383 protein-coding genes, 18 tRNA genes, 1 other RNA gene and 5 pseudogenes are annotated in these 452,935 nt (G+C 40.5%); 161 read left to right on the top strand and 246 right to left on the bottom strand.

Translation table 11 applies throughout. The features are described 5' to 3' along the window. Positions 1-295 precede the first annotated feature (295 nt). The 4 genes from OCI93_RS04570 (at position 296) to OCI93_RS04555 (ending at position 3,594) form a co-directional block, all read left to right on the top strand. The gene (locus tag OCI93_RS04570) at positions 296-1,714 is read left to right on the top strand and encodes an alanine/glycine:cation symporter family protein (protein WP_261625859.1); all 1,419 of its coding nucleotides are present in this window, start codon (positions 296-298) and stop codon (positions 1,712-1,714) included. Positions 1,715-1,834: 120 nt separating this feature from the next. Then, positions 1,835-1,911, top strand: a tRNA-Pro gene (locus tag OCI93_RS04565). A 219-nt stretch (positions 1,912-2,130) separates the two neighbouring features. Continuing rightward, on the top strand, positions 2,131-2,748 hold the full coding sequence (locus OCI93_RS04560; protein ID WP_261625858.1) for an endonuclease: 618 nt from the start codon (positions 2,131-2,133) through the stop codon (positions 2,746-2,748). Between the two features lie 33 nt (positions 2,749-2,781). Next, a complete protein-coding gene (locus OCI93_RS04555) occupies positions 2,782-3,594 on the top strand; it encodes a hypothetical protein (protein ID WP_261625857.1) in 813 nt (270 codons plus the stop codon). Positions 3,595-3,674: 80 nt separating this feature from the next. On the opposite strand, the gene OCI93_RS04550 is transcribed toward OCI93_RS04555, so the two are convergent. After that, positions 3,675-4,061, bottom strand: a complete 387-nt coding sequence (locus tag OCI93_RS04550) for a hypothetical protein (protein ID WP_261625856.1) — start codon at positions 4,059-4,061, stop codon at positions 3,675-3,677. Between OCI93_RS04550 and OCI93_RS04545 the strand changes: the two genes are divergently transcribed. Continuing rightward, positions 4,055-4,306: a helix-turn-helix domain-containing protein gene (locus OCI93_RS04545; RefSeq protein ID WP_261625866.1), complete on the top strand. Its 252-nt coding sequence runs from the start codon at positions 4,055-4,057 to the stop codon at positions 4,304-4,306. The genes OCI93_RS04550 and OCI93_RS04545 overlap by 7 nt on opposite strands. A 97-nt stretch (positions 4,307-4,403) precedes the next feature. Here OCI93_RS04545 and OCI93_RS04540 read toward each other — a convergent pair whose 3' ends face one another. Further along, entirely contained in the window at positions 4,404-6,071 is a 1,668-nt protein-coding gene (locus OCI93_RS04540; RefSeq protein WP_261625855.1) for a TIGR04141 family sporadically distributed protein, read from the bottom strand. A gap of 631 nt (positions 6,072-6,702) precedes the next feature. Here OCI93_RS04540 and OCI93_RS04535 point away from each other — a divergent pair. Both OCI93_RS04535 and OCI93_RS04530 read left to right on the top strand, forming a co-directional pair. Then, complete coding sequence (locus OCI93_RS04535; RefSeq protein ID WP_261625854.1) at positions 6,703-6,924, top strand: hypothetical protein; 222 nt, start codon at positions 6,703-6,705, stop codon at positions 6,922-6,924. Then, positions 6,917-7,798 carry a site-specific integrase gene (locus OCI93_RS04530; protein ID WP_261625853.1) on the top strand — a complete coding sequence of 294 codons (882 nt, stop codon included), beginning with the start codon at positions 6,917-6,919 and terminating at the stop codon, positions 7,796-7,798. The genes OCI93_RS04535 and OCI93_RS04530 overlap by 8 nt, the downstream gene beginning before the upstream one ends. A 217-nt stretch (positions 7,799-8,015) precedes the next feature. Here OCI93_RS04530 and OCI93_RS04525 read toward each other — a convergent pair whose 3' ends face one another. The 3 genes from OCI93_RS04525 to OCI93_RS04515 all read right to left on the bottom strand — a co-directional run bounded on the left by OCI93_RS04525 (position 8,016) and on the right by OCI93_RS04515 (position 11,392). Beyond that, positions 8,016-8,918, bottom strand: a complete 903-nt coding sequence (locus OCI93_RS04525) for a DUF4435 domain-containing protein (RefSeq protein WP_261625852.1) — start codon at positions 8,916-8,918, stop codon at positions 8,016-8,018. 13 nt (positions 8,919-8,931) lie between these two features. Next, a complete protein-coding gene (locus OCI93_RS04520; RefSeq protein WP_064386525.1) occupies positions 8,932-10,023 on the bottom strand; it encodes an AAA family ATPase in 1,092 nt (363 codons plus the stop codon). Between the two features lie 109 nt (positions 10,024-10,132). Next, entirely contained in the window at positions 10,133-11,392 is a 1,260-nt protein-coding gene (locus tag OCI93_RS04515) for a tyrosine-type recombinase/integrase (RefSeq protein ID WP_261625851.1), read from the bottom strand. 479 nt (positions 11,393-11,871) lie between these two features. On the opposite strand from OCI93_RS04515, the gene OCI93_RS04510 reads away from it, so the two are divergent. The 5 genes from OCI93_RS04510 to OCI93_RS04490 all read left to right on the top strand — a co-directional run bounded on the left by OCI93_RS04510 (position 11,872) and on the right by OCI93_RS04490 (position 17,559). Beyond that, positions 11,872-12,285 carry a LexA family protein gene (locus OCI93_RS04510; protein ID WP_261592869.1) on the top strand — a complete coding sequence of 138 codons (414 nt, stop codon included), beginning with the start codon at positions 11,872-11,874 and terminating at the stop codon, positions 12,283-12,285. After that, positions 12,273-13,529 carry a Y-family DNA polymerase gene (locus OCI93_RS04505; protein ID WP_261592868.1) on the top strand — a complete coding sequence of 419 codons (1,257 nt, stop codon included), beginning with the start codon at positions 12,273-12,275 and terminating at the stop codon, positions 13,527-13,529. Before OCI93_RS04510 ends, OCI93_RS04505 begins: the two co-directional genes overlap by 13 nt. A gap of 236 nt (positions 13,530-13,765) precedes the next feature. Next, positions 13,766-13,957, top strand: a complete 192-nt coding sequence (locus tag OCI93_RS04500) for a hypothetical protein (protein WP_261592867.1) — start codon at positions 13,766-13,768, stop codon at positions 13,955-13,957. Positions 13,958-14,153: 196 nt separating this feature from the next. Continuing rightward, a complete protein-coding gene (locus OCI93_RS04495; protein WP_261592866.1) occupies positions 14,154-16,004 on the top strand; it encodes a hypothetical protein in 1,851 nt (616 codons plus the stop codon). Beyond that, on the top strand, positions 15,997-17,559 hold the full coding sequence (locus tag OCI93_RS04490) for a hypothetical protein (RefSeq protein ID WP_261625850.1): 1,563 nt from the start codon (positions 15,997-15,999) through the stop codon (positions 17,557-17,559). The genes OCI93_RS04495 and OCI93_RS04490 overlap by 8 nt, the downstream gene beginning before the upstream one ends. A gap of 124 nt (positions 17,560-17,683) precedes the next feature. Here OCI93_RS04490 and OCI93_RS04485 read toward each other — a convergent pair whose 3' ends face one another. Next, positions 17,684-18,100 carry a glycoside hydrolase family protein gene (locus tag OCI93_RS04485; protein WP_261625849.1) on the bottom strand — a complete coding sequence of 139 codons (417 nt, stop codon included), beginning with the start codon at positions 18,098-18,100 and terminating at the stop codon, positions 17,684-17,686. Positions 18,101-18,480: 380 nt separating this feature from the next. Here OCI93_RS04485 and OCI93_RS04480 point away from each other — a divergent pair, with 380 nt between their 5' ends. Both OCI93_RS04480 and OCI93_RS04475 read left to right on the top strand, forming a co-directional pair. Then, a complete protein-coding gene (locus tag OCI93_RS04480; protein WP_261592863.1) occupies positions 18,481-18,633 on the top strand; it encodes a hypothetical protein in 153 nt (50 codons plus the stop codon). A 223-nt stretch (positions 18,634-18,856) separates the two neighbouring features. After that, entirely contained in the window at positions 18,857-19,846 is a 990-nt protein-coding gene (locus OCI93_RS04475; protein WP_261592862.1) for a LacI family DNA-binding transcriptional regulator, read from the top strand. A 174-nt stretch (positions 19,847-20,020) separates the two neighbouring features. Here OCI93_RS04475 and OCI93_RS04470 read toward each other — a convergent pair whose 3' ends face one another. Together OCI93_RS04470 and hrpB are read right to left on the bottom strand one after the other, a co-directional pair. Continuing rightward, entirely contained in the window at positions 20,021-20,914 is an 894-nt protein-coding gene (locus OCI93_RS04470) for a hypothetical protein (protein WP_261592861.1), read from the bottom strand. 511 nt (positions 20,915-21,425) lie between these two features. Then, positions 21,426-23,852: an ATP-dependent helicase HrpB gene (gene hrpB / locus OCI93_RS04465; RefSeq protein WP_261592860.1), complete on the bottom strand. Its 2,427-nt coding sequence runs from the start codon at positions 23,850-23,852 to the stop codon at positions 21,426-21,428. A gap of 296 nt (positions 23,853-24,148) precedes the next feature. On the opposite strand from hrpB, the gene OCI93_RS04460 reads away from it, so the two are divergent. After that, positions 24,149-25,492 (top strand): ABC transporter permease, encoded by a 1,344-nt coding sequence (locus OCI93_RS04460; protein ID WP_261625848.1) that lies wholly within the window; start codon positions 24,149-24,151, stop codon positions 25,490-25,492. A 9-nt stretch (positions 25,493-25,501) separates the two neighbouring features. Further along, the gene (locus OCI93_RS04455) at positions 25,502-26,719 is read left to right on the top strand and encodes an ABC transporter permease (RefSeq protein WP_261625847.1); all 1,218 of its coding nucleotides are present in this window, start codon (positions 25,502-25,504) and stop codon (positions 26,717-26,719) included. 56 nt (positions 26,720-26,775) lie between these two features. Here the strand turns inward: OCI93_RS04455 and metH are convergent, their stop codons facing one another. The 4 genes from metH to OCI93_RS04435 form a co-directional block, all read right to left on the bottom strand. Next, a complete protein-coding gene (gene metH / locus OCI93_RS04450) occupies positions 26,776-29,409 on the bottom strand; it encodes a methionine synthase (RefSeq protein WP_261625846.1) in 2,634 nt (877 codons plus the stop codon). A 9-nt stretch (positions 29,410-29,418) separates the two neighbouring features. Further along, positions 29,419-30,474, bottom strand: a complete 1,056-nt coding sequence (locus OCI93_RS04445) for a homocysteine S-methyltransferase family protein (RefSeq protein ID WP_261592855.1) — start codon at positions 30,472-30,474, stop codon at positions 29,419-29,421. Next, positions 30,464-31,411, bottom strand: coding sequence for a homoserine O-succinyltransferase (locus OCI93_RS04440; RefSeq protein ID WP_261592854.1), 948 nt, complete (start codon positions 31,409-31,411; stop codon positions 30,464-30,466). The genes OCI93_RS04445 and OCI93_RS04440 overlap by 11 nt, the downstream gene beginning before the upstream one ends. Positions 31,412-31,805: 394 nt before the next feature. Continuing rightward, positions 31,806-32,198 (bottom strand): tellurite resistance TerB family protein, encoded by a 393-nt coding sequence (locus OCI93_RS04435; protein ID WP_261592853.1) that lies wholly within the window; start codon positions 32,196-32,198, stop codon positions 31,806-31,808. A 161-nt stretch (positions 32,199-32,359) separates the two neighbouring features. On the opposite strand from OCI93_RS04435, the gene OCI93_RS04430 reads away from it, so the two are divergent. Then, positions 32,360-33,223, top strand: a complete 864-nt coding sequence (locus tag OCI93_RS04430) for a hypothetical protein (RefSeq protein WP_261625845.1) — start codon at positions 32,360-32,362, stop codon at positions 33,221-33,223. A 252-nt stretch (positions 33,224-33,475) separates the two neighbouring features. Then, positions 33,476-34,822: an amidohydrolase family protein gene (locus tag OCI93_RS04425; protein WP_261592851.1), complete on the top strand. Its 1,347-nt coding sequence runs from the start codon at positions 33,476-33,478 to the stop codon at positions 34,820-34,822. A gap of 86 nt (positions 34,823-34,908) precedes the next feature. Here OCI93_RS04425 and rluB read toward each other — a convergent pair whose 3' ends face one another. The 5 genes from rluB to rnm are packed head-to-tail and all read right to left on the bottom strand — an operon-like array spanning position 34,909 to position 38,690. Further along, on the bottom strand, positions 34,909-35,772 hold the full coding sequence (rluB, locus tag OCI93_RS04420) for a 23S rRNA pseudouridine(2605) synthase RluB (protein ID WP_261592850.1): 864 nt from the start codon (positions 35,770-35,772) through the stop codon (positions 34,909-34,911). Further along, positions 35,772-36,359, bottom strand: coding sequence for an SMC-Scp complex subunit ScpB (gene scpB / locus OCI93_RS04415; RefSeq protein WP_261592849.1), 588 nt, complete (start codon positions 36,357-36,359; stop codon positions 35,772-35,774). Before scpB ends, rluB begins: the two co-directional genes overlap by 1 nt. 50 nt (positions 36,360-36,409) lie before the next feature. Then, complete coding sequence (locus OCI93_RS04410) at positions 36,410-37,213, bottom strand: segregation and condensation protein A (protein ID WP_261592848.1); 804 nt, start codon at positions 37,211-37,213, stop codon at positions 36,410-36,412. A 6-nt stretch (positions 37,214-37,219) separates the two neighbouring features. Continuing rightward, positions 37,220-37,840 carry an L-threonylcarbamoyladenylate synthase gene (locus tag OCI93_RS04405; protein WP_261592847.1) on the bottom strand — a complete coding sequence of 207 codons (621 nt, stop codon included), beginning with the start codon at positions 37,838-37,840 and terminating at the stop codon, positions 37,220-37,222. Between the two features lies 1 nt (position 37,841). Beyond that, the gene (gene rnm / locus OCI93_RS04400; RefSeq protein ID WP_261625844.1) at positions 37,842-38,690 is read right to left on the bottom strand and encodes an RNase RNM; all 849 of its coding nucleotides are present in this window, start codon (positions 38,688-38,690) and stop codon (positions 37,842-37,844) included. Positions 38,691-39,128: 438 nt separating this feature from the next. Between rnm and OCI93_RS04395 the strand changes: the two genes are divergently transcribed. The 6 genes from OCI93_RS04395 to trpA are packed head-to-tail and all read left to right on the top strand — an operon-like array spanning position 39,129 to position 45,663. Further along, positions 39,129-40,709 (top strand): anthranilate synthase component 1, encoded by a 1,581-nt coding sequence (locus OCI93_RS04395; RefSeq protein WP_261592845.1) that lies wholly within the window; start codon positions 39,129-39,131, stop codon positions 40,707-40,709. Beyond that, the gene (locus OCI93_RS04390) at positions 40,699-41,289 is read left to right on the top strand and encodes an aminodeoxychorismate/anthranilate synthase component II (protein WP_261625843.1); all 591 of its coding nucleotides are present in this window, start codon (positions 40,699-40,701) and stop codon (positions 41,287-41,289) included. Before OCI93_RS04395 ends, OCI93_RS04390 begins: the two co-directional genes overlap by 11 nt. 8 nt (positions 41,290-41,297) lie before the next feature. Next, on the top strand, positions 41,298-42,305 hold the full coding sequence (gene trpD, locus OCI93_RS04385) for an anthranilate phosphoribosyltransferase (RefSeq protein ID WP_261625842.1): 1,008 nt from the start codon (positions 41,298-41,300) through the stop codon (positions 42,303-42,305). Then, positions 42,298-43,665 (top strand): bifunctional indole-3-glycerol-phosphate synthase TrpC/phosphoribosylanthranilate isomerase TrpF, encoded by a 1,368-nt coding sequence (gene trpCF, locus OCI93_RS04380; RefSeq protein ID WP_261625841.1) that lies wholly within the window; start codon positions 42,298-42,300, stop codon positions 43,663-43,665. Before trpD ends, trpCF begins: the two co-directional genes overlap by 8 nt. A 7-nt stretch (positions 43,666-43,672) precedes the next feature. Then, positions 43,673-44,857: a tryptophan synthase subunit beta gene (gene trpB / locus OCI93_RS04375; RefSeq protein WP_261592841.1), complete on the top strand. Its 1,185-nt coding sequence runs from the start codon at positions 43,673-43,675 to the stop codon at positions 44,855-44,857. Continuing rightward, positions 44,857-45,663: a tryptophan synthase subunit alpha gene (gene trpA / locus OCI93_RS04370; protein ID WP_261592840.1), complete on the top strand. Its 807-nt coding sequence runs from the start codon at positions 44,857-44,859 to the stop codon at positions 45,661-45,663. The genes trpB and trpA overlap by 1 nt, the downstream gene beginning before the upstream one ends. 8 nt (positions 45,664-45,671) lie before the next feature. On the opposite strand, the gene OCI93_RS04365 is transcribed toward trpA, so the two are convergent. Continuing rightward, complete coding sequence (locus tag OCI93_RS04365; RefSeq protein WP_261625840.1) at positions 45,672-45,944, bottom strand: HU family DNA-binding protein; 273 nt, start codon at positions 45,942-45,944, stop codon at positions 45,672-45,674. Positions 45,945-46,281: 337 nt separating this feature from the next. Here OCI93_RS04365 and OCI93_RS04360 point away from each other — a divergent pair, with 337 nt between their 5' ends. Next, entirely contained in the window at positions 46,282-46,863 is a 582-nt protein-coding gene (locus OCI93_RS04360) for an inner membrane-spanning protein YciB (RefSeq protein WP_261592838.1), read from the top strand. A gap of 120 nt (positions 46,864-46,983) precedes the next feature. Then, positions 46,984-47,625 (top strand): CPBP family intramembrane glutamic endopeptidase, encoded by a 642-nt coding sequence (locus OCI93_RS04355; RefSeq protein ID WP_261592837.1) that lies wholly within the window; start codon positions 46,984-46,986, stop codon positions 47,623-47,625. Positions 47,626-47,671: 46 nt separating this feature from the next. On the opposite strand, the gene OCI93_RS04350 is transcribed toward OCI93_RS04355, so the two are convergent. Beyond that, positions 47,672-49,096 (bottom strand): sodium-dependent transporter, encoded by a 1,425-nt coding sequence (locus OCI93_RS04350; protein ID WP_261625839.1) that lies wholly within the window; start codon positions 49,094-49,096, stop codon positions 47,672-47,674. A 174-nt stretch (positions 49,097-49,270) separates the two neighbouring features. Between OCI93_RS04350 and OCI93_RS04345 the strand changes: the two genes are divergently transcribed. The 5 genes from OCI93_RS04345 to OCI93_RS04325 all read left to right on the top strand — a co-directional run bounded on the left by OCI93_RS04345 (position 49,271) and on the right by OCI93_RS04325 (position 52,299). After that, positions 49,271-49,570: a YciI family protein gene (locus OCI93_RS04345; RefSeq protein ID WP_261592884.1), complete on the top strand. Its 300-nt coding sequence runs from the start codon at positions 49,271-49,273 to the stop codon at positions 49,568-49,570. Positions 49,571-49,645: 75 nt separating this feature from the next. Then, positions 49,646-49,891: a PepSY domain-containing protein gene (locus tag OCI93_RS04340; RefSeq protein ID WP_261592835.1), complete on the top strand. Its 246-nt coding sequence runs from the start codon at positions 49,646-49,648 to the stop codon at positions 49,889-49,891. 2 nt (positions 49,892-49,893) lie between these two features. Next, positions 49,894-50,568 carry a response regulator transcription factor gene (locus tag OCI93_RS04335; RefSeq protein WP_261592834.1) on the top strand — a complete coding sequence of 225 codons (675 nt, stop codon included), beginning with the start codon at positions 49,894-49,896 and terminating at the stop codon, positions 50,566-50,568. Beyond that, complete coding sequence (locus OCI93_RS04330) at positions 50,562-51,902, top strand: ATP-binding protein (RefSeq protein ID WP_261625838.1); 1,341 nt, start codon at positions 50,562-50,564, stop codon at positions 51,900-51,902. The genes OCI93_RS04335 and OCI93_RS04330 overlap by 7 nt, the downstream gene beginning before the upstream one ends. Beyond that, complete coding sequence (locus OCI93_RS04325) at positions 51,889-52,299, top strand: hypothetical protein (RefSeq protein ID WP_261592832.1); 411 nt, start codon at positions 51,889-51,891, stop codon at positions 52,297-52,299. Before OCI93_RS04330 ends, OCI93_RS04325 begins: the two co-directional genes overlap by 14 nt. Before the next feature lie 4 nt (positions 52,300-52,303). On the opposite strand, the gene OCI93_RS04320 is transcribed toward OCI93_RS04325, so the two are convergent. Continuing rightward, on the bottom strand, positions 52,304-53,326 hold the full coding sequence (locus OCI93_RS04320) for an AI-2E family transporter (RefSeq protein WP_261625837.1): 1,023 nt from the start codon (positions 53,324-53,326) through the stop codon (positions 52,304-52,306). A 132-nt stretch (positions 53,327-53,458) separates the two neighbouring features. Here OCI93_RS04320 and OCI93_RS04315 point away from each other — a divergent pair, with 132 nt between their 5' ends. Further along, positions 53,459-54,364, top strand: coding sequence for a TIGR01777 family oxidoreductase (locus tag OCI93_RS04315; protein ID WP_261592830.1), 906 nt, complete (start codon positions 53,459-53,461; stop codon positions 54,362-54,364). Positions 54,365-54,818: 454 nt separating this feature from the next. Here OCI93_RS04315 and OCI93_RS04310 read toward each other — a convergent pair whose 3' ends face one another. The 3 genes from OCI93_RS04310 to OCI93_RS04300 form a co-directional block, all read right to left on the bottom strand. Further along, positions 54,819-55,895, bottom strand: coding sequence for a hypothetical protein (locus tag OCI93_RS04310; protein ID WP_261592829.1), 1,077 nt, complete (start codon positions 55,893-55,895; stop codon positions 54,819-54,821). A gap of 305 nt (positions 55,896-56,200) precedes the next feature. Further along, positions 56,201-57,256, bottom strand: coding sequence for a hypothetical protein (locus tag OCI93_RS04305; protein WP_261625836.1), 1,056 nt, complete (start codon positions 57,254-57,256; stop codon positions 56,201-56,203). Between the two features lie 241 nt (positions 57,257-57,497). Next, entirely contained in the window at positions 57,498-57,926 is a 429-nt protein-coding gene (locus tag OCI93_RS04300; protein WP_261592827.1) for a MarR family winged helix-turn-helix transcriptional regulator, read from the bottom strand. Positions 57,927-58,035: 109 nt separating this feature from the next. Between OCI93_RS04300 and OCI93_RS04295 the strand changes: the two genes are divergently transcribed. Continuing rightward, on the top strand, positions 58,036-58,464 hold the full coding sequence (locus tag OCI93_RS04295; protein WP_261625835.1) for an organic hydroperoxide resistance protein: 429 nt from the start codon (positions 58,036-58,038) through the stop codon (positions 58,462-58,464). Between the two features lie 259 nt (positions 58,465-58,723). Next, a complete protein-coding gene (locus tag OCI93_RS04290; RefSeq protein ID WP_261625834.1) occupies positions 58,724-61,087 on the top strand; it encodes a TonB-dependent receptor in 2,364 nt (787 codons plus the stop codon). A 77-nt stretch (positions 61,088-61,164) separates the two neighbouring features. Here OCI93_RS04290 and OCI93_RS04285 read toward each other — a convergent pair whose 3' ends face one another. From OCI93_RS04285 to OCI93_RS04260, 6 genes are all read right to left on the bottom strand, one after another. Beyond that, positions 61,165-63,846 (bottom strand): DUF349 domain-containing protein, encoded by a 2,682-nt coding sequence (locus tag OCI93_RS04285; protein WP_261625833.1) that lies wholly within the window; start codon positions 63,844-63,846, stop codon positions 61,165-61,167. After that, complete coding sequence (locus tag OCI93_RS04280; protein WP_261592823.1) at positions 63,836-64,117, bottom strand: YeaC family protein; 282 nt, start codon at positions 64,115-64,117, stop codon at positions 63,836-63,838. Before OCI93_RS04280 ends, OCI93_RS04285 begins: the two co-directional genes overlap by 11 nt. Positions 64,118-64,119: 2 nt before the next feature. Then, positions 64,120-64,446 (bottom strand): hypothetical protein, encoded by a 327-nt coding sequence (locus OCI93_RS04275; RefSeq protein ID WP_261592822.1) that lies wholly within the window; start codon positions 64,444-64,446, stop codon positions 64,120-64,122. Positions 64,447-64,523: 77 nt separating this feature from the next. Beyond that, the gene (locus OCI93_RS04270) at positions 64,524-66,254 is read right to left on the bottom strand and encodes an alanine/glycine:cation symporter family protein (RefSeq protein ID WP_261592821.1); all 1,731 of its coding nucleotides are present in this window, start codon (positions 66,252-66,254) and stop codon (positions 64,524-64,526) included. Positions 66,255-66,319: 65 nt separating this feature from the next. Continuing rightward, positions 66,320-67,447 (bottom strand): M14 family metallopeptidase, encoded by a 1,128-nt coding sequence (locus tag OCI93_RS04265; RefSeq protein WP_261592820.1) that lies wholly within the window; start codon positions 67,445-67,447, stop codon positions 66,320-66,322. Between the two features lie 159 nt (positions 67,448-67,606). Beyond that, positions 67,607-69,052: a glyceraldehyde-3-phosphate dehydrogenase gene (locus tag OCI93_RS04260; protein WP_261625832.1), complete on the bottom strand. Its 1,446-nt coding sequence runs from the start codon at positions 69,050-69,052 to the stop codon at positions 67,607-67,609. A 144-nt stretch (positions 69,053-69,196) separates the two neighbouring features. Between OCI93_RS04260 and OCI93_RS04255 the strand changes: the two genes are divergently transcribed. Then, positions 69,197-69,997, top strand: coding sequence for a DUF2989 domain-containing protein (locus OCI93_RS04255; RefSeq protein WP_261592818.1), 801 nt, complete (start codon positions 69,197-69,199; stop codon positions 69,995-69,997). 61 nt (positions 69,998-70,058) lie between these two features. Here the strand turns inward: OCI93_RS04255 and OCI93_RS04250 are convergent, their stop codons facing one another. The 4 genes from OCI93_RS04250 to OCI93_RS04235 all read right to left on the bottom strand — a co-directional run bounded on the left by OCI93_RS04250 (position 70,059) and on the right by OCI93_RS04235 (position 76,398). Next, complete coding sequence (locus OCI93_RS04250; protein ID WP_261592817.1) at positions 70,059-70,643, bottom strand: MlaC/ttg2D family ABC transporter substrate-binding protein; 585 nt, start codon at positions 70,641-70,643, stop codon at positions 70,059-70,061. Positions 70,644-70,938: 295 nt separating this feature from the next. Next, positions 70,939-71,946, bottom strand: coding sequence for a zinc-binding dehydrogenase (locus OCI93_RS04245; RefSeq protein WP_261592816.1), 1,008 nt, complete (start codon positions 71,944-71,946; stop codon positions 70,939-70,941). A 96-nt stretch (positions 71,947-72,042) separates the two neighbouring features. Continuing rightward, on the bottom strand, positions 72,043-75,210 hold the full coding sequence (locus OCI93_RS04240) for an efflux RND transporter permease subunit (protein WP_261592815.1): 3,168 nt from the start codon (positions 75,208-75,210) through the stop codon (positions 72,043-72,045). 3 nt (positions 75,211-75,213) lie between these two features. Further along, entirely contained in the window at positions 75,214-76,398 is a 1,185-nt protein-coding gene (locus OCI93_RS04235) for an efflux RND transporter periplasmic adaptor subunit (RefSeq protein WP_261592814.1), read from the bottom strand. Between the two features lie 121 nt (positions 76,399-76,519). Here OCI93_RS04235 and OCI93_RS04230 point away from each other — a divergent pair, with 121 nt between their 5' ends. Continuing rightward, positions 76,520-77,491, top strand: a complete 972-nt coding sequence (locus tag OCI93_RS04230; RefSeq protein ID WP_261625831.1) for a LysR family transcriptional regulator — start codon at positions 76,520-76,522, stop codon at positions 77,489-77,491. A 258-nt stretch (positions 77,492-77,749) separates the two neighbouring features. Here OCI93_RS04230 and OCI93_RS04225 read toward each other — a convergent pair whose 3' ends face one another. The 5 genes from OCI93_RS04225 to glk all read right to left on the bottom strand — a co-directional run bounded on the left by OCI93_RS04225 (position 77,750) and on the right by glk (position 83,099). After that, positions 77,750-79,357: a putative bifunctional diguanylate cyclase/phosphodiesterase gene (locus OCI93_RS04225; protein WP_261592812.1), complete on the bottom strand. Its 1,608-nt coding sequence runs from the start codon at positions 79,355-79,357 to the stop codon at positions 77,750-77,752. Positions 79,358-79,633: 276 nt separating this feature from the next. Next, positions 79,634-80,242 (bottom strand): MarC family protein, encoded by a 609-nt coding sequence (locus OCI93_RS04220; RefSeq protein ID WP_261592811.1) that lies wholly within the window; start codon positions 80,240-80,242, stop codon positions 79,634-79,636. Positions 80,243-80,648: 406 nt separating this feature from the next. Then, positions 80,649-80,888 (bottom strand): YdcH family protein, encoded by a 240-nt coding sequence (locus OCI93_RS04215; RefSeq protein WP_261592810.1) that lies wholly within the window; start codon positions 80,886-80,888, stop codon positions 80,649-80,651. 168 nt (positions 80,889-81,056) lie between these two features. Continuing rightward, a complete protein-coding gene (locus OCI93_RS04210) occupies positions 81,057-82,079 on the bottom strand; it encodes a LacI family DNA-binding transcriptional regulator (RefSeq protein WP_261592809.1) in 1,023 nt (340 codons plus the stop codon). A 21-nt stretch (positions 82,080-82,100) separates the two neighbouring features. Further along, positions 82,101-83,099: a glucokinase gene (gene glk / locus OCI93_RS04205; RefSeq protein ID WP_261592808.1), complete on the bottom strand. Its 999-nt coding sequence runs from the start codon at positions 83,097-83,099 to the stop codon at positions 82,101-82,103. Positions 83,100-83,397: 298 nt separating this feature from the next. On the opposite strand from glk, the gene OCI93_RS04200 reads away from it, so the two are divergent. Next, positions 83,398-84,417: a LacI family DNA-binding transcriptional regulator gene (locus tag OCI93_RS04200; RefSeq protein WP_261592807.1), complete on the top strand. Its 1,020-nt coding sequence runs from the start codon at positions 83,398-83,400 to the stop codon at positions 84,415-84,417. A gap of 379 nt (positions 84,418-84,796) precedes the next feature. Here OCI93_RS04200 and OCI93_RS04195 read toward each other — a convergent pair whose 3' ends face one another. Then, positions 84,797-85,066, bottom strand: a complete 270-nt coding sequence (locus tag OCI93_RS04195) for a hypothetical protein (RefSeq protein ID WP_261625830.1) — start codon at positions 85,064-85,066, stop codon at positions 84,797-84,799. A 274-nt stretch (positions 85,067-85,340) separates the two neighbouring features. Next, positions 85,341-86,162 carry a trypsin-like serine protease gene (locus OCI93_RS04190; protein WP_261592805.1) on the bottom strand — a complete coding sequence of 274 codons (822 nt, stop codon included), beginning with the start codon at positions 86,160-86,162 and terminating at the stop codon, positions 85,341-85,343. Positions 86,163-86,494: 332 nt separating this feature from the next. On the opposite strand from OCI93_RS04190, the gene OCI93_RS04185 reads away from it, so the two are divergent. Continuing rightward, entirely contained in the window at positions 86,495-86,944 is a 450-nt protein-coding gene (locus OCI93_RS04185; protein WP_261625829.1) for a YtoQ family protein, read from the top strand. Between the two features lie 50 nt (positions 86,945-86,994). On the opposite strand, the gene OCI93_RS04180 is transcribed toward OCI93_RS04185, so the two are convergent. The 5 genes from OCI93_RS04180 to OCI93_RS04160 form a co-directional block, all read right to left on the bottom strand. Further along, the gene (locus OCI93_RS04180; protein ID WP_261592803.1) at positions 86,995-89,439 is read right to left on the bottom strand and encodes a glycoside hydrolase family 15 protein; all 2,445 of its coding nucleotides are present in this window, start codon (positions 89,437-89,439) and stop codon (positions 86,995-86,997) included. Positions 89,440-89,448: 9 nt separating this feature from the next. Continuing rightward, positions 89,449-90,942 carry an MFS transporter gene (locus tag OCI93_RS04175; protein ID WP_261592802.1) on the bottom strand — a complete coding sequence of 498 codons (1,494 nt, stop codon included), beginning with the start codon at positions 90,940-90,942 and terminating at the stop codon, positions 89,449-89,451. Between the two features lie 2 nt (positions 90,943-90,944). Further along, the gene (locus OCI93_RS04170; RefSeq protein ID WP_261625865.1) at positions 90,945-92,834 is read right to left on the bottom strand and encodes an alpha-amylase family glycosyl hydrolase; all 1,890 of its coding nucleotides are present in this window, start codon (positions 92,832-92,834) and stop codon (positions 90,945-90,947) included. Between the two features lie 160 nt (positions 92,835-92,994). Further along, complete coding sequence (locus OCI93_RS04165) at positions 92,995-94,485, bottom strand: tryptophan halogenase family protein (RefSeq protein WP_261592801.1); 1,491 nt, start codon at positions 94,483-94,485, stop codon at positions 92,995-92,997. A 75-nt stretch (positions 94,486-94,560) separates the two neighbouring features. Further along, entirely contained in the window at positions 94,561-97,338 is a 2,778-nt protein-coding gene (locus OCI93_RS04160) for a TonB-dependent receptor (RefSeq protein ID WP_261625828.1), read from the bottom strand. A 649-nt stretch (positions 97,339-97,987) separates the two neighbouring features. Here OCI93_RS04160 and OCI93_RS04155 point away from each other — a divergent pair. After that, entirely contained in the window at positions 97,988-99,607 is a 1,620-nt protein-coding gene (locus tag OCI93_RS04155; RefSeq protein ID WP_261592799.1) for an alpha-glucosidase, read from the top strand. A gap of 269 nt (positions 99,608-99,876) precedes the next feature. Here OCI93_RS04155 and OCI93_RS04150 read toward each other — a convergent pair whose 3' ends face one another. From OCI93_RS04150 to OCI93_RS04115, 8 genes are all read right to left on the bottom strand, one after another. Further along, positions 99,877-100,005: a hypothetical protein gene (locus OCI93_RS04150; protein WP_261625827.1), complete on the bottom strand. Its 129-nt coding sequence runs from the start codon at positions 100,003-100,005 to the stop codon at positions 99,877-99,879. Between the two features lie 140 nt (positions 100,006-100,145). Next, positions 100,146-101,768 carry an EAL domain-containing protein gene (locus OCI93_RS04145; protein ID WP_261592797.1) on the bottom strand — a complete coding sequence of 541 codons (1,623 nt, stop codon included), beginning with the start codon at positions 101,766-101,768 and terminating at the stop codon, positions 100,146-100,148. A 130-nt stretch (positions 101,769-101,898) separates the two neighbouring features. After that, on the bottom strand, positions 101,899-102,198 hold the full coding sequence (gene ihfA / locus OCI93_RS04140) for an integration host factor subunit alpha (RefSeq protein ID WP_010362644.1): 300 nt from the start codon (positions 102,196-102,198) through the stop codon (positions 101,899-101,901). Between the two features lie 2 nt (positions 102,199-102,200). After that, positions 102,201-104,588 (bottom strand): phenylalanine--tRNA ligase subunit beta, encoded by a 2,388-nt coding sequence (gene pheT / locus OCI93_RS04135; protein WP_261625826.1) that lies wholly within the window; start codon positions 104,586-104,588, stop codon positions 102,201-102,203. A gap of 13 nt (positions 104,589-104,601) precedes the next feature. After that, positions 104,602-105,582, bottom strand: a complete 981-nt coding sequence (pheS, locus tag OCI93_RS04130; RefSeq protein ID WP_261592795.1) for a phenylalanine--tRNA ligase subunit alpha — start codon at positions 105,580-105,582, stop codon at positions 104,602-104,604. 178 nt (positions 105,583-105,760) lie between these two features. Beyond that, positions 105,761-106,468, bottom strand: a complete 708-nt coding sequence (hda, locus tag OCI93_RS04125; RefSeq protein WP_261592794.1) for a DnaA inactivator Hda — start codon at positions 106,466-106,468, stop codon at positions 105,761-105,763. Positions 106,469-106,470: 2 nt separating this feature from the next. After that, positions 106,471-107,526 carry a DUF2066 domain-containing protein gene (locus OCI93_RS04120; RefSeq protein WP_261625825.1) on the bottom strand — a complete coding sequence of 352 codons (1,056 nt, stop codon included), beginning with the start codon at positions 107,524-107,526 and terminating at the stop codon, positions 106,471-106,473. 78 nt (positions 107,527-107,604) lie between these two features. Beyond that, the gene (locus OCI93_RS04115; protein ID WP_261625824.1) at positions 107,605-108,795 is read right to left on the bottom strand and encodes a GGDEF domain-containing protein; all 1,191 of its coding nucleotides are present in this window, start codon (positions 108,793-108,795) and stop codon (positions 107,605-107,607) included. A 258-nt stretch (positions 108,796-109,053) separates the two neighbouring features. On the opposite strand from OCI93_RS04115, the gene OCI93_RS04110 reads away from it, so the two are divergent. From OCI93_RS04110 to gloA, 4 genes are all read left to right on the top strand, one after another. After that, a complete protein-coding gene (locus OCI93_RS04110) occupies positions 109,054-110,556 on the top strand; it encodes an ethylbenzene dehydrogenase-related protein (protein ID WP_261625823.1) in 1,503 nt (500 codons plus the stop codon). Next, positions 110,553-111,227 (top strand): Lcl C-terminal domain-containing protein, encoded by a 675-nt coding sequence (locus OCI93_RS04105; protein WP_261625822.1) that lies wholly within the window; start codon positions 110,553-110,555, stop codon positions 111,225-111,227. The genes OCI93_RS04110 and OCI93_RS04105 overlap by 4 nt, the downstream gene beginning before the upstream one ends. A 15-nt stretch (positions 111,228-111,242) precedes the next feature. Next, positions 111,243-113,201 (top strand): pre-peptidase C-terminal domain-containing protein, encoded by a 1,959-nt coding sequence (locus OCI93_RS04100; protein ID WP_261625821.1) that lies wholly within the window; start codon positions 111,243-111,245, stop codon positions 113,199-113,201. An 82-nt stretch (positions 113,202-113,283) separates the two neighbouring features. Beyond that, complete coding sequence (gloA, locus tag OCI93_RS04095; protein WP_261625820.1) at positions 113,284-113,724, top strand: lactoylglutathione lyase; 441 nt, start codon at positions 113,284-113,286, stop codon at positions 113,722-113,724. A gap of 19 nt (positions 113,725-113,743) precedes the next feature. Here gloA and OCI93_RS04090 read toward each other — a convergent pair whose 3' ends face one another. From OCI93_RS04090 to cysB, 4 genes are all read right to left on the bottom strand, one after another. After that, on the bottom strand, positions 113,744-114,535 hold the full coding sequence (locus OCI93_RS04090) for a type 2 periplasmic-binding domain-containing protein (protein WP_261592787.1): 792 nt from the start codon (positions 114,533-114,535) through the stop codon (positions 113,744-113,746). Between the two features lie 141 nt (positions 114,536-114,676). Then, positions 114,677-117,463 (bottom strand): collagenase, encoded by a 2,787-nt coding sequence (locus tag OCI93_RS04085; protein ID WP_261625819.1) that lies wholly within the window; start codon positions 117,461-117,463, stop codon positions 114,677-114,679. Between the two features lie 230 nt (positions 117,464-117,693). After that, on the bottom strand, positions 117,694-119,160 hold the full coding sequence (locus tag OCI93_RS04080; RefSeq protein WP_261592785.1) for an amidohydrolase family protein: 1,467 nt from the start codon (positions 119,158-119,160) through the stop codon (positions 117,694-117,696). 126 nt (positions 119,161-119,286) lie between these two features. Beyond that, positions 119,287-120,264, bottom strand: coding sequence for an HTH-type transcriptional regulator CysB (gene cysB / locus OCI93_RS04075; protein ID WP_261592784.1), 978 nt, complete (start codon positions 120,262-120,264; stop codon positions 119,287-119,289). Between the two features lie 286 nt (positions 120,265-120,550). Between cysB and OCI93_RS04070 the strand changes: the two genes are divergently transcribed. Further along, a complete protein-coding gene (locus tag OCI93_RS04070; protein ID WP_261592783.1) occupies positions 120,551-121,312 on the top strand; it encodes a hypothetical protein in 762 nt (253 codons plus the stop codon). A gap of 26 nt (positions 121,313-121,338) precedes the next feature. On the opposite strand, the gene OCI93_RS04065 is transcribed toward OCI93_RS04070, so the two are convergent. After that, entirely contained in the window at positions 121,339-122,628 is a 1,290-nt protein-coding gene (locus tag OCI93_RS04065) for an NCS2 family permease (protein ID WP_261592782.1), read from the bottom strand. A gap of 120 nt (positions 122,629-122,748) precedes the next feature. Here OCI93_RS04065 and OCI93_RS04060 point away from each other — a divergent pair, with 120 nt between their 5' ends. The 3 genes from OCI93_RS04060 to OCI93_RS04050 all read left to right on the top strand — a co-directional run bounded on the left by OCI93_RS04060 (position 122,749) and on the right by OCI93_RS04050 (position 124,275). Beyond that, the gene (locus OCI93_RS04060; RefSeq protein WP_261592781.1) at positions 122,749-123,198 is read left to right on the top strand and encodes a tetratricopeptide repeat protein; all 450 of its coding nucleotides are present in this window, start codon (positions 122,749-122,751) and stop codon (positions 123,196-123,198) included. A gap of 168 nt (positions 123,199-123,366) precedes the next feature. Beyond that, the gene (locus OCI93_RS04055) at positions 123,367-123,804 is read left to right on the top strand and encodes a SulA-like leucine-rich domain-containing protein (RefSeq protein ID WP_261592780.1); all 438 of its coding nucleotides are present in this window, start codon (positions 123,367-123,369) and stop codon (positions 123,802-123,804) included. 12 nt (positions 123,805-123,816) lie between these two features. Next, a complete protein-coding gene (locus tag OCI93_RS04050) occupies positions 123,817-124,275 on the top strand; it encodes a YchJ family protein (RefSeq protein WP_261592779.1) in 459 nt (152 codons plus the stop codon). A gap of 352 nt (positions 124,276-124,627) precedes the next feature. On the opposite strand, the gene OCI93_RS04045 is transcribed toward OCI93_RS04050, so the two are convergent. Further along, positions 124,628-125,149 carry a VC2046/SO_2500 family protein gene (locus OCI93_RS04045; RefSeq protein WP_261592778.1) on the bottom strand — a complete coding sequence of 174 codons (522 nt, stop codon included), beginning with the start codon at positions 125,147-125,149 and terminating at the stop codon, positions 124,628-124,630. A 112-nt stretch (positions 125,150-125,261) separates the two neighbouring features. Between OCI93_RS04045 and OCI93_RS04040 the strand changes: the two genes are divergently transcribed. Together OCI93_RS04040 and OCI93_RS04035 are read left to right on the top strand one after the other, a co-directional pair. Then, positions 125,262-125,346: transfer RNA gene (locus OCI93_RS04040), tRNA-Tyr, on the top strand. Between the two features lie 20 nt (positions 125,347-125,366). After that, a tRNA-Tyr gene (locus OCI93_RS04035) sits at positions 125,367-125,451 on the top strand. Between the two features lie 3 nt (positions 125,452-125,454). Here the strand turns inward: OCI93_RS04035 and OCI93_RS04030 are convergent. After that, the gene (locus OCI93_RS04030) at positions 125,455-126,132 is read right to left on the bottom strand and encodes a M48 family metallopeptidase (protein WP_261592777.1); all 678 of its coding nucleotides are present in this window, start codon (positions 126,130-126,132) and stop codon (positions 125,455-125,457) included. 92 nt (positions 126,133-126,224) lie between these two features. Between OCI93_RS04030 and OCI93_RS04025 the strand changes: the two genes are divergently transcribed. Next, a complete protein-coding gene (locus OCI93_RS04025; protein ID WP_261592776.1) occupies positions 126,225-127,205 on the top strand; it encodes an ion channel in 981 nt (326 codons plus the stop codon). Between the two features lie 12 nt (positions 127,206-127,217). Here OCI93_RS04025 and OCI93_RS04020 read toward each other — a convergent pair whose 3' ends face one another. Next, positions 127,218-127,844, bottom strand: a complete 627-nt coding sequence (locus OCI93_RS04020) for an HD domain-containing protein (protein WP_261592775.1) — start codon at positions 127,842-127,844, stop codon at positions 127,218-127,220. A gap of 148 nt (positions 127,845-127,992) precedes the next feature. On the opposite strand from OCI93_RS04020, the gene OCI93_RS04015 reads away from it, so the two are divergent. The 4 genes from OCI93_RS04015 (at position 127,993) to OCI93_RS04000 (ending at position 130,288) form a co-directional block, all read left to right on the top strand. Then, the gene (locus tag OCI93_RS04015; protein WP_261592774.1) at positions 127,993-129,183 is read left to right on the top strand and encodes a class I SAM-dependent methyltransferase; all 1,191 of its coding nucleotides are present in this window, start codon (positions 127,993-127,995) and stop codon (positions 129,181-129,183) included. A 201-nt stretch (positions 129,184-129,384) separates the two neighbouring features. Next, the gene (locus tag OCI93_RS04010; protein WP_261592773.1) at positions 129,385-129,630 is read left to right on the top strand and encodes a hypothetical protein; all 246 of its coding nucleotides are present in this window, start codon (positions 129,385-129,387) and stop codon (positions 129,628-129,630) included. After that, a complete protein-coding gene (locus tag OCI93_RS04005) occupies positions 129,627-129,968 on the top strand; it encodes a serine hydrolase domain-containing protein (protein ID WP_261592772.1) in 342 nt (113 codons plus the stop codon). Before OCI93_RS04010 ends, OCI93_RS04005 begins: the two co-directional genes overlap by 4 nt. Positions 129,969-130,018: 50 nt before the next feature. Further along, complete coding sequence (locus OCI93_RS04000) at positions 130,019-130,288, top strand: serine hydrolase domain-containing protein (protein WP_315942784.1); 270 nt, start codon at positions 130,019-130,021, stop codon at positions 130,286-130,288. A 350-nt stretch (positions 130,289-130,638) separates the two neighbouring features. On the opposite strand, the gene OCI93_RS03995 is transcribed toward OCI93_RS04000, so the two are convergent. From OCI93_RS03995 to aspS, 20 genes are all read right to left on the bottom strand, one after another. Further along, positions 130,639-130,728, bottom strand: a tRNA-Ser gene (locus OCI93_RS03995). A 95-nt stretch (positions 130,729-130,823) separates the two neighbouring features. Beyond that, positions 130,824-131,864 (bottom strand): quinolinate synthase NadA, encoded by a 1,041-nt coding sequence (nadA, locus tag OCI93_RS03990; protein WP_261592770.1) that lies wholly within the window; start codon positions 131,862-131,864, stop codon positions 130,824-130,826. A 136-nt stretch (positions 131,865-132,000) separates the two neighbouring features. Then, positions 132,001-132,076 (bottom strand) — tRNA-Lys (locus tag OCI93_RS03985). A 153-nt stretch (positions 132,077-132,229) separates the two neighbouring features. Further along, positions 132,230-132,305: transfer RNA gene (locus tag OCI93_RS03980), tRNA-Lys, on the bottom strand. Positions 132,306-132,333: 28 nt separating this feature from the next. Next, positions 132,334-132,409: transfer RNA gene (locus OCI93_RS03975), tRNA-Lys, on the bottom strand. A gap of 20 nt (positions 132,410-132,429) precedes the next feature. After that, positions 132,430-132,505 (bottom strand) — tRNA-Lys (locus OCI93_RS03970). 25 nt (positions 132,506-132,530) lie between these two features. Further along, positions 132,531-132,606, bottom strand: a tRNA-Lys gene (locus OCI93_RS03965). 152 nt (positions 132,607-132,758) lie between these two features. Continuing rightward, positions 132,759-133,517: a tol-pal system protein YbgF gene (gene ybgF, locus OCI93_RS03960; protein WP_261592769.1), complete on the bottom strand. Its 759-nt coding sequence runs from the start codon at positions 133,515-133,517 to the stop codon at positions 132,759-132,761. Positions 133,518-133,533: 16 nt separating this feature from the next. Then, positions 133,534-134,070 (bottom strand): peptidoglycan-associated lipoprotein Pal, encoded by a 537-nt coding sequence (pal, locus tag OCI93_RS03955; protein WP_261592768.1) that lies wholly within the window; start codon positions 134,068-134,070, stop codon positions 133,534-133,536. Positions 134,071-134,111: 41 nt separating this feature from the next. Beyond that, entirely contained in the window at positions 134,112-135,467 is a 1,356-nt protein-coding gene (gene tolB / locus OCI93_RS03950) for a Tol-Pal system beta propeller repeat protein TolB (RefSeq protein ID WP_261592767.1), read from the bottom strand. A gap of 9 nt (positions 135,468-135,476) precedes the next feature. Next, a complete protein-coding gene (gene tolA, locus OCI93_RS03945) occupies positions 135,477-136,415 on the bottom strand; it encodes a cell envelope integrity protein TolA (protein ID WP_261592766.1) in 939 nt (312 codons plus the stop codon). Positions 136,416-136,417: 2 nt separating this feature from the next. After that, positions 136,418-136,843: a protein TolR gene (gene tolR / locus OCI93_RS03940; RefSeq protein ID WP_261592765.1), complete on the bottom strand. Its 426-nt coding sequence runs from the start codon at positions 136,841-136,843 to the stop codon at positions 136,418-136,420. A gap of 1 nt (position 136,844) precedes the next feature. Beyond that, positions 136,845-137,534, bottom strand: a complete 690-nt coding sequence (gene tolQ / locus OCI93_RS03935; protein WP_261592764.1) for a protein TolQ — start codon at positions 137,532-137,534, stop codon at positions 136,845-136,847. Between the two features lie 1,070 nt (positions 137,535-138,604). Beyond that, the gene (gene ruvB, locus OCI93_RS03930; protein ID WP_261592763.1) at positions 138,605-139,609 is read right to left on the bottom strand and encodes a Holliday junction branch migration DNA helicase RuvB; all 1,005 of its coding nucleotides are present in this window, start codon (positions 139,607-139,609) and stop codon (positions 138,605-138,607) included. Positions 139,610-139,615: 6 nt separating this feature from the next. Further along, the gene (ruvA, locus tag OCI93_RS03925; protein ID WP_261592762.1) at positions 139,616-140,233 is read right to left on the bottom strand and encodes a Holliday junction branch migration protein RuvA; all 618 of its coding nucleotides are present in this window, start codon (positions 140,231-140,233) and stop codon (positions 139,616-139,618) included. Between the two features lie 8 nt (positions 140,234-140,241). Next, positions 140,242-140,763: a crossover junction endodeoxyribonuclease RuvC gene (ruvC, locus tag OCI93_RS03920; protein WP_261592761.1), complete on the bottom strand. Its 522-nt coding sequence runs from the start codon at positions 140,761-140,763 to the stop codon at positions 140,242-140,244. Positions 140,764-140,843: 80 nt separating this feature from the next. After that, positions 140,844-141,176 (bottom strand): TfoX/Sxy family protein, encoded by a 333-nt coding sequence (locus OCI93_RS03915; protein ID WP_261625818.1) that lies wholly within the window; start codon positions 141,174-141,176, stop codon positions 140,844-140,846. 33 nt (positions 141,177-141,209) lie between these two features. After that, the gene (locus tag OCI93_RS03910) at positions 141,210-141,986 is read right to left on the bottom strand and encodes a substrate-binding periplasmic protein (protein ID WP_261592759.1); all 777 of its coding nucleotides are present in this window, start codon (positions 141,984-141,986) and stop codon (positions 141,210-141,212) included. Between the two features lie 122 nt (positions 141,987-142,108). Beyond that, positions 142,109-142,576, bottom strand: a complete 468-nt coding sequence (locus tag OCI93_RS03905) for a GNAT family N-acetyltransferase (protein WP_261625817.1) — start codon at positions 142,574-142,576, stop codon at positions 142,109-142,111. Between the two features lie 102 nt (positions 142,577-142,678). After that, positions 142,679-144,454 (bottom strand): aspartate--tRNA ligase, encoded by a 1,776-nt coding sequence (gene aspS, locus OCI93_RS03900; protein ID WP_261625816.1) that lies wholly within the window; start codon positions 144,452-144,454, stop codon positions 142,679-142,681. 172 nt (positions 144,455-144,626) lie between these two features. Here aspS and OCI93_RS03895 point away from each other — a divergent pair, with 172 nt between their 5' ends. Continuing rightward, positions 144,627-145,475 carry a DUF72 domain-containing protein gene (locus tag OCI93_RS03895; RefSeq protein WP_261625815.1) on the top strand — a complete coding sequence of 283 codons (849 nt, stop codon included), beginning with the start codon at positions 144,627-144,629 and terminating at the stop codon, positions 145,473-145,475. A 13-nt stretch (positions 145,476-145,488) separates the two neighbouring features. Here OCI93_RS03895 and OCI93_RS03890 read toward each other — a convergent pair whose 3' ends face one another. After that, on the bottom strand, positions 145,489-145,899 hold the full coding sequence (locus OCI93_RS03890; protein ID WP_261592755.1) for a GFA family protein: 411 nt from the start codon (positions 145,897-145,899) through the stop codon (positions 145,489-145,491). Positions 145,900-145,978: 79 nt separating this feature from the next. On the opposite strand from OCI93_RS03890, the gene OCI93_RS03885 reads away from it, so the two are divergent. Continuing rightward, positions 145,979-146,482: a M48 metallopeptidase family protein gene (locus OCI93_RS03885; RefSeq protein WP_261592754.1), complete on the top strand. Its 504-nt coding sequence runs from the start codon at positions 145,979-145,981 to the stop codon at positions 146,480-146,482. Here OCI93_RS03885 and OCI93_RS03880 read toward each other — a convergent pair. Both OCI93_RS03880 and OCI93_RS03875 read right to left on the bottom strand, forming a co-directional pair. Next, positions 146,462-147,715: a lipopolysaccharide biosynthesis protein gene (locus tag OCI93_RS03880; RefSeq protein ID WP_261625864.1), complete on the bottom strand. Its 1,254-nt coding sequence runs from the start codon at positions 147,713-147,715 to the stop codon at positions 146,462-146,464. The two genes, OCI93_RS03885 and OCI93_RS03880, sit on opposite strands and share 21 nt — an antisense overlap. Before the next feature lie 33 nt (positions 147,716-147,748). Then, on the bottom strand, positions 147,749-148,435 hold the full coding sequence (locus tag OCI93_RS03875) for a DUF3334 family protein (RefSeq protein ID WP_261592753.1): 687 nt from the start codon (positions 148,433-148,435) through the stop codon (positions 147,749-147,751). A gap of 116 nt (positions 148,436-148,551) precedes the next feature. Between OCI93_RS03875 and cmoA the strand changes: the two genes are divergently transcribed. The 5 genes from cmoA to OCI93_RS03850 all read left to right on the top strand — a co-directional run bounded on the left by cmoA (position 148,552) and on the right by OCI93_RS03850 (position 152,971). Continuing rightward, the gene (cmoA, locus tag OCI93_RS03870; RefSeq protein WP_261625814.1) at positions 148,552-149,277 is read left to right on the top strand and encodes a carboxy-S-adenosyl-L-methionine synthase CmoA; all 726 of its coding nucleotides are present in this window, start codon (positions 148,552-148,554) and stop codon (positions 149,275-149,277) included. A gap of 10 nt (positions 149,278-149,287) precedes the next feature. After that, positions 149,288-150,256, top strand: coding sequence for a tRNA 5-methoxyuridine(34)/uridine 5-oxyacetic acid(34) synthase CmoB (gene cmoB / locus OCI93_RS03865; protein ID WP_261592751.1), 969 nt, complete (start codon positions 149,288-149,290; stop codon positions 150,254-150,256). A 306-nt stretch (positions 150,257-150,562) separates the two neighbouring features. Further along, the gene (purM, locus tag OCI93_RS03860) at positions 150,563-151,615 is read left to right on the top strand and encodes a phosphoribosylformylglycinamidine cyclo-ligase (RefSeq protein ID WP_261592750.1); all 1,053 of its coding nucleotides are present in this window, start codon (positions 150,563-150,565) and stop codon (positions 151,613-151,615) included. Next, positions 151,615-152,262: a phosphoribosylglycinamide formyltransferase gene (purN, locus tag OCI93_RS03855; RefSeq protein WP_261625813.1), complete on the top strand. Its 648-nt coding sequence runs from the start codon at positions 151,615-151,617 to the stop codon at positions 152,260-152,262. The genes purM and purN overlap by 1 nt, the downstream gene beginning before the upstream one ends. Beyond that, entirely contained in the window at positions 152,207-152,971 is a 765-nt protein-coding gene (locus OCI93_RS03850) for a DUF3108 domain-containing protein (RefSeq protein ID WP_261625812.1), read from the top strand. Before purN ends, OCI93_RS03850 begins: the two co-directional genes overlap by 56 nt. A 50-nt stretch (positions 152,972-153,021) precedes the next feature. Here OCI93_RS03850 and OCI93_RS03845 read toward each other — a convergent pair whose 3' ends face one another. Then, positions 153,022-153,786: a class II glutamine amidotransferase gene (locus OCI93_RS03845; RefSeq protein WP_261592747.1), complete on the bottom strand. Its 765-nt coding sequence runs from the start codon at positions 153,784-153,786 to the stop codon at positions 153,022-153,024. A 398-nt stretch (positions 153,787-154,184) separates the two neighbouring features. On the opposite strand from OCI93_RS03845, the gene OCI93_RS03840 reads away from it, so the two are divergent. Then, complete coding sequence (locus OCI93_RS03840) at positions 154,185-154,421, top strand: hypothetical protein (protein WP_261592746.1); 237 nt, start codon at positions 154,185-154,187, stop codon at positions 154,419-154,421. 62 nt (positions 154,422-154,483) lie between these two features. Here OCI93_RS03840 and topA read toward each other — a convergent pair whose 3' ends face one another. Continuing rightward, complete coding sequence (topA, locus tag OCI93_RS03835; protein WP_261592745.1) at positions 154,484-157,123, bottom strand: type I DNA topoisomerase; 2,640 nt, start codon at positions 157,121-157,123, stop codon at positions 154,484-154,486. Positions 157,124-157,369: 246 nt separating this feature from the next. Continuing rightward, positions 157,370-160,741, bottom strand: coding sequence for an Ig-like domain-containing protein (locus tag OCI93_RS03830; protein WP_261625811.1), 3,372 nt, complete (start codon positions 160,739-160,741; stop codon positions 157,370-157,372). Between the two features lie 165 nt (positions 160,742-160,906). On the opposite strand from OCI93_RS03830, the gene OCI93_RS03825 reads away from it, so the two are divergent. Next, the gene (locus OCI93_RS03825) at positions 160,907-162,232 is read left to right on the top strand and encodes a dicarboxylate/amino acid:cation symporter (RefSeq protein WP_261592743.1); all 1,326 of its coding nucleotides are present in this window, start codon (positions 160,907-160,909) and stop codon (positions 162,230-162,232) included. Positions 162,233-162,297: 65 nt separating this feature from the next. Here OCI93_RS03825 and OCI93_RS03820 read toward each other — a convergent pair whose 3' ends face one another. From OCI93_RS03820 to OCI93_RS03785, 8 genes are all read right to left on the bottom strand, one after another. Continuing rightward, complete coding sequence (locus OCI93_RS03820) at positions 162,298-163,467, bottom strand: cystathionine beta-lyase (RefSeq protein WP_261592742.1); 1,170 nt, start codon at positions 163,465-163,467, stop codon at positions 162,298-162,300. Between the two features lie 10 nt (positions 163,468-163,477). Next, positions 163,478-164,392, bottom strand: a complete 915-nt coding sequence (gene nudC, locus OCI93_RS03815; protein WP_261592741.1) for an NAD(+) diphosphatase — start codon at positions 164,390-164,392, stop codon at positions 163,478-163,480. Between the two features lie 159 nt (positions 164,393-164,551). After that, a complete protein-coding gene (nagB, locus tag OCI93_RS03810; protein ID WP_261592740.1) occupies positions 164,552-165,355 on the bottom strand; it encodes a glucosamine-6-phosphate deaminase in 804 nt (267 codons plus the stop codon). A gap of 257 nt (positions 165,356-165,612) precedes the next feature. Next, on the bottom strand, positions 165,613-166,746 hold the full coding sequence (gene nagX / locus OCI93_RS03805; protein ID WP_261625810.1) for a transmembrane glucosamine N-acetyltransferase NagX: 1,134 nt from the start codon (positions 166,744-166,746) through the stop codon (positions 165,613-165,615). 58 nt (positions 166,747-166,804) lie between these two features. Further along, positions 166,805-167,929: an N-acetylglucosamine-6-phosphate deacetylase gene (nagA, locus tag OCI93_RS03800; protein WP_261592738.1), complete on the bottom strand. Its 1,125-nt coding sequence runs from the start codon at positions 167,927-167,929 to the stop codon at positions 166,805-166,807. Continuing rightward, positions 167,929-168,840 carry an N-acetylglucosamine kinase gene (gene nagK / locus OCI93_RS03795; protein WP_261592737.1) on the bottom strand — a complete coding sequence of 304 codons (912 nt, stop codon included), beginning with the start codon at positions 168,838-168,840 and terminating at the stop codon, positions 167,929-167,931. The genes nagA and nagK overlap by 1 nt, the downstream gene beginning before the upstream one ends. A gap of 270 nt (positions 168,841-169,110) precedes the next feature. After that, complete coding sequence (locus tag OCI93_RS03790) at positions 169,111-169,953, bottom strand: isopenicillin N synthase family dioxygenase (protein WP_261592736.1); 843 nt, start codon at positions 169,951-169,953, stop codon at positions 169,111-169,113. A 283-nt stretch (positions 169,954-170,236) separates the two neighbouring features. After that, positions 170,237-171,031, bottom strand: a complete 795-nt coding sequence (locus tag OCI93_RS03785; RefSeq protein WP_261625809.1) for a M48 family metallopeptidase — start codon at positions 171,029-171,031, stop codon at positions 170,237-170,239. 170 nt (positions 171,032-171,201) lie between these two features. Between OCI93_RS03785 and OCI93_RS03780 the strand changes: the two genes are divergently transcribed. Next, entirely contained in the window at positions 171,202-172,392 is a 1,191-nt protein-coding gene (locus tag OCI93_RS03780) for a Bcr/CflA family multidrug efflux MFS transporter (RefSeq protein WP_261592734.1), read from the top strand. A 31-nt stretch (positions 172,393-172,423) separates the two neighbouring features. Here the strand turns inward: OCI93_RS03780 and grpE are convergent, their stop codons facing one another. After that, complete coding sequence (gene grpE / locus OCI93_RS03775) at positions 172,424-173,020, bottom strand: nucleotide exchange factor GrpE (RefSeq protein ID WP_261625808.1); 597 nt, start codon at positions 173,018-173,020, stop codon at positions 172,424-172,426. A gap of 57 nt (positions 173,021-173,077) precedes the next feature. Further along, positions 173,078-174,022: an HrcA family transcriptional regulator gene (locus tag OCI93_RS03770; RefSeq protein ID WP_261592732.1), complete on the bottom strand. Its 945-nt coding sequence runs from the start codon at positions 174,020-174,022 to the stop codon at positions 173,078-173,080. A gap of 85 nt (positions 174,023-174,107) precedes the next feature. Here OCI93_RS03770 and nadK point away from each other — a divergent pair, with 85 nt between their 5' ends. The 3 genes from nadK (at position 174,108) to recN (ending at position 177,424) form a co-directional block, all read left to right on the top strand. Next, on the top strand, positions 174,108-174,992 hold the full coding sequence (gene nadK / locus OCI93_RS03765; RefSeq protein ID WP_261592731.1) for an NAD(+) kinase: 885 nt from the start codon (positions 174,108-174,110) through the stop codon (positions 174,990-174,992). Between the two features lie 65 nt (positions 174,993-175,057). Beyond that, on the top strand, positions 175,058-175,660 hold the full coding sequence (locus OCI93_RS03760; protein ID WP_410007615.1) for a hypothetical protein: 603 nt from the start codon (positions 175,058-175,060) through the stop codon (positions 175,658-175,660). A 90-nt stretch (positions 175,661-175,750) separates the two neighbouring features. Then, on the top strand, positions 175,751-177,424 hold the full coding sequence (recN, locus tag OCI93_RS03755; RefSeq protein WP_261592729.1) for a DNA repair protein RecN: 1,674 nt from the start codon (positions 175,751-175,753) through the stop codon (positions 177,422-177,424). 55 nt (positions 177,425-177,479) lie between these two features. Here the strand turns inward: recN and OCI93_RS03750 are convergent, their stop codons facing one another. The 4 genes from OCI93_RS03750 to OCI93_RS03735 form a co-directional block, all read right to left on the bottom strand. Then, complete coding sequence (locus tag OCI93_RS03750) at positions 177,480-177,896, bottom strand: nucleotide triphosphate diphosphatase NUDT15 (protein ID WP_261592728.1); 417 nt, start codon at positions 177,894-177,896, stop codon at positions 177,480-177,482. A gap of 416 nt (positions 177,897-178,312) precedes the next feature. Beyond that, entirely contained in the window at positions 178,313-179,728 is a 1,416-nt protein-coding gene (locus tag OCI93_RS03745) for an FAD-dependent oxidoreductase (RefSeq protein ID WP_261592727.1), read from the bottom strand. Positions 179,729-179,736: 8 nt separating this feature from the next. Then, positions 179,737-184,191, bottom strand: a complete 4,455-nt coding sequence (gltB, locus tag OCI93_RS03740; protein WP_261592726.1) for a glutamate synthase large subunit — start codon at positions 184,189-184,191, stop codon at positions 179,737-179,739. A gap of 530 nt (positions 184,192-184,721) precedes the next feature. Next, complete coding sequence (locus OCI93_RS03735; protein ID WP_261592725.1) at positions 184,722-185,069, bottom strand: Grx4 family monothiol glutaredoxin; 348 nt, start codon at positions 185,067-185,069, stop codon at positions 184,722-184,724. A 241-nt stretch (positions 185,070-185,310) separates the two neighbouring features. On the opposite strand from OCI93_RS03735, the gene OCI93_RS03730 reads away from it, so the two are divergent. From OCI93_RS03730 to OCI93_RS03715, 4 genes are all read left to right on the top strand, one after another. Next, positions 185,311-185,892 carry a Fe-Mn family superoxide dismutase gene (locus OCI93_RS03730; RefSeq protein ID WP_261592724.1) on the top strand — a complete coding sequence of 194 codons (582 nt, stop codon included), beginning with the start codon at positions 185,311-185,313 and terminating at the stop codon, positions 185,890-185,892. 202 nt (positions 185,893-186,094) lie between these two features. Further along, positions 186,095-188,017, top strand: a complete 1,923-nt coding sequence (locus OCI93_RS03725) for a PrkA family serine protein kinase (RefSeq protein WP_261625807.1) — start codon at positions 186,095-186,097, stop codon at positions 188,015-188,017. A 27-nt stretch (positions 188,018-188,044) separates the two neighbouring features. Further along, a complete protein-coding gene (locus OCI93_RS03720; protein WP_261625806.1) occupies positions 188,045-189,328 on the top strand; it encodes a YeaH/YhbH family protein in 1,284 nt (427 codons plus the stop codon). A gap of 18 nt (positions 189,329-189,346) precedes the next feature. After that, on the top strand, positions 189,347-190,852 hold the full coding sequence (locus OCI93_RS03715) for a SpoVR family protein (protein WP_261592721.1): 1,506 nt from the start codon (positions 189,347-189,349) through the stop codon (positions 190,850-190,852). A gap of 75 nt (positions 190,853-190,927) precedes the next feature. Here the strand turns inward: OCI93_RS03715 and OCI93_RS03710 are convergent, their stop codons facing one another. Continuing rightward, a complete protein-coding gene (locus tag OCI93_RS03710) occupies positions 190,928-191,899 on the bottom strand; it encodes a sensor domain-containing diguanylate cyclase (protein WP_261592720.1) in 972 nt (323 codons plus the stop codon). A gap of 4 nt (positions 191,900-191,903) precedes the next feature. Beyond that, positions 191,904-192,908, bottom strand: a complete 1,005-nt coding sequence (locus OCI93_RS03705; protein WP_261625805.1) for a response regulator — start codon at positions 192,906-192,908, stop codon at positions 191,904-191,906. Between the two features lie 221 nt (positions 192,909-193,129). Here OCI93_RS03705 and tpx point away from each other — a divergent pair, with 221 nt between their 5' ends. Beyond that, positions 193,130-193,711 (top strand): thiol peroxidase, encoded by a 582-nt coding sequence (gene tpx / locus OCI93_RS03700; protein ID WP_261625804.1) that lies wholly within the window; start codon positions 193,130-193,132, stop codon positions 193,709-193,711. A 372-nt stretch (positions 193,712-194,083) separates the two neighbouring features. Here the strand turns inward: tpx and adk are convergent, their stop codons facing one another. From adk to OCI93_RS03680, 4 genes are all read right to left on the bottom strand, one after another. Further along, on the bottom strand, positions 194,084-194,728 hold the full coding sequence (gene adk, locus OCI93_RS03695; RefSeq protein ID WP_261625803.1) for an adenylate kinase: 645 nt from the start codon (positions 194,726-194,728) through the stop codon (positions 194,084-194,086). Between the two features lie 155 nt (positions 194,729-194,883). After that, on the bottom strand, positions 194,884-196,797 hold the full coding sequence (gene htpG, locus OCI93_RS03690; RefSeq protein ID WP_261592716.1) for a molecular chaperone HtpG: 1,914 nt from the start codon (positions 196,795-196,797) through the stop codon (positions 194,884-194,886). Positions 196,798-196,947: 150 nt separating this feature from the next. Further along, positions 196,948-197,550, bottom strand: coding sequence for a recombination mediator RecR (recR, locus tag OCI93_RS03685; protein ID WP_261592715.1), 603 nt, complete (start codon positions 197,548-197,550; stop codon positions 196,948-196,950). Between the two features lie 219 nt (positions 197,551-197,769). After that, positions 197,770-199,536 carry an endonuclease/exonuclease/phosphatase family protein gene (locus OCI93_RS03680; RefSeq protein WP_261625802.1) on the bottom strand — a complete coding sequence of 589 codons (1,767 nt, stop codon included), beginning with the start codon at positions 199,534-199,536 and terminating at the stop codon, positions 197,770-197,772. Between the two features lie 655 nt (positions 199,537-200,191). Between OCI93_RS03680 and OCI93_RS03675 the strand changes: the two genes are divergently transcribed. Beyond that, a complete protein-coding gene (locus OCI93_RS03675; protein ID WP_261625801.1) occupies positions 200,192-200,680 on the top strand; it encodes a DUF1579 domain-containing protein in 489 nt (162 codons plus the stop codon). 183 nt (positions 200,681-200,863) lie between these two features. Here the strand turns inward: OCI93_RS03675 and OCI93_RS03670 are convergent, their stop codons facing one another. The 7 genes from OCI93_RS03670 to OCI93_RS03640 form a co-directional block, all read right to left on the bottom strand. Next, the gene (locus OCI93_RS03670; RefSeq protein ID WP_261592712.1) at positions 200,864-201,190 is read right to left on the bottom strand and encodes a YbaB/EbfC family nucleoid-associated protein; all 327 of its coding nucleotides are present in this window, start codon (positions 201,188-201,190) and stop codon (positions 200,864-200,866) included. Between the two features lie 57 nt (positions 201,191-201,247). After that, complete coding sequence (dnaX, locus tag OCI93_RS03665; RefSeq protein ID WP_261625800.1) at positions 201,248-203,551, bottom strand: DNA polymerase III subunit gamma/tau; 2,304 nt, start codon at positions 203,549-203,551, stop codon at positions 201,248-201,250. Between the two features lies 1 nt (position 203,552). Next, positions 203,553-204,098, bottom strand: a complete 546-nt coding sequence (gene apt, locus OCI93_RS03660) for an adenine phosphoribosyltransferase (protein WP_261592710.1) — start codon at positions 204,096-204,098, stop codon at positions 203,553-203,555. 162 nt (positions 204,099-204,260) lie between these two features. Then, positions 204,261-204,383 carry a hypothetical protein gene (locus OCI93_RS03655; protein WP_261625799.1) on the bottom strand — a complete coding sequence of 41 codons (123 nt, stop codon included), beginning with the start codon at positions 204,381-204,383 and terminating at the stop codon, positions 204,261-204,263. 71 nt (positions 204,384-204,454) lie between these two features. Beyond that, complete coding sequence (locus OCI93_RS03650) at positions 204,455-205,198, bottom strand: HvfC family RiPP maturation protein (protein WP_261625798.1); 744 nt, start codon at positions 205,196-205,198, stop codon at positions 204,455-204,457. Then, positions 205,198-206,040, bottom strand: coding sequence for an HvfB family MNIO-type RiPP peptide maturase (locus tag OCI93_RS03645; RefSeq protein ID WP_261592707.1), 843 nt, complete (start codon positions 206,038-206,040; stop codon positions 205,198-205,200). The genes OCI93_RS03650 and OCI93_RS03645 overlap by 1 nt, the downstream gene beginning before the upstream one ends. 61 nt (positions 206,041-206,101) lie before the next feature. Beyond that, the gene (locus OCI93_RS03640) at positions 206,102-206,578 is read right to left on the bottom strand and encodes an HvfA family oxazolone/thioamide-modified RiPP metallophore (RefSeq protein ID WP_261625797.1); all 477 of its coding nucleotides are present in this window, start codon (positions 206,576-206,578) and stop codon (positions 206,102-206,104) included. A 154-nt stretch (positions 206,579-206,732) separates the two neighbouring features. On the opposite strand from OCI93_RS03640, the gene OCI93_RS03635 reads away from it, so the two are divergent. Then, positions 206,733-207,719 carry a tRNA-dihydrouridine synthase gene (locus OCI93_RS03635; RefSeq protein ID WP_261592706.1) on the top strand — a complete coding sequence of 329 codons (987 nt, stop codon included), beginning with the start codon at positions 206,733-206,735 and terminating at the stop codon, positions 207,717-207,719. 35 nt (positions 207,720-207,754) lie between these two features. Then, positions 207,755-208,108 (top strand): conjugal transfer protein TraR, encoded by a 354-nt coding sequence (locus tag OCI93_RS03630; RefSeq protein WP_261592705.1) that lies wholly within the window; start codon positions 207,755-207,757, stop codon positions 208,106-208,108. A gap of 1 nt (position 208,109) precedes the next feature. Here OCI93_RS03630 and OCI93_RS03625 read toward each other — a convergent pair whose 3' ends face one another. The 10 genes from OCI93_RS03625 to OCI93_RS03580 form a co-directional block, all read right to left on the bottom strand. Next, complete coding sequence (locus OCI93_RS03625; RefSeq protein ID WP_261592704.1) at positions 208,110-209,114, bottom strand: hypothetical protein; 1,005 nt, start codon at positions 209,112-209,114, stop codon at positions 208,110-208,112. Positions 209,115-209,165: 51 nt separating this feature from the next. Next, positions 209,166-210,425 carry a tetratricopeptide repeat protein gene (locus OCI93_RS03620; protein ID WP_261592703.1) on the bottom strand — a complete coding sequence of 420 codons (1,260 nt, stop codon included), beginning with the start codon at positions 210,423-210,425 and terminating at the stop codon, positions 209,166-209,168. Positions 210,426-210,436: 11 nt separating this feature from the next. Beyond that, entirely contained in the window at positions 210,437-211,051 is a 615-nt protein-coding gene (locus OCI93_RS03615; RefSeq protein WP_261592702.1) for an energy transducer TonB, read from the bottom strand. Beyond that, positions 211,051-211,455: an ExbD/TolR family protein gene (locus OCI93_RS03610; protein ID WP_261592701.1), complete on the bottom strand. Its 405-nt coding sequence runs from the start codon at positions 211,453-211,455 to the stop codon at positions 211,051-211,053. Before OCI93_RS03610 ends, OCI93_RS03615 begins: the two co-directional genes overlap by 1 nt. A 14-nt stretch (positions 211,456-211,469) precedes the next feature. After that, a complete protein-coding gene (locus OCI93_RS03605) occupies positions 211,470-211,994 on the bottom strand; it encodes a MotA/TolQ/ExbB proton channel family protein (RefSeq protein ID WP_261592700.1) in 525 nt (174 codons plus the stop codon). Beyond that, positions 211,994-213,358, bottom strand: coding sequence for a MotA/TolQ/ExbB proton channel family protein (locus tag OCI93_RS03600; RefSeq protein WP_261592699.1), 1,365 nt, complete (start codon positions 213,356-213,358; stop codon positions 211,994-211,996). The genes OCI93_RS03605 and OCI93_RS03600 overlap by 1 nt, the downstream gene beginning before the upstream one ends. Before the next feature lie 6 nt (positions 213,359-213,364). After that, positions 213,365-214,135, bottom strand: a complete 771-nt coding sequence (locus OCI93_RS03595) for a DUF3450 domain-containing protein (protein WP_261592698.1) — start codon at positions 214,133-214,135, stop codon at positions 213,365-213,367. A 413-nt stretch (positions 214,136-214,548) separates the two neighbouring features. Continuing rightward, entirely contained in the window at positions 214,549-215,187 is a 639-nt protein-coding gene (locus tag OCI93_RS03590; protein ID WP_261592697.1) for a CatA-like O-acetyltransferase, read from the bottom strand. 68 nt (positions 215,188-215,255) lie between these two features. Further along, on the bottom strand, positions 215,256-216,296 hold the full coding sequence (locus OCI93_RS03585; RefSeq protein WP_261625796.1) for a Leu/Phe/Val dehydrogenase: 1,041 nt from the start codon (positions 216,294-216,296) through the stop codon (positions 215,256-215,258). A gap of 323 nt (positions 216,297-216,619) precedes the next feature. Beyond that, complete coding sequence (locus OCI93_RS03580; protein ID WP_261592695.1) at positions 216,620-218,146, bottom strand: fumarate hydratase; 1,527 nt, start codon at positions 218,144-218,146, stop codon at positions 216,620-216,622. Between the two features lie 155 nt (positions 218,147-218,301). Here OCI93_RS03580 and pabB point away from each other — a divergent pair, with 155 nt between their 5' ends. From pabB to OCI93_RS03565, 3 genes are all read left to right on the top strand, one after another. After that, positions 218,302-219,651: an aminodeoxychorismate synthase component I gene (gene pabB / locus OCI93_RS03575; protein WP_261592694.1), complete on the top strand. Its 1,350-nt coding sequence runs from the start codon at positions 218,302-218,304 to the stop codon at positions 219,649-219,651. A gap of 9 nt (positions 219,652-219,660) precedes the next feature. Next, positions 219,661-220,230, top strand: coding sequence for an NUDIX hydrolase (locus tag OCI93_RS03570; RefSeq protein ID WP_261592693.1), 570 nt, complete (start codon positions 219,661-219,663; stop codon positions 220,228-220,230). Positions 220,231-220,319: 89 nt separating this feature from the next. After that, a complete protein-coding gene (locus OCI93_RS03565) occupies positions 220,320-221,696 on the top strand; it encodes an L-serine ammonia-lyase (protein ID WP_261625795.1) in 1,377 nt (458 codons plus the stop codon). A gap of 203 nt (positions 221,697-221,899) precedes the next feature. On the opposite strand, the gene OCI93_RS03560 is transcribed toward OCI93_RS03565, so the two are convergent. The 5 genes from OCI93_RS03560 to dapB form a co-directional block, all read right to left on the bottom strand. Beyond that, positions 221,900-222,490: a rhomboid family intramembrane serine protease gene (locus tag OCI93_RS03560; protein WP_261625794.1), complete on the bottom strand. Its 591-nt coding sequence runs from the start codon at positions 222,488-222,490 to the stop codon at positions 221,900-221,902. Positions 222,491-222,875: 385 nt separating this feature from the next. Beyond that, complete coding sequence (gene greA, locus OCI93_RS03555) at positions 222,876-223,352, bottom strand: transcription elongation factor GreA (RefSeq protein ID WP_261592881.1); 477 nt, start codon at positions 223,350-223,352, stop codon at positions 222,876-222,878. Between the two features lie 45 nt (positions 223,353-223,397). After that, positions 223,398-226,616 (bottom strand): carbamoyl-phosphate synthase large subunit, encoded by a 3,219-nt coding sequence (gene carB / locus OCI93_RS03550; protein WP_261592690.1) that lies wholly within the window; start codon positions 226,614-226,616, stop codon positions 223,398-223,400. A gap of 15 nt (positions 226,617-226,631) precedes the next feature. After that, positions 226,632-227,768, bottom strand: a complete 1,137-nt coding sequence (gene carA / locus OCI93_RS03545) for a glutamine-hydrolyzing carbamoyl-phosphate synthase small subunit (RefSeq protein WP_261625793.1) — start codon at positions 227,766-227,768, stop codon at positions 226,632-226,634. A 209-nt stretch (positions 227,769-227,977) separates the two neighbouring features. After that, positions 227,978-228,778: a 4-hydroxy-tetrahydrodipicolinate reductase gene (gene dapB / locus OCI93_RS03540; RefSeq protein WP_261625792.1), complete on the bottom strand. Its 801-nt coding sequence runs from the start codon at positions 228,776-228,778 to the stop codon at positions 227,978-227,980. Between the two features lie 180 nt (positions 228,779-228,958). Here dapB and OCI93_RS03535 point away from each other — a divergent pair, with 180 nt between their 5' ends. Beyond that, positions 228,959-231,040, top strand: coding sequence for a TonB-dependent receptor (locus tag OCI93_RS03535; protein ID WP_261592687.1), 2,082 nt, complete (start codon positions 228,959-228,961; stop codon positions 231,038-231,040). A gap of 68 nt (positions 231,041-231,108) precedes the next feature. Beyond that, entirely contained in the window at positions 231,109-231,558 is a 450-nt protein-coding gene (locus OCI93_RS03530; protein ID WP_261625791.1) for a hypothetical protein, read from the top strand. Between the two features lie 75 nt (positions 231,559-231,633). Here OCI93_RS03530 and dapE read toward each other — a convergent pair whose 3' ends face one another. The 7 genes from dapE to OCI93_RS03495 all read right to left on the bottom strand — a co-directional run bounded on the left by dapE (position 231,634) and on the right by OCI93_RS03495 (position 245,379). Beyond that, entirely contained in the window at positions 231,634-232,818 is a 1,185-nt protein-coding gene (dapE, locus tag OCI93_RS03525) for a succinyl-diaminopimelate desuccinylase (protein ID WP_261625790.1), read from the bottom strand. Positions 232,819-232,889: 71 nt separating this feature from the next. Further along, positions 232,890-233,681 carry a class I SAM-dependent methyltransferase gene (locus OCI93_RS03520; protein ID WP_261625789.1) on the bottom strand — a complete coding sequence of 264 codons (792 nt, stop codon included), beginning with the start codon at positions 233,679-233,681 and terminating at the stop codon, positions 232,890-232,892. A gap of 20 nt (positions 233,682-233,701) precedes the next feature. Beyond that, entirely contained in the window at positions 233,702-235,366 is a 1,665-nt protein-coding gene (locus tag OCI93_RS03515) for a (2,3-dihydroxybenzoyl)adenylate synthase (protein WP_261625788.1), read from the bottom strand. Beyond that, positions 235,363-237,387, bottom strand: coding sequence for a condensation domain-containing protein (locus OCI93_RS03510; protein WP_261625787.1), 2,025 nt, complete (start codon positions 237,385-237,387; stop codon positions 235,363-235,365). The genes OCI93_RS03515 and OCI93_RS03510 overlap by 4 nt, the downstream gene beginning before the upstream one ends. Positions 237,388-237,428: 41 nt before the next feature. Then, the gene (locus OCI93_RS03505) at positions 237,429-239,096 is read right to left on the bottom strand and encodes an amino acid adenylation domain-containing protein (protein WP_261625786.1); all 1,668 of its coding nucleotides are present in this window, start codon (positions 239,094-239,096) and stop codon (positions 237,429-237,431) included. Between the two features lie 3 nt (positions 239,097-239,099). Then, entirely contained in the window at positions 239,100-239,312 is a 213-nt protein-coding gene (locus tag OCI93_RS03500; RefSeq protein ID WP_261592680.1) for an MbtH family protein, read from the bottom strand. After that, positions 239,305-245,379, bottom strand: a complete 6,075-nt coding sequence (locus tag OCI93_RS03495) for a non-ribosomal peptide synthetase (RefSeq protein WP_261625785.1) — start codon at positions 245,377-245,379, stop codon at positions 239,305-239,307. Before OCI93_RS03495 ends, OCI93_RS03500 begins: the two co-directional genes overlap by 8 nt. 113 nt (positions 245,380-245,492) lie before the next feature. On the opposite strand from OCI93_RS03495, the gene OCI93_RS03490 reads away from it, so the two are divergent. Then, on the top strand, positions 245,493-246,824 hold the full coding sequence (locus OCI93_RS03490) for a salicylate synthase (RefSeq protein WP_261592678.1): 1,332 nt from the start codon (positions 245,493-245,495) through the stop codon (positions 246,822-246,824). Positions 246,825-246,921: 97 nt separating this feature from the next. Further along, on the top strand, positions 246,922-248,205 hold the full coding sequence (locus OCI93_RS03485; protein WP_261625784.1) for a lysine N(6)-hydroxylase/L-ornithine N(5)-oxygenase family protein: 1,284 nt from the start codon (positions 246,922-246,924) through the stop codon (positions 248,203-248,205). A 244-nt stretch (positions 248,206-248,449) separates the two neighbouring features. Here OCI93_RS03485 and OCI93_RS03480 read toward each other — a convergent pair whose 3' ends face one another. The 4 genes and pseudogenes from OCI93_RS03480 to OCI93_RS03465 form a co-directional block, all read right to left on the bottom strand. Beyond that, positions 248,450-248,929, bottom strand: a complete 480-nt coding sequence (locus tag OCI93_RS03480) for a YehS family protein (protein ID WP_261592676.1) — start codon at positions 248,927-248,929, stop codon at positions 248,450-248,452. 850 nt (positions 248,930-249,779) lie between these two features. Next, positions 249,780-250,316 (bottom strand): DUF924 family protein, encoded by a 537-nt coding sequence (locus OCI93_RS03475; RefSeq protein WP_261625783.1) that lies wholly within the window; start codon positions 250,314-250,316, stop codon positions 249,780-249,782. A 491-nt stretch (positions 250,317-250,807) separates the two neighbouring features. Continuing rightward, positions 250,808-252,007, bottom strand: a complete 1,200-nt coding sequence (locus OCI93_RS03470) for a serine hydrolase domain-containing protein (protein ID WP_261625782.1) — start codon at positions 252,005-252,007, stop codon at positions 250,808-250,810. Positions 252,008-252,593: 586 nt separating this feature from the next. Further along, a pseudogene (locus OCI93_RS03465) lies at positions 252,594-253,265 on the bottom strand (GH12 family glycosyl hydrolase domain-containing protein); the annotation flags it as partial. 240 nt (positions 253,266-253,505) lie between these two features. Between OCI93_RS03465 and OCI93_RS03460 the strand changes: the two are divergent. Then, positions 253,506-253,682, top strand: coding sequence for a hypothetical protein (locus OCI93_RS03460; protein WP_261625781.1), 177 nt, complete (start codon positions 253,506-253,508; stop codon positions 253,680-253,682). 193 nt (positions 253,683-253,875) lie between these two features. On the opposite strand, the gene OCI93_RS03455 is transcribed toward OCI93_RS03460, so the two are convergent. The 3 genes from OCI93_RS03455 to OCI93_RS03445 all read right to left on the bottom strand — a co-directional run bounded on the left by OCI93_RS03455 (position 253,876) and on the right by OCI93_RS03445 (position 260,901). Next, positions 253,876-255,279, bottom strand: a complete 1,404-nt coding sequence (locus OCI93_RS03455; protein ID WP_261625780.1) for a serine hydrolase domain-containing protein — start codon at positions 255,277-255,279, stop codon at positions 253,876-253,878. A gap of 948 nt (positions 255,280-256,227) precedes the next feature. Next, positions 256,228-257,202, bottom strand: coding sequence for a transposase (locus OCI93_RS03450; protein WP_261593416.1), 975 nt, complete (start codon positions 257,200-257,202; stop codon positions 256,228-256,230). A 453-nt stretch (positions 257,203-257,655) separates the two neighbouring features. Then, a complete protein-coding gene (locus OCI93_RS03445) occupies positions 257,656-260,901 on the bottom strand; it encodes a hypothetical protein (RefSeq protein ID WP_261625779.1) in 3,246 nt (1,081 codons plus the stop codon). Positions 260,902-260,993: 92 nt separating this feature from the next. Between OCI93_RS03445 and OCI93_RS03440 the strand changes: the two genes are divergently transcribed. From OCI93_RS03440 to OCI93_RS03425, 4 genes are all read left to right on the top strand, one after another. After that, the gene (locus tag OCI93_RS03440; protein ID WP_261593412.1) at positions 260,994-261,143 is read left to right on the top strand and encodes a hypothetical protein; all 150 of its coding nucleotides are present in this window, start codon (positions 260,994-260,996) and stop codon (positions 261,141-261,143) included. A gap of 166 nt (positions 261,144-261,309) precedes the next feature. Next, on the top strand, positions 261,310-262,623 hold the full coding sequence (locus OCI93_RS03435; RefSeq protein ID WP_261593411.1) for a Na+/H+ antiporter NhaC family protein: 1,314 nt from the start codon (positions 261,310-261,312) through the stop codon (positions 262,621-262,623). Between the two features lie 91 nt (positions 262,624-262,714). Next, complete coding sequence (locus OCI93_RS03430; protein ID WP_261593410.1) at positions 262,715-263,500, top strand: nucleoside-binding protein; 786 nt, start codon at positions 262,715-262,717, stop codon at positions 263,498-263,500. 344 nt (positions 263,501-263,844) lie between these two features. Then, complete coding sequence (locus OCI93_RS03425; protein ID WP_261625778.1) at positions 263,845-264,897, top strand: hypothetical protein; 1,053 nt, start codon at positions 263,845-263,847, stop codon at positions 264,895-264,897. A 275-nt stretch (positions 264,898-265,172) separates the two neighbouring features. On the opposite strand, the gene OCI93_RS03420 is transcribed toward OCI93_RS03425, so the two are convergent. The 13 genes from OCI93_RS03420 to OCI93_RS03360 form a co-directional block, all read right to left on the bottom strand. Then, a tRNA-Leu gene (locus tag OCI93_RS03420) sits at positions 265,173-265,259 on the bottom strand. A 34-nt stretch (positions 265,260-265,293) separates the two neighbouring features. Next, positions 265,294-265,367: transfer RNA gene (locus OCI93_RS03415), tRNA-Cys, on the bottom strand. Positions 265,368-265,382: 15 nt separating this feature from the next. Next, positions 265,383-265,458 (bottom strand) — tRNA-Gly (locus OCI93_RS03410). 111 nt (positions 265,459-265,569) lie between these two features. Beyond that, a tRNA-Gly gene (locus tag OCI93_RS03405) sits at positions 265,570-265,645 on the bottom strand. Positions 265,646-265,728: 83 nt separating this feature from the next. Next, positions 265,729-265,815: transfer RNA gene (locus OCI93_RS03400), tRNA-Leu, on the bottom strand. A gap of 24 nt (positions 265,816-265,839) precedes the next feature. Then, positions 265,840-265,915, bottom strand: a tRNA-Gly gene (locus tag OCI93_RS03395). 29 nt (positions 265,916-265,944) lie between these two features. Next, positions 265,945-266,031: transfer RNA gene (locus OCI93_RS03390), tRNA-Leu, on the bottom strand. 34 nt (positions 266,032-266,065) lie between these two features. Further along, a tRNA-Cys gene (locus OCI93_RS03385) sits at positions 266,066-266,139 on the bottom strand. A gap of 15 nt (positions 266,140-266,154) precedes the next feature. Continuing rightward, a tRNA-Gly gene (locus tag OCI93_RS03380) sits at positions 266,155-266,230 on the bottom strand. A 142-nt stretch (positions 266,231-266,372) separates the two neighbouring features. Beyond that, the gene (gene pgsA / locus OCI93_RS03375) at positions 266,373-266,918 is read right to left on the bottom strand and encodes a CDP-diacylglycerol--glycerol-3-phosphate 3-phosphatidyltransferase (RefSeq protein ID WP_261593407.1); all 546 of its coding nucleotides are present in this window, start codon (positions 266,916-266,918) and stop codon (positions 266,373-266,375) included. 42 nt (positions 266,919-266,960) lie between these two features. Further along, positions 266,961-268,784 (bottom strand): excinuclease ABC subunit UvrC, encoded by a 1,824-nt coding sequence (gene uvrC, locus OCI93_RS03370; RefSeq protein ID WP_261625777.1) that lies wholly within the window; start codon positions 268,782-268,784, stop codon positions 266,961-266,963. A 12-nt stretch (positions 268,785-268,796) separates the two neighbouring features. Next, positions 268,797-269,447, bottom strand: coding sequence for a UvrY/SirA/GacA family response regulator transcription factor (gene uvrY, locus OCI93_RS03365; protein ID WP_261593405.1), 651 nt, complete (start codon positions 269,445-269,447; stop codon positions 268,797-268,799). Positions 269,448-269,622: 175 nt separating this feature from the next. Next, positions 269,623-270,768, bottom strand: a complete 1,146-nt coding sequence (locus OCI93_RS03360; protein ID WP_261593404.1) for a dicarboxylate/amino acid:cation symporter — start codon at positions 270,766-270,768, stop codon at positions 269,623-269,625. Between the two features lie 474 nt (positions 270,769-271,242). Between OCI93_RS03360 and OCI93_RS03355 the strand changes: the two genes are divergently transcribed. The 3 genes from OCI93_RS03355 (at position 271,243) to OCI93_RS03345 (ending at position 275,674) form a co-directional block, all read left to right on the top strand. Then, positions 271,243-273,543: a carbohydrate binding family 9 domain-containing protein gene (locus tag OCI93_RS03355; protein WP_261625863.1), complete on the top strand. Its 2,301-nt coding sequence runs from the start codon at positions 271,243-271,245 to the stop codon at positions 273,541-273,543. Positions 273,544-273,682: 139 nt separating this feature from the next. Continuing rightward, positions 273,683-274,651, top strand: a complete 969-nt coding sequence (cysK, locus tag OCI93_RS03350) for a cysteine synthase A (RefSeq protein WP_261593403.1) — start codon at positions 273,683-273,685, stop codon at positions 274,649-274,651. Between the two features lie 123 nt (positions 274,652-274,774). After that, positions 274,775-275,674 carry a substrate-binding periplasmic protein gene (locus tag OCI93_RS03345; RefSeq protein ID WP_261593401.1) on the top strand — a complete coding sequence of 300 codons (900 nt, stop codon included), beginning with the start codon at positions 274,775-274,777 and terminating at the stop codon, positions 275,672-275,674. Between the two features lie 205 nt (positions 275,675-275,879). Here OCI93_RS03345 and putP read toward each other — a convergent pair whose 3' ends face one another. Beyond that, complete coding sequence (gene putP / locus OCI93_RS03340) at positions 275,880-277,358, bottom strand: sodium/proline symporter PutP (protein ID WP_261593400.1); 1,479 nt, start codon at positions 277,356-277,358, stop codon at positions 275,880-275,882. Positions 277,359-277,753: 395 nt separating this feature from the next. On the opposite strand from putP, the gene OCI93_RS03335 reads away from it, so the two are divergent. Both OCI93_RS03335 and OCI93_RS03330 read left to right on the top strand, forming a co-directional pair. Next, complete coding sequence (locus OCI93_RS03335; protein WP_261625776.1) at positions 277,754-279,772, top strand: TonB-dependent copper receptor; 2,019 nt, start codon at positions 277,754-277,756, stop codon at positions 279,770-279,772. A 142-nt stretch (positions 279,773-279,914) separates the two neighbouring features. Then, positions 279,915-280,133: a DUF3820 family protein gene (locus OCI93_RS03330; protein ID WP_261593397.1), complete on the top strand. Its 219-nt coding sequence runs from the start codon at positions 279,915-279,917 to the stop codon at positions 280,131-280,133. Here OCI93_RS03330 and OCI93_RS03325 read toward each other — a convergent pair. From OCI93_RS03325 to ilvY, 5 genes are all read right to left on the bottom strand, one after another. Beyond that, complete coding sequence (locus tag OCI93_RS03325) at positions 280,130-281,122, bottom strand: sterol desaturase family protein (protein WP_261625775.1); 993 nt, start codon at positions 281,120-281,122, stop codon at positions 280,130-280,132. The two genes, OCI93_RS03330 and OCI93_RS03325, sit on opposite strands and share 4 nt — an antisense overlap. A gap of 66 nt (positions 281,123-281,188) precedes the next feature. Beyond that, a complete protein-coding gene (locus tag OCI93_RS03320) occupies positions 281,189-283,414 on the bottom strand; it encodes a TonB-dependent receptor family protein (RefSeq protein WP_261625774.1) in 2,226 nt (741 codons plus the stop codon). Continuing rightward, the gene (locus OCI93_RS03315) at positions 283,407-284,675 is read right to left on the bottom strand and encodes an imelysin family protein (protein ID WP_261593392.1); all 1,269 of its coding nucleotides are present in this window, start codon (positions 284,673-284,675) and stop codon (positions 283,407-283,409) included. The genes OCI93_RS03320 and OCI93_RS03315 overlap by 8 nt, the downstream gene beginning before the upstream one ends. Before the next feature lie 86 nt (positions 284,676-284,761). After that, the gene (locus OCI93_RS03310; RefSeq protein WP_261593391.1) at positions 284,762-286,516 is read right to left on the bottom strand and encodes a DUF4856 domain-containing protein; all 1,755 of its coding nucleotides are present in this window, start codon (positions 286,514-286,516) and stop codon (positions 284,762-284,764) included. A 288-nt stretch (positions 286,517-286,804) separates the two neighbouring features. Then, positions 286,805-287,719: an HTH-type transcriptional activator IlvY gene (ilvY, locus tag OCI93_RS03305; RefSeq protein ID WP_261593385.1), complete on the bottom strand. Its 915-nt coding sequence runs from the start codon at positions 287,717-287,719 to the stop codon at positions 286,805-286,807. Between the two features lie 121 nt (positions 287,720-287,840). Between ilvY and ilvC the strand changes: the two genes are divergently transcribed. From ilvC to OCI93_RS03285, 4 genes are all read left to right on the top strand, one after another. Continuing rightward, positions 287,841-289,313, top strand: a complete 1,473-nt coding sequence (ilvC, locus tag OCI93_RS03300; RefSeq protein WP_261625773.1) for a ketol-acid reductoisomerase — start codon at positions 287,841-287,843, stop codon at positions 289,311-289,313. A gap of 278 nt (positions 289,314-289,591) precedes the next feature. Then, positions 289,592-291,505 carry a methyl-accepting chemotaxis protein gene (locus OCI93_RS03295; protein WP_261593383.1) on the top strand — a complete coding sequence of 638 codons (1,914 nt, stop codon included), beginning with the start codon at positions 289,592-289,594 and terminating at the stop codon, positions 291,503-291,505. A gap of 193 nt (positions 291,506-291,698) precedes the next feature. Continuing rightward, positions 291,699-292,880: a tetratricopeptide repeat protein gene (locus OCI93_RS03290; protein ID WP_261625772.1), complete on the top strand. Its 1,182-nt coding sequence runs from the start codon at positions 291,699-291,701 to the stop codon at positions 292,878-292,880. Then, entirely contained in the window at positions 292,816-293,757 is a 942-nt protein-coding gene (locus tag OCI93_RS03285) for a M28 family peptidase (protein ID WP_261625771.1), read from the top strand. Before OCI93_RS03290 ends, OCI93_RS03285 begins: the two co-directional genes overlap by 65 nt. Here the strand turns inward: OCI93_RS03285 and OCI93_RS03280 are convergent. Beyond that, a complete protein-coding gene (locus OCI93_RS03280; protein WP_261593380.1) occupies positions 293,685-294,005 on the bottom strand; it encodes a GIY-YIG nuclease family protein in 321 nt (106 codons plus the stop codon). The two genes, OCI93_RS03285 and OCI93_RS03280, sit on opposite strands and share 73 nt — an antisense overlap. Positions 294,006-294,126: 121 nt before the next feature. On the opposite strand from OCI93_RS03280, the gene OCI93_RS03275 reads away from it, so the two are divergent. Then, entirely contained in the window at positions 294,127-294,486 is a 360-nt protein-coding gene (locus OCI93_RS03275; protein ID WP_261593378.1) for an outer membrane protein assembly factor BamE, read from the top strand. Positions 294,487-294,542: 56 nt separating this feature from the next. Here the strand turns inward: OCI93_RS03275 and OCI93_RS03270 are convergent, their stop codons facing one another. After that, positions 294,543-294,863 carry an RnfH family protein gene (locus OCI93_RS03270; RefSeq protein WP_261593377.1) on the bottom strand — a complete coding sequence of 107 codons (321 nt, stop codon included), beginning with the start codon at positions 294,861-294,863 and terminating at the stop codon, positions 294,543-294,545. Beyond that, on the bottom strand, positions 294,863-295,297 hold the full coding sequence (locus OCI93_RS03265) for a type II toxin-antitoxin system RatA family toxin (protein ID WP_261593376.1): 435 nt from the start codon (positions 295,295-295,297) through the stop codon (positions 294,863-294,865). Before OCI93_RS03265 ends, OCI93_RS03270 begins: the two co-directional genes overlap by 1 nt. Before the next feature lie 140 nt (positions 295,298-295,437). Between OCI93_RS03265 and smpB the strand changes: the two genes are divergently transcribed. Next, positions 295,438-295,920, top strand: a complete 483-nt coding sequence (smpB, locus tag OCI93_RS03260) for an SsrA-binding protein SmpB (RefSeq protein ID WP_261593375.1) — start codon at positions 295,438-295,440, stop codon at positions 295,918-295,920. 380 nt (positions 295,921-296,300) lie between these two features. Here smpB and fabB read toward each other — a convergent pair whose 3' ends face one another. Beyond that, positions 296,301-297,515, bottom strand: coding sequence for a beta-ketoacyl-ACP synthase I (gene fabB, locus OCI93_RS03255; RefSeq protein ID WP_261593374.1), 1,215 nt, complete (start codon positions 297,513-297,515; stop codon positions 296,301-296,303). A 178-nt stretch (positions 297,516-297,693) separates the two neighbouring features. Between fabB and mnmC the strand changes: the two genes are divergently transcribed. Further along, on the top strand, positions 297,694-299,679 hold the full coding sequence (mnmC, locus tag OCI93_RS03250; RefSeq protein WP_261593373.1) for a bifunctional tRNA (5-methylaminomethyl-2-thiouridine)(34)-methyltransferase MnmC2/FAD-dependent 5-carboxymethylaminomethyl-2-thiouridine(34) oxidoreductase MnmC1: 1,986 nt from the start codon (positions 297,694-297,696) through the stop codon (positions 299,677-299,679). A gap of 66 nt (positions 299,680-299,745) precedes the next feature. On the opposite strand, the gene OCI93_RS03245 is transcribed toward mnmC, so the two are convergent. Continuing rightward, positions 299,746-300,615 (bottom strand): OmpA family protein, encoded by an 870-nt coding sequence (locus OCI93_RS03245; protein ID WP_261593427.1) that lies wholly within the window; start codon positions 300,613-300,615, stop codon positions 299,746-299,748. 167 nt (positions 300,616-300,782) lie between these two features. Between OCI93_RS03245 and rnt the strand changes: the two genes are divergently transcribed. Continuing rightward, a complete protein-coding gene (gene rnt / locus OCI93_RS03240; protein ID WP_261625770.1) occupies positions 300,783-301,460 on the top strand; it encodes a ribonuclease T in 678 nt (225 codons plus the stop codon). A gap of 56 nt (positions 301,461-301,516) precedes the next feature. Here the strand turns inward: rnt and OCI93_RS03235 are convergent, their stop codons facing one another. The 5 genes from OCI93_RS03235 to OCI93_RS03215 form a co-directional block, all read right to left on the bottom strand. After that, complete coding sequence (locus OCI93_RS03235; protein ID WP_261625769.1) at positions 301,517-303,664, bottom strand: tetratricopeptide repeat protein; 2,148 nt, start codon at positions 303,662-303,664, stop codon at positions 301,517-301,519. 170 nt (positions 303,665-303,834) lie between these two features. Next, positions 303,835-304,839, bottom strand: coding sequence for a type I glyceraldehyde-3-phosphate dehydrogenase (gene gap / locus OCI93_RS03230; protein WP_261593370.1), 1,005 nt, complete (start codon positions 304,837-304,839; stop codon positions 303,835-303,837). 17 nt (positions 304,840-304,856) lie between these two features. Then, positions 304,857-305,477: a bifunctional 4-hydroxy-2-oxoglutarate aldolase/2-dehydro-3-deoxy-phosphogluconate aldolase gene (eda, locus tag OCI93_RS03225; RefSeq protein ID WP_261593369.1), complete on the bottom strand. Its 621-nt coding sequence runs from the start codon at positions 305,475-305,477 to the stop codon at positions 304,857-304,859. A gap of 26 nt (positions 305,478-305,503) precedes the next feature. Further along, entirely contained in the window at positions 305,504-307,357 is a 1,854-nt protein-coding gene (gene edd / locus OCI93_RS03220) for a phosphogluconate dehydratase (RefSeq protein WP_261593368.1), read from the bottom strand. A gap of 370 nt (positions 307,358-307,727) precedes the next feature. Then, positions 307,728-309,359, bottom strand: a complete 1,632-nt coding sequence (locus tag OCI93_RS03215; RefSeq protein ID WP_261593367.1) for a DUF342 domain-containing protein — start codon at positions 309,357-309,359, stop codon at positions 307,728-307,730. Between the two features lie 247 nt (positions 309,360-309,606). On the opposite strand from OCI93_RS03215, the gene ssrA reads away from it, so the two are divergent. After that, positions 309,607-309,963, top strand: a transfer-messenger RNA (tmRNA) gene (ssrA, locus tag OCI93_RS03210). Positions 309,964-310,085: 122 nt separating this feature from the next. On the opposite strand, the gene OCI93_RS03205 is transcribed toward ssrA, so the two are convergent. Then, positions 310,086-310,397 carry a hypothetical protein gene (locus tag OCI93_RS03205; protein ID WP_261625768.1) on the bottom strand — a complete coding sequence of 104 codons (312 nt, stop codon included), beginning with the start codon at positions 310,395-310,397 and terminating at the stop codon, positions 310,086-310,088. 311 nt (positions 310,398-310,708) lie between these two features. Further along, the gene (locus OCI93_RS03200) at positions 310,709-311,317 is read right to left on the bottom strand and encodes a glutathione S-transferase family protein (RefSeq protein WP_261625767.1); all 609 of its coding nucleotides are present in this window, start codon (positions 311,315-311,317) and stop codon (positions 310,709-310,711) included. A 111-nt stretch (positions 311,318-311,428) separates the two neighbouring features. On the opposite strand from OCI93_RS03200, the gene OCI93_RS03195 reads away from it, so the two are divergent. Continuing rightward, positions 311,429-312,337, top strand: a complete 909-nt coding sequence (locus tag OCI93_RS03195; RefSeq protein ID WP_261593363.1) for a LysR family transcriptional regulator — start codon at positions 311,429-311,431, stop codon at positions 312,335-312,337. Between the two features lie 499 nt (positions 312,338-312,836). Here OCI93_RS03195 and OCI93_RS03190 read toward each other — a convergent pair whose 3' ends face one another. From OCI93_RS03190 to OCI93_RS03170, 5 genes and pseudogenes are all read right to left on the bottom strand, one after another. Continuing rightward, on the bottom strand, positions 312,837-315,347 hold the full coding sequence (locus OCI93_RS03190; protein ID WP_261625766.1) for a M1 family metallopeptidase: 2,511 nt from the start codon (positions 315,345-315,347) through the stop codon (positions 312,837-312,839). Between the two features lie 261 nt (positions 315,348-315,608). Continuing rightward, positions 315,609-315,809, bottom strand: a complete 201-nt coding sequence (locus OCI93_RS03185; RefSeq protein ID WP_261625765.1) for a hypothetical protein — start codon at positions 315,807-315,809, stop codon at positions 315,609-315,611. Positions 315,810-315,877: 68 nt separating this feature from the next. After that, positions 315,878-316,126, bottom strand: a complete 249-nt coding sequence (locus OCI93_RS03180; protein ID WP_261593359.1) for a hypothetical protein — start codon at positions 316,124-316,126, stop codon at positions 315,878-315,880. A gap of 142 nt (positions 316,127-316,268) precedes the next feature. Further along, positions 316,269-316,613: pseudogene (locus OCI93_RS03175) on the bottom strand (SWIM zinc finger family protein); the annotation flags it as partial. 246 nt (positions 316,614-316,859) lie between these two features. Then, positions 316,860-317,774 (bottom strand): S1C family serine protease, encoded by a 915-nt coding sequence (locus OCI93_RS03170; RefSeq protein WP_261593358.1) that lies wholly within the window; start codon positions 317,772-317,774, stop codon positions 316,860-316,862. Between the two features lie 785 nt (positions 317,775-318,559). Between OCI93_RS03170 and OCI93_RS03165 the strand changes: the two genes are divergently transcribed. Next, on the top strand, positions 318,560-320,245 hold the full coding sequence (locus tag OCI93_RS03165) for an SUMF1/EgtB/PvdO family nonheme iron enzyme (protein ID WP_261625764.1): 1,686 nt from the start codon (positions 318,560-318,562) through the stop codon (positions 320,243-320,245). 20 nt (positions 320,246-320,265) lie between these two features. Here the strand turns inward: OCI93_RS03165 and OCI93_RS03160 are convergent, their stop codons facing one another. Together OCI93_RS03160 and OCI93_RS03155 are read right to left on the bottom strand one after the other, a co-directional pair. Next, complete coding sequence (locus OCI93_RS03160) at positions 320,266-322,149, bottom strand: winged helix-turn-helix domain-containing protein (protein ID WP_261625763.1); 1,884 nt, start codon at positions 322,147-322,149, stop codon at positions 320,266-320,268. A gap of 427 nt (positions 322,150-322,576) precedes the next feature. Beyond that, the gene (locus tag OCI93_RS03155; protein WP_261593355.1) at positions 322,577-322,867 is read right to left on the bottom strand and encodes a helix-turn-helix domain-containing protein; all 291 of its coding nucleotides are present in this window, start codon (positions 322,865-322,867) and stop codon (positions 322,577-322,579) included. 224 nt (positions 322,868-323,091) lie between these two features. On the opposite strand from OCI93_RS03155, the gene OCI93_RS03150 reads away from it, so the two are divergent. After that, a complete protein-coding gene (locus tag OCI93_RS03150; protein ID WP_261593354.1) occupies positions 323,092-323,538 on the top strand; it encodes a helix-turn-helix domain-containing protein in 447 nt (148 codons plus the stop codon). 219 nt (positions 323,539-323,757) lie between these two features. On the opposite strand, the gene OCI93_RS03145 is transcribed toward OCI93_RS03150, so the two are convergent. Further along, the gene (locus OCI93_RS03145; RefSeq protein ID WP_410007614.1) at positions 323,758-324,531 is read right to left on the bottom strand and encodes a peptidylprolyl isomerase; all 774 of its coding nucleotides are present in this window, start codon (positions 324,529-324,531) and stop codon (positions 323,758-323,760) included. 343 nt (positions 324,532-324,874) lie between these two features. On the opposite strand from OCI93_RS03145, the pseudogene OCI93_RS03140 reads away from it, so the two are divergent. Further along, positions 324,875-325,027 (top strand): annotated as a pseudogene (locus OCI93_RS03140) (HAAAP family serine/threonine permease); the annotation flags it as partial. Between the two features lie 280 nt (positions 325,028-325,307). Here the strand turns inward: OCI93_RS03140 and OCI93_RS03135 are convergent. From OCI93_RS03135 to OCI93_RS03125, 3 genes are all read right to left on the bottom strand, one after another. After that, complete coding sequence (locus OCI93_RS03135) at positions 325,308-327,644, bottom strand: methyl-accepting chemotaxis protein (RefSeq protein WP_261625762.1); 2,337 nt, start codon at positions 327,642-327,644, stop codon at positions 325,308-325,310. 114 nt (positions 327,645-327,758) lie between these two features. Continuing rightward, positions 327,759-328,193 (bottom strand): GNAT family N-acetyltransferase, encoded by a 435-nt coding sequence (locus tag OCI93_RS03130; protein WP_410007612.1) that lies wholly within the window; start codon positions 328,191-328,193, stop codon positions 327,759-327,761. A gap of 82 nt (positions 328,194-328,275) precedes the next feature. Beyond that, positions 328,276-329,829, bottom strand: a complete 1,554-nt coding sequence (locus OCI93_RS03125; protein ID WP_261625761.1) for an AbgT family transporter — start codon at positions 329,827-329,829, stop codon at positions 328,276-328,278. Positions 329,830-329,990: 161 nt separating this feature from the next. On the opposite strand from OCI93_RS03125, the gene OCI93_RS03120 reads away from it, so the two are divergent. Both OCI93_RS03120 and OCI93_RS03115 read left to right on the top strand, forming a co-directional pair. Continuing rightward, positions 329,991-330,842 carry an HDOD domain-containing protein gene (locus OCI93_RS03120; RefSeq protein WP_261593349.1) on the top strand — a complete coding sequence of 284 codons (852 nt, stop codon included), beginning with the start codon at positions 329,991-329,993 and terminating at the stop codon, positions 330,840-330,842. A 97-nt stretch (positions 330,843-330,939) separates the two neighbouring features. Continuing rightward, entirely contained in the window at positions 330,940-332,175 is a 1,236-nt protein-coding gene (locus tag OCI93_RS03115) for an NRAMP family divalent metal transporter (protein ID WP_410007613.1), read from the top strand. 219 nt (positions 332,176-332,394) lie between these two features. Here OCI93_RS03115 and OCI93_RS03110 read toward each other — a convergent pair whose 3' ends face one another. From OCI93_RS03110 to fadI, 5 genes are all read right to left on the bottom strand, one after another. After that, complete coding sequence (locus OCI93_RS03110; RefSeq protein WP_261625760.1) at positions 332,395-332,673, bottom strand: YfcL family protein; 279 nt, start codon at positions 332,671-332,673, stop codon at positions 332,395-332,397. A gap of 9 nt (positions 332,674-332,682) precedes the next feature. Beyond that, complete coding sequence (locus OCI93_RS03105) at positions 332,683-333,810, bottom strand: ATP-NAD kinase family protein (RefSeq protein WP_261625759.1); 1,128 nt, start codon at positions 333,808-333,810, stop codon at positions 332,683-332,685. Beyond that, the gene (locus tag OCI93_RS03100) at positions 333,811-334,353 is read right to left on the bottom strand and encodes an elongation factor P hydroxylase (protein WP_261593341.1); all 543 of its coding nucleotides are present in this window, start codon (positions 334,351-334,353) and stop codon (positions 333,811-333,813) included. Positions 334,354-334,516: 163 nt separating this feature from the next. Beyond that, positions 334,517-336,685: a fatty acid oxidation complex subunit alpha FadJ gene (gene fadJ, locus OCI93_RS03095; protein WP_261593340.1), complete on the bottom strand. Its 2,169-nt coding sequence runs from the start codon at positions 336,683-336,685 to the stop codon at positions 334,517-334,519. Next, entirely contained in the window at positions 336,685-337,995 is a 1,311-nt protein-coding gene (gene fadI, locus OCI93_RS03090; RefSeq protein ID WP_261593339.1) for an acetyl-CoA C-acyltransferase FadI, read from the bottom strand. The genes fadJ and fadI overlap by 1 nt, the downstream gene beginning before the upstream one ends. Positions 337,996-338,276: 281 nt before the next feature. On the opposite strand from fadI, the gene OCI93_RS03085 reads away from it, so the two are divergent. The 11 genes from OCI93_RS03085 to OCI93_RS03035 all read left to right on the top strand — a co-directional run bounded on the left by OCI93_RS03085 (position 338,277) and on the right by OCI93_RS03035 (position 350,068). Continuing rightward, positions 338,277-339,233, top strand: a complete 957-nt coding sequence (locus OCI93_RS03085; protein ID WP_261625758.1) for an AAA family ATPase — start codon at positions 338,277-338,279, stop codon at positions 339,231-339,233. Between the two features lie 2 nt (positions 339,234-339,235). Continuing rightward, positions 339,236-340,195, top strand: coding sequence for a DUF58 domain-containing protein (locus tag OCI93_RS03080; protein ID WP_261593421.1), 960 nt, complete (start codon positions 339,236-339,238; stop codon positions 340,193-340,195). Positions 340,196-340,206: 11 nt separating this feature from the next. Then, positions 340,207-340,641, top strand: a complete 435-nt coding sequence (locus tag OCI93_RS03075) for a DUF4381 domain-containing protein (protein WP_261625757.1) — start codon at positions 340,207-340,209, stop codon at positions 340,639-340,641. Continuing rightward, complete coding sequence (locus tag OCI93_RS03070) at positions 340,634-341,623, top strand: vWA domain-containing protein (protein WP_261593336.1); 990 nt, start codon at positions 340,634-340,636, stop codon at positions 341,621-341,623. Before OCI93_RS03075 ends, OCI93_RS03070 begins: the two co-directional genes overlap by 8 nt. A gap of 1 nt (position 341,624) precedes the next feature. Beyond that, entirely contained in the window at positions 341,625-343,466 is a 1,842-nt protein-coding gene (locus tag OCI93_RS03065; protein ID WP_261625756.1) for a VWA domain-containing protein, read from the top strand. Beyond that, positions 343,460-345,097, top strand: a complete 1,638-nt coding sequence (locus tag OCI93_RS03060) for a BatD family protein (RefSeq protein WP_261625755.1) — start codon at positions 343,460-343,462, stop codon at positions 345,095-345,097. Before OCI93_RS03065 ends, OCI93_RS03060 begins: the two co-directional genes overlap by 7 nt. 63 nt (positions 345,098-345,160) lie before the next feature. After that, positions 345,161-345,676 (top strand): sigma-70 family RNA polymerase sigma factor, encoded by a 516-nt coding sequence (locus OCI93_RS03055; protein WP_261625754.1) that lies wholly within the window; start codon positions 345,161-345,163, stop codon positions 345,674-345,676. Further along, the gene (locus OCI93_RS03050; protein WP_261593332.1) at positions 345,676-346,392 is read left to right on the top strand and encodes a DUF3379 domain-containing protein; all 717 of its coding nucleotides are present in this window, start codon (positions 345,676-345,678) and stop codon (positions 346,390-346,392) included. Before OCI93_RS03055 ends, OCI93_RS03050 begins: the two co-directional genes overlap by 1 nt. A gap of 129 nt (positions 346,393-346,521) precedes the next feature. Then, positions 346,522-347,373, top strand: coding sequence for a Tim44 domain-containing protein (locus OCI93_RS03045; protein ID WP_261593331.1), 852 nt, complete (start codon positions 346,522-346,524; stop codon positions 347,371-347,373). Between the two features lie 248 nt (positions 347,374-347,621). Then, positions 347,622-349,601, top strand: a complete 1,980-nt coding sequence (locus OCI93_RS03040; RefSeq protein ID WP_261625753.1) for a TonB-dependent receptor plug domain-containing protein — start codon at positions 347,622-347,624, stop codon at positions 349,599-349,601. A gap of 200 nt (positions 349,602-349,801) precedes the next feature. Beyond that, complete coding sequence (locus OCI93_RS03035) at positions 349,802-350,068, top strand: hypothetical protein (protein WP_261625752.1); 267 nt, start codon at positions 349,802-349,804, stop codon at positions 350,066-350,068. 384 nt (positions 350,069-350,452) lie between these two features. Here the strand turns inward: OCI93_RS03035 and OCI93_RS03030 are convergent, their stop codons facing one another. Beyond that, the gene (locus OCI93_RS03030; protein WP_261593326.1) at positions 350,453-350,692 is read right to left on the bottom strand and encodes an RNA recognition motif domain-containing protein; all 240 of its coding nucleotides are present in this window, start codon (positions 350,690-350,692) and stop codon (positions 350,453-350,455) included. 512 nt (positions 350,693-351,204) lie between these two features. Here OCI93_RS03030 and OCI93_RS03025 point away from each other — a divergent pair. Further along, positions 351,205-351,609, top strand: coding sequence for a DUF4267 domain-containing protein (locus OCI93_RS03025; protein WP_261593325.1), 405 nt, complete (start codon positions 351,205-351,207; stop codon positions 351,607-351,609). A gap of 115 nt (positions 351,610-351,724) precedes the next feature. Here the strand turns inward: OCI93_RS03025 and OCI93_RS03020 are convergent, their stop codons facing one another. Both OCI93_RS03020 and OCI93_RS03015 read right to left on the bottom strand, forming a co-directional pair. Further along, positions 351,725-353,845: a TonB-dependent receptor gene (locus OCI93_RS03020; RefSeq protein ID WP_261625751.1), complete on the bottom strand. Its 2,121-nt coding sequence runs from the start codon at positions 353,843-353,845 to the stop codon at positions 351,725-351,727. A 25-nt stretch (positions 353,846-353,870) separates the two neighbouring features. After that, a complete protein-coding gene (locus OCI93_RS03015) occupies positions 353,871-355,295 on the bottom strand; it encodes a PepSY domain-containing protein (protein ID WP_261593321.1) in 1,425 nt (474 codons plus the stop codon). A 404-nt stretch (positions 355,296-355,699) separates the two neighbouring features. On the opposite strand from OCI93_RS03015, the gene OCI93_RS03010 reads away from it, so the two are divergent. The 6 genes from OCI93_RS03010 (at position 355,700) to OCI93_RS02985 (ending at position 360,201) form a co-directional block, all read left to right on the top strand. Beyond that, complete coding sequence (locus OCI93_RS03010; protein ID WP_261593319.1) at positions 355,700-355,927, top strand: sulfurtransferase TusA family protein; 228 nt, start codon at positions 355,700-355,702, stop codon at positions 355,925-355,927. Between the two features lie 15 nt (positions 355,928-355,942). Next, on the top strand, positions 355,943-356,743 hold the full coding sequence (locus tag OCI93_RS03005) for a hypothetical protein (protein WP_261625750.1): 801 nt from the start codon (positions 355,943-355,945) through the stop codon (positions 356,741-356,743). Continuing rightward, on the top strand, positions 356,733-358,205 hold the full coding sequence (locus OCI93_RS03000; RefSeq protein WP_261625749.1) for an aminotransferase class V-fold PLP-dependent enzyme: 1,473 nt from the start codon (positions 356,733-356,735) through the stop codon (positions 358,203-358,205). The genes OCI93_RS03005 and OCI93_RS03000 overlap by 11 nt, the downstream gene beginning before the upstream one ends. Then, positions 358,202-359,095 (top strand): EamA family transporter, encoded by an 894-nt coding sequence (locus OCI93_RS02995; protein WP_261625748.1) that lies wholly within the window; start codon positions 358,202-358,204, stop codon positions 359,093-359,095. Before OCI93_RS03000 ends, OCI93_RS02995 begins: the two co-directional genes overlap by 4 nt. Then, complete coding sequence (locus OCI93_RS02990; protein WP_261593314.1) at positions 359,092-359,793, top strand: aspartate/glutamate racemase family protein; 702 nt, start codon at positions 359,092-359,094, stop codon at positions 359,791-359,793. The genes OCI93_RS02995 and OCI93_RS02990 overlap by 4 nt, the downstream gene beginning before the upstream one ends. Positions 359,794-360,036: 243 nt before the next feature. Beyond that, positions 360,037-360,201, top strand: a complete 165-nt coding sequence (locus OCI93_RS02985; RefSeq protein WP_261593313.1) for a hypothetical protein — start codon at positions 360,037-360,039, stop codon at positions 360,199-360,201. Positions 360,202-360,221: 20 nt separating this feature from the next. On the opposite strand, the gene OCI93_RS02980 is transcribed toward OCI93_RS02985, so the two are convergent. Further along, positions 360,222-361,709, bottom strand: a complete 1,488-nt coding sequence (locus OCI93_RS02980) for a winged helix-turn-helix domain-containing protein (RefSeq protein WP_261625747.1) — start codon at positions 361,707-361,709, stop codon at positions 360,222-360,224. 281 nt (positions 361,710-361,990) lie between these two features. Here OCI93_RS02980 and OCI93_RS02975 point away from each other — a divergent pair, with 281 nt between their 5' ends. Continuing rightward, on the top strand, positions 361,991-363,502 hold the full coding sequence (locus OCI93_RS02975; RefSeq protein WP_261593311.1) for an amidohydrolase family protein: 1,512 nt from the start codon (positions 361,991-361,993) through the stop codon (positions 363,500-363,502). 178 nt (positions 363,503-363,680) lie between these two features. On the opposite strand, the gene OCI93_RS02970 is transcribed toward OCI93_RS02975, so the two are convergent. The 12 genes from OCI93_RS02970 to rpoE all read right to left on the bottom strand — a co-directional run bounded on the left by OCI93_RS02970 (position 363,681) and on the right by rpoE (position 373,591). Continuing rightward, positions 363,681-364,217 carry a GNAT family N-acetyltransferase gene (locus OCI93_RS02970; protein ID WP_261625746.1) on the bottom strand — a complete coding sequence of 179 codons (537 nt, stop codon included), beginning with the start codon at positions 364,215-364,217 and terminating at the stop codon, positions 363,681-363,683. Positions 364,218-364,257: 40 nt separating this feature from the next. Next, on the bottom strand, positions 364,258-365,103 hold the full coding sequence (locus OCI93_RS02965; RefSeq protein ID WP_261625745.1) for a kinase: 846 nt from the start codon (positions 365,101-365,103) through the stop codon (positions 364,258-364,260). A gap of 84 nt (positions 365,104-365,187) precedes the next feature. After that, positions 365,188-365,922 carry a pyridoxine 5'-phosphate synthase gene (gene pdxJ, locus OCI93_RS02960; RefSeq protein WP_261625744.1) on the bottom strand — a complete coding sequence of 245 codons (735 nt, stop codon included), beginning with the start codon at positions 365,920-365,922 and terminating at the stop codon, positions 365,188-365,190. A 4-nt stretch (positions 365,923-365,926) separates the two neighbouring features. Then, positions 365,927-366,616 carry a DNA repair protein RecO gene (gene recO, locus OCI93_RS02955; protein ID WP_261593304.1) on the bottom strand — a complete coding sequence of 230 codons (690 nt, stop codon included), beginning with the start codon at positions 366,614-366,616 and terminating at the stop codon, positions 365,927-365,929. Continuing rightward, complete coding sequence (gene era / locus OCI93_RS02950; RefSeq protein ID WP_261593303.1) at positions 366,617-367,516, bottom strand: GTPase Era; 900 nt, start codon at positions 367,514-367,516, stop codon at positions 366,617-366,619. Next, complete coding sequence (rnc, locus tag OCI93_RS02945) at positions 367,506-368,183, bottom strand: ribonuclease III (RefSeq protein WP_261593302.1); 678 nt, start codon at positions 368,181-368,183, stop codon at positions 367,506-367,508. Before rnc ends, era begins: the two co-directional genes overlap by 11 nt. A 2-nt stretch (positions 368,184-368,185) precedes the next feature. After that, positions 368,186-369,124, bottom strand: coding sequence for a signal peptidase I (gene lepB, locus OCI93_RS02940; RefSeq protein ID WP_261625743.1), 939 nt, complete (start codon positions 369,122-369,124; stop codon positions 368,186-368,188). A 13-nt stretch (positions 369,125-369,137) separates the two neighbouring features. Continuing rightward, complete coding sequence (lepA, locus tag OCI93_RS02935) at positions 369,138-370,925, bottom strand: translation elongation factor 4 (protein WP_261593300.1); 1,788 nt, start codon at positions 370,923-370,925, stop codon at positions 369,138-369,140. A 67-nt stretch (positions 370,926-370,992) separates the two neighbouring features. Beyond that, on the bottom strand, positions 370,993-371,442 hold the full coding sequence (locus OCI93_RS02930; RefSeq protein WP_261593298.1) for a SoxR reducing system RseC family protein: 450 nt from the start codon (positions 371,440-371,442) through the stop codon (positions 370,993-370,995). Then, positions 371,439-372,389, bottom strand: coding sequence for a MucB/RseB C-terminal domain-containing protein (locus OCI93_RS02925; RefSeq protein ID WP_261593297.1), 951 nt, complete (start codon positions 372,387-372,389; stop codon positions 371,439-371,441). The genes OCI93_RS02930 and OCI93_RS02925 overlap by 4 nt, the downstream gene beginning before the upstream one ends. 4 nt (positions 372,390-372,393) lie before the next feature. Next, positions 372,394-373,008: a sigma-E factor negative regulatory protein gene (locus OCI93_RS02920; RefSeq protein WP_261593296.1), complete on the bottom strand. Its 615-nt coding sequence runs from the start codon at positions 373,006-373,008 to the stop codon at positions 372,394-372,396. A 1-nt stretch (position 373,009) separates the two neighbouring features. Continuing rightward, positions 373,010-373,591 carry an RNA polymerase sigma factor RpoE gene (gene rpoE / locus OCI93_RS02915; protein WP_261593295.1) on the bottom strand — a complete coding sequence of 194 codons (582 nt, stop codon included), beginning with the start codon at positions 373,589-373,591 and terminating at the stop codon, positions 373,010-373,012. Positions 373,592-373,856: 265 nt separating this feature from the next. On the opposite strand from rpoE, the gene nadB reads away from it, so the two are divergent. Next, on the top strand, positions 373,857-375,452 hold the full coding sequence (gene nadB, locus OCI93_RS02910; RefSeq protein ID WP_261593294.1) for an L-aspartate oxidase: 1,596 nt from the start codon (positions 373,857-373,859) through the stop codon (positions 375,450-375,452). Here the strand turns inward: nadB and OCI93_RS02905 are convergent. Beyond that, complete coding sequence (locus tag OCI93_RS02905) at positions 375,433-375,768, bottom strand: hypothetical protein (protein ID WP_261625742.1); 336 nt, start codon at positions 375,766-375,768, stop codon at positions 375,433-375,435. The two genes, nadB and OCI93_RS02905, sit on opposite strands and share 20 nt — an antisense overlap. Before the next feature lie 76 nt (positions 375,769-375,844). Further along, complete coding sequence (locus OCI93_RS02900) at positions 375,845-376,096, bottom strand: FAD assembly factor SdhE (protein ID WP_261593291.1); 252 nt, start codon at positions 376,094-376,096, stop codon at positions 375,845-375,847. A gap of 191 nt (positions 376,097-376,287) precedes the next feature. On the opposite strand from OCI93_RS02900, the gene ygfZ reads away from it, so the two are divergent. Together ygfZ and OCI93_RS02890 are read left to right on the top strand one after the other, a co-directional pair. Then, the gene (gene ygfZ / locus OCI93_RS02895; RefSeq protein WP_261593290.1) at positions 376,288-377,202 is read left to right on the top strand and encodes a CAF17-like 4Fe-4S cluster assembly/insertion protein YgfZ; all 915 of its coding nucleotides are present in this window, start codon (positions 376,288-376,290) and stop codon (positions 377,200-377,202) included. Between the two features lie 12 nt (positions 377,203-377,214). Next, positions 377,215-377,700: an FKBP-type peptidyl-prolyl cis-trans isomerase gene (locus OCI93_RS02890; RefSeq protein WP_261625741.1), complete on the top strand. Its 486-nt coding sequence runs from the start codon at positions 377,215-377,217 to the stop codon at positions 377,698-377,700. A 21-nt stretch (positions 377,701-377,721) separates the two neighbouring features. On the opposite strand, the gene OCI93_RS02885 is transcribed toward OCI93_RS02890, so the two are convergent. The 3 genes from OCI93_RS02885 to OCI93_RS02875 form a co-directional block, all read right to left on the bottom strand. Then, entirely contained in the window at positions 377,722-378,162 is a 441-nt protein-coding gene (locus tag OCI93_RS02885) for a hypothetical protein (protein WP_261625740.1), read from the bottom strand. 11 nt (positions 378,163-378,173) lie between these two features. Further along, complete coding sequence (locus tag OCI93_RS02880) at positions 378,174-378,962, bottom strand: DUF481 domain-containing protein (RefSeq protein WP_261625861.1); 789 nt, start codon at positions 378,960-378,962, stop codon at positions 378,174-378,176. Between the two features lie 63 nt (positions 378,963-379,025). Continuing rightward, the gene (locus tag OCI93_RS02875; protein WP_261593285.1) at positions 379,026-379,349 is read right to left on the bottom strand and encodes a YciU family protein; all 324 of its coding nucleotides are present in this window, start codon (positions 379,347-379,349) and stop codon (positions 379,026-379,028) included. 165 nt (positions 379,350-379,514) lie between these two features. Between OCI93_RS02875 and OCI93_RS02870 the strand changes: the two genes are divergently transcribed. From OCI93_RS02870 to OCI93_RS02855, 4 genes are all read left to right on the top strand, one after another. Then, the gene (locus OCI93_RS02870) at positions 379,515-380,306 is read left to right on the top strand and encodes a crotonase/enoyl-CoA hydratase family protein (protein ID WP_261593284.1); all 792 of its coding nucleotides are present in this window, start codon (positions 379,515-379,517) and stop codon (positions 380,304-380,306) included. An 88-nt stretch (positions 380,307-380,394) separates the two neighbouring features. After that, entirely contained in the window at positions 380,395-380,751 is a 357-nt protein-coding gene (locus tag OCI93_RS02865) for a CidA/LrgA family protein (RefSeq protein WP_261625739.1), read from the top strand. Continuing rightward, complete coding sequence (locus tag OCI93_RS02860; RefSeq protein ID WP_261625738.1) at positions 380,744-381,430, top strand: LrgB family protein; 687 nt, start codon at positions 380,744-380,746, stop codon at positions 381,428-381,430. The genes OCI93_RS02865 and OCI93_RS02860 overlap by 8 nt, the downstream gene beginning before the upstream one ends. 14 nt (positions 381,431-381,444) lie before the next feature. Continuing rightward, positions 381,445-382,272 (top strand): mechanosensitive ion channel family protein, encoded by an 828-nt coding sequence (locus OCI93_RS02855; protein WP_261593281.1) that lies wholly within the window; start codon positions 381,445-381,447, stop codon positions 382,270-382,272. A 390-nt stretch (positions 382,273-382,662) separates the two neighbouring features. On the opposite strand, the gene OCI93_RS02850 is transcribed toward OCI93_RS02855, so the two are convergent. Next, on the bottom strand, positions 382,663-383,529 hold the full coding sequence (locus OCI93_RS02850) for a mechanosensitive ion channel family protein (RefSeq protein ID WP_261593280.1): 867 nt from the start codon (positions 383,527-383,529) through the stop codon (positions 382,663-382,665). An 82-nt stretch (positions 383,530-383,611) separates the two neighbouring features. Then, positions 383,612-384,991: a cysteine--tRNA ligase gene (gene cysS / locus OCI93_RS02845; RefSeq protein WP_261593279.1), complete on the bottom strand. Its 1,380-nt coding sequence runs from the start codon at positions 384,989-384,991 to the stop codon at positions 383,612-383,614. A gap of 202 nt (positions 384,992-385,193) precedes the next feature. Between cysS and ppiB the strand changes: the two genes are divergently transcribed. Further along, the gene (ppiB, locus tag OCI93_RS02840; protein WP_261593278.1) at positions 385,194-385,688 is read left to right on the top strand and encodes a peptidylprolyl isomerase B; all 495 of its coding nucleotides are present in this window, start codon (positions 385,194-385,196) and stop codon (positions 385,686-385,688) included. Positions 385,689-385,758: 70 nt separating this feature from the next. Continuing rightward, positions 385,759-386,493: a UDP-2,3-diacylglucosamine diphosphatase gene (locus OCI93_RS02835; protein WP_261593277.1), complete on the top strand. Its 735-nt coding sequence runs from the start codon at positions 385,759-385,761 to the stop codon at positions 386,491-386,493. Positions 386,494-386,541: 48 nt separating this feature from the next. Here the strand turns inward: OCI93_RS02835 and miaE (OCI93_RS21090) are convergent. From miaE (OCI93_RS21090) to miaE (OCI93_RS02815), 4 genes and pseudogenes are all read right to left on the bottom strand, one after another. Continuing rightward, a pseudogene (miaE, locus tag OCI93_RS21090) lies at positions 386,542-386,757 on the bottom strand (tRNA isopentenyl-2-thiomethyl-A-37 hydroxylase MiaE); the annotation flags it as partial. A gap of 191 nt (positions 386,758-386,948) precedes the next feature. Further along, positions 386,949-387,932, bottom strand: coding sequence for a hypothetical protein (locus OCI93_RS02825; RefSeq protein ID WP_261593276.1), 984 nt, complete (start codon positions 387,930-387,932; stop codon positions 386,949-386,951). A 10-nt stretch (positions 387,933-387,942) separates the two neighbouring features. Beyond that, positions 387,943-389,052: a DNA cytosine methyltransferase gene (locus OCI93_RS02820; RefSeq protein ID WP_261625737.1), complete on the bottom strand. Its 1,110-nt coding sequence runs from the start codon at positions 389,050-389,052 to the stop codon at positions 387,943-387,945. A gap of 12 nt (positions 389,053-389,064) precedes the next feature. Then, positions 389,065-389,817 carry a tRNA isopentenyl-2-thiomethyl-A-37 hydroxylase MiaE gene (gene miaE / locus OCI93_RS02815; RefSeq protein ID WP_261593274.1) on the bottom strand — a complete coding sequence of 251 codons (753 nt, stop codon included), beginning with the start codon at positions 389,815-389,817 and terminating at the stop codon, positions 389,065-389,067. 194 nt (positions 389,818-390,011) lie between these two features. Between miaE (OCI93_RS02815) and OCI93_RS02810 the strand changes: the two genes are divergently transcribed. Continuing rightward, on the top strand, positions 390,012-390,803 hold the full coding sequence (locus tag OCI93_RS02810) for a PhzF family phenazine biosynthesis protein (RefSeq protein ID WP_261625736.1): 792 nt from the start codon (positions 390,012-390,014) through the stop codon (positions 390,801-390,803). Between the two features lie 43 nt (positions 390,804-390,846). On the opposite strand, the gene OCI93_RS02805 is transcribed toward OCI93_RS02810, so the two are convergent. Continuing rightward, on the bottom strand, positions 390,847-393,801 hold the full coding sequence (locus OCI93_RS02805; protein WP_261625735.1) for an LVIVD repeat-containing protein: 2,955 nt from the start codon (positions 393,799-393,801) through the stop codon (positions 390,847-390,849). A 405-nt stretch (positions 393,802-394,206) separates the two neighbouring features. Here OCI93_RS02805 and OCI93_RS02800 point away from each other — a divergent pair. Continuing rightward, positions 394,207-394,413 (top strand): annotated as a pseudogene (locus OCI93_RS02800) (PhzF family phenazine biosynthesis protein); the annotation flags it as partial. Between the two features lie 96 nt (positions 394,414-394,509). On the opposite strand, the gene OCI93_RS02795 reads toward OCI93_RS02800, so the two are convergent. Next, positions 394,510-394,974, bottom strand: a complete 465-nt coding sequence (locus OCI93_RS02795; RefSeq protein WP_261625734.1) for a DUF2846 domain-containing protein — start codon at positions 394,972-394,974, stop codon at positions 394,510-394,512. 351 nt (positions 394,975-395,325) lie between these two features. Between OCI93_RS02795 and OCI93_RS02790 the strand changes: the two genes are divergently transcribed. Further along, positions 395,326-395,925: a Yip1 family protein gene (locus tag OCI93_RS02790; protein ID WP_261593270.1), complete on the top strand. Its 600-nt coding sequence runs from the start codon at positions 395,326-395,328 to the stop codon at positions 395,923-395,925. A 73-nt stretch (positions 395,926-395,998) separates the two neighbouring features. Here OCI93_RS02790 and purF read toward each other — a convergent pair whose 3' ends face one another. The 7 genes from purF to OCI93_RS02755 form a co-directional block, all read right to left on the bottom strand. After that, positions 395,999-397,522 carry an amidophosphoribosyltransferase gene (purF, locus tag OCI93_RS02785; protein WP_261593269.1) on the bottom strand — a complete coding sequence of 508 codons (1,524 nt, stop codon included), beginning with the start codon at positions 397,520-397,522 and terminating at the stop codon, positions 395,999-396,001. Positions 397,523-397,539: 17 nt separating this feature from the next. Next, the gene (locus tag OCI93_RS02780; RefSeq protein WP_261593268.1) at positions 397,540-398,034 is read right to left on the bottom strand and encodes a CvpA family protein; all 495 of its coding nucleotides are present in this window, start codon (positions 398,032-398,034) and stop codon (positions 397,540-397,542) included. Between the two features lie 61 nt (positions 398,035-398,095). Continuing rightward, positions 398,096-398,734, bottom strand: coding sequence for an SPOR domain-containing protein (locus OCI93_RS02775; RefSeq protein WP_261625733.1), 639 nt, complete (start codon positions 398,732-398,734; stop codon positions 398,096-398,098). 18 nt (positions 398,735-398,752) lie between these two features. Beyond that, positions 398,753-400,003 (bottom strand): bifunctional tetrahydrofolate synthase/dihydrofolate synthase, encoded by a 1,251-nt coding sequence (gene folC, locus OCI93_RS02770; protein WP_261625732.1) that lies wholly within the window; start codon positions 400,001-400,003, stop codon positions 398,753-398,755. A gap of 25 nt (positions 400,004-400,028) precedes the next feature. Further along, positions 400,029-400,904 (bottom strand): acetyl-CoA carboxylase, carboxyltransferase subunit beta, encoded by an 876-nt coding sequence (gene accD, locus OCI93_RS02765; RefSeq protein WP_261593264.1) that lies wholly within the window; start codon positions 400,902-400,904, stop codon positions 400,029-400,031. A 152-nt stretch (positions 400,905-401,056) separates the two neighbouring features. Further along, positions 401,057-401,842 (bottom strand): tRNA pseudouridine(38-40) synthase TruA, encoded by a 786-nt coding sequence (gene truA / locus OCI93_RS02760; protein WP_261593263.1) that lies wholly within the window; start codon positions 401,840-401,842, stop codon positions 401,057-401,059. Positions 401,843-401,959: 117 nt separating this feature from the next. Beyond that, positions 401,960-404,944 carry an EAL domain-containing protein gene (locus OCI93_RS02755; protein ID WP_261625731.1) on the bottom strand — a complete coding sequence of 995 codons (2,985 nt, stop codon included), beginning with the start codon at positions 404,942-404,944 and terminating at the stop codon, positions 401,960-401,962. Between the two features lie 609 nt (positions 404,945-405,553). Here OCI93_RS02755 and OCI93_RS02750 point away from each other — a divergent pair. Then, positions 405,554-406,708 (top strand): chorismate mutase, encoded by a 1,155-nt coding sequence (locus OCI93_RS02750; protein WP_261625730.1) that lies wholly within the window; start codon positions 405,554-405,556, stop codon positions 406,706-406,708. 95 nt (positions 406,709-406,803) lie between these two features. Here OCI93_RS02750 and OCI93_RS02745 read toward each other — a convergent pair whose 3' ends face one another. Then, complete coding sequence (locus OCI93_RS02745; protein ID WP_261625729.1) at positions 406,804-409,656, bottom strand: discoidin domain-containing protein; 2,853 nt, start codon at positions 409,654-409,656, stop codon at positions 406,804-406,806. 90 nt (positions 409,657-409,746) lie between these two features. After that, positions 409,747-412,731: a TonB-dependent receptor gene (locus OCI93_RS02740; RefSeq protein WP_261593259.1), complete on the bottom strand. Its 2,985-nt coding sequence runs from the start codon at positions 412,729-412,731 to the stop codon at positions 409,747-409,749. 392 nt (positions 412,732-413,123) lie between these two features. Between OCI93_RS02740 and OCI93_RS02735 the strand changes: the two genes are divergently transcribed. Both OCI93_RS02735 and OCI93_RS02730 read left to right on the top strand, forming a co-directional pair. After that, positions 413,124-413,858, top strand: a complete 735-nt coding sequence (locus tag OCI93_RS02735; protein ID WP_261625728.1) for a copper homeostasis protein CutC — start codon at positions 413,124-413,126, stop codon at positions 413,856-413,858. 19 nt (positions 413,859-413,877) lie between these two features. After that, complete coding sequence (locus OCI93_RS02730; RefSeq protein WP_261593257.1) at positions 413,878-414,750, top strand: glucosamine kinase nucleotide-binding domain-containing protein; 873 nt, start codon at positions 413,878-413,880, stop codon at positions 414,748-414,750. Here OCI93_RS02730 and OCI93_RS02725 read toward each other — a convergent pair. Continuing rightward, positions 414,724-415,464 carry an AraC family transcriptional regulator gene (locus OCI93_RS02725; protein ID WP_261625727.1) on the bottom strand — a complete coding sequence of 247 codons (741 nt, stop codon included), beginning with the start codon at positions 415,462-415,464 and terminating at the stop codon, positions 414,724-414,726. The two genes, OCI93_RS02730 and OCI93_RS02725, sit on opposite strands and share 27 nt — an antisense overlap. A gap of 156 nt (positions 415,465-415,620) precedes the next feature. Between OCI93_RS02725 and OCI93_RS02720 the strand changes: the two genes are divergently transcribed. The 7 genes from OCI93_RS02720 (at position 415,621) to OCI93_RS02690 (ending at position 423,191) form a co-directional block, all read left to right on the top strand. Further along, positions 415,621-416,781, top strand: coding sequence for a Gfo/Idh/MocA family protein (locus OCI93_RS02720; RefSeq protein ID WP_261593254.1), 1,161 nt, complete (start codon positions 415,621-415,623; stop codon positions 416,779-416,781). A gap of 7 nt (positions 416,782-416,788) precedes the next feature. Continuing rightward, complete coding sequence (locus OCI93_RS02715; RefSeq protein ID WP_261625726.1) at positions 416,789-417,844, top strand: sugar phosphate isomerase/epimerase family protein; 1,056 nt, start codon at positions 416,789-416,791, stop codon at positions 417,842-417,844. 14 nt (positions 417,845-417,858) lie between these two features. Next, positions 417,859-419,076: an MFS transporter gene (locus OCI93_RS02710; RefSeq protein ID WP_261625725.1), complete on the top strand. Its 1,218-nt coding sequence runs from the start codon at positions 417,859-417,861 to the stop codon at positions 419,074-419,076. Positions 419,077-419,169: 93 nt separating this feature from the next. Continuing rightward, on the top strand, positions 419,170-419,865 hold the full coding sequence (locus tag OCI93_RS02705; RefSeq protein ID WP_261593251.1) for a 3-keto-disaccharide hydrolase: 696 nt from the start codon (positions 419,170-419,172) through the stop codon (positions 419,863-419,865). A gap of 2 nt (positions 419,866-419,867) precedes the next feature. Next, complete coding sequence (locus OCI93_RS02700; RefSeq protein ID WP_261625724.1) at positions 419,868-421,547, top strand: GMC family oxidoreductase; 1,680 nt, start codon at positions 419,868-419,870, stop codon at positions 421,545-421,547. Continuing rightward, a complete protein-coding gene (locus OCI93_RS02695) occupies positions 421,548-422,297 on the top strand; it encodes a gluconate 2-dehydrogenase subunit 3 family protein (protein ID WP_261625723.1) in 750 nt (249 codons plus the stop codon). It begins immediately after the preceding gene. A gap of 21 nt (positions 422,298-422,318) precedes the next feature. Continuing rightward, entirely contained in the window at positions 422,319-423,191 is an 873-nt protein-coding gene (locus OCI93_RS02690) for a sugar phosphate isomerase/epimerase family protein (protein ID WP_261593248.1), read from the top strand. Between the two features lie 194 nt (positions 423,192-423,385). On the opposite strand, the gene OCI93_RS02685 is transcribed toward OCI93_RS02690, so the two are convergent. Further along, positions 423,386-423,919, bottom strand: a complete 534-nt coding sequence (locus OCI93_RS02685) for a hypothetical protein (protein ID WP_261625722.1) — start codon at positions 423,917-423,919, stop codon at positions 423,386-423,388. Positions 423,920-424,412: 493 nt separating this feature from the next. On the opposite strand from OCI93_RS02685, the gene OCI93_RS02680 reads away from it, so the two are divergent. The 3 genes from OCI93_RS02680 to OCI93_RS02670 are packed head-to-tail and all read left to right on the top strand — an operon-like array spanning position 424,413 to position 426,889. Further along, positions 424,413-424,871: a hypothetical protein gene (locus tag OCI93_RS02680; RefSeq protein WP_261625721.1), complete on the top strand. Its 459-nt coding sequence runs from the start codon at positions 424,413-424,415 to the stop codon at positions 424,869-424,871. After that, a complete protein-coding gene (locus OCI93_RS02675; RefSeq protein ID WP_261625720.1) occupies positions 424,868-425,389 on the top strand; it encodes a hypothetical protein in 522 nt (173 codons plus the stop codon). The genes OCI93_RS02680 and OCI93_RS02675 overlap by 4 nt, the downstream gene beginning before the upstream one ends. A 12-nt stretch (positions 425,390-425,401) precedes the next feature. After that, positions 425,402-426,889 carry an alpha/beta hydrolase family protein gene (locus tag OCI93_RS02670; RefSeq protein ID WP_261625719.1) on the top strand — a complete coding sequence of 496 codons (1,488 nt, stop codon included), beginning with the start codon at positions 425,402-425,404 and terminating at the stop codon, positions 426,887-426,889. 154 nt (positions 426,890-427,043) lie between these two features. Here OCI93_RS02670 and OCI93_RS02665 read toward each other — a convergent pair whose 3' ends face one another. From OCI93_RS02665 to OCI93_RS02625, 9 genes are all read right to left on the bottom strand, one after another. Then, entirely contained in the window at positions 427,044-428,093 is a 1,050-nt protein-coding gene (locus tag OCI93_RS02665) for a phytanoyl-CoA dioxygenase family protein (RefSeq protein WP_261625718.1), read from the bottom strand. A 758-nt stretch (positions 428,094-428,851) separates the two neighbouring features. After that, the gene (locus tag OCI93_RS02660; RefSeq protein ID WP_261593243.1) at positions 428,852-429,283 is read right to left on the bottom strand and encodes a hydrogenase; all 432 of its coding nucleotides are present in this window, start codon (positions 429,281-429,283) and stop codon (positions 428,852-428,854) included. A 172-nt stretch (positions 429,284-429,455) separates the two neighbouring features. Beyond that, entirely contained in the window at positions 429,456-430,049 is a 594-nt protein-coding gene (locus OCI93_RS02655) for a Crp/Fnr family transcriptional regulator (protein ID WP_261593242.1), read from the bottom strand. 466 nt (positions 430,050-430,515) lie between these two features. Beyond that, positions 430,516-431,655 (bottom strand): bifunctional chorismate mutase/prephenate dehydrogenase, encoded by a 1,140-nt coding sequence (gene tyrA / locus OCI93_RS02650; RefSeq protein ID WP_261625717.1) that lies wholly within the window; start codon positions 431,653-431,655, stop codon positions 430,516-430,518. A 176-nt stretch (positions 431,656-431,831) separates the two neighbouring features. Then, positions 431,832-432,191, bottom strand: a complete 360-nt coding sequence (gene rplS, locus OCI93_RS02645; protein WP_261595299.1) for a 50S ribosomal protein L19 — start codon at positions 432,189-432,191, stop codon at positions 431,832-431,834. 33 nt (positions 432,192-432,224) lie between these two features. Continuing rightward, on the bottom strand, positions 432,225-432,992 hold the full coding sequence (gene trmD, locus OCI93_RS02640) for a tRNA (guanosine(37)-N1)-methyltransferase TrmD (protein WP_261595298.1): 768 nt from the start codon (positions 432,990-432,992) through the stop codon (positions 432,225-432,227). Further along, positions 432,992-433,525, bottom strand: coding sequence for a ribosome maturation factor RimM (rimM, locus tag OCI93_RS02635; protein ID WP_261625716.1), 534 nt, complete (start codon positions 433,523-433,525; stop codon positions 432,992-432,994). Before rimM ends, trmD begins: the two co-directional genes overlap by 1 nt. Positions 433,526-433,542: 17 nt before the next feature. Then, positions 433,543-433,791 (bottom strand): 30S ribosomal protein S16, encoded by a 249-nt coding sequence (rpsP, locus tag OCI93_RS02630; protein WP_261595296.1) that lies wholly within the window; start codon positions 433,789-433,791, stop codon positions 433,543-433,545. 220 nt (positions 433,792-434,011) lie between these two features. Continuing rightward, positions 434,012-436,102: a TonB-dependent receptor domain-containing protein gene (locus OCI93_RS02625; RefSeq protein WP_261625715.1), complete on the bottom strand. Its 2,091-nt coding sequence runs from the start codon at positions 436,100-436,102 to the stop codon at positions 434,012-434,014. A gap of 203 nt (positions 436,103-436,305) precedes the next feature. Here OCI93_RS02625 and OCI93_RS02620 point away from each other — a divergent pair, with 203 nt between their 5' ends. Genes OCI93_RS02620 through OCI93_RS02605 form a run of 4 tightly spaced genes read left to right on the top strand, consistent with a single transcriptional unit; the run spans position 436,306 to position 439,690 of the window. Beyond that, positions 436,306-437,121: a heme/hemin ABC transporter substrate-binding protein gene (locus tag OCI93_RS02620; RefSeq protein ID WP_261595294.1), complete on the top strand. Its 816-nt coding sequence runs from the start codon at positions 436,306-436,308 to the stop codon at positions 437,119-437,121. After that, positions 437,118-438,167 (top strand): FecCD family ABC transporter permease, encoded by a 1,050-nt coding sequence (locus OCI93_RS02615; protein WP_261625714.1) that lies wholly within the window; start codon positions 437,118-437,120, stop codon positions 438,165-438,167. The genes OCI93_RS02620 and OCI93_RS02615 overlap by 4 nt, the downstream gene beginning before the upstream one ends. Next, positions 438,160-438,957 carry a heme ABC transporter ATP-binding protein gene (locus OCI93_RS02610; RefSeq protein WP_261595292.1) on the top strand — a complete coding sequence of 266 codons (798 nt, stop codon included), beginning with the start codon at positions 438,160-438,162 and terminating at the stop codon, positions 438,955-438,957. The genes OCI93_RS02615 and OCI93_RS02610 overlap by 8 nt, the downstream gene beginning before the upstream one ends. Beyond that, positions 438,950-439,690: a HugZ family pyridoxamine 5'-phosphate oxidase gene (locus tag OCI93_RS02605; protein ID WP_261625713.1), complete on the top strand. Its 741-nt coding sequence runs from the start codon at positions 438,950-438,952 to the stop codon at positions 439,688-439,690. The genes OCI93_RS02610 and OCI93_RS02605 overlap by 8 nt, the downstream gene beginning before the upstream one ends. Before the next feature lie 78 nt (positions 439,691-439,768). On the opposite strand, the gene OCI93_RS02600 is transcribed toward OCI93_RS02605, so the two are convergent. The 3 genes from OCI93_RS02600 to OCI93_RS02590 form a co-directional block, all read right to left on the bottom strand. Then, a complete protein-coding gene (locus tag OCI93_RS02600) occupies positions 439,769-440,143 on the bottom strand; it encodes a hypothetical protein (protein WP_261625712.1) in 375 nt (124 codons plus the stop codon). Between the two features lie 288 nt (positions 440,144-440,431). Further along, complete coding sequence (locus OCI93_RS02595; RefSeq protein WP_261595289.1) at positions 440,432-440,722, bottom strand: YkgJ family cysteine cluster protein; 291 nt, start codon at positions 440,720-440,722, stop codon at positions 440,432-440,434. A 410-nt stretch (positions 440,723-441,132) separates the two neighbouring features. Then, a complete protein-coding gene (locus OCI93_RS02590) occupies positions 441,133-441,309 on the bottom strand; it encodes a hypothetical protein (RefSeq protein WP_261595288.1) in 177 nt (58 codons plus the stop codon). Positions 441,310-441,763: 454 nt separating this feature from the next. Here OCI93_RS02590 and OCI93_RS02585 point away from each other — a divergent pair, with 454 nt between their 5' ends. Together OCI93_RS02585 and OCI93_RS02580 are read left to right on the top strand one after the other, a co-directional pair. Then, entirely contained in the window at positions 441,764-442,003 is a 240-nt protein-coding gene (locus tag OCI93_RS02585) for a type II toxin-antitoxin system ParD family antitoxin (protein WP_261595287.1), read from the top strand. Further along, positions 442,003-442,296, top strand: a complete 294-nt coding sequence (locus OCI93_RS02580; protein WP_261595286.1) for a type II toxin-antitoxin system RelE/ParE family toxin — start codon at positions 442,003-442,005, stop codon at positions 442,294-442,296. The genes OCI93_RS02585 and OCI93_RS02580 overlap by 1 nt, the downstream gene beginning before the upstream one ends. A 246-nt stretch (positions 442,297-442,542) precedes the next feature. On the opposite strand, the gene ffh is transcribed toward OCI93_RS02580, so the two are convergent. Then, positions 442,543-443,922, bottom strand: coding sequence for a signal recognition particle protein (gene ffh / locus OCI93_RS02575; RefSeq protein ID WP_261625711.1), 1,380 nt, complete (start codon positions 443,920-443,922; stop codon positions 442,543-442,545). Positions 443,923-444,087: 165 nt separating this feature from the next. Between ffh and OCI93_RS02570 the strand changes: the two genes are divergently transcribed. The 4 genes from OCI93_RS02570 (at position 444,088) to OCI93_RS02555 (ending at position 451,160) form a co-directional block, all read left to right on the top strand. Next, positions 444,088-444,894: a cytochrome C assembly family protein gene (locus tag OCI93_RS02570; protein ID WP_261595284.1), complete on the top strand. Its 807-nt coding sequence runs from the start codon at positions 444,088-444,090 to the stop codon at positions 444,892-444,894. Positions 444,895-444,955: 61 nt separating this feature from the next. Next, on the top strand, positions 444,956-446,224 hold the full coding sequence (locus tag OCI93_RS02565) for an HlyC/CorC family transporter (protein ID WP_261595283.1): 1,269 nt from the start codon (positions 444,956-444,958) through the stop codon (positions 446,222-446,224). A 390-nt stretch (positions 446,225-446,614) separates the two neighbouring features. Continuing rightward, on the top strand, positions 446,615-449,008 hold the full coding sequence (locus OCI93_RS02560; protein ID WP_261625710.1) for a S8 family serine peptidase: 2,394 nt from the start codon (positions 446,615-446,617) through the stop codon (positions 449,006-449,008). A gap of 271 nt (positions 449,009-449,279) precedes the next feature. Beyond that, positions 449,280-451,160, top strand: a complete 1,881-nt coding sequence (locus OCI93_RS02555; protein WP_261595281.1) for a choice-of-anchor I family protein — start codon at positions 449,280-449,282, stop codon at positions 451,158-451,160. 275 nt (positions 451,161-451,435) lie between these two features. On the opposite strand, the gene OCI93_RS02550 is transcribed toward OCI93_RS02555, so the two are convergent. The 3 genes from OCI93_RS02550 to OCI93_RS02540 all read right to left on the bottom strand — a co-directional run bounded on the left by OCI93_RS02550 (position 451,436) and on the right by OCI93_RS02540 (position 452,918). After that, positions 451,436-451,960, bottom strand: coding sequence for a hypothetical protein (locus tag OCI93_RS02550; protein ID WP_261625709.1), 525 nt, complete (start codon positions 451,958-451,960; stop codon positions 451,436-451,438). 219 nt (positions 451,961-452,179) lie between these two features. After that, complete coding sequence (locus tag OCI93_RS02545) at positions 452,180-452,737, bottom strand: hypothetical protein (RefSeq protein ID WP_261625708.1); 558 nt, start codon at positions 452,735-452,737, stop codon at positions 452,180-452,182. A 22-nt stretch (positions 452,738-452,759) separates the two neighbouring features. After that, entirely contained in the window at positions 452,760-452,918 is a 159-nt protein-coding gene (locus OCI93_RS02540) for a hypothetical protein (RefSeq protein WP_261625707.1), read from the bottom strand. Positions 452,919-452,935 lie beyond the last annotated feature (17 nt).

Raw genomic sequence — 452,935 nt, 5'->3', positions numbered from 1 at the left:
TTACTCGACGCTGACTCGTTTTGCTTTGCTTATTGTGCGTAGCGCTCCGTGTCAGTGGGGTCGCATTATAGGGCGATGAATAAAAAGCGCAAGCGCTTTTTTTAAGAAAATTATGATTATTATCCCCCTTTTTACCTATACACATTTAAACACTAGGTTCACACAAGTTGCTCACAAAAACCTGTGCATAACTGTGCGAATTTGCCCTTGCCAACCCTTTAAAAGACTCTTCTATATATATGTGCTAAATTACGCGCCCTGACATATTCGTTCATTTAAAGTAGGCTTTGTAGTTATGGCTGATGTTTTAAACTTTATTAGTGGGTTGCTTTGGGGTCATGTCCTTATCTATCTATTAATAGCAGCAGGTTTATTCTTTACCCTTCGTTTAGGGTTCATTCAATTTCGTCAATTTCCTTATATGGTAAAAGTTATGGCTAATAGTCGTAGCGGTGCCAATGAGGGGATCTCTTCATTCCAAGCATTTTGTACTTCCCTTGCCGCACGTGTTGGCACCGGTAATATGGCTGGAGTTGCAGTGGCATTATACCTAGGCGGTGCAGGCGCTATTTTTTGGATGTGGCTTATTGCTCTAATTGGTATGGCAACCAGCTTTGCAGAAAGTACCCTAGCTCAGCTTTATAAGGTCAAAGACGAAGATGGTAACTATCGCGGTGGCCCTGCTTATTATATGGAGTATGGCTTAGGGAAACGCTGGATGGGTGTGCTGTTCTCTGTTTGCTTAATTTTAGCATTTGGTTTGGTATTTAACGCCGTACAAGCTAACTCTATTGCTGCTGCATTTGAAGTGGCCTTTAATGTTCCTAAGTATGTAATGGGTATTATTTTAGTTATTGGCTCTGCCTTTATTATATTTGGTGGCTTAAAAACCATATCTCGCTTTGCTGAACTTGTTGTGCCATTTATGGCATTAGCTTATCTATTAGTAGCACTGTATGTGTGTGCGATTAACTACGATTTACTTCCTGATGTGTTTATGCAAATCATATATAGTGCAATGGGGATTGAACAAGCAGGTGCAGGGGCTATTGGATATGCGGTGATGCAAGCAATGATCCAAGGTATAAAACGTGGTTTATTCTCAAATGAGGCTGGTATGGGTAGTGCAGCTAATGCCGCAGCTACGGCAACCCCCAATCCAAACCACCCCGCTTCACAAGGCTATGTACAAATGTTAGGTGTATTTGTAGATACCATTGTGATCTGTTCGGCAACCGCAGCTCTAATCTTACTATCAAACCAACTTGTACCTGGGTCTGGTGTTACAGGCATTGCGCTAACACAAGCCGCATTGGTTCAACATGTAGGTGAATGGGGCGCGACCTTTATAGCCATCGCTATTTTATTCTTTGCCTTTACCTCGATTGTGGCCAACTACTCTTATGCTGAAACCAATCTAATGTTTTTAGAGCACAATCATAAACACGGCATATTTATATTCCGTATATGCGTATTAGGTATGGTAATGTTTGGTGCCGTTGGTGAGTTAGGCGTAATTTGGACCATGGCGGATGTTTCAATGGGTATGATGGCCATCGTTAACGTTATCGCCCTATTTATGTTATCTGGTTTTGTGATCTGGCTATATAAAGACTACAACCGTCAATTAAAAGCAGGTATCACCCCTGTATTTAATGCCAATGAACACTCTAAAATGAAAGAAACTTTACCAAAAGATATTTGGTTTAAGTAACCTTTCAACATATGGCTGCCTGTTTTGCAGGCAGTTACACGCAAGTACGCTCATTTAATGTTCAAACAAACCAACTACTTATTGCCTTTCGAAAAAATATCCGTATAGTTACACCCAAGTCGGTATGTAGCGCAGCTTGGTAGCGCACTGTCATGGGGTGTCAGGGGTCGCAGGTTCAAATCCTGCCATACCGACCAGCTTTACCCTACCTAATCAATAACTTAGAACAGTCACACTCATCTACACAAAGTGTGTGGTAGTAATATTGTAGTAATATCGTAGTAAAATAATTTTTTATCTTCACCTCTTTCCTCATATTGTCACAAGTAACTCCAGCTAATATATTCCATAATTTAAGGCAGCTTTTATAGCTATATTACTCTTTTCATCTGACGCTTTTGCAAGCGGGAGCGGTGGTGGCGTTTGGCCCAGCCCAAGCTTTGGGCAAGCAAAGAAAATACTTAAAACCATTTACAAAGACTCCCCCACTACGTTTTACTGCGGCTGCGGCATTGAATGGCAAAGCAAGAAACGAACTCACCAAAAAAGGGAAAGTAAATAAACGCGCTCAGCGTATTGAATGGGAACATGTTGTGCCCGCTTGGGAGTTCGGTCATCAAATGCAATGCTGGCAAGACGGCGGACGTAAAACCTGTAAAAAAATACCAAAATTTAAGTCTATGGAAGGTGATTTACATAACCTGGTTCCTGCAATCGGTAAAGTTAACGGTGACCGCTCTAATTTTAAATTCAGCATGATTGAAGGTGAAGGTCGCGTTTACGGCCGGTGTGATGCAGAAGTAAATTTTAAAGCGCGTATATTTGAACCGGCGCCTGAAATTCGCGGTAACATAGCTAGGACCTACTTTTATTTTGAAAAGCAATATGGGCTTAAGATTAGTAAGCAACAACATAAACTTTATTCAGCGTGGGATAAGTTAGACCCTGTTGATGAAGCAGAGTGCTTGATTCAGTCAAAAAAGGCTGAGAAACAAGGCTGGGGTAACTCTTTCGTTCAAAAAGAATGTAAGTAAGTACTCTACTAGCATTATTAAAAGGAATGGAACATGGAATTAGATGCAAAAATTACTGCTGCCCTAATAGGCATATTTGGGCTCCTTTTGGCTTCTGTGCTTAGTGCTGCAGGATACTTCTATCGCTCAGTATTAGACAGTAAACGCAGTGCTAGAGTCGTACTGTATATGCTCTTTGAAATTCGTTATGTTGTGAAGCAAGAGCTTTCGTGCCCGATAACTGAGGCAGATGAGTCATTTGATAGATTTCATAAACATATGCAACCATTTAAAATTGATGAAGAAATCAGATTAATAGAACCTTTAATGAAATCAAAATTAGAGTCAGCTAACACAGGCATCAAAAAAGCATCAGTGGATGGCGTTTTAGAAAGAATGATAGAGCCATATGAAGAATCATTGAAGGAACTAGCACAAAAATCCCCTGTCCTAGCATTTAAACTAAAGGGAATTCAGAAACATTTAGCTAGCGCTCAAACTCGCATAGATCTAATTAAAAATCTACCTGAATTTCATAAAGAGCTTTTAGATGGCTTCCCAGGCAAGCTTACTGGACCGCTACCTGAGAGAATTTCAAACCTTATTAATAAAGCCGCAAGTGATTCCACGCTAGAGATAAAGCAAAATATAATGGAAGAAATAGAACAAAATATTATGCTGGTCGCTAAGCACTGCAGTATTATCGACAAGCATCGTAGTAAAAAACTTTTATCAATTAAAGAGGAAGATTTAAACTTAGAGTATTATCAAAATGTTGATGAGTATTTTAATGAATTCACATCTGAACTTATGGCTATTGCAAAAGAAGAGCTGGATGCAATCGATCGGAAAGCGCCTGTTTCTTGAGGCGGTCAAGCGCTCAATAAATATGTATAGTGCCACACTCTAAGTTCCCCCTTGTACTATTGTTGCCAAGTCATTTTAGCTCAGCCTAAAAGCTCCTGCCTGGTTCGTCCCAGAGCTTCTAGTGCATCATCTAACGCTAGAGTTTGCCTACTTTGTTTAATAGGCTTGGTTCCTAGGTCTTTAGCTATGAGCACATCAACCAATTCATCTGATCGAAAGATACCGATTCCGATTTGACAATTTTGGGGCCAAATTCCTCTTGCTTCATACATTTGTACTTTCGCCTCTAAGCTTCCTTTGCAAGCTCTATACCCTCTAAGTATATGACTATCTATGACTTTCCAAGAATGACCATTGCTATTCATAACAAATTGCAGTGTCGGTTTTTCATGTAACTTTGGATTTGTTAATTTATATAGTTTATTAAGATCTTCCCTATCCAGTAACCTTCTCTCTCTACCTGTCATATTCATGCTTTTCAAAAGAAGCTCGAAAGAGGAAAGGTTTATCTCAAAAACAGTTAGGTATTTTGGCGAGAATGGACGAATTCTCAGCCTCTGCAAGAATGAACCAGTATGAAAAAGGGGTTCATGCGCCTGATTTTAAAACAGTCAAAGCACTCGCTAAAGTTTTAGACGTACCAACTGCCTTTTTGTTTTGTGAAGAGGATGAACTTGCGGTACAAATAACCCAGTACCGTGATAATTTATAGCCTACTAAAATTGATGCTGTCATCTGATGAAAAAACTTGCTTTAACAATGCTGTCCGTAGTATCTCAAAGCTCATTCAGATAAGGAAGTAGCAACCCCTATCCTGTTAACTCCTTCGTGCATTCCGCTGTTCTCGGCTGACATTTGCATTTAACACCACTATCTTTTACCTGAGCTGTTTTCAACTGGTTTACAGGTATTTTAGCCAACTCAACTGTAAAGCCTTTATTCTGGATATTCCGAGCATGATGCCTGAGGTTTACTTTTGAAAAAAATGGCAAATGTAACTTTCCTTTTCGCGCTTGGATTATCGCGAGGACTATTGTCTGCTGACGGGGTCTAGTACTATCAAAATTAAAGTTAATAGTCGTATTTTGCAAGTGCTCTTGTACTTGAGGAACTATCTCTGGACTATTGAGTAGCATCTCCACACCATTCGAGGCTTGCGCTAACAAGTGACTAATTACGTTACTCCCCCCATAATGTTTTACGTGGATCAATCTGTTATCTTTGGTCATCAAATCACAGAATTCATAATTTTGTCGGACTTCTTTATTTCTAACCCAATGTTGATCAAGTAATGCAATTTCTTCATCATCAGCTATTCGCCTTAAATAACAACACTCCCTCAAATCATGGTAAGGTTTGCATTCTAGCCCTTCCCATTGTGGAAGCTTATCAAAATAAGATTCAACCTCTTGAGCAAAGCTAGTTTTTACATGATACCAACGGCCGTCATTTAACACATACTTGACTTCATTCAAGCTAAATTCACCATTTAACGCATCATAGGCACGGTACTTATCAAGTATCTGATACGCGCCATTGACTAAGAAAATATACTTTGACTTCAATGCGTTGATGGTTATTCCCTTTTTCTTTTGAAAATTAGCTTCAAGTAGGAACTGTCTTAAATTCATCTCTGGGTGGGAGCCGGATGAATGTCCCTTTTTCTTTTCGGCAGGGTATACAAAACCTGCAAAGTTTGCATAATCAATAATTTCTGGTGGAGCTAGCCAAACATCCCAAGGATCACTTTCTTTTGAATCTAGTATTTCATTCAACCTTTGTAGCAACTTTGCTTCTAGCTTTTCTATAACGGTTGGGTCTGATTCAATACCTATAAATTCAGCCCAAGGGTATCGTTCTTTGTAACTCTCGCTTAAATAAGCATCCATTATTCTTTCAGATATACATGCGAATTTTTCAAATTCGATTTCAGTATATAAAGAGACAGAGTCATTTCCAGAAACCATTTCTAAACAATCATTGCCATTGTCTACGATTGCCGTTAAAGACTTGAGTATTTCGTGATCAAACTCAAAATGGAAGTCTTGAATACTGGACTTTTTTAGTACTTGGGAACGAGTGTTTCTGGCCACACGCTCTAAAGTGGCTTTATCAATCGACTTTAGTTGCTCTGGATCACCAAGGTTCATTGAAACCCTTAACCCAAACCCTCTCTCAATAGAAGATTTGTTCACTAGGCATCTACCATAGCCAAACGTATAAATCACATAGCGGTCTTCTACTTTAAAAAAGTATACGCCCTTAACGGTTCTCTGTTGGAATTCTTTTTCATCTACTTTAAAGCTTGAAAACAACGCAGACCATTCAGCTGGGCTCTTATGATCCGCCAAACATAAAACATTGTTCGATTGTTCTGATGGGTCAAGATAATACTTTCTATGGGCCTTGGTGTTATCTAAAAGCTCATCTATTGATAAGTTTTCCTTTCCTAAGAAAGCTACAACATTTCTTTTCATCGAGCATACCCTTTTTCGGTCTGTAAATTAGGATGCTGTTTGCTCGACTGCTTACCCTACTTATAATTGCAAATTTAAAATCAATAGCAAAACAAACTAGGTTATAAAAGCTTATAAATCATCCTTACTTCAATTAAGCGTATTTCATAATTATGAATACAGCAAATATACGAACCAAGCCCTTTTAATCGAGGCATCATGAGCAATTTCCTCCTCTTTTAAAAGGGGCTACGCCCCCCGCTATGTCGAAGCGATAAATCGCTCGCTTCATAGCGGGGGGCTTGGCTTTTCTGATCTAATACGCAGATTTTTATTTGCAGATTGAAAGCGACCTTATTTAACGCTAACCTAAGCTTGAATTAGCCCTTTGGGCATTGAAGAAAAACGGCGCTGCTCAGCTGCCGACAACACATAGTGAGAACCCTCACGGTTTTAATATTTATGTCATGCCGCGCCACATTTATGGCGCTTTTCAAATTCGGCGCTTAGTTGCTGCCGCTTCCACGTATCTGAGGTTATTTTTAGGCGAGATCAGTCCGAGCCTTGCGCTGTTGCGCTTAACTGGGGCGAATAGGCTTTAGTGCCGCTGAGCAACTGTGTTGCCAGTTAATCTTACAACCAAGGAACACGCATGACTTTTAACCCAAATAATGAAGTCGCTTTATTAAAAGCGCAAACTAAATTACGTGCCCGTAAACGACATAAATCATCCAAGCTTGATAAGTATCGCACTCAACTTTGTAAACTATATGACGCGGGTGCAACTAAAGCTGAGTTACAACGCTGGCTTGCCATGAGATGTATCGTTGTACAGTGGACGACCGTTAAGCGGTGGCTCGATAAAAATGCCTAAATTTGCCAAAGCCAGCACACAAGCTAAAAACGTTATCAAAGGACTCACTAAAACAAAGCGTATAAAGTCTTTAGGTACTGCCAGAAACTATATGCAGTCACTTAAGACGGTTGCCAGCTGGTCCAAAGACATCGGCATTAATGGCATTCAGGCTATGAGTATAGAGCAAGCACGCATGTATCTCGATTACAGAGCTGAAATCGTCGGCCAAAAAGCCTTAGATATGGAACGCCAAGCAATACAAGCTATGATGCACTTAAATGGCAAATTACAACCAAAACAGACCCTTTACCGCGTGAAGTCATTATTAGAAGAAATAAAACGCTCACGTGCATACACACCTGAACAAGCTCACGCCATCTCTCAACGACAAACTTTTAAACACGAACTAGCAACACAACTTGCTTACGCCGCAGGCTTGAGAGCCCATGAACTATTAACACTTTCTAAAGCCAGTGAAAGACCACCAAATAACCGCCCAGCCCTAGATTCGAAATGGCAGGGCCGAAGTGGTGAGCTATACACTGTAGCAGGTAAAGGCGGCTTGATACGACATGTGTTAATACCAAACTACCTTGTTGAGCAATTAGAAGCTAAAAAGCTCAAGCAACCTATCACAGTCACCGATAGAGAAATTAATTATTTGCAGCATTATGATATTGGTGGTGGCAAAAAATGGTCTGATTCTTTTTCTAAAGCCTCTAACCGCACCCTACTCTTTTCAACTGGCGCACACGGCCTTAGGCATAGCTATGCTCAAGAAAGAATGATTGAACTTAATGCATTAGGCTTTAAATATAAAACCGCCTTAGAGACCGTTTCACAGGAGATGGGGCATTTTAGACCTGAAATAACTGAAGTTTATTTAAGATGAAGCTACTTTAAGTTACATAGCTTTTTACATTAACTAAAATATATTTAAGAGCTCTGTATCAAAACCAAGTCCAAAGTACTGGCTGTACAGCTAAATCAGATATACAACATTGGCAATTGAGAGTCATGCATGTGAAGTTAAGATAAAATCCACCCCGATTTGTGACTAATGCCAAGCTATATATTAAATTAAAGTTCTATTATTAAGTTAATACATTTTATGTGTAGTATTTTTGCCTGAAATCTAAGAGATCTTGTTTTATTCTTTCAATAAATGGATGCTGTTCAAGATTTCTTGCTCTAAATGTTGCCAAAATATCTGACGTAGATTTATATATTTGAGCGTTGATATCTTTAGCAGATTGATCGGTTTTGGCTAAAATATTGTTTTTTTCCCTTTCTAACAGTTTGTATGTAACTTTCTTAGTTTCTCTCAAAACTACTTCTTCGAGTAAATGGCCATTCACAAAAAGGCATAAGTTGTTAATATTCAACCCTTTATCATGTAGTTCCTCATAAAGCGGTTGTTGCTCTACTTCCTCAAAACCTTTCAAGTCGTATACATCTAAGTTTTTTAGAGAATTATAGAGTAGCTCCTTAGATTCTTTACAATTCTCTTTGATGTATTTGATAAACACCGAATAATACGCTTGCGACCACCGTAAAAATAAACTATCGATATCTAAATTGTTCTTGTCGTTATTACAAGTGTTTGTACAATCCAAGCATATCTCATACAAACCTTCGGGAAAAAAGTAAAAGCTTTCGATTGAATAAACATAAGTTTGAAATACAAATTCATTCAAATAAAACTGGGCTTTTTCGTCTTTTAGAAAGTCATAGTCACTGTCAATTGCTACCAAGATATTGTAACAAGGCTTTATGATATTATCAGAGATGCACTTCTGAATTTCGCTTTTTCCATTACTTCCTCGAGCAGCTCTAGCTGGCTTAATTTCAAGTTTATCGAAACCAGCTTCTTTGAATAAAAAACGCCAAAATCTAACATCAAGCTGAGACTCGACATATAATTCTAAAATTTCTTCACCAAATAAAAAAGACTTAGCTTTTACTCTATCGCCATCATTCGGCATGGAGGGAATTCCCTGCTCTACTATCATGTGCTTTACTTCTTTAACTGTGATTTATTTTTAAACAGTTCGGCAGCCAGCGACCACCTATAAGGTCTGGAGAGTGAGTTGCGATTATAAACTGAGATTTGGGTGCAATTGACATTAGATCTGATACCAAAGACTTTTGCCACTTTACATGCAAACTAATTTCAGGCTCATCTAATAGAAAGATTGAATCTTTATAAATCAGCGCAACCAGAAAAAGGTAGATTATTGTTTTTTCGCCTCTAGACAAAAGATACCAGGGTATTACTTCTTTAGTATCAATATTTTGTGCTGTAATCATATTCTCTTCATCTTTGGTAATTCTTTTGTTTGTTTGAAGGAAATACTTATTCAACAACTCGAAGACTGAATCAATTCCAGCAGTGCTATCTTTCATAAATCGGACGATTTTGTGTGCATCATCACTGTTCTTTATGAACTCACTTGCTTTTTTAGTTATTTGGGATTCGTAATTTTGTAAAGAGCTTCTAATGTAAATTAGCCTATCATCAATACTATTTTTATAATTGTGATAGTTAAAAGAACTGACATATGGCTCTAAATTTTCTTGTTTTTTGTGAAGAGAAGATCGATCCTCTTGATAAAGGAAACAATCGGGTACGAGTTTATCAATTACTTCAAAATCACCTGATATTTCTTTACCTTTAAGAAAAACACTATGGACTGAAGCGACTCTAGAGCGCTTAGAGTCATCCGAGTAAGTAATATTCTTTCTTGCTGCAATTTCTTTGTCATTACAGCAAATTTTCTCAAATTCCTTTACATTTTTTAGGTTATGATAATTTGCATTAGGTAGAAGGTTAATTAAGCCCTGCTCAACTTTTTGATTCTGAGATACATTTGGGAAAATCGCAGAGTAGTACTCTATATCGTTCTCGAAGGTAGATTTTGTACTCCAAAATCTATTTTTTGATGTATTTCTAGTCACTTCATTATGTGATGTAAGGCTATCAAAGATAATATTTAATATAGTGCTTTTTCCTGAGCCATTAATACCAGTTAACAATGTAACATCTGGTTTAAACTCTAAGGAAACTTTACTTGAGTTCCATAAGTTCAGGATTTCTAACTCTTTTAATTTATTCATGAAAAATATCGTTAATCTCAAAAAAAAACACCGCAATGGCGTAAAGTTTACGTGTAAAAAGGTGTTAATACAACGATAGCTGGAACATTCCCGAAATGAACCATTAATTTCATATAACTTTTATTTTATTACTCCAATTTCCTAAAGCTTCTCGGCGCTTTTCCATATACTCCTGCATGTTATAAACCCCCTGCACTCCTTGTAGTTGATGGTTCAAAATTTTCTCAATCACTATGGGATCAGCTGCAATATCAGCATCACCTAAACGAGTAGCGACTGTCCTTCGTAAATCATGCGGTACAAACTTTGGAACTCCCAATTGCTCTTGTTTACGGCTGATAGAGCGCGATAATGAATGTCTATCTACAGGCTGCTCACCTGGGCCTGATTTATTAGTTGCTGTACTCGGGAATACAAATTTAGAGTTAAGATAGCCAAATGCTGCGCGTAACTCATCAAGCAAAATAATCATATTTTGAGTAATCGGCACTTTATGAGTTCGTTCGCCATTTTTATTTTGCTTAACGCGCTCGGCTGGGATTGTCCATATCATTTTATCAAAATCAAACTCTTGCCACTGTGCGCCTGTGACCTCTATTGGTCGACAACCAGTTAAAGTAATACACTTCAATGCGTATATAACTTGTTGGCTTATACCTAGCTTTGGTAGTCGGTCAAATACTTGAATCACTTCTTCAAATTCGAGCGCTCTGGTTCGCGACTTTTCTAGGCCCCCCACGCTTTTCTTTTTCACTGTGCTGATGGGATTACCTTGGATTAAATCTCGCTCAACACCAAAATTAAACATTTGCTTTAGAATGGATAGTGTTTTATTCGCCTGCGTTTTAGCACCTCTATCAGTTATTGGATCAAGCACCTTTTCAAAAATTTCACGGCGGGTTATTTCTTTAAGTTTGTAATTACCAATAAAGGGCAAAATGTCTTTTTCAAACATTCTAATAACAGGGTCTACATCTTTACGATTAGCTTTAATATCTCTTTCAATAAACTCATTCGCAAGCACAGCAATTGTCGGTGAAGCGCTTTCTTGCTTTTCAATCTGCGCTGCTTTCTTATTTTGTAAAAAAACATCAATACCACGCGACACATCACCAATATATTGCTTAGCAAGCTGCCTGGCCTCACTCACTGTTATTACCGATGAGCTGCCTAAGGCTAATCTTCTTTCTCTTGAACCTCGACCTCCAAGGCGGTAATACAGATAATATACTTGTGAGCGTTTACTCTCCTTATTTGGTCTTCCAACATTGAGATAAAAACCGGAGATCTCAGTGTCATTGATTTTGGTAATTTCCAAGGGAATATTTTTGAGTATTGATTCAGTTAATTTTACTTTAATTGACGCCATTTTTCGCACACCTAGAGTTAACTCAAAATTTTTGTCGCACATTTATCGCACGAGCTGATTTTAGTTCACTAAACTTCACGTTCATTCACTAGGTATAATTTAAAAGCACAATCCTTTCAATAGCAATGAGTTACAATAACTTTGAATACTTCACGATAGGACACGTTAAGCCACTTTTGTACACTAAAGGACACAGGTAATTTTTATGGGGTGTCAGGGGTCGCAGGTTCAAATCCTGCCATACCGACCAGCTTTTCCTCACCTTATTCAATAAGTAATATCATTTTTCTACTTCTTTATTTTGTATCCCGTACCAGGAAAGTATCACTATATAGTGGCTTCGCAGCTTTCAACGTCTGAGTCTTAAACCGTGTTTCTCCTCCCAACGTTTCTCACACTTGTATAATTGTCTATTGAAATTTCTTGTCTGATCTTCTTAATGCCATATATACTGTATAAATAAACAGTATAGGTGCAGTATGAAAATAATCCCCATTAAAGCACAGGCAGGTATCACAGGGTTTGAGTCTCCTGCAGCCGAGTATCGAGAACTGGGACTGTCATTAGATCAGTTGTTAGTTCAACACCCGAATGCTACGTTCATTGGTTTAGCTTCTGGCGATTCAATGCAAGGTGTGGGTATATTTGAGGGCGACTTACTCATCGTAGATAGGGCTGTTACTCCGCAGCAAAATGATGTGATAGTTGCAAACTATAACAATGAATTTGTTTGCAAGCTCTTGGACATTCAACACCGAACCTTAAGATCTGCTTCTCCCATATATTCACCTGTAAATATCAGTGACTGCGATAATTTTCAACTTGAAGGCGTTGTCATAGGCTCAGTACGGATGCATCGAAACAATTTGGGGCTCATAAAATGTATGCGTTAGTAGATGCCACATCATTTTATGCCTCAGCAGAAAAAGTGTTTGACCCAAGTATTCGGAAAAAGCCCGTTGTCGTGCTTTCTAACAACGATGGATGTATTGTAGCTGTATCTGCAGAAGCAAAAGCACTTGGCATCCCTAAGTTTCAACCTTATTTTAAACTCAAAGGTGAATTAGAGAAATACGGTGTTGTTATTCGCTCCTCTAACTATGAGCTATATGCTGATCTCTCAGACAAGATGATGAGTGTAATCAATCAGTATAGTGATCAGCACTACATATACTCGATAGACGAGTCATTTCTAAAATTTGATGGCTATGCGGGCGTTGTCGATAGCTGGTATGACTATGGGCATTTGATAAGAAGAACCGTATGGCGCAGAACAAAGCTGCCTGTTGGCGTTGGATTTGGCCCTACATCTACGCTTGCAAAAGCTGCAAACCACGCAGCCAAAAAATTTCCTGATGCAACTGGTGTTGCTATAATAGATAGCGAGCAAAGTCGCAAACAGATCTTATCTCGGATGGCCGTTGGTGATGTCTGGGGTATAGGGCGTAGACTAGCGAAAAGCCTTAATCTATTAGGCGTTGAAACCGCTTTAGATTTAGCTAAACAAAACCCTAAACGGATGCGCCAGCAATTTAGCGTTGTGCTAGAGCGGACTATTTCAGAGTTAAATGGCGTTAAGTGTTTATCATGGGATGAAATAAAACAGCGAAAAAAAGAGATTTATAGCACTCGAAGTTTTGGCGAACGAGTTACCGATCCCTCTTCTTTGAAAGCTTCACTTGTAACACACTGCTCTATTGTCACTAAAAAACTAAGACAACAAAACTCACTCGCCAAACGTATTGTTATCTTTGCTCATAGCTCCCCCTTTGAAGAGCACTATTTTAAAAAGTCATTCATTCAGGAGTTGCCTGTTTCATCAAATGATTTAACTGTATTTGCAAATATTGTAGCAAATGTATTTAGCCAGATATATTCACCTCATGTTCGATACTATAAAGCGGGTGTAGGCGCAATAGAGCTTGAAGATGATGTATATCAGCAAGCTGATATGTTTAATCAATCCCTAGACAACCCTAAACTGATGAAGTGCATAGATGAAATTAACAATAGATACGGCTCCACTGCCATGCAAGTGGGCTCAGAACTACACACAAAGTCATGGAGAATGCGCAGAGAGTTTTTATCACCGCGTTACACTACTCGGTGGTCAGATATACCGATTATAAAATGCTAAAGCCTTGTTGACCAAAAAGCCATCTATTGCTATTTTTGTTCTGCGGCGAAAGCCAACCAATTTTATTGTGGCCGCAACATAACGCTTGTTATGGGCTTCTACTCAATAATAACGAGACAGCAGTCATCGTGCATTTCAAAAAAGATAGGCGCTAGTTTATAGCTTGCTGCCTTCAAGCACATCATGTGCATAGTAGTAAAAATCATTCAAATTTTTAAAATAAGAGGGAGACACCTATGTCTTTTAAACCGTACACAATGGCTATTGGGTTTGCTTTTATGATCGCTGCTATATTTCTTTTAACTGAAATTCTGGGCAGCACTTATGAAGTAAGCTCTTTTCAAGATTTAAAAATACTCTTAATTGAGTTTGCAGTAATGTCAGCTTGCTTCTTCTTTGGAGGGTTGTTAGTAGACTATTGCCGCTAAGCTTATGGGAAGCCTGACTTCCCTTTTTAACCTCACTTCCTAACCCTTCGTCGCATTACTGTAACCCCGTGTAATACGCAAATTGCCTAATACCTACTATGGTAGTAGGCAGGTAAAAGGCTTATTAATTTTCAGCTTTAGTTATTTTGTAGAGTTGAAAATACAACGTAGCACACCCTCAATAAGGAGATTTGCAATGACCGATACTAAATTACACGACAATAATGATGATATTTCGACCAACCTTACCTTTAATACACCCGCTTTTATACAAGATCTAAGTAATAGCCCAGCTAAACAGGCACAACTTGACACTATTTGGAACACTTATTTATATGCATTTGTAGAGCAAGCAACACCCAGTGGTGAAGCTTATTTTTATAACCCAGCTACAACCATAGTCCCTACTGGCACAGCTTCTGCACCAGTAACTTGGAATGCCTTCCCTGGGCGTTTGCAACAATATTTTTCGGCTTCAACTCCTGTAAGTCCACCAAACCCATACAACTTGTCGTTAACTCAGTTACGAGAGTTAGCAGATACAGGGAGTTATACAACTAACGGGCAACCTCAAGCATTGCAAGATATCCCCGCCGTTTTTTGCCCTGAAGCAGATTGGAGCGGTACGTTAAACCCATTTTTGCCATATGGTCCTAGAGGCTGGCAAGATGAGTATTGTGAATGGGCCGTTCAAAAAAATGATGATGGTAATATCACCCGTGTAGATTTTGCCTGTGAAAACCCTGAATACTGGCATGCGCTTTGGTCAGTAAGCCCAGACACTGTTGCTAAGCTTTATCAAGACACACTAAACTTTGACGCCCCTACAAGCAGTCAAATCACAGTGTCAGTTGATGACTTAACGCTAAAAGATCAACACGGCCATGCAGTGATTAACCCTGTAAATGGCAACCCTGTTTATAACCCGTTGAACAAATGGAATAACAGCCCTATTTCAAATCGTCAAAGTGCCAATATGAATGGTGGGGTAATGCACTTAACGAGCACGCCAAACACACTTCAAACGGAAATAGGTTTGGCTGGCTTCTCAACACCGCAATATGAAAGTGGAAATGAAAGTCAACAAAAACTGCTTTGTTGCGGTCAGTTCGGTCAAGCATATCGCCATAGCGATCCGCATATCGGCCAAACAGTTAACCAAATAGTAGGTGGGCAATTCATTGAGAACCAATATTTTAAGGTTAACCTAGCCAATCCATTTGGCTTATATATTCAACAGCCACAAAGCTTAGATTCATGGACATTCTCAAGCAGAGTAAAGAAAGGGATAAATGTCCCTGCTGATGCAAAAGCTTCTGATATTTGGCAAATAATCAGGGGGAGTACGCAAGTCAACGACCCTGTTACAAACTCTGCATTTCCAGGGAATTTAATCTTGCATGCTATTTGCCAAATTCCATCAGCATGGTTAGCAATGGACCCAACATTGACGCTTGCGGATATTGAGATTAATGGTGCACCAATTCAATGGGGATCACAAATCACTGAACAAATAGACATCGGTTTATTTGCAAGGCCTTTAAGTGCTAGCAAAGCGCCTCCTCAGGTTCCTTGTGCCGGCCCATCTGCAGCCGGTGCACCATTGCAAGCAATGCAGCAACATGTGTGGGATGCTTATTATGCTGTAAATGAAACCAACCCAGCGGGCTCAGAGCTATCATTAGCGAGCAACAGCGTTATCGTACCTGCGGTCGCAACTGCAGGTAGTACCGCCGATATAGCACTCACAGTCAATAAACTTCCCGCTGGTGTTCAACCAATAGTCAAGGTGCTAACTGGCTCAACAGATGGTAGTAATGACCCTAAAGTCACTGTCAGCGTAACAGATAAAAATACGGTAACCTACGCCGTTCCAGGCAACTCTGGACCAGGTACATATACTTCGCTTTCACTGACTGTGACTACTGATAAATCAGCGGTGGCAGGTTTAAGAGCAATAGAAGTGAGTTATACTGGTGCGCAACCACAAACCATGGCGTCCTTGCTATTTGTACAGCCAAAAACCAAGGAGTCTGGTAATGCGTAACCGACACGTCAGGCCCGCAAGGGCCTTTATTCTCATGTTATGGGCCCTACTCGCCACTCTAGGTCTAAATGTGCAAATAGCCATGGCTGACCCCGTTGCTAATCCATGCACAGCCTTTGGTACAAATCCAGTTTCACTAAATCCACAACTACCAAGTAATTTTAATTCTCGCAATCAAACTAACGCTGACTGTACAGCGTGGCAGCAGTTTATTTACGCAAATTGGCCTGCAGACCCTAAAAACCCTGGTTATCCAAACTCAAGCTCGCCATCCAGTTCATTTGGTAATCCCACCACGAGTGACTTAACCGTTTGGGAAAGTTACCTGCAATCAACAGAAGTTTTTAACGATACACAAGCTAATACCTTAGCAAAAAAGACCGATGAAAAACGTCCGCTAATTCTACATCAAGTATCAAAAACGGGGGCTATTGATTTAAGCTCAATAGGTCAAGCAACGGGCGAGTGGTTAACTGATCAACGCGGTAACCTCGTGTATTATGATATTCGTTTAAACCCCGATGAAGTAGATTATATTTACAACGCTAATCCAACAGGTAAAAACTTAACGTGGGCGGCGGGCCAGAGCGCATGTGCGCAAGGAACTGGCGGGTTTCGCCTACCTTCGGGTTATAACAATGATAAGACCTGTGATGGTAAGCCTAAGATATTTGGCGGTAATGTTGGCGCGATGGAGATCAAAGCAGCTTGGATCAAATTACCCGAAGATGGTTCTCTGAATTATCGCTATTTAACCGCTCAGGCTGTACTACTTAAGCCAGGTGCTGACACAAATGCCACAAAGCAAAGCAACCCTGTCACCGTCGGTCTTATTGGGCTACATATTATTAGGCACTTACCTGGTGCACCTCAAATGCTTTGGACAACGTTTGAACAGGTTGATAACACGCCAGATGCGGGTAAACATACGGTTAATTTGCCTAGTAATCCAAATCGCAAGCCACGCCCATCTTATACTTTGTTTAACCCTGATTGTAATCCGGAACAAGATATATATTATCAGTGTAAGCCTAATTGGACGCCTAATATGGCCCCCCAAATTCCGTGTGACAGCGGCCCTGCTCACAGCCCAGATAACTGTATACCTTACTCAGCCCCCGTACAGGTCAACCGAGTTACTCCTGTAGATTCAACAGCTAATAGTGTGAATGCTTACGCTTGGAGCCTATTACCAGCTAACTCTGTGTTTAACTACTACCGCCTTATAGATGTACAGTGGCCTAATAACCCAAGCACTATTCAAGCGGGTGCAACACCACCATTAACTACCGGAGACATCACCCCAAGCAATGGAACACGCATTGTTGCCAATACCACTTTGGAAACATTTGTACAAAACAAAGACAGTTGTATGGATTGCCACAAATATGCAGCGACGGCTTCGCAAACTCAAACGGCTGTTATTGCGGCCTTCAACACACTTAAATTAGCAGGAAGTAAGGCGCCAAGAGCCATGTTGTCAACAGGCAACGCAAATAGTGCGCCCTATGCGTCGTATTATTCATTTGTATTCTCATCAAGTACAACTAAGTAACTTATAAGCCCTATTTTATTCAAGTAGGGCTTTGTTTCTTATTTTACGTATTAAAAACGTTTATTTCGGTATATCTAAAGTTACTTACTAATTATAACGCCAATGATTTGAGCCACTTTATTTATTATCTACGCATCATATCAGCTAATCGATGTGCTCTATGTCCAACCTGACAAGCCCAACGGCTGTCAAGCATTTCAACTGCTGCTTTATCGTAATCTTTAATATCTAGTGCTGCAAACATACGCTTAAACTTGAATAACCCTGCCATGCCTAAGTTAAAACCCATATCAACCAATACCTGCTGCCTAACATCGTCTAGTTCTGAAAACCCTTTAAAACGTCGACTAAGCTCAGCATAAGTGCTTTTTATATCATTACTAAGTAGGTAATCAATTTCATCATCAGATAAGCCCCTATCTTCTAGGTTGCGACCCACTCCTATTGTTAACTTACCGCCAGGACATGTGTAGGCAGTATGTTTTTTACCTTCATGCATGGTGAGTTGTTTTTTCATTTCATTCATTAAAACTTGGTTCACAGTTCATACCTCATAATTGAACAATCAAGGCTGACAGCCATTGTGTCTCTTTTTTGCAATCAACGTCTTAGTTTCTCTTAGCTATTATTTTCTATTTTTGGTACATGATAGGTTAATAAGTTTGACTCACTATATTTATTGATATTCTTATACAAATCAATTGTAAAGATATTTTCATTGAGTGTTAAACACTATCATTATGATGTAAGTTGGAATAGGTTTGCTGGTGCTAAACGAAGGCCCTGAAATAAGCTCAAAGGGATCATGTATACTCTTCTAGTTTTTTAATCAACAAAACCAAGTCGAGATTTACTTGTTATTTCACAGTCATTTGTTATCGTGAATATTCATTAATTTAATAAAGATAAAAAGGAAATAAAATGAAACCAATTCTAAACAAGAAAAAAATTAAAAACCTTTCTAAAGATCAAGCTAAACTACCAAATGAAATAACTCAACAAATTGCCGGTGGTCGTCCCCCTATTTTTTACTCAGTGTTCGTCAAGTGTGTACCATGGACAGCTGAATGTTAGTACCTTTTAGCTCATTGCTTTGTATTGTAAAGGACTCAAATTTGAGTGACTGATGAAATGTTCCCCCAACGGCATTGAAATTTGCCCTGATTGAATTAACAAAAATTCAATCATAAAGGTCTTTTAACTCTGCTTATTAGCTTGTTACAATGCTAAACAAGCACCGCTGCTATGTCATTTTGGGCCCAAGGTCTGTTCACTCACATTTATAGAAAATATTACCTTGAATAAAAGTAACACACAGTCAGTCACTGTACATGACGTGGCACGTATTGCAGGCGTCTCTAAATCCACTGTATCACTGGTATTGCGTCATAGTGAAAAAGTCAGCAAAAATACCAAAGAAAAAGTGCTAAGCGCCATAAAGCAAACAGGATATGTATATAATCGTGAAGCTGCTGCAATGCGAAGCAAGTCCTCTGATTTGGTGGCTATTGTTATTAACGACCTAACCCACCCATTTTTTGCTAAATTAGCTGTTTCTATCGAAGCACATATTCGCAAGCTTGGTTTTATGACCACTTTAGTTAGCACTAATGAAAACGCATTAATACAAACGCAGGTAGTTGCTAAACTCCAAGAGTATCGTGTAAAAGCATTTGTTATCTGCCCTACCGTCAACACACAAGCAAGCTGGCTAAATCAATTAAGAACTCCTAGCACTCAAGTTATAACGGTTATACGCCAAGTTAACAACTGCGATGTATCTTGCGTATTACCCAACAATGAGCTAGGTACATTTCAAGCCACAAAAGCCTTAATTGCACGCGGGCATAAACACATTGCATTTATTGGAGGAGATGCCACCGTATCTGATTACCAACAACGATTAAACGGTTTCAATAGTGCAATAAATACGCAAAGCGATCTGCATTCTTGGGTGTTTAACAGCGTAGCAAGCAGGTATGGAGGGCGTATGGCTATGTCTGAATGCTTAGCTCAGGTACCTCAAGTAGAGTCTATCGTTTGTTTTAATGACATGGTTGCGTATGGGTCTGTCGAACACTTACTTGAGCAGGGCCTTAAACCAGGCGAGAATATTGGTGTAATAGGTTTTGATGACCTAGATGAATCCAAAAATATGGGCGTCCCTTTAAGTACTGTACAAATTAATACTGATGAGATTGCAAAGACGGTCTGTAACATAATTCAGGGGATCACCTGTGAAGGTTTACATCAAATTCCCGTTGCACTTATAGAGCGCGATTCATAGCGCACCCTCAAAGCACCAATCTCTAGGTAATTCACTCATTCTATTACACTCTCCTTTTTACATTGGCTGAAGGTTATAAACCGCCCGCTACCCGATTATATGCATTTTACTTACTCACCGTAATTAAAGATGGGCTGCCACCTTTAATATAATACTTAGTCAATTGAGTATGGTTTATTGTTTAGTTCTGAGGTTCTCAATAATCTGGGCATCCACCCAATATTTTTTGCCTATGTAATTACGGCTTCCATCTTCTTTGACTTCCCAGTCTCCTCTACTAAAAAAGAGGTATTTTCCATCATATGTCACCTGTGGAGCACTTTCCTGTAAATCTGTGTTTATTTGCGGACCCATATTTATTGCTGATGACCAAGAGCCGTCTTCTTGTTTAAAGCTAATGTAGAGATCCGATTGTCCGTAGCCATCCTCTCGCACTACATCCCATATTAAATAAGATTCATCTAACGCAATAAATGGATGAGCAATCCACTTACCTTTATTTATCTCATTGCTCAATGTCACTGGGGATTCATATTGGCCATCAACCAATCGAGAATAACTAAGTTTACCGTGTCCCGTATTAAAATCTTTTTCGAACAGAGGAAAATAATAAGTACCTTTAGATGAAACCGATAAACCATGCGCGGTTTGTTTTAAGAAACCCCCTAGGCTTTTAGGGTCTGACCAACCTTTGTCGGTTCGTTCTCTATATTCCTTACCAACGTACATTATATTGCCATCAGCAGAGAATTGTGGCCACTTTATATCAGTCTCAAACTCCTGCCCCCAGCGATTGTGTTCATAACGAATAACAAAAAAAGTGCGTTTTTTATGTTTCCCTCCTCTTCGAGTGAAATAAAACTCCTGCATATCTGGTGAAAACCAACCAGCATCAAATTTTCCTTCTGGAGATACTATTTTAGGGTCAAAAAGTTTAGGAATTAAGGCCGGCGGCTTTTCGCCAAAATAACGACTTTCTACGATTGGAGATTCATCTTTACTATAACTATTGCCACTAATCGTTATAGTAGAAAAGAGTAATATACTTAACATAAAAATTCGATTCATAATCTACTTCCCTTTAAATCAAAGAATTATTCAACTTCAATATAGAAGTTGCTTTAATGGAATTGTGTAAGCATCGAATTTAAGTAAAGCAGCTTTAAAATACCAGACGTGCTTATGACTTTTAGATGATTTTTTACTGACTGCTACAATTAAATATTAACAAAACTTAGAAAACAAAGGGTTACACCTCATTAGTAACACACCACTAAACTAGAGTTTTCCAATTTAGCTTGGTAAGCGGCTGACGGCAGATCCCCAAAGTTTTCATGAGTATGTTCTTCGTTGTGAGCTAATCACCAGAGCCACTCCATTACTTTTACTTGAGAAGTACTTTCAAACAAGTAAATACCTGAAAATTATTGTCTGTATAAATCGTTGTATTCACAAGCTGGTTTTATGACAACCCGAGTTAGCATCAGTGAAAACGTGTTAACACAAACGCAAGTTGTAACTAACCGCAATTCATAACACTCCCTCAAAACCCTTGATTTTTGTTAATTCACTAGCTTTATTACATTTTACTTTTTACTTTATTGGTCGCTTGTGCATTGGCGGGGTCACCTGGCCAAAAATGTTTGGGGTAGCGCCCTTTCATTTCTTTTTGAACCTCTTTGTAGCTTGTTTGCCAAAAGTGGGCTAAGTCTTGTGTTAACTGTAAAGGCCGCCGCGCGGGCGACAATAACTCCATTAATAATGGTAATTGGCCATTGCACAGTTTTGGCGTTTCAGTCAAACCATACACTTCTTGCATTCTCACCGAAAGTTTTGCTGGGCCCTCTAATTGATATTCAACTTTTATGCTGGAACCACTGGGCACGTCAATACGCTTTGGTAAAATATGCTCCAAACGCTGTTGTAAGTGCCAATCTAACAAGGTTTGCAATGAATTGGCCAAATCAAACTTTTTTAATTCAGTAAATTGTTTAACATTATCTAAAAAAGGTCCCAACCACTGTGCTAAATTAGCCAGCAGAGACGCTTCATCAATTTGTTTAAACTCTTGTGGATAAAACTGCTGAGCAAGTGTCATTCTAATCAATAACTGTTTAGTTTGCGGGTATTGCTCAAAAAACTCTAAGCCATGCTTTTGTAATAAATTTAACCAAGCTTGCGTGCGAATTTGCACATTTAGCGCTTTGCCACTCGGTTGTGTATGAACTATTAACGCACCGATCAAAGTACGCTCCTCGTGTAAAAAACGCCCTTTTTTTTCATCAAATTCACACACACTTTGTAGGCTAAATAAGTGTGGCAGCATATCTTGAACTAACCCCATATTAAGCTCTGTAGCGCTAAAAATACGCTGCCCTTTTATGCCACCCAAAGTTGCAACCGCAATATAGTCGCTATCTAACCAAAGGCTTTCATGGCTATTTACACCAGCTCCGTTAGCAAGCAAAAAACCTTGCCCGCGACGTTTAGCTAATCTATCAGGAAAGGCAAGTGCAACAACTATGCTTAAATATTCACATGCCAGCTCGGTTGGTTTATTTAGTTTAAATCGTTTTAGCCATATAGCTAAATGCTCAGAAAACTGTTTTTGCGGCTTTTCAAACTGAATTTGTAAAGCAAGTCTCAGCTCAGAAGGGCCCTTTACCCGGCTCTCTAACAAAGCAATAAAATAACACCCTAGCGCACTAATACCGGGTAGCTGGTCTTCTAACTCTTGAGTTTTTATTAACATATGCGCAAGTCGAGGATCTGTACCAAATTGATGAATTTTTTGGCCCAATGCTGTTAGCCTGTTGTCTTCATCTAGAATTTCTAGCATTTGCAGCAAGCCATATGCTTGTTTAATCGCTATAGGAGTTGGCTTATCAAGCAAAGGCAACTGGGTAATATCCGTGCCCCAAATTTTAGCTTCAAGCACTAAAGGCGCTATATCAGAACACAAAATTTCCGCTGTATCATATTTATCTCGGCGTTCAAACTGCGCATGCGATCCGAGTCGAAAAACAACACCTGGCTCAATTCTGCCAGCTCGGCCAGCCCTTTGTACTGCTGAGGAACGTGATATGGAAAGCGTGATCAGTTCAGTAACGCCTGTTTTTAAATTAAATCGTGCTGCTCTGCGTTTGCCACAATCGACAACTACTCTAATACCTTCAATCGTTAATGAAGTTTCTGCCACATTAGTGGTTAATACAACCTTACGCCTGCCTTTTTGCGCGGGCGCTATCGCTGTTTGTTGTGTTGCTTTATCTTGTTCACCAAACAAAGTAACAACATCTACATCATTCGCTACTTTTTCACTTAACTGCCCTAGCAAGTAATTAATCTCTCGTTGGCCTGGTAAAAACACTAGTGCGCTACCATCTTGCTGCTCTAGTGCATTTAACACCAATGATGGCATAGCTTCTAGCCATTTACCTTCGTCATGTAATGGCTGGTAAATTTCACTTACGGGATAACTACGCCCCTGTGAAGATACAAGGGGACAATGTAAAAATGACTGATAACGCTCACTGTCTAATGTAGCCGACATAACCAAAATATTTAAATCATCACGAAAGGCTGACTGAGTTTCTAACGCAAATGCCAATGCCGTATCTGCCGCTAAAGAGCGCTCATGAAACTCATCAAAAATAACTAAATCAACACCACTGAGTTCTGGGTCTGCTTGGAGCATTCGTGTTAACACCCCCTCAGTGACAATTTCTAGACGTGTCGCACTTGAAACCACCACTTCATTGCGTATGCGTAAACCAATCGTTTGCCCTAAAGGCTCTTGCTGTTGAATTGATAAAAAATTCGCAATATTGCGTGCAGCTAAACGCCGAGGTTCTAACATGATAATTCGTTGAAAATGATTATCTCGTACTAATTGTAATGGCAACCATGTTGACTTACCTGCACCAGGCGGTGCTTGCAACAAAACGGTATTGTAATTTTTAAACTTAGAGACCAATTGTGGGTAAACAGACTGGATGGGCAACACAACACAACTCTTCACGATTTTTTTTACAATTTTAGCACGCTAGTAGCAAACGCTTAAGCGCCATTTTACCTTTATTCTTAAGCACTTTCAGCATGCTTTTTGTATCAAAAAATAGTAACTAACATACTCACTAATCAAAATACGCACAATAGTATATATAAAGTTATTAATATGTAAAAAATAAAGACAAGCATAGGTAACTTACTGTATCCTAGCAATTAATGGAAAATGCAAATAGCCTTTAGTAATGCTTTGCTTTTATTCAAACTCAATGTTTGTCTCTACAAGGAGAACTAATGATCCCCTATTATTTTAAGCTTGCTTGGTTGAGTATCCGTGCCACCCCCTTGCTTAGCCTATTAATGGTGCTAATCATTGCTATTGGTATTGCAACATCTATGGTCGCATATACCATTACCTATATGATGTCCAAACACCCCCTCGAAGCCAAAGCCGATACCGTATTTAAAGTTTACTTAAATGCATGGAATGCAAGTCGTCCCTACAAAGAAAAAAATGGCAAAGAGCAGGCTGCAGACCTGCTCACCTACATGGATTACACTAATTTATCTACAGCCCATAAAAATAGCAAAATAGTAAAAACACACACTCCTGTTGCACAACATAAAGCGTTAATAAGAACTCCACAACAAGCAAAAGCTGAAGCCCAAATGCGTTATATGTACACTGTTAATAAATCGTTCTTCACAATGTTTGACTCTCCTTTTTTATATGGTGCACCTTGGACAACACAATCTGATGAAAAAGGCGGACTTGATGTTGTAATAAGTAAGCCCTTTAATGACTTAGTTTTCAAAGGACAAAACTCCGTAGGTAAACCGCTGATGATAGGCGAGCATACATTTACAGTGTCAGGCGTGTTAGATACTTGGCACCCGGTCCCTAAATATTTTGACTATGCAAGCTATGCTTATAATAAACCTCATGATCTATACGTACCGTTTAAAACTCAAATAAACTCACAGCTTTATTTAGGTCCTTACTTTCCAATCTATTGCCCAAGCCTGCCTGAAAATATCACCTTTCATACTATTTTAGAATCAGACTGTTTATGGCTATTTTTATGGGTTGAGCTAAATGATAGTAATCAAAGAGATGCTTATAGTGCACTACTTAAAGATTATGATGAACAGCAAAAGCAATTGGGCCGTTTTCCTAGACCAATAAATAGTTATGTACGTAATATTTCTGAGCACTTTGTGTATGCTGGGGTGGTACCAGAGCACTCAAAAATGGCAGTTTGGCTAGCATTTGCATTTTTAGCTGTATGCTTATTAAATTGCATGAGTCTACTGGTAAATAAATTTTATAATAAACGAAACGAAATTGGTTTACGACGAGCAATAGGTGCAAGTAAACAACAAATAGCCCTGCAATTTGGCTGTGAAACCGTGTTAATTGGTTTGGTAGGGGGCATTTTTGGGCTATTACTTGCTCAGGTCGGCTTACTCACAGCCAGAAATATATTTCACTTCCTCAATATAAGTTTTATGCAGATGGATGCCCTACTCGTTATTTCCACCCTTATTTTAGCTGTCTGTTCAACCTGCTTATTTGGATTATGGCCAATTTATAAAGCGATAAAAATACAGCCTTCTAGCCAATTAAAAAGTTTGTAGGAGCCAGTAGTGAAAGACTTATTACCCATATTAAAATCTCTAAAGCAAAGAAAAGGCTCAGCGATATTACTGATATTGCAAATTTCAGTGACGCTAACCATTATTATTAACACCGCATTCATGCTACAACAAAAGCAAGAACGTATTTTAGCTGATAGCGGTATATCTGAAAAAGACACATTCAGTTTTAACATGAACCTGCAAGGTGAACCTGATGAGCTTGTCTCACTACTAAAACAAGACCTATTAGCCATAAGAGCTTTGCCAAGTGTTCATAACGCATCATCAACATCAAGTATTCCCTATTCACAACGCGGTGGAACAGAAAACATCAGTTTGCCTCCTAACCCTGACGAAGTAGTGATCCGAGCTGCAAGTTACTGGGGTAGCTATAATATGAAAGACACTTGGAAAATTGAGATGCTTGCTGGTGAGTGGTTCAAAGAGAGTGACGTATTTTATTATACTGACGCCAGCGAAAGCCGAGCTGGTCAGAATCAGCTGGTGATTTCCCAAGCGCTGGCAAAAAAACTATTTCCGGATGATTGGCGACAAGTAGTTGGTGAAATGATTTATGCATCAGGCACTATTTATACAGTACGTGGGGTTGCATATCAGTTTCCTAGTAGTGGCTGGAGCTGGTGGGAAAACCACTGGTATGGCATTATTACTAATGCAAATTTGCTCTCTACAGAGCCTAAAATTATTGTAAGAGCGCAGCCAGGGATGCGTGAACAAGCAATGAAAGATGTAACTGAATTACTAATGAAAACACCTGAACGCTGGATTGACCAAATGATTTCATTCGAGCAACTAAGGCAGACTGCGCATCAAAATGACGCTGCAGTGGTAGTTATATTAGTCGTTATGATAGTGATCATTAGCATTGCCACGTCACTAGGGATTTTTGCTCAAGTTCGCTTTTCAATTATTACTCGGCGCAAACAAATTGGTACGCGTCGTGCTCTGGGGGCGAGTAAAACTCAAATTTTAAGGTTCTTTATGTTAGAGAGCTTTATTATCTGCAGCGTGGGCGTATTAATTGGCATTACCTTTAGTATCATTATTAATGTTTATCTGATAAACACACTTTCAATTAGTCCAGTACCAGTAAGCTATTTGTTTATTGGTGCGCTATGCATGTGGTTTATCAGCCAATTAGCGACTATGCAACCCGTTATTCAAGCAAGTAGAATATCGCCTGCAATTGTTACTCGTAGTGCGTAACCTTATCAACAATAAAAAGCGCTTCTTTGAAGCGCTTTTTATTAAAATGAAAAAAGTTAACTAGGCTCATAGCCAAGATTCGGTGATAACCAACGCTCGGCCTCAACTAGCGTCATGTCAGTGCGTCTTGCATAGTCTTCTACCTGATCCTTTTGAATACTGGCTACCGCATAATATTTTGCCTCTGGATGCGAAAAATACCATCCAGATACTGCCGCACCCGGCCACATCGCATAAGAGCTAGTAAGCTGCATACCTATACGTTGCTCAGTGTTTAGCAACTGCCAAATTTTCTTTTTCTCGGTATGCTCTGGACATGCGGGGTAGCCTGGAGCTGGGCGAATACCTTGATAGTTTTCACGAATAAGCGCCTCATTGCTCAGGAGCTCATCTGGTGCATAACCCCAGTATTGCTTTCGTACTTGTTCATGCAAATATTCTGCAAACGCTTCGGCAAGTCTATCAGCAATAGCCTTAACCATAATTTTATTGTAGTCGTCTTGCTGAGCATCAAACGCATCTGCTAAATCATCTTCCTCTAAACCACCAGTTACGGCAAAAGCACCAAAATAATCGGCAACACCTTTAGGGGCCACATAATCTGCTAAACAATAATTTGGAAAATCCGTTTTTTCAGTTTGCTGGCGCAAGTGACACGACAATGACAAAATTTCAGAGCGTGTTTCATCGGTATAAATCTCAATATCGTCACCAACACGATTAGCCGGGAATAACCCAATCACACCTAACGGCTGCAATACACCCGTTTTTTCAAATTCATCTAGCATCGCATTGGCATCTGCAAACAAACTTTGCGCCTGTTCACCAACCACTTCATCATTAAGAATACGCGGGTACTTACCTGCCAACGACCAAGTCATAAAAAACGGGGTCCAGTCGATATAGTTTCGAAGTGTGCTAATACTCACATTGGTAAATTCAGTTACGCCCAATTTCTTAGGCACCGGAGGGGTATAACTATCCCAATCAAGTTTTATCGCATTGTCGCGTGCACGTTGTAAAGTAACTGGCTTTGAACGTGGTTTTTTACGTGCTTGTTGCTCACGTACTTTTTCATATTCCACAGTTGTTTTAGCTAAAAAATCACTCTTTTGCGTTTTGCTAAGCAAATTAGACACAACACCGACTGCGCGGCTAGCATTATTTACATACACCACACCTTTATCATACTGTGGCTCTATTTTAACCGCTGTATGTGCTTTAGACGTTGTTGCACCACCTATCAATAGCGGAAGCTCAAACCCTCTGCGCTTCATTTCTTTGCCCACATGCACCATTTCATCTAAAGAAGGCGTGATCAAACCAGATAAACCGATTATATCTGCCTTTTCGTCAATGGCGGTTTGTAGAATTTTTTCTGCAGGCACCATCACACCAAGATCAATCACTTCATAATTATTACATTGCAGTACCACACCAACAATATTCTTACCAATATCGTGAACGTCCCCTTTTACTGTCGCCATCACTATTTTACCGTTGGTATCACCTTCTTGTTTTTCTTCTTCGATATAAGGGTCAAGGTAAGCCACCGCACGCTTCATAACTCGCGCCGATTTAACCACTTGAGGCAAAAACATTTTACCGGCACCAAATAAGTCTCCAACCACGTTCATGCCATCCATCAGCGGCCCTTCAATAACCTCAATAGGCTTATTCATACCAGCTCGACATTCTTCCGTATCATCATCAATATATTCGGTAATGCCTTTAACTAATGCATGCTCTAACCGTTTTGCCACAGGCCAAGCGCGCCATTCTAAGTCTTCAACCTTCGCTGCCTGTGCCATACCTGAATACTTCGGGGCAAGTTCAACCAAACGCTCACCCGCTTCACTATCCTTATTTAGAATAACGTCTTCAACTGCTTGTCTAAGCTCTTGTGGTATATCGTCATACACAGCCAACTGACCTGCATTCACAATTCCCATATCCATGCCCGCTTGAATAGCATGATATAAAAAGACTGAATGGATGGCCTCTCGAACAGGGTTGTTACCCCGAAATGAGAATGATACGTTAGAGACCCCACCCGATACCTTGCAATGCGGTAGTTCTGACTTTATACGGCGTGTTCCTTCGATGAATTCAACAGCATAGTTGTCATGCTCTTCAATACCGGTAGCTACAGCAAAAATATTAGGGTCAAAAATAATGTCTTCAGGCGCAAAGCCTAACTGATCGACCAAAATACGATATGAACGTTGGCAAATTTCAAACTTTCTTTTTGCAGTTTCTGCTTGCCCTACCTCATCAAATGCCATAACCACTGCAGCGGCACCAAAGCGCTTGATGATCTTAGCCTGATGAATAAAGGGTTCTTCACCCTCTTTAAGAGAGATAGAGTTAACAATGGCTTTACCTTGAATACATTTCAGGCCAGCCTCAATCACTTCCCATTTGGATGAGTCAACCATGATAGGTACTCGAGAAATATCAGGCTCAGAGGCAATCAAATTCAAAAACTTCACCATCGCGGCTTTTGAATCTAACATGGCTTCATCCATGTTGATGTCAATTATCTGGGCACCATTTTCTACCTGATCGCGTGCGACATCTAAGGCTTTTTCGTATTCTTCTTCTAAAATTAGGCGCTTAAAACGCGCAGAGCCGGTCACATTAGTCCGCTCACCAACGTTGGTAAATATGGCTATAGATTGTTGCGTCATAATTACTTCCTAATTCAAGTTACAAGCTTCAAGCCCAGCTAAGCGCATACGCACTTCAAGCTCAGGTAATTGTCGAGGAGCAATTTGTGCCAAGCCATCTGCAAATGCTTTAATGTGAGCGGGCGTTGTGCCACAGCACCCCCCAACAATGTTAATCAACCCTTCTTTGCCCCAATCAATGATTTCTTTTGCCATTTCAGGTGCTTCTAAATCATACTCACCAAATTCATTTGGCAAACCCGCATTTGGGTGAACGGAAGTAAAAGTTTCACACACCCGTGATAACTCAACCACGTACTGGCGCAACAAGTCAGGTCCAAGCGCACAGTTCAAGCCAATTGAGAGCGGTTTAATGTGCCGAATAGAATTATAGAAAGCTTCGGTTGTTTGACCTGACAATGTTCGCCCTGAAGCATCTGTAATCGTGCCTGATATCATCACCGGTAATGTTCTACCAGCTTGCTCAAACGCTTCTTCCACTGCAAATGAAGCTGCTTTTGCATTTAGCGTATCAAATATCGTTTCGATTAAAATAAGATCAACGCCCCCTTCCATCAATGCCAAAGTAGATTCTACATAAGCTTTAACAAGTTGGTCGAATGTTACATTACGATAACCTGGGTCATTCACATCTGGAGAAATAGAGCACGTTTTAGAAGTCGGTCCTAACACACCCGCTACGAAACGAGGCTTGGCTGGGTTTTGCGCCGTAAACTCGTCACAAAGCGCTCTTGCTAGTGTAGCAGAAGCAAGGTTAATTTCCTTACTGACACTGGCCATATCATAATCTTCCATTGAAATTGTAGTTGCATTAAATGTATTGGTTTCAATGATATCAGCACCGGCTTGTAAGAAATCTCGGTGAATTTTTTCAATCACCTCTGGTTTAGTCAAACTAAGTAAATCATTATTACCTTTGATAAGTACATGCCAATCTTTAAACCGTTCACCTCGGTAGTCTTGCTCTTCAAGTTTATGTTCTTGGATCATGGTACCCATTGCACCATCAAGAATTAAAATACGTTGTTTTAACGCCTCAGTTAAGGCTGTGCGTTTATTCGGCATAATTGTTAGTCCTTACATCGTGGCTAACGAGGTTAATATCATAGGGCGTTGTCTGGTAAACATAATAGTTTAACCAATTGGAGAATAACAAAAAGGCGTGGCTTTGCCACGTTTTAGCTGGTTTTTGCGTGGTATCATCATTTGGAAAGTAATGCTTAGGTTTAGGTGCATCCGCATTTTTAGCAACATCACGCTGGTACTCTTTTAGTAGTGTATCAGCATCATATTCTGGGTGCCCAGTTAAATATACTTGGCTACCTGAAACATTTTTAACTAAGTAAGCCCCCACCGTTTGCGATCCAGCCAGTGTTACTAGATTTTTATTGTCCGCAATTTGCGTAGGGTCAATATGCCCATAGCGCGAATGGGGAACCAAAAATTCGTCATCAAAACCCCGAGTCAAGGCGCCATGCTCGAAATGACACTGATGTTTAAAAACGCCACATAACTTATTTTTCATCAGCGTTCGTTTAAGTCCATGATGATGATAAAGCCCCGCATGTGCAGCCCAACATGAAAATAAAGTTGAGGTGACATGGTGCTCTGCCCAGTCAAAAAACTCTTTTAGCTCCTGCCAGTAAATTACTTCATCGTACTCAAGGTGCGCAAGTGGAGCACCGGTAACTATAAGCGCATCGTAATTTTGCTCTTTTACATCTGAAAAGTAACGATAAAACATATCTAAATGTTGTCCGGAGTTATCTGAACTTCTATGCGTATCTAAGCGCAACAAATCAACATTCACTTGTAGCGGAGAGTTTGCCAATAAACGAATAAACTGCACCTCAGTTTCTACTTTGTTTGGCATTAAATTTAAAATAGCCAAACGCATTGGGCGGATCTCTTGGGTTTTTGCGCGGCTTTTTGGCATCACGAACACATTTTCTTGACGCAAGTGCACAATTGCTGGCAATTCGTCTTTTACTGTAATTGGCATACTTCACTCCCCATCCTTAATTTAGCTGACATTATGAATGGAATCCTAAAAATATCAACCTCTAGATGTTTAGACGTCCGAATGAGCAGGCAAATTAACCAACTCTATTTCCAGCAAATCTTGTTTATTGTAATACCAAGTCGCTTGCAAAATGCATAGTCATATAACTTATAAATTGAAATTCTAGGGGTTGATAGAGTGTCGCTCAATATTTGAAGCTGAGTTGATATGAGCTATAACTGGAGGTGGTTAGATTCAAAAGAACACGTGATATGGTTTTGAGCACGCAAAGGCCATCGCAATAGCTCGACTAAAATTCGACAGAGTAGTTATCTAACCCATTGTAATAAAAATACTTAACAAGTCGTAATGAAAAGGAACAACAAGTTATAACCTACACTTGCTCTTCCAAAAACTCCATTGCTGACTTTTCACTTGCATCTAATTTTCCATCTGCGTCGATAACTTCTTGTACAATTTTTAATGCTAACTCTCGCATTGGCCGATCAATAATATACTTCACCCGATGTTGAATGAACGCTTCGACATCTGCTGTTTTAACCGCATGAACACATTTACCAGTCATATCGGTAATATAATTATCCATACTGACTGCTGAGTTCCATTTAAGCGTCGCCGCCCACTCTCTGACCACATTTAATTCCGAGTCAGATACTGAGCCATCAATAGCAACAAATAATAGTGCTAAGTCGAGAAGAGACTCTTTTTGTAGCTGCTCAACACAAATGCCACTATCAAAGTGGTTAAGTAATTGTTCAAATTTCATAATTCCTTACTCCTTGAATTTAGTTAACGATGTACATGCGACTAAATCACCATAGCGCTGTACTACCATATTAGACAAATTGCTAAATGTCACATTAAAAACTCTCATCATCAGCGACTCCACTACACTTAAAAGTACTAAGGCTTTAATTTGGAAGGTTTATGCATCTAATATTAATTCTACTATTCACCCTATACAGCACCGCTGTAAATGCTACTGAGGTATCAATAACAATAGAGAAAGACATATACCATTACGCGCAGATTATACTTGGGGATCAATCAGTACATGATATTAAAGACTTTAATCACCCATTATGTCAAAGAGATGTTGTTGAGTTTGTCCTGATCCAAAAAGCACTCAAGTTAGGTGGTATTGACTTAAAATTTAACTTTCACCTTGGTAATTATGATGCAAGAAATATTAAGCTACTCATTAATGGCTTGTTGTTAGTTGGTTTTGATACCATTTGGTTACAAACTGCCAAAAAATATAGTAGTAAACTGTATATTTCAGACCCTATTATTCGCAAAGGTGAATACGTTGCAGGCGTGTATACCAAAAAAAATAACCTAAAGGCCATGAAAGATAAAATTGATAACGGTCTTTCAAAAGTAACCTTTGTGTCAAGCAGCGCTTGGCATGCGGACTGGCACACACTTAAAGCATTAAAGCCAAAGTCGCTAGTAGATGAGTCCGATTGGATTGTAATGGCAAAAATGGTCAGCCGAGGCTGGGTTGACGCCATGTTAGTGCCGTTCAACAACCAAATACCCTTTCAGTACAGTGGTAACGGTTACTCTATTGAAGCTATTAATGGAATAAAAGTGCCACTACAAGACAGCCGCCACTTTGCAGTATCACGCTCACACCCGTTAGCAGAGCAAACATTTTTAGCACTACAGTCTGGAATCAAAAAGTTAAGAGCCCAAGGGTTTATTGAACAAGCATACCGTCAATGTGGTTTTTTTAATGACACTGTAAATGATTGGCGCGCAATTTTACCGCAAAATACACCAGAATAATCACCTAAGACTTGTGATCTTACTTTAGGTAACCACATGAATATATTGAAATATTCCACACACTGATTTCAAAATAACCATTGTGTAAATCGGCGTAAATCTATATGATACTGTTTGAAAATTAAACGTACAGCTAATGCATTACACGTCGAATTTCAAACTAATTACAACTCAGCCTGATTATAGTGGTGTGAGTCCAAAACAATTACAGCCACACCTGTTTTTAAATAAATGGATTTTGGAGTTTTCTGCATGTTTTCGCTAATAAATATAAAATCTGTCGCAGTTATCATTTATACAACCCTACTACTTGGCTGCGTGTCTTCTGAGCAAAAAGCCACACAAAATAAATACGCTCAACAAGATATCGCCTATGTGAACGGCCAGTTTTTTAATCAAAGCCATGGCTTTGAAAGCAAAGCCATAATCATAAGAGAAGGCATTGTCATCGCTAATGTGAATGCTTTGTCAGATAACTTTCCAGGCAAAGTCATTGACTTACAAGGTAAATGGGGGATCCCAGGGCTGATAGATATGCATACCCATTCATTTGGTAATTTTATACCAAATGCTAAAAATGATGCCCCTGGAACTCAAGGTGTTTCACAAAGAGTATTAAAAGCTGGCGTCACAGGCTTGGTTGACTTATTTGGAGATGAAACCGCACTTGTTGCTGTCAGAAATCGACAACGAAATGGCGAGTTTGTTGGTGCAGATATCTATGCCAGTCTAACTTGCTTTACGGCGCCTAAAGGACATTGCTCAGAATATGGCATTACAACAAGAACCGTCAGTACTGTTAAGCAAGCGCAGAAGCAAATGGCGGAACTTGCAAAGCAAAAACCCGATGTAATTAAGATTGTTTATCAACCGAGCGATGACCAACCTTCTATTTCTAAAGCAGTGTTTGCGCAATTAGTTCAAGAGTCTAAAAAGCTGGGCATTAAAAGCATTGCACATATAAAAACTTGGCAAGATATTAGAGATGCAGCCAAAGTCGGTGTTTCAGCAGTAACTCACGTGCCAAGGGGCGAAATACCGAAAGACATTGCTGATTTGATGGCAAACGCTGACGTTGCAATTATACCTACGTTATCCGTTCATAACGATTTCGTGAACTACTTATTTGACCCTTCAGTACTAAACTCTCCATTACTGACAGAACTTGTGCCAGACACTTTAATTTCTGCCTACCGCGCCAATGATTTAATTGCTAAATACCAAGACCGTAAGACGAGTTTTCAACAAAGAAATGAAGTTACGCTTAATGCTGTTAAGGCAATGAGTGATGCTGGCGTTAAGGTTTTGGTAGGCACCGATGCTGGAAATTGGAATACCGTTCAAGGATATTCTGTGCACAGAGAAATGAAACTACTGACCGATGCAGGTATTTCACCGCTGCAAGCAATTGCATCAGCAACCACACATTCGGCAGACTTTTTAGGTATCAAAAGTGGCTTTAACGAAGGGGAGCATGCCAATTTTGTAATCTTAAATGCATCCCCTGTTGACGACATTTTAAATACTCAACAAATAGCGCTAGTAGTAAAAAGTGGCAATATAGTAGTGCAAAATGACCCGAGTCTTAGCAAACTATAAAGCTCAATAAACAAACTGTAAGACTAGCCACTGTAGAACTAAAAAAACCCGCATTAAGCGGGTTTTTCTATGAATAGTCAGTCTGACTATGTACGTTTTTTTGGCTTTTGCACACGTTGGTTGTGCTTTTTAACGGCTTTGCGAATTTGATTAATTTTGGCTCGTTTGTCTTTGCGTTTCTCTGGCATGACCGATAATTTGGTTTCTGTTTCATTACGCAATTGCACCGACTTACGTAAGTAATTCACTTCTTCCAGCTTAAGCTCTTCCCAGCCGCCTTGTGGTAAGCGTTTATCGAGCTCTAACTTACCATAACGGATACGAATTAAGCGTGACACTTCCACATCTTGTGATTGCCATAAACGTCTAACTTCTCGATTACGGCCTTCTGTCAGGCTAACGTTAAACCACTTATTAATACCCTCACCGCCCATTGGCTTTATTTTAAGGAATTTTGCCAGACCATCTTCTAATTCAACACCCTTGGTTAAGTTGTTAAGTGTATCGTTAGTAACCTCTCCAAATACGCGTGCTGAATATTCACGTTCAACTTCATATTTAGGGTGCATTAAACGGTTGGCTAACTCACCATCGTTGGTAAACAACAAAAGTCCTGATGTATTAATATCGAGGCGTCCGATGGCTATCCAGCGATCACCATCAATACGAGGTAACCTATCAAATACGGTACGACGGCCTTCTGGGTCTTTACGTGTACACAGCTCACCTTCAGGTTTGTGGTACATGATCACACGACAAATTCTGTCTTCTTTTTGCTCAATTTTAACAATGTGTCCATCAACACGAATTATCGCATTTTCTTCAACGCGGTCGCCTAACTTAGCTACCTTACCATCAACACTAACACGGTTTGCTTCGATATACTTTTCCATTTCCCGGCGTGATCCCACACCGGCTCTTGCTAATACTTTTTGTAACTTTTCACTCATTAAGATGGTTCTCTCACAGAAGGATCGTTCAACATCTGATCTATTTTCACTCGATGTTGCTCCGGTAATCTAGGCAACATGTTTAAACCAGATAAAGAAAAATAATCTAAAAATTGCTTTGTGGTTGCATATAATGCGGGTTTGCCAGGTACTTCTTTATACCCAACAACTTTTATCCACTCTCTTTCTTGTAAACTCTTGATAATATTAGAACTTACAGTAACACCTCGAACTTGCTCTATTTCTCCACGCGTAATAGGCTGACGATAAGCTATCAGTGCCATCGTTTCCAAAGTGGCGCGCGAATACTTCGGTGCTTTTTCTTGAAATAAGTTACTTAACCAAGGGCTTAAGCTCGCACATGCTTGAAAACGAAAACCTGTGGCAACTTCAACAAGGCGAATACCACGTGTTTGATAATGCTCAAAAATACTATCCAAGGCTTTATCTACACGAGTATTAGAAACCGCAATATCTTGTAAAACAGTTTCTTTTAAACGTTTTTTTGACAGCGGTTTATCAGCAACAAAAATAGCCGCTTCTATTAGCTCAATTAATTGCTCATCGCTAATTCGACGTGTGGTCATACCCTTGCAGCCTTTTCAACACACAGACGTTTATTATGACAGAGGTTGCACTACTGTTGTAGCTGCAAGCTCAAATAAATTTGGCTATTAGACGCAACTTGTACACAATTGATCAATTGCTCTTTCAACAACTCCAACATTGCAATAAACGTAACAACTACGCCACTGCGCCCTTCTTCAACTTTAAACAATGTATTAAAAGCACAAGGCCCAACATGTTCAGACAAATATTGTAGAATTTGGCTCATTCGTTCTCTGGTCGACAGCACTTCTGCACTGATATGATGATGCTCAAACGTTTTAGCTCTGGCCATTACATCTCCCAATGCTAAAACCAACTCTTTTAGTTCAATAATAGGCAGGACCGGTTCAGGTTCTGCTGACTCATCAACTAACGCATGGGCAGTAAAAATATCTCGCTCTACACGCGGGAGCGCATCTAAATTCTCAGCGGCGCGTTTAAATTGCTCATATTCTTGTAAGCGCCTTACTAACTCGGCTCTTGGGTCTTCTTCCTCTTCTAATTCCTCGTGCACAGGCAACAACATACGCGACTTGATTTGAGCCAAAAGCGCAGCCATAACCAAATACTCACCAGCAAGCTCTAATTGCAAATCTTTCATTAACTCAACATAAGCAACATATTGCTCAGTAATGCTTAGAACTGGCAGTTGTAAAATGTCTAATTTGTGCTTTTTAATTAGGTACAGCAAGAGATCTAGCGGACCTTCAAACGTCTCTAATATAACTTCCAATGCATCAGGAGGAATATAAAGATCCTCGGGCTTCTCAACAACGGCTTCACCATTTAAAAAAGCTAAAGGCAATTTTTGCTGCTGTTGTACTTCTTTCACAGCCGATTACTCGAATACTGAAGTATCACCACAGCCAGCCCGTAATATCTCAATGTTATCTTCTGATAAATCAACAACCGTGGTAGCTTGCTCAATCAAAAAGCCACCGTGAATAATAAGATCTACCTGCTTTTCAATTCTCATACGGATCTCATCAGGATCTGACTCAGTAAACTGCTCACCAGGTAGAATCAGCGAACAAGACATAATTGGCTCACCCAATTCGGCTAGAAGTGCCGATGTGATTGGATGATCTGTGACACGAATACCGATGGTTTTCTTTTTATCATTTAATAAACGTTTAGGGACCTCTTTTGTGCCTTTAAAGATAAAGGTGTAAGGCCCAGGTGTATTATTTTTTATCAATCGAAACATCTGGTTATCAACTCTTGCATACGTTGCAAGCTCTGATAAATCACGACACATAAGGGTAAAATTATGGTGCTTTTCAATACCGCGAATACGCTCTATTCGTTCTTTTGCCTGCTTATTACCTATGTTACAGCCTATTGCATAACCTGAATCAGTAGGATAAACAACAACACCACCTTGGCGAATGATTTCAGCTGCCTGCTTTATGAGCCGAGCTTGTGGGTTTTCTGGATGGATATGGAAAAAATGGCTCATGTTAACACTCCTCGTTAGCCTGCCAAAACTGCCAAACACCTTGGCAATCTTTTGGTAAGTATAGGTTTTTTCCTAAATCTAACCAAGGCATGGGATAATGAAAGTCTGATCCTTGACTCGCAAACAAATTATACTCTTGGCTTAATTGCCCTAAAAATTGACGTTCTGATGGCGCTTGCTGAGGCTGTGCTACTTCCATGGCTTGACCACCAGCTTGAGAAAATTCATCAAGTAACTTACGCAACCATTTGTTCGACATCTGATACCGTGCTGGGTGCGCTACAATGCTTACCCCACCTGCCGCTTTAATAGCTTCAATTGCCGTAGCCATGTCACACCACTGACTCGGAACATAACCTATTTTATTACGTGCTAGGAACTTTTTAAACACACCTTGAATGTTCTTTGCTACACCTTGTTCAACTAAAGCGGCTGCAAAGTGAGCACGCGTGATTTGCGCTTTCCCAGCCAACTCCTTAGCACGCTCATAAACACCCTCATAGCCGTTTTTTGTCAAACGTTTACCTATTTCTTCTGCACGCGCTTGTCTTTTAGCTTGTTGCTGCTGTAGCAATGCAACTAACTGAGGGTGTTCAATATTAACCGCTAAGCCAACGATATGAATCTCAAAGCTATGCCATTTAGTAGATATTTCAACACCTGAAATTAACTTTAAATTTAATGAATTTTCATCTATGTATGTTTTTGCAGGTATTATCGCTGCGGTAGTATCATGATCGGTGATGGCTAGCACATCAACGCCTTTTTCTGTTGCGCGCTCAAGCAGCTCTGCCACGCTTAAACGACCATCAGAAAAAGTGGTATGACTATGTAAGTCGTATTTTATCACATTAACCCTTTGTGAATTTATGATTTTGTCTTAAAGCGCCATTGTATCACTGGTTTCTACGACAACCTTCGACTATTTTTTCTTTTTGTTTAAATTTTGTTTGCAAAAGGGTTGACAGAATATCAAACAGTGCGGTTTACTGTACCCACTAAAGACATCTAAACGTATAGAATCATGACATCAACAAACAATAAAAACAAAATCTGGTGGTGGCGCTCGTAATTTGCGGGTGTTTCGTTGTGTCTTAACGAAAGTTTAAACCCGCTATATAAGCGGGTTTTTTTATATCTAAATTTTAGGAAAAACAATGTTCGACAATATAACTACAATTGGTTGGTGGTGGTGCCTGGCTTAGCGGGACGGTATTGTTGTATCAAGTTAACAACCCCGCTAAGCCTAAACAGTTAGTGGGGTTTTTTATTTTTAGGGGAATGAGGTTTGATATTTAGTCACATTACAACAACTCCAGGTGAAGTGACCAGCATACGACAAAGGCGCGACTATATAAGTAGCCCGCTGTCTTTATATGCATCACTGGGGAAAAATAATTCACTGCTGTTAGAGTCAGCAGAAATTGATTCAAAAGATAATGTCAAAAGCATTATTCTCGCTGATGCAGCACTGCGTATTGAATGTGTTGGCAAACAGGTTACGGTAAAAGCACTTTCAAACAATGGTCAACAATTACTTGCTTTTTTGCAAGACAAAGTAGCCAATTGCCTAAGTGAGTTACATGCAGATACGCTGACACTCACTTATCAAGGTATTGATGATGATTTAGATGAAGTTAGCAAACTCAAAGCCGACAATGCCTTTAGCGCACTTCGGACCTGCATTAACAGTATTAAACGTAACTCAGACACGCCACTATCGGTATTCTTGGGTGGTGTATTTGCCTATGACATGGTGGCCAATTTTGAGCAATTACCCGATGTACCTAATGGTGAAAATACCTGCCCAGATTACGTATTTTACTTAGCCGAGACTTTGGTATTGATTGATCACCAAGCGCAAACCACAGAGCTAATCGGCAACGTATTTAATGGTCCAGACGTGCATGCAAACTGCTTTGAAGTTGGCAAACAGCTTGAACAACTTAATGCCCGTTGTGACGAACTTACCCCTTACTTTGCCGGGCCTAACGCAGGCAAAGCTAATGTACACGTGAATATCGACGATGCAACGTTTTGTGAACAAGTTGCACAATTGAAAGAAAATATTATTGATGGTGATATCTTTCAAGTAGTACCATCTCGAACATTTTCATTGCCTTGTGCTCAACCACTTGCAGCCTATCAACAGCTAAAACAACAAAACCCAAGCCCTTACATGTTTTACATGCAAGACCAAGACTTTGTGCTGTTTGGAGCCTCGCCAGAGTCGGCTTTAAAATACGATACTAACAGTAATCAAGTCGAGATTTATCCCATTGCAGGCACACGAGCACGCGGTAAATTTGTTGACGGACGCATTAACCCTGATTTAGACAGCCGTATCGAGTTAGAACTGCGTAATGATCAAAAGGAGCGCGCGGAGCATTTAATGTTGGTAGACCTTGCTCGTAATGATATCGCACGCATTAGTGTTGCAGGTACGCGCCATGCCAAAGAATTATTAAAGGTAGACCGCTACTCTCAAGTAATGCACTTGGTGTCTCGTGTCGTAGGTCAGCTAAAACCCGACCTTGATGCACTGCACGCATACCAAGCTTGTATGAATATGGGCACTTTAGTGGGTGCCCCTAAAGTCAAAGCCGCTCAATTAGTTCGTCACGTAGAGAAAAAACGCAGAGGTAGCTACGGCGGTGCCGTCGGCTATCTAACGGGTGATGGCGCGATGGACTCATGTATCGTAATTCGCTCAGCATTTGTAAAAAATGCCACCGCATATGTACAAGCAGGTGCGGGGGTGGTTTATGACTCTATCCCTCAAGCTGAAGCGGATGAAACACGCGCAAAAGCACAAGCTGTTATTAAAGCCGTGCAGTCTACCTATCAAGGAGTGAGTGATGAACAGTAATACAAAGGTTTATTTTTTAGATAATTTTGATTCCTTTAGCTACAACTTGGTCGATGAGTTAACCCTCTTAGGGCTTGATATGGTGGTGTATCGCAACCATTTAAGTGCACAACGAATTTTTGAGAAAATGAGTAAAGAGCAGCAACCGGTTATTTTGGTACTCTCGCCCGGTCCGGGAACCCCTGCACAAGCAGGCTGCTTATTAGAGTTAGTTGCATTGTGCAAAGGCAAATTCCCCATACTAGGTATTTGCTTAGGGCAGCAAGCACTCACGCAAAGCTATGGCGGTACCATAGGCCATGCAGGAGAAACAGTTCATGGCAAAGCGTCTATCATTGATGCACAGCCGCACCCTGTTTTTGATGGGCTTGGGGCGCAGTTCCCTGTCGCTCGCTACCACTCGTTGATGGCCACACATGTGCCTGACTCGCTGAAAGTCATTGCCCAATATCAGGATATACCCATGGCGATTTACCACAGCGAAGACAAAGTGCTCGGCTACCAATTTCACCCTGAATCAATATTAACCCCAGATGGTGCCCGCCTATTGCAGCAAAGCATCGCCTATTTAACGCGTTAGGAGTTATCATGGATAGTATTAACACATTAATCGCACAACAATCGTTAGACTATGAACAAAGCAGCGCCCTATTCAATCAGATTATGCTTGGCCAGCTTAACGATATAGAATTAACCGCTGTATTAATCGCGCTAAAAATCAAAGGCGAATCAGCTCAAGAAATAGCAGGCGCTGCAAATGCCATGCGCAAAAATGCAAAAGCTTTTAATACCCAAGGTCTGCATTGTGTCGATAGCTGTGGCACTGGTGGGGATGGCGCTAATACCATTAACGTGAGCACAACTGCAGCCATTGTTGCAGCTGCCTGTGGCCTTAATGTAGTCAAACATGGTAACCGTAGCGTATCAAGTAAATCAGGCTCGGCTGATTTATTAAGAACGCTTGGCATAAACTTAGATATGGATAGTGACATTGCTAGCAAATGCCTTGCACAAACCGGCTTTACGTTTTTATTTGCCCCAAACTATCATCAAGGCACAAAACACGCGATGGCGGTTCGCACCACGTTAAAAACACGTACTATTTTCAATATTCTTGGCCCATTAGCCAACCCAGCAGCACCACAAACACAGCTATTAGGTGTATACGATCCGCAACTGTGTGCTCCAATGGCGCAAACATTAAAAACACTAGGAACAGAGCGTGCGATGGTCGTTCACGGTGCGGGCACTGACGAAATTGCTTTACATGGCCCAACGCAAGTCACTGAGCTTAATCAAGGCGAACTGACACAATATACTCTCAATGCGCAAGACTTTGGTCTTGAAAACTATTCGCTTGCTGACATTGCCGGTGATACGCCAGAGTATAATGCCAAAGCCAGCCTAGATATTTTAACAGGCAAAGGTCATGTGGCACATAATGCCGCGATTGCTGTCAATGTTGCTGCATTATTAGTAATGGAACAAAAAGCGGACAACTTTAAAGTGGCTACTGAGCAAGTGCTTGAAGTATTAAACTCCGGTATCGCCCATGAAAAATTGGCACAAATTGTAGAGGTAAGTAACAATGCCTAATGTACTAGAAAAAATCGTTGCCGATAAACGTATAGAACTTGAAAAGCGTAAAGCTGAGTTTTCATTAGATTCGTTCAAACATAAAGTACAACCAACACAACGTGATTTTTACGCAGCGCTAGCCAAGGCCGGTACACAGTTTATTTTAGAGTGTAAAAAGGCATCCCCCTCTAAGGGGCTGATACGAGAGAATTTTGACCTTGATGAAATTACCCGTGTTTATAAGCGCTATGCCAGTTGTATCAGTGTATTAACTGATGAAAAGTATTTTCAAGGTAGCTTTGATTACTTAAGTTATGTACGTCAAAAGGTTGAACAACCAATTATTTGTAAAGACTTTTTCATTGATGAATACCAAGTATACTTAGCCAGATTAAATGGCGGCGATGCCATTTTACTCATGCTATCTGTACTGGATGATGAGCAATACCATAGCCTAGCTCAAGTTGCAAAATCACTCAGCATGGCCGTGTTAACCGAAGTAAGTAATGAACAAGAAGTCGCACGTGCACTAACACTTAATGCCCAAATTATTGGGATTAATAATCGTAATCTAAGAGACTTAACAACTGATTTAGCCACCACTGAGCAGCTTAAAAAACTGATCCCTAAAGGTAAAGTGGTGATTTCAGAATCCGGCATTTATACCCATCAAGATGTGAAACGATTAGCACCGCTGTGTGACGGCTTTTTAGTAGGCAGTTCATTAATGGCAGAGCAAAACTTAGAAGCTGCTTGTCGTAAGCTGATTTTAGGGGAAAATAAAGTTTGTGGTTTAACACGTTGCCAAGATGCGCAAGCGACTTATGATGCTGGTGCACTTTATGGTGGATTGATCTTTTACCCTAAATCTGAACGTTATGTAGATTTAGATTGTGCAAAAGCTATTGTAGAGAGCGCCCCACTTAAGTATGTAGGGGTGTTTGTTAACGCACAATTAGCCCAAGTCGCAGAATATGCACAATTACTCAAGCTCAGCGCTGTACAACTGCATGGACAAGAAGATGAAGCTTATATCAATGCACTAAGAAACCAGTTACCTATTAGCTGCCAAATTTGGAAAGCTCAGGGTATTAGCACAACGCTACCTGAGCCTATAAAAGGGGTGGATAAACATCTTTACGATACCAAAACGAGCAATGGCTTCGGGGGCACTGGCCAATCATTTGACTGGCAATTATTAACCGAACAAACAGCCAGCAACTTTATGCTTGCTGGTGGACTAAATCCAGATAATGTCATTGCTGCCGCCAAGCTTGGCGCGCAGGGATTAGATTTAAATTCAGGGGTTGAACAAAGCCCCGGTAAAAAGTGCCAGAAGAAACTTCAGGCTGCTTTTGCAAACATTAGAAATTATTGAGGTGGAAATGAACAACGCAGCTTATTTTGGTGATTTTGGTGGCATGTATGTCCCTGAATTACTCGTTCCTGCGCTCAAACAACTTGAGCAAGAGTTTAATAATGCACAAAAAGATCCTGACTTTTTACAGGAATTTCATCAGTTACTCAATGAGTATGCTGGACGCCCTACGCCTTTAACCTTAACGCGTAACCTTGTCAAAAACCCAAAAGTAAAACTGTATCTTAAACGCGAAGATTTACTCCATGGCGGGGCTCACAAAACCAATCAAGTATTAGGTCAAGCTTTGCTTACCAAGCGTATGGGTAAAAAAGAGGTGATTGCTGAAACTGGCGCGGGTCAACATGGCGTAGCAACCGCTTTAGCCTGCGCACTGCTTGGCTTAAAGTGTCGTGTTTACATGGGCGCAAAAGACGTAGAGCGTCAACAACCGAACGTATTTAGAATGCGTTTGATGGGCGCTGAGGTTATTCCAGTTACGGCAGGCTCTGGCACATTGAAAGATGCCGTAAATGAAGCAATGCGTGATTGGTCAGCTAACTACCAAACAGCGCATTATTTACTTGGTACTGCGGCAGGCCCTCATCCTTTCCCCACCGTTGTTCGAGAGTTTCAAAAGATGATTGGTGAAGAAGCCAAGCAGCAAGTACTCAACACTGAAGGCCGTTTGCCTGACGTAGTGATGGCGTGTGTGGGTGGTGGTTCAAATGCGATTGGCATGTTTAGTGACTTTATTAATGACCCAAGTGTAAAACTTATCGGCATAGAGCCCGCTGGTAAGGGCTTAGACACACAAGAGCATGGTGCTGCCTTGTGTAAAGGCACTAAAGGTATATTACACGGCGCTTATACTTACATTATGCAAAACTCAGATGGGCAAATTGAAGAGTCTTACTCAGTGTCCGCTGGCTTAGATTACCCTGCGGTAGGCCCTCAACATGCTTATTTACACGAAACAGGTCGTGCGCAGTACGTGGCTATTACTGATACCGAGGCGCTTAATGCATTTCAATCTTTAGCAAAAAATGAAGGTATCATTCCAGCGCTTGAGTCTAGTCACGCGTTAGCGTACGCACTAAAATATGCAGAACAACAAACCGAAGAAACAATTATTGTAGTAAACCTAAGTGGCCGTGGTGATAAAGATTTGGCCCATGTACATCAAGTTTTAAATGAGCGAGGAGAACTGTAATGAGCCGTTACGCCCAAACGTTTAATGCCTTGGCTGAACAAAACCAAGGGGCTTTTGTTCCTTTTGTCACCATAGGCGACCCAAATAAAGCACTTAGCCTTGATATTATAAAAAGCTTGATTGATGGTGGCGCTGATGCGTTAGAGCTGGGTATTCCATTTTCAGATCCGATTGCCGATGGCCCGGTTATCCAAGCTGCAAACATTAGAGCATTAGAGCAAAACATTAATACCCAAGATTGCTTTGAAATAATCAAGCAAGTACGCCAATACAATGCTGATATTCCTATTGGATTATTACTTTATTCTAATCTTATTTTTGCTAAAGGGATTGATACCTTTTATCAGCAAGCAAAAGAAGCGGGTGTGGATTCAATCCTCGTAGCAGATGTACCGCTACATGAGTCAAAACTGTTTCGACATGCCGCACAAAGTGTAGGTATTGAGCCTATTTTTATTGCCACGCCTAACGCCAATGATGACACACTTCGAGAGTGTGCCAGCTATGGTCGAGGATATACTTACTTGCTGTCACGCGCAGGCGTAACAGGGACTGACACCAGCGTTCAAATACCAGCGGACTCTATAATCAGCAAACTTAAAGAATATCACGCTGCGCCAACTTTACTTGGTTTTGGTGTTTCAACACCCGAGCATGTAAAAGCAGCGCTTGACTCAGGTGCTGCTGGTGCAATTAGTGGCTCAGCTGTGGTTAAAATTATTGAGCAACACCTTAGTGAACCTGAGCGCATGTTAGCTGAACTCACACAGTTTGTCAGTGCAATGAAAGAAGCAACATTAAAGTAACTCAACAGTCAGGTTAAGGCGTCTTTAAGCGCCTTAGCCGCCTTAAATTGTACTTTATTTGCCCCTGCAATGGTGATTGCTTCTCCCGTTCTTGGGTTACGCCCTGCTTTTGCTGGATGGTAACTCAATGCGAAAGTACCTAACCCTGATATTGGCACCTGATCTCCCTCCGACAAACGCTTTTTTATTACAAACAACAGCGCATTCAGCGCATCCTGCGACTCTTTTTTAGTCAGTTCACTATGCGTGGATATAGCTGTTATCAATTGAGATTTATTCATTACTACACTCTCATTAGGGGTTGCTTAATAACCTAAGCGCTTGGTAAGCGAAGTTGTCCACTCTCAGCGTTGTTTTTATTTGTAATAGCCAACTATTTCTGCATAAAAACGTCCTGATACTGAACAAAATATCTTAATCAGATGATAAATAACGTAAGTTATTACATCTTTACTATTTCAAAATTCTTATCCTAACCTCAGGTTAATTATGCAACACTTTGACGATACAAATAATAAAAACCGCAGAGGCTAAGGAGTTAGCATCAAAATGTCAATCTTGAACTTCGTTAAATAACTTGGTAAAACCAAAGGATTGTTATTGAATAGGTGACCATAAATGGCCGCATTGCTTGAATACTTGCCACTCATTTTATTTTTTGCCGTCTATAAATTTGTTGATATCTATTGGGCTACAGGCGTGTTAATTATTGCTTCTATCATTCAGCTCGGCTTTTATTATTTACAAAGTGGCCACATTGCCACAAGGCATTGGGTGTTTTTCGTTATTGCTCTGGTGCTTGGTGGCATGACTGTGTTGTTTCAAAATGAACATTTTATTATGTGGAAAGCCACAGTAATTTATGCACTACTTGCTTTATCATTACTCATCTCTCGCTATATTTTTAACAAAAACCTAGTTGAAAAAACGCTGCTCGGGCTCCTTAACACAGTCAATGAAAAAGAGAATGGCCGTGGTTCGCAGCTTGAAATTACCATTCCAGAGTCAATTTGTGAACAACTGAACATGATGTGGATGGTATTTTTAGCATTTATTTCTGTTCTTAACTTATATGTAGCATATAACTTTTCATTAGATACGTGGGTAAACTTCAAGGTTTTCGGATTGATGGGCATAACCTTTTTAGCTATTTTAGCTACTATGGTACGCATTTATAAATACCTACCCGACGAAAAATAGCACTCTAAAGTATTCAAGCTAGAGCCACAATGCTGCTTGCCAATATTGTCGCAATAATATCACTTACAAAGGCATTTTTACTGCTATAGTTTTTGTAACTGATTGAAAGTGAGAATATCCTTGAACGCTAGTCAATACCGTTGGTGTGAACTGTTTTTAATTTTCTTTTGCTTGCCAATTCTTGCATATGTTTTTCGTGATCACTTGTCCAATTGGCTATTTCCTGCACTCATTATTTTAATGATAGTTTGCAGCTTTCTGTTACTTAGCGACCCCCACTTTAAGCGCTTTCGTTTGACCAGCTTAGGGCAGTTTTCTACGATTAAACGGCGTTTGTTTACAACTTTTTTTGCAGGGGCCCTATTTTCAGCCATGCTATACGGACTTTCTAGCCAAGAGAATTGGTTTGCACTGCCTCTGAATTCAACAACCCAATGGCTGTATTTACTCATTGCTTACCCAGTGCTTTCCGTGCTCCCGCAGGAGCTTATCTTCAGAAGTTATTTTTTCCACAGGTACAAGCGCATACTACCAAAAAAAAGCGCGCGTATCGTCCTCAGCGCGGCTGTATTCGCTCTAGCTCATTGTGTTTATGATAACTGGATTGCAATAGCACTTTCTTTCGCTGGCGGTTTGTTGTTTTCTTATACCTATGCACACAGTCGCTCACTATTAGTCTGCGTACTTGAGCACAGTTTGTGGGGGCTGTGGATTTTTACTTTAGGGCTAGGTGAATACTTAGATTCTGGTATGACTTTTTGACCAAAAGCCGAGACACCTCGGCTTTTTGACTCAAGATTAAGATAGGCTAGAACCCGAATATACTAAAAGCAAAAAACTTGGTCGACACCGTATTAACAAAAATAATGAGTAGTATGACTGGGATAAAGGTTGAAAGTGAGAAGTTTACGTATTTTTCACCAAAACTGCCTTTGTAGTGCTCACAACCTTGCTCTAACTCAGCATTTAAATTTGATTTTTTCCAACGGTAAATAACAAACAAGCAAACCATCAAGCCATTTAACGGTAAAATTGTGTCGTAGAAAACATCATAGACCAAGTCAAATAAGCTTTTGTTAGCACCACCATAGTTTACAAATTGAGTTAACCAATCAACCATACCAAATGACATGGTACATAATACAGTTAACAACCCTGTTGATGCTGCTAAAACTAGTAATGCAGTTTTACGGCTCAAGTTTTTTTCTTCCATCAACGCAGAGGTAGGCACTTCTACGATTGATACCAAAGAGGTGATCGCAGCAAAAAACACTAACAAGAAGAAAATAAACGCGACAATAGATGCCCCTACGTAACCTATATCACTTTGCGTTGCTAATAAGATTTTTGGTAAAAACTCGAAAATCATTGATACAGATGATTCAGATAACTCATCAGTATTGGTTGCAGGGTTAAAACTAAAAATAGCAGGAAGCACCATGAGACCTGCAATAAATGCCACTAAAGAGTCCGTAATAGCCACCATTTTTGCGCCGCCGACAATATCGTCTTTCTTAGAAATATAAGACGCATAGGTCATCAAAATACCCATACCCAATGACAGTGAGAAGAAAGCTTGTGATAAAGCACCATTAAGTACACTGGCGTCCATCTTAGAGAAATCAGGTACTATGTAATAACGCACTCCCGCCATGGCATTATCAAGTGTTAAGACGTAAGCAACCAAACCTGTTAACAGCACAAACAGAGTCGGCATTAGAAACTTCGCAGCTTTTTCAATCCCCTGTTTAACACCACCCACTAGAATCAAATTAACAATTAGGCCAACAAGCAGCATGTACCAAAATACGCTCGTTTGGTTAATGAACTGACCAAAATGGCTAGGATTAGCCAAAGCATCCAAATTACCCATGGCGGTTTGTACTAGATAACCAAAGATCCAGACTGTAATAACCATATAAAATACCGCTATCATAAACGGTGTCAATACAGCTAGTCCGCCTGCAATAGACCATCGCTTATCGCCCCCAGATAGGTCTTTATAAGCACCGTAAGGGTCTTTCTGCGATTTTCTACCCATGGCCATTTCAGCCATCATTACAGGCAAACAAATAAATGCCACAAATAAGGCATATACTAATAAAAATGCACCACCGCCATTTTTAGTTGCAGAAACAGGAAAACCGACCAAATTACCAATACCAACCGCAGATCCCGCTGCCGCTAATATAAAACCCAGTCGAGAGCTAAAATGCTCACGATTTGCACTCATGTGAAAAACCTTATTATTATTTTTTCTTAATATCCGAGCGACTCTACCAGCCTTGATATAGGCTTTTCAAGTTTTAAAGGATAAAGCCCTCTACAAATGTCATGAAGGATTTACATTAATATGCAAAGCAGACTAATATATGCGTTTGTTTGTTCTAACAATGAATCGCTCACTATGCTTTATATGATTTATTCTACTGATGTAGAAAACTCTTTAGAAAAACGCCTTGCAACTAGACCAGCTCATCTTGCACGCTTAACCGAATTACAAACACAAAACCGCCTCTTTGCCGCAGGGCCATTGCCAGCTATAGATAGTGAAGACCCAGGACAAGCGGGCTTTAGTGGCTCCTTAGTCATTGCAGAGTTTGCATCGTTAGAGCAAGCCAAAGCTTGGGCACACGCTGATCCCTATATCGAAGCTGGCGTCTACGCTAATAGCGTTGTTAAGCCGTATAAAAAAGTATTGCCATAATTCAGTTTTGGTTAATTACACGTACCATAAGATTGCGACAGATGTTTAGCAATACAAACAATGGAGCTTAGTAAAATGCGATTGTCAGTTTGTTTTCTATTTATTGCCTGTATCTACTGCACTGATGTGTTAGGTGCAGCAAACGAAAACAAAAATGTGAATAAAAAACAAGCCATTGAACTAGCCCTAGCAGAATATAAAGGGCGAACGCTCAAAATTACAGAACAAAATGACAGTTTCATAGTCAGAGTGTTACAAACTGATGGCCGTGTTATCGATATTATTATTGATAAAAAAACAGGCACGGTCACAAAGGATTAAAAATGCGAATTTTAGTAATCGAAGACGATATACAGCTAGCAGAAAACCTGCGCAGCGCACTTGAAAAAGAAAAGTATAGTATTGATTTATGTCATGATGGAGAGTCTGGATTATTTCATTTGACTGAATACCCACTTGATATGGCAGTGATTGACTTAGGGTTACCAAAATTAGATGGTATTGAACTAATCAGACGGGCTCGCGCAGCCGGTATTAAGATCCCAATTTTGATCTTAACGGCGCGAGACCGATGGCAAGACAAAGTAGAAGGGTTAGACGCGGGCGCCGATGATTATCTCACCAAGCCATTTCATGTAGAAGAACTGATCGCTAGATGTAATGCGCTGATTAGACGAAGCGCAGGTCAAGCGAACCCAGAAATTTGCATTGGCCCGATTAAAATTCACACTCGTTCTCAACAGGTTTGGGTGAGTGAACAAGAATTATCACTGACTGCATATGAGTATAAAGTACTTGAATATATGATGGTTAACCCACAAAAGGTGATTTCTAAATCTGAATTAACAGAGCATATATACGATCAGGACTTTGATCTTGATTCAAATGTCATCGAAGTATTCGTATTGCGTCTGCGTAAAAAACTCGACCCCGATGGTAGTTTAAACCCAGTAGAAACATTGCGTGGTAGAGGGTATAGGTTTAAAACCCAGTGGTAAAAACAGCTCAAATTTCTCTCAAAATAAGACAAGGATTTATCCTTGTCTTTGTGCTTTTAGTGGCACTGCCTGCACTATTTTTTTCAATTGGTCGTGCTTATCACGCATCCCTAGTAGAAGCGACTGAAAAAACGCTTGAAGCACATCTATATTCATTAATTTCTGAAGTCGAATTCTTAGAAGACGGATTGGAAATGCCGCGTACAATCTTAGCACCAGAGTTAAACCGAATAAACTCAGACACGTTTGCGTTAATTTACCAAGGACAAGAGCTTATCTGGTACTCTGAATCGGCGATTAATTTGTCTTTTTCACCCATTTTTGATGATGATGAAGCTGGTGCCGCTGATTTTAAATTGATTAGCTACAGTGGTCGAGAATTTTGGCAACTGAGTTTAACTGTGATTTTAGGGAATGCAGATTATTCTCAGCAAGCTAAGTTTGTCTTACTCAAAGATAACAAAGCACTAATAAAATTGATGTCCGGATTTAGAAATACATTAATTAGCTGGACCATGATTATGGGTGTAATTATTGCGGCACTTATGGCAATTGGGTTTATTTGGAATGCCCGACCATTGCAACGATTGGACAAAGAGATCAAGGCCATTGAAGCGGGTAAAATAGAAAAAATTACAGGTCTCTATCCTAAAGAGTTAGTAACAATAAAATCAGACTTAAATTTATTGCTCGATTCACAAAAGCGCCAGAAGGAACGTTATAGAGCCTCTTTGAGTGACTTGGCTCACGCACTCAAAACACCTCTCGCGGTACTTAAATCGAGTGAATTAGCCAAAGATCACGATGCTCAAGAGCAACTAGACCGCATTAATGCGATGATCGAACATCAGCTTAAAAGAGCTGCAACTGGCGCATCTGACACTTGGAAAAAACAGACAATCATCAAACCTATCCTCAACTCAATTTTAAATGCGATGAAAAAGGTCTATCATGGTAAGGAGATTATTTTTAATTCTCAATGTGATGACAAACTTGCATTTTTGGGTGACAAAACCGACTTAATGGAAATTTTGGGCAATCTTATCGATAACGCATGTAAAGCATGTGATACACAAGTGGAAATTAATGTGCGCTTTGATAAACATAACACGCTTCAGTTCAAGATAGAGGATGATGGTCCAGGTATACCTGAACATCAACGCTCGGAGTTGCTCAAAAGAGGAAGTCGTTTAGATACATACGAAGCAGGACACGGCGTCGGGATGGCGATTGTGTCTGACTTAGTTAATTCTTACCATGGTAATATTGAGATAGGAAGCTCTAAATTTGCAGGTGCAAAATTTTTAATCGAATTCAATTATGACAAAAATTAGTGTTACATTAGTTTGCTTGTTGCCATTATGTGCACAAGCAAGCTCAACAGACATCACACTACAGGATTGCTCTTCGCTTGAAAGCTATCATCCTGTTGATTCAAAAATATATATTAAGTGCTTAGACAGTAATATTAATATGATGCGCAGGCATCAACAAAGCTGGATCAACAAGCTATTGCACGATATTGAGCAAGTTCAAACTCAAACGGGTAACACCCAATTGATGCCTATTATTAAAAGAAGTATTGTGTACCATGAGCAGTATTCTGACGATACCTGTAAATGGCGCTACCTTTACACATTACCAAACTCTATTAAGGCTTCAGTAGCATACAAAAAATGTACACTACACATGTTACACCGGCATATTGAAGACTTACAGCAACCTTATTAAGCAGTTACTCGTCTCTACCACCTAGCATAGTCGCTAACCAACGACCATCATCACTGTTTTCTAACGCTATTTTTACTACCATTGTCAAAGGAACTGACAGCAACATACCGACTGTGCCTAACAACCACCCCCAAAATATTAAAGATAAAAATACGACTAGCGCAGATAGCCCAAGTCCTCTGCCCATATATTTTGGCTCTACAATATTACCCATCACAGTATTAATGGTTACGTAGCCTATCGCTACAATACCTGCGACCAAAGGGCCATGTGTAACAAGCGCAAGCAGTACGGCCGGAATAGCAGCAATAATAGAACCGATATTGGGGATATAATTCAATAAAAAGGCAACCACGCCCCACAATACAAAATAATCAACATTCAGCAACCAAAGTAACAACGACGCGCAAATACCAGTAGCCAAAGAAACCATTGTTTTAATAGCAAGATATGAGTTAATTGACTCCAAGAATCGATCAATTTGTTTAATTTTCATTTCTGGGTCATCAAGAGCCAAATGCACCTTGTTAGTGATCATAGGTGCTTCAAATAACATAAAAACCACTGTCAGTATGATCAAGAACACATTAGCCATTACCCCGCCAAGTCCCGTCAACATGGAAGATGCCATATCGATCATTTTCCCTGGGTCAAACAATGAGATAATTTGTTGTTTATCAATTAAAATATTATATTGCGCTGCAGTATTGACTAACCAAAGAAATTTACTTTGCAACTGCTCCCTATAACTCGGTAACTGCTGTGAGAAATCGGTAACCGATTGGCCCACTAACCCAGCAATACTAGTGCCAATCGCAAGCACAAGAAAAATCACAATGATAATCGCTATTCCTTTGGGGATGTGAAACCTCGCAAAAAACTTTAAAAGTGGATTACAAATAATGGCGATAAAAGCAGCCAAGATAAAAGGCACGATAATATCGCTGGCGAGCTTAACACCCGCAAATACGATTACAAGCGAAGCCAAAACCACGAGACTTTTATTTAATCCTGATAATGATGACACATAACTTCCTTACTAAGTTTTTGCTGAGTTTAAAGGATTACCATACAAAATAAAACGTTATGATCTTTATTCAGTATTTTCCGTAAATTACCTACACTTGATTATATAAACACATCTTCAGAGCAAACGAATATGAATATTTTGGTTACAGGCGCTACTGGCTTAATAGGCGATCACCTATGTCGATTTTTATACAACAAACATCAGGTCAGTATATTGACGCGTAATGTACCAAAAGCACAGCAGCAATTCAGGAACCGGGTAAATTGTTTAAATAGTCTTGATAAGATAGATTTCAACCAAATAGATGTTGTTATAAATCTTGCCGGAGAGCCAATCGCAGAAAAACGCTGGACAGACAATCAAAAACAACTAATACGCCAAAGCCGTTTCAATATTACACAAGCCATTGTAGAGAAGATAGATAAAGCGCAAACACCGCCTCACACATTTATATCAGGTAGTGCAATCGGCTATTATGGTCGCCAAAATAACGATGTAACCATTGATGAAAAGCACGACAAACCATATGATGAATTTAGTCATCGCTTGTGCAAACAGTGGGAAGACCTTGCCATGAGCGCGCATAGCCCATCAACTCGCGTATGTATTTTGCGAACGGGTATTGTGTTGAGCCAACATGGTGGTGCACTGAAAAAAATGCTATTGCCATTCAAATTGGGCTTAGGTGGCAAACTTGCCAACGGCAAACAAATGATGTCTTGGATACATATCGATGATATGGTTCATATCATTTTATTTCTACTCAAGCATAACGAGATCAATGGCGTGTTCAACGCAACAGCCCCCACCCCTGTGAGCAATGATAATTTTACCCAAGCACTGGGCATCGCATTACGTCGGCCAACATTTTTACCCATGCCTGAGAAAGCCCTAAAGCTATTATTTGGTGAAATGTCTGAGCTATTAATTTATGGTCAGGCGGTCATTCCAAAACGTTTGCAACAATCGGGGTATCGGTTTAGGTTTAGCAGTATTAGTGAAGCGTTCTCCAACTTATTGGTCAGAGATAGCTAAAATAGTAAAGTATGCCGTGAAAGATTTAAGGCTTGAGTAATTGATTTGGTATTAAACTAATTATATGCACATCCTGCGTTTGCTAAGGTCTGTTGATCTTTGCTACGTATTTTTTCAACAGTCATTCGGGTATTTTCCCAAGGCAGAACCTGCATCCAGAGCTATTCTATGTAAGTCAGGTGATAACGTAAAAAAAATGCCCGAATAGCGCTGCCCAAAGGGTTCACTACTTTATTATTCGCAACTGACATAAACTAAAAATGACTCATGTAGAATAACTACATATCGAAATTTGTGCCTAGTTACAAAGCCATTTATCTGTCAAAGTATCTATTCATTTAATGCAATTGGTATGATAGTTGTTTTAGACTGCATGAAAAAGCGACAATGCAAAATGTATGCTCTTTGTCGCTTTAACTGAGTAAACTTACATATTTAGAGCTAATGTTAAATACTAAGGCAGTACGCTATCAATAAGCTGAGATACACTCTTGCTATCTGAGTTTTTCACATAACGATAATGCTCTTTGAATATCCAAAAGCCAGTGCTTTTATCATAGGTTTGAAAGCCTACATTACGCCCTGCTACATCTATGTTGTTTTGTGCTATTGTCACCTTCCCTTGGTTATCAGCTTTACGGATATTACTATGTGTATAGTCATCAGCCATGATTAACGGGTAGTGGTACGGCATAAATCCAGTGACCGCATTACTTTGTGATTTGATTTTCCCATCCATTGCAATCTGTTGCGAACAACTACCAAACCTTCCGACCCTGCTGGCACCACATGCAGAGTGCGAGGCAACAACACCATCATCACTGCCCTTTAAAAATCCACCCGTAATGCCAAAAAAGTCACTTGAATTAGCAACAAAACGCAGCCGTGGTGCTCGGCTATCAGGTAAAGGTGCTATTTTTCGCGCGTTATTAACTTTTAAGTCATGCAGCACGCCCAATGCATCGACTGTAGAGCTGCCTAACCATAAATATATCGCAGCTTCGACTAAGTCATCCCAGGCATTCCCGCCCATTAGCGCACTAACTGCTGTATCTGCTAACTCACTACCTCCACCTGCGCCTGCAATATCAAAGGTTGCAACAATATTAAGCGGTTGCAATCCCGCATTTTCAAGCCAGTTTGCTTGATTATCTAACAGATAACGCGCAACCAAATCGCCAGTTGAGTGTGTTAGTAATACACAACCAGACTCACACAAACCTGATTGAGAAAGTTGTTTTAACTTAGGCCATAGCCAATCAGTTGCAATCTTGCCTTCAATACGTTCATATGATGGCCAATCGATACGCTCGTCAGCTTTATCTGTCCAGTAAGATGACCAATAAGATTGACCATCACTAATAACATTTGTACCGTTGGGATTAGTCAATTGAGATGGCTGAAAACCATGGATAAGAATCGTTTTGTAATCATTACTGTGCGCTGTAAAACTTGTTAATAAGCATAAAATAAACACCCCTAGGGTATTCCCAAGGGATTTGATGCTCAACTTACCGAATTTGTTGTTCATGTAAAACTCCTGAGTATTTATTTATTATTCATTTGTACACTCAGACATCAGATCTCGTATCACTGAGTGACCTCAGTATGTTCAAGAAATAAACAAAGTTCAACAATAAATTTACAACAAACCCGATTTAGACAACAAACATTCTCCTCTTAGAAACACCTTTAAGTATAAAAATCAGATAAGTACATGTTATTTTGATAAAGAACAAATAGATTAATAACTCTACTTTAACTTAATGTGTTCCTTAGCTTAAGTACGATGAAACTGATTAACTTATTGAATAAGATACCTCTGTTACCGACAAGCTAAAGCTGGCCACTGTTAGCTAGCTGGCGTAAAAACTCTAAGCTCTGTAGTTCCTTTGAACTCGCTTGGTAAGGTAGCTGCTGTAAACTGTCATAGGGAAAGTCATGGATCTCATATAACTTTATATCACTACTGCCATAACTATTAGGTTCGTCAGGGCTTGGTGACATGCGCTCAATAACAAATCCAGACAAAAGCATATTGGAAATTGTCGGTTGTAGAACAGACCAATGTGCCTGAAGTTTAATCGTTTGTGTGCCTCGTGATAACTTTTCTTTGCTCACTAAATGCGCTAAAGGCAGATCACCTGCAAATAGGTTCGCTCTTAAACGATATACACCCGGATTTATAACCTCTAAACGCACATCAACGACCATATTGTCATTGTTGGGGTATACGTCAGAAATAGAGACAACTTTTGCACTGGGCTGCATGTACTGAAATTGCGCAATAATAGGCACCTCCTTTCGTTCAAGCTGAGCGCTGGCAATAAGCTGGAGATTTCTAGGCAGTTGCTTACTACCTTTAAATCGCGCTTCATAAGGATGAGTTAATAAGCGGGTAGATGCATATTCTTGCTGGTTATCTATATCTACCAATTTTAGTTCAACGTTTTTAACGTCAGGGCCACTTATCTCAACAACAATATCTTCTGGATACACATAACGATATTTTGAAAGTTTAATGGTCAATGGTTCTGACTGATCAGCAATCACACTTGAAACGGGGTAAAAATAGTTTGGCCTTAGACGGTCGTCGTCATTAGCTGATAAAGGTTGAGAGTATGGTGGATATTTTAGCGCTTGTTGGTATTGAGTCGCGACATGTTCTGCTGCTTCACTAAGTTGACCACTCATTTGCACCATAGCATGTACCGTATGTTTTTGTGGTTTTGGCAATGGCGCGACACTCTTTACCACATCAGTTAAATCCGAGTCTATCAACGGCTTCTCATACACACCTTTACTGTTACTCTCTAACTCCTCGTTATCTAATAGAGACCAAAACAATAAACCTGCAAGACATACGCCTAGCACAAGATACCTTTTTTTCATAGCATACTCTCTCAGTTATACAGTTGTCATGAAAGAAGTCAAAGATAAAGCTCCCTACCTAAGACCTTTAGAGTTATTTTAAAGTCAGTATGTAAAATTAAAACCAAGCATTCAAATTAAATTCAACATTAATTAACCTACGCCATACCAAGTTGACAAATTCCGTTCATAAAACTAGAAGAAAAAATAGGTACGATTGAGATAGCACAATCAATGCACACTTTAAAACTCACAAAATCGATTATAATTCAACCAGCACTTTGTCTAATAGCTGTGTTAATTGTTGCAGGTCTTGTGAAGTTAAACTTTTAAAACTACATCGTATCCTTTCAGGGAAAGCCTTAGCATCATCTTTTAGCTTTGCCCCTTCGCAGGTCAAAAAGACCCATTTTTTACGCTTGTCATGTTCATCTTTCACAATATCTAGCAGCGACTTAGCAACCATTTTTTTTAAGATCAAAGTCATGGCGCCTCCATCTATGGCAGTTTTATCCAGCAATTGCGCAATCGTTAACTTATCATGCTCCCACATTGCCATCATCACAATATATTGTGGATAAGTGAGACCAATTGTTTCGAGTAATGGTCTGTAATTTCTAGTTACACCATTTGAAGCCATATACAACCGGTGACATAGCTGGTTTTCTAACTTAAGAAGACTGTCATTCATAATATTTACCTCTAGGCTTATTTTATTTTGCACGCAAAGTATTTGCAAATTATTTTAATGTCACATATACTTTGCATGCAAACTAAATGCAACCAACTAGGAGAAAATAATGAATCAATTACAATCAGTCGCCTATTCAGCCCAAGCGAGTGCAACTGGGGGTCGTGAAGGCACAGCCAAATCAAATGATGGCCGTTTGGATGTGAAGCTTTCAACTCCAAAGGGGCTAGGTGGTGATGATGGCGCTGGTACTAATCCAGAGCAATTATTTGCAGCAGGATATGCAGCTTGCTTTATTGGTGCGTTAAAGTTTGTCTCTGGGCAAAATAAACAATCGCTGCCTGTCGATACCAAAATTGACTCTCAAGTAGATATTGGCGCTATTGAAGGTGGTTTTGGTATTGCTGTAAAGCTTACCGTAACTATCCCTAATATGGATAAAGACACAGCGACGCAACTTGTTGAAAAAGCGCATCAAGTATGCCCTTATTCAAATGCAACGAGAGGCAATATTGCTGTAGAACTGATAGTTGGCTAACAGTCGACAATATGTAGATATAATATTCTATACTGATGGACTTAAATCCTTTTTAAGTCCTAATTTAAAATAGTTAATAATTTCATAGCTTTAGTATCACCATATTAATAATTTAAAATTTTTTTGGTAACTCACTTGTTCATTATTACGAAATATCAGTTTTTTTACTCAATCCGTAACAAAATAACATTGTTTAGGTTGAAAAATTAACATACCCTTCCCTGCACAATAATTATCATATTATTTATAGGGAAAATACATGCATAACAACAAATTACCAAATATAAGCTTAATTAGCACTGCAATTATTAGTGCTCTGTGCTGGCTACCTACTAGTTCGCTGGCACAGGCAAGTACCATTGAACAAGAACAATTAGAGGTCATTACGGTTACCTCTCGTAAAAAAGTCGAGTCGATTCTTGAAATACCTATGAGTGTCTCTGCGGTTTCAGCCGCTGAAATGAGTAATCGGAATTACTTAGATGCCAGTGATATTTATCGCACGCTTGCTGGTGCCGCAGCACCGAGAAATCAACTTATTTTACGTGGTTTAAGTGGCGGTAATGATACCACTCCTGATACAACCGCCATATTTACCGATGATATTCCCTATGAATTTACAAATTTAGCCGATATCGAACGGGTAGAAATATTACGCGGTCCACAAGGCACACTATATGGCTCTAACGCTATCGGTGGGACTGTACGTGTTATCACCAAAAAACCTCGCTTAAACGAGTTTGAACTGTTTGGTACTATACAAGGTGCTGCAGAAAAAGATGTTGATGGCTATGACAGTAGTATGTCTCTTGGCGTAAACATTCCCCTTGTGACCGATACGCTAGCAATGCGCATTAACGGTAATATCACAAATGATATGCGACCTATGGTTAACAAAGCTACGGGTGTGCAAAGCGATAAAAAAACCAGCTTCGTGCGTACTCAACTACTTTGGCAACCCGTAGATGGCACAACGGTTAACTTTGCATACGTTCGAGATGAGCGAAACCCACAAGGTTCTCCGTTAGGTGACACATCAAAACCAGGTGGCTTCTATAGCTTAAATTATCAAAACAATGAAAAAGCTAAATATGGCTATGACGTATCTGATAGCTGGAACGAATGCGACCCGAGTTGGGGACGTGTGCGTTGTGTTCAAGGTAGTGAATTTGTAACGGGAGCTGTTGATAGGTACTCAGTGTACAACACCTTTGATTATTGGGAAGAAGAAAAGTTCGACCTATTCTCTGTCACGGTCAATGTAGATAACATTGCTAATATTGCCTCGCTGACTTATACCGGCTCTTATCGTGAATACGAAACGCATTATCTAGATGACTGGTCGCGCCTTGACGCGGCAGATATGTTCAAAACTTGGATTATTACCCATGATGAATATGAGCGCACAACGCATGAATTTAGATTACAGAACATTGATTTAAATAGCCCCCTAAGTTGGACTCTCGGTTTTTTCTATGACAAAACCAAAGAGCCAAACACTCCAGATTACCAATGGCAATATTTGGAGTTAGGTGACCACGTTTCTGCCGCAGCTGAATATTGGTGGGAAGTAGATGCCCGTCAAATAGGCATCGATAAATTTGGCGACCCAGCAAAAATCTGGAACCTACACCGCTTTAGTGCTTGGGAAGAAGAACAAGCCCTGTTTGCTGATGTGAGTTATACCTTTCAAACACAAAAGTTAGGTGAAATAGAGCTAAACGCGGGTGTACGCCGTTTTGACTTAGAAGACTATAGCCACAGTGAAACCGCAGGGGTTTGGTCTGAAGAATTAACACTAACACAAGGTCAAGAAAATGGTAATCGTTATAAATTTAGTGCATCTTGGCGCCCAGAACAATACTATTCAGTTTATGCGCTTTACTCTGAAGGGTATCGCCCTGGCGGTAACAACGGGCCCCTCGCCCAATCATGTATAGATGACCCTAAAGCCAGTAAACGCAAAGATAGATATACTTCTGATTCCATCGATAACTATGAGCTGGGAGTTAAGGCATCGTTGTTTAATGGTCGCTTTAGTTTTAGCTCTGCTCTGTATCACATTGACTGGACCAATATTAAAACCAGTATTTACATGAATACCTGTGGTTTTAGTTATACAGCTAATGCCGGTGCTGCACAATCTCGTGGTCTTGAGTTTGAGTCAAAAGCCAACCTAACTGATAATTTATCACTTATCTTTAATGCTTCGTATACAAAATCGGAGCTTACGCAAGACAATGACTCTATTGGTGGTAGCAAAGGCGATGAAATGACCTTAGTACCTAAATATAATGCCTACATTGCGCTTGATCAAGAGTTTGAATTTAGAGGTCGTCCGGCTTTTATTCGTGCTGATATGAGTGCCTATGGTAAATATCAAACACATTTTGATACTAAAGATGGCGATAAAGTACCTAGTTATGAGGTGTTTAACTTATCTACACGCTATGAGCTAAATGACAACGTAAAACTTAGCGTTCACCTTAACAATATTTTTAATAATGATGCGGTTAAATATCAAAAGGACAGAAGTCGAAGCGATAGTGCAACAGCGCAGAAATATATCGAGTTTTTACCCGGTAGAACTCTAGCTGTACGCTTAGATTATATTTTCTTCTAAAATCCAAAAAGATACTGAAGACAATAAAAAATCCGATGCATTACATCGGATTTTTTATTGGATTTCGTAAAACTAAGCTAACGTTTTAAAATAGCAATCACTCTATTGCTATCAACTTGACCATTACAAACACTAAAGTAATCAAGCAAACACTGCTTAAAACTGACTTTTTCGCCCTGCAATTTTGCATCCAATAAGGCAACTTGCTCAGCCATACGACGAGATTTCAACTCGGCCGGGGAGCTAACTTCTGCCAGAATTTCTAAACGAAGTAATAGTTGCTCACCCGTAAGCTTACTTGTACTTTTAGCTTGTTGCCAAGCTTCAGGAAGTGGCGCACCATGCTCTATGGCTGCAATAAGAACATCATATTTTTGCTGATCTTTTTTTACCGCTAGCTTTTGCTTAAGCTGTGCAGTTTTATCTACTAAAGCTGCTTGGAGCTTTTTCATGCTAGGCAATAAGCGTAATTCAGAAACTTTTGCAGTAAGTTGTTCAAGCTCTTGCTCTGATAAGTCGTTATGTAGTTGTGATGCCAAAGCATCTAACTGAGCCTGCTGTTGAGTTTCTTGTTCAGATTGCTGCTGCTTTTGTAATTCAAATTGCTCACTTCGTTTAACAAACACCGCATCGTTATGTGCTCTAAAGTTTTGCCATAAAGTATGCTCTTGTTTAGAGCCTGCAAAACCAATCGTTTGCCATTGTTTTTGAAGCTCTTTAAGTTGCTCACACGCTGAAGCGAGGTCATCTAATTCAAGCTGCTGCTGCGCTTGCTCAACAAGCTGTTGTTTCAATACTGCATTACTTTGGTGGTAGGCCTTTAAACGATCATTCACCACATTATAATTGCTGCGATATTCATTATTGAGTGTTTTATACACTGCGCCATCAACACTGCCAGCTGAGCGCCATTGCTTTGCTATACGATTGAATTGGCTTTCATATTGTCGCCAATCAAATACCTGCTGTTGCGTATCTTGAAGACCAAGTTCTTGCATTTGCTCAATAATAAGCGTTCTCGATTTTTTAGCTTCATCGCGTTGGCGTTCCTGCTGCGCAAAGAATTCACGACATGGTGCAAATAACAACTCTATTTTTTCATCGAACAAGGTTGCCTGAGCTTTTTCTTCATCTGTATCTATACGGCCTAATTCGTTCCAACGAGCTCTGAGCAATTTAACTTCTTTCGCTCGCTCTTTAGGGTCAATATCAGTTTGTATAAGTTTTTCATCAAGTAGTAATAGTAACTCAGCACGTTTAGGCGTTGCTGCGTATTTCTGCCAATCACGCACCTCTTTCAATGCGTCATTTAAACTACTGTGCAACTTTTCAATACTTTGCTGATTGTATTCAGTTAGTTTCTCATAGTGCTCTAAAAAGCCATTAAATACACCAAACGCGACATTAAAACGACCTTGATCGATAAGCCTTTGCACGTCTTTAGCCTTTCGTCTTGCTTGCTTTAGCTGGTTTTGCTGCTCATCTACTAACGGTGAGACATCCTGCTTAAACTGCTTGCTCAAAGCATTTAAACGCGCTGATGCCTGTTTATGCAAACTCGTCGGTAGTTTGCGTAATGTAGTTTTACATTGTTCATACGCTGCTTTTTGTGCCATTAATACAGCATCTAACTGTGTAATATCTTGTGCAGGTGTAACCTGCTCCAACTCATCAAGATTTTTTTGCATCAATGTGTTAGCAGCGATAAGCTCAGGAAGCTTCGCCAACTGTTCAGTCAGGCTATCAACTTGCTTACTCAATGTAAGCAACTCTTTCGAGTCACTAAATTCACTTTGCGTTATCTGTGCTCTTAAATCACTGAGCATGTCAGCAAGAGCGGATGTTTGCTGCTCTTCAAGCGCTTCAATGGCTGCTGCTAATTGCTTCTCGGCACGCGCCACTGCCTCTATCATTTGGCTTATAAAGCTTGCTTTAGCTTGCAATGCCTGCTCATATGCTTGCTGTGTATCAAAATCATGCTTAAGCTTGGCTAAATGTTGAGTTAACTTTTCATTGATGCGATTAAACTTTTCATCCACCGTAGCAATGGTATCTTCATTTAACCATTTTAGTTCTATTTCTTGCCACTGCTTGAGCAGGGCAGTTGATTGCTCTTCAACTTGCAAGTATTGCGTCTTTTCACGCAAAGCATTGAGCTTGGCCAACACGACTTTGGTCTGCTGCTCAACTTGGGTTGGCATTTCTTTAGCTAAACGTTGCTGCTCAATGCGATTAGTAATGTGCGTCTTAGCCGCGTTATGAGCACTTTTAAGAACGGTTTTATCTAACTGGTACTGCTCAATTAAAGGCAGCAATGCAACTTGTAACTCTTCTTCGCCATCTTTAAAAGCCCGCTCTATTAACTTTGCATTTGCCAAACGCTTAAGTAATTTGACTTTGATCTGAATCTCTTTTTCTGAAAAAGCTAATTTCTCTAGTAGTTTTGCTGATGCATATTTATCTATATACTCGCAGCGAATATCATCGGATAACGCCTCATTTTTATTTAGCACAGCACTGGATATTTGTTGTTCAGCAAGCTCTTTCAGACTTTGATCTTGTTTATAAGCTTGCCACCACAGCACTAAGTTATTAACTTTGTGCAACGCTTTTTTACGAATTTCTGCTGAGCTATCCTTAAGCGCTAAAGTCTGCAATACCTCGGCATCTTTCCCGGTATCTAGTTTATCAACTGCGGCTAGACGCACCGCTGTTTTTGGGTGCTTCCACTTCGGGGTAAAAAGGTGTTTAAAGATCATTTTCGCTGAACCTAGCTATTTCATTTTGGGTTTTAAATTCTTGTTGTAACTCACGTTTTGATTTTTGAACCATTTCGCCACGTTCATTAACAGTAAATTGCTCATTACTTTTTGCTACTTTGGCCTGATACAGCATTACCAATTGTACCGTTTGCGCTTTTTGCGCTTCACTGAGCACCGTGCCATCAGGCCATTTGCCCGTTGATGCACCATATTGCAAACGTTCAAACACATCTGGAGTAATGCTATTTACCAAATTATCAATATTCATCGCTACTTTTTCTTTTTCAGATATATCAAAATTACACGGTTAACCAAATACCACACACAACCAGTCGCGATTGCTCCTTGGGCTGCCATCATCTGAAGTGAACCGGGTTCGGGTTGACGCCAATACATATAAAAAAAACCACCCAAGAACAAAATTAATGCTAAAAATGAGTGATTAATAAATTTTTGCTGTTTACTGATACGCTTTCTACTTGCAAGGCGTTCAATTTGTTCAGCCGTCATTTCACCTAACTGCATTTGGCAGTTCGGGCATACCGTATTTTTATTTGAAATAGATTTGCTGCAACCGGGACATTGTACAATTGCCATAAATAACTCTCCAAATGCTACAAAAAAGCGCCCATTGTGGGCGCCATTTTACTCGCTTTCTAATCGAATGTCTTTGTTCAATTAGACTCGTTTACCCGCATGCTGCTTTTATCATCACCTTTGTTTGGGTTTTGGTCATCAGCATTATGCTCTGAGTTAAATTTCTTCCAATAATCATCAACTGACTCTTTCATTTCTTTACGTAGTAAGAAAATACCAAACAAGTTAGGTAAGGTCATCACGACGATAGCAACCGCAGCTAGCTTCCAAACTAATGTGGTATCTGCAAATGATGCCCAAAAGAAACCTGCCACATAAAATACCCGATAAGGCATGACAGAGCGACTACCAAGCAAGTAAATCATCGCACGGTCACCATAGTAAGACCAAGCAATTGCAGTTGAAAATGCAAACATAAGTAAACCAATGGAAACAATATATTGCCCACTGTCACCAAAAAAGCCTCGGGTAAACGCCTTTGTGGTCAACTCTGCTGAATGCACCAACGATTTACCACGAATACTAATGCTATTATCAACCAATCGGCCATTCTTAACTTCGACAATGCCGGTATACACATGACGCTCAGTAATGCCAAAGCTAATATCTTCACCAATTGAGCGAGAGTGAAGAATAGTAAAATCATTACTCAGGGCTTTACCTTGAGCCACCTCAATATTGCCATTGTAAAGCTCAATGTCATGTTCTTTACCACCATTTAGATATTGATAAAGAGACTCCCTTTGTTGCGCGTTACCCTCACTATATTGACCTTGAATAATAGTCATAGATGAACGCTCAAATTGCGTATCGAATTTTTCTGACCACACACCTGACGATAAAATAACGAGACCAGTGATCGTGCAAATAATAATAGTATCAATAAATGGTTCAAGAATTGATACCATACCCTCTGATACTGGCTCATCAGCTTTGGCCGATGCGTGGGCTATTGGTGCAGAGCCTTGACCAGCTTCATTTGAAAATAACCCTCTGTTAACGCCGCGGTTAAACGCATAGGCAAATGATGCCCCGAGGAATCCACCTGCCGCTGCAGAGCCAGACATTGCATTTGTAAATACTGACGCAAACGAAGGTCCAATATTTTCTATGTTGTATAGAATCACACCCAATGCACCGACGATATATACGGCAGCCATCAGTGGTACAATACGTGATGTAATTGCTGCGATGCGTTTAATACCACCTAGAATAACCAAGGCAAGTAACACCGACAACACACCACCAGTATGCCAAGGCTCAAAACCGAACGTAGCCTCCATACTCTGAGCTATGTTATTGATCTGTGGCAAACTTCCAGTACCAAACGAACTAATTACTGTGGCTATGGCAAATAAGATAGCCAACCATTTCATATTCAAGCGGCGATCCATATAATACATAGGACCACCCGCCATAGTGCCATCATCTGTTTTTACACGATATTTATGTGACAACGTCACTTCTACAAACTTGGTCGTCATACCAAAGAATGCCGTCATCCACATCCAAAATAATGCAGCTGGGCCACCAATTGAAATTGCCAACGCAACACCACCGATATTACCAGTACCTACGGTGCCTGATAGTGCTGTTGCTAATGCTTGGAAATGCGTGGTATCGCCTTCATTACCCTTTTTATCAAACTTACCAGTAACCACTTTACATGCATGTTTGAAGTATCGAACTTGCGGGAACTTGAGATAAATTGTAAAAAAGAATCCTACACCTAATAATACATACGGGAACCATGCCGATCCCCCTAAAATGCTATCTAGAAAATCTAGAAACTGTCCGAACGCATCCACGACTCACCCTCTTGTTGTTATACGTAAAAAGCAACCATATATAAGGTTGCTTTTTGCATTGTTTATTATCTTAAGTTATCTACCACACTAACGATAGCCGCTAATGTATCTTGGCCAAATTGATATGAACGTCTGTCAGACCAACCGTAATATGGATCCGGTAGATTGGCATTATCTTTAAAAGGCATTTCGATGGTAAATGCCAACACTTTAAATGCCTCGCCAACTGCACTTGAAGCAACAGTTAAATTAGCCTTCCCAGGTGCATCTTTATCATAGCCAAATTCATCTTGAAATTCAGGTGTAATAGTGAGCAATGCATTTTTAAACACCTCTTCAAGGTTTTTAATACGTGCATCGTAACTGGGAATACCTTCACCACCAGCTACAAAATTGTATGGTAGCGCTTCATCACCATGGATATCTAAGTACATATCAACACCCGTTTCATGCATTTTATTCAATACATAATAAACCTCAGGTGATTTTTCTAAACTCGGCGTTTGCCATTCTCTATTTAAATTAACACCCGCTGCATTGGTACGAAGATGCCCTCTAACACTGCCATCAGGGTTCATATTAGGTATGATGTGAAATACTGCTTTTGAGAGTAATGCAGCAGCATGAGGGTCTTCATCATCAAGTAGTTTATGCAATAACCCCTCAACAAACCACTGTGCCATAGTTTCACCGGGGTGTTGACGAGCAGTTATCCAAATATGTTTTTTATCGTCGCTGGGTTCACCTATCGTCAATAAACTAATATCTCGTCCATCTAGAGTTTCGCCTAGTGTCTCAACGTCACTAATATCGTGACTTTGAGCCCAATACACTAAATCTAGATGGCGCTCATAACTATAAGGTGTAAAATAAGCAAAGTAGGTATGCGCATACTCAGGTTCAAAATCAATAACTAATTGACCATTATCGTACTGACTCGGTACTCTGAACCAAGTTTGGCGATCATAAGATGCGACTGCATGATAGTCGTCCCACCCCTCAGGGTAAGCAGACTTGTCTAAACCATTTATATGTAACTTATGACATAAAAACGGTGTGCTTTCGAGACGAAAGTGAAACCACTGGAAAAATTCCGACTCATTGTCTTGATTAATTTCTAACTGAATATCAAGTGGCTCGCTTGAATCAAGCACCTTGATATTGCCACTGTCAAAATTACTGGAGATCTTCATTATGTACCTTAATATTTCATTCCATACTAATAAGATAGAACCACTGCGCTGTTAATCTTGTTATCTACCTGTAACGTAATAGGGTCAAGAGTAACACAGCATGATAAGTTCAAAAACCAAAAAAGCCAGCTAAAGCTGGCTTTTTGAGGCTAAAATGTATTAACGAGGTAGGCTTGGAAAAGAGACTTCTGCCATATCGCGCATTACTCGCACTACCTGACAGCTATAGCCAAACTCATTATCGTACCATACATAAAGTACAACTCTGTCACCATCAACAATAGTAGCTTGGGAATCAACTACGCCCGCATAACGACTACCTACTAGGTCAGTTGATACAATTTCTGTTGACGCCGTATAATCTATTTGGTCGCGTAACTCTGAATACAACGACGTGTCACGTAAAAACTCATTTAACTCGTCACGGTCAGTCGCATTTTCAAGGTTTAAGTTAATAATCGCCATTGACACATTAGGCGTAGGTACTCGAATAGCATTACCTGTCAACTTACCAGCAAGCTCAGGTAGAGCTTTAGCAACCGCTTTGGCTGCACCAGTTGAAGTAATAACCATATTCAATGCAGCACTACGACCACGGCGTTCAGCTTTGTGGTAGTTATCAATCAAGTTTTGGTCATTAGTATACGAATGTACTGTTTCTACATGGCCATTCTTAATACCAAACTTATCATTAATTGCTTTCAATACTGGTGTGATAGCATTGGTAGTACAGCTAGCTGCTGATACAATTTTATCTTCGTTTTTTATATCCTGGTTATTTACACCATAAACAACGTTCTTGATGTCACCTTTAGCAGGTGCGGTCAATAATACTTTAGCCGCACCGGTAGATTTAAGGTGAAGGCCAAGACCATCTTCATCTTTCCAAATACCTGTATTATCAACAATCAAAGCATTTTCAATACCATACTTTGTATAATCTACTTCATCAGGAGAGTTTGAATAAATTATTTGGATGTAATTACCATTTGCTTTGATTGCACTCTTTTCATGGTCAACAGTAATCGAACCATTAAAAGGCCCATGAATAGAGTCTCGGCGTAGTAAGCTTGCACGTTTTTCTAAATCGCCATCACGACCACCGCGAACCACAATTGCACGTAATCGTAAATCAGCGTGAGAGCCGCCACGTTCAATAAGTAAGCGCGCTAATAAACGACCAATGCGGCCAAAACCATACAACACAACGTCACGAGGTTTTTGCTCTGCATCTTTATTGAGCAACTCACTTAATTCTGCGTTTAAATATTCTTCAATAGAGCGACCTTCGCCAGCATTCTTATAAATATAGCCGTATGCTAACTTGCCCAAATCAATACGTGCTGGCGCTAAGTCCATTTTACTGATTGCTTCTAGAAATGGAAAACTTTCGCGCAAACGCAATTTACGCTCTTCAAAACGAGCAACCGTTTTGTGTGCTTTAATTACATCAATCGTGCTCGTATTTACTAATGGACGACCGTAAACAGCAATTTCTATGCCTGCGTTACGGTATAAACGGCCAATAATTGGCTGCATGTTTTCTGCGTAATCTTGGCGTTCTTGCCAGCTATTTTGATATTCTTGCTCGTGAGATAAGGTCATTTTTTCTGCCTAATAAACAATTTTTGAACGGATAGCCCACTTGGGCATCGCTATTCTAATTTAAACTGCTTTGATTCTCCACTGTTACTCATCAATTCATTGGGCTAGAATACTAATTAACAACTAACCATTAGAGGAAGTCTTATGGCATTAAGACAATCTATTGTCTTATCTGTATTGCTGTTGGCTGGGTGCGACGATACCATAACGTTAAGTCATGTTTGTAACGAAACCCCTGGTTTGTGTAGTGACTTAAATACTGATAGTCATTGTAGAGAAGAGCGTGCCAATGTCATAATCGCTCGCTATCATGAATATAAAGAGCCTACCGACAATAACAAATACCAATTACTTAAATTATTTGAAGGCTACAACAAGTGCGTATCACGTGCTGCAAAAATAGAACACATAAAGCTAAAAGAAAAAACCACTTCAAGAGTAGAAGGTCACTTAACTAGCCTCAAAGAGATGAACCGGATTTTTAACGAAACCTTAGATACTTCTCATCCAGGGCTACTGTACTATCATTGGTCTCGTAACAATAATAAAGCAGCCATGAACAAATTGCTAAATATGCAAGATCAAAAAGATGTGCGTAACGACTCTGAGCTGCAATTATTTTTAGCGACGTTTTACGCAAAAATTGATGATGATAAAACGATAAATATTCTGTACCGTGTCTTAGAGCTAAATCAAGCGGGTCAACATCCCGCTGCAGAGGTTTATGAAACATTAACCAGCATTTTTTATAAACAAGAAAAATATAAACACGCTTACACCTTCGCGAAAGTAGCAACTCTATCTGGCTACACAAATGTAGATATCATCCCCATAGAAAACCAACTTATAAGTGCGGGAAAGTCATTAGACTCTTATGATGAACTCGCACAACAAACTTATACGCAAATACAAGAAGGTATATTTGTTTCACCAAGAGAGTTTTAAAAAAAGAGCAGCTCAGTGCTGCTCTTAAAGCTTTAACTTTAAAGTCGGAAAGTTAAATTAGTTACGCCTTACTTTTCAATTCATGAGTCACTTTTGTAAGCCCCACTTCTGATATACGTGTGGTGATCTCTTTTTGTTTTGCGCTAAGTAATGAAATACCCTCAGCAACCATGTCATATACTTTCCAGCTTCCGTCATTGCTTTGTCTGAATTTAAAATGCATATCGATATCTGGACCTGAAGTTTCTTTTATAACAACTTTAACGGTTGCAAAATGACTGTCACTACTAATCGGTAATTCTTCAAATATCACTTGCTGGCCTTTGTATTGCATAAGCGCATTTGCATAAGTTGTTACAAGATAACTATCCACTGCATCAATAAACTCAACCGCATCGGCACGTTGCAACCCTTTAATATGCTTACCTAAGAGCTTAAATGAAACAAACTTGACATCAATATGTGGCATCAAGCGACTTCGGACAATATTCTTCATAACTGTAGGTTCTGCTTTACCTTCTTTATTAACCACTTTTATATCGGAAAATAACCCATCACCCACTTGATTAATCAACTGATATGGTGTGTCTGACGAAAAGCTAAATGCAGAAAAAAACAATGCAAATGCGAAGAGTAATTTATTCATAACCATAAGTCCTAAATGTTTATCTGCGTGTATGATACGCAAACATTTCATGCTGAAAAAGATGCAAAAGTGCATATATTTGATGCCTAAAAAACACCAATGAACAATTTACCAAACTCTACATCAGTCATTAGCAACCATGCTGATCCAAGAGCTTAAATATTGATAGGGTGTAGTATATCTGCAGCCGTGAGCTAGAAGTGTTAGGATTTGTAAGGAATATAATGAAAGTGTTTGCAAACAAAGTTGTGGCCACAATTATCTGTTTAAACGTGACCACTAATAAGACAAGTGATTAGTCTGCACTTACCTCTATACTTTGGTAAGTAAAATGGCTCGAGCCTATTCTTGTCTTTAAAGCATTCGTGATAGCATCAGCATCAAAATTGATTTGCTCGTGAAATGGCATTCTCAACAAATCACTCTCTAGGTTTTCTATAAGTATATTTCCTAAAAACGACATCCTTTGTTGAGCACACATACTTTTCGCCAGCCAAGCGCCAGGTAAAGAAACAATGCCTATATTGGGTGCCTTTTTAAACAATAAAGCATCATCTAATTGAGAGAGACCCGAGATACAACTAATCCGCCCGCAAAACTGCAATAATGATATGAGCTCGTTGGTATGCTCGCCAGTGCAATCAATCACACCTTGTACGCCATCATAACCATATTTTCGCTGTATCTGTGCAGCAAGGTCTTGTTCATCTTGTGAGAACAAAACATCAGCGCCAAGTTCTTTTACCAACTCCAGCTGATCATCCGGACAATTTGTAAAAACCATCAGCCCCTGCTGTTTAGCGAATTGAATCGCCAGTTGACCTGTACAAGAGTGTCCTGACTCTATAAATACAGAATCACCTTCATTTAACTGTAATTTAAACAACGCTATTAAAGCAGTCATACCTGGTGTTGGCAAACACGCTGCTTTGGCCAAGTCAACACCCTCTGGTAATGCAGTCAATGCATAATTTGCAACACAAGCATATTCACTCATTACACCTGCAGTACTAATATCATTATGCCACATAACTTTAGTGCCTACTTGAGGATGTATTCCCTTTGGCGCATCTACAACCGTTCCTACTGCATCAAAACCAAAGATTCGAGGATATTGCCAACATGGTGTACCAATTTGAACAAATTTCTCATCAAGCGCCCCCAAACCCACATACTGTACTTTTACAAGTACTTGCTGTTCTGCCATTTTAGGAACTGAGACCTGCGCTTGCTCTAGGTTAAAATTTTGCCCAACTTTATTCAATAATATCGCTTTCATATTTTTGGGTATCGTCGTTGTCACGCTATCCTCTATATTCAATTATTAGGTACGTTTAGCTATGCTAAATGCTGCTCTAACCTCTTTGTTTAACAATTAGAGCATTCATTGTCACATAGCTCAACTAGAAGTTTTATCATTGCCTGCATTGGCATGCTTTTGCTGATTTTTACCATTCACCAACATATAAAATACCGGCGTAAATAATAAACCAAACAGTGTCACACCAAGCATACCAAAAAATACTGCTATGCCCATCGCATGGCGCATCTCTGCCCCTGCCCCCGATGCTAATACCAACGGTACTACACCCGCCGTAAATGAGATAGAAGTCATCAGAATTGGCCTTAAGCGTAACCGACACGCAGTCATGATAGCGTCAAACGCAGACTGCCCTTCTTCTGTTTGCTCTTTGGCAAATTCCACCATTAAAATCGCATTTTTACAGGCAAGGGCCACAAGCACTATCAATGCAATTTGGGTGAAAATATTATTATCTCCGCCTACCCACCACACCCCTAGTAACGCTGAAAATATAGTCATTGGTACAATCAAGATGATTGCCAGCGGCAATCGTAAGCTCTCGTACTGCGCTGCCAACACCATAAATACAAGTAATACGACCAGCGGAAAGATATACATCATAGTATTTCCAGCTAGAATTTGCTGGTAAGTGACATCAGTCCATTCATAAGCCATACCACCAGATAACTGCTGAGCCAAAATTGCTTCTATCGCTTGTTGCGCTTGATCTGAGCTATACCCCGGTGCAGGGCTACCGTTTAACTCAGCGCTTGGATAGCCATTATAATGCATAACTCTATCTGGCCCAGTAGTGGGCGTTGCAGTTAACACTGACCCTAATGGCACCATATCACCACGCACATTACGTACCTTCAGTGCCAAAATCTGCTGGGGGTCTAAGCGGCTTTGTGCCTGAGCTTGCGCTGTCACCTGATAAGTACGACCAAACAAATTAAAATCGTTCACGTACAAAGAGCCCATATAAACTTGAAGTGCATTAAATACTTCAGATAAGGGAATGCCTTGCAGCAACGCTTGCTCTCTGTCTATATCAATATCCATTTGTGGTACTTGGATTCTAAAACTTGAAAATATACCTGTCAGTGCTGGGTCTTTTCGTGCCTCATTAGTTACTTTTTGCAATGCCTCAAACAATGCTTCAAACCCTTTATTTCCTCGGTCTTCAATTTGCAGCTTAAAACCACCTGTAGTACCTAGCCCTTGAATTGGCGGTGGTGGAAAAACCGCAACAAATGCTTCATCAATTGCAGTAAAGCGCTTATTGAGCTCATCGGCAATCGCCATAGCTGACAAGCTTGGGTCATCTCGACTGGCAAAATCTTCTAATGGTGTAAATACAATCGCCGAATTAGGGCTATTCGTAAACCCATTAACTGATAGGCCTGGGAATGAAACCGTATTGGCAACGCCCGGAACTTGAAGTGCTATCTTTTCCATTTCTCTCGTAACAGCTTCAGTTCTATCAAGACTTGCGGCATCTGGTAGCTGTGCAATAGCGACTAGGTACTGCTTATCTTGAGCAGGAATAAAACCACCTGGTACTACATCAAACAATTTAACCGTTGAGCCGACCAACACAAGATACAACACGGCAACAACTGTAGAGAGTCGAATGAGTTTTTTAACTAATTTCTCATACCCTTCACCGCTTTTTTCAAAAAACCGATTAAACGGCTTGAACAACCAACGACCAAATAGCTTATCAAGCAAAACCGTGAGTTTATCTGGCGCACTGTTATGAGGTTTAAGTAACAATGCAGATAATGCAGGCGATAGCGTCAATGAGTTAATCGCAGAAATAATCGTTGATATTGTTATTGTTAGAGCAAACTGTTTATAAAATTGACCCGACAGTCCTGTGATAAAAGCGGTCGGAATGAATACTGCACACAGTACTAAAGCGATTGCAATAATAGGGCCTGTTACTTCATTCATCGCCAATTTAGTGGCCTCTACAGGGCTTAGACCATTGGCAATATTACGTTCAACATTTTCAACGACAACTATCGCATCATCCACCACAATACCGATGGCCAACACTAGACCAAATAAAGACAACGTATTAATAGATACACCCAACCATTGCATTACAGCGAAAGTCCCCACTAAAGATACAGGTACAGCAATCAATGGAATGATAGACGCACGCCATGTTTGTAAAAACAAGATAACCACAAGTACGACCAATACAATGGCTTCTAACAGCGTTTTTATTACAGCATCAATTGACCCGCGCACAAACACCGTGGGGTCGTAGACAATGTCATACTCAACACCATCAGGGAACGACTCACTTAATCGTGCCATAGTTGCACGTACTTGATCTGAAAGTTCAATCGCATTTGAACCTGGACGCTGAAAAATCGGCATCGCTAAAGCTGGTTGCCCGTTTAAAAGCGCTCTTAATGCATACTGGTCTTGCCCAAGCTCAATGCGGGCAACATCTTTAAGGCGTGTAATTGCACCTTGTTCTCCAACTTTGATCACCACTTGCTCAAATTCTTCAATACTGCTCAAACGCCCTCGAACATTTAAAAGAACTTGAAATTGTGACTCATTAGCTGCTGGTTGTGCACCTAAACTACCTGCAGCAACTTGCTGATTTTGCTCTCTGAGTGCACTTACTACATCCATTGCTGTCAGTTGGTTTGATGCTAGAGCATCAGGGTTAAGCCATACACGCATGGCATATTTTCCACCACCAAATAGCTGAACATCACCCACTCCACTCAAGCGCGCAATTTCATCTTTCACATATAAGTCAGCGTAGTTAGATAAATAAGCCGTATCATGGCTGTTTTCTGGTGAGTATAAATGAACTACCATCGTTAAATCAGGCGATGCCTTTTCAGCAACGACACCCAAGCGCTGGACCTCTTGGGGCAAGCGAGGCAGTGCACTATTAACTCTATTTTGAACCTGAACTTGTGCACGGTCTAAGTCTGTACCGAGCGCAAATGTTACAGTTAAAGTCATACGGCCATCGCTAGTCGCTTGTGAAAACATATAAAGCATGTTCTCTGTACCATTGATTTCCTGCTCAAGTGGGGTTGCAACCGTTTGTGCAATCACTTTTGGATTAGCACCAGGATAACTTGCAGAAACGACTACTGTGGGTGGCACCACCTCTGGATATTCACTGACTGGTAACTGAAATAAGCTCAAAGCACCAGCAATAAAGATGATTAACGACAACATAGCCGCAAATATTGGCCTATGAATAAAAAAGTGAGAAAACGACATTGATTATTCTCCGCGCTTAGCAACCAACAAAGCCTTTACAGCTTGCTTGGTCATGACCAATGATGCATGTTCAGGTTCAATTTCAACTAGTTGAGGTGCAACTGGCATGCCAGGGCCCACTCTTGCCGGGCCATTAACAGCTATTTTATCACCTGCTTGAAGACCCTGAGTTATCGCTCTCATTTGACCATAACGATCCCCTAAAGTGACAGGCCGATATTGCAAAACATTTTGTTCATCAGTCACTAATACAAAACGATTTTTAAGATCAGTGCCGATTGCTTTTTCAGGTACTAATACATGTTGCTTCACATCATCAGCGGCAACACGAATTCGCGCAAATGCACCTGGTTTGAGTTGATCTGTGGCTCTAAAGAGTGCTCTAACACGCAGTGTACCTGTTTCAATATCAATGCGGTTATCTACAAAGTCGATGACTCCGCCGTGGTTAAAACCTTGTTCGCCAAGCATTTGCATTACCACTTGCGTTGTCTTATCACCTTTTAACTGGTTAAATTGTTGATGCCATGTGCGTTCATTAATATCGAAGTATGCATACACGTAATCATCAGAAACAAGGTGTGTGAGTAAGCTGACTCCTGCTTGAACCGTATTTCCTTTGGTAAGCTCTGCGCGAGATACAACACCATTTATCGGTGCTTTTACTTTGCTATAAGCTAAGTCCAACTCAGCAGCATCTAATTTCGCCTTAGTTGCTTGTACATTTGCCTTGTGTTGAGCAAGTAGAGAGCGGCGATGCTCAACTTCCTCTTGCGAAATTGACTTACTAGCCAGTAAACGATCAGCACGTTTCAAATCATTTTTTGCTTGTGATAATTGCGCTTTAGCACTAGCTAGTTGTGCTTTTAATTCTGCAACTTTAACCATGAAAGGACGCTCATCAAGAGTAAACAACACATCGCCTTTGTTAATTTGCTGCCCTTCTTCAAAGTTTACTTGTGCAATATTGCCTGAAACCCGAGGTTTCAGCTGCACAAACTCCATCGCTTCTAAACGGCTAGTATAAGTAAACCAAGTTTGAACTGGGTATTCTTTAACAGCAGCCACATCAATAGGCTGTTTAAAGGCTTGCACTTGTTGAGCAGGCGCATCCGCATGTGACTCACTACATCCTGTTAAATAAGCCAAGCATCCTAAGATAGCTATCGTCACTAATGATTTTTTCATGGTTTTATCTCCTCTTCCTATGTGATGCTCAGTATATAGAATGGACAAAAGCCAAAAAAGCATCGATTTTTAATTTATTTAGTGCCAAAATAGCACCAATATAAATTATTGGCAGAAAACCATGGATACAAGTACGCGTTTATTAATTTTTTTAGATGTTATTGAACGAGGGTCTTTTGCAAAAGCAGCGCAACATCGTAATATTGATCGCTCTGTTATTTCCAAACAAATCAGTAAATTAGAAGAGGAATTAAGCGTTAGGTTACTCAACCGAACAACTCGTTCCTTCTCATTAACAGCCGCTGGCGCTGAGATGGTAAAAAAAGCACAGCAACTGCGCAAACTCCTCAGCGAAACACACCTACTTGCAGAAAACTACCATACCGAACCCAAAGGCCTACTTAGGATCACAAGTTCAACCATCATTGGAAGAAGGTACGTACAGCCTGTGATCAATGAATTTCAAAAACGTTTTCCTCAAGTTGAAATTGAGTTGCGATTAGAGGATAGACTTGTCGATATCGTTGGCGAAGGCTACGATTTAGCATTTCGTGTCGGTGAACCTAAAGACTCATCGCTGATTGCTCGTAAAATAGCTCGAAATAGGTTAATCATATTAGCTACCTCACAATTTATTAGTACCTTTGGTGAACCAAAGTCTATGGCAGATTTAAGTACTTTACCTGCAGCTTCGTATGCGAGTGAGGGCTTGAGGTTTACTGGAATTAGTTACCTAAACGATAACAACGAGCTCAGTGAGGTACCAATAAAAAGTATTTATCGTAGCAATGATGGTGAATTATTAATAACGAAGGTACTCTCTGATACCGCCTTCTGTACAGTTCCTGCATTTTTAGTTGACCAAGAAATCATTAATGGACTGCTCACGCCATTAATGACGCATGTTACGCTCATCGATTATGCTGCACTTTATGCCGTATACCCACACCGAGATCTACCTGTCAGGACCCGATTATTTTTTGATGCCATGCGTGAATACATTGGCAAAGATGTACCAATTTGGGAAAAGAACATCCCTAACTTTGATAGTTTATACGGCTTTAAGCCCGACATAAAGTTACCACTTTTTTAAACAACAAAGGATCTTTTGGTACAAGCTTTTATGAGACTTCTTGTGATTAGATTGATGAAATTTATTAACTCTTTCTCTGCGCTCAGCCGCGGCATTTGCAACTTGAGTAAAGCGCTGACGTTGAGATTCAGTTAAATTTGGGATTGACTTTAATTTGCTACCTGAGATAGACGGTGTTGATTTTACAGAGCTACACATTCTTCTAAATCCTAATATATGGCTATCATAAATATAGACCATTCAAGTTCATAAAATATTTCACTCATATTTACGTAAAGCACTTTTGACTAAACTATTTGAACTAATCCATTTTATACACTCATTCAATGGTAACGCTTCGCTAATATTAAACCCTTGCAAATAATCACAATTTAAATCGCGCAAAAAATCAACAACTCGATCATCATTAACCCCTACCGCAGTCACACCACAGCGCAATCGTTTCGCTATGAACATCGCAGCTTCTACAATGATTTGTGACTTTTCATCATATAAACAGGACTCAATAAAAGAAGGGTCAACTTTAATTTGAGAAACAGGTAAGTCTCTCAATACTTTAAACGAAGAACAGCCACTACCAAAATCATCAACGCACACCGCAAACCCCATATCAATTAATACATCAATTAATGCATGAGATTGCTGGATATCACTTACCATCATTGTTTCTGTCAATTCAAACATTACATGTTTTGCATTCACTTTGCTGTGAGTTAATAAACTGGCTAGAAGTTTTAGCAGCTCATTATTTAAAAAGTCATGACTTGATAAGTTAATGTGTACCACTAGATTATTATCACATTCGAGTAATTTGGGAAGATCAACAAATACTTGCTTAATAACAAACAAACTTAGTTGCCTAATTAAATTACTGCTTTCTGCTATATGAACAAAATCCTCAGGCATTATCATTTTACCGTTAGCCTGCGGCCAACGGCACAATGCCTCCACGGCATGTACCTCTGCCGACTTTGCACATATAATAGGTTGATAAAATACTTTTATTGTTTGTTGTGTAAAAGCCTCTTTTAAACTAACTGAGATTAAAAAGTCATGCTCGTTTTGTACATGGAGTGCCTCGTCAAATATAACCAATGACTGTTTTGAATGCTTTGCTTTGTACATAGCAATATCAGCGCCTTTGAGTAGCTCAACACTGTCGTGCCGTTTTTGACCATTGTAAATACTAGCACCGGCACTATATTGCACATCAACAGACATTCCCTCAATTTGCAAAGGCTCCTCAAGGGCGTTTAACAATGCATTGTTTTGCTCATAAATTGACGTTTCAGTTGTGTCATCAATTAATAAAACAAACTCATCTCCTCCAATGCGAAATAATTCATTTTTTGGTAACAACGCCACTTTTAAGCGTTCAGATAACGCCAGTAAGACTTTATCACCAAAAAGATGCCCTACCGAATCATTGATTTTTTTAAAATTGTTAAGATCAATTAACATAACTGCAAAGCACTTTTTATGAACGATTCTTTCTTCTATCGTATTGATACAATGTTCACGGTTATTAAGTTTGGTAAGAAAGTCAGTTTGAGCATGAAAGCGTTCATATTCTACCAACTTATTAAGGGATTCAAGACTTTGCCGTGCAAGGTAGTTAACTAATACAACAAAAATAGAGCCAAAAAAAAGAATACTCGCCAAGCCAATATTAAGAAAGTCAACGTGTGTTTGCTCAAATAAATAAACTGAAAAAGTACTATAGCCAAGAATAAAAAATACGATTAAGCCGAACAGAACACGCCACCCAAGGTGAATTGATATTTGACAAATTTTATGGGCTAAAAAAAGTGAGGTGCATAGCCCAATAATACCGCCAAAAACCAGAACAAATGCTAAGGATTCCACATATTTTCACCATTATTGATGCAATGAATGAAAGTATAGTGGAAAATTTGACAATCGGTTGTTTTAGCTTGCGCGTGAATTATTCATACTAGTTGGTTTAACATTTCATTTGCTCTGAGCTAAGGTGTCAGCATAACAAAGTAAATTTGCACGCCATATAGAGAGTCGATTACCGATAAGATAAAAAGGCAGAACAACTATTCGAATCTTCGTTTAGTGAAAAGTGAAGGGCTAGCTTTTAGCACCCTTTTAAAAAGGCAGTGCTAGCTGTTAGCGTTATAAACTAAAGTAACTTTTAAAACCTGCGAGCGTATTGGTTGTGGCGACTGCCGCAAGGATCAACCCCATAACTTTACTAATAACAATGGCACCTGCATTACCGATTAAGTTATGAATTTTGCTCGCCATCAGCATTAAAAATATAGCAAGTATCACAACAACTATCATTACACCTGATATTTGCACTTGCTGCCACAAGCTTACCCGTGCATTCTCTGTCATCAGCACGGCAGCCAACATAGCACCAGGGCCTGCGATAGAAGGTACTGCTAGTGGAAAGATAGCCGTCTCGTGATATTTGTTGACCAAACGGACCTCTTCTTCTGGCTTACTTTCTCCAAAGATCATTGATAAAGCGAATAAAAATAATACGATACCCCCTGCAATTTGAAATGCTGGAAGCGGAATGGCCATCGCTTTTAAAATTAACTCTCCCGCCACAACAAAAAACAATAAAATCAGCGTTGCGGCTAAACCAGAGATAAGCGCTATTCTTCTTTTTGCTTTTGCATCATACCCTCGTGTTGCAGCAATAAAGACGGGGACAGTGCCAATTGGGTCAATAACGGCAAAGAACACGATAAACACAGCCAAAAAATCTATCATTCGTTCAAAAACCTCACTATTTTAAGCACATACCATATTCATATTCTCACTGCTTGAAAGTAGTTAACTAAGCAGCATCTTGGCGGTATATTCGCATGTAAAGATTAGCTACGCTATTGTTATTTCATTTGTCATATTGAACATGAATGCGTTTGGCTATCCTTTGTCCAGTTCAAGAAAACCTGCTTGAACAATGCACTGGATATAACATTGGAAAGACGGAGTAGAAACATGCATATAAACACAGCCTTACCTCACTGAGTCAAAATGCAAAAGTAGCCTTCATTAATTAATTTATAACAAGCTCTCACAGCCAGCTTCTATCGCGTAAAAACGCATTTGATGTGAGAGCCCTATAAAGGTAAGAAAAACCCTTAATATCTTAACTAAATAAAAATCAAATTAATCATGCAGATTTAAGAATCGCGTATAATTGATCTTTTAAATGTAAACGTTGCTTTTTCAAAGAGTCTAGGTACTCATCGGAGGTATTTTCCACCCCTTCTTCAATACGAATAACTTCGTGATCGAGATTATGATAATCATCAAACAAACGTGCGAAATGGCGGTCTTTCATTTTTAATTCATGAATTTTATCTTTAAATTCTGGTAATTCTTTTGCAAGACTGTGGCGTTCAATATGCATTGCTTCATTCCTATTGTATGTATGTGTGTAAGTAGGAGTCTTTACATTACGCCTCAAGTCATACTAAAACTTTGATCTAACACAATCTTATCGCCATATTCAATACAAAAAAGCCTTACAAAAAAGTAAGGCTTTGGGCAAGTATAAGAATTAAAATCGATAACCTAATCAGTCATCAACTAGATGCTTTGCAGTTGATTCACGCGTAATAAGCTTAGCTTCTAACGTCGCTTGATATACTGATGTTTGTTCATCACTTATCTGGAGAATTAGTTGCTCCACAGCCTGTCTGGTCATCTCTTCAACTGGTTGTGCTATGGTGGTTAAACCCGGCCAAATATGGCGAGCAATCGGCGCATTATCAAACCCAGCAATAGAAATATCTTTGGGTACTTGCAGCTGGCGTTGTGTTGCTAGTTTCAATACCGCAGCAGCCATATAATCGTTAGAGGCAAACACGGCACTAGGTGTAGGTTGCAAGTCCAATATCTCCTTCGCGCTGTCCGCCCCTGAATGATAACTAAAGTTACCCTCAGCAACCAGTTCGCTGTCAAATTCGATATTATGCACAGTAAGCGCTCTTTGATAACCACTAAAGCGCTGCTCAGTGGCACTGTGATCTGGGTGACCTTTGATAAACGCAATACTTGTGTGGCCTAGCTTAATCAAGTGCTCTGTTATCTCAAAAGCGCCTTGCTCATCGTTGCTCCGTACAGAGATAGAATCTTTGTCTTCAATAGCAGATGCAACCCGAGCAAAATGAATTTTCTTTCTCTTTAAAAATGCAATTAGCTCTTGTGAATCAGAAAATGGCGGCGTCAATACCATGCCGTCCAATCGAGAGGTGGTGAGCAAATGCTCAATATTCTCAATTAACGCTTCACCGCGTAATTCACATGGGTGAATAAGTAAGTTGTAATTATGCTTATGGCACGCTTCCAACGCCCCGCTTTGTACACGAGTGATGTAACTTTTACTGGGGTTATCATATAAGCAACCAATAATAAAGCTTCTGTTTCTAGCTAGACCACGTGCTATTGGATTTGGCGTATAGTCTAGCTCTTTAAATACTTTTAAAACTTTTTCACGCGTTGCTGGACTCACATTTGGCTCATTATTTAGCACTCGTGATACCGTTTTTTTAGATACGCCAGCATAAGTTGCAACGCTATTAATGGTTACTTTTTTCATGCAATTATTCCAAACCTCTGATTAAGTGCGGCGTTCATGCAAACACGCTGCGGCACCAATTAAAGGAATATTGTCTTGTACAACCAAAGTGACTGGTATCTGCCCCACATATTGAGACATTAAGCCTTTTTCAGTAAACCTTTCAATAAAGCGACTAGATGATAGCCGCTCTGTCATGCGAGGCAAAATTCCACCGCCAATGTACACGCCGCCCAAAGCACCAAACGTAAGTGCTAAATCGCCAGCTACGCTACCCATCCAGTCACAAAAATGTGTCAGCGTAGCATCGCACACCTCACATTCAGCAGCCAATTGACTAATTTGCTCTGCGTTTAAATCCATCGGTGTATGGCCCTTAACCTCTGCCATAGCACGATACAAACGTGCAATCCCTGGGCCTGAAAATACACTTTCTATCGAAACATGCTGCAAATTAGCACGTAATGCATGTAGCAACTGCCTGTCTAACGCTGTTACAGGAGCAAGATTTATATGACCCGCTTCACAACTCATCACCGCACTGCCGTTAATATCACGCGCCAAACATGCTGCACCAAATCCAGTACCAGGACCCATAACCGCAATATTCGCATCGGGTTCTGGCTGCCCCGATTTTATCATTAAATTTTGCTCAGCATCTAAATAAGGCGCTGCGTAAGCAAACGCAGCAAAATCATTAATCACTGCCAGTTCATCAAAACGCATTTGCTTTTTAAGCTCAGCAATACCGAAATGCCAGCCTAAATTAGTTAAATATACTTGCTGAGATTTTATTGGCCCAGCCACGGCAAGGCTAGCTCTTGTCGGCTTGATAATTGGGAGCTGTTCAATATAGCGGTTTAAGGCACTTTCAAATGATTGAAATTCAGCGCTTGGATAAGTTGTTTGATATTGTATTTCAAATTGATAAGTTTGTTGACAATAATGTGTAACAACCGCAAATCGTGCGTTCGTTCCACCAATATCAGCAACTACAATCGGCTCAAAGTCTTGCTGTTGGTAACTTGTTGTCTGGGTCATGTTGTTTTCTCTTTTGCCATTGCGCGAGATCTGCGCTTATTTTTATGCACTAAGCTTGATGTGCCAATGCAATTATTTCTATTGGTCATTCAGTTAATTTTGCACGCTAACTGACGTAAAAAATGCTGCCCACACACGTTGAGCAGCCAATACGTTTTGACAACAAAATGATAAAACAACCACATTATGACACCGGTGTCAGAATGTGGCAATAAAAAATTAATGTTTCTGTGGAAATTGGTTGAAAAATTTATTCAAATCCTGACAATGGTTGAGATAACTTCACACGAGTATAAAAATGAAACATAAAGGTAAAGCGACGTCTTTTGATATCGCCCATTATGCAGGTGTATCACAGTCTACAGTATCTCGTGCTTTGAGAAACAGTCCTTTAGTTAATGAAGAAACTCGTCGAAAAGTCCACGAAATGGCAGCCAAGTTAAATTATAAAGTTGATAAGAATGCCAGTAACTTACGCACGCAACAAAGCAGCACACTGGCACTTTTACTATTTGAAGACCCAACCACCGATGAGTCACAAATCAACCCTTTTTTCTTGAGCATGTTAGGCAGTATCACTCGTGCATGCTCAAAAGAAGGCTACGACTTGCTGGTTTCATTCCAATCTAGTAGCCAAGATTGGCGTGCGGATTATGAAGATAGCCACCGAGCGGATGGTATTATATTGCTTGGCTATGGAGACTATTTAGACTATCAATCACGCCTTCAACAGTTATTAGATCAAGATACTAAGTTTGTGTGCTGGGGCGCAAAAGTGGATGGCCGCGAAGATCTCAGCGTCAGTTGCGACAATTATGGTGGAGGTCAACTCGCAGCTAAATACTTGATTGAACACAAACGCACGGACTGCGCATTTATTGGAGATGCATCAGAGCATAGCCCTGAGTTTTTTGCCCGCTATGAGGGCTTTAAAAACACTTTCGAGCAACATAATATAACCCTCAGCGAACGTAAAATAGCCAATGCAATTTCTACCGAAGACTCTGGCTACCATGCAACCAAATCTTTAATTGCCAATAATATCTCTTTTAACGCACTATTTGCAGCAAGTGATTTAATTGCAATCGGTGCGATTCGAGCATTACAAGAGGCAGGCATTTTAGTTCCTAACGATGTACGAGTTGTTGGCTTTGATAATATACCGGCAGCCAGTTATGTATCACCATCCCTAACAACCATTGAGCAAAATACAACCCTTGCAGGGCAAATGTTGGTGTCAAATTTATTGAATCTCATCAAAGGTGAGAAAGTTGAGTGTACTCTATTACCACCCAATTTAATTGTAAGAAATACATAATAAACAGAGGTAACTTTAGCCCATATTTGTTCATCTATATGACAATTAATAGCGATAAAGCGCGACTTTAATTTGCAAGCCGCGCGCTTTTTATACCAATCGGCTTAATTAAGTGATCTCTCTTTAGAAAGTAAAACTGTATCGATAACAACGCTCTGGCATCTTGCTATCACCGAGGTACTAACATCCCTATAAACAAAAAAATTCGCTATTTGGTTGCTCCAAATGCGCAATTTTTAACTCAGCTAGTACCAGATTTAGTTCAAGTTTTGCTCTAAGAATACTGACTTTTCAATCTGTTCAAAAATAGAACTGTAATACTCAGGTGCAACTATCATTTCTGACTCTAAAATTTCTCCATTACTATTCATTTTTTTCGCTACAGCATTAATACGAACATTTGTAGCCCATGAATTTGAGTTACGTTTGCAGAGACATCTATCTGTAAAGCATCTTCCAAATTGTTGTCTCCAAAAACCCAATTAAGTCCGAACGTAAAATAAGTAGCAAGCGCCTTAGTTAGTACTTCACCTTTATTTAGCTTCGTCGTAGTGTAACTAGCGAGTACTATGCCAGCATCAGAGTCTGACGCCTTTAACGAAAACTCTCTATCTAATAGTGCATTGATCAATGCCTTATATACAACCAACTAAGTGGTACTTTCATACTCTTTTGTTTGCATACTTCGTGTTTCAAGCGTCGACATCTGTGGTTTAGATGAAGCACAGCCAAACGTTATGACTGCAAACAAATTGAGCGCAATTTTATTAATTTAATCATGTGAGTACTCAGCTACTAAAACTTACTACGTTGATAAGCAATGCTTTCGACATTACTGGCAACATCAAACTTTATAATAACAGTGAGTGTACTGGAGCTAACCTGACTTGAATCATACTCTGAAGATATTTGGCCAAATTCGCTTATTCAGAGCTGAGGTTAATTAGTACATCTGAGTGTGAAAAGATTTGCTGGTTTATCCAATCTAGGTAGGCCGAAATGCGAACTTGGTATGACTTTCCTCCATATAACCCATGTTTAAAAGACTGAAGGTCGCCTTCGACGTAATCCCAACTAAACATACCAGCAAGATATTGCCTATTATGTTTAGTAATAATCAATGGGCCCCCGCTATCTCCAGAGCCATCTATTCCTTCCAATGATAACCCTTTATCAGTGTTATCCAGCCTTATCGAAAGCCAATTTCCTTGTGCCACATCAACTATATTTTCCATGGTGCGTAGCACCTTTTCGCGTTTTGTTTCAAATACAGACCCATCAATACCATTACCAGTCGAGCCACGACCAAACGCAGTAATGGTTTTACCTGCTTCATCACTGGTTGCGTATAATGCAATTGGTTTAACATGCGTTACATTTTCAGTTAGTTTAATTAAGGCAATATCACTGGTGCTTTTCATAAAGTCCATCAACGGCTGCGCATCGCCCTTTAAAAGGGCTTGGTTTGGTTTATGTGCGCTTGGGTGAATAATCACTTGCTCAATGGTAAATTGTTTTCCTGCAACGGTAATCTTTCGCCCTGTATAATCAGAAAAAATAAGGTGTGCAACAGTCACGATCCAGTTAGGTTTAATTAATGAACCATGGCCCTCACCGGGCATATCGATAAGATAGTCTGGTGCTGATTGAGCGAGGTAACGCTCATTGGCAACATCATGTCTTTGCACAATAGACCAACTTGGTAAAGACATCCCTAAGAATGCTAACAACACAATGTTTTTCATACTATTTCCTTTAGTGAAGTAGGTTGTTGATTAATACCAATTGCATTAAATAAATGACCGGATACTACGACAGATAGATGGCTTAGTAATCAGGCAAAAAATTTCAGTATGTCGTTATTCTACATGAGTAATTTTTAACGCCGTAAATAAGTCATTTAGCTCACGAGAATGATCAATGTTTTAAAATATTGTTATAAATGAGGTCCTAAATTTAAAGCCGATATTATTGAACACGCTACCACAGTTTATTCGCTTAACCAATAGAATGTACCTTCCATTGTGTTGTCAAACTACGTTACTCTAAATACACAATAAATAAAGTGGGGATTGTCATGGCCTTTAGAGTGTATCTTAGCGGAGAAATACACACCGATTGGCGAAAGCAAATCATCGATGGATGTAAAGCGGCTAATCTAGATATTCAGTTTTCATCAGCCGTAACAAATCATGCCGCGAGCGATGCTGCAGGTGACTGTTTATCAGAGGAAAGTAATGGCTTTTGGCGCGACCATAAATCAGCCAAAGTAAACGCAATACGCACTAAAACCCTTATTGAAAAATCAGATGTCGCGATAATTCGTTTTGGTGAACAATATAAACAATGGAATGCTGCGTTTGACGCGGGCTATTGCGCTGCACTGGGAAAGCCTTACATTACACTGCATGATGAGGCGTTAATTCACCCTTTGAAAGAAGTTGATGGCTCAGCACAAGCATGGGCAACTAAGCCTGAACAGGTTGTTGAAGTACTTACTTATCTATTATCTGATCAATTAAACTAATTTGAATAGAAAAACAGCGGGTAAAGCCCGCTGTTTTTATGACATGCTGCTTATTTAAGCTGCTTTTCAACTATTGGATAATGATCCCAAACTTGCTTGTCTGCTAATGAACGTACTAGTTTAATATACTCGGCATGCGTCCAAGCTAAAGGTGTTGCTGAATTAGTGCCTTCTCCAAATTCATAGCCACGTGGATTCACACCCACATTATCCCAAACTTGTTCGGGTAGCATCATGCCCTCATTCGCAAACAACTCCATACCTTTAACATAAGTTTGTTGAATTTGCTTCACTTTCTGAGCTGATAAATCATTACTTAATACGGCTGAAGCAATTTCGTAGTGCCCACGTTCACCAGTAAAAAACGGCCAAACACGACCACGTTGACCTGCAGTGTTACTGCCCCCTTCAGCGTAATTAGTACCCGAAATTTCATCTTCTCCATAACCATCATTACCATAACGGCGGTAACCTGGGTATGTGCCCGTTTCATCCGCAAAGGTAAAGCTGTATTTCACCCTTAAGTTATCTGTCATAGTTTCATCCTCATACTCTGGCAATGTCGCCAAAATACTTGGTGCATCTGCCAAACGCACGCCATAACGCACTAACTCTAAAAAGCCACCATCAATAATGGCCTTTTTGTTCATGCCAGCACGGCCATTGTTACTGTTAATTTTACTATTGCTGTTTGGGTTTGAGTCTTGGCCAATTCTAAAAAAATACTGTCCATCCGTTGCAGTGCTATTTGCCTGTTTTGCAAGCACACCATCGCGGGTAAACATCAACGCTTCAACTTGCTTATCATATTGTTGCGCGACCTCAAGGTAACGCTCAGCAGCAGCTATGTCACCACTGTGTTTAGCGATATCAGACGCAGTCACCAAACCTGCTATTACTGCCGCCGTAGTTGACGGAGAATAACCATTTTGCTCCTCCCAACGCTCTTGTTGAGTTGCTGGAGGCGTGATCTGCGTATCGTTCCAGAGGATTTTTGCTTTGCCACCATGTACTAAAAAATCCGCAGCAGGTTTGAGCATTTTTGTATACCAATAGCTTAATTCATCATCACTTAGCACATCAGCTTGGTGTAACTTCCAAGCTAGCATAATTGGCATCGCAGTTTGATCTAGCTGAACACCTACCCATTCAAGCTCACCGTCAACATGGGTCTTTTGTAAAAACCAGCCAGTGTCACCCTTGTTACCTGGCGTTTTATCAGTTACCTGTACTTTTTCTAAATATTCAAAGGCGGTTTTCGCAGTCTGCGTATCCCCCATTGCCATAAATGCCATTGCAACTTGATAAAAATCACGTACCCACACTGCTTTGTAGCCAGTTGAACCTTTTTCAGCTGATACCGTATCGCCCCAAGGGTTAGATAATGAAGCGATTAAAGCCCCTGCATGAGTTTTATCTTCTTGTGCTTTAAGCACTAACGCACTGGTATATAGCAACTTACCTTGGTCAGCACTATATGGAGTTAAACGCTGCATTGGGCTTAGCGAAGTGAGGTAATCTTCCCATCCAAGTGCACTACCTTTGCCATTATAGGCATCAAGTACCGATTGATAGCCGTTGTTTAACGTTTGTTGTGCCTGATTAGTACTTGTTTGTTGTGATGAACCAAAGCTCAGCACCAAATCAAACTCTGCACTTTGCTGAACATTACCCAGCTTACCCAGTAGGCTGACATTACCTGATGTATCGCCTGTCCAATCATATGTTTTCGCAAGCTTTTGCGTTTGCATCAACGATGTAAGGTTATCGCTTTGCCCAATAAAGCCAACAGATGCAACTTCAAAACCACCTTTAACTTGCAAGGTTAAATAATTATCACCTTCATAAGCCAGTAATCCTTGTTTAGTTACTTTTGCGTGGTCATTTATACCATTATTATTAATGTACGGGTTGGCAGAGACATAGGCTTGAAGTGGTGTTTTAAGGTTATTTTTAATGTGCGCGCGTACAAATAAGCTTTGTCCATCAGGGTCTGTAAATACGTGCTTTTCTAATACAAAACGACCTTGTTTGTCTTTACTGATTATTTTATAGGCCAACGATAATGGTCGACCTGCGTTATCTTTATACAAGTAATCAACTGTGACCTCAAACGCGTCGTCATCGCTCTCTTTAACACTAAATGCACGCCCTTCACTATCAACGCCTGTGACTATCATTTGCATGTCTTTAAGTTGCGCTTGATGAATAAGTCCAAACATAGTTTCAGTAACCATGCCTTTGGCAAGTGAGAACCATACTTTTGACACAGTACCTGTGGCTGCTTTATCGCTATACTGACCATCGACATAAGCCTCATAAGAGGTGCCAATACCTGTTTTACCTGAATATGCCCAAAATGGCTTATCGCCCGGCGCACCTGGCGAAACCGTTTGTGATACAGTTGCGCTAGGCGCTTCATAACTTGCACTACCACAGCCAACAAGGCCCACAGTCAATAATGCTGCAGTAAGTTTATTAATCTTATTTTTCATACTTTTCTCCTAAACGGCGGTGGTTTTAACACGTAATACTGACACGGCAGCAAAAATAAAAGAGACACCACCTATCACCAGTGCATATATAGGTTGATTATCAAATAGGTGTCTTAAAATTAAGCCTAAAATACTGGCTGCTAATAGTTGTGGGATCACGATAAAAAAGTTAAAAATACCCATAAATACACCCATTTTGTGACTTGGTAATGAGTTACTCAGCATGGCATAAGGCAAAGATAAAATTGATGCCCATGCAAACCCAACCCCCACCATGGGCAACCACAACATTTGTGGCTGATGAATAAACATAAAGCTCATTAATGACCCCGCGCCTAACAGCAAGTTCACACAATGTGCTTTAGCCAAACCAATGCGCTTCACCATAATAGGTATTACAATCGCAGCCAGTGCGGCAAAACCATTGTAGGCAGCAAACAAAACGCCCACCCAATCAGCGCCATCGTTATAGGCTTGGCTGGTAACATCTGAGCTGCCATAATGAAAGCTAGTCACCGCTGAAGTGGTATAAATCCACATTGCAAACAAGGCAAACCAACTGAAAAATTGCACCACGGCAAGTTGTCGCATGGTTGATGGCATCGTAAATACATCATAAATAACCTGATAAAAACCGCCGTTAACACGCTGCTGATTTTGTAAAAAGCCTGCAATTAACTGCACCATAGCAAAGCTTAAAAGCAATGCTGCGAGTAAATAAAGCTCTTTCTCTAATTCAAATGTAAACACACTCGCTAATAACCCCCCACCCAAAATTGCAAATATCATAGCGCCTTTGGCATAGTTAATAATTTTGAGCGAGCCATTGGTTTCATGTGTACTGTTTAATTGGCCATCAAATTGCGCTAATTGCTCAGGACTATATTCTTTGGTTTTAATAATGGTCCACATCACCGCAAAAAATAAAATAGCGCCACCAAAGTAAAAAGCAAATTTGACCGACTCTGGAATTTGCCCTTCTCCCGCGGTGTTACTTATGCCAAACCAGTTAGTCATCATCCAGGGTAACGCTGATGCCACAATAGCCCCAATACCAATGAAAAAGCTCTGCATTGAATAGCCAGTAGCCCGTTGCTTTTCATTTAAGTTGTCACCCACCAGCGCTCTAAATGGCTCCATCGTGACATTAATTGATGCATCCATTATCCATAACACGCCCGCGGCAATCCAAAGCGTTGGTGAATTAGGCATAATGAATAATGATAAAGTCGTTAAAATAGCACCATATAAAAAGAACGGTCTTCGACGACCTAAACGGCCCCATGTTTTATCACTCCAATAACCAATAATTGGCTGCACAATTAACCCTGTGAGCGGCGCTGCAACCCACAAAATAGGAATATCATCTACCGATGCACCTAAAGTCTGAAAAATACGGCTGACGTTACCATTTTGCAGGGCAAAGCCAAATTGAATCCCTAAAAAGCCAAAACACATGTTCCAGATTTGCCAAAAGCTTAAGTTCGGTTTTTGTTGTTCCATGGCTAATCCTCAAGTAAATAAACCACACTGGCGCGCGGTGCTAAAGTGATGGTTATTTGGTTATCTTGTACAATTTGAACGCCACGCTGCTCTAGTAAATCACGCGCGGTAAGTTGAGTTATCTGTTGCCAGTTTTTAGGTAACTGCAAACTAACGGTATGGGTGCTTGCAGCATCAAAGTTGCTCGCAACCACCAGCTTTTGGTTACCGAGTGAACGCGCAAATGCCATCACTCGTTGTTGCGCATCAATACTGTCAGCTTCTAAGTCTACCGATAATAAATCGCCAGCCACAATGGCAGGCATTGTGCTCAACGACATGAGTTTAACGTAGTAGGCTCTTAAGTCTCGCTGCTGCTCACTCAACTGCCCGCCGTCAAACTTGCCACCATTCATCCACGCTTGATGAGCGGGTACACCAATATAATCAAAAATACTGGTACGACTTGGCTTGCCAAAGCCCGCTTGCTCTGAGCCATCTTCGCCAACCGTTTGGCCAAAATACAACATACTAGGCGCTTTACTGATTAAATGAGAAACCACCATCGCAGGTTTTCCCATCCGCGCATCGCCTGCAAACTCAGCACTAGCGATACGTTGTTCATCATGGTTCTCTAAAAAGTGCAGCATATGTTTTGCAATATCGCTCACACTCAAATGCTGTTCAAATACCGCTTTTGCACTGCCCGTTTGTTGCATTAATGCTTTTAGGCTATCGTAGAACCCCACTTTGTCATATAAATAATCCATCTTACCTTTTTGGATATAATCGCGATAAAGCGCAGGGTTATAAACCTCTGCAAGCAAAAATGCCTCTGGATTTTGCATTTTTATAGATGCATTTAAAAAGCTCCAAAACTCCACCGGCACCATCTCAGCCATATCGTATCTAAAGCCATCTACGCCACGATTTAACCAGTACTGAGTAATATCCCTGAACTTATACCAGCTGTCAGGTAGGTCATGCTGTTGCCAAAATTTATAATGATCAGACACTGACTTTGTCTCAAAGCCATCTGGTAGCTTTGGAAAGTCATAACTACCATCTGGCTTTACCCCGTAGTTTACTTTTACAGTCTCATACCAATCATTAATATCGGGTGCTGCTGCACGAGCCCCATTTCCCGTCCACTTAGCTGGAGACTCAACAAATTGCCCATCAATACGTGGGTGATGTTGGCCACCTAACGGCAGGTGTTCAGTACTCTTAGGCACTTTAAAGTCTTGGCCGACAACATAATAGAAATTATTATCTCTAGCATAAGTTTTTGTGATGTCATCATTGGCACCAAAATCTGTTATCCCTTGAGGTGCAGACAGTGACTGGTAATTACGTGCAACATGGTTTGGCACAATATCAATGATCACTTTCATACCGGCTTTGTGCGTTCGCGCTATAAGCGCATCAAACTCAGCTAAGCGTTGACTTGGGTCAATCGCTAAATCGGGGTTCACATTGTAGTAATCTTTTACCGCGTAAGGAGAACCTGCGCGCCCTTTTACTACATCGGGGTCATCCGCCGCTATACCAAATTTGCTATGATCGGTCACCAAAGCATGGTGCAACACACCGGTATACCAAATATGCGTTGTACCTAACGCTTTTATTTCTTGTAATGCTTTTGGGCTAAAATCAGCAAACTTCCCCACACCGTTTTGCTCAACGGTGCCCCAAGGGATATTAGCGGTTTTTGTGTTACCAAATAAGCGCGTAAATACTTGATATACAACAGGCTTACTCACTTGAGTCTCGGCACTATGTAGCTCGGTTATACGCGCCTTATTGGCGTGTTCATCATGCTCAGAGCAGCTTACTAATAGACTGCTACACATCACACCGACAACTGCGCGCTTTAACACCCGCGTTGTGGACTTTGCTTTTTTATTTATCATTAAATTTTTTGTCACTTGTTGTCATAATGTGGCTTATAGCAGTCTACCTTGGCTTATCATGTTGGTTGAACAGCCTGCATACGTATTCAAAGCGGGTATTCATATGTAAGTCATACATCACCTGTGAGATTGCAGGTGTTTATACACATTTTTGCGTTATTTATCTTTTTAAAAAGTCGGTATGCGTCGGCATAGCCGATACTGTCTGCTGAATTAAAGTCTGCAAACTGTCAAATAAAGAGGCACGCTGTTCATCATTCATGCTATTAACCAAAGGGTGAGATTGCTTGGGGATTAAACCTTGACCAATAAAGACCTGCAACCAAGCCACTTGCGCAAATAACTCTTCATCTTCACGCAGCAACTGGCCTGTTTGCTTAAACAAATGCATTTTTTTTACCAAACTATCAGGAATATCCATATTTGCGCACTGCTGCCAAAAATCAGAATCGTCTCGCTCATTAAGTTTGTAATGCAAAATGATAAAATCTCGAATACGTTCAAATTCAGTCTTTGATTGCTCATTGAAAAGTGCAACTTGGCTAGGCTCAATCCCGTGATGAGGAAATAACTTAACCAAGCGTACAATCGCCGTTTGGATTAAGTGAATACTGGTTGACTCTAAAGGTTCTAAAAAACCACTCGATAAGCCAATGGCAACTACATTTTTATGCCATGCTTTGAGCCTACGTCCCGTTCTAAAGCGTATTAGTTTTGGCTCTGCGAGCGCTTCGCCGGGTAAATTGTTTAGTAATAACTGTTTTGCTTGCTCATCACTTAAGTGCTTACTGGCGTATACTAATCCGTTTCCAATGCGATGCTGTAAGGGTATTTGCCATTGCCACCCTGCTTGATGTGCAATAGAGCGCGTGTAAGGTGCGCGTTCATCATTTGGAGGTTCACATGAAACTGCCAGAGCTCTGTCACAAGGTAACCAGTGCGACCAATCCTCAAACCCCGTGTTAAGTGTTTTATCTATTAGTAAGCCGTGCATACCAGTGCAATCAATAAATAAATCGCCACTTATTTGCGCGCCGTTATCTAACTCCAGTTTACTAATATTGCCGCTGAGATTATCTTTTATTACCTTATGTACCGTTGCCTTTATGTGCTCAACGCCCATGCTTTTAGCGTGTTCAGCCAAAAATTTTGCATATAAACCGGCGTCAAAATGATAGGCATAAGCAATTCCTGGTAAATTAGTGCCTGCAATAGTATTGAGTTTTGAAAACTTGTGCTGTTTCGCTGCTTGGTAATTTAAAGAAAAATCCCAAAAGTCGTTCTGCTTATCTTGCTGTTGCGCGTATAACCAATGGTTGTGAAACTCACAAAATGCAAAATCTTTACCAATTGCACCAAAAGCATGCATATAGCAACTATTCACCTTTCCCCAGCCCTCAAACTGAATACCAAGCTTCATGGTTGCTTTCGTTGCCTTAATAAAAGCAGCTTCATCAATGCCCATTGCGCTGTTAAAAGGCTGTAGTGGTGGAATGGTCGCCTCCCCCACACCAACAGTGCCAATACCTGTTGACTCCAGCAATGTAATATTGATCAGTTTACCCATTACTTTGGCTAGAAACGTAGCACTGAGCCACCCTGCCGTGCCACCACCAACAATCACAACTTGCTTAATTTTTTGAGTAGACATAGCAACGCCTCATATTTGATACAAAAAAGCCCTTGTTTTTATAACAAGGGCTTTGGCTTAATCGCGTGTCAACGATTAAAACTTATAGCTTAATCCTAGCATATAGGTGCGACCATAATCTTGGTAGTCACGCACTTGCAATGCATTATCACCGGATAGCGCGGTAAATGGCTCTTCAGTGATATTTTGCACTTGCAAGCTAACCGCTAAACCTTCTAATGAGTTAAATCCACCCTCGCCAAAGTCATACCCTAGCTGCGCATCCCAAATGGTTTCGCCCATGATATCCACCTGAACACCAGTAAAGCCAACACCATTTATTTCACCTTTAAAGTCACTGCGCTTACGCATGCTTGTGCGCGCTTGGAAACCATGGTTTTCGTAATATACGGTTAGACTCTGAATTTTTTCTGACAGACCAGGCAGTTTGTACTCTTTCCCATACTGGTCCTTCACATCTTGTTTAACACCTGTATGGCTAACAATAATGCCGAAACCTTCAAGAGTGTCATGGAATAAGTTAAATGGTAATGTCAGTGCAAGTTCATAACCCCAAAGATCTCCACTGCCACCATTTTCTTTGTACTTTCTCGTTGCAGTTGTGTTTTCAGGCACTTCACCTGTTGAAGGGTTCACAACACCGGCTAAATCTTCTTCAACCGAGCCATCAAAAGTCCATACATCGAGTTCTTTATGAAATAATGCAGCCGAAAAATAACCTTCTGCACTAAAGTAATTTTCATAGCTCAAATCCAGACCCGTTGCCTCTTTTGGCGCTAGATTAGGGTTACCCCCGGTGATCTCCCAATTATTGCCATTATCATCCGGTTGTTGTTTGTACTCTCTAGCCAGTGATGCATGCATCTCATCCATACGTGGACGAGATAAGGTTTTTGCCGCGCCAAAGCGCACAGTTTGCGTCTCATCTATTGCTAATGATAGATTCAAGCTCGGTAAAACATGAGAGTAGTCATTTTCTACATCACTTGGAGTGAAAGCAAGCTGGCCATTACCCGTATTCCTTGCAATTGCACCTTGTGTATTGATCTTAGTTTTTACATAACGCACACCCACATTACCACTTAGAGGTAAATTGGCGATCTCAGCATTAATATTTGCCTGAACAAACGCTGCAGTTACTTGCTCCTCTACGCGCCAAGATTTGGTTGTATGATCAGGCTTTGTCAAGCTTTCTGCCAGTTGTGAAAACTGCCCATCAGCAACCATCGCTTTTGAGTCATACGCTATCATGTCCCCCATGCCAATGAAGTCTAAGCTTGCAGTGCCTAATCGATACTGCTCAGGTACAACCATCATGCCGGTATTATCAGGGTAAGAAAAGTCACTTAGAGTTAAGAAGTAGCCTTCTGATACCTTGTTTTTCTCTCGCTTACGATAAGAGACGCCACCTTCCACGCTTGAGATAAATTCGTTATCTAACGCTTGTTTTGCAGCTAACTTCAGGGTATTTAATTCATCTTCAACTGTTGGTGTATTTAAAAAACCATCTTGTAATTGGTTTTTATATTCGGTCTCACTCACACCGTATTTATCGTTAAGTGCCGCACTCCCGCCCCAAGAAAGAGGCCCGCCCACTTTGATTAAATCGTAGTCACTGTAATCTAATTGGTGCGAAAACTGCGCGCCGGTATTGCCGCCATTAAATGTATAACCGATGGTATCTGCAGCACCACGATTATCACCGCGCCCAGTACCTGAGTAACTTTCAAGGCTCCACACTTTTTTATCAACACTTGAGTGGCTCGCATCCAGCTCAAGTGTTAAAGAATCATTCACGTTATATTTAGTATTAAAACCAAACGCACTTAACTCTGCACCGCGCTCTTCATAATCGTTTCGCACGACTACACGCTGCCCCTCAGTGATGGCACTAGTAACAAAACCTGACGCTTCATCAAACACTGCACTTTGCTCTGAAATAGTCCCCTGCCCCCAAGCAAATGGGATCTCAATACCGCGTAATATTTTTTTGTCTTTAAAGTCAACATATAGTGCGTCAAACACCATAGACAGGTTATCCGATGGAGCCATCTCTAATACAAACATGGCTGAATCACGCTCAAGCGTTGAAGAACGGACAAAAGGTTTAGCACCACCTAAGATTGAATACTTGTCGTCGTCACCAAAAGTTGGGTAACCCCATGCATTCCATCGTTTTTCTTGGTTTGGTGAGGTCATAGTTGTCAGTGCTAGTGCAACACCAACTGAATCATCAGCAAACTTGTCTACATATGAAAATGTACCGCGCAAACCAGCATCATCCCCATCCGGGTTTAATTTATCGAAGCTGGTCTTTTCATACATGGTGTTAATTTGCACGACACGTTCATCAACACTCAGTGGCTTAATGGTTTGCATGTCAATAACACCTGCAATACCTTCAGCTTCTAAGTTTGCACTTGGTGTTTTGTAAACGGTTACGCCGCTCATTATTTCCGAAGGGTATAAGTCAAACTCAACACCTCGGTTGTCTGAAATCGACACTTGCTCGCGGCCATTGAATGTCGTAGCGCTTTCGTCTTCACTAAAGCCTCGAACACTCACTTTACTTGCTCTGCCATCAAGACGTTGCGCAGCTAGCCCCGGTAATCGGGCAATCGATTCTGCAATAGAAGAGTCTGGTAATTTGCCTATGTCTTCAGCCGAGATTGATTCCACAACCTCCGAAGAGAAACGTTTGGTGTTGATTGATTCAACAACGCTGGCACGAAAGCCTTTAACTTCAATTACTTCTACTTTTTTCGCCGTTTCTTCAGCCGCAAAGGTGGTGTGTGATACAACCCCCGCAGCAACGAGTGCAAGTGTTAACATGCTTGGTTTGAACATAGACATAGTGTTTTATCCCAATTACCCAATTTATTACTGGTCACGTTATTATTAGCTGCTTGTTTAAATTACAAGCGTATGGGTGGCCAGCTACTTTTGTTGTCAGGATGCATATTAGCCCCCAGCCAATTTTATACACAACTTTATGCATACGTATTCAAGCCAAACCCAACCAAATTAGCTTTACATTTATTTCACAACCACAAGTATAACAACTTGTTTTTATTAATTTTATTGATTTATAAATTAACCGCGTCGCGTCACAAATATATAGCGACTGTATGCACTAAACTTAACGTGAACTCATATTCTTGCTATTTAAAAGCACAGTCTAAATCGTAGTTTCACCTTTTAAGATTACAAAATACAAATTGGTAATACCAATTAAAACCATACCAAACCAATAAAAACAAATACTTTAAATTTAAATTCATGCATTAAGCCAAATTGGTAAACTTTTATTACATAATATTCAAATGAAATATAGCTGAAAACCCTTAGCCCCTGTTTAGGTATTTATACTGCATACGTATGTAACCTTTTTACAGTATTTAGGGGATAACGTATGCTTTTTGCCATTATTGCCCCAAAGCTATTTTTTATGTAAACACACATAAAAATATTGTGGCATTGAGCAGAGATTTGGAGAATATACATGGCTCAACAGCAGTGGTGGAAAGGTGCGGTTATCTATCAGATATACCCTCGTAGCTTCCAAGATACAAATGGTGATGGTATTGGTGATTTACCAGGGATCATAGACCGATTAGATTATATTAAATCATTGGGTGTCGATGCGATATGGATCTCACCATTTTTTAAATCTCCAATGAAAGACTTTGGTTATGATATTAGCGACTATCGCGATATAGACCCAATGTTTGGTAATTTAAATGATTTCGATACATTAATAGAGCAAGCACATCAGCGCAATATCAAAATTATTATTGATCAAGTATTAAGTCATACCTCTAACGAGCACCAATGGTTTATCGATAGCCGTCAAAGCGCAGATAATGAAAAGTCCGATTGGTATGTTTGGGCAGACGCCAAACCTGATGGCAGCGCCCCTAACAACTGGCTATCAATTTTTGGTGGAACAGCTTGGCAATGGGAGCCTCGACGCTGCCAATACTATTTGCATAACTTTCTCACTGAACAGCCTGATTTGAACTTTCACAATCCAGATGTGCGCAAAGCGGTATTAGACAACGTAGAGTTTTGGCTTAAAAAGGGCGTAGATGGCTTCCGTCTCGATGCAATCAACTTTTGCTATCATGACGCACAACTTCGCGATAACCCAGCTAAACCAAAAGCACTGCGTCAAGGGCGCGGCTTTAGTGAAGATAACCCTTATGCGTTTCAGTACCATTATTATAATAATACCCAACCTGAAAATCTGGCCTTCATGCAAGAAATCCGGACATTGTTAGACCGCTACCCAGGCACCGTAAGTTTAGGTGAAATATCATCCGAAGACTCTTTACAAACCATGGCTGAATATACAGCTGATGATGATAAACTTCATATGGGCTATAGCTTTGAATTACTAACAAAAGACTACAGCGCACAGTATATCCGAGAAACAGTCAGCACACTTGAGTCAGTGATGACACAGGGTTGGCCATGTTGGGCATTTAGTAATCATGATGTTGAACGTGTTGCGAGTCGCTGGCACATAGATGGTAAATCAGTCAATAACCAGCAAGTAAAAATGCTGAGCGCATTGCTTGGTTCATTACGTGGCAGTGTTTGTATGTATCAAGGTGAAGAACTTGGATTAAGTGAAGCTGATGTCGCTTTTGAGGACTTACAAGACCCATATGGTATTACTTTCTGGCCAAACTTCAAAGGCCGCGATGGTTGTCGCACTCCCATGCCATGGACATCAGAACATGAAAATGCAGGCTTTAGCACCAAGGCACCTTGGCTACCTATATGCAATGAACACACATTGCGCTCCGTCAAGCAGCAATCCCAACTGTCGGATTCAGTATTAACATACTTTCAAGCATTCATGGCGTGGCGTAAACAAATACCTGAACTACTTTACGGCGATATTGAGTTTGTAGAAACCGCAGAACCCATACTGGCGTTTTACAGACACTACGCAAACAAAACGATATTATGCGTATTTAACTTATCCCAAACACACGAAGCAATGCCTATAGAACTTAATAATCCTCAGCAATGCAAGCTCAAACATAACACTGGTAGCTATAATAAAGGGAAAATAGACCTTCCTGCATTTGCTTGCTACTTTGCTTACTTATAGTGTAAAAAGTTTATTCACTATAAAAAGCCCCATAATAGGTAATGCCAGTCAGTTAAGCTGATTGGCATTACTGTTTTTATTAGCCGGATATTTAGAAAACTTTGCCTTAACCTATCTATGATAACGCCTACCTTCTTGTTTTGCTGGTAATTTAAAGTAACTTAATTGTTTAAGTAATTGGGTATTGTGCTTCGGAATTTTCATGGCGATATGAGTGGTATTGCGGCAAAAAAGTTGAGTCACTGCCATTGAAGCACAGTCTCTAAAGGTTATCGACGCTTTCTAACAGTTGCTAGACTGGCTTGCTTAAAGCCTTGCTCAATTAATTGAGGCGATAGTATTTCTGCAAGCTTTTCAAAAGCATCAAAAGTTGTTGCTAACTCTATTTCAAAGCACATAAAAAATCCGATATCAATAAAAAATATCGGACTTTGAAGCATTCAGAAGTCAGTCAATGGATCGTTAAATATTTCTTAACTGATCAGAATTACCCATAAGAGGGCTTTTTATATCAGTTTATGGTGTTGATCAACTCAATTTAAGCCGCATTAATATTTGCCAAAGACAATGCTGTATTAGTGTGGGTTATTTTTTTCAAAGCATTTATTTTCAACGCTTTGTAGTAGCACCAACCCTGATGTACAGTCACACCTTTACTGACAAGGTAGGCTGCTTGATGAGGTGTTTCTACCCCCTCTGCTATCAACTTTTTGTCTAACTTATTCGCCATTTCAATTACAGCGTTAAGAACGGGGGATTGCAAATTATCAAGTCCGATCGACGCGACAAAACTCTGATCTATTTTCAACAAATCAATTGGAAAGCTCTGCAGATATTGTAACCCGCAATAACCCGTACCAAAGTCATCGACTGCGACCTCTATGCCTTGATGAACTAATTGTTCTAAAGTTTGCTGTACTTGGTGTTGTGACAATACATCTCGCTCTGTCAATTCAATGGTCAAAGCGTTTATCTGTTGATGTGCTTTATAAAGTGTATTTAGATATTCTTGACAACAAAGGAGCTGACCATTGACGTTAAACGATACTTTAAAATCAGGATTTTGAGTAAACAAGGGAGCCAATTCCTCCAGCGCAGTATCCACTTGCGCAATTGATATTGCCACAATCGCCCCACTTCTCTCTGCTTCTGGGATAAAATATGCAGGCCCTAATTCACCTTCAGTCGGATGCTGCCAACGGATCAACACTTCCACCCCAACAATATTTTGGGTTTTTGCATCGATCAAAGGTTGATAAACATTAAATAACTGCTGCTTTGCAATGGCGTGTTTGAGCTGAGATTTTAAACTCAATTGTCGCTGCTCATAATGATGATGTAAAAAGCTCAAAGCGGCCCATGCAAATAGATACAACACAGCCAATACGCTCAAAGACGATGGGGCAACTAAAAAAATAGATAGGCTGTTGCTGCTCGCTATAATCGCAAGCTTAGGTAATGAAGCCAGTGGTTTAGCATATAGGTATTTACCTTGCCCATCATCGAACTCTCCTTGCGCTTGTACTGATCTTTTAATAGGAAATAAAGGCTCGTTTAGCGGTAAACTATAATGGCCTTTCAATATAATAGGTACACCTGTTTGACTATCTACTAACGCGATAAAGTCAAGACCAGAATACTGCTCTAACTCCAACGTATGACGTAACCAATCACTGGGTAACAGTACATTAATTTCATAGCCATCAGGTCGTGTTCTGGCCAGTACAAACGCAGACGCCTCCATATATTCACTAATGATAGGACCATGGTATCTTAACCCATCTGCTTTTATTGGCGCTGTTGTTTGAATCGGTGGATTTAATCGCTCATAGGAATTACACAGTAATTGGCCTTTTTGATTAACAATACCAATTTCACTCATTGCAGGGTTTTTAAATACTTGCTGGCGCAATCTAAATAGTGTTTCAGGCGGGCAACTTACATCAAGCGACTGAGCCTGATTCAAAAATTCATCTATCTCTTTAATTTGCGAGTTAAGTTCAAAGTGCACTTTTTCTGCAATACTTTGAATGTGGTGTTTTTCGCTATCACGGTGCTGTAAAAATAATAATGCAAGTAAAATACCAAATATAAAGCTGCAAGCCAGCCAAGCTAACGCAACGCTTCTTAATTGCTTTGCGAACATATATGCCCTTGGCATGATCTAAACTCCAGCCTGCCATTTTTAAGAGGTACAAGTTTAAATAATATGTATGACTAATTTATGACAAAACAAAAGGCCTTGAGTGTTAACCCAAGGCCTTAAGAATAGCTTCAACTTTTAAAAAATATTAACTTTCTTTACTGGTACCAACTTCGACGCGAGTCTTCAGTTTTTGACCTGGACGGAAAGTTACTACGCGACGCGCAGAGATAGGAATGTCTTCACCTGTTTTAGGGTTTCGACCCGGTCTCTCTTTTTTGTCACGAAGATCAAAGTTACCAAATCCAGAGAGCTTAACTTGCTCTCCTTTTTCAAGCGCTGAGCGGATTTCTTCAAAAAACGCTTCAACTAAGTCTTTGGCATCCTTTTTATTTATCCCCAATTTTTCAAATAGGTGTTCAGCTATGTCGGCTTTAGTAAGCGCCATATCTAGTCCCTCAACGATGCATTAAATTGTTTGGCCAATTCGGCCACCACGTTGTCTACAACTTGATTGATGTCTTTCTCTTCGAGTGTTCTATCAACCGCTTGTAGTGTCAGAGCAATCGCCAAACTCTTAAAGTTTGGCTCAATACCTTTGCCCTTATACACATCGAATAAGTTTAGGTCAACTAATTGATTTCCGCCAACTTTCTCAATGCTTTCTAAAATATCGCCTATTTTTACGTCATCTGCAACTAAAATAGCAATATCTCTGCGATTTGATGGAAATTTAGACACATTTACCGCTTCTGGAAGCTTGCGAGTACTTAATGCATCCACTTCAACTTCAAATACATAGGCCGTACTGTTCAAACCTAGAGACTTTTGTAATTGTGGATGAACTGCGCCAATAAAGCCAACTTTTACATCATCAAAATATATAGCTGCTGATTGACCTGGATGCAAGCCATCATTTTCCTGCGCCTTAAAGCTAAAACGTGAACGATCATTTGTTAAAGCTAATAACGCCTCTACATCCCCTTTAATATCAAAAAAGTCAGCGGGGCGAGATGCAATAGACCAATGCTCATTATGAGTATTACCATAGACAATACCACCTAAAACAGCAACTTGTGCAACACCATTTTCTGCCGAGTCATCAGATAAGAACTTTAAACCTTGCTCAAATAAACGAATACGTGGTTGCTGGCGATTTTGGTTGTAAACAGCGGCATTGATTAATCCCGTCATCAAACTTACTCGCATTGCTGACATTTCAACCGAAATTGGATGAGGCAATACTAATGCATCAGACTGTGGATGAAGTAACTGCTGCGCTTTAGGGTCAACAAAGCTATATGTGATAGCCTCTTGGTAACCACGCGCTACTAGCTCGTTACGCAAGCGGGCAACAGGCACATTCGCCTCAGCATGATGGGTCATTTTTAACGCAGCTTTAGGTGCTACATTGGGGATGTTGTTATAACCAAACACCCGTGCAACTTCTTCAATCAAGTCTTCTTCGATACTGATATCAAAACGATAACTAGGCACTATTGCTTGCCAAACATCATTTTCAAAACTGACTTGTAAGCCAAGGCGCGCTAAAATATCGCTCACCTTATCATCAGCAATAGGGTGGCCTATCACTCTATCTAAACGCTCTCGGCGTAACGTTACAGATTTTTCTTTTGGTAAATCAGCTTCTGACACAGCTTCAACAACAGGGCCTGCCTGACCGCCTACAATCTCCAATAATAATGCTGTCGCTCTGTGCATAGCATCGTGTTGAAGTGTATAGTCCACGCCACGTTCGTAGCGGTGAGACGCATCGGTATGCAGTCCGTAACTACGCGCTTGACCAGCAATCGCAAGCGGTGCAAAAAAGGCACTTTCTAATAAAATATCTTTGGTGCCTGCTTTTACGCCAGACGCTTCACCACCAAAAATTCCCGCCATCGCCAACGCTTTATTGTCATCAGCTATAAGCAATGTAGACGAGTTTAACTTAGCGGTATTACCATCGAGCAAGACTAACTCTTCTTGCTCGTTCGCGTTGCGAACTTTAATACCACCATCAATCGCAGCTAAATCAAAAGCATGCATTGGGTGACCAAGCTCTAACAATACGTAGTTGGTAACGTCAACGACAGGGTCAATAGAGCGCACACCCGAGCGACGTAGCTTTTCAACCATCCAAAGTGGTGTCGTTGCATCAAGGTTAATACCCTTGATGATTCTGCCTAGGTAGCGCGGGCACGATGCACTATTAACAAGCTCTATGGCTATTTTGTCGTCAATGCTCGGCGGCACTGGCTCAATATTTATTGCACAAACGTCAAGTGAATTTAAAACGCCTACTTCACGTGCTAAACCTTTAATGCCTAAACAATCACTGCGGTTAGCCGTTAAATCCACATCAATAGTAACGTCATCTAAAGAAAAGTATTCGCGGATACACTGCCCAACAGGTGCATCAGTAGGTAATTCTAAGATACCCTCTGAACTTTCTGCCATACCAAGCTCTTCAAACGCACACAGCATACCGTGAGATGGTTGACCTCGTAACTTGGCTTTTTTAATTTTAAAGTCACCAGGTAATACAGCCCCCACTTTCGCAACTGCTACTTTTAAGCCTGCGCGACAATTTGCTGCGCCACAGACAATATCCAACAGCTCGTCTTCGCCAACATTAATTTTAGTTACACGTAACTTATCAGCGTCAGGATGTTGAGCACATTCAACGACTTCCCCTATCACTACCCCAGTAAAATCACCTGCAACAGCATCTAAACCATCCACCTCTAAACCAGCCATAGAAAGCTGTTCAGATAGAGTCTCAGTATCAATGGCTGGATTAACCCACTCTCTTAACCACTTTTCACTAAATTTCATATTTACATCACTCTTATCTGAATTGGTTTAGGAATTTTAAATCGTTTTCAAAAAATGCACGTAAGTCATTAACGCCATAACGCAACATGGTTAGACGCTCTACCCCCATACCAAAGGCAAAACCCGTATACTTTTCAGGGTCAATACCCACTGAGCGTAATACATTTGGGTGTACCATGCCACAACCCAATACTTCTAACCACTTACCATTTTTGCCTTTTACGTCGACTTCTGCAGAAGGTTCAGTAAATGGGAAGTACGAGGGACGAAAACGAATTTCCATATCTTCTTCAAAGAAGTTGCGTAAAAAGTCGTGCAAAATACCTTTTAGCTCAGTAAAGCTGACGTCTGTATCGACCATTAAGCCTTCAACCTGATGGAACATTGGCGTATGTGTTTGGTCATAGTCATTACGATAAACACGCCCTGGTGAAATAATGCGCAGTGGTGGCTGCTCAGCTTCCATTGTACGAATTTGCACGCCACTGGTTTGTGTGCGCAATACCAATTTAGGATTGAAGTAAAAGGTATCGTGATCTGCACGCGCTGGATGGTGCTCAGGAATATTTAAAGCGTCAAAGTTATGAAAGTCATCTTCAACTTCAGGGCCCGACTTTACAGCAAATCCTAGCTCTTTAAAAAATGACTCTATACGCTCAATAGTACGAGTTACTGGGTGTAAGCCGCCTACAGGCATAGTGCGTCCAGGTAAAGTCACATCAATTGTTTCTGCTGCTAACTTCTTTTCAAGAGCTTGCTGAGTTAATAACTCACGCTTTTCGTTGATAGCATCTTGTACTTTGGTCTTTGCTTGGTTTATCACGGCACCCGCATCTTTGCGCTCTTCTGGCGCTAATTTGCCAAGGGTTTTTAATAATCCTGTGATCTCACCTTTTTTACCAAGGTAATTAACTCGGACATCCTCAAGGTGCGCAATTTCGCTCGCCTGTGCAACGGCTTCTAACGCTTGCGCTAAAATATTCTCTAAGTTCATTCTATACCTGATTTTTATGGAGGTAATTTGCTGTGTATTAATCGCTAATGATAACTGAAAGCAAGGCCTAGATTCTAGCCCTAACTTAGCTGAGTTTGCTATTGGAAGTGAATATTTGTAAAAACTTGGCGCTTAGCGGCGAATTATTCTCATAATAAGCCGCTTTTCACCTAATTTATTACAAATTAAGTGTCGTTTTGATAAATGGAATGGTGAGCTTTCTTTGTGCTGCCATTGATGCATGGTCCAACTTATCTAAAACATCAAGTAACGCACGCATATCGCGACTTAAACGCGTTAGCAAAAATCGAGCGCATTCATCTGATAACTCTAATCCACGCATATTAGCCCGCTTTACAAGTGCTTCTGCTTTATCATCATCGCTCATAGAGCGTATCTGAAAAGTCGTTCCCCAAGCTAAACGCGACTCAAGGTCCGGTAAATTAATGTTCAGCATACTTGGCAACAAGTCAGCTGTCACAACAAGGCATTTGTTTGGCTCGCTAAAGCGGTTAAAAAAGTTGAACAGTGCTTTTTCCCATTGATCAACACCCGCAACTAAATGCACATCATCAATGCACACCACATCCAGTGACTCAAGCCCATCCAATACTGCTGGTCCAAAATCAATTACTTCACGTAGGCTCAATAAAATGGTCGAAAGTCCTATCTCCTGCGCGTGTATACAAGTTGCATAAAGCAAATGTGACTTACCCGAATCAGCTAATCCGCATAAGTAAGTGTATTGAAAAGCCTGCGACATATTCTTTAGAGACACTTTTAAGTGATTAACTTCAAGCGATTGTGCTCCCCCAAAGTAAGACGCAAATGTTTCATCGTCTGGAAGTGTGACAGGCAAAGCCATTTGTAAAGGTTCATTACTCATCTCTATTCGCCTACCCAGCTATATCTAAGGTTAGTTGCATTGGCAATTTGATAAAAAGCATGTGGGTCAACGTATACGCTAAATGCTTGCTCTAAATTTAACGACTTAACTAAATCATCAAGGGTAGAGCCATGCTTTATTTGAAAACGCACTTTATCGCCAGAGCGATAAGTTACATCCACATCCTCCACCGTACTCATGCTTACTAGCTGTCGCTTTGCTAATTCAATAGAACTGAAAGAGTTTAAGTTATCTACCATTAAAGTCGTGGTCTGTAGGGCCGTTAATTGATTTGGGTCAATCGCATAATTTTGTGCTAAAGCGGAAGAAAAATCGTTTATCATCGAGATCAGCGTTTGTTGTTTATCACCCACCAACTTATTTACTTCAAACATTTGCGCGTCTGTATAACGCCATTCTAACTGCCACCTGCTACTGCTAGGTTGCTGAAACATCCGAGCCGTTATCACCCGTTCTGCATTATAGCGCCTCGATGCAGACTCCACCGGCTTAGAAAAGTTTCCCCACACTTCAGCTACACTGACCTTCGCTAAGTCGTCTAAGTCTAATAAAGGCACAATCACGGGCACCCCCCACTCAGCTGCGGTATCATAAATCAACCTTTCTAATTGTGGGTAACTATCTTGGGTTACAAACTCTCGGCGAAAATTATCTTCAATCACTAACCAAATTGCTATGAGAGGTCTACGATTACCCCACAATGGTAATTGCGCATCACGCACGAGCTCTTCAACTTTACTAGGCTCAAATCTCACTCTAATTTTTGTAGAGCCATCTGCTACCTCAAGATACTCATATTTGAGCATGTAGTCTGAAATTGAGCGCATGGCTTGTTTTATTAACGCAGAGTCTGTCTCCTCATGGCGTCCAGTGAGTTTTTTAATCACATTATACAATGCTTGCTGGCTCGCTGTTACCCGGGTAGCCCGACTTTTATCAGTTACGTAAAGCTCACTTTGGTAAAGATCTGTAACCTCTACGGCTGCGCTTTGAAACGACCATATCCAACAAAAAACAAATAATATTCTCAATGCCATAACTTAAGATAAGTAAACCTTTATAAGATGATCCTAAAGCAAAGATGACCTAAAGCAAAGTTTTATAACGTGCTCATGTTATTTTGATACAGAAAAAGAAATTTGCTTTTTGCCATTATTTTTAGCCTTATAAAGCGCATCATCTGCTTGATGCAAAATGCCTTCGGCGCTGAATATCTGCGCGTAATTACCAGCCACACCGATACTACAACCACATTGAACTTGTTTAGATTCTGCCACCTCTATAGGCGCGCAGATTTTATCAAGTAGCCTCTGACAAACCTGCTTTAACACACCAAAGTGAAGCGGCTCTGTCATCAATACAACAAACTCATCTCCGCCCAAACGCGACACTAAGTCGTAACTTCTCACCTCTTTGGTTAATCTTTGTGCCACTGTTTGCAACACAACATCACCCGCGTGATGTCCATAAGTATCATTAATTGGTTTAAAGTCATCTAAATCTATATAAAGTACATAAACCTCAAGCGCTATACGTTTAGATTTTGATGACAAGCGAGATAACTCTTTGAATAAATATTTTCGGTTTGCCAAGCCTGTCAAGTTATCATGTAAAGATTCATACTCAAGCTGATGTTGCAACTGCTCTCGCTTAGTAACTTCTAAACGCACTTCTTCTAAACTTTTTTGTAACTCTTGCGTACGCTCCTGAACCCGCTGCTCCAATTCTTTTTGATAAACTTGTAGAGCTTCATTTGCTTCTAGTAATGCTCGCTGATTGTTAAAAGCATCTAGCGCCGACGAAATAACGTGACTAATGGTATAAAGCACATCCACTATCACCCCCGAGTATTCTTGCTCGTTACGGTAGGACTGGATGATAAATGCCCCTAAAAATGAACTGCGATTTGTAAGCGGAAAGCATAACCATTGCTTTGGCATTGTACCTAAAACTTGAATACTCCCTTTTTCAATCAGCGCTTTAATATCTTGTTCAGTAAAGTTACAAATTTTGCGTTGATTTACAGCATACCCAGTCAACGTATTTTCAACCTTTTTAATATCAATATCGCCTAAATCTTCTTCGCGTATATTGTCCATCACATCATGAAAATATGGAAAACTCAGCACGCCATCATCACTGCCAAATAACACCACATAAAAATTATCTGCATAAGTTACTTTTTGCAAAATACAGTGGATATCAAGCAAGAATCTTTGAATAGAGTTGCTGGTATTTAGACAGGCAACGATGTCAGTCACACTATCAATAACGTTATCTTTCGCTATTTTTTGTACAGTCATCATTACTCTCTCATTAATACTAATTTGATTAAAACAGTGCCCATTTTAGCGAGCTAACTGACTCATTAACTTCGCTAAAAATGACTCATGCAGAATAACTACATACGTATATCAACCATATAAATGAGTATAGATTAGGATCTTATATTCGCTAAATATGCACCAGAATTAACAACAGAATAGATATCTTGTCATCTTTACTTCACACAAAGTAAATAGCATGTAAAATAAATTAACTTTTATCTTACTTTTGAGGCTTTTGTGCGACGTTTTACCTTTATTATTTTGCACTATGTGGTAATCCTCAGTATCACTGCAAGCTTGTTATCAGGTTTGCGTATTGCAACTTTAAATAAACCTTACTTACTACAATTTTCTGCTGTGTTACCTAATGGCCAAGTGCACACATTACATCTAATCAGTGGGATTACGATACTAGTGCTTGTTTGTTACTACATTTTTTTTAGACGTCGTTATAAAAAAGTAACGGTACAATCTAACTATCATAAATTCATCACTTACTTGGGCTATTTGAGTATAGGCAGCAGTGTTTTAAGTGGCAGTTTGTTATTACTCGATTGGCTGCCACAACAATTTGTACCTGTTCACTATTATAGTGCTTTAGTGATGCTTATATATTTGCTTTTACATAGTTGGGTTTATATTTTACAGCTTGGCCACAAAGTTCTGAAAAAAGTTTTTTATATACCTCTTCGATTTATACCATATCAATTAACTGTCGCACTAACACTTGTAACTTGTGCATTATTTTATTATATGCAGTCTCTGACTCACACTTTAAATATTACGCCCATTTCATCTAATGTATTAATGGAAATCGATGGTATTGGCAATGAACCGCAATGGCAAAAAGCAGCATCATTGTTAGTGGATACACACCATGGTGCTAATTTTTACAACGGTTATACGCCAGTACAGATAAAAGCACTTAGCAATCATAAAGAAACATTTTTTTTATTTCGCTGGGCAGACCCAACTCAAAGTTTAAATCATTTGCCTCTTATAAAAACTCGCTCAGGTTGGAAAGTAAAAGAAAATGGATTTTATCACTTTGATGAACAAAGTTACTATGAAGATAAATTTGCAGTGATGTTATCTGATAGCTGTCAATTTGGCGCTGATGGCACCATTCATTTAGGTAAACAGCCTTTTACGCACCACCCCAGTAACTGGCATGGTAAAGGGTATCACGCCAGTCTAGATGGAAGGGTACGAGATTTGTGGCATTGGAAAGCAGTACGTACTAACGATATGGTGCTGGCAGATGATAACTTTTTTGGCCCTCTAGCTGTGCCACTCAATGGCCAACGCCGTTACAAAGCGGGCTATTTAATTGATAGTAAAGAAAGCGGCGCTTATGTTATGAATTGGCAGTGGTACTCTTCGCACATGATAATACCAAAGCGTTTACCTAAAGAAAAATCAAATACCTCAGAACCTGTACTTGACTGGTTTGCCAGCACTCCCTATCAAGTATCATTGGATACTTACCCAGTTAATGCACAATTGAGCTCTGTACTCTACCGCTCTAATCGCTTTGAAGGAGATAGGGCAGATGTAAGAGCAAAAGGCCAATGGCAAGCAGGTTATTGGACATTAGAACTTGTTAGGCAAAATCAGACTCACTCCGCTCATGATATAGCGCTTAATAATGGCACCTGTATCTGGGTCTCCGCTTTCGATAGCAGCCAAATTGCGCATTCTCGTCACCAACGAGCGATTAAATTGAGGTATTCGCTGTGATTACACGCGCAATCATATCCGTGCTGTTAGTTGCAGTACTATTATATCTAAATGTTAACTATGGTGGCCATAAAGAAATCGTCCCGCAGCATCACCAGCGCTTTACCAAAATAACAGCACAAGGTAGACAATTAACACCCTGGCAAGGCCCTTGGTCCTGCGTACTTGATAATCAACTCAGTCTATTATGGGAAGTTAAAACTGATGATGAATCTATACATGATGGCTACTGGACCTACTCTTGGTATGACCAAAATAAAGGCCACCCGAACTTTGGCGACTGTTACTTTGAAACAGCACGCTGCGATACACAGGATCTTATCAATCGCACCAACACACTTTCCTTATGCGGTCAAACTAATTGGCGACTACCGACAGAATCCGAGTTAGCCAGCTTACTACAAAGCCCATCAAGACCTGGGCATGTTTATATTGCCCATGATTACTTCATAAACATTCAAAAAGGAGATTATTGGAGTAGTGATGCCAATACAACACTATCACAACATTATGAACACCTTAAATTCGGAGCTAAAGCAGTTAATTTTCATAAGGGTAGTGTAATTGCTTTACCTTATAGAAATGCCGCTTTTGTGATCTTAGTGAGTGATATCACTCAAACTCACCCTCTTTCACAGTTAAGCAGTCGTGATACCCCACTCAAACAATAAAATAGGATCAAGGATATGATAATACGTATCATGAGTATCGCTGTCGCTATAACGCTTGGAGCAAGCGCTCATGCAGGTAGCCAGTTCCATCGGCTAATTTGGGACCATAACCCTGCATCACAGGCCACGATTGGCTTTTCTCCATCTGGGGGCAGTAATCATCATATAAAATATGGTACTTCTACAGATGAACAAACTTGGGATACACATAATGTAGATGCCTCCCACAACTTTGACGGTAACTTATCAAGCCACTTTGTAACATTAAAGAATTTGACTGCTAACTCAGCCGTTTATTATCGAGTATGCGATACTCAAGAGTGTTCAGAACGTTTTTGGTTTAAAACCGCGCCAGCTGATGGTCAACCATTTACAGCCATCGCTGGAGGTGACACTCGAACTGGTTGGACCAATCGACGCAAAGGGAACCAACTTATTGCCAAAATCCGCCCACTATTCATCATGCATGGTGGTGACTATACGAACGCCAACTCAGCATCTGAAATGAAAGAATACTTACAGGATTGGCAGCTCACTTTCTCTAACGATACTATTGATGGCATTAATTACAAGCGGATTTATCCATTTGTAGCCACACATGGCAATCATGAAGATGACAACTATAAAACTCTTTGCCAAGTGTTTGGCGTAGACTACAACCAAGATGGCCAGTGCACCAGTTCAGATACATATGGAGCATTTAATGTGGGCACTTTGCTACGAGTATATACACTAAACAGTCAGTATAAAAACAGTGGCTGGTCAAGTTATGCTACTGTGATGAATAACTGGTTAAAGCAAGACGTTAGCACAAAAGGCAATACAGCCAAATGGCGTGGTGCGCAATACCACAAACCAATGTACCCGCACTATTCAGGTAAATCTGATAACACTATTTTGCATAGTTGGTGGGCGGATCTCTTCTATGATAATGCAATGAACCTTGTAGTTGAATCCGATACCCATATAAATAAGATCACTCAGGCACTAAAGCCTAGTTCAAACGGGTTTAACGCAACCACATCTGGCGGCACTGTGTACGTTGGTGAGGGAAGCTGGGGAGCTCCCGCTCGCTCTGCCAATGATCCAAAAAGCTGGACCATAGACTTAGCAAGTATTCAGCAATTTAAAGTGCTTTCTGTTAGTGAAGATAGCTTACTAGTGCGCACCGCACAATTTGACAATTCAGCACAAACATTAACAAGAGCACAAAGAGAGGCTGAGCCATTGGTACTACCTGCAAATATCAACTGGTGGCATGCAAATGGAATAGGCCCTCTACTGACATTAATACAAGCAAGCAATCAACTCAGCGTGATAGACAATGACGGTTCCGTTGAGCCACCCAAACCGATTGTATTGCAAAATAATGAGGCCCTCGAAAACCTAAGCGCCAGCAAAGATAGTGAAATCAATTATGTACTAGATGTTCCCGCTGATGCTACAAACCTATCTTTTACAACCTCAGGTGGCTCTGGGGATGCTGACATGTACGTTAAATTTGCAGCGCTTGCGACTACAGCAAATTATGATTGTCGCCCCTACGAGGATGGTAACAATGAGCTCTGCCCTTTTAATACCCCTCAAACGGGTAAGTACTATGTAATGCTACGAGCCTATAACACATATTCAGCGCTTACTTTAAGGGCAAGTTTCAACATTGGTACAACACCAGGTAATCAGCAGCAGTGGCAAAATCTAAGCGCCGATAAAGGCAACTGGCTTTACTACACTTTCGATGTGCCCTACTCAGCAAACAGCTTAATGATCAATACGAGTCAAGGTATTGGTGATGCAGACTTATATGTAAGGTTCGCGCAAAAACCAACGCGCTCAGACTATGATTGTCGTCCTTACAAAGAAGGTAATAATGAACAATGTAATATCGCTCGCCCCCAGCAAGGCACTTGGTATTTAGGCGTTCGAGCATATAGCAACTATTCAGGAGTTTTGCTCAACGCACAATCAAAATAACTGCCAAAAAAGTACACGACCCCTTGTTTATTCGAGTAAAAGGCCATAGTTCTTAAGCTCATAGTTAATAAGGGGCATTTGCATGGACTTTTTACATACTATGGTGCGTGTTAAAGATTTAGACGCATCATTAAACTTTTATTGTAACTTACTCGGTTTAATCGAGGTCAAGCGCTACGATAGCGAAAAAGGCCGCTTTTCTTTAATTTACTTGGCTGCACCGGGTCAATTGGAGCAAGCAAAAGCGTCTTTCAAACCTACCATTGAGCTCACTTATAATTGGGACTCTGAAGAATATACTGGCGGCAGAAACTTTGGCCATTTAGCATTTTCGGTAGATGATATTTATGCGATTTGTCAAAAATTACACCAAGCAGGTGTTATCATTAACCGCCCTCCACGATGTGGCCATATGGCATTTGTAAAATCACCTGACGGCATCTCTATTGAACTATTACAAAAAGGTGAGCCATTAACCCCAACAGAGCCTTGGGTATCTATGGAAAATATCGGCACTTGGTAACTAGGCGCACAAAGTACTGTTAGCGCTTAATTTCAAGGTCTTTTTCTGTAATATGATATTGTGCGAGTAGCTGCTGAAGTTCTTGCACAAAAGCAGGCACCTTCATTACCTCATTTATGCTTTTAATTACATCTCTCATTTGTTTAGTTGCAACAATTGCTCTGCTATACGACTCATGTGGCAACTCAGAAAAATAAACATCCTTTTGCCAATACTCATGTTGTGCAACAAAAAAATTAACCGTTGCTCGACTTATAACCGCAACGTCTAAACGCTGCTTTACTATCATTTCCAGTAGCTGCAGCTCAGAGCCAGTCTCAACCAATGTTGCCTTTTCTATTCTGATCACTGGAGCAACTTGAAAATAATGGTATCCTCTTACGCCACCTACCGCTTTATTATATAAAGATACTGGTCCTTTGAACTCAAAGGGCGTTTTAACATGCGAAACAAACTCATCTCGATCATTCATAAATGGAACCGACCATGCAAATTTCTTTTGTTGACGGTCTCTAAACCATACAGGGTTAACCCCCATAATTAAACCATCTAGGGAGTTTTGCTCTATGTCTCTGTTTAGGCGTCGGCGAGGCATATATTCTAATTTAAATAAAAAACCCTGCTGATACTTATTAAGTAAAGTAGTCAAGTCGAAATATAGTCCTACCTCCTCCTCTGAGTCGATAATATAAGGCGGCTTTAAATGGTAGGCATAGATACTCACTGCCTGTTTAGCAAAAGACACCTCACTGACAAATATTAAACAACTGAAAATAATCACCAACACAGGACGATTAGATAATAACTTCATGAATATAGACTTGCTCTAAGAATAGCTGTTCAATATATACAGTTTTAACTAGCGGTTGACACAATGCAACCATTAAACTCTTTAATCTTTCACCTATATATGTACATAAACGGCAAATGCCGCTTATGTACCAGCTCGTAACTAAAAACAACCACCGTCGTTATAAGTTACTTTTAATGATGCAGCTTGGCTGTTACCTGATACTTTCAAATAACCCCAATATTGGGGTTGTGTGCTAACACTTATACATTCAGCATTACCTTGATTCTCAGATTTTTCATCAATATTAGTGCCATCCGGCCAACCAGCATTACTGTACTCAAGCGTTAAGTCTCCACTGCCATTGGCAGTTTCAATTCTAATCATATTTTGCCCACTAACATTTTCAAGGCTAAACCACATGAGCGACTCATTCGCTAAACAAATAAGCTCACCATCATTGGCTCGCCCTCCTGTTTTCGCTGCTTGTGTTTGACACGCATCCGGCAAAGAAGCAATGGGTGCGTCATAATTCGCCACTAATTCAACATCGCTAAAATCATTATAGCCTCTGATCATCACAAAATATTGGCCCGACTGTGGCGCTAAAAATTGGCACTGCTCCGTATTACCCCCAACATATGGACGACAATCATAGCTAGTAAGCGTAGGTTCACTACCGTAAAGGACATAAAGATCTGCATCACCACCTCCTTCGGATATGCTAAAACTTAAGTTACTGGCTTCTTGCGGCACATTCAGCACAAATAACAATTGCTCATTTTGCTGACCTGAGATACTGACTACCTGAGCACGTTGCAATACGGGTATACTCTGGCCTTGAATAATAGTCGCTGTAGTACTTGCAGTGCTTGCAGCACCTTCGGCATCTGTAACAGTTAATGTAACAGAATATTCACCTTCATTTTCATAAGTATAAGATGGGTTAGCTTGTTCACTTTGCTTACCATCACCAAAATCCCACAAATAGCTTGCAATTGGCCCTTGTGCATCAGTGCTACCAGTACTTGAGAAATCAACCGGCTCGCCAGAAACACCTTCATATGGACCATTCACCTGAGCAACCGGAGCCGTGTTATCACCCATTGCAAGCTCTTGTGTCCATTGTGTAAACTCATTACCATACTGCACTTGCCATGCATTGAGTAACAACTTATATCCAGACCAATTGCCTACTCTAGTTTCGTTAAGCATTTTGCTTAATTCATCATTATGACGTTCAAACATAAACCGTACGGCTAAATAGCCCCAGCGATAAATTCGGTCTTGATCGAAGCCATCATAAGTGGTTGCAAATACTTGTTCCAGATCATAGACAGACCCATCTTTTATCGTATCAATGGCTTTTTGATTATCATTCAGGTTAGCGATGTATTCAGCGACGCCTTCGCTCCACCAAACAATATCTTCTGTAGGTGCGTTAAACCCACCATATAAGTCAAAACGACCATCCAGATAATGAACATACTCATGCTCTAAATTCCACACATAATGATCCGCTTTTGCATAGCTGGCCTCATAAGCGACGAAGTTAGCTTGATTGCCAACTTGGCTTGGGTCTCCCTCTAAGTACATGCCCCCATTGTTAGTATCAATTTTAAAAATAGCCTTAGCATATTTTTTATAGTCGCCGCTGCTATTAAAAATATTTACCTGTAAGAATGCATTATTATCGTCTGCCACAGGCGTTTGATTTGTCGCTAAACGCGTGTGGAAGCGCGCCTCTTCTGCTGCCATAGTACTGCATGCTGACGACAGCTGCTGTGATGTCATTTCTTGTGAACGAATACGGATCGTATCACTACACTGATGGGCTTGAGAAAGCACCTGTTGTGTTAACGTATCCTCAAAATCACAAATTCCAAATTCACTACAATCTGCGTAATATGATGCGACATCTGCTGCATTAAGCCACAACGCATCACCAAAACCGTAACTTTTATACGTTGAGAAAATCGCTTTCAAACCGATGGTAACCACTTCATCAATATCACCACCATACTGCTTGAGCCTAGCCAGTTCACCTGATGCATTGACGATTAAAAATTCTGAATCAGAATTAATCATCCAAGATTTTTGCGTAAAATTTGCTAGTAAGTTTGCCAAAGCAGTATCTTTTTTAATATTTTCTACATAATCATCATTCCATTGGCCTCGGAACAAAATAGTGAAAATACCATTTACGGCATTACGCATATTGCGATTACTTGCATAGTTTTCATCAAAGCGCATTAGCCACTGACGAACAACTTCAACATACTCATGTTGTAGCTCAGCACTATCCATCGTCGTGATCACTTCTTGTAGTACTTTACCATGTTCATTATTGTTGCTATAAAAACTGGCATTATTCACAAAAGCATCGATGGCACTTTTCACTTTTACAGTCACGCTTGTGTCAAACGACACAGAATCATTGTAAAACGCGACATAAAATCCGGCACGAATAAATAGAAAAAAGGCTTTTAAATCATCGCTCCCATCCCCACCGTAATTTGTAGCTAAAGTACGAGCATGCTCAGCAATATTGTTCATTTTTGTATTAGTAAATACAGCTATTTGTGTATTACTATTTGCTGAAAACAACTCATTAACACAATTACTTCCTTGTAACTTAATTTGCTCAATCAACTGCATACCGGACGCGTTAGCAAGTGCATCAATATCACAGCTTTGCTGAGCATCAGATGTCATCAACTGACTCAACTGAAATTGTGGGTTTATATTGGCATAGTTAATCAACTGTGATGCAGCAACAGGCGCTCTTTCATCTTGCTTTTTATGCTCATGGCCATGATAGATATGTGAAATTGCCTCTACTGAATGAGGGTGCATAAGCGCAGGCTGCTGGCGCTCTGAAGCACCAAGACTTTGACTAAGTCCAAGTCCCAAAATAGGCAAAGAGCAAATAATTTTTTTCAGTTTCATATTGTGTACCTTCGTATGTTGTGTATCCAAGCCCAGAAATAACGGGCACCATATTGTTAACACAAAATACACAATGCATACAATATATTATATATAACATAAGAGAATAAGCGACTGGAGCGAATGATATAAAAGGCTTAAACGCGACATTCAGAAAAGCCAAATAAATTTAAGCTTTTGAAAGTTTATGGAATTTTAATGTTTGATAAGCGGGGTTGTCACGCGGATTGTTATTTATTCGCGTAACAGTCTATAACAGCAAAGTCTCTCCAACAATCACCTGTGCCTAGCGGATCATCAGACAAGTGAACAAAATTAGCGCTTTGCCCTTCTTGTAACTTCCCTGCGTTACACCCTAAGTGTATGGCACTGGCATTTGTCACAGCATGAAGTGATTGCTCTTTTGAAAGGCATTGTTCTGGCAATAGCACGCGTTCGTGACGGGTATAGCACCCAGGGGCATATTCCATTATTCTCGTGCTTGCTTGCTCTGCTGCTCTCATTAGGTTTAATGGTTGAGCCGGAAAGCCCGATTGTAAACAAACATTGTAACCTTGATCTACAAGCTGTTGGCACGGTTGTAATAAAGATTGCCCATGATAGCTTTGTACCCATTCGTAACCGCAATAGCCCACTTGCCCAATATCTATAACTATAGAGCGACTTAGCTCTTTTGATGCGCCTTTAATATGTTCACCAAGACATGCTAAGCTGTTGAGCTCTTGCAACCAACTATGCTTGGGCTCAACTAGATTAATATGTTGTATAGTAGGCTGATATTGAGCTAAAATTTTGCGTGCAAAGGGATGTGTGTCTATCACACCCAAATGAGTAACCCCTTGCCTAAGTGCTGTCGCTATCACTTTTTCGATATTCGTGTATATATTATCAAGTTGCATCTGCATATGGGCTTCAGGTAAGCTACCTGCAAGCCATACGAGCTGTTCATTATACAAACCTTTTTGTTGGTGAATTAAATCAAAAAATGCCGTTTTGGATGAAAATGAATTCGCATCATTACTTTTTAAATAATTATAAATTTGCTCTAATGCACTGTCATTAACGTAGGCAATTGCACTACCAGCATCTAGTATCGCAATGGGCCTTTTGATGTCTAACTGGTTTATTAACTTGAATACTTCTTGTCTACTAATATTAACATTATGACCCAGCAAACCACTGTGTAAACCATAGCCAAGTAACCAACTTTGAGATTCTAACCCTTTATCAAGATACAGTAATGCACGCGCGATATAGCTATAACTATAATGCACCATCAATTTTTGCCAACTACAGTCCAACCCAAATGGGCCAAGATGATACCACTGCTGTAAAACAGCACTCATAACTAAATGTATATTAGGTTCAATGAAACCTGGACAAATTGCATGACGCTCACTCAAATATTGATAGCGCACTTTTAGCTGTAAGCGCAAAACATAAGCATTGACTTCATCGGCGCTACCAAGCAACTCTATTTTTCCATTGCGCACCAACATTGCATCAACAACCTTAGTGTGAGGCATAAATTGACGATATATCTTACCATAATACACGGTACATTCTGGGCTTCGGTGTGACGGTTTATTACTCGCATCGGAGCACTTAAATGAATGCTCAGACAGTCTATCTAAAACACCATCAAAGAAGATATGATTCAAAGAAAAACAAGAGCTTGCTTGAAGTATCCCTTCCATTACATGTACCCAACCAAGTAGTAATACTATACTAACGTTAGTTGAATACGATAAAACCGCTATTACACGACATTACAGCCAAATGTAGTGGCTGCGCATGTTAATGTATACATGCGCATATTTACCTTACTTTACTGGTAACGTAATATCGCAAAACAACGCATCGACATCATCTTGATTACGTAATAAGCTCGCCTTTTCAACCAAGTCTTTAGTCAAGTGTGGCGCAAATCGCTCAATAAAGTCATACATATAACTTCGTAAAAAACTGCCTTTTCTAAAGCCTATCTTTGTCGTACTTGCTTCAAATAAATGACTTGCATCAATACAAACAAGGTCTTTATCAGTCAAATTATCAATGGCCATAGAAGCCAAAACCCCCACTCCTAGCCCCAAGCGCACATATGTTTTAATAACATCAGCATCAGTTGCTGTAAAAACAATATGCGGTTCAAGGCCATGAGCATTGAATGCTTTATCTAACTCTGAGCGTCCTGTAAACCCAAATACATAGGTGATCAGTGGATATTTGGCAATATCTTGTACGCTGAGATTATGCACTTTTTGGGCAAGTGGATGATCTTTTGCAACTACAATACTCCTATTCCAATGATAGCAAGGAAGCATTACTAAATCTGAGTACAAATGAAGCGCTTCAGTTGCAATAGCAAAGTCAGCATCACCACGCGCAGCTGCGTCCGAAATTTGCTGTGGAGTACCTTGGTGCATATGCAATGACACTGCAGGGTATTTGTTCATAAACCCTTGAATAACACTGGGTAACGCGTAGCGCGCCTGCGTATGGGTAGTTGCAATATTGAGTTTACCTTGGTCAGGCAGCGTATGCTCATTAGCAACCGCTTTTATACCCTCTACCTTAGATAATATCTCGCGTGCAATATTAATAATTTCATTACCCGCGTTTGTAACATGAGTAAGATGTTTACCACTGCGGCCAAAGATTTGCACACCCAGTTCATCCTCAAGCATTCTAACTTGTTTGGATATGCCTGGTTGAGATGTATATAGGCTTTCAGCTGTCGCTGATACATTTAGGTTGTGATTTAAAACTTCTACAATATATCTAAGTTGTTGTAATTTCATAGCTTATTTTTTCTTATTAGTTTTTACAAGGCAATGATCACGACGCGCCAAAAGTTTAAACTTGAGACAAAGCCAATCTATCTTAGGCTAGCATAGTTACACCTAACGAGATAGCTTTACAGCTATATTATTGTATAGCATCAAATATTTATTAGATGGTCTATAATAATAAAAGGTTATTTTTTAAAAAAATTTAATCCATATGAACGGAAAACTGTTCAGAATGCAATTAATTGATGTAATATAAAAATTCACCTTTTGAGTTGTGGTCTAAGAGAAGTCATTTATGTTTGTTTCTATCATTATTATGTTGATTGTTGCTTTGATCGTCATTGCTGTATGGGTCAGTGCAGTTCAGCAGCACCGAGAGAAGCAAGAAGGCGAGCGAAGAAAAGAGCTAGCTAAACAAAAAAAAATCATTGAAGAATCTGAAGACATTATTGTTAATAGCTGCAATATCCCTATGTCTGAAGTTATTCTGCGCGTATTGCAACGCAGAGTTTACGACGCACTTAATTTAATGGTTGAGTTGTCACCAACAAATAAAGAGCTTAAGAACCGTTTAAATGAAGCAAAAGAGCGTTTAAATACAGCACTTGACCCAGACATGCAAGCCGATGCGCTAAATTTACCTGATGCAGACAAACAACTTATTGCATTAGTTCAAGGAATTAAACGGCTGAGAAACGTATTACGTTCTGAGCATTCCAAAGGGAAAGTAGATACACAATTATTTGTTGCAGAAGACCGTCGCCTCGAGAAACTACAGCTACGTATTAATGTTGAAAGCCAAATTAAACGTGGAGTATCTGCGCGCACAGCAAATATGGTAGGGTCTGCACGTCAGTACTTTGAAAAAGCTTATGCAACAATCAATGCTGTTACTTATAACGATGAATACGTTGCTGAAAAAAAGGCTATTTTAGAAACATATTTAAACGAGATCAGTACTGAGCTCAAGGCATCTAACGCTTCTGCTGTGAAAAAGAAAAAAGAGAAAGAACAAGACGACTTAGATGTATTGTTCGCCCCTAAGAAGAAGTGGTAAGTTACCACTTCTTCTCGCTTTTTCCATTACTCAAATGCAAATTTAACGATAAATAACAACGTTAATAACCATACACTGACACTCACCTCTTGAGCTTTATCACACACAACCTTAACCACAGTGTAAGCGATAAAGCCAAGTGCAATGCCATGTGCAATTGAAAAGGTCAGTGGTGTCATCAACAACACAACGCTCACTGGGATAGCATCACTCATATCGTCCCAATTAACAAATTTTAGATTTTGTAGCATTAAAACCGCCACATACAATATTGCACCAGCGGTTGCATAAGCAGGAACCATTTTTGCCAATGGTGCAAAAAACATCATTAATAAAAAGCACATACCAACAATCACAGCTGTTAACCCAGTTTTACCACCAACAGACACACCTGAGACTGACTCTATATAAGATGTTGTAGTGGACGTGCCAAGCATTGAACCTGCAATTGTCGCAGTGCTATCAGCTGACAAGGCTCGCCCTAATCGGGGCATTTTACCATGTTCATCTGCCAATCCCGCTTTATGTGTTACGGCAACTAACGTGCCTGACGTATCAAATAAGTCAACAAATAAGAATGCAAATACCACACTCAGCATCGATAGCTCCAAGGCGCTGCTAATATCTAGCTCCAGCAAAGTCGGCACTATACTCGGAGGGGCTGATATGAAACCTTGGTAAGAAACTAGATCTAAACTCCAAGCAATACCCGTCACTAAAAAAATACTGATTAAAACTGCACTTTTTACCTCTCTAAACATCAGTGAAGCAATAATAAAAAAGCTAAATATGGCCAGCAGTGGACCCGCCTGAGTAATATCACCAAGCTGTACTAATGTTGCGGGACTCGCCACAATAATACCTGCATTTTTAAGTGCTATAAGTGCCAAAAATGCGCCAATACCTGTCGCAATTGCTTGTTTCAATACCAGAGGTATTGCTTGGATAACCCACTCTCTGACTTTAAATATACTTAACAATAAAAATAAGCAACCGGATAAAAATACGGCCCCTAATGCTGATTGCCATGTATGCCCCATTCCCAAAACCACACCATACGTAAAGAATGCGTTGAGCCCCATACCTGGTGCCAGAGCAAGCGGGTAATTTGCCCAAAACCCCATAATAAAGCAGCCTATTGCAGCGGCGATACACGTTGCTACAAACGCAGCGCCCATATCGATGCCAGCTTGAGCAAGCATCGGTGGGTTAACAAAAATGATATAGACCATAGTAACAAAGGTTGTCAGCCCCGCTACAATTTCGGTTTTTACTGTGGAACCTTGCTGGCGTATGGCAAAAATGCGTTCTAACATAACGAGAGTTTTAAAATTGGAAACAAGTGATTGGATTTTAACATAAACCACTGGTTTATTCGGACAATTTAGTTAAAATTCAACTACACTTGCTTATAGGTTTATTATTGCGGTTAGACTATGGAACGAGAACAATTTGAAAATTCATCAAGCCAAGATTTGGAGCAACAACTACTTAATGTGCTGAACTTTGTCACAGCGCCTTTAAATAGTGAGGCTAAATTACCTGAGGACAATGATCCACAAGCAGCATTTAAGAAAGGCTTATACTACCTTAAAGAGCAATCTTACCCGCTTGCTGCAAAATGGTTTAGGCTGGCAGCTATGTCGGGCAATAATAAAGCACAGTTTTATCTGGGATTGTTATTTGTAAAAGGGCAAGGCGTACCTCAGAGCCCGTTTCATGGTATGGCTTGGCTAACACTTGCTCAAAGCCAAGGTATGGAAGCTGCAAATGCAATGATAGAACAACTCAAACCCCACCTTTCGACTAAACGTATTAAAGATGCTCATTGCTATGCTGCAACATTGTACGAGCAAATACATCAACTCACTTTTATTCAGTCTTAGTACAAGCACCCTAAAAGTTATTAATTTCAATACTATGACTATTTCATTATGCTGCGATGTGCGCTTAAATAAGTAAATTTGTATAAAAAACTGACAATTTTTCCTTGCATCCAACAACTGTATAAACTACTGTATACAAATACTGTATATAGCACCAGTGAGTTGATTATGTTACACACAAGTTCAGTTTTAAGCGTATCTTCCGGTTTATCGAAAGTTTCGGCAACTAACCATCATCATGTTAAAATTGAGGACGATATATGTGCCAGTTTAGAGCTATTAAAAATTGTACATCAACGTAATCAAAAAAAGGGCTGGACGTTATTGATTGCTCCAGACAATATTCCCAGTAAAAGCATGATGGATAGCTGCTCTGTAGATGCCAGCAAATTATTAGTGATAAGACGAAAGCATATTGTTGATTTAAATTATGTGCTCACATCTGCGTTAAATAATGGTAACTTTGCTGCGGTAATTACATGGGTTGACATACTCGGCCCTTCTGAACTTGAGAATATGCACTTACCTAACTCAAACACAGATATCTTTTGTTTTTCTAAAGCTAAGCAACAAGAAACATGTACAATACCCGAATTGATATCTTAATTTGTACACACCATGTGCTATTGCCCAAGTGATGCCCCATTTAAACAATGTTGCGGGCCATTCATTGAAAAGTCGCAACATCCAACAACCGCAGAGCAACTTATGCGCTCTCGTTATAGTGCTTATTGCACTAAAAATGCTCAATATATAAGAAATAGCTATGCTCAAAGTGAGCAACATAATCATAGTATTGAAGATATTTTAGCTTTTGCTGATGCTGTTGAGTTTATTAAACTCGAAATATTAGATACTGAAGATACACAAGAAGGTAGCTACGTTGAATTTAAAGCAGCTTATATCGCTGATAATAAATCATGTATGCTTCATGAAAAATCTTTTTTTATCAAAGAGTCTGAGCAGTGGAAATATCTTAATGGCACTATTTACCCTACTCCTGAAAAAAAGATAAATAGAAACGATGACTGCCCTTGTGGTAGCGGTAAGAAATTTAAAAAATGCCATAGCAACTAGGGGCTGTTTATCTTCGATATATGAATTTTTTCAAATCAAAGACTTTCGATACGCGAAATGAGCAATACAGCATAATGGCTTATGTCAGTTGCAAAGAACAAAGTCGAGGCTGGCTTTAGTTGAACTCATCGTGCAGCCAAGTTGACGATTTATACCAATTACATTAAATAAATGCTCAGATATTGCGATAGATAAATGACTTAGTAGCAAGGCAATAATTCCGGTATGTAGTCATTCTACATAAGTCATTTTTAACACAGTTTGCGACGTCGTTTCTGCGGGGCATCCCCTACCTTGCCTAAACCATAAACTCACTGCTGTAAAAACACACAAAAAAATATACATACCCTAATTAAGCGGTTAGTTGCAAAGCACTTTGCATTTGCCCATCTGCAAGTTGATCATAAAAACCCGCAGCATTCATTGCAGGTCTGTCCGCTTGAATGCTACCGCTTTTCATTGCCTCCAACCGCTTTCTCACTGGCAAGTCGCAATTATCGATAATAGCAAATGGAATATGTGCTTTATCATCACGGATTGTCATTGGCTCTGGTGCTAAATACTGCTTTAACTTTAAAGTGGTTAAGCTACCTTTTTCAAGCAACTTAGCATTGTGTTGCCCAATTAACATATCAAACTGCTCAGGCGCTAAAGTTTGCTGTGGCCCAATCTGTAATTCTTTTTTGAGTGCGGACTCAGATAAATCTGCTTCGTCTAGTTGCGCTTGTGGTAAATTAAACTGGCTAAAATCTAGCGCGTCTTGCGACAACATCGACAATAACATAGCAAAATCGGCTCTGCGATGTTCTGCCACACTCACAGACAATGCGCTACCGAGCTGATCTTCTCTGGTTAATATCACACCAAGTTGCATGGAGTTTCACCAATTAATTACAAATCTATACCTTTATCGGCATTTTTTTAAATTTCTTTAGTCCTTTTCTTTACTTAATAAGAAACTTTGATATTATCAGCGCCGTTGTTTAGGAGGGGTTCCCGAGCGGCCAAAGGGATCAGACTGTAAATCTGACGGCACTGCCTTCGCTGGTTCGAATCCAGCTCCCTCCACCAACAACAAAAACATACAATTCGGAGGGGTTCCCGAGCGGCCAAAGGGATCAGACTGTAAATCTGACGGCACTGCCTTCGCTGGTTCGAATCCAGCTCCCTCCACCACTCTTAGGTTTTGCTAATAAATAATTGTTTACCTTCATTTTTAAACCAATTAGTAGCAATTTTATAATCTTTATCATACCTTGCTACAATTGACCAAAACGCGCGATTATGTGCCAGTACATGACAATGCGCCAGTTCATGAATAAGTACATAATCTATCATTCGCTTAGGCGCACCAGCCAACAGTACATTGAACGTAAGTGCATACTGGCTTGAACAACTCCCCCAGCGACTTTTGTACTCTCTAAACCTTACACTCCTTATTGGTGAGTCCATTTGTACACTCAGACTATGTAAACGACTGTCGACATACTGCTCCAGCTCTACATTTAATAGTTTAATAAGCGCTGTACGGATTGATTTAATTGTTGAATGCGCAACCTTACGCACAGTTACACGTTTCTGTTGATGGTCTACCCGTGAAGTCACTTGTGAATTACAAACAAAGTCGTATTCATGACCAAAGATAAGTACTTTGCCACTGACCCATGGCACTTGCTGCTGTACACCTTGTGCAAGTATTTCCTGCTGCTGAGTAACCCATAGCTTTTTACTTCTTAGCCAGCGGTCAATGTCACTTTCACACACACCATATGGCGCATATACCTGAACGCCATTATCTGTCACTTTTAACGCAACGGTGCGGCGTCTTTTACTGAGTTTTAATTGATATTCAAACATCTTAATCTAAAAATAATTACACTAAGGCCATTCTACCCCTTAAATTAGCTGCTAATCTAATAAAATATATAGACAAAAAAGATCAGATACTTATGAGTGATAAACCATGTTGTCAGTATAAATCACCCGATGGCCAGCATTGTAAGGAAATTGATATGGGTTCAGGGTTGTGTTTTTGGCATGACTCAAAGTTTGACAAAAGTGGTTTGGAGTTAACGCAAAAGCTTGAACGCTATGCCAAGCGAGGCGGTTTATTACAAGGCCTAGAACTCAAACGCGCCAACCTTGAGGGACTCAATTTAGTCAAATTTGGTGATAATAATGGCTATGACCTGTCGTATGGTAATTTTTATCGTGCGAATTTAAGAGGGGCACATTTATTCAATAATACGTTTCGTGGTGCTTCATTAATGAAAGCAGACCTTAGAGAAGCGAATCTGCATTGCTGTCACTTAGAGGACACCAACTTACTTGGTCTTAAATTAAGTAGCACTCGGATTGACAACCTGTATCTTGGAGATAAATTGCTTCAGGAGCAACAGGGTCTCTTAGCTTTGAAAGAAAAGCGTATAAACGATGCTAACGACTTATTTTTACAATCAGAAGAGATTTACCGTTCTTTAAGAAAAGGCGCAGAACAACAAGGCTTATTTGAAATGGCCGGAAAATATACCTATCAAGAGCTGCGTATGCGCCACCAACAGTATCCAAAATATTCACAGCGCAGGTTGGTTTCAAGTTTTATCAACTTGCTTTGCGGTTATGGTGAGAAGCCAGAAAATGTGATTCGATTTAGTTTGGCAATGATTGTTGTATGTGCATTGCTCTACTTCTTATTTGGCGTTTCATATGAAGATCAACTCTTACAACTCAATGCAGCCAACTCTATCAGCGAAAATATCAGCGCCCTACTTAATAGCTTTTATTTTAGTGTCGTTACTTTTACCACGCTAGGATATGGAGATATAACACCCATTGGAGTATCTCGATTTATCGCTGCCATTGAAGCTTTCACGGGTAGTTTCTCGTTGGCATTATTTGTGGTCGTATTTGTTAAGCGTATGACGCGTTAAGATACATTTTACTTACGCTATTTCTTGCTTAAGCTGATCTAAAAAAGTACACATAAAGTCAGTGCGCTTTCGCGCCTCCGCTTGTGCTGAAGCAGTCTGCATTTGCTCTGCAATATGTAATAACTTTACAAAAAAGTGATCAAGCGTATAGCGCATATCATCCGCTTCTCGTAATTCGCAAAATGGGTCATCTGGATGATATAAGTGTCTCGCGATTGCGCCACCGACTTTCATACAGCGGCTCACACCTATCGCACCTAGCGCATCCATTCTATCTGCATCTTGTACAACCTTAGCCTCTAGTGTCTCAGGCATCACATTCGCACTAAAGCTATGTGCAACTATGGCATGATGAATAGCGTCTAGTTTTGACTCATCATAATCGATTGAACGCAGGAACGTGATTGCTTTATCTGCTGCAAGTTTTGACGCCCGCGGACGATCTGGGTGATTTTTAGCCACTGCGACACAGTCGTGCAACCAAGCTGCGGGCAGAACAACAGCCACATCAGCTTGCTCTTGTTCTGCTAGCTGCTTGGCGGTTTTTACCACTCTTTGTATATGGGTTAAATCATGGGCCGTATCAGCAAATATACTGTTTAACATAAAATTTTTACATGCCTGTTCTATATCTTGCATTACACTCTCTTTTAAACGTTGTTAAAGCTGCCCTTTCATACGCATATGGTTAGGATTAATTCAACACAGAACATAATTCTAGGTTGTGATTGTATGTTGGCATGGCCTTCACTAAAATGGCAAGCATTCTATTTAGTAAGGAATTTTTATGTCTTGTGCCCTGTATTTACAACCCGGTCGAGAAAAGTCTTTAAAGCGTAAACACCCTTGGGTTTTTTCTAAAGCGATCAAGAAAATAAAGGGCAAGCCTGCCTTAGGTGATACCGTCACTATTTACACTCACGATGGGCAGTATTTAGCTACCGCAGCCTATAGCCCTGAATCACAAATTCGCGCTCGTGTGTGGAGCTTTGACCAAAATGAGCAAATAGATACACAATTCTTTATTGCTCGCCTACACAGAGCATTAGATGCGCGCCAGCAAACCATTACTGAAGGTGGGTTGTCAGGCTATCGCTTATCTGCAGCAGAGTCTGACGGCCTGCCTGGTATCACCATCGACAAGTTTGATAACTATCTTGTATGTCAGTTACTTAGTGCAGGTGCTGAGCGCCACAAAGGCGACCTACTCATGGCTTTGCGTGAAGTATTTCCCGATTGTAATATTTATGAACGCTCAGATGTAGATGTGCGCAAAAAGGAAGGTTTAGACAAAACATCTGGCGCTCTTTGGGGGGATGCACCAACTAGTCCCGTATTGATAGAAGAAAACGGTTTCAAGATTGAGGTTGATATCATCAACGGCCACAAAACCGGGTTTTACCTTGACCAAAGAGATAGCCGTGCAGCACTGGAACGTTTTGTAAAAGGCAAAGAGGTTTTAAACTGCTTTTGTTACACCGGTACATTTGGTTTATATGCACTGCGTGGTGGCTGTGAAAAGGTTATTAATGTTGATGTATCACAACCTGCACTCGATACTGCTAAACGTAATGTCGAACACAATGATTTAGACCTTTCAAAAGCTGAATTTGTCAAACAAGATGTATTTAAATTACTACGTCAATACCGTGATGAAGGTCGTCAGTTCGATACCATCGTGATGGATCCACCAAAATTTGCGGAAAGTAAAGCTCAGCTCAATGGCGCATGTCGTGGCTACAAAGACATCAATATGATTGCCATGCAGATTTTAAAACCCGGTGGCACATTATTGACTTTTTCATGTTCAGGCTTGATGGAACAAAACCTGTTCCAAAAAGTGGTGGCTGATGCAGCGCTGGATGCAGGTAAAGAGCTATTGATTATGGAGCGTTTAAATCAAGCCGCCGATCACCCTATTGCGGGTAGTTATCCTGAAGGTTTTTACCTGAAAGGCCTAATTTGTAAGGTTTATTAATTTAGGAACCGTAAGATAAAGTGCATGATAATATGCACTTTATATTTTGCCTTGAACTGACAATCTACTGGCAACCTGCTGAAAAAACACACATCATACTAAACTGTACGCACTAGAAATGCACTGATAGGATTATTGCATTCAACTCAAATACTCTCAATTATCTAACCAAAATTCATTATAATATTTCAAGGACGCAGTATGCCAATAATCGGCTTGACACTTTTCGCACTTACCTTTATTTCAACACTCGCATCAGCCAATAATGCGTTTATAGAAAAAGAGATTAACGCTTATATGAAAGCTAATAATGTGCCCGCTTTATCGGTCGGCATTATCGAAAATGGCAAAGTGACATTGAAACAGGCATACGGGGTTTATAAGCGAGAGAATTCAGCGCCTATTACCCTGATAGCTTGTTCCAAATTGACTCCCAAACAAAAGTGATCACCAGTACCATTACACTGGCATTGATTGAAGACGGTAAATTATCATTAACTGACAACTTAAGTGAGCTGTTACCTGAGCACTTTCTAGCAATTGATAAAAACAAACTAAAACATATCACAATAGATACACTACTTAGCCACCGCTCAGGCCTACCTAACTACCCAAGTAATGTATCACGCATTGATGGTGACCCAATGAATGGCGGGTATAGTGAGCAACAACTTCTTCAAGCACTCAAAAACCTCCCGCTTAAACATGAGCCAAATAGCAAATTTGCCTATGCAAACTTTAATTATGCCCTACTAGGTTATATTCTCAGCAAAAAAATAGGCTAGTTACGCCATATAGAAAAGATGATAAAAACGCCCCAACTAAAGCATGGGACATGGGTTTATTGACGCCACATGGTGGGATGTACTCTTCTCTTGAAGGTATGCTGCAATTAATGCAACAGCAATTAGCTGCCTACAATGTCAAAAAGAATAACGCTAAAGCCTCATCACCTTTACTGTCAACACAAGTAAGCTATGCCACAGGGCTCTATGATGGCCTAGATTATGGCTATGGCATGTTCTCAGCCACAACTGAGCTTGGTTTATACCATGAGACAGTACTTTGGCATGGCGGTGACTTAGATGGCTTTGGGAGCGAATAATGCAGTGGTACTACTTACCTCAAGCGGTGCCGCGAGTTTGTTATACTTGGCAGAAAACTTATGAATCACCTGCTTAGTCGAAAAGAATAAACAAACTGGGTTACTTAACTTCCTAAAGGTTCGGTGAGGCTTACAAAAAAGGTCGCCAGCTTTGCACCACTAAACTCAACCTACTAACCCCTATCCAACAAATGCCCATCAAAAATACGTTTATTTGCAAACAAAGGAGCAATGAATCATTTTATCAGGCAAAAAGTGATTTTAAAAATGGTTGCTGTATAAAATAACAGTTGATTAAGAAAAGCTTGCTTTAAAACTACTGGAAGATATGCATTATATTGTTAGGAAAATGGCGGAGAGGGAGGGATTCGAACCCTCGATAGGGGTTAGCCTATACACGAGTTCCAGTCGTGCGCCTTCAGCCACTCAGCCACCTCTCCGTCGCACTTAAAGTGCGGGGCTAATACTATGAAAAGCAACGCACTTTAGCAAGTAGTTTTTGGCTTAAATCAACCAGTTGCTCAACTATCGAGCACTACTTTTGCAAACTTGCTGAAAAATCTAGCATTCGGTTTAAAGAACGTAATGCCCCATCTCGTAAATCCATATCAACAAATACTTCTTTACCTTGTGGGTCTATCAATGCTTCTTCTATCGCCTTAAGGCCATTCATTGCCATCCATGGGCAATGTGCACAACTTTTACAAGTTGCGCCTTCTCCTGCCGTTGGCGCTTCAAAGAACTCCTTTTCAGGGCACAACTGCTGCATCTTATAAAAAATGCCTCTATCTGTTGCCACAATAAACTTTTGGTTATCCATTGTTTGTGCAGCTTTAATCAACTGACTGGTAGAACCAACACTATCAGCAAGCTCCACAATCTCAGCAGGAGACTCAGGATGCACCAACACAGCCGCATCAGGATGCAGTGCTTTCATATCTTGCAGTGCTTTAGTTTTAAACTCATCATGTACGATACAAGCACCATTCCACATGATCATATCTGCACCCGTTTGCTTTTGGATATAAGAACCAAGATGTTTATCTGGGCCCCAAATGATCTTATCGCCTTGCTCATCTAGGTGCTCAACTATTTCTAATGCACATGAAGAGGTTACAATCCAATCTGCTCGCGCTTTAACGGCAGTAGAGGTATTAGCGTATACCACAACTTTCCTATCAGGGTGTTGATCACAAAATGCAGAAAACTCGTCAATCGGACAACCTACGTCTAACGAACAAGTTGCAGCCAATGTTGGCATAACCACACTCTTGTTAGGCGTTAAGATTTTTGACGTCTCTCCCATAAAACGCACGCCAGCAACAACAATGATATCTGCATCATGTTTTGCACCAAAACGCGCCATTTCTAACGAGTCGGCCACACAACCACCCGTTTCTTCAGCCAAAGCTTGAATTTCTGGGTCGGTATAATAATGGGCCACCAAAACCGCGTTTTTCTCTTTCAACAACGATTTAATGCGCGCTTTGTAGTCAGACTTCTCATCATCAGATAAAGGCGCAGGCTTAGGAGGAAAGATATAATCCTCAGGCATGATTTGTTCAGCTAAACTCATTTCTCGACCACTATAGTCACATTGCATAATTGCTGCGAATTATACGTAAATGAGCGCAACAATCCTAGTCAAAGACTAACTAAATGACAGAGATAAGAAGGAATAATTAAGAATTTTAGAAAGGAAGACTTAGAGATGGTGGGTCATGATGGACTTGAACCATCGACCAATGGATTAAAAGTCCACTGCTCTACCAACTGAGCTAATGACCCGCTCACGAGTTTTACTGCCATTAGGTTCATCCTGAAGCTTGGGACCGGCTCGTCGTCCTGACTCGCGTTCTCAACACTGCGAAACGTTGTTTCGGTTGTTGCTCACCCAACTGAGCTAATGACCGGCTCTATATACCGAATAAATTTTTTAAATGGTGGGTCATGATGGACTTGAACCATCGACCAATGGATTAAAAGTCCACTGCTCTACCAACTGAGCTAATGACCCGCTCTTGTTATCCTAAACATTGCATTGCTGGTGGGTCATGATGGACTTGAACCATCGACCAATGGATTAAAAGTCCACTGCTCTACCAACTGAGCTAATGACCCGCTCAATGCAATAATGTAAATGGTGGGTCATGATGGACTTGAACCATCGACCAATGGATTAAAAGTCCACTGCTCTACCAACTGAGCTAATGACCCGCTCGGATAACATTTACAAACTAAGTGGTGGGTCATGATGGACTTGAACCATCGACCAATGGATTAAAAGTCCACTGCTCTACCAACTGAGCTAATGACCCACTTAGTGCAGCAGTTTGGTCTGAACCATTCCCCTGCTGCGGGCGCTTATAATACTTATTTAAAAAATGAGTGCAACTGAAATACGTAGTTTTTTTCAGTTTTTCTGTCTAAGCGCCTAATTTTAAACCATTGTGGCAAAAAATCATGCTTTTTAGATCTTTGCAAGACGTTCTGTGGCTAATTTAGCTGCGGTTGTACTCGGGTATTCTGAGATCAATGTATTCAAAATTTGCTTTGCTAAATCTAACTTTTCTTGCTTTTCATACAACGCGCCTAATTTTAACATTGCATCAGGACGCTTGTTTGAATCTGGAAACTGTTCAACCACCATTTTAAAATGCACTAATGCATTGCCGTCATCATTTTTAATAGATAATAGCTGCCCTAACCAATAATGTGCATTAGGTATATAAACTGATTGCGGAAACGTTGTTAAAAAGCTTTGAAACTCTGGGATTGCTGCATCATAGCGCTTGTCTTGCATAATTAACGCAACAGCGCGGTCATATGCTTCATTCTCAGACAAGTTACTACTTATTGCTTGTGTTGCATCGACTTCGGCAGGAGAAACTGATGCGGTACTTGTTTGTTCATACACCTTTGATACACGATTCTCTATTTCTTGATATAGCTCACGCTGGCGCTGAAGTACTTTTTCAAGCTTATAGCTTTGCTCTTCAGTAACGCCTCTCACTTGGCTGACTTCGTCTTGCAATAAGTTGAGCTGTTGTTGCAGTTCTATTTGTAACAGGTTCCGTGTTTTCATCATGCGCTCTAATTGCGCAATACGTTGCTCTACAGACCCGGAGTTTGGGTTATTTGCAGCTTCAGAAACAGGCGCGGGAGCAGCCCAAACTTGGGTGCTCCCGCTTAGTAACAGTAGAGCTGCCAAAACAGTATTCGGCTTCATAATCTCTCTTACTTAATTAGTATACAAGCACCGCGCGACGGTTTTTAGCAAACGCTTCTTCCGTACGTGACTTAACCATTGGTTTCTCTTCACCATAGCTCACTACTGAGATTTGGCTATCAGATACACCTAAGCTTTGCATATACTTAGCCACTGCTTTACCACGGCTCTCGCCCAGCGCGATATTATACTCTGGTGTACCACGCTCATCTGCATGGCCTTCGATTAATACTTTAACGCTCGGGTTTTTCACCAAGAAATCAGCGTGAGCTTGTAAAAGTTCAGAATACTGGCTTTGAATCGTCGACTTATCAAAATCGAAATAAATAACTTGCTCTTGACGCAATGCGTCGTATTTTTCACGTAACTTTTCTTCTGCTGATTTTTCACGAGAAATTGTATTTACATCTACCTGATTATTCGTATCATTAGTTGCAGCCTGATTGCTTTCATTTGCTGCACCTTCATCAACACTTGAAGAAGAGCTACATGCCGCTAGCGTCATTACTGGTAGAGCCACCAATAGCGCTTTTAAAGTTTTGTTAAGTTGCATCGAGTATATTCCTATTTATAAAATTCAAATCAGCAAAGTTATTATAAAAATGGCGACCATGCCGGAGCTTTTACTTGCCCTTGTGACACGGGAAGTCGCGCTTTAAAACGACCATCCATAGACACTAAAGCTAAAACCTGCTTATTATTATGTAGCGTACTATAAATGATCATAGAACCATTTGGTGCAATACTAGGAGACTCGTCTAAACGTGTTCTCGTTAATACTTGAAATAGCCCTGATGTTAATTCTTTTTTTGCAATATGATATTTACCGAGCGTTCTATTTACCATAACCAACTGCTGTCCGTCAGGTGTAATAGAGCCTGCCAAATTCATATCACCGTCAAACGTTACACGTCTTGACCTACCTGTTTGTAAATTTAACTTATATATCTGGGCATTACCACCCCTTTCAGACGTATAGACAATTTCTTTACCATTTGGGTGCCACGATGGCTCAGTATCAATGCTGCGGTGCTTGGTTAAGCGTCTCGTTTGTTTGCTTTTAAGGTCCATAACATACACCTCGGTAGCACCACCTGCATCTTTAGAAAGTACAATTAACAGCTTTGTGCCATCAGGTGAAAATTGCGGAGCACCATTAATACCAGGAAAGCTAGTTAGAATCTCTCTTTTGCCAGTATAAAGGTCTTGAACAATGATTTGAGACTGACGATTTTCAAAAGTAACATAGGCTAGTTTATTACCATCTGGAGACCATGCTGGTGACATTAAAGGCTCTTTCGAGCGCAGTAAAACTTGTTCATTGTAGCCATCGTAATCAGCAACCACTAATTGATAAGGTTTTTCTTGCTCATCACGCACAATCACATAAGCAATTTTGGTACGAAATGCACCTCTTTCGCCAGTGAGTGACTCATATACAACATCACTAATTTGGTGTGCATAGCGCCTAAAACCATCACTGGTGATGATACTTTGCCTGGCCTCTTGGATATGGTCTTGGCTTTTCATTAATTGACCGTTGGACATCATGCGCGTTTCTCCGCCGGTAATTTGCGCGCGAATAACATCAATGAGCTCATACTTGACCAAGTATCGACCACCAGGCTGTTGCTCAACCGAACCCACAATAATTGCCTCAACCCCCTTATTTACCCATGCATTATAATCAACGTCTTCGTCACTGGTGGGCATTTGCGGCATATCAGCCAAAGCTAATGGCTTAAACTTACCACTGCGCATTAAATCGGCCGCAATTACCTCACTTAACTGAGACGGTATTTGACCAACACCATTATATTGAAACGGCACTACCGCAATTGGGCGTGCACTATCAATGCCTTCTGTTATGACTATTTCAAGTGCAGCGTTTGCCACTCCTTGCAAGCCAAAAGCAACTATGATTAACAAGGTTTTCAGTCGGTTAAACATGAGTTTCCTTTATAAATTAGGTTTAATTGTTAGATTAATGTTTTTGAGCTTTTCAAATACATCTTTTTCTTTTGAAACCGGTAACGTATCAGCCATTCTAACAGCTCGCAAAGCTGCATCACACACGAGCTTATCACCACCAAGGGACGTGACACTGGTAACCAGACCGTTAAACGCCAAGCGAATATTCACTGTGCAAGCTTTACCACGCATTTTTTCATCTGTTAAAAGGTTTTGCTGAATACGTTGTGTTATCAACGCCTGATACTTTTCGACTTCAGTCAATACCTGTTGCTGGCGAACCCTCGAGCGCGCGGCTTGCTCTTTAGCCAGTTGCTCTTGAAGCATTTTCTCTTCTAATGCTTTTTGCCGTGCTTGCTCAGCTTCTTCAGCCTTGCGTTTCTCTTGTGCTTCACGGCGCTTACGCGCTTGTTCAGCTTTGCGTAACGCATCCTCTTCTGCTTTGCGTTTAGCAGATGCTGCTTTGGCTGCTTGCTCAGCGGCTACCGTCTCTTGCTTCGCTTTTTGAGCTTGCTCACGTTGTTTTTTCTCTATTGCTCGCGCTTTTTTAGCCTGGGCCTCTGCTTGACGTTTCTCTTCCTCTTTAGCGGCGCGTTGTCGTTCTAGCGTTTTAATTCTGCGAGCTTCAGATTCACGCTCTTTCCTCGCTTGCACAGCTCGACGTTCTAAATCACGGATACGTTTTTCTTCTGCTGCTTTGTGTGCATTTTCTTTTTGCTTGAGTTCAGCAATTTTCTCTTCAACCGCATTTTGGTCAACAGCAATTGCTGATACTATTTTTTCAGATTGCTCAGTGTCAGGGACATTGAGCGTAACTTTCATCACTGTAGGACTTGGCGTTTGAAAAGAAGCACTTACAAACAAAAAACCACCAATGGCCAAATGCAATAGAAAAGACTTTAATAATCCACTTTGTAACGAGTCCATGGTTATTCCTCAAACGACTTAGTCATTAATCCAACCGATGGTACACCCGCATTTTTCAAAAAATCCATCAATAGCAGTACTTCTTGATATGATACCTTACCAGACCCTTTAATCATCACAGGCGTATCTGGGTTTTGTTGTAATTTAAGCTTTATAATTGCTGCTACTTCAACTGCATCCATAGGCGCTTCAGGGTCAGTGCCTACGCTCACATAATAGCGGCCTTGAGAGTCAATACTGGCAATAATAGGCGGGGCATCTTTGGTATCAACCAAATCAGATTCTTGCATTTGAGGTAAATCAACTTTTACACCATGGGTGATTAAAGGCGCGGTGGCCATAAAGATGATCAGCAATACTAACATCACATCTATGTAAGGAACTACATTTATCTCTGCAACTTGGCGACGTTTTTTTCGCACATACATGTTACTTGGCCTCTGCTGTATTTGCGGCTTGACGATGCAGAATATTAGAAAACTCTTCCATAAAGTTTACATACTGAGTTTCAGCCACTTCCACATTCTTAGCAAAACGATTATATGCAATAACAGCTGGAATGGCGGCAAACAAGCCCATCGCAGTTGCAATTAGAGCCTCGGCAATCCCAGGCGCAACCATTTGTAATGTAGCTTGTTTTACTTCACCTAAGGCGATGAAGGCATTCATAATCCCCCAAACCGTACCAAATAGTCCAATGTAAGGACTAATTGAGCCAACGGTTGCTAAAAAAGACAAACCAGATTCTAATTTTTCTACTTCTCGAGATAATGCAACTCGCATTGAACGATGTGTGCCTTCAATGACCATACCAGCAGAGGGGGTACTGCTCTTTTTATGACGCGCAAATTCTTTAAACCCTGCAATAAACATTGCTTCTAAACCAGTCGCTTGTGTTACCTTAGTACTTAATTCACCATACAACTTACTCAGGTCCATTCCTGACCAAAATTTTTTCTCAAATTCCCTTGCATCAATCACGGCTCGACCGATTATACCTTTACGCTGAAAGATAATAGCCCAAGATGCAATCGACATTCCAACGAGTGTTAGCATCACAAGCTGTACCAATAAACTTGCTTTTAAAATAAGATCAATAAAATTGAGTCCCGATTCCACTTAATTATACTCCTAACGATTGTTTTTTGGCTATTTTACCTGCAACTTCACTCAATTGACTATAAGCGACTATAAAGGTTCAGTTAGTTTACTCACACATGCCCGCGCTTACAATCTCATTACCATGAATTACAGCTATTTGACGACAAAGTGCGTAAAAACATAACTCCCACTGAAATCACCCTATCATTTTAATCCAAAAGGATTAGTATCCTTATTTTAAAGCCAATTATAAGTGCTTATTTATTACTAGTAACTGCATAAATCATAGTCTTTATGCAAAAATCACGAATAAACCCTCAAATACTAATTGGTAATACCAATTAACAACAAATAAACTAATAATTACAGAAAATAAGCTTTAAATAAAAACTCAATTAAAACAATGTCATAACAATTTATAACACTTGATTTAGCAAAAAATAAAATCACGCAAACACCTTTGGTATTAGTTTTTTTTATTTGAAAGTTAAATTTTTCTAGTTTGATCAAATTTAAAATCCACTTTAATATACACCCTGTACTGAGCAAACAGCATGAGCAATGCAAAGCACAGTTATTAGTAATATGATTTCTGATTTTTCGTATTACTTTTGGTAGATGCGCAAAGGATAAAACCTAAGCCCATTTATCAACTCCCTGGATTACTTCCTTCAACTTGTTGTTTTGCCCGCTTTTTTAGCGGGCTTTTTTTTGCCTAAAATTACCGTGATCAAGTCTATACGCTTAGCCTTAACACTCACTGAAAGCGAGTAACACTCAACTTCTACGTTATCACCTGACTTACATAGAATAACTATGCGACGCAGGTTCTGCCTTGCCAAAATACCCGAATGACTGCTGCAAAAACACACAGCAAAGATCAACAGCCCCTAATTACATGAAATAAATGTTCTGACATTACGACAGGTAAATGGCTTAATAACCTGACAGAGATTTAGGTATGAAATTATTCTGCATAAACTATTTTTAACGCAGTTAACTCGATAAAATGATCAATGCTTTAATAAAAGTACAGGCACAATGATTATTCAAAAAATAAAGAACGGAGTCTAAAGCCTAGATATTGGCTAGGCTTGCGGTGTTAAGTCAAAATGTAGGTAAGCTGCATTTGAAACGATCCGCCCTCTTGGAGTACGCTGAATAAACCCTTGTTGAATTAAAAAAGGTTCAATAACATCCTCTATGGTTTCACGTTCTTCACCAATAGCTGCGGCAAGGTTATCAAGACCAACAGGGCCTCCAGTGAACTTTTCAATGATAGCCAATAAATATTTACGGTCCATATAATCAAAACCACATTTATCAACATCAACCATCTCTAGTGCTTGTTGAGCAATATCAACACACACTGTGCCATCACCTTTGACTTGTGCAAAATCGCGTACACGGCGCAATAAACGGTTTGCAATTCGAGGCGTACCACGAGAGCGCTTTGCGATTTCATCTGCGCCTTCTGGGCTGGTGGTTAAATCTAGGTAAAATGCCGAACGAGCAATGATTTTTGCTAAATCAGTTACAGAGTAAAACTCTAGACGTTGTACAATCCCAAACCGGTCTCTAAGCGGAGATGTCAGTGACCCAGCTCGAGTGGTCGCACCAATTAATGTAAAGGGCGGTAAGTCTAACTTTATTGAACGCGCTGCAGGGCCTTCGCCTATCATTATATCAAGCTGATAGTCTTCCATAGCCGGGTATAATATTTCTTCGACTTGTGGGCTTAGGCGGTGAATTTCATCAATAAACAACACGTCACCTTGTTCAAGATTGGTAAGTAGAGCGGCTAAGTCACCGGCCTTTTCTAATACTGGCCCTGAAGTTGTTTTAATATTAACGCCTAGCTCATTGGCTACAATATTAGCTAAAGTTGTTTTGCCCAAACCTGGCGGACCAAAAATCAATAAATGGTCCAGTGCTTCATCACGGCTGCGCGCAGCTTCAATAAAAATTTCCATTTGTTTTTTAACATGCTGCTGTCCCGTATAATCTGCAAGTAATTTAGGGCGAATCGCCCTATCAACAACATCTTCATTGCCCTGTACTTCAGGCTCTATTAGTCTATCAGCTTCTATCATAGTAGTTTACATCATTGATTTGAGCGCTTCTTTTATCAACGCTTCTGTGCTCATATTAGGTTGCGACACTGCTTTTATTGATTTTAATGCTTGTGCTTGTTTATAGCCTAATGCTAACAATGCAGCAACTGCATCGTCTGCGGGTGTATCTGCAACAGTTGGATTGTTTTGTGGCTCAAGAACAGCCGCATCGCTAAATGGCGTCAGTAAATCATTAGCAAAGTTTTTTAACCTATCTTTCATTTCTAGTACTAGGCGCTCTGCTGTCTTCTTTCCTACACCGGGTATTTTTACTAAAGTTGTAGCATCTTCACTGTTAACACATTGAATAAATTGCTCTGCAGACATACCCGATAAAATAGCTAACCCAAGTTTAGGTCCAACACCATTCGCTTTGATTAGCTCACGAAACAAAGCACGCTCTTTTTTATGATTGAAGCCAAACAGGAGCTGTGCATCTTCGCGTACTACAAAATGCGTATATATAGCAGCTTGCTCACCCACATTGGGTAACTCATAAAAGCAGGTCATAGGCATTTGTACCTCGTACCCCACCCCTGACACATCTAGCAAAATTTCCGGTGGTTGTTTTTCTAATAATACACCACAGAGTCTTCCAATCATGTTTATTCCTATCTAAGTCTTCGTCGTACGGTTTTTGTTGCACTGCCAGCAAGGCGAATTAAGTTTTGTTCTGAATGAGCATGACAGATAGCTATCGCCAAAGCATCAGCTGCATCTGCCTGTGGTGTGCCTGGCAATTTTAATAACCGCTTCACCATTTCTTGTACTTGAGATTTTTGTGCACCACCAGTGCCTACTACAGCTTGCTTCACTTGACGAGCAGAATATTCACTGACGGGTACGTCTTGCATGGTAGCAGCAACAATCGCAGCTCCTCTAGCTTGACCTAATTTTAATGCGGAGTCTGGGTTATGTGCCATAAATACTTGCTCAATAGCAAAACTATTAGGTGAGAACTGTTCTATAAGTTGGCTAACACCTTGGTAAATCATTTTCAGCCGAGTAGGAAAGTCATGCTCCCCTAGCTTAATACAGCCACTACCAAGATAGTTAAAGTTTGACCCTTGGTGTGCAAGAACACCATAACCGGTAAAACGAGAACCTGGGTCGATACCTAAAATTACTGCCAATACATTCACTCTACAATTAGTTTAAGTGCATAATGCCAAAATACTGTATGGATTACCAGTGACATGTACGACATACCGATCTATTTGTGCTTGGCGCTATTTATTAACTGCTCGAGTGTGAAAGGCTCGTCATTGGTCTTAAATAACTGCTCAAATTCCTCGTACTCTTCGAGTAGCATGAGTAATTCAGCCTTTTGCGTTTTAGCTACAGATAACCAATGGTGCCCCTCAAGCGCGCCGACTAGAGCATATAAAAGATTCATACTTGGCTTCGTCGAGTTTGATTTCTTCACTTTAATAAAAGCATGAACGGCACCTAGCTGGCGAAGAGCTTGTATTGAATCAATGCCAACACTAAGCAGCACCTGCTCTGATTTCTCCCCTAATCCGGGTAAGTCCTTGATAGTTTTCATTCTCTCTCTAAGTACAATTAAACAAGACTGCCATTACTCATGGTTATAAGCTCCACGAAGTAGTGCGTGCCAATATTTATCCCACTGCCCAGATAATTTAACCTCTGTGAGCCCTTTATTAAAGCTTTGCTTTAGTTGTTTGCTGCTAGATAAAGATTTTGGAAATAATAAATGCGTGGTAAAAGGAAATAATGCTTTGGTGTGGCGAATAACGAGTTTACTTAGTGTTTTGTCAGGGTGATTTTTTAGCATCCAATCCATCGCATAAGGTGAAGAAACAACCACATCTACACGCCCTTTTAGTAACATTCCAAGATTTTGCTCATCAGTACTCGCTACATTCGCTGTTAAAACACCAGAATCTACTGCTTGCCAAAACGCTTCTGTATATTCGTAACCAAGAGTGATACCAAAGACACTCCCTTCCAAATCACGTAATGTACTCCAGTCACCGATAGGACGGCTTTTCAAATAATATAGATACATATTCCCTGAGTAGATTGGCTCGCTGCACAAAAAGTCAACTTGGTGCGAACGGTAACAAGTCCAAAAAGATGATGCAGAGTACTTACCCAATTTTGACAAATGATAATTGCGCTTCCAGGGCAAATACTCTACTTTGACATTAATGCCCTGCGTATTAAATGCTTCTACAATCAAATGGTTAATATACCCACCATTTGGAGCTTTTTGAGAGGTAAGGTCAGCAAACTCACCTGAGGCGATCACAATTCTTGTTGTTGCAAATGCAGGCGCATAACTCAATAATGCTAAAGTAATTAACCACATGAAACAAAAGAAATAGTGCATTTATGATGTCCCTTGATCGGCACAATAATATCAATAAAGCATAGCCCACCAGCGACCTAATCACGAAACCTAATTAAACGAACGTAAATAACAAAAGTCATAATACCAAATAGCTATTGTATTTATTGATTAAGTGCTTTAGACATAACCAAAACATCAACACCTCGGTAGTTTACTTTCTCAATACCTTGCCAGCCAAGGCCCGCATATAAGCCGCCATCTAGTGCCTCTGTTTGTAGGTACAATTGACTCACACCCAGTCCATGTGCAATGCTTTCGGCTTGATTAACAAGAGCTGACGCAACATGTTTGCCACGAGCAGGAGGGATAACATACACACCACCTAGCCAATGCGCTCTTTTTGGGAATATCGACATTTCATGATACTTTAATTGTGCGGCACCAATTACATTACCCGCATCAACAGCCAATATAACTAAAGGTATACAATCACGATTTAAGTAATCATCAAGCTTTTGATTAAACAACTCAAGAGAACCCTCTTCTATAATATCTCCCCATTGCTCAAAATACCATTTTGCCAACTGCCACTTCGCGTCAACTTTATCAGCTAAGAATATAAACTCCATTCGCTCTACCCTCATCCTTAATTATGCGAATTGATATTAACTGTATTTTAAGTATAAAAAAAGCGACTTAAGTCGCTTTTTGATTAATAAAAAAGGTGATGGTTATTCGCTCTCTAGCTTTGCCTTTTCTACGCTTATTGCAAGCTCTTTAAGCGCATCAGGGTTAGCAATGCTCGGCGCGTTAGTCATCAAGCACGACGCCTGAGTTGTTTTAGGGAATGCAATAACATCACGAATATTATCTGTTCCGCATAGCAACATCACTAAACGGTCTAGACCAAATGCTAAACCAGCATGAGGTGGCGTGCCATATTTTAGAGCATCGAGTAAGAAGCCAAACTTGTCTTGTTGCTCTTGCTCATCAATGCCCAAAATTCTGAATGCGGCTTGTTGCATCTCACTGTTGTGAATACGTACCGAACCACCACCTACTTCATATCCGTTTAATACCATATCGTACGCATCAGAAATCGCCACTGCTGGGTTTGCTTCTAACTCGGCAGCTGTAATATCTTTAGGTGCAGTAAATGGATGATGTACCGCATGCAACGTACCTTCATCGTCTTCTTCAAACATTGGGAAGTCAACAACCCACAATGGCGCCCATTTATTCAAGTCAGTGAGTTCAAGATCTAAGCCTACTTTCAGACGTAGTGCGCCCATGGCTTCGTTAACAACGTTACGCTTGTCAGCACCAAATAGAATAATATCACCAGTTTGTGCATTGGTGCGCTCTAGCAATGCATTGATCACTTCTTCATTTAAGAATTTAGCGATAGGTGACTGTACGCCTTCAACGCCGGCATCACGGTCATTAACCTTCATCCAAGCTAAACCTTTCGCACCGTAGATACCTACAAATTTAGTGTATTCATCAATTTGCTTACGAGATAACTTCGCACCACCTGGTACAGTTAGAACAGCTACGCGGCCTTTTTCATCATTTGCCGGGCCAGACAATACTTTAAACTCAACATCTTTGACCAAATCAGCTACGTCTACTAGCTCCATTGGGTTACGCAAGTCTGGCTTATCTGAGCCAAAGCGACGCATTGCTTCACTGTAAGCCATTACAGGAAACTGACCTAAATCAACCTCTAGTAGCTCCTGCCACATCTCGCAAATGAGTTGCTCAGTCATAGCGCGCACCTGATCAGAGCTCATAAATGAAGTTTCAATATCTATTTGTGTGAATTCTGGTTGACGGTCTGCACGTAAGTCTTCATCACGGAAACATTTTACAATTTGATAATAACGGTCAAAACCAGACATCATTAATAATTGCTTAAACAACTGAGGTGACTGAGGCAGCGCGTAAAAGCTACCTTTGTGTACACGACTTGGCACTAAATAGTCGCGCGCACCTTCTGGCGTTGCTTTAGTCAATACTGGCGTTTCAATATCTAAGAAATCATTACTATCTAAGAAGCGGCGCACAAAACTACTTGCTTTTGCACGTAATTTAATACGATCACTCATCTCTAAACGACGTAGGTCTAAGTAACGGTATTTAAGGCGGCGCTCTTCTGAGTTTTGTTGGTTAAAGTCAAGTGGCAATGGCTCTGAGCGGTTAACAATAGTTAGCGCAGTACCTAAAATTTCAACTTCACCCGTTGCCATATCTTTGTTAACTTGGCTGTCAGGGCGAGCACGTACAATACCTTTAACTTGCACACAAAACTCTTGGCGTAATGTGTTTGCAGTATCCATTAACCCTTCTACTTCAGGGTCAAATACAACCTGCACTAGGCCTTCACGGTCGCGCAAGTCAATAAAGATTAAACCACCAAGGTCTCGGCGTTTGTTGATCCAACCGCATAATTCTACTTCTTGTTCGACGTTGCTTTTATTTAAATTTCCGCAATATATTGAGCGCATAGTATTCCTGTGTCTCAGTTACACAAGGCAAGGTAACTGGCATTAATATGAAAAATTATCGCCAATTATATAAAATTCCGGCTCACAATGTCATCCTAGATATGATTTAGTTTCTAAAATTCGCCATCTTTATTACACTATTGCCATCTTAGAGCACGGTAAATGCAATCACATGTTATATCTTGGCTGCCCACAGTGGAGCTCAACACATTGGAAAGGTCGCTTTTTCTCTTCTCATTGCCAAAACGCACAAATGCTTAGCGAGTATGCGCAAATATTTAATTCGGTTGAAGGTAATACCAGCTTTTATGCCGCTCCAAAGCCCTCTTCTATACAAAAATGGCGCTCAGATGTACCAGATGACTTCAAGTTCACCTTTAAAGTACCCAAGCGATTTTCTCATGAGCTCGCGCTACAAAACTGTCAGCAGGAACTAAGAAGCTGGCTCACTTTATTTGAGCCTATGTTTGATAAAATAGGCCAAATAATGCTGCAATTACCCAAAGCTTGTGGACCTGAATATCAGCACAATATCGAAAACTTCTGTCAGTGGTTACCTAGTGAGTTACCCTTAGGTATAGAAATTAGGCATTTAGGCTTTTTTGACAAAGCTGATAACGAGCGACGCTTTAATCAATTTTTAATGGCTCACCAATACAACCGTATTATGATGGACACCCGTCCGCTGTTCAGTGAGCTACCCTCTACCCCAGCAATCATTGATGCACAGAGTAAAAAGCCCAAAGTGCCACTTCATGTAATTGCAACAGGCAATGCGCCTGTTTTGCGCTACGTGGGTTGCTCTGATTTACAAGCCAATCGCCAATTTTATGCTCCTTGGCTGAAAAAAATAAACCTGTGGCTTGATGAGGGTAAAACACCATATGTATTTTTTCATACCGCAGATAACTACGATGCGCCGTTACTTGCCAAGCAGTTTGTCGCTGATCTCAACCGAGCAGAGGTACAGTTAGGCTTATTCCCTGCGCTGCAGCAACCACAACAAACTAGCTTTTTATGACCTGCGATTAGAGTCACTTCATTCGAGACGGCTCAAATGTCTCATACCTTGGTAAACCTGCATCAAGGTCTTCCCAATTAGCTTGACTTGTAACAAAGTTATGAGACATAGGTCGCTCATTGATATTTGAGTCCAATATACCTAACCGTAAGCGCAGTTTATCCGGCAAGTCACTATTTGAACTAAATAATGGGCTTGCACAATGAGCGCAAAAATGACGTTTCCTGCCCAATTTGAACTCAAAAAACTTTATATACTCTTGCCCGCTAACAATATGCAATTCATCCGTATTTACAAAACCGTTCGTCGCAAAAGCGGTGCCTGAAGACTTACGGCATAAAGAGCAATGGCAATGAATAATGTCGCTTATGGCTCCATCAATTTGAATTTGTACTTTGCCACATAGACAACTTGCTTGATACATCCTAAATTCCCTGTTCCATCGTGTTTATTATTTAATTACATTATAATGAAATGATGATACCCGTACCATAAATGAGACCATGGATTTTTCACACTATTTTCTTCACTATCCTGAGCATATTCAAGCTCAAGTTCAACAACTCATTAAAAGTGGTCAAATTGAGCAATATTTTAAAAATAAGTACCCTGAGGCTCACCAGTTAAAAAGTGAAAAATTATTATACGAATATACTAACCAGCTCAAGCAGCGCTACCTGAAAAATGCACCGAACTTAAACAGCGTTAAGTACAAAAAACAAACGGATTTGGTGAAAAATGCATTGGGCACGCATACTTTTAAAAGCCATCAACACGGTGGTAAATTAAAAGCCAAGCATGAAATAGCCATTGCTGAGCAATTAAAAAATGCACCTGAAGCGCTCTTAAAAGTACTGGTTGTGCATGAGCTTGCACACTTTAAAGAAAAGGATCATAACAAAGCATTCTATCAGCTTTGCTGCCATATGGAGCCTAACTACCACCAATTCGAGTTAGACTTACGATTACTTTTGGTACTACAGGCTTTACAACTGAGCTTTTACTGACTGACTACTTAAACTAAATATGCAGCTTAAGTTTAAATACCCTTGCTTAAATACTAGCCAAGCCCTAATTACGGCACCTAGTACAAAGCCAAAACAAAATGCCCAAACTATGCCAATCAACCCATAATGATTTTGCAGATACCAAGCGAGTAATACCGTTACCGTAGTCGCAAATAGCAACACCCATAGGTTATACAACGGTTCTCCAACTAGATTAATTGCACTACTTGCACATACTCTAAGCGGAGTCACAAGCTGTGCGAGCAGTAAAATAAGCAGCAAAGTGTGTCCTGACTCTAATTGTGGCTCATTGTATAAAGCCAATAACGGATAAGCAGCTGCCGCCAATAAAGCAGCAAAAACAAAATTACACCCCCAAAATAAGCGCATCAAATGACTAACTTCAATAGCATCTACTCGTGCTTTTAACAGCATGGGTTTTAAAACCAGACCAAACGCATTAGACAAAATTGCCATTAAACCTGCAATCACCACGGCTGGATAAAATACACTCACCGCCTTGGGACCAAGCCAATGATGAACCAGTAATACGTCTAGTTTAGCCACCAGCGCTACCCCGGCTCCGCTTGCCAGTAACCGTAAAGATGAACTACACCAATGCCTAGTTTGATAAGCTGGCTTGTGCTTTTTAAGCAAAGGAAATATAAGTACAAACTGCGATACAACAACACAACTTATACTGACGACGAGCGCCTGACAAACTATTTCAAGATGCAGTTGCCCCAGCTTAAAGTATAAAAACGCACACGTTATTGCCGTTAAAATTTCAAACAAAGATTGCTGAGTTAATAGTCCACGACGCTTTGCATCCACAGCAATTAAAAACGAAGCTTGGCATTGCATTATCGCACCTAACGGGACTATGAGCAGCAGGTATTCTAAATGCTCGTTGGCAAGCGCCTGAGGGGAGGCTAACCTATAGCCAATAAGCACCATGGCGACAAAAATCAATCCAAAACTAACTGCAGCGCCAAGGTAAACACGCTTTAAACCTTGTAATAAGGCATGCTGATGATTTTTGTATAACGGATGTGCTAAGCGCATAAGAGATGATGCAAAACCCATACTTGCCGGCAGCAAGAGTACTTCACAAAGTGCCAGTAAGACAGCGAATGTACCAAAATGTTCGGCGCCCATAAATTTGGCAAGTAGCAGGGTCATAATCACCCTGCTTATATGATTTAGCCCTGTAAAGGTGGCTAAAGAAAACACATGTTTTAAAACGGTCACGAAAGTTATGCTATTTTAAAGACCCAACTCCGACATAAAATCATCATCTGCCGAATCATCAGCAGCCTGCTTTTTTGCTTTTGCATCTTGCTTTGACTTTGTAGCTTGATTTTCTATGATTGTGTCAGGGTCAACAGCTTCAGCAATATCAAAATCATGAAGTTTAATAAACTCAGTTTTGTCCATTGCTAACTCAAGATAGAATATATTTTGACTTTGTGTAGTAAAAGTTACACGACGAGCCTGTGGACGATCCATTGTGGTATCAACTGAAATTTGCACCTGCTTGTTGATTGCCATCATCTTAGGCTGGTTTTGTGTAATAGAGGTATGTAATTGCTCTCGTACTTTGCTTGTAAAGTCGCCAACAATTTGGTTCATCAACTCACCCATCACATTAGATACATCGTCTGAGAGGTGACTCGTCGCAATTTCACCTTCTGGCATACCCATGTTACGCATATAGTCTTGGTAAATCTCCATCGCTGATTGCGATGTAAAATTCGTTACCACTAGACCTGTAAAGCCACCATCAAACAGTACAAAACACCCAATATCCGGTCTCATACAAGTGCGGGTTATTTTTTGTACCATTGCTGAGTACGCAATTTGATTGCCACTTGCAGAAGAAAGCACTTCTGTCACTGAATTACACAAAGTTGATAAAATATCTTCGGTACTAACCACTTTATTTCTCGCCATTATTTGTCTCTTTTTTACTTCTTATCATTAATAGTAGCCAAGCTACTGAATTTATCACTGACTATCCAGCATAAAATGTTAAAATAGTAAGATTATTTGGCAAGAGAGACAAAAACGTGACTGGCAAAGACGGTATTTATGCCACAGAGCAACGAGTGAAAGACTTTAGTTTTGATGCTAATGTCGTTGAAGTGTTCCCTGATATGATCCAACGCTCAGTGCCTGGTTATGCAACCATAGTGAGCACTATGGGTAAATTAGCAGGTCAATTTGCGCAAAGTAACTCTAAATTGTATGACTTAGGGTGCTCATTAGGTGCCGTAACGTTAAGCATGCGTAGAAACATCGCAAAAGAAAACTGCCAAATCATCGCTGTTGATAATTCTCAAGCGATGGTTGAGCGCTGTAAAATGCATTTAGGCGGCTTTAAATCAGATGTACCCGTTGACGTACAATTAGGTGACATCACTGATTTGACAATTAACGATGCAAGTGTTGTTGCAATGAACTTTACCTTACAGTTTATTCCACAAGATCAACGCCTCGCAGTATTAACCAATATTTATAATGGATTAAAACCTGGTGGCGTGATTTTACTGAGTGAAAAAATTATAGGCGAAAGCGATCAACAAGATAACCTACTTATTGATCTTCACCATGATTTTAAGCGTCATAATGGCTATTCTGAACTTGAAATTAGCCAAAAGCGGACGGCCATAGAAAACGTCATGCGCCCCGATAGTTTAAGCACACACCTTGCACGTTTAAATGAAATTGGTTTTACCCAAACACAAGTTTGGTACCAATGTTTTAACTTTTGCTCAATGGTAGCAATTAAGTAACGGAGAAAAAATGCACACTTGGTTTACAGATTTCTATGCTGCCATAGCTAAAAGCCAATTAAGTCACTGGTTGGATACATTACCTGCACAGTTAACACACTGGCAAAATGAAGCCCAGCATGGCGATTGGCCGCAATGGGAAAAAGTACTTAAAAATTTACCCCAATCAAATACTGACCACATTAATCTTGAAGATAAAGTTGAGTTCGGTCTAGCTGAAGAGCTCTCTGATGGTCACAAAAAGCAATTAGCACACCTACTTAAAAGAATGATGCCATGGCGTAAAGGCCCATTTTGTATTCATGGTATTGATATTGATACTGAGTGGCGCAGTGATTGGAAGTGGGATCGCTTAGTACCTCACATCAGCAGTCTACATGGCAGAACAGTACTTGATATCGGCTGTGGCTCAGGCTATCACCTATGGCGTATGCGTGGCGCAGGTGCTGAGTTTGTTGTCGGTATTGACCCATCTGATTTATTTTTATCTCAATTCCAAGCAATCAAGCATTTCAACCCCGACTCTAATGTGCATTTATTGCCGCTGGGTGTAGAACAACTACCGCAGTTAAAAACGTTTGATACCGTATTTTCTATGGGCGTGTTATATCATCGCCGCTCTCCTATCGACTTTTTAGCCCAGCTGAAATCGCAATTACGCCCAGGTGGAGAATTAGTGTTAGAAACCCTTGTAATTGAAGGTGACGTTAACACTGTGCTAGTACCAACTGATCGCTACGCAAAAATGCGAAATGTATGGTTTATTCCAAGCACTGCAGCATTAACTCTATGGCTCGATCGCGTTGGCTTTAAAGATATAAAAGTAGTGAATGAAGAGAGTACATCTTTGGATGAGCAACGTCGTACTCAGTGGATGCAAACTGAGTCACTAGCTGACTTTTTAGACCCCAATGATGTGAGTAAAACTATTGAAGGTTATCCTGCACCACTGCGGGCGATCTTAATAGCTAAAGCGTAATTAAGGCCATACTACATTCAATTATAAACGTCTAAAGGGTAGGAACATTCACCCGCCCTTTGGCCTCAAACCCTATAATGTCGACACCTCAAATCAAGTAACTTGAACTTAGAAATGCGACCACCCCTTTTTTTAGGGCATAACTGCATTAAAGTCTCAGCCTCAGTAATAATATGATTTTATACCTTTTTTCATATTCATTATCTTGAGTTCAGGTTAAGTAATAATTCAACTAGCCCCATATGGGCAATTGTTGTAAAATACGCGCGTTTCTAAGCAACCCATAAAGCAATTTGAGGAAAACCTGTGAGCGAACAAAAACAGTCTCTTAGCTACAAAGACGCAGGCGTAGATATCGATGCAGGCAATGCATTGGTAGAGCGCATTAAAGGCGTAGTGAAAAAAACCCGTCGTCCAGAAGTTATGGGCGGGATCGGTGGTTTTGGCGCACTATGCGAACTTCCAACGGGTTACAAAGAGCCTGTACTCGTCGCTGGCACAGATGGTGTAGGCACTAAACTTCGTCTCGCTATCGATTTGAAAAAACACGACACAGTGGGTATCGACCTAGTTGCTATGTGTGTGAACGACTTAATTGTCCAAGGTGCAGAACCCCTATTTTTCTTGGACTACTATGCAACCGGTAAATTAGATGTAGATGTTGCCGCTGATGTAGTAACTGGTATTGGCAAAGGCTGCGAATTGTCTGGTTGTGCACTCATTGGTGGTGAAACGGCTGAAATGCCAGGCATGTATGAAGGCGACGACTATGACATGGCTGGTTTTTGTACTGGCGTGGTTGAAAAATCAAAAATTATAGATGGCACTAAAGTAGCAGCAGGTGATCAATTAATTGCACTTGCATCTAGTGGTCCGCACTCTAATGGCTACTCATTAATTCGTAAAGTATTAGAAGTATCAGGTGCCGACACACATTCTGAATTTGAAGGTAAAACCTTAGGAGAGCATTTACTAGAGCCAACTCGTATCTACGTAAAGTCTATTTTAGAGTTACTGCAACATGTTGACGTGCATGCTCTATCTCACATCACCGGTGGTGGCTTTTGGGAAAATATTCCTCGCGTTTTACCTGAGTCTGCAAAAGCAGTGGTTAAAGGCGATAGCTGGCAATGGCCAGTCATTTTCAACTGGCTACAGGATAATGGCAACATCAGCACACATGAGATGTACCGCACCTTCAACTGTGGTGTTGGTATGATTTTAGTAGTACCTGCTGATAAATTAGCACAAAGCTTAGAAATTTTATCTGCACAAGGTGAGCAAGCTTGGCACATTGGTGAAATTCAAGATTCAGCCGCAGGTGAAGAACAAGTAGAAATTGTAGGTGGTAAAGCCTAATGTCAAACACTCGCTTAGTTGTATTGATCTCTGGAAGTGGTTCAAACCTACAAGCAATTATTAATGCTTGCCAGAGTAATCAGATTAAAGGCGAGGTAGTTGCTGTTATCAGTAACAAAGACAATGCATATGGCTTAACTCGCGCTGCCAACGCTGGTATAAACACGCGCGTTTTAAGCCACAAAACATTTGCTACACGTGAAGACTATGACGTTGAATTGGCATCTTTAATTGACTCTTTTAATCCAGATTTAGTTGTATTAGCTGGATTTATGCGTATTCTAAGTCCTGACTTAGTGCAAAAATTTAATGGGAAAATGTTGAACATTCATCCATCTTTGTTGCCTAAGTATCAAGGGCTGAATACCCATCAAAGAGCAATAGATGCAAAGGACGACGTTCATGGTGTTAGTGTACACTTTGTAACGGAAGAGCTAGACGGTGGTCCAGTAGTTCTGCAAGCTAAGGTACCTATCTTAGCTGACGACACTGCTGACACACTGGCACAGCGGGTTCACGAACAAGAACATATTATCTATCCTTTGGTGGTCCAGTGGTTCAGCGAACACAGACTAACTATGGAAGCAGATTATGCCATTTTTGATGACCAACCCCTTCCAGCCCAAGGCGCAACTTACCCAAAATAATAAAATATGCGTTTGGCTAATTGGCTTAAGCGCTATTTTTTCCTGCTCACTTATAGCAAACCCCCTTACACCGTATAATGCAGAATATCAAATTTCTCGCAAAGGTTCAGTACAAGGCATAGCCTATCGTGAACTCAAACAAATTGACGTAGATATATATCAACTAAAATACAAAAGTGATATTGAATGGATGATTTTCTCAGACGAGAGAGAGGAAACGTCTCTATTCAAAATACATGACGCTAAACCCAGCCCAATAGAATATTCAATGATCCGCACTGGTACGGGCCCAGATAGAGATTATAAGATCACCTTTGATCATAAAAACCAAGCTGTTATGTCAAACCAAGACAAATACCCACTGGATGTTAAGTGGCTAGTACAGCAGCAAGATTTACTCACTTATCAAGTACAACTTCGTAATGATTTAAAAGCCGGTAAACAAAAGTTTAGCTACCCTATCATTGATAAAAAGGGTAACCAGCGCACATATGACTTTGTAGTCGATGGTAAAGAAACCATCACTTTACCGATTGGTAATGTTGAGACGATTCGTATTAAACGTGTGTACGATAATGATAAGCGTCAAGCTACCGTTTGGTTAGCCCCTGAATATGATTACATGGTTGTAAAGATGTACAAGGGAAAAGAAGGCATTGAGCAGTTTCAAGTGCAATTAACAAAATATGAGAAGCAAGTAACAATGTAGAGCTTATGAGGTAGCCAGTAATGCTTGGTTACCTCATTTATCAAGCTACATTAAATTTTTTCACCCATTTTGAACAACACAAACTCCCCTTCAGACATTTTCTGCCATTGCTCATCATTGGTCAAAGGACGAGTTGCAATCACTGTAACAACGTCGTTTGGAGTGGTCTCTTTTTGAAAATCAACAACCATATCTGCATCGATCAAGGTTGCTTTACCAAACGGCGCTCTGCGCGTGATCCAGTGCAAATTATTAGTGCAATATGCAAGTACATACACGCCATCAGAAAGCAGCATGTTAAAGACCCCTTTCGATCTTAGTGTATTCGCTAATTTTGCTACATATCTGAACACAGATGCCATATTAGAGGGGCGCTTAGGATATTTTTTCCTAATTTGATCTAATAGCCAACAAAACGCGAGCTCGCTGTCCGTATTTCCCACTGGTCGATAAAATTCAGGCTTCAAATCGCTATAGTTTGATAGTTGGCCGTTGTGTGCATAAGTGATCTCTCTCCCCCATAACTCACGCGTAAAAGGATGAGTATTTTCTAAACACACACGCCCTCTGTTTCCTTGGCGAATGTGGCTAATAACCGATACGCTTTTTATTGGGTAAGCTTTAACTAACTTAGCAATTTCAGACTCACAGCTTGGTTCTGGGTCTTTAAACGTTCTACAACCTTTGCCTTCATAAAAAGTAATACCCCAGCCATCTTTATGCGGCCCAGTGTTACCTCCACGCTCTAGCAGTCCAGAAAAACTAAAGCAAATATCTGTTGGGACATTCGCAGACATGCCCAGTAATTCACACATATTAAACACAAACCTATTATTAAAGGTTAAATAAGATTCTTCTTATTCAACAAAGTGATGAACTCGCTTTTTTGGCCCAATAATCACTATTGATACTCAACGTAAAGACCCCTTATTGTTAAGCATATAACGAGTAAAAACAAGCACCTAAGAAAAGGTATTTTACACTGCACCCGTTTTGCTCTATAACAAATTCAGGTCGCGATACTTAGATACACCACAAGCAAACTTATCAATGCTTAGTACTTTTTGGCAACATAATACTGCGATACTCAATTAATTCATAACTGGTAAAAATACATAACTTTTACAACTTTTGACGAGCAAATAATTTTGTTTTTCAATGCCCCAAATTTAGGTTAAAAAGTAGTTGTTTAATTAACTTACAGGCAAATAAAATGAAAAACATAATTCTTGGCATGACCGCAGCTTTAGCTTTTGTTACCACCAGTAACTTAGCTGACGAACAAACAATTGCACCTCAAGAATTAATCCGAGAGTTTACACTAATGTGTTTAGAGTGGGCAAATGACGATAACGTCGCAGCCAACGAACTAAATCAATATGTACTAAATTGTGTTAATGACGAGCTTTCAAGTGATGGCTATCGAGCTATTAGCAGTATTAAATTGTAATTTAGCTGGTTATCAGCTTCATTCAAACGCCATTAAAAAGCCGGGTTAACCCGGCTTTTTAATTATTTTTTCTTTTTCGTGGCTTTGGTTTCTATCACCCACTTACCGTTATCATAAGTTGCCTTCCAGCCAGTTGCCTTGCCATCAACCTCACTCATAACATACTGGCTTTTGGTTTTTCTTGAGTAACGAATTACAGCAAGGTTCCCATCATCATCTTGCTCTGGTGCATCGGCTAAATAATAAAACTTAGGAGAGATCCTATCTCTAAAGCGTTTCAATTCAGCCACTTTTGGCGCACGCGTTTCTCTAGATTTAGGGAAGGTATGTGCAGCTAAGAAAATCCCTGATGCACCATCACGAAGGACAAAATAAGCATCTGACTTTTCACACTCTAGTTCAGGTAAATGCACCGGGTCTTCTTTTGGCGGCGCAGGTTCACCATTTTTAAGTAACTTACGGGTATTTTTACACTCCTCGCTACTACAACCAAAATACTTTCCGAAACGGCCAGATTTCAACTCCATATCAGAGCCACATTTATCACATTCGATAATGGGGCCGTCGTAGCCTTTTATCTTAAACGTGCCTTTTTCAACCACATGTCCTTGACAGGCTGGGTTGTTACCACATACATGTAACTTGCGAGTTTCGTCAATCAGATAAGAATCCATCGCTGTTTCACAGATTGGGCAGCGCTTCATTTGCATCAGAGTTTCTGTTTCAACGTCTTCAACATCTGCGGCGACTGCTTCATCTCCTGATACCAAATTCATCGTGGTGGTACAGCGCTCTTTAGGCGGTAAGTTATAACCAGTACACCCTAAAAACACGCCAGTAGAAGCTGTACGAATCCCCATTTTTCGGCTACATGTCGGACAGTCAATGTCAGTTTCAACCATGACATTTTGACGCATGCCGCCTTCGCCTTCATCGCCAGCAGCAACTTCTAACTGTTTTGAAAAATTAGCGTAAAATTTATCAAGTACTTGAGTCCAAACACGCTCACCTTCAGCGATGTCATCTAACCTGTCTTCCATTTTTGCGGTAAAGTCGAAGTTCATCAAATCGTTAAAGTTCTCAACTAAACGATCCGTAACAATCTCCCCCATCTTCTCCGCAAAAAAGCGACGACTTTCAACCCGTACATATCCTCTATCTTGAATAGTAGATATAATAGATGCATATGTTGATGGCCGACCTATTCCTCGTTTTTCTAGCTCTTTCACTAAACTTGCTTCGCTAAAACGTGCTGGTGGTTTGGTAAAGTGCTGTTTCGGGTCAAGTGCGACTAAGTTAATTACATCACCTACAGCCACTGCTGGAAGAGACTGATCTTCTTCATTTTTCTTGCGAACTGAAGGCTGAATTTTGGTCCAACCATCAAAACGCATAACCCGCCCTTTCGCCTTTAAAGTGTAATCATCAGCACCAACAGTCACGGTTGTTAAGTCATATTCTGCAGGCATCATTTGACACGCTACGAATTGACGCCAAATGAGTTCATACAGTTTTTTAGCATCGGCATCAACGCCTTCAACATGGCCAGATAACACATTCACATCTGATGGACGTATTGCCTCGTGCGCTTCTTGAGCGTTTTCTTTGGCGCTATACTTTATTGGATTGTCAGGTAAATATTTGTCACCAAATTGCTCGCCAATATAGTCTCGGCACATGCCTACCGCGTCATTCGATAAGTTCGTTGAGTCAGTACGCATATAGGTAATATAACCAGCTTCATACAACCGCTGAGCGAGCATCATGGTTTTCTTCACCCCATACCCTAAGCGCGTGCTCGCAGCTTGTTGCATGGTTGAAGTAATAAATGGTGCGCTTGGTTTACTCTTACTTGGCTTTTCTTCAACCTTAACAACTTTATAGTCACAGTGCTCAAGTGCCTTTACAGCACCCATAGCTTGATCTTCTGTAACAGGTTTAAAAGCACTGCCTTGATACTTGGTTACTTCTAAACGAATTGCTTGTGTTTTTGCAGTAACATCAGCATGAATATCCCAAAACTCTTCGGGGATAAATGCTTTAATTTCTCGCTCGCGCTCAACAAGTAGCCTTACAGCAACCGACTGTACACGCCCTGCTGACAAGCCTCGTGCTACTTTTTGCCAAAGTAAAGGTGACACCATAAAACCAACTACACGGTCCAAGAAACGACGCGTTTGCTGCGCATACACCATATCTGTATTTAATTGACCTGGCGCTTCAAAGGCTTGTTGAATAGCATTTTTAGTAATTTCGTTAAAGACAACGCGCTTATATTTTTGTTCATCGCCACCTATGATCTGTTCAAGGTGCCATGCAATTGCCTCCCCCTCTCTATCCAAATCGGTTGCGAGATAGATATGGTCAGCGTTCTCTGCAAGCTTTTGAAGTTCCTGTACAACCTTTTCTTTGCCTGGCAGTACTTCGTAATGGGGCTCCCAACCTTTCTCTGGGTCAATCCCCATACGTGCAACTAAGTTAACGTAATCCTTGGTTTTTTTATAAATGGCTTTCTCTTCAGGTGACATTTTTCTGACTTCGGCTGGGCTTTTTGTAGCCAAGCCTTTAGTCTTTCCTGCACCAGAAGTCGGCAAGTCACGCACATGCCCAACACTGGACTTAACGACAAAGTCCTTACCTAAGTATTTATTAATTGTTTTTGCCTTCGCGGGAGACTCTACAATTACTAGCGATTTGCCCATAGCTGCCTATTTTTGACCCATTTTGTCTGAGTTTCTGCCCATTTTGGGCGACTAATATTTATAGGTATATCTACAAACACCTATTGTTACAAGCTTTAAATACAATCTTTTAGCTGTTTAATGATTAATTACACAATTACTGTTGCTATTTTAAACAAAAAGTACAAAGCCAAATTTAAGCTGCGCAATATAATGGAAACAATACAAAAATGCCAACCTGATGGTTGGCATTCAATGCTTTATTTATTACCCGGCATCTACCACACCCAAGGTAGCCGTGGTAATGACACCCGCAGGGGTCGTAAATACAATCGATATCTGCCCCTGTTTTTTCTGGTTGGCTTCAATTTCTCTGCCAATTATAAACGCAATTTTGGACGCTTTAGTATCCATTGACTGGCTCACAGTCAAATCAGTCGGCCCAGAATACAGGCCATTATCCGTACTAATTGATATTTCAGTACCCTGCGGTAGTGGATTATTATTGACATCACTAAAAAAGAGTATTACCTCAACTTTATCAATAGTAGTATTACCAAAATCAATGCCCGTTACATCACAGTAATCCGCCGTATCAGAAGGCTCTAAATCTAAAGCTGTAATATCATTTACAATCACATCAGAGCATGCACTTGGCACCTTAAGGTTATCACTCAAATCAGAGCCAATAGGTACCGAAAATCGATAAACAGGAACGCTACCTGACATAATAATTTCAGCACTGTCGAACACATCAATAATTGATTTACTACATTGATTAGCAGCTTGTTGCTCTACCGTACAGCTCAATCCATTGTATTTTCTATCTCGATCAGTAAATGCGCCATCACTATTACCATCCCAGAGTTTTTCAAAGTGACCCGCATCCGAATTAAGCGGAGAACAAGGGTTAGTTACACTATCTGGCAAGCAGTTTGTTCCTCCATAAACACCATCTTCATTATCGTCCCTAAATGCTTCTGGCACATCGTACACAAGGCTAAATTCATTCTCATCGAATAAACCATTGCCGTTCACATCATTAAAATTCTCTTCTCCATCGGTAATAGCGATTAGCGTGGCTCGCCCGGCAAGTGGGACACCCTGATCATCATTGGCCGCATTTAAGATACCATTAATACAAGGCGCTGATTGCTCACCATATAAGTTACAGTTCCTTGTGCTTTCTAATACCGACTCATTTATTTGGGTATTCCCTACGTTAATAATTTGTTCGTGCGATGGATTTGACGTACCTTGTCCAATTAAATAAGAACGCTTTGCTGCGTAAAGCTTTTTCGGATTGTAAGAATCCACAGCATTACCCCAGTAATTGGTAGAGCAATTAACTTGATTTGGTAACTCACAATCTATTGAGCTGCGAGGATCGCTTGATGGTTTATTGGTCACAAATGGAATAATATTTTGGCTCACCCAAGTAGCGCTGCAACGGCCATCGGTAGTTTCACATTCAAGTTCAGCGTTAAACTGAGTGCCATCTACGGTGCCAACCGCACCGCCTTCTGCACTGATAAACACTTTAGTACCATCATGTACGAAGTTGCCATATCTATCTGCAACATTGACTTGTACTGGGATTTCCACATTGCTCACATTGAGTGTTTCAGTATTCACTGTACCTACTGAAAGCGACATAGTTGAGTTAACAGGTAAGCCACTTGTTACACTTAAACGGCTTGACACTGACATAATAGCTTCGTCTTGCGGAACCAATTTAATACTTCCCACAGGGCAGCCGTCAGGCTTGTTACTTATCACATCACATGCATCAAAGCGTTCCTGCCAACAAGTGACTTCATCATTACTGTTAGTTGGAATAAGATCTGCGGGTATAAAGCAAGCTTGCACCACAAAGCTCGAAGACACATTACCTGAACTCACAATCACTTTAGCTTCGCCTTGCGAGTCAGTACGGACACTATCTGGTACCAAAGTAGCATCACTGTGCTTAGCTCGAAGCCTAAAGTCTATCCGTTGATTAGCCGCACCACCGCTTAAGCTATTAATAAGTTTGAATGAAAGCTCTGACGACTCTTTACGTTGAGGTCCACCTGTACCTTTTAGTGCCAATAAGCTTTCTGAAGCATCCAAAAACTCTATTGACTGTGGTTTAGCAGGAGAGACAGGGATCACAACTTGCTCACTAACAGAGTTGCCCCCTTTTGAAATAGTCACCGATACCGTATCACCAGTTGCAATATCACACCCTAGATTTTTATAAGTTGAATAAGCAATACCACCTACACTGGTTGCGTTAGCATCAACCTCAGCTTTTTCGCCTTCCGCACACCCAGACGAAAATGCAACATCTAGTGGCGTCGTTACATAACTGCCATTTTGATCTCTAATTTCCACAGTTAACAAAGTCGTTTCGCCAGCACCAAGTGCAATATCATTACCTTGTGTATCTTTTTTAAGACCATTATCTATCGTTAACGCTAAATCTTCAGCACCACTGGTAAATGCAAAACTCGTAGAAACATCGTTGAATGTCGCTGTCAATTGACCCGCCCCGCCTTGCAATGGCGGACGATATTTAAACAGTGCGAAACCAAAGTTATCGGAAACACTTTTTTCACCCGACAAGATTGTACCAATGTCCGCGGCTAAATTAATAAGTACGCCCGCAATGCCTTGACCTGACTTAGTACTGGATGCACCCACTAATACATCAACTTCAGTTATAGCATCTATCCTGTTCGTCTCAGTACAAGCTGATGAAAGAGTATCTAGCGATACATTATCTCGCTCACTTTCCCAACCTGACGGACAGTTAGCCAACACCTTGATATTAAGTTTAGTACTGTCATCTTCTGCATCAGCTTCATCGCCAGAAGAGTAAAAAACTGTTTTACTTGTAGCAACATTGCCTTCACTTTGAGTGTAAGACGCGGTGACTTCACCCCAACCACGATTTTCTCCGCTATCAATCGTAATCGTTGCAACTCCTTGGGCGTTAGTTGCACCGGTCCCAGATTCAGGACTTAACCTACCTGAATGATTTAACTGGAATTGTATCAACTTGTCGGTTAAAGGCTTTCCATCTTGTGATAGTGTTGCAGTAGCAATGCCCGATCGCCCTTGTTCAATAGGATAAGTCTCATCAAATGCGTTACCTTCACTATCTGCTACAGCAATAGTAAATGTGATATCACCATTGGCGTTTGTTTCATCGCCTAGTGAATAAAATACTGCTGTACTTGTAACAACACTACCTTCACTAACGGTATAACTTGCAACGACCTCTCCCCAACCCTTGGTTTCACCACTTTCTATAGAGAGTGTAGCTATACCTTCTGAATTAGTTGCACTCACGCCTGATTCAGGACTTAATCGCCCTGATTGATTGAGCTGAAATTGCACCAACTTATTAGCTACAGGCTCACCATCTTGCAATAATGTTGCTGTAACAGTTCCAGCTGCGCCTTGTTTAATAGGATTACCCTCATTGAGCGCATTACCTCCATCATCAGCGACTACAACGGTTAATGTAATGTCACTCTCCGTAGCTGGTGTGCCATCTCCATTATTAGTTGTTTTTTCTATTGAGCCACCACCGCCACAAGCAGTTAGTAACAAGCCAAGCATTAACATGCTAAACCAGCGCATAAAAGGCATTAACCTCTCTCCCTAGCAAATTCAAAGCAAAATTTTTCTCATACTACCTTAGAAAGTATAACAAAATCACAGTTTTTTGTTATTTCTGGCCGATTTTTTTTGGCCAAAATCAAGCGGCCTGTTAGGCTATGCAAATCTATTGACGTAAATCAGTACATACATAATATGCAAAAAAATAACAAAATGAGTTTAACGACTCGGATCATGCTCGGCATGGTATCTGGGATCGTACTAGGTTTATTTCTGCAAGCGCTATTTTCTGGCCAAGCAGAATATCTTATCCCACTTGGCCTGTTTGATTTTCCAGTTAAAAGTTTTTTGGTCGATGGGCTATTTCATGTTGGTGGACAAATATTCATTGCTAGCTTAAAAATGCTGGTTGTGCCTTTGGTTTTTATTTCTTTAGTTTGCGGCACTTGCAGCTTGAGTGACCCCAAGAAGCTCGGCCGTTTGGGCGGAAAGTCTATCGCTTTGTATTTGATGACGACAGCGATTGCTATCACTGTAGCTATTTCTTTGGCACTCATTTTTACACCTGGAGTAGGCCAAGAGTTACCGACCAATGCCAGTTACGATGCGCAGCAAGCACCTACGTTAGCACAAGTTATCATCAATATGTTCCCAACTAACCCAATCAATGCCATGGCAAGTGGTAATATGCTTCAGGTAATTGTATTTGCGTTGTTGTTTGGTATTGCGATGGCGCTATCTGGTGAACCGGGTAAACGCGTCGCTAAAGTATTTGATGATTTAAATGCGGTGGTGTTAAAGCTTGTGACTATTCTAATGAACCTAGCACCTTATGGCGTATTTTGTTTAATGGCCAAGTTATTCACTACCATTGAAATTGGTTTAATTTGGAGTCTTGCTAAATACTTTTTTGTTGTACTCGCAGCATTATTTATACACGCGCTAATTAACTACTCTATTATCTTAAAAGTACTCACCGGACTTAACCCCATTACCTTTTTAAAGAAGATGAAAGATGCGTGCATGTTTGCTTTTAGCACGTCAAGCTCAAGTGCTACAATGCCTGTAACACTAGAAACCGCAACCAAAAAACTCGGTGCTCATAACTCTGTAGCCTCATTTACGGTCCCCTTAGGCGCAACCATTAATATGGATGGTACGGCTATCATGCAAGGTGTTGCAACTGTGTTTATCGCACAAGTATTTGCTGTAGATTTAAGCATTTCTGATTATTTAATGGTTATTCTTACCGCTACTTTGGCCTCTGTAGGCACAGCGGGTGTACCAGGAGTTGGCTTGATCATGTTAGCAATGGTGCTAAATCAAGTTGGTCTGCCAGTTGAGGGGATAGCTATTATAATTGGCGTAGATCGCTTATTAGATATGACCCGAACTGCGGTTAATGTAACGGGTGACTGTATGGTGACGTGTATCGTTGCAAAATCCGAAAAAGAGTTTGACGTAGAGGTATTTAACGACCCTAACGCTGCTAAAGAATTAGAAGAAAAAACCTCTTTATAACGCTATAAATACACAAAAGCCCGCATTTAATGCGGGCTTTTGTGTAACTCTCTGAATTTGAGTATTTAACAGTTTTGTTCATATACCTTTAATGCTTGAGCTAAATCGGCTATTAAGTCATCCACATCTTCTAAACCGATATGCAAACGGATCACAGGCCCCTCATGCCAGCCTGTTGTGCTTCGCAACCCTGACATTGTTTTATTTGCAGTAACCAAACTTTCAAAGCCGCCCCAAGAAAAACCCATTTTGAAGTGCTCTAGCGCGTCTAAGAACGCATTAATTGCTTTTTGAGAGCCTTTATTCATGACGAACGAAAACAAGCCATTACTTCCGCTAAAATCGCGTTTAAAGAATTCATGCCCTGGACAGGTTTCCATAGCTGGATGTCTAACATGATCAACCAGTGGGTGTGCTTTTACCCAGTTTGCCACTTGCAATGCCGCTTTCTCATGTTGAGCCAAACGCACAGGCATAGTACGTAAACCTCGTAGCGCCAAATAAGCATCATCAGCAGATGTGCATTGACCTAACAAATATGAGTGCTCTCTAAGCTCTGGCCAATATGTCTCGTTAGCAACCGCAACGCCCATCATGACATCAGAATGGCCAACAATATATTTAGTGGCAGCTTGAATACTAATATCTACACCATGGTCCAATGGCTTATAGTGCCAACCATTGCCATAGGTATTATCAAGCATTGTGATCACACCATGCTCTTTTGCAACCTTGACCAAGCTAGGTACATCTTGCACTTCCATCGTAATAGAGCCAGGAGATTCCAAGAAAAGCACTTTAGTATTATCTTGAATAAGTGATTCAATACCTGCGCCAATCATAGGATCATAATATGTGGTTGTAATACCTAAACCAGCTAAAATTTTATCGCAAAAATCACGCGTAGGCTCATAAGCTGTATCCACCATCAATAAGTGATCACCGGTTTTCAAAAATGATAACAATGACTGACTTATTGCCGCAGCACCACATGGGTAAAGTGCACAACCCGCGCCATTTTCTAACTCTATAATTGCATCTTGTAACGCATAGTGAGTATGAGTTCCACGTCGACCATAAAACAGCGTACGGTTACCTCGCTCTTTTATCGCCTCGTGCATATCAGCAACACTATCAAATACCACTGTTGATGCTCTTTGCACAACGGGGTTAACAACACCTTGAGTATATTGTGCTTTGCGCCCTGCACTTACCAATTTTGTATTTTTTTTCATCTTTTTACCCTTATTGCGCACGCCAATACTCGACTAAATGGCGAGAAATAGAATCTGGACGAGTGAGCTTATAGCCTGACGCTGAGTCACCCCACTGCCCAAAGGTGTTCAACTGCTCACGAGAGAACCATTGCGCATCTTCTAAATCATCTTGGTCAATTTTTATTTCTGTAGAGATAGATCTACCGATAAAGCCCAACATGAGTGATGATGGGAATGGCCATGGCTGTGAGGCTATGTATTTAACGTCATCAACATCAATGTTAGCTTCTTCTTTCACTTCTCGTATAACAGCTTGTTCAAGCGTTTCTCCAGGGTCAACAAAGCCTGCCAGAGTAGAATAAACCCCTTCAGGCCAACTAGCTTGACGCCCCATTAAACAGCGCTCTATACCATCTTCAAAAATATGTGTGATTAGCATAATCACGGCAGGGTCGGTACGTGGAAAAGTCATATGTTGGCATTGCTCATTTTGACAACGCCTTGCATGTCCAGCCTCTATACTTTCATTGATATAACCACAGCGACCACAAAAGCGATGAGTTTTATGCCAATAACACAATCCCCTAGCAAGCACGCCTACCGACGCCATATTCAAGTTCAGTTGCATACCAATACGGCGCATATCAACGAACTCCAACTCCGAATTTTTAAGCAAAACTGGAGTACTTGCGCTACTTGATACATCTAAAGCGAAGTAACTGAAATGCTCATCAAAACCCAAAAATATAGCGTTTTTTTTATCAAACTCACTCATATCCTCAAGGCTAAGTAACTGTAATTCACCAACGGCAGAATTCACTAAGTTTCTATCTTTATCTATGAGCAACCATCGACTATTGGTGTTAATTTGACGTGTTATCCACTGCTGATCTTTGCGTTCATTAGATGCGCGATTTAGGTGCATATGCGTGTAATGTAACAAAGCCTTATCCCTGTTGAAAATGTTTGTATAAAGCTATCATACACCAGCAAAAACCTAAACTATTTACGCTACATACCACATTTTCAATCTCTTATGAGAAACAATTAAGAAAGCAAAAAAAAAGCCCTTTCGGGCTTAAAGTTATAGTGTAACTCCACACTACAACGAGGCAAGAGACGCGAGGTAATCTTGAAGTTTTTGGTTCTCAGCTTCAATATGTTGATAAAATTCTATATCCTTAAGCTTATTTGCAGCTTTAAGATCAATAACTACCACTGCATCTTTATGTAACTGTAATGCTGAGGCTGGACAAGAGGCTGTTATTGGCCCTTCAACCATTGCTTGAATAGCATCTGCTTTATTTTCACCCGTTGCAAGTAATACCACTTTTTTTGCATCTAAAATAGTACCAATACCCATCGTAATTGATAGGTGTGGTTGATATTCACCTTCTTCAAAAAAGCGCGCATTATCTTCAATGGTTTCTTTGGTTAATGTTTTAACGCGAGTACGAGATGTGAGGCCTGATGAAGGTTCATTAAACCCGATGTGGCCATTACGACCAATACCTAGCAACTGTATATCAACGCCACCCGCTGCCACCATACGAGCTTCATAATCTTGACATGCTGTGACTGGGTTTTTCGCATCTCCTGGCGGCACATGCGTATTGTCCATATCAATATCAATATGATTAAACAATTGTTCATTCATAAAATAACGATAACTTTGTGGATGCTCACCTTCAAGCCCAAGGTATTCATCTAAGTTAAATGTTTTAGCACTGGCAAAACTTAACTCTCCATCACGGTTAAGGCGGATAAGCTCTTGATATAATGCAACTGGTGTGGAGCCTGTTGCCAAACCTAGTACTGACTCAGCTTTGCGTTTTAACTGTGTTGAAAATATTTCTGCGCCATAGGCTGCGACTTCAGCGGCATCATTTAAAATAACAATTTGCATAGTATAGGCTCAATGTTGAGTACAAAGAAAAATGGGATCTGAGCCTTACTTCGCGTGCAATCAAAGTAAGGTCAGATCAAACCTAATTGGGATACACTGTATTAGGCATTACCATTATGACAACGCTGTCATTATTATCAGAATAAAATGTTTTGTAAAGTAAAAGTGAAGGAAATTTTCTCTATTTTAACTCCAAGATCTACAAAGCCCCCGTGAACAGAGGGCTTTGCTAGTTTAAATTTATTTCAGCTACGTTATTAAACGCTGACAAAAATCTTGCGCTTATACATCCAATGCAAAACCAAAAGCTGCACAAATAGCAACGCAAAGACACTCAATATAGGTTGCCAGTCAGCAGAAGCTATGGCAATCACGCCACCAAATACACTACGGCTAATATAGTCCCAATTTACCAACGATGAGGCCAAATAAATTATGATTGAATTTGCACCAATAATAATAAATGGGTAGACCAAGCGCTGAGTATTTAATAAATCTACCAACGCATAAAAAATTGCAAATAGTATTGCACTCCAGCCAACGGTAACAAGCACAAATGAACTGGTCCATAACTCTTTATTAACCGGAAACTGTAAATCCCAAAGCCAACCAAATAATACACTTGCAAGACCAGCACTAAATAGCGCAGCAACACTTCGCCATTGCCCAAATTGTTGTGCTTGGGCAATAAAACGCCCGACAAAGACACCTGCTAGCGCATTAACTATTGCAGGTAGATTCGACAACACCCCTTCTGGGTCTACCACTTTATTTTGATAGCTTATCCCTGGCAAAAAATACTTATCGAACCATGCATTCCAACTACCTGCCCCATTGGCTGCTAAATCTCCAGCGCTACCTCCAGGAACAGGAATAAAGCACAATAACAACCAATAAAACAATAAAACTCCTATAGCCACAAAAGCCTGAGTGCGCGCGCTGGTGTGCCAAACAAGCAAAGCGCAAAAAAACCATGCAATCGCAATCCGCCCTAATACGCTTGTATATCGTACTTCTCCAAGCGCAGCAGGTATACCAGTACCCCATCCGTGGTTATATAAAATACCCAACAAACACAATAGCAATAATCTTTTTAACGCTTTTTGATAATAAGGCTGTCGCTGTGAAAAAGGTAAATGATCTATTCGTTTTGGCGCAAGTCCCATCGCAACGCCTGAAAGGAAAATAAACAACGGGAAAATTAAGTCATAAAATGTGAAACCATGCCATGGGCTATGTACTGTATGCGCTTCAAATAACAGCCACCCTTGCCAACCTGTCAATACGAATAAAGCGGCAAAAATTGACTGTCCTCCTAAAATCCAAAACATATCCATGCCGCGTAATGCATCAAGAGAAGCTAGGCGTTTTCTTATTGTTTTTGTCGTCATTAAAACCTCATAAAAAAAGCCCCGTTATACTGCAACGGGGTTTTTATTCAGGGAAAAATTAAAGTTTCTGGCCTGCAATATAGGTTGATTTCGCATAATAGTTATCATCTAACACAACAAAATCAGCATCTGCGCCTTCTGTTAAATGCCCCTTTCGTGTCAAATTCAAATAGTGCGCAGGATATAAAGAGGCCATACGCAAACTTTCGGCAAGCGACACGTCAAGATCATTCACAGTATTACGTACCGCACTTGCCATATCTAGTACACTCCCTGCTAACTCACCCGTTGTTGAGTTTAATCTATCGCCAGTTCGTATAACTTTACGCCCATCAAAAAAGTCAAACTCCATATCATCAGTGCCAACCGGAGGCATCGCATCGGTTACTAGCATCATCTTGCCACGTTGTTTAGTTCGAATAGCAAGCTTTGCTGATGTACTATGCACATGGTGCCCGTCAACAATTAAACCACACCAACTGTTGTCATCCCAAAGAGCTGCGCCTACAACCCCTGGCTCACGAGAGGTAAATGCAGACATAGCATTAAATAAATGTGTGAACCCATCTACCCCTGCTTGCAAGGCTCTTATACTTGTATCAAAATCGGCATTTGAATGACCAATACATACCTTTACGCCTAATTTAACTAAACGCTCAATATCTTCAATTGGTACTGTTTCTGGTGCAAGAGTGACCATTTTTATTCCTAAATCTTGACGAGCATAGATTGCAAACTCTTCTTCTGATATAGGGCGAATATAATGCTCACTATGAGTCCCCTTTTTAGGATGAGATAAATGCGGTCCTTCAAAATGAATGCCCACAATGCCAATTTGATTTTGCGCTAACGCTTGTGCCACACAATCAGCTGCTGCAGCCATCACTTCTACTTTGTCAGTAATAAGGGTTGGCATCAAAACAGTAGAGCCAAACTGTCCATGTGCTCGGACCATTTTTTCAAGGCAATTTATGCTTTGTTCTGCATTAAAAAATGCGCCTCCACCACCATTGACTTGTACATCAATAAAACCAGGTACGACTAAACCATTAAGTTCCTCAACTGAACCGCTCTCGCCACTTGTGTCAAAACTAATTTGACCTTGCGCTATTGAAAAAGTGCTATTTTCCTTGAAACGATAGCCATCAAATAATTTTTTTGCTCTATATAGTTGCCTAGTCATTAATTTACCTTTCCAAGGGTTTGTTCAACATTACGAATAGCAAAATAGATGGCACCCATTTCAGGTGGTTGTTTGGGTAACTCTACATGCTTTGCAATTTCAGGGTCTAGCCATTTATTTAATGGTTCAGCTAATCCACCTATCATCGACAAGCGGGGTGGATTATTTTCAAGTAACCTCTTTGCTAAGTGGCTGATATAATCAGCACCTTTCGTAACAATCGACAAAGCAACTTCGTCTTGGTGTTCAGCTGCATCAAATACAAAACGAGCTAACTTTGCATAAACGCTAGACGGTTGACCTGCCATATGCTCAGCAATTCCCATTGCTGTAAGCGTATTAAAATGAGATTTAAATATTGCGCTCATTTTTGTAGCTGGGCCTAGTTCATCTAAATCAAGTAATGCGGCTTTTACAGCTTCTAAGCCCATCCAAGCACCACTGCCAATATCACCTTGTGCAAAACCATGGCCTCCATAGTTTACAGATTGACCATCAACGATAGAAAAACCACAAGAGCCCGTCCCAGTTATAATTACAGCTCCATCTTGCCCTTCATGTGCACCGATGCAGGCGGTGTGTAAATCGGTAGTTAAATACATTTGTTGAAATGGGTGGTCCCATTGCACGATTTTGTCATAAAGTGCTGGTAGGTTTACGCCAGCAAGTCCCATTCCGGCATTTAATTCATGCACTTGTTCTACTCGTAAACCAGCATCTTGCAAAGCCAGCTGTGTAGATACCATGATTGACTCTAACGTACGTTCAAGACCATGAAGTGGATTTGCTGGACCTCCCAACCCAGTGCCTAACACACCGTGTTGCTTTGAGAAGATAGTAGCACGGCATTTGGTTCCTCCGCCGTCTATACCTATATATAACTGGTCTTGTTGTACCTGTTTAGCCATCATGTAGCGACCTCTATCGATTGGGGTTGGCTCAATTTTATAATTATTGCTGAGCATTCAGTCGTGTTGAATTAATGTTACACACAAAATGACAGCGTTGTCATTAATTTTTTGCCAATTTTGCTCGACAATGAAAAATTCTAATATTGCATAGAATTTTTAAATTGTCAGCGTAAATTTACTTTTTGTATTTATATAGAGGCAGTTTAAAAATGCAAGAAGTGATAGTAACAATATGAATTATAAATAAAAAAAGCGGCGTAGCCGCTCTTTTTATTTAACCCCTAACTCTGCCAGTCTTTCTTGTAAGTAGCTATCTGCGGTATAACGCTCCGATAGAACTACGTCTGGACGAGGGTGTAAAAACAAAGGTAATGATATTCGAGATTTAGTTGATGCCTTACCTGTTGGGTTAATCACTCGGTGAATGGTGGATGGAAAGTAACCCCCAGATGCCTCTTGCAACATATCTCCAATATTAATAATCAAAGAACCAAAATCACATGGCACATCTAACCAGCCGCCTTCTTTTGTTTGTACCTGCAAGCCAGGTTCATTAGCCGCAGGTAATACCGTAAGTAAATTAATATCACCATGTGCAGCCGCACGAATAGCACCAGGCTCTTCATCACCTGTCACTGGTGGGTAATGCAAAATACGCAATAGAGTTTGTTCTGAGTTTGCGATCATATCTTTGAGGTCAATTGAGAATTTAGCACTTACATCTTTAGGTGCCTGTGCTTGCACCCAGCTTAATAATTCAGCTGCAAATTCATTAGCTAACCGATAATATTCACGGATTTGTGCTTCTAATTGAGCTGGTACACGTCCTTTAGGATATACATGGAAGTATTCTTTAATATCTTTTATTGTGAACCCTTTAGCAACTTCAGAGACATCAGGTGGAAAATACCCATCTTGTGTTTCTTTATCGAACAAAAACTGATGTTTTTGCTCAGAATTAAAAAACACTTGCCAGTTTTCGTAGATAGACTCAACTAATTGCTGTGGGATGGGATGGTTTTTCAAAACACCAAAACCAGTATTTCGTAAAGATTCGACAAACTGTTCCGCTGCGTCTGGCGCACGGTAATCGACTGTAGGTAATTGTTGCATAATGATTCCACTTGATTATTGCTTGAGTTCACTCATAAATAAGCAATCGGTATCTAAACCAGCCTATCATAGTGCTTTAACTCTGTAGATAGCTGGCGAGCATAGTTAAATAAGCCCTTTCAGATAAGGACTTTTGTCCTCTTCGGGCGTTAGTTGCGCACTATTTTGAGCCAGATCAAACTTACCAAAGCACTGCTTATATTTTTCACAAACCTAATATAGCATCGCTTGCATAATGCGTATGCACAAGGTAATGCATACACATTAAATATGGGCACTTTCGCTATTTACACTGTGGCTTATATCCTGCCTGCCATGCAAGTTGTTTAAGCTCATTTGCGCTAATCATACCATTTTTTAAATTGGCAATCCGACTTTGCGGTGCAGGGTGCGTAGACATAAATTCAGGTGGACGCTCACCAGATACAGCCGCCATATTTTGCCAAAGTTCCACTGAGCCTTGAGGTTCAAACCCCGCTTTTGCCATCAACTCTAAACCTATTATGTCTGCTTCACTTTCATGTGAACGGCTAAATGGTAAAGCAACACCAAATTGTGCGCCCACACCTAAACCTTGCATTATTGCATCTCTATATTGAATATCACCCATTTGCAGCGCAACATTGCTTGCTTGCAAACCAAACTGCAGCAAACTATTTTGCGATACACGTTCATTTGCATGTTGAGCAATTACATGCCCGACTTCATGACCCATAACAGCTGCTAGTTGATGTTGGTTTTTAGCAACCTCTAACAATCCAGTATGTACCCCTATTTTTCCACCAGGTAATGCAAAAGCATTGGCACTGTCATCTTCAAACACGACGACTTCCCATTGTTGATTTGCATATTCTGTTGGAAGTTGTGCAATTAGGTTATCAGCAATGCATCTCACATAACTATTGATCGCTTTGTCAGCTTCAATAGCTTGCTGTTCTTTCATCTGTGCAAAACTCGCCACACCCATTTCATCCATTTTCTGTTCTGAATAGAGGGTAATTTGTGTTCGCCCTGTCGGAGATGTTTTACACCCAGTCAGCACAAGTGTGATTGCCAAGGCTGTTAATATTTTTTTCATGCAGTTAATTCCCAATAACATTAAGCGTATCACTAGTGTAAAACATCTTAGCTTTGACTCAAATATAGTAATATAGTAATTAAGCTTAAATATTTGCAATTTACCTATTAACGTAAGCTTATTTTGTTAGATATTGGTACAATATAGAAAAGCTACAATTTTGGAAACTTGTGCAACACTCTCACCCACTTGGTAAATTATTTTTACCGCTATTAGCCAGTATCGTGGCCCTCACGCCCTTAGCTATCGATTTATATTTACCAGCCATGGTCGCAATTGCTCAGGATTTAAATACCTCGCTTGAGCAGGTGCAAATCTCCTTAAGTAGTTACCTAGCAGGTTATGCTTTAGGGATGTTAATTTTTGGCCCGCTTGCAGATCGATTTTCTCGTACTCACTTAGCTCGCTTTGGGCTATTTGGGTTTGCTATTAGTTCAGTACTGCTGGCTGTAACCACAAATATTGAGCTCTTCAACTTTTTACGTATCGTACAAGCTTTTACCGGGGCAGCAGCAAGCGTTGTTGTTCCTGGAATTATTCGTTATTACTATCAAAAAGATACCGCTAAAGGCATGTCATACGTTACGATGATCATGATGCTTGCCCCTTTACTGGCACCTAGTATCGGTGCAGCCTTGATGCTGATGTGGCATTGGAGTGCCATATTTTGGGTGCTTGCAGCATACGCTTTTGTGGTACTTGCATGCTGTTTGTATAGCAATATCGATGTACCAAGATTTAATACCAGCAAAATATCCATGGCATTTTTTTTAAAGAACTACCGTCAAGTACTATCAAATAAACATTGCCGCATGGATATACTTACTTCCATGGCAGCTTCGTTTGCATTTTTTTGCTTTTTAACTTCAGTCCCTTTTGTCTATCTTGATTACTTCTCTGTATCAGAGCAATTATTTGGCATTTTATTCGCATTAAATGTTATGGCGCTGATGTTTGGTAACTTTCTTAATACCCGCTTAGTGCCAAAACTTGGGTCAAGACAAATGCTCAATATAGGTTTAGCCATTGGATTAATTACAGGTACAACGCTAATTATAGAAAGTATGCTACCTACAAATATATGGGTATTTGCAAGTACTGTCGCGCCATTGATGATGAGCTTAGGGATCATTGCCAGTAATGCTGACGCACTTATCTTAATCGCTTTTGAAGAGCATACAGGCACAGCGACAGCAGTTATCGGCACACTACGTTTTGGCAGTGGTGCCTTAGTCGGGCCTATATTAGCACTGCTTGAACCGACAAACGCACTGCCTTTTTCAGCACTAATGCTCAGTGCCGTTTTACTATGCTGCAGTTACCAATTAATACAAAAGTCACGCATAAAAAAAGCCGAATAATATCGGCTTTTTATAACCTAAATGCAGTGCATTATTCCGCTTCTTTAGATACCATCACCATTGCTGGACGCAACAAGCGACCATTCAATGTGTAGCCTTTTTGCATCACTGCAAGTACGGTATTTGGCGATACATCGTTGCTCGGCTGAATAGACATTGCTTGGTGCAATTCGGGGTTAAATGCTTCACCTTTTGGATTAACAGTCTCAACACCAAACTTAGCAACTGCATCAGAGAAGCTTTTAACCGTCATATCAATCCCTTCAAGCACCGGCTTAAGGGTTTCATTTTCTCTATCAGAAAACTCAATCGCACGTTCAAGGTTATCAATCACTGGTAAAAGCTCATTAGCAAATTTTTCTAGTGCAAACTTATGTGCTTTTTCTACATCTTGAGCAGCTCTTCGGCGTATATTTTCAACATCGGCTGCAGCACGTACAACACCATCTTGTTGATCTTTAATAGTTTGCTTCGCAGCTTCTAACTCTGCATATAAACCAGCTATTTCTTCTTCAGGGCTAAACTGTGCTTGCGCTTCTTCTTGGTTTACTTCTGGTGTTTCCACTGCTTGCTCTACTTGCTCAGCAGCTTCTTGTTCATGTTCAGGGGCATTAGTTTGCTCAGACATGTAAATTTCTCCGATTCTTTACAACTGTGGCTAATTATGGGGATTGAAATTTGAGATTCAAGCCCCTATTGGCGTGATTTGAGAAAATTGTGTAATGATTGCTTCTATTGGCGCATTTGTAGGGCAAATAACACAAAAGCGGCTTTGATATTCACCATTTTGAAAGTAAGGAACACTCAGAACAATCGACTGTTTCACATTTAGCGTACTCAATTCAATACCCAATAAAACCGACACACCATTTTTAAACGCAAGTTTATCCTCTACTTGATGTAAAAATGAAACTCCTATATTTAGCCCAGAATCTATATCCAAACTTTGGTATAAAAAGCGTTCACCCACAACAATGCTGTTGTCTGTACCTAATTGATGGTGTAACTCACGCGTCCACTGTGCCAATTGATCACGACAGCTCTCAGGCGCACTGTGAGCCATAGCTCTCATGCGGTGTAACCCCTCAATTAACATTTGTTGACTAAATACCGTGTTCATCCATGCAGCAAATAAATAACGATGCTGGTCGCTGTCATCTTTGGGTTTATTAATACATATGTTTTGAGACTGTCCTGCTTTATCAATGAGTAACACCAACCAAGAGCTACTATCAAAAGCTAACACTTCTACTCTAAACACTAGCTGTGAGCTTGCCTGCGGTAAACCAACACAACAACAAACATTAAATTGCTGACTAATACTGTGAGCAAACTCTATCAATTGATTTTGCTGTGGCTGCCAGTAGTTCGCAATTTCTGCCAACGAAAAATACTCATCCAGCCAGTATTTAAGTCCAGAATCAGTCGGCACCCTACCAGCAGATGTATGTGGTGAATACAATAACCCAAACTTTTCTAGTCGAGCCATTGCATTACGCACAGTTGCTGAGCATACAGCCATACCTTTTTGCTTGGCTATTTTGCTAGAAGCCACAGGGTGCCCTTCACCATTACAGTATAAACTCATTACCGCTGAGAAGATTTGTTGGTCGCGTGCTGTTATATTCATATTATTTATGTGGTGACATCATTTGTCAGTTTCAAGTACCGACTTTTTAAGTTAGTCTTGCTTTATAATTATCAAGGAACTCGACATGACGACTCCCTTCAAAACCATAGGCCTCATTGGAAAGCCTAACCATGAAGGCGCGGCGTTGACCTTACAACGCTTATACACCTTTTTGCAAGCACTTGGTTATACTGTTTTAGTAGAACAACGCGTGGGCGCGCAAATATCAAATGTTGATAACAATTCACTAACAGAACTCGTTGAATTAGGTAACCAATGTGACTTAGCTATCGTCGTTGGCGGAGATGGTAATATGTTAGGTGCGGCTAGAGTGCTCGCTCGCTTTGATGTTGCTGTCATTGGTGTGAACCGGGGCAATTTAGGGTTTTTAACCGACCTAGACCCTGAAGGTTTTGAAGCAAGCCTAGAAGAAGTGTTACGTGGTGAGTTTATTGCTGAATCGCGATTTTTATTAGAAGTAGAAGTATATCGACATGCCGAACTTAAAAGTGCCAATTTAGCAGTTAACGAAGCAGTACTTCACGCGGATAAAGTGGCTCATATGATAGAATTTGAAGCCTTCATTAACGATGAATTTGTCTTTTCTCAACGTTCTGATGGATTAATTGTATCAACACCCACAGGTTCTACCGCATATTCACTCTCCGGTGGTGGCCCCATACTTACACCACAACTTAACGCAATGTCACTCGTGCCGATGTTTCCACACACGCTATCTAGTCGACCCTTAGTTGTCGATGCAAATAACGAGATTAGACTAAAACTTAGTTTAGAAAACACCGATAGTTTGCAAGTAAGTTGTGACAGCCATGTAGTTTTGGCTCTGCTTCCGGGTGACGAAGTGGTGATAAAAAAAGCAAATAAAAAATTGCGATTAATTCACCCAAAATCATACTCCTATTACAATGTACTTAGACAAAAATTAAATTGGGGCAGTAGGCTTTACTAATGCACCTTATATACCGCAGAATAGACAAAATTATTTTTCTAATTTAGGAAATTTTCGTTGTTATGATCAATTATATTGTTTTTGTCACTTTGCTACTGCTAATCACACTACTTGGAGTGTACTTAGTGATAGAAAATAATCGAAAAAAAGCACGAGAAGCAAAAAAGAAAGTATTTAATGACCGCTTAAAAGAAATCACCGATCACTTTAAGTTCAAAACTGCTGAGTATGTAGATGCTAAGATATTACGTCCCAAATATGCGCCTAAAATTAATTCAATTGTTAGTAACTTTTTTGTTGTTCAGCCTCATACAGAAGAAAACCTAAGCCAACTTGAATTAATCAGTGAGCAATTTACACGGGCAGTTGGCACTGAGTTAGGTAAAGCTCATATTACAGGAAATAAAGAACTACTTGCAGAACAGTTACAGTACTTTGTTGCAGAGCTACCCTCTTCTGGCATCGCTTACAATAAAGGTTTTTACTATGAGATACTGCCTGCTCTTATCACTTTAATTAAAACCCCAGATGTGCCTGACGCTATTTTGCAAGAAAATGAAGCGCAAGAAGAGAAAAACAATCAGGACAATGATGCTGACTTAAACGATAAGACAAACAACATAGAGCAACAAATGACAGCTGCAAAAGAAAGACTCACAACTAGTTAAACTTTTAAATTATGCATATCTCAAATTCAAGTTGCATTTTCAATGCGTACTGTATAAATTAACAGTATAACCACTGTTTGGATACACAGTATGCTTATCAACTTAGAAATTAAAAATTTTGCAATCGTTAATGCCTTAAATATTGAGTGGCAAGCTGGCATGACGGCCATTACTGGTGAAACTGGTGCTGGTAAATCAATTGCCATTGATGCTTTGTCACTATGCCTTGGCGAGCGCGCAGACCCTGCAGCCATTCGCCCTGGTACAGACAAAGCCCAAATTAGCGCTCATTTCGATATTTCAAAATTACCCGTCGCAAAACAATTTCTAAAAGAACATATGCTCAACAATGAAGAGCAAGATTGTATTTTACGCCGTGTGATCAGTAAAAGTGGACGCAGCAAAAGCTATATTAATGGTATTGCTGTTACCGCAGGACAACTAAAAGACTTGGGCCAATATTTGATTTCTATTCATGGTCAACACGCTCACCAGTTATTGTTAAAGCCAGAACACCAGTTACATCTACTGGATGCTTACGCGGGCCACCACTCACTGCTAAGCGCTGTAAGTACGCAATATAGCTATTTTAATAAATTACAACGCGAATACAGTGAACTACAAAAACAACAACAGACACAAGTCGCAAAACAGCAGTTGCTAGAATATCAGGTAGCAGAGTTAGATGAATTTGCGCTAGAAGACTGTGAATTTTCAAATATTGAGGCTGAACATAGCCGACTTAGTCATAGCCAAACTATTATAGAAACCTGCCAAAGAGAACTTGCTTACCTTTATGAGGATGATCAAACCGTACTTAGCCAATTGCAGCAAAGTGCGCAACAGTTCAGTGAATTAGCAGGTTATGACAATCAATTAAGTTCAATAGCGCAAATGCTAGAAGAAGCCGCAGTACAAATTGAAGAAGCATGTCGAGAAGTGCGCAATTACAGTGAAAATATTGACCAAAATCCCATGCGCTTACAGGAGCTTGAAGAGCGCCTGTCAAAAGCAATGGATTTATCTCGTAAGCACGCAATAAAACCTAATGAAATTTATACTTTTCATCAAAAATTAAAGCAAGAATTAAATGAAATAAGTTCCGATTTTCAACGTCTAGATGCCCTTGAACAAGAAATTGCAGATGCCATTCATGCCTATAATATTGCAGCTAAAGGACTCAGTGACAGCAGACTAACGGCTGCTAAGCAGCTCAATGAACTTATCAGTAAAAGTATGTCGTCACTATCTATGGAAAATGGCCGGTTTGCTATCGAGCTAACACAAAAAAGCCAACAAAAACCCACAGCAAAAGGGTTTGATGATATTGAGTTTTTAGTCACCACCAACCCAGGTCAACCACTACAACCGCTCGGTAAAGTAGCTTCGGGGGGAGAGCTTTCGCGTATAAGTTTGGCAATTCAAGTGATCATTGCACAACGCGTTACAACGCCAACGCTAATTTTTGATGAAGTCGATGTCGGTATTTCTGGCCCTACAGCATCACAAGTTGGCAAGCTACTTAGGCAACTGGGTCAATCTACTCAAGTTATTTGTGTAACCCACTTACCACAGGTAGCCTGCAGTGGACATCAGCAATTTTTTGTTACAAAAACAGTAAACGGTGGTGAAACATTCACCACAATGAAGCCACTTCAGCATGATATGCGAATAGCAGAAATAGCGCGTCTTATTGGCGGTGATAAGATAAGTGAAACAACAAAAGCCAGTGCGCTAGAGCTGCTCACTGTGCAAAGTGCTTAAACTTTGATAACACGAGACAAATCAAAGTGTTGGTAACAATTTACTTTTGCCACGGTTAAAGCTTGTTGATACATTCGCTCAGCTGTTCATAATTATCAGCCAAAAAGTGTTTTAGAGATAAAAATAATGGGCTCGGTAAGTTATCTAACGCACACCATTGCCATTGTGTGCATTTATTTGGCTCTTTTACTTCTGCGATACCAAAATCCGAGTAGGCAAGCATAAATAGGGTCACATAGTGCTTGTTTTCTCCTTCAAATATATCATTAGTAAACCCCAGCTTTACTGTTTTTTTTATGACCAGTCCCGTTTCTTCGCTAACTTCTCGCTGAGCACATTGTTCAATTGTTTCACCCACTTCCAGATGACCCCCAGGAGTTGCCCAAGTACCTGACCCATGTGCCCCCATTCGCTCCCCAAGCAGAAACTTACCGTCTCGTACAATAATAACAGCAACACCAACTCGAACCATTTTTATTCCTTAAACTTTGACCGAAAGAGATTAACTCATTAGGGCGTGTTTATCTTTAAGGTATGAATTTTGTTCTAATCAAAGGCTTTCAGTACGCGAAATAAGCAATGCAGCATAATGGTTTATGTCAGTTGCGAATGACAAAGTACTGGAAGCCTTTGGTTGAACTCTGTGAGCCACACGAGTTGACGATTTATTCAGTGCTATCGGTTAACTTACATAAAATAACTATACTATGAAGCCGCTGCGAAGCAGCCTCTGTCTGCCTAAATAACCAACTCTCTGAGGAAAAAACAAACAGCAAAGGTAAACACGCCCTAGGTAATAAGCTAAAATTATACAGCAAATATATTGATATAAAAAAGCCCGCTAGTGCGGGCCCGATGGTCTTACTACTTAGTTTGAAATCGTATCAACTAAACATCTAAATAATCTAAGATACCTTCGGCGGCGTTGCGGCCTTCAAATATTGCAGTTACAACTAGGTCAGAGCCACGTACTGCATCACCTCCAGCAAAAATTTTCGGATTACTGGTTTGATGTGTAAATGTACCTTGCTCAGGTGCTTCAATACCACCCCAATGATTAATTTCAACGTCATATTGCGCTAACCAATCAAGGCTATGTGGTTTAAATCCAAACGCTATCAGTACTGCATCTGCCTCTAGTACATACTCAGACCCAGGCACCTCTTCGGCTCTGCGACGGCCATTTTCATCCGCCTCGCCCAATCGAGTTTGTACCATTTCTACACCACTAACATGACCATTTGAATCGATTAAAATACCTTTAGGCTGTAAGTTAAACTTAAACTCAACCCCTTCTTCTTTGGCATTTTTAACTTCCTTGCGTGAACCTGGCATATTCTCTTCATCACGGCGATAGGCACATACAACCGATGCAGCATTTTGCCTGACAGAAGTACGAACACAGTCCATAGCTGTATCGCCACCACCCAGCACCACCACTTTTTTTCCTGCCATATCAACAAATGGTTGCTTCGTTTCGTCATACCCCATCACTCGATTGGTATTGCCGATTAAAAATGGTAGCGCATCATGTACACCCGACGCATCTTCATTAACCAGTCCGCCTCGCATACTTTGATAAGTACCCACACCAACAAACACCGCATCGTATTGTGAGATCAACTCATCCATAGATATATCTTTGCCCACTTCGGTATTTAACTGAAAATCCACCCCCATTTCAGCAAATACTTCTCGACGCTTTTGCATCACTGACTTTTCAAGTTTAAATGATGGTATGCCAAAGGTAAGCAACCCACCAATCTCTGGGTTGCGATCAAATACGACAGGCTTTACACCGTTGCGTACCAAGATATCAGCACAGCCAAGCCCTGCTGGCCCAGCACCAATAATAGCCACTTTTTTATCGCTCCAAACCACATAAGACATATCTGGCTTCCAGCCTTGCGCAAATGCGGTATCCGTAATGTACTTTTCAATATTCCCGATAGTAACAGCACCAAACTCTTCATTTAGCGTACATGCGCCTTCGCACAGCCTATCTTGAGGACATACGCGACCACACACTTCTGGCAGACTATTGGTTCTGTGAGATAATTCTGCAGCTTCAAAAATGCGTCCATTTCGGATCAATTTAAGCCACTGTGGAATATAGTTATGAACTGGACACTTCCACTCACAATAAGGATTACCACAATCTAAACAACGATCTGATTGTGAGTTAACCTGACTACCCGAAAAAGGCTCGTAAATCTCGACAAATGACTGCTTACGAGTTGATATTGGCTTTTTACGCGGATCAACTCTTTGCACGTCAATAAATTGATAAACATTCTCGCTCATACTTCCCCCTACTGAGCCTGCACACGAAGCTCTGCGCTACTGCGCGCCCTATGCCCTAATAGGCCTTTAACGTCACTTGATTTTGGTTTTATCAACTTAAACATCGGTAAATACAAGTCAAAGTTAGCAAGTACTTGCTCAGATCTTGATGAACAAGTTAAATCTGAGTGTTCAGCAATAAGGCCGCGTAAATGCTCTTGATGAGACGCTAATTCTGTAAGCTCAACGACTTCCACTAGCTCTGGGTTGATACGTTTTTCAAAATCATTGCTTTCATCCAAAACGTAAGCAAAGCCCCCTGTCATACCTGCGCCAAAGTTCACACCAACAGAACCTAGTACGCACACAACACCACCAGTCATATACTCGCAGCCATTATCACCGAGCCCTTCCACGACAGCCTGAACACCAGAGTTTCTGACAGCAAAACGTTCCCCAGCTCGACCCGCTGCAAATAGCTTACCGCCCGTTGCACCATACAAGCAGGTATTACCCATTATAGTGGCTTGATGACTTGCAAAACTAGAGCCCATTGGAGGGCGGATAACCAGCTTACCGCCAGCCATGCCTTTGCCAACATAATCATTGGCATCTCCCACCAGCGTCATCTCTAAACCACCAGCATTCCAAACACCAAATGATTGGCCTGCAGTACCATGTAATTCAATTGCAACAGGGTCCGCTGCCATGCCTTGATTGCCATATTTACTAGCAATATACCCTGACAATAAAGCCCCCACGGAACGATCTGTATTAGCGATGCGATTAACTAATGAAGTCCCTGATTTTATATCAATCGCTTGCTTCGCTTTGTCTAACAACCGCTCATTTAGCTCGCCTTGATAGTGTGACGTATTGACTGCACTGCAATAAAACGTTTCACCTGAGGGGTTATTTGGTTTTGCTAATAAGTTAGATAAATCAAGCTTGTTTTGCTTGACTGTACGACCTTCAATTACATCTAATAACTCTGTTCGACCAATTAAATCAACCAACCGTTTTACCCCAAGCTCAGCCATTAACTCGCGCGCCTCTTGTGCAATAAACTTAAAGTAGTTCATCGCCATTTCAGGTAAACCGTGGTAATGCTTTTGACGTAATGTTTCATCTTGAGTAGCCACGCCCGTTGCACAGTTATTTAAGTGACAAATTCTGAGGTATTTACACCCTAAAGCAACCATAGGGCCCGTACCAAAGCCAAAACTTTCGGCACCTAGAATAGCTGCTTTAATAATGTCTAGGCCTGTTTTTAAGCCACCATCAGTTTGTAAACGAATACGATGACGTAAGCCATTTTCAACCAATGCCTGCTGTGTCTCCACAAGCCCAAGCTCCCAAGGACTACCGGCATATTTTACAGACGTCAACGGACTAGCACCCGTCCCTCCATCATAACCGGCAATGGTAATGAGATCGGCATAAGCTTTTGCGACCCCTGTTGCAATGGTCCCCACTCCTGGTTCAGATACCAGCTTTACGGAAATCATGGCTTTGGGGTTGACTTGTTTTAAATCGAAAATGAGTTGGGCCAAATCCTCAATAGAGTAAATATCATGATGTGGCGGAGGTGAGATAAGGGTCACGCCCGGTACAGAATAACGCAACTTCGCAATATACGGCGTTACCTTTTCACCCGGCAGCTGGCCTCCTTCTCCTGGCTTTGCGCCCTGCGCTACTTTAATTTGGATAACATCCGCGCTTTGTAAATAATGCGGTGTCACACCAAAACGACCTGACGCTACTTGCTTTATTCGCGAGTTTTTTTCAGTACCAAAGCGTTGTTTGTCTTCACCACCTTCACCTGAATTTGAACAGCCGCCCAAACGGTTCATCGCAATAGCTAACGCTTCGTGGGCTTCTGGAGATAATGCTCCAATGCTCATAGCTGCGGAGTCAAAGCGCTTATATAACTCTGTGGCAGGTTCTACTTCATCTATACTGATTGGTGTTTGAGTTTTTAACGCAAGTAAGTCACGCAAATTAGTCACAGGTCTATTATTGACCAATTGTGCATATTTTTGATAATCGTCGTAGTTACCCGAGCGAACCGCCACTTGAAGTGTTTGAACAACATCAGGATTATAAGCATGATACTCACCATCATGTACATATTTAAGCAACCCTCCATGGCTCAACAACTTTCTTCGACTAAACGCCAATTTGTGCAACTTAACTTGATCGCTTTCAAACTCCTCAAAGCAAGCACCTTGAATGCGATTTGCCACACCTTTAAAGCAACAGCTAACCACGGCATCCGATAAACCAACAGCTTCAAACAGCATAGAGCAACGGTATGAGGCGATCGTGCTAATCCCCATCTTCGACATGATCTTATATAAACCCTTGTTAATCGCATTGCGATAGGCAAGCGTCACTTCTCGGTAGGTCTTTTTGATAATCCCGTCATCACACATAGCCACTAGCGATTCATAAGCAAGATAAGGATAAATAGCGGTTACCCCAAAACCAAGTAACACAGCAAACTGATGTGGGTCTCTTACGCTGCCAGTCTCAATAATAATATTTGAGTCACAGCGCAAGTTTGTGTCAGCCAATCTTCTCTGTACGGCGCCTACTGCCATAGCTGCGGGCACTGGCAATGTACTCTCACTGATATCTCGATCACTCAATACCACCATTACACATCCAGACTGCGCTTTTTGCTGTGCCTCGTCACAAATGCGGTTTATCGCATTTTCTAACCCTTCATCAGGACAATAGTTAAGTGACACTTTGCAAATAGAATAATGTTCATCATCTGCATTGCGAAGCTGCTGCATATCTGAATATGACAATACTGGTGATTCAAACTGCAAACGTTTAGCGTGCCCAGTTGTTTCGTTAAACACGTTTTGTTCACGACCAATGCAAGTGGCAAGCGACATCACATGGTTTTCTCTTAAGGGGTCAATCGGTGGGTTTGTGACTTGTGCAAACTTTTGCCTAAAATAGTCAAATAATGAACGATAGCCTTCTGATAGTACGGCAAATGGTGTGTCATCGCCCATGGAACCCGTTGCCTCTTGACCATTTTGACCCATTACCCTTAGTATTTGGTCAAGCTCTTCATTAGAAAAACCAAACAACTTTTGATAAGTAAGCAGCGCCTGTGCATCTAAATCCCTACCACCAGCTTGCTGTTCGTCAAGTTGTTCAAACGGGGTTAAGCGTTTTACATTCTGTTCTAACCAAGCTTTATATGGATGACGCGATTTTAAATCTTGATCAATTTCATCTGATTGCCAAATTTTACCATGAAGAGTATCAATAACTAATAATTCACCTGGGCCTACACGCCCTTTATCTATCACCTCATCAGCAGCGTAGTCCCAAATACCCACTTCTGATGCGAGTGTAATAAAGCCATCTTGCGTTAGCACGTAGCGAGCAGGTCTTAATCCATTTCTATCGAGGTTACATGCTGCAAAGCGCCCATCAGACATAACAATACCTGCAGGACCATCCCAAGGCTCCATATGCATAGAATTAAAATCGTAAAAGGCACGTAAATCTTCGTCCATAGCACGATTTTTTTGCCATGCCGGTGGCACAAGCATCCGCATTGCTCTAAATAAATCCATGCCACCAGCTAAGAATAACTCAAGCATGTTATCTAAACTTGATGAATCAGACCCTTCCTCATTGACAAAAGGTGCGGCTGATTGCAAGTCTGGTAATAGCGGGGATGAGAACTTATAAGCCCTCGCTTTCGCCCATTGGCGGTTGCCAGTAATCGTATTAATCTCACCATTGTGTGCTAAATATCTAAACGGCTGAGCCAAAGGCCAGCGTGGCTGGGTATTGGTAGAAAAGCGCTGATGGAAAACGCAAATTGCACTGGTCATACGCATATCAGCCAAATCAAGATAAAAATTTGGCAGATCAGCAGGCATCATCAAGCCTTTGTATACGGTCACCAAACCCGACAAGCTGGAAATATAAAATTGCTTATCATGAACGAGCCGTTTTTCAATTCTGCGTCTGGCAATATACAGCCGACGTTCAAGATCTTTTGGTCGCCAACCTTCTGGCGCACTCACAAATACTTGCTCAAAGAGCGGTAATTGTTGTTTAGCAATTGGCCCTAACATAGACGGGTCAGTCGGCACCTCTCGCCAACCTACTAGCGTTAATGTTTCTTTTTCTAGTTCTTCATCAACAACTTTTCTCGCGGCTTTTGCAAGCTCACTATCTGTGTTCAAAAATAACATACCTACGGCATAGTTTTTACCTAAGCGCCACTGTTGCTCTGCAGCAATTGCACGAAAGAAACTATCTGGCTTTTGTAATAATAAGCCACAGCCGTCGCCTGTTTTACCATCGGATGCAATACCCCCTCGGTGTTGCATCCGATCTAACCCTGTTATCGCCGTGCGAATGAGTTTATGGCTAGCCTGACCATTTACATGTGCTATCAAGCCAAACCCACAATTATCTTTTTCTAGTGCTGAGTCATATAACATGGACCCCTCCCCTTGCTACAACTGCCGTTGGTTTCACTTCAAACGAGATTTTTGGCAGATAGTCAAAATTAGCGATGTTTTAAATCCGAGTCAACACAATTATGAATACATATTCATGAACATGAATATTTCTCAATGGTATGACAAGTTAATCCAAAATTAAACCCAGCCGAAAAAACCAATACAAAAGAACCAAAAAACCAACATGACACCAGTGTCATTTTTAAATGAAAAGTTAATCACACAACCTACAGATTACAGTTTACGTAAACGTAAGGAAGGCGCATTTTGAATAAAAATTCAAAAGGACGATATGGAATAGTGTTATTTTGAGGTAGGTACGTGCATATTATTCAGCCGACTTTATTATTGGCAGGATAAAATAAAGTATTTTATGCCAACCCAATCACATAATGGCTTACGCAAGCGTCAACTAGGAAGTTAGAGTGAGGTTCGTCTTTTAAATAAAGTAAAAAAAAGCCCAACACACGGTTGGGCTACATAACTTAAATTTACGACAAATTTATACGTTATTCAGGCGAATCTGCCTCTTCAGTTTTATATTTTGCAGCGGCTTCTTGAATTAATGGTTGTAATTCACCTCGCTGAAACATTTCAATAATAATATCACAGCCACCTATTAACTCACCTTCAACCCACAGCTGTGGAAATGTTGGCCAATTAGCATAATGTGGTAACTCTGCGCGGATATCAGGATTAAGTAAAATATCAACGTACGCAAATTGCTCACCACATGACATCAAAGCTTGTGATGCTTGCGATGAAAAACCACAGTTAGGCAATTTAGGAGAGCCTTTCATATATAAAAGAATCGGGTTTTCAGAAATTTGCTGTTTAATTTTATCAATGGTTTCCATCTTTAACCTCAAAGTGACGATAGCATTTGGTCCGTGATAGCAAAGTATGCTTGAAATATCACCATTAAGACCATATTTACGATTAGTATTAAGGCAACGCCATTGCTGTTTGCCAAAACTTGAGTAAAATACTCAAGAATTATAGTATCACTATAATGCCAACTCGTATAGAACAGCACTGTTTAAGTGCATAGTGTTTGATACTTATATTTGGCATTCACACAACAAAATGGAGATTAAAATGGCATTTGAACTACCGTCACTACCTTATGCAATCGATGCACTTGAGCCTCACATTTCACGCGAAACTTTAGAGTTTCACCATGGTAAGCACCACAACACTTATGTTGTAAAGCTTAACGGTTTAGTCGAAGGCACTGAACTTGCTAACAAAACTTTAGAAGAAGTTGTATGTAGTTCAGAAGGGGGTGTTTTCAATAACGCTGCTCAAATCTGGAACCACACATTCTACTGGCATAGCCTATCACCAAACGGTGGTGGTGAACCTACAGGTAAGGTTGCTGAGCTTATTAACGCAAAATGGGGCTCATTCGCTGCATTCCAAGAAGCATTCAATGATAAAGCAGTAAATAACTTCGGTTCTAGCTGGACATGGTTAGTACAACTTGCAGATGGCTCTTTAGATATCGTAAATACGTCAAATGCAGCTACACCGCTTACTGACTCAGGTGTTACCCCAATTATCACTGTTGACCTTTGGGAGCATGCTTACTATATCGACTATCGCAACGTTCGCCCTAATTACCTAACAGGTTTCTGGGCATTAGTTAACTGGGAATTCGCAAATAGCAACATTGCTTAATAAAACCCCCGTCATTACGCGATAATATTATTGCAATAAAAGGCACTGTCAGTGCCTTTTTTATTACCTCCCTCTTTTCTCCTAATGCATTAAAATTTTAGAATTTTTAGGCAAATTACTAATATCAAGACTAAGCTTAAAGTAACCTTTTTTCTTTGTAGACAAATCAGCTTTTTGAGTAAGCAGGTTACTGGAGGTCGTTATGACGATATTTGAACACTACCAAGCCAGATATGAAGCAGCACAAGAAGAAGAGTACAGTATCGCCGAGTTTCTTGAGATCTGTAAAAAAGATAAATCGGCCTACGCGAGTGCTCCTGAACGCTTATTGATGGCAATTGGCGAACCACAAATGATAGATACTGCGAGCGATGCTCGCCTAAGCAGGCTTTTTTCAAACAGGGTAATTGCACGTTACCCCGCTTTTAATGAATTTTACGGAATGGAAGATGCAATTGAGCAAATTGTGTCGTATTTAAAACATGCTGCGCAAGGACTTGAAGAATGTAAACAGGTACTTTATTTATTAGGTCCTGTTGGCGGCGGTAAATCGTCAATTGCTGAAAAACTGAAATATTTAATGCAGCAAGTACCCATATACGCCATTAAAGGCTCTCCTGTTAATGACCATCCCCTCTCATTATTTAACCCTATTGAAGATGCTGAATTACTAGAAAAAGAATATGGTATAAAACCGCGTTATTTAAAAACTGTTATTTCTCCGTGGGCGTCAAAAAGATTACATGAATTCAATGGTGATGTTAGTAAATTTAAAGTGGTAAAACGCTTCCCATCAATTTTAGACCAAGTTGCCATCGCTAAAACAGAGCCTGGAGACGAAAATAACCAAGACATTTCGGCTTTGGTTGGTAAAGTTGATATAAGAAAGCTTGAACATTACGCCCAAAACGACCCAGACGCTTACTCTTACTCAGGTGCATTATGCTTAGCAAATCAGGGGCTTATGGAGTTTGTAGAAATGTTCAAAGCCCCTATTAAGGTGCTACACCCGCTGCTGACTGCAACCCAAGAAGGAAACTATAACGGTACAGAGGGGATTTCTGCATTACCGTTTAACGGTATGATCTTGGCTCACTCAAATGAATCCGAATGGCAAACATTTAAAAACAACAAAAATAACGAAGCATTTTTAGACCGTGTTTATATTGTCAAAGTACCTTACTGTTTACGCGTTTCTGAAGAAGTGAAAATTTACGACAAACTAATAGAGAACAGTGAACTTGCTTCTGCGCCATGTGCGCCTGGCACACTCGAAACATTGGCTAAGTTTGTCTCACTATCACGCATTAAAGAGCCAGATAATTCAAGCATTTATTCAAAAATGCGAGTGTATGATGGAGAGAGCTTAAAAGACACCGACCCTAAAGCTAAATCGTATCAAGAGTATCGAGATTATGCTGGAGTAGATGAGGGTATGACGGGCCTTTCGACACGGTTTGCTTTTAAAATCCTTTCCCGCGTCTTTAACTTCGATCATGCAGAAGTGGCTGCTAACCCAGTTCACTTATTTTATGTGCTTGAGCAACAAATTGAACGCGAACAATTTAATGCAGAAATACAAGAGCGTTATCTAAGCCACCTTAAAGGTTACTTAATTCCTCAGTATGTAGAGTTTATAGGTAAAGAACTGCAAACTGCCTATCTTGAGTCTTATTCAGAGTACGGTCAAAATATTTTTGACCGTTATGTCACCTACGCCGACTTCTGGATACAAGATCAAGAATATAGAGACCCTGATACCGGCCAGTTATTCGACAGGGCCGCATTAAATGCAGAGCTTGAAAAGATTGAAAAACCCGCAGGTATTTCAAACCCTAAAGATTTCCGTAATGAAATCGTTAATTTTGTACTTCGCGCAAGAGCACATCACAATGGCCAAAACCCAGTTTGGACCAGCTATGAAAAATTGCGTACCGTTATTGAAAAGAAAATGTTCTCTAACACTGAAGAGCTGCTACCTGTTATTTCATTCAATGCAAAAACCTCTGCTGAAGATCAGAAAAAGCATGAGGACTTTGTGAATCGTATGGTTGAAAAAGGGTATACGCAAAAACAAGTACGGTTACTCTCTGAATGGTATCTAAGAGTTAGGAAATCACAGTAGCACGATTAGAAACTGAGAGGGTGATTTATGGCGCATTTTATAGACCGTCGCCTGAACGGTAAAAATAAGAGTACCTTGAATCGACAACGCTTCATTAGGCGCTATAAAAAGCAAATAAAAGAAGCGGTGTCAGACGCTATTAACAAGCGTAGTGTCACTGATACTAGTAGCGGAGAGAGTATTTCTATTCCGCAGCGTGATATCAGTGAACCGACTTTTCATCAAGGTAAAGGGGGTGATAGGGATATGATCCACCCAGGCAATGACCAATTTAGTACTGGTGATAAAATACAACGCCCTCCTGCTGGCCAAGGTGGAGGGTCTGGACCTGGCGATGCTAGCAATCAAGGTGAAGGCGAAGACGACTTTGTATTTTCTATTTCAAAAGACGAGTATCTGGATCTACTATTTGAAGATTTAGAACTTCCGAACTTGCAACAAAGTCAACTTGATAAACTCGTACAAATGAAAACGCATCGAGCAGGGTTCTGTAATGACGGTATGCCTAGCAATTTAGACATCGTTCGCTCTTTAAGAGGTTCTTTAGCTCGCAGAGTTGCTATGTCAGCGAGTAAGCGAAGAAGATTAACACAAGCGCAAGAAGAACTGGCTACATTGCTAAAAGAGCCTGTTCCTCCTCAACAAAAAATTACCGAGCTTGAAACTGAAATTGCTGAACTTAAGCAAAAAATTGCTGCGGTGCCATTTATTGATAACTATGATCTTCGCTTTAGAAATTATGAAAAGAGACCACACCCAACGAGCAAAGCAGTGATGTTTTGTTTAATGGACGTATCGGGTTCAATGGACCAAGCGACTAAAGATATGGCAAAACGTTTTTACATTTTGTTATATCAATTCCTTACTCGAACTTATAAAGATATTGAGGTTGTGTACATCAGGCATCATACACAAGCTAAAGAGGTAGATGAGCAAGAGTTCTTTTATTCGCAAGAAACCGGAGGCACCATTGTATCTAGTGCACTTAAGCTGATGGATGAAATAGTTAAAAAGCGATATTCGCAAGGCGATTGGAACATATACGCAGCACAGGCATCTGATGGGGATAACTGGGCTGATGACTCACCGCACTGCACTGAGATTATGACAAATAAACTGCTTAAAGCTGTTAGGTATTATGCTTATATCGAGATCACAACGCGTGCACATCAAAGCCTATGGCGAGAATATCAAGCAATCGCGAGCACACATGATAATTTTGCTATGCAACATATCCGTTCCGTTGAAGATATTTATCCAATCTTTAGAGAACTGTTTAAGAAAAACCGTCAACAACAAGGCGCAGCTTAGCCACATTGGAGGGAGCTTATGAGTTATAACCCAATGAATGATGGGCCTGATTGGACATTTGACTTGCTCACAGAGTACCAAACAGAGATTGCCCGGGTTGCAGAGCATTACAGATTAGACACATACCCAAATCAAATCGAGGTGATAACCGCCGAACAAATGATGGATGCATATTCCAGTGTTGGTATGCCAATAGGTTACAGTCATTGGTCTTATGGCAAAAAGTTTATTTCAACAGAGCAAAATTATAAACGTGGACAAATGGGTTTGGCTTATGAGATTGTCATTAACTCAAATCCCTGTATCGCTTATTTGATGGAAGAGAATACTTTACCGATGCAGGCGTTAGTAATGGCGCATGCATGTTATGGCCACAATTCATTTTTTAAAGGTAACTATTTATTTAAAACTTGGACCGATGCTTCATCCATTATTGATTACTTAGTATTTGCCAAAAACTATATTGCTCAATGTGAGGAAAAATATGGTATTGACGAAGTTGAAAATCTTCTAGATTCATGCCATGCATTGATGAATTATGGCGTTGACCGCTACAAACGACCACAACAAATTTCAATGTATGAAGAGCAAAAAAGGCAAAAAGAGCGGGAAGACTACCTACAATCACAAGTTAACGAACTATGGCGTACCATTCCAGTTAACCCTCAGGAAGAGCGTATGAAGAAGGTTCACTTCCCTAGCGAGCCTCAAGAAAACATTCTGTATTTTATCGAAAAGAATGCACCTTTATTGGATTCTTGGCAACGTGAAATCATTCGTATTGTTAGAAAAATTTCGCAATACTTCTACCCACAACGCCAAACACAAGTAATGAATGAAGGTTGGGCTACATTCTGGCATTACACTATTTTGAATCACCTATACGATGAGGGGAAAATATCAGATGCATTCATGATAGAGTTTCTGCAAAGCCATACCAATGTAGTTTATCAACCGCCATACAATAGCAAGTTCTACTCTGGCATAAACCCATATGCACTGGGCTTTAACATGATGGTTGATATTAGACGAATTTGTGAAAACCCAACTGAAGAAGACACTGCATGGTTTCCTGAGTTTGCTGGAAGCAATTGGTTAGATACACTACATTTTGCCATGGAGAACTTTAAGGATGAAAGTTTTATCAGCCAGTTTTTATCCCCTAAGTTAATTCGTGAGTTTAAATTATTTACCATTATTGATGACCATAAGAATCCACACCTGGAAGTTGGCGCAATACATAATGATGAAGGCTATCAAAAAGTAAGATCTTCTTTATCGGCTCAGTACAATCTGAGTAACAACGAGCCAAATATTCAGGTGTACGATGTCGATGTTAGAGGTGACCGCTCTCTCACATTGAGGTATGTCCCACATAATGGCATTCCATTGGCTGAGTCTAAAAGTGAAGTTTTAAAGCACCTATACCGACTTTGGGGTTTTAATGTCAGACTTGAACAAGTAGATGAAGAGGGTAAAAAACAAATTATTGCACAATGCCCAGTTGAAGGTGGTGATGATTAAAAAATTAGTGGCACTATGTAAGCCAGTGCCACAACGTCATTCAAATAAATAGTTTTGGTTTTCCACTTTGCTAGGCTATTTTTTCAACTCTGACGTAAATTGCGTAACTTGATTTCGCCCGTTCTCTTTAGAGTGATACAAAGCCATATCTGCCGCTTCAATCCATTGCTCATGTTTACTAAAGTCATCACTATAGGTCGCAAACCCCACGCTTACTGTAATGTTTATTTTTTGTTCATCATAATAAATAGAAGACTTTTCAATTAGGCTACGCAATCGCTCAGCAAATATCATTGCTCCTTCAGCATCAGTATCAACTAAAGTAACAGCAAACTCTTCTCCTCCATATCGACCTGCTGTATCTGTTTCACGCAATGTTTTCTTCAGCAGATCCGATATGTGTCTAATCGCTTCATCTCCACCACTGTGACCATACTCATCATTAACACGCTTAAAATGATCAATATCGAACATTAACAGAGAGCTAGAACCTTTACTGCGCTTAAGGCGCATGAACTCGTTGCGCAATCCAGCCTCCCAATAGCCTCGGTTAGAAAGCTGCGTTAAACTATCTGTACGACTAATTCGCTCAAGCTCTTGGTTTACTTTCTCTAGTTCGACTTTATTCATCGCCTCATCAGTTACATCGTAAATGATAATACAAATATGCCCTACTTCACCGGTTAACGTAGACAAAGGAATAATGGTCGAGTTTTGGTACATATAATCCGCTTTACCAGTTATCGGCCGGTAATTTTTAAAGCGAAAAATATAAGGTTGTTGCTCCCATATAGTAAAAGAGCGGTTTTTTAATACAAACACCGACTCAGTTTTAGAACGGAACCACTGCTCATCAATACTAGGAAAAATATCAAAAATATCTTTATCTTTTACTGCACTGGGTAATAACCCTGAATGATTTTCCATAAAACCATTCCACACACACACTCGATACTGTCTATCCAACACCACTAAACCAACATCAACGGTATTGAACATATCCATTAACCAGTGTATTTCATTCATTTCAAAATCAGCAGAGGGCATAGTTTTAATCTTCTAAAAGGTAAGCAACTTTGTATTTTAATGTTTTTAAAGAGTCTTCCGTAAACAAAAGCATTAAGTCACAATTAATGTTGTGGTTTTCAATACCATAGCTTATTTCTATTGCCAATGTACGCTTCCACCTGTTTTTGTTTGCTTTCACTAAGTCTGACACATCACAGTGTTGACCCAAAACCACAGGATGCCCTTGGCTAAAAGGCATATCAAGCTGCTTCGACAGACCAGTTAAAATAGCACCAATCAAGATGTTACTAATATCCATTAGCAATTCAAGTTCTACTTTATCAGTTAATTCACCATGGTAATTCATTAATGACGCAACTTCTTTAAAGCTAGAATCATTAAGCAACAATAGCGCCTCACCTGACACTCCACCGCCAATAAATCCTTGGCATACACCTGATGTACTGGCACTTGCATCAATCGCTTGCAAGGCCATATGTAATTCACTCACTTCCAAAACATTAACATTAGGAATAGGTAGTTCTACAAACACATTTAGCAATCGCGCCAATAGATCGCCGGCTTGCCCCATCGCCACATTTGTTAACTCTTGGTAGATGTCTCGGATTTCCGGCTCAAGTTGCTCACCCAGTTTATGAACTAGGCTTTCTCTGATTGACCTATCGCGAATGCCATGGTGCTCAATAATCTCAATCAATTTATTCGCATCGCATGGTTTACGAATAAAATCTATCGCACCCAGCTCGATAACTCGCTGATGTGCATTAGGCTGAATGTCTCCAGATACGACCACGGTGAGTACATTCAAATCTTGATCTCTAATAGCCTCTAAAACACCGTAACCATCCATTTGCGGCATATTGAGGTCGAGAAAGAGGATTTCAGGTGAGAATTGTTTAATTTTTTCTAGGCAATCAATACCGTGCTCAGCAAACTCCACTTTTATATCCCAATCATTGGGCAACGAACGCGCTAATTGTCGGCGCGCTAATTTCGAGTCATCACATATTAAAACCAATGTTGACATAAAAGCTCTCTTACATTGACAAACCATTCCACCAATGAGATGTTATGCAATGGTTGCATTTGTTGTTTTTAGGTTACGATAATAAAATATCGCTTGTTTTAGCAGCTCATGTTAATAAATTCATCATTGATTTACAACGTAATTCCTACCATAAGCTTGGTTCACAATTAACAGTATAATACACTCTTATAGATTACGATAATTGACTTAGGACTCAGATTATGAATAAAGCAGTAATTTTTGCGCTCACTTTAATCTCTACCCCATTGTTTGCTATAGATTTAGGTGAAAACCAAATTGATAATGCTAAGGTGAGTGCAAATGGCAAGCATGTTACCTTACTAGGCAATGGTGTCGAAGTTGGGCAAAAAGCACCTAACTTTAAAGTAGTTGATGACTCATTTGTCCCAGTTACACTTGATAGCTTTTCTGGAAAAGCGGTTTTGATCAGTGTTGTGCCAAGCTTAGATACCGGTATTTGCAGTTTACAAACAAAACACTTTAACGAGAAGGTAGCAGGCGAATACAAAGATGTGGTGATGCTCACAATAAGTGCAGATCTGCCTTTTGCCCAAAAGCGCTTCTGCCAAGCACAAAACATTGATAAAGTTCAGACCTTATCTGATTCCGTATGGCATGATTTTGGGAAAAACTATGGTTTGTATATTAAAGATATGGGTCTGCTAAGCCGCGCCGTATTTATACTAAATAAAGAGCACCAAATTGTTTATAAACAACTCGTTGAAGACTTAGCAACCGAGCCTAACTACGATAATGTAATTACCAATCTGAAAGCACTCTAAACTCAATATAAACTAACATGCAATGCTCGCCTTTGCGGGCATATTTGTTATTACTTGCTAAACATCAATATTTACAAGTTTGTTTTATGGCTATTGCAAGGAAAAATATAGATGTCGTAAAGCCATCACAAAAACAGTCTTTGTCACAACCACTAAGTTGAAACCTCACTGCTATAAACTTGCTAAGTAGAAGTATTTTTAAATACGCTCAGATAAAGCATGAACGCTTAAATACTCTACTCGTTATTATTTTTAACTTTATAAAAATTTCAGCTAATTGAAAAAACCTGTAAATAGTTTTTATGATAAGTTTATAGTGAGGATATTAACAATAAGCATGTGCAAACAATGCACATACTTATTGGCTATTTGTTAGCCTAGCAATTGTGCTAGTTGCTGACTTACCGCGTCAACAGCCTGAGTACCATCAAGCCTGTGGTATTGAGTATTGCCAGCGTCAGCCTCCGCTTGATAATAAGATACCAGTGGTTTAGTTTGGTCATGGTAAATACTTAAACGCTTACGTACTGTTTCTTCAACATCGTCATCACGAATAATTAAATCTTCGCCTGTTACGTCATCTTTGCCTTCAACTTTAGCTGGGTTGTAAACAACATGATAAACACGACCAGAACCTGGGTGAACGCGACGTCCACCCATACGCTCTACGATGATTTCATCCGCCACATCAAACTCAATCACATGATCAATACTAATGCCATTGTCTTTCATTGCATCTGCTTGAGGAATAGTACGAGGGAATCCATCTAACAAGAAACCCTTTGCACAGTCTTCTTTAGTAATACGCTCTTTTACAAGACCAATGATAATTTCATCAGAAACCAATTGACCTGCATCCATTACTTTTTTAGCTTCTAGACCAAGAGGTGTTCCCTCTTTAATAGCAGCACGTAGCATGTCACCAGTAGAGATTTGTGGAATACCGTATTTGTCCATTAAAAACTGTGCTTGAGTGCCTTTACCTGCACCCGGCGCGCCTAGAAGGATAATGCGCATAATTATGTTCCTCGTATCGGGGTTTGTTTGAAATTGTCTAAATTTTTTCACATGCGTGTAAGATTCTCAAGCGACTTATACTAATTGCTGAGTTTAATATTAAATTAGGCACAAAAAAGGGGCTACTTAGCCCCTTTCAATACTTTTGCTAATGCTTATTTACTTAAATCAAGCATTAATTTATTCAAACGCGTCACAAATCCAGCTGGATCTTTTAGACTACCACGTTCAGCGAGTAATGCTTGGTCTAACAAAACTTCAGACCACTGAGCAAATTTATCTTCGTCTTGCTCTACATTTAGATGCTTAACCAATTGGTGCTCAGGGTTTAGCTCAAATACAGGCTTTGAATCTGGAACAGCTTGGCCCACTGACTCCATTAATTTTTGCATTTGAGAACTCATATCATGCTCATCAGCAACAACACAAGCTGGTGAGTCAGTTAAGCGGTGAGTAAAACGCACTTCTTTTACTTTATCCGCAAGTACTGTTTTAACACGTTCAACTAAACCTTCTACTTCTTTTTCGCTTTCTTCTTGTGCTTTTTTAGCTTCTTCATCATCTAAGTCGCCTAAGTCTAAATCACCACGAGTAATTGACTGGAATTGCTTTTCAGCAAACTCAGTTAAGTGGCTCATCATCCATTCATCTACACGGTCAGCAAGTAACAGTACTTCGATGCCTTTTTTACGGAAGATCTCAAGGTGTGGAGAACTTTTAGCCGCTTCAAAGCTATCTGCAACCACATAGTAAATTTTATCTTGGCCTTCTTTCATACGCTCAATATATTGCTCAAGTGATACATTCTGAGTCGTTTCATCGGTATGTGTTGAACTAAAGCGTAATAATTTAGCAATAGTTTCTTTGTTAGTTGCATCTTCTGCTGGACCTTCTTTGATCACTTGACCAAATTCATTCCAGAATGTTTGATACTCTTCAGCTTTGTTCTTACCCATACGCTCAAGCATTTTCAGCACACGTGACGTACAACCCTTACGAATTGCCTGTGTGATCTTATTATCTTGTAATATTTCACGCGATACGTTTAATGGAAGGTCGTTTGAATCTAATAAGCCCTTAACAAAACGTAAGTAACTTGGCATAAACTGCTCAGCGTCATCCATAATAAATACACGCTGTACATATAGTTTTAGGCCGCTCTGACGTTCGCGGTTAAACATATCAAACGGTGCTTTTTTAGGAATATAAAGTAAACTTGTATACTCAGTTTTACCTTCTACTTTGTTATGTGCCCATGTTAATGGCTCTTCCCAATCATGGCCTACATGCTTGTAAAACTCTTTATACTCTTCTTCACTGATTTCAGACTTATCGCGAGTCCACAGCGCTGTAGCACGGTTAATTGCTTCCCACTCACCAGGTACTGCTTCAATTTTTTCACCTTCAGGACCTTCTGACTCTGGTACAGGCTCTTTATACATTTCTACAGGAATAGAAATATGGTCTGAATACTTAGTAACAATACCGCGTAGTCTAAAGTCATCTAAAAACTCTTTTTCGTCTTCACGAAGGTGCAGCACAATATCTGTACCACGACTGTCTTTGCTAACTTCAGCAATAGTGTAATCGCCTTCACCTTTTGAGTGCCATTCAACCGCAGTTTCTTCACCTGCTTTGCGAGTCGTTACAGTCACTGCATCTGCCACAATAAATGCAGAATAGAAACCAACACCAAACTGACCAATTAGTTGCGAATCTTGCGCTTGGTCACCTGTTAGGTTTTGAAAAAACTCTGCTGTGCCAGATTTTGCGATAGTACCGAGTGCACTAATCACTTCATCGCGTGTCATACCAATACCATTGTCAGAAATAGTAATGGTGTTGGCGTCTTTATCGATGCTTACGCGAACACGAAGGTCTGCGTCACCGTTATATAAATCGCCGTTTGATAAGGCTAAAAAACGTAATTTGTCTGCTGCGTCAGATGCATTTGACACCAGTTCACGTAAAAAGATCTCTTTGTTTGAATACAAAGAATGGATCATTAGGTTTAGTAATTGTTTGACTTCTGTTTGAAAGCCTAATGTTTCTTTTTGAGCTGCGGTCATTGTTCTCTCCGATATAACCAAGTAATGCACAATTGATATACCAAGGGATATGGGGGAGAGTTTTTTAACTTCAAGGGACTTATAAAAATTAATTTAAGAAGTTAAGCGTTCAATACCAAAAGTGACATCAAACGCCAATCAACATAGCTATTAATCTAAATTACGACGACCAGAAAACGCATGCATCAGTGTCATTCCATCAACTAAATCAAGCTCTCCGCCTACTGGCATACCATGAGCAATACGTGACGCTTGTGCCTGATACTTTTGACATAGCTCATTTATAAAGTGCGCTGTAGCCTCTCCTTCAACTGTAGGGTTGGTCGCCAAGATCACTTCATCAATATTACCCAGTGATAGCTTTTGCTCCAAAACATCCAAGCCAATCTCTTTTGGCCCAATACCATCAATAGGAGACAAATGCCCCATCAAAACAAAATATAGTCCTTGATATTGACCGGTTTGTTCTATCGCCAACACATCAGTTGGAGACTCAACTATACAGAGCAAACGGCTATCTTGGCGTTTAATACTTTGGCATATATCGCACTGCGCACTTTCTGAGAACGTTCTACATGACTCACAATGACCGATTGTTTGCATCGCTTTGGTCAAACAATTACCTAACTGGGTACCGCCATCGCGGTCTCGTTCTAGTAGGTGAAAAGCAATTCTTTGCGCCGATTTTGGGCCAATGCCCGGCAAGCAGCGCAACGCTTCAATAAGTGCGGTTAAACTAGGTGATAATTGCATAAAATAGAGTTTTCTAATTGGTTCTGCTGAGCTTATCAGCAAAGCATTAAATAATACTGCAAAAAGTACCATAACCATTGGCTAGAGTACACCACACAGTCAATAGCCCTTCAAAGTGACGAAGTTTTAGACTAAAAATAACGAGGCTTTAAACAAGAGAAAGTGAGCCAACATTACGTTAACTCACCAACTTATAATGAAAAATCAGTTAAAGATGGATCACTGCACTGAAAAGCTAGTTTCGGCTAGCAATGTATAACCGTTGTTCTCGAACACTCTTAATAAATACTCGCCAGCTGCAAGCCCTACAAAGGTACGACTCCCTGAGGTTTCGCCATTAATATATTGCCAATCAATAGAGTATACAGAGCCATCACTTGGGTTACCCTTGTAATAAATACCAAGCCAATCTTGAGGATTACCCGGTGCATGAGTGAAGTTTGCAATAATACTTTCGCTTTCTGTGTAAATACTTTTCGAGGTCTTAATTGCAGTTGCAGTATTATTGCCTAAATCAAGCACAGCACTCACATCTGACCAACTCAATTCGTATACCGCATCAACCCTAGGTGAGGCGCCGTTTTTATGAAATAAACGCAGTTGAATTTGTTTTTGCTCAAAATTATTCACTAAGAAGCTATTTGCAATAGTAAGTGAGAACGTTTTATTTACCTGTGTACTATCAACTAAAACACGGCCACCGCTGCTATCTGACGGGCTCGCACTATCAGTAGACACATTAACGTAGTAATCGGTGTCGGCCCCAAAGTATTGGGTATTTGTTAAAGTAAACCTAACTTGTAAATCTTTACCCTCAGCCTTTAATGCAACACCGTCAAACTGCACATTTCGATCTAGTGAGTCAGCCGAACTCTGATTAGATGGAGTTTTAATCACAAAAGTGCTTTGGTACCACAAGTGATCAGAAGGAAAGTCATAAATTTCGTACTCTGGTGTTTGAGTGACGTTGTTTACCAATCTTCCAACATGTGGATCCTGCCAATTATAATGATTATCTTGACCATCGGGCCCTTTAAAATAAGTACTAAAACGAGGCCCTACAAACGCTGCACTTTTTAACCCTACACCTTGAGTGTCTTTATTATAATAAATAAAATCGATTCGATCTCTGTCATCCAGCGCTCTACCACACTCTTTAGTATAAGAAACACTATGAGTCCAACTGTCTTCTTGTCTAAATGGCCATGATGCCCCAGGGTGAGTAACTGGGTTAGGGAAAAGTTCACGATAACTATCGGTTAAGCCACCTTCACGTATTATTCGATGAGATTTATAGTCATAAACAGTACCATTGTGATCAAACATATTTGCTGTCGCAGGCGTCCAATCTAAACCGCTTGGCTCGTTGGTATCTCCACCCATTATCACCGGCATGCCACTTGCTATGTATGGCGTCAAAGCGGCCAATAAACTAGCTGCTTGTGCTGGGCGCTGTGACTGGTCATTAAGCTCATCCAACTGACTCCTATCACTAACGGCATTACAGTGCTTTCTTGCTTGCCAAGTACTGCCGTTGCCACCGCGTGCATCATAAGAAACATATTGCGTGTAATTCCAGTGGTTTGACCAAACAGCAACATTTCTGCCATTAACATCTAAAATGGCACCTATATGACTGCCGTTCACATCACCTTCTAGTACTCGCTTAATCGGAAATTTTGATAAAATACCCAACGAGCTTGTAGAGTGATCACCTTGCCATAAGTTCATATCTAGATCTTTTGCCAACCTCGCATTGGCCCCATCGGCTTCTTGCGTAAAGATAATATCGGCATCTAAATGCTTAAACTCAGCAACACCTATTTGGTAATAATGCGCTTTTATACTTAAGTCATGCCATAAATTGGCAGTAACAACTTTTACTTCGGTATCATAAATTAATGGCTGTGCTTGCGCTGGTATAAAGTGGTTAAATCCTACCAAAGCGAGTGCTGTGGCAAAACAGGTTGAAAGAGGCTTTTTCATTTGTACGTCTACTTCTTGGTGAACGACTAAAATTAACAAGTCGCACAAGATACGGACTGATTATTACCTTTTAGAAAACAAACAATGACGAAATCACGATACTATCGTGACGACACAGTGACGAAATTATGACAAGCAATTGCTAAGCCCAAGGCCATTAGCAAAAATGATACTATCGATAAAACGTTCGCTTTTCTTTTTAAGAGGCCCATACGCAATAATTAATCATAAAACAAGTGATTTGACCCCCTTTAGTTTTTTCAAGAAGTTTAAATCATGAAATAACCTAAAAGGGTTTATGACAAGAGACCCACATATTGCAGAGTCCTTGGTATGGTTCAGCTTATTACTTGTATTCGTAAAGCGGTTTATCTGCCATAGTACAAGTCGTTAATATAAAAGAGCAGTATCTCCCTGTGTCAGGACAGTTGTCGCCTCAGTTTATCATGAGAATTACCTCTAACGTGGACATTCACTCAAACTTAAAAGTCCTAATACTGTATCTATGCTGCAAGTTCTTCAACATCATTTCAATATGTGCCTAAGTGCCCGCCGATGCTTTTGGAACTTTATTATACGCAGCAAGGAACTGTACATAAACACAGTTGTATATATAATTCCCTGAAAAATTATTCAACTAATTCATAGGGAAATTATGCAAACAGAGCTAGAAGCAAACGCACCAAAAGACTTTGACTTTATAATAGGTGATTGGACAGTAACTCATCGAAGATTGAAAGAAATACTCAATGGCAGTAATGAGTGGACTGAATTCAAGGGAAGATCATCGACAATAAAGACGCTTGGTGGCTTTGGTAATTTAGAAGATGTATATCTTGAATTCCCAGATGCGTCATATAGAGCCGTTACACTTCGCTCTTTTAACGCGGAAACCAATTCCTGGTCAATTTGGTGGCTGGATAGTCGATTTCCAGACACATTAGATGTTTCAGTTGTGGGTAGCTTTAATGAGGGAGTTGGACTGTTTTATGCTGATGATATTCTCAATGAAGTAAGAATAAAAGTTAGGTTTATGTGGGATTCATTAGTCCCAAGTAAACCTCGATGGGAGCAGGCTTTTTCAAAAGATAATGGTAAAACTTGGGAAACCAATTGGACAATGGAGTTTTTAAAAAGCCAATAGCGTGCAATACGCTGCGAAATTACCAGCAAGAGCTGGGCAAATACAAATTAACTTTCGTTTAAAATAAAGACCAACTGCATTTAGTTAAAACTTCATTTAAGCCATAAGTATAACAGCTCTTTGCTACCCCAAATTTCAGACAAAAAAATAGCGCCAAACGGCGCTATTTTATATAATTCTTAATTAGAACGGCATTTTCATACCTGGTGGTAACTGCATACCACCGGTTACTTCAGCCATTTTCTTTTCTGACTCTTCACCTACACGACGTACTGCATCATTTACTGCTGCTGCCAGTAAGTCTTCGATCATGTCTTTGTCGTCTTCCATTAGGCTTTCGTCAATTTCAACACGGCGTACATTGTGGCTACCTAACATAGTAACTTTGACTAAACCTGCACCAGCTTCACCAGTTACTTCTAAGATTTTAATGTCTTCTTGGGCTTTTTGCATGCGCTCTTGCATTTGCTGCGCTTGCTTCATCATGTTACCCATTCCACCTTTAAACATAATATGCTCTCTTACATAAATTTAATTTGGCTAAAAGATAAGGGCTATTGTAACTGATTACAATGCCTGAACTGTATTTTCGTCTACTGTTGCATCAAACTCTTGTACAAACTGCACAATATTTGAGTCTTGATTGATCACATCCACAGCTTGCTGATAACGCTCAGCATCAATTTTTTGTTGTATTAAGTACGGCGAATCAATTACGCCAGGTGCAAAAATAATATCAAGCTGTATCTCATAGCCATAGATTTCACTAAGTGAAGCAATCAATTTTTGCCGCAACATCGGGCTATCTAAGTGTTGTTGGCTTTGATCTACCTCTAACTTAAATTGGTTTTGATCTTTGGTAAAAATAGAATGCAGTGCAAATTGACGCATTCTGCCACCCAACCCCATTCGCTTAATTAAATGCGCCCACTCGTCTTGTTGATGAGCAAATTTAATTTCGCTGATCGGGCTACTAAAGTCATTTGGTACTGGAATGCTTGGCTCAACAGGCTCAACTTTTTTACTGCTAGTAGTTGGCGCTATTTGCTGTAATAGCTCAGGTGCTAACTTGCTTTCATCCGTTTTATGCCGCGTTTTAAAGTCAGGCTTTTTCTTAACGGGTGTTGTTTGGCTTGTTGGCGCTTGCTGCGCCTGAGGCTTTTTTACCTCATCACCCTGCCCTTGCAATAACTGCCCCGCACCTGAGATTTTTCTATTTTGCAAAATACGCGCAATGGCAGATTGTGCTTGTTGCTCTTTGTCTGCGATATGTGGTGCAACATCTTGCTGCTGAGCTTGTTCACTTTGCCCAGTAGAGGGCTCGCGACTCAGGCTAGGCGTTTGATGTTGGTTAGCTGCTGCATTATCTACAAAGCCCTGTTCATTCGCTTGTGCCATCACTTGTTCATATTGTACAGCGTACTCTTGTTGCTGCGCGCTTTCATCATCGCTTCTATCTTCATGATGATGCTGAATATGACTTTCTCCTGAAACATAACTTACTGACGTATTTTGTTCAGCATCTTGAGGCGTATTTTTTTGCGCTGTATTCGTTTGAGATATGCTCTTTTGAGCAATATTCACTTTGGTTTTTGGTTCTGCCTCAACCTGACTGACAATAGGTGCTGTTGGTTTCGCTACAGGCGTCTCTTGTGATGTTGTTGCTTGCATTGTGTCACTCATTTGAGTGGCGTCGCTAGATTTATTTAACAACGCACGCAATCCACCCACTTTATTGTTTGCTTGCTCAGTTGGTGATACTTGCTCAACAGGGGCACTGTGTAAATTTGTCTTTTCAAAAGCTAACAAACGCAACATCAGCATTTCAAACCCAAGCTTCTGCTCTGGTGCCCATTTTAAGTCTCGTTTACCATTGAGCAATAATTGATAGAAAAGCTGTACTTTTTCAGGACCAATTTGTTGCGCTAACGTTGTTACATCCTGTGGGTCAAAATCACTAAGCCTTGCAGCTTGTGGCACTAATTGAGCTAATTGCATGGCATGTGTTAATGCAATTAAATCATCTAATACACTGATAAAATTGCCATTTTGAGTTGCAATATTATCAACTGCTTGCATTAAAGCTTGTGCTTCTTGGCACATAATAGCTGACAATAAAGTTATCGCGTGCGCACCATCCATCAAACCCAGCATGTGTTGAACTGCACTCAATGTTAAATCACTATTAGTTTGTGCAATCGCTTGGTCGGTTAAACTTAGTGCATCTCGCATACTACCATCAGCGGCTTTGGCTAATGCATGTAGTGCTTGATCTTCAAATTTAACTTGCTCTTTGGGCAATATATCACTCAGCTGGGTGATGATGTCGTGCTGCGACATTGCATTAAGGTTAAATTGCAAACAGCGAGAGAGAATCGTCACTGGCAGCTTTTGTGGGTCGGTCGTAGCGAGCAAAAACTTCACATGCTCTGGTGGCTCTTCTAGGGTTTTTAATAAAGCATTAAAACTGTGCTTGGAGAGCATGTGTACTTCATCTATCAAATACACTTTGTAACGGCCACGTGTCGGTGCATATTGCACGTTATCTAAAATCTCGCGAGTGTCTTCAACTTTTGTACGTGACGCGGCATCAATTTCAATTAAGTCAATAAACTTACCAGATTCAATATCTTGACAACTACTGCACTGCCCACATGGGTTTGATGTAATTCCTTGGTCGCAGTTAAGGCTTTTGGCAAAAATACGGGCGATGGTAGTTTTACCAACGCCCCGAGTCCCAGTAAATAAGTAAGCGTGATGCAATCGCTGTTCATTCAGCGCATTAACTAATGCCTGTTTGACATGCTGCTGACCTACCAATTGATGGAAGGTTTGTGGGCGCCACTTTCTAGCTAGGACTTGATAACTCATATTATTCGCCTTCGAACTCAACAAGCTTTAGTACGTTAATGCCCATATCGACAACGCGCTTTTCACCACCGAGCTCAGGTAAAGATACAACGAACGCAGCATCTGTTGCATTGCCACCAAGGCGTGATACTAATTTAGCCGTCGCTTCAATAGTGCCACCTGTTGCAAGTAAATCATCAACCAGTAACACTTTGTCACCTTCAACAATCGCATCAGTATGTAACTCTAAAATATCTTCGCCGTATTCAAGTTGATAAGCTTGAGAAATAACCTCACGTGGTAACTTACCTGGTTTACGTACTGGAATAAACGGAATACCTAAGGCATACGATAAAGGCGCACCAAAGATAAAACCACGAGACTCTGTACCAATGATTTTAGTAAAGCCTTTGTCTTTATATGCTGCAACAAAACTGTTTATGGTTGCTTGGAACGCTATGGGGCTAGCCATGAGCGTTGTTACATCACGAAACATAATGCCCGGCTTTGGGTAATCAGGGATCGTAACAATACTGTCTTTTATTATCGACGAATTAACTTGTGTCATGTTAGGCACGCTTTGTTAAATAAACTTTTAAAAAAGTGATTATAACAAGATTGGCCAAACATGGAATGCTATGAGCAGGGATTCTCGAGTAAACGAGGCAGAACGTCTTATAAACATACAAAAAAGGCTGCAATTGCAGCCTATTCAATGCAAAATTATACTTTAAGCAGCCAATACACTAGCCCAGCCAAGAATTGCATTTAAGCATCCAATCCCAACAAAAACTGCTAAGAATGCAATAAAGTATGTTGCATTGAACGGATCTTTAAATTCACCTTTAGACATAATACTACCTTAATTAAGCACGACAAAACGGCGCACATAATAATCGATAAGCTAGCTAGGATAAAGTGCTATTATGCGTTTTTACTGGCAATAATGTCCATTTTTGTAAATGCAGATAAAGTTTGCTCTGCGCCACCATACAACTGATCATAACTAAATTGTGGTAGCTGATGATGCACTTGCCCCACCAAATCAGCCAAGCTAATTGCTGGGTTTTGCTCAATGATTTGCAATAGCATCGCAGTCATTGCATTTGAAGTCAAAAAGGTCACCTCCTCATCTTCGTCAAGATAAATCACAAAGTAATGAGGTTGTTCACTTGCCTCTTGTGGCTGAAACTCAGTGCTTACCTGATGTACAGGAAACGAATAGCTTAAGTTTCTTGCTGTATCTTTAAAGTATAAGGGTTGTTGCTGAATATCGGTTACTGGTACATAGTCATTTGTACTTTGACAAACTGCAACATCTAACTCTGACCACTCATAGTGTGCCAGTTCCAACATAAATACGGGGTCAAAAGAAGTTGGCTCATATTCAAACTGTAAGAAATGTAAAAACTCTTGGCTTATTTCAAGAAAATAGGGAGATTGACAGTCATGATCAACAAAAAACTGGCGAATCAAAGCCCGCCAAGTAGCTTCACAATATAAACTTTTTAGTACTGGGAATGCTGAAGAGACAAAACCTTCAATGTTATTAAAAAATAGTTCTCGATAAATATTAAGACGCCTATCTTCAACATCATTTGGGGCTTTGGCCTGCTCGGGGTTACGAATATGCGCCATAAATTTACTTTGAACATCGATAAAGGACATTATGCTACTCCTTTAACTTGACCTAAAAATGGTTTTTGCAAGTGCTGAATATGCGAAAGTTCACTTTGTAGCTCTGTTATATTAGGAATATTAAAGTCTCGTTCAAGTAACGTTGAAAAAACACCATGATGCTGATAAGCCTGCCGCAGTAATTGCCACACGGGATCGCATACTGGGGCACCATGCGTGTCTATTAACAAGTCTTCTTCCTCTTGATAATGGCCGGCAACATGGCCATAAGCAATACGCTTGGTTGGCATTGCTTTTAAAAACTCAAGCGCATCATAACCATGATTAATACTGTTAACATAAATATTGTTAACATCTAACAATAAATCACAGTCAGCTTCCTCTAAAACAGCTAATGTAAAAGCTTGTTCCGACATTTGCTGACCTGGCGCAGCATAATAAGAGACGTTTTCCAGAGCAATTCGCTGCTCTAAAATATCTTGTACTTGCTTGACCCGCTTTGCAACATGCATAACCGCCTCTTGCGTAAATGGTATTGGCATTAGGTCATACATATGTCCTGTTCCTGAGCAATAACTCAAATGCTCACTGTAAAGCTCAATGCCATGCTCGTGGAAAAACTGTTTAAGCGCTTTGACAAATGCAATATCTAACGGTGCTGGAGAACCTAAAGATAATGATAAGCCATGACAAATAAACTTGTGCTTATCGGTTAGCTGTTTAAACTGTCGTCCATATTTACCACCCATTTTAAGCCAATTTTCTGGCGCAACTTCAAAAAACTGAGCCTCAGAGGGAGTGTCAACAAGAAAGTCATCAAGCATTTCTCTTCTGAGCCCTAGCCCAATATCGCCAAGCTTATTTATTTGCATTACTTACCTCATAAATAGCCAGAGCAACCAAAGTTGCTCTATATGCAGTATTTATTAGCGATTAATTAGAACCACATTTACCTTCGCCACACTTACCTTCTTTTTTACCTTTGTGCTCGCCACCACATTTACCTTCGCCACACTTACCTTCTTTTTTACCTTTGTGCTCGCCACCGCATTTGCCTTCGCCACACTTGCCTTCTTTTTTACCTTTGTGCTCGCCACCGCATTTGCCTTCGCCGCACTTACCTTCTTTTTTACCTTTGCTTTCACCACACTTACCTTCGCCGCACTTACCTTCTTTTTTACCTTTACTTTCACCACACTTACCTTCGCCGCACTTGCCTTCTTTTTTACCTTTACTTTCACCACACTTACCTTCGCCGCACTTGCCTTCTGCACCATCTAGCTGATAACCAGCAGTCATAGTTTCAAATGCAAATGGATTAGCTTGTGCTTCGCCTGCAGTTAGACCAGCAGTACCAATAACAACAGCGCCTAACGTTAACGCGATAGAGTTCTTTTTAATTGTATTCATGACAGATTCTCTTTTAAAAATAAACGATTCATTGAACAAGACCATACGTGAACTAAAAATATTTCACCATAAACTTAAAAAAAGCAAATTTACACTTAGAAAATATCTAAGACTCGTTTAGAATAGCCGCCTTTTGGTCCACATATTGAGCAACATGAAACTAGTATTAGCCCCAATGGAAGGCGTTGTAGACTTTAAAATGCGTCAGTTACTGACCGATATTGGCGGCTTTGACTTATGTGTAACTGAATTTATCCGTGTAGTAGATTTAACGTTGCCAAGACGTGTTTTTACTCGATACTGTCCCGAGTTACTCAATCAAGGCAAAACCAGATCGGGTACCCCTGTTAGAGTACAGTTATTGGGGCAAGTACCTCATGCGCTCGCTGCAAATGCAAGAAAAGCGGTGAAACTTGGCTCTCATGGTGTTGACCTAAACTTTGGTTGCCCGGCCAAAACCGTTAATAAGAGTAAAGGCGGTGCAGTCTTGCTTAAAGAACCAGAACAAATGTATCAAATAATTAAAGCAGTTAGAGAAGCTGTACCGAATGAACATGCGGTAAGCGCAAAAATACGTTTGGGTTTCGATGACGACAGCAACAGTAGCGAAATCGTTGATGCAGTACAAAGCGCTGGCGCTTCAAGCCTTGCTATACATGCAAGAACCAAACGTGATGGTTATAAACCACCTGCTTATTGGGAGAAAATTCCCCCTTTATTATCTAGAGTTGACATTCCTGTTATTGCCAATGGTGAAATTTGGCAGGTAGAAGATGCCCTGCTGTGCCAACAAAGAAGTGGCTGTGAAGATTTAATGCTGGGCCGAGGCGCACTTGCAATGCCTGATTTAGCAGCAAAAATTAAAGCAAAAATACATAATCATACCCACAATACACTTAGTTGGGAAAATGTGATTTATCACATTTTACATTCATCAATGCATCAAGACTCAACTGTAAGCGAAAAATATTTCTCAGCACGTACCAAACAGTGGTTAGGCTATTTGAAACGCCAGTACCCTCAAGCACATGAGTTATTTGATGAAATTAAAACCCTAAAGTACAAAGATGATGTCGTCTTAGTGCTTGAGAAATACGCAAAATGTCCATCTCTTGATTCAAATCATAATAACTTTTTTTAAAGCTGATGATAATAGTTGTTCACAGGAGAGCAACTATGAATTCAAAGCAAACAAGACACTTTCAAGACCAGTTAGAGTGCGAATTATTTACTGTTAGACAAGCATTGTTAGCTGAACTGAAACAGTCGAGCCAAAACTTTGCAGGCGAACTTGCAAAATTGTTAGAACAAAGTTCGCCCGCAAAGTGGCTAGATATTACTGCTGAGCATATAAACCCACAGCAATACCCACATGTTCAAAGACTTTTAAAACTTGAAGCTGCCCTTTGCCAAATTGACATAGGGCAATTTGGCTACTGCTGTGATTGTGAAGCCCAGCTAGACGCGAATGCTATCCAGACCGACCCAACTATTCAAAGATGCAGAAAATGCGCCCTAAGGCACACATAGATTAGATTGCAGCTAAAAAAGTTAATATACTGCCTGGGTAAAGGACCGTATTTTCTATTAAAGCAGAGACTTGCTTATCTGCTATATGCAACCTAGAGCCTAACGTCAGGCTTGCTTGTTTATATGACCAACCTTGGTAATTTATACCTAGGTCTATCTCCATTAATGCCAATAACACCTTCTTGGTTTCATTGGTCAGCTTTGGCTTGCAATCAGCATATGTTCCAGGCAGATTTACATACTTGTCAATCCAATTCAGACCCGGTATTAAATTATCACAATATTGCTTAAGTACACTCAGCGCAAATGGCTCGACAATATCAAGTTTGATATCGCTAGACGCTTTATTGCGACTCTTAGCCAGCTGTTCTTGAACTTCATTAAGTAACATATTCGGCGCAACAGCCTGTGTGTAATAAAAGTTTAGCTTACTTTGGTACCACTCTTTTCCATTGGGAATTTGATAAAGTCCAATGCCGCTTCTAGGCTTATATTTCTCTAAATATGCCTGTAAAGTTTCCCCCATAGATACATCAGTTAAGTAACTTTTTAAAAGACTTAGTTCTATGCGAGACAAATAAATCTTGCTCTGTTTAGCCTTATCTAATCTTGCTATAACTTGTGTCATCCACTGCTTTATTTGTTGCTCACTTGCTTGCTGCATCAACGCATTATGTAACACATTGACGTGTGCGGGCCAAGGCAAATAACGTTCTGGATAGCGCTCTTGAATTTTTAAATAATTAAGCTCGCTTTGCTGGTTTTCGTTTAAGCTATCTGCTGAGAGTCGATTATAAATCTCATGTCTTTTCTCTAAGTACGTATCGGTAAAAGGCAAAAAAGCCAAGCCTTCCTCACGCTCTGATGGTATTAGAGCCAAATTAATCGAGCGTACTTTTTGTTCCGCTATTTGGTAGCTAATTTGCTCAGAAACTTGATCACATCCAACTAAACTCAAAGAAACGGCAACGAATAATAGAAATATTTTTAAAATGGTGGTTTGCATATATTTAAGGTTATTTTAGGTAATAAAAAAGCCCCTTGCGGGGCTTCTTAGTTAGATCTTAACGCCTTTGCGCTGAGCCTTGTCTTTAATAAACGTAGCCCAACCTCTTGCAAATTTACGTGTTCTTGGATCTTCTTGTGCTTTAACAATCGCTTGGTATGCTTGCTTATATTTATCTTGATATAAGTAAGCCTCAGCTAAGTCGGAGTAGGTACTCCCTTTCTTGTCTGTACCAAGTTCAAGCGCTTTATTTAATCGAACAACCGCTGCACTGAACTTTTGCTCAGTTAATAGTAGGCTACCAGCCTTTCTATAAAGTTCAGCATCATCGTCAAACTTTGCAGCTTCTTCATAGTAACTAGCCGCATCAACTAAATGCTTAGCTTGATGGTAGTAACTTGCCGCAGCAGTTACATTCTGCTTAGTACGCTCAACTTTTCCATCCTTCAGTGCTTTTTCAAAAACAATAGCAGCTTTGTACGGAATATCGTTAAGCGAGTAATAGCTACTCAGAATTTTATAGTGATTTTCTTTCTCAAAGTAGCCTTTGTTATATGCCACTTCCATTACAGTTAAACCGTCAGAGTAATCTTCAGTCTGCATGTAGAAAGAGCCCAGTTGAGTCCACATCTTTGGATCTTCTGGAAACAATTTCACTAATGTTTCTGCAACTTTTACTGCTTCTTTATATTGCTTAAGTTCAAAGAAAGCACCTATTTTAAGCATGTGATATTGCTTTTCAGGCTCTTTCTCTAATTCAATCGCTTTGTCAGCTGGCTCTACAACTTTGTTGTATTGCTTAAGCTCATAAAAACCCTGAGCTATTCGTGCATATACTTTTGGATCTTCTTCACCAGTGAAGTCCATCCAATCGCGGTATGTTTTAATAGCTTCTTGGAATTTACTTGTTCCAGCGTATAAATCACCTAACAGTTTAAATAAATCAGCTTGGTCTTTAAAGTTCAACGCGTCAGGGGCAATAGCTAAGCGAATATACTTAATCGCATCGTCATACTGCTCTTTTTGCGCATACATGTTGCCTAAGTAACGATTAACTGTCGCTTTATCAAAATCATTGGATGGGTCAAGTTCACGAAGCTCTGCGATCGCCTCGTCAATTTTGTCCTCATTGTACAAATCAAAAGCTTTTACGACTTTCTTACCTGTACGTTCACCCATAATTTTGGTTTTGGCGTTTTTACGTTCTTCAATCTTGGCATAGTCAGGTGCAGCACTAGCCGCAGTACTGTACACAGTGCCTGATAAAGACATAAGTAGCGCAAGAGCAGTTGCTTTCTTAAAATGCGTCATTTCTTGCCTCCTTAACCTTGATTGAGTTTGAAATCTAACTGAACAGTAATACCAGGTTGTCTTTCAGGTTTCCCATCAACAATCTTTGGTCGGTATTTCCATTTACGTAAAGCTCTAATTGCTTCGCGATTGAAAATACGCTTAGGTTCAGCATCAATAATTTCTACATCTTCAACACCACCAAGTTCGTTAATCGTAAAGGAAAGTTGTACCCAACCTTCTTTACCATCGCGTGCTGCTTGAACCGGGTATTTAGGTTCAATACGAACGATAGGTGTTGCGTCACCGTCACGGCCAAACTCACCAGGGCCACTTAGACCTCCAGCAGTTCCCCCTAAGTCGATGCTTGGCATGTTAAAACCAATAGCACCCGCTGCAGGGTTAGCATTTTCAGGTTGAGGCGGCTGCGGTTTAGGCGGCTGCTTCGGTGGAGGTGGCGGCGGAGGCGGAACACGCTTCCGCTCCTGCACCTCTGATTCAGGTGGATTCGTCAAAATTTCGACCACTATCTGTTCTTTTTCATCTTCAGCCCTATCAGCTCCACCGGAGATCAGGTATGACATAAAAAAGAATAAGCCGAAAGTAACTGCCCCACCTGCAATCAGTGAAAACAGAACACGAATCATTACTTAGCTCCAGCAATTGAAATTTTCAGGCCGTCATCAGTGGCCTTGATTTGATCCATTACTTTTACAACTACACCGTGCTTAGCACCCTTATCCGCTTGGATAATAATAGCCTCAGTTGGTTGTTCAGCAAGAATACTCTCAAGGTTTGCACTAACACGCTCGACATCTACTTGACGCTTGTCCATCCAAATTTCACCATTCTCACGAATAGCAATAAAGACGTTAGCATTTTTAGTCTTTTGAGCTTGAGCAGCCTTTGGCTTCTTAACTTCAATACCCGCTTCTTTTACAAACGAAGTGGTTACGATGAAGAAGATAAGCATGATGAATACGATGTCAAGCATCGGTGTCATATCTACTGCTGCTTCTTCTTCCTCACGAAAACGTTGTTTACGTGCCATATTAATATCTCTCTTTAGTGATGAGGCAAACTATCTACCAGCTTTTCTTTAGCCATTTTCGCCCTTGCTTCAAGACGAGTGCTAAAGAATACACCTGATAGTGCCGCAACCATTCCAGCCATTGTTGGTATCGTTGCCATTGAAATGCCTGAGGCCATTAAGCGTGCGTTACCAGTACCCTGAGTTGCCATCGTTTCAAAAACGCTGATCATACCCGTTACTGTACCTAGTAAGCCAATTAATGGACACATGGCTACCAATGTTTTGATAATCAACATGCGCGCTTCTAATTTTTCAGACGCTTCAGAAATCCATGTATCACGGATTCTGTGTGCGTACCAAGACGTAGTGTCTTGGCGGGCATCCCACTTAGCTACAATATCCGCTTTCATTTTCGGATACTCAGCGAGTAGGAACCAATAGCGCTCTATCATTAAAACCCACATTAGAAAGAGTGCTATCGCGACCACGTATAAAACCTGGCCGCCTGTGCCAACAAAATCCCTGATAGATTCCCATATCTCCACCAGGACTAGCATTAGGCTTTCTCCTTCTCCGCATGCGAAGCAACGATACCTGCGCTTTGCTCGTCAAGGATGTGTAGTACTGCTTTACTACGACCTGCAACGATTGCGTGTACTAAAATTAGAGGTAGCGCAGCAATTAGACCTAGAGCTGTAGTTACAAGCGCTAGAGAGATATTACCAGCCATTAGTTTCGGGTCACCCGTACCAAATAACGTAATAGTTTCAAACGTTTTAATCATACCTACAACCGTACCTAATAGACCTAGTAATGGTGCAATTGCGGCCAAGATCTTGATAATATTAATGCCAGCATCAATACGAGGCGTTTCACGTAGAATCGCTTCATCAAGTTTAAGCTCAAGGTTTTCAACGTCTTGGTTTTTATTATCATGGTATACTTTCAAGATACGACCAAGTGGGTTGTTTTCGTTAGGTGTATTGATGTTTTTGATTTGCGCTTTGATTTTAGAGCTAACTAACATTAAGTCAACAAATCTTACTAACGCAATTAACGCACCTACAGCTAGTAAGAAAGTGATTACATAACCTACTTCCTCACCTTGATGCCAACGCTCTTCAGGCGTAGAACGCTGAGTGTTCAAACGAAGGATTGCGCCACGTGCAGGGTCAACGTAGAATGAATTATACTCACCCGCTTTAGTGCTAAGTAAATCACTTACTGAAGCTAATACATAACCGTCAGGCTGCTTAGGAAGTGGTACGATTGACTTGTTAGCCGCATCATATATTACGTAGCCATCTTTAGTTACTAAGTTGAAGTTACCAACACGAGTAACTTGCTTAACACTAGTTTCACCACTTAGTTCAGCAACTTGAGCTTCAAAAGTAGACACTTTTGCAGATTCAGTCATTTCTGTTTGAAAAGCAATCCAAAGTTCTTCAAGCTCGCGAGTAGTAGGTAGTTCTTTTGCCGCAGCAAGAGAGCGCAATACTTCAGCACGTCCTGGCTTTTCAGCACTTACTAGTGATGCTTCAATTGAACCGATAGCTTCTGATGCAGAGCGACGAACAACACCGAACATCTCACCTAAAGTACCTGTAGCATTTGCAAGCTCAACTTCTTTCTCAGCTAACGTGATTTCGTTTTGTTTAAACTCTTTGTTTAAACGCTCACCACGTGCTTTTTCTGAAGCCAATTCACTCTTTGCTTTGTTAAGCAATGATTGCTGGTTTGAACGCGAAGAAAGAAATTCCTGCTCACGTTGCTTATTAAGTTTACCTTCAGAAATACGGTTTTGTTTTACTTCTTGTAAGATTTTATCAAGAGCTTGCGTATTAGCGTGTGCATTTAGCGCGGCACCTGCAGAAACAGATAGCGCAGCAGCTACTGCAAAACCTTTAAATAATTTTCTCATTATTTATTACTCCGCGCCAAAAATTGGTAGTGCTAACAGTTCAGGCGCAGCCTGACCACGTGCGATACGAATGAACGTTTTAACTGGCTTTAAGTATTCATCGCCAAGTTCATCCCACTGCTTAGTTGTATTGTTCCAAACCCAAGCATGTTTTAAGTCGAAAGACTGTGCAACGTAAGCTATGCGGCCAAGACGTGCAAAATCAACGTTAATATTTTTGCCGTTGATTTCAAGCGTACCTTGAGATGCAGCCTGAGTTGAACTGTAATCAGTTTCAATCGTGTATGCTTCAAGTACTTGACGGAATTTTTCAGATGTAGTTACGCTAGAACTAGAAAGTAAGTCACGTAGTTTTTCTACGCGGTTCATGCGTGTTTCTGTCTCAAACGGAACGTCCGCTTTGATGAATTGCTCAAGCGTATCGATCATGCGATACATCAAAGGCACAACGTCCTGTTTTGTCTTTTCAATTGTTCCGATCTGACGATCAAAAGATTCGATGCCAGCTCTTTGGTCAGCGACCAAACGGGCAACGTGGTCGTTATAAACTTTAAGCAGTTCAGTTTCATCAACAACGCTGCGGTACTCGCCGATCATTTCTTGCGTTTGACCAAAGATGTTGTCGATTTTTTCTTGAGACTTTTTAGCAGCCTTTTGAGTTTGTTGACCTACTTTTTGTACGTCGTTCAAAGGATCTGCAATCACATTGCTGCTTGCAAATGCCGTTGCGCCTAGAAGCGCAGTAGCTACAAGACTCTTTCTGATTTTAACAGACATAGTTCCCAACCAATTAAGTAATGTTACTTTTATAATTTTATCACCCCCTATAAGGGAGCAACCCTGATAACTTTTAACAGATATCAACTGTCCAATAATGCTAAATGCAAGTCGCTGTGTCAACTTCACTTGCAAAACAAATTTTTCAGCCTTAAAAAAATAAACCCGATATAAAACAAAAAATTAACATGGTTTTTTTTTCTCCCCTCTTATAAGCATTGATAATAAAGCAGTTAAATCACAATGTTTACATTTAATTACAACACAAGCACTCAATGTAATAGTCTCTTTAATTTTGCAATTGTGATACTTAAGCAACTGAATATATAGAAAAATAAAAATTATAGATGAAAAATAATTGTTATTTTTGCATCATTAATTAAAATCCTTCCATCTGCCTACATTTCAACCACTTAATCTACTAATTCAAAAATAACCTGTTTAAGTGTAGTCAAAAATTGCGCAACATGAACACCATCCATTAATGCATGATGCACTTCAATATTCAGCGGCATTAAACCCGTATTATGCTGATACTGCCCAAACACGAATTTTGGCACACCTGAGCAATGGCTAGTTTCATGCGCAGCATGGCTAAAACTTGTAAAGTTAAACCAAGGTAATACAGAGACATGAATTTGCGATACCTGCGTTTCTCTGAGCTCAAACTCTTGTGTTAATAATGCTTGATTCATGTAATACGATTTTTGCTCATGAACATGTTCACAAAATTCGCCTAGGTTTTTTTTCAAGTACAAAGGCGTAAACCGAAATGTTTCATCACCTTTTAAAAAAACCGTACTGGCCATCAGTTCATCTACTTCAACGGGTTGATCATCTACAATACGGTAACGCATCGATGTACATTGATTAACCGCTTTTAATAAGCAATATAAGTAGCTTTGGGTAAATGAGTAGCCATTTGTGCGTGCAAATTGATAGAGCGCTGAAAAATCAACATGAGTCGTAATGTTAAAATGTGGTTTATCAAAACCTTTAAAAAAATGAAAGTGCTGAGCGCGGGGCCATGTGTCTAAATCAATTTTTTTCATATCGTCATAAAAATAAAAAAGGTATGCTCAGAGCATACCCTTTCAAATATTTTTTTCGAATAAAATCGTTATAAACCTTGTTCGATAATTTCTTGCGCTAATTCATCTGCGATGATGTGTGTCGACTTTTGCTCACTCTCAGAACGAGCAAATATTTCGGTTAATGTATCATAGATACCTTCAACGTGTTTTGTCGCATCAACCTCATTGTAACCATCAGGTTTAGTTTCGTAATATACATTGATGATACCACCTGCATTAATTACATAATCTGGCGCATACAACACACCTTTTTCACGCAAAATCTCACCATGGCGAGATTCAGCAAGTTGGTTATTAGCGCAACCTGCAATGATGTTTGCTTTGATACGTGGAATCGTATTGTCATTAACCGTCGCGCCTAATGCGCAAGGTGCATACACGTCAACGTCTAAGTCATAAATTTCATCAATGCCAACCGCTGTTGCACCAAAGTCATTAACCACTCTATCTATTGACGCTTGGTTGATGTCTGTCACAAACAGTTCAGCGCCTACCTCATGTAAGTACTTACATAACCCGTAAGCAACTGCACCTAAACCCTGAACAGCCACTTTCACACCCGCTAAGTCTTGATGACCATGCTTATGCTGATAAGCCGCTTTGATACCTAAAAACGTACCTAGAGCAGTAAATGGTGAAGGATTACCACTTTTACCTTCTAAACCTAACACATAATTGGTTTCTTTATGCATCATCATCACATCACCTGTGGTGATGTTAACGTCTTCAGCAGAATAGTAACTTCCACCTAAACGCTCAAGATGCTTACCAAACGCTCTAAATAAGGCTTCTGATTTTATTTCTTTTGCATCACCAATAATGACGGACTTACCGCCACCAAACGGCAAACGTGCAACCGCATTTTTGTATGTCATGCCTTTTGATAAGCGCAGCACATCATATACCGCATCTTCATCTTTAGCATAGTGCCACAAACGACAGCCACCTACTGCAGGGCCTAGCTTAGTGCTATGTACCGCAATAATCGCTTTTAAGCCAGATGCTTCATCCGCACAAAAAACCACTTGTTCATGATTATCAAATTCAACTTGGTTAAATACAGCCACTTTAATATTCTCCGAAATGTCTCACCCTATGGGTGTTGATAGCGCTGAAATTGGCAAAACTCTATCACTAACTCAGCATGCATGCCAGAAAATGAGATGATCATCCTACTAAATTCAATTAATTTGAATAACTAAGCCTTTATTTTGTTGAAAAATGAATTTATAAACCAAAAGAGAATAAATAATCAGTTAATATAGTTAAGATATCTTAATTATTCGCAAGGGATGTTTACGTAAACGTAAACCACTCCTGTATTGTACAATTATAGTTACAAAAAAGCCGCAAGCTAAAGTGCACGCGGCTTTATACTATTTAGGGCGTGTTATCTGAGCTTGCTATCTAACTCTTCAATTTTAGCTTTCCAGATAGCAGGACCTTGCTCATGTGCATTTGCACCTGTGCTATCAACCGCAACGGTAACCGGCATATCTTCCACTTCAAATTCATAAATGGCTTCCATACCAAGGTCTTCAAAGGCAACGACACGCGCTTTCTTAATGGCTTTTGCAACTAAGTAGGCTGCGCCACCCACTGCCATTAAATAAACTGATTTGTTATTCTTGATTGATTCCACCGTTTCAGGACCACGCTCAGCTTTACCAATCATACCCACAATGCCAGTCTTTTCTAGCATTAGGTCAGTAAACTTATCCATACGAGTCGCAGTTGTTGGACCAGCTGGACCTACAGCCTCATCACCAACAGCATCCACTGGGCCAACGTAATAAATGAACTTGTTATCAAAGTCCACGCCCTCTGGCAAACCTTCACCAGAATTAATCATGTCTTGCAAACGTTTATGCGCAGCATCACGACCTGTTAAAATTTTACCTGATAATAAAACGGTTTCACCCATTTTCCAGTCATGTGTATCTTCTTTGGTTAAAGTATCTAAATTTACACGGCGTGTATCCTCACCTACTTCCCAAGTTACTTCTGGCCAATCTTCTAGTTTTGGTGCTTTTAAGTCAGCAGGGCCCGAGCCATTAAGCGTAAAATGAACATGACGTGTAGCAGCACAGTTAGGGATCATTACAACTGGCTTTGAAGCGGCATGAGTGGGAGCGGTTTTAATTTTAATATCAACAACCGTTGTCAAACCACCTAAGCCTTGAGCGCCGATGCCTAATTTATTAGCACGTTCAAAAATCTCTAAACGTAGTTTTTCTTCAGCTGTCTCGGCACCACGCTCCATAAGTTCATGAATATCGACAGGGTCCATTAACGACTCTTTAGCAAGTACGGCAGCCTTTTCTGCAGTTCCACCGATACCGATGCCTAACATGCCCGGCGGGCACCAACCAGCACCCATAGTCGGTAGCGTTTTTTCTACCCAAGCGGCAACATCATCTGATGGGTTCAACATAACCATTTTAGTTTTGTTTTCTGAACCACCGCCCTTAGCTGCAATCATTACTTCTACTTCAGTACCTGCCACCAAATCAATATGCACAACTGACGGTGTATTATCTTTGGTATTTTTACGACTACCTGCAGGGTCTGCAACAATTGATGCACGTAAAGGGTTATCAGGGTTTAGATATGCTCTTCGAGTGCCTTCATCAACCATTTGTTGAACTGTTAGATCTGTCTTATCCCACTTAACATCCATACCTACTTTTACAAAACAGGTCACAATCCCTGTATCTTGACAAAGTGGACGCTTGCCTTCGGCTGACATTCTAGAATTAATCAAGATTTGTGCAATGGCATCCTTTGCCGCTTTACTTTCTTCTTTGTGATACGCTTTTTCTAAAGCTTGAACAAAGTCCAGTGGGTGATAAAAAGAGATATATTGCAAAGCATCTTCAATACTGTCGATGAAATCTTGCTGACGGATCATGCTCATGACGGTTCCTTAATTTGTGTTATTTAACGCATCGGTTAATAACTGAATACATCTAAAAATAGTGACAATTAAGCTAAAACGTAAGCCACTATAGAAAAATAGATAAGTATGATAACCTCCCCGCCCGTTTCGGGCTAGTTTTCAGGTTCAAGTAAATGGTAAATGAACAGATCAATTGTAAAAAATTAAACATCTCACTTTCAGCAGAAGTTGTTTTTGAGCACTTTGCACATCTCCCCTATGCCGTTTTACTTGATTCTAGTAATGCAAAACATATGAATAGCCGGTTTGATCTCATCAGCATAAACCCAATACACCGTTTAGAAGCCAAACAAGGCAAAATCTATCTTGATGATGCTTTGCAAAATGATGATTGCTTTAGCATCATGAAGCAGCAGCTGAATAAACTTTGTGCAACCAAAGCACCATATGAATTGCCATTTAGTGGTGGTTGGCTCGGTTATTTTTCCTATGACTTAGGTCGCTACATAGAAAGTTTGCCCAAAAAATCTATACGTGACATTGCGCTACCCGAACTAAGTATCGGTTTATACCTCGATGCATTAATCTTTGATAATCATAAAAAGCAGTGGTATTACGTATCGCAACCTAATGTTGAGCGTGCTGACGAATATATGAATTATATCTTAGGTGCAGCACCAGATTACGATGAATTTGCTCTCACAACACCGTGGCAGTCAAATATGACACAACCACAATACACAGAGCGTTTTGAAAAAATTCAGCAGTACCTGCTAAGTGGTGATTGCTATCAAATTAATTTAGCGCAAAGGTTCAGCGCTGGATATACTGGTGCACCTTGGCTGGCGTATAAAAAACTTCGTGCTAGCAACAAAGCACCATTTTCTGCGTTCATTAATTTAGAGCGCAATGCAGTATTGTCAGTCTCGCCAGAGCGCTTTTTACTCGTCGACAAAAAACAAGTTGAAACAAAGCCTATTAAAGGAACATTACCACGATTAGATGACCCAAAAGAAGATGCCTTACAAGCTCAAAAGCTGGCTAGCAGCACCAAAGACAGAGCTGAAAATGTCATGATAGTTGACTTACTGCGTAATGATTTAGGCAAAGTTGCCAAACCAGGAACCGTTGCAGTGCCAAGTTTATTTGCCATTGAAAGCTTTCCTGCCGTACATCACTTAGTCAGTACAGTCACTTGCCAATTAGCTGAAGGAAAATGTGCCGTAGATCAACTTGAAGCAGCTTTTCCCGGGGGCTCAATTACCGGCGCACCAAAAATTCGAGCTATGGAAATTATAGAAGAATTAGAGCCTCATCGACGCAGTGTATATTGCGGTGCTATTGGTTATTTAAGTGCCTGTGGTAGGATGGACACTTCAATTACAATTCGAACTTTAGTATGCAGCCAAAAGCAAATATATTGTTGGGCTGGCGGTGGCATTGTCGCAGATTCACAAGTCAATCTTGAGTACCAAGAAACCTATCATAAAGTAAATAAAATTTTACCAACTTTGGAAAAATAAGAGCATAAAGTGACATTAAACGAGGTAATTACACGCTTTAACACCAGTGCAGTACAACAAAATAAGCCGCATATGGTTGCTCGTCAATCGGTCAAGTCAAGCGCGGTCTTAATCCCCTTGGTAGAACAAGATGGACAGGCTACTTTGTTATTTTGTAAACGCGCAGCTTACCTCACTCATCACCCATCGCAATTGTGTTTCCCCGGCGGCAAAGCTGAGCCGCAAGATAAAAACTTGGTGATGACCGCACTTAGGGAAACACAAGAAGAACTCGGCATTTTGCCAAGCAATATTACCCCTCTCGGTACGCTAAATATACATGCAACACTCACAGGCTTTAACATACTGCCAGTGGTTGCCAAATTAGCTCCAAATGCCCACTGGCACACCGACAGCGAAGAAGTTGAACATGCTTTTACCCTTCCCCTTACACAATTAGTGGATACTAAGAACTGGCATATATACGAGCTGATACTAGGCGGCAAAGCTCGCCAGCTGCCCGGGTTTATAACACCGCATGGGCTACTTTGGGGCGCGACTGCAAGCTTAGTTCAAAACTTTATAGCACTGATAAAATAGACATACTAATTTCATAGCGTAACGGGTTACAAGGCTCCGTTTTAACGTTATGATGTGCCCCCGTTCAAAGGCAATGTTGAGTAAAAAATATGATTAGTGCATTTGATATGTTTAGTATCGGTATTGGCCCCTCGTCGTCTCATACCGTTGGTCCAATGCGCGCATCGCGGCTATTTGTTAAAGACTTGCAAGACAAAAACTTGCTAGCGCAAACAACCGAAATTAAAGTTGAGTTGTTTGGTTCTTTAGGTCAAACAGGTATCGGTCATGGTTCAGGTAAAGCAGTAATATTAGGGCTTGCTGGTCACGACCCTGAGACAATCGATGCAGATGCAGTTCCTGATATTTTAGAAAAAATAGAGCAAGATCAAGCACTCTACCTTGATCAAAACCACAAGGTAAAATTTCCAAAGCAAGGGGCTGTGGTATTTCATCGCAGAAAAACCTTACCCAAGCATTCAAATGCAATGGAAGTTATTGCGCTTAATGGTAAAGAAAAAATACACAGCCAAGTATATTACTCTATTGGCGGTGGCTTTATTGTTACTGATGAGCAATTTGAGCAAGAAAAACAAGCGGCGCTCGATATTAGAGAGCAAAACCCTGCCCCTTACCTGTTTGATAGCGCTGAGCAATTACTGCTTTTGTGTAAAGAAACTGGTTTCAGTGTATCTTCACTCATGATGCAAAACGAAAAAACGCTCAGGCCGATTGCTGAAATTAAATCAGAACTGTTTAATATTTGGCAGGTAATGAAAGCCTGTATTGAACGAGGTATGCGCACTGAAGGTATTTTACCTGGTGGACTAAAAGTAAAACGTCGTGCTCCAAGTTTATATTTGAAGTTGAATGTAGAAGATAGTAACGACCCACTGCGAGCCATGGATTGGGTTGATTTGTTTGCCTTAGCAGTTAACGAAGAAAATGCTGCTGGGGGTCGAGTGGTCACTGCCCCAACAAATGGCGCTGCCGGTATTTTACCCTCAGTATTAATGTATTATCATACCTTTATCAAAGAAGTAGATGAAGAAATCGCGACACGTTACTTACTAACCGCCGCTGCCATTGGTATTTTATATAAAAAGAATGCCTCTATTTCTGGCGCAGAAGTAGGCTGCCAAGGTGAAGTAGGCGTTGCTTGCTCAATGGCAGCTGGTGCACTAACAGAAATCATGGGTGGCAACGTAGTAAATGTTGAAAATGCCGCAGAGATTGGCATGGAGCACAATCTTGGTTTAACCTGCGACCCTGTCGGTGGTCTAGTACAAGTGCCTTGTATTGAACGCAATGCAATGGGTGCAGTAAAAGCAATTAACGCTTCTCGCCTTGCTATGCGCGGTACTGGTGAGCAAAAGGTTTCTCTGGATAAAGTAATAAAAACTATGCTTGATACTGGCAATGATATGAAAACCAAATACAAAGAAACCGCCCGTGGCGGCTTGGCCGTCAATATCATTGAGTGTTAAAAACTATTAATCACAGATTATTTAGTGTAGATGTAAAAAAACCCAGACCATAGTCTGGGTTTTTGGTATCCAGAGTTCAAGTTACTTAATTATTTTTAGCAACTAAAGCTGCATTAAAAACCTCTTCTGGCTATAGACAAATTTTCATTGCCTCAAAATAGATCTCTTAATTAAACGAAAGTTATTAATTATTTAAATTAGTACTATGTGCTTTTCTTAGCCTGTCCTTTGAACAAGTAAGCAGCACTAACGCCGCTAATAAAACCAAATAAATGACTTGATACACTGGTCGAAGAGTCAAACGAGAACAACGTACCAAATAGATTAATTTGAAAATAGTGCGTCACCGCTAACAAAGCTACTGCGAGCAAAAAGCTAAGCAAATTACGCCTAAAAATAGCACTGCCCATAATAAAGCCAAAGTAACCCATCACAATGCCTGAGGCACCAATGTGATTAGCATGACTAGCAAATAGCCAAACTAATAAACCCGTCGTAACAAAGATAACCCCCGTAGCGCGTTTAAAGCTGCTTAGCTGGCTCGCTAAATAGCCACTAATTAATAAACCGAGCGTATTGCCAATTAAGTGCTGCCACCCGCCATGAATAAATGGGTAAGTTATAATGCCAAAGAGATGCTCCCGACTTAATGGCACTAATCCAAAGCTATCAAAAGACAGCGAAAAGAGCATATTTACGCCATGTACAACCCACATGATAGCCACCATTACCAACACTATTTTAAAATTACTCATTGCTGGTATATGTTGGGTTATCAGTAATTTCTTTATCAAAGTCTATTCCTAGTACGGCTTTTAAAATTTGAACTATCACACACAAAATTAACTCGAAAACAACTTTATACGCCATCTACAGGTATTGCCGGATTATGGCAATGACTGCTTAGCTTGACCAAAAAAGCAAGTTACTTTGGAAGTTGCAATAACTCACTCCATTTAATATCTTCAGTGAAAACTGAAATATCTTAGCGGTTAATTATTATAGCTTTTATACATTGACTCTCAAACTTCTGTTTAACCTGCACAGGCAAACAAATAAAGACATAGTATGTCTCTAAAAATCACACAAATGCAACTACTAAGTCAAGGGGAATTGCTGATAACATATAAAAAAACCGAGCCTAAGCTCGGTTTTTTTATAACTAAATCAATGAATAAGTTATAGATATTCAACTTCGATGATTTCAAACTCTACTGCGCCATTCGGTGTTTGAATATTTGCTGTATCATCTAACTCTTTGCCTATTAAGCCACGTGCGATCGGTGAGTTAACTGATATCAAATTACTTTTAATATCAGCTTCATCATCGCCCACGATGCGGTATTTTAGCTCTTCATCTGTATCGACATTACAAATAGTTACGGTAGTACCAAAAATAACCTTGCCATTATTTTCTATTTTAGTAACGTCAATGACTTGAGAAGTCGAAAGCTTCGCTTCAATTTCTTGAATTCGACCTTCGCAAAAACCTTGCTGTTCACGCGCTGCGTGATATTCAGCATTTTCTTTTAAGTCGCCGTGCTCTCGCGCATCTGCGATATCGGCAACTATTTGTGGACGAACAACCGATTTTAAATGGTTTAGTTCATCACGAAGCAACTGCTCGCCTCGTACTGTCATCGGAATTGATTGCATAAGTATCTCACTTAACACCAAGGCCCCTTGGCCTTGGTTTAGTTCTTAGTTCAATCGTTGGTGTAGCTCTTGTACAGAATTTACTGTGCTTCTGTCATCTGCAGCGTGTGCAGAGCAGTTCGCAAATGCTGCGTTAAGCGTGGTTGTGTAGTTTGTTTTATGTTGCAACGCACCACGACGTAACACCTTCGAGTCTTCGATCGCTTGGCGACCTTCGGTGGTATTTACTATGTAGCTGTACTCACCATTTTTGATTCTATCAAGAATGTGAGGACGACCTTCGTATACCTTGTTCACGCGACGCACTTCAATGCCTGCTTCTTCTAACGCTTTAGCAGTACCCTTTGTTGCATCTAACTCAAAACCAATCTCTGACATGATTTTAGCTAGCTCAACAACACGTGACTTGTCGCTATTGCGCACAGATAGTAGCGCGCGACCACCTCGCGGTAAAGCATTTCCCGCGCCTAATTGTGCTTTTGCAAACGCTTCGGCGAAGTTTTCACCAACTCCCATTACTTCACCTGTTGAGCGCATCTCAGGGCCTCGTAATGGATCTACACCTTGGAACTTAGCAAATGGCAACACCACTTCTTTTACGCTGTAGTATGGTGGAATAACTTCTTCAGTAATGCCTTGGCTTGCTAATGATTGACCAGCCATACAACGAGCGGCTACTTTTGCCAATGCAACACCCGTTGCTTTAGACACAAACGGTACGGTACGCGCAGCACGTGGGTTTACTTCGATTAAATAAACTTCACCATCTTTGACAGCAAACTGCGTATTCATCAAACCGATTACACCTAGCTCAAGTGCCATATCTGTCACTTGCTTGCGCATCACGTCTTGGATCTCTTCAGATAATGAATGTGCTGGTAAAGAACACGCTGAGTCACCTGAGTGAACACCCGCTTGCTCAATGTGCTCCATAATGCCGCCAATGATAACTTGCTCACCATCGCAAATCGCATCTACGTCAACTTCAATTGCATCATCCAAAAAGCGGTCTAAAAGCACAGGTGCTTCATTTGACGCTTGCACGGCTTCAGTCATATAACGGCGTAAATCATCTTCGTCATAGACAATTTCCATAGCACGACCACCGAGTACATATGATGGACGAACAACCAGTGGGAAACCGATTTCTTGTGACTTGGCAATGGCTTCTTCAAGTGATGTCACCGTTGCATTTTCAGGTTGTAGTAAATTCAAGCGCTCAACCATTTGCTGAAAACGCTCGCGGTCTTCAGCACGGTCAATGGCATCTGGAGAAGTACCAATGATTGGCACACCATTTGCCTCAAGTGCACGGGCAAGTTTCAATGGCGTTTGACCGCCATACTGCACAATCACACCTTTTGGCTTTTCAACACGAACAATCTCAAGCACATCTTCAAGGGTGATTGGCTCAAAGAACAATCTATCTGACGTATCATAGTCTGTAGAAACAGTTTCAGGGTTACAGTTAACCATGATAGTTTCATAACCGTCTTCACGCATTGCAAGCGCCGCATGTACACAACAGTAGTCAAATTCAATCCCTTGACCGATGCGATTCGGACCACCGCCAATAACCATGATCTTGTCGTTATCCGTAGGGTTTGCTTCACACTCTTCGTCATAGGTAGAGTACATATACGCGGTGTCTGAACTAAATTCAGCAGCACACGTATCAACGCGTTTGTACACTGGCACGATATTTAACTGATGACGCTTTTTACGAATTTCTTTTTCAGATACACCTGCTATTTCTGCAATGCGCTCATCAGCAAAGCCTTTGCGCTTTAAGCGGCGTAAAAAATCTTTATTTAAACCTGCAAGGCCAACTTCGGCAATAGTCGCTTCATCTTTGATAATGTCTTCAATTTGTACCAAATACCAAGGGTCTATTTTAGACAACTCAAATACATCTTCAACGCTCATACCATGGCGCATGGCATCGGCAACATACCAAATACGCTCAGCACCGGGTTCGCGTAATTCACGGATAATCGTTTCTTTGGCTTTAGGGTCATCCAGCGCAACAATTGGGTTAAAACCAGTCGCCCCAACCTCTAAACCACGTAATGCTTTATGTAGTGACTCTTGCTGATTACGGCCAATCGCCATAACTTCGCCTACCGACTTCATCTGAGTCGTTAAACGGTCATTCGCGCCAGCAAACTTTTCAAAGTTAAAACGTGGGATCTTCGTTACAACATAGTCAATTGATGGCTCAAATGACGCAGGTGTTGCACCACCTGTGATGTCATTTTGTAATTCATCAAGTGTGTAGCCTATCGCAAGTTTGGCTGCAATTTTAGCAATCGGGAAACCCGTTGCTTTTGATGCTAATGCTGATGAGCGCGATACGCGCGGGTTCATCTCAATGATAACCACACGGCCATCTTCTGGATTCACACCAAACTGCACGTTTGAACCACCCGTTTCTACACCAATTTCACGTAAAACAGCCATCGAGGCATTACGCATAATTTGATATTCTTTGTCAGTTAGGGTTTGCGCTGGCGCTACGGTGATTGAGTCACCGGTATGAACACCCATAGGGTCGAAGTTTTCGATTGAACACACGATAATACAATTATCGTTTTTATCACGAACCACTTCCATCTCATACTCTTTCCAACCGATTAAGCTCTCATCAATTAGCAGCTCGCTGGTTGGCGACAGGTCTAAACCCCGAGTACAAATTTCGTCGAACTCTTCTTGGTTGTAAGCAACACCACCGCCGGTTCCACCCATGGTGAATGAAGGGCGAATTATGCATGGGAAACCGATACGCGTCAGTACATCGTGCGCTTCTGTTATCGTGTGGGCAATCTCAGCACGCGGACACTCAAGGCCGATGTTTTTCATCGCCACATCGAAACGTTCACGGTTTTCCGCTTTATCAATGGCATCAGCAGTTGCACCAATTAGCTCAACGCCATGTTTAGCCAGTACACCATGCTTATCTAAATCAAGCGCACAGTTAAGTGCAGTCTGTCCACCCATTGTTGGCAACACTGCATCCGGCTTTTCTTTTTCAATTATTTTCTCAACAACTTCCCAGTGAATAGGCTCGATATACGTCGCATCAGCCATTTCTGGGTCAGTCATAATCGTTGCTGGGTTTGAGTTTACAAGAATAACTCGATAGCCTTCTTCTCTTAGCGCCTTACATGCTTGTGCACCAGAGTAGTCAAATTCGCACGCCTGACCAATGACAATTGGCCCTGCGCCTAAGATAAGAACGCTTTTAATATCAGTACGTTTTGGCATTTTTACTCCGCTCTATTAAGCTCTATGCTTGTGCATTAGGTCGATGAAATGGTCAAACAACGGCGCCGCATCATGTGGGCCGGGGCTTGCTTCAGGGTGACCCTGAAAGCTAAATGCTGGCTTGTCTGTGCGATGAATACCCTGCAACGTGCCATCAAACAATGATACATGCGTAGCACGTAGCGTATCTGGTAAACTGGCTTCATCAGCCGCAAAACCATGGTTTTGCGCTGTGATCATAACTACGTTACGGTCTAAGTCTTTAACTGGGTGGTTACCACCATGGTGTCCAAATTTCATTTTTGCCGTCTGAGCACCTGATGCTAATGCCAATAATTGATGACCTAAGCAAATACCGAAAATAGGTGTATCAGTCTCTAAGAATGCTTTAATTGCGTCGATGGCATAAGTGCAAGGCTCAGGGTCACCTGGGCCATTAGATAAGAAAATACCATCAGGGTTGAGTGCCAACACGTCTGCAGCGGAGGTTTCTGCAGGCACTACCGTTAATTTACAGCCACGGTCTACAAGCATACGCAAGATGTTTTTCTTAACACCAAAATCATACGCGACTACGTGAAACTTTTCTTCTTCTGCCGTTAGGGTTTTAAACCCTTCGCCAAGGGCCCAACTTGACTCTTTGAAAGTGTACTGCTCTTTTGTACACACCACTTTGGCTAAATCCATGCCTTTCAAACCTGGGAACGATTTTGCAGCCTCTAATGCGTGCTGTTCATCCACTGTATCACCGGCAATTATACAGCCGTTTTGCGCACCCTTATCTCGTAAAATACGAGTTAACTTACGCGTATCGATATCAGCTATCCCTAGGATATTTCGAGCTTTAAGATAGTCACTTAATGATTGCTCGTTACGGAAATTACTGGCAAGCAAAGGCAAATCACGGATCACTAGGCCTTTAGCCCAGATCTGGTCCGCTTCTTCGTCTTCACTGTTAGTACCGGTATTACCGATATGTGGGTAAGTCAGCGTTATGATCTGTTCCGCGTAAGACGGGTCTGTCAAAATTTCTTGATAACCAGTCATAGACGTATTGAATACTACTTCACCGACTGACATACCGTCAGCACCGATTGCAGTACCGCGAAACACTGTGCCGTCTTCTAGGACTAACAGAGCGGATTTAGTCAAGTTAACCTCCTAATGGTAAAAAACGGGAGCAAGCTGCTACGCTTTTCATCCCGTTTACAAAGCGCTTGGTAACACGCAGTTATTAATTTTTGGCAAATTCGTTATAGTCTATAGTAATTTCTTAGATTCGTCTAATCCAACAAGCAAAAACATTAAAAACATCGTGTTTTATTAAAAAAACACACCAAAGCGCCAAAAAACCATGTTTACTACTTCAATCCAAGCACATCTTGCATGTCATAAAGTCCATTTGGCTTATTTCTCAACCACTTCGCAGCCCTTACGGCACCAGTAGCAAAGGTAAGGCGAGATGTTGCTTTATGAGTTAATTCAAGCCTTTCGCCCATAGTTGCAAAGTAAGCTGTGTGTTCTCCTACTATATCGCCCGCTCTGAGGACCGAATACCCGATTTCATTTTGAGCTTTTGCTTGTTCCTCTGTCGTTCTATCGTACCGCGCTACCTGCTCATGCTCCCATCCTTTAGCCTCAGCAATAGCCTCTCCTATCATCAATGCAGTGCCCGAAGGTGCATCAACTTTATGCCTGTGATGTGCTTCAAACACTTCAATATCAACGTCTTCATTCAAGGTCTGAGCCGCTACTTTAACCAAGTTTTCCAGTATATTAATACCGACCGAGAAGTTACGAGAAAACACAATAGGAATATGCTTCGCTGCTGCTTTGAGTTCAGCCATATCTTGAGCAGTGAGCCCCGTTGTACCAATTACGATAGGCAGCTTTCTTTCTATTGCTAAGGATAAGTGCTTTTTCATACCAAGAGGCAATGTAAAATCAATGGCTACATCCACATCATTTACCAAGTCAGATTCGCCTGTATAGGTTAATGCAGTTTTGCCTTGGCTTATCAAATGCGTAACTTCGCTGCCAATGAGTGCATGCTCTTGTCGCACTAATGCAGCAACAAGTTCTGAGTCATTAGATATTAAACACGCTTCACACAGCACTTTACCCATTCGCCCATTGGCACCAAAAATAGCAATTTTGGTCATTCGTCATTCCCCCATTTCAATTTTGTCTTTTTATACAGACTTTAATATGAGAAATCACGCTTTAAAAAACACAAATATAGGAAAGGGTACAATCGAACAATTAGAGATTGTTTTATGCCCTTAAAGTAAATTATAATAATAACCATTCTCAATAACACTCACATTCAACGGAGATAAAATTTGAAACTCAAGGATATTGTCATTTCTCTGGCAGTTGTAAGTTCAACAGCTCAAGTTGCGATAGCTCAACAAAGTTTACAGACACCAGACCAAGCCCACCAAGACATGACCGTAATTGAAGTTACTGGTGAATTACTTTCCAGAAACTTGCAACAAACAGGTAATAGTGTGGTCGTTATCGACAGTGAATTACTAGCTATTAGACCTGAGCTTAGAACTGTGAGAGATATTCTCAGCGAGATCCCAAATATCACCATGGTCACAGGAACGGGTAAAGCACCGAGTGTACGTGGTGTTGATGGCACCGGACCTGCTGAAAATGCCAATGCCTTTTTTGCAGGAAGTCGTCCTCGCTTAAACTGGCAAATTGATGGGCGATCGGCGACCTATAATGAAATTGTTTTCAGCGATATTGGCATTTGGGATTTAAAACAAGTTGAAGTTTTAAGAGGCCCGCAAAGTACTCTTGCAGGGCGTAATGCCATTGCCGGTACGGTCAGAGTACAAACAAACGACCCCACTTTTGAACAGCAATTTGCAATACGTGTTGAAGGGGGCAATCTAGATCAAAAAAGAGCATCAGTAACATTTAACCAGCCGCTAACGGACACGTTATCATTTAGAATTGCAGCAGATAAATTTCAAAAACGCTCTCCTGTTTCCTATGACGCTTATCCTGGAGTAGCAGACCCAGCGGATATCGACGGCGCTCAAGTGCGTGCCAAATTAATGTACCTACCTAAAAATGAAAACAATACTCGCTTAGTTTTTACATTAACTGACAACGAATACTCGGGCCCTAATGGCGAAATAGTAGACCAACCATTTGCAAAGCTGCGCTCAAACTTCCCTGCGCAACCTGTGCATGTTACCGACACACAAAGTTTAGGGGTCGAATTTAGCCATGATTTTTATAGCAACTTAAGCTTTGAAGCCGTTGCGTCAATCACCGACTTTACTTTTACTCGAAAGTCTACCCCTGATGGTAGTAAAGCAGAAGTTGACTCAACCGAGCATGTAATTGAACCAAGAATTAGATATACCGCTCAAAACGGCAGCGAAGTGGTAATCGGCACACGCTGGTATCAAGCAAAGCAAGACGAGTGGATCCAATTTATAGCCAAACAAAGCTTTAAAGATGATACCGACGGTATCGCAGCCTATGTTGAAGGTGCAGTGCCACTTTCTGACAAATTAGAGCTTACTGCTGGTTTAAGATATGAAAAAGAATCACGACAACGCAGTGGTGGCGACCCAGACAGAGCAATTGCTAATATTGAAGCAGATAATGACTACAGTGCATTGTTGCCTAAGCTAGGCCTAAGTTATGAGCTTAGCGATACCAACTTGATAGGACTACAGTTTTCTAGAGGCTACAACGCTGGAGGCGGAGGTATTACTTTTGCTATGCCAATCGTAAACTATTCATATGACGAAGAATATGTAAACTCTTTGGAGCTCTATGGCCGACAACAATTTTTAAATGGCGATATTAATACCTCTGTAAACTTCTTCTACTCAGATTACAAAGATATGCAATTGCCCTTCGATTTAACCCCCAACGACACCAGAGATGAAGCATTTGTGGTACGTAATGCTGAGCAAGTGCAAACTATTGGCGCTGAATTCACGGGTAGATGGGCCCTCAATCAGCAACTTTCTATCAATAGTAGCTTGGCATTATTAGACTCTGAAATAAGCAAGTACCCTGACTCAGGCTTAGAAGGTAATTCACTTATTATGGTGCCTTCTTTGTCTATGAAACTTGGCGCATCTTGGCAAGCGAAAAACTGGGTAGCCAATGTCAGTTCAAATTACACCAATGGTTGGTATACCACAATTACCAACCTACAAGAGAGCAAAACTGATGGTTTTATCAGTGTCGATGCGAGCTTTAATTATTATGTTAATGACGATACTAAGTTATATCTAAGTATTAGAAACTTGCTAGATAACGATACACCTATTGCACTCTACCCGGGTACAGCTCCAACAGATAGTGATAAGCCAAACAGTGCGTTTGACAAAGCAGTACTCAATCAACCTCGTACTATCAGTGCTGGATTTGAGTATCATTTCTAACCTACTGATTGATGTCGGCATAACACCCGGCATCACTTTTTTGTTTTTACTTAGTGAGTAAAATAATTATGGCAATTCTTAAATTTGATGACAGCCTATGGCCACTGGCAGTAACCGTTGCACAGGGTAGCTGCGACTTACAGATGCATAAACAATCTCTAGAAAATTGGAATACTTGGTTTGCTCATAAAAAGCCATTTTGTGTGCTAAGGGTCTACCTCGATGAGCCATCTTTAGTTCACCCAAAAGGAGCAGGACCTATCACACAACAATGGTTGGCTGAGGGCGCAGCTGAAAATATGCAAGAACTTGTACAAGCAATGCTCATTGTTGTACCCCCTTGTGAACATGAAAGGATGAGCAAAATGAGCGTACAAAAAGCATTTGGTATTGATGGGGCTATCTTAGCATCAATTGAACAAGCAATTGACTGGCTTGCAGCTAAAAATTTACTGCCGGACAGTATTAATACAAATACATTAGATGCACTCATCACCAAACAATGCAGCAGCGAATAAATTACAAACATCGAGAAACTGTTTAACCGCTTCTCGATGTTTGTTTAAACAAGATCACAACAGATGATACTTACTTTACATACCAAGCACGTTACGAAATATTGTGAAGTACACAATAGACAAGGTGCTGAGCTCATTAACATGAATTCGCTCATTTTCTTGATGAATAGTTGAATTGGTGAGCCCAAGTTCTATCACTTGATTGCAAATATCTCGCACAAACCGACCATCCGATGTGCCGCCACTTGTTGATATTCTTGGTATTTCACCAATACACTGTGCGATTGCCTGCTGACATATATTAACGAAAGATAATTCTGAGCGTGTGGGTTCATCACAGTAATATGGGACGCAGCCACGATAGGCTTTACAAGTATAATCCAAGGTGCTTTTACGGACGATATTATCAACCACTTTAATCAATGACTGCTCGTCAAATTGCTCTGTAAAACGAACATTAAAGCTAAGTTTAACCTGATCAGGAATGACATTGTCACTCCATTTACCAGAGTCTATATGGGTTATTTGCAATGTAGTACTAGGTCTGCGACTTTCACCTTGCTGCCAATCATATTGTGTTAAATTCTGTACAATTTCACCAGCTAAATGAATGGCATTTACACCTTGTTCTGGGTACGCAACATGCCCGCTTTTTCCGTTAATTACGACATCAAAACTTAACGCGCCTCTTCGCCCTACCTTTATTGTATCACCACAGACTTTGTCAGATGTAGGCTCTCCAACAATGCAAAAATCGAACTGCTGATCACGTTGAGATAACGTATTGACAATATGTTTTGTGCCAAACTCCGCTTCGCCCTCTTCATCACTGGTGATCAAAAACCATATCTTTCCAGCGCATGTGCCTTGCTTGATGATTTCCTCCACCGCCACCAAAGCTGCAGCTATACCTCCTTTCATATCAGCAACTCCCCTGCCGATGAGGTGTTGATCAATTATTTCACCTGCAAAAGGCGGTGCATCCCATTTACTTTCATGACCTATAGGTACAACATCGGTATGACCACAAAAGGCGATATCAGGACCCTCTCCTAAGTCTATCGTTGCAATTAAACTGCTCACCTCATTGCATTCAAAGTGTTCAATCTCAGCACCAAGCTGCTTTAACTTATTTGCTATCCAAGTTTGACACCCCATGTCATTAGGCGTGATTGACTCAAATTGAATTAATTGCTGCGTATAGGCCACAACTCGGCTATCAATTGATTGCAATAAACATTGTTCTGTAAAAATAGTCATTTTCCTTAAATCTATAACTCGCTCAGCCACCTTTTAACCGCTGTGACAAGCACACAGCGGTTAGCAGCAAGCTAACGTTTACGCTTAACTACGAGCTCAGTATTAGCCACTTGCAGTGCATTTCTTTGCATCAGCAGTGCAAGACACTCATCAATTAATTCATCCACCTCATCGCCTAATATCACAGTTTGTGCAGCAAATGCAGCGGATCTTAAAGCACGCTTTAGGCTTTCTGGCGTTTCGCCTCCACCAACTTGCACATTTTCACGCACAGAGATCACTTCAAAGCCATTATTTTCAAAAAAAGCAGTCACATCTTCAATGGGGAGTTGGTACATAGTCAAAGGCGCAGCTTTAAGCTTAGAGCTCCACTTTGGTCTATCAAATACCTCTTGAATGGTATCTCTGAGTACAAAACCTTGCGCTCTTGGCTGACCACAGCTCCATTGCAATAGGGCATACCCGTTTTCTTTTACCGCATCGGCCATTTGCTTTAACGTAGGCGTTGCATCAACAAGCCAATGAAGCATCCAAAAACTGGTGACTAAATCATAGTGATTTTTTTCAAGTGTCAGCTTACTTGCATCGCACACAGCAGCATTAACAGGTAAATCAATACACCGTTTTTGTGTGGCTTCTACCATTGATTCAGAAACATCAGTTGCATCTACACGCCAGCCTTGTTGTGCTAAACATGCTGCAAATTTGCCACTACCACAGCCCACATCAACCGCTTTGCGCTCATCAGGAAAAGTTGCATCTGATATTTTATCAAGCGCCTCTAATGCCGCTTTAAACTGACCATCGTTTCCTTGCTCATATTCATCAGCTAACCATTGAGGCGAAGTTGAAGAGTTTGTCATCTAGATTTTCCTTTATACATTTATGATTGTTTTGTTTGGATTTCTTGAGCTAGTTTTTTTCGAGAAATTTTGCCTATAGCCGTCATAGGTATGCTTGTCACATAGCTCATCGTGTCAGGGAGCATATGTCGTGCAACGCCCTGCTCTGTTAAATACTGCCTAATTTCACTGAGCTCTATTCCTTGAGGTGCCCCCTTAGACAACACAATGGCAGCACAGGTTTTTTCACCCAGTAATTTGCATGGCAAACCGACTACGGCGATATCTTGTATACTCTCATGTTCAACTAATAAAGCCTCTAAGGTCTCAACCGCAACCGCTTCTCCTGCGCGGCGCACCACCTCTTTAATGCGCCCCACCACCATCAGATGGCCTGTCCTTAGTTGCCTAACTAAATCTCCTGTTTGGTAAAAACCATCCGCCGTGAACGCGGCTTTATTAGCTGCTCGATTGCGATAGTACCCTCGTAAAGTGTAAGGGCCACGAGTTAAAAGCTGACCTGTTTGACCCGGTGCAACCGCATTACCGTGCTCATCAATTACTTTGACCTCATCAAATTCACTTAGTGGTCGCCCCTGCGTTTTATACTTTAAAACTTGTGGGTCTTGGCTTTGTGTAAAATTTAATAGACCTTCTGCCATGCCAAATACTTGCTGCAACTCACACCCGAGCTCTTTAGGGATACGCCTAGCAATTCGCTCATCAAGTTTGGCACCACCCACTTGTAAAAAACGCAGGCTTGCACCGGGTGGTACAGCCACTTGGGCATACTCTAACCACGCATTCACTAAGCTAGGCACCAAAGCACTGACCGTTACCTGATACTTATCAATATACGCAAAGGCAATATCAGGCGCTCCCAGCGCTGCCATTACAATATGCGCTTTTGCACAAAGCGCACCAAGAATACCCGGACACGCCAACGGAAAATTATGTGCACTAGGTAAGGCCACGAGATAAACATCGCTGCTATTGAGGTTTGCAGCGTCGGCACTTGCCTGGGCGTTGTAGATGTAATCTCTGTGAGTTCTGGGTATTAGCTTTGGAATCCCGGTTGTTCCACCAGAGCAAAGCAGCAATGCAATACTGCCGCAATCAACTGTGGCAGGTTCTATAAAGGCATGATCAGCACTAGGTGCAAACAATTCACTCAGATTGATATGTTGTGTATAGGCCACATCTTCAACAAACACCTGTAGAATTGGTAGCTGTACCTGTAAGTCAACGCCTAATTTTTCCACGTCAAAGCTGGTTGCTTTGTCATTGACAAACCAAGCCTTAGCCTCAGTCAGCTCTGCAAATGCACTGATCTCTGTTCGACCATGGCCCGGTAATGCCATCACGGGTATCACCCCGATGTATAGCAATGCAAACAACAGCACCACAAATTCATTATTATTAGCCATCTGCACAATGACTTTATCGCCTTTGCTTAGCCCCTTTGCTTGTAGATTAACGGCACAAAAATGTACATTTTTGAGCAACGCTAATCCAGACAGAGATATTTCACCGCTATTACATGAGCTAACACCACTTAACACGGTTTGATTGCCATAATCTGTGAGTTTTTCTGCTATCCATTGCCATAAGGTTTGCTCACCCCAAACACCTTTGCTGATATATTGGTCAACGCGTGTTTGCGGCCAAGGCGTTAACTCTGGATCCAATAAAAAATCGCGACTCATATTTGCGCCTCCAGTTGTGCAGCCAATGCTTCATCATCTAAAGACAATATTTCGCAATACACTTGCGCGATACTTTTCACTTCTTCGCTATCACACGCTGTTAATATCGTATCGCTTATTCCAGCAATAGTCGGCGCGCAAAACAGCTTTTTCATATCCATAGCATGATTACCAAATACTTCTCGTAACTGCGCGATTAAGGCGCTTGCCAACACCGAGTCTCCACCAGCGGCAAATAAATCCTGCTCAACAAAAACCTCTTCACATTCAAGTACACCTTGCCAAAGTGCTGCGACGGTTTGCTCCAATGGGTTACGCGGTGGCGTTTTTTGCACAACAACCTGTCTACTCGCCGTTACATTTGCATTTCGTGGCTTCGTGCGCACTTGAGGCAAACCTACCTTTATACTGTCCTGCCAATAAGATGGATTGCTTGCCAAGCTCTCAACTGTTTGTCTAAAATAGGCAAACATATCGTCCAGTACTCCAGGTTCAAAGGCATCTTCTCGGCAATCCCAATTTACAAGCACGCCTGCATTTAGCTCTGTGACTTGCGCATCGAGCAAAACTTGCGGCCCTTGAGAAATGATCCAAATCGGCTCACCGAACACGTCAGCCACAACAGGTGCAAACAACTCGCCAAGATTTAAGGCGCTCGTAAACACAACTGGCGCTGTGACTTGTTTCCCTTTCGCTCGACCTAAGTCACGCAGTACATGTACCCCGCTATAATTAGCATGTGCTGCGTCTTCATGCATACGTGTTTGCAGTTGTTGCGCCAATTGTGAAAATTTAACTGGTCCAGTCGCATCAACATCCACCAAAATTGAGCTACTAAAGTCACCAGCCACACCTGAAACATTAGCTTGTCCCATCGGTCTTTGAAACAATGGTACGTTCAGTAAAAAGCGAGGTTCGACACACCAACCTGCGATAGTTTCTGCTAGTACTGTCGCCAAGGCAGATGAGGGCGTTACCCCATTTGCTTTACACAACTCATAGAATTTAAGTTTTAAAGCTTGGTCAAAGTGAAAATGTCGACGCGTGGTGTTTGGCTGTGTGTTTAAACTATCAACAAGTGGTAATTTGGGGCCTTCGGGTAACTTCGCAATGCGCGATTGCCACCACTTGCCTGATGTTTCTTTAATGAACGCCTCTTGCTGGTTCGCTGCCGTACGACAATCTTTGTAACTCAAGGGTAACTCAGCTAAAGGCGCATCAATAAAGCGATAAAGCGTCGCTAACTCTTTTAATAATGTTCGATAACTCAGTGCATCAGCAGCAACCATGTCAATGTCAAAATGCAGTCGACTTCCACCGTCTGGCAATAAACTTAATGCTAAAGAAAAGACTTCCCCGGCTTCAATATCTAACATCTGGCTTGAGTATAATGCTCGCAATCTCTGCAACTCATTTTCGGCATCCGATTGCGAGTATTGAGTCAAATCAGTAACCATCACTTTATATGCTTCATAGGTCGCAGGATGAATTTGATTGCCCTCAGCATCAACAATGAGTCTTAATGAACTATGCCTTTTAACTAATTGATTAATCGCTTTTTCTAATTGTACAGGGTCAATAAACCCTGCAGCTTTGTTTGCTTCAAGCTGAAATTCACAATATAAATGTGCAGCAACACCACCTAAAGGTTGGTTTTTGTTACGCCCTACCCAATAGGCATATTGCATCGGTGCAAGTAGAAATGGTGCATGTGGTTGAATACCAATTCGGTTATTTGGTAACCCATTGAGTGACGTTTGAGCTGCCTGTTGTAATTTATCTTCACCTGCACGTATTTGCCTTGCCCATGCAATCAAAGTAGGCGTTTTTGCAAGCTGAGAAAAATTGACGTCAATACCCTGTGAGCGCCATTGAGATACCAAAGACATCAGTGACAATGAGTCCAGCCCCAAAGCAAATAAGTCGCTGTCTTCATTAATAGAGTGCTTCGCTAGATTTAATCGCTCTACCACTTGCGACTGAAGCCTAAGCACAATATTTGTAAGGGTTTTATCGTTCATCTTTATTTCTTTCCTTGGTGAATAATGGTGTACCGCTGTGTTTAAACATCGGCATTGTTCAATTGTTGTTTTCTAGCATTAAGTAACTGCATTCTCTGCTGTAGCTTGGTGCCGTGCATGTTTTGTGTTGATAACCACTTTTTGTGAAGTAACGCGATATCTAACTTACCGTTTATTGTCAACGGCAATTCACTAACAAATAAAAAGTCGGTAGGCAGATAATGGGCAGGCAGTTGCTCAGCAATATGGCTTTTGAGCTGTGCCTTGAGTGCTTGACTTGAAATATCAGTCTCTTTGGTTGTCAGTACTGCCAGTAAGCCTTCGACTAAACCATTTTTATTCGCAGGTGTGGGAATGACAAACGCATCTGCAACGCTTTTGTGCGATATTAAAACCGCTTCTATTTCTGCAGGTTCAATACGAAAACCGCGTATTTTTAGCTGCCTATCTGCTCGGCCAAAGTAATACAAATTACTGCCTTGTCGCATAGCCAAGTCACCCGAACGATACAATCGTTTTCCATGGTGGAAAGGGCTTGCCACAAACCGCGTTGCTGTTAAATCTGCGCGCCCAAGATAACCATATGCTAATTGTTCACCCGCAACGTAAATCTCACCAACTTCTCCTTCTTGAACTTGCTCAAGATTGTCATTGAGCAAGATAACCTCTAAACTTTCTAAGCCAATGCCAATTGGGCTTTGCAAAGCGTCCATATTTTCATGCAAAGTTAACCATGTAACATGCACTGTGGTCTCAGTGATACCATACATATTAACAAGCTCAGGTTGCCCTTTAGGATACTTCGCCCACCAACTTTTGAGCCTATCTAAATTTAATGCCTCACCACCGAATATCACGTACCGCAATGGCAAAGGTTCGGCGGTGTTATCAAGACTGCCTTGCACATCTATTAAGCCATAAAATGCTGAGGGCGTTTGATTGAGTATCGTAATACCTTTATCTATTAAAAAGTCTGAAAATGCTGATGCTGACCACGCAATACTCTTCGGTACAATCTCAAGCCTTGCTCCCGTACTCAGAGCGCCCCACAGTTCCCATACTGAAAAATCAAACGCCAAAGAATGAAATAAGGTCCATACATCACCAGCCCTCGCATCCATTTTTGCCAAGGCACTGTCAAGTAGCGCTAATACCTGCTCATGCCCCACAGCAACCCCTTTTGGTTTGCCAGTAGAGCCTGAGGTAAAAATAATATAAGCAGGGCAATTAGGTCTTACAGGCTCAATAGACACATCACTTTGCAGCTGCAGCTCGGTATCAATATGTTCAGCAGATACTAAGTGTAAATGTCGCTTATCATGACCCATGTCATATAATGCAAATCGTGTTGCAATATCTTGGGTAGTAATAATCGCACTGGGCTGTGCCGTATCTAAAATCCAATTGACTCGCTCACTTGGATAATCTGGGTCAATCGGTACATAACAAGCACCAAGCTGCAAGATAGCAATAACCGATACGACTTGTTGTACCGAGCGATTTAATAAAATACCAACATTATCGCCAGGTTTAACACCTCGTAACCTAAGGTTATTCGCTTTAAGCGTCGCACGCTGTGCTAACTCTGAGTAGGTTAACGTCGTATGTTCATCGCTTACTGCAACATTATTTGGCTGTAATTCAACATGCCTAGCAAATCGAGTAAACAACGACGCTATACTGTCAAAATCTCCTTTTAATTGCTTCATCGGTTAACTTAACTCCTGCACTTGCAGTGATTTTGGGCGTAAGTCACACCAGTGAACATTGACCCATTGCAGGCATTCATCTCGTTGATGAGGGCCAAATGCGACTTGCCAACCATCAGGGATAGCACAAGATTCTGGCCAAAGTGAATACTGCTTTTCATCATTGCTTAAAACCAAAAATGAAATGTGCTCGTTGTCGAAAATGTTGTTACTCATTAATAGACTCCGTAACATTAATTGAAATAGTATCTGTATGATTTTTATTCGCTGAACCATTAGCAATACTTGCTTCGATTGCAGTCAGCTTTGTTACAAAGCAATCAACCATTTGCTCAGCGCGATGCTCAGTGACCGCTCTGGCATCAAAACTCAATCGCAGCTTGATTTGTTTGTGCGGATAGACAAATAAGGCACAGGCATAGCCCACCGAATCTTGCCATTGAATATCATCCACACCTGCCAAGCCATAATTGACGTATTCGTTCTGTGTCAATTCATGTTCTTCAGCATGCTCTCGCTGGGCATCTAAGGCATTTTCAACCACCAATAAAGTATCAAATACAGGTGCAAAACCGGCCTGAGAACAAATGACCTCCATATCCAGCGGCAGCAGAGATTGCCAGTCATAGCGAGATGATTCGATTTGTGCCAAAGCGCTGTTCAACGGTTGTTCTACATCCAGTCGTAGTGGTACACACTGTGTCACCAAGCCCGTCAAAGTTTCGATACCATCAAAATGAGTTGCCCGGCCAGAGTCAAATAAGCCAAATGTGACATCCGAGTATGAGACTACCTCAGACACTGTGTGAGCCCACGCAAGTTGCAGCAATGTCGCAAATGACACCTTTGCTTGATGCGCCGCAATATTCAGTCGCTCACTAAACTCACCCTCAAGCGTTTTCGATATATCTACTGTGATGCTAGAATGCAGTCGTTGCGGTGCAATCAAGCTCGCACGCTTTAACCCTTTGAATTGCTTGAGCCAATATTTCCAGCTCTGAGTAAAATCTTGTTTAGTTAACCAATCTAGGTATGCATGCCAAGTTGCATTTTGGGCTATAGCCGGCAGCTGCTTCGTGGGTGCTAGCCAACAACTCAACAACTTCGGTAACGACCAACCATCAAGTAATAGATGATGGCAATGCACACTTACCTGCCAAGCATTATCACTCACTTGCAGACATAAAAATCTCAATAATGGTGGGTTAGTTAAATCGAATTGAAATTGTTGCCATTGACTGACATTCCGTTGAGCTTCGTGCATAACATCACTTGACTCAAAATCTCGTAAATCGACACTCTGCCAATCAGGCACTAGTCCTTGATGAAACTGACACAGGTAGGTTTTTTTATTGTAACTCGTTGTTAATACATCAAATTGTGTTAATAACTGCCTTGCATTAGTTTTTAAATACTGCTCATTAAGCCACGGTGCTTGCTCAGCACTTAAAGACAAGGTAATAAATGATGTCCACGGATCGCTATGCGTTGATATTTGCTGCAACATAGTTTTTTGTAATGGCGTTACCGGCATGCTTTGCGAACTTGCAATAATCGCTTGATTATTATCATTGTGGCTGCGCTCATCAAGCAAGCTGACAAGCGCCATAAGAGAAGTGTAAAAATCTGATAGCTTGTCAGTGTTGGTCAAGCTATCAGTGAATATTGCGGTTAGGCATAAAGATTTACCCCCCTCTTTTTGAGCATAATAAGCACTAAAGTCTATATCATTCAAAATAGGCCAATGCTCGCCCGAAGCACTTTTAATTTGATCTAATAAAGGGCTGACGCGCCACATATCATCACTACTGCCTTCTAACACATCACCTAGGTAGTTAAACCCCACTCGGAGCGACGTCATATTTGCTATTTGTTCAGACTTGACTGTTGTTTGCTCTAACAGCGATACATCATGGGCTATGACTGAACTCACATGTGCGATAAGTTGTCTCATCACTTGCTGACGTGTTGTTTTATCAAAACAAGGTGAAACCGATATAGGGACAAAAGTCTCTTTGGCAAACCAGCCAACAGTACGTGACAAGTCTTGCTTGGCATTAATAGCCTCTCGTCCGTGTCTCTCTAATATCAATGTATAATCGTCATCAGCCGTCATTGCTTGTGCATTTTGTAATGCCATCATTACAAGTGCAGGCAACACACTTGCTAAAGGAAGATGATTTTGTTGTGCAATGTGACGCACTGGGCAACCTTTGTTATACAGTGGAATATGCCAGCTGATTGTGTCGGTATTGGCCAAGGTACTTACTTTGTGCGGCTGATAGATTTGTTGCGTCAAACCCACATTAGGCAGTGATTTAGACCATGTCGGCCACGCTGTCGCGGTTGGCTCAAGTTGCAACGCCTGTGTATTACTTAGCTGTTCAAACAAGGTTGCCAAATCTTCTATCAGCACAAACCAAGAGCCAGTATCAACCACCAGATGATTAACGGCTATCCACACACACTTGTGCTTAGTACCTTTTGACTCAATTAAAAAACTAGATAGCATGGTGCCATGCTCTGGAGATAGCTGGTTGCATAGCGCTCGTGCGAGCTGCTGCGCGTTGCAATACTGCGCTAATGTATCATCGCTGTCGACCCTATCTATTAACTGATACTGCCCTTGGTCAGCTTGTTGATACAGCGCATTACAGTACGTTTTAAACTGCGGTGGTTGAGTGATTTCTAAGTACGGTATTGTATCATTTTGCGGGTAAACCAATGTCGCACGCAACATACTATGGTGCGCTACTAAATGATTGAGCAATTTATTCAGCATGACAACCGACACCCCACTTGGGACCGTGACTGACACTAATTGCGCAAATCGTTGTAAAGGTATTTGAGTTGATAAATACTTGCGCATTAAAGGAGTACTGAAAACCTCGCCCAACACATCATCATGCTTAACCGCTTCAGTCTTACCTGTTAACCCTCTGCCCGCTAACGCCATGGCTATTTTGGCAACTGTATTTGCATCGAATACCAATTTTGGTGATAAATATATGCCCTTATTACGCGCTCGGCTCACTAATTTAATCACTGAAATACTATCTCCACCACAGTCAAAAAAGCCCTGCTCAACACCGATGTTCTCTAGTCCCAAAACGTCACAAAATAGCTGACATAAAGTGATTTCAAGCTCAGTAGTTGGTTTTTTTATAGTGGTTTTTTCAATGTTTTTAGGTACTTCAAGTTGTTTACGGGCAATTTTACCGCTTGGTAACTTAGGCAAGTTAGTTGCCAATACAAAATATTTTGGTATAAGGTGCGAAGGTAACGCTTGCTCACATAGTTGCTTATAGGTCGCAATGGTACTGGCTTCATCAATTACATGTGCGCTTGCTGTTTCTACAAAACAAATAAGGTGAGTACCAGTAGACATCTCGTTAGCAATAACCGCACATGGGCTTTTGATAAGCTGCTCTATATTTGACTCCACTTCTAATGGTTCAACCCTAAAGCCACGAATTTTAACTTGCTCATCAATGCGACCTAGGAACTCAAGCTTGCCGGCATCATTCCAACGCACTCTATCCCCCGTTAAATAAAGGCGTTCGTGTTGAGATGAGAATGGGTTGGCAATAAATTTCTCTGCCGTTAAGTCACCCCGATTTAAATATCCTCGCGCCAACCCTGAGCCAGAAACAGCTAATTCACCCGCAATGCCTATTGGTGATAATTGCATACACTCATCAAGAACGTACACTTTAGCGCCCGATACAGGCACACCAATATTTGGCTTGGTGTTTTGCTCAACGAAGCCAATCATAGTGTCAACCGTTGCTTCAGTAGGACCATATAAATTCACAGCCAAGGTATTATCAAGCATGGCAAGCTGTTGCCATAATGAGCTTTTAACCGACTCACCACCAAACCCTAATACTGCCGGTACATGCGGTAATAACGCTTGCCCACTTGCAGAATCAAAACCAGAGCGTAACCAAGGAAGTACTTCTTCTAGCAAGCTGGGAGTTAGCTCAATAAAGTCCAATTTTTGGCTAATAATTGACTCTGCTAGTGCTAACGGATCTTGCATCGTTTGAGCATCAAACAAGCACACTTTGTGCCCTGCAAACAGCCATAATGTGGGTTGCCAAGCAGCATCAAATGCAAACGACCATGCATGGCCCACACTCAGCTGTGTTTTGTTGGTAGTTAAACAAGTTGGCTTATATAAATCTCGCTTATGGCTGTTAAACAAGTTAACCAAACTCGAATGAGGCACCATAACCCCTTTGGGCAAGCCAGTTGAGCCAGAGGTAAATATTAAGCAAGCAATATTCTTAACACCTAACGGGCGCACTCTATCTGATTGTAAAACATCATCTGCTGCATTGGATGTTGCCTGCATGGCATGTTCAATACACTTAATTGACGCCAGTGTAATTTCAAGCTTGCCGCCGGCATCAAACTTATCTGCTTGTCCACAAATGACAACTTTAGGTTGTGCAAGTGATACAACCCGAGCTCTATATTCCTGAGGATAAGCGGGGTCAATAGGTAAAAATGCCGCTCCCGATTTGAGCACCCCCAACATAGCTATAAACCAATCAACGGTTCTGCCCAAACTAATGGCAACACTATCTTCAGGACCGACATTTTGTAAAATTAACCAACGAGCAATGATATTAGCCTGCGCATTTAACTGCGCAAAGGTCAGCGCAGAGCTGGGGAGATGAGCATTAATTGAGCGCAATTCACAAGCAGTTTCATCTTTATTTTTTAACACTGTTTGCTCAAAAACATCCACTAATGTCTGCTGTGCGTTATCTTGCGCGTCACCTCTGTCGCCCCATACAAGCTGCTGGCGATCGGCTAAATTACATATCGAATGATGCGCAAGCACTTTGCGAGGTTCGCTAACACATTGCTCAATTAAAGCCAACAAGCGCTGTAAATGACTTTTTATAGTTTTAGTGTGATATAGCGATGTGCGCCATGTTGCTTGAAATTGTAGTTGCCCATTTATCAGCAATGCATCAAATGAAAGGTCTGTTTGCGTTGTGCCATTAAAGTGTTTTTGCCAAGATACATCAACCCCTGACATATCAGGCGCTGCCATACCACGACTTAAAAAGGTCAACATAGTATCTAACAGTGGACTTTGCTTATGACCTCGCGGCACTTTTAATTCATTGAGTAGTATCTCAAATGGCATATCGGCATGTGAAAAACTTTGTCGACAACGCGCAGCGGTTGCACTAACAAAAGTGGCAAACTCTAGAGTACTGTCAACGGGTATACGCAGTGGTACAACATTACCAAAATTACCAATTAACGACTCTTGCTCTGGTAAGTTACGCAATGAAGCGACTGTGCCAATGGTCACTTCTGAACTGCGCGATAGTCGAGTCATAAATATAGCAATCACAGCCACAACCACCTCGAATGCAGTGACTTTTAGCTCAGCAGCAAATACCTGCAGGTTTTGAGTCGCCTGCTGTGTTAGGTTTGCTGTTAGCCACCCTCCGCCCTCATTTTCATTGCCAGTTCGAGGTAAGTCGGTGGGAAAGTCTATTGGCTCTGGCAGTGGTGTTAATACACTGCGCCAATAGTCTAAATGTTGCTGTTTGGTATCATAATCTGATTGCCACTTTGCTCTATGCCACCTTGCAAAATCACCATACTGGATGGGCAAAGGCTCACGCTGTTCCTCTTTCCCTTGTACTAGCTGATTATAAAAATAGCCAAGTTCTTGCGCAAAAATGCCAAACGATGGACCATCCCAAACAATATGTTGTCCGACCATAATTAATGTATGTTGTGTTTGAGATTGCTTTACTAATGTAAGCTTTAAAGTACTCAAGCAGGCTAAGTCAAATGCTTGTGTACTAAGCGCTTGAGCTAAATTGTGAAGCTTTTGTTGTTGCTCTTCTGCTGGCAAGCCACTCAAGTCAATATAATCCCATTGCGGTTCAAGCCTATCTAAAACCTGCTGTTGTGCACCATCAGTTGCATCAGCCCTATATATCGTTCTGAAAATATTATGCCTTTTAGTGATTTCTATGCAGCTGCTATGTATTGCCCCGCTATCAAGAGCACCTTCAAAATGCCATAAAACGCAAACATTGAATGCAGATGATGTAGGGTCTAATTGATGTAATAACCACATTCGCTCCTGTGCATGAGACACAATGCTCGGTTGCAATGTTGTGTTTTTTAAAACGGGAATAGTCAATTGCACCGTATTAGACTCGCTACCTCCTTTAGTGCTTTGCTTTAACCCACGCACTTTAGCTAGCTGTTTTGCCAACTTAAGTCTCAGAGCAGCATCCATAAATAATTTCCTTTAAGCAAATGACAATCATTTGCATTATCATTTAATTAATGTATGATTTCAAGCCTTAACAGCATATTGTTTCAGATATCTAAAAGGAGGTTTCTTTGAATATGAATAGCAACAGTGAACTTAATTATTCTAATAACTCAACACAACAATCAGTGCTAAACCAAGCTGCGGCTTTGGCAGATAGCAATTTATTTGCAGATTACCTTGTTTACGAAAACCAAGGTGAATGTTGGTATGCAGGTGGTATTCAACGAGCAATCACTGTATATGCAAATTACATAGAAGTGAAAATAGGCGAGACAGTTAAAAGCATCAGTGTTGCTCCTCAAGACTTAGCACAAGCACTACATGAGCAATTAAAACAATGGCAAGGTAACTGGCAAGTATGCGGTTGGGCTTGTTTTGAATTTGCATATGCACTGCATACCCCTGAGCTACTCAAACACGGTGAACTTGACGAGAAAGAGCCTCTGCTTTTTTTATGCGAACCAGAACTGTCTGTGACACTACGAGACAATCATTACGAAATCAAAACAACCAATAATGCGCTGCAAAAGCAGGCACAGGCGATTTTAAATAATGTAACTCTGGCAAGTACACTCAACTACCAACCTGTAACTGTGACAGATGACCCACGCTATCGTGACGCAGTACGAAAGTCAGTAATTGCAATCAACAATAACGAGTTAGAAAAAGTTATTTTATCTCGTAAAGTACCGCTTCATTTTACACCTGACTTAACCGCCACATGGTTGTATGGGCTACAAAACAATACTCCTGCTCGTTCATTTACCATGCAGTTAAAAAACTGGAAAGCCACTGGCTTTAGCCCTGAGATTGTTATGGCGCTAGACAAGCACGGTATGCTAACAACCCAGCCGCTTGCTGGTACTCGAAGGCTTGAAGGTGACATGGAGCAAGACAAACTTATTTTTGATGAGCTACTTAAAGACCCGAAAGAGACGCATGAGCATGCTATTTCTGTTCGCTTATCTATGGATGAAATGGAGCAAGTCTGTACGCCATCCACCGTACATGTCGATGAATTTATGACACGTAAGCTACGTGGCTCAGTACAGCACTTAGCCTCCAAAGTACGTGGGCAGTTAAAACCCAATTATAACGCGTGGCATGCCTTTACCAGTTTGTTTCCGGCAGTAACCGCTTCTGGCATACCAAAAGCGCCTGCTTTTGCACAAATTTGCAGTCATGAACTAAGCAACCGGGGATTATATTCAGGGGCTATCTTCAAACTAAACAGCGAGGGTGAAATGGATGCGGCGCTGGTACTGCGCAGCGTGCTAAGCCATGGTGATAATTACTGGCTACAAGCCGGGGCTGGTATTGTTAAAGACTCAACACCTTCTCGCGAACATACCGAAACCACTGAAAAGATGAACAGTATTTCACCTTGGGTAGTTGCTAAACGCTAGCGGCGTTACTTTTTGCAGACTCAACATTAATTTAAAAAAGCCAAGGAACTGGCTTTTTTGACTACATCACACTTTACACCCGTGACAAGGAACATTTATGACTCAAACAAATGACGCAACCTACGACCTAGTTGGTGTCGGTTTCGGGCCTTCAAATATTGCTCTGGCGATTGCGCTTGAAGAAGCAAACCAGCAAAATAAAACGATCAACGCTTTATTTTTAGATAAGCAAGTTAAGTACCAATGGCATGGTGATACAATCACCGACCAAAGTGGCCTACAAGTTTCCTTTTTAAAAGACTTAGTCACACAGCGCAACCCACAAAGCCCCTATACATTTTTAAACTATTTAAAAACCCATGACAGGCTGATAGATTTTATCAATTTAGGCACCTTTTGCCCCAGTCGATTAGAGTTTAACGATTACTTAAATTGGGTTGCTTCACACTTTAGTGAACTGTGCAGTTATGACAATAATGTAACAGCCATCCACCCAGTCTATGAAGGGAGTAATGTCACTAAGCTAAAAATAGACACTGTTTCAAGTAACGGTGAACACCATGTTCATTTCGCTCGCTCATTGGTATTTAGTGCTGGCGGCAGCCCAAATATACCTGCGGCATTTCAAGAGCTGCGGGATTCGGCCCAAGTATTTCACCACAGTCATTACCTTAGTAAGCTGTCTGAGCTTGCCATAGACAAAAACCGGCCATTAAAAGTCGCAGTCATTGGCGGCGGACAAAGTGCCGCTGAAGCCATTTTAGATTTAAATAATAGATATGATCATGGAGAGGTTGACTTACTGTTTCAAAGTGATGCTATGAGACCCGCCGACTCAAGTCCGTTTGTAAATGAAGTTTTCAACCCTTCAACAACCAACAGAATGTTTGAAAAATCACACGATGAAAGGCAGCGACTCCTCACAGCTTATAAACATACCAATTATTCTGCTGTTGATGCTGATATGCTTGACCAAGTCTACCAGCTCTTTTATATGCAAAAAATAACTAAAAAGCAAAAACATAGTTACAACCCTAATAGCCAAATTACACAGGCTAAGTCGGTCAATAACAAAATAGAACTGACGGTTTTAAACAAAGACCTTGGCATAACCACAAGTAAACAATATGACCTTGTGATCCTTGCAACTGGGTATCAACGACCCAAAAACAACCCTATTTTAGCGCCATTACAAGAGCATTTAGGTGACTTTACCATAAACAGAAATTACCAAGTTAAGACTGGACCAAACTTTGCTCCGCCTATTTTTGTCCAAGGCTTGTCAGAGTCAACTCATGGCTTAAGTGATACGCTCTTATCCGTATTGGCTATTCGCTCACAAGAAATTGCCAGTGCACTGCAACATTCACTAAAGATTTAGTACACAACAATACTTGGATAAAATGCAGTAACATCACTTGGTGTTAGCAGAGCAACCTAAGTAGCTCTTAACTTGCTTCTGTCAGACTAGATTAGGGAGAATAAAACCTGACAGAAGTATGAATGACTATAACCAATGTTATAACGAGACTAATAAGGCACAAATAACGCACACATCAATCGCTGCACCTTTAATGCTAAACCCAGCTTATACTTAATAAAGCAAACCTCTGTTTAGCGTTTTATTATGATTCGGTTTTATTACTATTTGGGCGCAACTGATGTTGAAGGCCGAGTAAAAAGTTTCTAAGAATTTGGTCTTTACACGCTCTATAGTGCTTATTTTGAGGCTTGCGAAAAAACGCACTAAGTTCATGCTTACTTAACCGAAAATCGACACATTGCAGGGTCTCTAAAATATCTTCAGCTTTGAGGTTCAAAGCAATACGTAACTTTTGAAAGACAATATTATTGCTTAACTTATCTTCAGGTTCAGGCTGCTCACCTTCGCGCTTACCACGCTTTAAATTAATGAAACCATTAAGAAATACAGCTAATTCAGTATCGCTAAGTTCAACGAAAGACTCTTCCTCTTCTTTTTTCAGCCATTGAGAGACTTGTGCATTGGTTACATTAACATTTGCTAAAGAGAAAATTTCAGTCATTACATTATCGTTTAAATCAAATGTATAGCGAATACGTCGTAAAATATCATTGTTGGTCAAAATAGTTCCTAGTCTTAGGTAAATCCAGCACTATCAACATAATTACTGGCAAACTTGGATTTTATCAGATTAGTGGTTTACTCCCTACTAATTATGTCAACTGGCTAACTAATTGTAATGCCCAATAAGTTAGCTAGCAACACTCTCTCAGCCATTGTGCATTTTGTAAAAAAAATATTTAAAGCTTTAACCTATGTTACTGACAGTGAGTGGCTAATTATTGATGGAAGCATTGTAAGGACACATCAGCATAGTAGTGGAGCACAAAGTAAAAAGAACGAATCGAGTGGTAAGAGTTGTGGTGGTTTTTCAAAAAAAATTCATTTAGCCGTTGATAGCCAATTATCCTAAAAGCGAATACGTCATTGCCGATAAAGATTATGGCAATCAATCTATTAGAGCCTTTGTAATAGAGCAAACGGGCGGTAAAGCAGTGATACCTCGGCGTAAAGGTAATACTAAGAAAAACAAAGAGATGGATTGGTGTCTATATAAATACCGTCACCTAGTTGAAGATGCTTTTGCCAAAATTAAACATTTTAAAGCTATTTCAACAAGGTAGGTTCATATTTGCTGTAAAATAGTATGATGCAAACGTTCTGACCATTTGACTTAATGCTTGGTACATTCTAAAAGACCGTTACTTAAAAAGAGCAAATCAAACTTTTCCAGCCACGTACTATTTGTTGGCCTATCTATATCCCGTATGCTACTTGCTTAACTGCCGCATCGACAGAGGCAGTTAACAAGTTTGTTTATTTAAAACTGACTGTCACCGTGCAAAAATAGCCAAGATAGAACATTATTGCCTATTAACATAATTAAGGCCTATATGTGTTAAGTTGTAGCTCTAGAAGCTTGAATTTGGCTGACGCAAAAACTCCAACTCTTCTTTTGTTGAACTACGGTTTAACATTGCATTTCGATGCGGATAACGACCAAACCTGTCAATTATAGCTTTGTGCTTGTGTTCAAAGTCGAGACTGCTAGGTATCCCTACAGACTCAAATAGCTTAACTGCCTCCGTATGAATTAATTTCGATTCGCTGTGCATAAAAGGCATATAAAGAAACGTTCTTTGAACATTAGATAGATGTGAATCAAGCCCCTTTGAAATTGCAAACTGAGCTAACGCTAGCGCCATGAAATCACATGCAAATGACTCTGGTTTATCTCGGTAAATATTGCGAGAAAATTGGTCTAAAATAATGACTTCAGCTAAAGAGTCAATCGCGCTATCACGCCACATAAACAATTCACCTGCTTTGGCTTGATGGTGTAAATCGCCAAAACGAGTTTTAATCATAAGATCCAAACTTGAGCTTTTTTCCCACCACTGCCGTGGTTCAAGTTCATTAAACCAAAAATCAATGACTTTACTCTTCATATTCGCCCCTTTCTATACCAACCATTGTGCAATATAACGAGCCTGTAGAATTACTCGTTTTAATTTATTTTTATTGATACCTCAACCTTAGCTGAGTTGCTATTTTGACTCAATCGATTAGAGGCTTGAGTGGGCCTTAAAGGGCAATCGTTTTATACAGCCACGTACTAATTATTTATTGGCCTATCTATATGTGTTTGCCATGTGTTTACCGTAAGCTACTTGCTTAACTGCTACATCGAAAGAGACAAATTTAGAATGAACTGTCACTGTGTATAAACGGCCAAGATACACTTACGATAAACAGGGATGTTAAAATTAAAATGACTCTGCTTATGTTTTAAAATACTCCTTAAATATCTAACAAGCCTTTAATATTTCTCATGTTGAAAAAACAGTCTCATCGCCCCATTCACAGAATAGCTTGCTAAAATGTGTAACGAAGCGAAACCAAGCAAGCCGTTAATACTCCCTATACTGTAATGGCCTTGTTATATACCCTTTTTAATATTTAAAAATGAGTCTAAAACCTCAAAAGTAAAGTTTTGAAATGCTTCTTCGCAATGGTCGTTTACACCGCAATTCGCAAAAGCGGTAATACTGACATCTCCATCGGGAATATAGATGTTTTGCGTAAAGTAGCCAAATTCAGTGCCGCCATGATGATAGAATTTTTTACCATTTACTTTTTCAATCCAAATACCAAGCCCATAATAGAAATCAGATGCATAATAAAAACGTGCGCCCCAAGATTCAACCAAGTACTTTTCACCTATCATTTGCGCTCTCACACTTTCACTGAACACGCTGTTTTTACGTACGATAGCCCTTAAAAGCTTTGCCATATCTTTAACGTCTGATGCTAAAGGAGCATCAGACGTAGCAGTTGTTCCAATAATATTTTTTGTATCAACCCAGACATTCAACGGGGTTGGGAAAAGAGGATCAGTCTCATTAATAAAAAACCCCGATGTCATCACTGGTTGATGTTTTTCAACACCCTTAGAGTAGCTAGATGTCATTTTTAATGGTTCAATAATTCTGCTTCTGATCGCCTTTGATGGGTGTTCTTTTAAAACGCGTTCTAAAATGACTCCGGCCAATGCATAACCCGTATTTGAGTACGAATGCCCTTCCCCTGGTTCAAAGTCTGCGGGTTGGTTGAACGCAAAGCCTAATGGAAACATGTCCGTTGTAATCTTATTCTGCTGAGCATATTGCGCTTTAAAAAACGCATACTCACCAACATCGTTATATTCAATAATACCGCTTGTGTGATTTAACAAGTGCCTCAAAGTCATTTCATCCGAATATTGAATTTGACTAAGTAACTCTTTATCAAGGTATTTACTTATCGGTGAATCAAGGTTAACGATCCCTTCTTCGGCCAACAAGACTACCAACAGTGCTGTTAATTTTTTCCCGGCACTGCCATTAGGTATCACAACATCCGTTGTCATTGGCTGCTTTTTTTCCAAGTCTTTAAAGCCAGCGCTACCTATAAACCTGCCATGTTTTGATTCTACAAGAATTACGGCGCCGGGAATGTATTGAGATATAAGATTATCTAGCATTGCTTGGTATTTATTACGGTAGCCAATGTTCTGGTCCAGATGTTTATTCGCAACAACAGAGTAAGGTATTAACATAGAAATGATAAATACCAGCTTTAATAGAGATTTTTTATTCACTAGATTCATCCTTGACTCAGCTATAACTACTAGGGCATGTGACGCTCGCATAAGCTGCGCATAAATACTTAACTAAAATTACTAACAAAGAGCACAGCCAAGTGTTTTGCGTCCGTTTTTGATGCCCTTGATACTCATTGAGCCCTTTGATTGGGTATTAATCTACAATAAAGCAAAAACTTAGTATTGTTAATCGCAACAGCTAAAGAAAATTAAGTATCGTGAACATTGCTTAATATCCTTCATAAAAAACTTACCAACATTGTTTATAAATTCATTAGGATACAACCCTAATGAATTACTTAGCCAAACAACAGTAACAGCAAATTTGAGTGCCCAAATTTAAGTGCCTGTCCATGAAGAGGATACATGAAGAGGATATTTACTTCGATACCATATTAAATATAAAAAATGTTACTTGGCATTGTTTTAGTTAGCGTTTTTAAAAGTATTTGCGGAACGATTTAACTAGAAGCCCGAATTCAAAGGTTTAACACTTAGGCAACTTACAATAGAAATTAAACTAGTTTAATTACGTAATTTAGGCTGAGGCAGGGTTCTAAACACCTCAGAATTTGTTAGAAATTTACTCATAAAGCACACTAAACTCTTTTACCCACGCGATTCCAGCGCCGCTCATAATCTCATTTCCTAACTCTACATCTGCTATAAATAGGTTTTGCGAAATCAACCTCTCGTTGATAGCATATTTTAAAAGATTAAGTGCTGGGATATTAGCTGACATCATGAGTTTTTTAGCTCTAAATGAAACATTTACCCACTTGTTATCATTGACACCCGACTTGTCGTCCCAATCTTTCTGATGCCAAACTTCCCAAGTAGTATCATTAATCATGATTTCACCGAATTTTTGACCCGCTGGATTAAAATGCCCTGTTGTGGAATATGTCCAGAACATAGTTTCAGCCGCAATGACTGATTTCTTGGGTTCCGAACCGTTATACTCTTCAGTAATAAGCCACATAGTAGTAGCTATATTATGCTCTCCGTTTGTTTTAACTTCGATTTGGTATGCAACATCTAGCTTTTTAAGTTCCGAAATTTTTAAGGGAAATGAAGTGTCGAACTTTGGCTCAGGCGCCCAAGGTGAAGCACCAATTTTAATTTGAGGCTGGGAATAGATAACTCTGCGACCGAGTGGCCATGACCAAGACCAACCAAATTGAACCTCACCATCAATTGTTCTCTTTTCTAGACATTGGCTCCAATCATCACTCTGTGCAGCCGTTTTATTCCAAACATTATGGTTAGTATCCCTTGTTTAGAATAAACAGTCACTTGAAAAGAGCAAAGCAAATTTGCTACTTATTATTTATTAGCCAATATTACCAAAGTGTACCCATAATTGACTAGCAGTTTGAGTGTCTGTCCACTTTAGTTCTTTCTGAAAATTATAGCTATTGGATTATTTATAACTAAGTGATACTCTTGATTTGCGTAAAGTTAATTGCGTTAATAAAAATCTTAAGGAATGAAAATGAAAATAAAATTAAATAAAAAACAGTTAAAAACTTTAAATGCGACAAAAGAAATTAATAATGTAGCAACTCAGAAAATTGCTGCTGGTAATGCTTATGCTAACCCTGCATCTTGGACGTCAGCGATGATTTTTTGCGATGCGCGCACAGGACTTTGCCCTGTAGATCCAAAATAATCATCAGATGATTACTATAGGTTCATACTTTCATATGGACCTATTACTCTTACAGCTTCAATTTATCTATCCAAGCAACGTAAAACCTAAAAGTACAGTCATTTCAAAAAAAGAGAAAACCAACACTTTTCTTCCAACCCCATATTGTTACCAAAAAGAAGATTCTGAAAGGACGGTTTCACTTTAAATATTATTAGCTACATATACTCACTCTATTTTCTACGTTTTTTGCAAGTCGGTGCTCACATGCTCGCTGCAAATTTAATTTAGCTCGTGGTGATTTTGGGAACTCACTTTTTATAAAAGCAAATAATTTTAAAGAATCGCTTGCTATATTAGCCCAGAGAAGCTCAAACGCTAATGATGATAAACTTTGCTCATTAAAATCAAAGTTGTTTTTTTCCGCCTTTAAGCCGTTAAATGTATGATTAAAGTTGCCAGAAACCACGCCTTTAATTAAAGATAAAGTTGGATCATTTTTACGATTAGGGACATTTTGACCATATAAAACACCTGCAATATCGAGAGTAAGTTGCTGTTTCAAAAAATAACTTATCCCAGTATTGCTTAGAATAATAATGCTATGCTTATCATCTATGAAGCGAGTCATCATCGTGCTATATCCATCAAACTTTCCATCATACGTGTGAACATTCACTTCGAGGCCTTGGGTAATAGGGATACTTTCTATGCGCCAACTGTAAGGGTGTTGTGGGGAAAATAAACGTTTTTTGCTTTTATCACTTAGAAAATCATCTCCATATAGTGCCAAATCAAACCTATGGAGATCATTTACACTTGTGTAAATGCTTGCCCCAGCGCCAAATAAAGACATATTCTTTGAGATTTGTTCTTGGTATCCTCCGCCTACTTTCCATTGATAGCCCCTGACTTTATCCGCATATGATTGGAAGCCAAGTGCAACACCAGATTCCATCATATTTAATGGTTCATAAATATACTTTTGAATACTCCTTAAATAAGATTCTTTAGTCGATTTTTCTATAACTTTTCCCAACAAAAAATATCCTAGATTGGAATAAAGGTAGTCTCCACCGGGTTCAAATAAGGGCGATAGTTTTGCAATTAAACTCGTAAATTCCAGCTCCGAAGTTTTTCTATGAAAATCTTCATTAAACCATCCGTCGATAGCAAAATGATTAGGAAGACCCGAAGTGTGACTTAAAAGGTGATGTAAGGTAATCTTTTTACCTGATGCATTATTAAACTCTGGAAAATAATCTGCGAGAGTCGAATCGAGTTTTAGTTTTCCTTGCTCTTCTAGTTTAAGTACCAATGCTGCGGTTATTGGTTTGCTTAATGAGGCTATTTGAAAAGAGTCATTGTTCTTGATCCGTTTATCTAATAAACGATCAGCTAGCCCATGAGAACCTTCGTATATAACTTTTCCCGACTTTGCAACCAAAATAACGCCGCTATCAAGTGCATGGCTGGAAACATAGCTATCAACAATTTTGTTAATTTTTGCACTGTTAGTGCTTAGTTTAATGAGTCCTTCTTCTGGGCTTTTTTCAGCAAGTAAACTAAATGGTATGGAAGCTCCAACCAAAAAAATCCACTTTTTAAAACCTACCACCTGACTACTCCTTTGTTTATTGATACTTATTAAGCTTTAACATTTTAGTATTTATGTGACACGCGATTTATATTGCATAATCGTTTGTCAGACTGTGTTGCAAGCCACTCGGTGTAACAGAGTTGGTCTTATTTATGCTATGGGGATTTGTTTTTAGAGCCTCTACCTAAATAAGCTAGTTTAATCTGCTTACTGATATAACTTTAGTTTCCCTACATTGCTCAACGTTTATTTTTACCCCATCACATCTAATTTATTACACTTAAACAATGATAATTGTCTAAAGTGCATACGTTAGTAAACTGAGTAATTAAACATTTGACTTAATGCAGCAACCGTAACTGTTGCTAACCTACTATATGCTTAAAAAAGATCAAGTTAAACAAAGGGAATGGAAAAAGTAGGCAGCGATGCGATCGCAATAAGAGAGCCTCACTATGTGTTTGCCGTAAGCAACTTGCTTAACTGCCTCATAGACAGACGAAGTAAACAAATTTGTTTATTAATTTAAAGTTGCCCGTCACTGTATAAAAGCGGCCAAAAAGAGCATTAGTGCCTATTGCCAGAGTTATGGCTCATATATTTAAGAGTTTAATCTCCAAAAAAAAATAAAAAAGACAGCCATAATTAAATTATCAAACTATTATCATGAAAAGCCAGTACGTTTGATATTTTTACGCCAAAAGTACTTTTTCGCTGCAATTTTTAGCTCAATCAGGCGGGGGTTGGTGATAATTGCAACGGGAAAATAAAAAAGACAGCCATAATTAAATTATCAAACTATTATCATGAAAAGCCAGTACGTTTGATATTTTTACGCCAAAAGTACTTTTTCGCTGCAATTTTTAGCTCAATCAGGCGGGGGTTGGTGATAATTGCAAAGTATCAAGCGCAGCTTTACCTACCTTGCAGCATTATTGTGGTTTACTTTGTGGATGCTAAATTGGCTTAGCCGAGTAGCTTTTCGCATTGACTGAAACTGGTTCGCCGTTTTACCTCTAAATGCGTGTAGTAGTCATCAAGCTTGTTAGTTCGCCCCACAGCACCTTTAAATACTTTGGTGAATTGTGTTGTGAGCTTTAGCCAATTTTCGGGCGCTATGCTTAGTCGCTCTAAAATAGGCAGTGTGCGCTGCTCTATGTGCCCGCGTTTATCTTCTCTCATGCAGCGGCCTGTTAGCTCAACCAGCTCAAGGTATGACTTAAGTTCAAAGGGGAGACCTTTGGGCATGTGTTTTCTTGGGCTTCCTGCAAAACGGGCGAGTTGCTTGGGTTGTTTAGCGTCTTTGGCTGCTCTAATTCGCTTTTGAACGCTGGTGTGTGCAGAGTCTTCTGGTGTTTTTGCCATTTTAGCTCTGATGGGGTTTAGGTCAACATAGGCCATACATGCAGCCAGCGCCGCTTCATCAAGCAGAGCTTGCGATTTAAAGCGCCCTTCCCAAAATCGGCCTGTGCAGTTATCTTCTTTATTGGCTTTTCTGGCAATGTCTTCGTTGAGCACGCGCATAAACCAGCTGATATCAGCAAGTCGAGTGCGATAATCTGCAATGGTACGATTTAAAAAGAATTGTTGCGCTTTATCCAGCTTATCCCCTTGCAAATATTTTTGCGTAAGCAGTGTACCTTTAAATAATTTGTGCCAACGAATAAGTATGGCTTTATCATTCAGTCTATTGGCTTTTTTATCATCAACATACAAAACAATATGGGTATGATTGCTCATCACAGCATAAGCACACACATCAATACAAAATACTTTGGCAAGTGCCAGTAGTTTATCTTCTACCCATTGCCTGCGGTGCTCATAACTTTTGCCAGTTACTGTATCGTCACCACACAAAAAAGCACGGCGAACACACCGTGAAATACAGTGATAGTATTTTGTATCAACTAGACTAACCTGCCTTTTACGTGCCGTTGCCATGAGACTTGCCTACCTTTTGAATAGATAGATAAAAGATAGGCAATGACTGAAAAACAAGCAAATAAAAGTGGGTGTCATGTTTATTTGTTTATTTTATGATGTTTATTTTATGAAAACTTCATGAAGCCCTCTTTGGTGAAGAAGCTGAAGGTGATGAAATACCACCTTTTAATTCGTCACTTGAAACCGCCACCGTCGAAGAACTGGTGGAAGAGCTTAAAGCTCGTGGTGCAACCAAAGTAAATTTAATTTTCTAATGAATAACAATGAGGTGAAATACATCTCTGAGCTTCTTAAAACCCTAACGAATGATATGGACCCACTGTAGTGGCCAAATTTATTGTGCCACTACAGTCACAACATAAGTATTTTGCCAAGATCCCCATCCAATATGATGGAGCTCTTTAAGTTTATGTTGTTATCGGTTTAACAAATAAATCATGAAAAAATAAATTAACGACTTTCCTGAACAATAAACTGAAATTCACATTGTAAACCTCGACATTCATTATGTGGAATAAATACAGCAACACCTTGAATATTTGTTAGTGCCATATCACCACTTTGTATTTGGAAGTGATCATGTCCGACCTCGATAATAGTAAAATCACATCGCCAAGTAAATGAACCGCAATTTGATGAGATACTTCGCCTAAGTTTCTTATCAATGTTATCACTGACTACACCAATAGGAGATTTATGGCCTAGATCAACATCAATAAACTTAATACCTTGATAGCCATTATCAAGATCTTCAACCCAAAAATCGCACTTATTAGCATTACAGTCACTTGCTTCTCGCGTGGTCAGCTTTAACGGATATCCATGTCTAGCAATATTCTGAACAAATAGCGGTAACCCAGTCGCAACGTGCTTAATGCGATATTTCTTTTGTGATGCAACACGTCGAGGCGTTCCTAGCACACATTCATCAACCAGTGTTGATCCAATTAGTTCATTAAATTGGCACTTATCAAAAAGTTCAGGAGTATTTCCCATCATAAGCCTGAGTGGCTGCATTGGTTGACGACGTTTATCCATCTGCGTAGTTACATCTTGAGAAATCAACGCTGCTACAGATAAGGGTGTAAAATGGTTCTCGCTATCATGACATTCAAGGCAAAAGCTGTTCTTAATGCTATCAGGCCTCTGCATATCCCAAAACAATGGCCCTTCTGGAAATAACAGTATTTGCCTTAATGAGTGGTCATCAGTTTTGCTAAATAACAATGAGTTTGCTGCTTTTTCTTTAGCAAAGCCATGCTCTTCAGTATAATTATGTAAACATGCGTAACGTGAGAATAGTTTAGCGCTTATTGATTTTGAAACCACTTCATGAGTTGTTGCTCCATATTTATTCGCTTCATTCCACCATTTTTCATTGTCTTGCTTGGTATTAATACCAACTATGGTGCCATGACCATGATTACATACAGACTCTAAATCAGGACGATATGCAAATACTTTAAATTCATCAACCCAACCACGAATGCCATCAGCACTGCCTTTAAGAGAACCTAGGACAGTATCTCCAGCAGAAAATGGCTGATGTATAGGTGTATTCCACTGTGTTAAAAGGTAACCATTTAAAAAAACATCTATCTTAACGGTTCCACCCTCAACTTTATTCACCTGTAAAGCAATGTGGCGCCATTGCTTGTCAGTAAAGGCAAAAGCGGTTAAATCGACTTCAAAAACGTACCCAATTTTCGTGCTTCCTTCTACAAGATAGCTGAGTGTTTTATGTGATAGACGCAAAGTTGATTGATCAGCAAAGGTTAACAATGTTTTGCTTTCCTCACTATCATTTTGTCGAGGATCAACAAACAAAGTAATAAACGCTTCATCTAACGCTTTTCCTATACTAAAACTGACACCCGATTCTCCATCTAGCCATAGTCCTTTGCCAATAATGCCACCTTTAGCAATGGGTTCAATTCTCACATTACCATGGGTGTGTCCATAGTTCGGTGTAAAATCATTAGAGCCAGTTGCTGCATTTTGAATTCGAGGAGCCTCATAATCAGAGAGCGTAGAGTCTCCATACCTAAAAAAGCCTTTCCCACCAAAATTATAACGAGTTTGAAAACCATCATTATGACGCATGTGAAGATGATTCCTTATTTCCCACCTCTTTATTGGCCCTTCATCTTCAATGTCATGAGTCAATGATGCATTCATATTTGCAACAATAACGCTATGTTTATTGATAAAATCATCAAACGCAACATCAGCTGTGCCACGACCTGTACTTAAATGCCAAACAACATCTCGTGGCGTACTTGGCACCATGTTTGAGTTATAGTTAAATAGATTTTCAAGTGAATCAATAAACGTTGTATTTTTAGCGCCCATTAATGGTAGTTTGTCCCGCTCCGTGCTTCGAGCTGATCCAACAACTTCCATAACATCTTGGCCCTGCACATCTCGGTATAGTGTTAAATACTTATGATTTGTTGTACTCAGACCATAATCTGAGTTAGCGAATGCGCCATCCAGTAAAACCATTTTACCATTAGTCCACGCACCCATGGCAACAACACCTTGGGTATGAAGCCCAGATTCAACCCGACTTACAGCTTCTGAGCAACCTTCAACACAGCTAGTTTTATAACGCGTATATTCCACTCCATGATTACTGTAATTTAACATCGAGCGAATTGCGGTAAAAAAAACATTCCGTCCTTCTCTATCAACCCACGGGTAAGTACCTTTAATTGGTTCACCATCTTTGATCAAACTGCCTTCAGGGTCGCGAAACTGTCGTTGAGCAAAGCCGTATTTATTCTTTACTAAAGAATGAAACGGCGCATGAGAAATAGGATAAGGTCCTTGTAACTTGGTAATATCACATGCATTCTCACTTTCAGGAATTACCGCATAAACCATATCGTATAAACCCGACTTTTCTGTACCGTCGTCGGTTTTCCATTTTAATGGTTTGGTATCTCTCCCTTCATTAATTCTAAAAACAAACAATCGACCATCAGCAGTCACCATTGGCTCTAAAAACCGACTGACATCAGGCATTAGATTACTTTCAACATCGTCTTGGCTGTTATAAGTTACTTTAACAATCTTGGCATTTTTTGTTTTAGGGTATTGCACTTCTACACTAAACTTCGAGCGTACTACTTTAGTACCGCTCTTATCTGTCTTGGAACCAATCGCAGACAGTTCATAACAATCATTTTCTGGGTTGCTACTACATTGTTTTGGATTTGATACAGTATTATTATCAGAAAAGACCGAGCTGCCATCACACAATGCTAGGTGATGCCCATGACCAATATTTTCTAACCTCAGATCACTTAAAAAGCCTTTAGGAATACCCGGCTCTAAGGTACTAAAAGGCCGCTCAACAGCTTCAGGGCGAAGCACTGTCAAATTACGAGGGTTGCCAGTTCCTAATCGTTTTAAAAAAAGTCCAATTCGACCGTCATTGCTAGTTCGAATGGCTGGAATATGAGGAGCGGTGTATTGAAACTCTTTTTTACCTTCCTTATTTGTTATTGCTTCAATCCCAGTCGTTTTGATATTCAAAGTAGGAGGTTCTGGTATCACGACTGGCTCATTTAGAGGCTCAAAAACTCCAACTTCTTGTCCATAGGTATAAAAAGAAAGTAAGGTAACTATTAACAAGGTAAACTTACTCAATCGCTTTAAACTTATAGGAAATAAATTACTTACACCTTCCATATCAATACCATTAGAAATAACAAAATAACAAAATAACAAAATAACAAAATAAAAAAATAAAAAAAATCAACTTCCATCACAAAGAATATACCATGTCAAATGTGTATTCCCCTTTTCTCGTTTTTAAAATAGAGGATAACCAAGCCGTGAATAGAGATAACGATGTTGATACTTTGCTGCATTACTTTTTTAAACCCACCCTAACACCAACCAAATACTTCTTAAACGACTTTAATGCTTAAATAAACGCTATTGTGGTATTTTCCATGCAAATAACCGCATTAAAATTTGACAAACCATCTAGCCATCTATACATTCACACATCTTTCATACCACTTGTATTATGCGCTCAAATATGTAAACAATGAATGCATAATAAAAACAACTATTTATTGATATGAGGTTTACATGTCAACGTCTGTAAACAAATTGGCAGCTAAGTTGTCACTGCTTCCTTTGCTCACCTTTGTGGTGCTATTTTTAGGTGCCGGCTTATACTTACAATCGCAAGGTGTTGATTATGCGTTTTATCAACTACCTGCGCCAGTTGCCATCTTACCTGCCATCGTTATCGCATTTTTAGTTAATAAAGCAAGCATTAACCAAAGCGTTGAAACGTTTATTAAAGGCGCTGGGCACAATAACATTATTACCATGTGTCTCATTTACCTCCTAGCTGGTGCCTTCTCTGCTGTAGCAGGTGCCACAGGTGGCGTTGATGCTGTGGTCAATGCTGGTTTATCGTTTATTCCTGCATCGTTTTTATTACCTGGCTTATTTTTAATTTCAGCCGTGGTTTCTACCGCTATGGGCACCTCTATGGGCACCATAGGTGCTATTGGCCCAATTGCGTATGCTGTGTCTTTAAAAACAGGTATTGACCCCGCGTTGATGGCAGGCACCATTGTATCGGGCGCTATGTTTGGTGATAACTTGTCAATTATTTCTGATACAACTATTGCCGCAACGCGCACGCAAGGCTGTGAAATGAAAGACAAGTTTAGAGAAAACCTAAAAATTGCACTCCCCGCAGCCGTATTAACCGTATGCTTATTAGTATTTTTAACACCCGAACCACAGGCAGTAGCAGCTAAACCGTTTGATTGGCTACTGGTATTACCTTATTTGTTTATTTTAGTGTTAGCGGTCGCTGGCATGAACGTATTTGTAGTACTATTTAGCGGTATTGTTTTTGCCGCAGCCATGGGGTTTGTTGGCGATTATCAAGCAGGCAGCTTTGTTAAAGACATCTACAAAGGCTTTAGCGATATGCAAGAAATATTCTTGCTATCAATGTTTATTGGTGGCTTGTCTGAATTTATTCGCATCAACGGTGGCTTAGATTACCTAGCGCAAAAAATACAAAAATTAACTGCAATTATTGCCAAATGGCATAGAAAAGTGGCTGATCAACTAGGTATTGCGGCATTAGTTTTAGTCAGCAATTTATGTATTGCTAACAATACCGTCAGCATTATTGTTGCAGGCCCAGTTGCCAAAAAGCTCGCTGATGATGGTAAAATTAGCGGTAAACGTTCAGCAAGTTTGCTCGATATTTTTGCTTGTGTAATGCAAGGATCATTACCATATGGCGCTCAAGCTCTATTATTGGGAGCGACTTTTAAAATCAGTCCTTGGGACGTGTCTACCTCCTCATTTTACTGCTTTATTTTAGCATTTACGGCTATTTCAGTTATTTGTTTGCGCAGAAATAAAGTCTAAAGCATACATTCACGCTTACCAATGCGCTCGCTTTTTGAGCGCATTGTCTATACTTCTTGTCAGTGACGCGCTCAATGCTATGGATACTGACATGAGATACTTTTATATAACCTTACTAAATATATTCTTATTCATGCTAACTCCTGTTTTGTACGCAGCAAATTGGAGTAAAACACAACTACATATTAATCATGGCCAGCTCGATAACCCATTTACAAAACAACAAGCAATGACCACTATTTATTCATTGCAGCACGCATCTGGTCACGATTTCGGCGATACTTTCTTTTTCATTGATTACCTTGATGACAACTTAATAGATGACTTTAACGATAGAGACTTTTACGGTGAAGCCTATGCCACTTTTAGTACTAAGGCGATGTTTGACTGGCAATATAATGTGTGGCATTTAAAAGATGTGGGTTTTGTGATGGGTATTAATGCAGGCGGCGATACTAAAGTTATGAAGTACTTACCCGGCATTAAGTTAAGTTGGGGGGTTCCCGGATTTAAGTTCTTAACTACGACTATCACAGGGTACTTTGATAACAACGGTGGGCTTAAAAAACAAGGCGCACCCCAAACTAACAATAGCTTTATGTTGGACTTAGCTTGGGGATACCCTTATCAGCTTGGTTCGCATAAGTTTTATTTTACAGGTCATGCCGAATATATAGGCTCGCGACGTGATGAAACAGGTAAATATGTGAATGACTGGATATTAGCGCAAATGATCTTTCAATGGGATTTAGGTCATACTCTAGGTAATAAAAGTGACACGCTAATGTTAGGCATCGAATGGCAAGTCTGGCGTAATAAATTAGGTACATCCGTGAATGAATCATCACCACAACTACACTTAGCTTGGACATTCTAGTTAACCTTAATCCAAGATAACAATAGCAAATAACCTCAGATGAATACTGCGCTAGAGCAAGGGTTCATTCAGCTTGATAAAAAAGAGTGAGCTTCGCTAAACATACTCTTTGCGGTGTAAAACTTCCTGCTTTAAATGATAAAACACTAACTTTAAACTGTTCAGTTTAAAGCTAAGCCCTCACTATCAAGCCACGGTAGTAACTCAAACTTAAATATAATTGCAACTGTTGTAATGTGCAGTAATACACATAAGTCATGTTTTGAGCTTAAATGAACAACATATATTGCAAGTTAAACTCAATTCACATCAGCAAAAATTTATGACTATCAAGGAGCATAGCAATGTCGCATATTACCTTTAAAACACCCACTTTTCTTGGTGGAGAAACTCTGCACGAGTACAGAGACCGTCAAATGTGTGAGCCGCGTTGGGCAAATGTTGTCCAAGGTGTGTCAAATCAAGACTTAGACAATAACTTTGAATTTTTAAATAATGCTGTTTTAAATCGCAGTGCCGATAAAGAACTACTACTGACTACCACAGGCTTATTTGGTCCAATTCGCTCTGGTACTTTGGTACATTTAGATAATCAAGCAAGCAATTTTGTTGTACAAAATAAGCGTGCCCCAATGAACCCTGAGGCAGACCTTATTACACGCCTTAACAGGCTACATAACGAACGTACAGGCTTACCACCAAGTAAAGAATGTGCACTGTGTGTAAGTGGTTTTTGGAGCGCTGTGACAGATGGCGCAGGAATAAACGGGTTAGATGGCTCCGCCAATGTATTTGGTAGCACTGGGCAGCTCATTTGTGATGTTGACGAATTAAGCTTTCCCTTACTCACTTATGGCTCCACTCCCAAATCACAACAAACATACTTAGATACCTTGGCCTATTTTGGTGGTATTTTGTTAGCACCAAAAGAAGAATTTGCACTTGGTTTTAATCAGGATTTATGGGGGATCCAATATGACCAAAAATTACCACAGTACATCACAGACTATCAATTTAGCGCAACTAAAGCAGGTGGCTTATTTGTTGAACATCACCCATTTCCACACATTTGGTTACCGGCACAAGGCAAAGATCGTGTCTTTGGCAATCACACTGTGTCTCGTATTTTACTGGGCCGTAAGCTTGATAGTACACATGAAGATGATTACTACCGAACAGTTACAACGCAGCAATACCACTTTAGCATGTTTGAAATTCCTCTCGATGGCAGCGCACTGGCCATTCGGCCACAATGTATACACAACGATAGCTTTACTGAAGGCGCACAAACTGTGTTTCTAGCTAATACTCCTGCCAATACAGTGGCTTTGCGCCATAGTACGCCTATCAAAAAAATGTCAGCCGGTGGCGTTTCAGTGTGGGATTTACAAAAATAAGATCAACTATATTAAATAAATGACCAGATATTGAGACAGAGAAATGGCTTAGTTCAAAGGCAAAAATTTCGGTATGTTGTGATTCTACATAAGTCATTTTTAACACAGTTAATGAGTCATTAGGTCGCTAGAATGATCAATAATTTAATAAAATTGGTATAGTTTTATTTGAGTACAGTTATTTATCTATCGAAGTAGTTATTTCATTCATTAACATACTTCAGTTTGTTTAGATGAAATATATTGAAATAGTATGAACTGAATATTGAATAAGATGGTGCCCGGGGCCGGACTTGAACCGGCACGTTCTTACGAACGAGGGATTTTAAATCCCTTGTGTCTACCAATTCCACCACCCGGGCATCGGGCTGCTTGCGCATGTGGAGATTTAATAAATGGAGGCGGAACCCGGAGTTGAACCGAGGTAGACGGATTTGCAATCCGCTGCATAGCCACTCTGCCATTCCGCCTTATTATCAAAAGTTTGGAGCGAGTAACGAGGTTCGAACTCGTGACCTCGACCTTGGCAAGGTCGCGCTCTACCAGCTGAGCTACACTCGCATCATAAATGCGCTGCTATTAGTTAGTACTATTTAAACAATAAACACGTTCAATTAGTTCATACTGAGTTGCACTCACAAACTTCTTCAATAAGGTGACCTGATATTTGATTGGAGCGAGTAACGAGGTTCGAACTCGTGACCTCGACCTTGGCAAGGTCGCGCTCTACCAGCTGAGCTACACTCGCATCATAAATGCACTATTTGAGTAAAATTATAAAAACACGATAATGATATTTATAATTGCTACCTAATTATACTCTCAATCAAATGGTGCCCGGGGCCGGACTTGAACCGGCACGTCCTTACGGACGAGGGATTTTAAATCCCTTGTGTCTACCAATTCCACCACCCGGGCATCGGGTCTGCAAAAGCATTAGATTGGAGCGAGTAACGAGGTTCGAACTCGTGACCTCGACCTTGGCAAGGTCGCGCTCTACCAGCTGAGCTACACTCGCATCACAAAGAGATAAATCTCTAATCCAAATGGTGCCCGGGGCCGGACTTGAACCGGCACGTCCTTACGGACGAGGGATTTTAAATCCCTTGTGTCTACCAATTCCACCACCCGGGCATCGGGTTGCTTTCGCATGTGGAGTGTTGAGATATGGAGGCGGAACCCGGAGTCGAACCGAGGTGGACGGATTTGCAATCCGCTGCATAGCCACTCTGCCATTCCGCCGTCATAATTAAAAATTGGAGCGAGTAACGAGGTTCGAACTCGTGACCTCGACCTTGGCAAGGTCGCGCTCTACCAGCTGAGCTACACTCGCGATTTTTAATTTAAAAGGCATGCTGCCCTCTCAACACGGACGCATTCTACAGAAGTTATAAAACGCGTCAACATAAAAAATGAATGTTTTTAATCGTTTGCTCAAAAATTATCTAAAGTGCTGCCATAATAAGCACTTCGAGTTAAGAATTAGTCAACTGCTCCTTAGCAGCATAGAAATAAGCTAGCATAGAAGTCACTGTGAGCAAGGTTGCAATAGCCAATAGTGCATAACTAATATTTACCATCCATGGCGCATATTGCCAAATTAAGCCAATAATCGCCAACATCTGTGCAGCCGTTTTAAATTTACCCATTGAGGATACCGCAACATTACCCCGCTTCCCTAACGCAGCCATCCATTCACGCAAAGCTGATATAACGATTTCACGACTAATAATGATAATTGCAGCAACCGTTACAAAGTGATTCTGGTAGTAAGTGGCTAACATAACTAGCGCAACACTTACCATCACTTTATCTGCAACAGGGTCTAAAAATGCGCCAAATGGTGTAGACTGATCTAACTTCCGAGCCAAATATCCATCTAAGATATCTGTCACCGAAGCAAGCCAAAAAATAAACGCAGCAGCAAAAAATGCCCATGAATAAGGCAAATAAAATAATACTGCAAATACAGGAATGAGTAACAACCTAAATGTTGTAAGCGTGTTTGGAATATTCCACATAACTACTTAGTGAGGTCTTTTTCTTTATGTTCGCATGAATGCTTAAGCTTTGTCATGCAAATGATTAAATATCTTTTCAGCCGTTTTCGGGCTGATCCCGGGTACTTGCTTTAGTTGATGAATGTTAGCAGATTTTACCCCCTGCATTCCGCCTAAATACTTCAATAACGCTTGGCGTCGTTTATGACCAACACCTTCAATTTCTTCCAGCATAGATTGGTTACGCTGTTTTTGTCTTTTGTTGCGATGACCCGCGATAGCAAACCGATGCGACTCATCACGAATATGTTGAATTAAATGTAAAGCTGGTGAGTCGCCATCTAAGTTAACCGTCCGTCGGCCACCATCAATTAATAGCGTTTCTAAGCCGGGCTTTCGACTGGTGCCTTTAGCAACCCCCACAAGTAATGGTAACTTATCTAGCGGCCAATCAGCAAAAAACGCTTCTGCTCGCCCAAGCTGACCTTTACCACCGTCAATAAAAATAACATCTGGCACCTTCGCTTCATCTTGTAACTTGATGTAGCGTTTATTCAGCGCAAAGTCCATTGCTGCATAATCATCCCCAGGTGTTATACCCGTTACATTATAACGACGATACTCTTTGTTATTGGGCCCTTGATTATCAAACACAACACACGATGCCACTGTATTTTCACCCATTGTATGACTAATATCAAAACACTCCATTCTTTGAATGTCGCTCAATTGCAGCGCCTCTTTTAATAATGCATATCGCTTATTTATAGAATCTTGTGCGCTTTGTTTTACCGCGATGCTATTTGCGGCATTTTTATTTGCCAGAGCAAGGTATTGCGCTCGCTCAGAGCGAACCTGAGCCCTTAATTGCACTTTGCGCTGTGCAATTTCACCTAAGGCAGTAGCAAGTTCGTCTTGTTCTAATAATGAAAACGGTAATACAACCTCTTTGGCTATACGGCTGTTTGTGCCACCGCTTAGATAATATTGACCGATGAAGGATGTCAGTATTTCATCCGCCTGAGAACCTTTAGGTACTTTAGGAAAGTAGGTTTTCGTCCCGAGTATTTTGTGCTCTCTGATCATGAGCATATGGACTGCACATAGGCCATTTTTCTGTACAAAGCCAATCACATCCATCTCAGCAAAATTACCAGCTACTGACTGCTGTTCCTGCATTTGCCTTAATAGAGCGATTTGATCTCTATGTTTAGCTGCAAGCTCAAAATTAAGCGCCATACTGGCATTTTCCATACGCACCACAAGTTTGGCTATCACTTGCTGAGACTTACCATTTAAGAACTGACGAACCATATCAACTTGATCTTGATATTCTTCATCCGATACTTTTCCTACACAAGGTGCGGAGCAGCGCTTTAACTGATGCTGCAAACAAGGTCGGCTGCGTGCACGGTAGTATGCATCCTCGCATTGACGGACAGGGAAAATCTTTTGCATCAAACGTAAACTTTCAGACACCGCTGCACTGCTGGGAAATGGTCCAAAATACTCCCCTTTATATTTTTTAGCACCACGGTGAAAAGCAAGCCGAGGGTGTTTATGCCCACTTAATAATATATAAGGATAAGATTTATCATCTCTGAGTAAAATATTGTATCGGGGTTGATACTTTTTGATAAGATTATTTTCAAGCAGTAGCGCTTCAGTTTCAGTATTCGTAAGCGTCACTTCGATATGGCAAATATTACTAACTAAAACACGGGTTTTACTGTCGGGTATATTAACGCGAAAGTAACTGGAGACGCGCTTTTTAAGATTTTTAGCTTTGCCAACATAAATTACCTGATGCTCATCGTCGTACATACGATATACACCAGGCTCAGTGCTTAGGGTTTTTAAAAATAAAATGTGATCAAATACAGCCATTAAAATGATAAATTAACGTGTGGTATCAATATCTATCATTTTATGACGAATCGCTAAATGTGTTAACTCTACATCGCCACCGACATTCAATTTTTCAAACATTCTGTAACGATAACTATTGACGGTTTTTGAACTCAAATTCAAACGCTCAGCAATATCCTGTGCTTTTTCACCTTTGGTGATCATCAACATGATCTGTAGTTCTCGCTCAGACAGTGACTGAAATGGATTTTCATCATTACGACCACTAAATTGATTTAATGCTATTTGTTGTGCAATTTCAGGCGCAATATATCTTTGCCCAGCGTTAACGCCTCTAATTGCATTAATCATTTCATCTGGGCCAGCACCTTTGGTCAAATAGCCATGGGCTCCTATCTGCATTACCTTACTTGGGAAAGGGTCTTCGCAGTGAACAGTTAATACAATAACCTTTACATCGGGACAATAGCGACAAATTTTCTTTGTTGCTTCCAAACCGCCAATACCGGGCATGTTCATATCCATTAACACAATATCTGGTTCGTTTTGGCGGCAAAACGTCACCGCTTCCTCGCCAGTTTTAGCCTCTCCAACCACTTTAAAACCACGTACATCGTCTAATATACGTTTAATACCTGTTCTCACAAGTTCATGATCATCAACTAAAAGTACGTTAATCAATAGCTCATCCCCTTACTGTTACCTTGGCCGTCATATCTCATCTTCATGACAGGCCAAGATTACCATATAAATATATAAAATTATAAATATTCACACACAAAAACCCAAATATTTACAAGGAAATTACGTCAATATGCTATCAGAAATACCTTTGAGTTTAGTGCAATATAGTATTCTATGCTCGTTGTGAAAAACGATTAACCCATAATGCAATAACACCATCACCAGTAACGTTACAGGCAGTACCAAAGCTATCTTGCGCTAAATAAAGTGCAATCATCAAAGCAACCGCAGCCTCATTAAATCCAAGCATTGTGGTAAGTAAGCCTAATGCCGACATGACAGCGCCACCAGGCGCGCCTGGTGCGGCAATCATCACCACGCCTAGCATAAATATAAATGGCAACATCTGTACTAATGAAGGTACTTCCATCGACGGCGACAGAAGCATTACCGCCATCGCGCACGTAACAATCGTAATTGTTGAACCTGAAAGGTGGATGGTGGCACATAAAGGCACTGAAAAATTAGCAACTTCGTCTTTCACACCATTTGCTTTACTTGCTCTTAGTGATACAGGAATAGTCGCTGCGCTAGACATTGTACCAATAGCAGTAAAATATGCTGGTAGCATATTTTTAATAAGAGTAATTGGACTGCGTTTTAACAACATGCCACTACCGACATAAAGAACGCTTAGCCAGAGCCAATGCATTACAATAGCAGCAACCAAAACAACCCCAAACGTGCTTAAAGTATCTGCTACAGTGCCGGCTACGGCCATTTCAGCGAATACTCCTGCAATATATATTGGTAATGCTGGAATAATCACCTTTGCCAATAAAGCATCTATAACATCTCGGCCTTGATCAACCACACCTTTTAACGTTGATAAATTTAATTGGCTTATCCCTACGCCAAAAATAAATGCGCTTGCTAAAGCTGTCATTACACCCATTAAAGGCGGGATTTCTAAATCGATATAACTTTGCACTTCAACCGTTGCAGCCACTTCATAGCCCACTGCGCCATCAAAAAATGGGATAAATGCGTTTACAAGTATTACAGCCAAAGTACCTGCTATGATCGTAGAACCATAAGCAAAACCAACAGTTTTACTTAATAAATGGCCTGAACCTTGCGGTAAACCTGCAATACCTGATGCAATAAAAAATAAAATAATTAATGGAATAGTAAAGCTGATCAATTGCCCAATAATAACCTTAGCGGTGTACAATAATTCAACCAACCCCATTGGGAAATAAAAACCAACTAAGATACCGCCTAAAATACCAGCAATAAGTTTAAGAATTAACGACATAATACTTCTCTCACTAAAATGATGCGTTGTTGTATCATGTTTTATAAACTGATTGCCACTAATGTATTCATTTGTCTGTAAATTGATGTAAAGCTAGCTATGCATAGGTGTATATGGATATTTCAATGAAAAATTGCATACTACTTTTTACAGTTTATAGTTAAGCCTATCTGTACCTTGCAAAAACAAGAAATAGACTGTTTCTAAACAAAAAACACAGCAAAGATCAGCAACCTCTAGTAGATAAGAAAAATTTCAGTATGTAGTTATTCTACACGCGTCATTTAACCCCTGAATGATCAATATTTTAATCAAATTAATATTATGCCCTTAAATCAATTGACCGCGTTTAACTGCTACCGATCGCGAAACGTTTGTTTACAATGATTGCATGATATTAAATAGTACTTAAATTATTTTGACAGTTTCAACAGTATGATACGCAATGCAATTTTAGCGTTAACTTCAGTTTTTATGACTGGTGTATACGCTACTGAACAAACTACTCCCATACCTTTTATCAACTCAAGCGCAACAATCGATGGGCAACTCAATGAACCTGTTTGGCAACAAGCAAAAAAAATAAGCATTAATAACATCACTTGGCCGCAAGAAAACATACCAAGCCCTGTTTCTACAACCGCATACGTATATGAAAATGGTCAGTCTTTGTTTGTCGCTTTCAAAGCTGATGACTCTGAGCCTGATCTTATTCGTGCTTTTTTCAGAGATAGAGACAGAGCATGGAACGATGATTTAGTCGGTATTAAGATAGACTCATTCAATCGTGGTCGAAGTGCATATCAATTTTTTATTAACCCTTTAGGTGTACAGCAAGACTCGATAGAAAATGAGCTGACTAAAAGTGAGAACAGCTCATGGAATGGTATTTGGGATAGTGCCGGCGTAATTCATAAAAGGGGTTATACCGTCGAAGTAGAAATTCCCTTACGAGTATTAAACTTTGATGACAGTCAACAATTAAAAAATATGGCTATGGAGTTTGTACGATTCTTACCAAGAGACCAGCGTCTGCGTTTATCGAATATGCAAATATCCCACGCAAATAATTGTTGGATTTGCCAAATGCCGACATTTACAGGTTTTGAAAAAGCCAAACAAGGTAATAATATCGCCATCATCCCCTCTATGGTGCTGAGCAAATCTCAAAGCCGTGACATTGATGGCAGTGATGTACCAGATTGGCAAGACGAAGACAAATCAGAGCCGAGCTTAGATTTAAAGTGGGCAATTACGCCAGATACCACCTTAAATGCAACCTTGAATCCTGATTTTTCACAAGTTGAGGCGGATACAGGGCAACTCAGCGTTAACAACAGTTTTAGCCTTTTCTTCCCCGAAAAACGTGCATTTTTTTTAGATAATGAGGATTATTTTTCTTCACACCTCAACCTCATTCATACCAGAAATATTGCTGCCCCCGACTTTGGCGTTAAATTGTCGGGCAATAAGGTAGGACACACTTATGGAGTTTTTATCACAAATGATGAGCACTTAAATGTGATGGTGCCTGGTAATCTAGGCTCTAGCGTGGTTTCTCTAGAACAAAAGAGCAACAACGCAGCCCTTCGTTATCGTTACGATATAAATGATGGCCTTTCTGTCGGCACAAGCGCCACATTAAGAGATTCACAAGATTACAAAAGCCAACTGGTGAGTATTGATACAAAATATAAACCAACAACCAGCGATACATTCAAAGTGCAGATATTGCGCTCTAACACTCAATACAGCAATATATTTGCTGAAGAATTGTGTGATGGCGACGAAGGTGACTGTGTTCATCCGCCCACTGAAGAATGCATGCAAGGGCAAGATTGTGATTTTAACGAATCAGTCTTAAGGGTGCTCCAGCAAGATAATTTAAATGGCCTAGGATACTTTTTAAATTATGAACACAACACCAAACATTGGCGTGCCTTCACAAGCTACCAAAACTACGATAGAGAGCTACGCGCTGACATGGGGTTTATGTCGCAAGTTGATTTTAATAAGTTTCTAACTGGCTTTGAATATCGCTGGTATGGCGAGCAAAATAATTGGTGGAATCGTGCGCGTTGGTATAGTGACTGGGATATCACACACAATGACAATGGCACATTAATTGAAAAAGAAGTACAAACTAATATAGCAATAGATGGCCCTCTTCAGAGCTTCATAGATGTTGGTGTTGAACATAGAAAACGTCGAGGGTTAAGACACAATAAAGCGAGCCTAAAAATACAAAATAATAGCCACCTATTCTCAGAAAACACGCTTTGGACTTATCTAGAATTCAAACCTGTATCTGGCCTTTTTGCCAGTTTAAACTTGCGTACGGGCAATAAAGTAGACTTAGCAAATAATCGAGTGGGCAATATGCACTTTGCACGCCCTGCCATTAACCTTAATTTAGGTAAGCATTTTGAAATAAACGTTAGGCACAGTTATGAAACTCTCAACGCTGATGGGGCAAAAGTCTATACCGCTAACCTATCCGACATACGTTTAACTTACCAGTTCAATATAAATAGCTATTTAAGAATTGCCGTTATCCATACTGATATTAATAGAAATACACAAAATTATATCGATGAAGTTGATGCACGCTACGAAGGCTTAAGTACACAACTTCTGTACTCCTATAAGCTCAATCCACAAACAGTGTTTTTTGCCGGCTTTACAGATAATGGTTATCAAGATGATGATTTATCGAAATTAACCAAGGATGAGAAAACTTTTTTTGCAAAATTTAGCTACGCGTGGTTAATGTAATGGAATAAAAAACAATTTTTATATTTCTTTTGGCTATAAGCAAATTTGATATATCTTATAGCCATTCTTTACTTCAGTTTTGTATAAAGCAAAGTAAAGTGTGACAATAAGTAAAACCTAGATCACCTAAGGGAAAACAATGTCTAAGATTTTCGCTGATAACAGCTTATCAATTGGCCAAACTCCAATTGTAAAATTAAACCGTGTAACTGGCGGCAACGTATACGCTAAAATTGAAGCTCGCAATCCAAGCTTCAGTGTTAAGTGTCGTATTGGTGCTTCAATGATCTGGGAAGCTGAGAAGTCAGGTCTTTTAACTCAAGACAAAGAGCTTATCGAGCCGACTTCTGGTAATACCGGAATTGCATTAGCTTTTGTTGCCGCTTCTCGTGGTTACAAACTTACTTTAACTATGCCTAACACCATGAGCCTTGAGCGTCGTAAGTTATTAAAAGCACTGGGCGCAAATTTAGTACTTACAGAAGGTGCTAAGGGTATGAAAGGTGCAATTGAAAAAGCTAACGAAATTCAAGCTAGCAATCCAGAGAAATATATTCTGTTGCAACAGTTTGAAAACCCAGCAAACCCAAAAATTCACTTTGAAACCACTGGCCCTGAAATCTTTGATGCAATGGAAGGTAAAGTTGATTATTTCGTTGCAGGTGTTGGCACGGGCGGAACTATAACTGGTACTACTCGCTATCTTAAAAATGAAAAAGGTTTAGATGTTAAAGCTGTAGCCGTAGAACCTTCTGATTCACCAGTGATCACGCAGACCTTGGCTGGTGAGGAAGTTAAACCTGGCCCACACAAAATTCAAGGTATCGGCGCAGGTTTTATTCCTGGTAACCTTGATTTAGAACTAATTGATGCAACCGAACTGGTATCAAATGAAGACGCGATTGCCATGGCACACCAACTAATGAAAGACGAGGGTATCCTTGTTGGTATTTCATCTGGGGCAGCCGTTGTTGCAGCTAAGCGTATCGCAGAAAAGCCTGAAAATGCCACTAAGAATATTGTGGTTATTTTGCCAAGCGCAACTGAACGTTACTTATCAAGCCCAATGTTTGCCGATGAATTTTCAGAACAAGAGCTTGTTCAATAATTCGTTGATAAATTAATAAACAACCGGCCTCGGCCGGTTTTTTTGTCCCTAAAATTTCATGGAAAAATTCTGCTACTTCTCTAAACTTAACCAATACACTGCAAAGCTTAGCTAAGATTTAATATGCGCATTATTCTAGCACTAATGTTAATACTTACAACCTGTTTAGTCACGGCGCAAAGTGTTGTGAATGTAGGCTATTTTAAAAACGCAACCTATCAACTTGTCCAAGGGAGTGAGTATAAAAATGGCTACTTATATAATGTTGATGGGCACAAAAAGATGCTGCGTATTGTCACGCTTGATTGGCCTCCTTACATAGGGCAAGCATTATGTAATAAAGGTTGGGTGTTTCAATTTACAATCGCATTGCTCACTGAGCAAGGCTACCCTGTGTATATTGAGTTTTTGCCTTGGGCTCGCGCGGTCAGGGAAGTGGAAACAGGCAAAGCAGATATTCTCATGCCAGAATATTATATTGAAGATTCAGCACCTTCAGACTATGTTACCGGTAAAACACGCAGAGAAATGCTTGCATTATCAAATTCATTTCCTGGTGGCGAAGTAGGCTTGTTAAAGCGCAAAGGTGACAAAGACCGTTTTGACGGTAATTTAAATTCTTTAAAAGGACAAAAGATTGGCGTCGTAAGAGGTTACCAAAATACACCGGAATTTGACGCCATGATGGACAATGGCGAATTTGTGATTGTAGAAGCGGTTGATGATTTACAACTTGTTAAGCTTCTGGTTGCTAAACGTGTAGACCTAATTATTGGTGACCCAAAAGTACTACGCTTTACCGTAAATTATTCTGACCTATCCAAGAGTATGAAAGTGAAGCTTTTGAGCAATATTGAAAACGAAACCAATATATTAAAATACAATCATTTATACTTTGCTCTAAGCAAAAAGGCACCACAATGGCGTCAAGTACTCGATGACATCAACAGAAGTTTGTACCAATTTGGTAACCAAGGAGAGACGCAAAGAATAATTGAAATGGGAAATTTAGAGTGCTTTTAAAAAAGCGCCTAACGACGCTTTTTTAAAACAGTAGTAAGTTAATCTCAGTTCTAGATAAGCGAATTTGCCCAATAAAGCTATTTTTCTCACTCTCGACGTTGCTTTCATTTGTAATAGCCCGCAATTACTGCATAAAAGCAACAGCGCCTTGATATTGAAAAAAATATTTTTTATGCCAAACCCCTTATCCAAACCTGAGGTTAAGTTAAAGTTCTGTTTGAACTTTCTTAAACAAATCTTGAATTGGCTCACTGGGTTCTTTTGTTGCCAAACTCACAACCACAATGGCACTGAGTGACACAATAAAGCCCGGCACAATTTCATAAATGATGGAACTTAATACTTGTCCATTAATAGTAATTGGCGCATAAATCCAAATTAATACCGTTGCAGCACCTGACACCATTCCAGCTAATGCGCCATAAAAGTTCATACGTTGCCAAAACAAACTCAATAAAACCAAAGGCCCAAATGCTGCACCAAAGCCCGCCCAAGCATTACTAACCAAACTCAAGATTGAGCTATCTCTATCATAAGCCAAATAAATTGCGAATAAAGCCACAACTACAACGCTTAAACGACCAACTAAAACCAACTCTTTGTCTGTTGCCTCTCTGTGTATAAAGATTTTATAGAAATCTTCCGTTAAAGAACTTGAACTGACTAACAACTGAGAAGAAATGGTACTCATGATGGCAGCTAAAATTGCCGCTAATAAAAACCCTGCAATGAGTGGATGGAACAATAATTGTGATAAAATTAAAAAGATGGTTTCAGGGTCTTCGACAACAATCCCCTTTTCTTGGGCATAAGCGGCTCCAAATAAGCCCGTACCAACGGCACCTAAAGCAGCAACAATCATCCAAGTCATACCAATGCGACGCGCTGTTGGCATATCCTTTACACTTCTTACCGACATGAAACGAACAATAATATGTGGCTGCCCAAAATAGCCTAATCCCCAAGACATCGCCGATATAATTCCAATAGCACCACCAGCACCAACCCAAGTTAGCATGTCTGGATTCATAGAATTTAGCGTGGACGATAACGGCGTATCAAGTAATGAATATGTAACAAGTGGTACTAAAATCAAGGCAATGAACATAATACAGCCTTGCACAAAATCCGTAAGGCTCACAGCTAAAAAGCCGCCAAATAATGTATACAAGACAACAACGCCAGTTGTTACGTACAGGCCTAGTTCGTAGCTCATACCAAAAGAGCTTTCAAACAACTTACCACCAGCGACAACACCAGAAGACGTATACAAAGTGAAAAATACAATAATGACCAGTGCTGATACAATACGTAAAGCATTGCCTTTATCTTCAAAGCGATTTGCAAAATAATCAGGTATAGTAATCGCATCACTGGCAAGCTCAGTATATACCCGCAATCGCGGTGCTACTAAAAAGTAATTAAGCCAAGCACCAATGACTAAGCCAATAGCAATCCACGTACTGCTAAAGCCAGTCACAAACATTGCGCCAGGTAAACCCATTAAAATCCAGCCACTCATGTCAGACGCCCCCGCAGACAAAGCAGCCACACTGGGAGGTAAATTTCGCCCCCCTAACATATAACCTGAAACATCTCCGGTTGATTTACGATAGGCGTAAAGGCCTATACCTAACATCACCACAAAGTATATGACTAACGAAATAATCGTGCCTAATTCCAAAGTTACCTCCTTCGTTATGAGCACCCTACTTAATGACAACTATCTAGCACACGCTTTTATTTTTATCATTAAAAAGAGAGCCTTATTTGTTTTGCTCGACTATAGCATGAATAACATTCACACCCCAGCATAGTAGCTCAAGCAATACACTCAACTTTTTACAATTTTTATGACACCAAAAGTGCAGTAGCAAGGGCAAACTAGCCACTCCCAGCTCACCTTCTTAAATGTAAACTTATAAAAGGTTAATTTTTCCCTCTTTATTAATCTAAGTATTAATGTACGAAATACAGGCGCCTTTTAGTGAGCACTCATTAGGTGCGACAATCTGTCACATGTAAAATTTCTGCCATATCGATAAAATTCTTCTCAAATTACTGAATGGAATATAAAAAATGAAAATAACTCTGCTTAGTGTTGCTTTGCTTAGTGCCTTGCAGTGTATGGCTGATGAAGATGAACTAGAGCACATTGTGGTAATAGCACCCATGCAATCGCCTTTATTGTTACAAACTGACCCAAAACTTCCAAGGCAACCCCTTCCCGCTCAGGATGGTGCAGACTTGTTATCAAGCATTACTGGGTTTTCTCTTATCAAAAAGGGAGCCGCAAGTAGCGACCCCGTTTTTAGGGGCATGGCAGGTTCACGTTTAAATATTATTACCGATGGTGGATTAACATTAGGGGGATGTGGTTCTAGAATGGACCCACCTACCGCTTACATTACCCCTCAAACGTATGACACACTAACCGTTATTAAAGGCCCACAGACGGTACTTTACGGTTCGGGAAACAGTGCCGCTACCGTTATTTTTGAGCGTAACCAACAACGGTTACAAAAACCTCAACTCCAAGGTTTTGCCAATGCAGTTGTTGCCAGTGCTGAGCGTCGTAGCATCAATGTTGATATCAAAGCGGGTACGCCTGATTATTATTTTCGTGTTGCAGGTAGCCACAGCCGTGCGGGTGACTACCAAGATGGAAACAACACCACTATCCACTCTAATTACAAACGCTGGAACGGCGATATGGAGCTTGCCTACACTCCGAGTGATGATAACATTATTAGCCTAACTTATGGCCGCAGCGATGGTGAAGTTGCCTATGCGGATCGTATGATGGACGGTAGCTTATTTGATAGAACCCACGGCGCAATTCGTGCACAATGGGCACTTAGCATAGGCGTCATCAACCATCTTGATGCACAGTGGTATTACAACGATGTCGATCACATCATGGACAATCACAGTTTACGCCAATTTAAACCCAACATGATGATGAAGCTGCCAACATCCGCCAACCCAGACAGGCGCTCTCAAGGTGGTAAAATAGTCTTTGATGCTCAACTTAATACGTCCAATACATTAAAATTTGGCTTAGATCATCTGCAAGACCGCCATAGAAATCGAAGCAGCATGAACCAGCTCAACAACCCAGTACAACTCATGCCGCGTAAAACCGATGGCGAATTTAAAAAGTTAGGTCTTTTTGGCGAACATGAGTTATCTCTTGGTGAGCATCAACAGATTATATCTGGCCTGCGTATTGATCGTTGGCAAGCGAAAGACTTGCGGCAACAAATTACCATGATGATGAAAAAAGCACCTAACCCAACAGCCAATACAACTCGTAAAGACACCTTATGGAGTGGTTTTACTCGCTATGCTCAACAGAGCGAAAATCGCAGTTACTTTATTGGCTTTGGCCATACCGAACGATTTCCTGACTACTGGGAGTTACTTGGTGGCAACCGTATGGCCATAAATAGTAGCAGTGCATTTAATACTAATGTAGAGAAAACAAACCAACTAGATTTCGGTATACAACACGCAAGTACTCAGTGGCAAAGTAACGTATCACTATTTTACAACCGTATCAGTGATTTTATTTTAACTGACAACGCTTATGGGCAAGTGGCTATGCAACGTAAAGTAACACGCAATATTGATGCTGAAACACTTGGCTTTGAGGCCGATATTAATTATCACTTAACCAAATATTGGCAAGCAGCAGCAAGCTTCAGTTATGTTCGCGGTAGCAACCTCACGGACCATATTGCGTTAGCACAACAGCCTCCTTTACAAATGCGCGTCACACTAGATTATGAACAAAAAACATGGCGAGTTGGCATGCTTTGGCACGTGGCGGCAGCTCAGCATCGGGTTGCACCGGCGCAAGGCAATATCGCAGGACAAGATATAACACCCACAAGTGGCTATGGTACTTTATCGTTAAACGCACAATATAACCTATCAAAAGGTGTTGATTGGAGCATGGGCGTAGATAACTTGTTTGATAAAATTTATGCACAACATTTAAGTAAATCAGGCTCGGCCGTGAGTGGCTATCAGCAAATAGACAAAGTGAATGAAGCCGGTTTGACCTTATGGAGCAATATAAACTGGCGCTTTTAAATCATCGAGTTTACACCGAAGCGCACGCTTGCTGATTTCGGTGTAATGCCTAGAGTATCGATCAGATTAAATTTTAATCTGATCGATACTCTAGGCATTAATTGTTACAATAGCGACCCAATTCACTTTATTAGCAATCAAAATGCATAACCAACAAGCACTCGTTGAAGCCGTGAATACAAAAATGCCATTTGGAAAACATGCCGGTATGCCCTTATTGTTACTTCCCGAACCTTATGTTGTTTGGTTTAAACAACAAGGCTTTCCTCAAGGCAAACTTGGTGAGCAGCTCGCTATGATTTACGAAGTAAAACTCAATGGTCTAGAAAAAATGTTGATGCCACTTTTAAAACATGACTAACGTTCATTATCAAGCTTATTTATTGGCGGTTTCACCATAGACTTTTTACCTAACAACGTCATAAATGCTTGCCTAAAAGGTTTGAGGTAAATCGCGGCTACTGAATCGTGCCCAGCATCATATCGGCCTACACCAATATTGATATTGGGTGCAGCAGATGCCTTAATTAAAGAACCATACATTCTATCCCAAATAGCCAGTGCAGACCCCAAATTAGTGTCAAAATGCTTAGGGTTATCGCTGTGATGTATTTGATGTTGTGCCGGACTAATTAGCCAACCTTCTAGCTTATCGCCCCAGCTAAAGCGAATATGAGAGTGGCGTAAGTTAGCCCCAAAGATATTAAATAAGAAAACGAATGCATTGGCACCCAGAATGTCAAACATACTTAGCCCTGTACCAAAAAAATGATAGCCAAACCCAACCACTAAGCCTTGCGTGAGTGCCATCCTGCATGCGTAGAGATAGCTTTCAACAGGGTGTGACCGATAAATAGTAAACGGCGTTAATACCTTTGCTGAATGATGTACTTTATGAAATTCCCAAAGGAAGGGCACTTTATGTAGTAATAAGTGCAACAAAAACCGAGTCAAATCATCAACAATAAACAGCATCACCGTAAATATCGCTATCACCGCAGTGTCTGACCAAGCCAGATGCAAGGGCTGGCCAAATCCCCACTCTAAAATATCTGTAGTCGCAATGGCCACAGGCACCATAGTCAGTACAATCGGCGTAAATAACGCCGCCTTCAACAAAACATTTGTGATCAGTAAACAATAATCCAGCTTTGCACTTTTACATAACCATACTTTTTTAGGTAACAAAAATGCCAAAAAACCACGTAGCGAACGCTGAGCTTGCGCGGCAAAATACACAGGTACTGCCATCACGATTGCAGTTAATAGATAGGGAATATAAATGCGCTTATTCGCATCGAGCAAATAATTGGGCAAAGAAATAAAACTCTGCCACATTTGTTCTAACATAGTATACCTCTAAAAAAGGGCCTACTGAGTGACCCTTAATTTATCCCTAGGTAATCAGCACAGTCATTAAAACTGATATTTATATCCTAAAGAAAGTTGACGAGGTTTGCCCGGGCGCGCACCATACGGACGACGGCTAACCACTTCATTTTCATCAAGAAGGTTATCTACTTTGGCATAAATACGGCCATACTCACTTAACTCGTAACTTGCTGACAAGTCAACAGTCACATTTGAAGGCACTTGTTCGCCTGCAAGCGGAATATTAACCGTTGTCCCAATGTTTGTATCTTGCCAGCTTACTCCTGCAGCTTCAGGCATTGAGCTAACATACTTCACGGCCATAGATAACTGCCAATCTTTCGCTACTAAACCAATATTAAAGGTTGCTTGGTGGTTAGGCAAATAAGGCAGTTCATCGCCTTTTTTAACCTCTCCCCACTGGGCGAACTCAGAGCGCAAATCATGCTGAAATTCACTTTTGGTGTAAGTGTAAACAAAGCCATAAGGAACTTCTAAATGCAAACTTAACGGGTAGCTTTGTGAGAACTGAGCCTCAACTCCGTATACATCCACTGCTCCACCGTTGAACTCTTGGTCTATTTGTGAATCAATACCACAGTTCGACTGACTACAACTTTCTTTTAAATTACTATAATCATTGTAAAAGCTAACTAACTCAAACTGAGTAATACCGTCATTAAAGCGACCGCCAAACTCATAGTTCACACTTTTTTCAAGTTTAATATCCTCTGTTTGAGCGGGTGACGATGGCACAAAACCTTGGTGTACACCAAACAGTAACCCCGACTCATCTGATAGCTTATAAAAGCCACTGATACCTGGCATCCAAATACGCGTTGTTTTATCTTGCCAATCTAGTGCATCTTTGTTGTTTTGGTAATGCATATCCATCAATTCACCGCGTACACCTATACCCAGTGTTAACGCATCTAAGGTAATTTGATCTTCCATATACACCGACCAAGCATCAGTTGCTTCGGTATCTAAAGTGGTAAATGCTTTAGCTTGGCCGGTATTTTGAGCACGGCCTGAACTCATCGCATACGTCTGCTCAAAGTGCTTACGCTCAATTTCATCTTCATGATAACGTACACCCACAGCGAGCTTATGGTCTAAGTCAAACAACTTGAACTTAATTGACGCATCCACTTGTATACCTTGTGAAAAGTATTCGCGGTCGTTAGTGCCCATGGTTAAAAAGATTGAGCTACGGCCTGCCTGTACCGAATCTTGCTGGCCTGAAATAACACCATATTCATCCGCATACTTAGTCGGGTTCGCCAAAATAGATGATAAAGAACCACTCGTATTCGTTAAGTTATTTAGCTTACGCCACGCTCGCTCATAATCGTTACGGTAAATACGTGACGTTACTTTAATATCATCATTTTCTAAGTAATGTGAAAACATCACTTGTTGATGTTCAGTATCCATTAAAGCATCTTGCGATGCTGCGTAACGCCGATATGGCGTACTTGCAAAGTCAGCATCCGTCAAACCTAAATAAGTTTCATCTGATTGCTCATCAGAGTAAGACAGCTTAAGTGCAAAGGTATGATCAAAGCCATTTGAACGCATCTTGTAGTTAAACTTGGCCAGAATATCGTTTTTGTTGAATCCGGTATCACCACCACCGTCAAGGTCTTTAAAACCATCGGCTTTTAGATTTACGCCTTCAAGTAAAAACCCAACATTGTTAACAACAGACCCAAAGTAGCCGTGGGCTTTTTGATAGCCATCACTCCCTGCCGACACATCTATACCACCTTCATTAAACTCAGGGATTTTACGCGTCACTAAATTAATGGTGCCTGCAACAGTTTGTGGTCCATATTTAATCGCGGCAGGCCCTTTAAAGACCTCCACCGCAGTCATACGGGTCGTGACTGGAAAATAGTAAGCTGCTGGCGCTGAATAAGGCGAAGGGCCAATCAATACACCATCTTCTAGAATTGTAATTTTCTTACTACGCTCAGGGGTTACACCTCGAAAGCCGATGTTAGGGCGCAAACCATAGCCATCCTCTTCACGAATGTTCACACCCGGTACGGAGGCTAAAATACGATGAATATCATCGTATTCGTATTTTTCTAGTTGCTCTTCACTTATCAATGTTGCAGAGCCCGCTTCAGTACGTAGTTTGTCATAGTGACTGAGTATTTGAATATGCTCTAATTCATCGTCACTATCAGCTGCGAATGCATTTGGCATAGCAACTGCTACTGCCAAAGCTAACAAAGATTTTTGCATAAAAGGCCCTTTAGTCATTATCACCTGCCGACGTTTTTGGAAGTTCTAGTGCAAGCTTATTAATAAAATCATTTTTAAGTTGATCGGTCACTACTTTTACTTTTTCATGTGTATTAGTCACAGCCGCTTGGTCATTAACCAACGTGGTTTGCAAATTACCTTCCAGCGCATTAACAGCCACCTTAGCATCAGCAATACCTTGTAACATAACTTGCTTTGTATCTGAGGCTTGTTGTTCATCTAAGAAATCATCAAACCCAGTTGCGGCTGCATCACCATTACCACCTAAAAACAGTTGCTCAAATGCGGTAATATTGGCTTTTATATTCTCAATAGAGTGCTTAGCATACACAGACTCCACCGCTTGCGGGCAAGCTTCTAAGCCGCAGCTATTAGCAAATAAGCCAAGTGGCGTCGCCAATTTGTAGTCTTTGAGTTCTTCGGTCATATAAAACAATGCATCGGAGATTTCATTGATGGCTTTTGTTTGCGTTTCAAATTTATTACCCGGTTGGCCCGCTGTTTTTAATACCTCACTGTAGCCTTGCTCACCACTCCACTGATTTAATAACGTTTGCGCAGAGTGACTTAAATCATTAGCAACTTCTACTGCAAATTGACAACGCGCCACTTTGCGTGATTGCTCATCGCGAGTATTCCAATTAGCTAAAATGTCACCTGCGGCAACACTGCTACAGCTATAAGCCAACTCATCGTTAAACAACAAATACTCACTGGCATCTAAACCACGACGTTTGTCTGAACGGTTACGAATGTTATAAGCAACACCATTAATCATACCTTGCTCAAAAAACACCACATCTTGGTCAACACTACAGGTGCTGGCATTGGGCCAAGAGTAAATGTCATTACGCAATGACTTGTCGTTCTCTAAAAGCGGACCAACGACCATCAACTCAGCATGTTGCCAGCTAACCATTGTTTCACGCCATGCGTCTTGTGCAGCTAGCTTTGCTTCATCCCTTGCAGCTTTTTGGGCTTCATCTTGCATGCTTGGGTCAAAACTCGTTTCTAAATCACAGTACGCTTTAACTTGTGCAGGTAAAGATTGCGCCTTGTTTGCAAATGCTTCAAAGGTTGGCGTAATTACATTATCGGTTAAGCTCACTAACAACGCTTGTTGATCAAAGCTAATAGTGCCATTGTCTTTGCTGTCAGAAAAGTTCTCGCCGGTTGAGCTTGAGGTACTCTCACCACAACCGCTTAGCAATGCAGCTAAAGTGCTTGCTAACAATAAAGGTTTAAATGTTGGTGCCATCAATCGCCTCTTTTTATTCGATTTTAAATACAACAAAAGGCTAGCCTCGAAAAGCTAACCTTTTTGATAGTTTATCTGTGAGTAAATTACCAGTTAGTAACGACTTCACCGTCAAAGCTATAAACTTGCTGTAAAATATCACGCGCTTGCTTAAGCTCAACAATATAAGCTTCTACGTCCGCCTGTTCACCCACTACTGGCTTGTTACCCATTAACACATGCATTTGCGCAAATTTACCCGCATTTGCCTCTGCATTGAAAGGTGATTCTGGGTTAAATTGCAAATTAAGTGCAAAGCCTTTCATTTCAGACCAGTGCTTAGCTAATGTTACAAACTTATCAGCTTCATAGGTACCCACTTTCATCTGTTCCAGATCAGCGATGGTATCATTAATGTAGTGAACAACTGTGGCTGAGATAGACTTTTCCCATGCTGCCGTTGCAGCAACTGCATAGCCTTTAAGTTCAGTTAACTGCTCATCAGTAAGCTCAGTGCCTACATTATCAGAAATTAACTTACGACCGGCAAAAAATGCATTAAAGGCATCTGCACTGTAGTCAGTTTTTGCATCATAGTCTTTAGAGCCTAAATCACGCTTCGCTGCATTGGTAGAGTTGCCAAAATTGTACTCAGCATTTAAATCAATTTTGCCATCAGCATTAAAGTCGTTGTTCCCTTGCCAGTTTTCACGACCGCCTTTAGCGGCTACTTCTTCATCTGTGTAACTTAGGTAGTTACGAGCAGCACCAAAGTAACCAAAACCTTCATCCCATTGATGCTCAAGGTTTGTATATGCTTTATCGTCGAGAATGTTACTGGTTTTAAGTCCTTTGCCCTGTGTTGCATCATCTAGGTAATCATCAGCACCTTGAGAAAATGCCACCGCACCATATAAAAACTTTTGCGTTAACTGTTTAAGGTCAACACCCTCAGCGGTTACGTAATGCGTTTCTATTTCTTTACCATTTGGCGTTTGTACAGTAGTTTGCTGCACACGCTCTACAACTTGTGCAATTAAAGCGTTCATTAACCCTTCAGGCGTGTTTATTTCAAGACCAGCCCACCCTTCAAAACTTGCACCATCGTTCCAATCTTTGTGTTGGCCCGTTGCATCATTACCTGCAATTTTACCGCTTAAGTCTTTATGGCTTCCTGAAATGTCAGCCAGTGTTGCTTGTTTTGCATCTTGTACGATTGATAATGACATAGCATTTGCGATGGCATCATAGTCGCCATCTGAAATTTTATAAAACTTGTTTAATTGCGCAAGTAATGCATCGGCAGTCATGGTCTGTGCATCAGTTGCTAAGTCACCACCAATATAGTTATACAATTCTTTAATTAGCGCATGACGTGCAATTTGGCCTGAGTAAGATACGCTTGAATCACCTGATTCAGCATTTAAAAAGTCATAATCTTTTGCATCAGTTACATCAAATGTCACAGCAGCAGAGAACGTATTGTTGGCACTGTCTGTGACAGTTACATCAACAGATACTTGTGGCTCGGCTTCAAAGTTTAAAATAACTGATGGCTTAAGTACTAAAGATGTTGCATCAATCAGAAAACGCTCATCAGCAGTGGTAAATGTGAATGTTTCATCCGAGTCAGCATCTGTTGCAGCTAAAGTACCAATAACTTGACCCGCTACGTTTTCATTTACTTGCGCTTGTGCTGTTAATGCAATCGCTGTTGGTGCTGAGTTGGTAGGCGTGGTAACCGTGCCATTATCACCATTATTATTTGAATCGTTACTGCTTGAACTTGAACCGCCACACGCGGTTAAACCCAATGTTGCAACTACAATAGAAGTGGCCAGAAGAGACTTTCGTAAAACCATCAATGATTTCCTTTGAAAATAATTAATATTTGTATTTCTTATCTGGAGTGAAAGTATACACATATCTAAATGACAATCAATATTATTTGCGTTGCCAGTATAAACTTATCACGCTTTGTAGGTAATATATTGGCGTTATGTAAACAATCATTTTTTTTCATTTTAGGTAAATCACAATCAGGCAGCGCTCTGCAAGTAATTCAAACGATTTAGACTGGTGTAGCCAAGCTGTAAATGAAGTATAACTTGAGCCAACCAATAATTAGCAAAAGCGAAACAATCAATAACCTACGAGTAAGGGTTCGAGAATAGCTGTGTAGCGCATTGCCACAGCGCACTTACCACTGGGTCTTGCAGCCTTTTTTGCTTGCAAATCAAGCCAATTTCAATTTCTTCAAGGCTACCTTTTGGTTCGACTTCTAAGTGTTGAACTTGATTTAAAAACGGGCTTTGTTCTAACACAATTTGCGGCACGCATGCGACCCCAAAACCTAAACTGGCCAATGCCACCATTGCTTCATGACCTGACACATGCGCATAAACTTTAGGCGTTAACTTTTGCCTCGCGCAAAAAGCATCAATACGCTCCTTTAACACACCATGCTCTGGCATAATAAAAGGGAGCTGCTCCCATAAGCTAGGCGTATTGAGGTGGCTATTAATCAGCTCACTTAGCGGGCAATCCATGGTAGGTGCTATGATCACTAGCTTTGATTTACCAAGTGGTAAATATGCAACTCCTTGCGGCAAATGCGATGGCGCAACCGCAACTGCAACATCTTCTTTGCCTGTTTGTACATGGTTAATAGAAAAAGCGGGATCGCCTGTATTAAGGTTTAACTCTATGGCTGGAAACTGCTTTCTAAAAACAGCAAATAAGTCATAAGTAAAACTATATGTGGCTGTTACCGAGCAATACATACTTAACTCACCGGTGAGCGGCCCGGCACTATCTTGACACTGGCCTTTAAACTGTCGCCACTTAGCCAGCGTTGCTTGGGCATAATCCACAAACGCCTTGCCATTAACCGTAAGCCTAACGCTGCGGTTATCACGTATAAATAGCTCCGTTCCTAGCTCTTGCTCAAGCTGTTTTATCTGTCGACTCAGAGTAGGAGCACTTACATGGCATTGCTCACTAGCACGCGCAAAGTGAAGCGTTTCTGCCAATGTTAAAAAATAGCCGAGCTGCTTGTGGTCCACATTTTACCTTTCAAAAAATGAAATACAGTAATTCAAATATATCATTTTACGTAATCAAAAACAGTACTTATGCTGAACACATAAACATTTCTAACAAACGCGAATTTATAAAGGTACTCACATGGCGAACTATTTCAATACACTTCCCTTAAGAGAGCAACTAGCTCAGTTAGCTCAGTGCGAATTTATGGACCCCAAAGAGTTTGACGGTGGTGTTAAAGAGTTAGAAGGCAAAAAGTTGGTTATTGTGGGCTGCGGCGCACAAGGTCTTAATCAAGGTTTAAACCTTCGAGACTCAGGCTTGAATGTTACTTATGCGTTGCGCGAATCTGCAATTAGCGAAAAACGCCAATCATTTTTAAACGCCTCTGAAAACGATTTTACCGTTGGCACCTACGACGAGCTGATCCCCACCGCCGATCTCGTACTTAACTTAACGCCTGACAAACAGCATACCGCAGTGGTTAACGCCGTGATGCCATTAATGAAACAAGGCGCAACACTTGCTTACTCACATGGCTTTAATATTGTTGAAGAAGGCATGCAAGTACGCAAAGACATCACTGTTATTATGGTGGCGCCAAAATGCCCAGGCACTGAAGTACGTGAAGAGTATAAACGTGGCTTTGGTGTACCAACATTAATTGCCATTCACCCAGAGAATGACCCTGAGGGTAAAGGCTTCGCACAAGCAAAAGCCTATGCAGCAGGCACTGGTGGCCATAAAGCAGGCGTATTGCACTCTTCGTTTATTGCTGAAGTAAAATCAGACTTGATGGGCGAACAAACTATCCTGTGTGGTATGTTGCAAACAGGGTCTTTGCTTTGTTTTGACAAAATGGTTGAGCAAGGCATTGAGGCAAGCTACGCATCAAAGCTTATTCAATATGGCTGGGAAATAATAACTGAAGCCTTAAAACATGGCGGCATTACCAACATGATGGACCGTCTATCAAACCCAGCCAAACTAAAAGCATTTGAGTTAAGCGAAGAGCTAAAGCAAATAATGCGCCCTCTCTACAACAAACATATGGACGACATCATCAGCGGCGAATTCTCAAAAGGTATGATGGCAGATTGGGCAGAAGACGACGCCAAACTTCTTTCATGGCGCGCAGACACCGCTAACACGGCATTTGAAAAACAACCAAACACTGAGCAAGAAATCTCTGAGCAAGTATTTTTTGACCAAGGTATTTTAATGGTTGCAATGGTTAAAGCTGGGGTTGAACTCGCATTTGAGACAATGACAGCAGCTGGGATCATTGACGAGTCTGCCTATTATGAGTCGCTGCATGAAACACCACTCATTGCCAATACCATTGCTCGTAAAAAACTATTTGAAATGAATAGAACAATTTCAGATACGGCTGAATATGGTTGTTACTTATATAACCATGCCTGTTTGCCCTTACTTAAACCATTTATGAGCAAGTTAAACACTGACGTGATTGGAAAAGGACTCGGCACTAGTGATAATTATGTAGATAATCAGTTGCTTATACAAGTAAATCATGCCATTCGTAATCACCCAGTCGAAAAAGTAGGTGAAACCTTACGTGGCTACATGTCAGCGATGAAAAAGATTGTTTAAGCCATCTCCCTAGGCAAGCGCACGTCAGGGAAAGCACCAACGCTTGGCTTGCTTTAATAGTTCGCTTGTTAGAAACCAAAGCCCATTAGCCTATGCAATGGGCTTTTTCTATATTCATATTACTATATTAACAATCGCCGTAATATAAGCTATTGAAAGAGTTTATAATTAGAATTTATTAACTACATCAGACCTATAAGCAAATAAACAGAAAAAATATGCCCCAATAATGGAGTATGCTAGAATATTTAATTCAGTTCGGTAAAAAGTGTAATTAAATGCGGATGTATAACCTATCTATTACCCAAAGGATCACCCTCCTTGGTAGCTTAATCGCAATTATTGTAGCCAGCGTTATTGGAGCAAAAGCGATTTATAGCGCTAAATCGATGACTGAAAAAAGGATGTTAGAGTCAGAACTCCCTAGCAAAGTAGAGAGTATAAACAAGTCAATTGCGCAGCAAATTTTGCAATTAAAAAACGCAGCACAACAACTATCAAGTAACCAGTTTATAACTGAGGTGGCCAAACAAGGTCAATTAGATGAGACCTTATTGGTAAATGAACTCAAGCGTATAACGCAACAGTATGATTTAGTAACCGCCTCGTGGGCCAACCGCAGCAGTGCACAATACTGGAATCAAAACGGATTTTTAAGAGTATTGAATCAACAGCAAGATGGCTGGTTTTTTACCTTTACGCAAAGCAGTGACCCGTTTTCTATTAGCATCTACCAAGAAGCACCTGATGATGTAAAAATGTTTGTTAACCATCAACAAACTAACGGTATCGGCTTAGCTGGTCTTGCCAAAAGTATAGATGACATGCAACGTATGCTCAGCAATATGACTATTGAAAAGACAGGGTTTGTATATGTGGTAAACGCACAAGGGCAAGTTCAACTTCACCCTGACGCCTCAAAAGTTGCCAAATCAAATCTAAGTGATTTTTATGGAGACAACGCAAGCCACACACTACTCAATGGTCGTCACTTTGCCGTGGATACAGTCAAACTCAATGGCCATGACACCATTATTGCCGCCAGCGCAATAGAACAGACAGATTTATATGTTATCGCACAAGTACCTGCCGATGAGGTGTTTGATGAAATCAATGCGCTGCAATGGCAAATTATTTTATTTGCATTAGTGACTGCGGTTATCGCCTGCTTTATCAGTTTATTGATGGCAAAAAACCTAAGTGCTCCACTGTCTAATATGGCTAAGCTATTCGCCCGCCTCGGAAGTGGTGATGCTAAATTGCATTATCGGGTGCCTGATTTGAAACAACCTGAATTGCAAGCCCTCGCAGATGGGTTTAATGAATTTATTTCCAAAATTGAAGCGGCTATCAAAATGGTTGCCAACGAAAGTCATGATATTCGCAACGCCAGTGAGCAAGTGTTTGAACAAAGCCACAATAACTCACAAGCATTAGATGAGCAAAAGTCGCAAACCATTTCGGTTGCTGCCGCGATTAACCAAATGGGTGCAACGGTACAAGAAATTGCAGGCAGCGCAAGTAACTCTGCAAAATTAACAGAGCAAAGTAAAGCGTCGTCAGAGCAGGGCCATCATCGTGTTCAGCAAAGTCAAAAAACATTGCAAACATTAGCGACAGATATTGATGCCATGGCACATGCAGTAGAAAAACTGGTAAACAAAACACAATCTATTGCAAACATTGTAGATGTTATTCGTGGGATCTCTGAACAAACTAACTTACTAGCGCTAAACGCAGCAATTGAATCAGCTCGAGCAGGTGAGCACGGAAGAGGCTTTGCGGTTGTTGCCGATGAAGTTCGCGCACTAGCAAGTAGAACATCAAATTCAACGGATGAAATACAAGCAACTATCAATGAGTTGACGCAAACATCTGATGCAATTGTCAATCAAATTAATCGCTCAAAGCAACAAGCTGAACAAAGTGTTGAGAGTATGCAAATCTCAGTAGACTTAATGGAAGATGTCACAGAGACGGCAAATCAAATAAACGATATGACCACCTTAATCGCTGCAGCGACTGAACAGCAAAGCAACGTAGTTGCTGATGTGGGCCGAAGCATTGAGCATATCAGTACCATCAGCGATGATGTAATGAGCGCGCAGCTCAATACCGAGCAATCCATTCAAGCGCTGGCTGACTCAGCCAAGTCACTGGACACCCTCGTAGCTAGCTTTGAACAACAGTAAATAAATTATTATGTTTGAAAAAAGCAGCTTAAACGCTGCTTTTTCACTTCAATATTACCTCCCCATACACCTACTCTGCGTTTATATCACTGAGTTTGAAAGCAAAGTTGAAATAATTTGTAACGTTTAAATCGAACAATATGTGTAAATTATGGTCTAAGATTAAATGAGTTAGCTATATGAGGGTAATAGTATGCAAAATTTGAAGTGTGCATTCGTCTTTGGTGCTCTTTACGTTAGTCTATTCTTTCTAACAGGTTGTAATAGTACTCAAAATGAAGTTAAGGTTAATACAGACCTAAGTAAAAACAGTTTTTTTGAAGAGCATCAGGTGGAAACACAAAGTGACGTTTTTCGCCTTGATAGTAAAGTAACCTCTAAACTTACCAGCTATTTTAATGATGGCCCCCCTCACCTATCACAAGCCCAAGCATTAATGCAATTTTTAGTTGATAATGGCGAAGCTTCACTCGCCTACCAATCAAACGCTAATTTAACCGCTTCTGAAGCGTTTAGCAATCTAAACGCAAACTGCTTATCATTGTCAATTTTAGCTTATAGTCTATCGGAATTTTTAGGGTTTGACGGGCATTTTCAGCGAGTTCATATCCCTGAATATTGGGACCAAACTCAAGGCTACAGTTTACTCACCGGCCATGTAAATCTAGTTGTTTCTGAAGCAAACCGCAGTCTCGGTGCTGCACATGTTTTATACAGCAAGCCCAAGTCAATAACGATTGATTTTGACCCAAATAGCCGAGAACAAAACTTCCCCGTATCCAGTATTTCAAAAAAACGTATTTTATCAATGTTTTATAGTAACAAAGGTGCAATGGCTTTAGTTAGAAAAGACTTTGACATGGCATATAGTTACTTTAAAGCAGCCATAAATACAGACCCTCAATATTCAGGCGCGTGGGGGAATTTAGCTATTGTATTTAGGGTTAATGGCTTTATGGAACAAGCAGAGGAAGTTTACCAACAAGCATTAGCGCTTAACCCTGGAAACAGCAATGTCTTAGGCAATCTCGCATTGCTTTACAAATTAACCAACCGAGAAGCCGCAGGTGAGCAAATTCTTGCTAGATTAGATAACAAACGTAAAAACAACCCATATTATCAAATAGTCAAAGGTAATGATGCACTTGAGGCCAATAAACTGTCTGATGCACTCGCGTACTTTCGCCAAGCTAAAAAGCTTGATAGTCAAATGCACGATAGTTACTTTGGCATGGCGAGAGTGTATTATTTAAGAGGTGAAATTGAGCTGGCGAAGCATTATTTATCTAAAGCATATAAGCAATCTAATTTTGTTCACGATCGTAACCGCTATCAAGGCAAGCTGCAATGGCTACAAGCAGTGGCTAAGAACTAGCCTGCTGTTATTACTATGTGTTGCTGTACAAGCAAAATCACATCAACTATATAGTGATCTAGCGACGCTTACCAGTCTACCTCATGCTGGAAGGGAAGCGGGTAGTGACAAACCTAATATTAGCGCTCAATTTTTATTTGAGCGCTTTTCTGAGCTTGGTTTGAATACTGAGTTTCAAAAATTTGCTTTCAAAGAAGGCTTTTTCTCCCAAGCGCATGGCCACAATGTCATAGCACAGTTGCCATGTAATACTTTACCTTGTGGCAAAGTGGTGGTGATTTCCGCTCATTATGATCACTTAGGCATAAATGGTAGCAAGATATATGCAGGAGCAAATGATAATGCCTCTGGCACAGCTGCACTGCTGACGATTGCCGAACAGCTTAAAAAAGCTGTACGTCATAGCCCTGTGGTATTGCTGGCAACCGATGCGGAAGAAAAAGGTCTGCATGGCGCAAAACACTTCGTTGCAACAATTGATAGTTTAGCTAAATATGCGCTTAATATTAATTTAGATATGCTAGCACTAAACAAAAAAAACACCCTGTATATTATGCAATCATCCGGTGCTCGTCCCTATACGCAAACATTATCAAAACTTAACAACAATAATTTCAAAGTAAAACTAGTCAGCGCTCAAAGGATGAAAAGGCAGCTCGGTGGCGGGCGAATTGACTGGTTAAGAGCCAGTGACCACTACGCATTCTATCGTGCTGGAATGCCTTATTTATATTTTGGCATGGGAGAGGATAAAAACCATCACAGTACTAAAGATACTCTACAAGCCATGGATTTTGAAAAGTATCAGCACGTTGTTATGTTCATCAGTGACTTTATAGTGGCATTACTGCGCTGCCCTTCAAAATGTACTAGCTGAATTTTTTGCACTTTAGACAATTTCTTAATTTGCCATTCCAATTTACTCGCTTGGCTCTTATTCCCCACTTCATAACTAAACACTAACCTCAATGGACCTTTTCCCTTCAAGTTTTTAGCGCCCTTCCCCGCTTCATGAGCCGCGACTCGTTCGAGCACGTTAGTTGTAATACCCGTATACCAATGACCAATCCGTGTCTCAACAATATAAATAGACCAATTATTTTTCTTTTTATACTGCTCTGTCATTTGAAAATGCTCATTATCAGAAACTTTTTATCGCTTGCATGGTCGAAGTTCGACAAGAAGCTTTACCTTCTGCTCTTAATCGGTATCATGCAAATAACATAAAATAAGGATACACAAATACATGCTGTCTAATAAATCCCTTTGCGTATGGCTCAGTGCTGTTGTAATTACTGTGATGCTATCTGGTTGCTCAAGCTGGGTATACCGCATCAACGTGCCACAAGGTAACTTTTTAGAGCAGTCAGATGTAGATAAACTACGTGTCGATATGACCCGCGAACAAGTTTTGTTTGTGCTTGGCACTCCTATCGCCAAAGACGCTTTTAACAACCAGCAATGGCACTACGCATATGTATATAATATTGATCGTAAGTCAGAGCAACGAAAATCATTTACGGTGCACTTTGATGGCGAAAAATTGAAAAAAATAAGTGGTGACTTCGATGAACCTGAATCTTTCAATATACCGCTAGATCAATAAGTTCAATATTTAAAAAGGGCCGATGTTGCCCTTTTTAAATATCACTCACTTTTAAGTTAACCGAGCGCCCTGCCACCGGTTATCTTGTTTGCCCTACCTTCTTCTTTTGCTTTTTCAGCTCTTTTGCGCCTTGCATCTTTGGGGTCTGCAATCAAAGGACGATATATTTCAACTCTATCACCTTCTTTGACAACTTGATGATTTTTAACCGTGCGATTCCAAATCCCGACGATTAACTTGGTCGCATCAATTTCAGGACACTTATCCAAAATACCAGACTGCATTACTACCTGCTCTGCTGATGTGCCTTCAGCCACATCAACCTCAAGGCAAACCGCTTTATGCGGCAAAGCAAATACAACTTCTACTTTGATCATTACCTGGCTCCATAAACTATCTTCGCACGTTGCGTAAAAGCAGAAACCATACTTTTCGCCACTTCGTTAAACACTTTACCAAATGCCATCTCGATTAACCTGCTGGCAAATTCAAATTCTAACTTTAAACTCACTTTACAAGCTTGCTCGTCCAGTTCAGTAAATTGCCAATGACCTTTTAATGATTTAAATGGCCCATCAACTAGTTGCATATGTACCGTTGTACCATCAAAGCTATTTTCCGTGGTAAACCACTTTTTAAGCCCTGCTTTTGAAATTTCTAAACTGGCAGTCATACCACCTTCAGCTGCTTGGATAATTTTTGCATCTGAGCAATGAGGTAGAAATATTGGATAAGCATCTACATCGTTGACTAACTCAAACATCTCTTGGGTGCTATACATCACCAATGCACTTTTTTCTATTTGTGGCATAGTTACTCCAATTCATTTGCGCCGATTTTAGCAAGCTTTTTAAAAATTATCTTGTCTGCAGTACCTCACTAAGCGAAAATAAGGCGCAAAATTAAAAAAGCACTGTTTTCTGCTCTCTTTTCTAGGTAAACTAGGCCATTATGGCAAAGAAAAAATCATCTAAATCAACAAGCAATACTATCGCGCTCAATAAAAAAGCGCGTCATGAGTATTTTTTAAGCGACAAATTCGAAGCGGGTGTCGAACTACAAGGCTGGGAAGTTAAAAGTATCCGAGCTGGCAAAGTTAATATTTCCGATACTTACATTCATTTAAAAAATGGCGAAGCTTTTCTACTTGGCAGTCAAATTCAGCCTTTAAATAGCGCATCTACGCACGTAATTTGTGATCCTATGCGTTATCGTAAGCTGTTGCTGAATAAGCGCGAAATTGACCGACTTGTGGGCGCAACAGAGCGAGAGGGGTTTTCCCTTATAGCCACCGCCATGTATTGGAAAAAGTGTTGGGTTAAACTTGAATTCCACTTGGCCAAAGGTAAAAAAATGCATGATAAGCGTGCTGATACCAAAGATAAAGATTGGTCTCGTGAAAAAGAACGCTTAATGAAACACAAAGCAAGATAAAACAAAAAGCCTCATACATATTGAGGCTTTTTTAATCATTCAAATTCATAGCACTTGTATTTTTATAATAAAAAGCCCCGCTTCAATGCGAGGCTCTATACGCTAAGTTTAGGGTCTGTTGATCTTTGCTGTGTGTTTTTGCAGCAGTCATTCGGGGGTTTTGGCAAGGCAGAGCCTACGTCGCATAGTTATTCTATGTCAGCTAGGTGATAACGCAGAAAAAATCCCCGAATGGCGCTGCCCAAAGGGTTCAACCATAGGCTTCCACTACTTTGTCATTCGCAACTGACATAAACTATTATGCTGCATTGCTCATTTTGCGTAATGAAAGCCTTTGATTTGAACAAAATTCATACCTCAAAGTTCAACAGACCCTAGGTTTAGCCTTTATACTTTTGCATCACTAACGTAGCGTTTGTGCCACCAAAACCGAAGCTATTTGACATCACAGTATTGAGTTCAACATCACGACGCTCGGTAACAACATCCAAGCCTTGCGCTTGTTCATCAAGTTCATCAATATTAATTGATGGCGCAACAAAACTATTTTCTAACATAAGTAATGAGAAAATAGCTTCATGAACACCCGCAGCACCTAGCGCGTGGCCAGTCATTGCCTTAGTCGCACTAATTGCTGGTGAGTTGCTACCAAATAACTCTTGAATAGCACTTAGCTCTTTAACGTCACCCACTGGGGTTGATGTGCCATGTGTATTGAGATAATCAACAGGTCCTTCAACACCTTGCAGTGCTTGTTTCATACAACGTACAGCGCCTTCACCTGAAGGTGCAACCATATCGTAACCATCTGATGTTGCACCATAGCCAACTATTTCAGCATAAATATGTGCGCCACGAGCTAACGCATGCTCTAGCTCTTCAACCACAACAATACCGCCACCACCAGAGATGACAAAGCCATCACGGTTTGCATCATAAGTACGAGACGCTTGCTCTGGTATGTCGTTATACTTAGTTGATAACGCTCCCATAGCATCAAACTCCATGGCTAAAGTCCAATGCAGCTCTTCACCACCTCCGGCAAAAATAACATCTTGCTTACCTAGCTGAATTTGCTCAACAGCGTTGCCAATACAATGTGCTGAAGTGGCACACGCAGAGCTAATTGAATAGTTTACACCTTTGATTTTAAAAGGCGTTGCTAAACACGCGGAAGTCGTACTTGCCATGGTACGAGGCACCATATAAGGACCAACCCGCTTAACACCTTTTTCACGTAAAATATCAGCGGCTTCAACTTGGTATTTTGATGAACCACCACCTGACCCGACGATAAGTCCTGTACGCTCGTTAGATACTTGTTCCGGTGCTAGGCCTGAATCTTCAACTGCCTGAGCCATTGAGATATATGAAAATGCAGCCGCGTCACCCATAAAGCGATGCGCCTTACGATCAACAAACTGTTTCACATCAATATCAAGGTTGCCAGAGACGTTACTGCGCAAGTTATAGTCAGCAAACTCTTGATTAAATACAATACCACTTTTGCCAGCTTTTAAAGACTCTAGTACTTCTTGCTTATTGTTGCCGATGCTAGATACAACACCGATCCCCGTAATAACGGCTCTTCTCATGGGTAAATTCCCTTAATCTTTACTAAATTGCGGCTATTCTACGCTGAAAAGACTCACTAAGTGGTCAGCTTTCCAGCGTACACACGTACTCTGAATTAATTTTGCAAAAATTACAACGGACTTAGGCAAATAAAACACGTAAAATATAGCAAATATTTTTGCTCTGATGTTGTTGTATATGATTAAAAACGCACAAATTCACTTTAATGATATGGGGACACCCGTTGCTGATGACTTCGATGATGTTTATTTCTCCAATGATGATGGATTGGCAGAATCTCACTACGTGTTTTTTGGCCAAAATCGAATCGCGTCGCGTCTGATCAATTATAAGCAAAAGCAGTTTGTTATCGCTGAAACCGGGTTTGGTACAGGCCTTAACTTTCTCAACACATGGCAACAATATGTGCTGCTCAAACCAAAGCATAGTTTACCTCGGTTACATTTTATTTCATTTGAAAAGTATCCAATTAATCACGCTGACTTAGTCACTGCTTTGGATGCATGGCCGACGTTGGCTGAATATACACAACAATTGTGTGACCAATACCCAATTGCACTGGCCGGTTGCCATCGACTTGAGTTTGAGAATGGCCAAATTACACTCGATTTATGGTTTGGTGATGTACATGACTCCATTCCTAACATCAGCTGTCAAGCATCAGGCATCGTAGATGCATGGTACTTAGACGGTTTTGCTCCGAGTAAAAATCCAGATATGTGGCAACAGTCACTCTTCGATGCCATGGCAAACCTCAGCCGCAGCGGTGCATCGTTTGCCACTTTTACTGCAGCTGGCTTTGTTCGCCGAGGCCTACAGCAAGCAGGGTTTGACTGCCAAAAAGTTAAAGGCTATGGCCGTAAGCGAGAAATGGTCATAGGCACACTAAAACAAGCCAATAACTATGCTAGTACGCCGGCGTATTACACAACAACACCTTCAGCTATGGACAATGTTGCCATTATCGGTGGTGGCATTGCCAGTGCATGCATCTCTTATCATTTGAGTAAACGCAACATTGAAAGTACACTTTTTTGCCAAGATGATGGCTTAGCAAAAGGTGCCTCTCACAATCGCCAAGGTGCGGTTTACCCAAATCTACAAGCTGATTGCAATCCGCCAAGCGAGTTCTACGCACATACTTTTTTATACGCAGCACGCTTTTATCAAAATATTTCGGCTCAGGGCTTTAGCTTTGAACACGATTGGTGTGGTGTATTACTACAAGCTTTTAATGAGGCAAAATACGCGCAACAGCAAAATCTAGTCGAAAAAAATCAATGGCCAAACGCACTTATTAGACCACTTGACGCACAACAAGCAAGTACGATTGCCGGTGTAAAACTTCCGTATTCGGGACTGTTCATTGAACAAGCAGGATGGGTCGACCCTGCGCAACTGACACAAGCAATATTCAGTGCCGCAGAGCACTTAAGACAAGGACAAGTTCACTTTAATACTGATATAGAACGACTAGAAAAAACGCCCGATGGTTGGATGCTACACACATTAAAAAACACTTTTGGACCATTTAGTGACGTGTTTGTATGTGCAGGAGAACACAGTGACCGTTTTGAACAAACTCAGTCTTTACCGTTACAAGGTGTACGAGGCCAAGTATCTCACATACATGCTGGCGGCGTTTCTTCACAACTTAAAACCATACTTTGCCACAAAGGTTACTTTACCCCAGCACATGAAGAAATTCATTGCATGGGTGCCACATTTGAGAAAGACACCAAAAGTCGCGCAGTTACAGAACAAGACAACCAAACCAACCGCAGCCAATTAGATAAATTCTACGCCAATAGCGATTTTGCCAAGAGTTTAGGAAATATCGCTGGAGCAAAAGCTGCGGTGCGCTGTTGTTTTGCCGATCATATCGCCATGTTAGGGCAAGTACCTGAACAAGATGACTTAATAGCCACCTATAGCAACCTACGTAAAGGTAAGCATTATGGCTTTACACCATTACAACAACCACACCAAGGACTTTATGTGGTAACGGGGTTTGGTGCTAGAGGTTTATGCACGGCACCCTTAGCAACTGAGCACCTGATCTCTAGTTTATGCAACGAACCGCGACCATTAAGTGAACGCGTACATCAAGCCATCCATCCAAATCGCTTTATTGTGCGGGACCTGATCCGCAATAAAATATAGCTTTCGTCAAAAACAAACGCCGCATCAAGTGCGGCGTTATAAGTTTAAAGCATAGTCTCATCATATTTACGGCCGAGATATTTGAATTACAACACGGCGGTTGCGATTGCGACCAATTTCATTGTCATTGGGTGCAACGTGGCGCTTTTCTCCAAAGCCCTCAGTAACTATCCTATCTGCTTCAACACCTTTACCCGTCATATAGTCTTTAATCGCTTTAGCACGTTTACGAGACAACTCCATATTAGTCCAGCGCCCGCCATGACTGTCGGTGTAAGCTGCAATATAAATCGTTTCAATATTAGGGTCATTATTAAGATACTCCCCAATCATATCTAGGCGTTTTCGTGATGATTTTGTTAACTCGCTAGAGTTCTTTTTATAGTTCATCACAGTAAAAGAAATATCTTCAAAGCTGTAAGGTAACAAATTGTCTCTACATTGCAAGAACGCCCAATATGCTTGTTGAAAATTAACAGATGACAACGCGACAGCTATTTTATCTTGGCTATTTTGCCAATCTTTGTAATAAAACGTTGGAAAGTACCCTTTTTCTAACTCACTTAGCATTTCCCATGACATGCGATTATCGAGTTCACCATCAAATTTTTTCAGCAGTTGCATACGGCCAATATCGCGGGCGGGCACTCCCGCACGCCATACCGGAGGTACAGACTGTAAACCAGAAAAATCATAAGTTTCTGGCCGAACTACCATATCTAGATTAAATGTAAGGTCTTTATTTTTACTCGCCATAACACTAAATATAGCTTCCCCATAATAGGGGATTTCATGATTTAAGGTGCATGATAGTTGTGCTGTTTTATCTACTTCCCAATGAGACGTATCAGCATCTGCGCTATACTGTCGCATTGCAGCATGAGATTGCCCCACCAACGCAAATAATATAGCTACTCCAAAAATATTAAACCTTATGCTCACCGCTCTACTCCGCTTTGCCAATTATTTGTCATGGCGTTACAACCCCAGCTAAAATAATGCAATAACTATGCCTGAAGGCCCTTAATTTACTCAAACTCTGGTTCGCATATTTGTACGCACCTTGTATAATGGGCAGCTCAAATTTAGCAACTAATAAGATTATGGCAGATCAAGAGCAAACTCTATACTCACAACGTTTTCGAGGCTTCTTTCCTGTAGTTATCGACGTAGAAACCGCAGGCTTTAATAAAGATACTGACGCCCTGTTAGAAATCGCTGTTACCACTTTAAAAATAGATGATGAAGGCGTATTCAGTTTAGATCAAACCCTACACTTTCACATTGCCCCTTTTGAAGGTGCTAATATCGAGCAATCAGCTATTGAGTTTAATGGAATTGACCCATTTTCACCACTTCGCGGTGCCATTGCAGAAGACGACGCCATCAAAGATATTTGTAAAATGGTGAGAAAAGCACAAAAAGCCGCTGGGTGTTCTCGTTCAGTTATTGTTGCACATAACGCAGCTTTTGATCATGGTTTTTTAAATGCAGCTATTACACGCAATAATATTAAACGCACGCCTTTTCATCCATTTGTGAGCTTTGACACGACTTCATTAGCAGGGTTAGCGTTAGGTCAAACGGTATTAGCCAAAGCGTGTCGAGCAGCGGGAATTGAGTTTGATAATAGCCAAGCACATTCTGCACTGTATGATACAGAGCGTACCGCTGAGCTATTTTGTTTCATTGTTAATCGATGGCAAGCTCTGGGCGGCTGGCCTTTGCCTGCAATTGAACAAATCGATAACGACCCAGCTGAGCAACCTAAGAAAAGTTAACTTAAACTACACCGTTTATAAATCTCTTCACTTTTAAAAGTGAAGAGATTGCTTCTCTAATCACGCTTATCGAGCAACTTTTTATGGTTCTCACATGCCTGTTGATTGTATCCCACACACGCAATTTGATAATAATATTTAGCATCATCAATACTTTTGCTTACTCCATGGCCCTGCTGATAAAGCTGTGCCAAACTGAAACAACTCTCAGTTTGTTTTCGTGACTCACAGGCCTGCGTATACAGCTCAATAGCACGTTTAAGGTTTTGACCCACGCTAAGGCCGCTTTGATAAGCTTGCGCTAGGTAGTTACACGCATCCATGTTTTTAAGTTGACACGCTTTATCAAACAACTGATTCGCCCGCTGATTATTCACACCAATCAAATCCCCACTACGATAAATTAAAGCTAATTTAATACACGCCTTAGCAACTGATTCATCACATACTTGCTGATAAAGCGACTGTGCTTTATCTATATTTTTGTCTACTCCAGCGCCTTGTAAGTACATAGTTGCCAAATAAAATTTACTCATTTTATGACCTTTCTGAGCTGCTTGTTCAAAATATTTAAAAGCAACACGGTCGTCTTTTTCAATTGCCAACCCATTACGAAAGTGTATTCCTAGGCTAAATAGGCAATTGCTATTTCCAGCTAGTGAACACAATGAGTACCAAGAGCCCGCCAAACGATGGTCTTGCTCAACTACATCACCAATACTATGGTAATAACCCAATCTCCATTGTGACTGTGCATGATGCACTAAAGCCGCTTTTTGAAACGCTAAGTATGCCGCTATTTTATCTGGCTTATCAAATAAACCATTTTGTAAAGCGATCCCCTTTAAATAAAACGCATTAGGATAATATTGCTCTGTTGCCTTATCGAGCCATAGCTGAGCTTGCTGCCAAGCTTTTGAACCTTTCTCGGCACTTGCTAATAGCATCCTAGCGTAGCTTGTTTGTGCTGGTGCAAAACCAGTTTGAGCCAATTTTTTCAGCTGCGCTATCTGTACTTCTTGCTCAATATTTTGAGATTCAATTAACTGGTAAAATTTGGCTGGAGCGCTATCGTAATCAATTGCTTTACGAAGGTACTCACTGTCTAATAAGCGTCCCCTTTGACGATTTAAGGTCCTTTCAATTGCGGTAAGTTTGTACCAAACATCCCCCAAAGAGAGCCCTTGTCGCGCTAAAATAATATACTCAGAAGCAGTGTCAGGGCTTTTTACTACTCCTGCTCCTTCTAAGTAAATGTAGGTCAAAGCAACGTAAGCATTCATATAACCAAGACTGGCGCTGCTACGAAAATATTCGCCACATGGCTTGTCAAAATCATGCTCTGTTTCGCCTGTTAAACAAAGCATACCGAGCCTGTAGAATGCAACTGCACTATTTTGCTGTGCTACGTTTTGGTATAAAGAAATCGCTTGCGGCCATTTTTTTAACTCAGCGAGGTGTCCTGCCTTCGCTATTTTCGCGATTATATTATCTGATACAACTAATGAATCGATAACGGATAGTTCAAGATGATTACCCAAACCTGAAAAAGGATACTGTAAGCCAAGCACACCATGAATAAATTTACTGTTTTCAAAGTAGATCTCTTTTTGGCGACCGGTCGTAATATCATTTACCACATACACCAAATAAATTGCTTGATTCTGATGTGATAAACTAGCATACCCATCTACCACTTGATAATTTGATAGCTCTATAAAGTCACTCGCATCATCCCAAGTTGTAACTTGATAAGCTGAGTAATAATGTTGCCCATTACCACTTGCTTTAATTCCAGCTAACAGAAATTCAACTGCACCACGATGAAACTCTGCCTTACTTTGTATATTGGCTGATTGATAGCAAGACTGCGCAGATAAATGGGGCTTTATAGATAAAAAGTTACGCTGCGTTAGTGCAAACCAATCAACTTCCGTACACGCAATTTCTTGGTTCGTAATACTGGCTAACGTATTACGATACACCAAATCATGATCACCAATTGAATGCACATAACTTGAGTTAACAAAACTAAGCAATAAGGATTCGTATGTCACCTTATTGGGCTGCTCAGCAAATTGCTGTACACGCATTTTGTATTTTTCGTCATTGGGGTTATTTAACTGAGATGTACTTTTACAGCCACTGAGCAAAAAAATCACCAACAACATGGCAAAAAAAGGGGGATAAAATAATAATTTCATTGTTTTTTATATAAGAAGTTAAGGAAACTGATTATTGTAGCTAAGTATATCCATTAGCTTGATCAACATAGTAGCATTGATTTAATTATGAAAACAGAAACATACTAATTGGATGAAAACAAAAAAGCCGCTATTAAGCGGCTTTTTCACATAATGGACGTTTTTGAAAATTACAAAAACTGCCCCAATACTTTAACTTGGTCAATCATACGGTTTGAGAAACCCCATTCGTTATCGTACCAAGCCATTACTTTAACTAATTTACCATTTGCTTTAGTCTGCGCTGCGTCAAATACTGATGACGCTGGGTTATGGTTAAAGTCGATAGATACAAGCGGTAATTCATTGTATTCAAGAATACCTGCCATTGCGCCTTCAGCAGCTGCCTTAACTACTTGGTTAACTTCTTCAGTCGTGGTATCGCGCTTAGCTATAAAGGTAAAATCAACCAACGAAACGTTCACTGTTGGTACACGTACGGCCATGCCATCCAATTTACCAGCAAGCTCAGGCAATACTAACCCAACTGCTTTTGCAGCACCCGTTTTAGTCGGGATCATGGATTGAGTTGCACTACGTGCACGATACAAATCTTTGTGATAAACATCACACAGGTTTTGATCATTAGTGTAAGCATGTATGGTAGTCATGCTGCCTTGCTCAATACCAATTACATCATGCAATGCTTTTGCAACCGGTGCTAAGCAATTTGTAGTGCAAGAAGCATTTGAAATAATGTGGCTTTGTGCAGTTAAAACTTCGCTGTTCACACCATGAACAACGGTTGCGTCCATATCTGTACCTGGTGCTGACACAATCACTTTTTTTGCGCCCGCTTCAATATGCTTTGCAGCTGTTTCTCTTGATGTAAAAATACCCGTACATTCAAGAACAATATCAACGTTCAACGCTTTCCATGGTAAATTTGCAGGGTCACGCTCTTGCGTTAAGGTAATTTCATCTTTGCCAACCACTAACGTATTATCATGCAAGCTAACCGTTTGATTAAAGCGACCATGTACAGAATCAAACTGCGTTAAGTGTGAATTAACATGTGCTGGCGCTAAATCGTTAATTGCAACGATTTTAATTTGCTCATTTTGACCAGACTCATAAAGCGCTCGTAAAACATTGCGGCCAATGCGGCCATAGCCATTAATTGCGACGTTGATCATGCTGCGATTCCCCTTGATTATTTAACTTCACTTGCTTGTTTTGCAAGCGCTTCAATGGCTTGCCAGTCTTTGTTAGCGATTAGCTGTTTATCTAACATCCAAGTGCCGCCAACACAAATTACATTATTTAACGCCAAATACTTCGGCGCACTTTCAAGCGTTATTCCCCCTGTCGGGCAAAACGTGATGTGTGGTAAAGGACCACCTATTGACTTGAGCATCGCTGCTCCGCCTGCCGCTTCTGCTGGGAAAAACTTTAAAAACTTAAAACCATACGATGATAATTTCATTACTTCGCTGGGTGTTGCTGCACCCGGTAAAAATGGTATATCAGACTCTTTTGCCAGTGCTAGTAATTCATCGTTGACACCCGGGCTGACCATAAAATCAGCACCCGCAGCAACTGATGCTTCAAAAGTTGCTTTATCCACGACAGTGCCAGTACCAACATAAGCGTCTGGAACCGTCTCTTTCATGATTTTTACCGCTTGCGCTGCAACTGGAGTACGCAAAGTGATCTCTAATGCTTTTAAGCCACCATTGTACAAAGCTTGAGCTAATGGAGCCGCATCATCTAAGTTGTCGATGACGACCACAGGGACCACTGGTGCCGATGATAAAATCTTTTCTATGCTCATAACCTTCCTCATTCCCAATGCACTTATTATTCTTCTAGACCAAATGCACTTGCACCTAAGTCTGCACTACTCACTATATTTCTAAAACCAGTAAACAACTCACGTCCTGTACCAAATGTCATTTCAGGTTGCGTTAGTTGTGCCTCGCGTTTAGCCAATTCTTCATCAGATACATGTACTTTTAATACGCCTGCAGGGGCATCTAAAGTCACTAAGTCGCCTTCTTGAATTTTGGCAATCACGCCGCCCTCAACCGCCTCTGGTGCTAAATGAATAGCCGCAGGGACTTTACCAGACGCCCCTGACATACGACCGTCGGTTACAATTGCCACTTTAAAACCCTGATCCTGTAGTGTTGCCATCACTGGAGTAAGCTTATGCAGCTCTGGCATTCCTTTAGCTTTGGGGCCTTGCTCTTTAAGCACTGCGATAAAATCTTGGTTCAGTTCACCGTTTGCAAACGCTTCTTGTAAAGCACTTTGTGAACTGAATACTTTGGCTGGCGCACTCACTACGCGATGCTGCTCAAGTACTGCTGATACCTTAATAACTGCTTTGCCTAAGTTACCAGTCAGTAGTTGTAAGCCACCTTGTTTACTAAATGGATTGCTCACAGGACGTAATACTTCTTCATCAAGGGAGTGTTCAGGACATGGTATCCATTTCACTTTGCTAGGGCCTGAACTATCGGTCATAATCACTTGCGAATCATCTGCCAATACAGGCTCTTGGGTATAGGCATCTAGCCCTTCACCTACAATGGTTTTAACATCATTGTGCAAAAACCCTGAATCTCTAAGCTCTCGCATCAAAAAGCCCATACCACCAGCTGCTTGGAAGTGATTAACATCTGCAGAACCATTAGGGTAAATACGGGTAAGCAATGGCACAACTTCTGATAAGTCTGCCATATCTTTCCATGTAATTTGTACGCCTGCGGCTTTAGCCATTGCCACTAAATGAATAGCATGATTAGTCGAACCACCCGTTGACAATAAGCCAACTAAACCGTTAATAACCGTTTTCTCGCTCACCACTTCAGCTAAACAATTCGCATCTTTGCTTTGTATTAGCTGCTTTAACATTTGCTCAACGGCATTGCCTGTTAGGCCATCTCTTAACTCTGTATATGGGTTAATGAAAGAGCTACCTGGCAGATGCAAACCCATGATTTCCATCAACATTTGATTTGAATTAGCCGTACCATAGAAAGTACATGTACCGGCACTGTGATAAGAAGCGCTTTCTGCTTCTAACAGCTCTTCACGGCTTACTAAGCCTTGCGCAAACTTTTGACGTACGCGCGCTTTCTCTTTATTCGGTATACCCGATTGCATCGGTCCCGCAGGTAAGAAATAAACTGGTAAGTGACCAAATGATAATGCACCAATTAATAACCCTGGGACAATTTTGTCACATACACCCAAGCAAAAAACACCATCAAATACATCATGCGATAAGGCCACTGCCGTAGACATCGCAATGACATCACGTGAAAACAGCGATAACTCCATGCCATCACGGCCCTGTGTTACGCCATCACACATAGCAGGCACACCACCAGCAACTTGTGCTGTTGCATCATATTTTTGTGCGATTTGTTTTATCAAATCTGGAAATTCTTTATAAGGTACGTGGGCCGACAGCATGTCGTTATAAGAATTGATAATTGCTAAATTAGGCTGCTCATCTGCTTTTAGGCGCTCTTTGTCTGCACTTGAGCATGCCGCCATTACGTGAGCTATGTTGCCACATCCAAGGCCAGCTCTAACACGCGTTTGTTTTTTTGCTTTTTCGATGCGGTCTAAATAGGCTTTACGTGTTCCTTGACTACGCTCAATAACACGTTCGGTGACTTTTTTAATTTGAGGATGCAACATATATTCGACTCATTCTCTATAGGTTTAGAGGAAAAAGGCTCAGCGCGATTAAAGACTCCACTCCAATACTTACACTGAGCACATTTTGATTTACCCGTTCAAAGGTACGCTGTCAGGTTGTCTCTCACCTCAACCTGACACCGGTGTCACTGCATTAACGCATGTTCATGACACCGGTGTCAACCTTTACTCTTAAATTTAGCTTAAAAAAACAAGATGACCAAATAATGAACAGCGATAAGTTTTTAGGTTTAGTCGTAGTGTAAAAGAGGTGTTTTGATAAAGTAGCTTTAATTTTAGACAGTTATAGACTTATAACTGTAAGGGTAAGTTTACTCTTACCAAAATGATAATATTAAGTATTAATATTTTACTCTGTGGTGAATTGTTGAGTGATCTTGCCCTCGTCTAGCTTTACTGAATGAGGTGGGTAAATACGTGTGAACTGCTTAGAGTCTTTCGCTATCGTTACTTCAATACCGGGATGCATTAATTCATTAACCTTAACACGACAGGTGTGTAATAAACGTGCCAGCTTTTGTTGTACTATTTTTAAATTATGCTGGTTACGCTTATAGTGCATGTTAAGTTGCTTTTCACTGGCTTCAATTTTTTTCAAAAATGCATCACGCTGAGTAGACTGTGGTGATTTAGTCGCTTTCATTTTAGCTCTTGTCAGTTCTACGACTTTATCACTTAAGCGCTTTTCAAAACTTTTAAATTCTTGTTGCTTTTGCTTTAATTCATGAAAATTTTGCGCAATGGCAATGCGTGTACGCGTACCTGATGGAGCGCCTAGCTCTCCAGTTTCAATACGCAGTGCATTAAGTACCTTGCCACCAATTAATTTACCCCGCGGATTATCACTTTTCCCGACACGAATTAAACGCCCTGCTGATAAATCGCAATGCAGCGCTTGACGCTCTACAAATATGTCTTGTTCTGTTTCAATATGGCTGTATTGGGCATAGCCCAAAGACACTGTACGTACCGCTTTAACGCTACATGAAAATGCATCGTTATCTGCTCGTTTTCGACCAATTGCACCTTGCAAAATAGTCACTGTTCCCGCACTTTCAATAAATGCGCATTCAACAAAGCCAATTACTGTCACATCCCCTGTCGCTTTAATACGCATCCCTTCTTTAACATCACCACTGACAATCACACTACCATCAAACTCAATGTGACCAGTACTGACACCGACATCGCCGTAGCACAATACATCATCTACGCGCATGCCTCTGGGCACTGCCACTGGTACACCCTTCGCATCTGCGACTAGAATATTGGCATCGTTTGGGTCGAGCTTAGTACCCTCAAGCACCTGCATCTCAAAATCACGACCAGGTTTTGGTTCTAATACGTCACCAAACACGGTGTAACCAGTCTCCCCTTTTGTTGGCGGAATACGTTTCATAAGCGGGGCACCAGGCTTAACGGTAATAATGGCGCCTAAATCACGCATATCAACCTTGCCACCTTCTTTGGCTTGTGGGCTAAGCACCCTGTCCTGTGCAGTCATGCACATGCGCACAAATTTGGCATCATTGCCATTTTTAGCACGTCTCCCATGTGCAACAATGCCACTATAAACTTCACCCGCTGGCTGATCGAATTGCTGTCCTAAGAATTGCTCTAACACCACTTTGTTAATGCCGTGTTTTACACCCGCATCTTTTAATGCTTTTTGCGCTATATCCATAGACACAATATTACCACCACGGGCAGTCACTATTGAGGCTGTTGCAATCATATTGTTTTCATCAACTTTGATAGAAATTTCACCGCTGATAGCCATAGCAATAACAAGCGCTTCGTTATCGGCATCTTTACTGGTAAACAATTTACCTATATTTGCATGGATAATATCAAAGTCGGCATATTCAGATTGCTCAAGTAATTCAACTAACTGCGAAGCGCTAGCTGGAAAACCCGACTCTGCTGGATGAGACAGTAGGTATACTGCTCCCATATCTTTATCAAAACGAAACAACGACATCTTTTAATTCCTACAAAAACAAATCCATTTTGTTATTGACAACGTGACGTCAACTATTTGAGCACAACGCTAGACAGATGTTAAGCACTATATCACCATACTAGCATACAAAATATAAACGATTGTAAATGCAATTTGTACAATAATCCCCCAAGCAACTCATATATAAAAACTTTCTAAAAAAGGCGCTTGAGTAATTACCTACTAACACGCTATACTGGCGCCACTTCACTGAATAACATATTCAGGGGCTGATTAGGATTCGACGGGATTCATGAAGCCTAAGGTGCATGTCGAGGTGCGGCTGGCCTCGTAAAAAAGCCGTATTTAAAGTAATCGCAAACGACGATAACTACTCTCTAGCGGCTTAATAGCCCGCTAGCACTCCTCCAAGAAATGCTTATGGTTCTGGTTCTGGAGTGTCACCCTACATAAGATCGCTACGGAAACCCTGGCCGGGGTTGAAGGGCTAAAACTAAGCGGCCTCGCCTTTACTTATCGTGTTCGTCCGAGATTTAAAGGTTAACTAATAGACGATACTAAACATGTAGTACCGAAGGTAGACGCTTTCCGGACGGGGGTTCAAATCCCCCCAGCTCCACCACTTTAAAGTGTTATAAAAAAGCCTGTTAGAGAGTAATCTTTAACAGGCTTTTTTGTGTCTATTTTTCAATATACAAGTAAGTTATGCAGCAATGAATCTGACCCCTTTTTTACTTCTTGTTTTTAAATTGTACTTTTTAGGTTCTCGTGTAGCTTGTTTAACATATCTACAACTGACTCAAAATCATCATCAACAGATATAGACGGGTTATATATACCTTGCTCTTGTTGCTCTGAAATAACCGTTTGTACTTTTGGTTGTAGTTTTTCCAATGCTGATATTGTTTTTGATATTTCTTTTAACTGTTCCATTAAATCAATTTTAGCTTCGTCTTGAGGATCACATTCGACGGGGCTTTGAAATACCACCACTTCGCTATTATTGAAATCATTAGAGCGATTAATAAAGTTTAATTTAATATCTTCTTCATCCATTTTAATTACCTATCTTGATTTTATAAAAGTGCAGCCAATTGTTTATCATCTGGTAATATTTCAAGTTTTCCACCAGCTCCCCCCGACTTCAAAGTAAGTTTAAACTTACTTTTCCTTCTTACAGCTAACGTTCATATGAAGCGACTACGCAAGCTGTATTGTCACCATTAAGCAATATGATTTTAACTGGGTACCTTGCATCCATTTAAACTACCCGTATCGCAACTTATTTTAAAGCTAAGATTCTGTTTTTCTGTCACCCTGACTTTTATCAGGGTGACATTCAACAATATTATTTAATACAATTGCAATCAAAGTGCCTGTAATGAGTTTGACTGCGGACTGGCCACTTTTAATTTTACTTTAAAATCTGCAAATGTTGGGTAGCGTTCAAGCAAGTTAAAACTTAACATTTTACTCCAGCCAAGTATCACTGCAAAATAGTAGTCCGCCAATGAGGGCTGTTCACCAGTTAAGAATGTACTTTTAAGCAATCGCGATTCAACTAGTTCCAGTTGTTTTAAGATTAATTCTTCGGCATTGGCTTTAACAATATCTGAATCATTTGATATGCGCTCAGAGTGTATAACCTTATCAAAGTTTCCGTGTAAGCTTGCCGAGATAAAATCAAACCACTTTAATGCTTCCATTCCTTCTTCTGATGCTAAATCTGGCATTAAATTAGCGTCAGGAAACTTCTGTGATAAGTGAATAAGTATGGCTGCGCTTTGTGTCATTACCCTATCCCCTTCGACTAACACCGGCACTTTACCTGACGGGTTTAAAGCCAAAAATTCAGGCGACCTTTGTTCAGCGTTTAATAAATCTACGATACAAACTTGATGCTCAACATCAATCAACTCTAGTACAATCTTGACTACATTTGAGCAGCTAATTGGAAAATGATATAGGGTGTACATAACGTTCTATCCTTTAAAAGTAATTTATAACTGCAGTAACTGTACGATATATATAACAAAAATAAATTAGTAATGTTTGCAGTTTAGGTGTGCAATAATGCACACATGAACATGGAAGACGATTATCAATACATTTTAGCGTTAAGCGACACGGGCAGTTTATCGGCAGCTGCACGCCGCTTAAATGTCAACCACACTACGGTTGCGCGGCGCATTCAAGCATTTGAAGAACGATTCAAGGTTAAACTGTTTGAGCGTATTCCAAAAGGGTATCAGTTAACAGCCGCTGGAATGAGTGTTTTACCTGATATCAACTCGTTAAAAGAGCAACAGCTTAATATTGAACGCAAGCTAGCAGGTCGAGATAAACAGCTTAGTGGCGAGGTTAACTTGGCGCTAACGCCTGAGTTGGCTAATAATTTTGTGGTGCCCGCATTAAACAAATTTAACCTTCAATACCCTAATATCCAAATTAACTTGCTCATGGGTTCTCAGCACAAAGACTTATATGCCAGAGAGGCTGATATAGCGCTTAGGTTTACACCAGCCCCCACCCAAGGTGATTTAGTTGGACAAATGCTATTTCCTTCGCATTGGGGGGTTTATGCCAGTGCGACATATTTACAGCAGTTACCCCAAGAGCACAGGCTACTATTATGGCAATTAGAGTTTGACCCCAACTGGCACTCAAACTATTTTCCATCATCCAAAGTGGTTGCAAAGTTTGATCAACTAGGCCCACTTTTTACTGCCGTAAGAAGTGGTCTGGGTTTAGCAAAATTACCTTGTGGCTTAGTTGATAACGATAACTCGCCACCCCTTTATCGATTAGACGTTCCACTCAAGCCTTCTACTTGGAACCTATGGCTGCTTTATCATTCAGATCTAAAATCAGCAGCTAAAGTATCAGCCGTTAAGGTTTTTTTAATAGAGCATTTAAAAGGTTATGCAGACGTCTTCTCTGGCCAGCGCTCACATTATTGGCACAGTCCGATTAATAAAGAGTTGTGTAGCCTTTAATAAAATTCAGTAAATTTCGACAAGATCATAACGTGCGTTAGGATGATAAACTGGCAACCTTTGCTCTCAAACAATACATAATAAGTGCAGATTTTGTATTACAATATTGATCATACTAACGAGCTCAATGACTCATGTAGAATAACGACATACCGAAACTTTTGTCTGGTTACTTAGCCATTTATTTAATGCAATTGGTTTTAATGTAAGAGCACCAGATACTTCATTAGATTTCTAAATTAAGTTACGAGTTGTTCGCTATCACAGCTCAAATATAAAATCTGACAGATCTCCACCCAAAGTAAAAGGCATCATATTTTGTTCCTCAGTTGCTTTTATACGCCATTTTAGCTGCGTCTTCATCACTTTTACGGTTTACATTCTGTAATAAAAGCCTCTATCTCAGATATTTCTGCTTGTATTTCTGCAGCATGATCTAACATTGCTAATTTCAAGTTCTTGATTCAATAACCCCAGCCCACACAAGTAAAGGTTTACTTTAATGCGCAATACCCAGCCGTGCTCTTACACTCTTTAAACTATGCTTGGCGTTAACGTCACATCCGTTAATTTTCTCAAGCACGACTGCGAGTTTATCTTGTAACCCTTGTATATCTTGCCAATCAGAAAAAGTACGCTTTACCAGTTCAGCTTCTTGTGCTGAGCAAGCGGTAATAAAGTTATAGGGAAACCATTGCAGTTTATCATCAGCAATACGCTTGCTGATCTTAGCTTTATTTTGCTTAATGTAGCTTGCCACAAAAGCACGATGCTTTGGCATAAAAGCAGGGTATTGAAATCGGTAGTCAATTTTATGGCCTTGTGTGACATCACTGAGTAGCCACTCATAAAAATCGTTAACTTGCTGTTGTGAATTTACATAACCTAAAGCGTTCAACAGGTCTTCTTTTAAATGATTTTCGCTATGTTTAAAGCGATCGAGTAAAGATTGATAACTGGGCTTATCAGCGTTTGCAACGACTACACGTAACACTGCTAACCTATTATTTAAGTGAGTGAGTTCAGTGTTTGAAAAGGCTTGCTTTGCCGCTGTGATGGCAGTGTTTGAGTGTAAATAAACACCATATAACTCAAGCCAAATACTGCCATTGTTCATTTCAAGTATCTTGTCCCAATCTATTATCTTGGGCAGTTTTGAAGTCAAATAACGGATATATTGTTTACTCAATGAATCAGGAATTAGCTCTACAAAGCTATCCTGAATGGTTGCAAGTGCGCTGCTCACTTGTGCACTGTCATGAGGTAGTGTATTTACAATATCAATAAGCTCGTCTATGTATGCCATGTGATCAAGCTTGCTTGCTTTGGCCAATGCACTTTGATTATTCATATGCGCCGCTTTTTCAGCATCAGTGAGTAAATGAATAGGGAAAAAACCATTGCCAGTTTTATCAATATATCTAAAGTAACCAATACCAAGTTTATCAATAAATAACTGTGCGGTGTGTGGCACATTTTTTAATGATTGGCTTTGGTGATCTAATACCAATGACTGAGTCGTCAACTTTTTATCATCCCAAATCTTTATTGTTATCGGAATCGTCCATTTTTTATCTGTTCCCTCAAAAAAACTGTTTTGATGAATAACCAGTTGCTCACCCTCTTTTGTTAGCGAAATGAGAGGGTAGCTTGATTGTTCTACAAAAGAATGCATGAATGGTGCAAAGTAACGCTCACTGGTGAAATGCTGAGTGAGTTGTTGCAAACTTGTATTTGCACCCGCCACTTGTTTAACGTAGCTACGCATGTATTTTTTAAATTTCAACTCACCAATAGCTTGCTCTGCCATTGCCAATATGGCACTTCCTTTAGTATATGCAAGTTGCCCTACTGCCTCATTATCGCCCCGATGCTTTACGCTTGCACGAAGCGCACGTGCATTATGGTTGTCATCAAAAAAAGCTGATGACTGAGGTGTATAAGTACATTGCATGCTATCTGGGTAAAAGTTTTGTATAACTTTGGCTGCAAAAAACTCCGCAAATGATTCATTCATCCAATAGTCGTTATACCAAGCCATAGTAATGTCATTGCCAAACCACATGTGTACCACTTCATGAGCTATCAACTTTCTAAATTTGCATATGTCATCACTACTGGCACCCAGCCTAGGAATTTGATCATTGTTAATTGCGATAAGACCTACGTTTTCCATGCCTGCTAAATCTTCTATTGGCGCTACCAAGAAATCTAACTTATCGTACGGCAATGGATATTGTAGGTAATCGCTCATATAACGTACGGCATTATTTACCAGCTCAGCCATATCGTTTGGCACAGACACCAGTTGCCCTTTTGGCGAATACACGGTAGAGCTGTACTGTGTGCTTTCTAATAATTCGGCATTAAACTCTCCCACTGCCAATACAAGTACATCCGTGTAGATTTTTTTGCTGGGCGCAAAACGTATAAGTTTACGCTCACCTTGAATAAGCGTAGAAACCACACGAGTGTTGTGCAACGCTTCTAAGTTCTTGGGAATATCAACACTAAATTCAAACACCGTTTTTTTATCTGGTGCATCAAAGCTAGGAAAAACCCGTCTCGCTTCCATTTCTTGAAACTGCGACATAATATAAGCTGTGCCTTGATTTGCTTTTTTAAGAAACAGCCCTGCAACTTGCTCTGAAAATATTCCCTCGAATTGTATTTTAAGCTCAGCGGGCCCTTTGATTGACTCTGGTAACTGATGAGTGACAATATCAAACTCATCGGGCGAAGCTACATCTAAGGCGAAGGCGTTCCCCTTATGCGTTAATACAACAGAGTTAATTGTCAATGTTCTTGCATGATAAGACACTAGTTGAGTATTTCGCAAAAATGAGAGTTTTAGCGTTGTTTCACCACTAAATGTGGTTTTTGTAGGAGAAAGCTTTAACGCCACACTTTGCCGCTCCAATATACTATCACTGGATAAACGGTGCGCTTGCACAGCATTTGAAAGCATCATCAGCATACCAAAAATGACAACCAACATATAGCTTTTCATAAGTTTTTCCTTTATAGTCAGTGCTTTATTAATTATTGTTAGCGTGCTTATTCTACGCAAATTAAAAATTATTACGATACCATATAAAAAATTAGGAATAATGTGCAATCAAACTTAACGCCTGAAAATAAAGGAGCCAACTTTTCATGTCATTAATTCAGTATTTCATACACTAACAAGCAAACTGCTTCGTTTTGCCTTCCTTGGCACACATTCACTTTTTAAGGCGATGATTTTTCCATGCAACATTTATTCAGGCCATTATAAATGCTCGCCAAAATGCTGTTGAAAAAGTGCATACATATTACGTTTTCGTTTAGTGCTTTTGGCCAGCTCTGAGATCCGCACATAATAATCACGGAGTAATTTAGGATGATGCTTTTGTAGTTGCTGTGCTTGTTGTTTTAATAAGTCTATAGCCTGTTGATAGGCAGTATTATTGGCCTGCTCAATGGTTGTCATTGCAACCTTTAAATAATAGTCTATTGAGTGTGTTGGCATATTTGTAATAAGGCTATTGGCAAGTTGTACTAGTAAACCCGGCTGTGCACAATGCTCACTTTAATTGCTAATTCACAAGCAATTAAATCATTTTTACTGGCACCTGAACGTGCTTTTTCAAGCCAATACTCTGTATCAAGCAACTCTTTATGTTCAAAACATACCTTGGCTATAGTTAAAAAATCACGTGGCTCTTTGGCTATCCATGCTTGTAGCTTAACAAGCTCTTGCCAATTTTTAGCATGAGTTATCAAAGGACCAGCTAACCTTTTTAGCATCCAGTTCGGCTTGCTTGGCTTTACCAACTCAGTTTCTATTGCTTGTTGGCACAAAGCTAAAAATGTGGGGTTATGTTTTATCTCATCTTTAAAATCGTCTTCAATTGACGGAAATACATCAAACTTAAACTCAGTAAAATGCTCAAATAACCACTTTGCTTTTGTTGTTCAGACCAGTCAAGTTTCGCAAATACCATATATCCTTAACTGACATAGCTTTAGTGATCATGCTCTTGAGTGTTCTAAACGACACGGCTTTACTAAGCTTTGCTCTATTTAGCCAGCTTTGCCATTGCTCTGGGCTTTGTGCCAAACAATCTAATAACAATGCGATTAACTCTGGCTGGTTTTTATCTGCTAACAACTGTTCAATTTGTTGCCGCTCAGGGTCTATGTCTGTCACCTTGTGATAATCATGCGTTAACGCTGCTAATGCTGTTGCCACTATATGTTTGCACATAGGCTGTTTTTGTGCCGCAGGGCAAGTACAGCTTCACCACTGTAATCAAGCAAAGTGGCACTCTACACGATACTAACAGCTACCCTGTGCATGTAAAACGTTGTGTGATGTAGTTAAATTTAAAACAACATTAGCTTGGAGCAAGGATTGACCTTTAGCAATGGTCGTATCGCCACATTGTAGGGCAATTTCTTTTTCATCAAATAGGTACTTCATTAAAAACTATCAACTAACTAGAAAATTAAAGTAACTATTACACAGTATGAATCAAGTTTATAGACCCTTGATCAGGTCATTATGCTTTGCTAATTCAAGTACTGTTTTAGCAGGAATGCCAAAAGCAAGTACTTTACTATTCTCAGACCAGTACTTTCTGCTTAATGCTTCTTGTACCGACTCGTACCGCTGAGGCTGAGCTAAGTCATTAAAACTGGCAATCATTGATGATATTCCTGTAACACAACCATGTTTTACATCATACATAGCCCCCCCTGAAAACCCACCCTGCATATTTCGGTGCAATAACACAAAATTTACCGGTTCATCCAGCATGCCATTTGGTGCAGTGCCATTTTTTGCCGCCTTTTTGTTAAATCGCTCGGTCATTCTTGGCCTATCTGAAATACCCGAAATTGTACCAGACGCAACGGTTAAACTAGCGGAGCTTGATAGCATAGTCATTATCACTTTATCACCCAACTGTTGACTATCACACCAATTAGGTACACTACTTTCGGGCAGCCCGGGCTGACTCAATTTAATATATGCCACATCCTTATCAGGCAAGCGCATCACTAATTGTGCAGTCAAAGGCTTGGACAATTTACCCAATGCACCTATCTGTACATTAACTTGTTGTCCAACAGCTAAGTTTTGTACCACATGATCTGCCGTTGCAATTAAACGCTCCGTTATAGGCACGCCCATACCACTTACTTTTGTTGAATTATTTAGTTGATAGCTAATCCTTACTTGATGCGAGGTGACTTTTTGCTCTTTGTAATCATGTAATACATTTGAGTTATTTAGATATGCAATAGCCAGTTCCTTACCCTGATATATTCTGCTGCTACCGCAAGAAGACAGCACAATCACCATACTCAATACAAACCATTGAATGGCATTTTTTTGCAAAAATGCTGAATTAAAGTTCAGCAATGCTGCTACTTTTTGTGCTGCATAGGTCATTTTTTCATTCCATGTTAACCAGAATAAGATTATTAACAGTGACCCAATATCCATCACTGCCTTAGATGCCTTTAAATATGACACAGAATACAAAAAATTAACATAGTTAATTACACAAAACAGGTCCATTTGTATTTTTTTTGTTAAATAGACACAGAATATAAACAAACAACTTCCATGCTAGAGTATGTTTTCACCTCATTCTTTTTATTAATAACCCCGGTTATTTACCTCAATATCAGGGCAAGACAGTAAATATATTTTGAGCAGCGTTAAGTAAATTTGACTCACCTTGTATGCTATGATTTTGTACACTCTTTTTGAGCACGTTTCAGTTTATTGAAGCCCTCAACACACACTTCAGCAATCTCAAAAGCAATACCTCACTTAATGACCTGGTGTTTGTCTCTGTGTGCTGTAATAGCTTGCTGCTCTAAAACAACTGGCATTAAATATATTGAAGCAGGAACTGTCTAAACTCAGTATTCCCAAGAAACAGAAAAGGTACGGATAAAAACGCAGCACTTGGCAGAGCAACTCACTGCTGGCTTAAAAAGTAAGTAAAAAACATTCATACGGTTGTCCTGACGTTAATATGGTATTCCTGTTATCTTTCCTCACAACTTACCATCACTATTGTTAAAAGCACTACTTAAATTTAAGTAAATTAATCAAAAAGTTATGTATATTAAAAAACTATTTTTAAACATTTATAGGTTTTTTGTAAGACTAAAATAGTGGCCTAGTTGCATGGTGACAGCGTCAATCAAACAAGAGGAATAACCATGCAATACCGTAATTTGCTTTTCCCCCTATCCATACCATCACTGCTGAGCAGTGTAATACTAAGCCACACTAATGCAGTCGCTGGTCAAAAAATAACTGCCGCATACATAGAGCCCCCTATGATTGCTATTCCTGCTGGAGATTTTTACATGGGCAGTGACCGTGGCCAAGATAACGAAAAACCAGCACATAAAGTCTTAATGCCCGCTTTTCAAATGGCTAAGTATGAAGTCACTATCGCCGAGTTTAGAAAGTTTATTGAAGCCACCCACTATCAAGCGCCACAAGAGTGTACACATCGTATCGGCGATAAGTGGTTTGGCAGCGGTAAAAGTGACGGTAGCTGGGATAACAACATTTACGCACATAGCGAATTCCACCCTGTTGTTTGTATCACCAGAAAAGACGCTATTGCTTATGCAAAATGGTTATCACAACAGTCGGGAAAACAATATCGTTTACCCACTGAAGCTGAATGGGAGTATGCACTAAGAGGAGGAACCTATACCCGCTATTTTTATGGCGACGAGCCCCTCAGTGGCAAGTCATGCGAGTATGCTAATTTATCAGACGTATATGCGTTACATGAGTCACCCAAACAATATGATGCTTCTTACAAAAGTGGTTACACCATAGAACCTTGTAATGATCATGAACTTACTACATCCGTGGTAGGGCTATATAAAGCCAACCCCTTTGGTATACACGATATGATAGGTAATGTAGTTGAGCGCTTGGCTGATTGCTATCAAAACAGTTACCACGATGCGCCTACTGATGGCAGTGCTGTTACCAAAGAACAATGTGATACCTATGTAGCAAGAGGGGGGAGTTGGCATTGGGAAGCACACAGAAGCAGCCAACGCATGCCAATTGGCGATAACTTTGTGGCCGCGCTAGAAGGCTTTCGTTTGGTACAAGATACACAAGGACAAGCGTTGCCTAATCAACAAGGTAATCAAACTTTTGTTAAGCTACTTACCCATGCTCAGGAACACGCCAAAAAAGATTGGCGTAAAACAAATATTCAATACCCCACCACACCTAAAGGGCTGGAAGTTGTTTCATCATCTCATGAAGCTGTTACCCTCCAATGGCAATACCCCATTACAAACCAAAAAGTTAGCTTCAACGTATATAGGCAAGATCCAATAACGCTCACACAACAACATATCGCCAGCAATCTTAAACAACCGACTTTCACAGACCCCAAGCCGCTTGAACGTAACATGCGCTACGCAGTTTCTGCGATATTAAGTAATACTGAAAGCATAGCGAGCGACTTCGTTGATAGCGGCATAAGCACAATACATCAGTTACCGGCAAAAATCGAAGGTGAAGCTTTTTCATCTGCACCCAATATACAAGTAAGTTTAAGCGGCTGGGAAGAAAAAGACGATCGAGTGTTTGCAGCGCTTAGCAAACACAGCGCACATTATACCGTTAACGTGCCCACATCAAATATGTATAAGCTTCAAGCACGCGTATTTCATCCTGGTAGCACACAACACCTTGAATTTTGGTTAGGTGACAAACTATTAACAAAGGCAGAACTCACAGGGGAGCGCAGTTGGCAAACCATAGACAACATATTTATTGACTTACCTAAAGGACAACATCAATTGTCAGTCAAGGGTCAGGCACCTCTGATGGCACTTAATTGGTTTATCATAAGTACACTTTAACCTGTTGCTACACATACAATTTAAGGCGATTCTGGGTAGGGATTAACTATAATTCCTACCTTTTCTAAATGCAGCTGATGCTTCGCCACCCACCAAGAAGACGCTGTATTATTAATAAACCGCTTACACAACATTACCAAGGCTGGATTCTCATCATTTTTGTTTAATTCTAGCAACATCAAAGCCATATCAAGTCCAATCCAATCTATGCCTTGAGTACGAGCCAAATTAAATGCATTTTCAGCATGTTGAATAGCCAATTCAGTTTGCTGATTTGCCACATATATCTGCGCCAATAAAAATGATTGACGAGCTGGCTCCCCGACTTTATTAGCTATGCTTTTCGCTAACGCCCAATCTTTATCCTCAATGGCATAATGAATTCGTTGCTCGCTAACACTGGTGAAAACCCAAAAATTATTAGGGGTGACCGGACGACTTAATACACGGTTATAATATGTAATTTTATCGGCTTTTTGCTCAGCAAATAATGCCCAGTGGTAGTCAGTTAGCATTTTATGAGATGCATCTAACTGGTAATCATTAATCAGTGTTTCAGCCTGTCTTAAATACTCGTATTTTTCTTTATTTAACTTTAGCTTAGACGCTCTAATTGACAACAAAGTATAGGCGCGCACCTCTTGCGTTGGCCGATTTGCTATACGAGCTTGACTTGCTGATCGAAACAAATAGTTTTGTATCTGTGCAAAGTCTTTTTCAATCGCTATCACTTCAGCTTGAGATTTACTCACCTCGCTTTGCATCGCTAGCAAACCTATTTGGTCCAACTGTTGCTGTGCCTGCTCTAGCTGCTGTAAAGCTAACCCATGTTGCTCTAATTTAAATAGTAATTCACCCTTAAGCCAATATGCATAAGCGATATAAGCTGGTTGAGAGAGGCGTTGAGCAAGCACTTTAAGGTTAGCCACTTGCGCGTCAGCTGCATCATAATCTCCCTGCTCTATTTGCCTTGTAATTAATTGCTGTAACACCGCTAAATTATTAGGGAACTGACTGGCAAGCAACGCAAGCTCGGCACTTGCTGCAGCCTCAGAAGCAAGATTTAAATAATTGGAAGCTTGTAGTGGTTGTAACGCCTGATATACCTGTTGCCAAAGTGCGGGCAAAGAACTTGCCTGCACATACCCTCGCCATTGGCGACTTTGACCTTGTGCCAAATATTCTAATACGAGCTGTGGCGACTGCTGGGCGTTTGTCTGATAATCATAAATCAACCCAGAAAATAACACCTCGGCTTCGCCTTTTAGCCACTTTTTATATACAACATAAGGCGATGCAAAAAACTGCCAAACACCAATTAATGGCCTGTTCGCCTCTAGATAGGCCTTATTTACAGGTAAAATATGCTGCGCTAAGTTTGCGTTCAAAGCATCAAGCTCTCGCTTTGGTATAGTATCACTGCGACTTGAAAAAGGCATCGAACGCCAATTGACAAACGACTGAGCTGTATTCGGTATCTGTTGCTTACCTACCAATGCATCATTAAACCAAATACCACTAACCACAAGTGCTAAACATGCAACTAGCGAGTATAAAATACGCCTGAAAAGTGTATGTTTTTTATTGCTACCATTGGGTGCTTTATTACTTAGTTCAACACTGGTCAATAACTGCCATTGATAACCGCGCTTGGGGAAAGTTTTAATCGAACCTTCGCCCAAAATAGCGCGCAATTGGCTAATAGTTTGAAACACCACTTGCTCGGTCATTATTTTACGAGGCCAAACATGATTAAAAATGTCATCTTTACTGAGTAATTTAGAAGGGTTATCTAAAAATAAAGCCAAGAGTTTTGCTTGGTTAGCACTGAGCACAACAACTTGGTTATCCTGATATAAAATCTGATGTTGCGTATCAAAGCAAAAGTTTGAGAAATAAAGCATTTAAAATACAATTAAAGCAAAAGAGTGAATAGTTTAGCCTGTTAAGTCATGGTTTAAAACCACACTGTCACTCTAAGGCTCGTTATCGCTTTCTGTCTTTGCATAGACAGCACATCTTTGATTTAACTTTGAGAGAAATATTTTCAAGGCTAGATGACTTAAACAGACAAAACCCAAACTGTAATCAATACGTTTAATAAGCAAATTGTCTCTATCGTTCAGCAATTAAGGGTTTTTAGGGCATAAAGCACTCTGCTTACAATCACTTAATACACGTTCACTGATTGAAAAGGTGAAACAAACTACACACTGCTATTGAAGCCTATTTCACCAGCGGAATGCAGTTAATTAACTGCTATGGGAACGAGAACTTGGCAATACGCTCCGCTATATCTGAAGCAGAACGTTAATTTATATATTTTAGGCGCTACGCAGACTGTCTTTGCTCTATAGATTCGGACTGTTCAATAAACGAAAGAAAGTTAGGCTGGCCAAACAGCATCATGATATCTAATAGCTGGCATGCTGTGAGTTCAGTTTTCCCCGACTCCCAATTAGAAATAGTTGCCTGATCAACCGGAGTGACCAAACTCTTACCCAATTGGGCTTGCGTTAGTTTCATCTCCCGTCGCAACTTGCGGATTGTAGCGGGTATATATTGCCTTGCAGCCATTGTTTGCGCTTTGCGCATGCTTTCATTTCTTCGTATCGTATTCATTACATATCCGTATCTGGTAATGGTTAGCGTTTTTATCGCTGAAAATGCGCTTGCCTAGATGGCAAAAATTAAAACGCTTCACGGCCCTATCTCAGTGAAAATGCGAAAATAAATACCTAATTCATCGCGTTCACAACCCCTTAAATACCACAAATAGACAAGTCGAATTAATTCATGTAGCCTATCTGGGTCAACTGGTAAAATAATTGATCGGATTGGGTCATATGTCAAATACTTTTGCAACAAGATTAAAACAATTACGGATCTCGGTGGATGAATCGCAAATTAACTTTGCGGAAATGTTAGAAATACCGGTACCATCTTATCGTAAGTATGAAAAAGGCGAGCGTGAGCCCACACTTTCGGTTATCAGTAAGTTTTTTGAACATCCTAAAACAAAAGCATATGCACACTGGTTAATAACGGGTGATAATCACCCCAATGCGACCACAAGCACCCTAAGCGGTGAAGGTCAATATACACCTCAATTATCAGAAGAAGAGTTTGAACAGCAATTTGTTAGCAAGGCAAAGGAAACCCTTTTGTTCCTATGTCACTTGGGCTGGTTTAAATCAACTAAGACAGCTAATTTTGAAACAAGCGGCCAATTATTGCTAAGAGATTTAAAACCCATGTTAACCAATTCGTTTAGGAAAGAGAAAAGAGCTTGATTATTAATGATTCATGTATTTTATAAAAATGTAATGGATAAAGTTTAGTCTGATGTATACAGCGATTGGTTCATGCACCTTTCCCAATTGTATTAAATAAATGACCACATATTGCGACAGAAAAGTGGCTTAGTAACAAGGCAAAAAATATTCGCAGCATTTTGCAAAGCCTAATGCTGCGTTACATTGTCTGTTACCTAATAACAAACAATCAAACGATTAATACTTTCTGAATATTAAAACCCCGGCTAATAACATTAAAGATGCAAACAAAGACCCGCCGGAAGAGGCAGGTTTACTTGGCGCCGTTTCTGGCTCAGGCTCTGGTGCTATAACGTTATCAATCAAGGTATTCAATACAGGTGTTAACATTTGAGCAGAGGCTGGGTCGTCATCAATGACAGTAATGGCGTTTATAGTGATAAAGTTATTACCTGCAGGTTCGGTGCCTTCATCTGCACACTGTGCAGCAGTAAAGTCAACCAACGGCGTACTACCACACAACGGGATTTTAGAAATCTTATCAACAACTTCCATACCACTATCAATCACCTGACCAAACACACTAAAGCCACCATTTTGCACATCTAAATTTGCACTGTTATCGCTCAAGTTAAAGAACCATTGATTTGTAGCACTGTTTTGTTGACCGCTAAGTTTTGCCATCGCAATAGTGCCGCGCACATTTGATAACTCTGGCTCATTGGCAACAGGTGAATTAGTTGTTATCGCATTAAGCGGTATTTTACCATTGTAGTAAAATCCACCACCTTGGACTACAAAGTCTGTCTCTACACGGTGGATCACCGAGTTTTGATAACCCTCACTATTAACATAGCTTAAAAAATTTTCTACCGTTTTAGGGGTCGTTTCATCAAACAAGTTTACTTTGAAGGTACCTTGAGTGGTTTGAAATTCTACAATAGTGGCATGAGCAATTGTGCTGCTCAAAAGTGCAGTGGTCAGTGCCATACATGTGATGTTCATTTTTATTTTCATTTATACTTTCTACCTATAAAGCAGCTATGTTAACTTATTGTTTTATTAAATTGAGTTGTTGATTATAACTCAACAACTCAGTCACCTCGATAGGAAGTAACATTTGATAACATTTATTATCAGTATGATCACCGAGTTATTTGCATTATTAGGCTTCTTCATTATGTAAATTCCCACCTTGGTTTGAGCCGCCTCTGACTACAATCCCATGTAATTTACAGCCAGACAGCTGAAAATATCCAGCTACCATTGACCATAAGCACCTATTTGCCCATGAATGCTCCCCTACATGCTTTATCATGCCGCGCAATTATTTAATAACTTAGGATAAATAGGTATGAGTCACTCTCCTGATATTTCCTCAGCAAATATGCCTACTGCAAATATAAGTAACTGGGCTAAACATGATATGCATTGGATACTGAGCTTATTCGGTACGGCAGTTGGTGCTGGCATTTTGTTTTTGCCTATTAATATTGGCATTGGGGGGATTACTTTATCTTATGTCACATGGGCAAATACCAGTTGTCGACTCTCCCAGTTCAGGCGAACTTACGTCGCATAGTTACTCTATGCAAGCCAGATGATAACGTAGAAAAAATGCCCGAATGGCGCTGCCCAAAGACTTCAACCAAAGGATTCCACTACTTTGTCATTCGCAACTGACATAGACTATTATGCTACATTGCTCATTTCGCGTAATGAAAGCCTTTAATCTGAACAAAATTCATACCTCAAAGATCCATAGCTCTAGTCGAAACACTCTATGTCTAGAGCTTAAAACGCCCTACCAAAGCTTGCAAACGATGGTACTCTAACTCAACTTCATCACAACATCCTGATGCAGTTTGGATACTTTCGCTGTTATGTCCAGCTAAATCACTAATACTTGATACTTGATGTGCCATATCTTTGGCTACCGAACTTTGCTCCGATGTTGACGTTGCTACCTCAGAGTTATAGCTCTCAATCGCTAACACTTGCTCATTAATATGTTCAAACGAACGCGTTACATGCTCAGTTGTGCTAAACGTTTGATCAACACTCGATAATGCTCTTTGCATTGAACTCACTGTTTTCTTTGACCCCCCTTGCAACGCCTCAATAATATTGTGAATTTCAGTTGTGGAGTCTTGAGTTTTTTGCGCCAAGGCACGAACTTCATCAGCTACTACAGCAAAGCCACGACCTTGTTCACCCGCACGCGCAGCCTCAATAGCAGCGTTAAGAGCTAGCAAATTAGTTTGTTCTGCAATGCCCTTAATTACCTCCAGTACTGAGCCTATATCAGCGCTATCCTGCGCCACTTTATCAACCTCGTTCGATGTGGCTGTAATAATGTTTTTAAGCTGATTATTATTTTTTACATTCTCTTCAACATTCGCTTTACCCTGAGCAACTTGTTCAACAGCAGTGTGTGTTGCACTATTAGAATTCTCAGCCGATTGCGCTAAGGACTCAGATGAGTGAGCCATCTGCTCAATCGCCGCTGATAACTGTAAAGTCATGCTTGATTGCTCAGAAGATTGACTGGCAACCCGATTAAAGTTTTTGCGTAATGCCGTCACTGAGCGGTCTAAATTGGTAGATGAGTCTGCCACTTCACACATTGCCTCGTTAATGCTTTTCATCATTACATTTAACGAATGGCCCACTTGCGCAATTTCATCATTATCGGCTTTATTAAAGCGTAAATTGGCCCGCTGCGATAAATCTAGCGTATTTGCAACTTGCATCACAAAGTCATTAATCGCTAATACTGGTTTTGCAAGGTAGCCCCCTAAAAACCATGCTATAACGAGCCCAATCAATATCAAAACAACACTTAATGCAACCGCAGCACTGAGCATGGTGCCAATTAATTTGTCGCTGTCTGCAAACCCTTCACGGGTACTAATTTCGCTGACAATGGCCCACTGTAACCCCAGCAACTCGATGGGTGCGTACGCTGAAACTACGGCGTCATTTAAATAGTTATTACCTTGTAAAAAGCCAACCTCCCCAAGCAATGCTTTTTCTACCGCCGTGGTGGCAACCGCAGCCAGCCCTAACGTAGAGTCTTTGGCATCAATTTGGCTAATGACTTTGTTAGGTACACCTTGCTGCTCAAGCATCGCCAAATACTGAGGTTTATTTTCTAAAAACAACCGACTTTGCGAGCGCATTAGGCGATCTTCACCGATTAAAAAAGTTTCGCCTGTGGCACCTAAACCGCGCTGCTGCCATTGCTGATCATAGTTCATTATGTTGTTTATATTATCTACTGGCGCTTGGAATATCAAAACACCTATTCGCTTATCTTGCTCAAAAATTGGCGTAGACAAAAATGCTGCTGGGGCTTCGTAAGAAGGTGTGTATGGTTTAAAGTCGATTAATGACACTTCACCCTTACCCGATTGCATGGCCGCCTTAAACGCCAGACCTATGCCAGAATCACTGTAAGGACCGCTTTGCAAAGATGTCGCAAAATCGAGCTCCTTAAATACAGAGTAAATTACATTCGCACTTTGTGCATCAACAATAAAAATGTCATAGTAACCAAATGCTTCTAACAATTGCTTGTAAGAAGCATGATACTTGATGTGTGCCTGTGCATAATCGGAGCCATCTTGGGCATCAAATAACTCACTTTTACTACCGAGAGGGTGGCGGTTGTTCGCAATATAAGTGTATTGCATTGCCCGAGCATTGGGCGATAATTCAGTAAGTAGTTGTTGAGTATCAATGTTTTTATTATCATTTAGAGCACGGTAGGTTGCACCAAACTGTTGTTGGTAGAACTCACCCAGTGCTGAATCTATTTGCGACCCAGCGGTATGTGAAAACTGCTTTTGATACTGCACAAACCCGTCTTGAAACGCATTTGTGGCACGAATCGTCATAATGGAAGATGCCAGTGTTTTAAGCTGCTGTTGCATCATGTCAAAATAATCTGTTACTTGCTCTTTTTTCGCGTCTCTGGCACTCACCAAACGGTTCTGTAACTGCTCATGTAGTGCCATATGCGCTTCTGACTGCGCTAACACTGTTAGCAGCCCCGCCGATATAATCACCGCGGCTGCAACTATCGCTGCTACATTTAATACAATTTTACTTTTTATACGCACACTACCGTCCTTAATTTAATGCAAAAAACTCTACACACTATAAAATCTAGCGGAGATTATAAAAAAAGCACTTAATTTATACAGTTAGATTATGAACAACATAATACAAAGCACTTAGCTAATCGTGTTAGCATACATGTCAACAGCAACAATTTGCATGAACGGCTTTGGGTCTGTAACAGCTTGAAAGCCAAATTGCTCATACAACTGATGTGCATCTTTGGTAGCAAGCATAAATCGACGTAACCCTTGTAGCTCAGGATGTGATTGCACAGCTTCCATAAGTTGCTTACTTAAACCTTGGCCTCGATAGTCTGGCACTACAAACACATCTGCCAAATAACCAAAAGTGGCCCTATCGGTAATCACCCGAGCAAATGCTTGTAAACCAAGTTGCTTATCAATTACGGCAAAGTTAACACTGTTTTCAATGCCTTTATGTAAGGTTTCTTTGGGAATATGCTCAGCCCAATAGGAGTGGCTGATATGATAGTGAATAGTATCAAAATATTGCAGAATTTCAGACGTGTTGGAAGTAAGGTAATGCACAATTAGCTCCTTGCAATGGTATAGATTTGTAATCAAAACATACCACTGCTAAGAAGCTAAAACGAGTTAATTATTGCGCTTTTTACATACCTAGATATTCATAACTAGATTGTAAACCAAGTGGAATACCTAAACCCCAATAGGCAAGTAAAAATAAGCTCCACCCTATTAAAAAGGCAATTGAATAAGGAAGCATTATCGCAATTAAAGTACCAATCCCCGTGCCCTTAACATATTTTTGGCAGTACACCACCACTAAAGGAAAATATGGCATAAGTGGGGTAATAATGTTTGAGCTTGAATCACCTACCCGATAAGCCGCTTGGCTTAAATCTGGAGAGATCCCTAGCTGCATTAACATCGGCACAAAAATCGGTCCTAATAATGCCCATTTTGCCGAACTCGAACCAACAAATAAATTAACAAAAGCCGTTAAGAAAATAATGCCCACTACCGTAATACCACTAGGTAGAGCGAGTGATTTAAGCACCTCTGCACCTTCTATCGCCAACAAAGCACCTAAATTAGATTGACTAAATGCAGCAATGAATAACGCACAGAAAAACGCCATCACAATATAATATGCCATGCTACCCATTGATTTACTCATAGCATCAATCATATCTTTTGAAGACTTGAATGTGCCAACCATAAAGCCAAACACCATACCTGGTATCCAAAATAGCAGAAAAATCAAAGGCACAATTGACTGCATTAAAGGCGCGCTAAAATCAGTCAATGAGCCTGATGAGCTTCGCAGGGCTGAATCTTCACCACTGGCAGCATAAGCAAGCAAAGCAATGCCTGCTATCATTACACTCGAGGCCGCATAAAACGCTTTGCGTTCATTGCCGGTCACTTCATGAAACTCAGGTAAACTTTCGGTATCACCATCAACTGGCGTATTTTTCAAACGCGGTTCGATAATTTTATCTGTTATATACCAACCTAACAGAACGATAAATATACTAGAGGCCGATGTGAAAAACCAATTGTTCAATGGGTTGATAGACATTTGAGGGTCTATAATGTGTGCCGCACTTTGTGTAAAACTTTGTAGTAATGGGTCAATTCCCCCAGGAATAAAGTTTGCACTAAACCCGCCACTTACGCCCGCAAACGCTGCTGCAATACCTGCTAATGGATGACGCCCCATTGCATAGTAAATAACCCCTGCAATTGGAATAACAAGCACGTAGCCTGCATCGGTTGCAGTGTGGCTAACAATAGCGACCAAAATAATAGAAGGCGTAAGTAAAGATTGTGGCGTACGCTTGAGCATCAGCTTTAGCCCAGCATTAATATAGCCAGAATGCTCAGCAACACCAACACCTAACATGGCTACTAGCACCACCCCTAGTGGTGCAAAGCCTGTAAATGTTTTAACCATAGACGCTAAAAAGCCTGCTAATGCATCACCACTTAATAGGTTATGCACTACAATCGCTTGGCCTGTTCTTGGGTCTATTGACTCAAACTGAGTACTTGAAAAAATCCAAGACAATACCCAAATCAATAACATTGAAAATAGAAAAATCATCGCTGGGTCTGGTAATTTATTGCCTACCCGTTCGATAAAGTTTAAAAAACGAGCCACTGCGCCATTATTTACATCACTATTCGCTTGTGAGTCCATATTTGTTCCTTAGTAAAAAATTCAGCTAACTTTACCTTAAATCTAGCCATAACCGCAATAAATCAGTTGAACTGTATATACACTAATTTAACATAGTCGATTCAATACATCCTTCTCATTTGGTCTATGCTTATCTTTATGCCATGCTGAAGGAGATAACTATGATCAATATCGACGATAATGTAATCAAAGACATTAAAAGTGGCTTTAACCTCCCACCAAAGCCAGAGCTGTTAGAAAAGTTGCAAAGTGCAATTGATCAACCTGAACCTGAGCTAAATCATATTGCCCAGCTCATTGCTACAGACTTGTCTACCTCTGCAGCCGTTTTAAAAGTGATCAACTCGCCAACATATGGCATGTCGCGTACCGTTACTGACATTAAGCAAGCGGTGATGTTTTTAGGTTTAGATAGCATCACACAGCTCGTTACCAGCTGTTTATTGCAACAAGCATTCGACCAAACAACCTGCTGCATTAGCCTAGAGCGGTTTTGGGACACTTCAACTGAAATAGCGGCTGTATCAACATTAATTAGCAAAAGAATAAAATCTAAAGTGCCGTCAGAAAACTTACATATGCTTGGCTTATTTCATGATGCTGGTATTGTCGCTATGGCGGCAAAATACCCAGATTATGTGAATGTAATAAGCGAAGCAAACAACAATAGTTCACCTTTAATTGCCCTTGAAGGAAAAGCATATAATACTAATCATACAGTTGTAGGTTTTTATTTAGCCTCTAGCTGGCACTTACCCAAACCCATTTGCAAACTGATTTTACGCCATCACGATACCGAGTTTTTACAGGAGCAGCACGACCAAGAGTCACTACTAAGTTATGCAACGCTAAAAATGGCAGAAAACTTAGTACACTCTCAAAAGCGTTTTATTGCTACTCATGATTGGCCATATGTAAAAAATGATGTACTCAATGTGCTAGAAATTGATGAAGATGATTATCAAGACATTGTTGAAGATACCCAAGATTACTTTCAAGAGCGATTTGGTTAAATGACTGCCTTTGACTTTGTATGAAACCGTTGTTGATGTAAGTTTTTATTTGGTTTTAAGTATGTTAACGCTACTATGACATAAAAAATATAAAGGAATACTTGTGTTGTTGGCGTTAAAGAACAAACTTAATACATTTGGATCAACATTAGGGCCGGGTATTTTAATGGCTACCGCCGCAATTGGCGGATCTCACCTGGTTGCTGCTACGCAAGCTGGTGCGATATTTGGTTGGCAGTTGTTATGGCTTATCGTCGCGGTTAACTTACTTAAATACCCCTTTTTTCGATTTGCCGTTCAATACACTCTACTGAGCAAACAAAGCTTAGTTGCAGGGTATAAACAACAAGGTATCAGCGTATTTGCAACTTTTTTACTGCTCAATATCATTGCGGCAATTGTAAATACTGCAGGAGTTTTATTACTCACAGCCAGCTTACTGCATTATGCCCTACCTTGGAAAGTCGATATTACCGTGCTGTGCTTTGCAATATTAGCACTATGCTTAAGCATTTTATTGTTCGGGCATTACAAAATGCTAGACCGTGCTAGCAAGTGGATAATGGCAACACTTACCTTCTCAACTGTGGCGGCTCTTTGTATTGCCATTGCACAAGGCGCTGCAAACCCACCACCAATAAACCCACCTGAGCCATTCCAACTGGCTATGTTAGGGTTTTTAGTCATCTTGATGGGCTGGATGCCTGCGCCGATAGAAATATCTGCGATTAATTCTTTATGGCTCAAGGCCAAAGCTCGCACATCTGCGCTTAGCCTTAAACAAGGTTTGTTTGACTTCAACTTAGGCTATGGACTGACTGTTGTGCTTGCTGTGGTATTCTTTTCTCTTGGCGTACTCATTCAATATGGCAGTAACACAAAAATAGAGCTGGCGGGAATTGCTTTTAGTCAACAGCTTATCAGCATGTATACACATACCATCGGACCATGGTCTCACTCTTTAGTTGCTGCCATTGCCTTTTTATGCATGTTTGGCACTACGCTAACCGTGCTGGATGGGTATGCGCGAACGCTCAATGAATCTTTGCGATTAACACTAAAATCAATGCCCAAATATACTTTGTCAGCCCTGATATTATTACAGGCTATCATGGGAATGAGTGTGGTATTGTTTTTTAAAGCTAATTTAAAAGAGATGTTAACCTTTGCTATGACATTAGCATTTGTTACAACCCCAATTTTTGCTTGGTTTAATTATAGATTAATGCAGGTAATAAACGCACAACCACAAGGTTTTATAAAGGTATTAAGCTGGCTTGGCCTAACCTACCTGTTTGGTTTTACTCTGCTGTTTTTGTATTGGCGGTTTTAAAAATGAGGTGTTGTGAATATTATACCAATTGTACTAAATAAATTACCAAGATATTGAACAGGTAAATGACTTAGTAACCAGACAAAAATTTCAGTATGTAATTATTCTACATAAGTAATTTTTAACGCAGTTAATGAGTCATTTAGCTCGCTAGAATGATCTACAATTGGTATAACTTCCCTGTAACGGGAATAAGCACAGTTTCAAAGTTCTAGTCAATTAAGCCTTTAATGCTTTTACCTGCTCCCAAATTTCCACAACATGGGCTTTATCATCTTCATTAAGCTCACCACTTCGATAAGCTTTTACTAAACTTTTTTCAACATGCTCGTTGAGCTCTTGCGCGCTTATTTCTTCACCTGAAACTTGTGCGTAACCCACCGCTAAATCAAAGTGACCTCGTAAATAACCACCAGCAAATAGCTCGTCATCTGACGCTCGCTCAACTAAAGTATCGAAAAAATGCTGCGCAGCATCTATATATTCTTGAAATGACATAACTGTCTCCTAATTTAAATCTGGGTGGCCAAGTGCATACATAATATGATCGTTAAAGCCAGTCACCACATTAATGTAACCGCTTAGCGCCTTATCTAACTGCTCATCGCCTGTATCAGCAATTAGTGGGCGACCATTAAGTGCTTGCAGCTTAGTTTTGGTTGCAACCACAATAATATTTTCTTTACCGATTTTTTTTATCAGTTCAGGGCTCAGTTGCTGGTTGCCACGGCCAAATATATGCCCTTGACCACCAATTAACGTGATCACTAGTTTTGTCGGCACCTCGTTCAGGCGCGATAGTAGCTGCTGGGCAGTCATATCCTGCTCAAGCAACTCATGATCTTGGATCAAATCAACCCCCAATAAGGTATTCTCTAACCCTAGCTCTTCCATAATTGCAGCCACGGTTGAGCCAGAACCCATAATGTATTGGGTCTGCTCATCCATTTCACTGATAACGTAAGCAGCAATATCAGCAAGTACTAACTCATTCGTTTCTTTGCCGCCATTTTTTACACTTTGCACATAACGCAACTCACAAGGCACTTGCATTTCACCATAACGTTTAGCGCGCACAGTACCTTGGCGAAATGCCGCTTCATCAATATCCATGACGTCTGCATCAGATAACGTAACAAGCTCACCCGTCACCAGCATTTCAACTACTCGGCCCGCTGCTTTGGGCGTTATAGCATAAACACCAGAGTGAATTTTGCATCCAGCAGGTACTCCAAGCACTGGTATGCTGTCATCCACTGCCGCGCAAATATTACGAGCAGTACCATCTCCACCTGCAAATAAAATCATATCAACATTGTGTTCAAGCAGTTTTCTAGCGGCTGCTTCTGTGTCTTGTGCTCTTGTAGGTTGTGCGCTTTGATAAACAACTTGAGTATTAAACCCCAGTGCTTTGGCAGTATTTTCGCCCATTTCGCCATTCACTGTAAATACATCGATTTGGCTTTGATATGCTAATAATTGCTCAAGTGCTAATCTCGTTCTTGCATTGGCTTTGGGTGTTGCCCCAAGCGCAAGTGCTTGTTCTGCCGTTTGTTCCCCATCACTGCCTTTTAACGCCACACTGCCGCCCAGCCCTGCAACAGGGTTAATGATTAAACCAAGTTTAAACTGCATCTAAAGCTCCTTTGGACAATGCCAGATAAATTGCGTTTTTGATAACGGCCATGGGGTATTATAAAGCTCACTCAGCGCTCGTAATAACTGTGTAGTACGCTGATTAAAGCCATTTTCAAGTAACTGCATTAGTTGCTCATATACGCGCTTTTGAAAGTTAAATCGACAGGTCTGTTCGCCATTTAAATTATCAATAGATACATTAAAATCAAACCCTGCGGCAACACTTAACGCCCACTCAATGGCTTGAGGCTTCACCTCTACAGCTTCAAATTCATGTTGTTTGGCTTTATCTCGCCCGTCAGGGCAATACCAATAGCCATAGTCTTCAAGTGCGCGTCGTCTTTTACCTGCCACAAGCCAATGTGCTATTTCATGCAGCGCACTGGCATAAAAGCCATGAGCAAATACCACTTGATGATAAGCACAATCCGCGTTCGCAGGCTGGTATATAGGTTCATCATTTCCCTTTACAAGACGCGTGTTATGGTCCGCAAAGAATTGTTGATTAAAGATGTCAATAAGGTCACAAGTGTTGTGCATGAACTACAAACAGGCCATATGTTACTTAATGGCCGCAGATTGTACGTACTTTTGCCAAAGAAGTAAAAATGCGTTGTACTAATAGCGCATGTTCATAGCCTAGATAAAAAAACGCACCAAACGGTGCGCTCATTACAATGCAATTCTAAACACACTTTTTGCTTTATGGTGTCTCAGTTTGCTCAGCTTTTGGCGCTTCTTCCTTCGCTACTTCGCTTAGCTCAGCCTTAGGCGTGTCATAGAATTTAGCGCCTTTTTCCGCCATATTCATTAAACTCTCGGCTGGCGTAAATACGGGATTATCCGTCGCATACGTTGATAACTCAGAACATACTTTACTCATACCACGCTTATCCATATAACTGAATGGCCCGCCTAAGAACGGTGGGAAGCCAATGCCGAATATTGCGCCAATATCACCATCGCGAGCATTGGCAATAATGCCTTCATCTAAACAACGTGCCGCTTCGTTAAGCATTTGTGCTACACAACGACTGGCAATTTCTTGCTTATTCAAGCGCGGACTGGTGGTGATACCCAACAGCTCATACACTGACTCGTCCACTTTTTTACCCTTTTTCTCGTAAGAGTAAAAACCACGGCCAGTTTTACGACCTAGGCGCTTTGCATCAATTAAGCGGTCAAACGCATTCGGCGCTTTAAAACGCTCGCCCAGCTCTTTTTCTAGAATTGGCGCAATTTTAGAGCCAATATCAATCCCTACTTCATCCAACAAAGCCAATGGGCCTACTGGGAAGCCAAATTCAACCAGCGCTTGGTCAATTTTTTCAATTGGTTCACCGGCTAATAATAGGTTTGCAGCTTCGTTGACGTAAGGCGCTAAAATACGGTTAACATAAAAACCGGCTTTGTCTTTTACCACTATTGGTGTTTTACCTTGCTTACGCGCAAAGTTTACCGTACGTGCAATAGTTTGCTCTGACGTGCCATCATGTGGAATGATCTCTACCAACGGCATTTTTTCTACTGGTGAGAAATAATGCAAGCCAATGACATTTTCAGGACGTTTTGCTTGCTCAGCAATTTGTGCAATCGGTAACGAAGAGGTATTACTTGCAAAAATAGTGTTTTGTTGACAATTTTGCTCAATATCGGCCACCATGCTTTGCTTGAGTTTTAAATCTTCAAATACCGCTTCAATGACCATATCAACATGCTTAAAAGCTGAATAGTCTGTACAGCCTGTAATACGATTCATGGCTTGTTGCAGCTGTGCTTTACTCATGATACGACGCTTTTCACGCTTTGATAAAATCTTGTAGCTGTAGTTCATGGCATTATTAACGCCTTGATGCGCAACATCTTTAATACGCACTAACGCACCCGCTTTTACGGCACTCACATGCGCAATACCCGCGCCCATTAATCCACCGCCCAGTACTGCGGTGCGTTCAATGGCTGCAACATCATCATTTTTGTACTCTTTTTTCATTTGCGTGGTGGCAAAGAAAATACCACGTAGTGCTTTTGATACGTCTGTCATCACCAAATCAGCAAAGCCTTCGGCTTCCGTTTTATAAGCTTTAAGCTCATCTAGCTCTACTGACGCGCGCACCGCTTTAATAATGTTAAGTGGCGCTGGATAGTGACCACCCGTTTTCTTAAGCACATTATCTTGTGCTTTTTTAAAAATAATATTGCGACCAAACGGGTTTGATTCTAGTAACTGACTGATTCTATCCAAACGTGGCTTGCTGACTTTCGCCTTGCCTTTGGTTGCCATCTCTGCAGCTACGCGCTCTAGAATACTGTGTGGCACACAATCATTTACAAGCCCTGTTTTTTTAGCTTGCTTTGCTCGTATCTGTTTGCCAGTAAGCATCCATTCTAATGCTTTTTGAATGCCCACCAGCTTTGGTAAGCGTTGCGTACCGCCACCGCCGGGTAATAAACCAAGCTGAACTTCTGGTAGGCCAAGTTTAGTAATATCGCTATCTGTACAAACACGATAATCACACGCAAGTGCAAATTCTAAACCGCCACCTAACGCCGCACCATGAATAGCAGCCACCGTTGGATAAGGCTGCTTTTTCAATGTAAAGAATGCCTGATGGCATAGCTCAGATATCGCTAATGCGTCTTCACGCGTTTTTGCATCATCTAACATTTTAATATCAGCACCTGCGATAAAGTTATCGCTTTTGCCGCTGATAAACACCATACCTGTAATATTGTCGTCATGGCCTTGTTTGAGTACTGCCAACAAATCATCAGAAAAACTATCACGCAGGGTATTCATTTTTTCACCCGGCACATCGATAGTTACAATAGCCACTCTTCTTTCGTTCAATTCATAACTAAATACTGACATTACGCGCTCTCCAATACAAAGGCCGCACCTAAACCGCCCGCCGCACAGGCAGTTGTTAGCGCTAAGCCGCCGCCACGGCGTTTTAACTCATGCAAGCTTTGCGTAATTAAACGCGCGCCTGTTGCTGCAAATGGGTGTCCATATGCTAATGAGCCGCCATTAACGTTAAATTTATCCATATCAATTTCGCCGACTGCTTTCGATCGGCCTAGTTTTTCTTGAGCAAACTTATCTGAGCCAAACATCTTCATATTGGCCAGTGCTTGTGCTGCAAATGCTTCATGCATTTCAATTAAATCTAAATCTTGTAAAGTAATACCCGCTCTATCTAATGCGATTGGCGTAGAATGCGCTGGCCCCATAAGCATATCTTCATGCACATCAATGGCTGAAAATGCAAAGCTGCGTACATAACCTAAAATGTCATATCCTAATGCTTTAGCTTTACTTTCGCTCATCATTAGCACTGCAGCGGCACCATCCGTTAACGGCGTAGCATTAGCAGCTGTGACTGAGCCATGTGCCCTATCAAACACGGGCTTCAACTTCGCATACCCTTCTAGTGAAGAATTGGTACGTATGTTGTTGTCTTGCTCAATAAATGATTTATAAGGAGGCACATGCGCCGTCATCACTTCTTCATTTAATAAGCCATCAGCCCACGCTTTAGCAGCTAAAGAGTGCGAACGATGCGCCATGGCATCTTGATCTGCTCGACTAATGCCATGAGTTTTTGCCATTTGCTCGGCGGTTTGACCCATTGATAACCCTGTTGAGTACTCAGCTACAGCTGGTGGTACTGGCATTAAATCTTTAAGGCGTAATTTGGAGAATATTTTTAACCGCTGGCCCAGTGTGCGAGCTTTGGTTAAATCAACCAAGCTACCTGCGAGCTTTTTACTCACACCAATTGGCAATACTGATGAAGAATCAGCGCCACCAGCAATACCGACCGTTGCCGAGCCTGCGATGATAGACTCAGCAACGTTAGCGATGGCTTGAAAACTCGTTGCACAAGCCCGTGATACCGAATAAGCATCCACAGATGCTGGCATACCGGTTCCTAATACAATTTCACGCGCAATATTTGGTGCCTCAGGCATTTGTACCACTTGACCAAAAACGAGTTGGTCTATTTCTTTTTTATCGAAATTCAAACGCTCAAGCATTTCATTCACAACCAGCTTACCTAAATCCAGTGCTGGTACATGATGAAACGCCGTCGCTTGCTTTGCGAAAGGAGTTCGTAAGCCGCTTACAATCGCGATACGGTCGCCTTTTGTTGTTTTTAGAATGTTTTGCTCAGACATTAATATGCTCTCCCGCTGACAGGTCTGACCTGTTAAATTTTACCTGATTCTAAACAACCGCTTCCATAATGCCAATAGTTAAATCAAAATTGGTTACAAAAGAAGCAAACCATACTTACCCTAGTCTTTTTTTTATACAGTAGCAAAAGTTATTGAAAAAACTGGGGAACTATTCAAAAAACTAATGTCTAATATGACGCTAAAATGTCAATCTAGACTTGAGATCAGACAAAGAATCCATATAACTTAGAGCAAAATTTTGTCACAACAAGGACAAAGCAATGGCAGTAAATGAATTTTCACAATTAAAACGCTATCTAGATACACAAATTATTGGTCAACCGGCTCTCACTCAGGCTTTACTTATTGCTATATTAGCTGATGGCCACTTGCTAGTAGAAGGCCCACCGGGTCTTGCCAAAACTCGTGCAGTCAATGCACTGGCCAAAGGCATCGAAGGCAGCTTTCAACGGGTACAATTCACGCCTGACCTGCTCCCTGCAGATGTAACGGGTACTGACATTTATCGTCAGCAAACCAGTGAATTTGTGTTTGAAAAAGGCCCTTTGTTTCATAATCTGATTTTAGCAGACGAAATAAACCGCGCCCCGGCTAAAGTGCAGTCTGCATTATTAGAAGCCATGGCAGAGCGACAAATTACGGTCGGTAAAAACACTTATCCCCTGTCTGATTTATTTATGGTTATGGCAACACAAAACCCACTCGAGCAAGAAGGGACTTACCCATTACCTGAAGCGCAACTTGACCGCTTTTTGCTACACCTTAATATCGACTACCCGCAAGCAGAAAACGAACTGGCTATTTTACGCTTAACCCGAGGTGAAGCCCTTGAACAAGAAGTGGTGAGCTTTAAACCGATTAGCCAAAACACTTTATTTGCTGCACGTAAGAGTGTGCTCTCACTGCATCTTGCTGAACCACTTGAGCAATACCTCGTGCAATTAATTATTGCGACCCGCGAGGCAACCAAGCTTGATGATACACTTGCATCATGGATTGAGTTTGGCGCAAGCCCAAGGGCCACAATTGCACTTGATAAATGTGCGCGTGCCCACGCATGGCTGCACGAACGTGAGTTCGTCACCCCTGAAGACATACAAGCCGTTATTCATGATGTGTTGCGTCATCGTATTATTCTGAGCTACGAGGCACAAGCCGATGGCATCAGCAAAGATGATGTAGTCAGTCGTATTGTAGAATTAGTACCAGTGCCATAATGATGCAATCGACCCAGTTATCAACCCAAGCATGGTTAGAGCAGTGCCATAGCAATGGCGCACAATTGGGCTTAAAAGAGTTACTTTATTACAAGCCCAAAGCCAGCTTGCTGTCGCTAAAACCTCGCTCGCGTGTTAAAAGCGCGCAAGCAGGGCAATATTTAGCGCCGCATAAAGGCCGAGGTATGGAATTTGCCGAGGTACGGCAATATCAATATGGTGATGATATACGCGCCATCGATTGGCGCGTTACCGCACGTACTGGCGAAGCACATACCAAGCTCTATCAAGAAGAAAAAGAACGCCCAGTATTTGTTTTTACTGATTTATCAAATAGCATGCTGTTTGGCAGTAAGTTATTGCTAAAGTCAGTGCAAGCAGCCCACTTAAGTGCATTAGTTGCATGGTCTGCTTGTCAGCGTGGTGATAGACTCGGTGGTATTGTGTTTAACGAACACGGTCATCATGAACTAAAACCCACAGCGCGCGACAAAGGTGTATTAGCTCTGTGTCATCAGCTATGCGATATTCATCAGCAAGCCTTGCTCAATAAAGATCAAAGCCTAGATGAACAACTAGTAGAAAACCGTTTTGCTGATAACCTAAAACGCTTAACGCATTTAGCCAAGCCCGGCAGCTTAGTTTATGTGATCTCTGACTTCACGCACTTAAGTGACGCCAGTTTTAAGCAATTAGAGCGCCTTGCGCGTCATTGCGAAATTATTGGCTGCCAAGTGAGTGACCCATTCGAGCATGCGTTACCTGCCTATCGAGAAGCCATAACTGTTGAGGCGGGCGATAGTGCTTGGACTTTACCGTTAATGGATAAACAGTTTCGGGCCAAATTTGCTCAGCAGGCTGCGACTGCTTTTTCAAAGCGTTTAGCACGATTAAAACGCGCAGGTATGACAATGCAATCATTTAGTGCGGCAATTCCCTTAGAAACACAGCTTACGAGGTAAGAGTAGTAGTTATGCAAGCTTCGCCATTAGATGCATTACAAGACGTTATGCCACCAAGTGAGGTATCATGGTGGCCTTTATCAATCGCCATGTGGGGCGTAATATTACTGTCTTTGATTATTGTGATAACCCTGTTTGTTTGGCGCTTCAAAGCGTGGCGTTTTAAACGTGCAAAGCGAGAAGCCATCAAACATAGTATCGCCCATCAAAATGATGCCCAGCAGTTACATATTTTACTAAAACGACTGACCAAACATTATTATGGCACGCGTGCAGTCGCTAGCTCTAACCAGCTATGGGCTAGCCGCTTAACCCAGCTATGTGGGCAAACATTTAATGCGCAAGAACTAGATAGTTTATACAGCCCCAAGCCCAACAATGAGCTAGCTCATAAGCTACATGTCGCAATTAAGCACTTTAAATTAAAAGAGGCCATCAATGTTTGAGTTTAGTTGGCCTTGGGCCTTTTTGCTGCTGCCGCTGCCTTGGCTCATTGCCAAAATAAAACCCGTGCAACACAGCGCGTCGGCACGTTTGCGTATGCCTAGTTTTGCCAGCCTTGCTGCACTTGCCCCAAAAGCGGTGCAACAAAATCGAACAGTTCACTGGCTAGAAGGATTAATTTGGCTACTGTTAGTCATCGCTGCTGCCAACCCAAAATGGTTAGACGACCCAGTTGCCTTACCGAATGAGGGTCGCGACATAATGTTAGCTGTTGACCTTTCAGGTTCAATGACTGAACAAGATATGGAATATCAAGGCCGCTTGATTGACAGACTATCAGTAGTAAAAGCCGTATTGAGTGAATTTATTGAACAGCGTCAAGGCGACCGCTTAGGACTTATTTTATTTGGCGATACAGCCTTTTTGCAAACTCCGCTAACACGTGACTTAAATACGGTAAGCCAAATGCTCAGCGAAGCACAGATTGGCTTAGTCGGTCGAGCCACTGCCATCGGTGATGCACTGGGGTTATCAGTCAAACGTTTTAGCCAAAAACAACAAAGTAACCGTATTTTAATTTTACTCACTGATGGGCAAAATACAGCCGGTAATCTTGACCCTGAAGATGCCCTGCTACTTGCTAAGGATGAGGGTATTAAAGTATATACCGTCGGAGTTGGGTCGGATGGCCGAAGCGGCTTTAGCCTGTTTGGAATGGGTGGCGTAGGCGGTGGGAGTAGCATTGATGAAACAACACTAAAACACATCGCAGAGCAAACTGGTGGATTGTACTTTCGAGCCAAAGACGTGGCAGGTTTGCAGCAAATTTATCAAGAACTTGATGCATTAGAACCCATTTCTGATGATGCGCAAACATTTCGCCCACAGCTGGCGTTATTTTATTGGCCGCTATTGTGCGTGCTAGCACTAATAACACTCACAATTTTATTAAAAGTCCTACGTGGCTTAAAACAGGAGAATTAGCATGGAATTTATGTTTATTCGCCCCGAATTATTGTGGCTACTTGTGCCTTGGTTGGTGATTTCATCGGCACAGTTTTTAAAGCGTGCAAAGCATACACGTAGTGAGTTAATTGCCCCCCATTTAGCCAGTGTGATGCTCAGTGAAGGTAAATCACAACGTAAACAGCACAGCCCACTACTCATCAGTTTATTTTTATTATTGGGTATTCTTTGTATAGCAGGACCAAGTTTTGAAAAGCAGCAAGTGCCTGTTTATCAAACAAAGCAAGCCCGCGTGCTGTTAATGGACATGTCGTATTCAATGTACTCAACCGACATTACACCAAATCGCTTAACCCAAGGGCGCTTTAAAGCGCTAGATATGATTGAGTTATTTAAAGAAGGTGAAACCGCTCTTGTGGCCTATGCTGGCGATGCTTTTACCGTATCGCCATTGACCAGTGATGCTGCCACCTTAGCAAACCTACTGCCAAGCTTGAGCCCTGAGATCATGCCAAGTAAAGGCTCAAATGTGCTTGCAGGTATTAGCGAGTCAGTGACATTACTCAAACAAGCAGGATACACACAAGGCGATATTATTTTAATAACCGATGGGCTAGACCAAGCTGATGTTGATGATATTAATGCTGAACTCAAAGGCAAAAATTACACTTTGAGTATTTATGGCGTTGGTACTGAGCAAGGCGCGCCTATCGCGCTACCTGAAGGCGGATTTTTGAAAGACCGCTCTGGGCAAATCGTAGTACCCAAAATTAATTTTGCTCGCTTAGATGGCCTAGTAAAAAGACACCGTGGTCAGCTTGTTCGCTACAGCCCAAGTGGCAAAGATATCGCCGCTTTCACGCCCAATTTAAACACTCAGAATGCGCTTGAACTTAACGAGTCGAAACAAAGTGAGGCCCTTTGGCGCATAGACGCAGGCCAATATGGCTTACTGATTTTACTGCCGTTGGCATTGGTATTAATGCGTCGTGCAGGCCTAACCTTAGTGGCTGTTATTTTTGTTATGCAACCGACAGATCAAGCCATAGCTGCAGATTGGCAAAGCTGGTTTAAAAATACCAACCAAAACGCGCTGGGTGCATACCAAAGCGAAGACTTTTCGCAAGCTGCCCAAGCCAATAATGCAACACTCAAAGGAGCTGCGCTTTATAAGCAAGGTGATTATGAGCAAGCAGCTGAAGTTTTAAAAAATACCACCTCAGCAGTTGGCCAATACAACTATGGTAATGCCTTAGCGCAACAAGGCAACCTAGAAGAAGCGATAGCCGCTTACGATAAAGCATTAGCTATGAGCCCTGATATGGACCAAGCTGCACAAAACAAAGCACTCATTGAACAGCTTAGGCAACAACAAGATGAGCAAAAGCAACAAGGTGACCAACAGCAGCAAGGCGACCAACAGCAGCAAGGCGACCAACAGCAGCAAGGTGACCAACAGCAACAAGGAGACCAACAGCAGCAAGGTGACCAACAGCAACAAGGTGACCAACAGCAACAAGGTGACCAAAATAACCAGCCTGAGATGCAAAATGAGCAGCAAGGCGAACAAAGTAAGCAAACAGATGCAAAACAATCATCACAAGATAAAGATGCACAAGCTGTAAAAGAGGCAATGCAACAAGCTCAACAGCAGGCACAACAAACTGATGAGCAAGCGCAAGCGGCTTCCGTATCAGCTAAGCCTCTAACTCCACAAGAGAAAGAAAAAGCACAGCAACTTAACCAATTACTTAGAAAAGTACCCGATGATCCCGCTATTTTGTTACGCAATAAAATGCAATTAAAAGCACAACAACGCGCACAACAACGCCGTCCACAAGGAGTTGAAAAATCATGGTAATACGTTTGTTTGTTTCCGTATTCCTTTTATTACTAATAAACCCAGTTATGGCTTTTGATAACTTAACTGCCAGTGTTAATAAAAACCCTGTATTGGTCGGAGAGTACTTTACTTTAACCATTACTGCCGATGGCAAAGTGTCAGGCGAGCAACCTGATACCAGTGCACTTACCCAGCAATTTGTCACAGGCCCAATCAATGTTGGTTCTCGTACCAGCATCATAAATGGCAGTATGAGCAGCGAAACGACTTGGCAAATGCAAGTGCTGGCACGCAAAGCCGGTACTTTTACTATTCCTGCATTTAACGTTGCTGGCAAACGCTCAACGCCAATTGAACTCACAGTGGTCCCACGCAGCGAAGATGCACAAGATCAAAAAGATATTTTTGTTAAAGCACAGCTTAGTCCAAGTACCCTGTATGTTCAGCAAGCAGGTTTATACACTGTGAAGCTATATATAGGCAAAGACCTATTAGACGGGCAACTCACCGCACCAGAAATAAACGATGCGCAAGTAACCCAAATGGGTAAACAAAAAGAAGATTACGAGGTTGTAGATGGTCGTCGTTATATGGTCATCACTCGTGAATATTTACTACAACCGCAAAAAAGTGGCTCGTTTACCATCGCTCCACCTGTATTTAACGGCCAAGTACGTGAAAACTACCGCCGTATGGCTGTATCAGCCATCGCAGATGATATTAATCTTGAAGTTAAGCCTATACCTAACGATTACCAAGGTACTTGGCTGCCCAGTGAACTTGTTAACCTTAGCGAAGAGTGGCAACCAGCTGATGAGCAAGTCACTGTAGGCACCCCAATTACACGCACCATCACGTTAACCGCGCTGGGTGTAACCCAAGAACAATTACCTGATATAACGCTTGAGCAAATAATAGGCATTCGCAGTTACCCAGATGAAAGCGATAGAAACCAACTCACAAGAGATGGGCGAGTAATTTCACAACTGGTGTCATCTCATGCATTAGTGCCGCAAACACCTGGCACCTACACCTTACCTGAGGTGAAAATTCCGTGGTTTAACACAGTAATTAATAAGGTGAACTACGCCACCTTAGCAGAGCGCACCATTACCGTCGTTGCTGACCCTAATCAACCATTGACATCGCTACCCATTCAAGCGCAAGTAACACCGCAGCAAAATGTAGAGCAGCCACTAGCCAATATGCTAACACCACCAATAGCACAACCTAAAACCGGTTTAGATTGGTTATTAATGGGTTCAGGATATGTGCTTTGGTTGCTCACCTTAGCTATTTGGCTAATACGCAAGCCAAAAACTGCGAAGTCAAATACTCAAGTGGCCCCTCTGCCCACTACAAACAACGTGTTAGCTAAGTTAAAAGTAGCACTGGGGCAACAAGATGCACAGAGCTTTTACCAAGCATTACGCGCGCTTGCAAGTCAGGAGTCTCCCACTTTAGGGCTTGATGCATGGGTTGCTCAATTTAACGAACCTGAACTTAGTAGTGAGATTGCTAAACTACAGGCATCGCTCTATAGTAATAGCAATCAATCTGCTGATTTATCTAAGATATATCAAATTTTGACTCAGGCTATAAAAAACCAAGCCACAGGCAATAACACACATCTAGCTCAGCTATACTGAGCTAGATAAAAATTATTTTATATCGTGGTGTAATAAAATCACCAACCATAAGGTCTTACTAGCATGACCACAAAACAAAAACGCTACGAAGCTTTGGTGCAGGTTTATCATGGTGAGCTTTACCGCTTTGCCTACTGGCTATGCCAAGACCCAAGCATTGCTGAAGATCTAGTCCAAGAAACATTTTTACGGGCTTGGCGTTCGCTTGATTCATTACAAGATGACAAAGCTGCCAAACCTTGGTTACTAACAATTGTACGCCGAGAGAATGCACGACGATTTGAGAGAAAACAGTTTGATTATGCCGATGTAGAAAACGATACACTCATTGACAACACCACAGCAAGTTTAGATGAATCGATGGAGCAAACAGTCATACAAAGGCAAATTAGCAAACTCTCAGTTGAATACCGCGAGCCTCTGCTTTTACAAGTTGTGATGGGCTGCTCGGGGGAGGAAATTGCAGACATTTTAGAATTAAACAAGAACACCGTAATGACCCGATTATATCGGGCTCGCAATCAACTAAAAGATGCGTTAACCGAACACCAAGAACCATTAAAAGGGGCACAAAACTGATGAATGATCTTGAATTTCGTCGCCGCCTTTTTGCAGACCCCAACGATAAGGAAGTTGCGATAGAGGCTGCAAATAATGCAGAGCAACAAGCCTTGTTAAACGAGCTACAAGCGTTTGACACACAGCTAGAAAAGGCACTCGACGTAAAAGTACCCGACGGCTTAGCCGAGCGTATTTTAGCCAACCAACAAGCCGATGACGCACAGAATGTGGTTGTTAAAAAAGGCTGGTTTAAACGTTATAAAACGCCATTTGCTACAGCGGCAAGTGCGACATTTGCGCTAAGCTTATATTTTATGAGCGCTACACAAGCGCCCTTACTCGCTGGTGAGCACGCGCTGGCACATGTTCATCACGAGCAAGCTGCATTTGCCAGTAATGCTAAAATTACTCTGCAAACGGTAAATGATAAACTTTCATTATTTGGCGCGAAGCTTGACGCTTTGCCTGGTGATATCACCTATGCCACTTTTTGTAATTTTAAAGGGCAAAAAAGTTTGCACTTGGTATTTCAATCTGAACATGGCCCGATGACTGTATTTATTGTGCCACTGTCTGGTAAAAATAGCCTAGGAAGTGACGGTAAATTTAAAGATGATCGTTACAATGGCATTATTGAACAAGATAGCAATGCAGCCACTGTGTTAGTTGCAGATTTAGGCTCTCCCGTTGAGCAATATCAAAAAAACGTTGCCAGTGCACTTCGCTGGCTGTAGGCATGTAAAAAAAGCGGTACGTTAGTGCAGTGCCGCTCGTCCTTCTTAAACTCTGTTCGAGCCTATTTTTATTTAACTCATTCAATGATTTGATTACAATTACCCAAGTTTTAGTTCTATAGGATAGTTATGAAAAATTTTATTGTATTTTTTTCACTGATCTCGTTGTTGTTTGTTAGTAGCTTTGATGTTGAAGCAAGAAAAAAGTTTGGTAGTAAAAAGTCTGGTAAAACCCATCAAACCAGCACCACTCAACAAAAAGCGCAAACCGATACCAAGACCCTTAACGGCGAAAAAGCGGCCAAACCTAAGTCGAGTAAAAAAGGCATGATGGCTGGTATTTTCGGTGGATTACTCGCTGGCGGTTTAATTGCCGCTATGCTGGGCGGTGACTTTGAAGGGTTTCAACTTTTAGAGATGTTGCTGCTTGCAGGTGCTGCATTTTTAATCTTTAAGCTGGTTAAAAGTATGCTGCTCAAGCGTCAGCACCCACAAATGGCCGCAAGTCCACATGCAAGTCCAACTCAGTTTAACCAGCCACAGCAATTTCAATCACAATCCTCAGCAACAAGCGGCTTTGCCCAACCAGAATCGGTGCCCTTTAACTTACCAAAAGACTTTGATACAAATGGCTTTTTACAAGGCGCACGTCAGCACTATCACACACTTCAAGAAGCTTGGAACAATAAAGACTTTGCCACCATGGCTGAGTACCTAAGCCCAGAGTTAGTTGAAGAATTCAAACTAGAGCGAGCAACAAAAGGTGAAGTGGCTACCGAAGTGATGTTTGTGGATGCTGAGCTTGTTCGTGCTGATACAAAAGCACAGGTGTGGGAAGTCAGTATTCAGTTTAAAGGTAAATATCGCGATTTAGGTGATAAGCAAGAAGAACCAATAAACGAAATTTGGCACTTAGAGCGTCAAACTGAGGGCAACGCACCTTGGCTAATTGTGGGGATTGAAGATTTAGCCAACGACTAAAAGCCTCACTTTCATTCACTAATACCCGCCGCTGATACTAAGTGTTAGCGGCTTTTTTGTGATAATAATTTCTATATCAAAAATATACTGTCACTTTCACTTATCCAGAGCTGGGATTCTCACGACTTGCCTGCGTGTTTCAATGCGCTAGTTACGCTTATTTATGATCTACTGCGCTTGAGAGTTACCTAATAAACACCTATAAAGTAAGAGGGCTCTATTTTAAGAGTCAACATTAGAGGTGTTCAATGCTCAAAAGCTTGCCATTTTCCATTTTGTTCTTCTGCCCTTTTTTAGTGTGGTGTGGTGAAAGCGATGACATATTTTCACTGAGCCTAGAAGAGCTGGTCACCATTGAGATTGCGACTAAAAATAAACAAAGCATCTATTCATCACCTTCAACTGTTTACGTTATAACTCGTCAGACAATTAAACAGATGGGGATATCAAATTTACAAACATTACTAAACTTTGTACCTGGCTTTCAAAGCACGCGAGATATCGAACAAGGCACTGCCAATAGAATTTCAGCACGAGGACGAAGTACAGCATTGTCTGAGTCAGTATTAGTGCAGATCGATGGCAATAAAGTGAATGACTTATATACCGGTGGAATTTCTATTATCAATCGATTATTGGATCTTGGTAATGTTGATCATATCGAAATTATTCGCGGACCGGGTTCAGCTTTATATGGTAGCAATGCATTTTTAGGGGTTGTTAACATCATAACGACATCTATGCGTAATGAAGTAAGCATATCAATAAGTCACCCAGCAAAAATCTCTGCCAATTTAACTTATTCTCATCCGTTTTTAGATAACCAAACAACAGATGTATACCTATCCTTATTTAAAGATAAAGGACATAACTACCCGCTCACTGACATTTATGGGATAACGGATAATGTGCGCGACCCCATTAAAGGTATGGATGTCTATTTAAAACAAACTTTGGATGCATGGCTTTTTACTGGCCGTTATATGAATAGACAATTAAACGACTTTATCCCATTGGGTTCGATTGGAAATGATATCAATCAAGAGCAAACCCAACAGTGGTCAGTAGCCGCTGAGTACCATGGTACTTTGTTTAAAAACCTGACTTATGATGCGCAGCTTTCTCACAGTCAGAATAAGTGGGAAACGATAGCGCTACTTATTCCAAAAGGTGTAGAAATTAATCCGGGCTTTTCGCTCACATCAAATTTTATTGGTGGTCCATTTTTAAGTTCTCAAAACACCAAGTTTGCAACTAATTTTCGTTACCAGATAACCAATAGCCACCTACTGTCTACGGGTATTTCTTACGAACAAGCTAAAATCAATGACGTATATACTGCCACGACTCATGATTTATTTACATTAGAACCATACGAACAATCTGTTCGCTTGACAGGGGAGCAAAGCTTTAACGACAAAAAATCCCGAAATATCGCTAGCTTATATATTCAAGATCAACTATCAATTAATGAGCAGTGGGAGCTTACAGCCGGTTTGCGTTACGATAACTATAACGATTTTGGAAGCGCAACAAGCCCACGCTTGGCAGCTGTGTGGAAAGCAAAAGAAAAAAGCAGTGTTAAATTGATGTATGGAACGGCATTTAGAGCACCTAATTTTTTAGAATTATATGATCGAAATAACTATGTTGATTTTGGTAATATTAACCTTAATGCTGAAGAGGTAGAGACAGTTGAAGTCGCTTGGTTAAAAACTGCAGACAATTGGCATTTCGAGATAACCGCATTTAGAAATAAGTTTAAGCAACTTATTCTATTAGGTGCACCAGTAGAACACCCAGACAATCCTTTCTTTTCACCTTCGTTCACCAATATTGATGGTCAACAATCCAAAGGGTTCGAGACTGAGTTACAAGTTAAACTCACTCAACAACTGTCTATGAAAATACTATGGAATTGGTTTTCTGACAGCTCTGACATAGATGTTGCAAGGAATACCGGAGCAGTTATTTTTGATTATCACTATGACAATTGGCATATTAATTTTAATAGCTTTTATCGCGGCCAAAATAAAGCCGTAAAGAATCAACAAAGCTACATTGTTACTTCAGCCAATGCTTCATTGCAAGTATCTTCGCAATTAAAGCTCTCTATGTCTTTAGAAAATATGTTTAACCAACAATATCGCACACAGTCTATTATGTATGATCAGGGTATTGCCAATAGAGGCCGCACCGCTTCAATCAGTTTTGAATATCAGTTTTAAAAGCAACCGATTATAAGAGTAGCAATCAAAAACATGTATAAATACAGTTGGCTTTTACTCCTGCGACGTTTATTCTAGCCAACTTTATTAGCGACTTGCTCAAGGGCTTAGAAAGTGCATGAAAAATTTAATTTTACTAATCGCATCTATGTATTTTATGGGGTGCGCTGATCATGTGACGAGTACATATTCAACGTATAGTGCTGCAAAAAAACGGACTGTTTGAGAGAGGTTGGCTTCCAGATGTTTTACCCAAATCAACTACAAACATAGTAGCTGTTAATGATTTAGACAATAATACATCAGCGGGAAACTTTACTCTTGAGAAAACACATTTAAACAAGTTTTTAGCTCATGTAGAGCAAACAAACCTTATGAACCAGTATCGTTTCTCTGACAGTGACAACACTTGGTTATTCATTGTCAATGAAACAGGTTTAGTGCGATATCAGCTAGATAAATTATAGTGCTCGACTAAGTTATACTAATTACATTCAATAAATGGCTTAATAACAAGGCAAAAACCTCGGTATGTAGTTATTCTACATGAGTAATTTTTAACGCCGTTAATCAATCATTTAATTCGCTAGAGTGGTCAATATTTTAATAAAATGAGTATTAAACATTTCACTAGTAACGGAATATCATTATGCGCTGCAAACTACAGGGTGACTAGGATGAGTAAAAGCCTTTAAAGATGTTTTAGCTTGATGGAAGAAACGGTTGTAAAAAGCGTCTTAATGCCAAGAGCTTGTCCAAAAGAGCACACTTATAATTGAAGTGTATATAAAATGATAACTTGAAATACAAAAAATTATGCCAGCAGTCGCAACTACTGGCTTATCACTCTATTAATTTTGTGCGCGCTTGACCCTAATGTTACTTTTATCAACGCTAGAGCGGTCTAGCTTTTCGATAGCCGCTTTGGCTTCGTTATCATTAGACATTTCAACAAACGCAAAACCCTTTGATAAACCAGTCTCTTGATCTAAAACTAGATTGCATTCTGTTACGCTACCGTGAGCCGAAAATAAAACACGAATTTCGTGTTCAGTCGTTGTACGCGCTAGATTGCGGACTAAAAGTTTCATATTATTTTACCTAATGTTAGTTACAGTGTAAGTGTCTCAGTTATGGCCCAATAAACCAAGATAAATTGCGCGTTACACGTCAACAAAACAAGTCGCATGAATAAATTGTGCACACTTAAATTATTTAGCTTTAGTCAGTTCCTATGCGCGCTTTATGGAGCTGAATTAATAGGAGTTAAAAGTGTAGCTAAGAGGTATTCGCACGCTGAAACAGAAACTTATTATGTTTACCCAGAGTTTGCTGCGGCAGGTTTATGCTCAACGTCGCAAAGCTTAGCTAAGTTTGTTATCAATTTACTGGAAAAGTTCCGAAAAGATTTTTAATTTCTGATATACCGCTGACTTTTAACAATAAAGTCCATCATAGACAACAAAACTTACACTTTACCATTGGTTGCTTGTCTCAATAGCTGTTAGATATATCTGCTTGCGGCATTTACTTTGTTAATTATACAGTTTGATATTTTAAGCAATTAAGCGCTAAACACTCCCGAGGATTAAGTAAATAAAATATGATAAATAAAACAGCTAAATTAGAAAAAGTAGCAGCAATTTTAGTTTCACTAATGATTCTACTACAGGCCTTTTATGGTGTATTTGCATACTATGACCCTATTTTATTTGCAACTGTAAGGGGAACAGGGTTATTTGCCATCGCTGATGCTGATTGGATAGCAATATATGGCTCACGGACAATTTTTATCTCTTTAATTATTGGCTACCTTCTGTATTCAAAACACTATGTTGTTTTAATGTGGTGCGCCTTATTTGGCATCGTTATGCCACTTACCGATGGTTGGCTTGCCTATGAAGCTCAAGCACCAAATAAAGTGGTTTTAAAGCACATAGCTACTGTGTTGTATTTGTTAGTTACCTTTGCTGTTTTAAAAAAGCTGGCTGGCCTAAAAAACGTTTAAGGAATTTAGCTCAAGAATGTAAGTCTTACCACCTTATATGAACTGAAAACACACAAAGATAGGTACAGCTATATACGAGCCTCTACCTTTCTAACTTTGCGTGCTATTTACATCGCTAAAATTGGTACTTTAGACCAACATACAGTGTTCTCGGCGCGCCCGGTTGAATACGCGTTCTACCATAGCGAATTTCATTTTGTAAGGCATACTTTCTATCGTTGAAGTTGCTTACTCGAGCGTGCAGCTTCAGCTTATTTGTTAACGCATAATTGGCTTTAAAATTAATTACGGTATAGCCCGAATATTGCTGTGTATTTTCAACATTTAAGTAATAGTCACCAATACTTTGTACCTCTGCTGTAACAAACAACCCTGCTATTGTTTGGCTGGTATAATTAAACCTTATATTGGCAACATAATCAGGTGCCATTTGCAGGCTTTTACCTGATAAGTCTTGCTCTAGCATTTGCTGAGTTTTTCGGTCAACCCTTCCTTTATCTTGAATATAATGTTTAAACTCATGTTTAGATTGACTGTATGCTAATGCAAATGAAAACGCCTTATTAAAATTATAGGTGAGTCCTAACTCAGCACCAGTGTGCTCAACGCTTGATGCATTCACACGATACGAAGCACCCAAGTCATCATAAGCGGTAACTATAGCGTCGTTTACATCCATTAAGTAATAAGCAAGTTCGATAGATAATTTATCAAAATTGGCTTTGTATCCCACCTCGTAAGTATCAGAAGTTTCCTCATTAATGCTGCCTAATTGGGCGCTGCTTTGTTCGGTTTTTAGGTCATACAATTGTGAAGCAGTTGGAATGCGAATAGCTTGAGCATAGCGACTATAAATACTCGATTGTGCATTTAGCAAATAATTTAAGCTCAGTTTAGGACTTAAATGCTTAAATGTATCAGAGCGAGATGCAATCGACCGATTACCAAAACCATCATCACTATAAACTGGCAAAGCATTGTCAAACGTGTACTTATTATGATCAAAGCGAACACCCAGTGAATAGCTTAAATTCGGTGAAAAATAGCCTAAATGCTGAACATAAGGAGAAACGCCGATAAAGGTAGTATCGTTTTTATAAAACACATGGTCTTTTGGGTAAGTCGCAGCACCCCAGCCACTGGTTGTGCGTTCAGTCGGCTGAAAAGAATACCCCTCACCTGATGAGTGCTCAACATCAACACCTAATGTGGTTTCTCCACCACTACTGTGAATAAAGTTGCTAAGTGCAAGCACCCCAAATGACGTGACGGTTGACTCCACTTTAGGCATGTTAGGTTGCCATGTGGCAATATAATCGTTCGTTCGATAACGTGCATAGGGTATCACCGATGCGTAGAAATCATTACTATCAAAACGATATTCTGTACTTAAACGAAAGTAATCTGTTTTACGCTTAGGGTCTATCTGCAACACTTCCTCAGGTAAACCGGCCTGCGTTGGGTCTTGAATAAATTGCGCTTCAGTCAACGTATTCAGCATTTGTTGTTCTAAAGAAGAAACAACTAAAGATGTTTTAAAATGCTGCTTGTCATCAAGCTGTTTTTCATGAAGTAAATTAATTTCCGCTTTATTTACAGCGCTATGCGTACGCCATCCGTCATTACTAAGGTATGCCCCTGATACACGAAAACCATCATTAGTCTCATTCAGCTGTGTAAAGCTGCCTGCAAAACGCTTATACCCCTGCTCTGCAAATGTTAAAGAAAGCGTATTGCTATTAGTTGCTATAGGTGCTGAAATAACATTCACCGTGGCTGCCACGGCACCGGATCCATATAAGCTAGTACCAGCTCCTTTTAATACTTCTAAACGCGACAAACTGGCATTACTACTTGCCCACCATAACGCGTTGTGATTATAGAACGCAGCAGATTGTAATGGGATATTGTCTTGTAAATACAAAGTATAGCCGCCAAAATTAATCGGCATGCGTATAGCTGCATTATGCCCTTGCCCACCAGATAACTGGTTCAATAACACACCTGAAATCGTTTGTAGTGAATCTGATATGTGCTGCGCGTTATCATTGGCTAACGTTTGCGATGAGACACTGCCAATACTTAGTGGTAAATCAGTATTTGCTTTAGCTGTACGTGTGGAAGTAACCGTGATCCGCTCTACATTATCGCCTGCTAAGGTCTCTGCATTTGCTTGATATGGGTAAATTTGCACCAGAGTAAGGGCGAGCAAAGAGTATGAAAAGCGAGGATTCATGATATTCCTTTTAGTTTTATTGTAATTAGATAGTTGATAAACGACGTTGTAAAGCTTGCTGCTGCCTTTTTCGGCGCGCTAAATATAAACAAAGCCCCATGACTGCGCTAAATACCAAGCCCAGGATAATTAGGGTGATAATAATATCTCTTACTTCTTTAGAAAGTGGATTTAAGAAATGATACTTGTGTAAGTATCCAAAATGCAAACTCCGTGCTTTTTGCCAGCTATTCTCGATAGCAGCAATATAGCCTGAGCTAAGTTCTATACTATACAATACATCTGGCTGTGATTGATAACGAAGCTGCATAACGGGTAATCGTTTATTGATAAAACCATAAGTTGGCCCAAATTTATCAACTTTTTGACTATGAATCAGCTCACCTCTCACATTTAACTGGTTTTGCAAGATACTTTTTGCAAGTATAGTATTGCTTATAGCCGCTTGATTTTGCTGCCAGTATTGATAATTCTGAGTGCGGTTTTCACTTGTCACAACTTGACTATAAACACCTTGCCCTACACTCACCAGCACAAAATTATCGCCTTGCGCTTGCGCTAGTACTGATATCGGGTCATGATTTATCTGAGCAGTTTGAATCGAGTTTGCTGGTATTAATGTAAGAAATTTTTGAGGATAAAACTTATCGATTAAAATATGTGAACTACTCGATGCAAAACCCAACATACATAAGCTTAAAACCAAACCGGATACTCGGTGCAATTTAGCCACTTTCCCCTGCTTGTTGCTGAGCTTTTTCCATAATACGCTGTAAGCAATTAAGCCCAGTAGACCCATAAAAAATAGTGTTACGGTCACAATCAACATAGGAATAATGCGAATATAACTATGCTTATCACCTATAAAGCTAAAGGTGTGGAGTGTTCTAAACCAATAAGAGAGCTGTTCACGTAATTGCGTATTATGCGCTGAAATTCTCTGCCCTAGAGTGTCTATATATAGGCGATTACCATTATCTAGCAATACACGATAAACAGGTAAAATACGATTGATTGCCCCATACGCTGTATCAAATTCAGTAAGCTTTTCAACACTGATAGTACCCTGTAACGCCCATTTATGAGCCAAGTATTCTGCATATTGAGGGTCTGAAAGCGATGCCGCTACCTTACTCTTACTAAGAGGAAAATAAGCAATTTTCCGCTGTCCTTGTTCCAAGTAAGCCACTTGGTAATAATAGGTATTTTGGTACTCAACAAGGCTGGCATGACTCAAGCGTGCTATGTTCTCTCGCTGCAAAACGGCTTTAATTGGCTGATAATTTTCAAGTTTTGAGTAATCAATAGGTGATACACGGTCACTGAGTCGCTCAGTTTTGGTAAAGTGCAACATCATAGGGTGGAGTAAACCACTTAATGCCCACACCATAAAAGGAATGACAGCAAATAAGGCAAGTTTTTTATGCCAGGATAGCAAAAGTTTAAGCATATTTTGACAGCGTTGTTATTATTTTCTTCGTATTATAGAAGCTCACGTACTTTTAAAGATGTGACAAATTGTCGCACCCTTTTACGCTACACATATCGTTACTTATTGATAAATAAATAGTAAAAATAATAACCCTAAAAAAGGTAATACATTGAATTTAATGATTTAGTTCAATTCTGCTCTTTGTAAATCTATATTCATTAAAATTAGAGGAAAAGTAAAATGTAAAAACAAGGAAACAAAAAAGAAACACATTGGTTAATTTTTTAGTGCTAAGATGATAGCGATGTTTTATTTTCATGCGCATGAAAGTTGCTCAGCAACCTCGCTGACAACCGGAACTGCACGTCGTGTAATACAGTTTAGTGCACGAGTAAATTATTATTCTAAAAAAGGAATGAACGATGAATATAGCACAGGAGTTGGATTTAAAAGGCTTTACCTGCCCAGTCCCGCTATTAAGAACAAAAAAAGCACTGAAGAATATGGCTTCAGGAGATTTACTTAAACTAATGATCACAGATCCAAATACAAAAAGCGACTTAGCACGCTTTTGCCAACGTGGAAGCTGTCAAGTTATCGAAGAATCAAAAAATACAGATCACGACATTTATATCATAAAAAAATTATAAGTGGAGTGATATGTTATGCAAAGCCATTTGCCTCAAGCACCATCATCTTTAGTTGCAAAGATCATTCAGACCAAAACAGCAAAACCGAATAAAGAGGTTGCCATACTTGCAGGTCACTATTGTGTTGCCCCCCAATTGTCGGAACTATCTCATGAAGGCGAAGCTGAACATTTTTCATTTGCTTTAGGTATCGCAGTATACCGTGCTCTTGTTAAACAATCGATTACTGCTCGTCTGATCTTATGGGTCAATGATATTGGTATTAGTTCTGAGCAGCGAGAACAGCTAAAACAACAATTTGCCCTGCCACAAAACTATGTCAGTATTTTGCAGCACGCTCAAATTCCAGTCACTACAGTGGAGGTGATTTTTGAGAGCGCATCACGAAATAAGGCTTCCACACTATTGCGCCAAAAGATTAAACAAAACCCCGAGGGCTTTCAAAAATTAACGAGTGAAGACCCTGACTTAGTACGTTGTATCGACCTTGATAGTTGCAGTATTGAAGTAGGTAAAAGCGTATATGCAATCACAGGTCCTGAAGGGTTACCACTGGTCATGAAAGAAGGCAGTAACCCCAAGTGCAATCTAATTTTAGCAACGCTATTTTATCGTATCGCACAAAGTAATCCAGACTTACTATTTGTGAATATATTCAACGATATCTATATAGAACGAATCCGTCTTGGCATATTTGTGGCCAAACAAGTTTATGAGTTACCACAACCGTTCATTAATTTGTTTTGTGATGATGATAGCTATTTTGAGGAAAATTTTACCGAAATAAAGCACAAGGAAGAAGCTGATGTCGTTTAATTGTTTTAAAAAAGCCTTTATAGGTACCGATTTTATGTGTGCTAATGCACAGGGTAAAAACCTCCCTCGAACATATTTAGACTCAGCCGCTTCAACTTTAGCATTGTTGCCAGCACAGCAAGCAACTCAAGCGTTCTTAAAATATTATTCTAATACGCACTCATCAGTTCATCTGAGTGCAAAAGTTAGCTCCGGCGTAGTAACTTGGGCTCACCAAAGTATTTTATCATTTTTCGGTGCAGAACAAGGTTACAGTGCCATTTTCCATGGTAATGGTGCTACATCGCCTTTGAATCGCCTTGCTAAAGGCCTGAGCGAATTACGTCGCGACAAAAAAACGGTATTAGTATCTTTAATGGAGCACCACTCTAACGACTTACCACATCGAGCTCATGGTAATAAAGTAATTCACATCAACATTTATGACAGCGATGGAGAGTTTCAAGGCATTGATTTAAAAAAAATAGAGTTACTATGCCAGCAGCATCAACAGCAATTGAACTATATTGCGGTGACTGCAGCAAGTAATGTCTCAGGGCACATCAGTCCAATCTATGATATTGCCGAAATCGCTCATAAGTATGGTGCGTATATTGTAGTCGATGGCGCTCAGCTAGCAGCACATGCCCCCATTGAACTTGCTCAAGAAAACCCTCAAAGAAGTATCGACTTTTTTGTGTTTTCTGGCCATAAAACGTATGCCCCAGGCTCTCCTGGAGTCTTGATAGGAAAAACCCAGTTGCTGAGTCAATTAAAACCTGAGTTTTATGGGGGAGGTATGGTTGCACAAGTTTCAAAATTCGATTTCACCCTCTCTGAACAGGTATTTGATAAAGAGCACGCAGGCACCTTAAATATTCCTGGAATCTTTATGTTGGCGACAACATTAGAGTTTTTAAGGCAAATAGGCATGCCAGTCATTTATCAAAAAGAATGCATGCTCACTCAGTATTTAATCAATACTTTAAAACAGTTGGATGACATAAAAGTGTATGCTGATTCTGTTAAAACGCAGCGAATTGGTGCAGTAAGCTTTAATATTAGAGGCTTACCTCATGAACTGTTAGCACTAATACTAAATGATTACTTTGCCATAGCAGTTCGAAATGATTGCTTTTGCGCCCACCCATTTGTGCGAGAATGCCTCGTTGACGAGTTATGGGACATTGAAGATGAAGATCAACTCCCGCTTTATCAAGGAATGGTAAGAGCAAGTATTGGCTTATATTCCAACAAGGGTGATATAGATACACTTAGCGAAGCCCTAAGCACTATCATAAAACAAAAAGCGTATTATATGGCTCAATATAAACGTACTAAAGACAACCACTTTGTACACAAAACGTTCAAGCAAGATACTCAGAGCTATTTTAATATCAATCAAACCTTAAGCAGTTACTTTAATGACTATTTAACTGAAGTGGGTGTTGTACTACCCACTCAGCATGAGGCGATGGTATGAAGTTCCCACATATACTAGTTGCAATATTTGTAACATTAATTTGGGGCTCCGCTTTTGCGGTAATAGAAATTGGTATGCAAGGATTTCCGCCTATTTTTAATGCTGCGCTGCGCTTTTTAACCGCGAGTATTCCTTTGGTCTTTTTTATTAAACGCCCTAAAGTCAGTCCATTATTTTTGCTACTATTTGGCATGAACTATGTGCTTATGTTCAGCCTTATGTATGTTGGGATGAAATGGGGCATGCCTTCTGGGTTAACCTCTTTGGTGCTGCAAACAGCAGTATTATTTGCATTGATATTGTCTGCTTTTGTTCTACAAGAGTTTCCTAATAAAATACAAATATTTGGAGTGCTCATTGGCTTATCTGGAATAGCTTTAATCGCAACAGATAAAGAAAGCTTTACCTCTATTAGTGCGTTTTTACTTGTGCTCGGCGCTGCATTTTTTTATGGTGCCAGCAGCATAATTATGAAACGAGCAGGTAATGTAGATATGCTCGCTTTGCTGATCTGGGGTTGTTTAGTTCCACCTATCCCTTTATTAGGCTTGTCTTTAATGCTTGAGACTGGGCAATGGCACGCTTTTAAAAATATGAGTTTAATGGGCGGCTTTTCGATTTACTACACATCACTCCTAGGTACTGTATTAGCATTTGCACTGTGGGGTTGGCTACTAAAGCGCTACCCTGCAAATATGGTTGTACCATTCAACCTACTCGTTCCAGTATTTGGCATTATCACCTCTTATATTTTATTAAACGAGCAAGTTACCAACACTTCAGCTACCGCGTGTGTAATCATTTTTACTGGGCTGCTCGTGGTGTCATTCCATAACAGAATTAATAACTGGACCTTGCGAAGAAAACGCATGCTAAGGAGTCAACAATGAATCAAATTACCACACCTGGGCGAATCGGCATCATTACTGGTGCAGGCCCCGATGCCGGTATTGACCTCTGGCAGAAGGTTTTAAAGCACAATAAGTCTTTATATAAAGAACATTACCAAGGTGACTTAAGCGCGCCCGAAGTTGTCGTATATTCAATTCCGCAACTTGGATTAGCGATGGATATAAAAAGCAACGAGGCTATCTTATGGCAAAGATTACAAGAGGTACTGCAACGCTTAAACAGTCAAGTAGATTATGTGTGTATTGCCTGTAATGTACTACATTATTTTTCTGATAAAATTAACCAGCTCAAACTAAATATTGAATTCATCTCTATTGTTGACGTAGTCGAAAATTACATTAAGAAACATGGCAATGTCGCTTTACTATCAATTAGTAAAGTGATTGAATTTGGTCAATATTCTCCCTACGCTCCCAGTGCTAAAAAGTATCCGTTAGAAACCCCGAAACCAGCGGCAATGGACTCACTAGTCAGTGATATAAAACGCCTTGGTGGCGAGCACCCAGATACGGTTGCTCAATTTGATGAAATCGTTGCACAGCTACAGTCAGATAAATTGATTTTAGCATGTACAGATTTACCTTTATTACCACTGGATAAATACCACAAAGAGTTTGTTGATGCTTCTGATATGCTGGCGCAAGCACTTGCAGAAAAAGCATTTCACCATTGTTAAGCCTATCAGCACTTCAAATATTGTTGATGAAAGATCAGACTAAAATAAATGGGCCTCAATGTAGGCCCTATAACTATTTGTGAATGACTTTTCATGCTTGAAAACACAAGCGGTTACATTACGCCAAAGTAAAGGAAGCCCATAGTGTGTTAGCTACTGCCTATCAATTTTGTTGATAGCAACGAACCCTGATATGTTATATGGTTACAAACATTCGTGTATTTAACATCATTAGGAATAAATATGAAAACTGTATATCGATTTTTAGTACTCTTTGCACTCATTGTCGCTGCTATAGCATCGTACACTTACAGTAGTACCACGGGGTTATTCATTTTTGTTATGTTAGGTTTTACCTTTGAAGCCGCATTTTGGTTAAAGGTATTCCCTAATAAAAAGAAAAGTTAACTTACATATAAATTAAAAGGCTAACGTAAGCTGACATCTTGAGACTGTTTTTCTACCTGCTTTAACAATGGTAATACTTTAGTCAGTTGTTTTTCTTCAATGAGCTTGCTTGCAGCATATAAATACTCTTGCCCTAGTTGTCGTTTTTGTTGAGTAAACAACAGTCCAGCTAAATCTAAATATCCTTGTGCTATACCCATAGGGCATTTTAATATTTGCTGATATTGTAATGCCAAATTAAAATGCTGATTTGCTTGTCCAAAACGTAGCTGATGCTGCCTGATCAATCCTAGTATCGAGTGTGTATACCCATAGTAAAGCCAGTCAAAGCTGTCTTTAGCAAGCACTTGGGCTTGTATTAAATTATTTTCAGCCTCTTGTATGTTCCCTAAACTAAGCAATGCTGCAGCTTTTAAGTACTGTAATCTATGCTTATAGCCATCTAGGTGATTTTCTGATAACTCAAGCAATGCTTTATCCACCGATAACATCGCCTCATTAGCATTGCCTAACTCCATATTTATTCTTGCTGAAAAATACAGTGCTAAGATGTTATTTGGTTGATTAAGTAATGCGCTTTCTATAAAAGAAAGAGCAGAATCTGAGTCTCCTGATTCTAAAAACCGCATTGCGTTTGCGAGCAGCTCATTTTGCAATTGTAAATTCACTTGTTTCAATGGCGCCGCTGTCATGCTCTGCATATGATTAAACAGTTTAGCTAACTTTGGTAGTGCGCTATTTATATCTTTAGCATGTAATACTTGTGTAATATGTTTATGGCGAGTGTAGAGTGTATAAACAATGTTTAACTCTCCCAGTTGCCCACCAATTGAGGTTTCGAGTATGTGAGATGCCCCTGACCTTTGAAAGATTTTATCAATGTTCTTACGCTCACCGATTGCGACTCGATTAAGAATATCAATTACATCTTCAAGATGGAAAACAGTTGCCTGCTGATTCGGTGAGATTAAGCTAATCAGTCCCTCCATAGCACCAAACCTGAGCCATTGCATATCTTGCAAAGAATCATTAATTTGAAATGGCAGCACTAATATACCTTTATGCTCTTTTACATCAGTTTCAATCGTGCTGTTAGAGCTACTCATTGAAGCAACATATACAATAGTGATAGCTAAAAGTACGGTGAATAAAACGGCGACTAACTTAAGGGCATATTTATTCTTCTGAACCGAAATACTTAAAGGGTCAATAAACTGCGTTCGTTCAACATTCCATTTATACCCTCTCTTTGGGTAAGTTGTAATAACATCCGCTTGCCCTAATGCTTTTCTTATCTCATTAATTGACTGAAAAACAACCTGTTCTTCTATCACGCTGTCTTGCCAAACTTGAGTTAAAATTTGCGATTTTGAAAATACTTGATGCGGGTTTTGGGCCAACAACATAAGTAACTCATGTGTTTTTGGCCTGAGCACATGTGAGGCACCATTGAGCTTTACTTCGCCAGTTACTCTATTTATTTCGCACACAATAAATGACGATGACACAATACATTCCTCAAATTTAACTGACTTAACTACCTGCCCAAAGCAGCAAACATTTTGTATTAGATTTTAGCAATTAGCCTTCGCAAAGCATTCTACACGAAGTCCTCATTAACTGAATCATTAAAACGATTTTCACAACACTAAAGCTTAAACTCCAACACATTGAAATTATAGCTTTTAATTTATTTTTAGAGAAATTATAGCGTTATTTAAGCGCCGTTATATGGCAATTGATATGAACAAGCCCAAACATAACGTAACTTTATTATCAGGAATATATCATGCACTTAATCAAATACGTCTACATCATACTTTGCTTTGCTCTGTTGTTTTGCACTATAGCTGCATGTCAAAACTTACATAGTCCGGCTAAGATTGAAGAATATGAAAATTCGCCTAATAAAATTGCATTTGTAGGCGCGAATGTTGTTAACCCTGGTGTGTCTGCGGCATTTTCCAATACCACTATCTTGGTAGAACAAGGTAACATAATTAAGCTTCAGCCTAGCTCTAATCCAATCCCTAATGGCTATAAGGTATTTAATTTAAAGGGCAAATGGGTCATACCAGGACTAATTGATGGTCACATTCACTTAGCACAATCTGGTGGTGCATTTACCAGGCCTGACACTATAGATGCCACTAAACTAATCCCATACCAGCAAGACCAACAGTGGTTATTAGACAATACAGCAAACATCTTAAAACGTTACTTACAACTAGGGATTACAACCGTGTTTGATTTAGGTGGTCCCTCAGAATACCTGAAGCATTATCGTCAGGTTTCAAGCTCTGGTGTCTTTCCTAATATTTTCGCTGCAGGTACCTTACTTTCTCCTATGACAGTTCCTCAGTTAAGTATTAATGGTAATACCTTCACTCAGGTGAATTCAACACAAAGCGCACTTGAATTAGTGAAAAAGCAGCTGCAATATAATACCCACATTATTAAAATTGTATGGTCTCAAGAAACAGGGCTATCGAGCGAACAACTATATGATTTATATCAACCTGCAATTGCTTTAGCCCATCAGCACAATAAAGTTGTGGCTATTCATGTTGAAGATCTACGCAATGCAAAAATGGCAGTTAAAGCAGGCGGTAATATTTTAGTCCATGGTGTGATCACCGACCCTATCGACAATGAACTTATCACATTAATGAAGCTGCATGACGTAACCTATATGCCTACACTTTCAGCATATAGCCATTACTTTGACTTATTTAAAGGTTCGCTATCATTTACTGACTTTGAACAAGCCCATGCACATAAAGCAATTATTGATAGCTTTATGCAGTTAACTCAAAATGCGGCTAAAACAGACCAAATGTTCCAATTACTTTTAAAATATGTGCCTATGGTTGATATGCCAGCAGCAGATATTGCTAAATTAACGCAGCGAGAGCAATCTATTATTGGCCAACTTAGGGGGATGTTTTCAAGCCGTTTTGAAGATATTCAAAAGTCGAACCTTAAATTAGCGGCCAACTCTGGGCTGAACATCGCATTTGGTACAGATGCAGGCAACCCGGGTACTTTGCATGCGGTTTCTATATTTGGGGAGATGGCGCAATGGCAAAATGCTGGACTTAGTAAACAACACATCATCACTGCAATGACTTATGGCAATGCCAAAGCATTTAAGCTACAAGATAAGCTTGGCTCATTGCTTGCGGGCAAGCAAGCCGATTTTATAGTGCTAGAGCACAATCCATATAAAAATCTAGATAGCTTAAAACATCCTATTATGGTCGTTAAACGGGGTGCGATAATCAAGCCCAATGCAAAGTAAATAATTATATGAGGTTTAATACCAATTGCATTGAATATATGGCCAGATACAGCGACAGATAAATAACTTAGTAGCCAAGCAAAAAATTCGGCATGTCGTTATTGTACATAAGTTATTTTTAACACAGCTAATGTGTCATTTAACTCACTAAAATAATCAATGTTTAATAAAATTGGTATTATCCCGTATATTCGTCTTGTAACATCGCGAACAGGCATTCATCCCCCCACTTTCCTTTAAACAAAATATTTTTCACAAAATGAGCTTCTTTTCTAAAGCCTAATTTAGTGAGTAGTTGACGTGAAGCCAAGTTATCAGCATCAGTAATCGCAATAACCCGGTGTGTGTTACGCTCTAAAAACAAATAACTCAATAATTGTCGCACGCTTTGAAACGCGATACCTAAGCCCTGATGTTCAGGGGAAATTGTGAAGCCAATTTCTACTTGTTGGTCATCAATAAAGTGTACAGCCAAATCACCTAATAATTGCTCACTTTGAGAGTCAGTTACCGCTAGCTGATACCAATTTCCAGCTTTACCAAATGTACTGTAATCTGTACTTTGTAAGAGCTTTTGCGCATCCTCTAATGTGTAATTTTCCCAACTCTGATATCGAGCTATCGATTCACAATTACGATATTGTGCAAATGCATCCAAATCATCGATTTGAAGTGCGCGTATAAGGATGTGATTGATGTTGAGTATTGGCGTCATAATTTTCCCTATCAAATCAAAAGTTCAAATAATATCTATACTAAAAAGCATTCACATAAAAGCGGTGCTGCTTATCTACCTTTATATGTAAATCACATTGGTGTGGCAAACACTCAAAACCCCACTCTGTTAACCTTTGAAAATACTTTATAAAATCATAAACCTGCTGCTTATCCATACCTTTACCATTATTTGCTATAAGCTGCCTCTCTTGTTGCCAACGCCATGCAAAAACTCGCTTAAAGCATTCGATATCAAGATAAATCAGTTTATCTAAATACGTAAAGGCTGATTGATATTCGTCACTAAGAAATTGGTTAACTTGATCACGAAATACTCGATCTGAATCAACTATCCGTTCCCAGTCATTTACCGCATATTGCAATCTTATTCGTGGTTCTGGTTTAAGCCCTAAACACCAACCTTCAATTATCAGTACATCCAAAGCCACTTTATGATGCAACCATTTAGTTTCGTCATAGGGATTGTCGGTAACTTTATTAAAGCGGGGCAAAGTAACACCATACTGCAGTTTGAATTCGTTTAATACTTGCTTAAGAAGCCTTACATCATGCGTGCCTGGCACGCCACGAGTTGACAATAGTGGGTGATATTTATCAGCACATGTTTGTCGCGCTTGTGAAGATAAATAAAAATCGTCTAACGATACGTTATCAGCTCGGTATCCATGAGCGTTTAAATATGCCACTAAATACGCAGCAAGCGTAGATTTACCGGAGCCTTGTGCGCCGTTGATACCAAAGCAAAAGGGTATTTTAGACGACTCTAACTGCTCAAATAACCACAAAGCAATAGGTTCTGCATCCTGAATATATCGCGCAGATAATTTTTTTCCTTGTATAAAATCAATTTGCCAAGGTGCCATATTGCTCTCTTTATCAAGTAGTCAATATCTAAACAAAAAAGGTCACATAAGCGACCTTTTAAAGATACCTTTTCTGCGACGAAGTTATATTTGTCTTGCTTCTATCATTAAACGCTTCATATCTCTGACCGCTTTATCAAGACCATCAATGGCGGCGCGAGCAATAATAGCATGGCCAATATTTAATTCGTAAATTTCTGGCATTTGCGCTATCGGCTTCACATTATGATAGTGCAAGCCATGACCCGCATTGACAATAATGCCAATACTATGGGCATATTGCACACCTTCACGAATGCGCTCAAGTTCTTGTGCTTGTTCTTTATCATTATGTGCATCAGCGTATGCGCCAGTGTGAATTTCAATATAGGGGGCGCCAGTGGCTTTAGCTGCATCTATTTGCGCTTTGTCTGCATCAATAAACAAGCTCACTTTAATACCCGCGCTGGCAAGTAGCTTAACAGCCTCGGTGATTTTAGTTTGATTGCCAATAACGTCTAAACCACCTTCGGTCGTCAACTCTTCACGTTTCTCTGGCACTAAACACACATATTCAGGCTTTACTTCTTGCGCGATAGTAAGCATTTCATCAGTTACTGCAATTTCAAGGTTCATACGTGTTTGAATGGTTTTAGCCATTACGTATACATCTCTATCTTGAATATGGCGACGATCTTCTCGCAAATGAATGGTTATACCATCAGCACCTGCATGCTCGGCTACGCAAGCCGCATGAGCTGGATCTGGATAACTAGTACCGCGCGCTTGCCTTAGCGTCGCAATATGGTCAACGTTAATACCTAATAAAATATCTGTCATAGCATTACCTTGATATAAATAATTCTCGGCTCTTTAAAGCCTTGTTTCCTAACAACGGTTTTAATAAGTACCGGCTTAAATGCTTAGCGGGTGTGCGGACGATGGGTTTTGCAAAGTCGTGTTCAGCCATAGCCAGCAACACAGCACCTGAAAAACCATAATGCGGTGTGTCAGTTGGCATAAAACCAAGCTCTGGTATGTATTGATAGCTTAAATTTGCGCTGATTTGTTCACCATCAGCATCAATATCAAACTCCACGCCAAAACCAAGCGCACTGAGTAATTGAAACTCATAACTGCGTAATATAGGCTCTACATCCGCTTGCTCAGTCAATGAGTTTAAATGCGTTTGATATAATTCAAACACCTGCTCTAATGGTTCATTGCGTGGCACAATGCGATACGTTAATTCATTTAAATAAAAACCACAGTACAACTGCTTACCCTGCAATAGTAATGGATTTTTTGCCAGTTCAAAGGTATTTAGATACTTTAAATCGTAGCGCCCGCTGTATTGGGCCAAGATGGGGGTAAAGGGTCTTAAAGTTGCATTATGTTTAAGCGATTGCTTGCCCTTAATACGGGCTATCATGCTAAGGTGGCCAACACCTTCAACAAGCATATTGAGCATCAACTGAGAGTCGCTATGTGCGCGTCGATGCAGTAAATATACTTGCCGAAAGTCGTTATGCAATCAGTCTTCTCCGTAACCTAAGCTGCGCAGTGCACGCTCATCATCAGCCCAGCCAGACTTCACTTTTACCCAAAGCTCTAAAAACACTTTATTCTCTAACATGTTTTCTAAATCTTTACGTGCCTCACGGCCAATAACCTTGAGTTTTTCGCCCTTATTACCAATGACCATACGTTTTTGAGACTCACGTTCGACCAAAATCAACGCATTGATTTGCCAAACACCATTGTCTTGCCATTTAAATTGCTCAATCTCAACAGTAACAGAGTAAGGTAACTCATCTCCCATAAAGCGCATAAGCTTTTCACGCACAATTTCTGCGGCAATAAAACGCATTGAACGATCGGTTACGTAATCTTCTGGGAAATAAAACTCAGATTCAGGCAAGCGGGCTCGCACTTCTTTTTTAACCAGATCAATATTCTTTTCTTGTTTAGCAGACACCGGAATTATGCCTACAAAATCGCCTTGCTCTGATAACCATTGCATATGTTTGAGTACATCTTCTTGTACTTTTACTTGGTCAACCTTATTCATCACCACTAGCACAGGCCGGCCACTTTGCATGACCTTATTCAATACCATTTCATCATCATTGTTCCAAAGTGTGCCCTCTAGAACAAAAATAATCAGTTCAACGTCACCAATTGAGCTTGATGCTGCACGGTTCATTAAGCGGTTAATTGCTCGTTTTTCTTCAATGTGTAAACCCGGTGTGTCGACATATACTGCTTGGTAATTATCTTCAGTGTGTATGCCCATAATACGATGGCGAGTAGTTTGTGGCTTACGTGAGGTAATACTCACTTTTTGCTCAACAATTTTGTTTAATAACGTTGACTTTCCCACATTGGGACGACCAACAATGGCAACCATGCCACAGTGTGTATTAAGCGTCATTCTTTAAAATCTTCAATGCTTTTTCGGCAGCTTTCTGTTCTGCTTTACGACGAGAGCTACCTACTGAAATTATGCTCTCCATCCCTTCCACTATACATTCAACCGTGAATGTTTGGTTATGCGCTTGCCCTTTAGTATCGATCACTGTGTAGCCTGGCAATGGCAATTTACGTGCTTGCAAATATTCTTGTAATAGTGTTTTTGGATCTTTTTGATTAAGCCCAGGCGAAATTGCGTCTAGGCGCGTTGCATACCAAGCTAAAATCAAGTCACTACAAGTATTAATACCAGAGTCTAAAAAGACCGCCCCTATAATGGCCTCAACGGCATCAGCCAGTGTCGACTCACGGCGAAAACCACCACTTTTTAACTCACCAGGGCCAAGCCTTAAATAGTCACCTAAATTAAACTCAACGCCAAACTCAGCTAAAGTTTGTCCTCTCACTAAGGTAGAACGCATCCTGCTTAAATCACCTTCACGTGCTTTTGGGAATTGTTCATATAAGGCATTGGCGATAACAAAGCTCAAAATTGAGTCACCAAGAAACTCTAATCGCTCATTGTGCTGGCCTTTATGACTTCGGTGCGTCATAGCCTGCTCAAGCAATGCCTCATTGTTAAAGTGATATCCTATCTTACTGTATAGTTCTGCTACGTTTCTTTTCATTGTTACTGAATATTACCTAGGCGTCCAAAACGAACACCAGTTGGAACCCAGCCTGGAAGTAGGCTATCTGGGCCATTTTCAAAATCAAAACTCATCCAAATAAAGACAGCTTTACCTACCAAGTTTTCCTTAGGAACAAATCCCCACATACGACTGTCTTGGCTATTATTTCGGTTATCACCCATAGCAAAATAGCTATCTTTTGGTACTATCCACTCATCTTTTCTAGTACCCGGTTGCTGTGGACGATAACGCTCCACAGGCTCAACAGCCTGAGGGTTAATCAGTATATCATGTGACACATCTGGCAAGCTTTCTGTCAAACGTACCAATGGCATTGAACCTTGCTTGTATTCGTCGTTATTGACGATATCAAGCTTTATTTTATTATACTCACCACAAACTAAAGTACCTTGCTGTTGCTCACCTTCAGCGCAGTTTGGCTTAATATATAGTTGACGATTGCGGTAAACGATACGATCTCCTGGTAAACCGATAATGCGCTTTATAAAATCGATACGCTCATCAAGTGGAAACTTAAATACCGTCACATCACCGCGCTGAGGCTCCCCAACATCGACCAATTGAGAGCGCCAAACAGGGTCTTTAATGCCATATGCATACTTTTGAACCAAGATAAAATCACCATCTAGTAATGTAGGCATCATTGAGCCTGATGGAATTTGAAACGGTTCAAAAATAAATGAGCGAAAAATAGTGATCGCTGCAATCATTGGAAAAATAGACTTTGCGCCTTCAATAATGGCAGGTTCAGGTGCAATTTGTGCAATAACGTCTTCATCCAATGGCAGCTCTGAAGAGCCTTGTGCCAATGCAATACGCTCGTTGCGCTTGGGTGCATAAACCAAGTGGTCTAATAGCCAGATTAAGCCTGAGCCTATGGTTAATACCACCAAAAATATAGAAAAATAGCCTGCCATTCAAAAATTCCTGTTATTTACCCACTTTTAATATGGCAAGAAACGCATCTTGGGGAACTTCTACATTACCCAATTGTTTCATACGTTTTTTGCCTTCTTTTTGTTTCTGAAGTAGTTTCTTCTTACGACTTACATCACCACCATAACACTTTGCAATAACGTTTTTGCGTAACTGCTTAATCGTTGTTCGGGCAATAACATGACCACCAATTGCAGCCTGAATCGCAATGTCAAACATTTGACGAGGGATAAGCTCTTTTAATGCATCGGCCAACTGACGCCCGCGACTTTGTGCACCTTCACGGTGAGCGATAATTGCTAACGCATCAACTCTATCACCATTAATTAAAATATCGACGCGCACCATATCTGACGCTTGAAAATACTTAAAATTATAATCCAAAGATGCAAAACCACGGCTGGTTGACTTCAACTTATCGAAAAAGTCCATCACCACTTCCGCCATAGGAATTTCATACGTCACAGCAACTTGCTTACCATGATAAGCCATTTTTGTTTGCATACCACGCTTTTCAACACAGAGGGTAATAACATTACCTAAGTACTCTTGGGGCACTAAAATATTGGCTTCTACTACTGGCTCGCGAATTTCTATAATGTCGTTCACTGGCGGTAAATCAGATGGATTATCAATTTGAATTAAACCATCTTTAGTTTCAATTTCATAAATTACCGTAGGTGCCGTGGTGATCAAATCCATGTCATATTCACGTTCTAAACGCTCTTGAATGATCTCCATATGTAACATACCTAAAAACCCAACGCGGAAGCCAAAACCTAACGCGGTCGAATTTTCAGGTTCAAAAAACAACGAAGCATCATTTAGACTTAGCTTGTTCAGCGCGTCACGGAACGATTCATAATCATCTGATGAAATTGGGAACATACCAGCATAAACTTGCGGTTTGATTTTTTGGAAACCAGGTAAACGCTCAGGTGCTGCATTTTTAGTTTGTGTGATAGTGTCACCCACAGGTGCGCCATGGATATCTTTAATACCCGCAATCATAAAGCCTACTTCACCCGTTTTTAAAACACCGGTATTCGTTTGTTTCGGTGTAAAAATACCCACTCTATCGGCAATATGGGTTTGATCGGTTGACATGATTTTAATTTTATCCCCTTGGCGCATTTCACCATGCTTGATGCGTACCAGTGATACAACACCTTGATATGGGTCAAACCAAGAGTCAATAATAAGCGCTTGTAACGGTGCTTCAGGGTCGCCCTCTGGTGGTGGTATATCTCGTACGATGTTCTCAAGTACATCGTCAATACCAATACCTGTTTTTGCACTACACTGTACAGCGTCAAGAGCATCAATGCCTACAATGTCTTCAATTTCTTCCGCTACACGCAATGGATCAGCTTGTGGCAAGTCAATTTTATTCAAAATTGGAATAACTTCTAAATCCATTTCAATTGCGGTGTAACAGTTAGCTAAGGTTTGTGCTTCAACGCCTTGACCTGCGTCAACAACTAGCAGTGCGCCTTCACAAGCCGCTAAAGAGCGAGATACTTCATAGGTAAAATCAACATGCCCCGGCGTGTCGATGAAGTTCAGCATATAAGTTTCACCATCTTTGGCGGTGTAGTTCAAAGTTACACTTTGTGCCTTAATGGTGATACCACGCTCGCGTTCGATGTCCATCGAATCCAGAACCTGCTGCTGCATTTCTCGGGCTGTAAGGCCACCGCATACTTGAATTAGGCGGTCAGAAAGTGTTGATTTGCCATGGTCAATGTGGGCGATGATAGAAAAGTTACGGATATGCTTCATATACTGGATTCTAAACTTCTATTAGTCACTAAATGGATTAAAGTGCAGATTTTACCTTTTATTTAACTCAATCACCATCTATTTGCGTCACCGCCATGCTAATTGGGTAAATTTTTACCACTTTCACATCATGTTTTAGGGAATAAACACATTTTCTAGCAACGAAAATACCTAAGCAACCCCCTATTAGCGCAGCAAATATCTGCCAAGGCTCTCCAAGATTTAATATCAAAGCGCTCATAAATACAAAAATAAACGCAAAAATAAGCGGAAACATATACACGTAGAAGGCATGATTAACAATTTTAGAGTCATCTAAACTCAGTTTCACTTTTTGCCCAACTTGGAGTGACTCTTCTATCGTAATAGGAAAGGTTTTCTTGTGAGTTCCAAATAGCTTACTAAAAACTTGCGAGCCACATTTACCATTACAGCCCTCACAGGCTACTTTTTGTTGCGCCTGTAAATGAGCTGTAGTGCCAGAGACTGACACCACAGTGAGTGTTTGTTCAATCATAGCGGGCGTTTAACCGACTCAGCGATATTTTTAGCTGTAACTGCGGGGATATTGCCCACCACAGAGACATCATAGGCGCCAGAATTATGTACATATACGGTGGTTGCCCCAGAAGATAATGCTCCGCTTGGGCGCTGCCCAGGCAATGGTCGCTGTACAAATACTGAGATGTCTACTAATCCATCTGAAAATAAATAATAGTCAGCCAATTCGTTATTTAAATCTAACTTATGGCGATCTGACTTTAACAGCTTAAAACCTTCAGGTAGCCATCCTATCTGCCAGTTACTTTGCACTGTTTCATCTTTGTTTAGCTTCAGTGCTGGTAGAGGTGCTGGAAACTCACGCTGCGCGAGCTCTAAAATCTGTTCAGCAGGTTCTGGGGTCACACTAATATGTGTTAATTGTAACTGCTCCAGCAGTTCACCTTGCTGATTGACATATGCCGCTTTTAGTAACAGTGACGATTGTGTATCTATCCAAAGCCAATAGTTGTACTTCGTATCATCTTTTGCTTCCACTCGAACTAATTGAGCTGGACGCCCAGCTATTCGACCTTTTCCACCCAACACAAAATCATAGTGATCAAGTAATGCTTCTACACCTTTAAATAAAACTTCTGGAATTGGGCCTGCAATAGAATCTGTTTTTACTGAATATGGTGCAGACTGTGGTTCATAATAGGTAACTAAGTCATCGACTCGAACAATTTCTAGGCCAGCTCCATTAAGTAAACTTAGTAACTCTAACTCTTTACCTTGATATTTGGCATGAACCCAGCGATAGGGTTCCATACCTTTGCCTTTTAGGACCACAAAGGAGGCATCAAAATTTCTAGTATGGACCGCCGTGGCCATATTTTTTAACAATTGCTTTGCAGAAACAACGTCATTGGCATGCACAGTGGTTGCCAAAAATAAACCTAAAATACAGGCAAGTAATCTCATTTAACTACTTCTTTTCCTCAGATTGTTGATTTGCAGCTTTTTGTTTTTGCTGCAATGCATAAGCCACACGAGACTGACGTTGATGCTCTAATACTAAAGCACCTATGCGTTGTTGTTGTAAATCACGCAGACCTTGCTCAGCGTTTTGTAATGCAGGTTGCTCCGATGAAAAACTAACGGGTGCAACGCCCCCCGCTAACGGACGTGATTGCAATACCGGCATTTCATCAATCGCAGGACCATTTTGCTGGGGCATAGTATTAACACCAAGTACCGCAACCAACGCCACACTTGCTGCTATTGCAACCTGAGATAAAGGCTTACGCCAAGCGCTAAGTTTAACCACCTTTGTGCCATTATCATGTTGCTCATCAAGCGTTGCCGCTTCATTGGCCATACTATGACAAGGCTCATTTTCTAATGCACTTGCAACACTTGCCGTGATATCAATACTAATACCACCTGATTGTGCTTCACGCATTACATCACCAATTTGCGCATAGCGCGCAAACTTTTCTGTGTCCACTTGACCTTCAGAAGAATGCTCTAGCTGCAAATCGCCATCAAGCAAACGTGATGCTGCCTCTTGCGGTGATGTTGTAAGGTTCTCTTTTGTCATGTTATGACTCACCTATTAGTGGGTTTAAATTATTATCTATTGCTTCTCGTGCCCTAAATATACGAGAACGAACGGTACCAACTGGACAATCCATTACGACCGCTATTTCGTCGTAGCTCATACCTTCAATCTCTCTTAAGGTAATTGCCGTTTTTAAGTCATCAGGTAAACCATCAATGGTGGCAAATATTACAGAGCGCACCTCATCACTTAGCAATAAATTTTCGGGAGATGCATTAGAGCGCAATTGCTCAGCGCCATCGTAAAATTCAGCTTCTTCTGCATCTACATCATTGGCTGGGGGTTTTCTCCCTTGAGCCACCAAATAATTTTTTGAGCAGTTGACCGCTATGCGGTATAACCAAGTGTAAAATGCACTCTCGCCTCTAAAATTTGGCAATGCACGATACGCCTTGATAAAAGCCTCTTGGGCTACATCTGCTACGTCACCATGATTTGACACATAACGTGAAATCAGCCCGGCGACCTTATTTTGATACTTGGCAACTAAAAGGTTGAAGGCGTTTTTATCTCCTTGCTGTACCCGCTTAACCAGTTCTAAATCCAAATCCTGCTCGCTCATTCGAGCCGGTACTCCTCTTTGTTATAGTTATAACTTAATGTTTCGTTGCCATTATTTACAGCTACTCAGACTAGGCTATGAGTAAAAAGTTCTGTTTTTTTATACTTTTTTTAAAATAATAATCAAAAGCATGGCTTAAACGTACATATCGATGCCAAATTTGCCTATACAAAGCACATATGGTTTACCTTAATTAGGTGTATAATAGCAAAAAATGCTGCATCTAGCTGTATGTAGCGTGTATAAAAAGCGAAGATCCAAACACATGAAGTCAAATAAAAACCATCACACCGATGTTGTCGTTATCGGAAGCGGCGCAGCCGGCTTAAGTCTGGCGTTGTCTTTAGCCAATCATTGCCACGTTACAGTAATCAGTAAAGGTGCCCTTAAAGAAGGTTCTACGCTATACGCACAAGGTGGCATTGCCGCGGTATTTGATAAAAAAAATGACAGCATTGAATCCCACGTTGAAGATACACTAGCAGCAGGTGCAGGCCTGTGTGATAGAGATGCGGTTCACTACACAGCAAGCAATGCCAAAAATTGCTTAAAATGGCTAATTGAGCAAGGCGTACCATTTGATATGGAGTTTGATAGTAAGGGTAAAGAAAGATTTCACCTTACTCGCGAAGGAGGGCACAGCCATAGGCGAATTTTACATGCTGCCGATGCAACAGGCCAAGCAGTGCAAACAACTCTTGTAAGCCAAGTTCAAGCCCACTGCAATATCACTTTGCTTGAACAACATAATGCAATTGACCTTATCTGTAATAAAAATAATAAACAAACACGTATTGATGGTGTTTATGTGTTCAATCGAGAGAAAGCACGTGTTGAGACTATTTCTGCTAAATTTGTTGCACTTGCCACAGGGGGGGCTAGTAAGGTTTACCTCTACACTTCTAACCCAGATGTATCAAGTGGTGATGGTATAGCAATGGCTTGGCGTGCTGGTTGTAAAGTTGCCAATATGGAATTTAATCAATTTCACCCTACCAGCTTATATCACCCAGAGTTACAGAATTTCTTAATCACTGAGGCCATGCGCGGTGAAGGGGCTTTGCTAAAGCGCCCTGACGGTTCTCGTTTTATGCCTGATTTTGACGAACGTGAAGAACTTGCCCCTCGTGATATCGTTGCTCGAGCCATAGACTATGAAATGAAACGCCTAGGCGCTAATTGTGTTTACCTTGATATATCTCATAAAGACAAAGACTTTATTATTGAGCACTTTCCGACTATTTATGCCAAGTGTCTCAGTGTTGGTTTAGACATTACCAAAGAAGCCATCCCTGTTGTACCAGCAGCACATTACACCTGTGGTGGTGTTGTCACCAACTTTAATGGTAAAACCGACATTGATAATTTATACGCCATTGGTGAAGTGGCTTATACAGGACTGCACGGTGCCAATCGCATGGCTAGCAACTCATTGCTTGAGTGTATTGTTTTTGCTCATGCTGCTGCCAAAGATATTTTAGCAAAAATAAAAACTAGTCCAACACCTCCTCAATTGACAGAGTGGGATGAAAGTCAAGTTAATGATTCAGATGAAGAAGTTGTGATCACCCATAACTGGCACGAGTTAAGGCTGTTTATGTGGGATTACGTTGGCATAGTACGTTCAACCAAGCGTTTAGAGCGAGCCTTGCGCCGTGTTGAGTTATTACAGCAAGAGATCAATGAGTACTATGCCCATTTTAGAGTCTCTAATAACCTGTTAGAGCTTAGAAACTTAGTACAAGTGGCCGAACTTATCATTCGCAGTGCGCTTGAACGAAAAGAGAGCCGTGGTTTGCATTACACTATTGATTACCCAGAACAAAACGAATCACCACAGCCTACTGTTTTGACCCCTTAGGGAAGCGCCCTAAACAACACCGGCACAAGCGAGACCAGTCTTGTGCCGACAACGCATCTCGAATAATAAATACTCGTCTTTTCGCACCTGCTTGTCCTGCTATACGTAAACACAATATATTTAAAAGAAGCTCTGCATCAGCCACTCTTCCTTGTATAAAGTGCGACCCTTGTAGCTCTATGTAGTTATCTGACTGGGTTATTAAAATAACACCATGCTGGGGAGTGTTGTGGCGGCATTGCCACAAGCATAACTTAAAACCAACAAACCCTAGAACAACCGAAAACAAGCCTAAGTAAACGCTAGGAAATAGCACAACACATATAAAAATCGTGCACGTGAATAGGACCACAAAAGGCTTGTGATCTAACACATTGTTTTGGAATGTGAACTTATACGCGTACTCGGTCAAGGATCAATTTTACCATCGTGTTAAGCTCAGCATCAGAGCACGTCTTATGGCCCATAAACCATGCAAACAAGTCTGGGTCCTCTTCAGCAAGTAAACGCTGAAAAACCAATTTATCTGACTCACTCAACGCATCATATGCATCATCGACAAATGGCCCTAGCAATACGTCTAGCTCCAACATACCACGTCGACATGCCCACTTTGTGCGAGACTTTGAATACAGCTCTGCCATTTACATACCCTTATCTATAATTATTGACGTATAGCGACTTGATTATATCTTAGTTTGATAAATGAAACACCTGAGTTCCCTTGAAAACCGACTGGTTAGCCTCCATCGCTATATTTCTTTTGGTATGGGCGTTTATGCGCATGCCGATATAAGTTAATATTACGCTCATTCTCATACTAAGGATTAATATTATGTCACTCGCATGTGCTGTTAATTTACCTTATAAACTAATTGCTGTTACAGGCTCCGAGCAATTGAGTTATTTACATGGCCAATTAACCCAAGATATGAACCTTATCACTGAGCAAAACTTTTTATGGGGTGGTCACTGTAGCCCAAAGGGTAAGCTCTGGGGCGCATTTCGTATTTTTAAACACCAGCAAAGTTATATGCTCTTGGGATCTGAAGCAGAAATCAATGCTTCATCAAAAGAGCTTAAAAAATATGGTGTATTCGCAAAAGTTGAAATAGACCTGGTCGAGGACGTTAAAATCATCGGTATACAAAGCACGCAATTGAATAATGTGTGTGATTCGCTAGGCTTAAGCTTTGAAAATGAACACACTGCGTGTGACTTTGGCAATAACAAAGCACTAAAGCTAGATAACACAAGGCTGCTCTTAATCATCAATGATGACTACACTTTGCCCGATAATATTGACCTTATTACTGATCCCAGTGCGTTTATTGAGGCCAGTATTTTAGCTGGAGAACCGCAACTCAATGAAAAGAATATTGAAGAATTTGTGCCACAAATGATTAATCTCCAAGCATTAGATGGTATCAGTTTTAAAAAGGGCTGTTATACCGGTCAAGAAACCGTCGCACGCATGCGTTACCTAGGTAAAAACAAACGTGCCATGTACATTGTGCAAGGAACAGCACCAAGCTCAATTGATGAGACGGATCTTGAACTACAACTTGGGGATAACTGGCGTCGTGCCGGCAAAGTTGTACATCAAGTTTATAACGAAGCCACCAGTACCTATAGTGCCTTAACCATATTGCCCAATGATACTGATAGCACAGCACACCTACGTGCAAAAAACTCACCTGAGGTAGCATTGACAATTTTACCTCTACCCTATTCTCTAGATGACCAATAAGCGGGATATATTATGAAAATCGCACCAAATAAAGTGGTAAGAATGCATTACAGCGTTTTAGATAATGACAACAACACTATCGATAATTCGTTTGATGGTGAGCCACTGGTGTTTATCGTCGGTACTGGATATTTGATTTCAGGCCTTGAAAATGCACTAATGGATAAGCAGGCGGGTGACAAACTCAGCGTAACAGTTGAGCCTAAAAATGGGTACGGAGAGCGCCACGACGACTTAATGCAAGCTGTGCCTACATCTATGTTTGATGGTATGGAAATTGAAGTAGGTATGCAATTTCGTGCTACAACTGATGATGGTGATCAAATGGTCATGATCCTTGATATTCAGGATGAAGAAGTGATTGTTGATGCCAACCACCCATTATCTGGTATTACCCTTAATTTTGATGTTGAAGTACTTGAAGTGCGTGATGCAACAGAAGAAGAAATTGCACATGGCCACGTTCATGGTGAAGGCGGCTGTGGACATGACCACTAAAAAATGACTTATCGCAAGCGCTTAATCAGCGCTTGCAATTTTCTCACTTAATGCATCAAGTAGTTGCGCTTTGTCATTAGTGCCTAAGCGGTATTTCATACCATCAGGTAAACTCACTTCAATTGCCGAAAACCCTGATGCAGAATAAACCCAGCCATCATTGGTAATACGCATACCAATGCCATGACGAAAAGAATTAGTCACGCCTTTTATCTCTTCTATATCGTCAAAGCTCAACGTCTTTTTGACCACACCAGGTCCAAACCACCAACTCAGGGTTCGTTTCTGTTTGTTAACTTCAATGGTAAGTCCATAAAATAAGCTTGCCAATATCGCAATAATAATGGCGAACACCAGTACCATCACGTTATAGCCTAACAGCCATGTAGCTAAAATTAAAAAACTCGCGATCCAAGCTAAAATCGCCATAATTGCCCACGAAAATTGAGTGTGACGGTACATATATTTCCTCATTAAAAGCTATAAACTAGTGTCGCGCCAAGCTCCGTATCTACTTTTAGCTTATCTTCTTCAGGTTGTGAATTATAACGGTAGACATAAGACATCTTCAACGACACCCCACCTAATACTTGGCTAACAAGTGCAGTTTCACTAATGAGCCGGTCATTGAGTCCAGATAAAGAAACTTCCATGCTCACATCCTGATTAAAGCGTGTGCGTTTAGAGATATTTCTTTCCCATTGCAACGCAATACGCATAAGCTGGCCTTGTTTTAGCCGTGGCTTTCCCTGTGCCAATTCAGTCTCTTTATCCGTTTTTGACAGATACAAACCCGGGCCAATATCAAAATCAACGGTATTTTTTGACCCTTCATAAAGTCGATTACCATAGCCAAGAGCCGCCGTCGTGGTGTAGTCTTTACCGCTAAATTTATCATTTAAATAATCACCATAAAGAAACAAAGACGCATTATCTTGCCCTACTTTATAGTTACCTTGGCCTGACACGAAGTAGCGAGATGCTGATACCTCATTTTGCCCCGTATCATTATCACTTTCTTCTCGGTATAAAGCATCAAGTTTAAAGTGATTTCTCCATTTCGCAAAATCTTGATAAACATTGCTTTTTAACTTAAATGCCGTACTTTCTTTATTACCGTTACTTGCCGTTAAGCCAAACTCAACATCACCATATAGTAAATCGCCTTGATGCTTTTGATGGATTTCTGCATCGGACAATTCCCCATATTTATAAAAATCTTCTAATGGGTCGCTAGCATAGCATTTTTTTGCTAACAGCATGCTTAATGCACAAGCGACTACTTTTAAATGCTGCACAATTTTACTACTACTTTAATGTTAGGCTTACTCTGTCTCACTTTGCTTCCACAATACATGACAAAAAGGAGCATCAAGATCACGGCTTATCAAAATATTGGCCAGTACTTCATCGCCATCCTCATACTCAATTCCGACCAGTACTTGTACAAAATGCTCTGACTCACTCTCCAACGCCAAACGGTCTTGCCAACTATCATCAGGCTCACTATCTTCAATAAAGCCATAGTCTTGATGGTGCAAATTAAACTGTTCTATATCTTTGGCTGATAAATTATCAGGTGCAAGTTGCTGAAAAATTTCATACGCTTGATGGGTTATTTCTTCAACACTACATAGACGGGCTGACATAGTTGATGCTCTCACAATTAATGCATTAATTGCTATGATAGCAAAATCATAAAATCAAAGGCTATGGCGTTTCGCTAAATAAGCTAATTTCTATGCTGAAATTATCAGCATTAGTCTATAAACTCTAAATAAAATAAAGTTATAACAACCAAAACAGGATTTTTAATGCTTTCTTTAGATTATCGTGACAATGTGGCATGGATCACACTTAACCGACCAGAAAAGCAAAATGCGCTTACACTTGAGATGTTCATTGCCATTGATAAAACCGTTAAACAACTGAAAAAAAAGCGCCACCTAAGAGCTGTGATCATTCAAGGGGCTGGTGGTAATTTTTGCTCGGGTTTAGACGTAAAGTCCGTTATGAAAAAACCATCAACTATTTTTAAACTGCTGTTTAAATGGCTGCCAGGCAACGCAAACTTAGCACAACGTGCTTGTCTTGCTTGGCATAGTTTGCCCGTGCCGGTTATCGCTCTTATTGACGGTAACTGCTTTGGTGGCGGTTTGCATATTGCGTTGGGCGCAGATTTTCGCATTGCAACCCACAAAGCACAGTTAGCCATTATGGAATCTAAATGGGGGTTATGTCCTGATATGGGCTCAGGTGCGATACTACCACATCTGCTTAGCTATGATAAGGCACTCAGGTTGGCAACCTTAGGCACCAGCATAAACAGCAGTAATGCTTTAGAATTAGGATTATTAACAGAAGTAAGTGACAACTTACAAGCAAGCTGCGAACAACTCTTAGCTCAACTACTAATACGCTCTCCTGATACCCTCTCAGCAATCAAACGAGTCAACCAAACTGCCTACCGACAAAACCTTAGAGCAACCTTAGCAAAAGAAACATTTGCGCAACTTAGACTGCTGATGAATAAAAATACCAAAGTTGCCATGTACAACGCAACTCATGACGAACTCAAATCATATAGCGACAGAAAAAAGTGGTAAATTAATCCTAGGCAACAAAGAATACCTATTTCAAAGCTGCTTTTATTATTATTGGATACAAGTTAGGCAACAAAGACGGAGAAGCCTATTGGTTGCTATATTAAAGTTTTTTGTGGCGCTTAGTCTATTATTAGCGTGTTTATACAGCGCTAAATTGATGACATTATGGTGGCAAGTTCCACTTCCTGCACCGCTTGTCGCAATGATATTTATGTTAATATTGCTTAGTAGTAAAATGATACAGCCAAACTGGCTAACACCTGCATGCGAGCCAATTTTAAAATACATGGCCCTGTTTTTTATCCCAGCAGGGGTCGGAATAGTGCAACACACACCACTGCTTATTTTGCAATGGCCGTTATTGCTGAGCATTTTAATTGTAGTGCCTACAATTGGTATCTGTTTAGTCGCTATCGTTGCCCAAAAAGGGCTCAAAGATGATTAATTCACTATTGGTTGTTATTTTAATCTGCTGTTTATTTTTTGCCTTTCGAGGTCTATCGCGCATCAAATTGTCACCATTGTTAAACCCTTTACTATTATGTATTGCGCTTATAAGTACTTTACTACTGGTGCTCGATGTTGACTATCAAACATTTTTTATAGCCGCAAAACCACTGCACTTTTTTTTAGAAATTGCGGTTGTCGCACTCGCCTACCCTTTATATTTGCAATTTCATGATATTAAGTTTTACTTTTTACACATACTCGTATGTAGCTTTATTGGTGTTACCAGTGCAACTTTGCTTGCATTTACACTCTGTGAGGTATTCTCAGTACACGAACAATTAAGCGCCTCACTGGCTGCTTTATCTGTCACTACCCCAATTACAATTTTAATCAGTGCTGAGTTGGGTGGAATAAATGCCATTGCAGCTGTTATGGTAATCTTAGTAGGGATGTTTGGTGGTATATTTGGCATATCACTGCTCAGACTATTAAATATAACGCACCCAAAAGTAATGGGGATTGCACTCGGTGTTTCTTGCCATGCAATTGGCACAGCAAGTGCGATAGAATACCACCCAACAGCAGGTGCATATGCATCCGCAGCCATGACCATAAGTGCAGTGACCACCGCTGTTTGGGTCCCGCCATTTTACACTTGGCTATCCGTATTATAAACAAGGACAATATTTTGATTGAGCAAGAAATTGAACAGTTTGAACACTACTTTAATCTGCTCAGAGACTACCTAGTTACCTATAGTATGCAAGTTGTAGGTGCGTTACTTATTTTACTAATTGGTCTTTGGGTTTCAAATCGACTCTCTAAAATGGTTGAAGCACTTCTGTTGCGCCATAAGGTCGATGTCACCTTGACTAACTTTATCAGCAACCTTGTAAAAGTGTTACTGATTGTGATGTTTGTGATCATCGCATTAGGTAAAGTCGGCATAAGTGTAACACCATTTGTTGCAGCAATTGGTGCGGCATCATTGGGAGCCGGTTTAGCATTGCAAGGCATGTTATCTAACTATGGTTCAGGCTTAGCTATTATTGCAACTCGCCCTTTTATCGTAGGGGATACCATTCAAATCAAAGGCGTAAGCGGGCAAGTTAAAATCATTGAGCTTGGCCACACCATTTTGGTTAATGAAGAAAAAGTAGAAATAACCATTCCTAATAAACATATAATTGGAGAAATTCTACATAATTCTTTTGAATATTCGTTAGTTAAAGGTGAAATTGGTATTGCATATCACAGCAACAGCAACAGCGCAATTGACGAAATAACAAACGTTATTATAGCCAATGAAAGAGTCGCCAAAAGCCCCCAGCCACAAGTCGGTATAGAACAGTTTGCAGACAGTGCCGTTATTATAAGCTATCGTTACTGGGTACCAACAACACAAATCATTGAAACTAAGCTTGCAATTAACAAGCAAGTATACAACGCAATAAAAGCAGCCAATATCGATATTCCATTCCCGCAACGTGTGGTTACTATTAACAAAGAACATTAACCAAAAGAAAAGGCACCTTACGGTGCCTAATAGGTTGGGAATTTATCTAGATTCAGTCAATTAACACATGTCTTTGCCAATACGCCAGCACTGCACCACTATTTGACATCATGTAGCAAAACAGTTGAATCATCAAAATAAAACGTTACTTCACTATCAGCCATAAGTTTAATGGCTAAAAATAATTACACTAATTTAACTATAATGCTAATTTCATTTTATGCAAAATTAATCATGATTCCATAGATCACCTTCAAAACATATAGTTACATTAAAAATATAATAAACCCTTTATAATCAGGTTAATAAATAAAAAAACAGTTACAATACATTCAACTACGTTTGACTTAGCATGACTAAAAAATAGAAGTTTTTATTTTAATTATGCCGTTATTCAACATAATTTACTTTTGATGAGGGTGTGCGGATATGTATATCTCGTTGTGGGAATGGGATCTCAATATCATACTTACGAAACGCATCATCAATTGCCCATAAATAGTCTGATACCAGTGCTGTTGGACGCTTTACTTGCTCGGGTTGCACCCAAACACCTAACGTAAAGTTTAAGCTGCTATCACCAAACCCTGTCATCCATACTGTTGGTTCTCGACCAAAGCTACTCAACGTATAAGGTACTTTATCCGCTGCTTCTAACACAGCAAGCTTAACCTGCTCTTTATCACTGCCATAAGCCACAGAAAAGGGAATACGAAAACGCCTGACCTTCTCAGCTAACGTCCAATTAGTTACCAACCCTGAAACAAGCTCTGCATTGGGGATCAATATATCAACATTGTCATTCGTTCTAATCAACGTTGCTCGCATGTATATGGCCATAACCTGTCCGACTACACCATTTGACAGCTCAACAAAATCACCAACTTTCACTGTTTTTTCAAGTAATAGCACCAAACCAGATACAAAATTATTGACCAACCCTTGCAGACCAAGTCCAATACCAACACCTAGCGCACTAGCAACTAAAGCCAGTTCCGTCATCTCCATGCCTAATGATGTGAGCGCAACAATGAAACCAATAAACAAAACAACATAGTGTATTAAACGCCCTATAACATAAGCTGAGGTATTCTCTATCACACCTTGACGCTTTGCCACACGGCCAAATGCAGCTCTCAAAATACGTGAAATAATAAATGTTATGAGCAAAACAATAAAAAATGACAACACTTCACCCACCAGCAAAGTAAATTCTCCCATTTTAAAAAGTTCTCTATTTAGCCAACTCATATCCATTTATTTTTCCTCATAAAAAACGCCACACTGACTCAGTGTGGCGCTTTCATTAAAATCTGCAACTAATTTAATTAGACCAATGCTAAGCCTTGCGCCAAGTCGTTTTACCGGCGCTGTCTTCAAGTATCACACCCATCTCATTGAGCGCATCACGCGCTTCATCGGCCGCAGCCCAATCTTTACTCGCGCGCGCGTCATTGCGTTTAACAATTAATGCTTCAATTTTAGCCACTTCATCATTATCTTGCTCACCTTGCAAAAAACGCTCAGGCTCTTGCTGCGCAATACCCAGTACGCCAGCAAGCTGAACTAAAACAAACGCCAATTCACCTGCTGTTTTAGTATCTTTGTCTTTAAACAAGTTTACTTCTTTGGCAAGTTCAAATATTATCGGTAACGCTTCTGGCGTGTTAAAGTCATCATTCATTGCCACTTCAAAGCGTTTCACGTACTCATTACCCTCAAGTGATACGGCAACAGGTGCTACACCACGCAATGCAGTATAAATTCTTTCAAGTGACGAACGCGCTTGGTCTAAGTTATCTTGCGAATAATTTAATTGGCTGCGATAGTGACCATTAATCAAAAAGTAACGTACCGTTTCACTATCATATTGCTTCAGCACTTCACGTACAGTGAAAAAGTTACCCAGTGATTTAGACATTTTCTCTTTATTTACCTGAACCATACCAGTGTGGATCCAAGTATTCACATACTTACCATTGTTAGCACAGCATGATTGCGCAATCTCATTTTCATGGTGTGGGAACTGCAAATCAGAGCCACCACCATGAATATCAAAAAATTCACCTAAATGCTTTGAGCTCATAGCGCTACATTCTATATGCCAACCAGGACGCCCATCACCCCAAGGCGATTGCCAAGCAGGTTCACCTGCTTTGGCTTTTTTCCAAAGTACAAAATCGAGGGGATCGTCTTTATCTTGCGCCACTTCAACTCGCGCACCCGCTTGTAGCATATCTAAATCTTGCTGAGAAAGTTGGCCATATTGTTCAAACGTAGACACATCAAATAACACATCACCACTATCTGCTACATAAGCGTGGCCTTTTGTAATTAAAGTTTCGATCATTGCGATGATCTCATCCATGTGACCTGTCACTGTTGGCTCGATATCAGCCGACAGAATATTTAAAGCAGCAAAATCGTCATGCATAGCTTGAGTCATACGTACAGTTAAATCGTTGATCTCTTCTTTATTTTCAGCAGCACGTTTGATTATTTTATCATCAACATCGGTAATATTACGCACATAGGTCACGTCGTAACCTAAATAGCGCAAGTAGCGATTCATCACATCAAATGAAACATAAGTGCGCGCATGCCCCACATGGCAGAAGTCATAAATGGTGATACCACACACATACATGTCGACTTTACCTTCGACTAATGGTTTAAAAGGCGCTTTTTGGCGAGTAAGTGTGTTGTAAATCTGCAACATGTAGTGTTATTCCTAAACAAAAAAAGACATGAAACACAATGATAACACTTGCCCCGCTACTGCTCTATACCCAATTTATGGCTATCTTCTTTTATTTGGATGTTTTTTATTCAATAAGAATAAATCTCTCGGAGAATTGTCAGTGACTATATTTGTACTATAGAATACTCACTTTATATATTCTAAAGATTAGGAAGCCGAGATGGTTGTTCTACACACTAACTTTGGTGAAATCAGCATTAAATTATTTGCTGAAGATGCACCTAAAACAGTTGAAAATTTTTTAAACTACGCAAAGTCTGGTTTTTATGATGGCACTATTTTTCACCGTGTTATCGACGGCTTTATGGTTCAAGGTGGCGGTTTTGCACCTGGTATGGAACAAAAGTCAGTTCAATCTCCTATTGAAAATGAAGCCAACAACGGCTTGAGCAATAAAGTAGGTACTTTAGCAATGGCGCGCACGCCTGATCCACACTCAGCAACAGCGCAGTTTTTTATTAACGTAAATGACAATGATTTCTTGAACTTCAGCAGTGAAACGTCACAAGGCTGGGGTTACTGCGTATTCGCTGAAGTTGTTGAAGGCATGGACGTAGTGAATAAAATTAAAGCGGTTGCCACTGGCTCTTCAGGTTTTCACCAAGATGTGCCACTTGAAGACGTAACCCTTGAAAAAGTAACAATTACTGAATAAATAACCTGAACTCGGGTTAGGTAATAAACTTAAGCGGGCTGCTTGTCCGCTTTATTAAAAAAGAAGACCCATGCGCAAAACCTACTTCATTTCTGACTTACACCTAAGCGAAGAACACCCAAAAATTACACAAGCTTTCTTCAATTTTTTATCACAACACATCAATGCAGATGTGGATGCACTCTATATTTTGGGTGACTTTTTTGAAGTTTGGATAGGTGATGATGAACAAAGTCCGTTGGCGATTGAGGTAGCCAATAAATTAAACGCAGTGTCACAGGTAGGGGTTAAGGTATTTTTTATTCATGGTAATCGCGACTTCTTGCTTGGTACACGTTACGCCAAACAAGCTGGATTCGAGCTGCTCCCTGAACAACAAGTAATTGACCTATATGGGGCATCGACTGTCATTCTGCATGGCGATGAAATGTGTACACAAGACATAGCCTACCAAAAGTTTCGTAAAAAAAGCAGAGGCTGGTGGTGGCCTAGGCTTATTCTATCTTTACCACTGAGTGTTCGGCGCAATATTGCACGCAACGGCCGCGCCAAAAGTAAAGCCAAGCAAATGAACCAAACAACTGATATTTTGGACGTAACGCAAAGCGCAGTCATAGCAATGTTTGAACAAAATCAAGTTGAACATATGATCCACGGCCATACTCATCGCCCAGATGTACATCATTATAAACATAACAACAAAACACTAACTCGGACTGTGTTGGGTGATTGGTACAGTCAGGGTTCGTACTTAGTCGTGAATGAGCACGGCGAGCACACCCTAGTCAAAGATGCGCCTGCGTAGTAGAACAATAACTACCACACAGTAAAGTAAGTGGTCACTTAACAATAATTACGCGTGTTCTGGCGCACCGCTATGAAATTTAAAATCATCATCGGTAATTGATATTAACTCAGCTTCTTTATGCCCAAAAAATACCACTCGCTCTGTAATATCAAACACGCTAATTTTTCTTGTGCTAAAGCTAAGTAATTTTGGAAGTGCCTCGCTTCACAACACTTAGTGATATATAAAAATCACTAAGTGCTTGTCTACATATGGTGTGAGGTTTTTATTATTTTTGATTCTTTGACTTGGTTAATTTTTAATAAGCAAATTCACGTCAGTTACCTTCACGCTTATAAATAAATGTTTCAAACGGTTTTAGCAACTCAAGCATCGCCACTTTCTTGATCTACGGTATATTTGCGAATTAAAATCATCACCGTTTTAGTTCACTAAGTGCTTATAAGTGCAAGCTACTTAAATATCGCACCAAAACTGTACCTCCATTGAAGAGCAAAACTTAAACCAATTTTTCCATTTAAAGGGGAACGAAGAAACCTTTGCCATTCATTGTCATTTGGCAAACGAGCAAAGTCTTTATGATTATCAACAACCCAATCATTTGCAGCATTTACAATGGATGTAACCTTAATGTTAGAGTCTGCAATTGACAATATTTTTTGTAATTCACTTTTGTGTATTGGCTCTTTACTTTCAAACTGAGCTTGTTTCTCTTTTTTTATAAAGTCTTTTTCAAGCTTTGTTACTGCTGAGTTTATACTATTATCACCTTGGCTTAAGACTTTAAATAAGTTGACTAGAGCCTTTCCTCGCCAGCTTTTTTGATTAACGTAACAAAGGAATTGAAGCATTTTTTTACACTCTGCTTCATTCTTATCCATAAGAAGGTCTCTATTCAAACGGGCTATTTCACATAACCCCTTATCAGCTATTTCACTACCACCTAGATACATTGATTTTATTATTTGTACTCTTATTGGCGGCGAGTTCTTTTTTGCTGATTGGTAATCTGTGAGTAATATTAGCGCATCAAATTCATTTCCAAGAATTCGTTCATAAGCTGAAAAAAAAGGCTCGCTGGTGCAATAATTTTCACTGGGTGATTTAACTCCTAAATTTAAAAGTGGGATATCCACTCCTTTCGCTGGGTTTACCGATAGTTGGGGGATATTAAAGCTTTTAAGCGTATGTTTTTCTAATACGCCTAATAGAGTCATTTCAATTACACTACCTATCGTTTTTCCATCTAGATTTGGCATAGACTGCCCTAATTCTAAATTTTTATACCAGTGTGGTAATTGACCCCCTCGACCAACTCTTTTTAAAACATCCTTAATTTCGTTAACATTTTCGCCTCTAAGATAACTGTTTAACTGATGGACAACTGTTGGCAGGTTGTTTTTAATTTCATCCCTAAGCTCTTGACTATTAATCATATTATTTCCTTTAAATGTGCAAGCTTTGTAATAGAACCGGTGTTTCATTAATTGTCTTATTAATAGCCCACTTTACCATCGGCGGAGGCACAGCATTACCATAAAGTGGATACTGTTTATAAACTGTTGCTGTATCACAATGGTTATCAGGGAAACCTTGAATTCTTGCGTATTCAACATTGGTTAATCTACGAAAGCCATTATGAACCTTGTATCTTTCGTAATGTCGGCTTGTTGTGCAAGTAAGAGTAGGAGCAACTCCATTAGTACCAAAAATTGAGTAACCCATTCTAGCCCCCCCTTTTTGGTTATAAAGTATTTCTACGCCATTATAAAATCTATTGACTTCATCACTATTTTTGATGCGTTCCAGAGTATCTTCATTAAAATAAAAAGCATCGTCAGGTTGTTCATCTAATACTTCATAAAGCATTACATATGGTTGCTTTTCAGAGAAGTTTACAATTTTTTTGTGGAAAAATTTTCCTTTGTAAGCCATTCCCCAGTTACTGAAAGACTTTGTATGAAGAGAAATATCAACCCAATCATCATAAGTTGCAGCATTTTCTAGTTGCTTGGTACTCAACTCTCTAAGATCTTCTTCTGAACATAAATAAGACTGCGGTAGAGTATGTAAATGACCTATGATAATGACCCGTTCTCGACTTTGAGGAAGACCAAAGTTTATAGCGTTTAATACTCTCCACTCTACTAAATACCCAAGATCTGATAGTGAGTTTAAAATAGTCGCAAAGTGTGCGCCTTTGTCCATTGAAAGAAGCCTTTTGACATTTTCCAATACGAAGTACTTAGGTTTCTTTAAGTTAATGATTTCAACTATTTTTTCAAATAAAGTACCTCTAGCATCTTCAATCCCTAACTTCTTACCAGCACTAGAGAATGGTTGACACGGAAAACCACCTGTAAGTAAGTCGTGATCAGGTATTTTTCCAATAAACTCCGCTATATCTCCTTGGTAAAAACCATTATCACTAAACTTATCTCTATAGACTTGAGAAGCTTTTTCTTCTATATCATTTGCAAATACTGTCTCTATGCCTAACTCATCACACGCAAGCCTAAAACCGCCAATTCCGCAAAATAACTCTACAGCTTTCATTATTACTCTCTATTAGACCGGTATTCCGCTATGAAATTTAAAATCATCATCGGCTGTTGATATTAATTCAGCTTCTTTTTGCCCAAAAAATACCACTCGCTCTGTAATATCAAACGCGCTAATTTCTTGTGCTAAAGCTAAGTAATCTTGGAAGTGCCTCGCTTCAGAACGCAGCAGTGATATATAAAAATCACCTAAGCGCTTGTCTACATGCGGTGCAAGCTTAGCAAAACGCTCACACGATCGGGCTTCAATGTATGCACCAACAATCAACTTATCAACTAATGCATCTGGCTCATAGGTTTTAACGTGTCTAAGCATCCCCTTTGCATACCTACAAGGAGTAATGCTTTGATACTCCACGCTATACTCGTCCATGATCTCTAAGACTTGATAAAAATGGTGCAGCTCTTCTTTAATCAGCATCACCATTTTATCTATTAAGTCTTGCCCATAAGGAGTATTTGACTTTGGGATCATCGACTTGGTTAGTTTGTTTTTATCCGCAAGTTCTCGCCAGTTACCTTCACGCTTATAAATAAGTGTCTCGAACGGTTTTAGCCACTCAAGTAATGCATCAGCGCTTTCTTTATCTACTGCATATTTGCGAATTAAAAACATTGCCGACTGCGCCGCTTTTAGCTCACAAATTAAGTGGTCAATTAATATCACCGCAAGGTTTTCTGTTTTTACCGCTTCGGTGATCCACGCCTTTGGCGTTTCACACTGTAAAAAATGATTGATTGGTTTTAGTAATTCTTGCAACTTAAAGTCTCTTATTCACGTATTTGCACTAAATGAGTATGTTCGCTCTACTGCCGGATAGTTTAACACAGTGTCATAGCACTGTATTAACTTAGGCCAAAGAGAACGTAATAAATCGTGCGGATCATATGTACAATTCATGCTATAAAAACACTTGTAATTTGTCTGCCAATTTACTTTTCAAAAGGCACTATATGAAACTCAAAATAAATATCATTGATGCATTTACAGATAAACAATTTAAAGGTAATTCAGCGGCGGTTATTATCACAAAAACTTGGTTAACTAACGAACTCATGCAGTCGATTGCGAGCGAAAACAACCTTTCAGAAACAGCATATATAGTAAAAATTGCAGATCAATACCATTTAAAATGGTTTTCCCCACTGACAGAAATTGAATTTTGTGGTCATGCAACACTAGCCGCATCCTACGTTCTTTTTTCACAAAACCCTAAGGCTGAAAGCTTAAAACTCTATGCCGACTCCGTTGGGGAGATGACCGTCATTAAAACACCAGATGGGCGAATCGAAATGGACTTTCCTAATCGCAAGCCACATGAAATAGAATCTGTCCCGGCACAACTTATTGATGGCCTATCCATAAAGCCTGATAAAGTGCTAAAAAACAATCAAGCCTATTTTGCAATTTACAACAATGCAGAAGATGTACTAGCAGTAACTCAAGATAAACAAAAGCTAATGCAATTAGGGCCGCTTGATGTGGTTGTAACCGCTCTATCTCACGGTAAATACGATTTTATCTCTCGTTATTTTTGGCCAGCCAACGGCGGCGATGAAGACCCGGTAACGGGATCTATTCATACCGGGCTTGCGCCATACTGGGCACAGCAACTTGGTAAAACCAGCCTTGTTGCATATCAAGCCTCAAAACGCGGCGGTGTATTGTATTGCGAGATTGAAAGCGAACGCGTGTTAATAAGTGGGTACGCGGTGAAGTACCTAGAGGGAACAATAGAAATATAGTAAAAGGCAATTCGGGCCTCTTTGACCCGAATTGCTTAGTGTTTTATTTTAACAATTTAGATCTGCGTTGCATCAACACGACAACAAGTACAAGCAAATAGTACCACCCAAGGCTGCCACCACTGCTTCCCTGTTCACTGCTGCTCGTATTATCTTTAGTGTTGGAGTTAGTCGTTTGTGATACTGGTGCTGAAATAGTCACACTAACCGTTTTGCTTGCCGACCCACCTGATATATCAGATACAGTAACTACAAAACTGTCCGCGCCAGTGACATCTGCATTCGCCATATAAGTCACTTCACCAAGCTGATTTATGCTTGCAATACCTTTACCTGCTTGCTCAGCCACCGCATATGTTAACGTATCTCCATCACTATCTGAGGCCGTCAGTATCACCGTTTGGCTTTGGCCACTTACAACCGAAATACTTGCCTCTGTGTCATCAAAAACCGGAGCGTGATTAGGCTGTACAATGGTTACACTGACAGTCTTTTTAGTGAACTCGCCACTAGGGTCCGTTGCAGACACAACGAAAATATCTGTTCCCGTTGCATCCGCATTCGCTGTATAGGTTACTTCACCCAGATGATTGACTGTAGCCTCACCTTTACCTGCTTGCTCAGCCACTGCGTAAGTCAAAGTATCGCCATCTACATCCTGTGCAACTAGTGCAGTGGTTTGGCTTTGACCACTAATAACTGAGATACTGACAACGCTTTGGTCAAAGGCTGGCGCGTCGTTCACGGGCTCAATGTCAATAACAACCTCAAATTGGCTAGCACCACCATGGACGTCTGTTACTAAAAGCAGCGCTTTATCAGCTCCATTTTTATCGTTGGCACCTTTAAAAACTAATTTTGCGTTATCTTTTATTGATAAACTGCCTTTTTCCGGCTGACTAACAATGCTGTAAGTTACAGCATCATTTTCATTATCTGTCGCTGAGAGTAAAGCCTCTACTTGACCTTCTTCTTGTACAGCCATGCTTAAGTCTAAATGAGTAGGCGCCAAATTGACTTGACTGCGATGTATTCGTCCACCAGTATTGCGAGACACGGTAAATAAATTCTTACCACTGCCTAAACCTATGCCATTACTACTGATTTCGAGGTTTTCATCTATTTTTACAGGGGTTACAGGGTCTGAGATATCAAAAAGAGTTCCCTTATCGCCAACCGCCATTAAAAAGTTACCATCAATATGCAAAGTAGCGTTATACCCTCCACCGCCAGCCAAAACACTAAACAATTCAACTGGCTTTTCTGGATTACTTATATCAAAGGTCGTAATCCCTAAATCGTTAGCATCTAGCCTTCGGGGAACATACAAGTGTGCCCCTTTAACTGCAATGTTGCCTATTAGAATTGAATCAAGGTCAATTCGAGTCAACTCAACAATGTTAGATAGATCCGAAGTGTCATAAATAATTAAATCTGCAGTGTCATATAAGGGAACAAATAATAAGTTATCAGAGGATACCAGTTGCTGTATAAGATTATAGCTACCGCCAATTGAGCCTAACTCAATGGACGATACAATATTGAATAACTCATCAATAAAATAAAGTTGATGAAATGCTTGAGCGACATATCCGTTTTTTATTTTGATGATTTGCCCATCACGACCTCCCCAGCCTAAGCTACCATGAGATTCTGAAAGGCCGACGTTGTTCTTTAAATTGCCAGCTAAGTGAGATTCTAGATTTGCATCATGATTAATAACAACTTTATCGCCATTCCATGCAACGCCTTGTAACGTGCCCACAGTATTATACGTCGCACTCTTTAAAGCAGGCTCATTTTCAGAAAGAGACCAAAAATGTAAGTTATTATCTAAAGCAGCAACTGCCAGCTCATTCTCATGCATTGCCATATCAATCACTTGACCAGATTGATTAAAGCTACTTAAACGTGTCACAGATCCATCGCCGTGAATTTTGGCTACTTCAATCCCTTGTGCTGACTTGGTAAAAAAGATTTCATCGCCTACAATTTGTGCATCCCTTAGGAAACCATTTGTTTGTAGTTTAGATTTGTAAGTAATTTCGTGATTGTTTCCAATCTCATACACATCAATACCGCTAAAAGTGTCAAACCCAAAAAACAAATTACCTTTAATCTCAATTTTATTATACCAAGTGTTTTCATTTGATTCGTATATTACACTCAGCTTATTACCTTCGATCTTAGCGACTTGAAATCCCCAGTAATGATATGATAAGAGCCATAAATCCCCCGTTACTTTTGACGTATGATAAGCAGACTTGGCATTTTCAAAAGTAAGTGTCGTTGCTTCTCCTAGTCTGCCATCTTCATATAAAGGTAATCTATATAATACGGCGGGAATATCATCTTGGTTGCTTGTGATGTACAAGACTTGATTGCTGTATGAAGCACTAAAATTGTCAAAGTAATTCGGTTCATTAGGCGCAACTCCGAAGGTTATGTGTTCGCTTTGCTTAATGGTACCGTCATTTGCTATCGTAAAGTGTTCTACTGTTATACCTGCTGAACCACTCGCAATCACATACACATTGTCACCATCACCAGCAATAAGCTTGGCGTCATAACCATAAACCTTCGATTTTAGCTCATCGACAACAACTAAAGAGTTATCAGATGATCTTGCTGAAATAAGATAATTACCCAACGAGCTAGAGCCAAATATTAAAAAATGACCATTATGAGTTATCATATCTTTGGGGGTTATAACTGCTGTACGATCCTTTTTATTGGACAACCTAATTTGATTAACAAGTTCTAATCCCGCTTCTCCGTATTTTAGGATATCTAGGCTCTGGCTAAACGCGTCAGCTCTGCCTTCTTCCCTCAATCCTGACACCACAACAGTGCCATCTTGATAAACGATTCGATTATAAGAGTCTGAACCAAAAGTTTCTTTAAGTACGATGGATGCTGCTTTTTCCTGAGCATTAACATCCACTCCTGTAATTATTACTGCTAGAAAAAGCAGTACTTTTATAGTGTGTGAAAACATGTGATGCAATACCTGCATTTTACAACCCTGTATCATTATTCTGTGTATATGTTTTTGATGAATTTATGTTAAGTAATATCAGACTTTTTCTGGATAAAGCGCAAAGGAAAGATCGATACACCTTTTTGTGAATATTCCAATTATCGAGTCACTTTAAGAGATTTACCTATAATAGAAAGCCCAGTTAATCATACGCATCACTAATGTCATTAGCAATTAAGCAACAAACGTCATGTAAATGGATGTAAATATCTTAGTCCAAGTAAGGGCTATAAAGGTTTTTCTAATGAATTTGTTTGTTTTATTGCAAATGGTTAAAACGGTATTTCACACTAAATAGTCAACTTTAGGAGATATATTATCTTAGCGTTCGAAATGTTCTGAGCATGTCAATCAGGCAAAAGTCCCGTCTCTTATGACGATGAAGACCCGGTAATGGGCTCTATTCATACAGGCCTTGCTCCTTACTGGGCGCAGCAACTTGGTAAAAATAGCCTTGTCGCTTATCAAGAGTCAAAACGTGGTGGAGTATTGTACTGCAAGATTGAAAGCGAACGCGTGTTAATAAGTGGGTATGCAGTGAAGTACCTAGAGGGAGTAATTGAGGCTTAACTTTTTTAAGGGTGGCATAAATCTCTAATTTAAGCCTAAACCAAATGGTATCCAAATATCTCTATTTAGATACCATGTTACAAACCAGTTAAAGCATTATAATTGGCTATTGCATTTGCCTTGTTTGGCCAGTTTTAAGGCTGAAACCGCTTTTTTACCTTCTTCTTCGCTAACCACTTCTACATTAGCACCACCAACGAAAGCACCTAACTTAATATACTGTTCAACAAAATAATGCTTACCCGTTTGTGTCTCTAGCTTCAGTTCATTTGCAGAAAACTCAGATTCTGTTGCTATTGCGTGTTCTTTATTTCCCTCTACCTCAGTATAGAAGAAGACTTTTGGTGCTGTTTCCCCAACACATTTACCATCCACCCAAACGTCTTTTTTGAGAGCGGCTCCAAGCATTGAGTCTCTATAAATATATAACCCAGCCATACCATCAGAAGGTGCTGAAAACTGCTTTGCCTGTTCCGACAACTCTTTTGGCTCAAGTGGAACTGACGAACATCCCGCGAACAATGTAACAGCAGCTACAAATAATAGTGATTTTTTGAACATAGTTACTCCAGTGCTCATTATTTTTATATTTCCTAAAATTAGGCGAGCTGGATAATACTTCTCAAATACATTATTAACAATTAAGAAATAGTCTCGGTGTAAATATTTGTAAATGAAGTGGTAATAGGTACAGTTGATTTATTGACAAATTACACAGAACCTATTCACAGCCAGCGATTAACACCTAAATAACTTCATTAGTCGTTAGTATTGTACGAGAGGTAAACTTTGCTAGGTTCTGAATGTTTCAATTAGACAAAAGTTTAACGTATTCTTGACAAAAATCGGCCCGTCTCTCATAACTAAACAGACGCTGTATAAAAATAACTCAAAATATTAAAGAGGCAGATTATGATTTTAAACCACTTATGGGGCTTATATGCTCATCCACTCGAAGAGTGGCAAACCATCGATAACCGTCATGAAAGCATGAGATATAGTCTATCCCACATCGCTTTAATTGCACTTATTCCGAGTATTATGGGTTATTACTCTTCAGTGCATCTAGGTTGGAGAATTGGTGTAGGAGAAGCGGTATATCTTACCCATGAAAGCGCACTACTCATTGCGGCTGCTATGTACAGCGCATTGATTTTAGGAATTTTTGCGTTATCTTACTTATCTCATTGGATGGCTGTCACATTTGGCGCTAAACCTACTTTTACACAAACAATTGAGCTGTCGGCTTACACCGCAACACCCATGTTTATGTCGGCGTTTTCAGCATTCTACCCGGAGCTTTGGTTTGTGGTCAGTGTTGGCTTGGTGGCATTAGCTTACTCTGTCTATTTGCTATATACCGGAGTACCTATACTCATGCATATTCCAGAAGAGCGAGGTTTTATTTACGCAAGCTCTGTAGTTACTTGTGGCCTTATTCTATTGGTGATCATTCTTGCGGCTACTGCCATTTTATGGACCAACGGCATTATTAGCCCAACTTTTAGTTAACGATACGCATCACTTTACAAAAATGAGATACAAAAAAGGAGCGTTTAACGCTCCTTTTTTATTTTCTAGAGGGTTACTCTTCACCAGTTTCCTGATTATGTAACTCTAAACTAGAAGACATCGCTTTTTCACGGGTTGATTTTGCTGAGTCATTGCGCATCGCATCAACACGATTCAAATAGTTCTGATCAATATCCCCAGTAATGTATTGACCATCAAATACGGATGTTTCAAAACTGGTTATCTCAGGATTCTCTTCACGTACCGCTGCAATTAAATCTGGTAGCGATTGATAGATTAAACCATCAGCACCTATACTTGCATTGATATCTTCAACCTCACGACCATGGGCTATCAATTCCGCTGCAGATGGCATATCAATGCCATACACATTAGGGAATCGTACTTCAGGCGCAGCAGACGCAAAGTAAACGTTCTTAGCACCAGCGTCACGAGCCATCTCAACGATTTGCGCTGAGGTAGTACCACGTACAATTGAGTCGTCGACTAATAGTACATTTTTCCCTTTAAATTCACTGTCAATTGCATTTAACTTACGACGCACCGACTTTTTACGCATTTCCTGACCAGGCATAATGAAAGTGCGGCCAATATAACGGTTTTTAACAAAGCCTTGACGGTATGGCAAATCTAATATTGAAGCTATTTCTAAAGCAATATCACAAGATGTTTCAGGGATAGGTATTACCACATCTATCTCTTTATCTGACCAATCTTTAGCTATTTTTTCACCTAACTTAGTACCCATGTTCATACGAGTTGCATACACCGACATTTTATCCATAACAGAATCCGGACGTGCAAAATATACAAACTCAAAAATACAGGGTGAATGACTGGTTTTTTCAGCACAAGATTGTGAGTAGAATTCTCCAGCTTCGTTAACATAAATCGCTTCACCCGGCGCTACATCTCGGACAAAATCATAACCATCAATTTTCAGCGCCACACTTTCAGAAGCAAACATGTACTCAGTACCTTGCGCGGTTTCACGCTTACCAAAAACTAAGGGGCGTATACCACTTGGGTCTCTAAATGCCAAAACACCATGACCAATGATCATCGCAATGCTTGCATAACCACCAATAACTTGACTATTGACTTCACTGATAGCTGCAAACATATCTTGCGCATCCAGCTTCATCTTTTGTGTCTTGCCCAATTCGTGAGCAAGAATATTCAAAAGAATTTCTGAGTCCGACGTGGTGTTAACATGACGACGAGCCTGAGTAAATAACCGCTCTTTTAGTGCCTCAGCATTGGTTAAATTACCGTTATGCGCAAGCGCAATTCCAAAAGGTGAGTTTACATAAAAAGGCTGCGCTTCAGCTGAGCTTGAAGATCCTGCAGTTGGGTAACGTACATGACCGATACCAATGCTGCCTTGTAGCCGCTTCATATGACGTGTATGAAACACATCTTTTACTAAGCCATTTGCTTTACGTAAGCTAAACGTATTGTTGTCAATGGTAATTATACCTGCCGCATCTTGACCACGGTGCTGCAAAACAGTTAAGCCATCATAGATCGCCTGATTAACAGGAGACTTTCCGACTATCCCAACGATACCACACATTAAATTTTCCTCGCCGATTAACGGTTTACTGAATTTAAAAAGCTGGAGTTATGCTCTAGATAGGAGAAAAACCACTCTATTACAAAGCCAAATTCAGGGATCAAAGTAGATGCTGGCCACCACTGCGTATTTGGCGCATTGGTGAATGCATCCAGAAAAAACAATAAGGCGCTCACGACCAACACGCCTCTTAAAGCACCAAACACTAATCCAAAGATCCTGTCTGTGCCGGTTAAGCCTGTGCGTTGCACAATCTCACCTAAAATATAGTTAACAAATCCACCCAACAGTAACGTCGCAAAAAATAATATGGCAATTGCGGCGGCATTTCTTAAAAGGGGTTCTGAAATGGGAGTTAGGAAGGTTGCTAAATATTGGTAAAACAAGCTGGAGATGAAAAAGGCGCCAATCCAAACGGCTAATGACATCGCTTCTTTTACAAAGCCACGAATTAATCCAAATAAAGTCGATAATCCGACGATACCGGCAATGGTGTAATCAACCCAGATCATATAAACCAATAAGTCGTTAATTTGGGGCGCATTCTATAAGAGCTGCAGGGTAATTACCAGATCATTTTACAATTTCAAATTGTGTCAAACGCACATTAAGTTTAGTTAATGTCTTTAATTTTGGTAACTTAGCTTCGAGTTTTGCCTTATTTAAATCAGGCCCTACAAACACTTTAGTGAGTGTACCGTTAGGTGTTTTAACTGGTCGTGTAAATGCTTTAAAACCATTTTTCTTGAGTTTGGCGACTAACGCATCAACGTTTGGTTTGTGAGAAAAGCTGCCTAGTTGAATCACATAGGCCATACTTGTTAAGTTAGAACTAGGCTCGCGTTTAGGTTCTGACGCTGATATAGCAACCTGCTTAGGCGTTGATTTTTGTTCAATTTTAGGTTTATCACTCTGTGTTGGCGCTTCTTGGGATTCAACGGTAATATCGTCATCAGTACTTGCGGCAACAAACTTGTGATCATCAGATGCAATATCTTCAATCGGTGCACCTTGCACCTGCGGCGCTTGAGCTGCACGTTCATCAATAACAGCTTGTAAGTCTACGGTTGCGAACTCAGGACGCTCAGGAATTGCTTTGAAGCCTTCTTTGAAGTGCACTTTTTCACCATCAAGAATATTTGGAATAAAAATGATGGCGGCTACAACAACAATACTAGTGCCCACTAAACGGTTTATAAATCCTGAGTCCACGTTACTACTCTCTATTTTTTATTTTTGCCAATACTCAATGGCTTGAGCCACTGTAACAAACGAGCCAAATATAATAAGTGCAGTATCACTTGGCTGCATCGGAACAATATTATCTAGCGCTGAACTAATATCACTGTAGCATGTTGCTTGTAAGGGTAATAAAGCACGCAAGTTCTCTGCCTGTTCAGCCCTTGGACCTTGCAAAGAAGCACATGACCAAATATCAACCACGCCAGATACTTCGTTGATCACACTTGCTTTATCTTTATCTGCAAGCATAGCGATTAATACATGAATTTTAAACCCTTGTGACTTTAGCTGAATCATTTTTTGTCGTAAATAGCGCGCTGATTCAGGATTATGCGCCACATCGGTATATACTTTAGGCGTGTCACTCAAGCATTGAAAACGCCCTTCTACGGTAAGTGAAGCTAAGCATGAAGTAATCACCTCTTGCGCTGGTAGTAAAGCCAGTTTAGCAAGTAGTGTTAGCGCTGTTGAAACATTTTGAATCGGGATAGTTGGCGTGGCAAATTCATAATGGTAGTTTTGATACTGCCATTTAAAACCCTCAAGCGTAACTGAATGGTTAAAATCACGATTAGCCAGCACCATGTCTGCGTTAATTGCTTGACCGTAGTCAGTGACTGTGTGAGGTATATCTAAATCACCAACAATTGCAACGGTGTTAGGCCTAAAAATACCAGCTTTATCGTAACCAACAAGTTCCCTAGTATCACCAAGGTACTCTTTATGGTCTAAGTCAATAGTGGTGATCACACTCGCATAAGGGGTCACAATGTTTGTGGCATCAAAACGCCCGCCTAAACCCACTTCTAAAAGTATAAAATCAACGTTATAGCGCTTAAATATTGCAAGCGCGCCCAATGTACCATACTCAAAAAATGTCAGTTGCGTATCGCCTCTGCCTGTATCCAGCATATAAAATGCATCGATATGATCTTGGTCACTTAACGCTTTGCCATTGATACGAACACGCTCGTTATAGTGTATTAAATGAGGAGAAGCGTAAGTGCCAACACGGTAACCTTGGGCCAGTAAAATGGATTCTAAACAACGAGCTGTTGTGCCTTTACCGTTCGTGCCACCGATTAAAATAATCTTGCTTGATGTATTGAGTATCTGGGTTTGCTCAGCAACGCGTTTTACACGTTCGAGTCCCATTTCGATGGTTGAAGGGTGAACACCCTCAATATAACAAAGCCAATCATCAAGGCTTGATGATTGGCTTGGAGTATGAACTGTCATCAAATAGTAGCTTAACTAAAGAAATTTACGCTACTCTATGCTCTTGTTCAGTAGAAGGCAAGTCCATAAACTTTGCCAAAATGCGAGCCAATGTGTCACGCATTTCGCGGCGGTCGACAATCATATCAATTGCACCATGCTCTAGTAAGAACTCACTACGTTGGAACCCTTCAGGAAGTGTTTCACGTACTGTTTGCTCAATAACACGAGGCCCTGCAAAACCAATAAGCGCCTTTGGTTCAGCAACGTTGATATCTCCAAGCATCGCTAAAGAGGCTGAAACACCTCCCATTGTTGGGTCTGTTAATACTGAGATAAATGGCAGTCCACGCTCTGACATTTTAGCCAGTGCAGCACTGGTTTTTGCCATTTGCATTAATGACATCAATGCCTCTTGCATGCGTGCTCCACCTGACGATGAAAAGCAGATTAATGGCATATCATGCTTTAAACATTCATCTACCGCATCAACAAAGCGCGCACCAACAACCGATGCCATTGAGCCACCCATAAAAGCAAACTCAAATGATACAGCTGCCACAGGCATGCCTTTAAGGCGACCCTTCATGGCAACCAGCGCGTCTTTTTCACCACTGACTTTTTGGGCCGCGCTAATACGGTCTGAGTATTTTTTTGAATCTTTGAACTTCAGAATGTCTTTTGGCTCATGATGCGCCCCCAATTCCTGACGTTCAGCATCATCCAAAAATAGCTCCAAACGTTTTCTAGCACTCAAACGCATATGATGATCGCATTTAGGACATACGTTTAGAGACTTTTCTAATTCAGCTTTGTATAAAATAGAATCACAATCGGCACATTTTGCCCAAACACCTTCAGGGATCTCTTTTTTACCTGTCGATTTAGTCGTCTTAGGTAAGATTTTTTCTAACCAACTCATTGGCAACTCTCTTATTGCTAATTCTGTGTCGCAATGTCTGTGTCTGTACAGACAAATTTTATTAATTAAAACATGAATTAGTTGCCAGAGATATAAAAAACTGGTCTTAGTAGTCCAATATATTCTAGCTCTTTAGCAACTAATTTGAATGATTATTCCGGTAAAAACAATGGTCCTAGTGGCGTTGAAGGAATTTGCCACTTATCAGGATAATCCACATCAACCAAATATAAGCCATTTGGTTTAGCCGTAGCACTGGCCTGAGTACGGTCTTTGATGGTCAATAAATGCGCCATCCAATCAGGTGATTCTTTACCAATACCAATATCAATTAAACACCCAGTAATATTTCTTACCATATGGTGCAAAAACGCATTAGCTTTGATATCTATCACCACATACTTGCCAACTCTTTGAACATCTAAGTGGTGAATGTTGCGAAAAGGTGTATTAGACTGGCAGTGAACCGCTCTAAAAGAAGTAAAATCTTGCTCACCTAACATGGCCGGACAAGCGGCTTGCATCAGTTTTTCGTCCAACTGATGGTGATAGTGCGTCACGCCACTGCGTAAAATTCCTGGTCGATATGGGTGATTATAAATTACGTAACGATAGCGTCTTGCCGTGGCGCTAAAGCGTGCATGAAATTCATCATCAACTTGCACCGCATAGCGAATAGCAATGTCATCTGGTAATTGCGAATTAAGCCCAAGGGTAAAAGCACTCATATCTCGCTGAGCATGAGTATCAAAATGTACAACTTGGCCTGTCGCGTGTACACCTGCATCGGTGCGTCCTGCACACACAATATCCACACGATGATTGCATATCCGTGACAACGCCGTTTCTAACTCTTGTTGAATACTATTCACATGTGATTGTCGTTGCCAACCACTATAATTTGCACCATTATACTCAATACCTAATGCAACACGCATAGTCACTCTTTACCTCTTTTCACAATAGCGGTGCATTTTATGCGATTGCAGTTGCGAATAAAAGCACAGAGACACCAACACACCAGCTAATCACAACTTAATATCATAAATAAAGACTTAACTAAGCTGTTTTAGCTTTAGCCGTTCACAAAATGCGGCAACCTCAGAACCTGCAATTGGAGGGCTATAAAAGTAGCCTTGTACAATAAAACAGTTATTTTTTTGTAAAAATTCAACTTGCTCTTTTGTTTCAACACCTTCAGCAACAACTTGCAATTGCAGCTTCTGTGCCATAGCAATTATTGCAGCCGTGATCTCCATATCATTTTGGTCCTCAGGAATATCTTTAACAAAAGAACGATCGACTTTTAACATGTCCACAGGAAAGCGCTTCAAGTAGCTCAAGGAAGAATAGCCTGTACCAAAGTCATCAATCGATAAAGCCACACCCAATTTTTTAATCTCATGGAGTTGTGCAATTGCAGCTTCTACATTACCCATTAACATACTTTCTGTTAACTCAAGATGCAGCAAATGCGGTGGCATGTTAGTACGTTTAAACACTTCCGATAAAGTGCTTATTAAACGTTCATCTTTAAACTGACGAGCAGAGAGGTTAATCGACATATTACCTGCTTTACCCATTGCTTGTAACTGAGTTGAAAAACCACACGCTTCTTCAAGTACCCACGCACCCAACTCAACAATTAAACCCGTGGCCTCTGCAATATGAATAAATTTATCTGGTGGAATAAAGCCTTGCTCAGGATGATACCAACGGATTAAAGCTTCATAACCTATTACCTCCAAAGTTTTACTATTAACTTGGGGCTGATAGTGTAGTCTAAATTGCCGTTCTTTAATCGCAATACGTAACTCATTCTCAATATATAACCGCTCGTTCGCAGCGGCATCTAATTCCTGAGAATAAAAATGGAAAGTATTACGCCCTTTCGCTTTTGCTTCATACATTGCTAAATCTGCATGCTTTAGCAATTGTTCTTCTTCTTGGCTATCAAAAGGTGCCATAGTAATCCCAATACTGGCACTCACAATCACCTCATTATTACCAAGTTTAATTGGCTTATTAATTGTACGCTGAATTGTATGTGCGACATCCATCGCGTTATCACGATTATCAATCCCACTGAGTAACACCGCAAATTCATCCCCACCAAGGCGAGCGATGGTATCTTCTGCTCGCAATCGGTTTTTAAGCCTCTCAGCCACTTCAACCAGCAACCTATCCCCGGCATCATGGCCTAAAGTATCGTTGATCCGTTTAAATTCATCTAAATCGAAATAAAACAGCGCAAAGGCGTAATGACCTCGCCCCGCTAAAGCCATCGACTTTCGCAGTTGCATTCTAAAGTACGCTCTATTCGCTAAACCCGTTAATGCATCAAAGTACGCTAACTCTTCCATTTTCCGTTGGCTTTCTTTGACAAAAGAAATATCTTGAGCTGAAGCAACATAGCTTGAAATAGTGCCATCTACTTCACGAATAGGAGAAATACTCAAGCTCACCCAAATTGGGGCAACGCCAGAACCTGCAAGTATTGTATCACCCCTCCAGTAATTTCGACTTCTTAGGTCTATGTCAATATCATCAACCAAAATAGCCATATCGGATGAGATAATATTGAGCAGCGACTGACCAATAAAGTGCTCTGGAGTAAACCCTGTCATTTCGACCATTTTTGGGTTTACATAATCTATTTCAAACTTACCATTGGTAATTGCCACTGCAGTGCCAGAAAAAGACACCGCTTTAGATAGTCGATTTGCTTGTTTTTCTGCTTTTTCTTTTTCTGCAATTCGCTGGTTTAAACCACTAACGAGTACTTTAATTTCACTACTCATTTTATTTACCGCATCGTTAAGTAGCCCTATTTCATCATTACTCGTTGGTAAGTTAGGTGTTTCCCACAAGCCTTTTCCAAAACCACTAACAGCTCCAACAAGTGCATTAATGCGACTTAAAACAAGTTGATATAAGACCTGATGGAGTAACAATGCAACAAACGCGGCATATAAAATAAATAATCCAAAAAACTTTATTTTCAACGCTTCAATAGTGGTTAAACTTGAATCCCGTTTTTTATAAACACCTAAATACCAACCTAACTGTTTGAGTTTAACAATGTTAATAATATGCGCTTGTCCTTCACGCTGAAACTCACCCTGATATTCAAACAACTTGGCTTCAACAACAGGCTGGAATACTTTATCCAGTTCAGGAAAAAGTGCTAAAGGCATATTCGTATCATGATTTTGTACACTCGTTTTACTCATGCTAGGTGCAGCTATTACCTTTCCTTGTGTATTAACAATCGCGAAATTCTGATGATCATCTGATAAGAAAAGTTGAGATAACATATGTTTAAGTTCAATATCTGAACCTGTAAAACCAACATACTCATCTTTATAATAGAGTGGCACTAAAATACTAATCACCCACTTATTCCACACTTTATCGAAATGCACGTCTGACCAAAGCCCTTCCCTAGTAGGGTTTAACTCCTCTCGAAGCATGGGCAAAAAGTGAGAATTAAATTCTAACTGTTTATCGTCATTGTTTATCAAGGCATTAGGCGGCGATACACGTACAAAATCAGTACTCATGCTAACGTAAAAATTAAAAAAATCCTGCAAAAGCACGGGGGCTAACACGTTCCATAACGATTCTGATTGAGAAAAAAGGTGTTGCTGCTCAGTGGTCAGTTCAACACCTTTAAGCTGTGCAGCAGATAGGCCATTGCTAGCGGTACTTTGGAATACACCTTGTTTAAAACTAATATCAACAGGTAGCACGTTAGATATATTATTTGTTTGATACAGTAACTCTTTTGCAACAGTCGTATTCGCTTGCTCAGCGAGGTTAGATTTATGATCTAAATACTGATTAAAACGTTTAACTACTTGGCGACTAACATGTTTAAGCTGCTCATACTCTTCTTGAACAAGCTGCCTTTCTTCTGATTTTAGCATTAATGCAGCTGCAAAAATGCCCGCGATCACACATACTGCTGAAATAAGTACAGATAGTTTAACACTGAGCGAGTGTATACCTAAACGCGAAGGGGGTCGGCGATTGGCCACGGCTAAACCCTTATATTGGTTATTATTTTTATGCTAACTTAGTCGAGCAAATATAACAGATACTTTAGAGTTACGCCAAGACTGTAAACGACTCTCTTTGTTAAATTAAAGTAGGGGTTGTTGATCTTTGAGGTATGAATTTTGTTCAAATCAAAGACTTTCATTACGCGAAATGAGCAATGCAGCATAATAATTTATGTCAGTTGCGAATGACAAAGTAGTTGAAGCCTTTGGTTGAAGCCTTTGGGCAGCGCCATTCGGGCATTTTTTCTGCGTTATCACCTGACTTACATAGAATAACTATGCGACGCAGGCTCTATCTTGCCATAATACCCGAATGACTGCTGCAAAAACACACAGCAAAGATCAACAGCCCCTTATAATCTGTTATTTGGCAAACTAAAGCTTGTGGAACTAATTTAAAGTATGCTAATAATGTGTGCAGTATTATAATTTAACACTAAGACTATGAATTTAATTGTTACTCGCACTTACCTATTTTTCTTTTTTAGCTTCTTTTATTGATGAGGCTTATCTGTTTGCGCGTAACACCAAATAAATAAGCCTCCCAACCGGGAGGTTTTTTTTTGCCAATGGGAATGAGGACCTATGACTGAAAATACACTGAACGCCCTAAGAAGCGATATCAACGAGATTGATTCTGAGTTGTTAATATTGCTAGCAAAGCGACGTCGGATAAGCTTTAGCGTATTAGAATATAAAATCGCTAACCAAAAGCCTGTTCGAGACGAGCATCGAGAGCAAATCCTACTAGAAAAGCTCATTAGCTATGGGAAATCATTAGGTTTAGACGCTTTTTATATCAACAATGTTTTTCAAACTATTTTAGAAGATTCTGTTTTAAATCAACAAGCACTGCTTCAAAAAAACCTTAACCCTGATACCGTAAGTGACACACACCGTGTTGCATACCTTGGCGGCCCAGGCTCATACAGTCAATTAGCATGCCATAAGTATTTTAGTCGCAGGCCTGGAAAGCTGGTTGAAATGGGCTGCCAAAACTTTGAACAAATTACCGAACAAGTAGAAAAAGGCCAAGCTGATTATGGTTTATTACCCATTGAAAATACCAGCTCTGGAAGTATCAATGAAGTGTTTGACCTACTCCAACATGCACAAGTATCAATTATTGGAGAAGTAACGCACACCGTTGAACATTGCTTATTAGCCAACCCAGATACACAATTAAAAGAGATTCAGAAAATTTTTGCTCATCCACAGCCCTTTGCCCAATGTAGCAAATTTGTCCAAGGTCTTGGAGATGTGCTCCATGAAACCTGTGATTCAACCTCAAGTGCATTACAAAGCGCACTAAACACACCAAATAGCGCTGCAATTGGCTCTGCACAAGCTGGAAAAGATGTAGGTTTAGAAGTTATAAAAACAGCACTTGCAAATCAAACTGAAAACCATAGCCGATTCATCGTTGTTGCACGAAAAGCAATGCAGGTATCTAACCAAATACCTACAAAGACCAGTTTAATTATGGCGACTAAACAACAAGTCGGTTCTTTAGCTGATGCATTAATGGTATTTAAACAGCATAGTATCAATATGGTGAAACTAGAATCACGCCCAGTGCCTGGCAACCCTTGGGAAGAGGTGTTCTACGTCGACCTTATCGCAAATATCGCTATGCCTAATGTGCAAAATGCGCTTGAGGAATTAAAAGACCATACCCAATATGTGCGTATTCTAGGCTGTTATCAAAGCGAATCTATGCAAGCAGTTGATGTATTTTAAACCTTAAATTACATCCTTCATTGAACAAGCCAGTGTCTTCTCAAACGCTGGCTTTTTTGGTTAAGTTCAATGAGAGTTTTATACCATATATGACACTATTCTTGTTTGAGTCCCAGTAATTCTATTTCAGCAATTTGCATTAGCCCATCATTGTTAGCATTCTTGCTGATACTTAATCGGTAATTAGAATAGGCGAACGCATTTGAAAAAGTAAATAGCTGCCTTTGTTGTCGTTCATCCCAACTTTCTCCAATCCAACTTTCAACGACTTCCCACGTTTGACCGCCATCATTTGACCCCAATAATTGAAAGTTCTCAGGGTCGCGTGCAGGTGCATCATTGGCGCTGGTGATCGCTAAACCACTAACAACTTGTGCGCTGTTAAAATCAACTTGAATCCATGATGGCGCATCGGTGGTTGGTGGGCCTTGCCACTCATTATGATCAAGCCATTTAGTGGTTACATCGTTATCAAAGGCTTTTTGTTGGTTTTCTGCATCACCAATACTGGCACGAGCACTAAAGGTAGTACCGAGTAATTCAGACAAGTCTTGTAATGCATACTGTGGACCAACCAGCTCTATCTGTGCTATTTGCAACAAACCATCATTATTAGCATTTTTACTGATGGACAATCGATAGTGCAAATAGGCTAAACCATTGTTTACAGCAAATGATCGGCGCTCGAAGCGCTGCTCAAATGACTCCCCCATCCAAGTACCTAACAATTGCCAGTTATCGCCATCGTTTGATGCTAACAACTGAAAGTTCTGGGGGTCACGCGCTGGCGCATCGTTCGCACTGGTGATATATAAAGTATTAACCGCCTGCGGTGCTGGTAGGTTTACTTGCACCCAAGCAGGGTTTTCTTCTGTGGGAGGGCCTTGCCAATCATTATGATCTAACCATTTGCTATTCACGTCACCATCAAAAGCTTGTGCAGCCCCTTCACTGTCGCTAATACTATATCGGGCCAAATAAGTTGCACCTGATGTTTTTGCATGATCAAAGCTTGACACTTCAGGGCCTATCAGTTCCATTTCAGCAATTTGCATTAAGCCATCATTGTTTTTATTTTTACTGATACTTAATCGATAACTGCGATAGGGTAGTTGATTAGCCACACCAAAAATTCGACGCTCAGCACGACCATCAAAAGACTCCCCAACCCAGCTCCCCAATTGCTGCCAAGTTGTTCCTTCATCATTTGAGCCAAACAGCGCAAAGTTTTCAGGATCGCGTTCCGGTGCATCATTGGCGCTGGTCAGTGCCAGCTGATTAACTGCCACTGCATCATTAAAATCAACTTGTAGCCAAGACGGTGCTTGCTCCGTTGGCGGCCCCTGCCAATCATTATGATCTAGCCACTTAGTTGTAGGGTCATTATCAACGGCTTTATCTTGATCCTCTGCCTCCCCAATACTATTGCTGGCTGTCACTAAAGTATTATTCACGTCAGTATGGTCTACACTGGCATACACTGGACCAACAAATTGAATTTCAGCTATTTGCATTAAGCCATCATTACTTTGGTTTTTAGTAATTGCAAGGCGATAGCGAGTATATTTTTGTGTATTGGCAAACATAAAGCCTTGTCGCTCAAAGCGTTGCTCAAAAGCTGCGCCCACGACTTCCCCCAGTTTAACCCACGTATCCCCGGTACCATTTGATGCCAGCAAGGTAAAATTTTCAGGATCTCGCGCTGGCGCATCATTGGCACTGGTGATGTACACACCATTAATCGCTTGAGCGCTGGCAAAGTCTACCTGCACCCAAGCCGGAGCTTCCTCTGTTGGTGGACCTTGCCAGTCATTATGATCTAGCCACTTGGTTTGTGAGTCGCCATCAAACGCTTTAGCTGCATTTTCACCATCACTTATGGCGTTACTTGCTGTGATGGTAGCCTGTGAGATTATCTCAGCAGTGGATACTTCGCGCATTGGCCCACTCGATACCGGCTGGTCAAATAACGCTAAAGACATGTCAATAATGCCTTGGGCACTCAAGCCAAGCTCCGTAGTTAATGGGTGGAGTTCAATTGCACTATAGATAGGCTGCCGAAATGACTCCAATGCAGCTTCATCTTGTGCTAAAGCATCATTAAGATTACTCACCGCTTTGCTCAATATAACCTTTAATGACCCTTGTGTATCAAAGTGTGCAAAGGCAGAATTAAGTAATGACAGCTTTTGTAAATCTTCTTCAATATAAGTCATCGCGCAGCTTTGTTCACCAGATTCTGAACTGGTACATACTTCACCTTGCTCAAAATGAGCGATTGCATCAGCACTCACTACTGGCATAGTAAAAACATTAATATTTCCAGCTTGCCAGCCCATTGCTCGCAGTAGTAATGCCGACATATCTGCTTGTGCAAGTGCCATTAATTCCGGAGTTGACACATTCCTCCCTGCAGCTGCTTGTTGTTCTATCAGCATAGTTGCCAATGTAGTCAGCACATTAAGTTGTACCGTTGCATCTGCACTGCCATCTGCGCTTGCACCATAAGGCACTGCGATATGACTTAAAGTCGACAGTGTTACACCTGCAATATACTCGCCACTAACCATGTCACCCATTGCGGCGCTACCACATTGTCTTGCATCACACACCATTTGCGAGCCTTGTGCTGTAGTAGCAGTGACTTTGATAACTGAGTCAATGCCAAAGCCTGCCTTACTGGTAAGCGCTATAAACAACTCACCGGATTGATCTGAACTGTTTCCCTCTTCCACCGTCATTGTGCTGCCATTTAATGCTGTTACTGCAATATTTGCATTGCTCAGCGTTCCTTTTACTAGCGAGCCGGAGATTTCGGCAGTGGTCATAACAGGCGTAACTGGCACGTTTTCAGCTTTGGGATCATCACTGCCTCCCCCACAAGCACTTAGCAAGCCGATAAGTGCAATCATCAATACTGCGCATTTAATTTTGTTTAACGTTTTCATATTTTTCCCTTTTCCTGAGCGCAAAAAACGGCGCTCAGAATTTGCTATCTTTGCTATTTCAATATTGTGCAAATAATCACGTTATTTAGATTAAAACCGATAGGTGAGCCCAGCATAATAACGCTGCCCAGTGTAACTACTGCTGCGTAATCTCGCTTTTGAATCATCACCATAAAATGTTCTAGGTTCTTCTTTAGTTAGATTAATTATCGATGCGCTTAAAATTAGATTTTTCATCACGTTATAAGACACATTCACATCAACTTGTTGGTAAGGCTCTTGATACACATTAAGACCGTCGGCAAGACCTAGCGCAGTTTCACCACGACGGTTATAAGATGCCCGAACGCTAAAATGTTCATTTTCATAATATCCAGAAAAGTTAAATTGGTTGTCGGCACTGCCCACTAATGCTGACTCCCCAACTTTTTCACCGTCTACATTAATATCTGCTTGATTGGTATCGTTCAGGGTATAGTTCACATTTATCCCAAAGCCATTATCAAAGGCATGCTGGGCAAAGAGTTCAATGCCACGAGAAGTGGCATTAGTACCATTGGCATTGGTTGTAAAAGGCGCTACGGTGATGTTGCCTGAAGGAACTATTTCAACCCCTGTAAACGGGTTAGTGAAACCTTCAAAAGGCCTTGTTGAGGTAATGATCAGTGGCACAATAAAGTTGTCTACTTTTTTATTGAACACCGCTATTCCCAATGCTGAACCATTGCCATAGTAATACTCAGCAGACAAATCCATCTGCGTCGACTCAAATGGTTTAAGTGCTTTGTTGCCACCTGAGCCCTGCCAACCTGGCTCTACCGGGTTCCCCCTAAACTCCAAGCGGTCATCAGCCCACTCTTGAGAGATAAACGTTAACTGTTCAGGTGCGCCCATGTCATTAAATGGCGGTCTCGACATCGTTCTCGCCAGTGCGCCACGCATCACTAAATTGTCACTGGCATCCCACACAAGGTTTAGGCTTGGCAATAATTGCGTGTCGGTAACAGTGCGCTCAGTCATCGTTTCAACATCAACCAATCGCTCATTACCTAAAATATCTTCTTCTGTGGCATCATTAATGTCATCAAGGAAATAGTTGATTTTGTCGGATGACATAATTTGCGTTTGGGTTTGTACATAGCGCACCCCCAAATTACCTCTAAAGTCGCTGAACGAGAAATCGGCTTGCACATAAGCTGCAGTAATTTTCTCCTCAATATCAAAAACAAAGTCAGGCTCTTTGCGGGTATGCTTAACATAGTCGTTGGTGACAATTTGACGGTATTTATCCCAATTGATTGTAGGCATCGTATTGACTTCAAAACCACCGGGAATATTCTGCTCAGAGTGTGAGTTAAGTACCTGCTCTAGTGCTGGCATTGCGCCAATCCACTGATAAGACACGTTATCAATTGCCCCTTGGCTAAATGGGTCTAACTCACCACTTGCTATCTGCTGAGCACCTGCTTGGGTAATAAAAAAAGTATTGTTGGTTTCTCTATGTAAATTTGCTTTGCGATACTTACCACCTACTCGCAAGGTATCAATAATACCGAAGTCAACATGGTAGTCTAAATCCAACTGTGCATAATCTTCTTCTAAATCGCTGACAACAAAACTTGAGCCCGTTGAACCGGGATCTGGATCGCCCGCGACACCAGCTTGCAGGTTAGATAGTAATGCCGGGTCTGCATAAAGCGAGACTCTATCGCCTAATCGCCACCCTGCGAATGACGCTGCATTTTCTACTAACCCAGAAGCACTTCGACTGGCTGGCTGGCCACTTTTATAAGCTGCACTCCAAGACTCTGATGGGCCCCCGTGGGCTTGAGTATGGCCAAACTTACCTGTTAACTCATACACATCACCCACATATTCAATGGCAAGGTCATACGTATCTGAAGTATCTTTTTCAACCGTGTAGCTACCAATCAACCAAGGGAATTCTAAATTACCCTCGACACCCCCAGCACCTGAGGTAAAGTCCATCCCTGTTACGATGGTTTGCGTATCATCAACCGTCACATCGGTTAAATAATTAGGGTGATACTTCCATTCAGGGATCCACATCTGCGATGTGGTACGGTTTTGTCCCAATTCAAAGTGAAAATGATTCATAGTCAGGGATAAATCATTCATTGGCCGCCATTGAATAGTAACCTGTAACCCCTCTCGCTCACGTTTCTCTTTCGTTATACCCACTCCTGCGACTTGAGGTGCCCACACGCCGTCATATACATTGCCATACGCATCTTCTAATGCTGAAAATCGACGTGTGCTATCAACAATTTCTGTACCATTCGTGTCGGTTGCTGGTAATTGTGAGCTAGTAGCCCAACGCCAACCACCTCCACCAGACATGTCACCACCCAATGCGCGGTTAGTTCTATCTTGCTTGCTGTAACCGACTAATAGTCCTAAGTTTTCATGTTCATTTTTCCATGAATACACGCCACTAAAGTTAGGTTCATATTCTTCAGTCACATCCGCATAGGTATATTCAATATTAAGCGCCCCGGAGTTAGCTTCCATATCCAGAGGCTTGCGACTATGTAAAATCACCGTACCGCCAACGCCCCCTTCATCTAACCTTGCCTCGGATGATTTAAACACTTCCACCGACTGCACCATGGTTGCAGGTAACAACGAATAACTAAATGAACGAGAAGGAGAACCAGCAGAAGAGGCAATGAAATTACCATTAAGCTGAGTAAACGTGAGATCAGAAGAAAGACCACGGATACTGACATTTTCCCCTTCACCACCGCTACGAGATATCACTACACCTGGCACTCGCTGTAAGGAGTCCGCCACATTTTTATCGGGAAACTTACCGATGTCTTCAGCAGTGATAGCATCTACAATAGCATTAGAAAGCCGCTTAATCGCCAAATTTTCCGCCATTGAGGCCCGGATCCCACGTACTTCAATGGTTTCTATTTCCTGTTCGCTCCCAGCGCTATTTTCTTGAGCCATAGCCCACTGAGTACCACAAAGCATCGCGAGCATTAACGCTGACTTGCGAAATTGCTGTGACGGTCCCCTGTCATGGCATCTGTTATTATTATTGGCCATTCCTATCTCCAGTATTTTTATAATTTATAAAGTCATAGTTCGATTAACACGCTATGACGCATCACTGTGTTGCAACCCGTTTTTATTTCCTTTTAAGGGTTAATTGTTTTGTTTAATTGGTATCCAATACTCGTTCAGAATAGGAGTGCACCACAAAAAGTGATAATAGAATTTCGGTTTACACTAAAACAAAATCGGCGTTCAGCTTAAAAAAGGTCCAATTTATTTTTATTTCCTTTATAGTCTATATCACTTTAAAACTTGGCTTTAATTTTTAATAAAAGCACATTAAAACACCTTAATCATTTGAATTTAAAAACTTAATTGAAAAAATTAATTATTTAAATCATTTAAATTAAAACACTTAAGTTATTCAAATGTGAGAATATGCTATGAACCCAGCAATGAATTTAGGTAAAAAACTGGAAATCTGCTTAAGCAGTGATGACCTTAATTTACTCAAACGTAATACACACACTACTTTTGCATCTGGCGCAACAAGAATTGAGTTATGCAGTGCATTACATCTGGGTGGACTTTGTCCATCTAGTGCAGCAATCCAATGTGTAGCTCGGCAACTCCCGTCCTTTGGTGAGTGTATTGTGATGCTACGTAGCGATAGTCATTTTTTTATTGACGGTTCCATGCTTTATCAGCTTCAGCTAGACTTACAACGCATCGCAGCAGACGGGGCAACTGGCATTGCACTTGGTTTTGTGGATAAGTACGGCAATATTGCTGAACATGCATCTAAGCAATTAATTTTAACTGCCAAGTCTTTAGGGCTTACAGTCACATTTCACCGTGCTTTTGATGCTCTAAAACACTGGCAACGCGCAACAGATACCTTAATAGCGCTCGACGTTACGCGTGTTCTAAGTGCAGGCAGTTGTTGGCAAAGTGGTCAAAGTGCATACCAAAACCAAGCCCAACTTGCACGTTTATTGACACAACTCAATGGCCAAATAGAGGTCGTTATTGGTGGTGGTGTGTGTACTCAAAGCGCTGAGGCACTTTGGCATTTAAGTGAGTTTGGTGCAATGTCGCTGCATACTCACTCAGGTGTTCACAACACGAATGGCGAAGTATGCCCAACTAAAGTTCAGACCATACTTGCAAAAAACTAACCACAAAGCAGGAAGAATAATGACTGAAAACACCTTATTTTTAGGTATTGATGGCGGTGGCACAAAATGTAAAGTGCGCCTTGAAAATGGCAATGGACAACAACTAGCAGAAGCAACAAGCGGCCCTGCCAACATAGCGACGTCAACAACTCAGGCGCAATCATCAATTTTGAACGCCACAATGACAGCGCTGACAAATGCACAATTACCAACCAATGCGCTGGCAAACCTTCACGTATATGCCGGCTTTGCCGGGGCTAACATACACAATGCAATAGCCACCATGGCCCAGTGGCAACACCCGTTTGCTGATTTTACTTTTACAACTGATATACATATTGCTTGTGCAGGCGCACATCAAGGCCAAGATGGGGGTGTAATAATTCTTGGTACTGGTTTTTGTGCGGGGTTACTTAAAAATGGTCAATGCAACGAGTTTGGCGGCTATGGTTTGTTGCTCAGTGATGGCGCAAGCGGCGGCTGGATTGGGCTAAATTTAGTCAAAACAGCCATTGAAGTGCTCGATAAATTATCTCCTACCAGTACACTAATTGAAGCCTTTCTCAACCAAGTAAAATGCCAACATACCGAGCAATTAGTGGCGTTAACCCTGCATGCGCCACCTTGCTACTTTGCACAATTTGCTAGGTTAGTATTTACTTATCCTAACGACCCATACGCTAAGCATATTCTCAGCAGCGCCGCACATTTTGTTGAGCGCTATATAAAACAATTACAAGACTTAGGGGTAGATAAAGTCGCGCTAATCGGTGGCGTGGCTGTACCGATTAGATCATGGATACACCGCAACTATCAAAGTAGTTTAGTGACACCTGCTATGACACCAGAAGCCGCTGCGGCGCAATTAGCTCGACGTCAATTCTTTACGTAACTCTTTACGTAATTGTGACGGTATTTCACCAAATAAGCGTCGAAACTGTTTACTAAAATAGCTCGGCTCAGAAAAGCCACACTGATAAGCCACCTGCGAAACAGGAAGACGGGTTTCAACCAGTAACTTACGCGCGTTTTCTAACCTTATTTCGTTAATAAACTGATTGGGCGTTTTGGCCAGATGCTTTTTAAAACGGCGTTCTAGGGCACTTACTGACAAATGCGCCAATTGCGCCAGTTCCTCAATACTAATATGACGATGATAGTGCGCACGGATATATTCAACCGGCGCTTCAATCGCACGTACATGAGATAAAGCTTGAGAAGTTTTAGTCAGGTGGCGAGTGACGCCGTAAGTACCGATAATTTTATTTTGTGTATCCAACAATACTTTTTTTGAGGTAGAAAACCAAGCCAAGTCACCACTGCTGGTTTGATTTAATTCAAACCTATCGGTCACCATAAACCCGTCCATTACTCTTTTGTCATCATTAACATATTGAAAAGCCAAATGCTGGGGTGAGAAGTCAAAGTCGGTTTTAAGTAAAATTTGCTCAAGGGTTTTATAGCCTTGATGCTCTACGAAATGCTGATTCGCATAAACAATTTTACTGTCTGTGTCTTTGACCCAAAAGAGAATGTCAGGGATCAAGTCAAACGCTGCAATAAGCTGATTTACTCCCGCTTTATTTAATATTGTTTGCTCGTGCATATGACTTTTTTGACCTTTTATACTAGATGCAAAGTTTATTATAAACGCCGATTTTGTTGCATTGTCAACCGATATTATATTATCACTTATGCACCTGAGTTACCTATTATCAATAACATCAGATTATTTGATTTTAATCACTCTCGGAGCTTAATAATGGATAACAACAAAATCCGTATGGCAATGGTAGGCGGTGGCGAAGGCGCATTTATTGGCGCAATACACCGCATTGCCGCACGATTAGATGGGCAAATTGAGCTCGTTGCTGGGGTTTTTAGTCGCTACCCAAAAAAATGCTTATCGACTGGCCAGCAGTTAGGGTTAGACCCTAGTCGTTGTTACCATGATTATGAAACACTATTTCGTGAAGAGGCTCAACTACCACAATCGCAGCGTATGCAGTTTGTAGCTATTGTCACCCCCAATCATCTTCACTTTCCTATCGCCAGTGCAGCAATTAAATATGGCTTTCACGTTTTAAGTGATAAACCCGCAACGCTGACTTTAGCACAAGCCTTAATGCTTCAAAACCAACTCAGCGACACTCATTGTTTATATGGCTTAACTCAAACTTATACGGGTTACCCTATGGTAAAGGAAGCCCGCCACCGTATTGCCACAGGTGCGCTGGGCACAGTGAAAAAAATAGTCGTTGAATATAGCCAAGGTTGGCTTGCCAATACTAATGACGAAACCAGCAAACAAGCCAGCTGGCGTTTAGATGCCAAAAAATCAGGTATAAGCTGCTGCATGGGTGATATTGGTGTACATGCTGCCAACCTTGCTGAATATGTAAGCGGACTTGAAGTTAACGCGCTGTGCGCTGATTTAAATACGGTCGTGGCGGGCCGAACACTCGATGATGATGGCACAGTCTTATTGCGTTTTAACAATGGTGCAAAAGGCGTGTTAATGGCCAGCCAAATTGCTGTCGGTGAAGAGAACAATTTAAAACTCAGGATCTATGGCGAAAAGGCCAGCATTGAATGGGCACAAATGGAGCCTAATAACTTATGGCTACGAGAGCAAAATGCCCCTGCACAACTTATTCGCACAGGTGTTGGCAACTTATGTCCAGCAGCCAGTAAAGCCACGCGTACACCTGCAGGTCACCCTGAGGGGTACTTAGAAGCCTTCGCTAATATCTATCTCAATTTCGCCGAGATGATTCAAGCACACTGCCAAAATAATGCAGTGCAAAACCAAGATTTTGATGTACCCGGTATTAAAGAAGCAGTGCGGGGTATGGCATTTATAGAAAACGCGGTAGTAGCTAGTGCACAAGACACTAAGTGGCACCCTTTTACAATTGGATAAAATAATAATGAAGCAAATCAAAGGTCCCGCTATTTTTCTGGCGCAGTTTGTCAGCGATGAGCCGCCATTTAACAACTTTAACGCAATTTGCCAGTGGGCAAGTAGCCTAGGTTACAAAGGTATTCAAATACCCACTTGGGAATCTAGATTGTTTGACTTAGACACAGCCGCCCAAAGCCAAGATTATTGCGATGAAATAACGGGTATTGCCACTGAATATGGGCTTACTATTTCAGAATTATCGACCCATTTACAAGGCCAATTAGTTGCAGTACACCCAGCCTACGACCAAATGTTTGATGGTTTTGCGCCCAATGCGCTACATGGTTCACCACAAGCCAGAACACAATGGGCCACTGAGCAGCTAATGTTAGCAGCCAGCGCCAGTGAAAAATTAGGACTAACCAGTCATGCAACCTTTTCAGGGGCACTGCTATGGCATACTTTTTACCCATGGCCACAACGTCCACAAGGGCTTGTTGAACAAGGATTTGAAGAGCTTGCAAAGCGTTGGTTGCCTATTTTAAATCGCTTTGATGAAGTGGGTGTGGATGTATGTTATGAGCTTCACCCAGGTGAAGATTTGCACGATGGAGTCACTTTTGAGCGTTTTTTAGATGCAACTGACCATCACCCTCGTGCCAATATTCTCTACGATCCGAGTCATTTTGTACTGCAACAGTTAGATTACTTGGCCTTTATTGATATCTATCACGATCGCATCAAAGCATTTCATGTCAAAGATGCTGAATTTACACCAAATGGGCGCAGTGGTGTGTATGGTGGATATCAGCCATGGCAAGAACGCCCTGGACGATTTCGCTCATTAGGCGACGGTCAAGTCGACTTTAAGCAAATATTCAGTAAATTAACACAATATGGCTTTGATGGCTGGGCTGTACTGGAGTGGGAGTGTTGCATTAAACACCCCGAAATAGGCGCACTGGAAGGCGTTGATTTTATTAATCAGCACTTAATCAAACCCACAGATAAAGCCTTTGATGATTTTGCCGCCAGTGTGACCGACTCAGCCCTTAACAAGCAAATTTTAGGCATAAAATAAACAGGACACTGACCATGAATAACAATAATTATAATCGCACAGTTTTCCAACTATGCTGCTTAGCGCTCGTGGTAACGTCAATGACGTTTGCTATTCGTGCCGGCATTTTAGGACAACTAGGCGAGCAGTTTGGTCTGACAGGTGCTGAACTTGGTTGGGTCAATGCCATGGCATTTTTGGGCTTTCCCGTGGCAACAATATTGGGCGGCGCAATTTACAACGCCATTGGCGCGAAAAAACTCGTTGGGCTGGCTTTTGTATGCCACTTTTTAGGATTAGGATTGACCATTACCGCGGATGGCTTTTGGGGTTTACTGATTTCGACTTTTTTAATTGGTTTTGCCAACGGATCGGTAGAAGCGGGCTGTAACCCACTGATCGCTCAAATGTATCCAAAAAATACCACCACCATGCTCAACCGCTTCCATGTGTGGTTTCCCGGTGGTATTGTGATTGGCGCTTTGGCATCTAACTCAATGACGGCATATGGATTAAACTGGCAATGGCAAGTGGCGTTAATTTTAGTACCTACACTCATTTACGGCACGATGATGCTCAAAGCGCAATTTCCAAAGTTTGACCGAGCAGAACACTCCACCACGAGCAACCTCAAGCACTTACTCTCGCCAATGTATTTATTTTTAGTCTGTTGTATGACGCTAACCGCAACCACCGAACTGGGCACACAACAATGGATTGAACGTATTTTGGGAGCATCGGGTGCCTCCCCAATGATGATACTGGCATTAATCACCGGCCTTATGGCACTTGGCCGTTTCTTTGCAGGACCAATTATTCATCGCTTTAACCCGACTGGGGTATTACTAGGCTCGGCAGTGTTAGCTACTTCTGGTATTTTCTTGATGAGCCAAGCTCAAGGCCCAATCATTTATGTAGCTGCCATATTGTTTGCCCTAGGTGTGACCTATTTTTGGCCTACAATGCTTGGCTGTGTTGCCGAATATACCCCCAAAACTGGTGCCTTAGGTATGTCACTGATCGGCGGTGCTGGCATGTTTGCAGTTAGTATGTGGAACCCAATCATTGGTGGCTGGATAGACTCTGCAAAACTTGCAGCACAGTCGGCTAATTTAACCCAACAGCAATCCGATTTCGTCGCCGGACAAGCCGTGCTGGAGAATATTTTAATATTTCCACTCATTCTAATTATCGCCTTTGGTGGCCTGTACTTTTATATCAATAAAAATAAGCGCATTGAAAAATATGCGTAACGCCAACTTGCTTAGTTAAACGCTCTATTTCGAGTGTACTTAAAAGTTGGTATGAATAACAACAAGTAAATAGTGAACAAATGAGGTTCTATTATGCTCAACACCCTAAAAATGCTAACCGTGGCATTGGCTGTCAGTTGTACCGCAAGCGCTAGTGTCACAGACAACCAATTGAGCCAACAAGAACAACAAACTGGCTGGCAGCTGCTATTTAATGGCAAGGACATGTCGCAGTGGCGCAACTTTAAAAGCACAGGGCTCAATAGCCAATGGCAAATAAAAAATGGCGCAATGACACTCACCCAAGGCGGTGGGGGTGATATTTTAACAAAAAAAATGTATCAGAACTTTGAACTTCAACTCAATTGGAAAATAGCTAAAAAAGGCAACAGCGGCATTTTTGTATTGGCTGATGAAACAGGCAATGCCATATATTCTCATGCACCAGAAGTACAAATTTTAGATAACAAAGAACACCCAGATAACAAAATTGACTCTCATTTAGCAGGCTCAATTTATGATTTATTTGCCGCCCCAAGTAGTGCACATAAACCTGCATTATCATGGAACCATGTGCGCATTAAAATGCACAATGACCACCTTGAAGTATGGCAAAACGGCGTGAGTACCACCAGCATTGTGATTGGTAGCAGTACCTGGAATACCCTTGTTGCTAATAGTAAGTTTGCCACTTGGCAAGGCTTTGCTCAAGGTAAGAAAGGCCATATTGGGCTGCAAGATCATGGTGATAAAGTGTGGTTTAAAAATATAAAAATTAAGGAGCTATAACCATGGCAACATTTGATCATAAGGTTTTAGTGGTGGGATCTGGCGCAGGTGGCGCAATGGCGGCCTATACGCTCACTAAATTAGGTCATAAAGTACTACTGCTCGAAGCTGGCAGAAATTATGAACCAACAAAAGAAACCCCGATGTTTCGCCGTAACAGCGAAGCACCATTGATGGGTGCAGGTAACAAAGACAAAAACTTTGGCTTTTATGACGCAACTGTTGATGGTGGCTGGCAAGTACCGAATGAGCCATACACTCATGCAGAAAATACTGACTTTTACTGGTGGCGTGCGCGTATGCTGGGTGGGCGAACTAACCACTGGGGCCGATATTCACTGCGCTTTAGTGAACATGACTTTAAAGGTAAAAGCCGCGATGGCCATGGTGCCGATTGGCCTTTTGAGTATCAAGATATCGCCCCTTGGTATGATAAAACTGAAGATATAGTTGGTATCTGTGGCACCAACACAGACCATGACGACATGCCCCCATCAGCACCAGGCATATTACAGCCACCGCCAGCACCCAGAATCCCTGAGTTACTCGTTGCTGCTGCATCAAAAAAGCTGGGCATTGCTGCTGTGCCTATGCATAGAGCAGTATTAACACGTAAAAAAGATGATAGAGCCGCGTGCTTTTACGCTACCCCTTGTGGGCATGGCTGTTCAATTGGTGCCGCCTTTCAAACCACGACTTCTTTGCTGCCAATGGCAAAAGCCACTGGGAATTTAGAGGTGATAACTGATGCCATGGTCAAATCAGTCACCGTTAATGATGAAGGTAAAGTAACAGGCGTTACCTATGTAAATAAAATGTCTTCATTAGCACAAACGATTCATGCCGACGTAGTGATTTTAGCCGCCAGTGCGTGTGAATCAGCTCGAATTTTACTTAATTCAAAACATAACAAGCACCCTAAAGGGCTTGCCAATTCAAGCGGTCAGGTTGGTCGTAATCTTATGGACTCGACTGGAGCTTGGTTAGGGGCGCAAATTCCTGCGCTAAAAAACCGCCCACGTTATAACGAAGATGGTCACACCGCCAATCACCTATTTATTCCATGGTGGGGCCACAAATCCCATGCCAAAGGTGAACTCGACTTTCCGCGAGGCTACCACTTTGAAATAAGCAGTGGTTTTAGGCAACCGGGTTCTGGGGTATCGGGTGACAAGCAAGGCTATGGCAGCGTACTCAAACAACAAGTGCGAGATGCCTATGGATCATACGTGGGCTTTGCGCTGCGTGGTGAAATGCTACCTAATAAAGATTCTTATATGGAAATTGACAACAAGGTCAAAGATAAATGGGGGATCCCTGTGGCGAAATTCCACTTCAAATGGTCTGACAGAGAATTAAAACAGATTGAGCATGGCCTAAAAACCGCCAAGCAAATTCTTGAAACTATGGGTGCCAAGGTGGGCGAATTACCTCCTGCTGAAAAGGCTATTTCCAAAGGTGGCGAAATCATCCATGAAGTCGGCACCACTAGAATGGGCAGCTCTGCCAAGGAATCGGTCACCAATCAGTGGGGGCAAACTTGGGATTGTGACAACTTATTTGTAATGGATGCTGGCGTATTTGCCTCCAATCCTCATAAAAATTGCACTTTAACTATTATGACCTTAGCGATGCGCAACTCAACTTGGCTAGCAGAGCAAATTGACCAAGGAGTCTTATAAATGAACACACCCGATAGTATTGACCCTTATAAATATACTTCTGGAATGACCCGTCGTGAGTCACTCAAATGGCTAGGTGTGCTAGCAGCAGGCTCTGCGGTATCGCTCAGTTCAGGTTGCAGCAAAGTCATTAGCGACAGTGTAACAAGTGCAGGACATTGGCCTGATATTGATATAAAACCGGTGACAGCTAGAGGCTACGGCACTGATCCAAACTTAATCATGCCACCAGAATCACCATGGCCGCTCACTCTCAGTGAAACGCAATTATCATTGGTCGCCGTACTCGCTGACTTTATTGTACCCCGTGAAGGGCAAAACCCTAGTGCTTCACAAGTTCAGGTGCCCAGTGTTATCGATGAATGGGTGAGCGCACCATATGATGGTCAACAAAAAGACAGAGTCACCATTATCCACGCGCTGGCATGGATAGATGACGAAGCAACACTTCGTTATAAAAACCCATTTTTAAAGCTCAGCAAGGTGCAACAAATAGCCATTATGGATAACATTGCCTACTTTAATGAACAAACCCCAGCGCAATTTCAACGAATTGGTAAAGCTTTTTTACGCTTTAAAAATTTAGTGCTCGGTGCCTACTTTTGTACACCTGAAGGCTGTAAAGATATCGGCTATTTAGGTAATGTGCCTATTGCTGGTGACTATCCAGGACCCACAATTGAAGCCAAAGCACACCTTGATGGTGTATTGGCAGAACTTGGTCTCAGTGAATACGCTTACGCAGATTAAACAATTCATCAGGGTATGACTATGATAAAAATAAAATTTGTTCTTTTAACTACTCTATTGTTTAGCGCTTTGTGTTTTTTTTGCGCCTCGAAGAGTCAAGCAAATACCGCAATCCCAATTCCTATTGGTGTTCAGCTTTGGTCTGTTAGAGATACATTAAAAAACGATTTTGACGGCACATTACAAGCACTTGCCAATATGGGCTTTACTGGCGTTGAATTTGCAGGCCATTTTGGTAACTATGACAACAACCCTAGCGCCTTGAAAAAACGGCTCACCGAGCTTGGTTTAGTAGCAACAAGTGCTCATATTGGTTTTGATGACATTACATCAAGCAAGGCGGCTAACACATTCCTGTTTTATAAAACACTTGGCATTGAGGTACTGATTGTACCTTGGGATAAACGTGCATGGGACACACAGAAAGTACCTGAGCTGGTTGCACAATTAAATGAGGCCCACCAACTCGCTAAGCGATTTGATATGCAGATTGGCTATCATAACCATGAAAAAGAATTTAACGACTACCAAGGCGAAACTTTTTGGGATTATATTGCACAAAATACACCCGCTGATTTTCCGTTACAATTAGACGTTGGTTGGGTTAACTATGCGGGTAAGTCGCCTATTGATTATGTAAAAAAATATGCTGGCAGAACCTATTCTACCCACATCAAAATTCGTACGCATGAAGGCGACCGTTTAAGCCCGATTATTGGTGAAAACAACTATCCGTGGCATAGACTTATCCAAACCATGCAAAAATACGGCGCTACCCAATGGCTTATACTCGAACAAGAAGAGTATCCAAAAGGACTCTCGTCATTGCAAAGCGTTGCACGCTCAAAAGCCAATTTGGATAACATACTTGCTGATAAATATGTGAATAAGTGATTCATATCTAGCTATAAACTTTAAGGGGTTAAGCCTATTGCTTTATAACTTACTCTCTAATAAGAACCTGCGTTCCTATAGTAAGTGATGATGCAAGCAACTTGACCTCTTTGCAGTTTTTCTGCGATATCGACGACTTACTGCCCTAGAAGGATAATCTCTAGGTGTGGTTCGCTGCTTACGCTTAGTGCAGCTTAAACCTGATTACACTGAAACCTCCCAAAAAATGAAAGTAACTTGTCATATACCATTTGCTCTATGGGTTTTTCAACTTGCAATTGATTAAATAAATCCTTTGCCCCTAAGTTGTGCTCCATTTTAAGTAACAGATACCATAATTCAGCTTCTTTTTTATCACCAGATTCTGCTTCAGACTTAAAAGCTAAATAGTAAGCTGGCTGATAGCAACTATAAGCTGCTTGGAACAGGTATTTGTTTTTATCTTTAACTGAGATAGGAAATGTATCATTGCTATAAACTTCAAGAGCGGCGTGTCCATGACCTAGTTTGGCGGCATAGAGTGTATATTCACGAAAGCGTTTATCATTCTGTGCCGACATAATTTCAACACAAAACGATATTTCCTGCTCTGTGCTGTAGTCAATTTTTTCAAGACTACATTTTCTATCATCTCCAACATGTTTGTAGGATTGATTTTGTTGCTCTTTGCCTAACGTAAAAAAAGCTGTAACTAATACAAGAGTTAATAAAAAATTAAGGTTGCGCATTTTTCCCTCTACTTTCAGGAGAGTAAGTTACAAATTTATCATTACTAGCGTGTAAACCCATCGGGTCGAGTCTTGTTTTTTGCTAATATTGCTCAGAAGGTACTTTAAAAATCATTTTCAGTTTAAGGAGCCTATCTATTGCTTCATACTCCTTTCAATAAGAACGCGCGTTCCTAAATAAGTGATGAAACAAACAACTTAAACCTCCTTGACTTCAGTGTCCCTGTAACCCCCAGAGTCAAACGCTAAAATATTAGCCAAATTAAATCATAGATTTATACTTTGAAAAAGTTGATTTACAAGGGTTGCCCACCCTTTTCGACAACCCTTTTGGTTCGATAAACACGTTAACAGGTACAATCTCGCATGATAAGATAACTCTTAACTCAAATAACATTTCAAAACTATGCAACTCAAATATATAAAGTATATAAGCTTAATATTTATTTCTATTTACACCTTTTGTGCTCATTCAAATGAAAAAATTACACCTTTGGGTGATAACGAAGGCTATGCTCTTGTTGCTATATATAGTCAAGGATATGCTGAAAAAATCAAGCTAGATGGCGAAGGATTTGGTAACAATCATGACTTTGGTCCTCTGAATGATGCACAGTATTTAAAGGTTTACCCTTTAAAAGCTGGGGAATATAATTGGAGCCAAGTCGTTGATAGAATTGGAGAGAACACTCGAGTAACCTATGACTTCGATGACTTAGATTTAAAGTTTACAATTCAGCCAGGAAAAGTAAATTACATAGGCCTACTTATGTTCAAAACAACTGGTAGCAAATTTAGTGCAGAAATATTAAATAGAACAAGCATGATTTTGACTATATTCAAACAACAACACTCTGAGCTATTTAACCAATACCAAGTTGTAAATGGCATTTACCCAAATGACCCTTATATCTCTTTTTTCTTGAATGGTAATAAGGGTAAAACACAATGAAACTTCATCTAAAAGCGTGCTTTCTAATTTTACTATCATTCAGCACTTTTGTACTGGGCACACCATCAAATGATAAAAGCCCAACAATAAAAGAGTTTTTCTTGGCCTCTCCCTATGCTCACTTTACTATGCATCAAAATGGTAGATTTATTGCCTACTCAGAGTCATCCTCTGATAAGTATGAAATTAAAGTGCACGACGTAATTAATAATACAAGTTACGTAGTTTATACCGCCAAAAGATTTGAAGTTGAAACGATCAAGAAGGAATATTACGTTCGCTGGGTAAATCATGATAACAAAATTCAAGATATTGTCTGGCTTGGCAACTCTGTACTGGCATTAAAAGAAACTTCAAAAAATAGTTTTAGGCGCTTTATTGTCGTCAAACTCAATATTGAAGACAACTCCGTCAGTCAGAAAAAGGTAAGCTTTTTAAATCAAAATGGTTATTGGGCTAACCCGGTTGTAAGTAGCAACCGTTATGCTATGTTTGCCAAATATAAAAATGATGATTAGATTGACTATTATGTGAACCTTTTCAAACTCGACTTAAAAAAGTCTAACCTTGATGGTCAGACGTCTATAAGGAAGAAAATAAATAAAAAGGGCCCAAAAATTCAATTTTGGCTTACAAATAGTACCAATGGGCAACCTTTATTAGGCACCCGAAGAGTTAATGATATACCAGAGCTATACACAAAAAAGGGAAATAGCCGACGTTGGACACTCGCTTGGCAAGGTGTTAAAGGAGATTACTTTTCTCCTCAGCTTGTAGACCAAACAACAAACTCCATGTTTGTAATTACTAATCACAAGTCTGATAAAAAACAACTCCGCAGGTATGATCTCAAAAAAAACCAGTTTACTAATGTGTTATTTGAGCATTCCAGATACGATGTTTTAAACGCTATTCTCTCAGCTGATAAAGCACAAGTTATAGGCGTTTCTTACCTTCTAAATGGGCATATAGAACAACATTATTTTAACCAAACCAGTGCAGTCTCTCAGGCTATAAATAAGCAAAAGTCTCAAGTAAACCTGATATATCTTAATGGTTCTAGTGATGGCAAAATAGCTCTCTTTGAAGAGTCGTCGAGCAATGATCCGGGTAAGATAATTTTTTACAATCACAATACACAACAGTTTGAACACCTAATCACTCTTAAACCATGGTTAGAAGGCGCTGAATTAGCCAAAACACAAGTACTTAAAGTTAAAACTGAAGACAACACGACTATTGATGCCTTTGTGACCACTCCAAACGGCACAAGTAAACACAAGCTCCCTTTAATTGTCATTCCTCACGGTGGCCCTATTGGAGTTAGTGATTTACGTTATTACTCACCAGAAATTCAGGTACTGGTCAACGCAGGGTATAGCACATTGCAAGTAAATTACCGAGGCTCAATGGGCTACGGAAAACTAATAAAGCAAAAAGGTATGCAACAGTGGGGTAACGGTATTGAAAATGATATTGAAGCTGCGCTTTCAACAGCGCTCAAAGCTTACCCACAGCTTGATGAAGAGCGTGTATGTATCATTGGAGGGAGTTATGGTGGGTATTCAGCTATTTTTAGCCTTATTCGTTCACCCCATCTCTATAAATGCGGCGCTTCCTTCGCTGGAGTGACAGATTTAGCGCTACTATTCCAACGTTCGGCAGTTGAAAATGATGACTTAGTGAAAGCTCAACTAAGAGAAATCGTTGGTGATCCAGATACTCAGCAACAAAAGTTATTTCAAACTTCTCCAGTTTATAGAGCAAATGAAATTACTAAACCACTTTTCCTTGCTCATGGAACAGATGACGTAATTGTAGATATTGAACATGCTTTTAGACTGCGATTTGCAATGAAAGCACACAATATTCCTGTCTCATGGTCCATTATGGAAGGCGTTGGGCATGGGTTTGATACAACTATTCAAGCCCATAATTACTATTCAAAGCTACTAAATTTCTTAGACAAACACTTAAAAGCTGAAAAGCTGAAAAGCTATAGTTTAAAATTAGAGTAACCCTATTCACATAGGGTTACTCTAAAAGCACCTTCGCTACTATTGGCTAGCTTCCATCACAGCTGCAAACTTAATTGAAAATACCTTAAAGGCGTGTGAAAAGTACCCTAGTTAAAAAGTTAAACTAACTAAATAAGCTAATAAATTAGGAGTATTACCACTCCCTTTTTGTTGCTTGTTGCTCACACTCAAGGTGTTCACTTGGAAATGGATACATGTTGAGATATTGCACTATTCTGGGTTTATCGGTTAAATTTGCTCGGCTGCCATGAGGTAAGAAGTGGTGCCAAATAATCATATCTCCCGCGTTTGCGGCAATCGGTTTTGAACCGAGCTGATGTAACGTCGCAGGTTCTGGTTGAAGTTGATATTTACTCACTTCATGGGGCAACGTCTTATGAAATCCAGGTACTAAGGTCAAAGCTCCCTGAGCTTGTTCTGTATCAGTCAAATAAATAATGCCCTGTGTGCCAAAAGTTAAAGGCTTTGCAAAGTTAACATCCCAATGCAAGTCAGGCCCAGAAAATGGATAGTTAGTAGTTTGGGGCGGGTTAAAACCACATCGATCTGAAGACACAATTAAGTCTTCGGTATGCCATAGCTGACTAAACGCTTTATGAACTCGCCTACTACGACGCACTTGGTTAAGTGCCTCATGCTGAATAAGCTCAACCATAATTCCTGAACGCTTTTCACTACTATACCATTGGCGCTTATCGGCTATATCTATTTGCAAATATTCACCTATGGCGTGGATAACATTGTCACACATAGCTTGGTCAATCGCATTTTTAACTACAACAAAACCATGTGTTTGCCAGTGCAGTATGTCATCTTCACATAAAACATTATCCATATGTTTAACCTGTGTATTTAATTGTTGAACTTCATCAGGTTGAACTTCTTGCTTTAAATAACTGCAAAGACGCGCTAACGCTAATTCATTTATATTCCCATAATATGCAAGGCGAGATAGAAAAGTTTGATAGCAATGTGCACTCTCGTAGAGCACCTTCACGGCATCCGCTTGGCTTATGCCTAGTAAATCAAACATGGCTTTTTCGAGTAAAAAGTCAAGTTTAGTATGTTGATTAGGCTGGCTTAAGAGGGGGTTATGTACTGCGGTCCAAATCTTTTTTAAGTAAATGCCTAGAATATCGCTTTCAACCTCTAGATTCTCCAACTCCAAGTCATGCTTATTCATGTAACTCCCTTAGCGCAAATGACACAAAACAATTATACATCAGAACACAAGGGGTCGCGCTTTACTTTTTACTAATATTACTTTCGATAAAAACGTGTGTTCATAAATAATGAAACAAGCAACCTGACTCTTTGACTTTTTGTAAGCTAAATTATTGCCGTTTAAAAATAATAACAGAGTTGCCCTTCCCTGTTGCGACCAATAAATGTCGGTTGTCATGTGTGAGGGTCATTGATGATATTCCCTTTAATTTTTGCCCACCAATATTATATAAAGACTCTTTCAAAACCAGCTTTCCGTTTTCTTGTACATGAAGTTTAAGTGGCTGTCCACGCTAATTAATTAGCGTTATTTCACTTAGTTCTTTTCTATTTAAAAGAAACAGCAAACTGCAAAATTAGGATGTCGCGCACTGGCATCCTACAAATTGACTTGCCGCCCCCTTGCTAATCCCATCGCCTTATTCTTAAAGCTTGAAATGATTTTTGAAGAACCTAAAGCATAAACAAACCAAGCAAAATTCAAACTTGAGTCTATCTATAAGTTTTCTTTTTCTTCAACAATTTTTTGATGTTCTTTTGTTGCTTTAGCTGAAGCTATAGTAGTTAAGATAAAACTGTAATAACAATGATGAGAAAGATATACATAATTTTTAATAAAGCTCCGCCATCAGCCGACGACAACCAAAACGCTTCTTGGGCTTGGCGCAAAAGCGAGACAGACGGAGGTTGGATGGCTTTGTTATACTTCTATTACGACTACTGAAGTATTGGCAATAACCCAAAAACCAACAAAGTACAAGCGATTAGTGATAGTAGTGATCCAATACGTACCATAATCTTAACCATAAATTCGAAAGCAGCGGTTGCTGAAAACCCAGCGCCTGCAATTGGGAGTGCTTTACTTGCACCTGTTACAGAAGCAATAGTTATTCCCAGCCAAATAAGTATAAACCCCAGTGCACAGCCATAAGCCACAAAAAACTCTAAAGATAAAGGCAACACAACCTGCGACCAGATAACACCAAAGATAGCCAAGGCCATTCCACATTGAACTGCAGTCAAGTGACCAGAAAGAGCCATCCGGGAATTTTTTACGGTTGGTATCAATGCACCTTGTATTAAACCAACAAGAAAAAAGATAATTCCAATAAAGATGAGTTGTGCACCTATTTGTGTAAGTTCTATCATAATGTTCCCCATGTATGTATAACGCTAGGCTCCGTGGGGCTACTTAAATTACAAACGTTTCCAATGTAAGTCCGATAGCTTTGTTCATGTTGGTTTATAAATTTTTGAAAAGTATTCATTGTTTATCTCCATTGAAAAAACACATGGTAAACAACGAAATACTAAAATTCATTCACCTAGATTCATTTTTTAATTTACTCAATGTCTGGGGAGCAACACCGAGATAAGAAGCTATATGGTATGACTTAACTTGATTAAATATAAAAGGGTATTCGTCAAGTAAACGATCATATCTTTGTGCAGCAGTCTCTGACATGAGAGAGAGGACACGTTTGTATGTTGCTGAATAATAGGTGCCATGTATCCATATTCTCGCTAAAAGCTCCCATTTTTTTTCTTGTGATATAAACTTATCAAGCTCTTCCAGAGACGCAACATAAAAAACCGAATCTTCAAGAATTTCAAAGTTAAGCATTGACCCTGTTTTTTCATAAAAGCTGACACTATCGTCCATAAAGTGGTTTAAGCCATGTTTACTTTTGCCACGAAAATAGAGTTGCCAAGTATGATCTTTACCATTCATATCAATAAAATATGATCTGGCTAAACCACTTTTAATAAACCATATCTCACTAAATACTTCACCTGCGTGATGTACTGTTGTTCCTTTTTTGACATGCTTTATGTCAAATAATCCGCAAGCATAAGCCCACTCATCATCATTAACAGGAATATAATGTTCAATCATTTTTCTAAAATATTTCATAGAACTACAGTTGTTGGTTTTTTAATATAATTATTAGCATAAACTGCAAAGCAAGTTGAACGCTTTTTTGCGTCGTTGTTTTATGCAAAAAATTTGAAAGTAAAATTTAAAAGGACAGTCACTTTTAAAAAAAGCATAAAGAATCAATAAATAATAGTGATAGTGAAACAACAACCGGAACGAACGCACCAACTCACAAATAAAGGTTTGATAGAATGCTACAATTTCATAAATAGCAAAAACTTCTTGTGAACAGGTTTGAATTCGTCATTAAAATATTTCTTTAATGTTGAATTGAATATTAAATTGGCTGTGTTGTTCATACCCCTCTAAAAATTAACTAAGTAAAAAGGAGCCTTACACATCGAAATATAACAAGAAGTACTGCAAGGCTCATTGTTCAGGTAGACCCTAGAACAAGCTCAGGGTAGCAAATCTTATAAATTAAGACCCCTACTACAGCGCTCTATTCATAATCCAAAACTTTGGCATCGTTGGCTTTGTTTAACAGCCCACGACTTTGCGATAAAAACTGCTTTGCACTTTCAGAGAAGTAACTTTTTGCTTCACTGAATGCGTCTATCAGGCCCTCTTTATCTCCTCGTTGTAACTTTTCTATGGTTTGCTCAAAGGTATCTTGGTAGCTGGCTAATAGCCCTTCTACATCATTAAATTGCGCAAGCATAATATCTGAGTAAAGCTCGGGAGATTGTGCAAACAGTCGGCCCACCATCATCAGCTCTAATTGATAAATCGGCGACGAGCAGCTGCGTAGCTCTTTTAAAGAGTGGCATTGTTTTGCTAAAAACTGGCCGTATACAAAGGTCGTCAAGTGGCGCATCACCTGAATAATTTGCATTGCTTGGTCATGTTTTTTAGCGTCCATTTCAACCAACTGGCTGCCCCAAATATTAAGCTGTTGCAGCAATCCTATACATTGCTCGTGAAAACGCCCTTCACACACCACAATAGTTTGTTTCACCCAATGCGATATATCTGGGCCAAACATCGGGTGTAGCCCCACAACCGGCCCGCTGTGCTTATCTAGCAATACTTTCAGTGGCTGCTGTTTTACCGAAGTAATATCAACTAAAACACACTCTTTAGGTATTGGCGGTAAGTTTTGTACAATTGTCTCAATGGCATTGATTGGCACACTGATCATCACTAACTTGGCATCCGCTAAAATCTCTTTCGCGTGTGGCTGCTCATTTTTATCTAAAATTCTTACCTCGTAGCCAGAGCGCTCAAACTGCTTAGCAAACAGCTGCCCCATCGCCCCTTTACCCCCTACAATCACCACTGGAGATAAATGTGGTGCAGCACATGACAGTTTACCCTGTTGGTTTTCGTATGCTTCACGCATCATACGCCTAAGAATGTCTTCAACGAGATCTGGGTTTACATTCAGGATCTGTGCTTGCTCACGTCGAGATGTAATCAGTTCAGCTTCGCGCTCTGGCGCATGCAGTGGCGCGCCCGCTTGTTGCTTAATAATACCCACTTGTTCAGTTAATGCGCGGCGTTTAGCTAGTAAATTAACTAGTTCGGTATCACACGCATCAATACCTTGTCTTAATTCGTTTAAATCCATTATGCTCGCCATAGAGTGTAAAGCAAAATTTACAGCAGTAAAAAATATGATACAGCTAGTCTATCAAGATAGCTAAAATGAAGAAAGCGAAATGCGGTTATATGTTAGTTGAAATTAATGAGTTTACAAACCAAAACAGGCCACTCAAAGAGTGGCCTGTTTTTTTAGCGTAGTAAAAAACGCGCGTATTAGTTAAGTTTTTCTTTAATACGTGCTGATTTACCTGAACGCTCACGCAAGTAGTAAAGCTTAGCGCGACGAACTGCACCGCGACGCTTAACTGCAATGCTGTCGATTAGAGGGCTGTGTGTTTGGAATACACGCTCAACACCTTCGCCGCTCGAAATTTTACGAACAGTGAAAGCTGAATGTAGACCACGATTACGCTTAGCGATTACAACACCTTCAAAGGCCTGTAGACGCTCTTTGCTACCCTCTTTTACACGTACCTGTACAACTACTGTATCACCAGCGCCGAACGCCGGTACGTCTGTTTTAAGCTGCTCTTCTTCAAGCGCTTTAATAATATTTTGGTTTACTTTTGCCATTATATTTCTCACATTCCTAGGTGTAACTGTCTTCTAGCCACAAGCTTCTTGGTACTCGTGCTGAAATTCAGCGAGTAGTGTCGCTTGCTCCTCAGTCAGAGCTAGGTTACGCAACAAGTCTGGACGTCGTAACCAAGTTCTGCCTAATGACTGCTTAGTACGCCATTTGGCTATCTCTTGGTGGTTTCCGCTGAGTAATACAGCAGGCACCTGTTTGTCATCCAATGTTTCTGGCCGAGTATAGTGAGGGCAATCTAACAAGCCATCCGAAAAGGAGTCTTGCTCTGCAGATTGGTTATGTCCTAACACCCCTGGCACTAATCGAGCTACTGCGTCGATTAACGTCATGGCTGGCAGTTCACCACCGCTGAGAATAAAATCACCAATGGACCACTCTTCGTCTACATGAGACTCGATGATCCGCTCGTCTATACCTTCATAGCGACCAGCTACTAAAATCAATTTTTCAGACCCAGCTAATTCAGCTGCGCCTTGTTGATCTAGTTTTCGCCCTTGAGGAGACATGTAAATTACTTTAGCGCCTTCACCTGCTGCCGCTTTAGCTGCAAGTATTGCTTGCTGTAATGGCTGTACCATCATCAGCATGCCAGGACCACCACCGTAAGGTCTGTCATCTACGGTTCTATGCTTATCTTTCGCATAATCCCGCGGATTCCAGCAGTTAAAATCGATTAAACCGTTTTTAACCGCACGGCCTGTAACGCCTTGTTGGGTTATTGCATCAAACATCTCAGGAAAAAGTGAAATCACTCCTACCCATAATGGATTTTGCTGACTCATTAAAAGCCGGGATCCCAATCAACAATAATTTGTCTTTCGTCATACTTAACTTCTTTAATAACTGAATCAGTTAAATAAGGAATTAAGCGTTCTGATTGACCAAATGCATCTTTTTTGTTTGCTTTAACAACCAAAACGTCATTTGACCCTGTTTCCATCAAGTCATCAACCTGCCCTAAGTCATAACCTTTATCGGTTACCACAGACATGCCAATGAGATCTCGCCAATAGAACTCCCCATCGGGAAGCGCTGGCAGTTGCGCAGAATCTACAGAAATTTCCACATTGGTATAAGCCATTGCTTGGTCTCTGTCGTTTACTTGCGCAAACTTGGCGATAAAGCCCTTGTTGTGGCGACGCCAGTCGCTTACTTCAAGGGTTTGCCATTTACCTTGTTGCCCTATCAACCATGGGCTGAAATCGAAGATCCCTTGGGGATCATCAGTAAATGAATGTACCTTAAGCCAGCCCTTAATACCGTAAGGGGCACCAAGCTTACCAACTACAATAATCGTGGTGTTTTCTTGACTCATGGTTACACTTACGCCTATTAAGCCGCTTTACGAGCGTCTTTAACTAACTTAGCTACGCGATCTGAAAGAGATGCGCCCTGACCTACCCAGTGTTCAACACGAGATAAATCTAAACGAACTTTTTCTTCTTGACCTTGAGCAATAGGGTTAAAGAAACCTACTTTCTCGATGAAACGACCGTCACGCGAGAAACGGCTATCCGCAACCACAATTTGATAGAAAGGACGCTTTTTAGCGCCACCACGTTGCAAACGAATAGTTACCATACCGTCCTCTGAATAGATTGACTGTTTTCATTAATAAGATTTACTTCCCACTATGGGAAGCTGGGGAATTGTACGAGTTTTTTTCAACAATGCAAGTAACAATTGCGTTTTCTGCCTTTGCCAATGGAATTCAACTCGTATTGGCTTTGCGAACAGTGGATATATGCGCAAAATTTACGGCTAAAGCGCCTCAGACCCACTGAGGCACTTGTCGCTGATTTTAAAATATATATTTCAGTTTTGCAGCAAAATAACGCCCTGGCTGCGTATATTGGTTAAAATTAACCTCTTTATTTTGCCCTGCCACATCCTGATATGAAATATATTCTTTATCTAACATGTTAAACACGCCACCATGTAGCTGCCAATTGCCAATTTGATACTGTGCAAATAAGTCTAAAGTACCCCAGCCACTGGTTTGTGCCATTTGTTCATCAGCTACTTTATCCATATGCTGCGCCGCACGAACCGCTGCAGTTAAAGATAATTCTCCTATGTCGTAGCGTGCCTTTATGTAACCATTGAGTGGGCTAATAGAGTCAATGTACTTATCTGTCGTGGTGTCTTTACCATCTAGATAGGTAATACCTGCATCAATGGCAAAGCGCTCGTTTAACCACATGGTATAGCTTGCCTCAACACCTTTGATTTCAACATCCGACAAATTTTGATACTGATAGTACGATTTATTAACGCGCGGAATAAAAGTAGGCTCAGACCTTACTAACTTTGATGCAATAAAGCCGTCAAACTGGGTATTAAATGCGGACAACGTAAATTGATGATTTTCAAAGTCACCTTTTAACCCCAGCTCAACACCTTGACTATATTCAGGTTCAAGCGCTGTATTAGGTAAAATTTGATAGAACGGCTCAACGCCATGGCTTTGATAGGCTTGGTCGTGTGGTGGAATTTTAAACCCTTCTGCATATTGCACATAAGCACGCATATTGTCATTTAATGAATAGATAAGCCCAATCTTGGGTGAAAAGGCGGTTTCATCTATATCTTTAAAATCAGCACCACCATAGAGCGGGCTATCTTTAGCCTGCATATCAAAGTGGTCCCAACGAACCGCAAGCTGTAGCTCCAATAGCTCATCAACCAGCGCTATGTTGCTTTGTACAAACACACCTAGCATGTCAGTATCGGCACCCGGAAAGGCTTTTTGTGGTTGCTTATCAAACTCACTTTGCCCGGTTGCATCTAATCGCGTTTTAAAACGCGGTCGGGTTGTGTCGTAACGCTCAAAGTCAAACCCATAAACAAGCTGTTGGTCAATGCCTGCGGTTACCAGCTTTTTATCTAATACTAATTTAGCGCCTAAGATCTGCTGTTCAAAACGGTAGTCATTATGATCAACATAAGGGCCTGTTCGCCCATTACCTGCACGAACTTGCGCACTTTTTTGTTCAAAGTCGGTTATATAAACCTGTGCGTCTAAATTATCGTATATGCTTGTTGATGCAGTGCTTTTAAAGCCTACAGAAAAAGATAAATTGGTATTCTCATCCACTGTTTCTTGTGTTCCAACCGCAATCATCTGCGCTGTTTTTTGCTCAAAAAAATCAACGGTTGCTAGCAATGTATCTGTTTGGTTCATACGCTGCTGCGACTTTAATACAACGGCATTGCTGTCGTAGTCAAATTCAGGTAAGTCTTCATTAAAATTTTGTGTTTCTTTGCCATCACGACGCGTCAATACAATTGATGTGGCATTGTCGCCAAAACGCTTAGCAAATGCTCCTGTTAATGAGGTTTCGTCGCTTAAACCATTAAAACCCATTTGTATGCTAGCAAATTGTGCTTGGCTATTAAGGTAATCTTCTGGTGTTTTACCTGAGATAACGACGATGCCACCAAGCGCATCAGAGCCGTATAATGAAGATGCTGCGCCTTTGGCAACTTCTATTTGCTTTACCCCTTCAATATCTAAATACCCGCGACCTACTAATAAACCGTTGCCGCCTTGATAAGCATCATTAAGCCTGCGACCGTCTTTAACATAAACAACTCGATTGCCGCCCATACCACGAATATTTAACGCCTGTGCTTGTCCTGCACTCCCTGTGGCATTAATACCGGTTTGAAAACGAAATGCCGTGCTCAAATCAACCGCAAGTTCAGCAGCTATATCTTGCTCGGTAACCACATTAACACTGCCAGCAACATCTGATAGCTTTTGATCAATACGTGACCCCGTAACAACGATGACTTCACTATTTTTTTCAAACTCTTCTGCAAACACACTGGTGCTGTTGGCGCACGCCATAATCAAACCAAGAGAAATTGCGGTGTGTTTAAATACCATTTTTTATACCTCAAACAGGGAAACAAGTAATTGTTCGACACTATAAAAGCACAACAACATAAATGCAAATGAAAATAACTATCACTTAGATATAGATTTAACCCCCCTTTTTTTATACACTACACTCCTCAAGTAGCGCGTGCTAACAAGCTAAACAAGCAACAGCTGCTCAAAAAAGTAAGTTCATAAAAGACGAGAAAAAGATGAAACTAAAACTATATCTATTCTTAACATTGTTTATACATAGCTTTAGCGCTCACGCTGAGCGTTTGGTCATTGCCGGTGGAACATTAACAGATATCGTGTTTGCACTGGGTGCTGGCAATCAAGTTGTTGCCGTGGATACATCAAGCACTTGGCCTGAGCAAGCCACCGCTTTACCCAAAATTGGCTATTACCGAGATTTAGCAGCTGAAGGAATATTAGCGCAATCACCAACGCTTGTTTTAACACTTGAAGGAAGTGGCCGACCTGAAGTACTCACTCAGCTACGTGATACCGGTATTCGCCTTAATCACTACAAAAAGCCCACCCAAGTGAATGAGTTATTTGCGCTAATAAAAACCATAGGTGACGACCTAAACAAACAACATAATGCAACAGCACTAATTAAGAAGCTAACACAGCAACTGCCCAAGCCCACTAAAACCACCAACCTCACCGCGCTATATATTTTTTCATCTGGTGATCGCGGTGTACTGGTTGCTGGTAAAGAAACCGTACCAGATGTGTTATTACGCTATACAGGTATCAAAAATTTAGCAACTGGGTCTGGCTTTAAGCCATATAACCTCGAAGCTCTGCTAGCAAGCAACCCCGACTTTATCATTGCTCCTAGCCACAACGTACAGTCGCTAGGCGGCAAAGAAGCGTTTTGTAAGCAACCTTCATTGGCACTTTTACCTGCGGCACAAAAATGCAAGTTACTGGTAATGGATACCTTAATATCGGTCGCTATGACATCGCGTTTACCTGAAGCCATTGCTATTTTGGCGAACTACACACGCAATACATTATGAACAATATTGCGCACCCACTCCTTAATACCACACAGCATATTCACTGGTATTGGTTAAGTGCAGCACTACTGGGCGTGCTGGCTTGGTTATCACTTAGTAGCGGTGCCGTTGGCTGGGACTGGAAAATGCCAATTTTATGGTTATTACCTGAATCCATGACCAGCGATGTTCAGCCACTACATATCAGCGTTGTAACTCAAATTCGCTTACCTAGACTCGTGTTGGCGATTTTAATTGGCGCGGTATTGGCAAGCTCTGGCGCTGCCACACAAGCATTGTGCAGAAACCCTTTGGCAGATCCCAGCCTAATGGGCATTACAGGTGGAGCAGCAATGGCTGCCGTAGCTATAATCGCACTCAGTGCCAAAGTCAGCTTTATTCACGAAGCCATGGTGACACCCGCAGCTTTTATTGGTGCTATCAGTGTAACGGCGCTTATTCATAAAGTAGCGAGCCATCAAGGACAAGTGCAGATCACCACCTTATTATTGGCAGGTGTTGCCATTAATGCGATGGCAATGGCGGTAATTGGCTTATTTAGCTTTTTTGCTGATGATAGCGCTTTACGCTTGATGACTTATTGGCAGATGGGGTCTTTAGGTGGCGCAAGTTGGTCGGCAATGCAATATGGCGCACCGCTTATTATTGTGAGTATTGGTGCCTTATTTGTACGACGCAAAAAAATTAATGCGCTCATGTTGGGTGAACTAGAGGCCCGTCATTTAGGCATTAATGTTACAAAGCTTAAAACAGAAATTGTGATTATTGTCGCGCTAGGTGTTGGCGGTGCTGTCGCATTGGCTGGTATGATTGGCTTTGTAGGGCTATTGGTGCCTCACGTTGCACGTCTGCTTGTAGGGCCTGATCTTAGGCGCATGTTGCCACTGAGTATGTTACTCGGTTGTGTGCTCATGCTCATAGCCGATTGGATATCGCGATTAGTGGTTGCGCCTTCTGAGCTACCTATTGGTATAGTCACAGCGCTCTTTGGTAGCCCATTTTTTGTTTATCAATTATTAAAGCAAAAGCGAGGTCAACATGCTTAGTTGTCAGCAGTTATCTATTCAACGAGGACAAAAATGCATTTTGCAAGCGGTTAACTTTACACTTAACAGTGGCGAATTTGTGGTACTACTGGGTGAGAACGGCGCTGGTAAATCAACGTTATTAAGTGCAATTTGTGGCGATATTCCATTTTCTGGTAACATTTGTTTTGCCAATAAAGCCATTGCCGCCCATAACGAACAAGCGCTTGCTACCAAGCGAGCGGTCCTTTTGCAAAACAACCGCGTTAACTTTGCATTTTCTGCCGCGCAACTGATTGCAATGGGCCGCTACCCATATCATGAATCTGAAAATGAACAAGCAGCCGTAGTCAATACACTCATAGCGCAGTTAAACTTAGCTAAATTAGCACCAAGAGATATCACTGAATTATCAGGCGGCGAATTTCAACGTGTGCAATTTGCCCGTTGCTTAGCTCAGCTCAACGCACATAAAAGTACCACAAAGGGTAAATTAATGTTGCTGGATGAGCCGACATCAGCACTTGACATGCACCACCAACACCTTACTTTGAGCAAAGCTAAAGCATTTGCTCAGCAAGGCAATACCGTGGTCGCCGTGTTACATGATTTAAACCTAACCTCTTTGTACGCTGACCGTGTACTATTATTAAACCAAGGACGACTATGTCACGATGGTAAGCCACAAGAGGTTTTACAACATTCGGTTTTACAACCTATTTATAAAACCGATATGCAAATAACAACGCACCCAAATTATCAAATTCCGATGATATTTTCAGAGCCAGAACGAGGAGTAACCCATGCGTGAACAAGCGGCCTTTGAAGCCCGAACATTAGTCAGACAATCCAATGTTTGCGTTATTTCAACTATTTCTAAAAACCTAGCTGGGTATCCATTTGGTTCGGTTTCGCCATTTATGAGCGACAATGAAGGCCGATTAGTATTTTACATTGCAGGCATTGCACAGCACTCAAGAAACTTATCCGAAGATAGCAAAGTATGTGCGACGGTATTTGATGCCGCCGAGCAAGGGGACCAAAATGCCCATGCACGCGTAACCATTGTTGGCGATGCCACTTTAGTACCCGAAGATGAATGTGAAGCATTGCTCGCACGATACGAGCGACAATACCCCGAAGCCGTCAGCTACCGCCAAGCACACGATTTTGCACTTTGGCGTATGGACGTAAAACGTGTACGTTACATTGGTGGGTTCGGTCATATATTTTGGATAGAAAAAGACGAATGGCAGCAGGCTCAACCGCAATGGGATTTAAATGACGAAGCCAATATGGTTGAGCATATGAACCAAGATCACAGCGATGCCAACCGGTTAATTTTAAAGCTAACCCATAATATTGAAGCGCAAGATGTGACCATGACCACTATTTTAACCGATGGTTGTTACCTGCGCGCAAATGAAAAAAACCACTATGTACAGTTTGAAAAACACTGCTTAGATGCAACTTCAGTGCGTAAAGAGCTGGTCAGGTTGACCAAAGCTGCGCGTGAGCAAAAAGCGGAGCTGAGTACTATTTAACCTTAATTTATCATGCTTCAGATAGGTTGGATGCGCATTGTGCCATCCAGCCTTTTGGCATAAACAACCACATAAGTTTTATACTCCCTTACTCATAAGCATTAAAATACTCACGGTTGCAAACAACACCCAAGACAGATGCTTGCCTTTAGAGCCTATTAAAGCAATGAAAAAGTGAATACCAAAAGTGGCAGCAATAATTTGTGCAACGACTAACTTATCCAGTTCAGGTTGGATTAAAGCAACGACTATTCCAGCAAACCCAAACCATGCAATAGACGTTAAATGCCATGCAAAACGCAGCGTGCGTTTAGTAAAGTCGTCACTGCCAAATAACTTTGGCAAGTTGTTACGTTTAAATAATCTACATAGAATGTAACGCTCCCCAAGATATGAATGAGCAATCGCAACGCAGACCAATAACATGGCTGATAGATATAAGGTAAATACCATTTTTTCTCCTTAAAAAGCAGCTAAAAGGCACACTTTAATAGCTTGCCAAAATGATATTGCCAAGCAAAACTCAAAAAGTACGATGTCAACATCGCCCTTCAAACCAAGTAATATCAATTGCATTAAGTAAGTGTTCAGATATTGCGGCAGATAAATGGCTTAGTAACAAGGCAAATATTTCGCTATGTAGTTATTCTACATGAGAAATGTTTAACGCAGTTAATGAGTTATTTAGCTCGCTAGAATGATCAATAATTTAATAAAATTGGTATAACATATCATCGCGCACTACAACAGCTTCACCCGCTCATCTACACACTCGTAAGAGCCCATTTCAAACTCTCGACATATCCAAGGCCTGTTTTCGTAAATTGTACACATAAAAGTTTCTCTATCTAAGGCGGCGCATAAGCCGTCGCCTAATCGTTGCATTGTTTCTCCACCATACTGATCACGTTGGATAAACTTTTCTGGCACGCCGGTGTCTGACATAATCATCACTTCAAGGCGGCAACAACATGCTTGGCAACTAGCGCAAGATACACTGGTAGAAAGAGCGTCTTTAATCGGTATATTCATGAGTACCTAAAGTTTTACTAATTAGGCATGATACCTTAAATCTAATCTAGCTACTCTCTATTTATGGCAAGTTAGATAATCGTAGGTAGCACCAATAATTAAATCCTTGCAAAACTCATAGCTTACTATCGCTCATTTGTTATCGGCAATGAGCATAAATTCACAGTTTTATGCATAGAAAAACCCGAATGCTGTACATTCTGGCTTTTATGAGAAGTGTTCAAAAGCGGTGCCATTTCAGTATTTTTAACAAAACAAGCGTGATATATGCCTCAACTTTTTGACTTCTCAAGGCATAAATAGCAATGTCCGGTAGTTGTCCACGAAAAGTGACTGTCCGTAGTTATGCGATGGTTATAGTAGTGATGGATATATGGCTGCCGACGCATAGCGCGCATGATGCATTGATTTTATTTGGTTTTATTAAAGCGGCTAAAAGCAATACCAACTCCTGCACCGATCACTATACCAATACCCACATTATCAAAAACAAATTTGCCAAAAATAATACCTATTCCAGCTCCCATAGCTATAGCTAGTCCCATATTGCTAGCTTTAGGTGCTTTACTTTTGTCATCTTCGTTCATCTGGAATATCCTTATTATGAGTATCACACCAATGTATGAAACCGACGCCTTACTCTGCTGCACATACTGCGAAGAGCATTTTTAGGAAAAATTAGCGCACCAGCGACACACAAAACAAACGCAGCAGTATGTGTCAGGTGGAGCAATTTGTTAGGAGCTGCCCAAAGCCATGACTATTACCATTAAAAATAATGTTAAAAATACTGCATACACAGTCACGAAAGAATCGTAAAGCATTGAATTAAAAGTTAAAAAACGAACAGATCAAACTGTATAGCATCAGTTCCTGAAACGAGCAACTCTACAACCTCAACGCCCATTAAATGGGCTTAAAACTGTTGGCTAAAATTAGCGAGACACGAGCAAAAAGCCAACAGTTTTTTGTTCGTTTGATTGCCTTGCTATATTTTTCATACCATAATCCAATATATATTGGTACTTGAGGTTTTATATTATGGCTAAAAATACGAGCGTAACATTAGGCGAGCATTTCGATCAATTTATAACGCAGCAACTTAACTCGGGTCGCTATGGTTCTGCAAGTGAAGTGGTTCGTGCTGGTTTAAGAGTATTGGAAGATCAAGAAACAAAAATGCTTAATTTACGTAATATGCTTGCAGAAGGTGAAACCAGTGGTATTGCCGATTATTCGTATGATTCCTTAGTCTTAGAGCTAGACAAAGATAACAACTAATGTCGAAATTTGAATTATCAGGAAAAGCTAAAACAGATTTAATTAAAATAGCTAGATATACTCAATTAACTTGGGGAATAGAACAAAGGAATGATTATTTAAAGCTGTTAGATAATACTTTCCATCAACTAGCAAGTGAACCTGTGTTAGGAGTTAGTTGCGATTATATAAGAGAAAGTTACCGAAAATGCCCTCAAGGTAGTCACGTAATTTATTACAAAGAATACCAAACAAGCCAAATTTTAATTGTAAGAATCTCACACAAGAGTATGGATGTTAGCCGCGCTCTGTGAAAAATATAACAGCTTATTCTCTCCCAAAATATCGGAATAACTACCGACAAAACAAGCTATATTACGTGTCTCAATCTTCCCACGCAAAAAGCGTAATGTAAACAACTAGCCATAAACAAACAACACTTCTAACACAAAAAACGGCTTATAACGTTATGTTTTTTGACCATAGTGTAAGTGTCGTTGTGCTAACAAATAGGCACAAAAAACCCGAGCTTAACTCGGGTTTTTCTCACTCATTATCCATTAAAACTTAGGGCCACCACCGCCCATCATGCCCGGTGGCATCATGCCTTTCATGCCACGCATCATTTTTTGCATGCCACCTTTACCTTTCATCTTTTTCATCATTTTTTGCATTTGCGTAAATTGCTTCAACAATTTGTTGATGTCTTGTACTTGTGTACCAGAGCCTGCTGCAATGCGTTTTTTACGTGAGCCTTTGATGATTTCAGGACGTGTACGCTCTTTTGGTGTCATGGAGCTAATGATAGCTTCCATTTGTACAAAAGTTTTATCACCTACTTGGCCTTTTACAGCATCAGGCAGGTTGTTCATACCCGGCAGTTTTTCTAACATCGACATCATACCGCCCATGTTTTTCATTTGCTTAAGCTGCTCAGCAAAGTCTTCTAGGGTAAAACCATCGCCTTTAAAGACCTTTTCAGCCATTTTATCGGCTTTGTCTTTATCAACCTTCATCTCTACTTCTTCGATGAGTGATAACATATCACCCATGCCCAAAATACGAGACGCTATACGGTCTGGGTGGAATGGTTCTAACGCGTCAGTTCGCTCCCCTACACCCATAAATTTAATTGGTTTACCAGTAATATGACGAATCGATAATGCTGCACCACCGCGCGCATCACCATCAGTTTTAGTTAAAATCACACCGGTTAATGGTAATGCTTCATCAAATGCTTTGGCTGTGTTGGCCGCATCTTGACCAGTCATTGAGTCAACCACAAACAACGTTTCGATTGGGTTTATCGCACTGTGCAGTGCTTTAATTTCATCCATCATGTCGTTGTCGACATGTAAACGGCCTGCAGTATCAACAAGTACCACATCGATGAACTTTTTCTTGGCGTGGCTAATAGCATTAGTGGCAATATCGACTGGCTTTTGCGAAATATCACTTGGGAAAAAGTCAACGTCTACTTCGTTTGCCAAAGTTTCAAGCTGCTTGATTGCCGCTGGACGGTATACGTCGGCACTGACCACAAGCACAGACTTTTTCTTACGCTCTTTTAAAAACTTAGCTAATTTACCAATACTGGTGGTTTTACCCGCACCTTGCAGACCTGCCATCATTACAACCGCTGGCGGCTGTGCAGCTAGGTTCAGCTCTTCATTTGACTCGCCCATGGCTTTTTCAAGCTCTTCGCGAACAATTTTAATGAATACCTGACCGGGACTAAGGCTTTTTGTTACTTCAACGCCAACCGCACGTTCTTTTACTTGTTTAACAAACTCACGAACCACAGGTAACGCGACATCGGCTTCAAGTAGCGCCATACGGACTTCGCGCAGTGTTTCTTTGATATTATCTTCGGTTAGACGGCCTCTGCCGCTGATGTTTTTTAGCGTTTTACCTAAACGGTCCTGGAGGTTTTCAAACATGTATTAGGTTCCAATAAATCGTAATTGCTAAACATTATACTGATATGGCCCCGACTAATACAGTGTTCAAGTGCATACAAAGTTTCTTTTTAGAAACTCTATGCAAGAAGCAATGCTTAAAATACAATGGCTCTATAAAGGAAATTTATTATTAGGCACACTTTGATGTTGATTGTTAGCTTGTCTTTATTTGCCAGTCTGTTTTATGTGCTTGCCACAGGTCATGTTTTATCACGCCTGTTTGACAAAGACGGCCCAAATCAAAAGCTCACCATTATTTTAAGTACACTGGCAATTTTGTCGCATATGCTGCTGCTAGTAAACTCCGTGTTTACTCATGAAGGGCAAGATTTAAGCACCGTTAACGTTGCTTTGCTAACCTGTTGGGTCATTGTAGTCAGTGTCACCACAGTATCATTAAAGTTTCCTGCCACCTTATTGCTGCCTGTAGTGTATGGCTTTGCTGCCATTTTACTTACTGCAAGCCTCTTTATTCCACATCACATGGTGATGCAAACCATCAATATTGATTTAGGTTTGGTGGTGCATATTTCTTTGTCTTTACTTGCCTACTGCGTGCTTATTATCGCGACTTTATATGCGGTACAATTTTTTTACATAGATAACCGATTAAAACATAAAGACCTCGCAATTATGCACAGCCACTTACCGCCGCTCATGCAAGTAGAAAGGCAGTTGTATCAACTGCTAACCATAGGCACAACATTGTTAACATTGGCACTTATCTCAGGGTTTACATTTTTAGATGGCATGTTTGCTAAAGAGTTTATCCATAAAACAGTCTTGTCTTTAATGGCTTGGACTATTTTTGCAACGGTTACTTTAGGTCATCATAGATTTGGCTGGCGTGGCAAATCTGTGGTAATTTCTATCATGATTGCTTCAGGTTTGATGACACTTGCTTATTTTGGCAGCAGATTTATTCAAGAAGTTATCCTAGGTAAGTTTTAGCTTGACTCTTATAGCCAGCTAACGCTTAATACACGCTCAAAAGTAAGAAAGGGATCCACTGTTGGACGACATATCTACAAGCACTTTATTTATTGTATTGGGCTTGCTTATCATGATGTCAGGCTATTTTTCTAGCTCTGAAACTGGGATCATGTCAATAAACCGCATTCGACTGCGTCATCTCGAAAAAGAAAACCACCGTGCAGCTAAACGTGTAAGTAAACTGCTACGGCGCCCTGACAGGCTCATTGGCCTAATTCTCATTGGTAATAACTTAGTAAACATTGCAGCTGCTCAAGTAGCAACTATTATTGGCTTGCGCTTGTATGGTGATATGGGTATTGCTATTTCAACCTTTGTGCTCACATTAGTGGTGCTCATTTTTGCTGAAGTAACACCAAAAACATTGGCAGCGCTTTACCCTGAAAAGGTCGCTTTTCCTAGCTCAATTATTTTAAAAGGTTTATTAAAAGTACTCTTCCCGTTGGTAGTGACCGTTAATTGGATAACCAATGGTATGTTAAAACTATTTGGTATTTCTAATAAACAAATTGAAGAGCATAGCTTAAGTAAAGAAGAGCTAAAAACGGTTGTAAACGAATCAAGTGCGCTACTTCCGAGTAACCACCAAAACATGCTCACCTCAATTTTAGACCTTGAGCAAGTTACTGTTGAAGACATTATGATCCCGCGCAACGAGATCAATGCTATTGATATCAACGATGATTGGAAAATAATTTCGCGTAAGCTAACCCATGCACAGCATACCCGAGTGCTATTATTTAGAGACCAAATTGATGATGCGGTTGGCTTTATTCATTCGCGTGATGCACTGCGTCTGCTCACTAAAGAGCAATTTGATAAACCTTCGTTGCTACGTGCCGTGCGTGAAATTTACTATATTCCAGAAGGTACCTCACTCAATACTCAGCTGTTAAAGTTTCAGCAAAGTAAAGAGCGTATTGGTATTGTGGTTGATGAGTATGGCGATATTCAAGGACTGGTCACACTTGAAGATATTCTAGAAGAAGTAGTTGGCGACTTTACTACCACACAAACGCCTGCAGCCAGTGACGAAGTTAATATACAAAGTGACGGTTCAGTTCTCGTTGATGGAGCTGCAAATATTCGTGATATCAATAAAGAAATGAACTGGGTATTACCAACCGAAGGCCCTAAAACACTCAGCGGTTTAATTGTTGAGCATCTTGAAGATATTCCCGACGCCCCGCTTAGCTTAATTATCGCAAACTATCAAATGGAAGTCGTTGAGTTAAAAGAAAATATGGTTAAACTAGTTAAAGTAATGCCGGGCAAGAAAAAGCATTAAACACCTCAGTATCAATTAATAGGATAAGTACCAAGTCCGTATGCTTGGTACTTGTCATGAATACACGCCACACCGAGCAGTCTGTGTAGACAAACAGAAACTATGGTATTAAAAATCTGAAACAAAAGCTCAACCATCTTAGTAAATCAACACTCCCTTCAATTAAAACTCATAGCGCAATTTCAAGTAACAATAAATATATGAACTCTCCGGTGCAAGATAGTGGTTGGTAGAAGCGCAAAGTTTATTACTGCCATATATGCAGCTTGTTATTGAGAGGGTTTCAAAATAGATCACTTAATTATGCGAAATACTTGCACCCATTATAAAAACAAATATAAGATAGCCGTGCCACTCTTGGCAAAGCTATTAAAGGAAAAGGATCCTTCTATGAACAAGTGCTTAAATATACTTATATCGTCTGTATTTATGCTTGGTGCTGCACATGCCCACGCTAATAATCTTATTGACTCTAACGCAGAGCTGCTCACTCCCATCATAAACAAAGCACAAAAGGCTGGCTCAGTAAGGGTCATTGTCAAACTGACAATGCCAGATAGCAAAGGACTAAATGTGCCTGATGCATTTAATAATCAAATAAATCAAGTACAGAACAACCTTGGTGTAGCGGCAGTTACCTCTATCCCAGCGTTTAACTTAGCGGTATACGAAGTAACCCCAATACAGCTAGACAATTTAATAACATCTGGCTACGTTGTTAAGATACAAGAGGATATTCCACTTCCACCAACGCTTAATGAGTCCATCAAACATATCGGCGCAGATGCAATCCACACGGCACAATATACGGGTCAAGGCCAAGCAATTGCAATATTAGATACTGGCGTTGAATCATGGCATCACTTTTACAGTGATCGCCTAGTCGAAGAAGCTTGCTTTTCAACAACCAGTACAAGCAATTTTTCAACTAGCTTGTGCCCTAATGGCAATGATGAGCAATTCGGCTCAGGTGCTGCTGCAGACTGCTCTGCTACGGGTATTAATGTATGCGATCATGGTACCCATGTAGCAGGTATAGCGGCTGGACGTAATGGCAGTACTCGCGGTGTTGCACCTAACGCAGACATCGTCGCAGTACAAGTATTTTCTCGCTTTGGTCGTGAGTATGAACAATGTAGGGGCCGAGCTTGCATACTATCCTATGCTTCAGATCAACTGGCTGCATTAGAGTGGATCTTAAATAATGCTCAAACACGCAACATCGCAGCTATAAATATGAGTATTGGTGGCGGCCATCATACACAAGCCTGTAATAATGACATGCGTGCAGATGCAGTAGAAACATTAAGAGCAAGAGGTATTCTAACGGTAATTTCATCAGGAAATAGCGGCTTTAGCGACGGTGTAGGAGCACCAGGTTGTATTTCTAGTGCCATTACCGTCGGGAGTACGCGAGATAATAGCGATAATATAAGTGGTTATTCAAATAGCTCAGCACTGGTTGATATATTAGCTCCAGGGCAAAGTATTCTATCTTCTACTATACGCGGCAGGTATATAATAAAATCAGGTACATCAATGGCTGCCCCTCACGTCACTGGCGCTATAGCTGTACTCAAATCTATCAACCCTAACTTAACGCCAAACCAAATTGAAAATACCTTAGAGTCTAACTCTAAAGAAGTGACTGATAATAGAAACAACCTTCCTTTTCCTCGCTTAGATGTATTCGCAGCCTCTGCTGCAATAAAAAGCGCAATCACACTGGCAACTCCAACAGCATTAAGCACTCAAGTCAAAAGCCGCAATACAGTGACTTTAACATGGCAACCAGTTCAAGGTGCCGAAGAGTATTTTATCTCTTCACGATATAACCAGCAGAGTTGGTCTGGCTTTAATGAATCTAGTACATCTTCATCATACACGACACATAACTTAGCCTCAGGAAACTATCAATTTAAAGTACGGGCATGCCGGTTAGGAAAGTGTTCCAACATATCTAATGCATCTGACAACATTTATATCACGCCTCCAACTCCTAACACACCAAATGCACCGATAGCTAAGGTAACAGGAAATAAAGTGACAGCGACCTGGAGCCCGGTAAACAACGCTAATAATTACCTAGTCGCCATTAAATACAATGACAATACTTGGACCGACTTCAGATACTCAACTACTCGTACATCATTCTCTTGGAGCAATTTACCGGCTGGTGCTCGCAGTTACAAAATAAAAGCTTGCTATGATCAAACTTGTTCAAACGAGTCTAGTAGTTCAAATACGGTTATAGTCGCTCCAAGTACTCCTTCAGCACCATCAGCCACAGTATCTGATAACTCAACAATCACAGTTAATTGGCCAGCCGTTCATTTTGCTAATAATTATCTAATTTCGATAAAGTATAATAATAACAGTTGGACAACTTTTCGCTTTAGTAGCAATACTAATTCAATCACTTGGCATAACCTCCCAGCTGGAGCGCGCACTTACCGTGTTAAAGCTTGTTACGATGACCATTGCTCAGCAGCATCATCTACTTCTAACTCTACATTCATAAGTTTGGCAACACCAAGTACCCCTGTAGCTGCATTATCAGGTAATACTATTACTGTAGATTGGCCTGATGTTGAAGGTGCAGATTCTTATGTAGTAGCTATAAAATACAACACCAACAATTGGACCGATTTTAAATACAGCACATCCAGCTCTTCAATTTCATGGTCAAACCTTAATTCAGGCACTAGAAAATATCGTATCAAGGCCTGCTTAGAAGGCATATGTTATAACGCTTCATCCAGTTCAAACAGCATAAGCAACTAAATTTTTAAGCCTAACAAAAAGCGAGCTATTTACTAACCTTATGTGAAACCTATATTGCACTAATTTAAAACCCGATGACCATTTGTCGGGTTTTATTAAATCGGCGACAACATTCACTTCTTATGCTTATAAAGCCATATTGTCACAACCCCTTAGATTACAAAAGCTTTCATATCCAGCCATAAATTTGAAATAATATAGTCATATCAAAGTCATTAACCTATGTTTGACTGTCCCCTTTTTATAATTAATGAAAATAAAAGGGTCTCACATGTTAAAACATTCGTTAAAGCACTCTCTAATCGCACTCTCTGTTACGGCTATTTTGGCTGGTTGCTCACTCGATGGTGACAATGGTAAAAATGGCGCACAAGGCCCACAAGGTGTTGCAGGCGAGCAAGGACCCGCTGGCAGTAATGGAGACAATGGCCTAAACGGGCAAAGTGGCACAAATGGACAAAACGGTGCAAATGGACAAAACGGTGTAGACGGCCAAGACGCAAACCGTTTATTAGATATTCAGCTAGTCGGCCGCGCTGTACTTAACGCACAAAGCCCTGAAGGTGCCGCTGAAATTGTGGCTTATCAAGCCTCTAAAAAGTGGATTTATGCCATCAACAGCTCAGGCGATCAAGCGGTTGTAGAAGTGTTACCCGCCACGTCTTTTGACAGTGCAGTACTTGCTAAAAATAACGAAAATGTAACGACCAACACCAACCTAAGCAGTGCCTTAACACTAAAACTGAATGACCACACACCCGGCGATGCCAACAGTATTGCGATTGATAACAACAACCAAATGCTAGCCGTTGCAATGGCCGCTAAAACAACCGGTGAAGCAGGCCATATTGCATTTTATGATATCTCTGGCGATACCCCTGTATTTATCAAAAACGTACTCGTAGGTGCATTGCCTGACATGGTGACATTTAACCATGATGGTACTAAAGCCGTCGTTGCCAATGAAGGTGAACCTGCAGGTGACTACAGCGTTGACCCAGAAGGCACTATCAGTGTAATTAACATAACCAATGGCGCAGTAGCAGATACCGCCACGCACATTGACTTTAAAGCATTTAATGACAAACAAGCCGAGCTTGAAGCGCAAGGCATAGTGTTTGCTAATCCAACAGGACGCACTATTAACGGTAACTTGATTAATACCACCGTTGCGATGGATTTAGAACCTGAATATGTCAGCATCTCAAAAGATAACCGTTATGCCTACGTTTCAATCCAAGAGAACAATGCCATTGCGGTGGTTGATTTAACCGATAATAGTGTAAAACTGATGGGTCTTGGCTTTAAAGACTGGTCAAACCTAACCATGGACGCCTCAGACAAAGACGGAAAAATTAATTTTAAATCGTACCCAGGCCTATACGGCATGTATCAACCAGATACTATCTCTAACTTTTCATGGAAAGGCGCTAACTTTATTGTTAGTGCTAACGAAGGGGATGGCCGAGAATACTTCTTTGATACCACAAGCGAAGCTGATTGTACTGCCAAAGGCGGTTTAGATTACGACAAAGACGATGGCTGCTTAGCGTATATTGACGAAAGCCGCGCTAAAGATTTAACCCTTGCAGATAACTTTGCCTACCTCAACAACGACAACGATGATATTGGCCGCCTTAAAGTGACTACGGTTAAAGGTGATAACAATAACGATGGTCAATACGAGCAATTATATACTTATGGCGCACGCTCATTCACCATTTGGGATAGTAACGGTATGGTGGTATTTGATTCTGGCGACCAAATTGAGCGCATCACTGCCTCAATTCACGGCAGTGCATTTAACAACGACGAAGATACCAACGAAGGCGACACACGCTCTGATGCAAAAGGTCCAGAGCCAGAAGCGCTGGCTTTAGGCTACATTGGTGAGCGCTTATTTGCTTTTGTTGGTTTAGAGCGCATGGGTAGCGTAATGGTTTACGACATTACCAATCCTTATGACGTGAAGTTTGCGGATTACTTTTATAACCGTGGCACCGTTGAAGGCGCAGATATAAGCGGCGACTTAGCACCAGAGGGTATGGCATTTGTACCTGCTGAGCAAAGCGCTACTGGCAAACCACTACTGATTGTGGGTAATGAAATTTCTGGCTCAGTAGCCGTTTGGCAAATTGCATTGAAAGATTAGGTGCAAAAGGCTAGCGACAGCGAACGAAGTGAGTGCGCTTCTTTTGCGCAAGTTAGGTGCAAAAGTTTAATGACAAAGCGCAAAGCGCTCACATTCCTTTTGCGCAAGGTGAAATGAGCCATTTTAACTCATGTTGAGTGGAGCAGCTCACCTAGGTGCAAAAAATACCCTCTGTCGGGTGGCGCCTTCGGCTTAACCGACCTACCCCTGTAGGTCGGTTAGATACGATTTCAGCTACTATCAGCTACTATCAGCTACTAAGAATACAATTGCGATTAGCCCTCTCGCACCTGTTTAAAATAAGCCAACGTTTGCCTGATTGGGTAAAGTGACATCGCACAGATGGAGACTAAACTTGCCCCCCAGCCACCAAGTTCATATACAAGACCCAATTCATGGTAGTCAAAATAGCCTCTGGCAACCAGTTGTATAAACGAAACAGAAATAGACACTAGTAATGTATATAAACAAACACGGGTTGATACAGAAAATAAACACCGAATAAATCTATGCATAAGAAATATACTGACAATGAGAATAGTAATTACACCCACCCATGATAAGTAAAAAATTTTGATTTTACTATTTAAGTCAATGTCTAACATTAATAAATAGACTTCAAGTGGTTCAACGAGTACTTGAACCAAAAAAAAGCAAGTAACCGTAATAAAGCAAGAGTACATTTCATGTTGCTGTAATGAGTTAAGCTCGCCTTTTCTTACAAAAAATAATCGCCAGCGATAGGTCGGAAACTGCGTTACAATAAACCACAATAGGAGCAGCCCAATGTAAACTGTCATGATCATCGCTACGTGATCCAAAAACTCTATAAATGGACTCAAAGCTACCATCACTCCTGTATTTGTTTATAAATATACGGTTTTAACATGGCAGATAACGCTCAGCTTTCGCTAAAAATCACTAGCTCAGATATATACATTTAAAAAAAGCACATACAAAATGTAAAAATGGCGACTCGATGTCGCCATTTTGATTGAATGAGATTTTATATAGTCACGTTATTGCGCTGCACGTTTTTCTTTAAAATAGTCTTTTAACGACTTAATTGGGTATGAGGCTACATATGCCAAAGCGGTCAAGTTACATATCCACACGCCTAATTTGTATATTATGCTAAGTTCATGATAATCATAATAGCCTCTCGCTATCAACTGCATGCCTTGTAGCATCATAAACACTAACGTGGTGTATACGCATACTCGTGCGGCTTTAGAAAATGTACAACCGCGAACCAAATGCAAGCAAAAAAGCGTGGCGATAAACATAAATAAAAAAACCGTATTGGTCGTGTAGAACAGTTTAATTTTTTCCACTTTTTCCATTTCAAGGGATAACATAAAGTGCTCTAATTCAGAGCCTAAAATATGAAAAAGAAGAAAACAAAATGCGGTTAAAAAACACGAATAAAGCTCATGGTGTTGCACTGATGCTAAGTCTTTTTTTACACCAAAGAACAACTTCCATTTCATAGCTGTAAACTTTTTTCCCCAAAAAACCACGATAAAAAATGCAGCAATATTAAATACCCACCCTAAAGCATATAAAATCTCATTCATGTTAAGTCCTTATATTTAACTCCTAGCAAACGCAACTATAAAGAGTGGGCCAATGAGCGCCGGCGGCTTGTTGAGGTTCACCACCTTTGAGAGTCGCCCCGCCAACCTGCTGCGCATTTTCTTTCGATAGTTCTTTCAGTTTCTTTGATTTAATTGTTAGTTTCATTGAGGCTTTCATCATCCTAATCCTTATGTGTA

This window comes from Pseudoalteromonas holothuriae (assembly GCF_945859825.1).
Classification (GTDB): Bacteria; Pseudomonadota; Gammaproteobacteria; order Enterobacterales; family Alteromonadaceae; genus Pseudoalteromonas; species Pseudoalteromonas holothuriae.
Note: the sequence above shows the minus strand (reverse complement) of the source record. Positions and strands in the feature narration are given on the sequence as shown.

What these genes read in the sequence shown, in the direction of transcription:
- OCI93_RS04570 (WP_261625859.1), top strand. Translation starts at nt 296, where the DNA reads ATGGCTGATGTTTTAAACTTTATTAGTGGGTTGCTTTGGGGTCATGTC.
- OCI93_RS04555 (WP_261625857.1), top strand. Translation starts at nt 2,782, where the DNA reads ATGGAATTAGATGCAAAAATTACTGCTGCCCTAATAGGCATATTTGGG.
- OCI93_RS04550 (WP_261625856.1), bottom strand. Translation starts at nt 4,061, where the DNA reads ATGACAGGTAGAGAGAGAAGGTTACTGGATAGGGAAGATCTTAATAAA.
- OCI93_RS04540 (WP_261625855.1), bottom strand. Translation starts at nt 6,071, where the DNA reads ATGAAAAGAAATGTTGTAGCTTTCTTAGGAAAGGAAAACTTATCAATA.
- OCI93_RS04535 (WP_261625854.1), top strand. Translation starts at nt 6,703, where the DNA reads ATGACTTTTAACCCAAATAATGAAGTCGCTTTATTAAAAGCGCAAACT.
- OCI93_RS04530 (WP_261625853.1), top strand. Translation starts at nt 6,917, where the DNA reads ATGCCTAAATTTGCCAAAGCCAGCACACAAGCTAAAAACGTTATCAAA.
- OCI93_RS04525 (WP_261625852.1), bottom strand. Translation starts at nt 8,918, where the DNA reads ATGATAGTAGAGCAGGGAATTCCCTCCATGCCGAATGATGGCGATAGA.
- OCI93_RS04520 (WP_064386525.1), bottom strand. Translation starts at nt 10,023, where the DNA reads ATGAATAAATTAAAAGAGTTAGAAATCCTGAACTTATGGAACTCAAGT.
- OCI93_RS04515 (WP_261625851.1), bottom strand. Translation starts at nt 11,392, where the DNA reads ATGGCGTCAATTAAAGTAAAATTAACTGAATCAATACTCAAAAATATT.
- OCI93_RS04510 (WP_261592869.1), top strand. Translation starts at nt 11,872, where the DNA reads ATGAAAATAATCCCCATTAAAGCACAGGCAGGTATCACAGGGTTTGAG.
- OCI93_RS04505 (WP_261592868.1), top strand. Translation starts at nt 12,273, where the DNA reads ATGTATGCGTTAGTAGATGCCACATCATTTTATGCCTCAGCAGAAAAA.
- OCI93_RS04500 (WP_261592867.1), top strand. Translation starts at nt 13,766, where the DNA reads ATGTCTTTTAAACCGTACACAATGGCTATTGGGTTTGCTTTTATGATC.
- OCI93_RS04495 (WP_261592866.1), top strand. Translation starts at nt 14,154, where the DNA reads ATGACCGATACTAAATTACACGACAATAATGATGATATTTCGACCAAC.
- OCI93_RS04490 (WP_261625850.1), top strand. Translation starts at nt 15,997, where the DNA reads ATGCGTAACCGACACGTCAGGCCCGCAAGGGCCTTTATTCTCATGTTA.
- OCI93_RS04480 (WP_261592863.1), top strand. Translation starts at nt 18,481, where the DNA reads ATGAAACCAATTCTAAACAAGAAAAAAATTAAAAACCTTTCTAAAGAT.
- OCI93_RS04470 (WP_261592861.1), bottom strand. Translation starts at nt 20,914, where the DNA reads ATGAATCGAATTTTTATGTTAAGTATATTACTCTTTTCTACTATAACG.
- OCI93_RS04460 (WP_261625848.1), top strand. Translation starts at nt 24,149, where the DNA reads ATGATCCCCTATTATTTTAAGCTTGCTTGGTTGAGTATCCGTGCCACC.
- metH (WP_261625846.1), bottom strand. Translation starts at nt 29,409, where the DNA reads ATGACGCAACAATCTATAGCCATATTTACCAACGTTGGTGAGCGGACT.
- OCI93_RS04445 (WP_261592855.1), bottom strand. Translation starts at nt 30,474, where the DNA reads ATGCCGAATAAACGCACAGCCTTAACTGAGGCGTTAAAACAACGTATT.
- OCI93_RS04440 (WP_261592854.1), bottom strand. Translation starts at nt 31,411, where the DNA reads ATGCCAATTACAGTAAAAGACGAATTGCCAGCAATTGTGCACTTGCGT.
- OCI93_RS04435 (WP_261592853.1), bottom strand. Translation starts at nt 32,198, where the DNA reads ATGAAATTTGAACAATTACTTAACCACTTTGATAGTGGCATTTGTGTT.
- OCI93_RS04430 (WP_261625845.1), top strand. Translation starts at nt 32,360, where the DNA reads ATGCATCTAATATTAATTCTACTATTCACCCTATACAGCACCGCTGTA.
- OCI93_RS04425 (WP_261592851.1), top strand. Translation starts at nt 33,476, where the DNA reads ATGTTTTCGCTAATAAATATAAAATCTGTCGCAGTTATCATTTATACA.
- rluB (WP_261592850.1), bottom strand. Translation starts at nt 35,772, where the DNA reads ATGAGTGAAAAGTTACAAAAAGTATTAGCAAGAGCCGGTGTGGGATCA.
- scpB (WP_261592849.1), bottom strand. Translation starts at nt 36,359, where the DNA reads ATGACCACACGTCGAATTAGCGATGAGCAATTAATTGAGCTAATAGAA.
- OCI93_RS04405 (WP_261592847.1), bottom strand. Translation starts at nt 37,840, where the DNA reads ATGAGCCATTTTTTCCATATCCATCCAGAAAACCCACAAGCTCGGCTC.
- OCI93_RS04390 (WP_261625843.1), top strand. Translation starts at nt 40,699, where the DNA reads ATGAACAGTAATACAAAGGTTTATTTTTTAGATAATTTTGATTCCTTT.
- trpD (WP_261625842.1), top strand. Translation starts at nt 41,298, where the DNA reads ATGGATAGTATTAACACATTAATCGCACAACAATCGTTAGACTATGAA.
- trpCF (WP_261625841.1), top strand. Translation starts at nt 42,298, where the DNA reads ATGCCTAATGTACTAGAAAAAATCGTTGCCGATAAACGTATAGAACTT.
- trpB (WP_261592841.1), top strand. Translation starts at nt 43,673, where the DNA reads ATGAACAACGCAGCTTATTTTGGTGATTTTGGTGGCATGTATGTCCCT.
- trpA (WP_261592840.1), top strand. Translation starts at nt 44,857, where the DNA reads ATGAGCCGTTACGCCCAAACGTTTAATGCCTTGGCTGAACAAAACCAA.
- OCI93_RS04365 (WP_261625840.1), bottom strand. Translation starts at nt 45,944, where the DNA reads ATGAATAAATCTCAATTGATAACAGCTATATCCACGCATAGTGAACTG.
- OCI93_RS04360 (WP_261592838.1), top strand. Translation starts at nt 46,282, where the DNA reads ATGGCCGCATTGCTTGAATACTTGCCACTCATTTTATTTTTTGCCGTC.
- OCI93_RS04350 (WP_261625839.1), bottom strand. Translation starts at nt 49,096, where the DNA reads ATGAGTGCAAATCGTGAGCATTTTAGCTCTCGACTGGGTTTTATATTA.
- OCI93_RS04345 (WP_261592884.1), top strand. Translation starts at nt 49,271, where the DNA reads ATGCTTTATATGATTTATTCTACTGATGTAGAAAACTCTTTAGAAAAA.
- OCI93_RS04340 (WP_261592835.1), top strand. Translation starts at nt 49,646, where the DNA reads ATGCGATTGTCAGTTTGTTTTCTATTTATTGCCTGTATCTACTGCACT.
- OCI93_RS04335 (WP_261592834.1), top strand. Translation starts at nt 49,894, where the DNA reads ATGCGAATTTTAGTAATCGAAGACGATATACAGCTAGCAGAAAACCTG.
- OCI93_RS04325 (WP_261592832.1), top strand. Translation starts at nt 51,889, where the DNA reads ATGACAAAAATTAGTGTTACATTAGTTTGCTTGTTGCCATTATGTGCA.
- OCI93_RS04315 (WP_261592830.1), top strand. Translation starts at nt 53,459, where the DNA reads ATGAATATTTTGGTTACAGGCGCTACTGGCTTAATAGGCGATCACCTA.
- OCI93_RS04310 (WP_261592829.1), bottom strand. Translation starts at nt 55,895, where the DNA reads ATGAACAACAAATTCGGTAAGTTGAGCATCAAATCCCTTGGGAATACC.
- OCI93_RS04305 (WP_261625836.1), bottom strand. Translation starts at nt 57,256, where the DNA reads ATGAAAAAAAGGTATCTTGTGCTAGGCGTATGTCTTGCAGGTTTATTG.
- OCI93_RS04300 (WP_261592827.1), bottom strand. Translation starts at nt 57,926, where the DNA reads ATGAATGACAGTCTTCTTAAGTTAGAAAACCAGCTATGTCACCGGTTG.
- OCI93_RS04295 (WP_261625835.1), top strand. Translation starts at nt 58,036, where the DNA reads ATGAATCAATTACAATCAGTCGCCTATTCAGCCCAAGCGAGTGCAACT.
- OCI93_RS04290 (WP_261625834.1), top strand. Translation starts at nt 58,724, where the DNA reads ATGCATAACAACAAATTACCAAATATAAGCTTAATTAGCACTGCAATT.
- OCI93_RS04285 (WP_261625833.1), bottom strand. Translation starts at nt 63,846, where the DNA reads ATGATCTTTAAACACCTTTTTACCCCGAAGTGGAAGCACCCAAAAACA.
- OCI93_RS04280 (WP_261592823.1), bottom strand. Translation starts at nt 64,117, where the DNA reads ATGAATATTGATAATTTGGTAAATAGCATTACTCCAGATGTGTTTGAA.
- OCI93_RS04275 (WP_261592822.1), bottom strand. Translation starts at nt 64,446, where the DNA reads ATGGCAATTGTACAATGTCCCGGTTGCAGCAAATCTATTTCAAATAAA.
- OCI93_RS04265 (WP_261592820.1), bottom strand. Translation starts at nt 67,447, where the DNA reads ATGAAGATCTCCAGTAATTTTGACAGTGGCAATATCAAGGTGCTTGAT.
- OCI93_RS04260 (WP_261625832.1), bottom strand. Translation starts at nt 69,052, where the DNA reads ATGACCTTATCTCACGAGCAAGAATATCAAAATAGCTGGCAAGAACGC.
- OCI93_RS04255 (WP_261592818.1), top strand. Translation starts at nt 69,197, where the DNA reads ATGGCATTAAGACAATCTATTGTCTTATCTGTATTGCTGTTGGCTGGG.
- OCI93_RS04250 (WP_261592817.1), bottom strand. Translation starts at nt 70,643, where the DNA reads ATGAATAAATTACTCTTCGCATTTGCATTGTTTTTTTCTGCATTTAGC.
- OCI93_RS04240 (WP_261592815.1), bottom strand. Translation starts at nt 75,210, where the DNA reads ATGTCGTTTTCTCACTTTTTTATTCATAGGCCAATATTTGCGGCTATG.
- OCI93_RS04235 (WP_261592814.1), bottom strand. Translation starts at nt 76,398, where the DNA reads ATGAAAAAATCATTAGTGACGATAGCTATCTTAGGATGCTTGGCTTAT.
- OCI93_RS04230 (WP_261625831.1), top strand. Translation starts at nt 76,520, where the DNA reads ATGGATACAAGTACGCGTTTATTAATTTTTTTAGATGTTATTGAACGA.
- OCI93_RS04220 (WP_261592811.1), bottom strand. Translation starts at nt 80,242, where the DNA reads ATGATAGATTTTTTGGCTGTGTTTATCGTGTTCTTTGCCGTTATTGAC.
- OCI93_RS04215 (WP_261592810.1), bottom strand. Translation starts at nt 80,888, where the DNA reads ATGCATATTGAACGCCACAGTCTTGCAAAAGAATTACCAGAATTTAAA.
- OCI93_RS04210 (WP_261592809.1), bottom strand. Translation starts at nt 82,079, where the DNA reads ATGAAAAAAGTAACCATTAATAGCGTTGCAACTTATGCTGGCGTATCT.
- glk (WP_261592808.1), bottom strand. Translation starts at nt 83,099, where the DNA reads ATGACCCAGACAACAAGTTACCAACAGCAAGACTTTGAGCCGATTGTA.
- OCI93_RS04200 (WP_261592807.1), top strand. Translation starts at nt 83,398, where the DNA reads ATGAAACATAAAGGTAAAGCGACGTCTTTTGATATCGCCCATTATGCA.
- OCI93_RS04190 (WP_261592805.1), bottom strand. Translation starts at nt 86,162, where the DNA reads ATGAAAAACATTGTGTTGTTAGCATTCTTAGGGATGTCTTTACCAAGT.
- OCI93_RS04185 (WP_261625829.1), top strand. Translation starts at nt 86,495, where the DNA reads ATGGCCTTTAGAGTGTATCTTAGCGGAGAAATACACACCGATTGGCGA.
- OCI93_RS04180 (WP_261592803.1), bottom strand. Translation starts at nt 89,439, where the DNA reads ATGAAAAATAAGATTAATAAACTTACTGCAGCATTATTGACTGTGGGC.
- OCI93_RS04175 (WP_261592802.1), bottom strand. Translation starts at nt 90,942, where the DNA reads ATGGAACAACAAAAACCGAACTTAAGCTTTTGGCAAATCTGGAACATG.
- OCI93_RS04170 (WP_261625865.1), bottom strand. Translation starts at nt 92,834, where the DNA reads ATGATAAATAAAAAAGCAAAGTCCACAACGCGGGTGTTAAAGCGCGCA.
- OCI93_RS04165 (WP_261592801.1), bottom strand. Translation starts at nt 94,485, where the DNA reads ATGTCTACTCAAAAAATTAAGCAAGTTGTGATTGTTGGTGGTGGCACG.
- OCI93_RS04160 (WP_261625828.1), bottom strand. Translation starts at nt 97,338, where the DNA reads ATGTCTATGTTCAAACCAAGCATGTTAACACTTGCACTCGTTGCTGCG.
- OCI93_RS04155 (WP_261592799.1), top strand. Translation starts at nt 97,988, where the DNA reads ATGGCTCAACAGCAGTGGTGGAAAGGTGCGGTTATCTATCAGATATAC.
- OCI93_RS04150 (WP_261625827.1), bottom strand. Translation starts at nt 100,005, where the DNA reads ATGTGCTTTGAAATAGAGTTAGCAACAACTTTTGATGCTTTTGAAAAG.
- OCI93_RS04145 (WP_261592797.1), bottom strand. Translation starts at nt 101,768, where the DNA reads ATGCCAAGGGCATATATGTTCGCAAAGCAATTAAGAAGCGTTGCGTTA.
- ihfA (WP_010362644.1), bottom strand. Translation starts at nt 102,198, where the DNA reads ATGGCGCTTACTAAAGCCGACATAGCTGAACACCTATTTGAAAAATTG.
- pheT (WP_261625826.1), bottom strand. Translation starts at nt 104,588, where the DNA reads ATGAAATTTAGTGAAAAGTGGTTAAGAGAGTGGGTTAATCCAGCCATT.
- pheS (WP_261592795.1), bottom strand. Translation starts at nt 105,582, where the DNA reads ATGAACTTAGAGAATATTTTAGCGCAAGCGTTAGAAGCCGTTGCACAG.
- hda (WP_261592794.1), bottom strand. Translation starts at nt 106,468, where the DNA reads ATGAGTAATGAACCTTTACAAATGGCTTTGCCTGTCACACTTCCAGAC.
- OCI93_RS04120 (WP_261625825.1), bottom strand. Translation starts at nt 107,526, where the DNA reads ATGGCATTGAGAATATTATTTGTTTTTTGTTGGATATGGTCGTTTCAA.
- OCI93_RS04115 (WP_261625824.1), bottom strand. Translation starts at nt 108,795, where the DNA reads ATGATGACTGTACAAAAAATAGCGAAAGATAACGTTATTGATAGTGTG.
- OCI93_RS04100 (WP_261625821.1), top strand. Translation starts at nt 111,243, where the DNA reads ATGATAATACGTATCATGAGTATCGCTGTCGCTATAACGCTTGGAGCA.
- gloA (WP_261625820.1), top strand. Translation starts at nt 113,284, where the DNA reads ATGGACTTTTTACATACTATGGTGCGTGTTAAAGATTTAGACGCATCA.
- OCI93_RS04090 (WP_261592787.1), bottom strand. Translation starts at nt 114,535, where the DNA reads ATGAAGTTATTATCTAATCGTCCTGTGTTGGTGATTATTTTCAGTTGT.
- OCI93_RS04085 (WP_261625819.1), bottom strand. Translation starts at nt 117,463, where the DNA reads ATGAAACTGAAAAAAATTATTTGCTCTTTGCCTATTTTGGGACTTGGA.
- OCI93_RS04080 (WP_261592785.1), bottom strand. Translation starts at nt 119,160, where the DNA reads ATGGAAGGGATACTTCAAGCAAGCTCTTGTTTTTCTTTGAATCATATC.
- cysB (WP_261592784.1), bottom strand. Translation starts at nt 120,264, where the DNA reads ATGAAATTACAACAACTTAGATATATTGTAGAAGTTTTAAATCACAAC.
- OCI93_RS04070 (WP_261592783.1), top strand. Translation starts at nt 120,551, where the DNA reads ATGTTTGTTTCTATCATTATTATGTTGATTGTTGCTTTGATCGTCATT.
- OCI93_RS04065 (WP_261592782.1), bottom strand. Translation starts at nt 122,628, where the DNA reads ATGTTAGAACGCATTTTTGCCATACGCCAGCAAGGTTCCACAGTAAAA.
- OCI93_RS04060 (WP_261592781.1), top strand. Translation starts at nt 122,749, where the DNA reads ATGGAACGAGAACAATTTGAAAATTCATCAAGCCAAGATTTGGAGCAA.
- OCI93_RS04055 (WP_261592780.1), top strand. Translation starts at nt 123,367, where the DNA reads ATGTTACACACAAGTTCAGTTTTAAGCGTATCTTCCGGTTTATCGAAA.
- OCI93_RS04050 (WP_261592779.1), top strand. Translation starts at nt 123,817, where the DNA reads ATGTGCTATTGCCCAAGTGATGCCCCATTTAAACAATGTTGCGGGCCA.
- OCI93_RS04045 (WP_261592778.1), bottom strand. Translation starts at nt 125,149, where the DNA reads ATGCAACTTGGTGTGATATTAACCAGAGAAGATCAGCTCGGTAGCGCA.
- OCI93_RS04030 (WP_261592777.1), bottom strand. Translation starts at nt 126,132, where the DNA reads ATGTTTGAATATCAATTAAAACTCAGTAAAAGACGCCGCACCGTTGCG.
- OCI93_RS04025 (WP_261592776.1), top strand. Translation starts at nt 126,225, where the DNA reads ATGAGTGATAAACCATGTTGTCAGTATAAATCACCCGATGGCCAGCAT.
- OCI93_RS04020 (WP_261592775.1), bottom strand. Translation starts at nt 127,844, where the DNA reads ATGCAAGATATAGAACAGGCATGTAAAAATTTTATGTTAAACAGTATA.
- OCI93_RS04015 (WP_261592774.1), top strand. Translation starts at nt 127,993, where the DNA reads ATGTCTTGTGCCCTGTATTTACAACCCGGTCGAGAAAAGTCTTTAAAG.
- OCI93_RS04010 (WP_261592773.1), top strand. Translation starts at nt 129,385, where the DNA reads ATGCCAATAATCGGCTTGACACTTTTCGCACTTACCTTTATTTCAACA.
- OCI93_RS04000 (WP_315942784.1), top strand. Translation starts at nt 130,019, where the DNA reads ATGGGTTTATTGACGCCACATGGTGGGATGTACTCTTCTCTTGAAGGT.
- nadA (WP_261592770.1), bottom strand. Translation starts at nt 131,864, where the DNA reads ATGAGTTTAGCTGAACAAATCATGCCTGAGGATTATATCTTTCCTCCT.
- ybgF (WP_261592769.1), bottom strand. Translation starts at nt 133,517, where the DNA reads ATGAAGCCGAATACTGTTTTGGCAGCTCTACTGTTACTAAGCGGGAGC.
- pal (WP_261592768.1), bottom strand. Translation starts at nt 134,070, where the DNA reads ATGCAACTTAACAAAACTTTAAAAGCGCTATTGGTGGCTCTACCAGTA.
- tolB (WP_261592767.1), bottom strand. Translation starts at nt 135,467, where the DNA reads ATGTTTAACCGACTGAAAACCTTGTTAATCATAGTTGCTTTTGGCTTG.
- tolA (WP_261592766.1), bottom strand. Translation starts at nt 136,415, where the DNA reads ATGGACTCGTTACAAAGTGGATTATTAAAGTCTTTTCTATTGCATTTG.
- tolR (WP_261592765.1), bottom strand. Translation starts at nt 136,843, where the DNA reads ATGTATGTGCGAAAAAAACGTCGCCAAGTTGCAGAGATAAATGTAGTT.
- ruvB (WP_261592763.1), bottom strand. Translation starts at nt 139,609, where the DNA reads ATGATAGAAGCTGATAGACTAATAGAGCCTGAAGTACAGGGCAATGAA.
- ruvA (WP_261592762.1), bottom strand. Translation starts at nt 140,233, where the DNA reads ATGATTGGAAGACTCTGTGGTGTATTATTAGAAAAACAACCACCGGAA.
- OCI93_RS03915 (WP_261625818.1), bottom strand. Translation starts at nt 141,176, where the DNA reads ATGAAAACTATCAAGGACTTACCCGGATTAGGGGAGAAATCAGAGCAG.
- OCI93_RS03910 (WP_261592759.1), bottom strand. Translation starts at nt 141,986, where the DNA reads ATGCACTATTTCTTTTGTTTCATGTGGTTAATTACTTTAGCATTATTG.
- OCI93_RS03905 (WP_261625817.1), bottom strand. Translation starts at nt 142,576, where the DNA reads ATGGAGTTTATATTCTTAGCTGATAAAGTTGACGCGAAGTGGCAGTTG.
- aspS (WP_261625816.1), bottom strand. Translation starts at nt 144,454, where the DNA reads ATGCGCTCAATATATTGCGGAAATTTAAATAAAAGCAACGTCGAACAA.
- OCI93_RS03895 (WP_261625815.1), top strand. Translation starts at nt 144,627, where the DNA reads ATGTTATATCTTGGCTGCCCACAGTGGAGCTCAACACATTGGAAAGGT.
- OCI93_RS03890 (WP_261592755.1), bottom strand. Translation starts at nt 145,899, where the DNA reads ATGTATCAAGCAAGTTGTCTATGTGGCAAAGTACAAATTCAAATTGAT.
- OCI93_RS03885 (WP_261592754.1), top strand. Translation starts at nt 145,979, where the DNA reads ATGGATTTTTCACACTATTTTCTTCACTATCCTGAGCATATTCAAGCT.
- OCI93_RS03875 (WP_261592753.1), bottom strand. Translation starts at nt 148,435, where the DNA reads ATGGCGAGAAATAAAGTGGTTAGTACCGAAGATATTTTATCAACTTTG.
- cmoB (WP_261592751.1), top strand. Translation starts at nt 149,288, where the DNA reads ATGCACACTTGGTTTACAGATTTCTATGCTGCCATAGCTAAAAGCCAA.
- purN (WP_261625813.1), top strand. Translation starts at nt 151,615, where the DNA reads ATGTCAAACACTCGCTTAGTTGTATTGATCTCTGGAAGTGGTTCAAAC.
- OCI93_RS03850 (WP_261625812.1), top strand. Translation starts at nt 152,207, where the DNA reads ATGCCATTTTTGATGACCAACCCCTTCCAGCCCAAGGCGCAACTTACC.
- OCI93_RS03845 (WP_261592747.1), bottom strand. Translation starts at nt 153,786, where the DNA reads ATGTGTGAATTACTGGGCATGTCTGCGAATGTCCCAACAGATATTTGC.
- OCI93_RS03840 (WP_261592746.1), top strand. Translation starts at nt 154,185, where the DNA reads ATGAAAAACATAATTCTTGGCATGACCGCAGCTTTAGCTTTTGTTACC.
- topA (WP_261592745.1), bottom strand. Translation starts at nt 157,123, where the DNA reads ATGGGCAAATCGCTAGTAATTGTAGAGTCTCCCGCGAAGGCAAAAACA.
- OCI93_RS03830 (WP_261625811.1), bottom strand. Translation starts at nt 160,741, where the DNA reads ATGCCTTTTATGCGCTGGTTTAGCATGTTAATGCTTGGCTTGTTACTA.
- OCI93_RS03825 (WP_261592743.1), top strand. Translation starts at nt 160,907, where the DNA reads ATGCAAAAAAATAACAAAATGAGTTTAACGACTCGGATCATGCTCGGC.
- OCI93_RS03820 (WP_261592742.1), bottom strand. Translation starts at nt 163,467, where the DNA reads ATGAAAAAAAATACAAAATTGGTAAGTGCAGGGCGCAAAGCACAATAT.
- nagB (WP_261592740.1), bottom strand. Translation starts at nt 165,355, where the DNA reads ATGCAAATTGTTATTTTAAATGATGCCGCTGAAGTCGCAGCCTATGGC.
- nagX (WP_261625810.1), bottom strand. Translation starts at nt 166,746, where the DNA reads ATGACGACAAAAACAATAAGAAAACGCCTAGCTTCTCTTGATGCATTA.
- nagA (WP_261592738.1), bottom strand. Translation starts at nt 167,929, where the DNA reads ATGACTAGGCAACTATATAGAGCAAAAAAATTATTTGATGGCTATCGT.
- nagK (WP_261592737.1), bottom strand. Translation starts at nt 168,840, where the DNA reads ATGATGGCTAAACAGGTACAACAAGACCAGTTATATATAGGTATAGAC.
- OCI93_RS03790 (WP_261592736.1), bottom strand. Translation starts at nt 169,953, where the DNA reads ATGCAACAATTACCTACAGTCGATTACCGTGCGCCAGACGCAGCGGAA.
- OCI93_RS03785 (WP_261625809.1), bottom strand. Translation starts at nt 171,031, where the DNA reads ATGAAAAAAATATTAACAGCCTTGGCAATCACACTTGTGCTGACTGGG.
- grpE (WP_261625808.1), bottom strand. Translation starts at nt 173,020, where the DNA reads ATGTCTGAGCAAACTAATGCCCCTGAACATGAACAAGAAGCTGCTGAG.
- OCI93_RS03770 (WP_261592732.1), bottom strand. Translation starts at nt 174,022, where the DNA reads ATGAATATAACAGCACGCGACCAACAAATCTTCTCAGCGGTAATGAGT.
- nadK (WP_261592731.1), top strand. Translation starts at nt 174,108, where the DNA reads ATGACGACTCCCTTCAAAACCATAGGCCTCATTGGAAAGCCTAACCAT.
- recN (WP_261592729.1), top strand. Translation starts at nt 175,751, where the DNA reads ATGCTTATCAACTTAGAAATTAAAAATTTTGCAATCGTTAATGCCTTA.
- OCI93_RS03750 (WP_261592728.1), bottom strand. Translation starts at nt 177,896, where the DNA reads ATGGTTCGAGTTGGTGTTGCTGTTATTATTGTACGAGACGGTAAGTTT.
- OCI93_RS03745 (WP_261592727.1), bottom strand. Translation starts at nt 179,728, where the DNA reads ATGAGCGAGAATGTTTATCAATTTATTGACGTGCAAAGAGTTGATCCG.
- gltB (WP_261592726.1), bottom strand. Translation starts at nt 184,191, where the DNA reads ATGTTATATGACTCAGCACTAGAAAAAGATAATTGTGGGTTTGGCTTG.
- OCI93_RS03735 (WP_261592725.1), bottom strand. Translation starts at nt 185,069, where the DNA reads ATGGAAACCATTGATAAAATTAAACAGCAAATTTCTGAAAACCCGATT.
- OCI93_RS03730 (WP_261592724.1), top strand. Translation starts at nt 185,311, where the DNA reads ATGGCATTTGAACTACCGTCACTACCTTATGCAATCGATGCACTTGAG.
- OCI93_RS03725 (WP_261625807.1), top strand. Translation starts at nt 186,095, where the DNA reads ATGACGATATTTGAACACTACCAAGCCAGATATGAAGCAGCACAAGAA.
- OCI93_RS03720 (WP_261625806.1), top strand. Translation starts at nt 188,045, where the DNA reads ATGGCGCATTTTATAGACCGTCGCCTGAACGGTAAAAATAAGAGTACC.
- OCI93_RS03715 (WP_261592721.1), top strand. Translation starts at nt 189,347, where the DNA reads ATGAGTTATAACCCAATGAATGATGGGCCTGATTGGACATTTGACTTG.
- OCI93_RS03710 (WP_261592720.1), bottom strand. Translation starts at nt 191,899, where the DNA reads ATGCCCTCTGCTGATTTTGAAATGAATGAAATACACTGGTTAATGGAT.
- OCI93_RS03705 (WP_261625805.1), bottom strand. Translation starts at nt 192,908, where the DNA reads ATGTCAACATTGGTTTTAATATGTGATGACTCGAAATTAGCGCGCCGA.
- tpx (WP_261625804.1), top strand. Translation starts at nt 193,130, where the DNA reads ATGAATAAAGCAGTAATTTTTGCGCTCACTTTAATCTCTACCCCATTG.
- adk (WP_261625803.1), bottom strand. Translation starts at nt 194,728, where the DNA reads ATGCGCATTATCCTTCTAGGCGCGCCGGGTGCAGGTAAAGGCACTCAA.
- htpG (WP_261592716.1), bottom strand. Translation starts at nt 196,797, where the DNA reads ATGACCGCAGCTCAAAAAGAAACATTAGGCTTTCAAACAGAAGTCAAA.
- recR (WP_261592715.1), bottom strand. Translation starts at nt 197,550, where the DNA reads ATGCAATTATCACCTAGTTTAACCGCACTTATTGAAGCGTTGCGCTGC.
- OCI93_RS03680 (WP_261625802.1), bottom strand. Translation starts at nt 199,536, where the DNA reads ATGAAAAAGCCTCTTTCAACCTGTTTTGCCACAGCACTCGCTTTGGTA.
- OCI93_RS03675 (WP_261625801.1), top strand. Translation starts at nt 200,192, where the DNA reads ATGCAAACAGAGCTAGAAGCAAACGCACCAAAAGACTTTGACTTTATA.
- OCI93_RS03670 (WP_261592712.1), bottom strand. Translation starts at nt 201,190, where the DNA reads ATGTTTAAAGGTGGAATGGGTAACATGATGAAGCAAGCGCAGCAAATG.
- dnaX (WP_261625800.1), bottom strand. Translation starts at nt 203,551, where the DNA reads ATGAGTTATCAAGTCCTAGCTAGAAAGTGGCGCCCACAAACCTTCCAT.
- apt (WP_261592710.1), bottom strand. Translation starts at nt 204,098, where the DNA reads ATGACACAAGTTAATTCGTCGATAATAAAAGACAGTATTGTTACGATC.
- OCI93_RS03655 (WP_261625799.1), bottom strand. Translation starts at nt 204,383, where the DNA reads ATGTCTAAAGGTGAATTTAAAGATCCGTTCAATGCAACATACTTTATT.
- OCI93_RS03650 (WP_261625798.1), bottom strand. Translation starts at nt 205,198, where the DNA reads ATGTCCTTTATCGATGTTCAAAGTAAATTTATGGCGCATATTCGTAAC.
- OCI93_RS03645 (WP_261592707.1), bottom strand. Translation starts at nt 206,040, where the DNA reads ATGCAAATAAATAAGCTTGGCGATATTGGGCTAGGGCTCAGAAGAGAA.
- OCI93_RS03640 (WP_261625797.1), bottom strand. Translation starts at nt 206,578, where the DNA reads ATGAATACAATTAAAAAGAACTCTATCGCGTTAACGTTAGGCGCTGTT.
- OCI93_RS03635 (WP_261592706.1), top strand. Translation starts at nt 206,733, where the DNA reads ATGAAACTAGTATTAGCCCCAATGGAAGGCGTTGTAGACTTTAAAATG.
- OCI93_RS03630 (WP_261592705.1), top strand. Translation starts at nt 207,755, where the DNA reads ATGAATTCAAAGCAAACAAGACACTTTCAAGACCAGTTAGAGTGCGAA.
- OCI93_RS03625 (WP_261592704.1), bottom strand. Translation starts at nt 209,114, where the DNA reads ATGCAAACCACCATTTTAAAAATATTTCTATTATTCGTTGCCGTTTCT.
- OCI93_RS03620 (WP_261592703.1), bottom strand. Translation starts at nt 210,425, where the DNA reads ATGACGCATTTTAAGAAAGCAACTGCTCTTGCGCTACTTATGTCTTTA.
- OCI93_RS03615 (WP_261592702.1), bottom strand. Translation starts at nt 211,051, where the DNA reads ATGATTCGTGTTCTGTTTTCACTGATTGCAGGTGGGGCAGTTACTTTC.
- OCI93_RS03610 (WP_261592701.1), bottom strand. Translation starts at nt 211,455, where the DNA reads ATGGCACGTAAACAACGTTTTCGTGAGGAAGAAGAAGCAGCAGTAGAT.
- OCI93_RS03605 (WP_261592700.1), bottom strand. Translation starts at nt 211,994, where the DNA reads ATGCTAGTCCTGGTGGAGATATGGGAATCTATCAGGGATTTTGTTGGC.
- OCI93_RS03600 (WP_261592699.1), bottom strand. Translation starts at nt 213,358, where the DNA reads ATGAGAAAATTATTTAAAGGTTTTGCAGTAGCTGCTGCGCTATCTGTT.
- OCI93_RS03595 (WP_261592698.1), bottom strand. Translation starts at nt 214,135, where the DNA reads ATGTCTGTTAAAATCAGAAAGAGTCTTGTAGCTACTGCGCTTCTAGGC.
- OCI93_RS03590 (WP_261592697.1), bottom strand. Translation starts at nt 215,187, where the DNA reads ATGAAAAAAATTGATTTAGACACATGGCCCCGCGCTCAGCACTTTCAT.
- OCI93_RS03580 (WP_261592695.1), bottom strand. Translation starts at nt 218,146, where the DNA reads ATGAGCATGATCCGTCAGCAAGATTTCATCGACAGTATTGAAGATGCT.
- pabB (WP_261592694.1), top strand. Translation starts at nt 218,302, where the DNA reads ATGGTAAATGAACAGATCAATTGTAAAAAATTAAACATCTCACTTTCA.
- OCI93_RS03565 (WP_261625795.1), top strand. Translation starts at nt 220,320, where the DNA reads ATGATTAGTGCATTTGATATGTTTAGTATCGGTATTGGCCCCTCGTCG.
- greA (WP_261592881.1), bottom strand. Translation starts at nt 223,352, where the DNA reads ATGCAATCAATTCCGATGACAGTACGAGGCGAGCAGTTGCTTCGTGAT.
- carB (WP_261592690.1), bottom strand. Translation starts at nt 226,616, where the DNA reads ATGCCAAAACGTACTGATATTAAAAGCGTTCTTATCTTAGGCGCAGGG.
- dapB (WP_261625792.1), bottom strand. Translation starts at nt 228,778, where the DNA reads ATGACCAAAATTGCTATTTTTGGTGCCAATGGGCGAATGGGTAAAGTG.
- OCI93_RS03530 (WP_261625791.1), top strand. Translation starts at nt 231,109, where the DNA reads ATGGCAATTCTTAAATTTGATGACAGCCTATGGCCACTGGCAGTAACC.
- dapE (WP_261625790.1), bottom strand. Translation starts at nt 232,818, where the DNA reads ATGACTATTTTTACAGAACAATGTTTATTGCAATCAATTGATAGCCGA.
- OCI93_RS03520 (WP_261625789.1), bottom strand. Translation starts at nt 233,681, where the DNA reads ATGACAAACTCTTCAACTTCGCCTCAATGGTTAGCTGATGAATATGAG.
- OCI93_RS03515 (WP_261625788.1), bottom strand. Translation starts at nt 235,366, where the DNA reads ATGAGTCGCGATTTTTTATTGGATCCAGAGTTAACGCCTTGGCCGCAA.
- OCI93_RS03510 (WP_261625787.1), bottom strand. Translation starts at nt 237,387, where the DNA reads ATGAACGATAAAACCCTTACAAATATTGTGCTTAGGCTTCAGTCGCAA.
- OCI93_RS03505 (WP_261625786.1), bottom strand. Translation starts at nt 239,096, where the DNA reads ATGAAGCAATTAAAAGGAGATTTTGACAGTATAGCGTCGTTGTTTACT.
- OCI93_RS03500 (WP_261592680.1), bottom strand. Translation starts at nt 239,312, where the DNA reads ATGAGTAACAACATTTTCGACAACGAGCACATTTCATTTTTGGTTTTA.
- OCI93_RS03495 (WP_261625785.1), bottom strand. Translation starts at nt 245,379, where the DNA reads ATGGATGCTGCTCTGAGACTTAAGTTGGCAAAACAGCTAGCTAAAGTG.
- OCI93_RS03490 (WP_261592678.1), top strand. Translation starts at nt 245,493, where the DNA reads ATGAATAGCAACAGTGAACTTAATTATTCTAATAACTCAACACAACAA.
- OCI93_RS03485 (WP_261625784.1), top strand. Translation starts at nt 246,922, where the DNA reads ATGACTCAAACAAATGACGCAACCTACGACCTAGTTGGTGTCGGTTTC.
- OCI93_RS03475 (WP_261625783.1), bottom strand. Translation starts at nt 250,316, where the DNA reads ATGAAGAGTAAAGTCATTGATTTTTGGTTTAATGAACTTGAACCACGG.
- OCI93_RS03460 (WP_261625781.1), top strand. Translation starts at nt 253,506, where the DNA reads ATGAAAATAAAATTAAATAAAAAACAGTTAAAAACTTTAAATGCGACA.
- OCI93_RS03450 (WP_261593416.1), bottom strand. Translation starts at nt 257,202, where the DNA reads ATGGCAACGGCACGTAAAAGGCAGGTTAGTCTAGTTGATACAAAATAC.
- OCI93_RS03445 (WP_261625779.1), bottom strand. Translation starts at nt 260,901, where the DNA reads ATGGAAGGTGTAAGTAATTTATTTCCTATAAGTTTAAAGCGATTGAGT.
- OCI93_RS03440 (WP_261593412.1), top strand. Translation starts at nt 260,994, where the DNA reads ATGTCAAATGTGTATTCCCCTTTTCTCGTTTTTAAAATAGAGGATAAC.
- OCI93_RS03435 (WP_261593411.1), top strand. Translation starts at nt 261,310, where the DNA reads ATGTCAACGTCTGTAAACAAATTGGCAGCTAAGTTGTCACTGCTTCCT.
- OCI93_RS03430 (WP_261593410.1), top strand. Translation starts at nt 262,715, where the DNA reads ATGAGATACTTTTATATAACCTTACTAAATATATTCTTATTCATGCTA.
- OCI93_RS03425 (WP_261625778.1), top strand. Translation starts at nt 263,845, where the DNA reads ATGTCGCATATTACCTTTAAAACACCCACTTTTCTTGGTGGAGAAACT.
- pgsA (WP_261593407.1), bottom strand. Translation starts at nt 266,918, where the DNA reads ATGTGGAATATTCCAAACACGCTTACAACATTTAGGTTGTTACTCATT.
- uvrC (WP_261625777.1), bottom strand. Translation starts at nt 268,784, where the DNA reads ATGGCTGTATTTGATCACATTTTATTTTTAAAAACCCTAAGCACTGAG.
- OCI93_RS03360 (WP_261593404.1), bottom strand. Translation starts at nt 270,768, where the DNA reads ATGTCGTTAATTCTTAAACTTATTGCTGGTATTTTAGGCGGTATCTTA.
- OCI93_RS03355 (WP_261625863.1), top strand. Translation starts at nt 271,243, where the DNA reads ATGACTGGTGTATACGCTACTGAACAAACTACTCCCATACCTTTTATC.
- cysK (WP_261593403.1), top strand. Translation starts at nt 273,683, where the DNA reads ATGTCTAAGATTTTCGCTGATAACAGCTTATCAATTGGCCAAACTCCA.
- OCI93_RS03345 (WP_261593401.1), top strand. Translation starts at nt 274,775, where the DNA reads ATGCGCATTATTCTAGCACTAATGTTAATACTTACAACCTGTTTAGTC.
- OCI93_RS03335 (WP_261625776.1), top strand. Translation starts at nt 277,754, where the DNA reads ATGAAAATAACTCTGCTTAGTGTTGCTTTGCTTAGTGCCTTGCAGTGT.
- OCI93_RS03330 (WP_261593397.1), top strand. Translation starts at nt 279,915, where the DNA reads ATGCATAACCAACAAGCACTCGTTGAAGCCGTGAATACAAAAATGCCA.
- OCI93_RS03325 (WP_261625775.1), bottom strand. Translation starts at nt 281,122, where the DNA reads ATGTTAGAACAAATGTGGCAGAGTTTTATTTCTTTGCCCAATTATTTG.
- OCI93_RS03320 (WP_261625774.1), bottom strand. Translation starts at nt 283,414, where the DNA reads ATGACTAAAGGGCCTTTTATGCAAAAATCTTTGTTAGCTTTGGCAGTA.
- OCI93_RS03315 (WP_261593392.1), bottom strand. Translation starts at nt 284,675, where the DNA reads ATGGCACCAACATTTAAACCTTTATTGTTAGCAAGCACTTTAGCTGCA.
- OCI93_RS03310 (WP_261593391.1), bottom strand. Translation starts at nt 286,516, where the DNA reads ATGGTTTTACGAAAGTCTCTTCTGGCCACTTCTATTGTAGTTGCAACA.
- ilvC (WP_261625773.1), top strand. Translation starts at nt 287,841, where the DNA reads ATGGCGAACTATTTCAATACACTTCCCTTAAGAGAGCAACTAGCTCAG.
- OCI93_RS03295 (WP_261593383.1), top strand. Translation starts at nt 289,592, where the DNA reads ATGCGGATGTATAACCTATCTATTACCCAAAGGATCACCCTCCTTGGT.
- OCI93_RS03290 (WP_261625772.1), top strand. Translation starts at nt 291,699, where the DNA reads ATGCAAAATTTGAAGTGTGCATTCGTCTTTGGTGCTCTTTACGTTAGT.
- OCI93_RS03280 (WP_261593380.1), bottom strand. Translation starts at nt 294,005, where the DNA reads ATGACAGAGCAGTATAAAAAGAAAAATAATTGGTCTATTTATATTGTT.
- OCI93_RS03275 (WP_261593378.1), top strand. Translation starts at nt 294,127, where the DNA reads ATGCTGTCTAATAAATCCCTTTGCGTATGGCTCAGTGCTGTTGTAATT.
- OCI93_RS03270 (WP_261593377.1), bottom strand. Translation starts at nt 294,863, where the DNA reads ATGATCAAAGTAGAAGTTGTATTTGCTTTGCCGCATAAAGCGGTTTGC.
- OCI93_RS03265 (WP_261593376.1), bottom strand. Translation starts at nt 295,297, where the DNA reads ATGCCACAAATAGAAAAAAGTGCATTGGTGATGTATAGCACCCAAGAG.
- smpB (WP_261593375.1), top strand. Translation starts at nt 295,438, where the DNA reads ATGGCAAAGAAAAAATCATCTAAATCAACAAGCAATACTATCGCGCTC.
- fabB (WP_261593374.1), bottom strand. Translation starts at nt 297,515, where the DNA reads ATGAGAAGAGCCGTTATTACGGGGATCGGTGTTGTATCTAGCATCGGC.
- mnmC (WP_261593373.1), top strand. Translation starts at nt 297,694, where the DNA reads ATGATTAAAAACGCACAAATTCACTTTAATGATATGGGGACACCCGTT.
- rnt (WP_261625770.1), top strand. Translation starts at nt 300,783, where the DNA reads ATGGCAGATCAAGAGCAAACTCTATACTCACAACGTTTTCGAGGCTTC.
- OCI93_RS03235 (WP_261625769.1), bottom strand. Translation starts at nt 303,664, where the DNA reads ATGAAATTATTATTTTATCCCCCTTTTTTTGCCATGTTGTTGGTGATT.
- gap (WP_261593370.1), bottom strand. Translation starts at nt 304,839, where the DNA reads ATGATCAACGTCGCAATTAATGGCTATGGCCGCATTGGCCGCAATGTT.
- eda (WP_261593369.1), bottom strand. Translation starts at nt 305,477, where the DNA reads ATGAGCATAGAAAAGATTTTATCATCGGCACCAGTGGTCCCTGTGGTC.
- edd (WP_261593368.1), bottom strand. Translation starts at nt 307,357, where the DNA reads ATGTTGCATCCTCAAATTAAAAAAGTCACCGAACGTGTTATTGAGCGT.
- OCI93_RS03215 (WP_261593367.1), bottom strand. Translation starts at nt 309,359, where the DNA reads ATGTCGTTGTTTCGTTTTGATAAAGATATGGGAGCAGTATACCTACTG.
- OCI93_RS03205 (WP_261625768.1), bottom strand. Translation starts at nt 310,397, where the DNA reads ATGGATGAAGAAGATATTAAATTAAACTTTATTAATCGCTCTAATGAT.
- OCI93_RS03200 (WP_261625767.1), bottom strand. Translation starts at nt 311,317, where the DNA reads ATGTACACCCTATATCATTTTCCAATTAGCTGCTCAAATGTAGTCAAG.
- OCI93_RS03195 (WP_261593363.1), top strand. Translation starts at nt 311,429, where the DNA reads ATGGAAGACGATTATCAATACATTTTAGCGTTAAGCGACACGGGCAGT.
- OCI93_RS03190 (WP_261625766.1), bottom strand. Translation starts at nt 315,347, where the DNA reads ATGAAAAGCTATATGTTGGTTGTCATTTTTGGTATGCTGATGATGCTT.
- OCI93_RS03185 (WP_261625765.1), bottom strand. Translation starts at nt 315,809, where the DNA reads ATGACAACCATTGAGCAGGCCAATAATACTGCCTATCAACAGGCTATA.
- OCI93_RS03180 (WP_261593359.1), bottom strand. Translation starts at nt 316,126, where the DNA reads ATGCTAAAAAGGTTAGCTGGTCCTTTGATAACTCATGCTAAAAATTGG.
- OCI93_RS03170 (WP_261593358.1), bottom strand. Translation starts at nt 317,774, where the DNA reads ATGACCTATGCAGCACAAAAAGTAGCAGCATTGCTGAACTTTAATTCA.
- OCI93_RS03165 (WP_261625764.1), top strand. Translation starts at nt 318,560, where the DNA reads ATGCAATACCGTAATTTGCTTTTCCCCCTATCCATACCATCACTGCTG.
- OCI93_RS03160 (WP_261625763.1), bottom strand. Translation starts at nt 322,149, where the DNA reads ATGCTTTATTTCTCAAACTTTTGCTTTGATACGCAACATCAGATTTTA.
- OCI93_RS03155 (WP_261593355.1), bottom strand. Translation starts at nt 322,867, where the DNA reads ATGAATACGATACGAAGAAATGAAAGCATGCGCAAAGCGCAAACAATG.
- OCI93_RS03150 (WP_261593354.1), top strand. Translation starts at nt 323,092, where the DNA reads ATGTCAAATACTTTTGCAACAAGATTAAAACAATTACGGATCTCGGTG.
- OCI93_RS03125 (WP_261625761.1), bottom strand. Translation starts at nt 329,829, where the DNA reads ATGGACTCACAAGCGAATAGTGATGTAAATAATGGCGCAGTGGCTCGT.
- OCI93_RS03120 (WP_261593349.1), top strand. Translation starts at nt 329,991, where the DNA reads ATGATCAATATCGACGATAATGTAATCAAAGACATTAAAAGTGGCTTT.
- OCI93_RS03110 (WP_261625760.1), bottom strand. Translation starts at nt 332,673, where the DNA reads ATGTCATTTCAAGAATATATAGATGCTGCGCAGCATTTTTTCGATACT.
- OCI93_RS03105 (WP_261625759.1), bottom strand. Translation starts at nt 333,810, where the DNA reads ATGCAGTTTAAACTTGGTTTAATCATTAACCCTGTTGCAGGGCTGGGC.
- OCI93_RS03100 (WP_261593341.1), bottom strand. Translation starts at nt 334,353, where the DNA reads ATGCACAACACTTGTGACCTTATTGACATCTTTAATCAACAATTCTTT.
- fadJ (WP_261593340.1), bottom strand. Translation starts at nt 336,685, where the DNA reads ATGTCAGTATTTAGTTATGAATTGAACGAAAGAAGAGTGGCTATTGTA.
- fadI (WP_261593339.1), bottom strand. Translation starts at nt 337,995, where the DNA reads ATGTCTGAGCAAAACATTCTAAAAACAACAAAAGGCGACCGTATCGCG.
- OCI93_RS03085 (WP_261625758.1), top strand. Translation starts at nt 338,277, where the DNA reads ATGGCAGTAAATGAATTTTCACAATTAAAACGCTATCTAGATACACAA.
- OCI93_RS03080 (WP_261593421.1), top strand. Translation starts at nt 339,236, where the DNA reads ATGCAATCGACCCAGTTATCAACCCAAGCATGGTTAGAGCAGTGCCAT.
- OCI93_RS03075 (WP_261625757.1), top strand. Translation starts at nt 340,207, where the DNA reads ATGCAAGCTTCGCCATTAGATGCATTACAAGACGTTATGCCACCAAGT.
- OCI93_RS03070 (WP_261593336.1), top strand. Translation starts at nt 340,634, where the DNA reads ATGTTTGAGTTTAGTTGGCCTTGGGCCTTTTTGCTGCTGCCGCTGCCT.
- OCI93_RS03065 (WP_261625756.1), top strand. Translation starts at nt 341,625, where the DNA reads ATGGAATTTATGTTTATTCGCCCCGAATTATTGTGGCTACTTGTGCCT.
- OCI93_RS03060 (WP_261625755.1), top strand. Translation starts at nt 343,460, where the DNA reads ATGGTAATACGTTTGTTTGTTTCCGTATTCCTTTTATTACTAATAAAC.
- OCI93_RS03055 (WP_261625754.1), top strand. Translation starts at nt 345,161, where the DNA reads ATGACCACAAAACAAAAACGCTACGAAGCTTTGGTGCAGGTTTATCAT.
- OCI93_RS03050 (WP_261593332.1), top strand. Translation starts at nt 345,676, where the DNA reads ATGAATGATCTTGAATTTCGTCGCCGCCTTTTTGCAGACCCCAACGAT.
- OCI93_RS03045 (WP_261593331.1), top strand. Translation starts at nt 346,522, where the DNA reads ATGAAAAATTTTATTGTATTTTTTTCACTGATCTCGTTGTTGTTTGTT.
- OCI93_RS03040 (WP_261625753.1), top strand. Translation starts at nt 347,622, where the DNA reads ATGCTCAAAAGCTTGCCATTTTCCATTTTGTTCTTCTGCCCTTTTTTA.
- OCI93_RS03030 (WP_261593326.1), bottom strand. Translation starts at nt 350,692, where the DNA reads ATGAAACTTTTAGTCCGCAATCTAGCGCGTACAACGACTGAACACGAA.
- OCI93_RS03025 (WP_261593325.1), top strand. Translation starts at nt 351,205, where the DNA reads ATGATAAATAAAACAGCTAAATTAGAAAAAGTAGCAGCAATTTTAGTT.
- OCI93_RS03020 (WP_261625751.1), bottom strand. Translation starts at nt 353,845, where the DNA reads ATGAATCCTCGCTTTTCATACTCTTTGCTCGCCCTTACTCTGGTGCAA.
- OCI93_RS03015 (WP_261593321.1), bottom strand. Translation starts at nt 355,295, where the DNA reads ATGCTTAAACTTTTGCTATCCTGGCATAAAAAACTTGCCTTATTTGCT.
- OCI93_RS03010 (WP_261593319.1), top strand. Translation starts at nt 355,700, where the DNA reads ATGAATATAGCACAGGAGTTGGATTTAAAAGGCTTTACCTGCCCAGTC.
- OCI93_RS03005 (WP_261625750.1), top strand. Translation starts at nt 355,943, where the DNA reads ATGCAAAGCCATTTGCCTCAAGCACCATCATCTTTAGTTGCAAAGATC.
- OCI93_RS03000 (WP_261625749.1), top strand. Translation starts at nt 356,733, where the DNA reads ATGTCGTTTAATTGTTTTAAAAAAGCCTTTATAGGTACCGATTTTATG.
- OCI93_RS02995 (WP_261625748.1), top strand. Translation starts at nt 358,202, where the DNA reads ATGAAGTTCCCACATATACTAGTTGCAATATTTGTAACATTAATTTGG.
- OCI93_RS02990 (WP_261593314.1), top strand. Translation starts at nt 359,092, where the DNA reads ATGAATCAAATTACCACACCTGGGCGAATCGGCATCATTACTGGTGCA.
- OCI93_RS02985 (WP_261593313.1), top strand. Translation starts at nt 360,037, where the DNA reads ATGAAAACTGTATATCGATTTTTAGTACTCTTTGCACTCATTGTCGCT.
- OCI93_RS02975 (WP_261593311.1), top strand. Translation starts at nt 361,991, where the DNA reads ATGCACTTAATCAAATACGTCTACATCATACTTTGCTTTGCTCTGTTG.
- OCI93_RS02970 (WP_261625746.1), bottom strand. Translation starts at nt 364,217, where the DNA reads ATGACGCCAATACTCAACATCAATCACATCCTTATACGCGCACTTCAA.
- OCI93_RS02965 (WP_261625745.1), bottom strand. Translation starts at nt 365,103, where the DNA reads ATGGCACCTTGGCAAATTGATTTTATACAAGGAAAAAAATTATCTGCG.
- pdxJ (WP_261625744.1), bottom strand. Translation starts at nt 365,922, where the DNA reads ATGACAGATATTTTATTAGGTATTAACGTTGACCATATTGCGACGCTA.
- era (WP_261593303.1), bottom strand. Translation starts at nt 367,516, where the DNA reads ATGACGCTTAATACACACTGTGGCATGGTTGCCATTGTTGGTCGTCCC.
- rnc (WP_261593302.1), bottom strand. Translation starts at nt 368,183, where the DNA reads ATGAAAAGAAACGTAGCAGAACTATACAGTAAGATAGGATATCACTTT.
- lepB (WP_261625743.1), bottom strand. Translation starts at nt 369,124, where the DNA reads ATGGCAGGCTATTTTTCTATATTTTTGGTGGTATTAACCATAGGCTCA.
- lepA (WP_261593300.1), bottom strand. Translation starts at nt 370,925, where the DNA reads ATGAAGCATATCCGTAACTTTTCTATCATCGCCCACATTGACCATGGC.
- OCI93_RS02930 (WP_261593298.1), bottom strand. Translation starts at nt 371,442, where the DNA reads ATGATTGAACAAACACTCACTGTGGTGTCAGTCTCTGGCACTACAGCT.
- OCI93_RS02925 (WP_261593297.1), bottom strand. Translation starts at nt 372,389, where the DNA reads ATGAGATTACTTGCCTGTATTTTAGGTTTATTTTTGGCAACCACTGTG.
- OCI93_RS02920 (WP_261593296.1), bottom strand. Translation starts at nt 373,008, where the DNA reads ATGACAAAAGAGAACCTTACAACATCACCGCAAGAGGCAGCATCACGT.
- rpoE (WP_261593295.1), bottom strand. Translation starts at nt 373,591, where the DNA reads ATGAGCGAGCAGGATTTGGATTTAGAACTGGTTAAGCGGGTACAGCAA.
- nadB (WP_261593294.1), top strand. Translation starts at nt 373,857, where the DNA reads ATGAAGTCAAATAAAAACCATCACACCGATGTTGTCGTTATCGGAAGC.
- OCI93_RS02900 (WP_261593291.1), bottom strand. Translation starts at nt 376,096, where the DNA reads ATGGCAGAGCTGTATTCAAAGTCTCGCACAAAGTGGGCATGTCGACGT.
- ygfZ (WP_261593290.1), top strand. Translation starts at nt 376,288, where the DNA reads ATGTCACTCGCATGTGCTGTTAATTTACCTTATAAACTAATTGCTGTT.
- OCI93_RS02890 (WP_261625741.1), top strand. Translation starts at nt 377,215, where the DNA reads ATGAAAATCGCACCAAATAAAGTGGTAAGAATGCATTACAGCGTTTTA.
- OCI93_RS02885 (WP_261625740.1), bottom strand. Translation starts at nt 378,162, where the DNA reads ATGTACCGTCACACTCAATTTTCGTGGGCAATTATGGCGATTTTAGCT.
- OCI93_RS02880 (WP_261625861.1), bottom strand. Translation starts at nt 378,962, where the DNA reads ATGCTGTTAGCAAAAAAATGCTATGCTAGCGACCCATTAGAAGATTTT.
- OCI93_RS02875 (WP_261593285.1), bottom strand. Translation starts at nt 379,349, where the DNA reads ATGTCAGCCCGTCTATGTAGTGTTGAAGAAATAACCCATCAAGCGTAT.
- OCI93_RS02870 (WP_261593284.1), top strand. Translation starts at nt 379,515, where the DNA reads ATGCTTTCTTTAGATTATCGTGACAATGTGGCATGGATCACACTTAAC.
- OCI93_RS02860 (WP_261625738.1), top strand. Translation starts at nt 380,744, where the DNA reads ATGATTAATTCACTATTGGTTGTTATTTTAATCTGCTGTTTATTTTTT.
- OCI93_RS02850 (WP_261593280.1), bottom strand. Translation starts at nt 383,529, where the DNA reads ATGGATATGAGTTGGCTAAATAGAGAACTTTTTAAAATGGGAGAATTT.
- cysS (WP_261593279.1), bottom strand. Translation starts at nt 384,991, where the DNA reads ATGTTGCAGATTTACAACACACTTACTCGCCAAAAAGCGCCTTTTAAA.
- ppiB (WP_261593278.1), top strand. Translation starts at nt 385,194, where the DNA reads ATGGTTGTTCTACACACTAACTTTGGTGAAATCAGCATTAAATTATTT.
- OCI93_RS02835 (WP_261593277.1), top strand. Translation starts at nt 385,759, where the DNA reads ATGCGCAAAACCTACTTCATTTCTGACTTACACCTAAGCGAAGAACAC.
- OCI93_RS02825 (WP_261593276.1), bottom strand. Translation starts at nt 387,932, where the DNA reads ATGATTAATAGTCAAGAGCTTAGGGATGAAATTAAAAACAACCTGCCA.
- OCI93_RS02820 (WP_261625737.1), bottom strand. Translation starts at nt 389,052, where the DNA reads ATGAAAGCTGTAGAGTTATTTTGCGGAATTGGCGGTTTTAGGCTTGCG.
- OCI93_RS02810 (WP_261625736.1), top strand. Translation starts at nt 390,012, where the DNA reads ATGAAACTCAAAATAAATATCATTGATGCATTTACAGATAAACAATTT.
- OCI93_RS02805 (WP_261625735.1), bottom strand. Translation starts at nt 393,801, where the DNA reads ATGTTTTCACACACTATAAAAGTACTGCTTTTTCTAGCAGTAATAATT.
- OCI93_RS02795 (WP_261625734.1), bottom strand. Translation starts at nt 394,974, where the DNA reads ATGTTCAAAAAATCACTATTATTTGTAGCTGCTGTTACATTGTTCGCG.
- OCI93_RS02790 (WP_261593270.1), top strand. Translation starts at nt 395,326, where the DNA reads ATGATTTTAAACCACTTATGGGGCTTATATGCTCATCCACTCGAAGAG.
- purF (WP_261593269.1), bottom strand. Translation starts at nt 397,522, where the DNA reads ATGTGTGGTATCGTTGGGATAGTCGGAAAGTCTCCTGTTAATCAGGCG.
- OCI93_RS02780 (WP_261593268.1), bottom strand. Translation starts at nt 398,034, where the DNA reads ATGATCTGGGTTGATTACACCATTGCCGGTATCGTCGGATTATCGACT.
- folC (WP_261625732.1), bottom strand. Translation starts at nt 400,003, where the DNA reads ATGACAGTTCATACTCCAAGCCAATCATCAAGCCTTGATGATTGGCTT.
- accD (WP_261593264.1), bottom strand. Translation starts at nt 400,904, where the DNA reads ATGAGTTGGTTAGAAAAAATCTTACCTAAGACGACTAAATCGACAGGT.
- truA (WP_261593263.1), bottom strand. Translation starts at nt 401,842, where the DNA reads ATGCGTGTTGCATTAGGTATTGAGTATAATGGTGCAAATTATAGTGGT.
- OCI93_RS02750 (WP_261625730.1), top strand. Translation starts at nt 405,554, where the DNA reads ATGACTGAAAATACACTGAACGCCCTAAGAAGCGATATCAACGAGATT.
- OCI93_RS02745 (WP_261625729.1), bottom strand. Translation starts at nt 409,656, where the DNA reads ATGAAAACGTTAAACAAAATTAAATGCGCAGTATTGATGATTGCACTT.
- OCI93_RS02740 (WP_261593259.1), bottom strand. Translation starts at nt 412,731, where the DNA reads ATGGCCAATAATAATAACAGATGCCATGACAGGGGACCGTCACAGCAA.
- OCI93_RS02735 (WP_261625728.1), top strand. Translation starts at nt 413,124, where the DNA reads ATGAACCCAGCAATGAATTTAGGTAAAAAACTGGAAATCTGCTTAAGC.
- OCI93_RS02730 (WP_261593257.1), top strand. Translation starts at nt 413,878, where the DNA reads ATGACTGAAAACACCTTATTTTTAGGTATTGATGGCGGTGGCACAAAA.
- OCI93_RS02725 (WP_261625727.1), bottom strand. Translation starts at nt 415,464, where the DNA reads ATGCACGAGCAAACAATATTAAATAAAGCGGGAGTAAATCAGCTTATT.
- OCI93_RS02720 (WP_261593254.1), top strand. Translation starts at nt 415,621, where the DNA reads ATGGATAACAACAAAATCCGTATGGCAATGGTAGGCGGTGGCGAAGGC.
- OCI93_RS02715 (WP_261625726.1), top strand. Translation starts at nt 416,789, where the DNA reads ATGAAGCAAATCAAAGGTCCCGCTATTTTTCTGGCGCAGTTTGTCAGC.
- OCI93_RS02710 (WP_261625725.1), top strand. Translation starts at nt 417,859, where the DNA reads ATGAATAACAATAATTATAATCGCACAGTTTTCCAACTATGCTGCTTA.
- OCI93_RS02705 (WP_261593251.1), top strand. Translation starts at nt 419,170, where the DNA reads ATGCTCAACACCCTAAAAATGCTAACCGTGGCATTGGCTGTCAGTTGT.
- OCI93_RS02700 (WP_261625724.1), top strand. Translation starts at nt 419,868, where the DNA reads ATGGCAACATTTGATCATAAGGTTTTAGTGGTGGGATCTGGCGCAGGT.
- OCI93_RS02695 (WP_261625723.1), top strand. Translation starts at nt 421,548, where the DNA reads ATGAACACACCCGATAGTATTGACCCTTATAAATATACTTCTGGAATG.
- OCI93_RS02690 (WP_261593248.1), top strand. Translation starts at nt 422,319, where the DNA reads ATGATAAAAATAAAATTTGTTCTTTTAACTACTCTATTGTTTAGCGCT.
- OCI93_RS02685 (WP_261625722.1), bottom strand. Translation starts at nt 423,919, where the DNA reads ATGCGCAACCTTAATTTTTTATTAACTCTTGTATTAGTTACAGCTTTT.
- OCI93_RS02675 (WP_261625720.1), top strand. Translation starts at nt 424,868, where the DNA reads ATGAAACTTCATCTAAAAGCGTGCTTTCTAATTTTACTATCATTCAGC.
- OCI93_RS02665 (WP_261625718.1), bottom strand. Translation starts at nt 428,093, where the DNA reads ATGAATAAGCATGACTTGGAGTTGGAGAATCTAGAGGTTGAAAGCGAT.
- OCI93_RS02660 (WP_261593243.1), bottom strand. Translation starts at nt 429,283, where the DNA reads ATGATAGAACTTACACAAATAGGTGCACAACTCATCTTTATTGGAATT.
- OCI93_RS02655 (WP_261593242.1), bottom strand. Translation starts at nt 430,049, where the DNA reads ATGAAATATTTTAGAAAAATGATTGAACATTATATTCCTGTTAATGAT.
- tyrA (WP_261625717.1), bottom strand. Translation starts at nt 431,655, where the DNA reads ATGGCGAGCATAATGGATTTAAACGAATTAAGACAAGGTATTGATGCG.
- rplS (WP_261595299.1), bottom strand. Translation starts at nt 432,191, where the DNA reads ATGGCAAAAGTAAACCAAAATATTATTAAAGCGCTTGAAGAAGAGCAG.
- trmD (WP_261595298.1), bottom strand. Translation starts at nt 432,992, where the DNA reads ATGAGTCAGCAAAATCCATTATGGGTAGGAGTGATTTCACTTTTTCCT.
- rimM (WP_261625716.1), bottom strand. Translation starts at nt 433,525, where the DNA reads ATGAGTCAAGAAAACACCACGATTATTGTAGTTGGTAAGCTTGGTGCC.
- rpsP (WP_261595296.1), bottom strand. Translation starts at nt 433,791, where the DNA reads ATGGTAACTATTCGTTTGCAACGTGGTGGCGCTAAAAAGCGTCCTTTC.
- OCI93_RS02625 (WP_261625715.1), bottom strand. Translation starts at nt 436,102, where the DNA reads ATGGTATTTAAACACACCGCAATTTCTCTTGGTTTGATTATGGCGTGC.
- OCI93_RS02620 (WP_261595294.1), top strand. Translation starts at nt 436,306, where the DNA reads ATGAAACTAAAACTATATCTATTCTTAACATTGTTTATACATAGCTTT.
- OCI93_RS02615 (WP_261625714.1), top strand. Translation starts at nt 437,118, where the DNA reads ATGAACAATATTGCGCACCCACTCCTTAATACCACACAGCATATTCAC.
- OCI93_RS02610 (WP_261595292.1), top strand. Translation starts at nt 438,160, where the DNA reads ATGCTTAGTTGTCAGCAGTTATCTATTCAACGAGGACAAAAATGCATT.
- OCI93_RS02605 (WP_261625713.1), top strand. Translation starts at nt 438,950, where the DNA reads ATGCGTGAACAAGCGGCCTTTGAAGCCCGAACATTAGTCAGACAATCC.
- OCI93_RS02600 (WP_261625712.1), bottom strand. Translation starts at nt 440,143, where the DNA reads ATGGTATTTACCTTATATCTATCAGCCATGTTATTGGTCTGCGTTGCG.
- OCI93_RS02595 (WP_261595289.1), bottom strand. Translation starts at nt 440,722, where the DNA reads ATGAATATACCGATTAAAGACGCTCTTTCTACCAGTGTATCTTGCGCT.
- OCI93_RS02590 (WP_261595288.1), bottom strand. Translation starts at nt 441,309, where the DNA reads ATGAACGAAGATGACAAAAGTAAAGCACCTAAAGCTAGCAATATGGGA.
- OCI93_RS02585 (WP_261595287.1), top strand. Translation starts at nt 441,764, where the DNA reads ATGGCTAAAAATACGAGCGTAACATTAGGCGAGCATTTCGATCAATTT.
- OCI93_RS02580 (WP_261595286.1), top strand. Translation starts at nt 442,003, where the DNA reads ATGTCGAAATTTGAATTATCAGGAAAAGCTAAAACAGATTTAATTAAA.
- ffh (WP_261625711.1), bottom strand. Translation starts at nt 443,922, where the DNA reads ATGTTTGAAAACCTCCAGGACCGTTTAGGTAAAACGCTAAAAAACATC.
- OCI93_RS02570 (WP_261595284.1), top strand. Translation starts at nt 444,088, where the DNA reads ATGTTGATTGTTAGCTTGTCTTTATTTGCCAGTCTGTTTTATGTGCTT.
- OCI93_RS02560 (WP_261625710.1), top strand. Translation starts at nt 446,615, where the DNA reads ATGAACAAGTGCTTAAATATACTTATATCGTCTGTATTTATGCTTGGT.
- OCI93_RS02555 (WP_261595281.1), top strand. Translation starts at nt 449,280, where the DNA reads ATGTTAAAACATTCGTTAAAGCACTCTCTAATCGCACTCTCTGTTACG.
- OCI93_RS02550 (WP_261625709.1), bottom strand. Translation starts at nt 451,960, where the DNA reads ATGACAGTTTACATTGGGCTGCTCCTATTGTGGTTTATTGTAACGCAG.
- OCI93_RS02545 (WP_261625708.1), bottom strand. Translation starts at nt 452,737, where the DNA reads ATGAATGAGATTTTATATGCTTTAGGGTGGGTATTTAATATTGCTGCA.
- OCI93_RS02540 (WP_261625707.1), bottom strand. Translation starts at nt 452,918, where the DNA reads ATGATGAAAGCCTCAATGAAACTAACAATTAAATCAAAGAAACTGAAA.